The 461,373-nt window shown below is 63.2% G+C and carries 396 protein-coding genes, 3 tRNA genes, 3 rRNA genes and 1 pseudogene (2 of these 403 cut by a window edge); 272 read left to right on the forward strand and 131 right to left on the reverse strand.

Annotated elements, in window-relative coordinates; genetic code table 11:
• The 5 genes from murA to ACU4IU_RS15150 form a co-directional block, all read left to right on the forward strand.
• Positions 1-722, forward strand: the 3' portion of a protein-coding gene (gene murA, locus ACU4IU_RS15130; protein WP_139468835.1) for a UDP-N-acetylglucosamine 1-carboxyvinyltransferase. Its footprint begins 595 nt before the window's first position; only the last 722 of its 1,317 coding nucleotides appear in the window; its start codon lies beyond the left edge, outside the window; the stop codon is at positions 720-722.
• Positions 719-1,486, forward strand: coding sequence for a lysophospholipid acyltransferase family protein (locus ACU4IU_RS15135; RefSeq protein WP_139468834.1), 768 nt, complete (start codon positions 719-721; stop codon positions 1,484-1,486). Before murA ends, ACU4IU_RS15135 begins: the two co-directional genes overlap by 4 nt.
• On the forward strand, positions 1,483-2,496 hold the full coding sequence (locus ACU4IU_RS15140) for an NAD(P)H-dependent glycerol-3-phosphate dehydrogenase (protein WP_139468833.1): 1,014 nt from the start codon (positions 1,483-1,485) through the stop codon (positions 2,494-2,496). The genes ACU4IU_RS15135 and ACU4IU_RS15140 overlap by 4 nt, the downstream gene beginning before the upstream one ends.
• Before the next feature lie 44 nt (positions 2,497-2,540).
• Complete coding sequence (locus ACU4IU_RS15145; protein ID WP_139468832.1) at positions 2,541-3,074, forward strand: YbhB/YbcL family Raf kinase inhibitor-like protein; 534 nt, start codon at positions 2,541-2,543, stop codon at positions 3,072-3,074.
• Positions 3,075-3,166: 92 nt separating this feature from the next.
• On the forward strand, positions 3,167-4,282 hold the full coding sequence (locus tag ACU4IU_RS15150; protein ID WP_446657197.1) for a D-alanine--D-alanine ligase family protein: 1,116 nt from the start codon (positions 3,167-3,169) through the stop codon (positions 4,280-4,282).
• Between the two features lie 57 nt (positions 4,283-4,339).
• Here the strand turns inward: ACU4IU_RS15150 and ACU4IU_RS15155 are convergent, their stop codons facing one another.
• Positions 4,340-4,864: a DUF3515 domain-containing protein gene (locus tag ACU4IU_RS15155; protein ID WP_139468830.1), complete on the reverse strand. Its 525-nt coding sequence runs from the start codon at positions 4,862-4,864 to the stop codon at positions 4,340-4,342.
• Positions 4,865-4,896: 32 nt separating this feature from the next.
• On the opposite strand from ACU4IU_RS15155, the gene thiL reads away from it, so the two are divergent.
• Genes thiL through rsmD form a run of 4 tightly spaced genes read left to right on the forward strand, consistent with a single transcriptional unit; the run spans position 4,897 to position 10,324 of the window.
• Positions 4,897-5,934: a thiamine-phosphate kinase gene (thiL, locus tag ACU4IU_RS15160; RefSeq protein ID WP_139468829.1), complete on the forward strand. Its 1,038-nt coding sequence runs from the start codon at positions 4,897-4,899 to the stop codon at positions 5,932-5,934.
• Between the two features lies 1 nt (position 5,935).
• Positions 5,936-7,567, forward strand: a complete 1,632-nt coding sequence (locus ACU4IU_RS15165; RefSeq protein ID WP_139468828.1) for a DAK2 domain-containing protein — start codon at positions 5,936-5,938, stop codon at positions 7,565-7,567.
• Positions 7,564-9,711 carry an ATP-dependent DNA helicase RecG gene (locus ACU4IU_RS15170; RefSeq protein ID WP_139468827.1) on the forward strand — a complete coding sequence of 716 codons (2,148 nt, stop codon included), beginning with the start codon at positions 7,564-7,566 and terminating at the stop codon, positions 9,709-9,711. The genes ACU4IU_RS15165 and ACU4IU_RS15170 overlap by 4 nt, the downstream gene beginning before the upstream one ends.
• A gap of 10 nt (positions 9,712-9,721) precedes the next feature.
• Positions 9,722-10,324 (forward strand): 16S rRNA (guanine(966)-N(2))-methyltransferase RsmD, encoded by a 603-nt coding sequence (gene rsmD, locus ACU4IU_RS15175; RefSeq protein WP_139468826.1) that lies wholly within the window; start codon positions 9,722-9,724, stop codon positions 10,322-10,324.
• Here rsmD and ehuA read toward each other — a convergent pair.
• The 4 genes from ehuA to ehuB are packed head-to-tail and all read right to left on the reverse strand — an operon-like array spanning position 10,321 to position 13,423.
• On the reverse strand, positions 10,321-11,133 hold the full coding sequence (ehuA, locus tag ACU4IU_RS15180; RefSeq protein ID WP_139468825.1) for an ectoine/hydroxyectoine ABC transporter ATP-binding protein EhuA: 813 nt from the start codon (positions 11,131-11,133) through the stop codon (positions 10,321-10,323). The two genes, rsmD and ehuA, sit on opposite strands and share 4 nt — an antisense overlap.
• Positions 11,120-11,776: an ectoine/hydroxyectoine ABC transporter permease subunit EhuD gene (ehuD, locus tag ACU4IU_RS15185; protein WP_139468824.1), complete on the reverse strand. Its 657-nt coding sequence runs from the start codon at positions 11,774-11,776 to the stop codon at positions 11,120-11,122. The genes ehuA and ehuD overlap by 14 nt, the downstream gene beginning before the upstream one ends.
• Positions 11,776-12,522, reverse strand: coding sequence for an ectoine/hydroxyectoine ABC transporter permease subunit EhuC (gene ehuC / locus ACU4IU_RS15190; RefSeq protein ID WP_139468823.1), 747 nt, complete (start codon positions 12,520-12,522; stop codon positions 11,776-11,778). Before ehuC ends, ehuD begins: the two co-directional genes overlap by 1 nt.
• 22 nt (positions 12,523-12,544) lie before the next feature.
• Positions 12,545-13,423, reverse strand: a complete 879-nt coding sequence (gene ehuB, locus ACU4IU_RS15195; RefSeq protein ID WP_139468822.1) for an ectoine/hydroxyectoine ABC transporter substrate-binding protein EhuB — start codon at positions 13,421-13,423, stop codon at positions 12,545-12,547.
• A gap of 116 nt (positions 13,424-13,539) precedes the next feature.
• Here ehuB and ACU4IU_RS15200 point away from each other — a divergent pair, with 116 nt between their 5' ends.
• The 8 genes from ACU4IU_RS15200 (at position 13,540) to ACU4IU_RS15235 (ending at position 19,324) form a co-directional block, all read left to right on the forward strand.
• Positions 13,540-14,298 (forward strand): GntR family transcriptional regulator, encoded by a 759-nt coding sequence (locus ACU4IU_RS15200; protein ID WP_139468821.1) that lies wholly within the window; start codon positions 13,540-13,542, stop codon positions 14,296-14,298.
• A gap of 71 nt (positions 14,299-14,369) precedes the next feature.
• On the forward strand, positions 14,370-14,888 hold the full coding sequence (gene coaD, locus ACU4IU_RS15205; RefSeq protein WP_139468820.1) for a pantetheine-phosphate adenylyltransferase: 519 nt from the start codon (positions 14,370-14,372) through the stop codon (positions 14,886-14,888).
• Positions 14,889-14,891: 3 nt separating this feature from the next.
• Positions 14,892-16,082 carry an MFS transporter gene (locus ACU4IU_RS15210; RefSeq protein WP_139468819.1) on the forward strand — a complete coding sequence of 397 codons (1,191 nt, stop codon included), beginning with the start codon at positions 14,892-14,894 and terminating at the stop codon, positions 16,080-16,082.
• A 74-nt stretch (positions 16,083-16,156) separates the two neighbouring features.
• A complete protein-coding gene (locus tag ACU4IU_RS15215) occupies positions 16,157-16,720 on the forward strand; it encodes a YceD family protein (RefSeq protein ID WP_227492764.1) in 564 nt (187 codons plus the stop codon).
• A 2-nt stretch (positions 16,721-16,722) separates the two neighbouring features.
• On the forward strand, positions 16,723-16,926 hold the full coding sequence (rpmF, locus tag ACU4IU_RS15220) for a 50S ribosomal protein L32 (protein WP_025777330.1): 204 nt from the start codon (positions 16,723-16,725) through the stop codon (positions 16,924-16,926).
• Positions 16,927-16,930: 4 nt separating this feature from the next.
• Positions 16,931-17,635: a ribonuclease III gene (gene rnc, locus ACU4IU_RS15225; protein WP_025777329.1), complete on the forward strand. Its 705-nt coding sequence runs from the start codon at positions 16,931-16,933 to the stop codon at positions 17,633-17,635.
• Between the two features lie 61 nt (positions 17,636-17,696).
• Positions 17,697-18,635 carry a bifunctional DNA-formamidopyrimidine glycosylase/DNA-(apurinic or apyrimidinic site) lyase gene (mutM, locus tag ACU4IU_RS15230; RefSeq protein ID WP_446657198.1) on the forward strand — a complete coding sequence of 313 codons (939 nt, stop codon included), beginning with the start codon at positions 17,697-17,699 and terminating at the stop codon, positions 18,633-18,635.
• A gap of 293 nt (positions 18,636-18,928) precedes the next feature.
• Positions 18,929-19,324 (forward strand): DoxX family protein, encoded by a 396-nt coding sequence (locus ACU4IU_RS15235; RefSeq protein WP_139468817.1) that lies wholly within the window; start codon positions 18,929-18,931, stop codon positions 19,322-19,324.
• A 21-nt stretch (positions 19,325-19,345) separates the two neighbouring features.
• On the opposite strand, the gene ACU4IU_RS15240 is transcribed toward ACU4IU_RS15235, so the two are convergent.
• Complete coding sequence (locus ACU4IU_RS15240; RefSeq protein WP_180345616.1) at positions 19,346-20,206, reverse strand: CorA family divalent cation transporter; 861 nt, start codon at positions 20,204-20,206, stop codon at positions 19,346-19,348.
• Between the two features lie 72 nt (positions 20,207-20,278).
• Positions 20,279-20,752, reverse strand: coding sequence for a hypothetical protein (locus ACU4IU_RS15245; protein WP_139468815.1), 474 nt, complete (start codon positions 20,750-20,752; stop codon positions 20,279-20,281).
• Positions 20,753-20,866: 114 nt separating this feature from the next.
• Here ACU4IU_RS15245 and ACU4IU_RS15250 point away from each other — a divergent pair, with 114 nt between their 5' ends.
• Together ACU4IU_RS15250 and ACU4IU_RS15255 are read left to right on the forward strand one after the other, a co-directional pair.
• Positions 20,867-21,436, forward strand: a complete 570-nt coding sequence (locus tag ACU4IU_RS15250; protein ID WP_446656052.1) for a helix-turn-helix domain-containing protein — start codon at positions 20,867-20,869, stop codon at positions 21,434-21,436.
• An 8-nt stretch (positions 21,437-21,444) separates the two neighbouring features.
• A complete protein-coding gene (locus ACU4IU_RS15255; protein WP_446657578.1) occupies positions 21,445-22,311 on the forward strand; it encodes an IS3 family transposase in 867 nt (288 codons plus the stop codon).
• A gap of 73 nt (positions 22,312-22,384) precedes the next feature.
• On the opposite strand, the gene ACU4IU_RS15260 is transcribed toward ACU4IU_RS15255, so the two are convergent.
• Entirely contained in the window at positions 22,385-24,169 is a 1,785-nt protein-coding gene (locus ACU4IU_RS15260) for a BCCT family transporter (RefSeq protein ID WP_229664185.1), read from the reverse strand.
• A 283-nt stretch (positions 24,170-24,452) separates the two neighbouring features.
• A tRNA-Asn gene (locus tag ACU4IU_RS15265) sits at positions 24,453-24,525 on the reverse strand.
• An 87-nt stretch (positions 24,526-24,612) separates the two neighbouring features.
• On the opposite strand from ACU4IU_RS15265, the gene smc reads away from it, so the two are divergent.
• The 19 genes from smc to ACU4IU_RS15360 all read left to right on the forward strand — a co-directional run bounded on the left by smc (position 24,613) and on the right by ACU4IU_RS15360 (position 44,756).
• The gene (smc, locus tag ACU4IU_RS15270) at positions 24,613-28,152 is read left to right on the forward strand and encodes a chromosome segregation protein SMC (protein ID WP_446657199.1); all 3,540 of its coding nucleotides are present in this window, start codon (positions 24,613-24,615) and stop codon (positions 28,150-28,152) included.
• Between the two features lie 238 nt (positions 28,153-28,390).
• Complete coding sequence (locus ACU4IU_RS15275; protein ID WP_025777325.1) at positions 28,391-28,792, forward strand: hypothetical protein; 402 nt, start codon at positions 28,391-28,393, stop codon at positions 28,790-28,792.
• A gap of 160 nt (positions 28,793-28,952) precedes the next feature.
• Positions 28,953-30,095, forward strand: a complete 1,143-nt coding sequence (gene ftsY / locus ACU4IU_RS15280) for a signal recognition particle-docking protein FtsY (protein ID WP_172171297.1) — start codon at positions 28,953-28,955, stop codon at positions 30,093-30,095.
• A gap of 174 nt (positions 30,096-30,269) precedes the next feature.
• Complete coding sequence (locus ACU4IU_RS15285) at positions 30,270-31,490, forward strand: ammonium transporter (protein WP_139908450.1); 1,221 nt, start codon at positions 30,270-30,272, stop codon at positions 31,488-31,490.
• Positions 31,491-32,217: 727 nt separating this feature from the next.
• Entirely contained in the window at positions 32,218-33,828 is a 1,611-nt protein-coding gene (ffh, locus tag ACU4IU_RS15290; RefSeq protein ID WP_172171299.1) for a signal recognition particle protein, read from the forward strand.
• Positions 33,829-33,985: 157 nt separating this feature from the next.
• Positions 33,986-34,429, forward strand: a complete 444-nt coding sequence (gene rpsP, locus ACU4IU_RS15295; RefSeq protein ID WP_139468811.1) for a 30S ribosomal protein S16 — start codon at positions 33,986-33,988, stop codon at positions 34,427-34,429.
• Position 34,430: 1 nt separating this feature from the next.
• Complete coding sequence (locus tag ACU4IU_RS15300) at positions 34,431-34,661, forward strand: RNA-binding protein (RefSeq protein WP_025777320.1); 231 nt, start codon at positions 34,431-34,433, stop codon at positions 34,659-34,661.
• Positions 34,662-34,841: 180 nt separating this feature from the next.
• Complete coding sequence (rimM, locus tag ACU4IU_RS15305) at positions 34,842-35,342, forward strand: ribosome maturation factor RimM (protein WP_446657200.1); 501 nt, start codon at positions 34,842-34,844, stop codon at positions 35,340-35,342.
• A gap of 119 nt (positions 35,343-35,461) precedes the next feature.
• Entirely contained in the window at positions 35,462-36,280 is an 819-nt protein-coding gene (trmD, locus tag ACU4IU_RS15310; RefSeq protein WP_446657607.1) for a tRNA (guanosine(37)-N1)-methyltransferase TrmD, read from the forward strand.
• 173 nt (positions 36,281-36,453) lie between these two features.
• Positions 36,454-36,795 carry a 50S ribosomal protein L19 gene (rplS, locus tag ACU4IU_RS15315; RefSeq protein WP_025777317.1) on the forward strand — a complete coding sequence of 114 codons (342 nt, stop codon included), beginning with the start codon at positions 36,454-36,456 and terminating at the stop codon, positions 36,793-36,795.
• 31 nt (positions 36,796-36,826) lie between these two features.
• Entirely contained in the window at positions 36,827-37,450 is a 624-nt protein-coding gene (gene lepB / locus ACU4IU_RS15320; protein ID WP_139468809.1) for a signal peptidase I, read from the forward strand.
• A 106-nt stretch (positions 37,451-37,556) separates the two neighbouring features.
• A complete protein-coding gene (gene lepB / locus ACU4IU_RS15325) occupies positions 37,557-38,264 on the forward strand; it encodes a signal peptidase I (RefSeq protein ID WP_172171301.1) in 708 nt (235 codons plus the stop codon).
• The gene (locus tag ACU4IU_RS15330; protein ID WP_139468807.1) at positions 38,264-39,076 is read left to right on the forward strand and encodes a ribonuclease HII; all 813 of its coding nucleotides are present in this window, start codon (positions 38,264-38,266) and stop codon (positions 39,074-39,076) included. The genes lepB (ACU4IU_RS15325) and ACU4IU_RS15330 overlap by 1 nt, the downstream gene beginning before the upstream one ends.
• Positions 39,073-39,390 (forward strand): DUF2469 domain-containing protein, encoded by a 318-nt coding sequence (locus ACU4IU_RS15335; protein ID WP_025777313.1) that lies wholly within the window; start codon positions 39,073-39,075, stop codon positions 39,388-39,390. The genes ACU4IU_RS15330 and ACU4IU_RS15335 overlap by 4 nt, the downstream gene beginning before the upstream one ends.
• Before the next feature lie 169 nt (positions 39,391-39,559).
• Positions 39,560-39,979, forward strand: a complete 420-nt coding sequence (locus tag ACU4IU_RS15340; protein ID WP_139908445.1) for a YraN family protein — start codon at positions 39,560-39,562, stop codon at positions 39,977-39,979.
• A complete protein-coding gene (locus tag ACU4IU_RS15345; protein WP_446657201.1) occupies positions 39,976-41,613 on the forward strand; it encodes a YifB family Mg chelatase-like AAA ATPase in 1,638 nt (545 codons plus the stop codon). The genes ACU4IU_RS15340 and ACU4IU_RS15345 overlap by 4 nt, the downstream gene beginning before the upstream one ends.
• Positions 41,610-42,839 (forward strand): DNA-processing protein DprA, encoded by a 1,230-nt coding sequence (gene dprA, locus ACU4IU_RS15350; protein WP_446657202.1) that lies wholly within the window; start codon positions 41,610-41,612, stop codon positions 42,837-42,839. Before ACU4IU_RS15345 ends, dprA begins: the two co-directional genes overlap by 4 nt.
• Before the next feature lie 49 nt (positions 42,840-42,888).
• Positions 42,889-43,563: a maleylpyruvate isomerase N-terminal domain-containing protein gene (locus tag ACU4IU_RS15355; RefSeq protein WP_446657203.1), complete on the forward strand. Its 675-nt coding sequence runs from the start codon at positions 42,889-42,891 to the stop codon at positions 43,561-43,563.
• 77 nt (positions 43,564-43,640) lie between these two features.
• Positions 43,641-44,756 (forward strand): tyrosine recombinase XerC, encoded by a 1,116-nt coding sequence (locus ACU4IU_RS15360; RefSeq protein WP_259357904.1) that lies wholly within the window; start codon positions 43,641-43,643, stop codon positions 44,754-44,756.
• A 63-nt stretch (positions 44,757-44,819) separates the two neighbouring features.
• On the opposite strand, the gene ACU4IU_RS15365 is transcribed toward ACU4IU_RS15360, so the two are convergent.
• Positions 44,820-45,890 (reverse strand): D-alanyl-D-alanine carboxypeptidase family protein, encoded by a 1,071-nt coding sequence (locus ACU4IU_RS15365; protein ID WP_446657204.1) that lies wholly within the window; start codon positions 45,888-45,890, stop codon positions 44,820-44,822.
• A 551-nt stretch (positions 45,891-46,441) separates the two neighbouring features.
• Here ACU4IU_RS15365 and rpsB point away from each other — a divergent pair.
• The 9 genes from rpsB to ACU4IU_RS15410 all read left to right on the forward strand — a co-directional run bounded on the left by rpsB (position 46,442) and on the right by ACU4IU_RS15410 (position 54,683).
• On the forward strand, positions 46,442-47,359 hold the full coding sequence (gene rpsB, locus ACU4IU_RS15370; RefSeq protein ID WP_101544634.1) for a 30S ribosomal protein S2: 918 nt from the start codon (positions 46,442-46,444) through the stop codon (positions 47,357-47,359).
• A 33-nt stretch (positions 47,360-47,392) separates the two neighbouring features.
• On the forward strand, positions 47,393-48,220 hold the full coding sequence (gene tsf / locus ACU4IU_RS15375) for a translation elongation factor Ts (protein WP_101544635.1): 828 nt from the start codon (positions 47,393-47,395) through the stop codon (positions 48,218-48,220).
• Positions 48,221-48,404: 184 nt separating this feature from the next.
• A complete protein-coding gene (gene pyrH, locus ACU4IU_RS15380; protein ID WP_259357906.1) occupies positions 48,405-49,157 on the forward strand; it encodes a UMP kinase in 753 nt (250 codons plus the stop codon).
• A gap of 193 nt (positions 49,158-49,350) precedes the next feature.
• Positions 49,351-49,908 carry a ribosome recycling factor gene (gene frr / locus ACU4IU_RS15385; protein ID WP_101544639.1) on the forward strand — a complete coding sequence of 186 codons (558 nt, stop codon included), beginning with the start codon at positions 49,351-49,353 and terminating at the stop codon, positions 49,906-49,908.
• Positions 49,908-50,930 carry a phosphatidate cytidylyltransferase gene (locus ACU4IU_RS15390; RefSeq protein WP_446657205.1) on the forward strand — a complete coding sequence of 341 codons (1,023 nt, stop codon included), beginning with the start codon at positions 49,908-49,910 and terminating at the stop codon, positions 50,928-50,930. The genes frr and ACU4IU_RS15390 overlap by 1 nt, the downstream gene beginning before the upstream one ends.
• Positions 50,931-51,116: 186 nt before the next feature.
• Positions 51,117-52,346, forward strand: coding sequence for a 23S rRNA (adenine(2503)-C(2))-methyltransferase RlmN (gene rlmN, locus ACU4IU_RS15395; protein ID WP_446657608.1), 1,230 nt, complete (start codon positions 51,117-51,119; stop codon positions 52,344-52,346).
• 100 nt (positions 52,347-52,446) lie between these two features.
• Entirely contained in the window at positions 52,447-53,007 is a 561-nt protein-coding gene (locus tag ACU4IU_RS15400; RefSeq protein WP_446657206.1) for a DivIVA domain-containing protein, read from the forward strand.
• Complete coding sequence (locus tag ACU4IU_RS15405; protein ID WP_446657207.1) at positions 53,000-53,674, forward strand: hypothetical protein; 675 nt, start codon at positions 53,000-53,002, stop codon at positions 53,672-53,674. Before ACU4IU_RS15400 ends, ACU4IU_RS15405 begins: the two co-directional genes overlap by 8 nt.
• A gap of 250 nt (positions 53,675-53,924) precedes the next feature.
• Complete coding sequence (locus ACU4IU_RS15410) at positions 53,925-54,683, forward strand: putative protein N(5)-glutamine methyltransferase (protein WP_446657208.1); 759 nt, start codon at positions 53,925-53,927, stop codon at positions 54,681-54,683.
• 199 nt (positions 54,684-54,882) lie between these two features.
• Here ACU4IU_RS15410 and ACU4IU_RS15415 read toward each other — a convergent pair whose 3' ends face one another.
• Positions 54,883-56,082 (reverse strand): acyl-CoA dehydrogenase family protein, encoded by a 1,200-nt coding sequence (locus ACU4IU_RS15415; protein WP_092017334.1) that lies wholly within the window; start codon positions 56,080-56,082, stop codon positions 54,883-54,885.
• Between the two features lie 158 nt (positions 56,083-56,240).
• Here ACU4IU_RS15415 and dxr point away from each other — a divergent pair, with 158 nt between their 5' ends.
• The 3 genes from dxr (at position 56,241) to ACU4IU_RS15430 (ending at position 59,358) form a co-directional block, all read left to right on the forward strand.
• Complete coding sequence (dxr, locus tag ACU4IU_RS15420) at positions 56,241-57,461, forward strand: 1-deoxy-D-xylulose-5-phosphate reductoisomerase (RefSeq protein WP_446657209.1); 1,221 nt, start codon at positions 56,241-56,243, stop codon at positions 57,459-57,461.
• A complete protein-coding gene (locus tag ACU4IU_RS15425) occupies positions 57,458-59,008 on the forward strand; it encodes a M50 family metallopeptidase (RefSeq protein ID WP_446657210.1) in 1,551 nt (516 codons plus the stop codon). Before dxr ends, ACU4IU_RS15425 begins: the two co-directional genes overlap by 4 nt.
• A gap of 83 nt (positions 59,009-59,091) precedes the next feature.
• On the forward strand, positions 59,092-59,358 hold the full coding sequence (locus ACU4IU_RS15430) for a hypothetical protein (protein ID WP_446657211.1): 267 nt from the start codon (positions 59,092-59,094) through the stop codon (positions 59,356-59,358).
• A gap of 54 nt (positions 59,359-59,412) precedes the next feature.
• Here ACU4IU_RS15430 and ACU4IU_RS15435 read toward each other — a convergent pair whose 3' ends face one another.
• Positions 59,413-60,813 carry a serine hydrolase domain-containing protein gene (locus ACU4IU_RS15435; protein WP_446657212.1) on the reverse strand — a complete coding sequence of 467 codons (1,401 nt, stop codon included), beginning with the start codon at positions 60,811-60,813 and terminating at the stop codon, positions 59,413-59,415.
• 280 nt (positions 60,814-61,093) lie between these two features.
• Between ACU4IU_RS15435 and ispG the strand changes: the two genes are divergently transcribed.
• Positions 61,094-62,257, forward strand: coding sequence for a flavodoxin-dependent (E)-4-hydroxy-3-methylbut-2-enyl-diphosphate synthase (gene ispG, locus ACU4IU_RS15440; protein WP_139468794.1), 1,164 nt, complete (start codon positions 61,094-61,096; stop codon positions 62,255-62,257).
• An 81-nt stretch (positions 62,258-62,338) separates the two neighbouring features.
• Positions 62,339-63,220: a GNAT family N-acetyltransferase gene (locus tag ACU4IU_RS15445; RefSeq protein WP_139468793.1), complete on the forward strand. Its 882-nt coding sequence runs from the start codon at positions 62,339-62,341 to the stop codon at positions 63,218-63,220.
• A gap of 12 nt (positions 63,221-63,232) precedes the next feature.
• Here the strand turns inward: ACU4IU_RS15445 and ACU4IU_RS15450 are convergent, their stop codons facing one another.
• Both ACU4IU_RS15450 and ACU4IU_RS15455 read right to left on the reverse strand, forming a co-directional pair.
• The gene (locus tag ACU4IU_RS15450) at positions 63,233-63,649 is read right to left on the reverse strand and encodes an RNA-binding S4 domain-containing protein (protein ID WP_139468792.1); all 417 of its coding nucleotides are present in this window, start codon (positions 63,647-63,649) and stop codon (positions 63,233-63,235) included.
• Positions 63,649-64,509: an NUDIX hydrolase gene (locus tag ACU4IU_RS15455; RefSeq protein WP_229664182.1), complete on the reverse strand. Its 861-nt coding sequence runs from the start codon at positions 64,507-64,509 to the stop codon at positions 63,649-63,651. Before ACU4IU_RS15455 ends, ACU4IU_RS15450 begins: the two co-directional genes overlap by 1 nt.
• A 205-nt stretch (positions 64,510-64,714) precedes the next feature.
• On the opposite strand from ACU4IU_RS15455, the gene ACU4IU_RS15460 reads away from it, so the two are divergent.
• Positions 64,715-66,562 carry a proline--tRNA ligase gene (locus ACU4IU_RS15460; RefSeq protein ID WP_446657213.1) on the forward strand — a complete coding sequence of 616 codons (1,848 nt, stop codon included), beginning with the start codon at positions 64,715-64,717 and terminating at the stop codon, positions 66,560-66,562.
• Positions 66,563-66,613: 51 nt separating this feature from the next.
• A complete protein-coding gene (locus tag ACU4IU_RS15465; protein WP_446657609.1) occupies positions 66,614-67,381 on the forward strand; it encodes a TSUP family transporter in 768 nt (255 codons plus the stop codon).
• 69 nt (positions 67,382-67,450) lie between these two features.
• Here the strand turns inward: ACU4IU_RS15465 and ACU4IU_RS15470 are convergent, their stop codons facing one another.
• Positions 67,451-68,470 carry an aminoglycoside phosphotransferase family protein gene (locus ACU4IU_RS15470; protein WP_446657214.1) on the reverse strand — a complete coding sequence of 340 codons (1,020 nt, stop codon included), beginning with the start codon at positions 68,468-68,470 and terminating at the stop codon, positions 67,451-67,453.
• Positions 68,467-69,465, reverse strand: a complete 999-nt coding sequence (locus ACU4IU_RS15475) for a hypothetical protein (protein WP_446657215.1) — start codon at positions 69,463-69,465, stop codon at positions 68,467-68,469. The genes ACU4IU_RS15470 and ACU4IU_RS15475 overlap by 4 nt, the downstream gene beginning before the upstream one ends.
• Before the next feature lie 282 nt (positions 69,466-69,747).
• On the opposite strand from ACU4IU_RS15475, the gene ACU4IU_RS15480 reads away from it, so the two are divergent.
• The 14 genes from ACU4IU_RS15480 (at position 69,748) to ACU4IU_RS15545 (ending at position 84,400) form a co-directional block, all read left to right on the forward strand.
• Positions 69,748-70,212 (forward strand): ribosome maturation factor RimP, encoded by a 465-nt coding sequence (locus ACU4IU_RS15480; RefSeq protein WP_446657216.1) that lies wholly within the window; start codon positions 69,748-69,750, stop codon positions 70,210-70,212.
• Positions 70,213-70,349: 137 nt separating this feature from the next.
• Positions 70,350-71,312 carry a transcription termination factor NusA gene (nusA, locus tag ACU4IU_RS15485; protein ID WP_101547295.1) on the forward strand — a complete coding sequence of 321 codons (963 nt, stop codon included), beginning with the start codon at positions 70,350-70,352 and terminating at the stop codon, positions 71,310-71,312.
• Between the two features lie 72 nt (positions 71,313-71,384).
• Positions 71,385-71,660 (forward strand): YlxR family protein, encoded by a 276-nt coding sequence (locus tag ACU4IU_RS15490; RefSeq protein ID WP_101547294.1) that lies wholly within the window; start codon positions 71,385-71,387, stop codon positions 71,658-71,660.
• Positions 71,661-71,790: 130 nt separating this feature from the next.
• A complete protein-coding gene (gene infB / locus ACU4IU_RS15495; protein ID WP_139468787.1) occupies positions 71,791-74,709 on the forward strand; it encodes a translation initiation factor IF-2 in 2,919 nt (972 codons plus the stop codon).
• A gap of 189 nt (positions 74,710-74,898) precedes the next feature.
• Positions 74,899-75,333, forward strand: a complete 435-nt coding sequence (rbfA, locus tag ACU4IU_RS15500) for a 30S ribosome-binding factor RbfA (RefSeq protein ID WP_446657217.1) — start codon at positions 74,899-74,901, stop codon at positions 75,331-75,333.
• A 194-nt stretch (positions 75,334-75,527) separates the two neighbouring features.
• Entirely contained in the window at positions 75,528-76,403 is an 876-nt protein-coding gene (locus ACU4IU_RS15505; RefSeq protein WP_446657218.1) for a ligand-binding protein SH3, read from the forward strand.
• Between the two features lie 11 nt (positions 76,404-76,414).
• The gene (truB, locus tag ACU4IU_RS15510) at positions 76,415-77,353 is read left to right on the forward strand and encodes a tRNA pseudouridine(55) synthase TruB (protein WP_446657219.1); all 939 of its coding nucleotides are present in this window, start codon (positions 76,415-76,417) and stop codon (positions 77,351-77,353) included.
• 99 nt (positions 77,354-77,452) lie between these two features.
• Positions 77,453-78,094: a hypothetical protein gene (locus tag ACU4IU_RS15515; RefSeq protein ID WP_139468783.1), complete on the forward strand. Its 642-nt coding sequence runs from the start codon at positions 77,453-77,455 to the stop codon at positions 78,092-78,094.
• The gene (locus ACU4IU_RS15520) at positions 78,084-78,455 is read left to right on the forward strand and encodes a hypothetical protein (RefSeq protein WP_139468782.1); all 372 of its coding nucleotides are present in this window, start codon (positions 78,084-78,086) and stop codon (positions 78,453-78,455) included. Before ACU4IU_RS15515 ends, ACU4IU_RS15520 begins: the two co-directional genes overlap by 11 nt.
• Before the next feature lie 90 nt (positions 78,456-78,545).
• Positions 78,546-79,484 (forward strand): bifunctional riboflavin kinase/FAD synthetase, encoded by a 939-nt coding sequence (locus tag ACU4IU_RS15525; protein ID WP_139908423.1) that lies wholly within the window; start codon positions 78,546-78,548, stop codon positions 79,482-79,484.
• Positions 79,485-79,575: 91 nt separating this feature from the next.
• Positions 79,576-79,845: a 30S ribosomal protein S15 gene (gene rpsO, locus ACU4IU_RS15530; RefSeq protein ID WP_039210907.1), complete on the forward strand. Its 270-nt coding sequence runs from the start codon at positions 79,576-79,578 to the stop codon at positions 79,843-79,845.
• Between the two features lie 333 nt (positions 79,846-80,178).
• Positions 80,179-82,401, forward strand: a complete 2,223-nt coding sequence (locus ACU4IU_RS15535; protein ID WP_139908422.1) for a polyribonucleotide nucleotidyltransferase — start codon at positions 80,179-80,181, stop codon at positions 82,399-82,401.
• Between the two features lie 62 nt (positions 82,402-82,463).
• The gene (locus ACU4IU_RS15540; protein ID WP_446657220.1) at positions 82,464-83,735 is read left to right on the forward strand and encodes a M16 family metallopeptidase; all 1,272 of its coding nucleotides are present in this window, start codon (positions 82,464-82,466) and stop codon (positions 83,733-83,735) included.
• Positions 83,736-83,812: 77 nt separating this feature from the next.
• Positions 83,813-84,400, forward strand: coding sequence for a TetR/AcrR family transcriptional regulator (locus ACU4IU_RS15545; RefSeq protein WP_181272036.1), 588 nt, complete (start codon positions 83,813-83,815; stop codon positions 84,398-84,400).
• A 105-nt stretch (positions 84,401-84,505) separates the two neighbouring features.
• On the opposite strand, the gene ACU4IU_RS15550 is transcribed toward ACU4IU_RS15545, so the two are convergent.
• Positions 84,506-85,171, reverse strand: coding sequence for an SDR family oxidoreductase (locus ACU4IU_RS15550; RefSeq protein WP_446657221.1), 666 nt, complete (start codon positions 85,169-85,171; stop codon positions 84,506-84,508).
• Positions 85,172-85,286: 115 nt separating this feature from the next.
• Between ACU4IU_RS15550 and ACU4IU_RS15555 the strand changes: the two genes are divergently transcribed.
• The 6 genes from ACU4IU_RS15555 to ACU4IU_RS15580 all read left to right on the forward strand — a co-directional run bounded on the left by ACU4IU_RS15555 (position 85,287) and on the right by ACU4IU_RS15580 (position 92,945).
• A complete protein-coding gene (locus ACU4IU_RS15555) occupies positions 85,287-86,471 on the forward strand; it encodes a Glu/Leu/Phe/Val dehydrogenase dimerization domain-containing protein (RefSeq protein WP_446657222.1) in 1,185 nt (394 codons plus the stop codon).
• 4 nt (positions 86,472-86,475) lie between these two features.
• Positions 86,476-88,563 (forward strand): acetate--CoA ligase family protein, encoded by a 2,088-nt coding sequence (locus tag ACU4IU_RS15560; protein ID WP_446657223.1) that lies wholly within the window; start codon positions 86,476-86,478, stop codon positions 88,561-88,563.
• 2 nt (positions 88,564-88,565) lie between these two features.
• A complete protein-coding gene (locus tag ACU4IU_RS15565) occupies positions 88,566-90,200 on the forward strand; it encodes a thiamine pyrophosphate-binding protein (protein ID WP_446657224.1) in 1,635 nt (544 codons plus the stop codon).
• 70 nt (positions 90,201-90,270) lie between these two features.
• Complete coding sequence (locus ACU4IU_RS15570; protein ID WP_446657225.1) at positions 90,271-91,437, forward strand: acyl-CoA dehydrogenase family protein; 1,167 nt, start codon at positions 90,271-90,273, stop codon at positions 91,435-91,437.
• A gap of 184 nt (positions 91,438-91,621) precedes the next feature.
• Positions 91,622-92,248 carry a superoxide dismutase gene (locus tag ACU4IU_RS15575; RefSeq protein ID WP_135539373.1) on the forward strand — a complete coding sequence of 209 codons (627 nt, stop codon included), beginning with the start codon at positions 91,622-91,624 and terminating at the stop codon, positions 92,246-92,248.
• A gap of 124 nt (positions 92,249-92,372) precedes the next feature.
• A complete protein-coding gene (locus ACU4IU_RS15580) occupies positions 92,373-92,945 on the forward strand; it encodes a GNAT family N-acetyltransferase (protein WP_446657226.1) in 573 nt (190 codons plus the stop codon).
• Between the two features lie 86 nt (positions 92,946-93,031).
• On the opposite strand, the gene ACU4IU_RS15585 is transcribed toward ACU4IU_RS15580, so the two are convergent.
• Positions 93,032-93,898, reverse strand: a complete 867-nt coding sequence (locus tag ACU4IU_RS15585) for an IS3 family transposase (protein ID WP_446657578.1) — start codon at positions 93,896-93,898, stop codon at positions 93,032-93,034.
• 8 nt (positions 93,899-93,906) lie between these two features.
• Positions 93,907-94,476: a helix-turn-helix domain-containing protein gene (locus tag ACU4IU_RS15590; protein WP_446656052.1), complete on the reverse strand. Its 570-nt coding sequence runs from the start codon at positions 94,474-94,476 to the stop codon at positions 93,907-93,909.
• A 232-nt stretch (positions 94,477-94,708) separates the two neighbouring features.
• On the opposite strand from ACU4IU_RS15590, the gene dapB reads away from it, so the two are divergent.
• Both dapB and ACU4IU_RS15600 read left to right on the forward strand, forming a co-directional pair.
• A complete protein-coding gene (dapB, locus tag ACU4IU_RS15595; protein WP_446657227.1) occupies positions 94,709-95,455 on the forward strand; it encodes a 4-hydroxy-tetrahydrodipicolinate reductase in 747 nt (248 codons plus the stop codon).
• Entirely contained in the window at positions 95,455-95,913 is a 459-nt protein-coding gene (locus ACU4IU_RS15600) for a tetratricopeptide repeat protein (RefSeq protein WP_139908413.1), read from the forward strand. The genes dapB and ACU4IU_RS15600 overlap by 1 nt, the downstream gene beginning before the upstream one ends.
• Here ACU4IU_RS15600 and ACU4IU_RS15605 read toward each other — a convergent pair.
• Positions 95,876-97,156 (reverse strand): heparan-alpha-glucosaminide N-acetyltransferase domain-containing protein, encoded by a 1,281-nt coding sequence (locus ACU4IU_RS15605; protein WP_446657228.1) that lies wholly within the window; start codon positions 97,154-97,156, stop codon positions 95,876-95,878. The two genes, ACU4IU_RS15600 and ACU4IU_RS15605, sit on opposite strands and share 38 nt — an antisense overlap.
• Positions 97,157-97,224: 68 nt before the next feature.
• Here ACU4IU_RS15605 and ypfJ point away from each other — a divergent pair, with 68 nt between their 5' ends.
• From ypfJ to ACU4IU_RS15620, 3 genes are all read left to right on the forward strand, one after another.
• Positions 97,225-98,103: a KPN_02809 family neutral zinc metallopeptidase gene (gene ypfJ, locus ACU4IU_RS15610; RefSeq protein WP_420095642.1), complete on the forward strand. Its 879-nt coding sequence runs from the start codon at positions 97,225-97,227 to the stop codon at positions 98,101-98,103.
• A 162-nt stretch (positions 98,104-98,265) separates the two neighbouring features.
• A complete protein-coding gene (locus ACU4IU_RS15615) occupies positions 98,266-100,266 on the forward strand; it encodes an oxidoreductase (protein ID WP_446657229.1) in 2,001 nt (666 codons plus the stop codon).
• A complete protein-coding gene (locus ACU4IU_RS15620; protein WP_446657230.1) occupies positions 100,263-100,955 on the forward strand; it encodes a TetR/AcrR family transcriptional regulator in 693 nt (230 codons plus the stop codon). The genes ACU4IU_RS15615 and ACU4IU_RS15620 overlap by 4 nt, the downstream gene beginning before the upstream one ends.
• Positions 100,956-100,966: 11 nt before the next feature.
• Here the strand turns inward: ACU4IU_RS15620 and ACU4IU_RS15625 are convergent, their stop codons facing one another.
• Positions 100,967-102,280, reverse strand: coding sequence for an ATP-binding protein (locus ACU4IU_RS15625; RefSeq protein ID WP_172174381.1), 1,314 nt, complete (start codon positions 102,278-102,280; stop codon positions 100,967-100,969).
• A gap of 174 nt (positions 102,281-102,454) precedes the next feature.
• Here ACU4IU_RS15625 and dapA point away from each other — a divergent pair, with 174 nt between their 5' ends.
• Together dapA and ACU4IU_RS15635 are read left to right on the forward strand one after the other, a co-directional pair.
• Positions 102,455-103,378 (forward strand): 4-hydroxy-tetrahydrodipicolinate synthase, encoded by a 924-nt coding sequence (gene dapA / locus ACU4IU_RS15630; RefSeq protein WP_139468766.1) that lies wholly within the window; start codon positions 102,455-102,457, stop codon positions 103,376-103,378.
• A 34-nt stretch (positions 103,379-103,412) separates the two neighbouring features.
• Complete coding sequence (locus ACU4IU_RS15635; RefSeq protein WP_259358734.1) at positions 103,413-105,059, forward strand: ribonuclease J; 1,647 nt, start codon at positions 103,413-103,415, stop codon at positions 105,057-105,059.
• Positions 105,060-105,318: 259 nt separating this feature from the next.
• On the opposite strand, the gene ACU4IU_RS15640 is transcribed toward ACU4IU_RS15635, so the two are convergent.
• Positions 105,319-107,211, reverse strand: coding sequence for an L-lactate permease (locus ACU4IU_RS15640; protein WP_139908406.1), 1,893 nt, complete (start codon positions 107,209-107,211; stop codon positions 105,319-105,321).
• 336 nt (positions 107,212-107,547) lie between these two features.
• Between ACU4IU_RS15640 and aceB the strand changes: the two genes are divergently transcribed.
• Positions 107,548-109,152 (forward strand): malate synthase A, encoded by a 1,605-nt coding sequence (aceB, locus tag ACU4IU_RS15645; protein WP_172174384.1) that lies wholly within the window; start codon positions 107,548-107,550, stop codon positions 109,150-109,152.
• 160 nt (positions 109,153-109,312) lie between these two features.
• On the forward strand, positions 109,313-110,467 hold the full coding sequence (locus tag ACU4IU_RS15650; protein ID WP_446657231.1) for an FAD-binding oxidoreductase: 1,155 nt from the start codon (positions 109,313-109,315) through the stop codon (positions 110,465-110,467).
• A 52-nt stretch (positions 110,468-110,519) separates the two neighbouring features.
• Here ACU4IU_RS15650 and ACU4IU_RS15655 read toward each other — a convergent pair whose 3' ends face one another.
• Both ACU4IU_RS15655 and ACU4IU_RS15660 read right to left on the reverse strand, forming a co-directional pair.
• Complete coding sequence (locus tag ACU4IU_RS15655) at positions 110,520-110,981, reverse strand: universal stress protein (protein ID WP_446657232.1); 462 nt, start codon at positions 110,979-110,981, stop codon at positions 110,520-110,522.
• Positions 110,982-110,994: 13 nt separating this feature from the next.
• The gene (locus tag ACU4IU_RS15660; protein WP_446657233.1) at positions 110,995-112,488 is read right to left on the reverse strand and encodes a CitMHS family transporter; all 1,494 of its coding nucleotides are present in this window, start codon (positions 112,486-112,488) and stop codon (positions 110,995-110,997) included.
• 143 nt (positions 112,489-112,631) lie between these two features.
• Here ACU4IU_RS15660 and ACU4IU_RS15665 point away from each other — a divergent pair, with 143 nt between their 5' ends.
• Positions 112,632-114,434, forward strand: coding sequence for an ATP-binding protein (locus ACU4IU_RS15665; protein WP_446657234.1), 1,803 nt, complete (start codon positions 112,632-112,634; stop codon positions 114,432-114,434).
• Positions 114,434-115,090 (forward strand): response regulator, encoded by a 657-nt coding sequence (locus ACU4IU_RS15670; RefSeq protein WP_172174698.1) that lies wholly within the window; start codon positions 114,434-114,436, stop codon positions 115,088-115,090. The genes ACU4IU_RS15665 and ACU4IU_RS15670 overlap by 1 nt, the downstream gene beginning before the upstream one ends.
• 170 nt (positions 115,091-115,260) lie before the next feature.
• Here the strand turns inward: ACU4IU_RS15670 and ACU4IU_RS15675 are convergent, their stop codons facing one another.
• Positions 115,261-116,622 (reverse strand): MFS transporter, encoded by a 1,362-nt coding sequence (locus ACU4IU_RS15675; protein WP_446657235.1) that lies wholly within the window; start codon positions 116,620-116,622, stop codon positions 115,261-115,263.
• Positions 116,623-116,772: 150 nt separating this feature from the next.
• Between ACU4IU_RS15675 and ACU4IU_RS15680 the strand changes: the two genes are divergently transcribed.
• Together ACU4IU_RS15680 and ACU4IU_RS15685 are read left to right on the forward strand one after the other, a co-directional pair.
• Positions 116,773-117,312: an ArsR/SmtB family transcription factor gene (locus ACU4IU_RS15680; RefSeq protein ID WP_376907088.1), complete on the forward strand. Its 540-nt coding sequence runs from the start codon at positions 116,773-116,775 to the stop codon at positions 117,310-117,312.
• Complete coding sequence (locus ACU4IU_RS15685; protein ID WP_446657236.1) at positions 117,302-118,105, forward strand: class I SAM-dependent methyltransferase; 804 nt, start codon at positions 117,302-117,304, stop codon at positions 118,103-118,105. The genes ACU4IU_RS15680 and ACU4IU_RS15685 overlap by 11 nt, the downstream gene beginning before the upstream one ends.
• A 93-nt stretch (positions 118,106-118,198) precedes the next feature.
• Here the strand turns inward: ACU4IU_RS15685 and ACU4IU_RS15690 are convergent, their stop codons facing one another.
• Entirely contained in the window at positions 118,199-118,999 is an 801-nt protein-coding gene (locus tag ACU4IU_RS15690) for a hypothetical protein (RefSeq protein WP_376906242.1), read from the reverse strand.
• A gap of 627 nt (positions 119,000-119,626) precedes the next feature.
• On the opposite strand from ACU4IU_RS15690, the gene ACU4IU_RS15695 reads away from it, so the two are divergent.
• From ACU4IU_RS15695 to dapF, 12 genes are all read left to right on the forward strand, one after another.
• Entirely contained in the window at positions 119,627-122,410 is a 2,784-nt protein-coding gene (locus tag ACU4IU_RS15695; protein WP_446657237.1) for a DNA translocase FtsK 4TM domain-containing protein, read from the forward strand.
• A 125-nt stretch (positions 122,411-122,535) separates the two neighbouring features.
• Positions 122,536-123,204, forward strand: coding sequence for a CDP-diacylglycerol--glycerol-3-phosphate 3-phosphatidyltransferase (pgsA, locus tag ACU4IU_RS15700; RefSeq protein WP_446657238.1), 669 nt, complete (start codon positions 122,536-122,538; stop codon positions 123,202-123,204).
• Entirely contained in the window at positions 123,197-123,739 is a 543-nt protein-coding gene (locus tag ACU4IU_RS15705) for a CinA family protein (RefSeq protein WP_446657239.1), read from the forward strand. The genes pgsA and ACU4IU_RS15705 overlap by 8 nt, the downstream gene beginning before the upstream one ends.
• A gap of 177 nt (positions 123,740-123,916) precedes the next feature.
• Positions 123,917-124,246 carry a helix-turn-helix domain-containing protein gene (locus ACU4IU_RS15710; protein ID WP_446657240.1) on the forward strand — a complete coding sequence of 110 codons (330 nt, stop codon included), beginning with the start codon at positions 123,917-123,919 and terminating at the stop codon, positions 124,244-124,246.
• Complete coding sequence (locus ACU4IU_RS15715) at positions 124,246-124,473, forward strand: DUF3046 domain-containing protein (RefSeq protein ID WP_139470110.1); 228 nt, start codon at positions 124,246-124,248, stop codon at positions 124,471-124,473. Before ACU4IU_RS15710 ends, ACU4IU_RS15715 begins: the two co-directional genes overlap by 1 nt.
• Positions 124,474-124,594: 121 nt before the next feature.
• On the forward strand, positions 124,595-125,002 hold the full coding sequence (locus ACU4IU_RS15720; protein ID WP_446657241.1) for a VOC family protein: 408 nt from the start codon (positions 124,595-124,597) through the stop codon (positions 125,000-125,002).
• Between the two features lie 191 nt (positions 125,003-125,193).
• On the forward strand, positions 125,194-126,285 hold the full coding sequence (gene recA / locus ACU4IU_RS15725) for a recombinase RecA (RefSeq protein ID WP_139908395.1): 1,092 nt from the start codon (positions 125,194-125,196) through the stop codon (positions 126,283-126,285).
• The gene (locus ACU4IU_RS15730) at positions 126,266-127,255 is read left to right on the forward strand and encodes a regulatory protein RecX (RefSeq protein ID WP_446657242.1); all 990 of its coding nucleotides are present in this window, start codon (positions 126,266-126,268) and stop codon (positions 127,253-127,255) included. Before recA ends, ACU4IU_RS15730 begins: the two co-directional genes overlap by 20 nt.
• A 35-nt stretch (positions 127,256-127,290) precedes the next feature.
• On the forward strand, positions 127,291-128,787 hold the full coding sequence (gene miaB, locus ACU4IU_RS15735; protein ID WP_446657243.1) for a tRNA (N6-isopentenyl adenosine(37)-C2)-methylthiotransferase MiaB: 1,497 nt from the start codon (positions 127,291-127,293) through the stop codon (positions 128,785-128,787).
• On the forward strand, positions 128,744-129,454 hold the full coding sequence (locus tag ACU4IU_RS15740) for a hypothetical protein (RefSeq protein ID WP_446657244.1): 711 nt from the start codon (positions 128,744-128,746) through the stop codon (positions 129,452-129,454). Before miaB ends, ACU4IU_RS15740 begins: the two co-directional genes overlap by 44 nt.
• 6 nt (positions 129,455-129,460) lie before the next feature.
• On the forward strand, positions 129,461-130,381 hold the full coding sequence (gene miaA / locus ACU4IU_RS15745) for a tRNA (adenosine(37)-N6)-dimethylallyltransferase MiaA (protein WP_446657245.1): 921 nt from the start codon (positions 129,461-129,463) through the stop codon (positions 130,379-130,381).
• A 75-nt stretch (positions 130,382-130,456) separates the two neighbouring features.
• The gene (dapF, locus tag ACU4IU_RS15750; protein ID WP_446657246.1) at positions 130,457-131,446 is read left to right on the forward strand and encodes a diaminopimelate epimerase; all 990 of its coding nucleotides are present in this window, start codon (positions 130,457-130,459) and stop codon (positions 131,444-131,446) included.
• Positions 131,447-131,467: 21 nt separating this feature from the next.
• Here dapF and ACU4IU_RS15755 read toward each other — a convergent pair whose 3' ends face one another.
• Positions 131,468-132,082 (reverse strand): methyltransferase, encoded by a 615-nt coding sequence (locus ACU4IU_RS15755; protein ID WP_139908390.1) that lies wholly within the window; start codon positions 132,080-132,082, stop codon positions 131,468-131,470.
• Between the two features lie 129 nt (positions 132,083-132,211).
• On the opposite strand from ACU4IU_RS15755, the gene hflX reads away from it, so the two are divergent.
• The gene (hflX, locus tag ACU4IU_RS15760) at positions 132,212-133,684 is read left to right on the forward strand and encodes a GTPase HflX (RefSeq protein WP_446657247.1); all 1,473 of its coding nucleotides are present in this window, start codon (positions 132,212-132,214) and stop codon (positions 133,682-133,684) included.
• Positions 133,681-135,651 carry an ATP-dependent DNA helicase gene (locus ACU4IU_RS15765; protein ID WP_446657248.1) on the forward strand — a complete coding sequence of 657 codons (1,971 nt, stop codon included), beginning with the start codon at positions 133,681-133,683 and terminating at the stop codon, positions 135,649-135,651. The genes hflX and ACU4IU_RS15765 overlap by 4 nt, the downstream gene beginning before the upstream one ends.
• 66 nt (positions 135,652-135,717) lie before the next feature.
• Here ACU4IU_RS15765 and lexA read toward each other — a convergent pair whose 3' ends face one another.
• Positions 135,718-136,473, reverse strand: a complete 756-nt coding sequence (gene lexA, locus ACU4IU_RS15770) for a transcriptional repressor LexA (protein WP_092012603.1) — start codon at positions 136,471-136,473, stop codon at positions 135,718-135,720.
• Positions 136,474-136,707: 234 nt separating this feature from the next.
• Here lexA and ACU4IU_RS15775 point away from each other — a divergent pair, with 234 nt between their 5' ends.
• The 10 genes from ACU4IU_RS15775 to ACU4IU_RS15820 all read left to right on the forward strand — a co-directional run bounded on the left by ACU4IU_RS15775 (position 136,708) and on the right by ACU4IU_RS15820 (position 145,397).
• The gene (locus ACU4IU_RS15775; RefSeq protein ID WP_101546893.1) at positions 136,708-137,046 is read left to right on the forward strand and encodes a LysM peptidoglycan-binding domain-containing protein; all 339 of its coding nucleotides are present in this window, start codon (positions 136,708-136,710) and stop codon (positions 137,044-137,046) included.
• A gap of 138 nt (positions 137,047-137,184) precedes the next feature.
• Positions 137,185-138,363 (forward strand): histidinol-phosphate transaminase, encoded by a 1,179-nt coding sequence (locus ACU4IU_RS15780; RefSeq protein ID WP_446657249.1) that lies wholly within the window; start codon positions 137,185-137,187, stop codon positions 138,361-138,363.
• Positions 138,360-138,956, forward strand: coding sequence for an imidazoleglycerol-phosphate dehydratase HisB (hisB, locus tag ACU4IU_RS15785; protein WP_172174436.1), 597 nt, complete (start codon positions 138,360-138,362; stop codon positions 138,954-138,956). The genes ACU4IU_RS15780 and hisB overlap by 4 nt, the downstream gene beginning before the upstream one ends.
• Positions 138,953-139,555, forward strand: a complete 603-nt coding sequence (locus ACU4IU_RS15790; RefSeq protein WP_446657250.1) for a hypothetical protein — start codon at positions 138,953-138,955, stop codon at positions 139,553-139,555. The genes hisB and ACU4IU_RS15790 overlap by 4 nt, the downstream gene beginning before the upstream one ends.
• Positions 139,552-140,226 (forward strand): imidazole glycerol phosphate synthase subunit HisH, encoded by a 675-nt coding sequence (gene hisH / locus ACU4IU_RS15795; protein WP_446657251.1) that lies wholly within the window; start codon positions 139,552-139,554, stop codon positions 140,224-140,226. The genes ACU4IU_RS15790 and hisH overlap by 4 nt, the downstream gene beginning before the upstream one ends.
• Before the next feature lie 58 nt (positions 140,227-140,284).
• Positions 140,285-141,022 carry a bifunctional 1-(5-phosphoribosyl)-5-((5-phosphoribosylamino)methylideneamino)imidazole-4-carboxamide isomerase/phosphoribosylanthranilate isomerase PriA gene (gene priA, locus ACU4IU_RS15800; RefSeq protein WP_139470134.1) on the forward strand — a complete coding sequence of 246 codons (738 nt, stop codon included), beginning with the start codon at positions 140,285-140,287 and terminating at the stop codon, positions 141,020-141,022.
• Positions 141,023-141,026: 4 nt separating this feature from the next.
• Positions 141,027-141,917, forward strand: coding sequence for an SseB family protein (locus tag ACU4IU_RS15805; protein ID WP_446657252.1), 891 nt, complete (start codon positions 141,027-141,029; stop codon positions 141,915-141,917).
• 46 nt (positions 141,918-141,963) lie between these two features.
• Positions 141,964-143,310, forward strand: a complete 1,347-nt coding sequence (locus ACU4IU_RS15810; protein WP_446657253.1) for a M20 family metallopeptidase — start codon at positions 141,964-141,966, stop codon at positions 143,308-143,310.
• A gap of 49 nt (positions 143,311-143,359) precedes the next feature.
• A complete protein-coding gene (locus ACU4IU_RS15815) occupies positions 143,360-145,009 on the forward strand; it encodes an AbgT family transporter (RefSeq protein WP_446657254.1) in 1,650 nt (549 codons plus the stop codon).
• Between the two features lie 13 nt (positions 145,010-145,022).
• Positions 145,023-145,397 (forward strand): VOC family protein, encoded by a 375-nt coding sequence (locus tag ACU4IU_RS15820; RefSeq protein ID WP_446657255.1) that lies wholly within the window; start codon positions 145,023-145,025, stop codon positions 145,395-145,397.
• A 99-nt stretch (positions 145,398-145,496) separates the two neighbouring features.
• Here the strand turns inward: ACU4IU_RS15820 and ACU4IU_RS15825 are convergent, their stop codons facing one another.
• Positions 145,497-146,477 (reverse strand): NmrA family NAD(P)-binding protein, encoded by a 981-nt coding sequence (locus ACU4IU_RS15825; protein ID WP_446657256.1) that lies wholly within the window; start codon positions 146,475-146,477, stop codon positions 145,497-145,499.
• 135 nt (positions 146,478-146,612) lie between these two features.
• On the opposite strand from ACU4IU_RS15825, the gene ACU4IU_RS15830 reads away from it, so the two are divergent.
• Complete coding sequence (locus tag ACU4IU_RS15830; RefSeq protein ID WP_139908371.1) at positions 146,613-147,293, forward strand: TetR/AcrR family transcriptional regulator; 681 nt, start codon at positions 146,613-146,615, stop codon at positions 147,291-147,293.
• A 469-nt stretch (positions 147,294-147,762) separates the two neighbouring features.
• On the opposite strand, the gene ACU4IU_RS15835 is transcribed toward ACU4IU_RS15830, so the two are convergent.
• Entirely contained in the window at positions 147,763-148,134 is a 372-nt protein-coding gene (locus ACU4IU_RS15835; RefSeq protein WP_039206663.1) for a DUF1844 domain-containing protein, read from the reverse strand.
• 348 nt (positions 148,135-148,482) lie between these two features.
• Here ACU4IU_RS15835 and infC point away from each other — a divergent pair, with 348 nt between their 5' ends.
• The 5 genes from infC (at position 148,483) to ACU4IU_RS15860 (ending at position 151,338) form a co-directional block, all read left to right on the forward strand.
• Entirely contained in the window at positions 148,483-149,064 is a 582-nt protein-coding gene (gene infC / locus ACU4IU_RS15840; protein ID WP_039206665.1) for a translation initiation factor IF-3, read from the forward strand.
• A 100-nt stretch (positions 149,065-149,164) separates the two neighbouring features.
• A complete protein-coding gene (gene rpmI, locus ACU4IU_RS15845) occupies positions 149,165-149,371 on the forward strand; it encodes a 50S ribosomal protein L35 (RefSeq protein ID WP_039206667.1) in 207 nt (68 codons plus the stop codon).
• 128 nt (positions 149,372-149,499) lie between these two features.
• Positions 149,500-149,889, forward strand: coding sequence for a 50S ribosomal protein L20 (rplT, locus tag ACU4IU_RS15850; RefSeq protein ID WP_025779787.1), 390 nt, complete (start codon positions 149,500-149,502; stop codon positions 149,887-149,889).
• Between the two features lie 191 nt (positions 149,890-150,080).
• On the forward strand, positions 150,081-150,902 hold the full coding sequence (locus tag ACU4IU_RS15855; RefSeq protein ID WP_446657257.1) for a TrmH family RNA methyltransferase: 822 nt from the start codon (positions 150,081-150,083) through the stop codon (positions 150,900-150,902).
• Between the two features lie 148 nt (positions 150,903-151,050).
• Positions 151,051-151,338 carry a hypothetical protein gene (locus ACU4IU_RS15860; protein ID WP_446657258.1) on the forward strand — a complete coding sequence of 96 codons (288 nt, stop codon included), beginning with the start codon at positions 151,051-151,053 and terminating at the stop codon, positions 151,336-151,338.
• Between the two features lie 70 nt (positions 151,339-151,408).
• On the opposite strand, the gene ACU4IU_RS15865 is transcribed toward ACU4IU_RS15860, so the two are convergent.
• Positions 151,409-151,825, reverse strand: a complete 417-nt coding sequence (locus ACU4IU_RS15865) for a VOC family protein (RefSeq protein ID WP_446657259.1) — start codon at positions 151,823-151,825, stop codon at positions 151,409-151,411.
• Positions 151,826-151,863: 38 nt separating this feature from the next.
• The gene (locus ACU4IU_RS15870) at positions 151,864-152,235 is read right to left on the reverse strand and encodes a hypothetical protein (RefSeq protein ID WP_446657260.1); all 372 of its coding nucleotides are present in this window, start codon (positions 152,233-152,235) and stop codon (positions 151,864-151,866) included.
• A gap of 84 nt (positions 152,236-152,319) precedes the next feature.
• Between ACU4IU_RS15870 and ACU4IU_RS15875 the strand changes: the two genes are divergently transcribed.
• From ACU4IU_RS15875 to ACU4IU_RS15885, 3 genes are all read left to right on the forward strand, one after another.
• Entirely contained in the window at positions 152,320-152,979 is a 660-nt protein-coding gene (locus ACU4IU_RS15875) for a pentapeptide repeat-containing protein (RefSeq protein WP_446657261.1), read from the forward strand.
• Between the two features lie 151 nt (positions 152,980-153,130).
• Positions 153,131-154,033 (forward strand): polysaccharide deacetylase family protein, encoded by a 903-nt coding sequence (locus tag ACU4IU_RS15880; RefSeq protein WP_135809592.1) that lies wholly within the window; start codon positions 153,131-153,133, stop codon positions 154,031-154,033.
• 88 nt (positions 154,034-154,121) lie between these two features.
• Positions 154,122-154,871: a DUF429 domain-containing protein gene (locus tag ACU4IU_RS15885; protein ID WP_446657262.1), complete on the forward strand. Its 750-nt coding sequence runs from the start codon at positions 154,122-154,124 to the stop codon at positions 154,869-154,871.
• Here ACU4IU_RS15885 and ACU4IU_RS15890 read toward each other — a convergent pair.
• Both ACU4IU_RS15890 and ACU4IU_RS15895 read right to left on the reverse strand, forming a co-directional pair.
• Positions 154,868-155,284, reverse strand: a complete 417-nt coding sequence (locus ACU4IU_RS15890; RefSeq protein WP_376906282.1) for a hypothetical protein — start codon at positions 155,282-155,284, stop codon at positions 154,868-154,870. The two genes, ACU4IU_RS15885 and ACU4IU_RS15890, sit on opposite strands and share 4 nt — an antisense overlap.
• Before the next feature lie 46 nt (positions 155,285-155,330).
• Positions 155,331-156,962: an acetolactate synthase large subunit gene (locus ACU4IU_RS15895; RefSeq protein WP_446657263.1), complete on the reverse strand. Its 1,632-nt coding sequence runs from the start codon at positions 156,960-156,962 to the stop codon at positions 155,331-155,333.
• A gap of 248 nt (positions 156,963-157,210) precedes the next feature.
• Here ACU4IU_RS15895 and pheS point away from each other — a divergent pair, with 248 nt between their 5' ends.
• From pheS to ACU4IU_RS15910, 3 genes are all read left to right on the forward strand, one after another.
• Entirely contained in the window at positions 157,211-158,254 is a 1,044-nt protein-coding gene (gene pheS / locus ACU4IU_RS15900; protein ID WP_446657264.1) for a phenylalanine--tRNA ligase subunit alpha, read from the forward strand.
• Position 158,255: 1 nt separating this feature from the next.
• Positions 158,256-160,841 carry a phenylalanine--tRNA ligase subunit beta gene (gene pheT / locus ACU4IU_RS15905; protein WP_446657265.1) on the forward strand — a complete coding sequence of 862 codons (2,586 nt, stop codon included), beginning with the start codon at positions 158,256-158,258 and terminating at the stop codon, positions 160,839-160,841.
• Between the two features lie 179 nt (positions 160,842-161,020).
• Entirely contained in the window at positions 161,021-161,902 is an 882-nt protein-coding gene (locus ACU4IU_RS15910; RefSeq protein WP_172174519.1) for an SDR family NAD(P)-dependent oxidoreductase, read from the forward strand.
• 75 nt (positions 161,903-161,977) lie between these two features.
• On the opposite strand, the gene ACU4IU_RS15915 is transcribed toward ACU4IU_RS15910, so the two are convergent.
• Complete coding sequence (locus ACU4IU_RS15915) at positions 161,978-162,160, reverse strand: hypothetical protein (protein ID WP_172174522.1); 183 nt, start codon at positions 162,158-162,160, stop codon at positions 161,978-161,980.
• A gap of 149 nt (positions 162,161-162,309) precedes the next feature.
• Between ACU4IU_RS15915 and pabB the strand changes: the two genes are divergently transcribed.
• The 3 genes from pabB (at position 162,310) to ACU4IU_RS15930 (ending at position 166,440) form a co-directional block, all read left to right on the forward strand.
• A complete protein-coding gene (gene pabB / locus ACU4IU_RS15920) occupies positions 162,310-164,736 on the forward strand; it encodes an aminodeoxychorismate synthase component I (RefSeq protein ID WP_446657266.1) in 2,427 nt (808 codons plus the stop codon).
• Positions 164,733-165,503, forward strand: coding sequence for an aminotransferase class IV (locus ACU4IU_RS15925; RefSeq protein WP_446657267.1), 771 nt, complete (start codon positions 164,733-164,735; stop codon positions 165,501-165,503). Before pabB ends, ACU4IU_RS15925 begins: the two co-directional genes overlap by 4 nt.
• 151 nt (positions 165,504-165,654) lie before the next feature.
• Positions 165,655-166,440, forward strand: a complete 786-nt coding sequence (locus ACU4IU_RS15930; RefSeq protein ID WP_446657268.1) for a hypothetical protein — start codon at positions 165,655-165,657, stop codon at positions 166,438-166,440.
• On the opposite strand, the gene ACU4IU_RS15935 is transcribed toward ACU4IU_RS15930, so the two are convergent.
• Positions 166,424-166,792 carry a hypothetical protein gene (locus ACU4IU_RS15935; protein WP_446657269.1) on the reverse strand — a complete coding sequence of 123 codons (369 nt, stop codon included), beginning with the start codon at positions 166,790-166,792 and terminating at the stop codon, positions 166,424-166,426. The genes ACU4IU_RS15930 and ACU4IU_RS15935 overlap by 17 nt on opposite strands.
• Before the next feature lie 314 nt (positions 166,793-167,106).
• Here ACU4IU_RS15935 and ACU4IU_RS15940 point away from each other — a divergent pair, with 314 nt between their 5' ends.
• The gene (locus ACU4IU_RS15940; protein ID WP_446657270.1) at positions 167,107-167,649 is read left to right on the forward strand and encodes a hypothetical protein; all 543 of its coding nucleotides are present in this window, start codon (positions 167,107-167,109) and stop codon (positions 167,647-167,649) included.
• 111 nt (positions 167,650-167,760) lie between these two features.
• On the opposite strand, the gene ACU4IU_RS15945 is transcribed toward ACU4IU_RS15940, so the two are convergent.
• On the reverse strand, positions 167,761-168,453 hold the full coding sequence (locus tag ACU4IU_RS15945; protein WP_446657271.1) for an aspartate/glutamate racemase family protein: 693 nt from the start codon (positions 168,451-168,453) through the stop codon (positions 167,761-167,763).
• Positions 168,454-168,563: 110 nt separating this feature from the next.
• On the opposite strand from ACU4IU_RS15945, the gene ACU4IU_RS15950 reads away from it, so the two are divergent.
• The 4 genes from ACU4IU_RS15950 to dctP (ACU4IU_RS15965) all read left to right on the forward strand — a co-directional run bounded on the left by ACU4IU_RS15950 (position 168,564) and on the right by dctP (ACU4IU_RS15965) (position 173,102).
• Entirely contained in the window at positions 168,564-169,601 is a 1,038-nt protein-coding gene (locus ACU4IU_RS15950) for a LysR family transcriptional regulator (protein ID WP_446657272.1), read from the forward strand.
• On the forward strand, positions 169,601-170,095 hold the full coding sequence (locus ACU4IU_RS15955; protein ID WP_446657273.1) for a TRAP transporter small permease: 495 nt from the start codon (positions 169,601-169,603) through the stop codon (positions 170,093-170,095). Before ACU4IU_RS15950 ends, ACU4IU_RS15955 begins: the two co-directional genes overlap by 1 nt.
• Positions 170,092-171,684: a TRAP transporter large permease gene (locus tag ACU4IU_RS15960; protein WP_446657274.1), complete on the forward strand. Its 1,593-nt coding sequence runs from the start codon at positions 170,092-170,094 to the stop codon at positions 171,682-171,684. The genes ACU4IU_RS15955 and ACU4IU_RS15960 overlap by 4 nt, the downstream gene beginning before the upstream one ends.
• 140 nt (positions 171,685-171,824) lie before the next feature.
• Entirely contained in the window at positions 171,825-173,102 is a 1,278-nt protein-coding gene (gene dctP, locus ACU4IU_RS15965; protein WP_446657275.1) for a TRAP transporter substrate-binding protein DctP, read from the forward strand.
• 112 nt (positions 173,103-173,214) lie between these two features.
• On the opposite strand, the gene ACU4IU_RS15970 is transcribed toward dctP (ACU4IU_RS15965), so the two are convergent.
• Genes ACU4IU_RS15970 through ACU4IU_RS15985 form a run of 4 tightly spaced genes read right to left on the reverse strand, consistent with a single transcriptional unit; the run spans position 173,215 to position 177,815 of the window.
• The gene (locus ACU4IU_RS15970) at positions 173,215-173,850 is read right to left on the reverse strand and encodes a class II aldolase/adducin family protein (RefSeq protein ID WP_259358677.1); all 636 of its coding nucleotides are present in this window, start codon (positions 173,848-173,850) and stop codon (positions 173,215-173,217) included.
• A gap of 37 nt (positions 173,851-173,887) precedes the next feature.
• Positions 173,888-174,886: an NAD(P)-dependent oxidoreductase gene (locus ACU4IU_RS15975; RefSeq protein ID WP_139908349.1), complete on the reverse strand. Its 999-nt coding sequence runs from the start codon at positions 174,884-174,886 to the stop codon at positions 173,888-173,890.
• A 41-nt stretch (positions 174,887-174,927) separates the two neighbouring features.
• Positions 174,928-176,475: an FGGY family carbohydrate kinase gene (locus ACU4IU_RS15980; protein ID WP_446657276.1), complete on the reverse strand. Its 1,548-nt coding sequence runs from the start codon at positions 176,473-176,475 to the stop codon at positions 174,928-174,930.
• 5 nt (positions 176,476-176,480) lie between these two features.
• On the reverse strand, positions 176,481-177,815 hold the full coding sequence (locus ACU4IU_RS15985) for an MFS transporter (protein ID WP_446657277.1): 1,335 nt from the start codon (positions 177,813-177,815) through the stop codon (positions 176,481-176,483).
• A gap of 234 nt (positions 177,816-178,049) precedes the next feature.
• Between ACU4IU_RS15985 and ACU4IU_RS15990 the strand changes: the two genes are divergently transcribed.
• Both ACU4IU_RS15990 and ACU4IU_RS15995 read left to right on the forward strand, forming a co-directional pair.
• Entirely contained in the window at positions 178,050-178,889 is an 840-nt protein-coding gene (locus ACU4IU_RS15990; RefSeq protein ID WP_446657278.1) for a sugar-binding transcriptional regulator, read from the forward strand.
• A gap of 157 nt (positions 178,890-179,046) precedes the next feature.
• The gene (locus ACU4IU_RS15995; protein ID WP_446657279.1) at positions 179,047-181,062 is read left to right on the forward strand and encodes an ABC1 kinase family protein; all 2,016 of its coding nucleotides are present in this window, start codon (positions 179,047-179,049) and stop codon (positions 181,060-181,062) included.
• Between the two features lie 51 nt (positions 181,063-181,113).
• Here the strand turns inward: ACU4IU_RS15995 and ACU4IU_RS16000 are convergent, their stop codons facing one another.
• The 9 genes from ACU4IU_RS16000 to xsc all read right to left on the reverse strand — a co-directional run bounded on the left by ACU4IU_RS16000 (position 181,114) and on the right by xsc (position 192,922).
• Positions 181,114-182,640 (reverse strand): amino acid permease, encoded by a 1,527-nt coding sequence (locus ACU4IU_RS16000; protein ID WP_446657280.1) that lies wholly within the window; start codon positions 182,638-182,640, stop codon positions 181,114-181,116.
• A 231-nt stretch (positions 182,641-182,871) separates the two neighbouring features.
• Complete coding sequence (locus tag ACU4IU_RS16005) at positions 182,872-183,768, reverse strand: ABC transporter ATP-binding protein (protein WP_446657281.1); 897 nt, start codon at positions 183,766-183,768, stop codon at positions 182,872-182,874.
• Entirely contained in the window at positions 183,765-184,682 is a 918-nt protein-coding gene (locus tag ACU4IU_RS16010; protein ID WP_446657282.1) for an ABC transporter ATP-binding protein, read from the reverse strand. Before ACU4IU_RS16010 ends, ACU4IU_RS16005 begins: the two co-directional genes overlap by 4 nt.
• Positions 184,679-185,593 (reverse strand): ABC transporter permease, encoded by a 915-nt coding sequence (locus ACU4IU_RS16015; protein ID WP_216657233.1) that lies wholly within the window; start codon positions 185,591-185,593, stop codon positions 184,679-184,681. Before ACU4IU_RS16015 ends, ACU4IU_RS16010 begins: the two co-directional genes overlap by 4 nt.
• Complete coding sequence (locus ACU4IU_RS16020) at positions 185,590-186,630, reverse strand: ABC transporter permease (protein ID WP_216657234.1); 1,041 nt, start codon at positions 186,628-186,630, stop codon at positions 185,590-185,592. The genes ACU4IU_RS16015 and ACU4IU_RS16020 overlap by 4 nt, the downstream gene beginning before the upstream one ends.
• A 2-nt stretch (positions 186,631-186,632) precedes the next feature.
• A complete protein-coding gene (locus tag ACU4IU_RS16025; protein WP_446657283.1) occupies positions 186,633-188,201 on the reverse strand; it encodes an ABC transporter substrate-binding protein in 1,569 nt (522 codons plus the stop codon).
• 102 nt (positions 188,202-188,303) lie between these two features.
• Positions 188,304-189,248, reverse strand: coding sequence for a CobW family GTP-binding protein (locus ACU4IU_RS16030; protein WP_446657284.1), 945 nt, complete (start codon positions 189,246-189,248; stop codon positions 188,304-188,306).
• Positions 189,249-189,252: 4 nt separating this feature from the next.
• The gene (locus ACU4IU_RS16035; protein WP_446657285.1) at positions 189,253-190,902 is read right to left on the reverse strand and encodes an amidohydrolase; all 1,650 of its coding nucleotides are present in this window, start codon (positions 190,900-190,902) and stop codon (positions 189,253-189,255) included.
• 199 nt (positions 190,903-191,101) lie between these two features.
• On the reverse strand, positions 191,102-192,922 hold the full coding sequence (xsc, locus tag ACU4IU_RS16040) for a sulfoacetaldehyde acetyltransferase (RefSeq protein WP_446657286.1): 1,821 nt from the start codon (positions 192,920-192,922) through the stop codon (positions 191,102-191,104).
• A gap of 237 nt (positions 192,923-193,159) precedes the next feature.
• Between xsc and ACU4IU_RS16045 the strand changes: the two genes are divergently transcribed.
• The 3 genes from ACU4IU_RS16045 (at position 193,160) to ACU4IU_RS16055 (ending at position 196,711) form a co-directional block, all read left to right on the forward strand.
• Positions 193,160-193,978, forward strand: coding sequence for an IclR family transcriptional regulator (locus ACU4IU_RS16045; RefSeq protein WP_139908341.1), 819 nt, complete (start codon positions 193,160-193,162; stop codon positions 193,976-193,978).
• 64 nt (positions 193,979-194,042) lie between these two features.
• Entirely contained in the window at positions 194,043-194,993 is a 951-nt protein-coding gene (locus tag ACU4IU_RS16050; RefSeq protein WP_446657287.1) for an AAA family ATPase, read from the forward strand.
• Positions 194,993-196,711: a cobaltochelatase CobT-related protein gene (locus tag ACU4IU_RS16055; protein WP_446657288.1), complete on the forward strand. Its 1,719-nt coding sequence runs from the start codon at positions 194,993-194,995 to the stop codon at positions 196,709-196,711. The genes ACU4IU_RS16050 and ACU4IU_RS16055 overlap by 1 nt, the downstream gene beginning before the upstream one ends.
• 145 nt (positions 196,712-196,856) lie before the next feature.
• Here the strand turns inward: ACU4IU_RS16055 and ACU4IU_RS16060 are convergent, their stop codons facing one another.
• The 8 genes from ACU4IU_RS16060 to ACU4IU_RS16095 form a co-directional block, all read right to left on the reverse strand.
• The gene (locus tag ACU4IU_RS16060; RefSeq protein ID WP_446657289.1) at positions 196,857-198,425 is read right to left on the reverse strand and encodes an APC family permease; all 1,569 of its coding nucleotides are present in this window, start codon (positions 198,423-198,425) and stop codon (positions 196,857-196,859) included.
• A 15-nt stretch (positions 198,426-198,440) separates the two neighbouring features.
• Complete coding sequence (locus tag ACU4IU_RS16065) at positions 198,441-199,553, reverse strand: phosphotransacetylase (RefSeq protein ID WP_446657290.1); 1,113 nt, start codon at positions 199,551-199,553, stop codon at positions 198,441-198,443.
• A gap of 10 nt (positions 199,554-199,563) precedes the next feature.
• Positions 199,564-200,955, reverse strand: a complete 1,392-nt coding sequence (locus ACU4IU_RS16070) for an aspartate aminotransferase family protein (protein WP_172174591.1) — start codon at positions 200,953-200,955, stop codon at positions 199,564-199,566.
• Between the two features lie 158 nt (positions 200,956-201,113).
• Positions 201,114-202,622: a MocR-like pyridoxine biosynthesis transcription factor PdxR gene (gene pdxR, locus ACU4IU_RS16075; RefSeq protein WP_216657236.1), complete on the reverse strand. Its 1,509-nt coding sequence runs from the start codon at positions 202,620-202,622 to the stop codon at positions 201,114-201,116.
• Between the two features lie 12 nt (positions 202,623-202,634).
• Complete coding sequence (locus ACU4IU_RS16080; protein ID WP_172174594.1) at positions 202,635-203,528, reverse strand: universal stress protein; 894 nt, start codon at positions 203,526-203,528, stop codon at positions 202,635-202,637.
• A gap of 121 nt (positions 203,529-203,649) precedes the next feature.
• Positions 203,650-204,432, reverse strand: coding sequence for an IclR family transcriptional regulator (locus ACU4IU_RS16085; protein WP_446657291.1), 783 nt, complete (start codon positions 204,430-204,432; stop codon positions 203,650-203,652).
• Positions 204,433-204,445: 13 nt separating this feature from the next.
• Positions 204,446-205,816, reverse strand: a complete 1,371-nt coding sequence (locus tag ACU4IU_RS16090) for an MFS transporter (RefSeq protein ID WP_446657292.1) — start codon at positions 205,814-205,816, stop codon at positions 204,446-204,448.
• The gene (locus ACU4IU_RS16095; protein ID WP_446657293.1) at positions 205,813-207,084 is read right to left on the reverse strand and encodes a hydroxyacid-oxoacid transhydrogenase; all 1,272 of its coding nucleotides are present in this window, start codon (positions 207,082-207,084) and stop codon (positions 205,813-205,815) included. The genes ACU4IU_RS16090 and ACU4IU_RS16095 overlap by 4 nt, the downstream gene beginning before the upstream one ends.
• Before the next feature lie 270 nt (positions 207,085-207,354).
• Between ACU4IU_RS16095 and ACU4IU_RS16100 the strand changes: the two genes are divergently transcribed.
• A complete protein-coding gene (locus ACU4IU_RS16100) occupies positions 207,355-208,248 on the forward strand; it encodes a patatin-like phospholipase family protein (RefSeq protein ID WP_446657294.1) in 894 nt (297 codons plus the stop codon).
• Between the two features lie 53 nt (positions 208,249-208,301).
• Here ACU4IU_RS16100 and ACU4IU_RS16105 read toward each other — a convergent pair whose 3' ends face one another.
• The 8 genes from ACU4IU_RS16105 to ACU4IU_RS16140 all read right to left on the reverse strand — a co-directional run bounded on the left by ACU4IU_RS16105 (position 208,302) and on the right by ACU4IU_RS16140 (position 217,916).
• Entirely contained in the window at positions 208,302-209,477 is a 1,176-nt protein-coding gene (locus ACU4IU_RS16105; RefSeq protein ID WP_446657295.1) for an alcohol dehydrogenase catalytic domain-containing protein, read from the reverse strand.
• A gap of 37 nt (positions 209,478-209,514) precedes the next feature.
• Positions 209,515-209,835, reverse strand: a complete 321-nt coding sequence (locus ACU4IU_RS16110) for a putative quinol monooxygenase (protein WP_139908330.1) — start codon at positions 209,833-209,835, stop codon at positions 209,515-209,517.
• A 14-nt stretch (positions 209,836-209,849) separates the two neighbouring features.
• Entirely contained in the window at positions 209,850-210,464 is a 615-nt protein-coding gene (locus ACU4IU_RS16115) for a glycerol-3-phosphate responsive antiterminator (protein WP_139908329.1), read from the reverse strand.
• 50 nt (positions 210,465-210,514) lie between these two features.
• Positions 210,515-212,035, reverse strand: a complete 1,521-nt coding sequence (locus tag ACU4IU_RS16120) for an FAD-binding oxidoreductase (protein ID WP_446657296.1) — start codon at positions 212,033-212,035, stop codon at positions 210,515-210,517.
• Positions 212,035-213,681, reverse strand: a complete 1,647-nt coding sequence (locus tag ACU4IU_RS16125) for an FAD-dependent oxidoreductase (protein WP_446657297.1) — start codon at positions 213,679-213,681, stop codon at positions 212,035-212,037. Before ACU4IU_RS16125 ends, ACU4IU_RS16120 begins: the two co-directional genes overlap by 1 nt.
• Before the next feature lie 96 nt (positions 213,682-213,777).
• Positions 213,778-215,349, reverse strand: coding sequence for an FGGY family carbohydrate kinase (locus ACU4IU_RS16130; RefSeq protein ID WP_446657298.1), 1,572 nt, complete (start codon positions 215,347-215,349; stop codon positions 213,778-213,780).
• Positions 215,350-215,422: 73 nt separating this feature from the next.
• Positions 215,423-216,850, reverse strand: coding sequence for an MFS transporter (locus tag ACU4IU_RS16135; protein ID WP_446657299.1), 1,428 nt, complete (start codon positions 216,848-216,850; stop codon positions 215,423-215,425).
• 289 nt (positions 216,851-217,139) lie between these two features.
• Complete coding sequence (locus ACU4IU_RS16140; RefSeq protein WP_446657300.1) at positions 217,140-217,916, reverse strand: IclR family transcriptional regulator; 777 nt, start codon at positions 217,914-217,916, stop codon at positions 217,140-217,142.
• 76 nt (positions 217,917-217,992) lie between these two features.
• Between ACU4IU_RS16140 and ACU4IU_RS16145 the strand changes: the two genes are divergently transcribed.
• From ACU4IU_RS16145 to ACU4IU_RS16170, 6 genes are all read left to right on the forward strand, one after another.
• A complete protein-coding gene (locus ACU4IU_RS16145) occupies positions 217,993-218,973 on the forward strand; it encodes a 2-dehydro-3-deoxygalactonokinase (RefSeq protein WP_446657301.1) in 981 nt (326 codons plus the stop codon).
• Entirely contained in the window at positions 218,966-219,580 is a 615-nt protein-coding gene (locus ACU4IU_RS16150; protein ID WP_446657302.1) for a 2-dehydro-3-deoxy-6-phosphogalactonate aldolase, read from the forward strand. The genes ACU4IU_RS16145 and ACU4IU_RS16150 overlap by 8 nt, the downstream gene beginning before the upstream one ends.
• Entirely contained in the window at positions 219,562-220,764 is a 1,203-nt protein-coding gene (gene dgoD / locus ACU4IU_RS16155; protein ID WP_446657303.1) for a galactonate dehydratase, read from the forward strand. The genes ACU4IU_RS16150 and dgoD overlap by 19 nt, the downstream gene beginning before the upstream one ends.
• Before the next feature lie 10 nt (positions 220,765-220,774).
• On the forward strand, positions 220,775-222,079 hold the full coding sequence (locus ACU4IU_RS16160) for an MFS transporter (protein ID WP_446657304.1): 1,305 nt from the start codon (positions 220,775-220,777) through the stop codon (positions 222,077-222,079).
• Between the two features lie 171 nt (positions 222,080-222,250).
• Positions 222,251-222,643 carry a hypothetical protein gene (locus tag ACU4IU_RS16165; RefSeq protein WP_181272604.1) on the forward strand — a complete coding sequence of 131 codons (393 nt, stop codon included), beginning with the start codon at positions 222,251-222,253 and terminating at the stop codon, positions 222,641-222,643.
• Positions 222,644-222,711: 68 nt separating this feature from the next.
• On the forward strand, positions 222,712-223,683 hold the full coding sequence (locus ACU4IU_RS16170) for a transposase (protein WP_446657587.1): 972 nt from the start codon (positions 222,712-222,714) through the stop codon (positions 223,681-223,683).
• On the opposite strand, the gene ACU4IU_RS16175 is transcribed toward ACU4IU_RS16170, so the two are convergent.
• The 5 genes from ACU4IU_RS16175 to ACU4IU_RS16195 form a co-directional block, all read right to left on the reverse strand.
• Entirely contained in the window at positions 223,645-224,295 is a 651-nt protein-coding gene (locus ACU4IU_RS16175; RefSeq protein WP_446657305.1) for a DUF6994 family protein, read from the reverse strand. The two genes, ACU4IU_RS16170 and ACU4IU_RS16175, sit on opposite strands and share 39 nt — an antisense overlap.
• A 3-nt stretch (positions 224,296-224,298) precedes the next feature.
• A complete protein-coding gene (locus ACU4IU_RS16180; protein WP_446657306.1) occupies positions 224,299-224,895 on the reverse strand; it encodes a tetratricopeptide repeat protein in 597 nt (198 codons plus the stop codon).
• A 251-nt stretch (positions 224,896-225,146) separates the two neighbouring features.
• Positions 225,147-225,830 carry a hypothetical protein gene (locus tag ACU4IU_RS16185; RefSeq protein WP_446657307.1) on the reverse strand — a complete coding sequence of 228 codons (684 nt, stop codon included), beginning with the start codon at positions 225,828-225,830 and terminating at the stop codon, positions 225,147-225,149.
• Positions 225,831-225,958: 128 nt separating this feature from the next.
• Positions 225,959-226,990: a 5-methylcytosine-specific restriction endonuclease system specificity protein McrC gene (gene mcrC, locus ACU4IU_RS16190; RefSeq protein WP_446657308.1), complete on the reverse strand. Its 1,032-nt coding sequence runs from the start codon at positions 226,988-226,990 to the stop codon at positions 225,959-225,961.
• A 14-nt stretch (positions 226,991-227,004) separates the two neighbouring features.
• Positions 227,005-229,230 carry an McrB family protein gene (locus ACU4IU_RS16195; protein WP_446657309.1) on the reverse strand — a complete coding sequence of 742 codons (2,226 nt, stop codon included), beginning with the start codon at positions 229,228-229,230 and terminating at the stop codon, positions 227,005-227,007.
• A 125-nt stretch (positions 229,231-229,355) separates the two neighbouring features.
• Here ACU4IU_RS16195 and ACU4IU_RS16200 point away from each other — a divergent pair, with 125 nt between their 5' ends.
• Both ACU4IU_RS16200 and ACU4IU_RS16205 read left to right on the forward strand, forming a co-directional pair.
• A complete protein-coding gene (locus ACU4IU_RS16200) occupies positions 229,356-232,232 on the forward strand; it encodes a PD-(D/E)XK nuclease family protein (protein WP_446657310.1) in 2,877 nt (958 codons plus the stop codon).
• Positions 232,229-235,636, forward strand: coding sequence for a UvrD-helicase domain-containing protein (locus ACU4IU_RS16205; RefSeq protein ID WP_446657311.1), 3,408 nt, complete (start codon positions 232,229-232,231; stop codon positions 235,634-235,636). The genes ACU4IU_RS16200 and ACU4IU_RS16205 overlap by 4 nt, the downstream gene beginning before the upstream one ends.
• A gap of 213 nt (positions 235,637-235,849) precedes the next feature.
• Here the strand turns inward: ACU4IU_RS16205 and ACU4IU_RS16210 are convergent, their stop codons facing one another.
• Positions 235,850-238,072, reverse strand: a complete 2,223-nt coding sequence (locus tag ACU4IU_RS16210) for a S8 family peptidase (protein WP_446657312.1) — start codon at positions 238,070-238,072, stop codon at positions 235,850-235,852.
• Entirely contained in the window at positions 238,062-239,195 is a 1,134-nt protein-coding gene (locus ACU4IU_RS16215; RefSeq protein ID WP_446657313.1) for an AAA family ATPase, read from the reverse strand. Before ACU4IU_RS16215 ends, ACU4IU_RS16210 begins: the two co-directional genes overlap by 11 nt.
• 469 nt (positions 239,196-239,664) lie before the next feature.
• Here ACU4IU_RS16215 and ACU4IU_RS16220 point away from each other — a divergent pair, with 469 nt between their 5' ends.
• From ACU4IU_RS16220 to ACU4IU_RS16230, 3 genes are all read left to right on the forward strand, one after another.
• Positions 239,665-240,057 (forward strand): transposase, encoded by a 393-nt coding sequence (locus ACU4IU_RS16220; RefSeq protein WP_446657610.1) that lies wholly within the window; start codon positions 239,665-239,667, stop codon positions 240,055-240,057.
• Positions 240,045-240,914 (forward strand): IS3 family transposase, encoded by an 870-nt coding sequence (locus ACU4IU_RS16225; RefSeq protein ID WP_446657314.1) that lies wholly within the window; start codon positions 240,045-240,047, stop codon positions 240,912-240,914. Before ACU4IU_RS16220 ends, ACU4IU_RS16225 begins: the two co-directional genes overlap by 13 nt.
• 853 nt (positions 240,915-241,767) lie before the next feature.
• Complete coding sequence (locus ACU4IU_RS16230) at positions 241,768-244,248, forward strand: GmrSD restriction endonuclease domain-containing protein (RefSeq protein ID WP_446657315.1); 2,481 nt, start codon at positions 241,768-241,770, stop codon at positions 244,246-244,248.
• A 51-nt stretch (positions 244,249-244,299) separates the two neighbouring features.
• Here ACU4IU_RS16230 and ACU4IU_RS16235 read toward each other — a convergent pair whose 3' ends face one another.
• From ACU4IU_RS16235 to ACU4IU_RS16245, 3 genes are all read right to left on the reverse strand, one after another.
• Positions 244,300-246,018 carry a DNA/RNA helicase domain-containing protein gene (locus ACU4IU_RS16235; protein WP_446657316.1) on the reverse strand — a complete coding sequence of 573 codons (1,719 nt, stop codon included), beginning with the start codon at positions 246,016-246,018 and terminating at the stop codon, positions 244,300-244,302.
• Positions 246,005-246,322 carry a nucleotide pyrophosphohydrolase gene (locus ACU4IU_RS16240; RefSeq protein ID WP_446657317.1) on the reverse strand — a complete coding sequence of 106 codons (318 nt, stop codon included), beginning with the start codon at positions 246,320-246,322 and terminating at the stop codon, positions 246,005-246,007. Before ACU4IU_RS16240 ends, ACU4IU_RS16235 begins: the two co-directional genes overlap by 14 nt.
• Before the next feature lie 179 nt (positions 246,323-246,501).
• The gene (locus tag ACU4IU_RS16245; RefSeq protein ID WP_446657318.1) at positions 246,502-247,476 is read right to left on the reverse strand and encodes a quinone oxidoreductase family protein; all 975 of its coding nucleotides are present in this window, start codon (positions 247,474-247,476) and stop codon (positions 246,502-246,504) included.
• A 44-nt stretch (positions 247,477-247,520) separates the two neighbouring features.
• Here ACU4IU_RS16245 and argC point away from each other — a divergent pair, with 44 nt between their 5' ends.
• The 7 genes from argC to argH all read left to right on the forward strand — a co-directional run bounded on the left by argC (position 247,521) and on the right by argH (position 255,130).
• Complete coding sequence (gene argC, locus ACU4IU_RS16250) at positions 247,521-248,630, forward strand: N-acetyl-gamma-glutamyl-phosphate reductase (RefSeq protein WP_446657319.1); 1,110 nt, start codon at positions 247,521-247,523, stop codon at positions 248,628-248,630.
• On the forward strand, positions 248,627-249,805 hold the full coding sequence (argJ, locus tag ACU4IU_RS16255; protein WP_446657320.1) for a bifunctional glutamate N-acetyltransferase/amino-acid acetyltransferase ArgJ: 1,179 nt from the start codon (positions 248,627-248,629) through the stop codon (positions 249,803-249,805). Before argC ends, argJ begins: the two co-directional genes overlap by 4 nt.
• On the forward strand, positions 249,802-250,830 hold the full coding sequence (gene argB, locus ACU4IU_RS16260; protein WP_446657321.1) for an acetylglutamate kinase: 1,029 nt from the start codon (positions 249,802-249,804) through the stop codon (positions 250,828-250,830). The genes argJ and argB overlap by 4 nt, the downstream gene beginning before the upstream one ends.
• The gene (locus ACU4IU_RS16265) at positions 250,827-252,077 is read left to right on the forward strand and encodes an acetylornithine transaminase (RefSeq protein ID WP_446657322.1); all 1,251 of its coding nucleotides are present in this window, start codon (positions 250,827-250,829) and stop codon (positions 252,075-252,077) included. Before argB ends, ACU4IU_RS16265 begins: the two co-directional genes overlap by 4 nt.
• Before the next feature lie 30 nt (positions 252,078-252,107).
• Positions 252,108-253,028 carry an ornithine carbamoyltransferase gene (argF, locus tag ACU4IU_RS16270; protein WP_446657323.1) on the forward strand — a complete coding sequence of 307 codons (921 nt, stop codon included), beginning with the start codon at positions 252,108-252,110 and terminating at the stop codon, positions 253,026-253,028.
• Positions 253,028-253,549 carry an arginine repressor gene (locus ACU4IU_RS16275; RefSeq protein ID WP_446657324.1) on the forward strand — a complete coding sequence of 174 codons (522 nt, stop codon included), beginning with the start codon at positions 253,028-253,030 and terminating at the stop codon, positions 253,547-253,549. The genes argF and ACU4IU_RS16275 overlap by 1 nt, the downstream gene beginning before the upstream one ends.
• A 159-nt stretch (positions 253,550-253,708) precedes the next feature.
• Entirely contained in the window at positions 253,709-255,130 is a 1,422-nt protein-coding gene (argH, locus tag ACU4IU_RS16280; RefSeq protein ID WP_446657325.1) for an argininosuccinate lyase, read from the forward strand.
• Between the two features lie 163 nt (positions 255,131-255,293).
• Here argH and ACU4IU_RS16285 read toward each other — a convergent pair whose 3' ends face one another.
• Entirely contained in the window at positions 255,294-256,247 is a 954-nt protein-coding gene (locus ACU4IU_RS16285) for a LysR family transcriptional regulator (RefSeq protein ID WP_446657326.1), read from the reverse strand.
• Positions 256,248-256,365: 118 nt separating this feature from the next.
• Here ACU4IU_RS16285 and ACU4IU_RS16290 point away from each other — a divergent pair.
• From ACU4IU_RS16290 to ACU4IU_RS16300, 3 genes and pseudogenes are all read left to right on the forward strand, one after another.
• Positions 256,366-256,536, forward strand: a pseudogene (locus ACU4IU_RS16290) (MBL fold metallo-hydrolase); the annotation flags it as partial.
• A gap of 72 nt (positions 256,537-256,608) precedes the next feature.
• On the forward strand, positions 256,609-257,385 hold the full coding sequence (locus ACU4IU_RS16295) for an MBL fold metallo-hydrolase (protein WP_446657616.1): 777 nt from the start codon (positions 256,609-256,611) through the stop codon (positions 257,383-257,385).
• A gap of 7 nt (positions 257,386-257,392) precedes the next feature.
• Positions 257,393-258,769 carry an MFS transporter gene (locus ACU4IU_RS16300; protein ID WP_446657327.1) on the forward strand — a complete coding sequence of 459 codons (1,377 nt, stop codon included), beginning with the start codon at positions 257,393-257,395 and terminating at the stop codon, positions 258,767-258,769.
• Between the two features lie 5 nt (positions 258,770-258,774).
• On the opposite strand, the gene ACU4IU_RS16305 is transcribed toward ACU4IU_RS16300, so the two are convergent.
• Both ACU4IU_RS16305 and ACU4IU_RS16310 read right to left on the reverse strand, forming a co-directional pair.
• Positions 258,775-260,004, reverse strand: a complete 1,230-nt coding sequence (locus ACU4IU_RS16305; RefSeq protein ID WP_446657328.1) for an RNA polymerase sigma factor — start codon at positions 260,002-260,004, stop codon at positions 258,775-258,777.
• Between the two features lie 2 nt (positions 260,005-260,006).
• Positions 260,007-260,399, reverse strand: coding sequence for a YciI family protein (locus ACU4IU_RS16310; protein ID WP_446657329.1), 393 nt, complete (start codon positions 260,397-260,399; stop codon positions 260,007-260,009).
• Between the two features lie 190 nt (positions 260,400-260,589).
• Here ACU4IU_RS16310 and ACU4IU_RS16315 point away from each other — a divergent pair, with 190 nt between their 5' ends.
• From ACU4IU_RS16315 to ACU4IU_RS16330, 4 genes are all read left to right on the forward strand, one after another.
• A complete protein-coding gene (locus tag ACU4IU_RS16315) occupies positions 260,590-260,835 on the forward strand; it encodes a type II toxin-antitoxin system prevent-host-death family antitoxin (RefSeq protein ID WP_446657330.1) in 246 nt (81 codons plus the stop codon).
• 9 nt (positions 260,836-260,844) lie between these two features.
• Entirely contained in the window at positions 260,845-261,102 is a 258-nt protein-coding gene (locus ACU4IU_RS16320; RefSeq protein ID WP_446657331.1) for a type II toxin-antitoxin system RelE family toxin, read from the forward strand.
• Between the two features lie 107 nt (positions 261,103-261,209).
• Positions 261,210-262,496, forward strand: coding sequence for a tyrosine--tRNA ligase (gene tyrS, locus ACU4IU_RS16325; protein WP_446657332.1), 1,287 nt, complete (start codon positions 261,210-261,212; stop codon positions 262,494-262,496).
• A gap of 314 nt (positions 262,497-262,810) precedes the next feature.
• On the forward strand, positions 262,811-263,212 hold the full coding sequence (locus tag ACU4IU_RS16330; RefSeq protein WP_446657333.1) for a YccF domain-containing protein: 402 nt from the start codon (positions 262,811-262,813) through the stop codon (positions 263,210-263,212).
• A gap of 9 nt (positions 263,213-263,221) precedes the next feature.
• Here ACU4IU_RS16330 and ACU4IU_RS16335 read toward each other — a convergent pair whose 3' ends face one another.
• A complete protein-coding gene (locus tag ACU4IU_RS16335) occupies positions 263,222-264,064 on the reverse strand; it encodes a formate/nitrite transporter family protein (protein WP_446657334.1) in 843 nt (280 codons plus the stop codon).
• A 630-nt stretch (positions 264,065-264,694) separates the two neighbouring features.
• On the opposite strand from ACU4IU_RS16335, the gene ACU4IU_RS16340 reads away from it, so the two are divergent.
• From ACU4IU_RS16340 to ACU4IU_RS16365, 6 genes are all read left to right on the forward strand, one after another.
• Positions 264,695-266,222, forward strand: a 16S ribosomal RNA gene (locus ACU4IU_RS16340).
• A gap of 418 nt (positions 266,223-266,640) precedes the next feature.
• Positions 266,641-269,756: ribosomal RNA gene (locus ACU4IU_RS16345) — 23S ribosomal RNA — on the forward strand.
• A gap of 183 nt (positions 269,757-269,939) precedes the next feature.
• Positions 269,940-270,058: ribosomal RNA gene (rrf, locus tag ACU4IU_RS16350) — 5S ribosomal RNA — on the forward strand.
• Together the 16S, 23S and 5S rRNA genes form the textbook arrangement of a ribosomal RNA operon.
• 164 nt (positions 270,059-270,222) lie before the next feature.
• The gene (locus ACU4IU_RS16355) at positions 270,223-270,618 is read left to right on the forward strand and encodes a hypothetical protein (protein ID WP_446657335.1); all 396 of its coding nucleotides are present in this window, start codon (positions 270,223-270,225) and stop codon (positions 270,616-270,618) included.
• Between the two features lie 140 nt (positions 270,619-270,758).
• Positions 270,759-271,775: a hypothetical protein gene (locus ACU4IU_RS16360; RefSeq protein WP_446657336.1), complete on the forward strand. Its 1,017-nt coding sequence runs from the start codon at positions 270,759-270,761 to the stop codon at positions 271,773-271,775.
• 256 nt (positions 271,776-272,031) lie between these two features.
• Positions 272,032-273,831, forward strand: a complete 1,800-nt coding sequence (locus ACU4IU_RS16365) for a BCCT family transporter (protein ID WP_172170143.1) — start codon at positions 272,032-272,034, stop codon at positions 273,829-273,831.
• Positions 273,832-274,008: 177 nt separating this feature from the next.
• On the opposite strand, the gene ACU4IU_RS16370 is transcribed toward ACU4IU_RS16365, so the two are convergent.
• The 3 genes from ACU4IU_RS16370 to ACU4IU_RS16380 form a co-directional block, all read right to left on the reverse strand.
• Positions 274,009-275,571: a GMC family oxidoreductase gene (locus ACU4IU_RS16370; protein ID WP_446657337.1), complete on the reverse strand. Its 1,563-nt coding sequence runs from the start codon at positions 275,569-275,571 to the stop codon at positions 274,009-274,011.
• A gap of 48 nt (positions 275,572-275,619) precedes the next feature.
• Entirely contained in the window at positions 275,620-277,098 is a 1,479-nt protein-coding gene (locus ACU4IU_RS16375) for an aldehyde dehydrogenase family protein (protein WP_446657338.1), read from the reverse strand.
• A 699-nt stretch (positions 277,099-277,797) separates the two neighbouring features.
• The gene (locus ACU4IU_RS16380; protein WP_446657339.1) at positions 277,798-278,487 is read right to left on the reverse strand and encodes a hypothetical protein; all 690 of its coding nucleotides are present in this window, start codon (positions 278,485-278,487) and stop codon (positions 277,798-277,800) included.
• 237 nt (positions 278,488-278,724) lie between these two features.
• Between ACU4IU_RS16380 and ACU4IU_RS16385 the strand changes: the two genes are divergently transcribed.
• The 24 genes from ACU4IU_RS16385 to ACU4IU_RS16500 all read left to right on the forward strand — a co-directional run bounded on the left by ACU4IU_RS16385 (position 278,725) and on the right by ACU4IU_RS16500 (position 303,761).
• The gene (locus ACU4IU_RS16385) at positions 278,725-279,729 is read left to right on the forward strand and encodes a hypothetical protein (protein ID WP_446657340.1); all 1,005 of its coding nucleotides are present in this window, start codon (positions 278,725-278,727) and stop codon (positions 279,727-279,729) included.
• Positions 279,726-280,703, forward strand: coding sequence for an HAD-IIA family hydrolase (locus tag ACU4IU_RS16390; protein WP_446657341.1), 978 nt, complete (start codon positions 279,726-279,728; stop codon positions 280,701-280,703). Before ACU4IU_RS16385 ends, ACU4IU_RS16390 begins: the two co-directional genes overlap by 4 nt.
• Complete coding sequence (locus ACU4IU_RS16395) at positions 280,700-280,930, forward strand: hypothetical protein (RefSeq protein ID WP_446657342.1); 231 nt, start codon at positions 280,700-280,702, stop codon at positions 280,928-280,930. The genes ACU4IU_RS16390 and ACU4IU_RS16395 overlap by 4 nt, the downstream gene beginning before the upstream one ends.
• The gene (locus ACU4IU_RS16400) at positions 280,927-281,733 is read left to right on the forward strand and encodes a TlyA family RNA methyltransferase (protein ID WP_446657343.1); all 807 of its coding nucleotides are present in this window, start codon (positions 280,927-280,929) and stop codon (positions 281,731-281,733) included. The genes ACU4IU_RS16395 and ACU4IU_RS16400 overlap by 4 nt, the downstream gene beginning before the upstream one ends.
• The gene (locus ACU4IU_RS16405) at positions 281,730-282,671 is read left to right on the forward strand and encodes an NAD kinase (RefSeq protein WP_172170124.1); all 942 of its coding nucleotides are present in this window, start codon (positions 281,730-281,732) and stop codon (positions 282,669-282,671) included. The genes ACU4IU_RS16400 and ACU4IU_RS16405 overlap by 4 nt, the downstream gene beginning before the upstream one ends.
• A complete protein-coding gene (recN, locus tag ACU4IU_RS16410; RefSeq protein ID WP_376906549.1) occupies positions 282,672-284,375 on the forward strand; it encodes a DNA repair protein RecN in 1,704 nt (567 codons plus the stop codon).
• Between the two features lie 15 nt (positions 284,376-284,390).
• On the forward strand, positions 284,391-285,629 hold the full coding sequence (gene steA, locus ACU4IU_RS16415; protein WP_172170118.1) for a putative cytokinetic ring protein SteA: 1,239 nt from the start codon (positions 284,391-284,393) through the stop codon (positions 285,627-285,629).
• Entirely contained in the window at positions 285,622-286,614 is a 993-nt protein-coding gene (locus ACU4IU_RS16420; protein WP_139469722.1) for a copper transporter, read from the forward strand. The genes steA and ACU4IU_RS16420 overlap by 8 nt, the downstream gene beginning before the upstream one ends.
• The gene (locus ACU4IU_RS16425; RefSeq protein WP_446657344.1) at positions 286,611-287,480 is read left to right on the forward strand and encodes a hypothetical protein; all 870 of its coding nucleotides are present in this window, start codon (positions 286,611-286,613) and stop codon (positions 287,478-287,480) included. Before ACU4IU_RS16420 ends, ACU4IU_RS16425 begins: the two co-directional genes overlap by 4 nt.
• Positions 287,477-289,234 carry a murein biosynthesis integral membrane protein MurJ gene (gene murJ / locus ACU4IU_RS16430; protein WP_446657345.1) on the forward strand — a complete coding sequence of 586 codons (1,758 nt, stop codon included), beginning with the start codon at positions 287,477-287,479 and terminating at the stop codon, positions 289,232-289,234. The genes ACU4IU_RS16425 and murJ overlap by 4 nt, the downstream gene beginning before the upstream one ends.
• On the forward strand, positions 289,231-290,379 hold the full coding sequence (locus ACU4IU_RS16435; RefSeq protein WP_446657346.1) for a glycosyltransferase family 4 protein: 1,149 nt from the start codon (positions 289,231-289,233) through the stop codon (positions 290,377-290,379). Before murJ ends, ACU4IU_RS16435 begins: the two co-directional genes overlap by 4 nt.
• A gap of 33 nt (positions 290,380-290,412) precedes the next feature.
• Complete coding sequence (locus ACU4IU_RS16440; RefSeq protein ID WP_172170106.1) at positions 290,413-291,549, forward strand: glycosyltransferase; 1,137 nt, start codon at positions 290,413-290,415, stop codon at positions 291,547-291,549.
• Positions 291,550-291,557: 8 nt separating this feature from the next.
• Entirely contained in the window at positions 291,558-293,237 is a 1,680-nt protein-coding gene (locus ACU4IU_RS16445; RefSeq protein ID WP_374990298.1) for a CTP synthase, read from the forward strand.
• An 88-nt stretch (positions 293,238-293,325) separates the two neighbouring features.
• Positions 293,326-294,030, forward strand: coding sequence for an NUDIX domain-containing protein (locus ACU4IU_RS16450; RefSeq protein ID WP_446657347.1), 705 nt, complete (start codon positions 293,326-293,328; stop codon positions 294,028-294,030).
• Positions 294,031-294,036: 6 nt separating this feature from the next.
• A complete protein-coding gene (gene xerD, locus ACU4IU_RS16455) occupies positions 294,037-294,987 on the forward strand; it encodes a site-specific tyrosine recombinase XerD (protein ID WP_446657348.1) in 951 nt (316 codons plus the stop codon).
• Positions 294,988-295,025: 38 nt separating this feature from the next.
• Entirely contained in the window at positions 295,026-295,892 is an 867-nt protein-coding gene (locus ACU4IU_RS16460; protein WP_101546302.1) for a ParA family protein, read from the forward strand.
• A gap of 89 nt (positions 295,893-295,981) precedes the next feature.
• Positions 295,982-296,839 carry a segregation and condensation protein A gene (locus ACU4IU_RS16465; protein WP_229664124.1) on the forward strand — a complete coding sequence of 286 codons (858 nt, stop codon included), beginning with the start codon at positions 295,982-295,984 and terminating at the stop codon, positions 296,837-296,839.
• Positions 296,836-297,489 carry an SMC-Scp complex subunit ScpB gene (gene scpB / locus ACU4IU_RS16470; RefSeq protein ID WP_181271742.1) on the forward strand — a complete coding sequence of 218 codons (654 nt, stop codon included), beginning with the start codon at positions 296,836-296,838 and terminating at the stop codon, positions 297,487-297,489. The genes ACU4IU_RS16465 and scpB overlap by 4 nt, the downstream gene beginning before the upstream one ends.
• Positions 297,490-297,506: 17 nt before the next feature.
• Positions 297,507-298,367 (forward strand): pseudouridine synthase, encoded by an 861-nt coding sequence (locus ACU4IU_RS16475; RefSeq protein ID WP_139908276.1) that lies wholly within the window; start codon positions 297,507-297,509, stop codon positions 298,365-298,367.
• Positions 298,364-299,512: a prephenate dehydrogenase gene (locus tag ACU4IU_RS16480; protein WP_181271741.1), complete on the forward strand. Its 1,149-nt coding sequence runs from the start codon at positions 298,364-298,366 to the stop codon at positions 299,510-299,512. Before ACU4IU_RS16475 ends, ACU4IU_RS16480 begins: the two co-directional genes overlap by 4 nt.
• Positions 299,509-300,168 carry a (d)CMP kinase gene (gene cmk / locus ACU4IU_RS16485; protein ID WP_172170085.1) on the forward strand — a complete coding sequence of 220 codons (660 nt, stop codon included), beginning with the start codon at positions 299,509-299,511 and terminating at the stop codon, positions 300,166-300,168. Before ACU4IU_RS16480 ends, cmk begins: the two co-directional genes overlap by 4 nt.
• The gene (der, locus tag ACU4IU_RS16490) at positions 300,165-301,676 is read left to right on the forward strand and encodes a ribosome biogenesis GTPase Der (protein ID WP_139469735.1); all 1,512 of its coding nucleotides are present in this window, start codon (positions 300,165-300,167) and stop codon (positions 301,674-301,676) included. The genes cmk and der overlap by 4 nt, the downstream gene beginning before the upstream one ends.
• Positions 301,677-302,987: an AI-2E family transporter gene (locus ACU4IU_RS16495; protein WP_446657349.1), complete on the forward strand. Its 1,311-nt coding sequence runs from the start codon at positions 301,677-301,679 to the stop codon at positions 302,985-302,987.
• A gap of 147 nt (positions 302,988-303,134) precedes the next feature.
• Entirely contained in the window at positions 303,135-303,761 is a 627-nt protein-coding gene (locus ACU4IU_RS16500) for an L-threonylcarbamoyladenylate synthase (RefSeq protein WP_139469736.1), read from the forward strand.
• Between the two features lie 159 nt (positions 303,762-303,920).
• Here ACU4IU_RS16500 and ACU4IU_RS16505 read toward each other — a convergent pair whose 3' ends face one another.
• The 5 genes from ACU4IU_RS16505 to ACU4IU_RS16525 all read right to left on the reverse strand — a co-directional run bounded on the left by ACU4IU_RS16505 (position 303,921) and on the right by ACU4IU_RS16525 (position 308,607).
• On the reverse strand, positions 303,921-304,625 hold the full coding sequence (locus ACU4IU_RS16505) for an ABC transporter ATP-binding protein (RefSeq protein WP_434590008.1): 705 nt from the start codon (positions 304,623-304,625) through the stop codon (positions 303,921-303,923).
• Positions 304,625-305,398, reverse strand: coding sequence for an ABC transporter ATP-binding protein (locus tag ACU4IU_RS16510; protein ID WP_446657350.1), 774 nt, complete (start codon positions 305,396-305,398; stop codon positions 304,625-304,627). Before ACU4IU_RS16510 ends, ACU4IU_RS16505 begins: the two co-directional genes overlap by 1 nt.
• Positions 305,395-306,501, reverse strand: coding sequence for a branched-chain amino acid ABC transporter permease (locus tag ACU4IU_RS16515; RefSeq protein WP_446657351.1), 1,107 nt, complete (start codon positions 306,499-306,501; stop codon positions 305,395-305,397). Before ACU4IU_RS16515 ends, ACU4IU_RS16510 begins: the two co-directional genes overlap by 4 nt.
• A gap of 5 nt (positions 306,502-306,506) precedes the next feature.
• The gene (locus tag ACU4IU_RS16520; protein ID WP_139469740.1) at positions 306,507-307,373 is read right to left on the reverse strand and encodes a branched-chain amino acid ABC transporter permease; all 867 of its coding nucleotides are present in this window, start codon (positions 307,371-307,373) and stop codon (positions 306,507-306,509) included.
• Between the two features lie 85 nt (positions 307,374-307,458).
• Entirely contained in the window at positions 307,459-308,607 is a 1,149-nt protein-coding gene (locus tag ACU4IU_RS16525) for an ABC transporter substrate-binding protein (RefSeq protein ID WP_446657352.1), read from the reverse strand.
• 512 nt (positions 308,608-309,119) lie between these two features.
• Between ACU4IU_RS16525 and ACU4IU_RS16530 the strand changes: the two genes are divergently transcribed.
• Together ACU4IU_RS16530 and ACU4IU_RS16535 are read left to right on the forward strand one after the other, a co-directional pair.
• The gene (locus tag ACU4IU_RS16530) at positions 309,120-309,863 is read left to right on the forward strand and encodes an SDR family oxidoreductase (RefSeq protein ID WP_259358864.1); all 744 of its coding nucleotides are present in this window, start codon (positions 309,120-309,122) and stop codon (positions 309,861-309,863) included.
• A 51-nt stretch (positions 309,864-309,914) separates the two neighbouring features.
• The gene (locus ACU4IU_RS16535) at positions 309,915-311,114 is read left to right on the forward strand and encodes an acetyl-CoA C-acyltransferase (protein WP_139469743.1); all 1,200 of its coding nucleotides are present in this window, start codon (positions 309,915-309,917) and stop codon (positions 311,112-311,114) included.
• A gap of 191 nt (positions 311,115-311,305) precedes the next feature.
• Here the strand turns inward: ACU4IU_RS16535 and ACU4IU_RS16540 are convergent, their stop codons facing one another.
• On the reverse strand, positions 311,306-314,284 hold the full coding sequence (locus tag ACU4IU_RS16540; protein ID WP_446657353.1) for an HNH endonuclease signature motif containing protein: 2,979 nt from the start codon (positions 314,282-314,284) through the stop codon (positions 311,306-311,308).
• 324 nt (positions 314,285-314,608) lie between these two features.
• On the opposite strand from ACU4IU_RS16540, the gene ACU4IU_RS16545 reads away from it, so the two are divergent.
• Both ACU4IU_RS16545 and ACU4IU_RS16550 read left to right on the forward strand, forming a co-directional pair.
• The gene (locus tag ACU4IU_RS16545; protein ID WP_446657354.1) at positions 314,609-315,925 is read left to right on the forward strand and encodes an MATE family efflux transporter; all 1,317 of its coding nucleotides are present in this window, start codon (positions 314,609-314,611) and stop codon (positions 315,923-315,925) included.
• The gene (locus tag ACU4IU_RS16550; protein ID WP_446657355.1) at positions 315,922-316,797 is read left to right on the forward strand and encodes a GNAT family N-acetyltransferase; all 876 of its coding nucleotides are present in this window, start codon (positions 315,922-315,924) and stop codon (positions 316,795-316,797) included. The genes ACU4IU_RS16545 and ACU4IU_RS16550 overlap by 4 nt, the downstream gene beginning before the upstream one ends.
• A 32-nt stretch (positions 316,798-316,829) precedes the next feature.
• On the opposite strand, the gene ACU4IU_RS16555 is transcribed toward ACU4IU_RS16550, so the two are convergent.
• Positions 316,830-318,347 carry a M1 family metallopeptidase gene (locus tag ACU4IU_RS16555; RefSeq protein WP_446657356.1) on the reverse strand — a complete coding sequence of 506 codons (1,518 nt, stop codon included), beginning with the start codon at positions 318,345-318,347 and terminating at the stop codon, positions 316,830-316,832.
• On the reverse strand, positions 318,277-322,236 hold the full coding sequence (locus ACU4IU_RS16560) for a Pls/PosA family non-ribosomal peptide synthetase (RefSeq protein ID WP_446657357.1): 3,960 nt from the start codon (positions 322,234-322,236) through the stop codon (positions 318,277-318,279). The genes ACU4IU_RS16555 and ACU4IU_RS16560 overlap by 71 nt, the downstream gene beginning before the upstream one ends.
• Before the next feature lie 256 nt (positions 322,237-322,492).
• Between ACU4IU_RS16560 and ACU4IU_RS16565 the strand changes: the two genes are divergently transcribed.
• The 4 genes from ACU4IU_RS16565 to ACU4IU_RS16580 all read left to right on the forward strand — a co-directional run bounded on the left by ACU4IU_RS16565 (position 322,493) and on the right by ACU4IU_RS16580 (position 327,117).
• Positions 322,493-323,707, forward strand: coding sequence for a metal-dependent hydrolase family protein (locus ACU4IU_RS16565; RefSeq protein WP_181271732.1), 1,215 nt, complete (start codon positions 322,493-322,495; stop codon positions 323,705-323,707).
• 151 nt (positions 323,708-323,858) lie between these two features.
• Positions 323,859-324,362: a DedA family protein gene (locus ACU4IU_RS16570; RefSeq protein WP_446657358.1), complete on the forward strand. Its 504-nt coding sequence runs from the start codon at positions 323,859-323,861 to the stop codon at positions 324,360-324,362.
• 194 nt (positions 324,363-324,556) lie between these two features.
• Complete coding sequence (locus ACU4IU_RS16575; RefSeq protein WP_446657359.1) at positions 324,557-325,948, forward strand: sodium:proton antiporter; 1,392 nt, start codon at positions 324,557-324,559, stop codon at positions 325,946-325,948.
• The gene (locus tag ACU4IU_RS16580; RefSeq protein WP_446657360.1) at positions 325,945-327,117 is read left to right on the forward strand and encodes an MFS transporter; all 1,173 of its coding nucleotides are present in this window, start codon (positions 325,945-325,947) and stop codon (positions 327,115-327,117) included. Before ACU4IU_RS16575 ends, ACU4IU_RS16580 begins: the two co-directional genes overlap by 4 nt.
• A gap of 165 nt (positions 327,118-327,282) precedes the next feature.
• Here the strand turns inward: ACU4IU_RS16580 and ACU4IU_RS16585 are convergent.
• A tRNA-Pro gene (locus tag ACU4IU_RS16585) sits at positions 327,283-327,359 on the reverse strand.
• A 230-nt stretch (positions 327,360-327,589) separates the two neighbouring features.
• Between ACU4IU_RS16585 and gcvH the strand changes: the two genes are divergently transcribed.
• The 4 genes from gcvH to ACU4IU_RS16605 are packed head-to-tail and all read left to right on the forward strand — an operon-like array spanning position 327,590 to position 331,037.
• Positions 327,590-327,994, forward strand: coding sequence for a glycine cleavage system protein GcvH (gene gcvH, locus ACU4IU_RS16590; RefSeq protein WP_139469750.1), 405 nt, complete (start codon positions 327,590-327,592; stop codon positions 327,992-327,994).
• A complete protein-coding gene (locus ACU4IU_RS16595; protein WP_446657361.1) occupies positions 327,994-329,136 on the forward strand; it encodes an FHA domain-containing protein in 1,143 nt (380 codons plus the stop codon). The genes gcvH and ACU4IU_RS16595 overlap by 1 nt, the downstream gene beginning before the upstream one ends.
• Positions 329,137-329,146: 10 nt before the next feature.
• A complete protein-coding gene (locus ACU4IU_RS16600) occupies positions 329,147-329,632 on the forward strand; it encodes a bifunctional nuclease family protein (RefSeq protein WP_101546269.1) in 486 nt (161 codons plus the stop codon).
• Between the two features lie 10 nt (positions 329,633-329,642).
• A complete protein-coding gene (locus ACU4IU_RS16605) occupies positions 329,643-331,037 on the forward strand; it encodes a class II 3-deoxy-7-phosphoheptulonate synthase (protein ID WP_173153058.1) in 1,395 nt (464 codons plus the stop codon).
• 135 nt (positions 331,038-331,172) lie between these two features.
• On the opposite strand, the gene ACU4IU_RS16610 is transcribed toward ACU4IU_RS16605, so the two are convergent.
• Both ACU4IU_RS16610 and ACU4IU_RS16615 read right to left on the reverse strand, forming a co-directional pair.
• Positions 331,173-333,425 (reverse strand): protein kinase domain-containing protein, encoded by a 2,253-nt coding sequence (locus ACU4IU_RS16610; protein WP_446657362.1) that lies wholly within the window; start codon positions 333,423-333,425, stop codon positions 331,173-331,175.
• The gene (locus ACU4IU_RS16615) at positions 333,422-334,561 is read right to left on the reverse strand and encodes a lytic transglycosylase (RefSeq protein WP_446657363.1); all 1,140 of its coding nucleotides are present in this window, start codon (positions 334,559-334,561) and stop codon (positions 333,422-333,424) included. The genes ACU4IU_RS16610 and ACU4IU_RS16615 overlap by 4 nt, the downstream gene beginning before the upstream one ends.
• A gap of 129 nt (positions 334,562-334,690) precedes the next feature.
• Here ACU4IU_RS16615 and ACU4IU_RS16620 point away from each other — a divergent pair, with 129 nt between their 5' ends.
• Positions 334,691-335,041: an Rv2175c family DNA-binding protein gene (locus ACU4IU_RS16620; RefSeq protein ID WP_101546273.1), complete on the forward strand. Its 351-nt coding sequence runs from the start codon at positions 334,691-334,693 to the stop codon at positions 335,039-335,041.
• A gap of 101 nt (positions 335,042-335,142) precedes the next feature.
• Here ACU4IU_RS16620 and ACU4IU_RS16625 read toward each other — a convergent pair whose 3' ends face one another.
• Positions 335,143-336,423 (reverse strand): polyprenyl synthetase family protein, encoded by a 1,281-nt coding sequence (locus ACU4IU_RS16625; RefSeq protein ID WP_446657364.1) that lies wholly within the window; start codon positions 336,421-336,423, stop codon positions 335,143-335,145.
• Positions 336,420-336,965 carry a hypothetical protein gene (locus ACU4IU_RS16630; RefSeq protein ID WP_229664119.1) on the reverse strand — a complete coding sequence of 182 codons (546 nt, stop codon included), beginning with the start codon at positions 336,963-336,965 and terminating at the stop codon, positions 336,420-336,422. The genes ACU4IU_RS16625 and ACU4IU_RS16630 overlap by 4 nt, the downstream gene beginning before the upstream one ends.
• Before the next feature lie 60 nt (positions 336,966-337,025).
• Here ACU4IU_RS16630 and dinB point away from each other — a divergent pair, with 60 nt between their 5' ends.
• From dinB to ACU4IU_RS16645, 3 genes are all read left to right on the forward strand, one after another.
• Positions 337,026-338,261, forward strand: a complete 1,236-nt coding sequence (gene dinB / locus ACU4IU_RS16635) for a DNA polymerase IV (protein ID WP_446657365.1) — start codon at positions 337,026-337,028, stop codon at positions 338,259-338,261.
• A gap of 131 nt (positions 338,262-338,392) precedes the next feature.
• Entirely contained in the window at positions 338,393-338,800 is a 408-nt protein-coding gene (locus ACU4IU_RS16640) for a DUF3040 domain-containing protein (protein ID WP_139469756.1), read from the forward strand.
• A gap of 49 nt (positions 338,801-338,849) precedes the next feature.
• Entirely contained in the window at positions 338,850-339,569 is a 720-nt protein-coding gene (locus ACU4IU_RS16645) for an ElyC/SanA/YdcF family protein (RefSeq protein WP_446657366.1), read from the forward strand.
• 123 nt (positions 339,570-339,692) lie between these two features.
• On the opposite strand, the gene ACU4IU_RS16650 is transcribed toward ACU4IU_RS16645, so the two are convergent.
• Genes ACU4IU_RS16650 through ACU4IU_RS16660 form a run of 3 tightly spaced genes read right to left on the reverse strand, consistent with a single transcriptional unit; the run spans position 339,693 to position 344,465 of the window.
• Positions 339,693-342,215, reverse strand: a complete 2,523-nt coding sequence (locus ACU4IU_RS16650) for a transglutaminase family protein (protein WP_446657367.1) — start codon at positions 342,213-342,215, stop codon at positions 339,693-339,695.
• Positions 342,212-343,471, reverse strand: coding sequence for a DUF58 domain-containing protein (locus tag ACU4IU_RS16655; RefSeq protein WP_181271725.1), 1,260 nt, complete (start codon positions 343,469-343,471; stop codon positions 342,212-342,214). The genes ACU4IU_RS16650 and ACU4IU_RS16655 overlap by 4 nt, the downstream gene beginning before the upstream one ends.
• Before the next feature lie 4 nt (positions 343,472-343,475).
• Positions 343,476-344,465 carry an AAA family ATPase gene (locus ACU4IU_RS16660; RefSeq protein WP_101546280.1) on the reverse strand — a complete coding sequence of 330 codons (990 nt, stop codon included), beginning with the start codon at positions 344,463-344,465 and terminating at the stop codon, positions 343,476-343,478.
• 458 nt (positions 344,466-344,923) lie between these two features.
• Here ACU4IU_RS16660 and mraZ point away from each other — a divergent pair, with 458 nt between their 5' ends.
• The 22 genes from mraZ to nrdR all read left to right on the forward strand — a co-directional run bounded on the left by mraZ (position 344,924) and on the right by nrdR (position 370,958).
• Positions 344,924-345,355, forward strand: a complete 432-nt coding sequence (mraZ, locus tag ACU4IU_RS16665; RefSeq protein WP_025777975.1) for a division/cell wall cluster transcriptional repressor MraZ — start codon at positions 344,924-344,926, stop codon at positions 345,353-345,355.
• Between the two features lie 165 nt (positions 345,356-345,520).
• On the forward strand, positions 345,521-346,483 hold the full coding sequence (gene rsmH, locus ACU4IU_RS16670) for a 16S rRNA (cytosine(1402)-N(4))-methyltransferase RsmH (protein ID WP_259358850.1): 963 nt from the start codon (positions 345,521-345,523) through the stop codon (positions 346,481-346,483).
• Entirely contained in the window at positions 346,480-347,046 is a 567-nt protein-coding gene (locus ACU4IU_RS16675; protein WP_139908254.1) for a hypothetical protein, read from the forward strand. Before rsmH ends, ACU4IU_RS16675 begins: the two co-directional genes overlap by 4 nt.
• 75 nt (positions 347,047-347,121) lie before the next feature.
• On the forward strand, positions 347,122-348,903 hold the full coding sequence (locus ACU4IU_RS16680) for a peptidoglycan D,D-transpeptidase FtsI family protein (protein ID WP_139908253.1): 1,782 nt from the start codon (positions 347,122-347,124) through the stop codon (positions 348,901-348,903).
• Entirely contained in the window at positions 348,903-350,474 is a 1,572-nt protein-coding gene (locus tag ACU4IU_RS16685; RefSeq protein WP_259358848.1) for a UDP-N-acetylmuramoyl-L-alanyl-D-glutamate--2,6-diaminopimelate ligase, read from the forward strand. The genes ACU4IU_RS16680 and ACU4IU_RS16685 overlap by 1 nt, the downstream gene beginning before the upstream one ends.
• Before the next feature lies 1 nt (position 350,475).
• Positions 350,476-351,942, forward strand: coding sequence for a UDP-N-acetylmuramoyl-tripeptide--D-alanyl-D-alanine ligase (locus ACU4IU_RS16690; RefSeq protein WP_446657368.1), 1,467 nt, complete (start codon positions 350,476-350,478; stop codon positions 351,940-351,942).
• The gene (gene mraY, locus ACU4IU_RS16695; RefSeq protein ID WP_139469765.1) at positions 351,939-353,027 is read left to right on the forward strand and encodes a phospho-N-acetylmuramoyl-pentapeptide-transferase; all 1,089 of its coding nucleotides are present in this window, start codon (positions 351,939-351,941) and stop codon (positions 353,025-353,027) included. The genes ACU4IU_RS16690 and mraY overlap by 4 nt, the downstream gene beginning before the upstream one ends.
• Entirely contained in the window at positions 353,020-354,540 is a 1,521-nt protein-coding gene (gene murD, locus ACU4IU_RS16700; RefSeq protein WP_446657369.1) for a UDP-N-acetylmuramoyl-L-alanine--D-glutamate ligase, read from the forward strand. Before mraY ends, murD begins: the two co-directional genes overlap by 8 nt.
• Before the next feature lies 1 nt (position 354,541).
• Positions 354,542-356,152, forward strand: a complete 1,611-nt coding sequence (ftsW, locus tag ACU4IU_RS16705; protein WP_446657370.1) for a putative lipid II flippase FtsW — start codon at positions 354,542-354,544, stop codon at positions 356,150-356,152.
• Between the two features lies 1 nt (position 356,153).
• Positions 356,154-357,254: an undecaprenyldiphospho-muramoylpentapeptide beta-N-acetylglucosaminyltransferase gene (gene murG / locus ACU4IU_RS16710; protein ID WP_446657371.1), complete on the forward strand. Its 1,101-nt coding sequence runs from the start codon at positions 356,154-356,156 to the stop codon at positions 357,252-357,254.
• Positions 357,255-357,256: 2 nt separating this feature from the next.
• Complete coding sequence (gene murC / locus ACU4IU_RS16715) at positions 357,257-358,672, forward strand: UDP-N-acetylmuramate--L-alanine ligase (protein WP_446657372.1); 1,416 nt, start codon at positions 357,257-357,259, stop codon at positions 358,670-358,672.
• Positions 358,673-358,677: 5 nt separating this feature from the next.
• The gene (locus tag ACU4IU_RS16720; protein ID WP_446657373.1) at positions 358,678-359,433 is read left to right on the forward strand and encodes a cell division protein FtsQ/DivIB; all 756 of its coding nucleotides are present in this window, start codon (positions 358,678-358,680) and stop codon (positions 359,431-359,433) included.
• A gap of 270 nt (positions 359,434-359,703) precedes the next feature.
• Entirely contained in the window at positions 359,704-360,891 is a 1,188-nt protein-coding gene (gene ftsZ / locus ACU4IU_RS16725) for a cell division protein FtsZ (RefSeq protein WP_139469770.1), read from the forward strand.
• A gap of 1 nt (position 360,892) precedes the next feature.
• The gene (gene pgeF, locus ACU4IU_RS16730; protein ID WP_420096075.1) at positions 360,893-361,651 is read left to right on the forward strand and encodes a peptidoglycan editing factor PgeF; all 759 of its coding nucleotides are present in this window, start codon (positions 360,893-360,895) and stop codon (positions 361,649-361,651) included.
• A gap of 78 nt (positions 361,652-361,729) precedes the next feature.
• Complete coding sequence (locus tag ACU4IU_RS16735; protein ID WP_139469772.1) at positions 361,730-362,248, forward strand: cell division protein SepF; 519 nt, start codon at positions 361,730-361,732, stop codon at positions 362,246-362,248.
• A gap of 93 nt (positions 362,249-362,341) precedes the next feature.
• A complete protein-coding gene (locus tag ACU4IU_RS16740) occupies positions 362,342-362,641 on the forward strand; it encodes a YggT family protein (protein WP_101546294.1) in 300 nt (99 codons plus the stop codon).
• Between the two features lie 304 nt (positions 362,642-362,945).
• Positions 362,946-363,749 carry a DivIVA domain-containing protein gene (locus tag ACU4IU_RS16745; RefSeq protein ID WP_172169991.1) on the forward strand — a complete coding sequence of 268 codons (804 nt, stop codon included), beginning with the start codon at positions 362,946-362,948 and terminating at the stop codon, positions 363,747-363,749.
• Between the two features lie 124 nt (positions 363,750-363,873).
• Complete coding sequence (locus tag ACU4IU_RS16750) at positions 363,874-364,410, forward strand: signal peptidase II (protein ID WP_139469774.1); 537 nt, start codon at positions 363,874-363,876, stop codon at positions 364,408-364,410.
• Positions 364,403-365,326, forward strand: a complete 924-nt coding sequence (locus tag ACU4IU_RS16755; RefSeq protein WP_139908244.1) for an RluA family pseudouridine synthase — start codon at positions 364,403-364,405, stop codon at positions 365,324-365,326. The genes ACU4IU_RS16750 and ACU4IU_RS16755 overlap by 8 nt, the downstream gene beginning before the upstream one ends.
• Before the next feature lie 240 nt (positions 365,327-365,566).
• Positions 365,567-369,076, forward strand: a complete 3,510-nt coding sequence (gene dnaE, locus ACU4IU_RS16760) for a DNA polymerase III subunit alpha (RefSeq protein ID WP_420096077.1) — start codon at positions 365,567-365,569, stop codon at positions 369,074-369,076.
• Between the two features lie 71 nt (positions 369,077-369,147).
• Positions 369,148-370,458: a histidinol dehydrogenase gene (gene hisD / locus ACU4IU_RS16765; RefSeq protein WP_259358838.1), complete on the forward strand. Its 1,311-nt coding sequence runs from the start codon at positions 369,148-369,150 to the stop codon at positions 370,456-370,458.
• A 2-nt stretch (positions 370,459-370,460) separates the two neighbouring features.
• Entirely contained in the window at positions 370,461-370,958 is a 498-nt protein-coding gene (gene nrdR, locus ACU4IU_RS16770) for a transcriptional regulator NrdR (protein WP_025777954.1), read from the forward strand.
• 257 nt (positions 370,959-371,215) lie between these two features.
• On the opposite strand, the gene ACU4IU_RS16775 is transcribed toward nrdR, so the two are convergent.
• Both ACU4IU_RS16775 and ACU4IU_RS16780 read right to left on the reverse strand, forming a co-directional pair.
• Positions 371,216-373,447 carry a HelD family protein gene (locus ACU4IU_RS16775; protein WP_446657374.1) on the reverse strand — a complete coding sequence of 744 codons (2,232 nt, stop codon included), beginning with the start codon at positions 373,445-373,447 and terminating at the stop codon, positions 371,216-371,218.
• A gap of 233 nt (positions 373,448-373,680) precedes the next feature.
• A complete protein-coding gene (locus tag ACU4IU_RS16780) occupies positions 373,681-374,433 on the reverse strand; it encodes a spermidine synthase (RefSeq protein ID WP_446657375.1) in 753 nt (250 codons plus the stop codon).
• A 295-nt stretch (positions 374,434-374,728) separates the two neighbouring features.
• Between ACU4IU_RS16780 and ACU4IU_RS16785 the strand changes: the two genes are divergently transcribed.
• Both ACU4IU_RS16785 and ACU4IU_RS16790 read left to right on the forward strand, forming a co-directional pair.
• Positions 374,729-375,901, forward strand: a complete 1,173-nt coding sequence (locus tag ACU4IU_RS16785; protein ID WP_446657376.1) for a DUF4192 family protein — start codon at positions 374,729-374,731, stop codon at positions 375,899-375,901.
• A gap of 323 nt (positions 375,902-376,224) precedes the next feature.
• Complete coding sequence (locus ACU4IU_RS16790; protein WP_248284068.1) at positions 376,225-377,655, forward strand: RNA polymerase sigma factor; 1,431 nt, start codon at positions 376,225-376,227, stop codon at positions 377,653-377,655.
• An 84-nt stretch (positions 377,656-377,739) separates the two neighbouring features.
• Here ACU4IU_RS16790 and ACU4IU_RS16795 read toward each other — a convergent pair whose 3' ends face one another.
• Positions 377,740-378,588: an N-acetylmuramoyl-L-alanine amidase gene (locus tag ACU4IU_RS16795; RefSeq protein WP_446657377.1), complete on the reverse strand. Its 849-nt coding sequence runs from the start codon at positions 378,586-378,588 to the stop codon at positions 377,740-377,742.
• A 126-nt stretch (positions 378,589-378,714) separates the two neighbouring features.
• Between ACU4IU_RS16795 and ACU4IU_RS16800 the strand changes: the two genes are divergently transcribed.
• Positions 378,715-380,826: a DNA gyrase/topoisomerase IV subunit B gene (locus tag ACU4IU_RS16800; protein ID WP_446657378.1), complete on the forward strand. Its 2,112-nt coding sequence runs from the start codon at positions 378,715-378,717 to the stop codon at positions 380,824-380,826.
• Between the two features lie 75 nt (positions 380,827-380,901).
• On the opposite strand, the gene ACU4IU_RS16805 is transcribed toward ACU4IU_RS16800, so the two are convergent.
• A complete protein-coding gene (locus ACU4IU_RS16805) occupies positions 380,902-381,795 on the reverse strand; it encodes a M56 family metallopeptidase (RefSeq protein ID WP_139908233.1) in 894 nt (297 codons plus the stop codon).
• An 18-nt stretch (positions 381,796-381,813) separates the two neighbouring features.
• Positions 381,814-382,176, reverse strand: coding sequence for a BlaI/MecI/CopY family transcriptional regulator (locus ACU4IU_RS16810; RefSeq protein WP_092013109.1), 363 nt, complete (start codon positions 382,174-382,176; stop codon positions 381,814-381,816).
• Positions 382,177-382,418: 242 nt separating this feature from the next.
• Between ACU4IU_RS16810 and ACU4IU_RS16815 the strand changes: the two genes are divergently transcribed.
• From ACU4IU_RS16815 to cydC, 3 genes are read left to right on the forward strand one after another with little or no spacing between them, the layout of a single operon-like run.
• Positions 382,419-383,990: a cytochrome ubiquinol oxidase subunit I gene (locus ACU4IU_RS16815; RefSeq protein ID WP_172169970.1), complete on the forward strand. Its 1,572-nt coding sequence runs from the start codon at positions 382,419-382,421 to the stop codon at positions 383,988-383,990.
• A gap of 12 nt (positions 383,991-384,002) precedes the next feature.
• Entirely contained in the window at positions 384,003-385,025 is a 1,023-nt protein-coding gene (gene cydB / locus ACU4IU_RS16820; RefSeq protein WP_376907203.1) for a cytochrome d ubiquinol oxidase subunit II, read from the forward strand.
• A complete protein-coding gene (gene cydC / locus ACU4IU_RS16825) occupies positions 385,022-388,543 on the forward strand; it encodes a thiol reductant ABC exporter subunit CydC (protein ID WP_376907202.1) in 3,522 nt (1,173 codons plus the stop codon). Before cydB ends, cydC begins: the two co-directional genes overlap by 4 nt.
• 2 nt (positions 388,544-388,545) lie before the next feature.
• Here the strand turns inward: cydC and sepH are convergent, their stop codons facing one another.
• The gene (sepH, locus tag ACU4IU_RS16830; RefSeq protein ID WP_139908230.1) at positions 388,546-389,667 is read right to left on the reverse strand and encodes a septation protein SepH; all 1,122 of its coding nucleotides are present in this window, start codon (positions 389,665-389,667) and stop codon (positions 388,546-388,548) included.
• Positions 389,668-389,995: 328 nt separating this feature from the next.
• Here sepH and ACU4IU_RS16835 point away from each other — a divergent pair, with 328 nt between their 5' ends.
• Entirely contained in the window at positions 389,996-391,108 is a 1,113-nt protein-coding gene (locus ACU4IU_RS16835) for a ferrochelatase (RefSeq protein WP_376907200.1), read from the forward strand.
• 66 nt (positions 391,109-391,174) lie between these two features.
• On the opposite strand, the gene ACU4IU_RS16840 is transcribed toward ACU4IU_RS16835, so the two are convergent.
• Positions 391,175-391,402 carry a hypothetical protein gene (locus tag ACU4IU_RS16840; protein ID WP_139469789.1) on the reverse strand — a complete coding sequence of 76 codons (228 nt, stop codon included), beginning with the start codon at positions 391,400-391,402 and terminating at the stop codon, positions 391,175-391,177.
• Between the two features lie 287 nt (positions 391,403-391,689).
• Between ACU4IU_RS16840 and ACU4IU_RS16845 the strand changes: the two genes are divergently transcribed.
• A complete protein-coding gene (locus ACU4IU_RS16845; protein WP_135541258.1) occupies positions 391,690-391,989 on the forward strand; it encodes a DUF4193 domain-containing protein in 300 nt (99 codons plus the stop codon).
• Positions 391,990-392,121: 132 nt separating this feature from the next.
• Here ACU4IU_RS16845 and ACU4IU_RS16850 read toward each other — a convergent pair whose 3' ends face one another.
• Positions 392,122-392,577, reverse strand: coding sequence for a DUF3093 domain-containing protein (locus tag ACU4IU_RS16850; RefSeq protein WP_139469790.1), 456 nt, complete (start codon positions 392,575-392,577; stop codon positions 392,122-392,124).
• A gap of 64 nt (positions 392,578-392,641) precedes the next feature.
• Between ACU4IU_RS16850 and dut the strand changes: the two genes are divergently transcribed.
• The 3 genes from dut to ACU4IU_RS16865 are packed head-to-tail and all read left to right on the forward strand — an operon-like array spanning position 392,642 to position 394,351.
• A complete protein-coding gene (dut, locus tag ACU4IU_RS16855; protein ID WP_229664113.1) occupies positions 392,642-393,115 on the forward strand; it encodes a dUTP diphosphatase in 474 nt (157 codons plus the stop codon).
• A gap of 6 nt (positions 393,116-393,121) precedes the next feature.
• Positions 393,122-393,967, forward strand: coding sequence for a DUF3710 domain-containing protein (locus tag ACU4IU_RS16860; protein ID WP_376905932.1), 846 nt, complete (start codon positions 393,122-393,124; stop codon positions 393,965-393,967).
• A gap of 6 nt (positions 393,968-393,973) precedes the next feature.
• Entirely contained in the window at positions 393,974-394,351 is a 378-nt protein-coding gene (locus tag ACU4IU_RS16865) for an OB-fold nucleic acid binding domain-containing protein (protein ID WP_139469793.1), read from the forward strand.
• Between the two features lie 65 nt (positions 394,352-394,416).
• Here ACU4IU_RS16865 and ACU4IU_RS16870 read toward each other — a convergent pair whose 3' ends face one another.
• Both ACU4IU_RS16870 and ACU4IU_RS16875 read right to left on the reverse strand, forming a co-directional pair.
• Positions 394,417-395,103, reverse strand: a complete 687-nt coding sequence (locus tag ACU4IU_RS16870) for a potassium channel family protein (RefSeq protein ID WP_139908226.1) — start codon at positions 395,101-395,103, stop codon at positions 394,417-394,419.
• Positions 395,100-395,774 (reverse strand): potassium channel family protein, encoded by a 675-nt coding sequence (locus ACU4IU_RS16875; protein WP_101546977.1) that lies wholly within the window; start codon positions 395,772-395,774, stop codon positions 395,100-395,102. Before ACU4IU_RS16875 ends, ACU4IU_RS16870 begins: the two co-directional genes overlap by 4 nt.
• Before the next feature lie 136 nt (positions 395,775-395,910).
• Here ACU4IU_RS16875 and ACU4IU_RS16880 point away from each other — a divergent pair, with 136 nt between their 5' ends.
• Both ACU4IU_RS16880 and ACU4IU_RS16885 read left to right on the forward strand, forming a co-directional pair.
• Positions 395,911-397,821, forward strand: coding sequence for an APC family permease (locus ACU4IU_RS16880; RefSeq protein ID WP_446657379.1), 1,911 nt, complete (start codon positions 395,911-395,913; stop codon positions 397,819-397,821).
• Between the two features lie 7 nt (positions 397,822-397,828).
• A complete protein-coding gene (locus ACU4IU_RS16885; RefSeq protein ID WP_376905930.1) occupies positions 397,829-399,214 on the forward strand; it encodes a class I SAM-dependent RNA methyltransferase in 1,386 nt (461 codons plus the stop codon).
• Between the two features lie 13 nt (positions 399,215-399,227).
• Here the strand turns inward: ACU4IU_RS16885 and ACU4IU_RS16890 are convergent, their stop codons facing one another.
• Entirely contained in the window at positions 399,228-399,422 is a 195-nt protein-coding gene (locus ACU4IU_RS16890) for a hypothetical protein (protein ID WP_101546980.1), read from the reverse strand.
• Positions 399,423-399,732: 310 nt separating this feature from the next.
• Between ACU4IU_RS16890 and acnA the strand changes: the two genes are divergently transcribed.
• Entirely contained in the window at positions 399,733-402,417 is a 2,685-nt protein-coding gene (acnA, locus tag ACU4IU_RS16895; protein WP_446657380.1) for an aconitate hydratase AcnA, read from the forward strand.
• 1,351 nt (positions 402,418-403,768) lie between these two features.
• Here the strand turns inward: acnA and ACU4IU_RS16900 are convergent.
• Entirely contained in the window at positions 403,769-404,146 is a 378-nt protein-coding gene (locus ACU4IU_RS16900) for an excisionase family DNA-binding protein (RefSeq protein WP_446657381.1), read from the reverse strand.
• A gap of 1,077 nt (positions 404,147-405,223) precedes the next feature.
• Positions 405,224-405,739: a helicase associated domain-containing protein gene (locus tag ACU4IU_RS16905; protein WP_446657382.1), complete on the reverse strand. Its 516-nt coding sequence runs from the start codon at positions 405,737-405,739 to the stop codon at positions 405,224-405,226.
• 136 nt (positions 405,740-405,875) lie between these two features.
• Between ACU4IU_RS16905 and ACU4IU_RS16910 the strand changes: the two genes are divergently transcribed.
• The 3 genes from ACU4IU_RS16910 (at position 405,876) to ACU4IU_RS16920 (ending at position 410,193) form a co-directional block, all read left to right on the forward strand.
• A complete protein-coding gene (locus ACU4IU_RS16910) occupies positions 405,876-406,517 on the forward strand; it encodes a hypothetical protein (RefSeq protein ID WP_446657383.1) in 642 nt (213 codons plus the stop codon).
• A 215-nt stretch (positions 406,518-406,732) separates the two neighbouring features.
• Positions 406,733-409,390, forward strand: coding sequence for a UvrD-helicase domain-containing protein (locus ACU4IU_RS16915; RefSeq protein WP_446657384.1), 2,658 nt, complete (start codon positions 406,733-406,735; stop codon positions 409,388-409,390).
• A gap of 605 nt (positions 409,391-409,995) precedes the next feature.
• Positions 409,996-410,193 (forward strand): helix-turn-helix domain-containing protein, encoded by a 198-nt coding sequence (locus tag ACU4IU_RS16920; protein ID WP_446657611.1) that lies wholly within the window; start codon positions 409,996-409,998, stop codon positions 410,191-410,193.
• 497 nt (positions 410,194-410,690) lie between these two features.
• Here ACU4IU_RS16920 and ACU4IU_RS16925 read toward each other — a convergent pair whose 3' ends face one another.
• Both ACU4IU_RS16925 and ACU4IU_RS16930 read right to left on the reverse strand, forming a co-directional pair.
• On the reverse strand, positions 410,691-410,921 hold the full coding sequence (locus ACU4IU_RS16925; protein ID WP_446657385.1) for a hypothetical protein: 231 nt from the start codon (positions 410,919-410,921) through the stop codon (positions 410,691-410,693).
• A gap of 551 nt (positions 410,922-411,472) precedes the next feature.
• On the reverse strand, positions 411,473-411,808 hold the full coding sequence (locus ACU4IU_RS16930; RefSeq protein ID WP_446657386.1) for a hypothetical protein: 336 nt from the start codon (positions 411,806-411,808) through the stop codon (positions 411,473-411,475).
• A 41-nt stretch (positions 411,809-411,849) separates the two neighbouring features.
• Between ACU4IU_RS16930 and ACU4IU_RS16935 the strand changes: the two genes are divergently transcribed.
• From ACU4IU_RS16935 to ACU4IU_RS16965, 7 genes are all read left to right on the forward strand, one after another.
• A complete protein-coding gene (locus ACU4IU_RS16935; protein WP_446657387.1) occupies positions 411,850-412,539 on the forward strand; it encodes a hypothetical protein in 690 nt (229 codons plus the stop codon).
• 344 nt (positions 412,540-412,883) lie between these two features.
• Positions 412,884-412,966 (forward strand) — tRNA-Leu (locus tag ACU4IU_RS16940).
• Between the two features lie 392 nt (positions 412,967-413,358).
• Entirely contained in the window at positions 413,359-414,210 is an 852-nt protein-coding gene (locus tag ACU4IU_RS16945; protein WP_446657388.1) for a DUF3800 domain-containing protein, read from the forward strand.
• A 277-nt stretch (positions 414,211-414,487) separates the two neighbouring features.
• Entirely contained in the window at positions 414,488-414,829 is a 342-nt protein-coding gene (locus ACU4IU_RS16950) for a helix-turn-helix domain-containing protein (RefSeq protein WP_446657389.1), read from the forward strand.
• Entirely contained in the window at positions 414,826-415,170 is a 345-nt protein-coding gene (locus tag ACU4IU_RS16955) for a hypothetical protein (RefSeq protein ID WP_446657390.1), read from the forward strand. Before ACU4IU_RS16950 ends, ACU4IU_RS16955 begins: the two co-directional genes overlap by 4 nt.
• Before the next feature lie 119 nt (positions 415,171-415,289).
• Entirely contained in the window at positions 415,290-415,871 is a 582-nt protein-coding gene (locus ACU4IU_RS16960) for a hypothetical protein (RefSeq protein WP_446657391.1), read from the forward strand.
• A gap of 1,045 nt (positions 415,872-416,916) precedes the next feature.
• Complete coding sequence (locus ACU4IU_RS16965; protein ID WP_446657392.1) at positions 416,917-417,564, forward strand: hypothetical protein; 648 nt, start codon at positions 416,917-416,919, stop codon at positions 417,562-417,564.
• Here the strand turns inward: ACU4IU_RS16965 and ACU4IU_RS16970 are convergent.
• A complete protein-coding gene (locus tag ACU4IU_RS16970) occupies positions 417,524-418,357 on the reverse strand; it encodes an endonuclease/exonuclease/phosphatase family protein (protein WP_446657393.1) in 834 nt (277 codons plus the stop codon). The genes ACU4IU_RS16965 and ACU4IU_RS16970 overlap by 41 nt on opposite strands.
• A gap of 57 nt (positions 418,358-418,414) precedes the next feature.
• Between ACU4IU_RS16970 and ACU4IU_RS16975 the strand changes: the two genes are divergently transcribed.
• The 4 genes from ACU4IU_RS16975 (at position 418,415) to ACU4IU_RS16990 (ending at position 423,532) form a co-directional block, all read left to right on the forward strand.
• Positions 418,415-418,603, forward strand: a complete 189-nt coding sequence (locus ACU4IU_RS16975; RefSeq protein WP_446657394.1) for a hypothetical protein — start codon at positions 418,415-418,417, stop codon at positions 418,601-418,603.
• Between the two features lie 417 nt (positions 418,604-419,020).
• A complete protein-coding gene (locus ACU4IU_RS16980; RefSeq protein ID WP_446657395.1) occupies positions 419,021-420,394 on the forward strand; it encodes a diaminopimelate decarboxylase in 1,374 nt (457 codons plus the stop codon).
• Positions 420,395-420,439: 45 nt separating this feature from the next.
• Positions 420,440-421,885 (forward strand): Na+/H+ antiporter NhaC family protein, encoded by a 1,446-nt coding sequence (locus ACU4IU_RS16985; protein ID WP_446657396.1) that lies wholly within the window; start codon positions 420,440-420,442, stop codon positions 421,883-421,885.
• A 3-nt stretch (positions 421,886-421,888) separates the two neighbouring features.
• A complete protein-coding gene (locus tag ACU4IU_RS16990; protein ID WP_446657397.1) occupies positions 421,889-423,532 on the forward strand; it encodes an N-acyl-D-amino-acid deacylase family protein in 1,644 nt (547 codons plus the stop codon).
• A 150-nt stretch (positions 423,533-423,682) separates the two neighbouring features.
• Here ACU4IU_RS16990 and ACU4IU_RS16995 read toward each other — a convergent pair whose 3' ends face one another.
• The 6 genes from ACU4IU_RS16995 to dctP (ACU4IU_RS17020) are packed head-to-tail and all read right to left on the reverse strand — an operon-like array spanning position 423,683 to position 428,893.
• Positions 423,683-424,405: an IclR family transcriptional regulator gene (locus tag ACU4IU_RS16995; RefSeq protein WP_446657398.1), complete on the reverse strand. Its 723-nt coding sequence runs from the start codon at positions 424,403-424,405 to the stop codon at positions 423,683-423,685.
• A gap of 47 nt (positions 424,406-424,452) precedes the next feature.
• Entirely contained in the window at positions 424,453-424,827 is a 375-nt protein-coding gene (locus ACU4IU_RS17000; RefSeq protein WP_139908211.1) for a cupin domain-containing protein, read from the reverse strand.
• Positions 424,824-426,011, reverse strand: a complete 1,188-nt coding sequence (locus ACU4IU_RS17005; RefSeq protein WP_446657399.1) for a CaiB/BaiF CoA transferase family protein — start codon at positions 426,009-426,011, stop codon at positions 424,824-424,826. Before ACU4IU_RS17005 ends, ACU4IU_RS17000 begins: the two co-directional genes overlap by 4 nt.
• The gene (locus tag ACU4IU_RS17010; RefSeq protein WP_139908209.1) at positions 426,008-427,300 is read right to left on the reverse strand and encodes a TRAP transporter large permease; all 1,293 of its coding nucleotides are present in this window, start codon (positions 427,298-427,300) and stop codon (positions 426,008-426,010) included. Before ACU4IU_RS17010 ends, ACU4IU_RS17005 begins: the two co-directional genes overlap by 4 nt.
• Positions 427,300-427,833 carry a TRAP transporter small permease gene (locus ACU4IU_RS17015; RefSeq protein ID WP_139908208.1) on the reverse strand — a complete coding sequence of 178 codons (534 nt, stop codon included), beginning with the start codon at positions 427,831-427,833 and terminating at the stop codon, positions 427,300-427,302. The genes ACU4IU_RS17010 and ACU4IU_RS17015 overlap by 1 nt, the downstream gene beginning before the upstream one ends.
• Positions 427,808-428,893 (reverse strand): TRAP transporter substrate-binding protein DctP, encoded by a 1,086-nt coding sequence (gene dctP / locus ACU4IU_RS17020; RefSeq protein WP_446657400.1) that lies wholly within the window; start codon positions 428,891-428,893, stop codon positions 427,808-427,810. Before dctP (ACU4IU_RS17020) ends, ACU4IU_RS17015 begins: the two co-directional genes overlap by 26 nt.
• 243 nt (positions 428,894-429,136) lie before the next feature.
• Here dctP (ACU4IU_RS17020) and ACU4IU_RS17025 point away from each other — a divergent pair, with 243 nt between their 5' ends.
• The 4 genes from ACU4IU_RS17025 to ACU4IU_RS17040 all read left to right on the forward strand — a co-directional run bounded on the left by ACU4IU_RS17025 (position 429,137) and on the right by ACU4IU_RS17040 (position 432,819).
• Positions 429,137-429,850, forward strand: coding sequence for an FCD domain-containing protein (locus tag ACU4IU_RS17025; RefSeq protein ID WP_139908206.1), 714 nt, complete (start codon positions 429,137-429,139; stop codon positions 429,848-429,850).
• Positions 429,851-429,878: 28 nt separating this feature from the next.
• Complete coding sequence (locus ACU4IU_RS17030; RefSeq protein WP_139908205.1) at positions 429,879-430,256, forward strand: cupin domain-containing protein; 378 nt, start codon at positions 429,879-429,881, stop codon at positions 430,254-430,256.
• Between the two features lie 228 nt (positions 430,257-430,484).
• The gene (locus tag ACU4IU_RS17035; protein ID WP_139908204.1) at positions 430,485-431,897 is read left to right on the forward strand and encodes an MFS transporter; all 1,413 of its coding nucleotides are present in this window, start codon (positions 430,485-430,487) and stop codon (positions 431,895-431,897) included.
• Positions 431,898-431,922: 25 nt separating this feature from the next.
• Positions 431,923-432,819: a polysaccharide deacetylase family protein gene (locus ACU4IU_RS17040; RefSeq protein WP_446657401.1), complete on the forward strand. Its 897-nt coding sequence runs from the start codon at positions 431,923-431,925 to the stop codon at positions 432,817-432,819.
• Between the two features lie 323 nt (positions 432,820-433,142).
• Here ACU4IU_RS17040 and ACU4IU_RS17045 read toward each other — a convergent pair whose 3' ends face one another.
• Positions 433,143-434,075, reverse strand: coding sequence for a ketopantoate reductase family protein (locus tag ACU4IU_RS17045; protein ID WP_446657402.1), 933 nt, complete (start codon positions 434,073-434,075; stop codon positions 433,143-433,145).
• A 53-nt stretch (positions 434,076-434,128) separates the two neighbouring features.
• On the reverse strand, positions 434,129-435,052 hold the full coding sequence (locus ACU4IU_RS17050) for a LysR family transcriptional regulator (RefSeq protein WP_446657403.1): 924 nt from the start codon (positions 435,050-435,052) through the stop codon (positions 434,129-434,131).
• Positions 435,053-435,240: 188 nt separating this feature from the next.
• Between ACU4IU_RS17050 and ACU4IU_RS17055 the strand changes: the two genes are divergently transcribed.
• From ACU4IU_RS17055 to ACU4IU_RS17070, 4 genes are all read left to right on the forward strand, one after another.
• Positions 435,241-436,311, forward strand: coding sequence for a tartrate dehydrogenase (locus ACU4IU_RS17055; protein WP_446657404.1), 1,071 nt, complete (start codon positions 435,241-435,243; stop codon positions 436,309-436,311).
• 283 nt (positions 436,312-436,594) lie between these two features.
• The gene (locus ACU4IU_RS17060; protein ID WP_446657405.1) at positions 436,595-437,854 is read left to right on the forward strand and encodes a 2-hydroxycarboxylate transporter family protein; all 1,260 of its coding nucleotides are present in this window, start codon (positions 436,595-436,597) and stop codon (positions 437,852-437,854) included.
• A gap of 92 nt (positions 437,855-437,946) precedes the next feature.
• A complete protein-coding gene (locus tag ACU4IU_RS17065; protein WP_446657406.1) occupies positions 437,947-439,137 on the forward strand; it encodes a mandelate racemase/muconate lactonizing enzyme family protein in 1,191 nt (396 codons plus the stop codon).
• 1,170 nt (positions 439,138-440,307) lie between these two features.
• Positions 440,308-442,470, forward strand: coding sequence for an ATP-dependent nuclease (locus ACU4IU_RS17070; RefSeq protein WP_446657407.1), 2,163 nt, complete (start codon positions 440,308-440,310; stop codon positions 442,468-442,470).
• 120 nt (positions 442,471-442,590) lie between these two features.
• Here the strand turns inward: ACU4IU_RS17070 and ACU4IU_RS17075 are convergent, their stop codons facing one another.
• The 3 genes from ACU4IU_RS17075 to ACU4IU_RS17085 form a co-directional block, all read right to left on the reverse strand.
• On the reverse strand, positions 442,591-442,977 hold the full coding sequence (locus ACU4IU_RS17075; protein WP_446657408.1) for an Abi family protein: 387 nt from the start codon (positions 442,975-442,977) through the stop codon (positions 442,591-442,593).
• Between the two features lie 88 nt (positions 442,978-443,065).
• A complete protein-coding gene (locus ACU4IU_RS17080) occupies positions 443,066-443,593 on the reverse strand; it encodes a helix-turn-helix domain-containing protein (RefSeq protein ID WP_446657409.1) in 528 nt (175 codons plus the stop codon).
• Positions 443,594-444,025: 432 nt separating this feature from the next.
• The gene (locus ACU4IU_RS17085; RefSeq protein ID WP_446657612.1) at positions 444,026-444,946 is read right to left on the reverse strand and encodes an integrase core domain-containing protein; all 921 of its coding nucleotides are present in this window, start codon (positions 444,944-444,946) and stop codon (positions 444,026-444,028) included.
• Between the two features lie 239 nt (positions 444,947-445,185).
• Here ACU4IU_RS17085 and ACU4IU_RS17090 point away from each other — a divergent pair, with 239 nt between their 5' ends.
• On the forward strand, positions 445,186-448,191 hold the full coding sequence (locus ACU4IU_RS17090; protein WP_446657410.1) for a DEAD/DEAH box helicase: 3,006 nt from the start codon (positions 445,186-445,188) through the stop codon (positions 448,189-448,191).
• Between the two features lie 1,167 nt (positions 448,192-449,358).
• On the opposite strand, the gene ACU4IU_RS17095 is transcribed toward ACU4IU_RS17090, so the two are convergent.
• Together ACU4IU_RS17095 and ACU4IU_RS17100 are read right to left on the reverse strand one after the other, a co-directional pair.
• Positions 449,359-450,204 (reverse strand): abortive infection family protein, encoded by an 846-nt coding sequence (locus tag ACU4IU_RS17095; protein ID WP_446657411.1) that lies wholly within the window; start codon positions 450,202-450,204, stop codon positions 449,359-449,361.
• A 19-nt stretch (positions 450,205-450,223) separates the two neighbouring features.
• Positions 450,224-450,697 carry a prevent-host-death protein gene (locus ACU4IU_RS17100; protein WP_446657412.1) on the reverse strand — a complete coding sequence of 158 codons (474 nt, stop codon included), beginning with the start codon at positions 450,695-450,697 and terminating at the stop codon, positions 450,224-450,226.
• 267 nt (positions 450,698-450,964) lie between these two features.
• Between ACU4IU_RS17100 and ACU4IU_RS17105 the strand changes: the two genes are divergently transcribed.
• Positions 450,965-451,774: a hypothetical protein gene (locus ACU4IU_RS17105; RefSeq protein WP_446657413.1), complete on the forward strand. Its 810-nt coding sequence runs from the start codon at positions 450,965-450,967 to the stop codon at positions 451,772-451,774.
• A gap of 122 nt (positions 451,775-451,896) precedes the next feature.
• Here the strand turns inward: ACU4IU_RS17105 and ACU4IU_RS17110 are convergent, their stop codons facing one another.
• On the reverse strand, positions 451,897-453,381 hold the full coding sequence (locus ACU4IU_RS17110; protein WP_446657414.1) for an SEC-C domain-containing protein: 1,485 nt from the start codon (positions 453,379-453,381) through the stop codon (positions 451,897-451,899).
• Between the two features lie 912 nt (positions 453,382-454,293).
• Between ACU4IU_RS17110 and dxs the strand changes: the two genes are divergently transcribed.
• On the forward strand, positions 454,294-456,234 hold the full coding sequence (gene dxs / locus ACU4IU_RS17115) for a 1-deoxy-D-xylulose-5-phosphate synthase (protein WP_376905928.1): 1,941 nt from the start codon (positions 454,294-454,296) through the stop codon (positions 456,232-456,234).
• 60 nt (positions 456,235-456,294) lie between these two features.
• On the opposite strand, the gene ACU4IU_RS17120 is transcribed toward dxs, so the two are convergent.
• Positions 456,295-457,446 carry an HRDC domain-containing protein gene (locus ACU4IU_RS17120; RefSeq protein WP_376905926.1) on the reverse strand — a complete coding sequence of 384 codons (1,152 nt, stop codon included), beginning with the start codon at positions 457,444-457,446 and terminating at the stop codon, positions 456,295-456,297.
• Positions 457,447-457,463: 17 nt separating this feature from the next.
• Positions 457,464-458,078 carry a DUF3000 domain-containing protein gene (locus ACU4IU_RS17125; protein WP_172169860.1) on the reverse strand — a complete coding sequence of 205 codons (615 nt, stop codon included), beginning with the start codon at positions 458,076-458,078 and terminating at the stop codon, positions 457,464-457,466.
• A gap of 168 nt (positions 458,079-458,246) precedes the next feature.
• Between ACU4IU_RS17125 and hemE the strand changes: the two genes are divergently transcribed.
• The 3 genes in view from hemE to hemQ are tightly spaced (at most 22 nt apart) and all read left to right on the forward strand, a layout consistent with a single transcriptional unit that may run on beyond the window.
• Positions 458,247-459,293: a uroporphyrinogen decarboxylase gene (gene hemE / locus ACU4IU_RS17130; protein WP_376905924.1), complete on the forward strand. Its 1,047-nt coding sequence runs from the start codon at positions 458,247-458,249 to the stop codon at positions 459,291-459,293.
• 4 nt (positions 459,294-459,297) lie between these two features.
• Positions 459,298-460,713, forward strand: a complete 1,416-nt coding sequence (hemG, locus tag ACU4IU_RS17135; protein WP_376905922.1) for a protoporphyrinogen oxidase — start codon at positions 459,298-459,300, stop codon at positions 460,711-460,713.
• A 22-nt stretch (positions 460,714-460,735) separates the two neighbouring features.
• A protein-coding gene (gene hemQ, locus ACU4IU_RS17140; protein WP_139908180.1) for a hydrogen peroxide-dependent heme synthase crosses the window boundary here: on the forward strand, positions 460,736-461,373 show its 5' portion. It continues 73 nt past the right edge of the window; only the first 638 of its 711 coding nucleotides appear in the window; the start codon lies at positions 460,736-460,738; the stop codon falls past the right edge of the window.

Genomic DNA, 461,373 nt, shown 5'->3' on the forward strand with positions numbered 1-461,373 from the left:
TGGATCTCATCGCGCTGCTGCAGAAGATGGGCGCGATCATCACCGTCGACACCGACCGCGTTGTGCGCATCGAAGGCGTCGACACCCTCCGCGGGTTCATCCACCGCGCCCTGCCCGACCGCAACGAGACCGCGTCCTGGGCCTCGGCGGCACTGGCCACCGGCGGAGACATCTTCGTCGAAGGCGCCAGCCAGCCGGAGCTCATCACGTTCCTCAACGTCTTCCGCAAGATCGGCGGAGAATTCGATGTGCAGGAGAACGGCATCCGCTTCCGCCACCCCGGCGGCAAACTCCGATCCTTTGCGCTGGAAACCGACGTCCACCCCGGCTTCATGACCGACTGGCAGCAGCCGTTGGTCGTCGCGATGACTCAGGCCGAAGGTCTGTCGATCATCCACGAGACCGTGTATGAGAACCGCTTCGGCTTCACCGACGCCCTGCGCGATATGGGTGCGCAGATCCAGCTCTACCGCGAATGTCTCGGCGGCACTCCCTGCCGCTTCGGACGACGGAACTACCAACACTCGGCCGTGATCTCCGGACCCACCGACCTCAAGGGCACCCGCATCGACGTTCCCGATCTGCGCGGCGGCTTCAGCCACCTCATCGCCGCATTGGCTGCCCAGGGTGCGAGCGAAGTCCACGGCATCGAACTCATCAACCGCGGCTACGAGAACTTCCTCGACAAACTCACCGGACTCGGTGCCGAGGTCTCCGCATGAGCGCCGACATCGAACCGGACGCGAACGACCACGATCTCGTCTCCTTCGATCCCGCCTCGGTGCGGTCCCAGAACCGGGCCGGCACCGTCGCCGCCACAGCGGCCTTCGGGCTCATGCGCACGGCCACGAAGATGAGCGTGCGGGGAGTCGAGCACCTGCCGCCGGCCGGCACGGGCATCATCGCCGCCGCCTACCATGCCAACCATCTCGACCCGATCCTCGTGGGGCTGGCGCTGAAGCGCAACGGTCGGATGCCGCACTTCCTCGCGAAGTCGACGCTGTTCACCGGGGTGCTCGGCAAGATCCTCAAGACCATCGGGCAGATCCCGGTGCTGCGCGCCTCGGCCTCGGCCGGGGACTCCCTCGAATATGCGAAGGACGCCCTGGCGAACGGCCAGACCGTCGTCATCTACCCCGAGGGCACGCTGACGAAGGACCCGGAGCTGTGGCCCCAGCACTTCAAGACCGGCACTGCCCGGCTGGCGCTGGAGACCGGAGCCCCGATCATCCCCGTCGCCCACTGGGGACTGGACACGGTCTACCCGCGCGGGCAGAAGAAGGTCCGCTTCCGCCCCTTCAGCCATGACTCCGTCGTGGCCTTCGGTCCCGCCATCGACTATTCGGATCTGTGGGATCACCGGGCTGAGAAGAAGACGATGGGAGACCTCTCCCAGCGTGTGAAGAACACCGTGGCGGCGATGGTGGCCGAACTGTCCGAACGCGAACTGCCGCAGCGTTTCACAGCTAAGGAGACTGGCGAATGAGCGTCGACAAGATCACCGTCCTCGGAGCCGGATCGTGGGGAACCACCTACGCCGCGGTCATCGCCGACGCCGGATTCCCCGTCACCCTGTGGGCCCGCCGTCCCGAGGTCGCCGAAGAGATCAACTCCACGCACACCAACGAGCGCTACCTGGGCGAGCGACTCCTGCCCGAGGGGCTGAGTGCGACCGCTGACGATATCGCCGCGGTCACCGACGCCGAGGTCATCGTCCTCGCCGTGCCCGCCCAGACCCTGCGGGAGAACCTCACCCGGTGGAAGCCGCATCTGCGTGAGGGTGTGAAGCTCGTGAGCCTGATGAAGGGCATCGAGGTCGACACCGGCAAACGCATGTCCGAGGTCATCGCCGAGGTCGCCGAGGTCGACGAATCCCAGATCGCCGTCGTCTCCGGACCCAATCTGGCGCGGGAGATCGCCGACCGGCAGCCCACCGCCACCGTCGTCGCGTCCTCCGACATCACCACCGCCGAGGTGGTCGCGGAGATCAGCGCGAACGCGTACTTCCGCCCGTATACGAACACCGACGTCGTCGGCGTCGAGATCGGCGGTGCGATCAAGAACATCATCGCCCTGTCCGTGGGCATCGCCGACGGACAGAAGCTCGGCGACAACTCGAAGGCGTCGATCATCACCCGCGGGCTCGCCGAAACCTCTCGCCTAGCCGCGGCCATGGGCGCCGAGGCGCACACCCTGTCCGGACTCGCCGGGCTCGGCGACCTCGTGGCCACCTGCGCCTCGCCCCTGTCGCGCAATCGCACCTTCGGACGCCACCTCGGTGAGGGGATGAGCCTCGAGGACGTCATCGCCCACACCTCGCAGACGGCCGAAGGCGTGAAATCCGCTCCCGCCGTCCTCGCCCTGGGGCGACGCAACGGCGTCGACCTGCCCATCACCGAGGCGGTCTGTGCGGTTCTCGCCGGAAAACTGCAGGTTGACGAACTCGCCGGATTGCTGTTGTCTCGGAAGCGTAAGCACGAAGGACCACCCGCCTGATTCACACCGAATCTCAGGCACCCGCTGGAAAACTAGGAGCACAAATGAGCGCCAACTCACCGTTCTTCAACCTTCCCGAACTTCCCACCTTCACGCTGACGAGCACCGACATCGAAGACGGTGGGGTGCTCACCGGCCCCCAGCTCTCCGGCGCCATGGGCGTGCCCGGCGGTGAGGACGTCTCTCCGCAGCTGTCCTGGTCCGGGTTCCCCGAAGAGACCAAGGCCTTCGCCGTGACCTGCTACGACCCCGACGCTCCCACCGGCTCGGGCTTCTGGCACTGGGTCGTCACCGACCTCGACGCCTCGGTGACGAGCTTGGAGGCCAACGCCGGTGACCCGGCCGCCGACCGCCTGCCCAGCGGTGCCGTGACCCTGCGCAACGACGCCGGCGAACCCCGCTTCGTCGGTGCCGCCCCGCCGGAGGGCCACGGACCGCACCGCTATTTCTTCATCGTCACCGCTCTGGCCGAACCGCTGGGCATCGACGAATCCGCAACACCTGCCTTCGCCGGCTTCAACATGTTCTTCAAGGGCATCGGCCGGGCGTGGCTGGAATGCACGTACGAGGCCAAGTGAGCTAAAGTCTTTCAGTCCGCGCACACCTGACCCGCTGTGCGCACCCGTGTCCGGTCCGAGTGCACGGGAGTACCACTTCAGCAAGGAAACTCATGGCAGACAACGATCACCGGCCCCTTGTCGCAGTCCTCTTCGGAGGCCGTTCGAGCGAGCACTCCGTCAGCTGCGTCACCGCGGCCGGGGTGATCGGTGCCATCGACGCCGATGCCTTCGATGTTCTGCCGATCGGCATCACGAAGACCGGTGTGTGGCGGGTCGTCGACGACTGGGCGAGCATGCGCTTCGACCCGCAAGCCATGCCCGAGGTCACGGACAATGGGACCGAGGTGATTCCTCCGGTCTCTGCCGACGGGTCACCGCTGCTGCACCGCGATGCCGAGGGCAATTACACCGAACTCGGTACCGTCGACGTATTCTTCCCACTCCTGCACGGCCGCTTCGGTGAGGACGGAACCCTGCAGGGACTGTTCGAACTCAGCGACACCGCGTTCGTCGGCTCCGGAGTGTTCTCCTCCGCCGCGAGCATGGACAAGCACTACACGAAGTCACTCATGGCCCACGCCGGAGTCCCCACCTGCCCGTGGGAGCTCGTGACCGAGACGATGTGGGCCGCAGACCGCGCGGAGGCGGAGAGGCGAGTGGCCGCGCTCGGCCTGCCCGTGTTCGTCAAACCCGCCCGTGCCGGATCGTCCATGGGAGTCAGCCGGGTCGCCGAGGCGGCCGACCTCGAAGCCGCCCTGCTCGGTGCCTTCGAACACGACTCCAAGGTCATCGTCGAACCCGAGGTCAGCGGTCGTGAGGTCGAATGCGCCGTGCTCGGTTCTGTCTATGACACGGAGCTGCGAGTGTCCTCTCCCGGAGAGATCCGGGTGAGCGGCGACCACTCCTTCTACGATTTCGACGCCAAGTACCTCGACCTCGCCGCCGCGGAGGTCACCTGTCCGGCCGATCTCGACGAGACGGTGACCGCCCGGGTTCAGGAGTTGGCCGCCTCGGTGTTCCGTCTCTTCGACTGCACCGGTCTGGCCCGCGTCGACACCTTCGTCACGGACACCGGCGAGGTCGTCATCAACGAACTCAACACCCTTCCCGGGTTCACTCCCACCTCGGCGTACCCGTTCATGTGGGCGCAGTCGGGACTCGAATACTCCGAACTCATCGGCGAACTCATCTCGATCGCCCTGATCGACCACGCCCGCGCGAAGTAGGCACGCGGGCCGCGGAGCAACCGCCTCCGTGGAGCAATCGCGTCTTCGGTGGGCGCTCTAGCCGGCGATGTCCTCGGCTCCGACGCACTCGTTCTCCGGAGGGAACTTCGACAGGGTCGGTGAGATCGCGGCGAGCACGTCATTGCCTGACTCGGCCTTGCGGTTGACGAGCACCTCGACGGCGGGGGTGCGCCCGTAGCTGGTGAACCTCCACGTCGAATCGTCGTCCTCGACCGGCTTCGAGATCCAATCGACTCCGGACACGCTCACGCACTGATCCGTCGTCGGCCCGGGGGGAGTGACTCCGCAGCGCAGCACCGCGACGTTGGGATCTCCCCACGCCTTCGTGCCCTGCGAGGAGGTCGTGCGTGCCTTCTCACCCGAGATCTCATCGGGCAGGGTGAGCAGGATGTCGGCACACTTCGGATTCGCCGCATCCTTGGCCGGTTCGACGATGACGGTGCGCGAACACCCGGTCACCGCCAGACCGGTGAGCACCGTGGCCAATGCGACGAAGGTGAGAGAACGACGACGGTGCGCGGGCCGGGCGTTGCGGCGCGTCGAAGCAGGGCGAGATCTCATAGGACTACCGTATCGCCCGATAACCTGGAGCCATGACCCGACTGTCCGAACTTGGCGAATCACACATCATCTCCCGCGTGCTGGGCCGCAACCCCAGCAGCACGCACGTGATTGTCGGACCCGGAGATGATGCGGCCGTGACCGCACCTGAGGGTCGACTCGTCTCGACCGCGGACATGCTCGTGGAGAACGAGGACTTCACTCGCGAGTGGTTGGACTGGAAAAAGCTCGGAGTCAAGGCAGCGGCCCAGAACCTCGCCGACGTCTGTGCCATGGGAGCGATGCCGCACGGACTGCTCGTTTCCGTCGCCGTTCCGGATGACACGGACATCGCCTGCCTCGAAGCCCTGTACTCCGGGCTCTTCGACGAAGCGGAACGAGCAGGGACGGCTTTGGACTGCACGGTGCCGATCATCGGCGGGGATCTGTCGTCCTCGGGTCTCATCGTCATCGCCATCACCGCTCTCGGGACGGTGGAGGAGGAGTCCGCAATTCTGCGCTCCGGCGCCCGGCCCGGAGATTCGCTCTACCTGGCCGGAACGGTCGGTCGATCCGCCGCCGGGCTCGACCTGCTCTTCGCCGGAGCGCGACCTGACACCGCCGGACCGGAACTCCGCTCGCTCATCGACACCCAGCTGGCGCCACAGCCTGGCTACGGTGCGCTACGCACGGTCGGGGCGGCCTCGGCGATGATCGACGTCTCCGACGGGCTCAGCCTCGACCTCGCCCGGGTGGCAACCGCCTCGGGGGTGGGCATCGACCTTGACCGATCACTCCTGCGCGACCTCGTCGACCCGCTGCTGCCCGCAGCCGAATTCGTGCTCGAAACACGGGCGACTGGAGGGTCAGGCGACGGGGTCGGAAAAACGGAGGTGGCCGCGACGGCAGAGGATCTGGCGCTGTCCTGGGTGCTCGACGGGGGAGAGGACCACGGCTTCGCCGCGTCTGCGCCGCCGTCCGCCGTGCCTGGAGTAGGCTGGCGGAGAATCGGTGAGGTCCGCACCGGACACGATGTCAGCCTCGACGGCACACCCGTGCCGGCGAGCGGTTTCAGCCATTTCGGGAAGTGACATGAGCAACGCCATCAGCCTCAACGGTCGTCTGGCCGCCCGCTGGGCCCGCCGTGCGGTCGACCGGCTGCGCAAGGAACGCACCGAGATCGACGAGCTCAACGTCTTCCCCGTCCCCGACGGCGACACGGGCACGAACATGTACCACACTCTGCGCGCCGCCTACCTCGCCGTCGAAGAGCTCACCGGCCCCGTCACCCTCCCACAGGTCGTCGCGGCACTGGCCGCCGGAGCCGGACGTGGTGCGCGCGGCAATTCCGGGCTCATCCTCGCTGTCGCTCTGCAGGGCGTCGCCGATGCTCTGGCCGGAGTCACCGTGGCCACCGCCGACGCCATGGCCACCGCCCTGGAGACCGCGTCCGACCGGGCTCGGTCCGCCGTCGCCCGACCCGTCGACGGCACCATGCTCACCGTCCTCGACGCCATGGCCACCGAGGCCCGCGAACGTGCCGACGACGGAGCCTCCCTGATCGATGTCATCGCGGCAGTGCGGGAACGCTCCCGGTCCGCCCTGCGGGAGACCACCGGACAGCTCACCGTGCTGCGCGAAGCCGAGGTCGTCGACGCCGGATCGACGGGAATCGTCGAACTCTTCGACCTCCTCTACGCCACCGTCACCGGCCGTACCCCGCAGGATTCGATGCTCGCCGAGGTAGCCCGCGCCCCGAAGATCATCCACGAAGCCACCGCCGACGAACTCGAGATCGTCGCCATCCTCGCCGACACCCCCGCGGACTCGCTCGCCGAGGATCTCGACCGCCTCGGCGGGACCTCGATCGTCATCAACGCGGCCAAGGTCCACGTCCACGTCGCCGACGAAACGACCGCCGCGACCGTCATCGACCGCCTCGGCGAATACGGGATCGCCCGGCTCGATATGGAAGACCTGCGGATGCACGAGGAGGAGGGCGAGACGAAGCTCATCGCCCTGGTCAAGGGCACGGGACTGCTCATGCACACCGCGCTCAACGGGGCTACGGCGCTGACTCCGGAGGTGGGGGACCTGTTCGAGACGATGTCCGAACTCATCGCCGCCGAAGACCGGGAGGTCATCGTCATCCCCAGCTCCACCTCGGCGCTGAAGTCCCTGGCAGGGCTGGGTGCGCACGTCGTGCGCTCCCGCAACGTCGGCACCCTGCTCTCGGCCCTGGCCGTCTACGATCCGTTCGCCCCGGCGGGGGAGATCTTCGCCGATATGACCGAAGCGGCCGCGGGCACGAGGGTGGGCACGATCTACTCGGCCGATCAGCTCGCCACCGACCCTCCGACGGGGATGCTGCCGGTGATCGATGAGCACGTCGGGGATAGGGCAGGTGCCGGTCTGGGGTCGGGCACGGCTCTCGGTCCGGGTGGGGGCACGGCAGTGGCGGCTCATCCGGCACAGTTCTACCGGGTCTTCATCGAAGGCCGCGCGAAGACCCAGAGCACGGAGCTGCGGACCTTGGTGGAGAAGCTCGCCGATCGGCTGCTCGGTGCCGGGGGAGAGCTGCTCACCGTCGTCCACGGACCCGACTGCGCACCGGAGGTGCTCGACCACCTGCGTGACTGGATCCAGAAGTCACATGAGACCGTCCACTTCCAGGACATCGATGCCAGAGACTCCGGAGTGCTCGTGATCATGGGGGTCGAATGACGACCCGGCTCGAAGACAACTTCCGGCCGGGCGATCGGAAGAACCTGGCCAAACGTGGGGTGCATTCGGTCACCGACCTGCTCCGCTTCTTCCCGCGGCGCTACCTCGTCCCCGGGGAGCGCACGGAACTCGGGGATCTGCCCCTGGGGGAAACCGCGATCATCCAGGCCGAAGTCATCCGGGTGGAGACGCGACGGATGAAACAGCGGAAAGGAACCATCACCGAAGTCATCGTCCATGACGGGAAGCAGTCGATGAAGATCGCGTTCTTCAACCAGTACTGGTTGGAGAAGTCGCTGAAGCCGGGACTGACCGTCGTCTTCGGCGGCAAGGTGGAATCGTTCCGCGGGCAGCTGACGCTAGCGTCTCCGGTGTGGCTCAACCGCACCGAGGATGACCATGAGTGGACTCCCGAGGACCTCAACTCGCCGTTCCCCATCTACCCGGCTGTGAAGAAGATCGCACAGTCCCGGCTGTGGAGTTCGATCAAGACCCTGCTCACCGTCGCTGGGCCCGAGGAGTTCGAGGATCCGCTGCCGAAGGGGCTGCGGGACGCTCATGAGCTGCCGGACCTGCGCACAGCTCTCGAAGACATGCATCGACCGCGGAAGATCGAGGACGTCGAACGGGCCCGGCTGAGGTGGAAATGGGAAGAGGCGCTCGCCCTGCAGACCGAATTCGCCGCCCGCAAAGCGAAACTGGCCGACGAGAAGGCGACGCCGCTGCTCACGCAGGGGACGAAGAGCCGCCGGTTCGACGAAGACCTGCCCTTCACCCTCACCGCATCCCAGGTCAGGGTCGGTGAGGAGATCGCTGAGGACATGGCCGCAGACCGGCCGATGCACCGGCTCCTGCACGGTGACGTCGGTTCCGGTAAGACCCTCGTGGCACTGCGGGCCATGCTCACTGCGGTCGACTCCGGTGCCCAGGCCGCCATGCTCGCCCCCACCGAGGTGCTCGCCACTCAGCATTTCCATTCGATCCAGACATTCCTCGACGAGCAGATGGCGCTGTCGCCGCTGCTGGCTGACGACGACCAGGTGACGGTGGCGCTGATGACCGGGTCGATGCCGGCGAAGGACCGTCGCGAACTCGCCCTCGACCTCGTCGCCGGGAACATCGACATCGTCGTCGGCACGCATGCGCTGCTGTCGGAGTCGACGATGTTCTCAGATCTCGGTCTCATCGTCGTCGACGAACAGCACCGCTTCGGTGTCGAACAGCGGGAAGCGCTGCGTGCGAAGGGCGGGGACACCACCCCGCATACTCTCGTGATGTCGGCGACGCCGATCCCGCGCACAGTGGCGATGACGGTCTTCGCCGACCTCGATATCTCGACGCTCGACGAGATGCCGGCGGGGCCGAAGGACATCGCCACCCATGTGGTGCCGATCGTCGACCAACCTGCCTGGTACGTCCGGGTTCGGGAGCTCATGCGGCAGACCGTCGAGGCTGAGAAGGGGGTCTTCGTCGTCTTCCCGCGAATCGAACCGACGGATATCGAAGATCCGGAGTCCGGGGACGTAGTCGGACAGAAGCAGGGCATCGAAGACATCACACGGAAGCTGTCTGAGACCCCGGAACTGGCTGGTCTGAAGTTCGGTCTGCTGCATGGGCGGATGTCGACGGCGGAGAAGGACCGGGTGCTCGCGGACTTCGTCAAAGGCGACATCGAGATCCTCGTCTCGACGACGGTCATCGAGGTCGGCGTCGACGTAGCGAGGGCGACGATGATGGTCATCATCGAAGCCGAGAACTTCGGTGTCGCACAGCTGCACCAGCTGCGCGGACGCGTCGGACGTGACGGCAGCTCGGCCCTGTGCTTCCTGCTCACCGAGATGAGTGCTGAGGATGAGAGCTATGGACGGCTGCAGGCCGTGGCCGAGACGCTCGACGGCTTCGCTCTGGCCGAATACGATCTCGACGCCCGAGGCGAAGGCGATGTGCTCAGCGGCTCCCAATGGGGTGGGTCGTCGCTGCGGCATCTGTCGATCCTCCGCGACTCCGAGATGGTCGCCGAAGCGAAGACGATCGCTGAGCAGATCGTCGCGGTCGACCCGACACTGGAAGCGGTGCCCGCGCTCAAGGCCTTCATCAGGCGCGTCCTGCCCGAGGACGACGCCCACTTCATCGAGGCAGGCTGAGGGAGCAGATATGAGAATCATCGCCGGCGCACATAAGGGCGCCAGACTGTCGTCACCGTCGGGGGCGAACACCCGACCGACGTCCGACCGCGTCAAGGAGTCCCTGTTCTCCATGCTCGACGGCTACGGGGTGCTGCCTGCAGCGAACGTCCTCGACCTCTTCGCCGGTTCCGGTGGACTCGGATTCGAGGCGATGTCGCGGGGCGCAGCACAAGTCGACTTCGTCGATTCATCCCTGGCTGCGACTCGCGCTCTGGAATCCAATGCGGACAAGCTCGGTCTCGACCATTCGGCCGAGGTCCACACCGGGGACGTGCTCCACTTTCTCGCCGGACTGCCCGGACCGGAGAATCCGGAGTCACGTGTCTTCGACCTCGTGTTCATGGATCCGCCATACCCGCTGGGAGAGGACGCTGTCACGCAGATCCTCAGACGGCTGAGCACACACCTGGACATGGAGTCCATCGTCGTCGTCGAACGTGCCGCGCGTTCGCCGGAGCCGACGATGCCCGACGGGCTGGAGGTATTTCGGGCGAAGACCTTCGGCGAGACCGCGATCCACTTCGTCCAGCTCGTCGCAGAGCCGGACGAAGTGAGCGCCGCAGAGGATTAGAGCACGCTGGAGAGGAATTTGCGCGTGCGCTCGTGCTGCGGATTGTTGAAGATCTGATCCGGCGGACCCTCTTCGAGCACCTGACCGCCGTCGAACATCATCACGCGGTGAGAGACGTCGCGGGCGAACTGCATCTCGTGTGTGACCAGCAGCATCGTGATGTCCGTGGTCTCGGCGATATCGCGCAGCACTCCGAGCACGTCCCCGACGAGCTCGGGGTCAAGCGCCGAGGTGACCTCGTCGAGGAGGAGGATCTCCGGGTTCATTGCCAGTGCTCGGGCGATCGCCACGCGCTGCTGCTGACCGCCGGAGAGACGAGTCGGGTGAGCGTCGGCCTTGTCGGCCAGTCCCACCCGTTCGAGCAGCTCCTTGGCTTCCTTGGTGGCTTCGACCTTGGACTTGCCGAGCACATGGACGGGGGCTTCGATGATGTTCTCGAGCACGGTCATGTTCGGGAACAGGTTGAACTGCTGGAAGACCATGCCGATGCGCGTGGTCATCTCACGCGTGCGCTTCTTCGGCAGTTCCACGCGTTTGCCGCCGCGGTCCTCGTGCGTCAGCGGCTGACCGTCGACGAAGATATATCCGCCGGTGAGCTCCTCGAGCGTCATCACCAGGCGCAGGATCGTTGTCTTGCCCGAACCGCTGGGCCCGATGAGGGTGACGCGTTCGCCGGGAGCCACCGTGAAGTTGAGGTCCTTGAGCACGGTGGTCGGCCCGAAGCTCTTTTCCACATCCCTGAACTCGATCGCCGGTGTGCCTGCGCCGGGAGTGGAGGAATTGGCTGGGGTGTTCTCAGTACTTGGCAAGGCGTCGATCCAATCTCTGAATGAGCAGTGAGGTCGGGTAGCTGGCGGCGAGGAAGATGATTCCGGCCAGGGTGAAGGCTTCCGTGTAGGCGAAGGTCGAACCGCCGAATTCCTTCGCAGCAGTGACGAGTTCGACGACGGAGATCGCGAACAGGAACGGAGTGTCCTTGAACATCGCGACAGCGTAGTTGCCCAGCGACGGGATGGTTGCCCGCAGCGCCTGCGGCAGCACGATCGCGGTGAACGTGCGCACCGGCGGCAGCGACAGCGCGGTGGCAGCCTCGAACTGTCCCGGCGGCACGGCATCGATTCCGGCGCGGTAGCTTTCGGACATGTACGTCGAATAGTGGATGCCGATGACGATGAAGCCGATCACCAGAGCGGGCACATCGACGAGTCCCGGAATATCCGCGAACGCGTAGTAGACGAACAGCAGCTGGACGACCAGCGGGGTGTTGCGGATGAACGCGACGATGAGCCGGACGAGCCAGTTGATCCACCGTGGGAGGCCGCGGATGGCGACGGCGAGGATGAGTCCGAGAACGACGGCGATGGCGGTGCCCACGACCGTGGCGATGAGAGTGTTGACGAAACCGCGCAGCAGGATCGGCAGTGCCTCGGCGGCGAATTCCCAATTCCACATCAGAGGTCACCTCCCTTCGCACGCACGGCGTCGGCACGGGCTGCACGCCTGGCCGCACGGCGATCGGTGCGAGAGTTCGGGCGACGGCGGCCGAGAGCTTTCGTCGCTCTGCGTTCGAGGAAGTTCATGAACTCCTGGAGCAGCCATGCAAGTGCGAAGTAGATGAGGAGGCTGATCGAATAGGCGAACATCGTGTCACCGGTCGACTGACGCAGCTGTTCGGTTTTGTCTGTGAGGTCGGAGAGCGTGATGAAGGAGACGACCGCCGTGCCTTTGAGCAGCTGGATGAGCAGCGTCGCCAGGGACGGGATCATCAGTGCCCAGGCCTGTGGGAAGATCACGCGGATCATCCGACGGGTGGGGGAGAGGCTGAGCGCGATGGCGGCTTCCCACTGACCGGGTGCCACGGTCTTGATCGAGGACCGGACCACCTCGGCGGAATAGGCTCCGTAGTTGAGCGCCAGAGCGGCGACACCGCAGGACATGGGGTCGAAATCGACGCCGAGGAGCGGGAGCACGTAGAACAGCCAGAACAGCTGCACGAGCAGAGAGGTGCCGCGGAAGAATTCGACGACGATGCGAGCCGGAATGCGCAGCCAGGCGCTCGGCGAGGTCATCGTCAGTCCGAGGATGAGTGCGATGATGACGGCGCCGATGCTGCCGGCGACCGTGAGGATGATGGTTGTCTGAACTCCCTCCCACAGCTGTGGGAGGAAGTTCAGCAACGTTGTGACATTGTCATTCATGGTGCGTGACTACAGCGCCGACTCAGGAGTCAGCGGTGGGAAGTTCGCCCTTGCACAGCTGATCGGTGGTGATCGAACCGTCGGGGCGCTCTTCCTTCGTGAAGCCGTAGTCGCCGACGACGTCGAGGTACGACTTCTCATCGGAGACGATCTTCTCGAGGCCCTTGTTCCATTCGTCGCGCAGTTCCTTGTCATCTGTGCGGAAGACCGTGGCGCCGGCTCCCACCTGTGGGACTCCGTCGATCTCCTGGACGAAGGAATCGCTGACCTCGACCCCGGAATCCTCGGTGTTCTTCTCCATCCAGTTGAGCGAGATTGCGGTGAGCGCGAAGACGTCGGCGCGACCGGTGGTCACAGCGTCCATGCCGTCCTGCGGGGTGCCGACCTGCTGGGTCTTGATGCCGAGGTCCTTGGCGTAGTCGGACTCGATGGCGCCGGTCATGGTGGCGAGCTTGACGCCCTTCTCCTTGACGTCCTCGAGGTTCTTCATCCCGTCGAGCTTGCCCTCCTTGGTCATCAGGGCAGTGGTGTACATGAACTCGGGATCACCGAAGGCGGCCTGTTCGCAGCGGTCGGGCAGGATCGACATGCCGGCCGAGATCGCATCGAAGCGATCGGCGTTGAGGCCGGGGATGAGCGAGCCGAATTCGGTGTTGACGCCTTCGACGTCGTCGACGCCGAGCTCCTTGAACACGGCCTTGGCCAGTGCCACCGATGCTCCCTGGAGTTCACCGCCCTCTTCGAAGCTGTACGGGGCTTCACCGGCGAAGCCGACAGTGATCTTTCCGTCGTCGACGGCCTTCTGCAGGGTGGATTTGTCGGAGTCGCTTCCGCCGCAGGCACCGAGGGTCAGCGTCAGCGCGAGGATCGATGTCGCGGCGGCCAGTCCTTTGAGTTTCATGTGCTGTTCCTTCCTTGAACGTCGACACATCATCGTGACGTGCGTCTCTGAAACAGTATTCAATACTCATGTTGTCCGAATGTCACACTGTCTGACAACGTTATATGATCGTGACCGTGACGAATCCTCCTGCTTCCGAGCTGCCGGTGCTGCGCAAAGTGGTCCGGTCCTCGACGATCGACCTCATTGCGGACCAGCTGCGCAATGCCATCTACTCCGGTTCGCTCGAGCCAGGGCAGTCGATCAACGAGGTGCGCACGGCTGAGCTGCTCGAGGTTTCGCGGCCGTCTCTGCGGGAGGCCCTGCAGCGCCTCATCAGCGAAGGCGTGATGACGCATGCTCCCGGACGAGGTGTGCATGTGAGACGCATGCGCACGGCCGATATCGACGACGTCTATGCCGTGCGCGAGGCGGTCGAATCGCAGGCGGTCAGGCTCGTCATCAGGCAGGGTCGGTCCACGTCACGGATCGGCACGGCGCTGCGAGAGCTCGAGCACGCCATCGAGGACAACGTCGCGCGCACGATCGGCGACGCCGACCTCAACTTCCACCATTCGATCGTCGCGTGCTCCGGATCGGCGCGGCTGACCGACCTCATGAAGGTCTCGATGGTCCACACCCGGCTGCTGTCGCTGTCGGACAAGCGCGGCTATGAGGTCCGATGCGATGTCCTGGACAGTCACAGGAACCTCGCCGAGGCGGTCGCCGCCGGTGACGAACCCCGCTCCCTTGCCATCGTCGCCCGGATCATGGCCGAGGCGGCCTCCCGCCTGCACGGACCGGTTGATGATTTCGACGGGCAGGTGGTCAAAGGCACCGACGCTGAGACTTCCGCCGACGACCAGTGGCTGCGACTGCGGGAACAGACGCACTGACGGTCGCGACCTTACGTGTCCGTCACACGGATCTGCCCGCCTCTGATCGGGGCAGACGATACGATGAGGGCATGAAGGTCGTCTGCCCCGGTTCCTATGACCCGATCACCATGGGTCATCTCGATATCATCGCCCGCAGCTCTCGGATGTTCGAAGAGGTCGTCGTGGCAGTGGTCCACAATCCTTCGAAATCCGGTCGCTTCGACCCGGAGATCCGTGCCGACCTCATCCGCCGGTCCCTGGCCGAAGATGTACGCGCCCGGGAAGCGCAGAACATCACGATCGACCTCGTCTCCGGGGGCCTCCTCGTCGACTACTGCACGAGAATCGGCGCCCCCGCCGTCGTCAAGGGCCTGCGGTCGGGCACCGACTTCGCCTACGAACTGCCGATGGCGCTGATGAACAAGCACCTGTCCGAACTCGAAACGATCTTCGTCCCCGGTGACCCGAAGTTCGAACACGTCTCCTCCTCACTTATCAAGGAAGTCCACGGAGGCGGCGGGAACATCGAAGGCCTCGTCCCCACCTCGGTGCTGGAGGCATTGGGCGGCCGCGGACCCGCGGCCGCGAACGACGACAGCGTCGTCTGAGGGATGAGCGCAGCCGCCGATCCTGCCAATAGGGCCTGGTTCCCGGGCCTCGTCATCCACACCGTCATCGCGCACGCGACGTACAACGGCGTCCGCGTCCTCATCTCCTACCGCACTCTGGAGCTCGGCGGATCAGGAGTCGTCCTCGGTCTCATGACCGCGGTGTACTCACTCGTCCCACTGCTCACCGCGCTCTTCGTCGGCCGCCTCGTCGACCGCGGGTACGCCACGGCGGTGCTGTGGGTCGGCACCGCTCTGTCGATCCTGCCCGTCGCGCTCGCGGCCACCGCTCCCAACCTCGGCGTGCTCCTCATCGCCACGATGAGCCTGGGCTTCGGCCAGCTGCTCACCACGGTCGCCTCCCAGGCGCTCATCCCGCAGAGCTTCCCCGCTTCGAAGCTCACCGCGAAGTTCGGCCACCTCACCCTCGGGGTCTCGATCGGACAGACCATCGGCCTGCCCCTGGCCGGCATTGTCGCCGACGCCACCACAGGTGATACCGCGATCACGAACGCGCTGTGGTTCATGACCGCACTGTCAGCGCTGACCCTCATCGCCGCCGTCATCGTCATGCTCCGCGGCCGGACCCCTCACGTCTCCCGCGCCGAGGCGGCCGAAGGCGCCATCGCCCCGTTGGCTCTGCTGTCGGTGAGGGGGATGAAGCCCGCGATCTTCGCCTCCATGGCCACGCTCGCCGCCGTGGATCTGATGACCGCCTATCTGCCGCTCATCGGTCAGCAGAACGGACTGTCGGTGACGACGGTGACGTGGCTGCTCGCGGCACGGACCTTCGCCTCGGTGATCTCCCGGCTCTTCATCGGTTTCCTCACGCGGAAATGGCGGAATCTCTCCCTGCTGTGGACCGCCTCGGCGGCGGCTGGGCTCTGTGTGGTCCTCATTCCCGTGCTCAGCCAACCGTGGACGCTGGCGATCCTGCTCACGATCGCGGGCTTCTGCTTCGGTCTCACCCAGCCGCTGACGATGACCTGGGTGTCGACGCTCTCGGATCCGGCGAACCGGGCCGCGGTGCTGTCGATCCGCTTGGCGGGCAACCGGCTCAGCCAGGTCGCGATCCCATCGGCCGCCTCGGCGCTCACGGTCATCGCCGGTTCCGGGATCGTGTTCACGATCTCCGGCGCACTGCTCCTCCTGGCCGGCGGCGTCACCTGGCGCAACCAGCACGAGAAATGGTGAGCAGGAACACCTGCGCGGCGGGACGGACCCGATTGGTAATGGCCGCTGACAATGATTAGAATGGTGAGTCGCGTGTGAACGCAGGAGCGACATCCTCAAACGCACCAGGAGGACAGGGCATGAAGAACAGATCTGAATTCGTCTATGATCTCAGATCCATGGGATTGCTCGGTCATCCGGGTGAGTGGGAACGGGTGAACACCACCTTGTCGGCTCCAGCGGATCTCAAGATCGAAGTGATCGGGGTTGCGGAAGGTTCACCACTGACGCTCGAGCTGATGTTCGAGAGTGTGTCGGAGGGGATCTACGTGTCGGGCACAGTCTCGGCGACGGCCCGCGGCGAAGACGCAAGGACGCTCGAACCCATCGAGCTGCCTATAGATGTGGACATCCAGGAGATGTACGTCTATGAGCAGGCCGAAGGGGACGAGGACTCCTACGTCATCGACCGGGATCAGCTCGACCTCGAGCCCGCGATCAGAGACGCCGTCGTGATGGCTCTGCCGTTCAATCCCTCACGGGATGAGAGCGAGGAGTTCAGCTACACCCTGGGGGAGGACCTCGAGGTGGACGAGGACGAATCCGAATCGCCGTTCGCATCATTGAAGAATCTGTTGGAAGAGAAGAAAGAGAGCTAGACGTGGCTGTTCCGAAGCGTAAATTGTCGCGCAGCAACACCCGCCACCGTCGTTCGCAGTGGAAGGCCAAGGCTCCGAACCTGGTCAAGACTGTGGAGAACGGTCGCGTTGTGTACTCGCGCCCCCACCAGGCCAAGGTCGTCGAAGACGCAGCCGGCACCCCGCTGTACCTCGAGTACAAGGGCCGCAAGGTCGCTGACGTCTGAGACTGTGGACACTGACACCACAGCAGCACTGAAGAAGAGTCTCGGGATCGATATTGATCCCGAGACTTTTCGTCTCGCGCTCACGCACCGCTCCTTCGCCTTCGAGGCCGGTGGCATCCCCACCAACGAGCGCCTCGAGTTCCTCGGCGACTCCGTTCTGGGCCTCGTCGCCACCGAGTCGCTGTTCTACGACAACCCGGATCTGCCCGAAGGCCAGCTGGCCAAGATGCGTTCGGCCGTCGTCAACACGCGTGCCCTCGCGTCGATCGCCCGCCGACACGGCATCGGCGAGCACATTCTGCTGGGCAAGGGTGAGGAGCTGACCGGAGGCCGGAACAAAGACTCGATCCTCGCCGACACGGTCGAGGCCCTCATCGGCGCGACCTTCGTCTCCCGCGGACGCGAAGAGGCCTTTGCCTTCGTCCACCGCCTCATCGACGGAATGCTCGACGACGCGGTCAACCTCGGGGCCGGGATGGACTTCAAGACCACCCTGCAGGAGGCCGCTGCCGACCTCGACCTCGGCGCAGTGAGCTACGAGATCACCTCGGCGGGTCCCGACCATGCGATGGTCTTCACCGCCACCGCAATGCTCGGGGCGAACAACTGGGGCGCCGGCGACGGATCCTCGAAGAAGGCCGCCGAAGCCGCGGCCGCCGAGGTGGCCGTCAAAGCCATCCGCACCATCTACCCGGACTACCGGCGCTGAGCCTCACCGTGGTCTCTTTGTGCGCTCACGGGCGCATGCCTGATCGAATCGAGGGTCACTGATGCCTGAGCTTCCCGAGGTCGAAAGCGTCCGTCGCGGCGTCGACGAATGGACGGCCGGGACCACGATCACCGGCGCCGAGGTGGCCGACCCCCGAATCTTGGGCACGACGTCCCAGCGGCGCATCGATCCGTCCGCGGTCTCCGGGTTCGTTTCGGCCGTAACCGGGGCGCACATCCTGAGGGCCGAACGGCGCGGGAAGTTCATGTGGCTGAGCCTGGGAGAGGGGACTGATCTCTCCACTGCGGACTCGGTCACTTCATCTGTGCCGAGGCCCGAACTCGGCATCCTCGTGCATCTGGGCATGAGCGGACAGCTGCGCATCCACTCGCACGGCGAGGAGATCCACCGCCACACACGGGCGATTCTGCACCTCTCGGACGATGGAGGACAGCCACGAGAACTGCGCTTCGTCGACCAACGGATCTTCGGCCATATCGGCGTCCAACCTCTCGTCCACGGGTACGGACGGCTCGTCCCCGCCTCGGCGATTCACATCGCCCCGGATCCGCTCGAGCCCGCATTCGATCCGGAACGGGTCGTTTCGGACCTTGCGAGGAAGCGCACGGCGGTCAAGGCAGCGTTGCTCGACCAGACGTTGGTCAGCGGAATCGGGAACATCTATGCAGATGAGGCCCTGTTTCGGGCGGGAGTCCACCCTTTGGCGACACCCGCGCGGACACGGAAGAGCCGCCTCGTCGCGGTCCTCGAATCCGCGACGAAGGTGATGAGCGATGCCCTGGCCGTGGGCGGGACGAGCTTCGACGCTCTCTACGTCAACGTCAACGGCGAATCCGGATACTTCGATCGTGCCCTGCTCGTCTACGGGCGCGGGGGACAGGAATGTGTGCGCTGCGGGACCGAGATCGTCAAGATCACCGTCGGCGGACGCGGAACCCACTACTGTCCCGTGTGCCAGAAGCCCCCGCGGTATAGGTAGGCGGTGACGACGCTGGGGTGATCCGGCCTCCGTGTCTCCGGCACGGTGCACTCCAGCTGCCGAGAGCATCCCGCACCGTTGCTCGCAGTCCCTCGCCTTCGCCGCAAGTCCTACAGGCAACGGTCCATCGGTCACCGGCTGCGGCATTATGCACCGCTGCAGCGCGGTGAAATGCAACTCAGGGTGAGGGATGCCGGGCAGGAGAGGCTGTCGAGACCTCCGGCTGCAACGCAGTGAAGCGTAGACTCGGGCGAGAAGTCGCCACCTCGGCGCTCAGGCGGAGAGGAATGCTCATGTTCACGGTTCCAACGATCGCTGCAGGGATCGTACTCCTGCTCGTCAGGGCGGTTCTGACGGTGGCTTTCGTCCGCGAGTTCATGGTCAAGGCCAAGGATATTCCGCGGTTCGCCAAAGCGGATGGGCTCAACGTCCCGACTGCATGGTTCGTCACCATCGCCGAGCTCGCCGCCGCAGTCTCATTCGGCACCGGCGTCCTCGCTCAATGGGCCGGTCTCGGCGTCGTCGTGCTCATGCTCATCACGACGAGCCTGCACGTCTTCAAATGGCACTCGAAGTACTGGGCCTCGGCGGGCGGTCCCGAATACGACCTGCTCCTGCTGGTGCTGGCCGCGGTCATCACCGCGTTCGGTGCCGGCCCGATCGCCATTCCGGCGCTGTTCGGGATGTAGCCGAGACCGGGTTCGGCTGGCTCAGGAGGTGCGCGTCAGGCGGCGGATGAAGACGAGGGTCGCCACCGTGAGCAGGCCGGGGATGACGAGGCCGAAGACGATGAACGCGGGCAGGCTGCCCAGACGATCGAGCATCCACTGGAAGTTCATGCCGAAGAACCCTGTCGCCAGGGTCAGCGGCAGGAAGATCGTCGCCACGAGTGTCAGCCGTTCGGACACGACGGAGTCCTGTTCGTTGAGGATGTCGCCGAGCATCGCATACAGTCGCGTGGTCATCGACTGATTCGCCCCGAACGCCGCTGAAGCACGGGCGAGCAGCCGCTGATGGTCCTCGCCGAGGCTCTGCGCGAGTTCTTCCTCGTTCGACAGCAGCCTCTGTTGGGCCGCCTGGGTCTCACCGATTCGGAAGAGCTCGGCTCGCAGTCTCCCCATCGTCCGCCGCCGCGGTGAAGACGCGTAGCCCACGGACTGTGCTTCGAGCTCTTGGCACCGATCATCGATCTCGTCGAGTGCCTCTTCGCAGCGGCGCGCCACGATGAGGATGAGCTCGACGAGCACGGTCCACGTATCGCCGGCATCGGCAGGAATCTTTCCCGCGATGGAGTCCAGGGCCTTCTTCTCACCGATGACGAGCAGGCCGCGCTCACGGGCGTGGAGCTGCAGCGCATGGTGGGCACGATCCTCGTCGAGGACCTGCAGCACGAGGCTGATCTGGTCGTCGACGACCGCAGCCATCGGCCGCCTCGGCCCAGGATGTGCGGTGTGCACCGTCAGGTCGAGGCTATTGGCCGCCTCATCCGTCAGCTCTCGGTCTTCGGGGGTGGCGAGAACGCAACGTGTGTCGGCTGTGTGCTCACGCAGCGCCTCGATGCTGTCGATCACGATCATCAGTCTCGCCCTCCGTCTCTCGCCGTCAGCAGTGCCGCATGCGAACACAGTATCAAGACGTCAGTGTCAGAATGCCCTCGCAAGATACGCTTTGTGGCCGTCGATGAGCGCGCGTTGCGCCTCGGTGTGGTCAGGTGGGGAGAGAATATTCGCGGGGTTCGTCGGAGATAACCACAGTGAGTCGATTTCGACGATCCGACCGTCTCGCAGGCGCGCTGCCGCAGCCAGCCGATAGCGTGAACCGGGAACCGGTAGGAGGATGCGGTCGAGATCCCGCCAGGCGATCCGATGAGGTCTGCCGGTGAAGCCGCACCAGATGAACTCCTCAGGAGTGATCTCCAACCGGGCGCGTGAACCCATGTGGAAATTCACCCACGCGCCGATGAGCGCGATGACCGGTGTGAAGAGGAAAATGAGAAAGAATGGTTCGGCGAAGATCGCCAGGAGGATCACCGTGATGAACGCGAGAATCGCCATGACGACGAGCATCCAGCCGATGAATGTCGAGATGTTCCCCTCGCGTCTGATGACTCTGTTCATCTATCGACGTCCTTTCCCTCAGAACTACCTGACGGCGGCCCAGCAACCTCGCGCTGGAGTGGTCCCCGAAAGTTGGACTGTGATCAACACAAACCAACTTGAAGGGACCACTCCATGCGTCAGGACTGTCTGATCACCAACGACCAAGCTCAAGCCGCGATCGAACTCTTTAGCCAGGGCCTGGGTTACGCCGCGACCGCTACGAAACTCGACGTCCATAAACCCACACTCAAACTCCTCCACGACCGGTGGTTAGTGCGTGGAACAATATGGGCCATGGAACCGTATCAACGCCGCCGCATCCCTAAAGAGACGAAGATCGCGACCGCGAAACGGTACTTAAACGGCGAACACAAAGTCGAACTCGCCAAGGAACTCGGCCTGGCATCATCGCGTCCCATCCTGGACTGGGCCAAGGAGTACCGGAACAAAGGCGAGGACGCCTTCACCCCCCGCAAAGCATCGGGTAAGGGGAAGACAGCTCGGATGCGGGCGATCGACAACGGGCAGGACCCGGATGCTGAACAGGTCCCGGCGAAGCCGGACGTGTTGGCGAAGAAGGCTCGTGTCGAGGACATCAGCCTGGCCGAGTACCGGCAGTTACAAGACCGACTGCTGCGGGCCGAAGCGGAGAACGCGTACTTAAAAAAACTGAAGGCCTTGAGGCAGAACGGGCAGCTGTAAAAGCACGCATTGTTGCCAGTCTCAAGGCGAACTACCCTCTGCCCGTGTTGCTGCAAATTGCGGGTTTGGCCCGGTCGACGTTCTTCTATCACCAGAAACGCTTCGGTCAGAAGCCTGACCCGTATGTGCAGGTGAGAGGCCGGATCCGGGAGATCTTCACCGGCAGCCGCGAATGCTACGGGCACCGCAAGATTTGGGCAGTCCTGGTCAAAGAAGGCATCACGATCGCGAAGAAGACTGTGCTGCGGTTGATGCAGGACATGGGCATCAAGACCAAGGTGCGCAGGAAGCGGTACAACTCCCACCGCGGCACGATCGGCCGCGTTGCCGGCAACGTCCTCAACCGGGAATTCACCGCAGATGAACCGAATGAGAAATGGGTTTCTGACGTCACGGAATTTCCTGTGGCGGATCAGAAACTGTACCTGTCGCCGATCATTGATCTCTTCGATACCAGTGTGGTGTCGTACTCGATGTCGATGTCACCGAACCTGGCGTTGACGAACGAGTCACTGACGAATGCGTGTCAGGGGCTGCGGCCGGGTCAGAAACCGTTGGTGCACACGGACCAGGGGTTTCAGTACCAGCACGTGTCGTGGGCGGCGATCCTGGCCAAACACGGTGCTACCCCGTCGATGTCGCGGAAGGGAAACTGTTGGGATAACGCGATGGCGGAGAATTTCTTCGGGCAGTTGAAGTCCGAGATGTTCTATCTGCAGAAATTCGACTCGATCGAGGACCTGAAGAAAGCGATCGATGAGTACATTCATTGGTATAACTTTGAGAGGATCTCGATGCGACTAGGCGGCCTTGCCCCGATGGAATATCGGACCAAGACCGCCACAGCCGAACAGCCGGCAACTGCTTCATGCTGACCCCACAGCAGTCCAACTATTGGGGACCACTCCACGCGAGGTTGCTGGGCCGCCGTCAGGTAGTAATTGGGGGTTAGTTCTTTTCGGAGGTGTCCTTGTCCTCGTCCGGCTCGTCCTCGATCTGGAGTTCCGAGGTTTCGAGGCCGAAGATCTCGCCGTCGTACTCGTCGACCGCGGTGGCCACCGAGGTCTCGAGCACGTGTGCGGCCAGCTGCTCCTGGATGATGAGCGGATCCTTCGACAGGTCCTTCCACACAGCCACGCACAGCAGCAGCATGACGATGACGAACGGCAGGGCGGAGACGATCGTGATGTTCTTCAGTCCGTCGAGCGCCTCGGCGGGATCGGAACCTCCCGCCAACAGCATCACCGCAGCCACGGCACCGGTCGCGGTGCCCCAGAAGATCACGAGGCCCTTGCCGGGCTCCTGCATGCCGTTGGCCGACAGCGTGCCCATGACGATCGATGCGGAGTCCGCACCGGTGACGAAGAAGATCGCGATGAGGATGACCGTGACGATCATGAGGATGATCGCGATGAGGTTCGGCAACGGCAGAGCGCCGAGGAGGTCGAACAGAACCGTGTCCATGTTGATGTCCGGTTCTCCGTCGACGATGCTCGCCAATGCCTTGACCGTGCCCTCGCCGCGTTCAGCGCGTTCCTGGATGCCGATGGCACCGCCGCCGAAGATCGCGAACCAGATGGTCGAGACGACGGAGGGGACGATGAGCACGCCGGTGACGAACTGACGGACGGTGCGACCGCGCGAGATGCGCGCGATGAACAGGCCGACGAAGGGCGACCATGACACCCACCATGCCCAGTAGAAGACCGTCCACGACGACAGCCACTCATTGACACCCTGCCCATCGGCAGCGGTCCGTGAAGCCAGCTGCGGCAGATCCTGGATGAACGCACCCACCGAGGAGGGGATGACGTTGAGGATGAACAGCGTCGGACCGCCGATGAAGACGATGAGGGCGACGATGACGGCGAGCACCATGTTGATGTTCGACAGCCACTGGATGCCCTTCTCCACGCCCGACACCGCCGAGGCGACGAATGCGGCCGTGAGGATCGCGATGATGATGACGAGCACCGGTGAAGTGACCTCGGACATGATGCCTGCGGACTCGATGCCGCCGCCGATCTGGATGGCACCCAGACCCAGCGAGCAGGCCGAACCGAACAGAGTCGCGAGGATCGCGAGGATGTTGATGACCTTGCCGCCGATTCCATTGACGGCGCGTTCGCCGAACAGCGGGGTGAACATCGACGAGAACAGCTGCGAGCGTCCCAGACGGAACGAACCGTAAGCCACGCCGAGACCGACGATGGCGTACATCGCCCACGGGTAGAGCGTCCAGTGGAACAGTGTCGTTCCCATGGACGTGCCCATCGCCTCGGCAGTGGAGCCGTCGACGGTGTTCGGGGGAGGCGACATGTAGAAGAAGAGAGGCTCGCCGACCGCGGAGAACACGAGTCCGATGCCCATGCCCGTGGCGAACATCATCGCGATCCACGAGGAGGTCTTGAACTCCGGCTTCTCATCGTCCTTGCCCAGCGGGATCCGTCCGAATCGGCTGACGGCGACGACGATGACGAAGATCGTGAAGATCGTCGCGGCGATGACGAAGAGCCAGCCGAAGTTGTCCATCACTCCGGTCAGCAGCGTGCCAGCAACATTGCCGAGGCTGTCGGGAGAGACGAAGCCCCAGACGACGAATGCGACGGCGAGGATGCCGGCCGCGAAGAAGACCACCTTGTCCAGACCCTCACGTTTGAAGGGCCGGAGCGCGGTCGTCGGATGCTTCAGGTGCTCGATGAGCTCCTGAGTCTTTGTATGTTCACTGCTCATAGTGATCGGGCCGATCGGGGGCGGGTCCTCGGTGACACGAATGAGAACGGGCTGCCGCCTCGGCGTTCCTTCCTTGAATGGACTGCATCGGACAGGTGGCCGAAGGGATCCGAGCCGAGTGCACCCGAACACCTCTCACACATGATCATGACAGACCATGGGCGATGATGGTCGGAATTCCCTCATCTCGGACCACCATCGGTCGCCTTTCGCTGTGCTTCACCGTCACACAGGTGCGGTGAATAGTGAGGGGCCCTGCCGCGCACGACAGGGCCCCTTCCAGCTCCCCCGGCTGGGCTCGAACCAGCGACCCTTCGATTAACAGTCGAATGCTCTGCCAACTGAGCTACGGAGGAAAACGGCGCAGTCGTCTACGCACGAGGAGAAACTCTACCAAAAGATTCGGGATCTCGCCGCCGCCTGCGGATATGCTGGTGCCCAATATGCATCTCAAAAGCCTGACACTGCGGGGATTCAAGTCCTTCGCCTCGGCGACGACCCTTCGATTCGAGCCGGGAATCACCTGCGTCGTCGGACCGAACGGCTCGGGCAAGTCCAATGTCGTCGATGCCCTGTCCTGGGTGATGGGCGAACAGGGTGCGAAGAATCTGCGCGGCGGAAAGATGGACGACGTCATCTTCGCCGGAACCTCGAAACGTCAGGCCCTGGGACGCGCCGAGGTGACTCTGACCATCGACAACACCGACGGAGCCATCCCCGTCGACTACACCGAGGTGACCATCTCGCGGACCCTGTTCCGTACCGGCGGATCCGAATACGCCGTCAACGGGGCACCGGCGAGGCTGCTCGACATCCAAGAGCTGCTCAACGATTCCGGCCTGGGCAAGGAGATGCACGTCATCGTCGGTCAGGGCCGTCTCGACGCGATCCTCCACGCCGACCCGCTGGAGAGGCGCAGCTTCATCGAAGAGGCCGCCGGGGTGCTCAAGCATCGCCGCCGCAAGGACAAAGCGGTCCGCAAACTCACCGGACTGCAGACGAACCTCGACCGGCTCACCGATCTGCGCACCGAACTCAACCGGCAGCTGGGGCCCTTGGGACGGCAGGCCGAAGCCGCCGCGAAGGCAGCGACCGTGCAGGCGACGCTGCGTGACGCCACCGCCAGGCTGCTCGCCGACGACGCCGTGCGGATGCAGTCCTCCCTGGCCTCGACGAGCGAGGGCGAAGACCACAGCGACCGCATCGCCGAACTCGACCACCGCCGCACCCGCGCGGAGGCGCGCCTGTCGGAGATCGAGGCTCGGCTGTCCGAACTCGACAGCGAACTCGACGTCCAACGCACCGCCGAATCGCGGACACAGACGCAAGTCGTGCGCGCCCAAGGACTGAGCCAACGTGCCGCTGACAAACGCTCCCACCTGCTCTCGGAGGTCACGAGCCTCGGGCAGAGGGAAGCGAAGTCACCCGAAGAGCTGCGCGCCCAGGCCGAACGCAACCGCTCCGAACTCACCGACGCCGAGGCGGCCGTGACCGAGAAGACGAACGCACTCGAGGCCAGCCGGCAGCGGAAGGAAGAGCTCACCCAAGCCCTGCGCACCGCCGAAGACGAGGTCAAGGCCGCACAGATCGCCATCACCGAAGCGGTGAAGAACCGCTCGGCGCTGCAGTCGAAGCAGACCCAGGCGGCCGAGCGGATCACCGACCTCAAATCCCGGATCGAAGCCAACCGCGCAGAGATCGACACCGTCACCGCTCGCATCGCCGAACGCAGCAGGGAACTCGAAACCGCCGAGACCGGTGTCGAGGACGTCGAAGCCGGTGAGACCGAACTCGACTCCGCGTACGAGGCGGCGCAGGAGAGCCTCGAGAAGCTGGAGACCGAACGCACTGAGCTGCAGGAGCAGCGGGCGCAGGTCGCGTCCGAACTGTCTTCGGCGAAGGCCCGCGCGGAGGCCCTGGCGTTGGGCACCGCCCTGGAAGCCGACCTCGAAGACATCGTCAATGCGGACCTGCCGGGAGTGCGCACGGCCGTGACCGAAAGACTGAGTGTCGACCACGGGTTCGAAATGGCCGCGGCCGCGGCCCTGTCGACGACGGTCTCCGGCGTCATCGTCGATGACAGCGCAGCGGCGCTGGCAGTGCTCGACCACCTCGGCGAGGACACGAACGTGTCACTGACGATCCCCGCCGGAGTCGAACCAGCGGCAGGGAAGGGCGGTGGGAGCACCCTTGACGCTCTGCCGGAGCTGCCTGCGCTGGACGACCTGCGATGGCTCTCCGACGTCGTCGACAGCGACGTCCCCGAACTGCGTTCTCTGCTGGCCCGTGCCCTGCATGGTGTCGTCTGCGTCCCCGATGCGCGCACCGGAATCGAACTGACCGCGGCCCGGCCTGAGCTCACCGCCGTCACCGTCCACGGTGAAGTACTCACCACGACCCGCATCAGCCGGGCCCGCACCGCATCGGGCACACGGCTGGCCTCACAGACCGCGCTCGAGGACACCCATTCCCTCATTGCCGACCTCGACGACCGCGAAGGGAAGCTCGACGCCTCCTTGACCGAACTCGAACCGCGCCTGACCGCGGCACGTGAGGAATCAGCCGCAGCCCTCGACGCTCTCCACTCCTCGGACGCGAAGATCATGGCCGCGGCCGAAGAGGTCTCGCGCATCACCGGTGAGATCGGTGTGGCTCGCACGCGCCTGCAGCGCGCGCAGGAGAACGCGACCGACCTCGAATCCCGCCTCGCCGCCGCCGAACGCGACTCTCAGTCGGCCGCGGCAGCACTGGCCGGAGCCGCCGAGGTCGACGAAGTCGTCGATACCGCCGCTCGGGACGAACTCAGCGCACAGGTCGCCCAAGCTTCGGAAGACCTCGTCGAAGCCCGCATCAGCCACCGGTCGGCAGCCGACCGGGCCCGGTTCCTCAGCGACCGGGTGGACTCCCTCCTGCGGGCAGCGAAGGCCGAAGAAGCGGCGCGGGAGCAGACGCAGCGCACGATCGCGAAGAAGAAGCGCGCGGCAGCCTCGGTACAGCTCATCGCCGAAACCGCGGCCGAAGCCGCGGAGCTGGCCACCTCCACGGTGGCCGAACTCGGTGAGGCGATCCAGGTCCTCGTCGACGAACGCGGCGGTCTGCGCGAAGAGAAGGGCCGCCTCGGCGAGGAATTGGGATCGACGCGAACCCAGCTGCAGAAGCTCAAGGACGCCGCGGCCGAAGCCGAACTCGCGAAGGAGCGTTTCCGACTTCGGCTCGAGGAGATCGCGCACCGATCGGAGGAGGAGACGGGGCTGGGAATCGACCGCCTCATCGACGAATTCGGGCCGCATCTGCCCGTTCCGTCGTTCGAGGAGGACGTCGAGGACCGGCCGTATGTGCGCGCCGAGGTGGAGAAGCGGCAGAAGCAGGCGGCGTCGCAGCTCAAGCGCATCGGCACGGTCAATCCGCTCGCGCTAGAGGAGTATGAGGCGCTGAAGGAACGGCATCAGTTCCTCGAGAAGCAGATCGCGGACATCGAGTCCTCCCGCAAGGACCTCATGCAGCTCGTCGAGGAGGTCGACCGGCACGTCGAACGCGTCTTCGCCGAAGCCTATGCGGATACGGCGCGGGAGTTCGAGGACATCTTCTCCCGTCTCTTCCCCGGCGGTGAGGGCGCCTTGAGCCTGACCGATCCGAACGATATGCTCACCACCGGCGTCGACGTGCACGCCCGCCCGGCCGGCAAGAAGGTCAAACGTCTGTCTCTGCTCTCCGGAGGCGAGCGGTCGCTGGTGGCCGTGGCCATGCTGGTCGCGATCTTCAAGGCCCGGCCGAGCCCGTTCTACGTCATGGACGAGGTCGAAGCGGCCCTCGACGATCTCAACCTCTCGCGCCTGCTCACGGTGTTCAAGGAGCTGCAGGACTCCTCGCAGCTCATCGTCATCACCCACCAGAAGCGGACGATGGAGATCGCCGATGCCCTCTACGGAGTGACGATGCACGGCGACGGGGTGTCGAAAGTCATATCGCAGCGGATTCCGTGATCGGCAGTCCGCTCTTCGGCCGGCCCGCCCGAGGTGGCAGGCCCGCCGCTGGGGCACAAGGCCGTTTGACGGTGATGCCCAGGACAGTCCCAGGGAATTTTGCAACTGCCGTACGGCGGGCGAGCACAATAGTCGTGGCCGGGGACTATAGACTTGGGCCGAGACACAGGTATTCGAAGAACGTGAGGAGCGGGACGTCCATGGCCGAGGCTGCTGTACTGCGAGGTGGCTCGAGGGCATGAATTCGGTACTTGTCGTCATCGTCGGACTCGCGATCTCCTTCGCCCTGGCACTCGTCGTCGTCCTTCTCGTGGCTCTGCCCGGCCTGCGCGCCGAAGGACGCCTGCGATACTCCTCCGACGTGCAGCGATTCCGTCTGCCGCCCGAGTGGACCGGCTACGACGACGAAGTCCACGAATTCTTCGGCCACGATGACGGCACCTCGCACCTGGCGACTAGGGAACAGGCGGCGGTGACCGCGATCCGCGATCACTCCTATGTGCTCCGGCCACAGCCCCGACGCCATGCCGCGCCCTCGCTCATCACGGTCCGCCCGCGCACCCGCCACTGGAAGATCCCCGAGTCGGGAACAGGGTGGAAGACCACCGCCGGGCTGCTCTTCGGCAGCCGCGGTTCCTGACCTGAGACCCATGCGGCCTCGAGCGGTCGAGGCCCGCGACAATGGAGACCGCGCTGACTGATTCCGGCGCGCTCACCGACACACTGACACCACCGGAAGAGTCCGGGAACTCGAGTGCCGGCGGCCCGAACGGCGGCACTCAAAGGAGGACGGAAGAACCATGGATCAGCCGATCATCTTGCTCATCGTCGCGGCGATCGTGTTCGCTCTCGTCGTCGGCGTGGGCATCTCGCTGCGCGTCAATGCGCGTAAGAAGGGCCTCGATGACAGGCGCGGCATCGATGCGGAGGTCACCGGTGAGCTGAGCATCGATGACGTCGCCGAGGCGGTCGAGAAGGACAAAGCCGAAGCGCGCGGTTCCGAGGTCCCCACCGAACCGGCCAGCCGCCTCGTCCGCCTGCGCGAGCGCCTGGCGAAGTCGAACAGCGGGCTCGGACGCGGACTGCTCAACCTCCTCTCCCGTGACAACCTCGACGAGTCCGCATGGGAGGAGATCGAGGATACGCTCATCCTCGCCGACGTCGGCGTCGAACCGACGACCGAGCTCGTCGACCGCCTGCGCGAACGCGTCAAGGTGCTCGGCACCCGGGATCCCGAAGAGGTCCGCGGGCTGCTGCGCGAAGAGCTCATCAAACTCGTCGATCCGACGATGGACCGCTCGCTCGCCGATACCGGCAAGGACGGTGACCCCTCCGTCATCCTCGTCGTCGGGGTCAACGGTGCCGGGAAGACGACGACGGTGGGCAAGATCGCCCGCGTGCTCGTCGCTGAGGACAAGTCCGTGCTGCTCGGTGCCGCGGACACCTTCCGCGCCGCCGCGGCCGAACAGCTGGCCACATGGGGTGAACGTGTCGGCGTCGAAACCGTGCGCAAGGAAGAAGGTGCCGATCCCGCCTCGGTGGCCTACTCGGCCGTCGAGAAGGGACAGGCCGACGGTTCCGACGTCGTCCTCATCGACACCGCCGGACGTCTGCAGAACAAACGCGGACTCATGGACGAACTCGGCAAGGTCAAACGAGTGGCCACCCGACCGCTGGGGGAGGGCCACGAGATCGACGAGGTGCTCCTCGTCCTCGACGCGACCACCGGTCAGAACGGCATGCAGCAGGCGAAGGTCTTCGCCGAGGCGGTCGACATCACCGGGATCGTGCTCACCAAGCTCGACGGCACCGCGAAAGGCGGAATCGTCGTCGCCGTCCAGCGTGAACTCGGGGTGCCGGTCAAGCTCATCGGCCTCGGCGAAGGCGCGGACGACCTGGCGCCGTTCACCGCCGAAGGGTTCGTCGACGCGCTGCTCGACTGATTTCGCACACCGAATCTGCGGATGGATTCTGCCGGGTCTCACCCTTGTGAATGCTGGGTGAGACCCGGCTTGTCATAATCACGAAACATAGCCGAATCATCACTGTGACATGCGTCATGGAAACTGTCTCTGCGCGGTTCGATCCGGAACCGGCTTCGACAGATGAGAGACGACATGGAACTCGATGCAGTGAACGTATGGATGATGGTCGCGGCAGGGCTGGTCCTGCTCATGACCCCCGGGGTGGCGTTCTTCTACGGCGGGATGACGCGAATCACCTCGGCGATCAACATGATGATGATGGTCTTCTCCGCAATGGCCGTCGGCGGACTCGTCTGGGTGCTCTACGGATACGGACTGAGTTCGGGTGATTCGATCGCCGGGCTCGTCGGAAATCCGCTGTCCCAGCTCGGACTCACCGGTGCCGTCGCCGACGATCCCGCCTCGCTGATCTCGATCGGCTACGGTTCGACGTTCGCGATGATCGCGATCGCACTCATCGCCGGTGCCGTCGCCGACCGAGCGAAATTCTCCACCTGGCTGGTCTTCTCGGCCGCCTGGGTCACCCTCGTATACTGCCCGCTGGCGTTCATGGTCTGGGGCGACGGACTGCTCAGCGAATCCGGAGCGATCGGCAGCCTGTTCGGGCCCGCCATCGACTTCGCCGGCGGCACCGTCGTTCATATCAATGCCGGCATCTCCGCACTCGTCCTCGTCGTCGTCATGGGGCGCCGGGCCCGCTTCTCGACCCCGCACAAGCCGCACAACATCCCGATCACCGTGCTCGGTGCGGCCCTGCTGTGGTTCGGTTGGTTCGGCTTCAACGGCGGTGCCGCCTCGACGATCGAACAGGGCGGACTCATCTGGATCAACACCCTGGCCGCACCGGCAGCCGGCATGATCACCTGGATCATGATCGAACGTCTGCGGGCCTCGCGACCATCCAGCATCGGCAGCGTCTCGGGTGCGATCGCCGGCCTCGTCGCCATCACCCCGGCGTGCGCCAACGTCGATCCCTACGCCGCCGTGCTCATCGGCATCGCCGCAGGAGCGGGAGCGATCTTCGCCGTCGAAGCGAAGAACCGCTTGCGCTACGACGATGCGCTCGATGTGGTGGCCGTCCACCTCGTCGCAGGAATCATCGGCACCGTGATGATCGGCTTCTTCGCCTTCCCCCACGAGGACGGACCGGCCGGTCTCTTCTACGGCGGCGGACTCGAACTGCTCATCGCACAGGTGCTCGCCTGCCTCGTGGCCATCGTCTTCGCCGGACTCGTCACCCTGGCCATCTCGCTGGTGCTGCGGCAGACGATGGGGCTGCGGATCGACCCGCGCGAGGAGCTCGAGGGCATCGACACCTACGAGCACGCGGAGCAGGCCTACTCCTTCCGGTGATCCACGGCCGCCGGCGCCGGCTTCCCCGAGCGCCGGCTTCCCCGGCCGCCGGCTGCGGTCGGCTGCTGAATTTCGGCCATCACCTCGCAGGTGGCTGCTTCCCCGACCACTGTTGGCTGCCTGTCACCGCCGGCGGCAACTTTTCCCCACGCGGTCGCTTCCCACAGGTACTGACGCATCCCTCACTGGTCTTCACACTCCGCCCCGCTGCATCAGGGTGGTGTGTGACCACCGGTGAGGGACGCCCGTTTCTGGCCGCAGAAAAGTCCCTGATGCAGGTGAGTCCTCGCGGCGACAGCACCCCGTCGAGGCCACCTTTTGCCTTGTTGCGGTCACCTCTGCGGCGTGCAGCATCCCTCACCGCTGGTTCTATCTTGCACAGCTAGCGCGGCGTCCCTCACCGTTCCTTGCAGTACGCCCTGGCGGAACGAGTGGTTTTGCGACCACCGGCGCCATCTGCGCAGAAGGGTAGGGGGTGACAAGACGAGCGGGGGATGCCCGGCGGAGAATGCGAACGGCGGGCCGCCTCGGCGAAGGAATTGAGAAGTTTCCGCAGGATTCCTGCGGCCGAACCAGTGATCTGGTCGGAGCGGCTCCTGTCCCCGGGGCAGGCTCACTGGGACTCACCGGGGCTCACGGGGGTTTGCCAGCATGCGCGGTTTCAGCCGGACCCGGGTGAGTTGCTAGTCTAGAGAGTCGACCAAACCATCGTGAAGAAGGCTTGTACGTGTTTAACTCTCTGTCCGACAGGCTCACCGCGACTTTCAAGAATCTGCGCGGGAAGGGCCGGCTGTCCGAAGCCGACGTCGATGCCACCATCCGTGAGATCAGACGTGCCCTGCTCGACGCCGACGTCGCCCTGCCTGTCGTGCGTGCCTTCACCGGCCGGATCCGTGAACGCGCCCTGTCCGAGGAGGTCTCGGGCGCACTCAATCCCGGCCAGCAGGTCGTCAAGATCGTCAACGACGAACTCGTCGGCATCCTCGGCGGTCAGACCCGTCGACTCAACTTCGCCAAGCGGCCGCCGACGGTCATCATGCTCGCCGGCCTCCAGGGTGCAGGTAAGACCACCCTGGCCGGAAAGCTCGCGCACTGGCTGAAGTCCGAGGGCCACCGGCCGATGCTCGTCGCGGCCGACCTGCAGCGCCCCAACGCCGTCAACCAGCTCCAGATCGTCGGCGAACGTGCCGGTGCCGTGGTCTACGCCCCGGAACCGGGCAACGGTGTCGGCGATCCGATCCAGGTCGCCACCGACTCGATCGAGGTCGCGAAGTCCAAACTCCACGACGTCGTCATCGTCGATACGGCCGGGCGCCTCGGCATCGACGAGGAGCTCATGCAGCAGGCCGCGGACATCCGCAGCGCGGTCAACCCCGACGAGGTCCTCTTCGTCATCGACGCGATGATCGGTCAGGACGCGGTGAAGACCGCCGAGGCGTTCCTCGACGGCGTCGACTTCACCGGCGTCGTGCTCTCGAAGCTCGACGGTGACTCCCGCGGCGGTGCCGCGCTGTCCGTCGCCGAGGTGACCGGAAAGCCGATCATGTTCGCCTCCACGGGCGAATCGATGAAGGACTTCGAGCAGTTCCACCCGGACCGGATGGCCGACCGGATCCTCGACATGGGCGACATCATGACGCTCATCGAGCAGGCCGAGAAGAACTTCGACGAAAAAGAGACCGAGAAGCTCAAGAAGAAGGTCGAATCCGGCGAGGACTTCGACCTCAACGACTTCCTCACGCAGATGGCGGGCCTGAAGAAGATGGGCTCGATGAAGAAGATGCTGGGCATGATGCCCGGCATGAGCCAGTACAAGGAGCAGCTGGCGAACTTCGACGAGCGTGAGGTCGACCGGGTCGAAGCGATTGTGAGATCGATGACACCCCAGGAGCGCTCCAACCCGAAGATCCTCAACGGCTCCCGCCGTGCCCGCATCGCCAAGGGTGCCGGCACCACGGTCACCGCGGTCAACCAGCTCATGGAGCGCTTCACCCAGGCGCAGAAGATGATGCGGTCGATGACCCGCGGCGGCGGAATGCCCGGCATGCCCGGTGGCGGAGGTATGCCGCAGATGCCCGGAATGGGCGGAATGCCTGGTGCCGCGGGTGGCAAGAAGAAGAAACCCGCAGGGAAGAAGAAGGGCCGCAAGGGCGGTCAGTCGGGCAACCCGGCCAAGCGTGCGCAGGAGGCACAGGCGCTGGCGGACAAGAAGGCGGGCAAGACCCAGGACCCGGTCGGCTCGGCCTTCGGCGGAGTCGATCTGGGCAAGGACGAGGAGTTCGATCCGGCGAACCTGCCCAAGGGCTTCGGCGGAATCTTCCCAGGTGGCAAGAAGTAGAGCCTTCTGGCACAATTGACTCTTGTACTTTTGCTCTCGGTCCGGGCCCTCTCATCCGCGCCGAAGTGATAGTCCGAGCCGCGGCTTCCAGCAGATCAACCCCACGATTCTTCTGGTACAGCTGTGCACACAGAACACAAAAGGAGACACCACTAAAGTGGCAGTCAAAATTCGTCTGACCCGCATGGGCAAGATCCGTGCACCCTTCTACCGCGTCGTGGTCGCTGACTCGAAGACCCGTCGTGACGGTAAGGCCATCGAGCAGATCGGCATCTACCACCCGACCCGTGAGCCTTCGGTCATCGAGATCGACTCCGAGCGAGCACAGTACTGGCTCGGCGTCGGCGCACAGCCGAGCGACCAGGTCAAGGCTCTGCTCAAGCTCACCGGTGACTGGCAGAAGTTCACCGGCGAAGGCGAAGCGGTCAACACCGTGAAGCCGCAGCCGGAGAAGGAAGCCTACGTGGCACCCAACGCCGAATCGGTGATCAAGGAAGCCATCACGCAGAAGGGCGGCAAGTCCGCTGAAGCTGCCGAGGCTCCGGCCGAGGAAGCAGCCGAAGCCGCACCTGAGGCCGCTGAAGAAAGCGCTGAAGCCTGAGATGTTGCCTGATTCGCTCGAACATCTGGTCCGCGGAATCGTCGATCATCCCGACGACGTCTCCGTTCGTTCGCGTTCTTCGCAGCGCGGCACGACCCTCGAGGTCCGGGTTCACCCCGACGACCTCGGCCGGGTCATCGGCCGTGCAGGCAGGACCGCCAAGGCCCTGCGCACCGTGATGAACTCGCTGGCCGGCCGTGAGTCGGTGCGAGTGGACCTCATCGAGGCGTAATTCCAACATCCGAGAGGGGATGCAGCGCACATGCGCTGCATCCCCTCTCGTGCATTCACTTAACCGTCGCCGACTACACTGGTGCCTGAACACGGCGGCCCGTCGTACGACCGCAGAAGCGCAGTCACCTCAGTGCAAGGCCGGCCGAACAGACAGCGACAGCAGACTTCGAGGAGCAGTATGGACACGGTGATCGCCCGGCTGGGCAAGCCGCACGGAATCAAGGGCGAATTCACCGTCGAGGTGCGCACCGACCGACCCGAGGACCGGCTCAATCCAGGGGCGACCTTCGCCACCGATCCCGATATCGGAGAGCTGACGCTGAAGTCGGCGAGGTGGCATCGCGACCGCCTGCTCCTGGCCTTCGACGAAGTCCCCGACCGCAACCGCGCCGAGGAGATCCGCAACACCCTCATCCTCGCCGAAGCGGATGAGGACGAAGACGAAACCGACGCCTGGTACCTCGACGACCTCATCGGCCTCAAGGTCTATGAGAACGACGCGCTCGTCGGCGAGATCGTCGACGTCACGAACGGCACCGCCCAGGATCTGCTCCACATGAAGCACACCGCCGGACACGTTGTGCTCATCCCCTTCGTCACCGAGATCGTGCCCGATGTCGACATCGACTCAGGACGCGTCACCGTCACCCCGCCCGCCGGCCTCTTCAACGCCGAATGAGCAAACCATCCCCGAAGCCCGAATCGTCCCCGATGAATGGCACCGACACCCCCGCCGAGGCGACCGGAACGGACCCGGTGACCCAGGGTGCGACCTGCGCCGAGGCGGTCGGACCGCAGATGTCGATCGACGTCGTGTCGATCTTCCCCGAATACCTCGCCGGACTGCAGCTCTCGCTCATCGGCAAGGCCGTCGACCGCGGACAGCTGAGCCTCGGCGTCCACGACCTGCGGGACTTCACCTTCGACCGGCACAACACCGTCGATGACTCGCCCTACGGTGGGGGAGCGGGAATGGTCATGAAAGCCGAACCCTGGGCGCTGGCTCTCGAGCACATCCTGGCAGGTCGCGGCAGCGCTGCGAAGGGTGAAGGTGCGGACGGCGCTCGGACCGCCGGTCCGGCTGTAGGAGGCAAGCCGACGCTCATCGTGCCCAGCCCTGCCGGGCAGGTATTCGATCAGCGTATCGCCGAGGATCTCGCCACCCGTGAGCATCTGGTCTTCGCCTGCGGACGCTACGAAGGAATCGACCAGCGCGTCATCGATTGGGCCGGGGAGCACTTCGACCTGCTGCCCATGAGCATCGGCGACTACGTCCTCAACGGCGGTGAAGTCGCCTCGATGGTGATGATCGAAGCGGTCAGCCGCCTCATCCCCGGCGTCATCGGAAACCCCGAGTCGCTGACCGAGGAAAGCCACGAAGACGGACTGCTCGAATACCCGATCTATACGAAGCCGGCGAACTGGCGCGGTCGCGAAGTGCCCGAGATCCTCCTCAGCGGCAACCACGCTGCGATCGCCAGGTGGCGACGTGACCGACGTCTCGAACGCACCGCGGATGTCAGACCGGATCTGCTCGAGAAGCTCGATGACCTGAGCAAGGACGACCTGGCCGCGCTCGAGCGGTTTGAGTCTGAGCGCTCAACCGTGACAGAATAGAGCGTCGCGTTTGTTGGCACTCACCTGCTTCAGGGGGATGAGTGCCCACGGTGGCCCGTCGCATCGATTCGGCGGGTCGACGGGGAGAGATCCCGACAGACGATCCAGTTACCGGAACACCGGTCCGATATGCGTGTCCTCGACCTGAAGCAGAGGCCACAGGAGAAACCACAATGCAGAAGCTCGATGTTGTAGATGCAGCCTCGCTGAAGTCTGACGTTCCCGAATTCCGTCCGGGCGACACCCTCAACGTTCACGTCAAGGTGATCGAAGGTTCGCGCTCGCGTATCCAGGTCTTCAAGGGAATCGTCATCCGTCGCCAGGGCGACGGCGTTCGCGAGACCTTCACCGTCCGTAAGATCAGCTTCGGCGTCGGTGTGGAGCGTACCTTCCCGGTGCACTCGCCCAACGTCGACAAGATCGAGGTGCTCACCCGCGGCGCTGTGCGCCGTGCGAAGCTGTACTACCTGCGCGAACTGCGCGGCAAGGCTGCTCGCATCCGCGAAAAGGCCTGATTTGCCCGGCACTGTGGGCGATGATCACACGGTGCCGAACAGACATGAAGACGCGACCTTCGGGTCGCGTCTTCTGTCTTCGGCACGGTTCTGGAAGGCGATCGTGGCGATCGTCGTCGTCATCATCGTGCTCGGCGGATCGATCCGCGGATTCGTCATCCAGCGCTTCACCATTCCGAGCGCCTCGATGGAGCCGACGCTCAATGTCGATGATTCGATCACGGTGTGGCGCCCGGACGCCCTGCGTGGAGACCTCCAACGCGGAGACATCGTCGTCTTCGACGGCCGCGGATCGTTCGTCGACGATGCGCTGCCCACTCCTCTGCAGAAGATCGGTTCCTGGGTCGGACTCGGCCCTCGGGACGTCTACTACGTCAAACGCGTCATCGCCGTCGGCGGTGACAGCCTCGAATGCTGCGACGCGAAGGGTCGTCTGCTGCTCAACGGCAAGCCTCTGACCGAGGACTATGCGCCGGCCCCCGCCTCGTCGGTGGAATTCTCCATCGAAGTCCCCGAGGGCACCATGTGGGTGATGGGCGACAATCGCAACGACTCCGCCGACTCCAGGTCGCTGCTGGGACGGCCCGGTGGGGGATTCATCCCCACCGACCGGATCATCGGCCCCGTGATCGGGCACGGCTCCTCGATCGACTGAGCGCACACACCGCAACTGCACTGCGGCTGAGTGTGCGGCGAGAGTCGTGCTGATACGCTCGGTTCAGTCCACAGCCGCAGTCCTGGTCCGATGTGAAAGCGAACGAATGACAAGCGAATCCGAAGCTTCCCCGCCGCCCGCCTCGAAACGGTTCGCGCGCGGTCTGCTGGAGACCCTGGCGATCATCGTCGTCGCCCTGCTCATCTCGACGGCCCTGAAGACGTGGGTCGTCCGTTCGTTCTACATCCCGTCCGAATCCATGATGACCACTCTCCAGGTCGATGACCGGGTGCTCGTCAACCAGCTGGCTCACCGCTTCGGACCCGCCGACCGCGGCGACATCATCGTCTTCGACGACCCGGACCATTGGCTCTCGGCCGCCGAGACCGCCGAATACACGCCCAACCCGGTCCTCGAATTCATCGGCTTGGCTCCCGCGGACTCGGGCAATCAGCTGATCAAACGGGTCATCGGCGTCGGCGGCGACACGATCAGATGCTGTGACGCCGAGGGACGCCTGCTGGTCAACGGCGAACCGATCGACGAAACCTATCTCGATGAGGGCACCGCTCCCTCGGAGGTCGAATTCGAAGTCACAGTGCCCGAAGGCCATTACTGGGTGATGGGCGACAACCGCAGCAACTCCGCCGACTCGCGCTACCACATGGACACCGACCCCTTCGTGGCCGAAGACGACGTCGTCGGCACCGTGTTCCTCATCAACTGGCCGTTCAAGCACTTCAGCTGGGTCTCCACACCCGACAAGGTCTTCGCGGACGTACCGGACACCGCCGAGGGACTCAGCGGGAACTGATGGCCGCACGTGGACTGACCGACCTCAGCGTCGAACGGGAACTGCTGAGCGAGGGATTCGACTACGTCATCGGCGTCGACGAGGTGGGCCGTGGTGCCCTGGCCGGGCCCGTCAGCGTCGGTGTCGCCCTGTTCGATCTGCGCATTCTCACCGCCGCCGAGGTGCCCGCCGGCATCCATGATTCGAAGCAGCTGAGCGCGCAGTCGAGGCAGGAGGCCACCGACCGCGTGCGGTCGTGGGCGACCGCCGCGGCGGTGGGATCGTCGACGCCGGCCGAGCTCGACGAGGTGGGGATGACGATGGCGCTCAACCTCGCCGGACGTCGCGCCATGATCTCGATGCTGCGCGAATGGGCGGACGCTCGTTCCGACAGGCACGGTTCGGGCGGTTCCGAAAGGAACGGTTCGGGAGGTGCCGATGTCAACGGAACGGCCGCCTCGGCGAGGGAATTCCCGGGCCGGACGATGGTGCTCCTCGACGGTCGACACGATTGGCTTTCGGCCCCACTCACCCTCGATTGCCTGGGGACATTCGGTGACTGTGTCGACCTCGAACTGCCGCCTGTGCGCACCGTGATCAAGGGGGACGGCTCCGTTCCGGCTATCGCGGCGGCGAGCATCGTGGCGAAAGTGGCACGCGACGAGACGATGATCGCACTCGCGGAGGCCCATCCGCACTATGGTTGGGAATCGAACGTGGGATACGGGACGGTGAAGCACCGACAGGGCATCACCGAACTCGGACCCAGCATCCACCACCGGAGAAGCTTCCGCCTGACCGCGGACTCAGGAGCGAAGGAGGGCCTGTTATGAGCGCCGATGATCTTGACGACTACGAAGCACAACTCGAGCTTGCGCTGTACAAGGAATACCGGGACGTCGTCGGTCTCTTCGCCTATGTCGTCGAGACCGAGCGCCGGTTCTACCTCGCCAACCACGTCGACCTCAAGGCTCACAACGATGCCGGCGACGTGTACTTCGAACTCACCCTGCGCGACGCGTGGGTGTGGGACAGCTACAGGTCGGCACGGTTCATCAAGACTGTGCACGTGCTGACGTTCAAGGACGTCAATATCGAAGAGATCGCGAAGTCCGATCTCGAACCGCCGACGGCGATCCGCGGCTGAGGCGGGGCGCCGGGGCCACCAGCGAACCCTGGGCTCACTGACCCTTGCACCGATTGCTGTGGACGAGGCACTGACTCGACCGTCCTCGGCCTGTGGATGAGGCGGCCTCGTCCACAGGCCCTTTTTCTGCTCTTCCCTGAAGTATTGCCGGCATGGTCATCTGACCGGTATGGGACGGATACGAACACCCGGTCGGACACGAGCGTCGAAGAGCACGCGGACCGTGAAGGGCCTGCGCAAGCAGGCGCTCGGCAGCAGAGGAGAGGACCTCGCCGCTGCGTTCCTCGAAGACGCTGGACTCGTCGTTCTCGAACGCAACTTCCGGTGCCCACGCGGTGAGCTCGACATCATCGCCCGCGACGGTGACACCGCGGTCTTCGTGGAGGTCAAGACGCGTCGCACGGCCATGCTCGGATCACCGCTGGAGGCCGTGACCCGAAACAAGCTCGCCCGCATCCGCACATTGGCAGGGTTCTGGCTGAGCGGGCAGGACGAATACTTTCCGGCCACGCGCATCGACGCACTCGGAATCATCATGGAACCGCGCGTCCAGTACTTCCACTGCCCGAACATCCAGGTCGACTCGTGAGTGAGGAGACCCTGGGACGGGAGGAACCGTCGGGCGATCCGGTCGATCCGCCGGAGCTGGTCGAGCCGGTCGAGGCCGACGAAGTCGAACCCGCATCCTCGGCGCACATCATCGGGCGGGCCTCCGCCGTGGCCCTGTGGGGACTGACCGGGAAGATCGTGTCGATCGAAGCCAGCGTCAGCGCGGGCCTGCCGGGAATCGACATCGTCGGACTGCCGGATGCCTCGGTGAGCGAATCACGCAAGCGCCTTCGTGCGGCCCTGTCCTACCTCGGCAGACCAGTCGCCACAGAACACCTGACGATCAACCTCACCCCGGGAACGGTTCCGAAGATCGGCACCGGATTCGACCTCGGCATCGCCGTCGCCGTGCTCAGAGCACTCTCGTTGATCTCCAACGACGACACAGGCAGCGTCATCCACTGCGGTGAGATCGGGCTCGACGGCAGAATCCGTCCCGTCACCGGGGTGCTCCCGTCCCTGCACACAGCGCTGCAAGCTGGGTTCGACCGCTTCGTCGTCCCCATCGGCAATGCCGATGAGGCGGGACTCATCGGACGGGCAAGAGTCCTCCCGGTCGCCTCGCTGGCCGAGGTGGTCAATGCCTACGGAGGATCGATGACCGTACCCGCACTGCCTGCCGTCCTCGAAATGGATCGGCCCGTCCCCGTGAACCCGGAACTCCACGACCTCAGCGAAGTCCAAGGACAGGCCGAAGGACGTTTCGGCCTCGAAGTCGCCGCGGCAGGTGGCCACAACCTGCTCATGCGCGGAACACCCGGAGCGGGCAAGACGCTGCTGGCCCAATGCCTGCCCGGAATCCTGCCGCCGCTGAACGACGACGAAGCCGTCGAAGTCGCCACCGTCCGTTCCCTGCGCGGAGAACTCGACGGCAGCGACGGACTCGATCACCGCCCGCCGTTCGAGGCACCCCATCACCGCAGCACCGCCTCGGCGCTCATCGGCGGACGCCGCCCCGGAACGGTCGGAGTCCTCAGCCGAGCCCACCGCGGGGTTCTGTTCATGGATGAGGCACCCGAATTCTCACGCGATGTGCTCGAAGCCCTGCGACAGCCGATGGAATCCCGTCGCGTCCACATCCACCGCGCCTGGGGATCGATGGTGCTTCCGGCATCCTTCCAGCTCATCATGGCCGCAAACCCCTGCCCCTGCGGAGTCGGGATGGCCGGCGCCGGCGGGGACTGTCGGTGCACCCCTCTGGACAAACGCCGCTATCGCAATCGGCTCTCCGGGCCGCTGCTCGACCGCGTCGACCTGCAGCTCGAGCTCTTCCCCGTCTCTCCCGCCGACATCCGGCTCGGCGGGGACCAGGAGACCAGCACCACGGTGGCCGCCCGCGTGTCGGGCGCACGGAAGCGACAGTCGGAACGCTTCGCCGGCTGCGACTGGAGGCTCAACGCCGAAGCGCCCGGAACCTGGCTGCGCGAACACTTCGCACTCACACCGACAGACCTGACGGACCTGGACCGGGCACTCGACACCGGCCGGATCACCATGCGCGGCTATGACAGGGTGCTGCGTGTCGCAACCACTCTGGCCGACCTGGCGGGAAAGCAGGGTCCCGACCCCGACACGATGAGAATGGCGCTCGCCTTGCGGACACAGGAGGCATGACCGTGAACACACATGAGGACGTACGCATGGCCATCGCCTCACTGCTGCGCATCGGTGAGCCCGGCGACGGACTGCTCAGACAGCTCGTCGACGGAATCGGCCCGGTCGCTGCTCTGGCGATCATCACGGCCGTCGGTCGCGGTGAGACCACCGCGCACGATGCTGTCCAAGGTCTGGCCGACACCGGCACCGAGGCGGCCGAACACAGTCAGCTGCCAGCGGCCATCGACCGGTGGGCTGTGCGAGCCGGCGAAGCCGACGCGGTCGGGAGCGACCTGGACAAGATCGCGAGAATCGGCGGCCGACTGATCATTCCCGATGACGATGAGTGGCCCCGAATGCTCGACGACCTCGGCCCTGCAGCACCGCTGGGCCTATGGGTGAGAGGAGCAGCCTCCCTCAGCGCCGCACTGACTCGTGCCGTTGCCGTAGTCGGGGCCAGAGCAGCCAGCAACTACGGAACCAAATGCGCCTCTGACCTCGCGTGGGATCTTGCCGCTCGCGGAATCACCGTCGTATCCGGCGGCGCGTTCGGCATCGATGCGGCCGCCCACCGTGCCGCCATCGCCCGCGAATCGCCGACGGTGGCATTCATGGCCGGGGGAGTCGACCGCTTCTACCCGGCGGCGAACGCCGAACTGTTCGAACAGATCCTCGCCACCGGTGCCATCGTGTCCGAGACTGCACCCGGAATGACGCCGATGCGCCACCGGTTCCTGCTGCGCAACCGACTCATCGCCGCCTCGTCGCAGGTGAGCGTCATCGTCGAAGCCGGCTGGCGCAGCGGGGCACTCAACACCGCCCGGCATGCCCTCGAACTCTCCCGCCAGGTCGCGGCCTTCCCCGGGTCCGTGTACTCGGCGTCCTCGACCGGAGCACACAAGCTCCTGCGCGAACACGAAGCGGAACTCGTCACCTGCAGCGACGACGTCATCGCGCTCATGGACGATGACACCCCGGCACTCTTCGACACGGCCGTGCTCAGTGCTGCGGTGGGGAGTGGAGAACGCCCGCCGTCTTTCGATCCCCGCGAAGGGCTCGACGAGCGGGAGAAGATCTGTCTGAATGCGCTGACCGTGTCGAAGCCGCTCGACGTCGGCACCATCGCTTCCCGGGCAGGGCTGACGATCGCGGATGCGCTCAACTCTCTCACCGCGCTCGACCTGACCGGATTGGCCGCACGCCGTGACACCGGATGGGTGAAGCTGCGCAGACCGCGCTCCTGATGCCGGCGATGACCGTCAGTCCGCCGCGGAGACCGCGTATCCTGAGGACGTGAGCACAGACTCTCCCGCCGACCATTTCTCTCAGGCCTGGACAGCACTGTTGAGAACCGTCGCCGGACTGCGTGACGGCGACTTCGGGCGAGCCTCCGGCTGTGCCGGGTGGCGCGTCCAAGACCTCGTGTGCCACCTCATCATCGATGCCCAGGACGTCCTCATCACCCTCGTGACACCGAGCGAGGGCGCACCGACCCACGACTCAGCAACCTACTGGACTGTCACAGACTTCCCGCCGACCGGGGATGATCCCCTCGACGCGCTCATCCCGCGACTGGCTGCCGCCTATGAGGACCCGCAGCTGCTGAAGTTCCACCTCGACGATGTGGGCACAGCCGCCGACCGGGCCGCTCGGCTCGCCGACCCCGAACGACGGGTGGAGACCCAGCACATGGTGCTCACGATCGGAGACTTCCTCAACGCGTATGTCCTCGAATGGACCCTTCACCACTTCGATCTCATCGCACACCTGCCGGATGCGCCGACTCCGCCGACAGGCTGCGTCGCTCGAAGCCGGACGATGTTCGAGGACGCTATCGGGGCGACGATCCCCGCGGAACTGACCGATGCCGAAGCACTGCTCATCGGCGCGGGACGACGACCACCGGACGCGGCGCAGAGATCGGTCCTCGGCGACATAGGCGAACGGCTGCCGTTCATCCTCAGCTGAGGCCTGATGGCCGACACCTGACGCCTGATGGCCGACGGAAAACGGCGGCGTCCTTCGGCGCCGCGTATCCTGGGGACGTGAGCACATCATCGACCGTCGCCGAGGTTGTGTCAGGCTATGCCGACCACCTGAGGTCTCGTGACGTCTCCGAACACACCGCCCGAGCCTACGTCGCCGACGTCTCCGACTTCCTCGATCACGCCGTGCACTCGACGAAGCTCCGACAGGGGAGCGGAGAGGGGCACCTCACGACGGCATCCGGCGCACGGATCGACATCGCTGCGATCGAACTCGACGATCTGCGGTCCTGGCTCATCGCCCTCGACGATGCCGGTGCCGCGAAATCGACGGTGGCTCGCAAGATCGCGGCAGTGCGCTCCTTCTTCGCCTACGGTGTGAGCAACCTGGGACTGCCGAACAACCCGGCCGCGCGTCTGCGGACTCCGAAGAAGGACTCCCGCCTACCCACGGTGCTCAAACCTCAGCAGGCCGCCGACCTCATCTCCGCCGCCGAGAACCACCGAACCGGAGTCACCGGCGTGGGGCGGAGACGGAAAGGGGGAAGCGCCGACAACGGCATGGATACGAGTGGCTTGATGGCAGACGACTCCTCGACGAGCGACCCGGCTGCAGACGACACCACGACGGGTGATTCCGCACAGCACGGCAAGAACGATCCACTCGATGCGGCCAAACGCATCCGCGATGCCGCAATCCTGGAAATGCTCTACGCCACTGCGGTGCGCGTCTCGGAGCTGACCGGACTCGACCGCAGCGACATCGATCACCGCGCATCGATGATCACCGTGCTCGGCAAGGGCAACAAAGAACGTCGCGTCCCGTTCGGGACCCCGGCACGCAGAGCCCTCGACGACTGGCTCGCCGCCCGCGAACTGTTCACCGGTCCTCACAGCGGCGACGCACTGTTCCTCGGCGTTCGCGGGGGACGCATCGGCGCCAGGCAGGTGCGCGAACTCGTTCACCGCTACGGCTCCGACGACCCCAGCGCCCCGGACATCGGACCACACGGACTGCGACACTCTGCGGCCACACACATGCTCGACCGCGGTGCCGACCTGCGTCAGATCCAAGAGCTGCTCGGCCACTCCACGATGAGCAGCACCCAGATCTACACTCAGGTATCCATGCAGCGTCTGCAGGACACCTACCGGCGAGCACACCCGCGAGCCTGAGACTCACAGAGACGGATTTGGCCGGCAGAGTCATGGCGGAAGCGTCGGCCTGGCCGAGGCCTCCTACTTCCGGAATTCCCAGTGCCAGGGCTCGGGCAGGGACCCCGTCTGCCGTGCCCAACCGGGATGAATCCACCCGAACTTCGGCGCTTTCGCCCGCATCCACTGATGCTGCTCGGTGCCGAAGGAATTGATCCCGCTGCCGAGGTCGACGGCCAGCGCCCACCCGTGATTCGACGTTCCCGGTGTCGCCGCCATCCGCCCCTTTCGCCGTTTGAGGATCACCTGCGTGGCGTAGTCCCGGTAAGCATCGGTGACCGAGATCGGGGCGCCGAACCGAGCCTCGAACGCTGACGAGAGCCGATCGAAAGCCGCTTGAGCATCGCAGCGCAGCATCTGCCCGGGGGCCGACTCCAACTGGCACATCGCCGAGGCGGGAATCTGCCCATTGCTGTGACCGCCCCACGCTCCGGCACCGGAGGTGGCCGAATCTCCGCCGCCTTTCGGTTCCTTCGCGGGCTTCCGTGACAGAGGCAGAAGTGCCGACTGCTCCTGGCCGAAGAACTTGCCCGGATCGACGTACCTCTGATCGCTCGCGGCCGGCCATGCTCCGATATGCAGGCACGAACGCTGACAGTGGCCACCGCTGCCCACCGTGCCGATCTTCTCGCCGGCGGCAAATCCCTCACCCTTCTTCAACGACGTCGCGGCCGGTTGGAACGTGAGCACATGATCGGACTCGGTGAGGATGCTGACGGTCGCAGTCCCCGCCACCGTGCCGGCAAAGCGGATCGTCCCTTCCGTCGGTGCCCGCAGCGGTTCGCCAACGACAGCGAGCACGTCGATTCCGCGATGCCCCTTGAGCCACGGCTTGTCCGGAGGATCAAAGGCTTCGATGATCTCCATCGCCGGCACCGGGGTGACCCAGTTCGTCGGTGCGCTCCTCTGAAGGCTGACCTGTGTCCGTGTCGACGCAGCCCCGGAGGCGGCGCTCGCCGTTGGGGGAGTGCTCGTGAGCACAAGCGCCGCTGCGATGATCACGGCAAGGAGCAGTGACTGCGGTGAGCCGAGGCTTGAGCGTCTCGTTCGAAGATGGAGCAGCAGGCGGAGACGGTCGAACGCGAAGTGAGTCATGGGAGCATGCAAACCCCTAGGGCACGGTCGTGTCACCCGTGAGTATCACCCCTGTGGACGAGCTGCCTCCACCCACAAGCCAAAGACGTTCGAGTGCGGCGACCGTCCACAGGAAGCGATGGTCGAGTGCACCGAATCGACGGCAATCCGGCTCCACACGCCCGACGGGACCCTGCGCTCCGGCACTCGCCCGCACCCATCGATCCCCACCCGTCGACGTACGAGTCGGTGCGACGATACGGCCCGGCGGGCCGCCTCGGCGAGGGATCGATCTCGATTGGAAATGACTTGCCCAACCGGGATAGACTTAAGCCCAGCAGAAGCGTGTCTTCTGACTACGCGTATCCGAATTCTTCTCCTTCCCATGGTGCAGGCAGCCGTCAGGTGTGCCTGTGGGGCGGACGAACCGGGTACCAGGAATCAACCGAAAATGTCATCGACGCATCCCGTCGATCGAATCGATGCGGACCCTCAGAGGTTCGCTTTGAGAGCGATCGACGCGCGCGTGACGTAAAAGCACCCTGAGGGTGCAGAGAAAGGAGGGCGTCGGCATGGCCGTCGTCACCATCCGCCAGCTGCTCGACAGCGGCGTTCACTTTGGACACCAGACCCGTCGTTGGAACCCGAAGATGAAGCGCTTCATCTTCACCGAGCGCAACGGCATCTACATCATCGACCTGCAGAAGTCGCTGGGCTACATCGACAACGCCTTCGAATTCGTCAAGGAGACCGTGGCCCACGGCGGCTCGATCCTCTTCGTCGGCACCAAGAAGCAGGCCCAGGAATCCATCGCTGAGCAGGCTCAGCGCGTGGGTCAGCCCTACGTCAACCAGCGTTGGCTCGGCGGTATGCTCACGAACTTCCAGACCATCTCGATGCGTCTGCGCCGCCTCAAGGAACTCGAAGAGATCGACTTCGACGACGTTGCAGGTTCCTCGCACACCAAGAAGGAACTGCTCATCCTGCGTCGCGAGAAGGACAAGCTCGAGAAGACCCTCGGCGGCATCCGCGACATGCAGCGCACCCCGTCGGCCGTCTGGATCGTCGACACCAAGAAGGAACACCTCGCGGTCGACGAAGCCAAGAAGCTGGGTATCCCGGTCATCGGCATCCTCGACACCAACTGCGACCCGGACGACGTCAACTACCCGATCCCGGGCAACGACGACGCCATCCGCTCCGTCTCGCTGCTGACCCGCGTCGTCGCCGACGCCGTGGCCGAAGGCCTCATCGCCCGCCACTCCTCGGACGACGCCAGCGGTGAGAAGAACGTCTCCGCCGTCGAGCCCATGCCCGAGTGGGAGCGCGAGCTCCTCGAAGGCAAGACCGAAGAGAACGGCACCGAGGCTGCTGCCCCGGCCGAAGAAGCCGCTCCGGCCGCTGAGGCTGCTCCTGCGGCCGATGCCGAGAACGCCGAAGCCGCTCCGGCCGCTGAAGCTGCCGACTCCACCGAGTCGACCGAGTCCTGATTTCGTTTAACTCCACCATCCTGAGGAGAAGGAATGGCAAACTACACTGCCGCTGATATCAAGGCACTGCGCGAGAAGACCGGCGCCGGAATGATGGACGTCAAGAAGGCTCTCGACGAGTCCGACGGCGACCAGACGAAGGCCATGGAAGCCCTGCGCATCAAGGGCCTCAAGGGCGCCACGAAGCGCGAGGGCCGCTCGACCTCCGACGGTCTGGTCGCGACCTCCGTCGAAGGCGGAGTCGGCACCATGATCGAGCTCAACTCGGAAACCGACTTCGTTGCGAAGTCCGAACCGTTCGTCAAGCTCTCCGAAGAGGTCCTCGAGCTGGCCGTGGCCAACAAGGCCGATTCGGCCGAGGCACTCCTCGCCGCTGAGACCGACGGCAAGCCCGTCTCCCAGTTCATCACCGAATCCGGTGCCTCGCTGGGCGAGAAGGTCGAACTGCGTCGCGTGGGCCGTGTCGAAGGCTCCAAGATCGCCTCCTACCTGCACCGCACCAACAAGGACCTGCCCCCGCAGGTCGGCGTGCTGCTGGCATTCGAAGGTGACGACGAGACCGTGGCACACGATGTCGCCGTGCACATCGCCGCTATGGCCCCGAAGTACTTCTCCCGCGAAGACGTTCCCGCCGACCTCGTCGAGAACGAGCGTCGCATCGCCGAAGACACCGCGAAGAACGAAGGCAAGCCCGAACAGGCTCTGCCGAAGATCATCGAGGGTCGCGTCAACGGCTTCTTCAAGGAGAACTGCCTGCTCGACCAGGGATTCGCCAAGGATCCCAAGCAGTCCGTGGCCAAGGTCCTCGAGGCTGCCGGCGTCAAGGCCACCGGCTTCCTGCGCTACCGCGTCGGAGCCTGATTCACCACTGACCGTGAAGCAGACAGATCTCTGCTTCCCAGGTTCACCGAGTGAGTGAGAACTCACCCGAGGAGCGGGGTCGGACCAATCGGTCCGGCCCCGTTTTTCGCTAAACTGACCCAGACGCCCGATCACAGTGACGATCCCACCGGGTACAGACCTGCCCGCACGGAAGAAGGACTCCATGACAAGCACCCCTGTTCACGAATCCAGCTACGCCAGCCGCGCGGTGCGCTCCCATCGGCGCCGCGTTCTGCTCAAGCTCTCCGGCGAGGTCTTCGGCGGCGGCAAGATCGGCGTCGATCCCGACGTCGTGGCCGCAGTCGCCCGCGAGGTCGCTCCCACGACCGAGGACGTCGAGGTCAGCATCGTCGTCGGCGGCGGCAACTTCTTCCGCGGAGCCGAACTCTCCCAGCGCGGCATGGACCGCACCCGTGCCGATTACATGGGCATGCTCGGCACCGTGATGAACTGCCTGGCACTGCAGGACTTCCTCGAACAGACGGGTGTCGACACCCGCGTGCAGACCGCGATCCCCATGTCGCAGGTCGCCGAATCGTATATTCCCCGCCGTGCCATGCGGCACATGGAGAAGAACCGCGTCGTCATCTTCGGCGCCGGCGCCGGACTCCCGTACTTCTCCACCGACACCGTGGCCGCTCAGCGCGCACTCGAAGTGCATGCCGATGAGGTCCTCATCGCCAAGAATGGCGTCGACGGCGTCTACACCGCCGATCCCAAGGTCGATCCGAATGCCGAGAAGATCTCCGAGATCAGCTACCAGGACGCCCTGCAGCGCGGCCTCAAAGTCGTCGACGCGACCGCCTTCAGCCTGTGCATGGACAACAAGCTGCCGATGCACGTCTTCGGAATGGAAGGCGAGGGCAACCTGCGCAAGGCCATCATCGGTGAGAAGATCGGCACGGTCGTCCACTGAGACCCACCCCCACCGAGGCGGTCCGACGCTGAACGCAGGAGGATCCTCACAGCGTGGGACCGTCTCCGCCGAGGCGGTCATCCGCTTGGCATCCACGCAGGTGAGAACACTCCTGCGATGATTCGGTGCGGCATTTTTCAGTGATGACCCATAGAATGAACCCAAAGCTTTAAGAAGAGGGAAAGAGGCAACCGTGATTGAAGAGACACTGGCCGAAGCCAGAGAGAAGATGGACAAGGCCGTCGAATTCACGCAGGAGGACTTCGCGTCGATCCGCACCGGCCGTGCCAACCCCGCACTGTTCGCCGATATCGAGATCGACTACTACGGCGCTCCGACACCGCTGCAGCAGCTCGCCTCGTTCCAGACGCCCGAGGCACGCACGATTCTCGTGACCCCCTACGACAAGGGCACGCTGACCGATATCGAGAACGCTCTGCGCAACTCCGACATCGGCGCGAACCCCGCCAACGACGGCAACGTCATCCGCGTCGTCCTCCCGGACCTCACCGAGGAACGCCGCAAGGAATACGTCAAGATCGTCAAGGGCAAGGCCGAAGACGGCAAGGTCTCCATCCGCAACATCCGCCGTCACGCCAAGGAGACGCTCGAACGCATCAAGAAGGACGGCGAAGCCGGCGAGGACGAGGTCACTCGCAGCATCTCCGAGCTCGACGATCTGACGAAGAGCAAGGTGGAAAACGTCGACAAGCTGCTTGCGCAGAAGGAAGCTGAGCTGCTCGAGGTCTGATGATCGCCGTGACTGGGTCCGACAGCCCCGCGACGGATCCGGCTCCCCTCGGGGAGCCGGATCCGTCAGGCGAGGCCGCGCGGGTTGAGACCCCTTTCCCGAAACGTCGAGACCTGCGCAACTCGGACAAGCCGTATTCGCCTGACGACCCGGAATCGAATCCGACCGCCGAGGCGGTTGCGACCGATTCCGAACCTGAACCGAAGGACTATGGTCGGGCCGGACGCAACCTGCCGGCCGCGATCGGCATGGGACTGCTCATCGGCGGCGTGGTGCTTGCGTCCCTGATCTTCCTGCCGATCTCGTTCCTCTTCATCGTCCTTGTCGGCATCGTCGCCGCAATGTGGGAGCTGGCGAACGCTCTGTCACGTTCCGGCTCCCTCGTCTCCCGCGTACCCACCATGGTGTCGGCGGCCTGTATGGTCGTCGCCACCTTCGTCGGGGGCCGCGAAGCGCTCTGGGTGACCTTCGCCGCCAGCGCCGGAGCAGTCATGCTCTTCACGATGGTCGAGCGCCGGAAGAACGCAGTCAAAGACGTCTCGCTCTCCCTCTTCGCTCTCACCTATGTCGGCCTCATGGCCTGCTTCATCGTCTACATCCTCACCCAGCCGGACGGCAACTTCTACGTCATCATCTTCCTTGCCGCGGTCGTCGCCTCCGACACCGGCGGCTACGTCTTCGGCGTGCTGTGGGGCAAGCATCCCATCGCCCCGCGGATCTCTCCGAAGAAGTCCTGGGAAGGCTACCTCGGCTCGACCGTCTTCGCCGCAGTGGTCGCAACGATCCTCGCCGTCACCGTCGTCGATGCTCCGTTCTGGACCGGTCTGGTCATCGGTGCCGTCATCCCCGCTTTCGCCACTCTCGGCGACTTCAGCGAATCGATGATCAAACGCGACCTCGAACTCAAGGACATGGGCACCCTGCTGCCCGGCCACGGCGGTGTCATGGATCGACTTGACTCGATCCTACCGACAGCCCCGGTCGCGCTCGTTCTCTTCTCGGTCCTGCCCGGCTACCTCTGACCGGCCCGCCGACTCGGCTGCCCGGCTGCCTCTGACCCTGTCCGGTTCGCACCTGCCCGACGTGGCGGCTCACACACGACAGCCGTGCAGCGAACATGAGACAATGGCCGTGTGAGTTCTCAAGCAGGCAGAAGGCAGACCAGGCCCGTCGTCGAACATGCCGACGGCACGACATCGAAGACCCCGATGCGCGATGGCCGTCCCCTTCTCAACTTCAAGTCCGCACGGGTCAAGCAGCCTCCTCAGCATCTGGCCGATATGACGATGGACGAACGCGTCGATGCGGTCAAGGAGATGGGACTGCCCGCTTTCCGGGCCAAGCAGATCTCCACCCACTACTTCAGCCACTATGTCACCGACACCGAGGCGATGACGGACCTGCCCAAGGATAAACGGGCAGAGATCCAGGAACGGTTCTTCCCTCACCTGCTCACCGAAGTGCGCCGCCTGCGCACCGAGAACGGCGACACCATCAAGTTCCTGTGGCGCCTCTTCGACGGAGCTCTCGTCGAATCAGTGCTCATGCGCTACCGCAACCGGGTCACCCTGTGCGTGTCCAGCCAGTGCGGCTGCGGAATGAACTGCCCGTTCTGCGCCACCGGCCAGCAAGGTCTGACCCGCAACATGTCCACGGCCGAGATCGTCGAACAGGTCGTGCGCGCCAACCAGGTCATCGCCGCCGGCGAACTCGCCGAAGCCCCGAAGTCGGATATGCCCGGTGCCGGAGAGACCGCGCTCGGCGCGGAAGCCGACGAAGACGAAGCGGCGGGAGAAGCCGGATTCGACGGGGAGGCCACGGCCGCCTCGGCGAATGGCCCCGAACGGGTCTCGAACATCGTCTTCATGGGCATGGGCGAACCCCTGGCCAACTACAAGCGAGTGATGAACGCGGTGCGCCGGTTCGTCGGACCGAGCCCCGAAGGACTGGGCATGTCGGCCAGGCGGATCACGATCTCCACGGTCGGACTCGTGCCCGGCATCAACAAACTCGCCGCCGAAGACATCCCCGTCACGTTCGCCCTCAGCCTCCACGCACCCGATGACGAGCTGCGCGATGAGATGATCCCGGTCAACACGCGGTGGAAGGCCGATGAGGCCATCGACGCCGCTTACAACTACTACCAAGTGACCGGACGGCGGGTGAGCATCGAATACGCGCTCATCAAGGACATGAACGACCACGCGTGGCGTGCGGAACTGCTGGCCAAGAAGCTCAACGCCCGCGGACGCGGCTGGGTCCATGTCAACCCGATCCCGCTCAACCCGACTCCGGGCTCGGTGTGGACGGCCTCGGAACCGGAGGTCGCCGACGAATTCGTCCGCCGCCTCATCGATCAGGGCGTTCCGACGACGATCCGCGATACCCGCGGATCCGATATCGACGGCGCCTGCGGACAGCTCGCCGCAGCCGACTGATCGACGCCCGGTTCGGCAACTGCGGACCGCGGCAACGCAATTGCTGCGGCTTCCATCTATTATGGTGGAAACACCACAGCCACTCGCTTCTGGAGGAGACATGGCGGACACGACTTTCCCTCGAATGTCCGGTTGGAAGAACGGATACGACCCCAAGCAGGTCGACAGCTTCTTCAAGCGTGCACGTGAGTCCTTCGAACGGCCGACGCCGCAGCCCGGCGACCTCGACTCCCGGGCGGTGCGCACGGTCGGTTTCGATCTCGTCCGCAAGGGCTACCACGTCGCCGTCGTCGACGCCGCGCTCGACCGTCTCGAAGATGCATTCGCCAAGCAGGCCCGAGACCGTCTGATCGCGCAGTCCGGGCAGGACGCCTGGGTCTCCGAGCTCACCCGTGTGGCCGCGTCGCTGCGGGGTCGACTGGTCCGTGAACCCGGTAAGCGCTTCGACAATCCTCCTCCCGGAGTCATCGGCTACGACATCACCCAGGTCGACGACATGTGCGACAAGGTCAACTCGTACTTCACGCAGGGCGTGGCGATGAGCGTCGACCAGGTCCGCCGCGTGCTGTTCAAGACCGCAAAAGGCAAGAAGGCGTACAACGAGGACCAGGTCGATGCGTTCATCGACCGCGTCGTCGAAGTGATGGCCTCCGTTGACTGATTTCCACTACTTCGCGGTCCCGACCGCGACCGATCCCGGCACGCTCAACCCGGTTTACGAACTCCTCGACTTTCCGATCGCGATGGGCAAGGCCGAAGACATCGTGCTGACCGGACCCGCTCCGGAGAAACCGCTCGTCGACGGCCGGGAAGTCACGGATCCCCGCCTGGTCAAGGCCCTGTCCGTTCCCGTCGAGCTCGACCGCGCCGAGGTGCTCGACCGCAGTTCGAAGCTCGCCGGAGTGCTCCGTGCCATGGGCGTGGTTCCGGAATCCGGTGCCCGGCTCACCTTCGCCGAGGATGTCCCGCCGTTGGCGCGGGCGCTCGGTGTTCTTGCTGCTGCCCGGATCGGGCTCGTCGTGGATCTGCGAGCAGGAGCTCCGTCTGACTCTGCCTCAGACTTAGTGGTTCTCCACTCCATCGAAGACGAACCGGTCGAGCCGGGGCGTGCCTCCGTGCGGGTCACCCGGTCGCGCTTCGAAGGCGTCGGAGTGACGATCGGCTCCGAGACCGCGAACCTCGACCAGGCGATGCGCGACTCCCGCGTCGAATTCGCCGCAGTAGTGCCGCTCGACCCGCAGCGCACTCTGCTGCTCACCGACGACGGTGATCTTGAGGCGGGTACGAGCCTCGAATGGTACCGCACCGAGGTTCTCTCTGCTTCCTGAGCCCTGGACGCATGGGGGCTTCGACGCCGACGATGGTGTCGACGTTCCGGCTTCCGCGGACCCGCGGCCTGCTGATCCGCGTTCGGCTGAGACGGCGGCTGCTCTGCGCGCGGCCGGCTGCGTCTTCGCCGAGGACGAGGCGGCGATCCTGCTTGAAGCTGTGAGCGAAGGTATGGCGGCCAGCTCCGATTCGGGCGCGTACAGTGGTGCAAGATCGGATCGGCTTCTTGCCGGGCTCGTCGCGCGACGAGTGGCTGGCGAACCCCTCGAACAGATCGTCGGCTGGGTCGACTTCTCCGGGATGCGTTTGAGTGTCCGGCCCGGAGTGTTCGTGCCACGGCAGCGAACGGCTCTGCTCGCCGCGCATGCGGTGTCCGCGGCCCAGCGGATGACGGACTTACGAGGGAATGGTACTGAGGCAGACGCTGGCGTCGCTGTTGTGCGACCTGTTGTACTCGAAGCGTTCTGTGGCGTCGGACCGGTCGCCTCGGCGGTGGCCGGCAAAGTGCCGGGAGTCGATCTTCACCTCGGTGATGCGCAGGCGGAAGCGCTGCAATGTGCGGTGGAGAATGTCGATGGCTGCATCCAGGCGGGGGAGTTCACCCAGGCAGGCGGGTCCGAACAGGCAAATGAGTCCGGCACTACCGTGTCGGGGCATGTCCTCGACTGCCTCCACGGACTGCCCGACACGCTGCGGCGGTGGATCTCAGTTATCGCCGCCGTGCCGCCGTACGTTCCTGAAACGGCAGCCGATTTTCTGCCGCATGAGGCCCTCGACTTCGAACCGAGCAGCGCACTCTTCGGCGGCTCCGACGGACTCGACCTTGTCCGTCGACTCATCACGGAGTCGTTGGACTGGCTGGCCCCGGATGGTTTGCTGCTCATCGAGCTCGGGCTAGGTCAGGTTGCAGGGGCCACCGGGTTCGCAGCCGAGCAGGGGCTGGAAGCCCGGAGCCACCTCGGCGAGGATGACCAGACGGTCGTGCTCGAACTGCGTCGTGGAAACTGACAACGGCCGGCTGAAATCGGGTGATTTCAGCCGGCCGGCTGCGTACCGACTGGTTCGAAGTGCGGGCGCGGGGCGCGAAGTCTGTGCGTCAGCACTTTGAACCAGCCGGTGACTGCAGATACACCACGCCCGCCGAACCTCAGCAGGATCGGCGGGCGCTGACTGTGTTCAGCGGAGGGCGGGTGCCCTGCGCACTGGCTCAGTTCGCGAAGGCGTTGATTCCGGTCATCGTCCGACCCAGGGTCAGCTGGTGCACCTCGTGCGTGCCTTCGTAGGTGAGCACGGTCTCGAGGTTGACCGCGTGACGCAGCGGCGGGTACTCGCTCGTGATGCCCGACCCGCCGAACAGGGCGCGCAGGTCACGGCAGACGTTCATCGCGGTGTCGACGTTGACCATCTTGCCCAGGCTGATCTGCTCGGGACGCACACCCTTCTCGGAGTCCTTGAGCTTGCCCAGGTGAGCGGCGAGCAGAGTGATCTGCGAGTACTGGCCGAAGGCCTTCGCCAGCTTCTGCTGAGTGATCTGGAACGACGCCAGAGGACGATCGAACTGCACGCGGGTGCCGGTGTACTCCAGTGCGGAGAGCAGCGCGTCGCGGGCGGCGCCGGTGACGCCGAAGACGATGCCGTAGCGGGCCTCGGACAGGCAGGACAGGGGCCCCTTGAGTCCCTTGGCCTTCGGCAGCATCGCATCCTCGGGCAGACGGACGTTGTCGAGGACGATCTCACCGGTGATCGAGGCGCGCAGCGAGATCTTGCGGTGGATCTCCGGGGTCTGCACACCCTCGGTGTTCGAGGGGACGACGAAGCCGCGGACGACGTTCTTGCCCTTGTCGTCGACCTCTTCGGTCTTGGCCCACACGACCATGACATCGGAGACCGGGGAGTTCGTGATCCACATCTTCGCGCCGTTGAGGATCCAGTCGGATCCGTCCTTCTTCGCGGTCGTCTTCATCCCCGACGGGTCGGATCCGACATCGGGTTCGGTCAGCCCGAAGCAGCCGATGGCCTTGCCGGCGGCCATCTTCGGCAGCCATTCTTCCTTCTGTGCTTCCGATCCCCAGTGGTGGATGGCGAACATCGCCAGCGAGCCCTGCACGGAGACGAGGGAGCGCAGACCGGAGTCGACGGCTTCGAGTTCGCGGCAGGCCAGTCCGTACTGAGTCGCCGTCGAACCGCCGCAGCCGTAGCCGTCGAGGTGCATGCCGAGCAGCCCGAGCTCGCCGAGTCCTTCGGCCAGTTCCCGGGCGGGGATGGTGGCGTCGAGGAAGTAGTCGCCGATCTTCTCCCGGACGTTCTCGTCCAGCCATTTCTTCACGATCGATGCGAATTCGAGGTCATCGGATTCGAAGACCGAATCCAGTCCAAGAATGTCGTCGGGGCTCAGCGTCTTGCTCATATCCATCTCTTTCGCCATTGATTGTCTTCATTCACAGTTTTACCGGAACCCGGTGGAAGGTCGGTGTCCCGAAGCACTACAGATGACCAGGTTCCACTAGGCGACACACGAGTCCGTGTCGAGTCATTTCCCAGAGAACTTTGGCATCATCGGTTGGCGTGAGTAAACGTGGTTTCATTGTAGTCGGCTCAACCGGTTCGGTCGGCACCCAGGCCCTTGATGTCCTCGCCGAACACCGGGACGAGCACGCGATCATCGGCTTGGCCGCGGGGTCCCAGCTCGACCTTCTGCTCGAGCAGGCCCTCGATTTCCACGTCCCCGTCATCGGGCTCACGACCCCACCCGCCGGAGGCGAGGCCGAGGTGCGTGCGCGACTGACCGAGCTGGCTGCCCAGCGGGGGACCGCCGATCCTGTCGAAGCCATCCACCTCGGGGACGATGCCGCCGAGGCGGTCGCGGGCTTGGCCGCCGATATGGTCCTCAACGCGATCACCGGTGCCGCCGGTCTCGGCGCGACCCTGGCCGCCCTCGAACGCGGCACGGACGTGGCCCTGGCGAACAAGGAATCCCTCATCATCGGCGGGTCCATCGTCCTCGACGCCGCTCGTGCCTCCGGGGCCCGCCTGGTGCCGGTCGACAGTGAGCACTCCGCCATCGCCCAGGCGCTGCGCGCCGGCACGCACGGTGAAGTCAGCAAGCTCATCATCACCGCGTCGGGCGGTCCCTTCCGCGGCATGACCCGTGATGCCCTGCGTCGAGTCACCCCCGCCCAGGCGCTCAACCATCCCACCTGGTCGATGGGGTCGATGATCACCATCAACTCTGCGACCCTGGTCAACAAGGGCCTCGAAGTCATCGAAGCCCACCTGCTCTTCGACATCGACTTCGACCACATTGAAGTCGTCGTGCATCCTCAGTCGCAGATCCATTCGATGGTCGAGTTCGCCGATGCCTCGACGATCGCGCAGATCTCCCCACCGGATATGCGCCTGCCGATCTCCTATGCGCTGGGCACCCAGGACGATGGAACGACGAAGCGACTGACTTCGAGGGCCGTTCCGCACAATTGGGGCCAGCCCATGCACTGGTCGTTCGAGCCGGTCAACCATCTCGCCTTTCCTGCGCTCGGTCTGGCTATCGACGCTGGCAAGAAGGGCCGCAGCTACCCGGCCGTGCTCAACGCTGCCAATGAGGAACTCGTCGCCGCATTCATCGCCGGAGACATCGCCTTCACCGGAATCGACAAAGGCCTGTCCCGAGCTCTGGCCGCCCACGAATCTGCGGCCGAACACACGGTGGAGACCGTGCTGGCCGCCGACGCCTGGGCCAGGGACTTCGCTCGCGCCGACGTCGCCGAACAGAACGGGGGCCGCCGATGACAGTTGTGCTCTACATCGTCGGGATCATCCTGTTCCTCATCGGCATCTCGATCTCGATTGCGCTGCACGAACTCGGCCACCTCACCCCGGCGAAGAAGTTCGGGGTGAAAGTCACGCACTATATGGTCGGCTTCGGACCGACCCTGTTCTCCTTCCGCCGCGGTGAGACCGAGTACGGCATCAAAGCGTTCCCCCTCGGTGGGTTCATCGCGATGCCGGGAATGTATCCGCCCGAGGAAGCGACGAAGTCCCGCTATGAGACCGCCGCCGCTGCGCAGAAGGGCGGCACGGCCGCCGGCGTCGACAGCGGGGTCGACGGCACGTCGGGCCGCCTCGGCGAACCGGGCGCTGCACTCGACTCGACGGGTAGCGAAACCTCGGGCCGCCTCGGCGAGGGGACGGATGACGGTGATGCCGCTCCGCTGCGCCGGGACCGCAAGAAGCGGAAGGGGCGGCTGTTCGAAGACACGATGGCCGATGCCCGGGAGTTCTCGAACCAGGAGATCGCGCCGGGGGAGGAACACCGGACGTTCTATGCGCTCAGCGTGCCCAAACGCCTCGTCGTCATGTTCTCCGGTCCCTTCGTCAACCTCATCCTGGGCATCCTCATCATGGGGATCTCGCTGCTGGGCATCGGTGTGGTCACCCCGACGACGACCGTCCAGACCGTCGTCGAATGTGCGGTGCCCGCGTCCGAAGCGCAGCAACGGCCGGCCTCGGAGCAGAACACCTGCCGTCCCGACGATCAGCTCACCCCCGCGTGGGAGGCTGGGATCAAACCGGGTGACGAGATCACCTCGATCGCCGGCGTCGAGACGAAGGACTGGGACCAGCTGTCCTCGGTCATCAAGGAACATGCAGGCGAACGAGTCGATGTCGACTTCATCCGAGATGGTCAGGCCCAAACGGTGACCGTGCCGATCATCGCCACCGAACGGCCGAAGGTCGACGACGCAGGCAAGGCCGTGCTCAACCCGGACGGAACTCCGCAGACCGAGACCCAAGGATTCTTCGGCGTCGGACCCGTCCAGGAACGTCAGTCCCTGCCGCTCGCGGAGTTCCCCGGCGCAGTGTGGGACCAAGTCTCCGGAGTCTTCCACGCGATCATCACCCTGCCGGTCAAACTCGTCGACATCGGCGAAGTGGCCGTCGGCACGAAGGACCGCGACGCCGAAGGACTCGTCGGCATGGTCGGCGTCGGCCGCATCGCCGGTGAGATCGTGTCCACCGACCAGATCGACGTCGTCGACAAGGCACAGATGGGGCTGGGCATGCTCGGCTCGCTCAACATCTTCCTCTTCGCGTTCAACATGATCCCGCTGCTGCCCCTCGACGGCGGACACATCGCCGTGGGTCTCTACGAAGGTGCGCGCCGCCGCATCAACCGGTGGCGCGGCCGCGGACTGGTCGGTCCCTTCGACACCGCGAAGCTGCTGCCGCTGACGTACGTGTGCATCGGGCTGATGCTGTGCATGACGGCGCTGCTCGTCTACGTCGACCTCGTCAAACCCATCACCCTCGACGCGATCTTCAACTCCGGCGGTTAGGCCGGGTCGTTCCGGTGTATGGGCCGGGCTCTGGCAGCTAGACCGGACATGCAGTTTGGGCGATCTCAGCTAGGGTGGTGCGAGTGGAGAATACTGAGACCAAGCCACATGAGCGTTTCTTCTCGCGAACGGAATGGACGTTCATCGGATTCCTTGCGCTCGCCTTCGCGCTGACTCCGCTCTTCTACGGGCTGCCGCTGCTCAGCCCACTGTTCGCAATGGGGACGAGAGTCCGCGGACACAGGGCGAAGATGACCTGGCTGTGGACGGTCGCCTCACTGCTCGTCTTGATGTCGATCGCACCGTTCGTTCTCAAGTTCGCAGGGCTGAGTAACTTCGTCGTGGAATGAAGGCGTGAGCCATCTGCGGTTGAGCGTGAACTGTCCGTTCAGTGGCGCACGAGTTCAGGCACTGAGGGTGATCGTCTGCACCTCGCCGAGGTGATTGAGGCCGACCGTGATCGTGGCGTTCTCATCTGCTGTGCCCGGCACTGTGACCACTCCGCGCAACGGGGAGACCATCTCGAGGTCCGCCTCGGTGAGAGGACGGTCGATCTGCTTCTCCGCCCGCCACCGGGCGAAGCGCTCCCGCCTCTCTTCGCGGGGTTCGTCGAGGTCCATGTTCATGGAGAAGATCGCCTCGGCGACGGTGTCGTCGAAGTCGTTGACGAGGTTCGCCGCAGCCATCACGGCATCGATCTGGGGTTGGGCGGCGGGATAACGGGGCACCGGCGCCGAGGTGGCCCGACGTTCCAGCCGGGTGCCCTGTCGTCCCGTGGCCGCCGCCCAACCGAGGTCGAGCGCGTCCTGGACGACGCGCTGCGCCGGGTAATAGGTCGTATTGCCGAGCACGACGAGGCTGAGCCCCAGATCGGGGAACCAACGCATATGTGAGCCGTATCCTGGGTAACCGCCGGAATGGCAGACGATGCGGCCGAACCGTGTGTCCAGACGAGTCTCGAGACCGTATCCGTAGCTGAGCGTCTCCGCATGGTGGTCGCTCTTCTGGATCTCCATGGTCCGTCGTGGCTGCTGGTTGTCGGTCAGTATCCGCGACCAGGATCCGGAAGCATAGGAGTCCATGCGTTCGAGGGCGTCGAGATGCGCGTCCATCCATGTGCCGATGTCGTTCACCGTGGAGATGACCCCGCCGATGGGGGAGAAGACTCCTGGGCCGGTGAGTTCGGCCGGGTGGAGGCCGCCGCCCAGGTCGACGCGGAACCCGGTCGCCAGGTCCGGGAAGTCCGTGTGGTCGAAACCGGTGCGCGTGAGCTTCAGGGGATCGAAGATCTCAGTGGACACGAGTTCGGTGAAAGCCCTGCCTGTGACCGCCTCGGCGACCATGCCGAGAAGCGCATAGCCGAGGTTCGAATACTCATAGCCGGTGTCGGCAGGCGCACAGGCGATGGCGCCGCGGTGCAGCCAGTCGGTGAGCTCGGCCGGAGTCATCGCCTCCATCCGGTCCGCCCACGGGTCGTCCTTGGTGAAACCGGTGCTCATCGTCAATGCCTGGCGGCAGGTGCGGTCGGCGATGGCCGTATCGGCCAGTTCCGGGAGCAGGTCGCCGAAGGGAGCGTCGAGATCGAGTCCGTCGGCGGCGAGGAGCCCGATGGCTGCGGCGGTGAAGGACTTCGTCATCGAAGCGATCCGGTACGGAACCTCGCCGTTCACGGTTCGGGCGGGGCCGCCTCGGCGAAAGATTCCCCATGCCAAAGATCCACCCTGGTCGTCGAGCTTCAGTGCTGCGGCCTCGAGAGCCGCAGTCATCGCCTCGACATCGGGTTCGACGAATCCGGGTGTGCTCACAGGGCTGCTCCTTCGTGCAGACGTCAGGTCACCTTCACACTACCGTCAGCCGGTGACACCGGATCGGGACCAGTGGGCCGTGGCGTGGTGCGGGTGGAGTCGAGGTCGCGCGGGGGTCGCCCGGGGTGCGCCGGTGGACTGTTCGGGGTATGCCCCGTGGACGGACAGTTCTGTGTCAGTGGGAGGTCCTACAATGGTGATGGTTCGCACAATCCGGGTCCCGCATCGGCGCCGGCTCGGACATTGTGGCTGGTCAACAGCCTGACTGAAGGGATCCTTCGTGACATCGGTCAATCTCGGAATGCCCGCACCGCCGCCTCCCGTGCTCGCTCCGCGGAGGAAGACGAGGCAGATCAATGTCGGAAAGGTGGGGGTCGGATCCGAGTCCCCGGTGAGCGTGCAGTCGATGACGACGACGCAGACGACGGACATCAACGGGACCCTGCAGCAGATCGCCGAACTCACCGCCGCCGGCTGCGATATCGTGCGCGTGGCCTGTCCCACCGCCGACGATGCCGCGGCTCTGCCGATCATCGCCGGCAAATCCCAGATCCCTGTCATCGCCGATATCCACTTCCAACCCAAATACGTCTTCGCCGCCATCGACGCCGGCTGTGCGGGAGTGCGCGTCAACCCCGGCAACATCCGCAAGTTCGACGACCAGGTCAAGGAGATCTCGAAGGCCGCCGCCGAGGCGGGCGTGTCCATCCGCATCGGCGTCAACGCCGGATCCCTGGACAAACGGCTGATGGAGAAATACGGCAAGGCCACGCCCGAGGCGCTCGTCGAATCCGCGCTGTGGGAGGCCTCCCTGTTCGAAGAGCACGGATTCTATGACTTCAAGATCTCCGTCAAACACCATGACCCGGTGATCATGGTCCGCGCCTATGAGCTGCTCGCCGAGCGCGGCGATTGGCCGCTCCATCTCGGCGTCACCGAGGCGGGGCCCGCCTTCCAGGGCACGATCAAATCCGCCACCGCCTTCGGACACCTGTTGGCCGAGGGCATCGGAGACACCATCCGAGTCTCCCTGTCCGCGCCTCCCGCCGAGGAGGTCAAGGTCGGCAACCAGATTCTCGAATCCCTCAACCTGCGGCCCCGAAAGCTCGAGATCGTCTCCTGCCCGTCCTGTGGGCGCGCGCAGGTCGACGTTTACACGCTGGCCGAACGCGTCACCGCCGGACTCGAAGGCATGGAGGTGCCGCTGCGAGTGGCCGTCATGGGCTGCGTCGTCAACGGCCCTGGTGAGGCCCGCGACGCCGACCTCGGCGTGGCCAGCGGCAACGGCAAGGGCCAGATCTTCGTCAAGGGCGAGGTCATCCGAACCGTGCCCGAATCCGAGATCGTCGAGACGCTCATCCATGAGGCCAACCGCATCGCCGAGGAGGCCGCGGGGCAGCCATCGGGCGCTGCGTCGGGGCCGCCTGAAGTGACCGTCGGCTAGGTGCGATACCTTGTGAGGACGAAGAGTTTCATGGTCCAGTCGTTGGCCCATGCTGACGGCTGAGAAAGAGTTCAGGGGCACATGGCGCTGAGGATCGCACGACTGGAACATCAGCACACCCGGTGGCTGACGGACCTGCTTGCGCGCAACCCCTGCGAGAACGTCTACCTCATCTCCCTGCTCGAAGTCACGGGCACCGCCCGTCTGGGCTCCCCGGCAGGCACGCTGTACGGAATCTTCGATGGTGACCGGCCCGTCGCCGCCTACTGGGTGGGCGGCAACATCATCCCGGTCGCAGCGACTCCGGCGACGAATGAGGTGCTCGCTCGCAAACTCAATGCCGACGGTCGCGTGTCCTGCTCACTCATCGGCAGCCGGTCCGTCATCCTCGACCTGCAGCAGCGACTCAGTTGGGGCCGAGCGCGTGGAGTGCGTGAACGGCAGCCGCTGTTGGCCATCAGCTCGGATCCGCTGGTCACTCCCGATGAGCATGTGCACCGGGTGACCCTCGATGACCTCGGTGCGGTGTTTCCCGCCAGTGTGGACATGTTCACCAAAGAGGTCGGATTCTCACCGATCGAGGACGGCACCGCGGGGTACCTGGCGCGGGTGCGCGGGATCATCCGCGGCAAGAACTGCTACGCCCGGATCTCCTCCACCCTGCCCCAAGGCGGTGCGGTGCCCAGGTGGCCGGCCGAAGAGCAGGACGAACAGGTGCTGTTCAAGGCCGATATCGGCATCCGTGCCCGCCGCATCGTCCAAGTTCAAGGAGTATGGGTCCATCCCGCAGTGCGCAATCAGGGTCTGGGGGCAGCGGGCATGGCCGCGGTCGTCCAGCGCACCCGTGACAAAGGCCATTCCACGGTGAGCCTGTATGCCAATGACTACAACGAGACGGCGCTGCGCATGTATGCCCGCGTCGGCTTCGAACAGGTCGGCACCTTCGCCACCGTCATGTACTGAGCTCTCGGCGGATCAGTCGCGGCGGTTGCGCGACTGAGGTTTGGCCATATCGCCGAGGAACTTCTCCATCTCCCGGCGGTCCTTCTTCGTCGGACGCCCCAGCCCTTTGTCTCGCCGGGGCACGAATCCGCGCAGCGCCGGATCGGGCGGGGGAGTGAGGTCCTCATAGCACTGAACGGCGATGGAGGCCTGCATCCTCGTGGGGATGAAACCGGTGATCTTCCAGATGAATTCGGACCCGGCCTTGCGCACACGCACCTCCTGGCCGATGCTCACCTTCTGCGCGGCCTTGACGCGCTGACCGTCGACCTGCACATGCCCGCCGCGGCAGGCCTGAGTGGCGAGATTGCGGGTCTTGAACATCCGCGTCGTCCACAGCCACACGTCGACGCGCATGTGCTTTCCGGCATCGCGGTTGATCTCGGTCATCAGCGATGACCGTCCGAGAAATTCGTGCCGGACGAGGGCATTCCTGCATCGGCACCATCGGGGTCCTGTATCCGGGAGTCGGCGCGCAGCGCCAGTGCCGAGCGCCGGGTGAAAGTCTGCGCGGGACGCCCTCGCCCCTGGCTGACGGCCTCCCCGGTGGGATCGAGCAGCGGCAGCATGGTGCGGCGGAACGTATCTGCCTGGAGGCTCTCCCCGGCGACGATCTCGTGGAGCTCGCGCAGCTGCCGCAGCGAGAACTCCTTCTCCAGGAGCCCGAAGGGATCCGGGGTGCGTTCGTGGAACGCCCGCAGTCGGTGCACGGCCACGCGCACGATCTCCTGATGCTCGGCGCTGAGCTCGCCGACATCGTGGACGGGCACGAGCTTCCGCCGGTGGACGGGGGAGTCCGGGTGATCGGAATCCGATTCGGCAGGATCAGGGTCGGCCGCCTCGGGGAGGACCGCCTCGGCGGGGGAAGATTCCGTCACCTGCGCCGGAGCATCCGCCACGGCCGCCTCGGTGGGATCGTCCTCCTCGGCGAGTCCGACATCGGAGGCGGAGAGAACATCGAGGTGGGCCACGGAGATCACCCAGCCGCGATCATCGCGGTCGGGTTGGTCGAACACGTGCAGCTGGACGGGGGCGCGGTCGACCAAACGTGCCTTTTCGCGCAGACAGCGGGCGACCGCCTCGGCGAGGCGTTCCTGCGGACGCAGGATCGACCCGGGCAGCTGCCACACCCCATCTCCGGGATGGGTCATGAGAACATGCAGGCCACGGCCGGGCACGGGGCAGAGGACCGCGGTGTCGACCGCGACCGAGGGCCGCGGGAACTGCGTGAGTTGGCTGGGATCAGGCATGCTCTTCGTATCGTTCGGACTCGTCATTTCAGCGGGGACCGGGCGGGGACCGGACGGCCCCGACCGATGCCGGGCTTCGGTGCTGCAGCCACCAGTCTAATTCTCTTCCCGCAGGTGACGAATCCGCGCCCGCTCCGATTCCCTCCGGCTCGCCCGCGTGCGATAGTGTTCGATCTGAGTCTTGACAAGTTGAGGAGATTTACCCATGGCCCTGCGCATGTCGTCCCTGTTCGTGCGAACCCAGAAGGAAGACCCGGTCGGCGCCGAGGTGGCCAGCCACAAACTGCTCCACCGTGCCGGATACATCCGCAGGTCAGCACCGGGAATCTACACGTGGCTGCCGCTGGGACTGGCCGTGCTCGGCAAGATCGAAGCCATCGTGCGCGAAGAGATGGCGCTCGCCGGCTCCCAGGAGGTCCACTTCCCGGGTCTGCTGCCCGCCGATCCGTACAAGAAATCCGGCCGTTGGGAGGCCTTCGGGCCCGACCTCTTCCATCTCGAGGACCGCCGCGAGAACGACTACATCCTCGCTCCCACCCACGAAGAGGTCTTCACCCTTCTGGTCAAGGACCTCTACTCCTCGTACAAAGACCTGCCGCTGTCGATCTACCAGATCCAGACGAAGTACCGCGACGAGGCTCGCCCCCGCGCCGGACTGCTGCGCGGACGCGAATTCATCATGAAGGACGCCTACTCCTTCGACATCGACGACGCCGGACTCGACGCCTCCTACGAAGCCATGCGCGTGGCCTATCTGCGGGCCTTCGCCCGTCTCGGCCTGCCGTGCCTGCCGGTCAAGGCGACCCCGGGTGCCATGGGCGGCTCCGGGACAGAGGAGTTCATCTACCCTTCTGAGGTTGGGGAGGACACGTTCGTCAAGTCACCCGGCGGATATGCCGCGAACGTCGAGGCCGTGACCTCGATCGTCCCCGAGGCGATTCCCTACTCGCAGTCGCCTGCCGCACATGTCGAGGACACCCCCGACACTCCGACCATCGAGACCCTTGTGGCCGCGGCGAACGCCTCGCATCCGCGCGACGATCGTGAGTGGACGGCCGCAGACACGCTGAAGAACGTCGTCTGCGCCGTCACCCATCCCGACGGCACCCGCGAGATCATCGTCATCGGCCTGCCCGGCGACCGCGAAGTCGACCTCGACCGGGCCGCCGGCACCGGCATGCTCGGTGACGGTGAGGTCGACCTCGAAGCCGCCACGGCTGAGGATCTCGCCGCCCATCCGGAGCTCGTCAAGGGTTACATTGGACCCGGAAACTCCCTCGACGCGCCGGTTCTCGGCCTCGAATCGCCCTCGAAGATCCGCTACCTCCTCGACCCTCGCGTCGTCGACGGCACCCGCTGGATCACTGGAGCCAATGAGCCCGGACGCCACGTCTTCGACCTCGTCGCCGGACGGGACTTCACTGCCGACGGCACCATCGAAGCCGCCCAGGTCGTCCTCGGCGATCCGGCACCGGACGGCTCCGGTCCGCTGGAGCTGGCCCGCGGTGTCGAGATCGGTCAGATCTTCAAGCTCGGCCGCAAGTATGCCGAGTCCCTCGACCTCAAGGTGCTCGACCAGAACGGCAAGGCGACGACCGTGACCATGGGCTCCTACGGTCTCGGCGTCACCCGCGTCATGGCCTGCATCGCCGAGGAATACCATTCCGAAGACGGCCTCCTGTGGCCCCAGCACCTGGCCCCGGCCGATGTGCACATCATCGTCGCCGGCAAGGGTGAGGAGATCGCTCAAGCCGCCGAGAAGATGACGACCGAACTCGAGGCCGAAGGCATCAGCGTCCTGCTCGACGACCGCAATAAGGTCTCGCCCGGATTCAAGTTCGCCGATGCCGAACTCATCGGCATTCCTACCGTCATCGTCGTCGGCCGCGGTCTGGCCGACGGCGTCGTCGAGGTCCGCGACCGTCTGGCCGGGGAGAAGTCCGACCAGCCCGTCGCCGAGGTGGTTCCTGCCACCGTGGCACGTGTGCGTGAGGCGTACGCGAAGGCTGCAGCTGCAGCCGATGCGGCGATCAGCGCCGACCAGAACGCCTGAGCCGCCTCGGTGTTCGAAGCCCTCGCCGGAGGCATCGATGTCACCTGGACGATGGTCCTGTGGCTGCTCGCCGCGGGAGTCCTGGCCGGGTGGATCGATGCCGTCGTCGGCGGGGGCGGATTGATCCAGCTGCCCGCGCTGCTGCTCGTGCCGGGGATGAGCCCCGTGCAGGCGGTCGCGACGAATAAGATCGGGTCGATTGCGGGCACGACCGCCTCGGCGGTCACCTATCTGCGCAAGATCACCCCGGACCGGTCGGCGACGATTCCGGCCGCGGCCTCGGCGTTCTTGGGTGCCGTGCTCGGGGCGAAGCTCGCGACCTTGGTGCCCAGCGACGCTTTCACCCCGATCATTCTGCTCGCGCTTATCGGGGTCGGGATCTTCACGGTGCTCAACCCGAGCCTCGGCGCCGATGCCACGCTGCGGTTCGGGGAAACGTCGAAACGCCACCATGCCCTGTCGTGGCTGATCGGGCTCGTCATCGGCGTCTACGACGGAGTGCTCGGGCCGGGGACGGGATCGTTCCTCGTCATCGCCTTCGTCTCGATCATCGGATTCTCGTTCCTGCAGGCCTCGGCCACGGCGAAGGTGATCAACTGGGCGACGAACTTCGGGGCGCTCGTCTACTTCATCCCCGACGGTCAGGTCGTCTGGCTGCTGGGTGTGATCATGGCCGTCGGCAATGTCACCGGCGGGATCTTCGGTGCGCGCACCGCGCTGGCGAAGGGCTCAGGGTTCGTCCGCGTCGTCTTCGTCATCGTCGTCTCCGCTCTGATCCTCAAACTCGGTTTCGACTTCATCTCCACCCTCATCCACTAATTGCTACCTGACGGCGGCCCAGCAACCTCGCGCGAGGTTGCTGGGCCGCCGTCAGGTAGCAATAAGGGGTTAGCCGATGGGTTTGAGGGCGTGGGCGTTGACTCCGGCGACATCGGCGCCGGACAGCGCGCGGGCCACCCACAGGGAGCGGGCAGCATCGGCCAGGCTCGAATTCGACCCGCCGGAGGCAGCGCGCAGATACCAGAACATGTTCGTGATCTCCCTGGCCACGGTCGCCCCCATCCCGTACTGCGGATCGACCCCGGCGCACAGCGCCAGGTCCGTGGCGAAACCACGCAACCACGCCGCCTGCGCCTGCGGATGATCCGAGGGGATCTCGGCCAGGCGGTTCCACAGCACCGGGGCCAAGGTGTACGCGGTCGGACCGGCCAAAGGCTGCGGATCGATGGCCTTCCACGTCGAGATGCCCGTCGGGTCGGGATTGCCGGCGAGGATGTTGTAGTAGTGCAGGTCGGCGTGGATGAGCCAGTTCTCATCCGAGGACGCCAGAGTCTGCATCCAATTGCGGGCGAACGACAGCAGCAGGGAATCGTGCGGACCCGCCTCCGACCACCCGGTCAACAACACGGCATCGGCATCGAACGAATTCAGCCACCCGGCCACGACATCCTGGACCCGCAGGAACTCCGAGGTCGCCGGAATCTCCAAGGACCGCTGCAGCGCACCCCACACCGGCGGCACATCGGCCAGTGGCAGCACGGACAGATTGTCCTTCGTGCGCAGTCGCTCCTGCAGCGTGACCCGGAAGCTGCGATCATCCCGGATGACCCGCACCGCCCCGTGCCCGTTCCACATCTTCAGCGCCCGCAGCACCTGCGCATGCGCAGCCGTATGTGCCGAGGTGGGAGCCGCGAACCGCAGCACCCCCTGATAGTTCTCCTGAGTGAGCACCGGAATCACCAAGGACTCGCACCCGGCCCACGGCGCCCCCGGCACATCGTCGAAGCGCAGCTTCCACCGATCGAGGAGTTCGTTTGCCATATAGTCGAGCGCGGCAACCCACGAATCGGTGCGATATTCGCCGATGATCTCGCGCGTCGCGCGGTAGAGAACCGGTGGGACCCTCACTCCTGCACCTCCGCCTGCCCGGGTTCGTCATAGGTGAAACGCAGCGGCTGCGGAGCGGCGAAGACCATCCGGTTCCGGGCCGATTCCCAGAGCCGGAGAATCGCCGAGGCGTCCGCCTCCAACCAGGGCAGAAGCGCGGAAGCGACGCCGTCTTCCAATGACAGCGCTAGCTCCTTCGCGGAGTCCGCATCCGTCGGGGTGGGATCGAGCTTCCACGCCGAGGCGGCCGGATCGGCTGCGTCCTCGCCGAGTCGTTCGAGCATCTCCCCGGACAGGGCACCCAAGGATTCGAGCCTGGCCAGCGCAGCCTTGCGTTCACGCGACTTCGAATCGAAGTTCACAGCCAGCCGTTCATAGCCGTACGCGGCCGCCCGCGACTGATTGAGGATCGCGTTGAACATCTCCGCCCGACCCTTCGGATCCTGGCTTCCGGAGTCGTCCGTCCCGGCATCCGCGTCGGCCCCGCCGGTGGCACTGGGAGACGCTGTCGCATCATCGCCGCCGTCCCTGCTCTGGTCGAGTTCCTCACGGCCGGCGCGGATGAGTTCGTCGGCGGTGGTGATGATCTCCGGCTTCTTCGTCCCAGCGACCAGAGCCAGACCCGTGGCCACATCGGCCAGGACGGGAATAAGGTCCGAACCCAAGGACGCTGAGGCCTCGAAGACGGCGCGGGAAGCCACCTCGGCGGCCTGGACGAAGGTGCGGTTCTTCTCTGTCGGAGGTGCCTCGGTGGCGAATTCGGTCGGCGGGTTCCATTCGGGACCGATCGCCGCAGCGAAGTCAGTAAGGTCCTCACCCGCGGTTTCGGGATCACCGGCGCCGGGAGAAGCGGAGTCCAAGATGCGGGCCAGACGATTGCGCAGCTGCTGAGTCGCATCAAGAGTGGGGATCTCGGGATCCTGATCGAGTCGCAGGCCGCAGGCGGTGAGCAGGCTCAGACTCAACCCGCCGACGCCGGCAGTCAACAGGCCGCGGCGACTGACGGGAAAATGCATACGGCAATCCTATCGGATGCCCCGCCATCGCCGAGGGACGCCCGACAGCGCCCAGGGATGCCCGCCATCGCCGAGGGACGCCCGACAGCGCCGAGGGGCACCGACCGTCGCCCGCCCGACCGCAGAATGAGACTCGCACCCGGCAGAACCGCGACGAAGGCTTAACCTCGACGTCGGCTGTCGCTTAGGGTGGGGGAGAACACGGCGGTCGCACACGTGCACGGTGCGCCGGCCCCCTTGCCCCGCCTCGGCGAAGGGGACGCACAAGGATATGGAGGAGAAATGGACGAAGACGTCGAGCGGATCAAGGGCCTGCTCGCCCCGCCCCTGCAGGATGCGGGATTCCACCTCGAGACCGTCAAAGCGGTGGCGGCCGGTCCGCGGCGCACGCTCACCGTCGTCGTCGACCTCGACGAATCGAGCACCGATCCGATGTCGATGGAGAAGATCGCCGAATCGACGAAGATCGTCGGCGACGCCCTCGACGAGGTCGAGGTCTTCCGGGACAAGCCGTACCAGCTCGAGGTCACCAGCCCCGGTGCCACCCGAAAGCTCGAGACCCCCCGCCACTTCCGACGCGTCATCGGCCGTCGCCTGGAGATCACGACGAAGAAGGACACCTTCAAGCTCGACCTCGCCGAGGTGGGGGAGAGTTCGATCACGGGCACGGACCCCCAGCGCAAGGAGTCGAAGACGGTCGACCTCGGCGAGATCCGCAAGGCCCAGGTGGAGTTGAAGTTCCGCTGAGGCGAACCTCACGTACCTCCGGCAGTGCGGCGGCCCCTTCGCAGACAGAGTGCGGGCGCGGACTGGGATAGACTGTTACGCCTGCATAAGTGAACACAGACAATTCAATGCTCGGTTGAGCGAGAGAGGACTTAGACATGGACATCGACCTCAATGTTCTGCGCGTCATCGAACGAGAGCGTGAGATTCCGCTGGAAACCCTCATCGAACTCATCGAACAGGCGCTCTTCCTCGCCTACCAGAAGACCGAAGGGGCCTGGCCCGACGCCCGTGCCGAACTCGACAAGTCCACCGGCGAGGTGCGCATCCTCGCCGTGGAATTCGACAACGACGACAACCCGATCGGCGAGTTCGACGACACTCCCACCGGCTTCGGCCGCATCGCCGCCCAGACCGCTCGGCAGGTCATCCACCAGCGGCTGCGCGATGTCGAGGACGAGACGCTGCTGGGCACATTCAAGGGCCGTGAGGGCGAGATCGTCTCGGGCATCATCCAGCAGGGCCGCGACCCGCAGATGGTCCAGGTCGACATCGGAGACGTCGAAGCCGTGCTGCCCCCGCACGAACAGGTCCCCGGCGAAACCTACGCCCACGGCACCCGACTGCGCGTCTACATCGCCGACGTGCACAAGGGCACGAAGGGCACCTCGGTCACCGTCTCCCGCACCCACCCGAACCTCGTGCGCCGACTCTTCGCCCATGAGGCTCCGGAGATCGCCGACGGCACTGTCGAGATCGTGTCCCTGGCCCGCGAAGCCGGCCACCGCACGAAGCTCGCCGTGCGCGCCACGAAGCCGGGAGTCAACGCGAAGGGATCGTGCATCGGCGAACTCGGCTCCCGTGTGCGTGCGGTGATGAACGAACTCGGCCAGGAGAAGATCGACATCGTCGACTACTCCGACGACCCGGCGAAGTTCATCGCACACGCCCTGTCCCCGGCCAAGGCCAAGAGCGTTGAGATCCTCGACGCCGCAGCTCAGGAATCCCGCGCAGTCGTCCCCACCGACCAGCTGTCCCTGGCCATCGGCAAAGAAGGGCAGAACGCCCGCCTGGCAGCCAAGCTCACCGGCTGGAAGATCGACATCGTCGCAGGCGAATAGCCTCGTGCAGTGATTCGCACCACTGGCCCCCTTGGCGCGAGCCCGGGTGCCGGTGCTGTAGAATCATTCATTGTGAATGTTGGTGATGGACCCGTAAGGACGTGCATCGCCTGTAGGCAGAAGGCCGGTCGGGACGAGCTGACACGCTTCGTGTTCCGCCCCGATCAGCACCCCGCCGTCGTCCGCGATGTGTCAGCGACACTGCCGGGACGTGGTGCGTGGGTGCATCCTGATGCGAAGTGCCTGGACAAGGCCCTGACCACTGCCGCCTTCGCTCGATCCTTTCGAACGAAGATCACCGCCTCGGACCTCCCGAGGCCGGACACCGAACCCAAAGAGAACGGGTAGCCGAATGGATGACAAGTTGTGAGTGTCGCACGATGACACCCAAACGGAATTCGAGAGAGCAGTGAAATGAGTACTGCTCTTCATTGATGAGGTTCTTTCCTGACCGGGAAAGAACCCGGACAGGAGAACTGTGGCAAAGCCCCGTGTCCATGAGCTCGCGAAAGAGCTCGGCACAACAAGTAAGAACGTCCTCGAAAAGCTCCAGGACATGGGCGAATTCGTTCGCTCCGCCTCTTCGACGCTCGAAGCGCCCGTCGTGCGCCGCGTGAAGGAGGCATTCGCCGATTCCTCTTCCGCTGATGGTGAGAAGTCCACCGGCGCGAAGAAGGCCGCCAAGCCGGCCGCGAAGCCCGGAGCCCCGAAACCCGGTGCGAAGCCCGCACCCAAGCCCGCCGCGAAGTCGGCCGCCAAGCCGGGTGCTGCGAAGTCCGCCGGTGCGGCGAAATCGGCCCCCGCCGAGGATGCCGCCCCCGCTGCGAAGTCCGCACCGAAGCCTGCCGCCAAGCCGGCGACCCCGGCTGCCCCGGAGGCAGCCGAATCGACCGAGGCTCCCGCTGCCAAGCCGGCTGCCTCCTCGGCGCCGAAGCCCGGTGCCCCGAAGCCGGCTGCCGCACCCAAGCCCGGTGCCCCGAAGCCCGGCGCTCCCAAGCCGGGTGCTGCCGGGAAGCCCGGCGGTCGTGGTGCCGCGCGTCCCGGAAACAACCCCTTCGCTTCCTCGCAGGGAATGCCGAAGCCCGGTCGCGGACCCAAGCCCGGCGGTCGTGCCGGCCAGGGCGGTCAAGGCGGTCAGGGTGGCCAGGGTGGACGCCCCGGAAACAATCCGTTTGCGCCTTCGCAGGGAATGCCGAAGCCCGGCCAGAAGCAGCGCGGATCCGGTGAGGAATCCTCGGGCGGTCCCCGTCCGGCACCTCGCCCGGGCGCACCACGCCCGAACCCGTCGATGCTGAAGAACTCGGCACTGAACAAGCCCGCTCCCGGCCGCGGTCGCGGCGGCGGACGCGGAAACGCCCCAGGCGGCGGCGCACCCGGTGCCCCGGGCGGCGCTCCCGGCGGTCCTCGTCGTGGACCCGGCGGCGGTCCCGGTGGTCGCGGTTCAGGTCGCGGTCGCGGAAGCACGCAGGGTGCATTCGGCCGCGGCGGCGGTCCCCGTCAGAAGGGACGCAAGTCGAAGCGGGCGAAGCGCGCAGAGCTCGAACAGATGCAGGCTCCCTCGGTCGGTGGCGTCACCGTTCCGCGCGGAGACGGCAACACGCCGCTGCGTCTGCGTCGCGGCTCCTCGCTGGCCGACTTCGCCGAGAAGATCAATACCGATCCGACGAACCTCGTGACCGTGCTCTTCCACCTCGGTGAGATGGCCACGATCACCCAGTCCCTCGACGAGGCGACCTTCGAGGTCCTCGGCGAAGAGCTCGGCTACAAGATCGAGATCGTCTCGCCCGAAGACGAAGATCGTGAGCTGCTGGAGACCTTCGACATCGACCTCGATGCCGAAGCCGCAGAAGAGGACGACGAGGACCTGCAGGCACGTCCGCCGGTCGTCACCGTCATGGGTCACGTCGACCACGGTAAGACCAAGCTGCTCGACGCGATCCGCTCGGCCAATGTCGCTTCCCGCGAAGCCGGCGGAATCACCCAGCACATCGGTGCCTACCAGGCCGAGGTCGAGCACGAGGGAGAAGACCGCAAGATCACCTTCCTCGACACCCCCGGTCACGAGGCGTTCACCGCCATGCGTGCCCGTGGTGCGAAGTCGACGGACCTCGCGATCCTCGTGGTCGCCGCCGACGACGGCGTCATGCCGCAGACGATCGAAGCTCTCAACCACGCTCAGGCGGCCGATGTGCCGATCGTCGTGGCCGTGAACAAGATCGACAAGGAAGGCGCCAACCCCGCCAAGGTCATGCAGCAGCTGACCGAATACAACCTCGTGGCCGAAGAATACGGCGGCGAGACCATGTTCGTGCCGATCTCCGCGCTCAAGCGCGAGGGCATCGACCAGCTGCTCGAATCCGTTCTGCTGACCACCGATGCGGCCCTGGACCTGCGGGCGAACCCCGACAAGTCCGCTCGCGGCATCGCGATCGAAGCCAAGCTCGACAAGGGCCGCGGTGCGGTTGCCACCGTCCTCGTCGAGTCCGGCACCCTGCGTCAGGGCGACGCCATCGTCTGCGGCACCGCCTACGGACGTGTGCGTGCGATGTTCGACGAGAACGGAAACGTCGTCGAGGAGGCCGGACCCTCCCGCCCCGTGCAGGTGCTCGGCCTGTCGTCCGTCCCGCGTGCCGGTGACTCGTTCATCTCCACCGATGACGACCGCACGGCCCGTCAGATCGCTGAGAAGCGTGACGCCATCGAGCGCAACGCCGCTCAGGCCCGCGGTCGCAAGCGCATCAGCCTCGAGGACTTCACGAAGGCTCTGGCTGAGGGCAAGGTCGACATGCTCAACCTCATCCTCAAGGGTGACGTCTCCGGTGCTGTCGAAGCGCTCGAGGATTCGCTGCTCAAGATCGATGTGGGCGACGACGTCGACCTGCGGATCATCCACCGCGGCGTCGGTGCGATCACGGAGAACGACATCAACCTGGCCACGGTCGACAACGCGATCGTCCTCGGCTTCAACGTCCGTCCGGAAGCGAAGGCTCGCGACCTGGCAGACCGCGAAGGCGTCGACGTCCGCTACTACTCGGTCATCTACCAGGCGATCGACGACATCGAGTCCTCGCTCAAGGGCATGCTCAAGCCCGAGTACGAAGAGGTCCAGACCGGTACCGCGGAGATCCGCGAGGTCTTCCGCTCCTCGAAGTTCGGCAACATCGCCGGTTCGATCGTCCGCGACGGCCTCATCAAGCGGAACTCGACCGCTCGCGTCACCCGCGACGGAATCGTCATCGGCGACAACGTCCACATCGAATCGCTGCGCCGGTTCAAGGACGATGCGACCGAGGTCCGCGAGGGCTACGAGTGCGGTATCGGACTCGGCAAGTTCAACGACCTGCGCGTCGGCGACATCATCGAGACCTTCGAGATGCAGGAGAAGCCGCGCGACTGATCGGTCGCACAGCGAGTTCCACCCGCTGATTCGACAGCGCAGCAGCGCAGCCGAGGAGGATGGGACTCACATCGTGAGTCGACGGCTCCGGTCGGCCCCCGAACGGGGGACCGGCCGGAGCCGGTTCGATTGCACAGCTAATATTGGGTCGGAAGAGTTGTTCCGGCCCCGAACAGAAGGACACACACCATGGCAGACTCGACACGGGCCCGCAAGATCGCCGACCAGATCAAGGTCATCGTCGCCAGCACCATCGAGCGCAAGCTCAAGGATCCCCGCCTCGGCTTCGTCACCGTCACCGATGTTCGCGTGACCGGCGATCTGCAGCACGCCACCATCTTCTACACCGTCTACGGCGACGACCAGGATCTCGTCGGCACCGGTCATGCCCTCGAATCGGCCAAGGGCTTCATCCGCTCCGAGGTCGGCAAGGGGCTGACGATCCGTCTGACCCCGAGCCTCGAATTCATCGCCGATGCCGTCCCCGAGGCGGCCGCCCGTCTCGACGGGCTGCTCGCTCAGGCCGCCGCCGACGACGCTCGAGTCGCCGGATTGGCCAAGAACGCGCAGCATGCAGGTGATTCCGACCCGTACAAGAAGGCCGACGACGCCGACGAGGAGTGATCATCGCATTCCAGCGAACAGACTGCATCGCGCCTGGTCATCGGGTGGAGAGCGGCGGAACGGCCGTTCCGGGGCCGATTTGAGCTTCGTCACGTCACGAAAAAAGTTCTCGTAACAGTTTTGTTATCTTTCCGAGATGTCGTAGACTTTTTGCGGTAACGAAATGATTACGACTCTGTTAAGGGAATTCTGCATTGGGTAAGCACTCCTCACCGAAGCCGTCGTTCGCGAAGCAGCTGATCCGGGACCTGACTCCCGGCAAGCGCCCCGCAGGCCGACGCGCAGCGAATGCGCCGTCCTCGGCGACTTCCGTGCTGGCGACCGTCAAGCAGCGTCCCGTCGTCGCCGCGATCGCCGTTCCTGCAGCCGCGACCGCCGCCGTCGTCGGTTCGACCGTCGTCATGGGTCCGCCCGAGTCCGGCAACGTCACCACCGAGGCCGCATCGACGACCCCCGAGGAGTCGACCGCTGCCTCGACCCCGAGTCAGAAAGAACTCGACGCCGAACGCAAGAAGGCCGGCGAAGAGTACCTGGAGAAGGTCAAGGACGACCCGAAGTACAAGAACAAGACCTCGAAGACCGATCTCGAGGTCAAGGCTCCGCCGAAGCCCAAGCCGACCGCGGAATCCTCGGCTGCTGAGGAGAGGAGCGACGATTCGTCCTCCGATGAGAAGTCTTCCGATGAGAAGTCCTCCGGCGAAGGCACCTCCTCGGACACCTCGGCACCGCCGTGCAGCGTGTCCTCCTCGATCGAATCCGGCCTGCTGCCGAACGCCGTCAACGGCTACCGTGCTGTCTGCGCGAAGTTCCCCGAGGTCAAGACCTTCGGCGGACGTCGCCCCGGCACCGGTTCGGATCACAACACCGGTGAAGCCGTCGACATCATGATCACCGGATCCACCGGCGACCGCATCGCCGAATACCTCATCCAGAACCAGAGCGCCCTCAACGTCAAGTACGTCATCTGGAAGCAGCGCATCTGGATGCCCGGACAGGGCTGGAAGGGCATGGAGGATCGCGGAGACGCGACCGCCAACCACTTCGACCACGTGCACGCGTCCTTCAACTGATCGCACACCCAGTGAGCGATACTTCCCCACAGGGCGTCCTCGTCTGTGACAAACCGCAGGGGCTGAGTTCCCACGGCGTAGTCTCCCGCATCCGCCGCTGGTTCGGGACGAAGAAGGTCGGCCATGCCGGCACTCTCGACCCGATGGCCACGGGCGTCCTAGTGCTCGGCCTCGGCCGCGGCACCAAGCTGCTCACCTACATCACCGGGGTCTCGAAGACCTATTTCGCCACCGTCCGCCTGGGGTCGTCGACCCCGACCGATGACGCCGATTCCGAGCCCGATCGCTTTGCCGACCCGTCCGATCTCGCTCGTGTCGACGCTGCGGCCATCGAAGCCGCCGTGGCCAAGCTGCGCGGCCCCATCGATCAGGTGCCCAGTGCCGTCTCGGCGATCAAGGTCGACGGCAAGCGTTCCTATGCCCGTGTCCGTGCCGGTGAGAACGTCGAACTCAAGGCCCGTCGTGTCGAGGTCTCGGAGTTCCAGATCATCGACATCCGCTTCGCCGCCGAGGACGGGCATATCGACGTCGATGTCGAAGTCGACTGCTCGTCGGGCACCTATGTGCGCGCCCTGGCCCGCGATATCGGCACCGACCTCGGCGTCTTCGGCCATCTCACCGCGCTCAGGCGGACGCGCGTCGGCGATTTCCATATCGACCAGGCCGTGACCCTGCCCGAGGACCTCGACCTCCCCGCGCCCAGCCTCATCTCCCTCGCCGAGGCGGCCCGCACCCTCCTGCCCGTCGTCACCGTCGATGCCGAGCGGGCCCGCGCCCTCATGCAGGGCAAGATCGTTGAGGCTGGTGACTGGCATATAGGCTCCGACGCCGGCGACGCGGGGAACCGAGAGGTCGCCGTCATCTGCGATGACGCCCTCGTCTCCGTGGCCGAAGTGCGTCGGAATGGCGGTCTGAAGTCGCTGACCGCCTTCGCCATCGACCTCGCCTGAGGGGCTCAGTCTTCACGCTCGAAACAACTAAATAGTTTGTATTCATCAGATACAACCGAAACCATTGTGTCTGAGGCTATCATCTGGTCTACTTGTCCTATGTTTGTCTTGACCATCGACCAGCAGGATTCGCGGTCGAACGCCGACGCGGTGCCCCGCATCCTCGATGCTCTCTCTCCGATCGACACGGTCGTTCCCTTCGCCCGCACCATCGGTGACGAGGTCCAAGGGGTCCTCGACGGTCCCGACGCCGTCGCCGAGGCGGTGCGCCGTATCGGCATCGACTCCGGTTGGCATATCGGCCTCGGAATCGGCGAGGTCGAACGGCCGCTGCCCGAGACGACCACCGAGGGTAGGGGAGAAGCCTTCTACTCCGCTCGCCAGGCGGTCGAAGCAGCCAAATCCGCACCCGTCCACCTCGTCGTGAGCGCCGACCCGGACGTCGTCAGCGCCGATGCGGACAGTGACCATCGTGGGCTGGCGGAGGCAGCTCTGCGGCTCCTCATCAGCACGCTGACAGAGCTGCGCGGTCACTCCCGCGGCTACGTCGGATACCGACTGGACCACCCTGATGCCACTCAGGCCGAGATCGCCGCGGAATTCGACGTCTCCCAACAGGCGGTCTCTCGGGTGCTGGCGGCCGGTCCCGCCGAGATCATCGCCGGGGCCGAGCATCTGGCCCGGCACCATCTCGACCGGCTCCAACGAGCCCTATCGGAAGGAGACGCACATGTGGACTGACGTGCTCGTCGCCATCGCCGCCGCCATCATCGCGGCCCTCATCGGCTGGCCACTCGTCCCGCTTCTCCTCCGTCTGACCCATGCGGGCCCGGGCTCCAAGCCCGAACGCACAGGAGCCGAGGACGTCGAAGTCCTGCGCGGCGGACTGTGGATCGGCATCGTTGAACGCGCACTCATCGCCGGTGCGATCGTGCTCGGTCGCCCCGAACTCATGGCCGTGGTCATCGCGGTCAAAGGGCTCGGGCGCTTCGCGGAGATCAAGTCCTCGGCGGCCGCGGGGGAGCGGTTCATCATCGGCACCTTCGTCTCCATCGCCTTGGCCTCCCTCCTCGGCGTCATCGGGTGGGCGATCGTCGCCTGAACCCGTCCTTCCGCCTCGGCGAGGTCCGGGTTAGGAGGCGGAAGATCTCTGCGATAATCTGAATCGGTGCACGGAAGGAGCGAATGTCTGGTGGAGCTGTATCACGGACTCGGTGAGGTCGAGGTCGACGCTGTCGGCACCGTCGTCACCCTCGGCAACTTCGACGGCGTGCACCGCGGACACGAAACGGTCCTGACCACCGTCGCCGCCCTGGCCAGGCAAGAAGGCCTGCGCTCGATCGCAATGACCTTCGACCCGCACCCGCGCACGGTCCACCGCCCCGACGAGCCGACCGTGATGATCAACTCGACCCGGCAGCGCGCCGACCTCATCGCCGCCACCGGAATCGACGGCCTCCTCATCCAGCCCTACGACCTCGACTTCGCCGCCCAGTCGGCCGAGGAATTCGTGCGCCGGTACTTCGTCGAAGCCCTGCGCGCGAAGATCGTCGTCGTCGGCGACGATGTCCGGTTCGGCAAGGACAACGAAGGCACGATCGAGACTCTGCGCCGCCTCGGCGAGAAATTCGGGTTCCGGGTCGAAACGATCGACGAAGTCGGGCGCGGGGGACGGTATTCGTCCTCCCGGATCCGGGAGCAGCTCACCGGCGGTGATGTCGCCGAGGCGGCCGACCAGCTCGGGCGCTACCACGCCCTCCACGGCACCGTCGTCCACGGCGATGCCCGCGGCCGCGACTTGGGATTCCCGACGGCGAACCTCTCGGAGAATCCCGATGGACTCGTCCCCGCCGACGGCGTCTACGCCGGCTGGGCGACGTTCTCCGGTGAGGATCAGGCGTACCCGGCCGCGATCTCCGTGGGCACGAACCCGACCTTCCAGGGGCAGGTCCGACGGGTCGAGGCGTACGTGCTCGACAAGGAATTCGGCGAATTCGACGTCTACGACCGTGAGATGACTCTCGAATTCGTCTCCCGCATCCGTGGGCAGGTCGCGTTCACCGGGATGGACGACCTCATCGTGCAGATGCATGAGGACATCGCCGATGTGCGTGAGGTCCTGCACACCTGATAAGCTGATCTCTGCCGTTTTCACCGGCCGCGGTCCCATAGGGCAGAGACTTCAGGTCCCTGCGCCGCGCAACGACACGAAGGAGAACTCCATGGCTCTCGATACCGCTGTGAAGCAAGAGATCATCAAGGAATATGCAACTCATGAGGGCGACACCGGTTCTCCCGAGGTCCAGGTTGCACTGCTGACCCGCCGGATCACCGACCTGACCGAGCACTTCAAGGATCACAAGCACGACCACCACTCGCGTCGTGGCCTGCTGCTCCTCGTCGGCCAGCGTCGCCGCATGCTCAAGTACCTCGCGAAGGTCGACATCGAGCGTTACCGCTCGCTCATCAAGCGCCTCGGCCTGCGCCGCTGATTCGACTCAGCGCAGCTGAAATGGAAGCGTCCCACCTTCGGGTGGGGCGCTTCTGTGCTTCTGCGGTAGACTTCGTACCGGACAACCACGCCATGGACGTTTCGGTCTTCGGTAGTGGCCTCCGGAGGAATGAGCGCTTGAGCGCCGGTTCCGTGGGCCCCGATCGATGACCGGCTTGGATCCATGGGATGTCCGAGCCAATATCCCGCCGGAACGACGCGGGGTCGCGCACTGCCGAGGCACACCGCCGAAGGCAGCGCGTCCACTCGTGCGTTGAGAACTATCACCTGCGCACCGCAGACCACCGCGTGCCGGCACAACATAGGAGACTACGTGGGACTCAACCCTGAATCCGCCGTTGCCCATATCGACAATGGCAGCTTCGGTTCGCACACCATCCGCTTCGAGACCGGGCGTCTGGCTCAGCAGGCCGCCGGCTCCGCCGTCGCCTACCTCGACGACGACACCATGCTTCTCTCGGCCACTGCGGCCGGCAAGAACCCCCGTGAGGGCTTCGACTTCTTCCCTCTGACCGTCGACGTCGAAGAGCGCATGTACGCCGCCGGACGCATCCCCGGTTCGTTCTTCCGCCGTGAGGGACGCCCCTCGACCGATGCGATCCTCACCTGCCGCCTCATCGACCGCCCGCTGCGCCCGTCCTTCGTCAAGGGCCTGCGCAACGAGGTCCAGGTCGTCGTCACCGTGATGTCGGTCAACCCCGACCACCTCTACGACGCCCTGGCCATCAACGCAGCCTCGATGTCGACCCAGCTGTCGGGTCTGCCGTTCTCCGGCCCCATCGGCGGTGTGCGCATCGCGCTCATCGACGGCCAGTGGGTCGCCTTCCCGAACCACTCGCAGCTCGAGGACGCCGTGTTCAACATGGTCGTCGCCGGTCGCGTGGTCGGTGACGACGTCGCCATCATGATGGTCGAGGCCGAAGCCACCGACAACGCCATCGACAAGATCAAGACCGGTGCCCAGGCCCCCACCGAGGAGGTCGTGGCCGAGGGTCTCGAAGCCGCGAAGCCGTTCATCGCCGAGCTCTGCCGTGCGCAGTCCGAACTCGCCGATCGCGCCGCGAAGCCGACCGTCGAATTCCCCGTCTTCCGCGACTACGAGGACGACGTCTTCGAAGCCGTCAGGGAACTCGCCGAGGCGAAGCAGACCGAGAACTTCAAGATCGCCGACAAGCAGGAGCGCGAAGCCGCCGGCGCCGCCCTCCTCGACGAGCTCTTCGAGAAGCTCGGTGAGCGCTTCGAAGGCCGTGAGAAGGAGATCGCGAACGCTCTCAACGCCCTGACCAAGCAGGTCGTGCGCAAGCGCATCCTCACCGACCAGGTCCGCATCGACGGGCGTGGGCTCAAGGACATCCGTCCGCTCACCGCCGAGACGAACGTCGTTCCGCGCGTGCACGGTTCGGCCATCTTCGAGCGCGGCGAGACCCAGATCCTGGGCATCACCACGCTCAACATGCTCAAGCTCGAGCAGACCATCGACTCCCTGTCGCCGGTGACCTCGAAGCGCTACATCCACCACTACAACTTCCCGCCCTACTCGACCGGTGAGACCGGCCGCGTGGGCAGCCCGAAGCGCCGCGAGATCGGCCACGGTGCACTGGCCGAACGCGCCCTCGTGCCCGTTCTGCCCAAGCGTGAGGACTTCCCGTACGCGATCCGTGAGGTCTCCGAAGCCCTCGGTTCGAACGGTTCGACCTCGATGGGCTCGGTCTGCGCCTCGACGCTGGCCATGCTCTCGGCCGGTGTGCCGCTGCAGGCGCCCGTCGCCGGCATCGCCATGGGTCTCGTCTCCGACGTCATCTCCACCGACCAGGGTGAGCAGACCGCGTACGCGGCTCTGACCGACATCCTCGGTGCCGAAGACGCCTTCGGCGATATGGACTTCAAGGTCGCCGGTACGCGTGACTTCATCACCGCGATCCAGCTCGACACCAAGCTCGACGGCCTTCCCGCCTCGGTGCTCGGTGCCGCCCTCAAGCAGGCCCGCGAAGCACGCATGGTCATCCTCGACGTCATCGCAGAGGCCATCGACGCTCCGGCCGAGATGGCACCGACGGCACCGCGGATCATCTCCGTGAACATCCCCGTCGACAAGATCGGTGAGGTCATCGGGCCCAAGGGCAAGATGATCAACCAGATCCAGGAGGACACGGGCGCGGACATCAGCATCGAAGACGACGGAACCGTCCTCATCGGTGCCACCGACGGACCGGCCGCCGAGGCCGCCCGGTCGATGATCAACGCGATCGCGAACCCGCAGGTTCCCGAGGTCGGCGAACGCTACCTGGGCACCGTGGTCAAGACGATGAGCTTCGGCGCATTCGTGTCCCTGACCCCGGGCAAGGACGGCCTGCTGCACATCTCCGAGCTGCGTAAGCTCAACGACGGCAAGCGCGTCGAGGACGTCGAAGACGTCGTCGGCGTGGGCCAGAAGGTCCAGGTCGAGATCACGAAGATCGATGACCGCGGCAAGCTGTCGCTGGCTCCGGTCACCGACGAAGACGAGAAATCGGACGAAGAGGGATCAGACAACTGATACTGAGCAGTTCGCACACCGGGGAGGGCAGCCGAATCGATCGGTCTGTCCTCCCCGGTGGTTTGACGCTGACCACCGAACACATGCCGGGTCTGGCCTCGGAGACGATCGGGATCTGGGTTGCAGCCGGGTCCCGTGACGAATCCGCAGAGACCGCCGGCTCGACGCATTTCCTCGAGCACATGCTGTTCAAAGGCACCGGCAGCCGCGATGCGAAGACCATCGCCGCCGCCTTCGACCGCACCGGCGGGGATTCGAATGCGATCACCGCCAAGGAGCTCACCTGCTACTACTCCAGGTGCCTGGTGACGGATCTGCCGAACATCACGGGCCTGCTCGTCGATATGGTCTCGAACTCCCAGCTCGACGTCGAGGAGTTCGAACGCGAGCGCGGTGTCATCATCGAAGAGCTCGCAATGTCCGCCGACGATCCCGGAGACGTCCTCTTCGACGACTTCGATTCCCTTGTCTTCGGGCCGCATTCGCTGGCCCGGCCCGTAGGTGCGACGAAAGATCAGATCCGCGTGCTCGGTCACCACACGGTCATCGACCACTATCAGTCGACGTATATCCCGCCTCGTCTGGTCATCGCCGCCGCGGGCGGGGCGACCCACGAAGAGGTCCTCGCGATGGTTGAGGATGCCCTCGCCGAGGCGGGGCTCGGATCCCGTGCCGACGTCTGGTCGGGCGCGGGGAACGGGGACGCCGCCTCGGTGGCGAAAGGCTCCCACCTCGGTGGGGCCGCACGGGTGCGTCCGGAGTTCCACTCCGGGAAGTCGCACACCGTCAAAGACATCGAACAGCTGGGCGTCATGCTCGGCTGCGAAGGCCTGCCCGAAGGCGACGACGACCGGTTCATCTACTCGGTCATGCTCACCATGCTCGGCGGGGGAATGTCGTCGCGGCTGTTCCAGAGCGTGCGAGAGGAGCGCGGACTGGCCTATGCCGTGAACTGCGTGGCCAGTCAGTTCACGGATACCGGCACCTTCGGCATCTATGCCGGATGCACGGCCGAGAACGCTCAGGCCGTCGTCGATCTGGCGGTGAGCGAATGGGATCGGTTGGCACAGGTGACACCGAGCCAGTTCGAGCTCGACGAGATCGTGTCCCAGCTGTCGGGGTCGATGGTGCTCGGACTCGAGTCTTCTGCGGCGCGGATGAATCGTCTCGCCCGGTCGGAGATCTTCGGGCTGCCGCTCGAATCGCCGATGGACCTCATCGAACGCGTCCGCTCGGTCACGGCCGAGGACGTCAGCGAGATGGCCGGGCGGCTGCTGTCGCGGCCCAAGGCTCTGGCGCTGGTCGGACCGGCCGCCGAGGTCGAACTGCCCTGATCGCGTCGCCGCGTTCGGGGCGTCGAGCCTCGGGCGCGGGATGCCGTCCGGCTGGAACGTGAAAGGAGACAGGCGAGATGGCGAGGAAGAGCGCAGCGGTTCGCCGGGAGGAGATCCTGGCGGCCACGGTCGAGGAGATCGAGGCGACGGGTCTGCGCGCGCTGCGCGTCTCCGACGTCGCCGCGCGTCTGGGCTTGAGCGCCAGTCTCGTCATCTACCACTTCGAGACGAAGGAAGCCCTCGTCGCCGAGGCCTTCGATTTCGCCGGGCGGCAGGACATCGACCGTGCCCGGGAGCTGGCTGCCGGGCAGGTCTCGGCTCTCCAGCGACTGCGGGACGTCGTCGGCTGGTACCTGCCAAGCGGCTCCTCGCGCAGTTGGAAGATCTGGATCGACGCTTGGTCGGCCGGACTCTTCGATGCTGGTCTGAGAGCAACATTCGCCGCTCTCGACCGGGAGTGGAAGTCGATTCTCGTGCACCTCATGGACGAGGCCATCGCGGCGGGGGAGTGCACGGCACCTGAAGGCGGCACCGCGTCGGGCGCGACCCGGGTCCTCGCCTTCCTCGACGGCCTGGCTATCCAGGTGATGGTCAATTCGGAGACCGTTGACACAGAGGCGCTGAGCACCTGGGTCGACGACTTCCTCACCCGCGAACTCGGCTGAGGGTGATTGTTGGGTCGATCCACGGTGTTCTGCACGTCTAGAACGCCGCGGATCGACCCAACAATGCTTCCGTGCGGTCATGTGGTCGACTGCCGTGCACTCCCATCAGTAGCGAGCGGAGAACCCTCCGTCGGCAGACAGCATCTGGCCGCTGATCCACCGACCCTCAGCAGAGAGCAGAAATGCAGTGACCCCGGCGATGTCGCGAGGAGTGCCCATGCGGCCGAGTGGCTGATAAGGGATCAGCCCGGTCCTCGTCTCTTCGTCCATCCAGCCCGTATCGATCGGCCCAGGATTGACGACGTTCGCAGAGATCCCCTTCGGTCCGAGTTCCCGCGCAGCGGAGATGACGATTCGATCGAGCGCGCCTTTCGATGCTCCATAGGGCAGATTGCCCGTGGCGTGATCGCTGGTGAAGGCGACGATCGCGCCTCCCGACTCGCCGATCTGCTTCGCGAACGCCGCGATGAGGAGCAGCGACGCGCGTGCGTTGACAACCATGTGGCGGTCGAAGCTGTCGGCGGTGGTGTCCAAGATCCCGGACTCTTCGCCGTGCGCATGGCTGAGCACCAATCCGTCGATGGTGCCATGATCCCTGCTCACCCGACCGACCAGCTCCTGCGCTTCCTGAGCCGATGACAGGTCGCACGGGTAGTCTCCGCGATCGAGATCGCTCGTGCACACGGTCCAGCCGTCGGACGACAGTCGTGCGGCCACTCCCGCGGCGATGCTGTTCTCTCGTTCGGCTCCGGTGATGAGTGCTGTCGGCATGCTTCGATCCTAGCGGCCTTGACGTGGTGGCCCTCACCCGGACAGACTGGAGTCACACGTCTTACTGAATAGCGGTTCAGTAAGAGTCTTGAGACGCCGATCTTTTGGGAGCCCCATGTTCATGGACATCACTTGGCAGGATCCGGACACCGGTGCACACGGGTACGTCGTCATCGACACCCTCGTGCGCGGCACCGCTTCGGGCGGTCTGCGCATGCGCAAAGGCTGCACCCTCGAGGAGGTGCGCGGACTCGCCCAGGGGATGACCCGCAAGGAAGCGATCCATCTGCGCGAGGGCCGACACTATGTGCCCGTCGGCGGAGCCAAGGGCGGAATCGACTTCGACCCCCGCGCACCCGGAGCCAAGGACGTCCTCGAACGCTTCCTCGTCGACATCAACCCGATCATGCACGCCTACTGGGCCCTCGGCGAAGACCTCGGCGTTCGCCAGGACGACATCGACGAGATCCTCGCCCGCCGCGAACTCGGCTCGGGACTCTCCGCCGTCAACAAGCTCGTCGACGATCCCGTCGCCGTCGAGGCCCGTGCGGAGAAGGCCTTCTCCGCCATCGTCGACGGCGTCGCCCAGGACGAACTCGTCGGCGGCCTCGGTGTGGCCACCTCGGCGATTGCGGCCCTGCACGACGCCGGCCGCGACCCCAGCGAATCCACCGCCGTCATCCAAGGATTCGGCTCCATGGGCGGTGCCACCGCCCGCTATCTCGCCGAGGCGGGACTGCGCATCGTCGGCATCGCCGACGCCGACGGGTTCGTGTCCAACCCCGCTGGGCTCGACGTCGAAGCGCTGCTGGTCACCCGGGACCTGTTCGGCGGTATCGACCGCGAAGCGCTGCGCCCGGAGGACCTCGTCGGCGATCGCGACGATTGGCTCGCCGCCGACGCCGATGTCCTCGTCCCTGCGGCTGTGAGCTACTCGATCACGCCGGACAACTGCGACCGCGTCACCGCCTCACTCATCGTCGAGGCCGCGAACATGCCTGTCCTGCCCGCGGCCGAAGAGACGCTGCTGGCTCGCGGCGTCACCGTCGTCCCGGACTTCCTCGCGAACTCGGCGACGAACGCCTGGTGGTGGTGGGTGACCTTCGGCGACGTCGACGGCAGCTGGGAGGACAGCCGCACCATCGTCACGACGACCCTGCGCGACCTCACCGCCGAAGTCCTCACCGCAGCCCGCGACCAGGGCATCAGTCCCCGGGCGGCCGCTCAGGCGAAGGTCGATGCGAATCTCGCAGCCTTGGGCAATCGCACTGCCGCTGCCGCTTCGGCGCCGGAAAGCTAGCGACATGGACGCGTTCTTCGATCCCGGCAGCGTCGCCGTCCTTGGAGCATCGAACGATTCCAGCAAATGGGGTTTCTGGCTCGCCGCCGGAGCTCTGCGCGGGGCCGAGCGCCGCCGCGTCTACCTCATCAACGCCACAGCCGGCTCGATCCAGGGCCAGCCGACGTACGCTCGCCTGAAAGACCTGCCGGAGACGCCCGAGCTGCTCGTCATCTCCGTGCCCGGCCCCACCGTCGCGGGAGTCGTCGCCGAAGCACTCGAGAACGGAGTGCGCGCCTTCCTCATCATCTCCGCCCGCGTCCCCGACGCCGACCAACTGGCTGCCACTATCCGTGAGACCGGCGGCCGCCTCATCGGCCCGAACTCGCTCGGGATCGTCGACTCACACGCCGATCTGCTCCTGGCCTGGGGCAACTTCATACCCGGAAGTCTCGCCGTGGTCACCCAGAGCGGCCAGCTCGGCACGGAGATCGCGACACTCGCGGCCCGCAGCGGACTCGGCGTCTCCCGATTCGCTTCGATCGGCGGACAACCCGACGTCCGCGCCGCCGAGGTGCTCGCCACCCTCGTCGACGACCCCGCCACCGCTCAGGTCGCGCTCTACCTCGAATCCTTCACCGGCGGAGCCGCCCTCGTCTCAGCCCTCAAAGCCCTGCGCGCCGCCGGGAAGCCGACGATGATCCTGACCACCGGAGCCTCCAGCGCAGGAGCGCGACTCGCACGATCCCACACCGGATCGATGACCTCGGCCATGGACACCATCGACGCCGCCTGCCGGGCCGCCGGCGCCATCCGCCTGGCCACCCCCGGACAACTCGTCGAACTCGCCGGATTCTTCGCCTCCGCCTGGCTGCCGAAAGACCGGCGCATCGGTGTGCTCTCCGACTCCGGCGGGCAGGGAGCGATCGCCGCCGACACCGCCGAGAGCTGGGGACTCGACGTGCGCGAACTCAGCGCCGGCGGTGCCGGACGTGTGAGCGAACTGCTGCCCGAGGCCGACCACATCGTTAATCCCATCGACCTCGACGGCGCAGGAGAGAAGAACCTTGATGTCTATGCTGACCTCGCCGAGGTGCTGCTGACCGATACGGACATCGACGCTGTCGTCCTGTCCGGATACTTCGGCTGCTACGGCGAGGACGTCCCCGACCTGCGCGACCGAGAACTGGCTGTCGTCGATCGTCTGGGCGAGCTCGTCGCCGAGGCGAAGAAGCCCGTCATCGTCCACTCGATGAGCGCATCGTCGCCCGCCGTCACCCGCCTCTGGGAGCTCGGCATACCCGCCTACACCTCCATCGAAGCGGCCATGCGCGTGCTCGCCCGCGCCGGCTTCTACGCCGCCCATTCGGGTCGGCTCACCGAATCCCTCGAACTCACCGGCCCCGTCACCCCGTGGGGCACCGGATATGCGGCCGCCCGAGCGGTGATCGCGGGCGCTGGGATTCCCGTCCCTGCCGCTGTGACTGTGGGCAGCGTGGGCCCCGGGGAGTCCCGTGCACCCGCCGAGGCGGCCGCGTCATCCGATCTCAGACCGCCGTTCGCGCTCAAGGCCGGATGGCCCGCCCACAAGACCGAGGTCGGCGGCATCGTCCTGGGACTGAGCGATCTCCCCGCAGTCGAAACGGCATACGCGGACATGGTGGGTCGCCTCGGCGAGGGTGAGTACATCCTCGAGGAGATGGACACACGCGATCACGTCGTCGAGATTCTCGTCGGCGGTCGGCAGGACGAGAACTTCGGGCCGCTCGTCATCGTGGCCGCCGGCGGGACGGAGACCGAACTCTTCGCCGACACGTGGCTCGAACTCGCCCCCGTCACCCACACCGAAGCGCTGGACATGATCTCGCGGCTGAGCTGCTCGCGGCTGCTCACCGGATGGCGGGGCAGACCCGCCGCGGATATCGACGCCCTCGCCGAAATCATCGTCGCGGTATCCAGAATGGTGGCCGGGAACAACGCCATCGCCGAGATCGAGATCAACCCGGTGCGAGTTGCCCCGGACGGCGCCTTGGCCGTCGACGCACTCGTCGTGACGACGGAGAACCCGACCGCAGAGAACGTGCCAGCAGAGAAACCGAACAGCGAGGAATGAGAATGGACCAGACGACCATCACCGGCGGAGCACACCTGGCTCGTGCGCTCCAGGCCGAAGGGATCACCCGCGTCTTCGGAATCCCCGGCACCCACAACCTCGAGATCTTCGCGCAGCTGAGCGCCGCAGGCATCGACATCGTCTCACCTCGCCACGAGCAGGGCGCGGGCTACATGGCCGATGGAGCCGCCCGCGTCACCGGCGAGGTGCAGGTCATCGTCACGACGACCGGGCCGGCCGCGCTCAACGCACTCACCGCCCTGCTGCAGTCCTTCACCGATTCCGTGCCCGTCCTCCTCATCACCCCCGGCATGCCGTTGGCCCACCCCGGCCGCGGGAACGGACTCCTCCACGAAGTGCGCAACCAGTCCGCGGCGCTCTCGGCGGTACTGACCGAGGTCATGCGGGTCACGAGTCCCGGCGAGGTGTCGCTGGCAGTCGGGCAGTCACTGTCGGCGATGCGTTCAGGCCGGACCCGCCCGGCCGCCATCGAGATCCCTCTCGATCTCATCGAAATCGCCGGCCCGGGCACGCTCCATCCGTCCTTGGCCCGGGCGCTGCCGGCTCCCGTGGCCTCCGAGATCGAGGCCGCAGCCGAGGCGATCGCCTCCTCCCAGCGCCCGCTCATCATCGCCGGGGCCGGAGCACACGGAGCAGGAGCGGAGGTCGCCGCTCTGGCCGAGTCACTTGGAGCGGGAATCGTCCTGTCCTCAAACGCGAAGGGACTCGTTGATGACCGCGCCGAGACCACCATCGGCGCCGTCGGGGTCCTCGAGCTGCTTCCCGAACTCACAAGCGATGCCGATGCGGTCATCGCGATCGGTACGGAACTGGCACCCAGTGACTTCTGGCCGGAACCCCTACCGCTGCCCGACACCGTGGTGCGCATCGACATCGACGAAGTGCAGATGCTCACGAACGCGACCGTCACCCATCCGATCCTCGCCGCCGCGAAGGCGGCGACCGCGGCACTGAACGAGCGCGTGACCACGATGCGCGCGGAATTCGCGACTGCCGCCGCACGAGACTGGAGGGCCGGCTGGAAGTCAAGGGCCGCCTCGGCGATGGAATCCGACGGCCGACCTTGGGCCGATCTGTCGGCCGCACTCACAGCGTTCACGGAATCGGACACCTCACCGCTCTTCGTCGCAGCGGATTCGACGATGGCCTGCTATTACGGGGTGCAGACCGGGTGGAAAGCTCGCTCCGGTGACCGGTTCCTCTACCCGGCCGGGGCGGGCACGCTCGGTTACGGGCTGCCCGCCGGCATCGGTGCGAAACTCGCGTACCCCGATGCCAGGATCGTCGCGATCGAAGGCGATGGGGGATCGATGTTCACGATCGCCGAACTCGCCGCAGCCGTGCAGGCGGGCGTGCGGATGTGCCTCATCGTCGTCGATAACGGCGGGTACGGGGAGATCCGCAATGAGATGGAGGACCGCGGGGACACTCCGTCAGGGGTGAAGCTCACCGGGCCGGATTTCCCGGCACTCGCGCAGGCGATGGGGGCACGCGGAATCCACGTCGACGGCGCGGACGCGCTGCTGGCCGCGCTCAGCGAGGCGGAGGCAGCGGTCGGCCCGACGCTCATCCACATCACCGAGGATTCCCGGGCCGGAGCGGACATGCTCGACTGACCGGGGACGAGGGACGTCGGCCGGGCGCAATGAGGCGCCCGACCTCCACTGACACTTCGAAGGAGAACTGATGAGCTACACACCTTGGCCGCTGAGCGATGAACAGCATGACATCCTCGACCTCGTGCGCGGATTCGCCCACGACACGATCCGCCCGGCCGGTCGCCGCGTCGACGAGGCCGACACCGAATCGCCCGTCGACATCTTTGCGGCGGCAGCACGGCTCGGGATCACCGACTTCATGATTCCCGAGGAATACGGCGGCGGCGGATTCACCGATGTCTTCACTCAGTGCCTTGTCCAGGAACAGCTGTGCTTCGGGGATCCGGGCATCGGGAACTTCGTGTGTTCGAACGGCTTCTTCGCCGACCCGATTCTCGCATTGGGCACGCCGGAGCAGAAGGAGGAGTGGCTGCGCCCGCTGACTGGAGCAGACCCGAAGATCACGGCGCTGGCAACGACCGAACCCGGATCCGGATCGGACTCGGCTTCGATCATCACCCGGGCGGATGCCGTCGACGGTGGATACGTGCTCAACGGGCAGAAAGCCTGGATCTCGAACGCGGGGCTCGCCGACTTCTACGTCGTCTTCGCCAAGACCGACTCGAGCCGTCGCTCTCGCGGAATCAGCGCATTCCTGCTGCCCAGGGAGACCGAGGGGATGGAGTTCGGTGCACCGATGAAGAAGATGGGACAGCGAGCCATCGTGTGTCGGGAGATCTTCTTCTCCGACGCATTCGTGCCCACGTCGGGCCGCCTCGGCGAGGAGGGGCAGGGCTTCTACGGACTCATGCGCACCTTCGACATCTCACGGGTGGTGCTCGGTGCCGCGGCGCTCGGCACGGCTCGGGCGGCCTTCGAATATGCGCGTGACTATGCGCGGGAGCGCACGCAGTTCGGGACGAAGATCATCGATCATCAGGCCGTGGCGTTCCGGCTGGCGGATATGTCCTCGCGGATCGATGCGGCGTGGCTGCAGGTGCTCAATGCGGCGCGGATGCTCGACGCCGGCGATGTCGTGGATCGGCAGCGGATGACGGCCGCGGCGGCGATGGCGAAGTTGAACGCCTCGGAGACGGCGATGTTCTGCACCTGGGCGGCCGTGCAGACCCTCGGCGGATGGGGGTATTCGCGCGAGCATCCCGTCGAGCAGTGGATGCGCGATGCCAAGCTCGAGGAGATCGAGGAGGGCACCTCGGACATCATGCGGCTGCTCATCTCCCGCAACCTCGGGTGAAGGTGCCTTGAGCGATCTCGGGCGGAGGTGTCTTAAGCAATCGCGGGCGGGGAAGTGATCCCGTCACCGCGCGTCATATGGAATAGGATGACGGATCCCCTTGTTGTCCGAGATGAGACCCTGGGATAGGGTCGAAATGAAGCCACCGATGTGGTGGTCATCAAATCTGATCAGGAGGAATCTCATGGCTGAGCAGTACACACTTCCGGAACTGCCCTACGACTACTCCGCTCTTGAGCCGCACATCTCGGCTCGCATCATGGAGCTGCACCACGACAAGCACCACGCCACCTACGTCAAGGGCGCCAACACCGCCGTTGAGCAGCTGGCCGAAGCCCGCGAATCCGGCAACCTCGCCAATGTGCCGAAGCTGACCCGCGACCTCGCGTTCAACCTGGGCGGCCACGTCAACCACTCGATCTTCTGGAACAACATGTCCCCGGACGGTGGAGACAAGCCGGTCGGTGAACTCGCCGCAGCCATCGACGACCAGTTCGGTTCGTTCGACAAGTTCCGCGAGCACTTCACCACCGCGGCCACCACGATCCAGGGCTCCGGCTGGGCCGTCCTCGTCTACGACCAGCTCGGCGGAAACCTCTTCATCGAGCAGCTCAAGGACCAGCAGTCCGACATCCAGCTCGGCGGCACCCCGGTTCTGCAGCTCGACATGTGGGAGCACGCCTTCTACCTCGACTACCAGAACGTCAAGCCCGACTACGTCAAGGCTTGGTGGAACATCGTCAACTGGGCAGACGCCGGCGCACGCTTCGACCGCGCAGTCGCTCAGACGAAGGGCCTCCTCCTCGGCTGAGACCCCATAATTGCTACCTGACGGCGGCCCAGCAACCTCGCGCGAGGTTGCTGGGCCGCCGTCAGGTTGTTTGAGACCTCGGAGCGGGCGCTGGCGGACCGGCGACTGCGGATAAGGTGGCCGGATGAGCGCAATTCTCCGACCCTGGCAGTCAGGCGCTTCGGGTGATGCCGAGGCGTTGGCTGAGGTGTATGAGCGGGCCGATGACGCACTGCTCAGCAACATCCCCGACGACCGCACGATCGGTGGTGCCCAGACATGGCTGGAGACCATCACCGACGCCGAGGCAGCCGGTGACCTCTGCGCTCGGGCGATGATCATTGATGACGGTGACCGTTCAGGGCGACGAATCCTTGGAAACGTCATGGCCTCCGGGATCGAACGCCGGCACTCGAGCGCGTGGATCTCCTATTGGTCCGTGGCCGAAGCACGCGGCCAGGGCCTGGTGTCGGCAGCGCTGCGCAGCCTCGTCGACCTCCTCCACGACGAACTCGGGATCTACCGGCTCGAACTCGGCTACCGGGTGAACAACCCGGCTTCGGCGGCAGTCGCGAGGAACGCGGGTTTCATCGTCGAAGGCCGCGAACGAGAGAAACTCCTTTACGACGGCTTCAGATACGACACCGAGGTCTGCGCTCGGCTGAGTGGAGACCCGCGGCACCGTGGACCGCGCATACCGTTCGACCCACCTCGTTGACCCCGCGTCGTCCCCTCCAGAACTACCTGACGGCGGCGCAGCAACCTCGCGCTGGAGTGGTCCCCAATAGTTGGACTGCTGTGGGGTCAGCATGAAGCAGTTGCCGGCTGTTCGGCTGTGGCGGTCTTGGTCCGATATTCCATCGGGGCAAGGCCGCCTAGTCGCATCGAGATCCTCTCAAAGTTATACCAATGAATGTACTCATCGATCGCTTTCTTCAGGTCCTCGATCGAGTCGAATTTCTGCAGATAGAACATCTCGGACTTCAACTGCCCGAAGAAATTCTCCGCCATCGCGTTATCCCAACAGTTTCCCTTCCGCGACATCGACGGGGTAGCACCGTGTTTGGCCAGGATCGCCGCCCACGACACGTGCTGGTACTGAAACCCCTGGTCCGTGTGCACCAACGGTTTCTGACCCGGCCGCAGCCCCTGACACGCATTCGTCAGTGACTCGTTCGTCAACGCCAGGTTCGGTGACATCGACATCGAGTACGACACCACACTGGTATCGAAGAGATCAATGATCGGCGACAGGTACAGTTTCTGATCCGCCACAGGAAATTCCGTGACGTCAGAAACCCATTTCTCATTCGGTTCATCTGCGGTGAATTCCCGGTTGAGGACGTTGCCGGCAACGCGGCCGATCGTGCCGCGGTGGGAGTTGTACCGCTTCCTGCGCACCTTGGTCTTGATGCCCATGTCCTGCATCAACCGCAGCACAGTCTTCTTCGCGATCGTGATGCCTTCTTTGACCAGGACTGCCCAAATCTTGCGGTGCCCGTAGCATTCGCGGCTGCCGGTGAAGATCTCCCGGATCCGGCCTCTCACCTGCACATACGGGTCAGGCTTCTGACCGAAGCGTTTCTGGTGATAGAAGAACGTCGACCGGGCCAAACCCGCAATTTGCAGCAACACGGGCAGAGGGTAGTTCGCCTTGAGACTGGCAACAATGCGTGCTTTTACAGCTGCCCGTTCTGCCTCAAGGCCTTCAGTTTTTTTAAGTACGCGTTCTCCGCTTCGGCCCGCAGCAGTCGGTCTTGTAACTGCCGGTACTCGGCCAGGCTGATGTCCTCGACACGAGCCTTCTTCGCCAACACGTCCGGCTTCGCCGGGACCTGTTCAGCATCCGGGTCCTGCCCGTTGTCGATCGCCCGCATCCGAGCTGTCTTCCCCTTACCCGATGCTTTGCGGGGGGTGAAGGCGTCCTCGCCTTTGTTCCGGTACTCCTTGGCCCAGTCCAGGATGGGACGCGATGATGCCAGGCCGAGTTCCTTGGCGAGTTCGACTTTGTGTTCGCCGTTTAAGTACCGTTTCGCGGTCGCGATCTTCGTCTCTTTAGGGATGCGGCGGCGTTGATACGGTTCCATGGCCCATATTGTTCCACGCACTAACCACCGGTCGTGGAGGAGTTTGAGTGTGGGTTTATGGACGTCGAGTTTCGTAGCGGTCGCGGCGTAACCCAGGCCCTGGCTAAAGAGTTCGATCGCGGCTTGAGCTTGGTCGTTGGTGATCAGACAGTCCTGACGCATGGAGTGGTCCCTTCAAGTTGGTTTGTGTTGATCACAGTCCAACTTTCGGGGACCACTCCACGCCAGGTTGCTGCGCCGCCGTCAGGTAGTAATTGGGAGTGTTCGGATGGTCACTGGATGTGAAGAGACCCGTTCAGGGTCGCTAGACTGACTGGCGGAGATCGTTCCGGTCGTTTCGCCTCGGCCCGACCGGCACACCTCGCAGGGATCATCGCACAAGGAGTCACAGCATATGAGCATTCGCGTAGCCGTCATCGGAGCCAAGGGTCGGATGGGATCCCACGCCGTCGATGCGATCAACGACGCCGAAGGACTCGAACTCGTCGCCGCACTCGGCAGCGGCGATTCGCTGGAGACCCTGATCGATCAGAACATCGACGTCGCCGTCGAACTCACCGTGCCCAAATCCACCGAGGACAATGTCACCTTCCTCGTCGAGAACGGCATCGACACCGTCGTCGGTACCACCGGCTGGGACAACGACCGTCTGGCCCGCCTCGAAGCCACACTCAAGGACCACCCGAAGACCGCGGTGCTCATCGCCCCGAACTTCTCGATCGGTGCCGTCCTGGCCATGCGCTTCGCCGAACTCGCGGCCCCCTACTTCGACTCGGCCGAAGTCGTCGAGATCCACCACACCCGCAAACTCGACGCCCCGTCCGGCACGGCGAACCACACGGCCCAGCGCATCGCCGCCGCCCGCAATGCCGCCGGACTGCCAGCCGTTCCCGACTCCACCGAGTCCGATCCGCAGGGTGCACGCGGTGCCGTCATCGACGGAATCCACGTCCACGCCATCCGTCAGCAGGGCATGAACGCCCACGAAGAGATCCTCTTCGGCTCCGACGGCGAAGCCCTGACCATCCGCACGGATTCGCACTCCACCTCGGCGTTCATGCCCGGCATCGTCACCGCCGTGCGGTCCATCGCCGATTACACGGGGCTCATCCACGGCCTCGAGAACATGCTCGACCTCTGATGTCGAAGGCCAAGATCGGAGCGATCATCGTCTCCGTCGTCCTCGTCTTCTACTTCGTCCTCATGGGACAGCGGGCGTGGATCCTCGTCCGCGAACCCGCGATGATCCCCAAGATCATGGGTATCGCCCTGTTCGTCCTGCCCGTCATCGGCGCGTGGACGCTCATCGTCGAACTCGTCTTCGGTGCCCGTACGGAGAAGCTCGCGCGCATCCTCGGTGAGGAAGGCGGACTGCCCGTCGACGACCTGCCCAGGACGCCGGGCGGGAAGATCATCCGCGAGGCCGCCGACAGGGAATTCGTGAAGTACCAGGCCGAAGCCGAGGCCGCACCCGAGGATTGGCGGTCCTGGTTCCGGCTCTCGTGCGCCTACGATGCCAGCGGCGACCGCAAACGAGCGCGCGCCACGATGCGCAAATCGATCAGCCTTTTCCGGGAAGGTCAGAAGCAGGGCGCTTAGGTCCCGTCGACGCCACCCTGATGATGCCCGCGATTCCGCCTTCCAACGGGCCGCGGGCGCTGACAAATGCTTTCCACAGCAGAGGCAGCAGCACGAATGTGAGTGCGTGGATGACGAACTCGAGAGTCTGCTCGCCAGCAGTTGCGGATTCCTCCAACGGATCGCCGACGATCTGAGACCTCGTGATCTCCAACAGCACGACGTGCGCCGAATACACGCTCAACGGCATCGATCCCGGCGCCGACAGCGGTGCGAGCACCCATGACTGGCGACCCAAGAGCACTGCAGCGGCCTGGCAGGCAGCGATCGTCATCACCGCGGTTCCACCCGTGGAGAGCAGATCGAACGGCGTCCCCGAATGCGGTCCCGCGATCGCCAGCCACCACCACGACGTCGCCGGAGTCACGCCGTAGCTGCCGGTGAACAGGGCCGCCGTGAGATCCGTGCCCCACATCTGCGCAACCTCCACGAGCGCGGCATCACCGCCGAAGACATTGAGCAGAATCCATGAGGCGCCGCGACCGATGATGAAGAGTCCGAGTCCGGTGGTGAACAGTGCGAGCAGGTGGCGCCCGATGTCGAGCTTCGCCACGGCCATGCCGAGCAGAATGTACGACAGCCACTGCAGCACCGGGTAATAGCCGGTGAGGAAGAGATCGGTGAGCATCGTCCCCGGCGTCGCGAAGTCGAAGAAGCCCATCGGCAGGTAGCTCGGTTCGAGGAGGAACGTCGAACGCACCCACATCGACACAACGGGGGAGACGACCATCCAGACCCCGGCGATCGTGAACAGCGCCCCCGCGCGCAGCCGCAGGAAGAACAGGGCGAGGGCGAACATGATCCCGTAGTTGACGAGGATGACCGCGAGCAGTCCGGAGATCGACCCGAGGCAGAGCCCGATGAGGACGATGGCCGCCGCCCGGATGAGCACGCTCGGTGCCGCATCGCGCAACCGCCCCGACACCGCCATCCGCGATCGGGTCGAGAGCACCAGAGAACAGCCGGCGAGGACTGCGAACAGCGCCGAGGCGCGCCCGGCGAAGACCGCCGCCCAGGTCGGCATCCCCGTCTCGTCGCCGAGCGCGAAGATGTGCGTGACCATCATCGCCAAGAGCGCGATCCCGCGGGCGACATCGAGTCCGACGAGCCGACCATCGGGGCTGAGCCGACGGGCAACCCTCGCCGAGGTGGCGGTGGAGTCCGCGTCGTGCGCTCGGTGAGGTTCCGCCGGGTGAGAGCTCATGGAACGATTCTCACACGACTTCACTTCTGCGCGCCCTCCCGCGTACGCTCCCGGGGTATCTTTATGCCATGACCTTCAACCCGAACGCCGATATCAGCGGCAACAGGACGAGCAAACGCGGTCGCAACACCGCGATCGTCGGGGGCGGCGGCGTGGGCATCGTCGGCCTGCTCGTCTTCCTCATCGGACCGCTGCTCGGCGTTGATGTCACCGGACTGATGGGCGGCATCACCCCGGACGACGGCGGCCAGAACCAGTCGAGCGGGACGAGCATGTCCCAGTGCGATACGGGCGAGGACGCGAACACGAACATCGACTGCCGAATGGCTGGCGCGCAGGTCGTCCTCGACGACTACTGGGCACAGCAGGTCGACGGCTACGAACCGCCGGCGATGACACTGGTCGACGGTCAGACCTCGACCGGCTGCGGGACCGCATCGAACCAGGTCGGACCCTTCTACTGCCCAGCCGATCAGGGCGTCTACATCGACCCGAGCTTCTTCGACATTCTGCGCCAGCAGTACGGTGCCTCGGCCGATGAACTCGCCCAGCTCTATATCGTCGGCCACGAATGGGGCCACCACATCCAGAACATCACGGGCGTGATGAGCGAGCACCCGAACAACGGCACGGGTCCGGAGAGCAACGGCGTGCGCACCGAACTCCAAGCCGACTGCTACGCCGGTGCCTGGCTGGGCAAGGTCACCACTCTCACCGACGACAACGGCACTCCGTATCTCGAAGAGCCCTCCAAAGAACAGCTCGACGACGCTCTCAACGCGGCCTTCGTCGTCGGCGATGATCACATCCAGGAGCAGTCCGGCTTTGTCAACCCGGAATCCTTCACCCACGGCTCGAGCAAGCAGCGCCAGAAATGGTTCACCACCGGATACAACGAGGGCCTGAACAGCTGCGACACCTTCGCAGTGTCGGGCAACGAGCTCTGACTGACGGTTCCGCCCAACAGCAATCGCACCCCCCCCACCGGCGATCGACACCTCGGGAGCCAACCCTTGCCGCCGTTCGTCATACGGTGATATGAATAACTGAGGCAGCCCCATCGAGAGGCAGCCACCCAGTCCCACCCGACGATCTGATCAAGGACGATCATGTCTCAGTTGTTCCCGCACCTCTTCGAACCCATCACCATCGGCTCCACAACGATCCGCAACCGCATCGTCTCCTCCGGCCATGACACCGTCCTCGACGATCACGGCCACATCGGCGACGACCTCGTTGCCTACCATGAGGCCCGCGCGAAGGGCGGAGCCGGACTTATCGTCCTCCAGGTCTCAGGCGTCCACGAAACCGCCCGCTACACCAGCCACGTCCTCATGGCCACCGATGAATCCTCCGTCCCGGGTTACCAAAACGTCGCCGAGGCGGTCCACCGCCACGGAGCCACGATCTTCGCCCAGCTCTTCCACCCCGGCCGCGAAGTCATGGACGGCGAGCGCGGCATGGCACCCCGGGCTAAGGCCCCGAGCGACGAACCGCAGGAACGCTTCAAAGTCGTCCCCGAGACTCTGACCACCGCTGAGGTCAGAGACATCATCGCCGGCTACGGACATGCCGCGAAACGCATCGCCGACTCCGGAATCGACGGCGTCGAGATCGTCGCTAGCCACGGCTACCTGCCCATCCAATTCTTCAACCCCGCCGTCAACACCCGCACCGACGACTACGGCGGCAGCCAGGAGAACCGTCGCCGTTTCCTCACCGAGGTGGCCCAGACCGTCCGTCAGTCAGTCGGTCCTGATGTCGTGGTGGGCGTGCGGATCTCCGGTGAGGAGAAGACCGAGGACGGCCTCGTCGCCACCGAGATCCTCGACCTCATCGAACACCTCGACTCCCTGACCGCCGACGGTGTCGACTGCCTCGACTACTTCTCGATCACCGCCGGCGATTCCTCCACTCTGCAGGGCGCCGTCCACATCGTGCCCTCGATGCAGATCGACCCCGGTTACGCCGCGAACCTGTCCGAGCAGGTCAAGAAGATCACCGCCAAGACCGTCATGGTCGCCGGCCGCATCAACCAACCCCACGAAGCCGAAGCCGCGATCGCCGAGGGCCGCACCGATATGGCGATCATGACCCGTGCGATGATCTGCGACCCCGAAATCGCGAACAAGTCCAAATCCGACAAAGTCGACGAGATCCGCGCCTGCATCGGCTGCAACCAAGCCTGCATCGGCCACTTCCAACAGGGCGTACCGATCTCGTGCATCCAATACCCCGAATCCGGCAGGGAACTCACCTTCCTTCCCCGACCGACGGTGCGCTCCCGCGGCCGAGTCCTCGTCATCGGTGGGGGACCGGCCGGACTCAAGGCCGCCGCGGTCGCCGCCGAACAGGGCGATGACGTCGTCCTGTGCGAGAAGGATCCCCACCTCGGCGGGGCGGTGCTGCTGGCTCAGGAACTGCCGTATCGATCCGAATTCGGGGGAGCGGCGACGAACCTTACCGCCGAGGCAGCCCGCGCCGGCGTCGACATCCGCACCTCCGTACCGGCCACCCGGAACCTCATCACCGAGGTGGCCCCCGACCACGTCATCATCGCCACGGGAGCCGAACAGCGCATGCCCGCCCTCGAGATCGCCGACGACGCATTCGTCATCGGTGCCCGCGACTATCTGCGGGAGTCCCCGGACCTGCCGCCAGGCCGCGTGCTCGTCACGGACTGGAAGGGCGATTGGATCGGACTCGGCATCGCCCTGCGGCTGGCCGAGGCCGGGCGACACGTGAGCTTGGCGACGGCGGCGAACTTCGCCGGTGCCGCGATCCAGCAGTACACGCGCACCCTGCTCGTGTCCCAAGCGCTGCGGACCGGTCGGGTGCAATTCGTCAACGACGTGCGCCTCGTCGGAGTCGATGTTGACACCGGGTACCTGCAATCCACACTCTGCGAGGTCGTCCACGAGGTCGACGATGTCGCCGCGACGATCGTCTCCGGAGCACCACGTTCTGTTCCGGTCGACCTCGACTTCGGGGCCGCCCCGGTGACGGTGATCGGTGACGCCATGGCCCCGCGTACGGTCGAAGAGGCCGTGTACGAAGGGCTGACCGCGGCCACCGCTCTGGCCGAACGACGAACACCGGTCACGGCGTGAGCCCACGACCGGCCCAACCTGCCGCCGAAACCGAGGCGAAGAAGGCGGCGATCATCGCGGCCACCCTCGACCAGATCGTCGACCGAGGCCCCACGGCTGTGCGCATGGCCGACGTGGCGAAAGCGGTCGGCATGTCGGTCGGGACGGTGCAGTACTACTTCGGGTCACGTGATGCCCTGCTCGCCGCAGCGTTCTCGGCCCACAGCGATGCTGTGCTCAAGGACATCGCGGACATGGCGAATCCTGATGGCAAGAACACGGTCGAAGGGACAGAAGCCGGGTCGCCTCGGTACCGTCTGCACGCGGCCTTCACCGCCGTCCACGAGGTCGGCAATCACGGCCAGAGGTCGCGGATCTGGATCGAGCTCGTCACCGCGGCACGCACCCATACGAGCCTGCAAGACTGTGTCGATTCCGTCTTCGCCGGTTGGCGCAGCCTGTTCTCACGCATCATCGGTGACGGCATCAGGACCGGAGATTTCACTCTTTACGGGCTCACCGCCACCGAGGTGGTCGATACGTTCATCGCCATCATCGACGGCTTCGACCTCGCCGCCGTTGCCGGACAGGGACCCGAGCCGACGACGATGGCGCGCATCCTCGGCGCGACTGCGGACGGCCTGTTGAGCGGTGGGAGTCCGGGCGCCGCTGCGACGCATTCGGGTCCGCACAATCCGGTCCGGTCATAGCCCGGCCCGCCTCACAGCCTGGCGATCGTCTCCACGTCCTCACCGAACTCCCGGGCCGTCTCCTCGGACACCGTCGCCCGCGTTGCCCGCAGCGCTTCGAGATAGTCATCGGTCGAAAGCACATCAGACCGGGAGGCGATATCGACGTGCTGCTGTCGCAGCGACGACGCCAGAGCTTCCTGCGATGCACGCCGGGCAGCGTATTCGATATCGGCCGGGGTCAGACCGTCACTGGCATCGACGAGCACATCGAGATCGACACCGGCGATCGTATGCTCGGGAATGTAGCGCGACCAGATCGCCTCCCTGGCGGTGGCATCCGGCAGCCCGATGGGGATGACATAGTCGAAGCGCCCATGCCGCAGGAACGCCGCATCGAGGGCACGGACGAAGTTCGTCGCACAGATGAGCAGCCGACCCTCCCGATCCCGGAACTCCGCAACCTGCTTGAGCAGCTCATTCGTCACCCCCTGCGTCGGCGACGGCGGCTCACCTCCGCGCTTCGACGCGATCTCCTCGACCTCATCGATGAACACCACAGCATGTTCGAGCTCATTGATCTGCTCGAACGTCGTGCGCAGACCCGCGGCCACACCGCCGGGCTCACCGGACAGACGCGACGGGAACACCTCGACGAACGGCCAGTCCAACCGCGATGCCACCGCCTTCGCGAACGTCGTCTTCCCCGTCCCCGGCGGACCGAAGAGCATCACCGCCCGAGGCGGCACGACCCCGAAATGATCGGCGAGATCCGGTTCGGCCAAGGGCACGACGAGGCGATCCTCGAGCATGTCCTTCTCCTCTTGCATCCCGCTCACCCCATCCCAGAGGTGGCGGGGCAGAATCCGTCCCCCGACCGTTTTGAGTCGGTCGAGCTCACGACGTTGGACGGGCAGGTGCCGTTCGACGTACTTCAGCCCGGACCGGGTCTCGAAACCGTTGGCCACGAGACCGTCGCAGGCCGACGTCCCCGCGGGAATGAGCATCGACAGCTTCCCCAAGCCCAGCGGCATGAGACGGCGTTCGAGCGCATCGAGCAGCCCCGCCTCGGCGCGGGTGCCCTGCTCAGGATCGGCACGCACCGCCTCCAGGACATGGAAGAACACGAGAACTCCCTGACCGTGTGCGGCGCGGCCGACGGCGGCACCGACGATCTCCTCATCGCGGACGGCCACGACGGCCTGATTGCGCTGGCAGGCGGCCAACACCTCGGAGAGCGGATAGAGCGGGGGAGCGGCCTCGGATTCCGGGACGGCGGCTTCGAAGAGACGGATGATTCCGTCGAGGTCATCGTCATGGAAATCGCGGATGCGGGTGCGGGTCATCGAAAACTCCTTTGTTTCGGTGGCGGGCAGGGCTCAAGAGTAGACGATCGAGCGGCTGCAGGTGTGATCCGTCTCTCAACGTGACCGCACGGGCACCGCAGGCGAGGCGAACGACACCCGCAACGCGGGTGGACCACTGCACTCATGAGAGGACGTGGGCGCTATCCTGGTTCTATGGCGATTCTCGGTGACCAGGCAGCAGCGACTGCCATTGACGCGTTCGGTTCCGTCGGCACTGCAATGGTGACTCCATTCAAGCGCGACGGCAGCATCGACTATGCGTCCGTGGAGAAGGTGGCGAACCACCTCGTCGAGCTCGGCAACGACATGCTCGTCGTCTCCGGCACCACCGGCGAATCTCCGACGACGACCGACGACGAGAAGGTCGAACTCATCCGCGTCGTCCGCGGTGTCATCGGCAAGCGGGCGAAGATCGTCGCCGGCACCGGCAACAACGTCACCGCACACACCATCGACCTCTCCCGCCGTTCGGCCGATGCCGGAGCCGACGGGATCTTGCTCGTCACCCCGTACTATTCGAAGCCGACCCAACCGGCGATCGAAGCCCATATGCGCGCGGCCGCCGACTCCACCGACCTGCCGGTTATGCTCTATGACATTCCCGGCCGGGCCGGTGCCCCGATCATCACGGACACCCTGCTGCGACTCTCGGACCACCCGAACATCCTCGCGGTCAAGGACGCCAAGGGCGACCTCTTCGCCTCCTCGTTCGTCATGAACAACTCCTCGCTCGTGTACTACTCCGGCGAGGACGCCCTCAACCTGCCGCTGCTGTCCCTCGGCGCGCTCGGACTCGTGTCCGTGGCCGGACATGTCTGCTCGGACCGGTTCGCCGCCATGGTCTCCGCAGTGGCGAACAACGACCTCAACACCGCACGCACCCTTTCCCGCGACACCGCGGACGTGGTGGATGCGCTCATGAACCACATGCCGGGAGTGATCTCGGCGAAGGCCGCTCTGCAGGCCCAAGGAATACTCGACAACCGCGACGTGCGTATGCCGCTGCTCCCAGCTGATGAGGAGCAGATGGCGTTCGTCGCCGCCCAATTGACCAGGAGTGGTTACCTCAGTGAATAATGCATTGACCCAAGAACTGTCCCTCCCGCCGAAGATGGACAAAGAAGCCGTCCGCATCGTCGCGCTCGGCGGACTCGGCGAAGTCGGCCGCAATATGACCGTCTTCGAATACCACGGCAAACTCCTCATCGTCGACTGCGGTGTGCTCTTCCCAGAAGAGGACCAGCCCGGCGTCGACCTCATCCTCCCCGACTTCTCCTACCTCGACGACCGCCTCGATGACATCATCGGCCTCGTCCTCACCCACGGCCACGAAGACCACATCGGCGCCGTTCCCTACCTGCTGCGCCGCAAGGGCGACATCCCTATCCTCGGTTCGCAGCTGACGATCGCGCTCATCGAAGCCAAGCTCAAAGAGCACCGCATCAAGCCCATCACCCGTGTGGTGAAGGAAGACGACGTCGACCAGCTCGGTCCCTTCGACCTCGAATTCGTCGCCGTCAACCACTCGATCCCCGACGCCCTGGCCGTGTTCATCCGCACCGGCGCCGGAAACATCCTGCACACCGGTGACTTCAAGATGGACCAGCTGCCGCTCGACGGCCGCATCACCGACCTCCGCGCCTTCGCCCGCCTCGGCGAAGAGGGCGTCGACCTGTTCATGACGGACTCGACGAACGCCGAGGTTCCCGGCTTCACCGCCCTGGAGAAGGACATCGGGCCCGTGCTCGAGAACCTCTTCGGCACCGCCGAACGTCGCATCATCGTCGCCTCGTTCTCCTCGCACGTCCACCGTGTGCAGCAGGTGCTCAACGCCGCCACCGCGCATGGTCGCAAGGTGGCCCTCGTCGGCCGCTCCATGGTGCGCAATATGAAGATCGCCGAAGACCTCGGCTACCTCAACGTGCCGGCGGGAACGCTCATCGACATCAAGAAGGTCGACGACTACCCCGAGGACCAGATCGTCCTCATGTGCACCGGCTCCCAGGGTGAGCCGATGGCCGCCCTGTCCCGGATGGCCAACCGCAACCACCGCGTCGACGTCGGCGACGGCGACACCGTCATCCTCGCCTCCTCGCTCATCCCCGGCAACGAGAACTCCGTGTTCAAGGTCATCAACGGCCTGATGAAGCTCGGCGCGCGTGTCATCTCGAAGGCCGACGCGAAGATCCACGTGTCCGGCCACGCCTCCGGCGGCGAGCTGCTCTACTGCTACAACATCGTCAAGCCCCGCGGCGTCATGCCCGTCCACGGCGAATGGCGCCACCTGCTGGCCAACGCTCGCCACGCCGAGGCGACCGGAGTCGACCCGAACAACATCGTCCTGGCCGATGACGGCTGGGTCGTCGACCTCAAGGACGGTCACGCCGAGGTCGTCGGCGCCGTCGACTGCAACTACGTCTTCGTCGACGGTTCGTCGGTCGGTGAGATCACCGAGGCGGACCTCAAGGATCGTCTCGTCCTGTCCGGTGAGGGCTTCGTGACGATCTTCATGGCCGTGAACTCGCAGACGAAGTCGCTCATCGCCGGACCCGAGATCCACGCCCGCGGTGTGGCCGAGTCCGACGACGTCTTCGACTCGATCGTCCCGAAGGTGCAGAAGGCCGTCGAGGATGCCCTGCGTGACGGCACCACCGATCAGTACCAGCTCCAGCAGGTGGTGCGCCGCACCATCGGCCGCTGGGTGTCCTCGAAGCTGCGCCGCAAGCCGATGATCGTTCCCATGGTCGTCATCGTCTGAGACTCCGCTTTCGAGCGGCTCCGTCGTCGGTCTCTTGCCCGACGAAACTGCGAACGCCCGCAGATGCCTCCTCGTGAGGCTCTGCGGGCGTTGTCGCGTTCTGGGCGAATCGCCTTTTGATCGGCGCATCGCGTTTGAACCCGATGCGTGGATCAAAAGGCGATGACTCCCGACTCAAAAGGCGATGACACCTGGTGCGGGGGACGATTCGCGCGTGCGGAAGCGTCAAGTGCGGGGACGATCCGCGCGGGCGTGAGCGTCAAGCGCGAGCGGTGGGCTCCGGTTCGTCGTCGGGGTCGGAGGTGCGAAGGTCGCTGACGCCTGCTTCAAGGCCCGGCAGAGGCTTGCCCGGCGAGCGGCGGATCATCACCACGACGGCGGCGAGGCCGATGACAATCGCAGTGAGGACGACGGTGCCCGCGTTGAAGCCCAGCCCGTTGAGTCCGATGAACGCCAGGGCACCCGCGGCCAGCGAATACACGAGCATCGGGATCGAGGTGCGACGGATGAGCTCACCCTCCCGACCGATGAGTCCCACCGTCGCCGAGGCGGCCACGACGTTGTGCACGGCCACCATATTTCCAGCGGCGCCGCCGACCGCCTGAGCCGCGACCACGGTCTCAGGGCTGGCGGCACCGATCGCGGTGCCGGTGGAGAACTGGAACTGCGAGAACATGACGTTCGAGACGGTGTTCGATCCGGCCACGAAGGCACCCAGGGCACCGACGAACGGGGCGAACAGCGGCCAGGCGTCGCCCACGGAACTGGCGGCCGCCTCGGCGAGGGTGACCGGCATCGACTCCAAGCCGGCGCCGTTGTAGTCGGCGCCGGAGTTGATGAACACGCGAACCAGCGGCAGGGAACACAGCAGGGCAACGGCCGCGCCGGCGATCTGCGAACCGGCGATCTGCCACGACCCTGCGATCTGCTTCTTCGTCATCCGGTGGATGAAGTACGTCAGCCCGCAGGCGAGGACGAAGATCGCGCCGGGCGACCACAGCAGATCCATGTTCTGGCTGATCGGGGTGCCGAAGATGTTGTCGATCTTGATCACGGCCGGACCGTTGAGGAACTCCTTGATCGCGGGCACATTGCGGGTGATGAGCAGCAGGGCGACGACGATGAGATAGGGCGACCACGCCCGGGGCAGCGACATCTTCTTGGTCAGCTGCGCCTTCTCCTTGTTCGGGTCGACGGTGCCCATCCAGAAGGCTGGCCACTTCTCGCGCGGTGCGAAGTCCCAGGTCTTCTTCGGCATGAGGAAGCCCATCCGCGAGGTCGTCACGACGATGGCGAGACCGATGAGCCCGCCGAGCAGCGACGGGAACTCCGGCCCGAGCACATTGGCCACGATGAGGTAGGGCACGATCATCGCCAGGGCCGCGTAGATCGCGAACGGGGCGATGGCCAGGCCGTCGGCGAAGCGCCGGTTGGCACCGAAGAATCCCGTCATCAGGCACGAGAGCAGCAGCGGGATGAGGATGCCGCAGCAGGCGTGGATGAGCGCGACCTGCGTGGCGGTGTGAGCGACGAATTCGGCCTGGCCGAGTCCGAGCTGACCGGCACGTTCGGCGACGTCGGCCGACATCGACCCGTCCTCCTGCGCCAGCCCGGAGCCGATGCCCAGCACCATCGGAGTGCCGACGGCGCCGAAGCTCACCGGCGTCGACTGGATGATGAGACCGGCGAGCACCGCGGCGATCGCGGGGAAGCCGAGGGCCAGCATGAGCGGGGCGACCACGGCGGCCGGAGTGCCGAAGCCGGCGGCGCCCTCGATGAACGAGCCAAAGAGCCAGGCGACGATGATGACCTGCACCCGCCGGTCCGGGGAGATCGCGATGAAGCCGGCGCGGATCGTTTCGATCGCCCCGGACCGGGTGATCGTGGCCAACAGCAGAAGCGCACCGAAGACGATCCACAGCAGGCCGATCGCGACGAGGAGGCCCTGGACGACCGAGGCGCCGATCGTCACCCACTCGATCTTCCACGCGAAGTTCGCCACGAGCGCCGCGGCTATCAGTCCGACAGGCATGGCGTATTTCGCGGGCCAGCGGAATCCGATGAGAAGGATTCCGGCCAAGAGGATGGGGGAGAGGGCCAGGAGAGCTGCAACAGCGAGGTTGTCCACCATGAGTCCGATCCGCGGCGTCATTGCCGCATCGTTCCACGGACCTGACCTGGAGCGACGATCTTCCTCAGCCGACCGAGAACCAGCGGTGGTCGGTGACGATGGGCCGCCTCGGCGAGTCCATGAGAGATGTTCCCCTAATCCTCCCCAGCCGCCTGATCAGAGTCAATGAACACACCGTCTCGAATGCAGGATATGGTTTGACGAGACGTGCATCACCTCATATTCTTTCGTTGTGTGAACAAATATTTTCACAATGTGAAAGTTTCGCAGTCAAAACCCCGTTGACCAGCGAACATATCGCATCACCAGATGTGGATAAGGACGCAGCACCGATGTGCTGACTAAGGAGAACCATCGATGACCGCTCATATCGAAAACCTGGACATCCCCGCCGGGATGGAGATCACCGGTGAGCTGCCGGACGGGGCTGAGAAGGTCCTCACGCCCAAGGCGCTTGAGCTCATCGTCGATCTGCACCGGAAGTTCAACGGCGACCGTCTCGAGCGCCTCGAGGCTCGCAAGGAACGCCAGGCCGAAATCGCCGCAGGCAAGGACCTCGACTTCCTCCCCGAGACCGCTGAGATCCGCAACGATCCCTCCTGGCAGGTCGCACCCCCGGCACCCGGTCTCGAAGACCGCCGCGTCGAGGTCACCGGCCCCACCTACAAGAAGATGACGATCAACGCGCTCAACTCCGGCGCGAAGGTGTGGCTGGCCGACCAGGAAGACGCGAACACCCCGCAGTGGGACTCGGTCATCCAGGGCCAGATCAACCTGCTCGACTCGCTCAACCGCGAAATCGACTTCACCTCGCCCGAGGGCAAGGAATACAAGCTCGCCCCCGACGAGGAGCTGCCGACCATCGTCGTGCGTCCTCGCGGCTGGCACATGCCGGAGAAGCACATCCTCATCGACGGTGAGGAGACCTCCGGTTCGCTCGTCGACTTCGCGCTGTACTTCTCGACCGCCGGTCAGATCCAGATCGAGAAGGGCCGCGGCCCCTACTTCTACCTCGCGAAGATGGAATCCCACCTCGAGGCCCGCCTGTGGAACCAGGTCTTCGAACACGCCGAGGATGCCTTCGGCCTGGCCCGCGGCACCATCCGCGCCACCGTGCTCATCGAGACCTACACCGCGGCTTTCGAGATGGAGGAGATCCTCTACGAGCTGCGCGAGCACTCCGCCGGACTCAATGCCGGTCGCTGGGACTACATCTTCTCCGTGATCAAGAACTTCCGCTCCCGCGGCTCCGACTTCCTGCTGCCGGACCGTTCGGACGTGACGATGACGGTGCCGTTCATGCGCGCCTACACCGAACTGCTCGTGCGCACCTGCCACAAGCGCGGTGCGCATGCCATCGGCGGAATGTCCGCGTTCGTCCCCTCGAAGGACGAAGCCGCGAACAAGGCCGCCTTCGACAAGGTGCGCGAGGACAAGTCGCGTGAGGCCTCCAACGGTTTCGACGGCTCCTGGGTCGCACACCCCGGAATGGTCGCCCTCTGCAAGGAGGTCTTCACCGAGACCCTCGGCGAGAAGCCGAACCAGATCGACAACAAGCGCGAAGACGTCAACGTCACCGCTGCCGATCTGCTCGACGTGAAGTCGACCCCGGGTGCGATGACCGAGGCGGGCCTGCGCACCAACGTGTCCGTCGGCATCCAGTACCTGCGCGCCTGGCTCGAAGGCAACGGCGCGGTCGCCATCAACGGACTCATGGAGGACGCCGCGACCGCCGAGATCTCACGGTCCCAGGTGTGGCAGTGGCTGGACGCCGGAATCACCCTGGACTCCGGTGAGAAGGTGACGAAGGAGCTCGTCGAGCGCATCGTCGCCGAGGAGGTCGCCAAGCTGCCCGGTGACGACGCAGGCTGGAAGGACGCCACCGACACCTTCGTCTCGGTCGCCCTCGATCCCGAGTACGTCGACTTCCTCACCCTGCCGGCCTACGCCCGCATGCCGTGATCGGCACTCGCTGACGAAGCCGAACGCCCCCGAAATCTGTGCCTTGAGCACCGATTTCGGGGGCGTTCTTCGCTAAGCTCGACATACACACCCACGTGAGGGTTCCAGCTCGACCCGCAGGTGGGAGGTGCCGACGACGGATGGACCTACGGAGGTGGGGATGAGCCTGACCACAGACGAACTGCCCCGACTGGCCAGCCCCTCAAGCATCGCCGAACTCTCCGAGCTCATGGCCCGCGCCCATGCCGAGCACCGCACCGTGACCGTGTTCGGCGGCGGTACCGCCTTCGACGATCATCCGCCGGTCTCCACTCCGGGGCTCCTCATCGACCTGACATCCATCGCCGAGGCGGCCGATCCTCGCGGCGGCACCATCCGTGCCGGAGCCGGCTCCCGGATCAGCGCCCTGACCAGGTTCGCCGCACAGTCAGATCTGGAGCTCCTCGGCGACCTTCCCGCCGACCGCATCGAAGCCGGCGCCACCCTCGGTGGCATGATCGCCACTGCGGCCACCGGGCCCCGCAGTCTGCGCCGTCCCCGCCTGGCCGAGACCGTGGAATCCGTGACCGTCGTCGGTGCCGATGGGACCATCGCCCGCACCTCTCACGGGCTCCACCGGGACCTGGGCGGCCGCGATCTGCCCGGACTCGTCACCGGATCCTGGGGAACCCGAGCGATCATCGCCGAGGCCGAGATCCGTCTGACAGAGCGCCCCGCAGCGCAGAGATTCGTCTGGATTCCCGGCACCGAGGCGGCTGCCGATCTCCTCATCGCCCGCAGAGTCCCGGACGCGGTCGTCATCGAACGCCCACCCGGTTCACTGGCGGCGACAGTGGTCCTCATCGAAGGGGAGACCGACGAAGTCGAGGCCGAAGTGGGACACCTCGTCGATCGGAACCCCGGTGCGACCCCGTGCGGGGAACCGGAATGGTGGGGGCGCAGAGCGCGGCTGGCCGCGACCATCGGAGTGTCCGTGGCGCCGAGTTTCATTCCGACGCTCATCGATGCCGTCGCCCGATTGGAGACGACGATCGGCTATCCGCTGCAGCTGCGCGGCAGTGCAACGGGCACGTTCGAACTGGGCATCGGCGCACCGGAATCCGAACCGGGAGTGGCCACCCGAGTGGTACTGGAACATCTGCGCAGCTTCGGCCTGCATGTCATCGCCGCCCGGCTCATCCACGCACCCGCACCGGTCTGGGACGAGGTGGACGCTTGGGGTCCGCAGCCGGGGCGGTCGGGTCTGCGCGAGATCAAGAAACTGGTCGACCCTCGAGGAATCCTGGCTCCGGGCCGCGGGATCGCCGGAATCTAGCGTCGCGCCACCGAGGCCGGGCGACCAAACTCGTGCGGCCGGCTCCGAACTTCTACTTGACCAACAGCACCGGGCACTCGGCCTCGAGGATGACCTGCTGCGCACTCGAGCCGAGCAGCAGCTTGACCACGGGCGAGCGTCGCTTCGTGCTCATGACGATCAGTGCGGCATCGTGATCCTCGGCGAGACCGAGGATCTGCTCGGCCGGGTCGGGCCCGGAGCGGTGGACGGCATACTCGAGCCCCGCCTCGGCGAGGGAGGCACCCAACTTGGTGCATTCGGACAGGGACGACGTCGACGGAGCCGTCGTCGTATCCGTGCCGAACACGACCGCCTGCACCGCAGCGTTCTCACGGCGGGCCGCGGCGATCGCCTGCTCGAGCACCTCATCCGAGGCATCCGGACGCAGCGCCAGGACCACGGTATTTGAAGCCGAATTGATGCTCGGTGAGGCGGTGACCTGCAGCGACGGGGCAGGGAAGCGGCGCTGCGGAGTCGAATAGAGGTCAGTCATCGCAGTCCTCCGCTCAGCCGATTCCGATGACGCCGACGGCGACACCCACGGCGAGCATGACGAGGGCGACGATGAGCGCGCGCCACAGCACCTTCTTGTGGTGATCGCCGAGCTCGACGCCGGACAGGGACACGAGCAGCAGGATCGCGGGCACGAGCGGCGACTGCATGTGCACGGGCTGGCCTGTGATCGAGGCGCGGGCCATATCCGCCGCGGAGATGCCGAAGTGGGAGGCGGTCTCGGCGAGCACGGGCAGGATGCCGAAGTAGAAGGCGTCGTTGCTCATGAAGAACGTCATCGGGATCGACAGCAGACCGGTGATGACGGCCATGTAGGGTCCCATCGAGTTCGGGATGACCTCGACGAGCCACTCGGCCATCGCGTCGACCATTCCGGTGCCGGACATGATGCCGGTGAGCACGCCCGCGGCCATGACCATGGCCACGACGGAGATGATCGCGGTCGCATGGGAGGCGAGCTCCTCCTGCTGGTCCTTCATCTTCGGGAAGTTGACCATGAGCGCGATGACGGTGCCGATCATGAACAGGTACGGCAGCGGCAGGATGTCGATGATGAGCAGGACCATCACGGCCACGGTCAGCGCCAGGTTGAACCAGAACAGCTTCGGACGCAGGGTCGCGCGGTTGGGATCGAGCGCGGTGTTCGACAGGCCCGTGCCGGAACCGGCGGAATCGCCTGTGTCGTTCGCGGAGGCGGGTCCCGCCTCGGGGGTGGTGTCATCATTCGCCGAGGCGGCCGAGCCGGATCCGTGTCCGTGACCACCCGCGGTGGTGCCCGCGGACGAACCCGCGTTCGTGCTGGCTCCGGCCACGGCGCCGACGAGATCCATGCGACGATTCGAACCGCGGTCCTCGACCCAGGCGACGCCGTTCTTGGCCAGGCGGCGGCGTTCGGAGATGCCGAGCACGTAGGCGAAGACGAGGCACACGAGCAGGCCGGCCACCAGGGAGGGGACCATGGGGACGAAGATCTCGTTGGCGTCGATCTGCAGCGCCGAGGAGGCTCGGGCAGTCGGGCCGCCCCACGGGACGATGTTGAGGGTGCCGTTGATGAGACCGGCGACGCAGGTGAGCACCACAGGTGACATCTCGAGGCGCTGATAGATCGGCAGCATGGCCGCGGTTACGACGATGAACGTCGTCGATCCGTCACCGTCGAGGGACACGGCGCCGGTGAGCAGCGCGGTGCCGAGGACGACCTTGACGGGGTCGTTGCCGGCAACCTTGAGGATGAACTCGACGAGCTTGTCGAAGAGACCGACGTCGATCATGATGCCGAAGTAGATGATGGCGAAGAGCAGCAGCGCTGCTGTCGACGACATCGAGGCGATCGCGTCCATGACCATGTCCCCGATGCCCAGACCGGCCCCGGCGAAGAGGCCGAAGATCGTGGGCACGAGGATGAGCGCGAGGATCGGCGAGAGTCGTTTGGTCATGATCAGCGTCATGAAGACGAGGATCATGGCAAAACCGAGAATGACAAGCACGAGCTTCTCCTTCGAAGGCGAATGTGAGGCTCGAAACACCGTAGGGCCCAGATCACGGGCCGCGCGCGCTTGTGTGCACTGATGGCGTTTAGATCGTTGCGCGCCTTTTGCGCATTGCGCTCAAACGCGGCTACGCTGAGCGCGTGCCCCGGCCCCATCGTTCGTTCTCCCGTCGTGTGCTGATCTCTCAGCTCGCGCTCGTCATCGTGATCCTCGCCCTGGTCACCGGAGTGTTCGCGTGGATGGGTGCGCGCACCGTCACCGAGGTGACCGAGACGAAGGCGCTGGCCACTGCCCGCACGCTGGCGATCGATCCGGACGTCCGCGCCGCCGCCACCCAGGCTTCGGCCGAGCATGCCGAGAAACCCGATGCGCAGCTCGTGACCTCGATGTTGGCGATCACCGATGATCTGCGCGACCGCTCGGGCATCAGCTTCGCCGTCATCACCGACGATCGCGGCATCCGACTCACCCACCCTGATCGGTCGAAGATCGGGCACAGGGTCTCGACGTCGCCGGAGGAGGCACTGGCCGGACGCGAGAACGTCTCCCACGAATCCGGGACCCTGGGCGAGACGGTGCGCGCGAAGGTGCCGATCTATTCGAATGAGGACGGCAAGACCGTCGTCGGTGAGGTCTCGGTCGGCATCTTCGCCTCCGTGCTCGATGCCGACGTCCGCCGCGAACTCATCCTGCTCGGCACCGTCGCGGTGTTCGCCCTCGCGCTCGGCGGGGTCGTATCGGTCATGCTCGGGCGCCGGCTGCGGCGGGAGACGCTCGGCGTCGGACCCGAAGAGCTTGCCGAGATGGCCCGCGACCAAGGGGCCGTGCTCCACGGCCTCGACGACGGAGTGCTCGGATTCGATACGAACGGGAAGCTGACCCTGAGCAATTCGAACGCGAAGGAGCTGCTTGGGGCCTCCTCGGCGAAGCACGTTGACCGCGCGGGCGAAACGGCCGGCGCGAACGGGGGAGCCGCCTCGGCGGGGGATTCCGACCGCGAACTGGTCGACGCCTCCGACAACGAACTCGTCAATGTGCCCGATGAGATCACCGCGCTCATGGCCGACGCCCCGGCGGACGGAGCCCTGCGGCGGCGTGTCACGATCGGCGACCGGATCCTGCTGGCAACAGCCGTGCGGGTCCAACGCGACGGGGTGTCCGTCGGCGGGGTCGTGACCCTCCGCGACGAGACCCAGATTCTCACGATGGCTCGCCAGCTCGAGTCCGTCACCGCCATGGCCCGGGCCCTGCGCACCCAGCGGCACGAGTTCGCCAACCGGCTGCATACCGTGCTCGGACTCGTCGACACGGGCGCCACCGATGAGGCCCACACCTACCTGTCCTCCCTCCTGGGCACCGGGCCGATCACGACTCCCGTCGAGGACATCGACCTCGTGTCCGACCCGTATCTGCGCGCCGTTCTGGAAGCGAAAGGAACGACCGCCGCCGAGGCGGGAGTGGCCCTGGCCGTCACCCCGGACTCCCTGGCCGTCGGTGCGGTCCGCGACCCGGAGGCAGTCACGCTCATCCTCGGCAACCTCATCGACAATGCCGTCCGTGCGGCCGTCGCAGGCCGGCGGTACGCCGAGGACGGAGGCCGGGTCGAAGTGCAGGTGCTCAGCTCCGGGACGGAGCTCCACGCGGTCGTCACGGACACCGGTGACGGGATCGACGACGAGGTGGCGGGGAAGATCTTCGACGAGGGATTCTCGACCTCGACGGCCGCCTCGGCGCCGGATTTCGGGATCGGGCTGACCACCGGAACCGGCACCGGGGACGGTCACGGACTCGGCATCGGACTGGCGCTCAGCCGCCGGGTCGCGGAGAAGGGCGGGGGAGCGGTGTGGCTCATCGACGGCCACGACCCGGACCTCGGCGGGGCGAGCTTCGGCATGCGCCTGCCCGATGCCCTCGATGAATTTCAGCAAGATGAGGAGAGATGATGGTCAACGTTCTCGTGCTCGATGACGATTTCTTCGTCGGGCAGATCCATGCCCGGTACGTCGACGAGGTGCCCGGCTTCACGGCGCTCGAACCCGTCCGCGACCTGAAGACGGCACGCGAGGTCATCGCCGAGAACGAGGTCGATCTGCTTCTCGTCGACTATGTGCTGCCCGAGGGCACCGGGGTCGAACTCATCCGCGAGACCGATATCGAGGCGATTGTGCTCTCGGCGGTCACGGATCCGCAGGTGGTCCGTTCGTCGCTGCGCGCGGGGGCGATGACGTACATCGTCAAGCCCTTCGCCGCCGAGGTGCTGCAGAACTTTCTGCGCCGCTACGCTCGTTTCCTCCGCTATTGGGAGCGGGAGAAGGTCGGGCAGACCGATCTCGAGCGGCAGCTGCGCAACCTCCACGATGCCGCGGCCGTCGGCGGGACCGGAGCGAGCCCGGCGGGATCGTCGACGACGACCCGGATTCTCGCCGCGCTCGAGGAGGCGAGCGGTCCGATGACGGCCCTCGAGGTCGCCGAGGCGGTTGGTGCCTCCCGTGCGACCGCGCAGCGGCATCTGGCCAAGCTCGCCGAGGCCCGCACGATCACGGTGTCCCTGCAGTACGGCAACACCGGCCGCCCCGAGCACCTCTACGCGACCCGCTGAGGTGTTTCGGGCTCGTCTCGGTCACTCTCGATCTCTTTCGATCGACGACTTCGGCGCTGCCTGGCCGCAGTGATTCTGCCGCCAACGGCAAGTTAAGTGTGCGCAGATTGCCAAAAATGCGAAGAGAATGTGCAATCTGAGCACACTTATCTCGCTGTTGGCAGGAGAGCTCAACCGCGACCTTCGGCCTCCGCCGACGGTGAGATCGGGTCGGTCGCCTCGGCGAGCAGATCGAGTTCGCGGGGGAGTTCGCGCATCCTCAGCAGGCGGGAGGCGAGTACCGGCAGTGAGCCGAGCAGCGCGCAGGCTGCCAGGATCCACATCGTCGTCGTCACTCCGAGCCGGTCGCCGAGGATGCCTGCCAGGAAGGCGCCCACCGGCATCGGCCCCCATACGAGGAAGCGGATGGAGGCGTTCATCCGGCCCAGCAGCGGCTTCGGGCACAAACGCTGCCGGAAGCTCACCTGCGCAATGTTGTAGACGACGATCGCCCAGGTCACAAGGAACCAGCTGATCAGCAGGGTCGGCAGCGCCGGCAGGACGGAGGCGAGCGGAACACCGAGGAAACAGAGGCCGCCGATCAGCGCGGACACAGCGATGCTCGTACCTTCGCCGAGGATCTTCTGCACCCATGCCGCAGTAAGTGCGCCGAGGATGCCGCCGGCCGAGGCGACGGACATGATGATTCCGAGTTCGACCTGGTGAAGACCGAGCGTGGTGAGTGCGTACAGCACGAGGAGCGCGAAGATGCCCGACGACGCGAAGTTCGTCAGACCTGTGCAGGCAGTGATCCGGCGCAGCAGCGGGTGACCGAGGACGAAGCCGAGTCCCTCCCGAATCTCGGCGACGAATCCGGCCCGGCCCTCGGCCGGTCGTGGGGTTTCGCGGTGTCTGATGAGTCCAACGAGGATGCTGGAGAGTCCCATGCAGATGCTGGTCAGTCCGATGGTCAGTGGGGCACCGATCGCGGTGACCAGGCCCGAGGCCAGAGTGGGGCCAGCAACTCCGGCGGTCTGCTGGCTGGCTTGGAGCTTGCCGTTGCCGTCGGAGATCGCTTCCCCGTCGACGAGTTCGGGCAGGTAGGACTGATTGGCGATGTCGAAGAAGACGCTGACGATTCCGACCCCGGCCGCGACGAGATAGAGCTGGACCATGCTCAGGGCATCGAACGCCCAGGTCAGCGGGATGGTCAGGAGGATGGCGGCACGGATGATGTCGCCGGAGACGATGACGAGTCTCTTCGGCAGACGGTCGACCCAGGCCCCGGCGGGCAGGCTGATGAGCAGGAAAGCCGCGGATTCCAGCGTTGCGAGCACTCCCATTTCGAAAGCGTCGGCGTGGAGGAGCTGCACGGCGATGAGGGGGAGGGCGAAGAGGACGAGCTCGGATCCGAACACAGAGACCGTGTCGCCTGCCCACAACTTCATGAAGTCGCGGTGTCTCCACAGCGAGACGTGCTTCGGCCGCTGCGATGAAGCGGACCCGTGCTGCGGTAGTGGTTCGCTCGCCGGCGGTTGGTCGGCTGCTGCCATGGCTCTTCCTCGAGACGACGGGCGGAGCATCAGTGATTGAAGGTCAGTGATTGAGGGTTGTCAATCAGTAATGCTCCACGAGTGATTGGGGAAAGTCAATCACTTTGGACGATTGATTGACTTCTCCCGATCACTCGCTAGCGTTGAGGCATGAGCGATGACACACCTGCCGCGGCCGCCCTTGCCCGAGCCGTGGAGCGCAGGGATGCCACCGATGCCGAGGCCAAGGCGCTGGCGTCGAGCATTCGGATTCGGATCCTGCGGCTGTGTCTGGACGAGGCCTTAAGCAATCGGGAGATCGCCGAGGCGACCGGCCTCAATCCCGCGACCTCGCTCCATCATGTGCGGATGCTTGCCGACACCGGATTCCTCGAACCTCAGGAGGCGCGGCGCGGCAAGCGCGGGTCCAGAGAGATTCCGTACCTCGCCACGGGCAAGAGCTGGTTCCTCAATACCGGCGATATGACGACCGAGATGATCGAGGCCTTCACAGCGGAGTTCACCGCCGCACCCTATGAGGAGCGGACGATGGGTCGAATGGCGGCGATGCTCACCGCGGATGAGGTCGAGGAGTTCCGGGCTCGCATCGATGAGCTGTTCGAAGAGTTCCGCAGCCGGCGCAACAAGGACGGTGCCACCCAGTGGGGTCTGTTCATCGCCATGCATCCGAGCGATCCACATGACCGCTGACGGCGGCCGGGATCCAGCTGACAACGCCGGGGACAGTTATGTCGACGCGCGATGCGCTGCCGTCTATGACATCTTCGAAGGACCCGAACGGGACGACCTCGACGTCTACGCTGCGATGGTCGAGGAGTTCGGGGCCGCCTCGGTGGTGGATGTGGGATGCGGAACGGGCACATTCGCCACGCTGCTCGCCGGTCGGGGAGTGGAGGTCGTGGCCGTCGATCCCTCGGCGTTGGCGTTGGACGTGGCGCAGTCGAAACCCCATGCCGGCAAGGTGACGTGGGTCCACGGGATCGCAGCGGACCTGTCGCCGCTGCAGGCGGACATGGCTTTCATGACAGCTAATGTGGCCCAGGCGATTCTCGGAGATGAAGCCTGGGCGGAGACGTTGATGGCGATCCGCCGGAGACTTTCGCCGGGCGGAATCCTCGTCTTCGAATCACGCGACCCCGAGAGGCAGGCGTGGCGGGAATGGACGAAGGAGAACACCTATTCTGCGGCCGAGGTTGACGGTGAGGGATCAGTCGAGTCGTGGGTGGAGTTCGACGCCGCACACGGCGCGTTCGTCGACTTCTTCGGAATGTTGGTCTTCGAACGGGACGGCCGCCGCGTCGAACAGCAGAGCCGTCTGCGGTTTCGTGACCGCGCTGAACTGACGAAATCACTGGAAGACTCCGGTTTCATGGTCGAAGAGATCCGTGATGCACCGGACAGACCGGGCCGCGAGTTCGTCTTCGTCGCCCGAAAGAGCCAGGCGACCCATCGGCAGGATGTCGACCGCGACCGACCGTGCTGATTCTGCCGCGAATGGCGAGTTAAGTGTGCTCAGAATGCCAAAAAGTCTAGGAAAACGGGCAATCTGAGCACACTTATCTCCCCAACGCAGGACTCATTCTTGGTGTGCCGTCATTTCTGCCTTCTTGAGCGCCGTCGGGAGAAGATCTTCGGTCAGGTAGTCGCTGACACCGTTCATCGCTTCTTCGTCAACGGCGAGGCTGGTTTCTGAGTCGAATGCCATTTGATGAACTGTCAGCAGTTCTCCTGCCCAGGAAACGTAGCACTCTGACATTGCCATCTTGCCCTGGCCTAAAAACGTTCCGTTGTAGGCCGCAGTACAGAAGCCTTCGCCCTTGTTGCCTTTGGGTTCGAAGACCTCGACCGACTCCGTCGATTCCGCGCTGATCGATTCTTGGCAGTCGCCCACGGTGTTTCGGAGATCTTCGAGCAGCTCCGCCGATCCCCTTTCGGGCCTGGTCAGCGATGTCAGGATGTATGTACCGGTGCTGTCGTCGGACTGATCAAATGATCGCGCAGCAGAGACTCCGTCCAGATCGGATGAGTAGGCGGACATGGCACCGATGACGCACTCGGATTGTGTGGACCGATTGTCGGGAGAGCTTTCCTTAGAGCCGAACGGATTGGCAGCCTGCTCGTCCTTTTCCCCGAATTCGACGTCGTCCTCAAGGGTGAAACCGCTGGGCAAGTCCTCCAGTGAGAGGATTCTGTCGCTGTATTCGGCGCCACTCAGAGCCGCGCGTTCGTCGGCTTCCTGAGATTCAACAGCTGCTGGATCAGGGGAGGCCTCCTCCTGTTTCTGTCCTTGCCCAGCCTGATCACCGGATCCGTCAGAGCAGGCGGACAGCGCGAGTGCGCAGGCCACAGCCATGATTCCGATCGTGAAGCGTTTCAACAACTTGCCCTTTCGTGTGCGGCTTTAAGCAGGAGCCTACAATATCTGTTGTCTCTTTGACGGTCTCAGTCCAGTTTGTGGCGGATTCGCCTTTCCTCCCTTCTCGAGTGCCAGACGCAGACGGTCGACTCCACCCCGCGGAGAGACTCAGTCGTGACGCAAAGCGGAACGCGGCAGAACATCGTCGCCGAGAAACGGGTGAAGCGTCGAGAAACGCATGTGCACACCCGTTTCTCGACACGTAGCCCGTTTTTCGGCGAGATATGCGGCCTGACGTGGACATTCACTCCGCATGTTGTCGAATGCAGCACTTCCAGCCTGCAGGCCGGCACTCCGATGCTCTGCCCGACATCCTCACCGACATCCCGGCTGACGTCGAAATTCGTCCGACTTGCCTCGGTTGCCGAAGCCCCCGCGGGCCGCAGCGCCACACGCCGAAACCTGCGGATTTGCTGGGCAGGAGCGCAATATCGTCCTAAGATGAGGGACATGGCGACCAGAACGACTTCCCCCGCTTCTGGTTCCGGGAAACGCACAGCGCGCAAAAACGCTGGTCGGTCCGGTCAAGCGGGGACCGAAGAACCCGGGACAAACGTTGTCACCGGTGCATGGAGGGGAGTGGCCCACATGGCCGGAAACCGTGCGCGAAAGACTCTCAGCGACGAACCGACCGATCAATCACCGACGAAGCGGGACGGCACAGCCTTCTTCCTCATCGGACTCTCGATCATCATCGCCGCCTTCGAATGGTGGAACATCCCCGGCGCGATCAGCGACGGCGTCCGCGGAATCGTCGAAGGCACCTTCGGCCGGGTGGCACTCGCCCTGCCGGTGGTCTTCACCTGCTACGCGATCCGCCTGTTCCTGCGCGGCGACGATAACCGCGGCAACAACCGCATCCTCATCGGGATGATCTTCGGCCTGCTCGCAGCCTCGGGCCTGGCCCATATCGCCGCCGGCAACCCGACCTTCACGAACTCCCGCGAAGCCATGGCCAACGGGGGAGGCGCGCTCGGATTCGTCGTGTCCTCACCGCTGGTCGTTGCGACCACCGTGTACGTGGCGGTGCCGCTGCTCGTCCTCCTCGGGCTGTTCTCCCTGCTCGTCGTCACCGCGACACCGGTGCGCGCGATTCCCCGTCGCCTCACCGACCTGTACTACCGACTCACCGGCGGTGCCCGACCCGAAACCGACGCCGAGGCGACCGAGACCAAACAGTCCGACCTCGTTGCCGAGAACGGCCGGACCTCCGACCTCAAACCCGTGATGGGCGCCAAGCGCCGCAGCCGGAAGAAGAAGACCGAGATCCCCGATCTCGACGCCGAATCCGCCGACGACGACACCGCCACGAAGGCCTACGACAAGGCCTACATCCACGAAGACGACGTCAGCGACGAAGAAGCCGACACCACGCGTATCGAGACCAGCCCGGAGCCGAAGCTCAAGCCCGGCCAGCGCCGGCCCACCAAGGCCGAACGCGAAATGGCCGAGCTGAAGAAGACCATCGGGATGGACGACGACGCCGCGAACCAGGCGAAGAAGTCCGAGCCCGCTGCCGCCTCGGCGCCGGTGCCGACGACGAACGCACCCGCACCTCCGCCCACGGAGCAGCTGCCCGAACGCGTCGAACAGCTCACCCTCGCCGGCGACGTCACCTACACCCTGCCCGCCTCCGACAACCTCCAGCCCGGACCTCCCGCGAAGGAACGCTCCGAGGCCAACGACCGCGTGGTCGAAGCCCTGCGCGATGTGCTCGAGCAGTTCAAGATCGACGCCGAGGTCACCGGCTTCTCCCGCGGACCGACGGTCACCCGCTACGAGGTGGAGCTCGGCGCCGGTACGAAGGTCGAAAAAGTCACGGCGCTGTCGAAGAACATCGCCTACGCCGTGGCCAGCGCCGACGTGCGCATCCTCTCGCCGATCCCCGGCAAGAAGGCCATCGGCATCGAGATCCCGAACACCGACCGTGAGAACGTCGCCCTCGGTGATGTGCTGCGCTCGAAGGCCGCCCGCAAGACCGACCACCCCATGGTCATGGGCGTGGGCAAGGACGTCGAAGGCGGATTCGTCGTCGCCGACCTCTCGAAGATGCCCCACCTCCTCGTCGCCGGTGCCACCGGTGCCGGTAAGTCGAGCTTCGTGAACTCCATGATCACCTCGATCATGATGCGCGCGACCCCCGACGAGGTCCGCATGATCCTGGTCGACCCCAAGCGCGTCGAGCTGACGATCTACGAAGGCATCCCGCACCTGATCACCCCGATCATCACGAACCCGAAGAAGGCCGCCGAGGCGCTCGAATGGGTCGTGCGCGAAATGGACGCCCGCTACGACGATCTCGCGAACTACGGGTTCAAGCACGTCAAGGAGTTCAACAAGGCCGTCCGCGAGGGCCGCATCCAGCCGCCCGCCGGATCCGAACGCGTCCTCCAGCCCTACCCGTACCTGCTGGTCGTCGTCGACGAGCTCGCCGACCTCATGATGGTCGCCCCGCGCGACGTCGAAGCCTCGATCCAGCGGATCACGCAGCTGGCCCGTGCCGCCGGCATCCACCTGGTGCTCGCCACCCAGCGACCCAGCGTCGACGTCGTCACCGGCCTCATCAAGGCCAACGTGCCCTCCCGCCTGGCATTCGCGACCTCGTCGCTGGCCGACTCGCGAGTCGTGCTCGACCAGCCCGGCGCAGAGAAGCTCATCGGCCAGGGTGACGCCCTGTTCCTGCCGATGGGTGCGGCCAAGCCGATGCGTGTCCAGGGAGCGTGGGTCAACGAGTCCGAGATCGAGAAGGTCGTCGAACACGTCAAGAGCCAGCTCACCCCGAACTACCGCGAAGACGTGGCCGTCGAAGCGCCGAAGAAGCAGATCGACGAGGACATCGGAGACGACCTCGACCTGCTGCTCCAGGCGATCGAGCAGGTCGTCACCACGCAGTTCGGCTCGACCTCGATGCTGCAGCGCAAGCTGCGCGTCGGCTTCGCCAAAGCAGGTCGCCTCATGGATCTCATGGAGTCCCGCGGAATCGTTGGACCCTCCGAGGGGTCGAAGGCCCGCGACGTGCTCGTGCGCCCCGACGATCTGCCGGGAACCCTGGCCATCATCAAGGGCGAGACCCCGCCCGAGGATTCCGGCGGCGCCCCTGCCAACGTCCCGACCGAGGGTGGCCAGGGTCAGTCCGGACAGACCGGTTCCGGGCACGCCTCGGCAGCCGGGGACTATGACGAGGAGTTCGACGACGACTACGGCGAGACCTCTCACAGCTCGGCGTCGGCGTACAGCTCGGCATCGTCCGACCGCTATGCGAACGGCGTCGGCCATGCCGGCGACCTCACCGTCGGCGACGTCGATCCGGAGACCGGACTCGAGGTCGTCGAAGCCAGCGGAGAGGACGCCTGGCAGCTCACCGGCCGCTGATCTCATCCGAACCCCACCCCTCGCCGAGGCGGCGCACCGTACCGACGGTGCGCCGCCTCGGCGATTGTCGTTGAGATGGTCCAGGTTGGAATGATCTGCTCAGCTCACTCCGATAGGCTGGATGCGTGAACGATCGAGTCGAGGCCGGAGCCTCTCAGCAGCCCTCTGCGGAACCGAGTCCGTGGAATGTCCCGAACGCACTCACGGTGCTGCGCATCCTCATGGTGCCCCTGTTCCTTGTGCTTCTGCTGGCAGACGGCGGCAACGATGTGACCCTGCGCTGGTGGGCGCTCATCGTGTTCCTGCTGGCCATGTTCACCGACTTCGTCGACGGCTATCTGGCCAGGCGGAACAACCTCATCACGAACTTCGGCAAGATCGCCGACCCCATCGCCGACAAGTCGCTCATGGCCGCCGCACTCATCGGTCTGGCGATCATCGTCGAACTGCCGTGGTGGGTGCCCGTGATCATCCTCGTCCGCGAATTCGGCATCACCGTGCTGCGGTTCTTCATGATCCGCATCGCCGTCATGCCTGCTTCACGCGGAGGCAAGATCAAGACCGTGCTTCAGACCGCTGCGATCGGACTTTTCCTGCTGGTCTTCCCCCTCTCGGACGTGGTGCCCTCTGTCGTCTACGTCGTCCTCCTCGTCTTCGCGTGGATCATCATGACCGCGGCCATCGTCGTCACCATCGTCACCGGCGTCGACTACTGCGTGCAGGCGGCGAAGCTGTACAAGAATGCGAAGAGCGGTGGGAGCACGCAGACCGGTGGGGACGCGCAGCGTGGCTGAGTCCGAGCTGTTGGCGACCGCGCGTCGCATCATCTCCACCTGTGCTCAGCTGGGGATCTCGCTGGCGTCGGCGGAATCGCTGACCGGGGGACGCTTCGTCGCCTCGCTCGTCGATGTGCCGGGGGCCTCCGCCGTGGTGCGCGGCGGACTGGTCACCTACGCCACCGACCTCAAGGCGAGCCTGGCCGGAGTCGATGCCGACCACTTAGAGGAGACCGGGCCGATCGACCCGGTCGTCGCCGCGCAGATGGCCGTCGGTGCGGCCGTGCAGTGCGTCGCCGATATCGGGATCTCCTGCACCGGCGTCGCCGGTCCCGATCCGCAGGACGACAAGCCGGTCGGACTCGTCTACACGGCGATCGCCTTCGGCGGAAAGGCGAAGGTCTTCGAACACGAGTTCACCGGCGACCGCGATTCCATCCGCAGCCAGACGGTGCAGGCGATGGCCGTCAACCTCGACGAATTCGTCGGCGAACTCGCCTTCGGGCCCGAGGCCGGGCAGGCGTCGAATACTGGCGAGGACGCCACGGAATAAGTTCGTCTGCTGTGGGGTTGACCGGGTGATGACCATCGGACGAAAATTCTCCAAAGTCTTCGAATGGACTGGCAATACCATCCGCTCGGGGCACCAGGTTGGTGCTGTGTCACGGCCAGGTTGTAAAGTTATTGGAACTACATTGACGGGACGCGCTGACAAAGGGAGGGCCGCGTTATGTTACTGAGAGTCGAAATCGGCGACGCACTTCGTTCCGCCCGCCGTCGTCAAGGACGCACCCTTCGCGATGTCTCGACCGGGGCCAGCGTTTCGCTCGGCTACCTCAGCGAAATCGAGCGCGGACAGAAGGAAGCCTCCTCGGAGCTGCTGTCGGCGATCTGCGAAGCACTCGACCTGCCGCTGTCGGCACTGCTGTCGTCTGTGTCCGATCGCTTCGCTCTCGAAGAAGGCGTGCAGATCCCCGATACCATTCCGCAGGAGCTCTCGGACAAGATCCTCGGTCATCCCGAGGGGTACTCTGCTACGCGGCTGGCCGCCAAGCCCTGATGCGGCACACGCTCTACTGGATCCTCATGAACGAGGAGTTCGGTGAGGCTCGCGCCGCCTCCCTGCACACCGACCTCACTCTGAGCTCCTTGGGTTCGCGGACCGCGGCCCAGGCATTCGAAGCCGGAGTCGAACCCCGCGACATCTGGACCGCCGTCTGCGATTCCATGGGTGTTCCCGAATCTCGGCGCCTCGGCAAGGAGAAGCCGCGCTCAACTCCGTTCTGACCGAGGCTCGACGCCGTTCTGCTGGATCGGAGCTGCCTCGCACCGTCTGTGACTCTGTCTGCTCGGAACAGCGCCGGTCGTTCTCTGTCGGCGCCGTGCCGGTCGAGTGTAGACTGACCGCATGAATCAGGCCGTCCCGTTCATCACTTTTCAGCCCAGCCGTGGCCAGAGCGCTGCCGAGGCCATGGACACCTACGTCGAGCTCTTCGCCGACGGGCGAGTGATCCTCGACAATCGGTACGGTCCCGAAGGTCCGGGCGCCGAGGGCACGGTCATCATGTCCGAGATCGAGATCGCCGGACAGAGACTGCGCTTCAGCGACAGCTTCGTCGCACACGAGTGGGACATCACCCCTGGCGTGTCACTCATGGTCGACTGCGAATCGGCCGAGGAGCTCGAACGCCTCTTCACCGCACTGAGCGCAGACGGAACTGTGTTCATGCCGCTCGACGACTACGGATTCGGCCCGTTCGGGTGGGTGGGGGACCGCTTCGGCCTCACCTGGCAGCTGGGTCTGGCCCAGGCCTGACTCTCGCGGAGACACGCGACACACCCGAATATATAGAACACCTGTTCCCATGTGGGTTATCCTGGTGAGGAATCACGGGACCTGTGACCACGAGTGGCTGGTTATCCACGGGGGAATCGCTTCCTCTGTCGTTATGTCAGTGCCATCTTCTAGCCTTGGTCTCAACGGAAAAGCAACGAAGAGGAGACGTCATGGCACGTACACCCAAGAACCTTCAGGTTCCCACCGGCGGAGACAAGTCGAAGGCACTCGAAGCCGCAATGGGCCAGATCGATCGCAATTACGGCAAGGGCGCGATCATGCGCCTCGGCGACGGTGTGCGTGAGCCCATCGCCTCCATCCCGACCGGTTCGGTCGCACTCGACATCGCTCTGGGCATCGGCGGTCTGCCGCGCGGTCGCGTCGTCGAGATCTACGGTCCGGAATCCTCCGGTAAGACGACCGTGGCTCTCCACGCCGTCGCAAACGCACAGAAGGCCGGCGGAATCGCCGGGTTCATCGATGCCGAGCACGCACTCGACCCCGAGTATGCGAAGAAGCTCGGCGTCGACACCGATCAGCTCCTCGTCTCCCAGCCGGACACCGGTGAGCAGGCACTCGAGATCGCCGATATGCTCATCCGCTCCGGTGCCCTCGACATCATCGTCATCGACTCCGTCGCCGCCCTCGTGCCCAAGGCCGAAATCGAAGGCGAGATGGGCGACAGCCACGTCGGCCTGCAGGCTCGCCTGATGTCGCAGGCACTGCGTAAGATCACCGGTGCCCTGGCCCAGTCGAAGACCACCGCGATCTTCATCAACCAGCTGCGTGAGAAGGTCGGCGTCTTCTTCGGCTCGCCGGAGACCACCTCGGGCGGTAAGGCGCTGAAGTTCTACGCCTCCGTGCGCATCGACGTCCGCCGCATCGAGACCCTCAAGGAAGGTCAGGACGCGGTCGGTAACCGGACTCGTGCGAAGATCGTGAAGAACAAGGTCGCTCCGCCGTTCAAGCAGGCCGAGTTCGACATCCTCTACGGCCACGGCATCTCCCGCGAAGGCAGCCTCATCGATATGGGCGTCGACAACGGCATCGTGCGCAAGTCCGGATCCTGGTTCACCTACGACGGCGATCAGCTGGGTCAGGGCAAGGAGAACGTCCGCAACTTCCTCCGCGACAACCCGGGCCTGGCCGAAGAGATCGAGCTGAAGATCAAGCACAAGCTGGGCCTGATCCAGGTCGACGAACCCGAGGAAGGCGCCGAGGCGGCCGGAGAAGCACAGACGGATGACGTCGAAGTCTCCTGACGCCTCGTCGACTGACGACGAGTTCGCCGACCGCGAGTCCGCCGCATCGACCGAGACGGTCGGTGCGGGGGACTCGGGTCGGAGCGATTCGTCTCAGACCGAGACGCTCTCGCAGCTGCGCAGTGCGATCTCGGCGATCGACCAACGTCATGCCGAAGGAGAGGCCGGGTTCTTCGCCGGCCTCTCCGGACTCGACGACGACGATGTCACCGGTGGCAATGGTCGAACCGACAAACGAAAGAACTCGGGTTCGAAGCGCAAGAAGAACTCCAGCGGCTGGAAGCGACAGCAGCAGGAACCGGACAACGGGTGGGTCGAAGGCGGTACCGACTCGACTCCGGATTTCATCGACGTCCCTGATTTCCTTGCAGCCGAGAATGATGGTCCAGATTTCCTCGCGAGCGATGGCGATGCCGCGCCTGACTTCCTGGATGACAGCGACGGTCCACCCGACTTCACTGCCGGTCCCGGGCTGGGCTTCGACGACGACGAAGACGACGCCCCCGACTTCGACGCGGACTACGCGCAGGCGAAGAAGACGGCGATGAACATGCTCGCCATGCGCGATCACTCCAGCGACGAACTGCGCAAGAAGCTCCTCAAACGCGACCTCATGCCCGAAGCGATCGATGTCCTCATCGAGAAGCTGCAGAACTCGCGTCTGCTCAACGACGAAGAGTTCGCCCACCGCTTCGCACGGGCACAGCGCGAGAACCGGAAACTCTCCCGGTCCGTGCTCAAACGCGAACTGAGCAAGAAGGGCATCAGCCCCGAACTGGCCGCCGACGCAGTGGCCGACATCGACGGCGAGGAAGAACTCGCCCGCGAAGTCGCCGAGAAGAAAGCCGCCTCCACCAGGCGCCTCGACTATGCGGTGCGAGAGCGCAGAATCCTCGGCATGCTCGCCCGCCGCGGCTTCCCCTCGGCGATCTGCATCAAGGTCACACGGGAAGTGCTCGCAGAAGACTGAAACGGCACGTGGGGAACGGCTAGAATGGGTGCGCCATGACTGAACTGATTGACTCCCCGACGACATCCGGAACCACCCCTCGCAGCTACGAGGTCAAGACCTACGGATGTCAGATGAACGTGCACGACTCCGAGCGTCTGTCCGGACTGCTCGACGATGCCGGCTACGTTCAGGCGAACACCGACGACCAGGCCGACGTCGTCGTCTTCAACACCTGCGCCGTCCGCGAAAACGCCGACAACCGGCTCTACGGCAACCTCGGCCAGCTCGCGAAGGTCAAAGAGAACCACCCCGGCCTTCAGATCGCCGTCGGTGGATGCATGGCACAGAAAGACCGGGACACCATCGTGAAGAAGGCCCCCTGGGTCGACGTGGTCTTCGGCACCCACAACATGGGATCCCTGCCGGCGCTGCTCGAACGCGCCCGCCACAACGAGGAAGCCCAGGTCGAGATCCTCGAAAGCCTCGACGTCTTCCCCTCCACCCTGCCCAGCCGCCGCGAATCCCAGCACTCCGGATGGGTGTCGATCTCGGTCGGCTGCAACAACACGTGCACCTTCTGCATCGTGCCCAGCCTGCGCGGCAAAGAGAAGGACCGCCGCCCCGGCGACATCCTCGCCGAGGTCGAAGCCCTCGTCGCCGACGGAGTCGTCGAAGTCACCCTGCTCGGCCAGAACGTCAACTCCTACGGAGCCGAATTCCGCGACAAAGGCGCATTCGCGAAACTGCTCCGCGCCGTCGGCAACGTCGACGGAATCGAACGGGTCCGCTTCACCAGCCCGCACCCGGCCGCCTTCTCCGACGACGTCATCGACGCCATGGCCGAGACCCCGACCGTTATGCCGCAGCTGCACATGCCGCTGCAGTCCGGTTCGGACACGATCCTCAAATCAATGCGGCGGTCCTACCGGACCAAACGGTTCATGAACATCCTCGACACCGTGCGCGAACGCATCCCGCACGCGGCCATCACCACCGACATCATCGTCGGCTTCCCCGGAGAGTCTGAAGAGGACTTCCAAGGGACGATGGACATCGTCCGCCGCGCCCGTTTCTCCCAGGCCTTCACCTTCCAGTACTCCATCCGCCCCGGCACACCGGCGGCTACGATGGACAATCAGGTCCCGAAGGACGTCGTGCAGGAGCGGTTCGAACGCCTCACCGCGCTCCAGGATGAGATCGCCTGGGACGAGAACAAAGCCCAGATCGGCCGTGAGGTCGAGGTGCTCGTGACCAAGCTGCCCCATGACGATTCCCCACGACTGAGCGGTCGCGCCGAAGACAACCGCCTCGTCCACGTCGGAATCCCCGAAGGTGCCCAGATGCCGCGGCCTGGTGATTTCGTCACTGCCACCGTCACCGAGGCGAAACCCTACTTCCTCCTCGCCGACTCCGGATTCTCCGTACGCCCGTCCCGAGCCGGTGACGCCTACGACCGGGCTCAGGCCGACAGCTGTGGCGCACCGAGCCCCGGACAGGGTGCCGCCGGTGCAACGAACCTCGGCATGCCGACGATCCGCCCCCGCGGCTGAGATGGGCGCCTTCGCCATCATCCCGGCAGCCCCCGTGCTGCTCGAGAACATCGACCGCAGCGAGACGGCGCGAATGGCCGAGCTGCGGACTGCCATCCGCGATACCGTGAGGACGCGGACCGATTGGGCCCTGCCCGTCGAGACCCTGCCACCCGTGGCCGGACTCGGCGGCTGGGGAATCGATCGCGGCGTCGATACTCGCACCGGTCGGCTGCTGTCCGGGTCCGACTGGGTCGAAACCGTTGACACCCTGACGACGGATGAACGCAGACTCGCCGAGGCGACCGACCCCGCCGTCATCGTCGCGATCCTTCACGCTCACGCCGCCGGCGTCGACATCGGCCCGCTCGGATCGAGCGAGAACCTTCTGCTGCCGATCGACCTGTCCGGAGCCGCAACAGAGGACGCACCCCTGGCCCCGATCGACGGCGCCGCGGAATTCGATCGTGCCGTCAGCGAGACACTCACCTCCGGGACGTCGATCGACACCGAAAGACTGCTCGACCTCTGCGGCCAGTCAGAGGCCATGGCCGCCAACCTCGGTGTGCTGGCTGCAGGCTTCTGCCACGCCGTCGACCAGGGCGCGCGAGTCTCGACTCTGGAGCCGGTCATCGACGAACGTGTCCACGAAGTGCGGACACTCTGCGGCACCGGACTCTGGGAGTGATCGCCGATGGTTGAGGGCACTTCGCCGATCATCACCGTCGTCGGAGCCACCGCCACCGGGAAATCGGATCTGGCGCTGGATCTGGCCGACCGCCTCGGCGGGGAGATCATCAACACGGATTCGATGCAGTTCTACCGAGGGATGGACATCGGCACGGCGAAGCTGCCGATCGATGAGCGTCGGGGGATTCCGCATCACCTCATCGATATCCTCGACGTCACCGAAGAGGCGAACGTGCAGGACTTTCAGGCACGTGCGCGGGCAGCGATTGCGGACATCCGGGGGCGCGGTCTGCGGCCGATCCTCGTCGGCGGGTCCGGGCTCTACGTTCGTGCCGCGGTCGATCATATGGAGTTTCCCGGCACCGACTCCGAGGTGCGGGCTCGCCTCGAGGCCGAGGTCGCAACAGACCGGTGGAGGCTGCATCAGAAGCTGCGCGAACTCGACCCGAAGGCGGCCGAGAAGATCACCGTCAACGACCAACGACGTATCGCACGAGCGCTCGAAGTCATCGAACTCACGGGACGTCCCTTCAGCGCCCAACTGCCGGACTACCAGGAGATCGAACCGACCATCCACCTGGGCTTGAGCATGGACCGGGCCATTCTGCACGAGCGCATCGCCACCCGCGTCGACCTCATGTGGGAGCACGGATGGGTCGACGAAGTGACGCGTCTGCTCGACGTTGGGCTGGCCGAAGGCAAGACAGCATCACGTGCCATCGGATACGCACAGATCCAACGCCATCTGGCAGGAGAGCTCACCGCCGCCGAGGCGAAGGAAGAGACGACGATCCGCACCCGGCAGTTCGCACGCCGACAGGACACCTGGTTCCGCCGCGACCCGCGCATCCGCTGGATCGACGGCAGTGCCGCCGACGCCGAACAGAATCTGGCGACTGCACTCGATGTGCTGAATGATCGCTGATGAAGTGGCGACTGCACTCGACGTCCTGAACGGGCACTGAAGACCCGACTGGACGCTCACAGATAGGATGGAGCCATGAGCACTCCGGATACCCCGTTCGCCGCTTGGACCGATGTCAGCTTCGTCAAGGGGCACGGCACCCAGAACGACTTCGTTCTGCTCTCCGACGACGACAGCACACTGGAGATGCATCCCGAAACCGTCGCCACCCTGGCCGATCGACGGGCCGGACTCGGCGCCGACGGCATCATCCGCATCGTCCGCTCCGCAGCCAGCGGCATCCCCGGAGCCGCCGAACAGGCCGAAGCCGGTGCCGAATGGTTCATGGACTACTACAACAACGACGGCAGCCTCTCCGAGATGTGCGGCAACGGAGTTCGCGTCTTCGCCCACGCACTCCTGACCAGCGGTCGCGTCCCCGCCGATGCCCGCGAGATCCTCGTCGGCACCCGTGACGGCATCAAAGCCGTGCGCACCACCCTCAATCCCGCCCTCGGCGTCCAAACCGGAGACGACGTCGTCGACACCGGTACAGCCGGACCCGGATCCGCCAGCGACGCCTGGTACACCATCGACATGGGCGAATGGTCACTCGACCCCGCGAGCAGCGTACTCGTGACCACCGGCGGCATCGACGTCGCCCGTCCCGGACTGCGCGTGGCCACCGGCAACCCGCACACCGTCGTCGCCCTGGCCGAGAACGCCGAACTCGCCGCCGCCGAACTGCGTGATGCACCCGTCCTCGACCCCGTCCCGGGACAGGGATCCAATGTGGAATACATCGTCATGGAACCCGCCCGGTCCGATGTGGCCGGGGGAGAAGGCGCCCTGCGCATGCGCGTGTTCGAACGCGGCGTCGGTGAGACCCACTCCTGCGGAACCGGAGCCTGCGCGGCAGCGATCGCAGCCCACCACTGGGCCGGCGAGAAGTCGCCTCTGCAGTGGAGAGTCGACGTGCCCGGCGGTCAGCTGCGCATCGAGATCGAACCCGACGCCGAAGGCACGAGCGGACGCGTCAGCCTCGCCGGCCCAGCCGTCCTCGTCGCCAGCGGCACGATCAGCTGAGCCGAAGCCGGGAAGAGTCTCTCAGCCGCGCTCGACCGTGAGCACGCGGAAACCCTTCGACGATCCCGTGCGCACGACTTCGAAGCCGTCACCGAGCATCCCGGCGATCCACTTCTGCAGAGAATCGGCGCCGAGGTTCTTCGACACGACGAGATCGGCGCGACCACCCGGGGCCAGACGCGGCAGCCACGTCTCCAAGAGCTCGTGCAGCGCTTCCTTGCCGATGCGGATCGGCGGATTCGACCGGATCGCTGCGAACTGCAGGTCGGCGGGAACATCCGCGGCGGTGACGGTGTTGATCGTATCGAGACCCAGCCTGCGCGCATTCGCCGCGGTGGTCTCCAGGGACCGGGAGTTGACGTCGAGCGCCCACACTCGCACATCCACCTCGGCGTCCTGGGCATCCAAGGCCGTGTGCAGGGCGATCGGACCCCAACCGCACCCGAGATCGAGGATATCGCCGGCCGGAGGCTGAGGCAGATGCCGCAGCAGCACAGCCGTGCCGAGGTCGAGGCGAGTGGGCGAGAACGTGCCGGATACGGTTTCGACGGTGACGGCGCGGCCGGCCAGGTCGAGGTCGAGTACCCGCGACTTGGCCTCGCTGCTCGGCGATTCGGTGAAATAGTGCTCTGACACCGTTTCAGTCTAGACGGCTGTGGGAGAATTGATGGACACCACCGTCGGTGCGAATCGCCGCGACCGGTGGCAAGCATGACGACGTCCGCACGAGAAGTCCCGTGCGGGCGGCAGAGAACAAAGGAATGAATGACGTCTGAAGACAAGGAGCGTCGCAACGCGATGCTCGATCGTGTGCTCTCCCGAGGTGCCCAAGCCCTCGATGATCACGACACTACCCCGGGCGATGACCAGTTCGACCTCGCCGAGCGCGCCGCACTCACCCGCGTCGCCGGACTCTCCACCGAGCTCGAAGACATCACCGAGGTCGAATACCGTCAGGTCCGCCTCGAACGCGTCGTCCTCGCCGGCATCTGGAACACCACCCAGGCCGAAGCCGAGAACTCGATCCGCGAACTCGCCGCACTCGCCGAAACCGCCGGTTCCGAAGTCCTCGACGCGCTCATCCAGCGTCGCGACAAGCCGGACCCAGGAACCTATCTCGGCAAGGGCAAAGCCACCGAACTCGCCGAGGTCGTCGCCTCCGTCGGCGCCGACACCGTGATCATCGACTCCGAACTCGCCCCCAGCCAGAGGCGCGGACTCGAGGACGTCATCAAGGTCAAGGTCGTCGACCGCGTCGCGCTCATCCTCGACATCTTCGCCCAGCACGCGAAATCCCGCGAAGGCAAGGCCCAAGTCGAACTCGCCCAACTCGAATACCTGCTGCCGCGACTGCGCGGTTGGGGTGAATCGCTGTCCCGGCAGGCCGGCGGCCGTGTCGCAGGCGGTGCCGGAATCGGCTCCCGCGGACCCGGTGAGACGAAGATCGAACTCGACCGTCGCCGCATCCGTACGCGCATGTCGAAGCTGCGCCGCGAGATCAACGCCATGGCGCCCTCGCGGGAGACGAAGCGGAAGAACCGCGCCCGCCACCACGTGCCCTCCGTCGCGATCGTCGGCTATACGAACGCGGGCAAGTCCTCCCTGCTCAACCTGCTCACCGACGCCGAGGTGATGGTGCAGAACGCCCTGTTCGCCACCCTCGACCCGACCGTCCGGCAGGCCAAGACCGCCGACGGCCTCGTCTTCACCTACACGGACACCGTCGGGTTCGTCCGCAACCTGCCCCATCAGCTCGTCGAGGCCTTCCGCTCGACCCTGGAGGAAGCCGCCGGTTCGGATCTGCTCCTCCACGTCGTCGATGCGTCCCACCCGGATCCGCACGGACAGATCCAGGCCGTGCGCGACGTCCTCAAAGACGTCGAGACCGGAGACATCCCCGAACTCCTCGTGTTCAACAAGGCAGATATCGCCGAGGAGGCCGTGATCACCGGCCTGAGAGCGGAGTATCCCGACGCCCAGTTCGTCTCCGCCGTCTCGAAGGAAGGCATCGATGACCTCATTGAGGCCATCGAGGACCGCCTTCCCGTCCCGGACATCGACATGACCGTGCTCATTCCCTATGAACGCGGTGACCTCGTGTCGAAGATCTACGCCCTCGGTACGGTCGAACACGAATCGCACGGCACGGAGGGCACCAGCCTGCAGGCCAAGGTGCCGACCGAACTCGTCGACGAACTGCGCGAATTCCAACGTCCGGACCTGGTCATCGACGAGTGAAGACTGTCGACACCCTCCTCGAATCCGCCGTCGGCGCCATCGGCGGATCGCCACGCGAGGGTCAGCAGGAGATGGCGCAGGCGGTCGCCTCGTCGCTGGACAAGGGAATCCATCTGCTCGTGCAGGCGGGAACCGGCACCGGCAAATCGCTGGCCTACCTGGTGCCGGCGGCCGAGTACGCTACCCGCACCGGCGGGAAGGTCGTCGTGTCCACGGCAACCTTGGCCCTGCAGACGCAGATCATCCACCGCGACCTGCCCCGGCTGTTCAAGGCCGTGAAGAAGGACCTCGATCCGCTGCCCCGGGCGGCACTGCTCAAAGGCCGCCGAAACTATGTGTGCAAGCACAAGCTCGCCGGCGGGTACCCCGACGAGGGCGAGGGCATGCTCTTCGACCTCGGTGCCGACGCCGAGGCGGGACGCAAACCCACAGAACGCTCCGGCCTGGGGGAGGAGATCCAGCGGATCCGCACCTGGGAGAAGACCACCGACACCGGCGACCGGGACGATCTCCTGCCCGGCGTCAGCGATCGTGCCTGGTCACAGGTGTCCGTCAACGCCTTCGACTGCCTCGGTTCGAACTGTCCGCTGTTCACCGAATGCTTCGCCGAAATCGCCCGGAACAAGGCCGCCGAAGCCGATATCGTCGTGACGAACCATGCCCTGTTGGCCATCGACGCCTTCGGGGAATCGAACGTGCTGCCCGAACACGATGTCATCATCATCGACGAGGCCCATGAGCTCAAGGACCGGGTGACGAGCGCCCTGTCCGGGCAGATCAACACGAGCATGCTTTCGGCCGCGACGAGCTCCGTACGCAAACACACCACCGTCCAGGACGGGGTCGTGTCCCTGCTCGATTCCGCCGCGGCAGCACTCGAACGTGCGCAGACCTCTGTGCCCGAGGGACTCATCCTGCATATGAGCGAGGCGCTCGGACTGGCCCTGGCACAGATCCGCGACTCCGCTCGCCAGATCATCAATGACATCGGCGGCAAGACCGAGGACGCCGATGCCGGACGGCAGATGGCCAAGGCGCGCTGCCAGGAGATCTTCGAACTCGCCGAACGCTTCTGTGACCCGGGCAAGAACGACGTCATCTGGCTCTCGCGCTCGACCTTCCGGGAGAAGGAGACGACGAACCTCGTCGTCGCGCCCTTGAGCGTGGCCGGAACCATGCGCAACGGCATCTTCGAAGAATCCACGGTCGTGGCCACCTCTGCGACCCTGTCCCTGGGTGGGAACTTCGACGCGGTGGCCGCCTCGTTGGGACTCTTCGGACCCGACGCCCCGAAATGGGACAGCCTCGATGTCGGATCACCCTTCGACTACGGCAAACAGGGAATCCTCTATGTCGCCTCCCACCTGCCCAAGCCCGGACGCAGCGGACTGAGCGAGGAAGCGCTGACCGAACTCGAGGAACTCGTCGAATCCTCGAACGGCGGGGCACTGGGCCTGTTCTCTTCCCGGGCGGCCGCAAACGCGGCGGCCGAACACCTGCGGAAGAAGTTCGATTTCCCGATCCTGCTCCAAGGCGATGACGGCCTGCCGGCGCTGGTCTCTCAGTTCACGGCCGACGACCAGACCTGCCTGTTCGGAACCATGTCACTGTGGCAGGGGGTCGATGTGCCGGGACGGACGAACCGTCTGGTCATCATCGATCGTCTGCCGTTCCCACGTCCGGACGACCCGCTCATGCAGGCGCGGGCACGCGATGCCGACCAGCGGGGCGTCAACGGATTCATGGCGGTGTCGGCCACGCATGCCGCCCTGCGTCTGGCTCAGGGCGCCGGACGCCTCATCCGGTCGACCAAGGACAGGGGAGTGGTGGCCGTGCTCGACTCGCGGCTGCGCTCGGCCCGGTATGCCGGGTTCCTCGTCAATTCGATGCCGAGGATGTGGCCGACGACGAACTCCGGTCTCGTTCGCAAGAGCCTGGCGAGGCTGGCCGAAACCGACGAAGGATGACGCAAAGGCCCGCGACCGAATCGGTCGCGGGCCTTTGCGGTCAGATTGCGGAGAGCCGACGGAACATCAGAGGCGGCGGATGACGGCGACGACGAGACCCATGATCTGCGCGTAGGTACCGTCGATGGGTTCGTAGTTCTCGTTCTGCGGCATCAGCCACTGCTGACCGGCCTTGCGCTTGAGCGTCTTCACCGTGGCCTCGCCGTCGAGGAGGGCGGCGACGATCTGACCGTTGTCAGCGGTGTGCTGCTTGCGCACGACCACCCAGTCGTCGTGGCAGATGGCGGCTTCGATCATCGAATCGCCGACGACCTTGAGCAGGAACATCTCACCGGAGCCGACGACCTGGGTCGGCAGGGAGAAGACATCGTCGACTTCCTGTTCGGCCAGGATCGGCCCACCGGCGGCGATGCGTCCGACGACCGGCACCTGCACGGTGTTGTTGGCCAGCTCCTCGTACTTCGCGCGTTCGGCCTCTTCCTCTTCGAACGGATTGACCACTTCGATGGCACGCGGGCGCTTCGGGTCGCGGCGGACATAGCCGAGGCGTTCGAGCTGGGAGAGCTGGTGGGCGACGCTGGAGAGGGAGGCCAGCCCGGCGGCCTTGCCGATCTCGCGCATGCTCGGCGGGTAGCCGTTGGTCACGACCGCGCGTTCGATGGTTTCGAGCACGAGACGCTGACGGGGAGTGAGGCGGAAATCGCCCTCACCGGATGACCCCTCAGGGATCTGGACGACGTCGTCATCGGTGCGAGCGGCAGCGATCTCGCTGGCAACATCTTCGTTGCGAGGCCTGCCTCTGCCTCGTTTGTTCTGAACCATTGCTCGTTCCCCTTCGTTCTATTCCCTGCCGCTGAACGCCGTGATCTCCGCTTCGGAAATTCTCGTGTCAGTGCCGACTGAGATGGTTCTGACAGATCAATCAACAACGCTGGTTCCCTCTCATTGTCGCATAGATGTTCGAGTTGGACTGGACATTTGTTCGATTGGCATGTTGAATAGAACAGACGTTCTACCGATTACTGGTGGAATCGTACGAATGAAAGAGGTAATGCGATGTCTGCACAGAACACCGAGCTGCACCTGACCCCTCGTGGACGCCAGGCTGTGCGCCTTCTCCGGACCCTGCTCGTCGCTCTCGTCGTCATCGGCGGGGCGGTCCTCCTCGCCACCCAGTCGTTCTCGGCAGCTGCCGTCGCCGAATCGGAGACGGAGAGCATCGGCATCGACGCCGAGGCAGTCGTCGTCGGTGAGGGCGAATCGCTGTGGACCGTGGCTTCGAATCTCGGCATCGACCGCGACACCCGCGATGTCGTTGCCGATATCGTCGAGATCAACCACCTGGACACCCCGACGGTTCACCCCGGACAGACCCTCGACGTCCCCGTCCGCTGAGGCCGGACCCTGCTCGACCGGCAGGGCGCCGGCCCGACTGACAGCGCGCTGACCCGTTCGATCGGGTGAGCCGACCGGCGTATCTCGATGCCCGACCCGCCGCCCGGGCGGCGGGGGCCTCTCGGTAGAATGATCGCCGTGGGAAACATCGACTCTCTGCCAGTGCGTTCAGACCTCGTCGGCCTCAAGCCGTACGGGGCGCCGCACCTCAATGTGCCGGTCCAGCTCAACGTCAACGAGAACGCCTATCCGCTTCCGGATGTCGTAGTCGACAGCATGCGCGCAGCCGTCGACGATCATTTCGCCGGACTCAATCGATATCCCGATCGCGAATTCACCGCACTGCGCGAACACCTCGTCACCTATCTGGACGGTGTGAACGAACGCGCCGGTGACTCCGTCGGCCTCGACCCCTCCATGATCTGGGCCGCCAATGGTTCGAACGAAGTGCTCAGCCATATCGTCCAGGCCTTCGGTGGCCCGGGCCGCACAGTCCTCGGCTTCACCCCCTCGTATTCGATGCACCCGCTCATCACCACGGGCACGGGTGCCGAATGGCAGCACGTCGAACGCAAGGACGACTTCACTCTCGATGCCGAGACGGTCGCCGCCGAGGTGGCTCGTGCGAATCCGGACATCGTCTTCCTGTGTACTCCGAACAATCCGACCGGCACCTCGATCGGCCTCGACGTCATCGAAGCCGCCTACGACAACTGCGCAGGGATAGTCATCGTCGACGAGGCATATGCGGAATTCTCCCGCCCCGCCAAGTCCTCGGCGATGACTCTGCTTGAGGGTCGGCCCCGCCTCGTCGTCTCCCGCACCATGAGCAAGGCCTTCGCCTGTGCCGGACTGCGCTTGGGCTACGCCATCGCCGCCCCCGGGCTCATCGACGTCCTTCGTCTCGTCCGTCTGCCCTACCACTTGTCCGAGGTCACCCAGGTGCTGGCCTGCACGGCTCTCGAACATGCCGAACTGCTGCTGGGCAACGTCGACCGGCTCATCGACTCGCGCAACCGGATGTCCAGCCACCTCGCCGAGGCGGGCTTCACCGTCCACGACAGCGATTCGAACTTCGTCCTCTTCGGCAACATCGCCTCACCGGCCGACCTGTGGCAGAAGCTTCTCGACCGCGGAGTCCTCATCCGCGATATCGGCATCACCGGCCACGCCCGCGTCAACGCCGGCACCGAGGCAGAGACCGAAGCGTTCCTGACCGCCATCGACGATATCCTCGCCGAATCACCGGACATCCTCGCGGACCGTCCGCAGTCTCCGACCCCGTCATCAGCCGTCCCGACGAAAGGCACTCCATGAGGCAGGCCCAGAACTCACGCACCACGTCCGAGTCCACGGTGTCCGTGTCCGTCAACCTCGACGGCACCGGCACCTCGAACATCTCGACTTCCGTGCCGTTCTTCGACCATATGCTCACCGCCCTGTCGAAGCACTCGATGATCGACCTCGACATCACCGCGACCGGTGACACGCACATCGACGTCCACCACACCGTCGAAGACACCTCGATCGTGCTCGGTCAGACCCTGCGCGAAGCGCTCGGCGACAAGGTCGGCATCCGCCGCTACGGTTTCGCCGCCGTGCCGCTGGACGAGGCCCTGGCCCAGTGCGTCGTCGACGTCTCCGGCCGCCCCTATTTCGTCCACGAAGGCGAGCCCGAAGGCCAGCAGTACCACCTCATCGGCGGTCACTTCACCGGTTCGATGACCTCCCACTCGCTGGAATCGATCGCCTTCAACGGCGGCCTGACCGTCCACCTCGACCTGGTGCGCGGTCGCGACCCGCACCACATCGTCGAAGCCGAGTTCAAGGCCTTCGCCCGCGCGCTGCGCGAGGCCGTCGAAACCGATCCGCGCAGCGATTCCGTTCCCAGCACCAAGGGAGTCCTGTGAGCACGACCGTCATCGTGACCCCGTTCGGGGTCGCCCAGCAGTTGGCCGCCGCCTGCGTGCTGTCGAACATCTCCGGCACCATCGTGCCGATCGGCGAGTTCAGCGGAATCGTGCTCGCCGACACGGATGTCAAAGCCGGCAACGAGGCGGCCGCGGCGATCTCGAAGCTCGCGGGCAAACACGAGGTCCTCCTCCTCGTGCGCAGCGAAGAGCAGATCGACGCCGGCCATTTCCGCCACGGTGCCCGCGAATCCGATGTGCCGGCCGGGCTGGCGCTGAAGAACCTGCCCGATGTGCTCGAAGGTCTGCTGCTCGAAACCGTTGCCGCAGAGGACGTCGAAGGCAATATCCCGACCTCGTCGATGACGAAGCTGCAGGCCAGTGCGGCCACGATGAGCCCGGGTCGGGCCGCCATGGCACGCACCGCGCTGCTGTGGATCATCGCCGCCGTCCTCGCCGGACTCGTCATGGCCTTCGGCATTGCTCTGGCCCTGGGCGGGAACACCATCGCCTGTGTCGTCGCCACACTCGGTGCCATCGTCCTCGGGTTCTCCCTGTGGAGGATCTGGTCGGTGTTGAGCAAGGGGGCGAAGCGATGACGACTGTCGCCGTCCTCGACTACGGTGCCGGAAACGTCCGCTCCGCCGTGCGTGCGGTCGCCGCAGCCGGCGCCGAGGTCACTCTCACGGCCGATCACGATGTCATCAACGACTCCGACGGACTGCTGGTCCCAGGCGTCGGCGCGTTTTCGGCCGTGATGGCCGGACTGGAGAACGTCGGGGGAGTCGACCTCATCCGGGCACGCCACGAACAGGGTCGACCGCTGCTCGGCATCTGCGTCGGCCTCCAGGTGTTCTTCGCCCGCGGCGTCGAACACGGAGTCAAGACAGAGGGCATCGGTCTGTGGCCTGGAGCCGTCACCGGCCTCGAAGCACCGGTCATCCCGCATATGGGATGGTCGAAGGTCAACGCTCCCGCAGACTCGGCCATGTTCGCCGGCATCGGAGACGAACGCTTCTACTTCGTCCACTCCTACGCCGCGACCGAGCCGCCGGCGAACGCAACGGTGACGACCGCCCGCCACGGCAATGACTTCATCGCCGCTGTCGAAGACGGAACCACCTGGGCAGCACAGTTCCATCCCGAGAAATCCGCCGAGGCGGGCGCCAAGCTCCTGCGCAACTGGCTCGCCTCGTTCGCCGCCGACGGCAGCCCGGGCAGCGGTTCCGGCAGCTCCGGCACCAACCCCACAGACTCACTCAGCTCCTGACCGAGCACACCGACTATGGTTGCCTCAAACCCCGTGGCACCCTGGCAGAAAGGTCACAATGACAGACAGTTCGAACAAGCTGGTCCTCCTTCCCGCCGTCGACGTCGCCGACGGCAAGGCCGTCCGCCTCGTCCAGGGCGAAGCCGGAACCGAAACCGACTACGGTTCACCCATCGACGCCGCACAGGACTTCGAGAGCCGCGGCGCCGAATGGATCCACCTCGTCGACCTCGACGCCGCCTTCGGGCGCGGATCGAACTCGGATCTGCTCAACCAGGTCGTCAAGGCCGTGGGGATCAAGGTCGAACTCTCCGGTGGCATCCGTGACACCGAAAGCCTCGAACGCGCACTCGACACCGGAGCCGAGCGCGTCAACATCGGCACCGCCGCCCTGGAGAACCCCGAGTGGACGGCCGAGATGATCTCGCGCTTCGGCGATCAGGTCGCCATCGGCCTCGACGTGCGCGGAACCACCCTGGCCGCCCGCGGCTGGACGAAGGACGGCGGCGACCTCTACGAGGTCCTCGCCACCCTCGAAGCCGCCGGCTGCTCCCGCTACGTCGTCACCGATGTGCGCAAGGACGGCACCCTGCAGGGACCCAATGTTGACCTGCTCAAGGATCTCGCGCAGAAGACCGACTCTCCGATCGTGGCCTCCGGCGGAGTCTCGAGCCTCGACGACCTGCGAGCCCTCCGTGAGCTCGTGCCCTTCGGCGTCGACTCGGCGATCGTGGGCAAGGCACTCTACGCCGGCAAGTTCACTCTGGAAGAAGCCCTCGACGTCGCAGGACGGTGAGTCTGTGAGCACGCACTCGCACGAGCCGGACCAGCCGCACGAGCCGGACCAGCCGCACGAGCCGGACCAGCCGCACGAGCCGGACCGGCCGCATGAGTCGGACGAGCCCCGGTCCGCCGCGTCTGATGCTCGGTCAGGCGAGGCCCACGCCCCGACGGATTCCGCCGGACAGGCGTGGGAGGGCCGGGACCTCAAACCCAACCCGTTCTCCGGCGACACCGGACTCGCGGATGCGGCCCTGCTGGAGGCCCTGACCCAGGTCGCTCAGACACCCCTGGACCCGGCCGCACACCAGCAGGTCGTCACGGCCCTGTCCGGGGCGAGGCTCTATGCGCCGATCGTGCCGATGGTTCTCGACCAGGAGGTCGGAGAGAACGGGCTCATGGCCGATAACTCCTCGGAGATGGCGATGGTCCGTCTCCAAGCCGAGGACGGCCGCGAGTGCACACCCGGATTCTCCGGAATCCCACCGCTGACGGCGTGGCATTCCGATGCCCGTCCCGTGCCGATCGAGTCCGAACGGCTCGTCCTCGGGGCGATCGAGGCCGAGTCCCAGCTCGTCGTCCTCGATCCCGGAGCCGAGTCCTCATTCCTGCTGCGCCGCCCCGCCATGTTCGCGTTCGTGCAGTCCCAGCCCTGGACTCCGTCCTGGGCCGACGCCGAGGTGGCTCAGCGCCTGCGTGCCATCGCCGAGTCCTTCCCGTGGCTGGCTCGGATCGGTGTGAGCCCCGGCAGCAACAGCGTCCACCTCGGTGGGCCGGAGCTCGGCATCACGCTCGGTGTCGAGTCCGAGGTGCCGCCGGAAGAGGTGCGCCGGTTCCAGGAAACCGTCGCCGGTGACGAGGACCTCGTCGCGAAGATCGACTCCCTGGCCATTCGCCTCGTCGAAGTCTGACCGTTCCGGGCGTGTCAGATCGGCAGGGCACCTATGCTTATGACCCATGAGCGAAATCCGTGACCTCGGCCACTCGACCACACCGGACGACAGCTACCTCGACGAGATGGCTCGACAGACCCGGGATCGGGCCGAGCAGGCAGCCGAGTGGGTCTCCGACTTCACCGGCGCCCCCGAGACGAGCCGGTCCGGCATCGCCGCGGGCCTCGATGCCGCGGAAGGCGACCTCACGAGTCTGCTCCACACCGTCCATGACCTCGCAGAGACCGCGTTCGAAGAGTTCGATTCGGTCGCTGCGATCGCCTCGGTGCTGGAGAAACACGGAGTCGACGTCGAGACCGGCCTCTACGGTGTGAAGACCACATTGCGTGCGACGACGGGATCCGGTCACGGTCGCACGATCGCGATCCTCGCCGAATACGATGCCCTGCCCGAAATCGGCCATGCGTGCGGACACAACATCATCGCCACCGCCGGAGTCGGTGCCTTTCTCGCCCTCCACGCCTTGCACGAGAAAGACCCCGCAGCAGTGCCGGGCACCGTCGTGCTGCTGGGCACCCCGGCCGAAGAAGGCCATTCGGGCAAAGAGGTCATGGCCCGCGCCGGCGCCTTCGACGGCATCGACGCGGCCATCATGGTCCACGGATACGGCTACGACTGCGCCGACCAAGTGTGGCTGGGACGCCGCCTGCTCAAGGTCACCTATTCAGGGGTCGCCGCCCACGCCTCCGCGCAGCCCTTCATGGGGCGCAACGCCCTCGACGCGGCGAACCTCTTCTACCAGGGGCTCGGCCTGATGCGGCAGCAGATGCCGCCGATCTCCCGTCTGCACGCGGTCATCACCGACGGCGGAACGAGACCGTCGATCATCACCGAAACCGCCACCGTGCAGTGCTACGTCCGTTCGAAGTTCCCCGAAACACTCAAAGAGCTCTCCGACAGGGTCGAAGACGCGGCGAAGGGTGCCGCGCTCATGACCGGCACCGGCGTCACCGTCGACTGGGACGAACATCCACCGTCGCTGCCCGTACGCACGAATTCGGCGCTGACCGCCCGTTGGGCCGAACACGAACAGACGCGCGGTCGCCAACCGCTCCCCGCAGGCGTGCTCGACGAATCGATTGCCGCGTCGACGGACTTCGGCAACGTCTCCTACCGGATTCCCGGTATCCATCCGCTCATCAAGACCGCCGACGCCGAGGTGGCCCTGCACACCCGTGAATTCGCTGCAGCCGCCAAGACCCCTGCGGCCGAAACCGCGGCGCTCGACGGGGCCTACGGCCTTGCGTGCACCGCCCTGGATTTCCTCGCCGACGATGCCCTCGCCGCCGAGGTGACCGAAGAGTTCGCCCGCGACGGGGGAGCCATCGACGTCGAGCACTTCTTCGACTGAGATCGTTCCGCCGCACCCAGACCCGCGCCATCGAAGAGAAGGACCGCTCATGTCGACGACGACAGATGGGAAAGTCGGTTTCGGCCAGCGCACGCTGGACTGGATCGAACGCATCGGAAACAAGCTGCCCGAACCGTTCACGCTGTTCTTCGGGCTCTTCATCATCACCGGCCTCGTCTCCACAGCAATGGCCATGGCCGATGTCACCGTGGCCATTCCCGGTGGTGACGAGGCCATCGCGATCAAGGGCCTGTTCACCGGGGAGGGCCTGGCGTGGCTGACCACGACGATGGGCGACAACTACATCGGGTTCCCGCCCTTGGCCACGGTGCTGCCGATTCTGCTGGCCGTCGGTGTGGCAGAGAAGTCGGGAATGCTCGCCGCGGCCGTGCGCATCGCCTTCGGCAAGAGCCCCAAGTGGCTGCTGCCGTATGCCGTCGGCTTCGTCGGGGTGGTCGGGTCGATCATGGCCGACTCGGCGTTCGTCATCATCCCGCCTCTGGCTGCGCTCGTATTCAAAGCCGCAGGACGGCATCCGATGGCCGGTCTCATCGGCGGGTTCGCCGCCACCGGTGCCGGCTATTCGACGTCGATCGTCCCCACGAGCCTCGACGCTCTGTTCGCCGGAATCACCACCTCGGTGATGGAGACCCTGCCGAACACCGACTACACCGCGGTCAACGCGGTATCGAACTACTACTTCAACATCGCCTCGTCGATCGTGCTCGCGATCATCGCCGGCTTCATCATCGACCGGCTCATCGAACCGAACATGGTGCGCAAGGGAGTGCCCCGCGAATACGCGAATGCCTCGACGAGCGGGCTGGCCCGCGAATACCAGGCACCCGACAGCCCCTACGGAGATGCCTCGGCGACATCGGATGGATCCTCTGAGTCTTCCGATGGTGATTCGTCCACCGAGATCAAGGCCGAACTCGAACCGGAAGAGACGAAGGGGCTGATCTGGTCGGTGATCTCGGGTCTCGTCCTCACCGCGGTCTTCCTCTTCGCTTTCCTCCTCCCCAGTTCACCCTGGCGGAACGAGGACGGCGGATTCCTCCCGGAGTCCCCGCTGCTGTCGTCGATCGTGTTCATCGTCTTCGCCTACTTCATGCTCATGGGCGTCGTCTACGGCATTGTCGTGCACACAGTGAGGTCGATGAACGACCTCGTGAAGATGATGAGCCAATCGATCATCGACATGATGTCCTTCCTCATTCTCGCGTTCATCCTCGGGCAGTTCATCGCCCTGTTCAACTGGACGGGAATCGGTTCGTGGATCGCCGTCGCAGGGGCGTCGGGGCTCGAAGCGATCGGACTGACCGGGTTCGCCGCGGTCATCGGCTTCATGCTCCTGGCCAGCGTGCTCAACCTATTCATCGTGTCCGGATCGTCGATGTGGACGCTCATGGCCGCCGTGTTCGTCCCACTCTTCGCCCTGCTCGGTTACGAACCGGCGTTCATCCAGGCCGGTTTCCGCGTCGGAGACTCGGCCACTCAGGTCATAACCCCGCTCAACCCGTACATGATCGTCCTCCTCGGCCTCGTCCGCCGGTATGAGCCGAACGCCGGGTTGGGCACAGTCATCTCTCGGATGTTCCCGTTCGTCATCCCGTTCTGGCTGGCCTGGGCCGTGCTGCTGGGCATCTGGTTCCTCTTCGACCTGCCGCTGGGCCCGGGCAACGGGATCCGACTGTGAGGTTCGATTGCCCATGGTGAGTCGAATCAGCGACCTTATCGTCAAAACCCCGGACCCGGCTCGGCTGAGCCGATTCTGGTGCGAAGCACTGGGATACGAAGTGACGGCCACAGACGAAACCGGAGTCGCGATCTCCGGGGCGTCGAATGCACCGACCATTCTCTTCGAGCGTTCGAACGATTCGTTTGGGGACAACAGTCTGCATCTCGACCTCTGTCCGACTGACCGCAGCCAGGCGGACGAACTCGAAAGACTTATGGCGTTGGGTGCCACGAAGACTGATGTCGAGCCGTCAGGAAGCTGGCATGTTCTCGCGGATCCGGACGGCAACAAGTTCTGTCTCATGGCGAAGCGCATCCCAGCAGAGCCGAACGACTTCCATGACTGAGTCCTAACCCAATCGGTGACAGAAACATGAAACGACCATGCAGTTCTGCGGATCACTGTCGAACTTCCGCGGTCAGAGGACGTTCGCGACCGTTATTCCTCAGAGCATCTGCCGTACGCCTTCGCGCCAGTCGGTTGTGCCGACTGTTTCGGCCAAATCGGCGGAGTCGATGACGCAGGGTTCGTACCAGATCGGTGCCAACTGGTTGAGCTCATAGAAGGAGCGTTCGAAAGCACCGATGGCACGGGTCGCCCAGCGTGGGACTGAGAGCGGACGCTTGTGCTTCTTCTCCAGGACGTCGGCGGTGAAGTCGGCGATCTCGGCCAGTGTCGGATTTGATGCCGGTGCGATCCGCAGCTGGTGCGTCCCTGCGGGGACGTCCTTCAGATCCTCTGCCGCCTGGATCATTGCGGCTGCGTGGTCGGCGATGACGGTGATTCCGTGCGGGACATCAGTCCGTGCCGGCACCATGGCCCTACGCCCGGCGGAAACGGGTTCGGTGATGCACATCCGCACGACCGACGACCACTTTTCCGCGGTTCTGCCGAGCAGGTCCCCGGCGATGACGCTTGCGCTCGTTGCGGGATGAGAGTCACGGGCTTCGATGAGTCGCTGCCGGATTCGTCCCTTGTCCTCCACCGGAGCGAACGGTGACGTCTCGGTGATCGGGGCGTCGAGTCCGGCGAAAGCGTAGACCGACTCCGGGAAGACGACGGGGATGCCGAGGTCTGCGGCGGTGTCGAGGATCGCTGCGTCGAGGCGGGGGAGAACCTGCTCCCATTTCCGACTGTCATAGGGAGCGTGTGCGCAGGCGAAGATCGCATCGACTCCCTGCGCGGCCTCGGCCAGCTGGGCGCGATCACTCGCATCGGCCTTGAGGTGAGTTGGAGCGCTGACTGTCGTCGTGCCAGACGTTGACGACGTTTCCGATGGGGCGGTGGTGTTGGTCGCTCCGCCCGAAGCGCTGGACGAACCTCTGCCGGAGCGGGTGGCGATGCGGACATCTGTGCCTGATGCGATGAGCTGAGTCGCGATCTCCGAACCGATCTGACCATTGCCGATGACGAGTGCTGTTTTCATGACGGATCCCTTCCGATGCCTCCGATGATTAAACGAGAGCGGTGCTCTCTCGAATCAGCGTAAGGCTCGGCAGCCGACAATTCAAGAGCAGTGCTCACTGTTGTCATCATTGCTCTCGGATCGTAAGGTGAAGCCATGACTGAGACCCCGCGGCAGCGCGCCCGCATCGAAACGGAAGCGCAGATCACGGCCATCGGCAATCGCATGATCGATGACGAGGGCGTCGACGGGCTGTCGCTGCGAGCGATCGCCCGTGAGCTCGGAGTCGTCTCCAGTGCGGTGTACCGGTACGTGAAGAGTCGTGATGAACTGCTGACGATCCTCATCCGCGACGCCTTCACGCAGATCGCCGATGCTGTCGATGAGGCTTTGGCCGGGGAGCGGAGCGTCCGGGTGCTCGCGCTGGCGATGCTTGACTGGTCGCGCACGTATCCGAATCGGTGGGCGCTCATCTACGGCACTCCGATCGATGGGTATGAGGCTCCCCGTGAGGAGACCGTGGTTCCGGGAACACGCATCATGGTGGCCTTGGCGTCCTTGGTGGCGGAGTCAGCGACCGGCACCGAGGCGGCCAACGGAGCTGGCACGGCCCAGAGTGCCGACGCTCAGGAGCTGAGCGCGACGCTCGAGCCGCTGCGACAGGGACTCGACGAACTCGGACTCGACTACGACGATGCCGTGATCCTGGAGACCATCACGGTCTGGGTGGCCATCGTCGGGCTGATCAACGGTCTGCGGTTCGGCCAGTTCGGGCCGGGATTCGACCACGTCGAAGGCGATCTCATGTCCGAGGTGATCGGCCGCCTCGGCGCGTGAATCGGTGAACGTCTGCGGGCAAGGACACGACCGCCTCGGCGGATGATGCTGTCGGTTGACGGCCGTCCTGCAGCCCAAAGAGCAAGGCACTCTCTCAACCTGGTCTCAACGCGAATGGAGGACCTGACCATGCGACGATTTGCCACGCATGCCCTACTTCCCGGCATCATCTGTGCGATTGGCGCAGGACTCTTATACGGATTTCTGGTCCTGACTGGAATCAGTGTGAGCAGTCGAGAAGTCGACCTTGATTCTCAGGTCGATTTCGCTTGGGGAACTCTTACCTTGTATCTGGGAATCGGCCTGGTGGTGGGCGTCCTCCCTGAAATCGCCTTCGGGCGACGCGGACCTAAGAAAGGCGCAGAGGGTCGAGTCCGTGAATGAGTGCGCCGCCTCGGCGAATGAGAATGCGACAACGGCCCCCGATCGAAGATCGAGGGCCGTAGCGTGAGTGGTCAGCGGGGGAGTGTCAGCGGACGGGGCCGGTGAACTTCTCTCCGGGACCTTCGCCGGGGGCGTCGGGGTATTCCGAAGCCTCGCGGAAGGCCAGCTGCAGGCTGCGCAGTCCATCGCGCAGCGGGCGGGCGTGGTGGTCGCCGATCACGGTGGCAGCACCGGTGACGAAGCCGGCCAGTGCGGTGATGAGCTTGCGGGCCTCATCGAGGTCCTGGAGGTCGGCGCCGCGACCTTCGGCGGTGTCCTCGGCCAGGCCGCACTTCACGGCGGCGGCGGACATGAGGTGGACGGCGCTGGAGGTGATGACCTCGACAGCGGGGACCTCGGCGATGTCGCGCGTAACGTCGGCGATCGCCTCGGCGGGAACAGATTCTTCAGAACTCATGCCATAAGCTTGACATATAAATCAATGCGGCGATCACACCAGGGCCTCGATGTGCGAAGAGTCATGAAGCGTAGTACACTGGTAGCTGGTGCGAAGCGGAGTCTGTCTCCCACCTTGATCGCGAAGAGCGATCGGGTCCAAAGATCTGTCCGTCAGGCATAGTCTGATCGGGTCCAGATCGAGGTGTATTCACTGAACGTACGTCTACCGTACTGCTCGTGTGTGCAGGCTCCCTTGGCATGTGTCAACGGGAGCCTTTTTCGTTGTCACGACCACATTTGAGCAAAAAGGAGTGAACACATCAGCGAGACGCGCATCAATGACCGGATTCGGGTTCCCGAGGTCCGGTTGGTCGGACCCAATGGTGAACAGGTCGGTATCGTTGCCATTCGCAAGGCACTCGATCTCGCCGGTGAAGCTGGCCTCGACCTCGTCGAGGTAGCCCCACAGGCGAAGCCACCCGTAGCCAAGCTCATGGACTACGGAAAATTCAAATATGAATCTGCCCAGAAAGCCAGAGAAGCCCGGAAGAACCAGGCGAACACTGCGCTGAAGGAGATCCGCTTCCGTCTCAAGATCGACGAACACGATTACGAGACGAAGAAGGGCCACGTCACCCGCTTCCTCGAAGGCGGCGACAAGGTCAAGGTCATGATCATGTTCCGCGGACGTGAGCAGTCCCGTCCCGAGATGGGCATCAAGCTGCTCAACCGCTTGGCCGAAGATGTGTCCGACCTCGGCTCCGTCGAATCCTCACCGCGAGTCGACGGACGCAACATGGTGATGGTCATCGCCCCGCACAAGTCAAAGTCTGACGCCAAGGCGGAGGCCCGGAAGGCATCGGCAGATGCCAAGGGCAAGTCCGCTGAGGTGAAGTCCCGTCGCGATCGGGTCGCTGCAGAGAAGAACGCAGCTCGCCCGGACGCGTGAGAAATTAAGTACGTCGCGTTCCAGGTCCGTCCTGGTCTGTGCGTGTGAAGTAGTTGCCAGCGGTTGACGCGGGCAACGAATTGCAAAGGAGAACGGCACTATGCCGAAGCAGAAGACGAACAGCAGCGCCAAGAAGCGCATGCGCGTGACTGGCAGTGGCAAGATCATGCGTGAAGGCGTGAACAACCAGCACAAGTTCGAGGGCAAGTCCTCGGCTCGTAAGCGCCGCGTGTCCACCGACCAGGAACTCACCGGCGGCGACCGCGCCATGGCCCGCAAGCTTCTGGGCAAGCTCAAGGGCAGGTGAGACCCCTTTCGGGTCTTTCTTTCCCGGACAGTCTCCGGGATCTCCCACGGGCAGTCGAAAGCGGCTCCCACAGCTTGAACCAGAGTCCGGCACCGCCGGCAGATACGAACTTTCTAAAGGAGTAACACGTGGCACGTGTGAAGAGAGCGGTCAACGCTCACAAGAAGCGCCGGGTCATCCTCGACCGGGCAAGCGGCTACCGCGGACAGCGCTCGCGCCTGTACCGCAAGGCCAAAGAACAGGTCATCCACTCGCTGGTCTACAGCTACCGTGACCGTCGCAAGCGCAAGGGCGACTTCCGTCGTCTCTGGATCCAGCGCATCAACGCCGGCGCCCGCGCCAACGGTATGACCTACAACCGTTTCATCCAGGGCCTCAAGGCCGCTGGAGTCGAGGTCGACCGTCGCATGCTCGCCGAGCTCGCCGTGAACGACTCGGCCACCTTCGCGCACCTGGTCAAGGTCGCCAAGGATGCTCTTCCTGCTGACGTCAACGCAGCGAAGACCGACGCCGCCTGAGCAGCGTCTTATCTAAACTCCGGTCACTTAAGTGACTGACCGATCGCCTCGGTGATCGACGACGGCCCCGAACTGCAGGTTCGGGGCCGTCGGTCTTTTCGCTCGGACTCGCATGGTCCCCATATCAGCTCCTGTCCCTTCGGGCCCCACTTCTTCCACTTCAGCATTCAACGGATCGAGAACACGGTTTCATGAAACTCCCTGACGTCATCTCCTCACCTCAGTCGAAGCGGATCAAGAATGCCGCGAAACTGCTCAAACGTCGTGATCGCAAGGCCACGGGGCAGTTCCTCGTCGAAGGTCCGCAGGCCGTCCGTGAGGCCCTGGCGCGAAAGGGCTCCGTCCTCGAGCTGTTCATCACCGAGGAGGCCGCCGAGGAGCATCCCTCGTTCGTCTCCACGGCCAAGCACGGGCGTATGCAGTGCAGCACCGTCACCCCCGAGGTGCTCACTGAGCTCGCCTCGACCGTGAACTCCCAGGGTGTCGTGGCCGTGTGCAGGGCGCTCGACGTGGAGCTGACCTCGGTGCTCGACAAGGAATCGCAGCTCGTGGTCGTCCTGTCGCAAGTGCGCGATCCGGGCAATGCCGGCACGATCATTCGCCTGGCCGATGCCGCGGGCGCCGATGCCGTGGTGCTGACGTCGTCGTCGGTGGATGTCTACAACGACAAGACCGTGCGGTCGACCGCCGGCTCGCTCTTCCACATTCCTGTCGTCACCGGAGTCGGACTCTCCGAGGTGACCGAACTGGCCCGTGCGCGCGGCCTGCAGGTGCTCGCCGCCGACGCGAACGACGAAGCCCACGATCTTCACCATCCATGGGAGACGGGTCTGGATCTCACCGCACGGACCGCCTGGGTCTTCGGCAACGAAGCCTGGGGGATGAGCCCCGAGGATCTGGAGCTGTGCGACTCATCCGTCGCCGTCCCGATCTACGGCTCGGCCGAGAGCCTCAACCTCGGCACTGCCGCCGGAGTCTGCATCTACGAGAGTGCTCGCAACCAGCGGATGTGAGGGGCTGGGCGGCCTCGGTGGTCTGGGGAAGGTGCTCTCGACTGGCTCGCTGAGCTGCGGCAGCGGTTCAATTCTGCGGTGATCTGCGCTACTGTGGCGACAAGTAACCTGGTCGATTAACAGCAGCAGTCAGGGCGGTGAGACGAGCGTGGTTGATGTTGCCGATGCGCCGAAGTCTTTGGCGACGCTGCGGAGCCATCATCTCAAGGAAGCGATCGAGTCAGTGGTCGTCTTCTCGGCTGTTGCGTGTATTTTCTGGGTACTCGATTTCGGCACTGGTGCCTCTCCGTCGGTACCGGAAATGCTGCTCACGATCACATTGCCAATTGCTCTGTTCAAGGAGTATTTCGTCTACACCTCGGCGGTGAAGAGACTCGGTTTCGTCGATGTCCCGAAAACGGCGTTGGCAGGAGTCTCAGCTTCCCGTGGCCGCTGAGACGCGCATGACTGTGCGCTCATCGTGCGCGAAACCCCTCTGCGACCGTCCGTCAGGTACGTAAATCTATTCAGCCGTTCGCAGCGGCCTTCGCCGTCTGCTCATTGGCGACGACCTCCCAGATGTAGCCGTCGAGGTCAGCGAAGTAGCCCATGTACGAGCCATCGACATCTTGACCAGGATCGGCTGATCCACCGGCGGCGACAGCACGGTCAAGTACCTCGTCGATCTCAGCACGCGTGGCGAATGCACACGAGATGATGCTGGCGCCGGGAACCGGATTCTTCGAACCTGGCTGGCCAGAGAGCTCGAGGTACTGTCCGTATTCGTCGGCGGTGATGAAGAAGATGGAGAGGTTCGGCAGCTCGAAGGCGACGATGCCGTCCTCCACACCGTCGGTTTCGAGGCCGAGTCCATCGGCGTAGAAGTTTGCGGTGGCCTGCGGGTCGGCGACGGGCAATGACAGGATCGTTGTCAGTGGCTTCATGCCTGCAGTCTAGTGGGGGAGACGTTGATCGCTCAGCCTTATTTCGAATACGTCACTATTCCGCCGTAGACCGCCATGATCACGACGGTCATGGCTAAACAGAATCCAGTGGCGGTGAGCCCACGCCACCACCATGACGTGTGTGGTCGGAGCTGATTCAGCATCGATGGTGCGATCACCGCAGTGGCCACCCAGCCGAGGACAACTAGAAACCCGAGAAACAAGCTTCCGATTCCGAAGAACAGATCACTGACGATCCCGCCACACTGGAAGCCGGCTCCACCGCAGCCGATGTACTGAGCGTGCAGGTAACGGACCACGAGGTAGGCAACAGCGAGCACCCCGCCTGCTGCAAACGCAACCGCGTAGGGTGCATCGCGGTCATTAAGTGAGCGTGGCCGCGAGTCCATGCACCCGACGGTAACAAGGCGGGTTTTCGTTCGGGTGAACTCGCAACGACGGGGTACGTCACCGGCAGCGATTAGGGTGGGCGCATGACCACGGAGACTCCGCGACCACCGAAGATCAACCTCGGCGAGCTTGCCCAGGGCTACCTCGGCGATATCGATCCTGAGGAGTTCCTCGAAGGGATGGAGTTCACTGACCTCAATCTCGCCGAGGCGGATGCCACCCAAGCGACGTTCCTCGACTGTCGATGGTCGAACGTCAATTTCGGCGATGTCGACGTACCGGTCGATCTCACCGGGGCCAGGATCTCCGGCACGGAGATTACGGACTGCCGCGCCGACACGTGGACTATGTCCCGTGGGAACCTACTGCACACAGCGATCTCTGGGACGCGGATCGGTGCCGGCGTTGTCTATGACAGCGTGTGGGAGAAGGTGCGATTCACCAATTGCCGTATCTCCTACCTCAACCTGCGTGGGTCGAAGCTTACCGATGTCGAGTTCCTCGACTGCAAGATCGACGAGATCGACCTCGACCGGGCGAAGGTCAGCCGGGTCGCATTTCCGGGAAGCAGCGTCGGAGTCTTCCAGTGCGAAGGCGCCGCCCTCGGCAACGTCGACATTCGGGGGCTGGAACCGCATAAGATCTCCGGCGTGCACTCGCTGCGCGGAGCGACCATCGACGACACCCAGCTTATGCTCTTTGCGGAGCTCTTCGCCTCGGAACTCGGCATCACCGTGGAGTGAGCACGGGAAGCTCCTAACGGAAAAGTACGGTCTCTGACCTGGTGAGAAACCTATTGCGCAGATCACTCTTCGGTGAAAGACTCACAGCATCGCGGCATTCGCCCGCAGCGAGTCCGCGTTCTCACTTTCGAATGGACGGAGGATGCGCAAGATGGCCAAAGAGATTTTCGTTTCACTCGGTATCGACATCGACGCAGTGTCAGGCTGGCTCGGTTCCTACGGTGGGGAGGACTCTCCCTCAGACATTCAGCGGGGCATCTTCGCCGGCGAGATTGGAGTTCCCCGGCTCCTGAAGATGCTCAAACGCCGCGACCTCAAGGCAAGCTGGTTCATCCCCGGACATTCGCTCGAGACCTTCCCTGACCAATGCAAGATGGTGCACGACGACGGACATGAGATCGGCGCCCACGGCTATAGCCACGAGAATCCCGTCGCAATGACGAACCGTCAGGAAGACATCGTCATGGAGAAGTCCGTCGAGCTCATCACGAACCTCACAGGCAGCCAGCCACGCGGCTACGTCGCCCCATGGTGGGAGCTGAGCGCATACACGCCTGAGCTGCTGAAGAAGTTCGGTTTCGAATACGACCACAGCCAGAGCCACAAGGATTTCGTACCGTACTACTCCATCGCCGGCGACGAATGGACGCCGATCGACTACTCGCAGACGCCGGAAACGTGGATGAAGCCGCTCAAACACGGCAAGGAGATCGACCTCGTCGAGATCGCTGCGAACTGGTACGTCGATGACTTGCCGCCGATGCTGTTCGTGAAGAGCAGCCCGAACAGCCACGGCTTCGTCAATCCCCGCGATATCGAGACCTTGTGGCGCGACCAGTTCGATTGGGTCTACCGCGAACTCGACTATGCGATCTTCCCGATCACGATCCACCCGGACGTGTCCGGCCGACCGCAGGTGCTGCTCATGCTCGAACGTCTGCTGGACTACATCGGCGGGCACGACGGTGTGAAGATCGTGACCATGGGCGAGATCGCTGATGACTTCCGGGCACGCTATCCGTTCGAGTCACCTGAGCGTCCACCGGCATACTGAGGACGCTGGACAGTACACGGCGTCCGTCGTCGGTACCTCCGTGGAGCGGGCCGATAGCCCCGTGGATACACATGGAAAGAAGGTCGGGATGAAATTTGCCGGAGTCGACCTCGCAGCCGAGGCGGACCGCACTGGCCTCGCTATACTCAATTTTGGCGAGGGGGAATCGCTCAACGCGCAAATGACAATTGATGAACTTCTTCTTGGCGCCGACGATGACGCGATCCGGGACTCAGTTGTTCAGGCAGGTCGGACAGGTATTGACGTGCCTCTTGGCTGGCCACAGAAGTTCGTCGAATTCGTGTCCGACCACGCCAGTGGAAGTCTGTCCGCGCCGGTGACCACCGACCGCGAATGGAGACGGGGGCTGGCGCTGAGGGAGACTGATCGATCCGTCCAACGCTGCACCGGTGTCTGGCCATTGAGCGTGGCCACTGAGCGGATTGCTTATGCGGCAATGCGCTGGGCAGGTATCGAGGCACACCTGAGGGCAGAGGGCGTCTCAGTCGCCCGAGACGGGTCAGGTGTCGTCTATGAGGTCTATCCTGCGGCAGCGCTGAAAGCGTGGGGCCTGCAACATCGTGGTTACAAAGGACAGAAGAACTCTGAATTCCGGCACCAATTGGTTGACGACTTGTCCGCGAAATTTCCCAACTTGGAGTGGAATGGGCACAGAGACCTCTGCGTCGCCGATGACAATGCGCTGGACGCAGTGCTCGCCGCCATCATCGCACTGGAAGCCTATTTGGGCAGATGCGAACCGGCTCCTGCTGACTTGAAGTCGAGTTCGCTGCGAGAGGGGTGGATCTGGGTTCCAAGAATCGACCGAACCGACTAGGTGTCGGCGTCCAGCCCCTCCGTGCTGTCCGGGGGAGTGAAGTAGGTTCTGCGCAGGTAGAGCATCGCTCCACCGCAGACCGCAGCGATGACGATCGCGGTGACTGCCACGTCGATGACATTTGCCCCGCCGACGAGCAGCGACGGCAGAACGAACCCGCCCACCAGCGAGCAAATGAGCCCAACTCCCAACGGAACGCTGCCGATGAAGCTCCTGACCTCGAGCCTGACACGACTCGCCCGAAACACAGACCAGACCACGATCGCCGAGGCTGCCGCCACCCCAAGCATGACCCAGAGCAGTGAATCGATCGGCCGGTCCCGCAGGAATGCCTTGACGATCTCGCCGAGGGATCCCCACGCGCATAGCGTGGAGATCCCCAGCAGAATCGTGAAGAGCCGTGACCGTATCAATCGACCAACTGGCGGGTCAGGGGCGCAAGCACCAAAAAACAGCGCTTCACCGCTTGCCCAACTCGTCGATGAGCACGCGTTTGTTCTCCGAGTAGTCGACGGGCACGACGACAACATGCACGCCACCAACAGAGAACGCATTCTCAAGGGCATCGCTGATGCTGTCGACATCCTCGACGCGGGTGCCGGTGGCCCCATACGACTCCGCGTACTTCACGAAGTCCGGGTTGCCGTAGGTCAGACCGTAGTCGGGGAATCCGTCCGCAGCCTGCTTCCACCGGATCATGCCGTAGGCGTTGTCCTCGAGGATGACGACAACAAGATCGAGACCCAAACGCACGGCGGTCTCCATCTCCTGGCTGTTCATCATGAACCCACCGTCGCCGACCACGGCCATGACCCGACGCTCCGGGTAGGTCAGCTTCGCCCCGATAGCCGACGGCAGGCCAGCGCCCATCGTCGCCAGAGCATTGTCGAGCAGCAGCGTATTCGCCCGGGTCGTGCGGTAGTTACGGGCGAACCAGATCTTGTACATTCCGTTGTCCAGGGCCACGATCCCATCGGTCGGCACGACGTCTCGGACCTCCTGGACGATCCGCTGTGGGATGAACCGATCCTCATCGGCTCCCTCGTGGATCTTGATGAGGATCTCATCGCGCATCGGCAGGAGCGCCTCGGCGGTGGGCACGGGACCACCGAGCACCTCGGCGAGCTTGTCCAGGGACGGAGCCAGGTCGCCGATGACCTCGAACTGCGGGAAATACACCTGCTCGACGATGGCGGGACGGTAACCGATGTGCACGACGGTCGGCCCGGTCTCGTCCATCGTGAACGGCGGCTTCTCCGTCGTATCGTGACCGATGGTGACGATGACATCGGCCGCATCGATCGCGTCGTGGACGTAGTCGCCGGACGTCAGCGCCGCCGTGCCCATGTACAGGTCCGACGCTCCCGTCACCGACCCCTTGCCCATCTGCGTGGTGACGTAGGGGATGCGCATCTCGGCGACGAAACGCGACAGCGCCTCACTGCACGAGGCCCGGGAGGCATCCGCACCGAGCATGAGCAGCGGGTTCTTCGCCTCTTTGATGACGTTCGCGGCGTTCGCAATCGCCGTATCCCCGGCGACGGGCCGAGTGTTCGTATGTGGTTCGATGAGCTCGAAACCGTCGACCTGCATTCCCGCGATGTCCTCGGGCAGCTCGAGGTGCACCGGTCCGGGACGCTCGGCCTGAGCGGCGCGGAACGCCTCCCGGACCATCGTCGGGATCATCGACGCCGAGGTGATCTGCTTGCTCACCTTCGTCAGCGGATCCATCGTCGCCACCGTATTGACCATCTGGAACGCCGCCTGCTCGGCCGTGCGGATGCCCTTCTGGCCGGTGATCATGATGACCGGCATCCCGCCGAGGTGGGCGTACGCAGCCCCGGTCGCCAGGTTGAGTGCGCCCGGCCCCAAGGTCGTGAGCACCACACCGGGCTTGCCCGTCAGCCGGCCGTAGGTGGCGGCCATGAACGCGGCCGCCTGCTCGTGGCGGGTGAGGATGAGTTCGATCGATGAGTTCCGCAGGGAGTCGACGAAGTCGAGGTTCTCCTCACCGGGAATGCCGAAGATCCGCTCGACGCCTTCGTTCTCCAGGGCTCTGACCATGACATCTGATGCACGTTGTGTCGTCATGTTCCCGACCCTACGCTCTTCTCCGCTCAGTCCCTATGACCGGCCCCACACCTCCATCACCGAGGTGGACCACCCACCCAGCGGACGTACGGAACCGTGGGGCCGCCTCGGCGAAGGGAACGCCCACCGAGGTGGCCCACCCACCCAGCGGACGCCGCCCCAGGTCCCGACAGGAGAGACGATAGACTGGCACGCGAAGAAGAATGACGTCCCCACAGCTACGGGCAAGTACGGACAAAAGGACATTGATGACAGACCAACTCGACCCCTTGGACGAGTCGGCCGTGAAGCAGGCCGTCGACGCGGCACTCAAGGCTTTCACGGATGCGACGACTCTCGACGAGCTCAAGCAGGCGAAGATCGACCACACCGGTGACAAAGCCCCGCTGGCGCTCGCCAACCGAGCCATCGGCTCACTCGACAAGGCCGATAAGGCCGCTGCCGGCAAGATCGTCGGCAAGTCCAGGGGACAGGTCAAGCAGGCCCACGACGCACGCCTGGCCGAGCTCGAAGCCGAACGCGATGCCGCCGTGCTCATCGAAGAGGCCATCGACGTCACCCTGCCCACCGATCGTCGCCGCCGCGGCGCTCGCCACCCTCTGTCCCTGATCCAGGAACAGGCCGCGGACTACTTCGTCGGCCTCGGCTGGGAAGTCGCCGAAGGCCCCGAAATCGAGTCCGAGTGGCTGAACTTCGATGCGCTCAACTTCGGCCCTGACCATCCGGCCCGCCAGATGCAGGACACGTTCTTCGTCGACCCTGCCGATGCCGGCCTGGTCCTGCGCACCCACACCTCACCGGTACAGTCCCGCTCCCTTCTTGAGCGCGGCGTGCCGCTTTACGTCGTGTGCCCAGGCAAGACCTTCCGCACCGATGAGCTCGACGCCACCCACACCCCGGTCTTCCACCAGATCGAAGGCATCGCCATCGACAAGGGCCTGACCATGGCTAACCTGCAGGGCACCCTCGACGGCTTCGCCCGCGAGATGTTCGGCCCGGAGTCGAAGACCCGCCTGCGCCCGAGCTTCTTCCCGTTCACCGAACCGAGCGCGGAGATGGACTTCTGGTTCCCCAACAAGGTCGGCGGCCCCGGCTGGATCGAATGGGGCGGCTGCGGAATGGTCCACCCCAACGTGCTGCGCGCCGCCGGCATCGACCCCGACGTCTACCAGGGCTTCGCCTTCGGCATGGGCATCGAACGCACCCTGATGCTGCGCGAGGGAATCAACGATATGCACGACATGGTCGAAGGCGATGTGCGCTTCTCGGCCCGTTTCGGAATGAAGGCTTGATATGCGCGTCCCACTGAACTGGCTGGCGGACTATGTCGATCTCCCAGCCGAGACCGATCCCCATGCCCTCGCCGCCGAATTCGCGGCCGTCGGACTCGAGGAAGAGGACTTCTTCGGACCCGAGATCACCGGTCCCCTCGTCGTCGGTCGTGTGCTCGAACTCGTCAAAGAAGAGCACTCGAACGGCAAGACGGTCAACTGGTGCCGCGTCGACGTCGGACCCGAACACAACGAGGATCTCGACGACCCGAAGGACCCTCAGCCCGGACCCGAGGTGCCCAGCCGCGGCATCATCTGCGGTGCCCACAACTTCGTGCCCGGCGACTTCATCGTCGCCTGCCTGCCCGGAGCCGTCCTGCCCGGCGACTTCGCGATTGCGGCTCGGAAGACCTACGGTCACAAGTCCGACGGCATGATCTGCTCGGCCAAGGAGCTCGGCCTCGGCGAGGATCACTCCGGCATCATCGTGCTGTCGGATCTGGGATTGTCCGGTGAGCCTGGCGATGACGCAATCGCGCTGCTCGGCCTCGATCAGGTCACCCTCGACGTCAACGTCACCCCCGACCGCGGCTACCAGCTGTCGATGCGGGGCATCGGACGCGAATACGCGCAGATGAAGGGTCAGACCTTCACCGATATCGGATCCGCCGAGGTGGCTCCCACCAACGCTGCCACCGACGATGGATTCCCGGTTGCGATCGAGGACAACAACCCCATCAACGAGGTGGCCGGCTGTGACCAGTTCACTGCCTTGCAGGTCACCGGGCTTGATCCTCAGGCGAAGACTCCGTTCTGGATGCAGCGTCGTCTGCAGCAGGCGGGCATGCGCCCGATCAGTTTGACCGTGGATGTCACGAACTACGTCATGCTCGAACTCGGCCAGCCTCTGCATGCCTACGACACTTCGCTGCTTGGCGACGAGATCGTCGTGCGCCGTGCGAGTGCGGGGGAGAAGTTCACAACGCTGGATGATGTCGAGCGCAAGCTCGATCCCGAGGATCTGCTCATCACCGACCGCGGGGACGGGCCCCGCGGAAAGGGCGGGAAGATCATCGGTCTGGCCGGCGTCATGGGCGGCGCCGACGTCGAGGTCAACGACCAGACGACCGACGTCGTCATCGAGGCTGCTCACTTCGACCCGATCTCGATTGCTCGCACCTCGCGTCGCCACAAGCTGTCTTCGGAGGCCTCGCGTCGTTTCGAACGCGGAGTCGACCCGAAGCTTGCGCCAGTGGCGGCTCGTCGCTGCGCGGACCTGCTCGTCGAACTCGCTGGCGGCACGCTCAGCCCTGCGACCACCCAGGTCGGGCAGGCTCCGGAGCCGACGGTGCTCGATCTCAAGGTCGCTCGTGTCGCCTCGCTGGTCGGTGTCGATTACACCGTCGCCGAGGTGACCTTACTTCTTGAGGGCATCGGCGCAACAGTGTCGACTAAGGATGAGGAGACCGTGTCGGTGACCGTGCCCAGCTGGCGCACGGACATCACCGACGACGTCGACCTCATCGAGGAAGTCGCCCGCACTGGCGGCTACGACCGTATTCCGTCCGTTCAGCCCGCCGCTCGGGCCGGCAACGGCCTGACAGTCGCGCAGAAGACGCGTCGCCGGATCTCGAATCTGCTGGCCGCCGACGGGTTCACCGAGGTGCTGTCGTACCCGTTCACGAACGACAAGCGCGATGACCAGCTGCGGCTCGAGGCCGATGATGTGCGTCGCAAGCACGTTCGCCTGGCCAACCCGATGTCCGAAGACCTGCCGCTCATGCGCACCAACCTGCTCTCGACACTCGTCGACCTCGTGGTTCGCAACCAGGGCCGCGGGGCGAAGGACGTCGCACTGTTCGAGGCCGGACTCGTGTCCACCTCGGCGGGCCTGCCTGAGGGGCCCGGACCGCGTCACCTGCCCGGATACCACCCGAGCGATGACGAGCTGGAAAAGATCTACGCATCGGTGCCGCACCAGCCCTACCACTACGCGGGCATCATCTCCGGGAATGCGGAGATGCCCGGGGTCTGGGGCAAGGGCCGCAAGGCCGAGGCCGCCGACGTCATCGACACCGTCCGCCGGATCGCTGAAACGAACGGACTCGAAGTCACCGTCGAGGCCGATCAGATCGCTCCGTGGCATCCGGGACGGGCTGCGAAGTTCCTCCTTGCCGACGGGCAGACTCTCGGCCATGCCGGCGAGCTGCACCCGAAGGTGTGCGAGAACCTCGGCCTGCCGGCACGGACCGTCGGATTCGAGATCGATCTCGATGCGCTGCTGGCTCAGGATGACCTGCGTGCCTGGGACGGTGCGCTGTCGACCTATCCGGTGTCGCGTCAGGATGTGGCGCTCATCGTCGATGCCGAGCTGCCGACTCAGACTTTGGCCGCGACGCTGCGTGAAGGTGCAGGGGAGGAGCTCGAACTGCTCGAGACCTTCGACCTCTACACCGGCGACCAGTTGCCCGAGGGCAAGAAGTCGCTGGCGTTCCGCCTGACCTTCCGCGCCCCGGATCGTACGCTCAAGGCCGATGAGGCCTCGGCGATGCGTGAAGCGGCGACGAAATTGGCCGCCGAGCGTCACGGCGCTGAAGTCCGCAGCTGAGAACAGTGCGTAACAGAGCCCGGTCGACCGTTACAGTGGTTCGACCGGGTTCTGTTGTATTCGCTCCGAGCATCGCAGCAGCGAGCACGCGAGCAACCGAACGCGCGGGCGTGAGCACCTGTTCCGCGCACCTGGACAACTGACCACCCGCACCCGACCAACACCGAGGAGTCCCGATCATGTCCGAGAAGCTGCCCTACGGAACCAACATGCCCACGAACGGCGGAGCCTCTGAAGCGACAGCGGTTCCGTCCGAGACGATCGCGCTCATCACCGGCGGTGCCCGCGGAATCGGGCGTCACCTGTCGGAGGCGTTCGCGAAGGCCGGGTATGACGTGATCGTCACGGCCACCTCGGCGGAGAAGGCGGAAGCTGCGGCTGAAGAGATCGCTGAATCGACCGGGGGAACGGTGACCGGTGTCGGTCTGCGCACTGATGACATCACTGTGGTGAACCAGCTGCGTGACTCTGTCGCTGAACTCGAGAAATCGACGGGGAAGCGTCTGCAGGTGCTCATCAATAATGCCGGGCGCATCGAGTCGACCGAAGGGCCACTGTGGGATGCCGATCCGGAGAGCCTCAAGGGCGTCGTCGACGCTAACGTCACCGGGGTTGCGCTCATGATTAATGTCTTTGCACCCGTTCTGATGGCGGGCGCCGAGGCGACCGGACGTCCCAGCAGGATCATCGACCTCAACTCGGGATCGGGAGCGCAGGGGACTCCCGCGTACGCCGTGTATTCGGCGTCGAAAGCGGCACTGTTCCGCATCGCCGATTCGGTTGTTCACTTTGGTCACGACAAGGGGCTGCGCATCTTCGAAATGGCACCCGGTGTCGTCGAGACCGCGATGACGAAGTCAATGCCTGTCCACGACTTCCGTCAGGGCGATGACTGGACCTCGCCCGAACAGGTCACGGGTCTCGCCTTGGCTCTGGCCTCGGGGACACTAGATGCGTTCACCGGGCGGTACGTCCGTGCGGGCGCGGACTCGGAGGAGTCCCTGATCGCCGAGGCGGCCGGTGGATTAGAAGATTCGACCCGCCGGCTCGTACTTGGCTGACCACGTCGCAAGGTGCTGACGAGCACGCGACTCAAGCGAGGATCTCGATTGAGCCGCGTGCTCATCAAAGCCCGTTCATCGTCGGTCCCGCCTCTGGCGGTTGCGGAGAATCGGAATCATCAGAACGAGTGCGCCGATGATGAGCAGCAGTGCCCACAGCGGGTACGGACCGCTGTTCGAATCCGCAAGGAATGCCAAGTTCACGATCAGCCCGATGCCGACAAGAATCCACGCAGTCAATTTCAACGCTGTGAACACCGACGTCCTCCTGTCTCATTGAGTGTGATCGTGAGCGACGCTACCAGCTGCGCTTGTCTGTCGAATACGATTGTTCCTGCCTCACTTCCACGACGCACGGACGATTGGATTCGTTGAGGTGCCACACCGCTGCGTATGAGGAGGCAGGCGTGATCCGCACTCTGCTCATCGACAATGCTGATTCGTTCACGCTCAACCTCTTTCACCTCCTTGCCGAGGTAAACGAGTGTGCGCCGACGCTCGTGCCCAACGACTGGGAAGAATTCGAGCTGAGCGTGCTCGACGAGTTCGACAATGTCGTCATCTCCCCGGGACCGGGAACTTCGGAACGGCCGGCCGACTTCGGCATCTGCGCCGAGGTGATCGAACATTCCCCGATCCCGGTGCTCGGCGTGTGCCTCGGCCATCAGGGGATCGCTCATGTGCACGGAGGAGGCGTGGTGCACGCTCCGGAGCCTCGACACGGTCGGGTCTCTCAGATCAGTCACACCGGCAACGAGCTGTTCGCCGGTATCCCCTCGCCGTTTTCGGCGGTGCGTTACCACTCCCTCGCAGTGACCGACTTGCCCGATAGTTTGGAGGCAACAGCGTGGTCCGAAGACGGAGTCATCCAGGCGCTGCGGCATCGGTCCAGGCCACAATGGGGAGTCCAGTTCCACCCAGAATCGATCGCGTCCGATCAGGCACGGACGCTGCTGAAGAACTTCGCTGAGTTGACTGAGGCGTGGAACCGCCGCGGTCAGCACGAGAATGACCTGCCGGCTACGGAGGATTGGGTTGGCAAGGATTTGGCCTCCGGTTCCGACGTCCCCGCGGGGACGAGCGGAGTACTCGATCCGTCCCAAAGGACCACCAGTCTTTCTAACCCTCGACACCATTACATTCTCGACTCCGATGTGCTCCCACAAAAGGTCTCCAACGAACGTCTCTTCGCCGAGCTCTTCGGTGATGAACCCGAGGCCGTCTGGCTCGACGGCAACCTACCTGACAATGACTCGTCACGGTTTTCAATCATGGGTGCGCCGTCCGGTCCGCTGAGCAAAGTAGCGACTGCCTCTGTGTCGGAAGGGACTGTCGAAGTCCGCTCAGCCGGTGGCGAATCAAAGAGCTTCATTCAGTCGTCCGGGTTCTTCGACTGGCTCGATGGTGAGTTCGCTGGCACGACTGTCTCAGTGTCAGGCACAGGAGTTGAACCGCCCAGCGCCGGATCCGAAATCCCCTACATACGGGCGGACAGCCAAGACCTGCCGTTCGAGTTCCGGCTTGGGTGGGTCGGTTACCTCGGCTACGAGCTCAAGGCCGAGGTCGGCTCACCGAATCGGCACGAATCCGACTTGCCTGACGCCGTCATGATGTTCTTGGACCGCGCGTTGGTCATCGATCACGACACCGAGCGCATCCACCTTCTGGCGCTGCGTCGCGCCGATGACTCAGACGGCCAAGCAGCTAACCAGGTCTGGCTCGACCACACACGCACGCGGATCGCATCGGTCCCCGCCGATGAGGTCACTGGCGCTCACAAACCGAACACCACCTCGGCGAAGGTGGACACCACAGACCCAGCGAAACGCCGCAATCCAAATCTCGTGGCACGACACAGTCGGGACGAGTACCTCGACCTCATCTACCAAGTGCAAGGGAAGATCACCGATGGCGAGACCTACGAAGTCTGCCTGACGAACATGCTCGAAGGCACCGCCGACCCGCACGAAACTCCGCTAGAAATGTACCTGCGGCTGCGCGCGGACAACCCGACGCCGTTCGGGGCGTTCATCCGCACGCGTGAGGCGGCGATTCTCAGCACCTCACCTGAGCGATTTCTGAGGATTGGCGCAGACGGCCGAGTGGAGTCTAAGCCGATCAAGGGTACTCGGCCCAGGGGAGCGAACCCGGCCGAGGACGAGGCGATCAAGGCTGAGTTGGCCGCCTCGGTGAAGGATCGGTCGGAAAATCTCATGATCGTCGATCTCGTCCGGCACGACCTCGGGAGCACGGCCGAGCTGGGATCGGTGCAGGTGGACACGCTGTTCGGGATCGAATCCTATGCGACGGTGCATCAGATGGTCTCGACGGTGAGTTCACGCTTGGCAAAGGACGCCAGTCCGGTGGCGTGTGTGCGGGCGGCGTTCCCACCGGGGTCGATGACCGGGGCGCCGAAGCTGCGGACGATGGCGATCATCGATGAGCTCGAGGCCGCCGCGCGTGGGGTGTACAGCGGCGCGGTCGGGTACTTCTCGTTCGGCGGTGCCGTCGATCTCAGCGTCGTCATTCGCACGCTCGTCGTCCACGGTGAGAAGGTGAGGTACGGGGTCGGCGGAGCGATCGTCGCACTCTCGGACTCCGACGAGGAGTACGCGGAAACCGTGGTGAAAGCAGCCCCGGTGCTGAGGTTGCTCGGCTCTGCGGACTTCCCGGGCAAGGACACCGTTCATACGGATGTTCTGTCCGCGCGGGGGACGTGCATCCGTTCGACTGAGCAGTTCGGCGAAGTTGACTTCCAGACCATGATTCCCGCCGAGGAGGTCGGACCGGCTGATACCGTTGTGGCCGAATATTCGGGCGGAGTCGAGCGATGAACGTGTGGCTGTGGAATCAACGGGAAAGCCGTTTCCAAGAGCCAATGGCGGACATCAGCTCATCGACGCTGATGGCTGCCGATTCGTGGTTTGTTGAAGACGGTCGGGCACGAGCGTTCGACCGCCATCGGGCACGGTTCGGTGATGCTGCTGCTCAGGTAGGGATGGGTAGCGCGATCACCAAGGGTTTCTGGGCGGCAGTGGTCGAGAAGATCCCGGCGACGGGGGAGTGGTTCCCACGCGTGGACGTCCTCGAGGATCCCTCAGGAGCTGAGCGGTTGCTGGCATTTCGCCTGCGGCCGGCACCTTCGCGGACTCGTGAGTTGCGGGTTCTCGTCCCGTCACATTCCGACCCGCGCACTACTCCGTGCCGCAAAGGTCCGGACATTGCCTTGCTTGAGCGTGTGAGGGCGGATGCCCGCGAGCAGTTCGGCTGTGACGAGGTATTGCTCATCAATGAGGATGGGTACGTAATCGAGGGAGCGACGACGAGCCTGCTGTGGTGGGACGAAGAGACACTTTGTACACCGGATCCGGAGATGGGTGCGTTGCCGGGTGTCACCTCGGCGGTGATCCTCGAGGAGGCGCGCACTCGGTCGATTCCGATCGAGTTGCGGCGAGTGCGGCCCGAGGGGCTTGTCGGGCACGAGGTGTGGCTCGTCAACGCGCTCCACGGGATTCGACGAGTGAGCGAATTCGTTGACGGGCGCGGCTTTCACGACAGCGTGCAGCGCGGCGACGAGTCGGACCAGGCTTGGGCTAGGTAGGCATAGAGGCGTGCCCCATTCGGATGCGGTCCGGCTCAGCCGTTGGCGTGAATGGTTGGAAACGATTAGGGTCGCTCCGGGCATGTGAAAACTGACAAGTATGTCTGTCTTAACGGATGGCAAGCTCGTTTGCATTGTTGGAGGGACTTCTGTGACCGAAGATTCGAGGGTTGTCGCGACCACCAGTTACACCGGCAGCGCATTCGACCACGAGTACTCGGTGATAGCCAAACATACTCCGTGGAAGACGACGGTCACAGCGGTCTCTATCGACGATGTCGAGTATCCGATCGGTCGACTATCTACGGCAGGCTCCGAGGGTGAGCCTGAGGTAGCCGTCCGTGCGAGTGGATGGCTGAAGACTCGGCTCAAAGTTCATCGGCGGACCGAGATCGGATCGATGCCTTCGCGGGAAGAAATTCACGTGACGAGTGCGGCGATGGGTGGTGCCGGTGAGGTCGAGGTCCGGAAAGATCTCGATGTTGTGCCATTGCTGCCCGAGGCCGGCAGTCGTTCAGAGGCGCGTGAGCGTCGACGGGCGGCGCATCCGGAGCGATATGCGCTTGTCTCTGGGGTGACGACCCTGGTGCGGTTGCTTCTCCCGCTGCTCGGGCTGGGCGCCTTGCTTGCTTGGTTGTTCGACACGATTGCACGATGGATGAAGGACCATTTGTGGCCGTGGTTTGAGCCGATCGCTCACTGGTTGCAGTCGGTGCTGGCTCCGGTGGGTGAGTTTTTCGAGTGGCTGTTCAATCTGCTGTTCGGGTGGATCCCGGACATATCCCTGGGAGTTCCGGACTGGGTGATGACCACCTTGCGTATTGGGCTGCTTGTCCTGCTCGCCTACTTCGCGAGTCGCAGCAACCTCAAGCGCCGTCAGAGGAAGCTCGAAGAGGCTCGGATACCGCAATCAGTGGAACCTAACGAACCTGAATGATGATGGCGGCGATGGCAGCGGCGAGGGCGAGGCAGATGCCAAGTGAGAGTAAGCCCTTCCACCACCAGCGCATGTTCTTGATCAGGCCGACCAGCGACGTCACGATCAGACCGAGGATGAGCCACCCTAAAGTCACTGGCAGGCCGATGAGGAATCCGAGGAACTCAACTCCTTGTCGGTCGGTTTCAAAGCAGCCGAAGCCCGCACCTTGGCAGGGATTGCCGACCGCCGTGTCGGACGCCAGTAGCCACGTGATGAAGAAGGCGATGAAAGCGACGAACCACACGCCGAAGACGATCAATGGTGGGCCCCACCGATCGATTCCCGATCTCGGCGAGATCTGAGTTGTCATGAGCTGACTGTAGTCTGGGAAATGCCACATCAAAAGCCCCAGTCAGCCTGGTGATAAAAACACGAGACGGCGTGAAGCGGTGCCCATGATTCCGATAGCAGTTACGCCAGTTCGGTAGCCGAAATCCCAATATACGGACTGAAGTACTGGAGATACGAACTCTACAAGTAGTCTGCACTGTATCTGGCACATCGAAAGCTCATTATAGACATGCCTCACTCTTTGGAGTGTGGACGATTGTGAATGCGACTACGGTGCATGTCATTCTTGATGCATTTAAATTGTTACTTCGAGATTCGCGGAGAGTGGTTTAATTGGGGAATCTGGCAGAGTGGGTGTCTGCGCTCGGCGCGATTGGTGCGTTGATTGCTGCGATTTGGGCAGCGGCTACTTCCGGGAAACTGTTTCGAATCGAGTCATCTCGGGATAAACATGCGTCTGAACGAATGGAGAAGGAACAGGCCAGTGGCATAGCGTCGTGGTGTGTAAAAATAATCCAAAAGGCAGACGGCGATTCGACTGCGGCGAACGGTATTCAAGTTCACAACAGTACCGACTCGCCGGTGTATTACGTTGAAGTCTGGAGCACCTACTCAGTGTCGAAAGACTCAGCACCTGTGCAGAAGAAGCCGCTAAGGATGGATGTCTTGCCGCCCGGAGACTTTGTGTCAGAAGAACACAAAACCTACCATTGGGGATTCCCGAATCAAAAGGAAGATGTAAAAGGACTGGTTCGTCCTATTACTAAGAATTCCAATTGGCGTGTAATTGAAGTCAGGTTCACTGATTCTTATGGCGTGAGATGGGCGCGTAATGACGTTGGTCTGTGGAAGGTATCCCATCAGCCGGGTGTTTGAATCAATTTCTGTTCCGACTGGTCTCGAAGGCAGGAGCGTGTTAAGTCTGAATGCCTTCACGCATTCGAATTCACCGATATCGCTTGCAGCTAATTAGCTGATTATTGTGTATTAGCGGGCCAGCATCCACTCCACGATTGCTGCGACATGCGCATCGACGGAATCGATGGCCGGCAGGGGAGCGGTCTCTGGTGGGACCAACAGGCCGATTTCAGTGCAAGACAGGGTCACCGCGTCGGCGCCGCGGGCCTTGAGATCGTTCATGATTTCGACGTACCGGGCACGCGACTTGTCCGTGAAGACTCCTTGGGTGAGTTCGTCCCAGATGATCTGATCTACCTCAAGGCACGTCGCCTCGTCCGGAACCAAAGTCCTGATGCCCTGCGCCTCGAGGCGACCAGTGTAAAAATCCTCGAGCATTGTCCATCGGGTACCAAGCACAGCCAGCGTTGAATAGCCTCGGCGCTTCGCCATTGTCGCGATCGAATCGACCATGTGTATAAGGGGCGCGTCGACCTGCGCCTCGATCGCTGGGGCGCACTTGTGCATGAGATTCGTGGCAATCGCGACAGCCTCGGCGCCTCCATCGACCAAACGCTGTGCCGTCGAGACGAGCGATGCATCACTGCCAGCCCAGTCGTTGGCCTCCTGCAGCTCCCGGATATCTGCGAAGTCGCATGAGTCGAGTAGGATCTGCGCAGAATGATGACCGCCGAGCTGCTTAGCCACGGCATCATTGATCTTCGTGTAGTACTCGATGCTCGAATGCCAACTCATTCCACCCAACAGACCGATCCTACGCATACTCCAACTCCTCGATTCGGCAATGACTTCAACGCGACTACTTCCAGTGTGGTGCGCATCATCTGCCTCCGGTAGACCCAGTTCGCTCTGCTCTGGCATAAGCTGGACTTATGGCAACTGTCTTCGAGCAGGCTCTCGACCTCGGTGAGCCCAAACGCCTCCTCATCTTCGGCGCCATCGCCGAATCCGGCAGCATCGGTGCCGCCGCCCGTGAACTCGGCTGGTCCCAACCAGCGCTGTCCCAGCACATGAACGCCCTGGAAAAGGACCTCGGCGTCACCCTCTTCGACCGCACGCCACGCGGCATCCGACTCACCACTGCCGGCCAACTCGCCCGCATCCGTGCCAATGAGGTGGCCGCCTCGATGACGGGATTGCGCAGTGACCTTGCGAAAGCCTTCGGACTCGGCGGACGCAATGTCCGGCTCGCCGGATTCCCCAGCTTCGTCATCGGCCCACTGGCTGCGGCGCTCGGCCGGTTAGAGGCAAACGCGGGCACGCAGACGGACTCACCACTTCACCACTCCTACGAAGTCTCCGAGGCCGAGCCGCCCGAAGCGCTGCGTCTGCTCGACGACGGGGCCATCGATATCGCCTTCCTCTTCCACCATGAAGACGAAGCCCCACCCGAGCTGGCCGGACACATGACCGTCGATCTCGGTGCCGACCACCTCGACCTGCTCGTACCCGAACGGTGGAACCGAGCCGGACAGATCCAACACCTCAACGATGTCGCCGACCTTCCATGGATCATGGGATGCGTACGCTGCCGGTCGACCGCCGAACGTCTCTGCCGTACCGCCGGCTTCGAGCCCCGTACCCGGCACATCACCGACAATCCCGGCGCGATCCAATCACTCATCTCCAACGGACTCGGCGTCGCGCTGCTGCCTCGCAGCGCCCGCCGCTACTCCCAAATCGCGGGCATCGACCCCATCGCCCTGGAAGAAGCCGGTGCCCGTCGAGTCTCCGCGCTGATCCCCGACGGTCTGGCAGACGCCTCCGAGGTGGTTGACCTCCTCGATGCGCTGCGAGCCGCCGATACCGCCGTCGGTGGGACAGGAGCGCCTACCGGCGCCGATGCAGCAGAAGCCGCTAACGGTGCATCCGCCGCCGGCACCGCGACCGACCGTTACAGTGACTCCTGATGAGCACGTTCACCAAAGTCCTCGATAGGTGGCTGACGGTCACTACGGCCGCGGCCATCATCGTGATGATGCTCCACATCGTCACCCACGCCCTGGCCCGATCGATCTTCCACGCCCCTCTCTACGGCACCAACGAGATCGTCGAATACTGGTACCTGCCGATCGTTGCGCTCCTCGGCATCCCCGCCGCCCAGCTGCAGAAGGAACACATCACCGTCACCATGGCCATCGAGCGGGCCAAGCCAGCCACCGCTGCGGTGTTCACGGTCTTCGCGTGCCTCCTCGGCGCACTCGTGTCGATCGCCTTCGCCTGGTTCGGGCTGGGCAAAGCGCTGGAGAACACGGCGATCGGTTCGACCGCCGACGTCTCCGCCGTCATCACCTGGCCCGTGTACTACCTCGTGCCGATCGTGTTCGTTCTCCTCGCCGTGCTCTACATCCTTGACGCCGTTGCCACTCTCCTTCGCCGCGACCGGACAGGGGAGGAGCAGTGAACGCGAACACCGACCTCACCGGGACACCCCTGCCACCAGAAGACTCAAGCATTTCGAACGTCGCGGGCCCTCAACCCCCGAACACCACTGCGCTCTTCCCCACAGGCTCGCGCCGCGGACGCCCCGGCGCACTGGCCCTGACCATCGGGTTCGGACTTGTCGCAGTCTGCCTCATTGGCCTCTTCACCAGCCCAAGTGCCGCGATTGGCGGGGCCTGGTGCATCGGGATGATGCTCGTCCTCTTGTTCCTCTCTGTCCCGGTGGCCATTGCACTCTCGGTGCCGTCGATCATCGGCGTCTACGCCGTTTCCGGCATTCCGGCGACGATGAACATCCTCTCCACCGCCCCATTCAGCGCCGTCTCCGACTGGTCGATGAGCGTGCTTCCCATGTTCATCTTCATGGGCATGCTGCTCACCCAATCCGGACTCTCCGGCAAGATCTACCGCGTCGCCGACCACTGGTTTAGCTGGCTTCCCGGAGGCATCGGCATCGGCACCACCTTCGCCGGGGCGGGACTCTCCGCCGTCACCGGCTCGACCATCGGCATGACCTACGCCCTGGGCCGAGCCGGCATCCCCGAAATGCTCAAAGCCGGCTACGACCGCCGCATGGCCGTCGGCACGATCATGGTCTCCGGAATGACCGGCAACCTCATTCCACCCTCGATCCTCATGGTCGTCTACGCAGGCATCGCCTCCGTGCCGGTCGGCCCCGCCCTCATGGCCGGTGCCGTCCCCGGAATTCTGCTCGCAGTCTGCTTCGCCGCCTTCATCTTCGCCATCGGCGTCATCGCCCCGAAACTCGTCGGCCGCGGCCAGAACGCCCAGAACACAGCAGACGCAGCCGACACCACCCGCCCCGCGACCACCTGGCGCGACCGCTTCACCTCCCTGACCGGGGTCTGGGGTTTCGCGGTCATCCTCGTCGTCCTCTTCGGCGGAATGTTCTCCGGCATCTTCACCCCCACCGAGGCCGGAGCCGCCTCCGCACTCTGCTCACTCCTGCTGTGCCTGTGGGAGAAACGAGGCGAACAACCGTGGCGCAAGGTCGCGGACTCGGCCATGGATACGGTGGCGGCCACCTCGGCGATCTTCTTCATCATGATCGGCGCGACCATGCTCACGAGCCTGCTCGCCATCACCGGACTCGCCCCCATCCTCACCGGCCTCATCACGGACCTCGGGCTCTCGCGCATCGGATTTCTGCTCGTCCTCATCGTCCTCTACATCGTCATGGGCATGTTCTTCGACACCCTGTCGATGATGCTGCTGACCATCCCGATCCTCCTGCCCACCCTCGAGACGATGGGCGTGAGCCCGCTGTGGTTCGGGGTCTTCGTCGTCCTCCTCGGCGAGTTCGCCATGGTCACCCCGCCGGTCGGCATCATTCCCTACATCGTCCACTCGATCGCGAAGAACCCCGAGGTCAACCTCGGTGCCACGGTCACGCTGCGCGACATCTTCATCTCGCTACTGTGGTTCCTGCCCGTCGTCGTCATCTTCCTCATTCTCATGGTCGCCGTGCCCGGAATGACCGAATGGCTGCCCGACCTCATCAGCCGCACCAGCGGGGGAATGTCCGGATAACCCTCGCCGAGGCGGCCCGTCCACCCGTGCCCTGTGTCGTTTGGGTGGCTGCCGCAGGGTGTGAGCGGACTCATGGTTAGGGTCACCTCATTCAGGCATATGATTGGAGGGAATTCTCAGCCTTCGTTCAAAGGAGTCCCATGAAGCGCATCCGCACGGCAGCACGTCCTGCTCAGGTCATTGCGGCGGTCGCATCGCTGGCACTGTTGGCCGGATGTGCCGGATCAGTCGGTGGCGACGGCTCGGGTTCCGGGGACTCTGCGGGGGAGGGCTTCGCCTACGACGCTTCCCAGGACGAGATTGATGAGGCACTGGCCGACCTTGACCCGGTGACGATCAAGTTCCAGCCGTCGGCGATGTCGGAGAAGTCGATCCTCGCGCCGAACGGCCTCGATGTGAAGAAGGCTATCGAGGAGCGCTCCGGCGGAAAGATCACCGTCGACATCGTGTGGGGACAGGCGATCGCCAGCTACGAAGACGTCGATGACGCTCTGGCCGATGGCCGCGTCGACCTTGCTTTCACTCTGCCGTCGTACACCCCGGCCGAGTACCCAGCCTTCGACGCGATCGGCACAGCCATGTCGACGCTGCCGTCTTCGCCGGTAGCCAGTGACCTGGCGGCGAATGCGGCCGGTGTGCAGGCCGCGTGGGAGACGCCCGAGGTGCTTGAGGAATTCGAGAAGAAGAACCTTGTTCCGCTCATTCCGATGCTCGCCGCCGGTGGGTATTCGACGATGTGCTCGAAGCCGATGACTTCGCTGGAGGACTGGAAGGGTAAGCAGGTGCGCGTCGGTTCGGCCGCCGCCGGCAAGCAGGTGGCCGATCTGGGTGCGACTCCGGTGTCGTTGTCGTTCCCGGAGACCTATGAGGCGTTGCAGCGCGGAACCGTCGATTGCGATCTTGGTCAGCTGGCGCCGAATGTGGAGGCCGGCACCTTCGAGGTGGCCCCGAACATCGGTGTCGCCTCGGATGCGGGTATTGCTCGGTCGGCCGGTGCGATCACGGCGGGCAAGAAGTATTCGGAGCTGCCAGTTGCTTACCAGCAGGTCATCTTCGACTCGATGTCGACGACGTTCTCCACAATGATGGAGGTCGTCATCGGCGCGAAGGCGCAGGCCGTTGAGCAGGCGAAAGACAAAGACGGCAAGGTTGAGCCGTTCGATGATGACGTGCAGAAGCAGATGGCGAAGTACGCGAAGTCCCTGTCGGGCAAGACCGCAGAGAAGGCAGGTGTCACCGATGCACCGAAGACGTTGGACACCGCTGGAACCGAATGGGCGAAGTCCGTGTCCGAGCTGGGCTACGACGACAAGGGCGACTTCGCCTCACTCGACGCGTGGTACCCGGAGGACGCTTCGTACGACAAGCTCGGTGACGAGCTGTTCGCGAAGGTCATGGCTGAGCATCGGCCTGAGTGATTTGTAGAGCATAGAGTTCGACGGCCCGGTTCATGAGTTTGAGCCGGGCCGGTTCGTATTCGATGGCTTAGTTTTCAGTCTGCTTCGAATCATGGTTGAGTGCGGCCACAGGTCATGCGTGGTGCAACATTTCCCACTGGTCTCGTGGAAATTCAGTTTCGGTATCTCCGAGGAGTAGTGCGCGATAGGTCGCCTCCGCAGCCTGCTCCATATTGACGGCCCTGCGGTACGCCATCTCGATGTCGGGTCCAATCGCCGACGAACCGTGATTTCCCATAATGATGCAATTGTGGGTGCCTGCCTGTTCTGCGGCGGTGTCTGCTAGCTCATCTGACCCGTTCGGATAGAAGTCAGTTCTACCTATCGACTTCACATAGAAGGCGTGGTCGAGTGTGAATAGTCGGACCTTGTGTCCAAGAGCATCTAGCAGCACCGCATACTGTGGGTGAAGATGGATTATGCAATTGACATCTGGCCGTGCTTCGTAAGTTCTTTGGTGAAGTTTCCACTCAGAAGACGGTCGCACTGCGGACGCTCTGCTAGTGGGATTCCCTGCTAAGTCAACGGTTGCATACGAGTCGACAGTCAGTTTGTCGAGGAAGGTTCCTGCGCCGGTGACTGCGAATTCGTCGGCGCCGGGCACTCGAACCGAGAGATTGCCACCGCTCGCAAGTGCGAGTCCTTTCTGGACCGCGTTCAGACCGACTTGGCTGAGTTCGGTGACGAGTTCGAACAGCTGTTCGTTCATGGGTGTACTTTCTTGTTGGAAATGAATCGCGTCAGGGTCAGTCTGAAAAGACTTCGGGATTCTTCACAGTCTTAGGTTTTTGGTTGCGGGTCCACTCCAGAAGTCCGTCGACTGCGATCCTGGAATGCTCGCGGATGACATCGTCTGAAGCGCCTGCAATGTGCGGGGTCATGGTGACGATATCTGATGAGAAAAGTGGGTGATCTGTAGCCGTCGGTTCCTGCCAAAAGACATCAAGCCCAACACCTGCCAACCGTCGTTCAGTAACTGCTTGGACGAGGGCTTCTTCATCGATCAATGCCGCTCGAGCGGCATTGATCAGGTATGCATTCGGTTGAATGAGTGACAGTTCTCGAGCACCGAGAAGTCCGACTGTGGACTCCATGAGTGGGACGTGGAGGGTAATAATGTCCGAGGTAGCGAGGACTTCGTCTAGTGGCGCCACGCGGGCATCCCCACCAAAGGCATCTTCCGGAAGGAACGGGTCGTAGACGATGACATCCATACCGAATCCGAGTGCACGCCGAAGCACACCCCTTCCTACGGCACCTCCGCCAAGGATGCCTAGCGTCCGGCCCGAAAGCTGGATTCCCCGAAAGAGTGAATATGGTTCGAAGACATCGTCTTGTGTCCAATTGCCGCCGCGCAACCAGCGCTCCGCCTGACTCGTGTGCCTAACAGTCATGAGCAGAAGAGCGAAGGCAAGATCTGCTGTGACTTCTGCATTTCTTGCTGGAGTGGCAAGCACTGGGATTCCACGGTCAGTGCATGACGGAATGTCGACGTTCACGGGATTAGCTCGGCATGAGACAACGGCGCGTAGCCGTGGTGATTTGGCCAGCGAAGCTTCATCGACACGATCAAGTTCTGTGATGACCACCTCTGCGGTGGACAGTAGTTCGTCGATTCCTCGTGAACTCAGCGATTCCCCGGCGATAGAAGGTTCAACTGAGTGAACGGTGAAATGCTCGCTGAGCTTCTCAGCTTTGGCCGGATCGAAGGCTGCGGTGATGACCAGATTGGGTTTTGAGGTCATGAGGGTCCTTTCTGAAACAGTGAGTAGTTTTGTCAGTGCCGTTACGGTGCCTGAATCAAGGTTGCGTCCTTGATCTGGTGAGCGTCTGCCCGTAACTGACGCAGGGTTTTCCAAGTGGGTTGAATGGCGTCGCGAACTTGCCGGAATGCTTGCGACTGAACTTTATAGATTTGCTGAACATCCGGGGTTGGTTCGAAGCGTCGCACTGGAGTCATCAACACATCCATTGCGTTGTGGACGCTGTCTGCATGTCTTGTGGCGACCAGAGCAAGCGCGGCGCAGCCGCGAGCTCCGAGTTCAGAGTCGTCTGATCTCTCAATCGTTCGACCAGATACGTCAGCAATGATCTGGCAGATCATATCCGACTGTGCGCCACCGCCACTTAGGCGAATCGTGGTGGTCGAATCGATGCCGAGGGTGTCCATGCACTCACGAAGGGATTGTGCCAATCCCTCGTAGACTGCGCGGACCATGTCAGACGTTTTCGTACTTACAGAGAGATTCGCCCAACCGGCTGATGCCGCAGTATCTACAAAAGGGGCTCGTTCGCCGCTGGTGCTGGTATAGGGAAGATAGATGACTCCACCGGCGCCTGGTCCAGAAGTGTCTGCAAGTGACTCAATCTCTTTCCAGCTGAGTTCGGACAGCCCGAGAGAATCTCGCGCCCAGTCGAGGTTAGGAGTTCCGTTCATCGGTGCAAAACACTCGAGGACCTGTCCCTCACCATCAAATGACAAAGTGATGACCGGTAGGTCGGTCGCGGCAGTCTTTTGGCTATGTACTGCACCGACGAAGCTAGTCGTTCCCATGATTGCATATGCCTGCCCAGGCTTTGCGGCACCAAGCCCAATGCCGCCGACCGGAGTATCAACCATGCCTGTGGCCACAGGAAGCCCAGAAGGTAGTCCTGTTGCTTTCGCGGCCGCAGAAGTGATTGATCCAGCGAGGCTAGTTGACGACTTTATGGGAGCGAGAAGCCGTCGAAATCGTTCCTGACCTAATCTTGTGAAGAGTTCATCAGAGTACTTTCCGGTATCTACATCAATGTAGGTTCGACTCGCTTCGGTGGGGTCAGTAGCGATCTCTCCAGTTAGTCGAAAACGAATCCAATCCTTGCAATTGAGATGATGCGCCGATGCCTCAAGTCTCTCGGGATCCGAGGCTTCAAGCTCTTCGAGAAGGACTGGTAGCGCTCCTGAGAATAGGGCGGATCCGGTGATACGACGGACAGCGTCTGCACGACCATCTGACTGCCAGGCATCGACACGATCGCCTGCCCGACCATCCAACCACAGCACAGCTGGTCCGGTTGGATTGCCGTTGCTGTCAATCAGCCATGCTCCGTCTCCTTGCCCAGTGACTGAGACGGCAAGAATCTTTGCCGACGGGGCTTGCGCAAGTGCCTTGTTGGTTGTGAAGCAAACAGCGTCCCAGACTCCCAACATGTCCTGCTCGGCCTGAGTATGCGTCGGCCGACTGATCTCCGTTTCAGTCCGCGAAGACCCTAATACTTCACCTGCGGTCGAGATGACTACGGATTTTACGGCTGTGGTACCTGCGTCGATGCCCAGAATTGCCTCTGTGGTCACTTCGGTCAGCCTTCCGCAGCCTTTGTCGCACCGCTGAGTTCAGTTCGTCGTTTGGCACGTGAAGCCCTTCGAGCCTCGATCTTCTCAGGTTCAATTCCTGGTGCGCGGAGTAGGTATGTAAGGAACAGGCCAATAATGTAGATCGCTGCGAGCACCCAAATCACCGGTGCTACGCCCATGAGAGGAACGAGCCCTGCAATCACGGGCCCAACGAAGTTCGACGCGCCCGCACCAAGGTTGAGCACGGCGACGGCAGCGGCCTTGTGCTCCTTAGCAAGCAGGGGGACCACCGCAGATAGCGGAACATACATGCCGAGAGCGAGACCGTAAATGATTCCGAGGAACATGACGACAAAGTAGTTGGCGCCGACGGCTTGGGGCACATAGTAGAAACCGAGCACGGTGATCGCGGTGGCAAGGCCTCCACCCCAGGCAATTACGTTCAGGCGTCCGAAGATGTCAGATGCGTAGCCCGAGACAAGGTTGGCGAGGACATTCGCGAAAAGCATTGTGCCCCAAATTGAGGACCACTCGGACTGGCTGAAACCAATTGTCTGCACCATGTAGACGTTGAGAAAGACTGCAAACGAGTAGTAGGACATGGTGTTGATAAGTCGCAGGATTCCGCCGACTGCAACTTTAGGTTTCTCCGCCATGATCGTGACAGATTTGACCAGGCCGTCAATGGTTTCCTTCTTAGTCGGCCGGCGGTCGTTCTTCGGGGCTTTGACGAGTACAGCCACCATCGCGGTCGCGATAATAACGAAGACGATTGCAGACCACAAAGTACCGAGCGCTCCGAATGGCTCGACTACTGCCGATACGAAGTAGCCACTGATAACTCCGAGCCCCATCGCGTTGAAGAACCAGTACCATCCAACTGCTTTGCCCATGACCTCATTGGGCGTTTCCATCGTGACCCAGACAAGGAACCCATAAGCAAAAAAGGGATACCCGATAGCTCTGATCGCGTATGCGATGAGCATGATCGTGTAATTGCCCGGAATTACTCCTCCGACGAGGAACACCACTTCGAGGACAATCCAGATCGCGCCTCCGATGATCATCACTCGCCGAGGACCCCACGATTCAGCTAGAGCTCCAGCGAGCCATGCGGCGATAGCAACGATCAGGCCGTAGACAGAGAACAGTGTGGCAATACTGCCCGCGCCAAACCCTTGGTCGGTCAAGTAGTTGGACAAGAAACTTAGCTCGATTCCGTCGCCCACCATGAAAAGCATCAGAGCCAGGAAGCCCCATGCGAGTTTCGACGAGATTCCTTGGCTAATGAGGAATCGAGAGAAGCCGCTCGGCTGTGGTGCGGCAGTGAGATCGGACATCGTCTCTCCTTTGAGCGTGAACATTTGTTCACCCAAGTGAACAATCGTAAAGGTAGGATAAGCATTGCGAGGGCGAAGTCAAGAGGAACCCGTAATGGTTTGTCACGAAGGGGTGGGGTGTTGATGAGTGATAGGCGAATGCTCGGGAGAGTAGCTCGGCTCCATTACGAGAGCGGCTTGACACATCAAGACATTGCAAAGCTCTTCAATCTCTCGAGAGTGAAAGTTACGCGAATGCTGGCGGAAGCAAAGCATTTGGGCATCGTGAAGATCACTGTCAACTCTGATGAGCGACCGTTTTTTGAAGTCGAGAGGGCAATTGTTAGCAAATTTGGGCTGAAAGGAGTTTGGGTTTCACCGCCGGTGGATAGTGTCGACGCGCCTGGACAGGCATTTGACGGAAAAGTGCTAGGGGTCACTGGGGCAGAAGCAATGCATTTGCTACTCAGTCGAGCTAGACGAGTGGTAATTGGACTGAGCGCAGCGGTGAGCGCGAGCGCAGAGCAACTGCCAAAGTTTTCGGCTCCAGAACTTGAGATTTTCCCTTTGGCTGGCGGTCGAGCTGGCCGCGCCAGTGGATCCAACCCGCAGGAGTTGGTGGCAACTGTTGCGACCGCGACAGGAGGTCAAGGTTATCAATTGCCAGCACCGCTGATCGCCGCAGACTCTAGAGTCTACGGGGCGCTTATGGACAGAGCAGGGTGTGCAGACGTTCTTGACGAGGCGGCGCGCGCTGATCTGTTGATTGTAGGCGTGGGTTCTGCTGATCAGGTCGCACCAGTGTTCCGTCAGCAGACCAGTGAACCCGATCTCGAGGAGATCGCACGGTCTAGTGCAGTAGGTGATATTTCTGCCCGCTTCTTTGATTCCTCGGGGGAGCCGGCCGTCGAAGACTTAGACAGTCGGGTGATTGGGCTGTCTCTTGCGCAAATGAGGAGAATTTCAAATCGACTGGCAATTGCAGGAGGCCAGGCAAAAGTGGCAGCCGTTCGCGCTGTCTTGGTCTCAGGAATGGTCAATTATCTTGTGACCGACCTGTCGTGTGCACAGGCACTTCTCGAAGAGTCGGACTGAGCGGCAGTCGTGAAAGGGACAGATTGGCTGACGCACTCGAGAGCCGGGCGGCAGGTATAGATGACAGAACGCCTTGAGTCTGAGCATCTCGTGGGTCTGAAGCAGCGGTTCAACTAGGCTGGTCGCGGAACGTATCGCAAGTGGGAAAGGCTGACGGGTGACGATCCTCTACACCATCGGACTGGGCGTCCTCAGCGCGCTCATCGTCGGATTCCTCGTCCGGCGGATGATGCTCACCGGCACTGGAGCCGCCCGCAACACTATCGTCTCCCTCATCATGGGCCTCTCGATCTGGCCCATCACCCTCCAGGCGTACAAACTCCTCGGCATCTCCGAATCCGAACAGTATCCGAGCCTGTCGATGAGCTTCCCCGCCATCATGGTCTTCCTACTGCTCTTCGCCTGGTTCATCGTCATCCAGATGTTCGTCCTCCTCGCGATCGAACTCATCATGCCTTCGGGCACCCTGAGCTCACTCATCCGCAACGCACCGAAGATCCCCACCTGGTACCGCCGCGTCAACCGCCTGGCCCAGATCCAGAAGATCCTCATCAAATTCGGCCTCTCCCGCTACCTCCGACCCCGAATCCCGACCCTGCGCGTCTCCCTTCGAGAGATCGCCGCCACCACCCGTGACGCGTTGGCCGCCTCGGGGGTCACGTTCATCAAGCTCGGCCAGTTCATCGCCACCCGCGGTGACATGATCCCGCACGAATTCGTCGAGGAGTTCTCCACCCTCCAAGCCGGGGTGAAGCCCGTTCCCTTCGCCGAGGTGAAGGATCAACTCGAGGCCGAATGGGGCCGTCCCGTCGCCGAGGTGTTCGCCGAGTTCGATGAGAAACCCTTCGCGGGTGCCTCCGTCGCCCAGGTCCACCGAGCCGTGACCTGGGAAGGTCGCGTGGTCGCGGTGAAAGTGCAGCGGCCGAAGATCCGCAAACAGGTCCGAGCCGACTGCGACATCGTCCTCACCCTGGCCGACCGTCTCGATCGCACCACCGACTGGGCGAAGAAGATCGGCATCGCGAAGCTCGCCCGCAGCTTCGTCGATTCACTACAGGGCGAACTCGACTATCGCGGCGAGCTCGCCCACATCGAAGCCCTCCGCCTCGCCGACGAGACCGGGCGGTCGACGACGAAGACTGATTCCGTCGTCCACATCCCTCACGTGTACAAGGAGCTCTCCGGCGAGTTCGTCATCGTCATGGACCTCGTTGAAGGTTCCCCTCTGTCCCACGGCGCCGAGGTGGTCGACCACCTCTCCGAAATCGCGCGCAGAGAGATCGCCCAGGATCTCTTCCTCATGGTCGTCCGGCAGGTGCTCGGCAAGGGAATCTTCCACGCCGACCTCCACCCCGGAAACATCGTCGTCTCGAGCGCGGGCCGTGCCGGTCTCGTCGACTTCGGCGCCGTCGGCCGCATCGACAAACGCGACCGCCGAGCCATCGCGTTGCTGCTCATGGCCTTCGACTCGCAGAACTCCCAGGCCGCGACCGCTGCAATTCTCGAATTGCTCGGCACTCCGAGCGAGGTGAATCTGCGGGAGTTGCAGCGAGAGATCGGGCAGATCATGCTGAAGTACGGAGATGGTGCTCCGGGTTCGACCTCGGCGGCATTGTTCGGGGAACTCATTGACTTCGTCGTCGACTTCGGATTCCCAATGCCTGCCTCGGTGGCGACTGCATTCCGTGCGATCAGTACTCTCGAAGGATCGATCACCCGGCTGGTGCCCGAACTCAACCTGCTGGCGCTCGTGACTCAGAACGGCAAGACACTGCTCCGTGAGGTCGGGGGACTGGGAGTCGACCGACACGAGATGACGCTCTACGCAGCGGCAACCGCACCGCAGATCGCCGAGCTTCCCGGGCAGATTTCGCGCATTGCTGGCCATCTGCAGGACGGTACGCTCGACGTCGGTACGAGCGGACTGAACATTGCGACTATCAAGAATCTGCTTGTTTCCACGGTCGAGCAGTTCATTCAGGTGATCGTCTCGACTGCACTAATCCTTGGCGGAGTGATCCTCATGGCCGCGGACTTCGGTCCGCCTCTGGCTCCCGAACTCAAGCTCTTCACGTACTTCGGGGCGTGGATGTTGCTGGCCGGCAGCGTTATCGCCGCCCTGGTCCTCGCCCCAGCGCTTCGGCAGAGGATGACGTGGGAAGGATTGGGGTAGTCGGCCACCGACTCACAGAGTGAGCCGGGTGGGCCGGCCCATTCGACCTCATCAGATGTCGACCTGGTGCTCGCGCACTCCGTGCTTCTTGCGATACCGCTTATTGAACTCGTAGGCGATCGCGATGACGGCGAGCGAGCCCATCGAGTATGTGAAGTCGAGCCGGGTGCTGGGCAGGATCGCCATCGCGAGAATGACGGCGATCATCGCAAACAGTGCGAAGTACGAAGCATATGGGAAGAGCCACATCTTCATCTTGATGACTTCGCCCTTCTTCTCCATCCGCCGACGCATGCGAATCTGCGATGCGGCGATGAACGCATAGACGACGAGAGCAAGCGCCCCATAGGAATGCAGCAGGATATCGAGGACGACTCCGCCCCCGACGAGATGATCGATGAGGACGGCGAGATACCCGAGCACCGTTGCCAGCAGGACGGCGCGGCGCGGCACACCGGTCTTCGACAGTGTCGTCAGCGCCTTCGGCGCATGGCCTTGGCGAGTCAGGGCGAACATCGTCCGACCGGTGACATAGAGTGCCGAGTTGATCGATGAGAGCACAGCGACGATGGCGAGGATATTGATCGCGATCCCGGCCCATGTGATCCCCATCGTGATCAGAGTCCCGGCGTAGGGGCCGTGCGCATCGGCCGAGAGCCAGCCGACGATATTGCCCGCGATCTCGGTCTTCTTCGACCATGGAGTGATCGTGAGGATGACGAGCATGGAACCGACATAGAACAGCAGCACGCGGTAGATCACCGACCGCGTGGACTTCCTGACCGAGTTCTCAGGATCCTCGGCCTCTGCTGCAGCCATCGTCGCAATCTCGGCTCCGGAGAAGAAGCCGGTGGCGGGCACCACCGCGATGAGCATGCCGATGATGCCCAGCGGTGCGAAGCCGGCCCAGCCGCCTCCATGTTCGCCATCGGCACCGGCCGTCCAGTTCGCGAGTCCATCGGCGAAGGGTCGGCCGTCGGCACCGTTGATCAGTCCCGAGATGTAGATGACAGCAACGAGGATGAACGCGGTGATCGCAACGACCTTGATCATCGCGAACCAGTATTCGAACTCGGCGAACGACTTCGTCGAGAACAGGTTCGTCACGGTCAGTGCGATGAGGATGGCCAGACCGATGATCCACGAGGGAACACCTGGGATCATCCCCTTGAGCAGAGCCGTGGAGGCGGAGACCTCGAAAGCGATGACGACGACCCAGAAGTACCAATACGTCCATCCCGTGATGAAACCCGCCCGATCGCCGAGGACGACGCGAGCGTATTCGTAGAACGAGCCGGTGATCGGTTTGTTGATCGCCATCTCGGCCAGCATCCGCAGGACCAGGGCCGCCAGCAGCCCCGCCAGCAGGAAGGAGAAGATCACGATGGGGCCAGTGGCGACGATGAGGTTGCCGGAGCCGATGAAGAGGCCTGCGCCGATGACCCCGCCGAGGGCAATCATCGAGGTGTGCCGATTCTTCAGCGTCCGTTTGAGTTCAGTTGGCTGTGCATCGGTGCCGGGATCGTGCTCTGAATGCCATACCTGCGGATCCATAGGCTCGTCGTTGAGCTGCGTCATGTGTCCTCCTGGGCGGCGGTGCCCGTGTCGGTGGGAGATGGCCAATGTGTGACCCTCTTCACTGTCCTCGCGTGATGGTGCCACCTGAAGACCCAATCCAGATCACTTATTCGGTACCAGATCTGATCGCGATTCGGGTGTCCGAATGTGCAGGGTGCAGCGCACGCCGACGCACGCCTTGCTCCTGAGCCCAGGGACGCCTCGGAGCAGGGCGTGCGCGTGTGAGAGTGCTCAGTCGATAGCCACGAGGTGGCCCCCTCCGAGATCCTTAAGCGTCACCTTTTCCGGCCCTTGACCCTCTGGCCACACTGGGCTCGGAATTTCGCCGGCGATGAGCGCGCGTTCGCGCCTCTGCCCCGGATCGGCGATCGGAGCCGCATCCATGAGCCGCTGAGTATACGAATGCTGAGGGTTCTCGAATACCTGTCGCCGTGGGCCCATCTCGACGATCTGCCCGAGGTACATGACGGCAACGCGGTGGGCGATGCGTTCGACGACAGCCAGGTCGTGGCTGACGAAGAGATACGACAGGTCGAACTCCTTCTGGAGTTTGATCATGAGGTTGAGCACGGTGGCTCGCACAGAGACATCGAGCGCAGACACTGCCTCGTCGGCGACAATGAGACTCGGATTGAGGGTGAGTGCTCGAGCGATGCAGATTCGTTGGCGCTGACCTCCGGAGAACTGATGCGGGTACTTTCGCATATCGTCCGCAGTCAGTCCCACGAGTTCGAACAGCTCGGCAACACGAGACTCCGCGTCAGCATTCGACGCCGTTCGGTTGAGACGCATCGGATCGCCGACGATCCCGCCCACCGGCTTGCGCGGATTGAGACTGGCGAAGGGATCCTGGAAGATCATCTGCAGATGCCGGCGGTGCGATCGCAGTTCCTTCGTCCCCAGGTCTGTGATATCCGTGTCGAGCAGTCTGATCGACCCGCTGTCGGGTTTCTGCAGGCGCATAGCCAAGTTCGCCAATGTGGTCTTTCCGCAACCGCTCTCACCCACGAGCGCCAAAGTCTCTGCCTTGTCGACATGAAAACTCACGTCCTCGACCGCATGGACGCGCATTCCGCCCGAGATCGAGAAGCTCTTGACCAGATTATCGACTTCGAGAATTCTCGTCATTGGGAGACCTCTTCCTGATCGAGCCGGAACAGCGCGGGGGAGTCAGTGCCGTTCATCGACCCCAGAGTCGGAACAGCGCTCAAGAGCTTCTTCGTATAGGGATGCTGGGGACGGTGGAAGATCGTCTCCACACTGCCGGTTTCGATGGCATAGGACTTCCGCATGACAAGCACTCGGTCGGCGATCTCGGCCACCACCCCCATATCATGGGTGATGAAGATGATCCCCGCGTCGAGGTCGTTCTTGAGTTCTCGCAGTAGGGCGAGGATCTGCGCCTGGATCGTCACGTCCAGAGCCGTCGTCGGCTCATCAGCAATCAGGACCCGTGGTTGGCATGCCAGTGCCATGGCGATGACGACACGTTGCCTCATTCCGCCCGACATCTGATGCGGATACTGGCGGGCACGCCTATGCGGTTCGGGAATCCGCACCCTTTCCATGATCTCGATGACGCCCTTCTTCGCTTCTCGGCGAGACATCCCCTTGTGCACCCGCAGCACCTCGGCGAGCTGGTTGCCCACCGAATAGACCGGGTTGAGTGACGTCAGCGGTTCTTGGAAGATCATCGAAATGTCATTGCCGCGAATCGTGCGCATTGTCGCTTCCGAGGCGGTGCGCAGGTCCACGACGTCACCGCTTGCCCGAGAGAAAGTCATCTGACCGTCGGTGACTTTCCCTGAGGAGGAGAGTTCAACGAGCCGCATGATGGCAAGGGAAGTCACAGACTTTCCCGAACCTGATTCCCCGACGATCGCCAAGACCTCTCCGGGACTGACATCGAAGGACACGTCATTGACAGCAACGTTATCTTGGAACTTCACGGACAGATTCTTCACCGACAGAATCGGTGACTCATCTCCACCGGCTGCCGTGGGACCACTGGTGGGATCGGCGGTGAGCGCTGTGGCGTTCATCGTTCACGTCCTTTGGGATTGAGGGCGTCGTTGAGACCGTCTCCGGAGAGGCTGACACTGAGGACAGCGAGGAAGATTGCCAAACCTGGGAACGCCACCGGCCACCACGCAGTGAGCATCTGTTCGCGGTTGTTACCGAGGATCAGTCCCCAACTCATCGTGTTCGGATCACCGAGGCCGAGGAAGCTCAACCCTGCTTCAAAGAGCATTGCCTGACCGATGACGAGGGTGGACATGACGACGATCGGCGGCAGAGCGTTGGGCAGGATCGTCTTCATGATGATCCAGAAGTCGCCGGCGCCTGCCGCCCGATCATTCCTGACATAGTCGAGTTCGCGAATGCGCAGGAATTCCGCTCGAGTGATGCGCATCGTGGCAGGCCAACTGACGACGCCGATAGCGATCGTGATGGTCAGAAGGCTCGGACTGAACAGAGTGACAAGGACCATGGCGAGCAGCAGCGGCGGCAGGACCTGGAAGAACTCGGTGATGCGCACAGCGACGGAGTCTGCCCAACCGCGATGGTAGCCGGCGAAGCCGCCGAGGATGATTCCGATGGTCGTCGAAAGGATCGCGGCGACCACACCGACGAGCATCGTGGCGCGTCCGCCGTAGAGGAGCTCGGCGAAGAGATCACGTCCCAAGGCGTCTGTTCCCAGCAGCACATCGGATTCTCCCGGGGCTTCCATCGGGATGCCGACGATTTCGAACGGATTGTTCGGATAGACCATCGGCCCGAAGGTGATGGCGAGCAGGATGAATGCGAGCAGCGAAAGGCCCACGAGGGCCACCCGGTTGCGTCGGAACAATGTCCACGCCGTCGTGGGACGTTTCCTCGTCTGCACCGCTGCGGCGGGCGATTGTTCGGGTTGGTCCTGTCCGGTGCCCGGCACCGCCATGATGTCGGTCATTGTGGCCCTCCTGAGATGGCGATCCTGGGATCGATGATGCGGTAGGCCACGTCTGTGACCAGATTGGCGATGATGACGAGTACGGAACTGGACAGCAGGATCCCGAGAATCACTGGTGTGTCTCTGCGGAGGATCGATTCGAGCAGAAGCGAACCGAGTCCCGGCCAGTTGAAGACGACCTCGATGAGCACCACACTCGACAGGAGCGCACCGACGTGGAGTCCGAGCAGTGTGACGACGGGCAGGACCGCGTTGCGCAGCGCATGCTTGAAGATGACGACTTTGCCGCCCAACCCTTTTGCCCAGGCTGTGCGGATGTAGTCGGAGTCGAGGACCTCGAGCATGCTCGTGCGCGCCGTGCGGCTGTAGAGCGCCACATAGATGAGTGCCAGAGCGGTGGCGGGGAGGATGAGATGCATCGTCGTGTCCCACATCTGAGGTAGGGCATGCGGGGAGACGATGATCGAGTTCATTCCCTGGATCGGGAAGATCGGAATAGCGATCGACAATGCCAGGAGCAGCAGCACGGACGTCCAGAACACCGGAGCGGCGAAGCCGACGAGGGCGATGACCGTGACAAAATAGCTGAGGATCCCTTGCGGTTTGATCGCGGCAACGACTCCGAGCAGCGTGCCGATGATGAGTCCGGCGAGCATTCCGGTTCCGGCGAGGAGAACCGTGGGGTACAGCCGCTCACCGATGAGTGCCGTGACATCCTGGCCGAAGTAGAACGAATAGCCGAGGTCGAAATGGGCGATCTGGACCAGGTAGTGCCAGAGCTGAACGATGATCGGATCGTTGAGCCCGTAGGCTTCTCTGATCGATTCGAGCTGCTCGGGGGTCGTGCCGCCGGATTCACCGGCGATGACGGTGGCAGGATCGCCGGGAGCGAGGTGAATGAGGATGAAGTTGAAGATGATGACTGCGAGCAGGAGGAGCACAGCCTGGGCGATGCGGGAGGCAATCGAGCGGCCTCTTGCCAGCGCCATGCTCCTGCGTCCCTTGAGCTTGATCTTCGGTGGGGCGGTCAATGACATGGTCAACCTTCTATCGAGGTGTCGAGCAGCGGCGACATGATGCCGAACGGGCCATTGGGCGGATTCATCACAGCGTTCGAATAGATGTTGCGGTACGTCTGATTCTCAAGTGGAAGCACGGGGAGCTCATCGGTGAGAATCTTCTGAACCTTCGAATAGTCGTCCTTGCGTGTATTTTCGTCAGGTGCGGCGGCGGCCTTCTTGAATAGTCGGTCGACGTCCTTATTGCAGTACTGGGACATGTTCGCCCACAGAACACCCTTCTTGATGTTGCTGCACAGGTAAGTGCGTTCGACTCCGACCGCTGGGTCGCCCCAGTTCCAGACATTGTCGAGCGTCATGTCGTAGTCGTAGTTGGACACACGACTGCCCCAGGTCGGTTCGTCTGCGGAACTGCGGATCCGGACGATGATTCCGACCTCTTTGAGGTTGGCTTTGATGGTCTCGGCCACACTCGACGCCATCTCGGCGCTTCCGGGGAGGTAGTCGAGTTGGATGGTGAACCGTGTGCCGTCTTCGCCGATCGGGTATCCGGCGTCGTCCAGCAGGTCCGCGGCCTTGTCGAGGTCACGGTCATAGTGCGGCATCGACTCATCGAAGTAGGGGCTGCCGCTGGCGATCGGACTCGTTGCAGGCTCGAACTGTCCGCGGTGGAGTTTGTTGGTGAGATAGTCACGATCGATGGCATAGGCGATCGCCTGCCTCACCCGCTTGTCGGTGACATTCTTGCTCTTCACATTGAACCCGAGCCAGGAGATCGAGCCGATTCCCTCATACCCCTTGTCCGCGACCGTGATGTCATCGACTTTTCCCAGGCGGGAGAGAACAGATGGGGTGTTCGTGACCATCATGTCGACCTCGCCCTTCTCCGTTGCCAGGGCAAGGGTGTTCTCGTCGCCGATGATCTCGAAGAGCACCTGCTTCGGCGCATCGTCATTGGGCAGGAAGAAGTTGTCGACCTTGTCGAGCACGATGCGTTTGCCTTCGATATTGCTGGCCAACCGGTAGGGGCCGGAGCCGACGACATCGTGCGAGTTCTGCGGATGGTCGGCCACCGTGTCATCGCTGCCGTAGACGTGCTTGGGGATGACGGGAAGGAACGGCGGACTCATCGCCGTCATCAGCGCGGGATGCCGTCGGGACATCTTGATCACCACGGTGTGGTCATCCGGGGTCTCGACCTTTGTGACAGGTCCGAAGAGGTTGGCACCGAACGGGTGTTCCCTCTTCACCACACCGAGAGAGAACGCCACATCCTCGGAGGTGATGGGCTGTCCATCGTGGAATTTCGCATTCTCGACCAGATGGAGGGTCATCGTCTTCCCGTCAGCTGTTTCTTTCCAGGACTTCGCGAGATACGGCTCGGGTTCGAGCTTGTCGTTGAGCCGAATCGGGCTGGCGAACAGCTGGGTACCAGGGGTGGCTGTCGCCAGCCCAGATTGGACAGCAGGATTGAGGACACGTGGTGCCGACCTGGTGCCGAAGATGAAGGTGTCGTCGGTCGTGCCGACCAGCGCTGACGGTGCGGCACAGCCGCTCGCCGTGACTGTCAGCGCTGCAGCGAATGCCACGGCCGGCATGATCCAGCGGACCGACGAACGCCGTCGTGGTCTGTCCGCATCGTTCTTTCTCCGGATGAACTTCATTGTTCCCTTTCTCACGGCTGTCGGCGGCTAGCCGCCGACGTGTCCGTGAAGTGCTCGTGCCAATTCGCTCACTGGCGCGGGAGTTTCGGTATGGCTGCCGACGGCGATGAGGACGAGGTGCCCGGGTTCCGTCGAGTTAGTGCCGACCGAGGCGACCTGGTCGGTCGCGCATCTCGTTCCGTCGTATTGGATGAGGAACCGCCGTCCGGGGTGCCGTCTGTCGGGGAAGGTTCCCTTGGCGCGGACGAACGTTTCCGGAAGTCTCTGCACCAGTGCACGGAGCCCGTCCGGGTCGATCGCCGAGGATGTCGTGATCGTCCACGAGCTGTGGACCTGTGAGACTTGGTCAGAGACTGAAGCCTGCTGGGGATGGGTCGGATCCTCCGCCGGGACATCCCACTGCCGAGGCGGCTCCCCGGACAGGATTTCGCTGCGGTCGACCACCTCCGCATTGATGCCCGGACGAGAGATCAGCCAGTCCGTGACCGCGTGCACCGTCTGGTCATCGACCAGGTCGGTCTTCGTCAGCAGCAGCCTGTCGGCTCCGCGCAATTGCGAAAGCACAGTTTCGCCCACCCACTTGCGTTTGACGTCCCGGCGAATCGTCGTGACATCCGCGCAGACGACGGCACCGCCCCGGGAGAAGCCGGGATGATCGCCCCAGCGGGCGACGATATCGGGTTGGCCCACGCCGCTGACCTCGACGTAGACCCGTGAGACTGGGGGTTCGGCACGACGCGCAGCTGCAACGGCCGCGGCCATCCCGTCTGAGAGATCGCAGCAGATGCATCCGTTAGCGATCTCCATCGTCCGGCCGTCTCTGGAGCCGATGATCTCAGCATCGATGTTGACAGTTCCGAAATCATTGACGATGACGGCGATGCGCTCGCCGTCCTGACGATCGAGGATCTCGTTGAGCAGCGTGGTCTTCCCCGAACCGAGATAGCCGCCGATCACTGTCATCTCGATCATGGGTTCACCCGACCGCCGAGAAATGTCGACCGGCCACAACGGTGCCGCGAACAGTGATCTCACGCAATTCCGCAGGCTCGCATTCGTATGGGTCTCGGTCGAGAATCGCGAAGTCCGCGAATTTGCCGGACTCCAGCGAGCCGACGAGATGGTCGAGCTTGAGCATGTAGGCCGCTCCGATCGTGACCGCGTCAAGAGCGTCAGGGACGCTGATACGTTCGTGTTCGCCGAGGATCCTGCCGCTGGGTGTGGCACGTTCGGCGGCATAGGACGCCGTCGCCAAGGGATCGAGCGGTGTGATCGGCGTATCGCAGTGGAACGAGATCGGCACTCCGATGCGCAGCGCGGTGGCTGCGGCATCCATCCGTTCCGCACGATCCGGTCCGAGAATGAGATCACGATGCTGATCGCCCCAGTACCAGATGTGATTGGAGAAGATGTTCGCGCACATTCCCAGTGCCTTCATCCGGCGATACTGCGCCGGTGTGGACAGCTGACTGTGTGTGACCGTGTGGCGGTGGTCCCAGCGGGGAACCTCCCGCAACACCTGTTCGACGGTGTCGAGGTAGAGCTCGGTAGCCTCGTCGCCGTTGCAGTGGACGTGAATGAGGGCACCGGTCGCGTGATACGCGCGGAACGCGGTGGAGAACTGTTCGGGCGAGGAGAGCCAGATGCCGTTGTCGTCACCGGCGATGTAGCCGGGATCCTGGAGTCGGGCGGTGAAGCCCTGGATGGATCCGTCGAGGAAGAGTTTGACCCCGCCGAGGTGGACCTTGTCGCTGCTGGTGCTCGTCAGATCGGCAAGACGAGCGGCTTCGTCGGCCGCATCACCGTTGCCGCCCATCCCACCCCCACGGTGGAACAAGGAGAGTCGAACCGGGTACGACTCATCGTCGATGATCTCGCGGTGTGCTTCGAGGTCGTCGGTGAAGAGGTACGGATTGCCCAGGTCGGCGGCTGTCGTGACGCCGTGGTTGCAGGCGTCGGCACCGAAATTCTGTAGGGCCGATGCGCTGAATTCTCCACCCAGAACGGACGTTGCGCTCTTGACGAGAGCGATCGCGGGCGGTTCCTGCAGTTCACCTGTGGGCTCACCGGCTGAGTCTTTGACAACTCCCTCGACAGGGCAGTCCCGGTCGATGCCTTCCTGACTGAGCATCTCGGAATTGATTGTGGCGAGGTGACCGCTTTGGTGCATGACGAAGATCGGGCGGGTGTTCGAGACCTCGTCGAGGTGAGTACGGTCGAGTCGATCACCGGGGAAAAAGATCGGGTCGAGCCCCCAGGCTCTCAGGATCTCACCGTCGGCGAGTTTCGAGTCGGCTTCCCTCAGCCTGTCCTGGACCTCTTCGATGCTCTTGCAGCCGGTCCAGACCTTGCCGTCCGGTCCCTTCCGCGTGTAGTAGCCGATGTAGGTCTGTTCCCACATTCCGCCGCTTTTCGCATGCGCGTGGGCTTCGACCATTCCGGGGAAGATCACCGAGTCCGCATAGCGATCGTCGATGCGTGAGGGACCGTAGGCCCTGAGCTCGTCCAGCGAGCCGATGGCGCGGATGCGGGAGCCGCGGACCATGATCGCTTCGGCACTGGGCCGCGCCGGGTCCAGAGTTCTCACGAGTTTTGCGGGGTAGATGACTTGCTCGGAGGATTCCATCTCTGGGAGCCAGCTTTCTGCGGTCTCGGCAACGTCGTCGAACCGCGGATCGGAAGTATTGAGGTGGTGCAGTGGTGTCGGCAATGACGCCAGCGCTACAGTATTGCGTCGACGTCACCAGGGACGATGGTGTTCGGGCACCGAGACGGGGTCGGCGCCCGAACACCATCAGTCGAGAAGAGCCCGGAGGGTCATCGACTCACACGAAGTCCTTGTACTTGTCCAGGGTCCGCACCGGCTTGCGCAGAGCGTCGCGACGGAACGGATCGCCGAGCTCCTTTGTGCACATGACTTCGATGACCGTGGTCTTGCCTTCGTTCATCTGCGCCTCGACGGCTTTCTGCAGAGCAGGGCCGACCTCGTCGAGCTGGTCGACGACGATGCCGTCTGCGCCCATCGACTCGGCCATCGCCGCGAAGCTCTCACCGTTGTCGAGCTCGCCGGCGATGAAGCGGTGTCCGTAGAACTCGACCTGGTTCTTCTTCTCCGCACCCCACTGACGGTTGCGGAAGACGACGGCAGTGACCGGAATGTCGTGGCGGACGGCAGTGAGGACCTCGACCATGCTCATCGCCCAGGCACCGTCGCCGGCATAGGCGATGGCCGGGCGATCAGGGGCTGCGCGCTTGGCGCCGATGATCGTCGGCAGCGCATAGCCGCAGTTGCCGAAGCTCATCGGAGCGAAGAAGCTGCGGGGACGTTCGAAGCGCAGGTAGCTGTGCGCGACGGAGTTGATGTTGCCGATGTCGGTGGAGACCATGACGTCGGCCGGCATCGCCTTCTCGAGCTCCCGCAGCACCTGACGTGGGTGCAGCCAGTTGCCGTCCTCCTTCTCGGCCTCTTCGATGGCGTCGAGGGAGAACTCGTCCTTCTCATGGGTCCACGAATCCAGCTCGGCCTCCCACGCCTCCTTCTCAGCGCGGATGAGCTCTGCTCGCTGGTCCTTCGTGGCATCACAGGCGACCTTGCGATCGTTGAGGCGGGCGAGGAGATCCTCGGCGACGGCCTTGGCATCGCCGCAGATGCCGACGTCGATCTTCTTGACCAGCCCGAGCATCTTCTGGTCGGCATCGACCTGGATGATCTTTGCGTTGGTGGGCCAGTAGTCGAATTCGTACTGCGGCAGCGTGCCGAAGGGGCCGAGGCGAGTTCCGAGTGCCAACACCACATCGGCCTGGTTGATCAGGGTCATTCCAGCTTTCGAACCCTGGTAGCCGAGGGGGCCTGCCCACAGCGGGTGGCTGGCAGGGAACGAGTCGTTGTGCTGGTAGCTGTTGACCACCGGCGAACCGAGGCGCTCGGCCAGCGTGATGCACTCATCGACGCCATCGGCCATGACGACTCCGCCGCCGGAGACGATGACTGGGTTCTTCGCCGCGGCGAGCAGCGCGGCGGCCTCTTCGAGGCTTTCGGCTCCACCGGGTCCGCGATCGATCTGCTGTGGCTGGGGGATCTCCGGGGCACATTCGCCGTAGAAGTAGTCACGGGGAATATTCAGCTGTGTCGGTCCCATCTCCGACTTCGCGCGATCGAAGCAGCGGGCGGTGAACTCGGCCATGCGGGTCGGGTTGCTGACATGCCCCTGGTACTTCGTGAACTCCTGGAACATCGGCAGCTGATTGGCTTCCTGGAATCCGCCGAGGCCGATCGAATTCGTGCCGGCCTCCGGGGTGACGATGACGACGGGGGAATGGGCCCAGTAGGCGGCCGCGATCGCGGTGACGCAGTTCGAGATGCCCGGACCGTTCTGCCCTGTGACAACACCGTGACGGCCCGAGGCGCGGGCGTAGCCGTCGGCCATGTGGGCAGCGCCCTGTTCGTGGACCACGGGGATGAAGTCGATGCCCGCGGGGGCGAAGATGTCCATGGCGTCCATGAACGCCGAACCCATGATGCCGAAGATGTCGGTGACGCCGTTGGCGACCATCGTTTCGACGAAGGCTTCGGACGATGTGATCTTCTGGGTCTTCACGGCTTCACTCAGTGTCGCCTTTTCGGTTCGATCGGCCAGTTCCGTCATCGTAACGTCTCCTGTTCGTCGGGGACCACAGCTCTGTGGTCTCGGTTTTCTGTTCATTTCACTTCGAAAAGCGGAACACCTCGAATGTAGGGTCCGAGCTTCATCGGTGTCAATAGAGTTCCGAAAAAGAATTCGTTTGGTACGATATTTCGAGACGAATTAATCACGGAGGCGCTGCGGCTGAGGAGCGGGAGCGACTGTAGAACAAGGCCGAAGGGGGCCGGGGAGGTAGTGGGAATGGATGACCTGACGGAGCCGCAATTCGACGAACGGGCCTCCCTGGCAGGTGAGACACCCGCGCTGAGGATGGTGTCGCTGTTGGAGTTCATCTCCACCCGCGACCAGATCTTCACTCTCCAATCCCTCGTCGTCCAGACGGGACTGCCCAAACCCACCCTCCACCGGATGCTCCAGCAGCTTGAGGGCGCAGGACTGCTCACCCGGCACAGCGACGGCCGCCACTACGGCACCGGAGCCAGGCTGCGGCGGATGGCCGAGGACGTTCTGCTCAATGACTCGAGACAGGGGGCTAGGCGGATGGTCCTGTCCCAGCTGTCCGAGAAGATCGGTGAGAGCTGCAATCTCACTGCCGTCTCCGGCGATGAGGTCATCTACCTCGATCGCGTGGAAACCGCGCACCCGCTGCGGGTGCATCTCGAAGCCGGCAGCCGCGTGCCGATCCACGCTTCGGCCAGTGGGAAGATGATCGCTTCTCAGTACGGCGAGACGCCGCGGCGCAGGCTGCTGAGCAGTTCGACCTTGAGAGAATTCACACCGCACACGCTCACCGATCCCGCAGAGCTCGAGGCCGAACTTGATTCGGCCCGAAGCTGCGGCTATGCCCTGGACCGGCAGGAGTACCTCGATGGCCTCGTCTGCCTCGCGGTGCTCATCCCCACCGATATCGGTCGATCGAATCAGGCCCTGGCGATCCAGGCCCCAGTGATCCGGAAGTCGATCGACGATCTCGTCGAACTGCTGCCGGTGGTCCAGGAAGCCGCCCAGCGCATGGCCGTTCTCGACGAGATCGACCGCGCCGACGAGAACTCGGCCTGAACCGCGGCCGGGCAGACCAGCTGCCACGGCGAGGCTGAACCACGACCAGGAAAGGACGGCGCTCATGGCCGACGTTGCAACACTGCGAGAACTGTTCGGCATCGATGCCGACATGCCCGTGCCGATGCTCGAGGGCGACAGTGATCTGGTCCCGCGCATCGATGAGAACTACCGTTTCGACCCTGAGGTGACTCGAGCGATTCTCGCCGGGTTCTCCCACGGATCCCGTGTGCTCGTGCAGGGACTCCACGGGACGGGGAAGTCCACGCACATCGAACAGATCGCGGCACGCCTGAACTGGCCGCTGATGCGCGTCAATCTGGACGGACAGATCTCTCGCAGCGATCTCGTCGGCAAGGACCAGGTCGTCATCGAGGACGGCCAGCCTCGCACGGCATTCGAAGAGGGAGTGATCCCGTATGCCTTGACCAGACCGATGGCGTTGGTCTTCGACGAATACGATGCCGGCCGTCCGGAGGTCATGTTCATCATCCAACGCCTGCTCGAACGCGACGGTCTGTTCACCCTGACCGAACAGAATCGGGTGATCCGTCCGCACCCGCACTTCCGACTCTTCGCCACGGCGAACACCGTGGGACTGGGCAATGTCAACGGTCTCTACCATGGAGTCCATCGTCTCAATCAGGCGCAGCTCGATCGTTGGAATATCATCGCCTCACTCAACTACCTCGACCCATCCGAAGAACGACTCGTCGTCACCGGTCAGGTCCCAGAGGTCGCCGCAGCCATGGGGGAGGAGACCGTTGCAAAGATGATCGACGTCGCTCAGCTGACGCGCACGGGTTTCGCCGCCGGCGACGTATCAGCGCTCATGTCACCGCGCACGGTGATCTCCTGGGCTCAGAACTCGGTGATCTTCGGGGATGTCGAGCTGGCCTTCAAGTTCTCATTTCTCAACCGCTGCGACGTGACCGAACATCCTGTCGTCGCAGAGTACTATCAACGCTGCTTCGGCGGTGAACTCAGCGTCGATGACGCGGCGACGGCCAGCTGATGGCTGTACACAGAGCACGGCCCGGCATCATTCGATCGGATCGTGAGATCCACGCCCGGGAACGACGCCTGGCTTCGGTGTTCAGGGCGCTCAGCGGCGATCCGACGGTCGACCTGTGGGCTCACCGACCCGCCGATGGAGACGGGCTGCTGCCCATGAATGCACCCCATCTCTACCCCGATCCCGGAACGTCGAGCCTCAATTCTCTGCGCGGTGCCACAGATGCCATGGCCATGCGCCGGAAGTGGAGCGATCCTCATCTGCACAGGCAGATGCTGCCGGAATCACAGGAAGAGCGCCTCATCGTGGAAATCCTCGAACAGCAGCGGTGTGAATCCTTGGCTGGACAGGCCGGCGTCCGGGCCAATCTATCCGCTCGACAGGCACACTGGCGCAGTGAATACCTTCGCAGCCGTCTGCACGAGACTCGCCTGGGCATGCTGTTGTTCACGGTCGTCCTCGTCACCCACTCCGTGATCACCAGGGAGGCCATCAGCCCCGCGGACTCCGACCTCATCGAGGAATCCCGGTTTGAGCTCGCACCCGAATTGGGTCCCTTCCTCATCCAGCTGCGCAACGCGCGACACAACCAACGCGTATTCACCGAGGTGGCGCTCGAGCTCGCGCGCACGCTCGCTGACCGCATTGCGGACATCGAAGGCGAAGAAGGTCGAGGTTCGGGAGCGCGGCGCCGTCGATTCAGCCCGAGCCTGCCTCTGGTATTCGACATATCCGAGGACCTGTTCGCCCCCGCGGAGCAGGCAGACAGCAGCGGACTCCGGCGCTCCCGTGGCTATCAGGTATGGACGAAGCGGTTCGACCGGGTTTCGACGATCGCCGAGGACGTCAGGGATGCGAGCCTGCGCAGCGGTCGTGCCGCGATCGCTGCGGAGACGGCACGACTGCAGGTGCCTTTGGCCCCCTTGGTCACCCGGCTCCAGGCCGTGGTGGAAGCAGCGAAGGAGGCGCACGAGCTCGTCGATTCCGAGAATGGTGTCCTCGATACCGCCCGCCTGACGCGGTTGGTCACCTCTCCTGGCGATCCGCGCGTCTTCCGCGGACGGTCGCACCGTGCCGAGACCGACTGCGCCGTGACCTTTCTGCTCGACCTCTCGGGGTCGATGAAGACTCATGCGCTCGGGCTCGGTGCCCTCCTCGACGTGCTCGGCACCGCCCTCGACCGTGTAGATGTGACCGTCGAGATCCTCGGTTTCACCACGAACTCCTGGAACGGCGGACGCGTCCGCGCCGATTGGGCGAAGTTCGGGGCGCCGGACCGGCCGGGTCGTCTCAACGAAATCCATCACCTCGTGATCAAGTCTGGAGAATCCTCGTGGCGGCGGACGCGCAACAACCTCGGCGGTCTGCTCAAGACCTCTCTGTACAGAGAGGGCATCGATGCTGAGGCCCTGCGCTGGGCGGTCGGCCGGCTGTGCCGCCAGCAGGCGGCGAATTCAGCCATGGTCGTCATCAGCGATGGTCTCCCGGCTGATTCTGCGACAGCCGCAGCCAACGATGAGGACTACCTGGCCCGAGATCTCGAGACCACGGTGGCCGACCTGCGTCGCTCCGGCGATATCGGTGTCCTCGGAGTGGGCATCGGCACAGACCCGGGGCTCCTCTATCCCGCCAGCGTCGAACTCGACGCCGAGTCCCTGGGCGGCCGGGAGTCTGTGCGGGCGGTCGTCGATGGACTTCTCACCGTTCTCCAACGCTGAACGACGATGCCGGCACGGCCGTCGCGAACGATCCTGCTCGTCTGCCCGCGCACCTCGGCGAACGGTCAGATGACGGCGGTCGGCCCGCTGCCGTGAATCCTGGCAGCGGGCCGACCACTATGCTGTTGCGGGGCACGGACGATACTCAGCCCACCTTGGTCAGGCGTCCCTCGCGGCGCAGCTGAGCGCGTTCGCTGAACCGAGTGACGGCGGGACGCTCGTCGCCGAGGACGAGACGATCGACCTGCAGGTCGGTGAGCTTCCTGTTGTGCCGGATACGGGAGAGGAAGAACACGACACCGATGACGATCCAGACGGCCAGGGCGATGAGCGACTGCGGTCCCAGCGCACCGGGCGAGCCCGGGATGAGCAGGAGCAGCATGAAGATGATCGCAATGACCGCTCCGACACCGGACAGGACCTTCTTCGTCGTCGAGTACATTCCCGGGAGAGCCTCTGGGTCCTGAGCCTCACGAGTGGGGCGGAAGATCCGGAAGGCGCACAGGCAGGTGTAGAGGTAGGCGATGGTCACACCGATCGAGGACATGTCGACGACCCAGGTTAGAGCCGCCCTGCCGAACCAAGGGCTGATGAGGCAGACGATGAGGACGGCGATGATCCCGATGTGCGGGGTCTTGTGCTTCGCATGTAGGCGGGCGAAGATCGGCGGGATCATCTGTGCGCGGCCCATGGCCATGAGCACGCGACTGGCCGAGACGTAGAAGCCGTTGAGGCCGGTGCTCACACCCATCGTGATGGCGATGGCCAGCAGCAGGAGGCCCGAACCGCCGATGACGCCGGTGATCGCTTCTGCCGTTCCCCACGCGGAACCGGAAGTTGCCAGTGCCTGCCACGGTTCGGCCATGGAGACCGAGACGATCATCGCCATGTAGAGGGCGGCAGCTGTGAGGATGGCGAGCACGATGAGGCGCAGCGCCTTGGCCGGAGAGAAGTCGAACTCCTCAGCAGCCTGGGGAACATTGTCGAAGCCGATGAATGCCCACGGGGCGATGGCGACGATGGCGATGATCGCGGCCACCGGACTGACACCATCTGGCAGTGTCGGCGACATATTCGAGAGATGGGTCGTCGGGCTCGCGATGACGGAGATGATGATCGCAGACACTGCGATGATCATGATTACACAGGCCCAGTATTGGACCCGACCCGACAGTGCGGTGCCGCGGATATTGAGGATGGCGAAGACGACGAGCGCGGTGATCGAGACGCCGATCTCCGGCAGATAGACATCCCAGCCGGCGACGGTGTACAGGTACCCCTGCTCCATGACCGAAGGCATGATCTTGCGGAACAGCAGAGCCAATGCCGAAGCGTTGAGCGCGACGATGCAGACGTAGCCGAGCGTGAGGAACCAGCCGGCGAAGAAGGCATGGACGCGTCCGTAGCCGATGAGCGCGTAGGCCAACTCACCTCCGGATACGGGGAAGGTGCGGATGAGGAAGCCGTAGCTGACGGCGATGATGAGCATGAGGCCGGCGCCGAGGGCAAAGCCGACGAGGGTGCCTAAGGGGCCACCCATCGCCAGCCAGTCAGTGGGAAGGATGAACGCACCCCATCCGACCGCCGAGCCCAGAGCGATGGCGAAGACCCAGCGAGGCTTGAGCGTCTTGGCCATCCTCTCCGGCTGTACACCGTGTGCTCCAGGTGGCGCGGCGGCGACGTTCTCGGTCGGATTCTCTATTGACTTCGACATGGCACCTTACTTTCCTCACTTCTCTGTGAAGGTATGGGCAGTGGATTTCGTCCCGCGATGGTCACCGATCGCAGGAGTGAGCGCCTGCAGGCACGTGATGAGGCCGACGTTGATGATGTCGGATACGCTCGCCCCCCGGGAGAGGTCGTTGATCGGGGCCGCGAGTCCTTGGAGCAGCGGGCCGTAGGCGTGTGCTCCGCCGAGGCGTTCGGCGATCTTGTATCCGATGTTGCCGGCGGCGAGGTTCGGGAAGACGAGCACGTTCGCATGACCGGCGACAGCGGATTCTGGGCATTTCGACTTCGCCACGGATTCGACGATGGCAGCGTCGAATTGGAGCTCGCCGTCGACATCGAGGCCGGGGTGGCTGCGGCGGATGTGCTCGGTCGCTGCTCTGACCCGATCGATGTCGGAGTGCTGAGCCGATCCCGCTGTTGAGAACGACAGCATCGCCACGGAGGGCGCCCGGCCGGTGATCGCTGTGAACGTGTGTGCAGTGGCGACAGCGATCGCTGAGAGCTGCTGGTCATCGGGGACCGGGATGACCGCGCAATCGCCGAATCCCAGGTAACGTCCGTCGCGCAGGCACATGAGGAACGAGGAGCTGAGCAGGGGCGCATCCGGAGTGAGACCGACGACGGCCAATCCCGCCCGGATGACATCGGCGGTGGGCCGATCCGCGCCGGCGACGGCGGCTTCAGCCAATCCTTCTTTGACGGCTGCAGCGGCGAGGAAGACAGGGTCGGTCAGCCATTGCGCGGCCAGTTCAGGATGCTTCCTCTGCGCACTGGATCGGATTCGTTCGCCGGCTGGACCGGCCGCGAGGTTCGCCGGGTCTTCGACGGACCATCCGTCGGCAGCGGCGATGCCCAGTTGCTTCGCACGGTGGCGAACCTCATGGGCGTCGCCGATCAGGACGGGTTGGACGCCCGCCTCGGCGAGGGCGCCGGCAGCGCGAAGGACACGTTCGTCGTGAGACTCGGCGAGGACGATCCTCGGCCGTGGTCCCTCTCCGCACAGGTCGAGCACCCGATCGAGGAGCATCGAGTCGATCGAGACGGACTCGAGCTCGGCTTCGACGGTGGTCTCGGCCGCAGTGCGGTCGTGAGCTGCCGGCGTCTTCAACATCGGTCGATCCTCAGACCGCAGCCGACAGCGTGGAGACGCCGAGGTGCTTGTCGACAGACCCCATGACGTGGTCGACCTTGTCGAGCAGATCATCGAGGACGGCCTGGTCAGCGACGAGAGGCGGAGAGAGGACGAGCATCGTCGCACCGCGGTTGTCGGGGCGGGTGATGAGCCCGACTTCCTTCATCGCCTTCGGGATGACCTCGGTGAGCACCTTCTTCGACGCATCGGGGGTGAGTTCGGCACCCGTGTCTCGGTCGGCCATCATCTCGATGGCGTAGAAGAACCCGGTGCCACGGTATTCCCTGATGCAGCGATAGGAGTCGGTGATCCGATCGAGGCCGTTCTGGAAGTAGGGCGCGAGGCTGCGGACGTTGCCGGGGACATTCTCCTCTTCCAGCGCGATGAGGTTGGCGGTGGCGACCGCGGTGGCCACCGGATGACCACCCCAGGTGGCCCCGTGGGTGAAAGTTCCGGCATCGGGCGAGTCGAGAAGGGCCTCTGCGAGCGGCTTGCGGATGATGACTCCGCCGAGGGGCATGTAGCCCGAGGTCGACCCCTTGGCGAAGGTGATGAGGTCGGGCACGACGTCGAATTTGATCGAACCGAACCATTCGCCCAGCCGCCCGAACCCGGTGATCACTTCGTCGGCGACGAGGAGGATTCCGTGCTCGTCGCAGATCTTCCGCAGCTCCTGCCAGTAGCCCTCCGGCGGTACGAGTGCTCCGCGCGAGTTCTGGACGGGCTCCGCGAAGAGCGCGGCGAAGGTGTCTCCGCCTTCCCGTTCGATGAGTTCTCTGATGGCCTGGATCGAGGGCAGGTCGGCGGCGGTGCCTCCGGCCGGGACCTCTTCTCCCAAAGTGTTCGGCACGTGGAAGACTCCGGGCATGAGTTCGCCGAAAGGCTCCTTGTAGGCGGGGATGCCCGTGACGGCGAGGGCGCCGAGGGTGGTGCCGTGGTAGGCCATGTCCCTGGCGATGATCTTGGTGCGCTGGGACTGTCCCTGGGAACGATGGTACTGGCGGGCGAACTTCACAGCGGACTCAACGGCCTCGGACCCCGAATTGACGAAGAACACTGTGTCGAGGTCGCCCGGGGCGTGACCGGCGATGCGGGTCGCCGCATCCACGGCTGCGGGATGGGCCGAACCCCAGTTCGTCCAGTACGCGAGCTTGCTCATCTGCTCATAGGCGGCCCGGGGAATATCCTGTCGCCCGTGGCCGATGTTCGCACAGAACAGGCCGGCCAGACCATCGAGGTACCGGTCGCCTCGTTCGTCGATGAGATAACTTCCGTGCCCTTCGACGATGATCGGAAGATCTTCGTCATTCCACACTCTGCCGGTGGTGAAGTGGGGGAAAAGATGCTGCTGGGCACGATTTGCATAATCCGAGATCGTCACGCGAACCCTCCATTCGAACTGTCTGGGTCGGCACGTCGAGACGTCCCGACTCCGGCAACTCCGTCGTTGGAGCGCCTGACATCACTATCGCTACTATCTGGTTCCCAATGAAGACCCAGTCCGATACGACTTCTTTGGTGCCAGATGTCAGTGGCGGTTCAGCGGTCTCCGAGAACCGAGTCGAGCACCTCGGCGAGGATTCGCACGCCGGGTTCGATGGATTCGAGGTCGATGGCTGCGAAGCCGAGTCTGAAGTTGTTCCGGTGGGAGTCGGGGGAGAGGAAGAACGGATCGCCGCGTTCGATCACGACGCCTCGACGCAGGCACTCGTCAGCGAGGATGCTCGCGTCGAGATGTGCGGGCGCTTGGATCCAGACGCTGACCCCGCCGGCAGGGAAGGGAACGGACCAGGGAAGGTGGGCGTCGAGGGCGGCCGTGAGGGTTTCCCATTTCTTGCGCAGCTGGGTGCGCCGACGCGAGATCGTTCGATGGTATTGGCCGGATTCGATGAGCAGCGCCATGGCGCGTTGGGTATGTCCGGGGACGTGGCGGATGGAATAGCGACGGTGGCGGCGCATACGCTCGATCAGCTCGGGCTCGGCGACGATGTAGCCGAGCCGCAACCCGGGAGCGAGGAATTTGGAGAAGGAGCCCAGGTAGATCACGTGCTCGGAACCGGGCAGGGCTTTGAGGGCTGGGGTGGGTTTGCCTCGGTAGCGGAACTCCGAATCGTAGTCGTCTTCGATGATGAGGGAGTCCGTGTCACGCATGTGTGTCAGGAGCTGAGTTCGACGCGACGAATCGAGAGTGACGTTGGTGGGGCTGTGGTGGCTGGGGGTGACGTAGACGAGGTCAAGCTGGTCGGACGGTGGGATCATGCCCCGATTGTCGACTTTCAGGGGGAACAGCTGGCCGCCGACGCGGGCGAAGGCATGTTTGGCGTCGACGTATCCGGGATCTTCGACGCCGACCGTGGTGTCCGGGCCGACGAGCAGCTGTGCCAGGAGGTCGAGCCCCTGTTGGGAACCCGCTGTGATGAGGACGTTCTCGGTATCGACATGGATTCCGCGGCTCGGCAGAACGCGCTGGCACAGCAGCTTGACCAGCAGCGGATCGTCTTCGTCGATGGCGTCGCGGACAGAGTACTGAAGATGCTCGGGTTCCATGGCGGTGCGAAGGGCTTTTGCCCAGGCGAGCCGGGGGAATTCTTCCGGATCGACCTGACCTGCGACGAATGGATATGGGTAGGTCTGCCAGTTCTTCGTCTTCGTGATCTCCGGGAGGTGGATGTCGCGGACAGGTCTGATCTTCTGTTCCCAATCGATGGGGCCGGTCATGCGGCGGGTGCCGGCGCTGACGGCAGCAGCATCGGCGAGCAGTCTGCTGTTGACGAAGTGCCCGCTGCGCGGTCGGGCCTCGATGAGTCCGGTGGCGACAAGCTCCTGGATAGCGGCGTTGACGGTATTGCGTGAGAGTCCGAGTTCGTGCGACAGATCCCGCGATGACGGAAGCGGCACATCGGGGCTGTACGTGCCGGAGAGGATTTGGTGTTCGAGCGCCTTGCGGAGCTGCCGATAGAGCGGCTCTTTCGACTTCGGTGAGATTTCGATAGGGGCTCTGAGCTGCGCATGGTCGCGGTGGTGGTCCATGTCGGGATCTGGAGTCATTGCGGTGTGGGCCTACAGTGCCAATGTGTTCGAGTTTTTGTCGTATCCGACCGGGTAGCGGGGGACGACGACCATCGGGACGGGAATGCTGCGGAGCATTTTCTTGGCCGTGGCACCGAGGAACAGCGACTTCGGTTGTGCCAGCCGGCTGGAACCGATGATGACGATCTCGCTGTTGTCCCAGCTCAGCCTTTCGACCGCGGAGTCGACGGACCGCCCGTGGGCGACATCGACCATGACTTCGACCGCGTCGTCGACCTGCTGGGACGCGCTCAACAGCAGCGCTCGCGCGTGGTCGGCGGGAGACCGTCCGTCCGGTGTGTTCGGGGACGCGTCCAAGCCGATGAGTGAGATGAGTCGCAGCGGGACGTCGTGTCGGACCGATGAGCTGACGGATACGTCGAGGACTGCGTCGGCACCGACTCGTGTTCCCATCGCACAGGTGAGTCGTGTCAGTCTGCTCGGAGGGAGGTAACCCGACGGTGCGAGGGCCACCGGCACGGAGGCCGAGTGGAGCAGGGCATTGGCGACGGACCCCACCGTGAACCGGCGGAACGGGCCGCGGCTGGCTGCGCCGACGATGATGAGGTCGCAAGGCGCGGTGGACGCGATTTCGAGCAGGCCTTCAGCCATCGATTCAGCGAAGTGGACGGTGACAGTGGACCTGATCGACTTGGGAATGAGGTCGCTGACCTTGGCGAGACCCTCCAGCGCTGAGTCCTTGCGCAGCTGTTGGAACTCGCGTTCCTGAGCTGACTGAGCATGGTCGGGCTGCGGCCCGCGAATAACATGGACGAGTTCGATGGCGACACTGTGCGGGGCAACGACGGAGCGTGCCAGAGTGAGGGCCAAAGAGACGGCATCTCTGTCGCGTCTGTCCAGAGTGATTCCGACGACGTAACGCATTGAGTCTCCTTTGACCTGGTGCTCTGTAACTGAGTGGGGCGCTCTGCGGTGCCCCAAGTCGACTATAGGTGAGGCCTCTGACTGTCGACAAAGCGCAGGTCAGTCGACTGAGGAGTCTTCCTCACATGGAGAGCGGATGGTCGATGGGCAAGAACCGAGAGACCTCCTGCGCCGCTCGGACTGCATCGGCACCCAATGCGATGAGGCGGGCGTCGTCCATCCTCACTGTCGGTCCCTGGATGACGATGGCGGCCTGCGCTTGGCCAGTCGCATCGAGGACCGGCGCTCCGACACAGCGAACTCCGTCCACGTTCTCCTGATCGTCGATGCTGAAGCCTCGTTCGCGTGTGGCACGCACGGCGGACCGGGCATCGTCGCGAGTGCCCAGAGTGTTCGCTGTGACCGGTTCGAGCCGATCGGGAAGCGAGTCGAAGTACTCGTCTGCATTGTCCGAGAAAGCGAGGATCACTTTGCCCGAGGCCGTGGCGTACAGAGGGAATCGTGCACCGACGCGTTGCACGAAGCGCAGGGGGAGGGTGGACTGGACGCGAGTCATGACGACCGATTCGCCGCCATCGCGGATGGCGAGATTGACTGATTCTTCGGTCATCTCGTTGAGCCGTTCCAAGAACGGGATCATCTTATCGATACCGAAGCTCCGCTGCGCCGCCTGGCCGAGGAGCACAGCCCCGCTGCCCAGGTAGTACGCGTCGTTCCACGGGTTCTGGGCGATGAGGCCTTCAGCAAGAAGCGCCTTCGCAATGCGGTAGACGGTTCCGGAGGACAGCCCCAACTCCTCAGCGATGGAGGAGAGGGGCAGATCCGCCTCGCTGCCGGCCAGAAGCTTGAGGATGTTCAGCGCACGACCGACGGCCTGAGTGCCTGCTGGATGCCCATTCGCCATGGTGGTGAGCTTATCAGGGGCCGACAGGCGCCTTGTGAGACCGCTCACGGTGCTTGTCGTCTTCCGTATCTTCGGTGAACATGTCTGTGCGTCGGATCAGCAGAGCTGACACTCCGCTGACCACCGTAACGGCGAGGACATAGGCCACGATCGACCCGATACGTCCGTCACTCTCTCGGAGAAGATAGGAGAGGATGAGCGGCGTCATCCCGGAGGCGACGATTCCAGAGATCTGGTAGACGACCGAGATTCCGCTGTATCGGGTCCACGTGGGGAACAGCTCGGCGAAGAGCGAGGCTTCCGGGGCATAGACGACCGGGTAGACGACACCGAGTACGATGCCGATGCTGATGAAGATCAGCAACGGATTTCCGGTGCCGATGAGCAGCAGCGTCGGGTAGGTGAGGATGCCCAGCGCGACGACGCCGAGAGCGTACATGCGCCGTCGGTCGAAGTGATCGGACAGCCGACCCATGAGCGGGATGACTCCGACCATGATGATCGCGCCGACCATGACCGCGGTCAGGATCGTTCCCTGGCTGACGTCCAGGCTCGACGTGGCATAGGTGATGATGAACACGGCCCAGAGGTTGAATGCGACGCCTTCGGCCCAGCGCGCGCCCATTCCCAGAATGATGTTGCAACGACTCTGCCTGTCCTTGGCCAGTTCCACGGCGGGAATGACTGCGCGAGCTTCTGCCTTCTCGAGCTTGGCGAATGCCGGTGTCTCCATCACTTTCAGCCTGATGAAGAGGCCGACGCCGACGAGCACAGCACTGAACATGAAGGCGACTCGCCATCCCCAGCTGAGGAATGAAGCATCGGACATCACCCCGCCGAGGAACGCGAAGACTCCTGTGCCGAGGACCAAACCGACCGCGAGGCCGATCTGAGGGAAGCTGCCATAGAGGCCGCGCTTGCCTTTTGACGCGTACTCGACCGCCATCAGCACGGCTCCGCCCCATTCGCCTCCGACGGCGACGCCTTGAGCGATTCGGCAGATGACGAGGAGGAGAGGAGCCGCGAATCCGATCATCGCGTGGGTGGGGATGACGCCGATGAGGAAGGTGGCGATACCCATGATCATCATGGTGGTGACCAGAGTCTTCTTCCGTCCGACCCGATCACCGATATGGCCGAAGACCAGTCCGCCGACGGGTCGCGCGACGAATCCCACGGCGAAACTGGCGAAGGCGAGAATGGTGCCGATGAGGGGGTCGTCACTGGGGAAGTAGAGCTTGTTGAACACAAGCCCGGCGGCCATTCCGTAGAGGAAGAAGTCGTACCATTCGACTGTGGTCCCGACGATGCAGGACATCATGACGACGCGGATGTCCTTCTTCGTAAAGGAGCTGACGTCGGTTGGCTGAGGGTTCGAGTTCATAATGACTCCCGAAAGATTCCTGTCAGTGCCTCGCGTGTGACCGGGCGGGGCACGACGGCCATCTGTCGCGTCTGTTTGAGGGTCCCATCGACGAGTTCGTCGATGTTGTCTTCGGTGTAGCCGAAGCTGCGCAGTCCTTTCGGCATATCGATGTCGTGCATCAGCTCCGTGAGCACATGGGCCAGCGCCTCGGCGCCGTCGGTGCGGGTGAATGTCTGACCGCTCAGCAGCTCTGCGGCGCGGAGGTGGCGGTCGGGGTCGGCCGGGTAGGTCCAGCGGAAGACGGCGGGAGCGGTTGAGGAGACGGCTTGGCCGTGTGGGACCATGACCATCTCCGGATAGCCTTCGGCCTGGTAGTTCTCAACTGCGCCGGCGATCGGGTAGGCGTTTGCGTGGGGGAGGTGGGTGCCGGCGTTGCCGAACCCGGTTCCGGCAGATGCCGAAGCCAGGGCCATCTGGCTTCTCGCATCAATATCCCGGCCATTCATCACGGCCTTGCGCAGGTTGCGGCCTACCAGCTTAAGTGCCTGTTCGCACCAGATGTCGCTGATGGGGTTGGACCCGCAGAAGGCCGGACGTTTCGTCGGATCGTCGGGGGCCGGCTTCGCATCGAAGGCAACGCTGGTGTAGCTTTCGAGCGCATGTGAGAGGACGTCCATTCCGCTCGCCGCAGTGACCTGGGAGGGGAGGGACACGGTGGTCAGCGGATCGACGATCGCCATGGACGGACGAAGCCGGGCGTGACTGATCGCGGCTTTGAGGTGCATGTCCAGAAAGTCGATGACGCAGATCGTCGTTGATTCGGAGCCGGTGCCCGCAGTGGTCGGTACGGCGATGAGGGGCTTCAGCGGCAGCCAGGGAGCGGTGCCTTCGCCGATGGGCGGCGTCACGTAGTCGAGGAGTTCGCCAGGGTGGGTTGTGAGCAGATTGACGGCTTTCGCTGTGTCGATCACGGATCCGCCGCCGATGGCGACGTAGCAGTCCCAGTCCTTCTGTCGCGCCCACTGCACGGCATAGTCGATGCTTTCATTGGTCGGTTCGATTCCCACTTCGTCGAAGATGTCGGTCGAGATGTCTTCGTTCTGGAGTTCGTGGAGAACGCCATCGGGTATGCCTGTGGCGCGGACGTGGGTATCCGTGATGATGAGGCACGACTGCGCGCCGAAAGCCTTGATGTCTGAGTAGAGCTCGCTGAGGGATCCGTTTCCGAATTTCAAAGGCGGTGCGGCCCAGGTGAATACGGATTCGTTCTGCAGAGATGTGCCCATGCTGATGCTCCTTTGCATTCATATGTGGGAAGGTTCCCCACATTGTGGTTCGACCCTAAAAGCTGAGAGCGCAAATGTGAAGCACTTCACAGAAGAAATTGTGCACATGTCATGAGGGTGGGATTAGGGAGTGGCCCCTGTGGCTATCTGACCAGCGGAGATGTTCGCAGGTGGAGAACGGGAAGACGGAGGGGTATCTCGATGGCGGCACAGTGCCTCGCCGCGAGGCCCGATGAATGCGATTGAACGAACGTCGTTAAGATAGCGGGCATGACAGAACCTTCGACTACGACGCGAATCAGGGATACGGCTCTCATCTTCGAAGGTGGGGGCATGCGAGCGTCGGTTACCAGTGCAATGGTCGTCAGTCTGCTCGACGCTGGTCTGTCATTCGACTGGGTTGCCGGTATAAGTGCCGGTGCTTCGAACACCGTGAACTATCTTTCCGGGGATGCCTGGCGCGCTCGCCGGTCTTTCGTAGAGTTCGCTGCCGACGAGCAGTTCGGTGGACTCCGCTATTTCGCCCGCGGCCAAGGGATGTTCAATGCTGAGTACATCTATCAGCGGGCAGGCGGACCCAACGAGGCGTTGCCCTTTGACTGGGAAGCGTTCCAGGGGAGCAAGGGGGATATGCGGATCATCGGCTTCGACGCGGAATCAGGTGAAGACGTGGTGTGGTCGAAGGAGGATACGCCCCGCATCGATGACTTGATGATCCGTGTGCGTGCGTCGTCGACGATGCCGGGCCTCATGCCGCCGGTGCACCTCGATGGGCATGTGTACGTCGACGGCGCAATGGGGGAGGACGGTGGAATCGCATTGAGCCAGGCTCAGTGCGAGGGCTTCGAGAAGTTCGTCATCGTCCTTACCCAGGAGCGGTCGTACCGGAAGGTACCACAGCGGTTCCCTGCGGTCTATCGCGGCATCTTCCGAAAGTATCCGGCGCTGGCCGATGCCTTGTTGACTCGGTGGAAGCGGTACAACGAGACGCGTGAACAGATCTTTGCTCTCGAGGAAGAAGGGAAAGCGCATGTGTTTGCTCCCGAACGCATGCCGGTCGACAACAGCACCCGCGACCTCTCGCGATTGGCTGCCGCCCATCGGATGGGGTTGTCGCAGGCGGGGCGCGAGCTGCCGGTGATACGGGAGTTCGTGGGTCAGTGAGAGCGCCGGCGGGATGCAGATCCAAACGTCGCTTCACTACGTCGGTGCGAAGGTCAGTCGAAGAGGATGATCTGGCGAATTGCCTTGCCTTCCGCCAGCGTGTCGAGTGCTTCGTTGATCCGCTCGAGCGGCATGGTGGTTGAGACGAGTTCGTCGACGGGAAGTCGACCTTCTCGCCACAGTCGCTCGTAGGTCGGGATGTCGCGTGTCGGAACCGCAGACCCCAGGTACGAACCGATGATGGTGCGTGCTTCACTGGTGAGCGCAACGGGATGGATCGTGGACTCCGCCGAGGGTGCCGGCAGTCCCACCGTCACCGTCGTCCCCCCGGGCGCGGTTGCCGAGAACGCCGTCTCGAAGGCACGCGGATGACCGGCGGCCTCGATGACAACGGGAGCGCTGATTCCGCGTTCTTCCAGCTCGGCCGGAGTATAGGCTTCCGCCGCGCCGAGCTCGCGCGCCCGGTCGAGCTTCTCGGGGTTCGCATCCACACCGATGACTCGGCCGGTCTTCAACCCGAGCGCGGTGATGAGTGCGGCCATTCCGACACCGCCGAGGCCCACGATCATCACGTCCTGACCCGGCTGCGGCTTTGCCGCGTTGATGACCGCGCCTCCTCCAGTGAGCACGGCGCAGCCGAGGGGTGCTGCCACTTGGGGCGGCACGTCGGCGCCGATCTTGACGACCGAGGCCTGATTCACGACGGCGTGATCGGCGAACACGGAGACGCCGAGGTGATGGAACAGTCGGCCAGCGACTGCTCCATCGACATCGAGCTCGTGGAGTCGAGAGAGTTCGGCGACTACATCATCCGAGGGCGGAGCCGTCGTGGGGCTCGGGACGTCGAACCCGGGAAGATAGCCGGCGTTGTTGCTCGCACTGCCGGGTATGCAGGGCAGCTTGCCGTCGGTCTTGCAGTGCTCGCATGCTCCGCAACGTGGCAGGAATACGGTCACGACGTGGTCGCCGACTTCCAGCCCGTCGACGTCGGGGCCCACCAGCTCGACGATGCCGGCTCCCTCATGTCCCAGCAGCATGGGTAGAGGGCGCGGGCGATTGCCGTCGACGACCGACAGGTCTGAGTGGCACAGACCTGCGGCGGTCATCTTGATGAGCACTTCGCCGGGACCCGGTGCATCCAGTTCGATGTCGATGATGTCCAAGGGCTTGGACTCGGCGTAGGGGCGTGGCGCCTCCATCGTGCGCAGCACGGCTCCGCGAATCCTCATAAGTTCTCTCCTTCTTTCGTGCTCAGCGTCTCTGCCGTCAGATCGCGAACTCTTCGATCCTGCGATCCTCGAGCAGAGGGATGATCTGATCCTTGCCGATGCGTCGGAAATGCTCGGACTCTCGGTGTACGGCGAAGGCCTCGGCCGAGACATAGCGTTCCACAATGAGGATCTCTCCCGACTCTGAGCCAGGTGCGTAGAACTGGTAGTCGACATTTCCCTCTTCGGTCCGACTGGCAGCGGTCAGCGAGTGAAGCAGTTCCAGCACTCGGGCTTCGTTTCCCTGTGCTGGACAATAGTGAGCGAGTACCAGATGGTGAGCAGCCTGGTCGGATCCGGAATCATTCTGTTGAGTCATCTGCGTCTTACTCCTTATTGGGAATCTGTAGTTGCCGGGGGTTCCTGCGAGCCGGCACGATCGCCAGGTGGTCGGTAGTCCCACAGCTCCTTCTGGCTGCTGGACACGGCCAGTGCTCCCAACCGGAGCGCGGCGCGGATGTCGTCCTCTTCGTTCACGAACCCGCTCACGATGAACGGGCCTAGCGCGCGAAGGAACTCAGGGGAGAGGTGTGGAACCACCGGCCACGGCATCAGCTGTACGAAGTGAGCGTGGCTGGACTTGACCGTCGCCGCTGCCCGCCGCAGATTCGATCTGTCTGTGACGAAGACCTTCTGGACTGACAGCAGTCCTAAGTCCGCCGCCCGGCTCACAGCTTGGGTATGGGTCGAGACGATGCCCGGTACGCCGACGCTCTTGAGGTATTCGAGGCCGTCGGCGTTCGCGGTCAGTCCGGGCACTGAATCCACATTGAGCAGCGGCAGTGTGGCGGCTGCCGACAGCCGTTCGAAGACGGCGGCGACGCGGACCAACGGAAGGTTGGCGACAAAACTGAATCGAGTCGGCCGGGAGCAGAACTGCTCCAAGTCGTTCTCGCCGAACAGCGTGCCGATCACGGGATTGTCCCGCAGAGTGCGTTCGAGTGTCATCGCTTCTCCCTCGTCGGCCCGCGCGCCGACTGTCTTATCGTCTGGAGTTCTCAGAGTCCGAGTTTGCCCGGATTGAGAATCGACTTCGGATCCAGACTCTGCTTGAGGCTCTTGAGCGCTGTGAAGCCTGATCCAAGTGAGTCTGCCACGTAGGGGCTGCGAAGCAAACCGCAGCCGTGGTGGTGGCTGATGGTTGCGTTCTCGTCGATCAGGACAGTGTTGACCGTCTGCCAGACTTCGTCGTACCAGGCCTGTCGTGCCTCGACGTCGACCGTGCCGCGAAGCGAGAAGTACAGGCATGCGCCGTCCACGTAAGCATGCGACTGATGTGCTGAGCCCGCGTTCGTGCCGGGTACCGAATTGATCGCGGAGACCACCCGGTCGTAGATGCGAGGAAGCACGGACCAGGGTGCCACCATCTCGAGAGTGTCGGCGACGAAGCCAGGGCTGGCTTTGAACCCTTCGGATGATTTGCCGGTGAGGTAGCGGGTGTCGAGCCAGCGTTCCAGGACCGCGTCGTGGTCGAGGGCGGTGGCTTCCCGGCATATTTCGGCGACGACGGCCATCCCGGCATCGACCATCACCGGATTGCCCTCGTCGGCGATGAGGAGCACGTTCGTCTCCCCGTGGTTGAACTGCACACCGGATTCGAGTTCATCGTAGAGGCGGAGCACAGCAGGGTTCGCTCCGCTTTGCAGGATCTCTCGGCATGCTTCGAGTCCTGCTGCGAAGCTCGGGAATCCGAAGGCCAGCGCGTTCGTATAGTCGGGCAGTCGGTGCACGCGCAGGCTGACCGAGGTGATTACGCCGAGGATACCCTCAGAACCGACGAACACCTGGTTGAGATCGGGCCCCACGGCCGCGCGGGGGCTGCCTCCTGTCGTCACGATAGTGCCGTCGGCGAGGACTACGTCGAGACCGACGACCATATCCTCGATCTTCCCGTAGCGAGTGGAGAGCTGTCCGGCTCCGCGGCATGCCACCCAGCCGCCCACAGTCGAGATGCCGAATGAGGAGGGCCAGTTGCCTGCGGTGAAGCCGCGATCCTGGAGCCATTGCTCGAACACATCTCCGAAGATGCCAGGCTCGACGGTGATGATCTGACTCTCTTCGTCGAACTCGAGCACTTGATCCAGCCCCAGAACGTCGAGGACGACACCCCCGGACAGGGGAAGGGCGGCCCCCGTGACGTTCGACCGTGCGGCTGAGGTCGTCACCGCGACGTCAGCGTCGTGGCAGGCCTTCACGACATCCTGGATCGCTTGGACGGTCGAAACCTCGGCAATGACGGTTTCGGGATACTGGCCGCGATGGTCGGTTTCGGCGATCATCGTGCCAGCCCACCAGTCGCGTACGCCGCTGGTGACGTCCGTGGAATCGGTCACGATCTTGTCGACTCCCGGGATGTCCGCCAGCGAGTCAGCGAAGCCGGCTGGCAGTATGGCTGCTCCGGGGAATCGTGCCTCGCGGGCTTCCGGTGCCCCGTTCTGCGCGAATTTCGGCACAGTGTGAGCACCGACAGTGTAGTCTCCGCGGTTGTACTTGCGTTTGAGGGCTTCCTTGCTGAGCATCAGGCGCTCTCCTTTTCCTTGGTGTAGGTGTTCAGTGCGTTGGCTTCTTTGGCGATGTCGTTGAGGTAGTCGACCAGTTGGGCGTCGGCTGCTGCACGGTCGATCGTTCCTTCTCTGACAAGCAGGTCGGCCACCTTGGGGGCTGCGGCGGCCGAGGCATCGCGGGCGTGCAGACGGGAACGTGTTCGACGGTCGAGGACGTCGGAGATCGTCGTAGCCATCTCGCGGCGGATCGAATACACAGCCTCACCGGCGAGATATGGCAGTCCTTCGACGAGGGGATCGCCTGCTCCCTGTTCGCTCTCGATGATGTCGGCGACGAAGTGGCTTTCGTTGCCATAGCGTTCCCCCAGGTGTGCGACGAGTCCGCCGGTGGCGGTGGTCGACTGGGCGTCGTAACCGGCACCTCCCAGCAGCGGTTGCCTGATGGTGCGGCAGCGGACTTTCGATCCGAGCACCTTCGCGGCTGCGTCGATGGTCTGCTCGGCCATATGACGTGAAGTCGTGAGCTTTCCGCCGACGACCGTGATCAGCCCGTCGTCGTCCACTCGGATCTCGTGATTGCGCTTGACGTCGACGGACTTGCCGCCGGGAGCTGCCGTCAGCGGACGTGTGCCGGCGATCGAACCCAGGACATCGCCCTGATCCAGGTCGGTGTTGAGCGCGGTTCGTGCACCGTCGATGAGGAAATCGCGCTCATCGGCGGTGCAGTGGATATCGTCGAGATCGCCTTGGTAGTCCTCGTCGGTCGTGCCCAGAAGCGCGATATCACCCCACCGCGTGATCGTGGCTCGGCGTGCCCGGCCCGGGACTGGGATCGTCACGGTGCAGTCGTTGCGGATCTTCGACCAGGGAACGGCGATGTGCACGCCCTTCGCCGGGCGGATCGGGGGGACATCGGCATCGGGGTGGGCGCCATGCCAATCACGCAGCCAGGACCCCGTGGCCATGATGACGGACTTGGTACGGATGCTCAATGAGCGTCCCTCGGCGGTTTCCGCCTCGACGCCGGAGATCCGTCCGCCGTCTCGACGAATGTCGCCGACTCTGGTGTGGTTGACTACGGTTGCTCCGAGGTGGGCGGCCGTGCGCGCGATGGTCAGGGTCAGTCGTGCGTCGTCGACGCGGGCGTCGTAGTACATGAAGCCGTACTTGAGTCGTTCTGACTTGAAGGTGGGACAGTGAGAGAGTACCTCGTTGGGGGCGAGCTTCTGGTGCAGCACTCCTTCGCGCCAGCCGCCGGCCATATCGTAGGTCCACAGCAGGGCTTCGAAGCCGGCGGCCAGGCGCCGATCGAACACGCCGTTCTCGCTGAGCACTGGGAAGAGGAAGGGCAGTCGCTGAATCAGGTGCGGTGCGTTTCTGCGCAGTCGCTGACGCTCCAGAAGGGAATGTCTGACGAGCGGAAGGTTTCCCTGTTCGATGTAGCGCAACCCTCCGTGGACCATTTTCGAGGATTTCGAAGAAGTGCCGGACGCGAAATCGTCCTTCTCGATGAGTGCGACCTTGAAACCGCGTTGCGCTGCGTCGAGCGCCGCATAGCTTCCGGTGATTCCGCCGCCGACGATGACGAGGTCATAGACGGTCGAACTCAGCTCGGCCAGCATTTCGGGTCGGGAGAACCCCTGGGGGTTCTCCAGGACCATTTGGGCCCGTGCATTGTTGATTTTTCTGCCCGGAAGGGACACCATCCGAGTCTCCTAACTCTTGCTGAATCGGTACTGACGTGTTCGAGTAGTTCTCTATGATCGGCGAGGTTTCGCAGCAGGCGGAGCAGACAGGGGCTCCGGACGATCCGAATCGAGGTCTCTGAGCTCGGCTGCCACAGCTGCGCGCCACGCTCCGGTATGCCGTTGGGCCTGGCTTCGTGAAAGTCGTGGTTCGAAGACCTTCGGCTCTCCCAGGGTCGCTGAGGCTTCCTGCAGAGAGCCCCACAGCAGACCGATGCCCGCCATGAACGAGGCGCCGCGCAGTGTGGCTTTGTCCGTCTCGGAGTAGCGGAGCATCGGCACGCCTGTGAGGTCTGCCTGCATCTGCACCAGCGGATCCGACTTGGACAGACCCCCGCCCACACACAGCTGAGTGGGCTTGACTCCGGCTACGGCGACGTTGGCGTCGACGCTTTGGGCCACCGACTGGGCGATGCCTTCAAGCATTCCCACGGCTACTTGCCCGCGGGTGGTTGCCAGGCCCAGGCCGGTTAGCGATGCTCTTATGCGTGTATCGATGACCGGCAGTCGGAGGCCAGTCAGGGCAGGGATGAATCGAGGTACGGGGCCCGCCCACAGTTCCTCGCGCGAAGCGAGTTCCGTGATCTCGATCGGATCGGCGAACATCTGCATCTGATGGCAGAGCCACCCGAGCGCCGACCCCGTTGCCGCAGTGAAGTTCTCGACCGCTGGGACCGCGGTGCCGCTGCGCCAGCCCACCGTGCCGGTGACGGCCTCGGGAACGGTGGTGTCCATGGGGATTCGCTCATAGAGGATCTGATCGACGAAGCTGCCGGTGCCGTGGATGCACGTCGACTGTCCGGCGTCGAAGCAGCCCAGCCCCAGGATCGCGCCGTGCTGGTCGCCCATCAGTGCGCGGATCGGGAGCTCGACCCCGAGGATGCGTCGATCCAGCAGAGCCAGCTCTGTCCCACCGTCGTCTTGAATCCTCGGCAGGAGTTCCGCGGGGAAGCCGAGGGCGCGAATCCATGCGGAGTAATAGTCGCCCGTGTCCAAGTCATAGCCGCCGCACGCCGCCACGTTCGTCGGTGTGGTGAGGTGGGCACGTCCTCCTGTGAGTTTCCAGGTCAGCCAGGTATCGACGGTGCCGAACATCAGCGATCCTCCTGCGTACGCACGGGAGACCTCCGACTCGGCCGCGATGCGCTCCGCCGCCCATAAGTACGGCGATCTCACACCGGCGGGCCGTCCGGTGTGAGCCCGAAGCTCCGAATCCCAGTCGACTGATATTCGGCCCAGCTTCTCCGCATAGCGGGTGTCCTGCCAGACCATGGCATGACCGTATGGCCGGCCGGTCACGGAGTCCCACAGTCCGGCAGTTGCACGTTGGGTTGCCACCGCTACCGCGACCGGTTCTATGTTGAGCTCACGTGCTCGAGTGTGGGCTTCCCGAAGGACTTCGAGGGTCACGTCCCATAGCATCTGGAACGACTGTTCGACCACGCCCGGAGTCGGGCTGCAGGTCTTCAGCTCCCGATAGGAGATGAAAGGCACGTCGCCGGACTCAGTGACGATTGCGGCTCGGGTGCCCGTAGTGCCTTCGTCGATCGCGAGGATTCCTCGCTGGCTCGGTGTGGTTGACACGGTGTGACCTGACTTCCTCCCTGATCCGGAGTGTTTCCTCCGGGCGACGGGAACTCTGGGTGGACATTGCGGTTTAGTGCTGTGGTGCCTGTTGCGGCTGTGAAGTGAACTGCGGTGCGTCGGTCTCCTCGTCCACATTCACCTCGGCGCGAGTCGGCTCCCAGCGGATGACGGTGCAGACGATGAAAGCGGCAAGCGGGAAGAGCGCAACGATGAGGAACGTCGGGCCGAGCCCGACGGACTCCTTGAGCAGCGGGAAGATCAGCAGCCCGAGAGCCGCGCCGAAGGCGCCGATCGCACCGATGAAGCCATTGGCCGTGGCACGCAGTTCGGATCGGAAGGACAGGGAGGACAGACTCTTCCCGTTCGCAGCCGGGCCGACGGAGTGACACAGGATGAACAGCGACGGCAACATGAAGCCCAACCACAGTGGAAGCCGGTCGTAGGCGAGACCGAAGACCACCAGCACGACGAAGACGATCAGGAAGCCCCACTTCGAGGCGATGCGCTGACCAATTTTGGTCGACAGCCAGGCAGAGGCGAAACCGCCGATGATGCCGAAGACATTGAATACCAGCGACCCGACCGTGTTGAAGACGAAGTCGGATCCGAACAGCGCCACAGCGATGATCGGGAGGTACCAGCCCACGCCGAAGTATTGGATCGATTGGACCAGCTGAACAGTGGACGCCAGCACCGTGCGAGGAAGGTACGTGCCGCGGAAGATCAGTCCGAGGTTCTTCACACCCTTATTGGCTGGGGCCGGGCCCTGCGCCTGCCCTTCAGGCGGCTCCTCGGTGATGAACTTCTCGCGATAGATTCGCGACATCGACTTGGCCGCGCCGACGAGACGGCCCTTGCGGGCTTGCCAGGTGGGAGATTCGACGAGGAAGTACGACTGCAGGATGAGCAGTGCCAATGCCACGATTCCGCACACGCCCAACAGATAACGCCAGATGGAGTCACCGGTGCCGAGCTGGTAGAAGACGATGGCAAGCACCAGATTGAGCGACACTGCTGTGTACCAGATGCCCTGCCAAGTGTTGAGCCGTGCCGCATAGCGTCTGGGGGTGAATTCCGCCAACATGGCCATGGCGATTGCGAAGTCGATTCCGTATGCCATACCCACGAACACGCGGCCGAAAGCCACCTGGAATACACCGGTGGCGGTGCAGGCGAGAAGGGCTCCGAGGACGGCGAGAACCTTGGCCGCGATAAGTGGCGGAACGCGGCCGATGCGATCCGCGATGGCACCGCCGATCGGGTTGAAGAGCAACGCGACCCATGACGACAGCGAGGTCAGCAATGCCACCTCACCCGCGCTGAGACTCAGGTCTTCCGTCATCGGTCCCAATCCAGCGCTCATCGCCGAATTGGCGAGTGCCTCGAGGAACAGCCCGCCCAGAAGCAACCACCAGATGATTCCCGCACGGCCGCGAATTCCGGGCCTTGCATCGATATAGTCGGCAACATCGCCGACTCCACGTACTGCAACCTCCATGATGACCTCCTTGTCGGACCTCCACAGGGTCGGACAAGGACAGAGGAATGAAAAAAGGACAGAATCCGACCACTAGTAGGAGGTCTAAGATTCTTGCCCTACAGATTTTCACTCTACTTGACGATGGTCGTGTTGTAAAACACTATTGCTGAGTCGGCTGCTGTTTGTCTTGGCGATTCCCGCTATCCGGGGGCGCGTAGCGGTCAATGTCTGCGTTGTGCTGTCCAATATCCGCGGCGGGCAGCAACTGATCTGCCTCGTAGAATTTCCAAGTGGAGCACTTGTGCTGTCACCCCTGCCGATACCCCAACTTCACCGAAATCTCCCGTGCAGCAGCCTTCATCACCGGCACCAGAGCCTGCATCCGGTCCTTCGGCATGAACGGACGAGTGGCTGACAGCGAAATGCCGGCGACGACCTCCCCGCTTCCGTCCCGAATTGGTGCAGCTACGCACCGTATGCCTGGTTCATTCTCTTCCAGGTCGAACGAGGCTCCATCGTGCGTATAGCCGTTCATCCGTTTGACGAATGACTTCACAGCCGATGAATCTGCCTCAGGATTCTCCGCGACAAAGAGCCGTTCCCACCGATTCTCCTGGCCCAGCAGCAGCGCTTTCCCGACGCCGGTCCGAGTCAAGGGCATCCGGTGGCCGATGCGCGATCGCATCTCCGCCCCACGCGTGCCCGGAATCTTGTGGAGATAAAGCACCGACTCGCCATCTTCGACCGAGAGATGGATGGTGTCCTGCGTCCGTTGGGCCAGAGCCTCGAGACTTTCTCTGGCGACCACCGGCAGCGGGTCTTGGTTGAGAGCGGTAAACCCATACTCGATGAGAGTGGGTCCCAGCCGAAATTCCCCAGGCGACCCATGACGCAGATAGCCCATCTGCACCAACAGCTGAATCATGCGGTGCGCACTCGACCTGCCGAGACCCGTCGTATCGACCACGGCCTTTAACGTCGTCGAGCCGCGCGCCACCGCGCTGATAATCTGCAGTCCCCTGGCCAGGGTCTGCGTGCCCTGGGGGATGGGTTCACTCGAACGTCTGTCAAGGTTCTCGGTCATTCCACCAGTATGTCATCGATCCCACATATAGGGACACGGATAGCACATGATGAACACAGTGACCATAGTGACTTCTATGGCACAACTGGCACCACCCGAGGCCCCACAGATGATCGGCCTCGACTGGGGGACAAGCTCACTGCGAGCGTTCCTCATCGGCAACGGCGGAGAGATCTTCGCCGAACGAAACGGACCGGACGGCATCATGGCCGTCGGTCCCGACTCCACCGACCTGCGAGGCGACTTCTCCCGCATCGCGCAATCCACCATCGGTGACTGGCTCGCGGACTTTGGTGCACTCCCGGTCCTGGCCAGCGGCATGATCGGCTCAACCCAAGGAATCGCCGAGGCCGGCTACCTTGAGCTGCCAACCGACCTGACAACTCTGGGTAAGCACCTCACAACGGTCGAACTCGAAAATGTCGACCTTCGCATCGTCCCCGGCCTGCAAAAGACCGCGAGCGAGAAGAACGCTCCCGATGTGATCCGAGGTGAAGAGACCCAGCTGCTCGGACTGCTCACTCCCGAACCTTTAGAACAGCGCACGGTGGTCCTTCCCGGTACCCATTCAAAATGGGTGACCAGCGAAGGAACTCGCATCACCGACTTCTCCACGTCGATGAGTGGCGAGATCTTCGGCCTACTGAGCACCTCGTCGATCCTCGCCCGCCTGGCCGAACCTGCCGAAGACTTTCACCTCGAAGCCTTTGACTGGGGAGTAAGCATCGGAGCCGATGACCCCGCCGTCCTCACCTCGTCGCTCTTCTCCGCCCGGACCTGGGCCCTCGACGGGCGCCTGCTCGCCGATGAGGTCAACGACTACCTGTCAGGAATGCTCATCGGCGCCGAGGTGGCCAGCCAGCTGACACCGAACACGGAATCCGCGGAGCCCATCATCATCTGCGGATCGACAAGCCTCACCCAACGCTACTCACGCGCACTCAACCGACTGGGCCGGGAGACAGTCATCGCGGATCCACGCGCGGCCGCCACCGGACTCTTCCGCATCGCTGAACACTCCGGCCTCGTGCCGACTAAGGAGAACGCCCATGACTGACACTGTTCCCGCCGGGCTCATCGCCATCCTCCGCGGGGTCCGCTCCGACGAGGCCCTCGACATCGCCGAAGGCATCGTCGACGCCGGTTTCTCCGCCATCGAGGTGCCACTCAACTCGCCCGACCCGCTCGCCTCGATCTCCGCGCTGGTTGAGAAATTCGGAGACACAGTGGAGATCGGAGCCGGCACGGTGCTCACCGCCGACCAGGTCCACGAATGCCGACAGGCCGGTGCCCGCATCGTCGTCGCCCCCGACACCGACCGCGACGTCATCACGACCGCACTCGAGCTTGGGCTCACCCCATACCCAGGTGCAGCGACCCCGACCGAAGCGTTCGCCGCAGTCAAAGCCGGCGCCACCAACGTCAAGCTCTTCCCATCCTCGGCGATGGGGATCAGCGGAATGAAAGCTTGGCGCGAAGTTCTTCCCAGCGGCACCGAACTATTCCCCGTCGGGGGAGTCGGCGCCGACAATGCAGCCGAGTGGCGAAAGGCTGGCGCAGCCGGCCTGGGCCTCGGCTCCTCCCTTTATCGCCGAGGCGACCGCCCCGACGACGTCCGCACCCGGGCCCAGGCGATCGCCTCGGCGTGGGCTCAATCCTTCTGACATCAACGACGATCACCGAACGAAAGGTAAAAACAATGAAGATCACGTCGATGACGACGTTTACCGTGCCGCCGAGGTGGCTGTTCCTCAAGATCGAAACCGACGAGGGGATCGTCGGTTGGGGTGAGCCGATCATCGAGGGCAAGGCCGCCACCGTGGCCGCCGCCGTCGATGAGCTTTCCGACCTGCTCATCGGCAAGGACCCCGCGAACATCGAAGACCTGTGGACGATCATGTACCGCGGTGGCTTCTACCGGGGCGGGCCGATTCTCATGAGCGCGATCTCCGGCATCGATCAGGCGCTGTGGGACATCAAGGGCAAGGCGCTCGGCCAGCCGGTTCATCAGCTGCTCGGCGGAAAGGTCCGTGACCGGATCCGCACCTACTCATGGATCGGCGGTGACCGTCCCGGCGATACGGCGGCAGCCGCGCTGGAGACGAAGAACCGCGGCTTCACGGCCGTGAAGATGAACGCAACCGAGGAGCTGCAGTTCATCGACTCCTACACCAAGGTCGATCAGGTCATCGAAAACGTCCAGGCGGTCCGCGAGGCCACGGGCGCTGACTTCGGCATCGGCATCGACTTTCACGGCCGCGTGCACAAACCGATGGCCAAGGTCCCCATCAAGGAGCTCGAGCCATATCGGCTCCTGTTCATCGAAGAACCCGTACTGTCCGAGCACTTCGGTTCGCTTCGCGACGTCATGGCGAATACACCCACACCGATCGCACTGGGGGAGCGGCTGTTCTCCCGCTGGGACTTCCGCGAAGTGATCGCCTCCGGTGCCGTAGACATCATCCAGCCGGATGTCTCTCACGCTGGTGGCATTACTGAGACGCGGAAGATCGCGATGATGGCCGAAGCCTACGACGTGGCGCTCGCGTTGCATTGCCCTCTGGGCCCGATTGCGCTTGCCGCTTGCCTCCAAGTTGATGCCGGAAGTTACAACGCGTTCATCCAAGAGCAGAGCCTGGGTATCCACTACAACATGAGCAACGACCTGCTCGACTACGTCACCGATGCGTCCGTCTTCGACTACGACGACGGAATGATCACGATCCCGGACGGCCCGGGCTTGGGCATCGAAGTCAACGAAGAGTATGTCATCGAGCGCTCGGCTGAGGGCCACAGGTGGCGCAACCCGATCTGGCGTCACGCTGACGGCTCGTTCGCGGAATGGTGAGGAGAGACGAATGACGAAGCTCGACAACCTCACGGTCACCAAACCGACCCGAATCCGCTACATCATCGCGGTTCTGCTCTTCGTTACCGTCGTCATCAACTACATGGACCGGGCAAACCTGTCCATTGCGATGCCGGCACTGTCTCAGGAATTCGATCTCACCACGGGCCAGCAGGGTCTTCTGCTCTCGGCATTCGGATGGACCTACGCTGCGATGCAGCTGCCCGGTGGGTGGCTCGTCGACCGAGTCCGACCGCGAGTCCTCTACGCCTCCTGCCTCGTGCTGTGGTCGCTGGCCACTTTGTTCATGGGAATGTCCGGAGGCTTCATCGCGCTCATCATCCTGCGACTCATGGTCGGCGGGTTCGAAGCACCCGCCTACCCCATCAACAACAAGGTCGCGACCGCATGGTTCCCAGAGCGTGAACGCGGCCGCGTCATCGCTTTCTACACGTCCGGTCAGTTCATCGGGCTCGCGCTGCTGACCCCGGTGTTGTCGTGGCCGCAGACAGTGCTGACTTGGCATTGGGTGTTCATCCTCACCGGTGTAGTCGGCATCATTTGGGCCGGGATCTGGTGGTTCGTCTACCGGGAGCCCCGCGACAAGGCTGGCGTCAACCAGGCCGAAATCGACCTCATCGCTTCGGGCGGTGGACTCGTTGACGTCGAAACCGGCGTGAAGAAGGAAGCGAAACCGAAGCTCAAATGGTCCGACGTCAAGGTCGTGTTGACAAGGCGGAAGCTGTGGGGCATCTACCTCGGCCAGTTCTGTCTGACGTCGACGCTGTGGTTCTTCCTTACTTGGTTCCCGACTTACCTCGTCGACTATCGCGGTATGGACTACATCGAGTCGGGCTTCATGGCGTCACTGCCGTTCATTGCAGCTCTCGTCGGTGTGCTGCTGTCAGGCACGGTCTCAGACCTTATGGTCAAGCGAGGCTTGTCACTGGGAATGGCCCGGAAGCTGCCGATCATCATCGGTCTGGCGATGACCGTGTTCATGCTCGGTGCGAACTACACCGACTCATCGGCATGGGTCATCGTGTTTATGTCGATCGCCTTCTTCGGCAACGGTTTTGCCTCGATCACTTGGTCGCTGGTCTCTGCCCTAGCACCGGAAAGGCTGTTGGGTCTGACCGGAGGCATGTTCAACTTCATCGGCAACCTCTCGTCGATCGCCACCCCGATCGTCATCGGTTTCCTCGTCACCGACATCGACTTTGCGCCAGCTTTCGTCTACATGGCTGCAGTCACGATCGTCGGCGTGCTGTCGTACGTGTTCCTAGTTGGGAAAGTTGAGCGTGTGGAGGCATAGGCACTACTTCAGGCTCCGGGCGATCCGACGGTTGCGGGCTTCGATGAACTCATTGTTTGCCTGCAGATAGTCGATTAGGTTGTTCGGAGTCTTCGGGACAGCCGGGGTCGAGAAGCCCTCTGTGTCAGGCTGGTTGTGAGCCACTCCGGATAAGAGAGGAACCGGAGCACCATGGCCATCACCCCCGGATACACTGTCGAAGAGATCCGAAACTTCGTCTACCAACACGAGAAGATCCCACACGGGTATAAATCCCTGTGGTTAGCGGAGCAAGAGTTCAGCCGCCACCAGTTCAGGAAGTGGCGACTAGCGACATTCAACGGTGACCTCGACCGTGGCCTGATCCCACGGTCACGGGCAGGCAAAGTTCCCTACAACCCGAGGCAACTGATGCAATCATCAATCGAAGAAAACCAAGCCAAACGTATCGCCGAACTCGAAGAACGCAATGCTCAACTCGAGGCAGCGAACGAAGCCTTGGGAAAAGCTATCGGGCTCTTGCACGATCGGAACGCACAAGAGCCCGACGTAACCCCGACGACGCCGAAGCCGGGCAATTCCTGACCATCGAGAACTCCCTGGTCATCGAACTGACTGACGTTCTGTCCTCACAGCGGAAGGCATTGGCGCTGGTGGGCCTGGCCCGATCGGTGTGGCACTACCGGGTCAATCCTCGTCCCCGACTATCTGACCCGATAGAGCAGAAGCAGCGGGACTACTCGACGCGGATCGGTGCTGCCGACCGGCAGAGCATTGCGGAGCGGATCCAGGCCGGTTGGCTGCAGGGCCGGTCAGTGGATGCGTCGTTTGCTTCAGCGTGGGACGAGGGTGTGATGTTGGCATCCAGGCGCACATGGTGGCGTATTGCTGAGGCGATTGTGGATCAGTCGCAGCGGCCCCGGGTCCCGTCCCGGGGTGAGACGAGGACGCCCCGAGTAGCACCTGTGCTGGTGGCTACCCGTCCGGGGCAGGTGTGGAGTTGGGACATCACGGATGTGGAGTCGATCTGGAGTCGGGTGACGTACAAGGCATACTCGATCATCGATATCTTCTCCCGCAAGATCGTCGGTTACCGGGTCGAGTCCCGCGAGGTCGATGATTTGGCTGTTGAGATGTTTGAGGCCGCGATCGCCGAGCACGGTGTGCCTGAGTTTGTGCATGCCGATTCGGGAGCGGCAATGAAGTCGAATGCGTTGAAGAACGCACTCGAGGCATACGGGGTGGAGTTATCGCATAACCGACCGTATGTGTCTAATGACAACCCGTATTCGGAATCGGAGTTTCGGACGATGAAGTATCGCCCGGACTATCCGAAGACGTTTGAATCACTCGAGGCGGCTAGAGCCCACATCGATGCCTATGTCGTCTGGTACAACACGGAGCACCGGCATTCAGGGATCGCGTTGTTCACCCCGAATCAGGTCCATGACGGGTCGTGGGAAGAAGCGTGGAACGCCCGGGTGAAGGCGAATGATGAGTATTACGCCAGGCATCCCGAGCGTTTCCATGCGCCACCGCAGGTGCCGAAGCCGGCCGGTGTGGTCGGTATCAATCACGAACCAGTCCTAGTTGAAGTCCAAGAAATCACTGCTGAAGCAGCGTGAGTGACTCCAAACAGCTTGACACCCCGCGAAGTCATCGAAATGATGAAGAAACTTGACCTGCGAAGTTCGGCTGTCCCAGAGGTCATCGAGAAGGAAGAACTCGACGTACTCCGGGAAACTTGAGAACAGTGCGAAGAAGTCGGCGTATCTCTGCAGCGCTGCTGACAAGGGGCTCGCTTCACCACGATAGTGCCGGCGGATGCATTCGAGAGTGAGGTCGAAGCGGTCGGCGATGCGCGGGTGAAATCCCCTAGCACCGTTGATTGTGGCAGCCCCATCGACGCGATTGCCAGGAAAGATGATCGAACTGCCGATCGTGTAACCGAGATCAGGCGGCAACGATTCGGACGGAATCTCCCTCAGGATTCTGGCAGCGCGGCCCTTCAGCTGTGTAGTGATTGCGTCACTGGATAGCGGGAATCTTCCGAGACTTGATTCGTGAAGTAGATAGACACGTTCACTCTTCGTGAGTATGAATGTATGGCCCGATGGCAGTTGCTTGCTCCAGAGAGCCCGGTGATACTCGCGCAGCGTCGGGCTGAGGAGGTCAGGGTCCTTTCCGGCTGGCGTGTCATCGCGAAAGTCAAAGGCGACGTCAATCTGAGTAGTCATGTTTCAGATCGTAGTGTCGGACTTCGCGAGAGCCTCGGAGATCTGCTGAACGTAGGCGGCGTCACCTTGAGCGTAAGCGATACGCATGAGGTGGCGAGCTGCTAGGTTGTAACCCGCTTTCCACGATCGCGCCAACCACTTGCGCGCGGCATTGAGATTACCAGAGTTCTCGTTGTTGATACCTAAGGCGAACATCGCAAATGGGTGTAGAGCGTGGGCTGACTTATCGATCCAATAGTTGTACTCATCCAAACGACCGGACCGCTTATACATGAAGGCTAATGAGCACATTGAGTCGTTGTTCCCTTGGTCGGCAGCCTTCAGCCACCACTTTTCAGCGTCAGTCGTGTTGCCGCCATTCGACAGCATTCGGCCAACGCTGTGCATTGAACCCACGCTGCCCAGTTCTGCGGCGCGAGTTGTCCAATACAGTTCTTGCTCATCGTCACCACTTTGAATCGCGATCCACGCCATACCCAGCGCGCCGCCAATATGAGATTCGGCGATAGGGCGCCAACAATCTTCTGCCTCTTCTCGTCGACCGTTCGCCTCAAGCGCTCTGCCTCGTTCGAAGAGAGCATCGGATTCGTCCGATTGCAAAATAGACCTCCTTTGGTCGTTTGTGGGCTAACGATGAGCCGTCTGCTTGAGACACCGGAACACCGCTGACTTCGGTCCTCGAATTCGACGATGATTGCGGAGGGATTCGTGGCCTTGGTCGTCGGTGTGCAACTGATTCCAAAGACGCCGTAGGCTCAGCTGCTTAGACTCTGTGCTCACCTTTTTGAGTTTCGGGTGGTTGCACTGCGCCGATGCGAAGAACAGCAACAATACTGCCCCATCTGTCATATTCAGTCGGTGAGTTCCCTCCCGGATGCTGCCCTCCACGCAATATGGTCAAGTGTCCGAGGGTCGACGTTCATTGTCTTGGCCGTTTCAGTGATCAGTTCGACTGCACGTTGGCCATCCAGCTCGGTCTCTTCGCCGAGGGCGTGCGCAAGGAATCGGAGGATCATGCGGTCAGGTTTGACCGAAGGCATCCCCGCGAGAATGAGCAAGTAGTTATAGGTGACTCCCGAGCTTTGGCTGGGCAGGCGCTTCCACTCGCGAATGACGTCATTGTCCAGTTGGTTGTCCTCCACTTTCGACCTCAATTCGGGGACCGTATCGATCTTGAGCCCGGTCATGAGTCCGGCCGCCTGCTCAATGATCTCAGCCTTCAGCTGAGCACCAGGCCGAGTATTCGCAGGCTTGAGGTTATGCGCGATCGTTGTTGCCCACTCACGGGCGCCTCCTGCATTCTGAATAGACCTGGTGAGTGCTTGGGCCCCGTCGTTCGCGCCGCCCGAAGCCTTGTATCGTTCGATCACATTGACTACAGACGAGTAGTGGGAACCCGTTGAATAGATCGAGTCGATGATGCATAACGCCAGGCTGTTCGGATATCCGTCGGGAGTCGTCCAAACAGTCGGATCACCAAGGTTGGTCTCGCAGTACGTGACCAGCGTTTTGATCTCAGCTTCGGTGACTGTCATGTTTCAATCCATTCTCTTGGAAACTTGATGTCGATGACACTACAGCTGGCCTCTGACACAAGGACGCGAAGAGCGAATCGAGTGTCTGAACTGGCTTGTCTTATCGAGAGAACAATTCCTCACACGAATCAATCTAGCCAAGTCGCGATCTCTTCAAGCTGTGCATGAAGCAGGTCCCAGGGCAGATTAAGGTCCAAGGTCCGCGCGGCTATTCGGTTGCCTTGAATGGTGACATCGAGGTCAGGTTGTAGTTCAGCATCGGTTTTTGCATAGAGCAACATTCCGCTGACTGATCCGTTTTGACCGACATCTGCGTTCCTCGTGTACGCCAGGATCTGATAGATATGCGCCGAGCGGATTGAACTCTTGCCGTACTGGCTGACTTGCATAGATTCGGAATAGTACTTCGCATCAATGATGACCGTTCGACCTCCTCGCCGCAGAGTGATGTCCGTAAACATCGCCGGCAGCTGGTTCACCCCTGACGCGTGCTCGCCGTCTATATTCCATCGAACCTTTGCCGCAGTAGGCGAGAGCTCGGGATGGTGAAGTCGATAATATTCTCGGAGGAAGCGCTCATACAGGCTGCTCATAGCCTCGTCGGTCACCCAGGTCGAGAGGCTATTCGCACCCGAATCCTCAGTTGGAAGGAGTCCACGTATGACAAGCTCGCAGGTACCCATGAGCATGCGATAGGTGGCACTGGAACGATTGAAACTCAACTGACTCCACCGAATGCTCGCAGTCGCAACCAGTTCGACTGAGTCGAAGTACGGCAATAGTCGCCGAAGAGCGTCCTGCCGTTTCCTCGAAACCGAACCCTTGCGGATCAGGAGAATCATGACGCATTTGAGGATCCGGTTGTGGAGTGTGTCGAGCTCATACTCGTCGAATTCGCAAACGACGCGTCCACGAACCATCGACAGTGCTGCTGAGGTACGAGTGAGGTCGATCCGGCCTCGGACGGTGGCGAGTTCCTCCGACCGACGACGGTAGTCACGATGAAGACCTTGTTTGACCTGGGAGCCGATACCACGAATGAGAATCTCGGCGAATAGATCATGGATGGTCTCGAAGTCCTCGCCGGCGAATCGGTCTTGGCCCTTGGCGCGGATGTCTCTGAACGCGTACGCCATCATCACGTATACGTTGCGGATCACGATGGACCGGTCTCTCACTCGATCGAGGCTCTCAAGGTGATAGCCCACTGGTCAGCCTTGGCCGGCTCGTCGAACCAGTATTCTTCGAGCAGAGGAACAAGTTCATCTTCGACAACCGACTGCAGCCAGCCTGCAAGCTCTTCCTCACCTGGTTCGACCACAGAAGGAATCGACAAGTAGCTGTGACCGATTGCGAAGCCGTGGCCAAGCGCCGGATCAGAGGCGATTTCGGCATTGAGCTCAATGACTCGCTCAACCAGCCGGTCGAACGACAGGCTTTCAAGTGCCTTCTGGCGACTAGCGAACCCCTCAGTTCGGAATCCAGGGGCAATTTCGAAGAACCCGAAGCGGCGACGCAACGCATAGTCGAGAACAGCGAGACTACGATCGGCAGTGTTCATCATGCCAATGATGTGAACGTTGGGTGGGACCGAGAAACTCTCGTCTTTATAGAGAAGCCTGAGCTCAGTCCCACGTTTATCGCTCTCGATGAGCATCAGCAGTTCCCCGAAGATCTTGGAAATGTTGCCTCTATTGATCTCGTCGATGATGAAGAAGTAGGGGCGGGTTGGATCGTCGGCTCTGGCATCTTCGCAGAATCGGTAGAACGGTCCTTCGGTGAGGGTGAACCCGCCGGATTCTCTCGGGCGATACCCCATCAAGAAGTCCTCGTAAGAATAGCTCTGATGGAATTGGACGATCTGGACCCTACTGGGATCTTGCTCGCCGATCATAGAATAGGCAAGTCGTTTCGCAGCGTAAGTCTTTCCGACCCCAGGAGGACCAGCGAGAATGACGTTCTTTTTGCGAATCAGCAATGACCTGAGTCTTAAATACCGCTCTTCAGGCAGGAAGACGTCTCTGAGGAAGTCGTCACGGGTGTAGGTGCGGATGTCCTTTGGCTGTTCGCTTGCGTCCGGCTCGTCCTCACCGACGATGAGTGCTTCCAGCTGTTCAATGAGGTCATGCTGTGAAGTGATGTCGGTGAGGGTCTTCAAAGGCGCGTCTCGCGTGAGCGCCCATTGTCCTTTATGAGTCCAGTCCACTGAACGAATGTGTCGATATTCGCTGCGGTCATGATCGTATCGAGCCTCCGAAGTGACCTGGCCGCGCCCGAGAACCTCACGTCGTCCACTCTTGACGTAGACCACGTCTCCAATCTCGATCTCGTTCTGGAACTGCCACAGCGCAAGGACACTGTTCTTCAGAGAACTCCCGGTGCCGTCGGCATCAAGTGCACGTCGGATCTCATCTCGGTTGCTGTATGCGGCGAGGTCTCCGAGGTCATCCCAACCGATGGCCATGATCTTGGTTGAGTGGAATTCATTCCACTCTGAAGCCTGACGGCCGGGCGCATAAAGCCAATAGCGCCGAGGTCGTGGTTCCATCAGATCGTCCGCAGACTGGTCTGAAGCGGCCACATTTCGCGCGGGCTTCCAGTTCTCCTTGACGCCATCGCTCCAGAAGTCGAACTCCCCGTCGATTTCCTTAGCCAGGAAAGCGCGGATCGCCAGAAGGTCTCGGTCAATGTGGGCGGGTGAATCTCCGCTGGCACCGTCGATTCGGTCCGCAAATGCGTTTCGAATCTGCTTCTTCTGGTTAGCAGACGGGATTGGCTCGAAAACCTCCGGATGAGCGAGGAACTGGAACGTGTTCCGCATGTCAGTCCGGTTGTCACCGGAGTCGATCATCACCTGCTGCAACTGCCACGGGTCTGACCGAGCGGCGGCGCGGTCGTCCTCGGAGAGTTGGCTCCAATGGATGATGAAATCGGCTACCCAAGACAGGTGGTCACTGATGGCGCTGAGATAGTAGGTGCTGGGTTCGAACCCACCGGTTTCAGACGGGCGCGCCAACCATTCGGACATCGGTTCGGGGATGTCCGCCGGGGGATCCAACAATGCGAGGAGATCCTCAACATGTTCCCGCCTGGTCGAAGGACGGATCCCATTCAATGGGTGTTCGCGGAGAAATACGAGTTCGGCAGCTAGTAGCACCACTGGGCGCGAAGCACCGGCGAGCTGTATGCCCAACTTATCCCACTGAGACATATCGCTGCCAGGGCTTGGATCTGTCTGGACCCTTGACCGGAGTTCGTCCGCTCCGGCCGCGGTCCAGACTTCCGTCGTAGGGTCGATGACCGACCGCTTGTCACCGAGCATGTGAGAGATCAGTTCACCGGCCTGGTGCGCGATATTCATGTCGAGCTGACGGCGGGAAGCGGCGATGTCGTTGTCCATAGCTCAACTGTAGTGCTCGACGAACCGTCTGCCTCACACCTACAAATCGCGATTCGCGTGTAGCCGTTTGGTGAAACCCCACGCCCCTACTACTGTCGTGATCAAATGAGCCGGAAGGAGCAGGGATGCGCATTGAGTTTGGGTGGACCCTCGACCGAGCCCCATGGAAGTCTCACAGTAGCGCCGAAGACTCGAACGAGGCCGGCACCACCGTCGTCACCGGCCCGCTCGGTCTCCTCGGCATCCTTCAGACCCGACTCGGAACGACTCGCCCCACGGTCGAGCGACCGGTTCGGATCGCACAGTACCGGTCCCTCCTGGCCCAGGCCGACCACCCCTGGTATCGCCGGTCATTCGCCAGCGATCCGTGGAACACCGCCCACCACCTCCTGCAGCTGCGCGACGACGCGATCGAAGCCGGATGGCACCCGACCACCGACGACCAGGATTACACGAGCCACCCGCGCTTGGACGCATTGGCCGCTGTCGAAGAGCACGTCACCCTCGGTCCGCCGCACGACCCGTCCGCGACTCTCGCCTCCGGCCGCGTCGACGACCTAAGAGAAGTGCTCGAACTGCTCCGACTCCACGGCACGAGCTGGCCGCTTGGCATCGACACGATCGAACTCCGCGACCGCCGCAACGACCTCCCACCCGTCTGGCAGGACATCGTCTCCGCCCTGCGCAACGCCGGCGTCACCATCGCCGAGGCGTGCCCGAGCACCAAAACGCCGGAACTCACCATCGTCCGAGGCCAGGACGAATGGTCCACCGCCGAGGCGGCCGCCCGGTACCTCGCGAATGTGTCCGACTGCGACCGGATCTGCATCATCGCCGGCGATTCCACCACTGTCCTCGACCAGCAGCTGGCACGACGACATGCTCCCGCCCTGGGAGTCCCGAATTCGTCGCCGACGACTCCGTCCGCCCAGGTGCTTCCCGTCTTTCTCAGCGCCGTCCTGCCGCCGACCGACATTCGACGCGTTGCCGAATTCCTCCATCTCTCCTTCGGCTCCGACGGTCCCGAGACGCCGGCGTTGACTCTCGTGCCGCGATCAGCCTCGTCCACTCTGCTTAGTGCCCTGACCCAAGAGCCTGGGATTTCCGGCGATCCCGCGTCGGCGTGGATGAAGGCGCTCGAGATACTCAAGGCTCGTGCGAACGAGGATCCAGACACCGCAACGAAAGCGTGGGAGACGGCGCAGACTCTCGACGGCCTCCTCCGAGTCTCCCCACCGGCGGTTGATGACGACCATCTGGCGGTCAGCTCCTTGCAACCGGCTCTCGATTGGCTGAGTACCCGTCTGCGCAAGCTCACGCTCCGCCAGCAGAAGACCACCCAAGACGCGCGCGGCACGACCGCTTCATTCCTGGCCGAGGCATCGAACCATATCGCTTCTTTCCGTGCCGCCCTCACGGCACTGGACGTCGACACCCTGCGTGTCCGAGAACTGTTCGACATCGCTGAATCGTGCGCGCCGCAGTCGGCTCATACGTCGGTCAGCGCTCAGGCTGCAGCGTGGACAGTCGTCAACGACCCCTCAGAAGTTCCCACAAATGCAGAGACGATTGTATGGTGGTCATCATGCCGCACTACACAGTCCGAGGCCGGGACCTGGGACTCTGCAGAGATTGAGGCGCTCGCCGCGGCAGATTGCCAGATCTCGCCGGCCACCGAGCGCGAACGGCTCCGCCAGGCAGCCGAACTCAGGGGCCTACGCTCGGCCAAGACGCTTCTGTGCTTCTGCCCCGATACAGTCCGTGGAGAAGGAGTCTCCCTCCACCCTGTACTGTCCCGACTTGTCGAAAGTCTGACGACCGCTGATCCCGAGCAATTTGCCACATCGTCGGTTGACGCCGTTCTCTCCCACCCCGCGATTACCAAAACGGTGGCCACGCTGGTCGAAGACGGGTCATGGAGGCTCAACAACACGACCGTCGCGACCGACGCCGCCGCAATCGAAGTCGTCCAGCCACCACAGACCGTCTCCCGTACCCTCGACGGCGACTTCACTCACCTTGTGCCAGAGACGCTGTCCTATACGCAGATCGATCAGCTGCTCAGCGACCCCCTCGAGTGGACTCTTAACCGCGCACTCGGTCTCTCGCATGGGTACACGTTCGACATTCCCGCCGACAATCGCATGATCGGCACGCTCGTCCACGCGGTCGTCCAACACCTCGTCGACGCGGGAGAAACGAGCGGCGACAACATCCCCACACCTTCGGTGATTGCAAAGACGTTCGACCGGCTGGTGCCGAGATTCGCCTCGGAGCTCCTCCTGCCCGGCCAACTCACCCGCAGGAACACGATCCGTTCCACCGCGCTCACCTCACTCACACACCTGTTCACAGCACTGAAAGAACGGGGAGTACACCTCACAGCCGCCGAGGCGGACTTCACCTATGAGTGGAGCATGACCATTGCCGGCACGTCGACCATGGTGTCCCTGCGCGGCCAACGCGACCTCGAAGGAACATTCGACGATGGGCGTCCCTCGATCGTCGACCTCAAATGGGCGAACTATGACAAGCGATACCGGACGATGATCGACGAGGGGGAAGCCGTCCAGCTCAGCGTCTACTCACGCACGGCCGATACTCCGACCGGGGCGAAACCGTTAACCTCGTATTTCATGCTCAAACAGGGCCGATTCGTTTCGACGGACTCCGCTCTCGACCCGAACTTCACCGGGGGAGCAGCCGATAGCTTCGACGACGTGGGGAACGGCCTCGGCGGAGACCCAGCCGGACTTTGGCCCATCATCCAACGGTCGGTCGAAACAGCACTGACACACATCGCCACCGGACGCTTCGACTCGCCAAGCGGCGACGTGCATGCAGAGCTGCAAACCGCGCCAGGAGTGCGGAGCACAGACGTGACCAAGGCCCTCAAAGCCTTCAAGGAAGAGGAACTGGCAGATCAGAGACTCTTCGTCATCAAGCCGCAGTCCTATAGCGACTTCAACCTCATCTATGGCATCGCGGGAGACCACTCATGAGCGTCCATGTCATCACCGCCTCGGCCGGATCAGGCAAGACCTACCGTCTGACCGAGGTGCTCTCGCAGCGACTCTCACAACCGGCCAAGCTCGGGGAGCCGCCACTTCGAGCCAGCGAAGTCATCGCCACCACCTTCACGGTCCGAGCCGCCGCCGACCTCGTCGAAAAGACCCAGAAACGCCTGCTCGACGACGGCAACATCGCCGCGGCCGAAGAGATCAGCACTGCACTCATCGGCACCATCAACTCAATGTCCGGCCGACTCGTCACTGACTACGCCATCGACGCCGGCTTCTCCCCAGAACTGCGCGTCCTCGACGAAACTGAACAGGCGATTGTCTTCGCCGCTGCAGTCGATGAAGTCGTCGCCGAAGCCGAAACAACCCACCGAGACCTCCTCTTGCGGACAGGCCACAACGGCAGTCCTGATGACCAAGGCTCCTGGGGCCACGGTCCGATCGTGTGGTCACGACTCGTCAAGGCAGTGGCAGAGGCAGCACGGGCGAACCACCTCGGCGAGGAGGAGCTGCGGTCCTCCGCACGAGCCTCGGCGGACCTGTACCTTTCGGCACTGCCGGAGAAACGATCCGACGAACGACAGACCTGGCGTGATTGCCTGGCCAGCGACATCGAGGAACTTCGAACCGTGCTCAACAGCGCACTCGACGATGCACCGCAGTCCGCCGAGTCCCGTGTGACCGTGAAGAAGGGCAGCATCGCCAACGTCGAAGGCAGCCTCATCACCCTCGATCATTTCCTGCGCGTCCTCGATTCCCACGTCGAGGAAGCCGACCCTTTCGTACGTACTCCGTGGTCGACATGGGCGAAGGTAGCAGAGGCGAACTATCCGACCGCGCCGGGCGGAAAGAAGCCGGGCAAGGTTCCGCTCGAGATCCTCGAGAACTCCAGCGGTCCGCTCGTGTCCGATCAGCTGTTGGCCAACAGTGCTTTCCATGATGACATAGAGGCGCTCATCAACCTGGTCATCGACACCGCGATCGCCTCACTGAGCGCGTACGAGGAACAGAAGAACCGCCTCGGCGTGATGGACTTCGTCGATCAGGAAGTCCGCGCGCTTCACCTGCTCCAGTCGAACGAACGGGTAAGATCATCGATCGCCTCCCGGTACCGGCTGCTGGCCGTCGACGAATTCCAGGACTCGTCTCCCATCCAACTGGCGATCTTCATGGAACTGGCCGATCTCGTCGACGAGGTCATCTGGGTCGGGGACCGCAAACAGGCCATCTACGGCTTCCGCGGTGCCGATCCGGACCTGATGAATGAGGTCTTCTCCGCACTCATCAACGGAACAACGGAGCTGGGCACGGCCACCTCGGAGAACCTCGGAGCCTCGTGGCGATCGACGGACGCGCCCCTCGAACTGTCGAACACACTGTTCGGCCAGGTGTTCTCCGACCAACCGATCGACGAGGTGACACTGAGCATCCCACCGCAGCGTGAGCACCTGCGCAGCATCGGCACCAGAGAACTCTGGGTTCCGAACTCGGACAAAGGAAAGGACGCGCAATCGGACAGTCGGATGGTGCGCACCATCGCCGAAGGGGTCACTGACATTCTTCGGCGCTCGCCTCAACTGCCGGACGGTCCCGTCAGACAAGGCGATATCGCGGTCCTCATGCGCACGAACCCGCAGGTGGCTTCAGTCGTGGCCGAGCTTCGAGCGCGTGGCATCCGTGCGGTCGGGTCGACGACCGACTTGCTCTCGACGAGGGAGGGACAGTTCGTTGCCGCCGGGTTAGCCGCTGTCGTCGATCCTGACGACAGTGTTGCGCTGGCCGAGCTCGTCACCCTGATGCCCGACCACGGCAGGCACGACACTTGGTTCGAGGACACAGCGAGAATTACCGACAAGGAACAGCGATACAAGCATCCGCAGGAATGGTGGCATGATCCGACGCTGACCGCCCTGTCCGACCTGGCCGTGAATGCGGCCCACCACTCGTCAGTCGAACTGCTGCTAGCGATCATCGACGCGCTCGACCTGCCGCATAGAACCAAGTCCTGGACGACTCCGGAATCGCGTTTGGCGACACTGGATGCGCTGTGCCAGATCGCGGGGGAGTACGAGGACGCGGCTCACCAGACACGCTTGCCGGTGACGCCCGCAGGACTGCTCGATCATCTCAAGGAAGCGGCCACAGCGTACGAGCAGACCTCGGCTCACGACGCCGTGCTGGTGACAACCATGCACCAGTCCAAAGGGCTGCAGTGGCCGGTCGTGGTCGTCGGGATCCCGATCGATAAGGACTATGGGCACCGGGAGATCAACGTGGAGAGGGCCCCGGTCTTCGACGCCCGGCGTCCCCTGGCGAATCGCTCACTGCGCTACCTTCCGGGTGTCCTGAAGAACTATGGGCCGTTGAAGCAGCGACTCGGTGAGCTCGACGTCGTCAGCCGAGCCCAGGACGCTGAAGATCGAGAGACAGCACGACTGCTCTACGTCGCGCTCACCCGGGCAGAATGCCACAGCATCATGGCGTTCGGCGATCCCGTGGGCAGGCGGAACGTGCTCAGTGCTTCGGTCGATGACGAACTCCTGCAGTGGGACGTTCCGGCAGCCACGGACGGCGATTCCATTGCTGTGAACGAAGCCGGCACTATGCAGATCGCTGCCCGGCGTCGACCAGGCGACTATGGCGGCGCAAACCCGCATATTCTGCCGATTCGCATCAATGCATATTCGCTCGAGGGCGAGGACGTCGGCGGGCAGTCGCTCGAACCGTCGGCTCCGTCCTTCTACGCCGCCACGGACATCCCTGCTCGACGACCGGCTGAGACGCCACTCCATCTCCCAGCACGGTTCACCGCCAGCGGGGTACTTTCCGACGATGTCAATGCTGACGTGGCGCTCATTGTTGACCTGGGGGAGCCGCTTGTTGCGAAGGGAGGCAAGGATTGGGACCGGATCGGCGATGCTGTGCACGCCTACCTCGGTCTGCCGCTGAGCAGACTGTCATACGAATCGGCCGTCCAAGCGGCTGAACGGATTCTGTCCAGGTGGGACGCAGGCCGTGTGCTGACTCCCGAGACTCTCATTGAGTTGGGGCACCGGTGGACTGGGTGGATCGCATCAACGTATCCCGACGCCGAGGTGGTCACCGAGTCCCCAATCGCGTGGCGCAATGATGATGGCCAAGTGATGGAAGGGTGGCTTGATGCCCGGGTGGTGTTGCCGAATGGCGGGAACATCCTCGTCGACCACAAGTCTTATCCTGGTACTGACCCGATCGGGCACGTCCGGGAGAACTATCTTGGTCAGCTGGAAGTGTATTCGCAAGCATTGCAAGCGACGGTCGGTAGAGCTCCCGAGCAGGTTCTTATTCATCTGCCGCTGCTTGGTACAATTGCAGAAATTCGACTGCCCGTTTTTGAATGTACGTGACTTCCGGCGTGGACAGACTAAGCTCTGCGATCGGCTACCCCAGAAGTGGTGCGGTCCAGTGCCCAGGATGATGCGAGGGTCCACGCCACTTTTTACACATGTGCTATTGGAAACCGCTTCCCTAAGTGTGCCTGACCGACCGGAGTCGGAATAGCAGGTTTAGGATCTACAGTCGGTGCGACAACTCGCCTGAGAATCAGACTATATCTTCCCTTAAACACGAACGGGCAAGTCAACAACCGGCTGAATGGCCTCGATAATTCCAGGGTAAGTACGTAAGACCTTGTCGTAGAGGTCTGCAGTTTGCGGTGATTTCACATCAACAACTAGAGCATAAGGAATTGGCCGGGGAGTCCTTGGAGACCCACCGTTTTCGCGAGCATTGTAATGAATATCGAACACAGGATTGTGCAATCCCTTACCCTGCATTCGAGTCCAGTTGCTTAATGTGGTTTCCCATTTCTGCCCATCGTTGCGCAGCTCTTTCTCACTATCGTAATCTGTGCGCTTGAAGAATGATCGCGATTTAGGATCAACGGAGTCAGCTCTCGCAAACTTTTCATCATCAGGACGGAACGTTACATCCAAACCGGCCCTACTGTAATTGCCGGGATCCTCCGGGTCTACTTCAGTGGCGAATGTGAAGGTAGCTCCAATTGTCACCAGTCCAGGTAGTCGACCATTGGGCAACGGAATACGCGCACGCAAATACTTCGCTGGCTCGAGTTCTCCCTGATATATAACTCGCACCTCGCCATCATTGCAGAGCATAATGTCGTCGAGCACCATTGGAAGTCGCCCCCATCCAACCTCGGTGCGAGACAATGTGGGCTGGGTCTGCGCTGAATGTACCAACAGAGCTCGAATGCCAAGGGGAGTCAACCGACTCCCGAAATGCGCTCTAAGCGAGACAGCCCTGCGCAGTGTTGCTGGCGCCGCAAACGAAGTTCCCATAGTCTGACCAATTCGCCCAGGAGTTCTCGGGTCATGAACGATGAACGGCTCTGTGTAGGTACCGCCAAAATCGAGAATATCTGGCTTGACTCTTCCTGGTGCTCTCCCCGGCCCTACTGCACTGTAGTCTGCCCGACCCCAGTCAGATCGAACTGAATCTGCGGATCCGAGTGACAACGCGTTCAGCGCGTCCGAGGGAACTTGTATCCGTCTATCAGCGGGATCGGATTCAATACCATTATTTCCGACAGCAATTGTCGCAAGAGTTGTGCCCTTGGAGAGATGCGAGTCTAATAGCGCAGTCCAAGGGTGAACGTCGTCGTCTTCGATGCAGAGTGCAGGCCCTAAACTCAAATTGATAAACTCGTAGTCGTAATCGCTCAGTATACTGTCGATTCTCGCCAGTACGTCATAGAGCTCAAAGGGATCATTGCTCGATTTTTCATCGAGAACTCGAAAATGATCAACCTTAGCTGGCGGCTGATTGAGCTTCTCGCCCGGTATCAGAGACCCGAACAAAATTGCAGAAGAAACAGCATGCCCGTGATCTTCAGATCCCGCTGACGCTGGACCTATCCCAGGTAAGGGCATTGTATTAACCCAGGCAGATATTGGACTCCTAGAATCGAATCCGCCGTCTAAGACTGCAACCTGGATGCCAGAATCAATAACTCCTTGGGGTGGTAGAGAGACTGGCCTTGCGTTCGGTAAAGATACAGTACGTTCAACCGTTGGCCCACCTCGCAATCGTGAAATAGGGCGGATTGAGCGAAGAAATGTGAATTGGCTAAGCTCCGCTAGAGACCGATCGGAAATTTCGGTCGGCAGGAAACAGAGTCCACCCACGTGAAGTCTGCGGTCAAAATCGGGCACCGCACCGATTGATCTGCTGTAGGCTTCGAACGCTTCGAGCACATACTCATCGGTCGCGGTCGCATGAACTATGAGTTCGACGACCAGACCGTTCGGAGTTCGATCAGCTTGCTCAATATTCCTTAAACGCTCCGCAGGCCCTTGAGCGTGAATCTCCTCTAGCCGCTGCACTGCGTCATTAATCCTGGAATCTCTTACCTCGAGGCTCCGCGCTAACTCACGGAAGTTTTCGCGGTCCCCCGCCACATAGAGTTCTGTTGAAGGGCTAAGTTCCGGCTCAGTCTTTTTAGTCCATTTTTCAGGCTTCACTTGTACCGGCCGGGAACCTACCTGCCTTAAGCTAAATTGGTCTAGGAGTCGCCTGGGATGAAACGATTTTGCAAGAGCTTGCGGATGTAGAGTGAAAGTAGCGACAGCCTCATTTGCAGGGCAAGTTAATTCCGGAAGTGCGTCTAGTTGCTGGCTCATGGACTGAACTTCGGGAGCGAGCCGATCAAGAGCTTCATCGAAGCTGTATGGAGGTTCGGTGGGTTGCCCTCCGCCCGGTCCCGCAATCTGAGCGGTTAGTCGCTCTCCGTGGCCCAGAAGGAATCGTGAATTACTTGCCATCCCTGCTCCTGTTCGTTCTCAGGCCGACATTTTTACGAATCGTGTCGCGACTCACCTTTGTGAACTCGCTAACTGCCCTTTGACTCAAGCTAGTGTGTTCGACAAGCGTTGCCGCAGCTCTTCCACGATCCGTTGCAGGAATGTTAGAGAACCTCCCCCTTGCCGTTTCAAGAACTGTTGCGGCGATAGGTTCATGACGTACAACGGCAACCCGGCGCGCCCGCAATAGATCGCGCTCGAGAGTGCTGAGAGTTTCTCCAGCATAGAGCTGAGCAATGAGTTCAACGATCTCTGGATTGAGCTCTGGTTCAGCGATGAAATCAATGACACCCTGCTTCAAAGCTTCCACATCCGGCTCCGAGAATCGAACCACTACCTCGAATCGACGCCAAATAGCCGGATCCAAAAGTTCGACGTGGTTTGTAGCAGCTAGCAGGAGCGACCCTGCTGGCCAAGAGTCGACTTCCTGCAAGATGACGGTCACCAGCCTTTTCAATTCGCCGATCTCCGAAGCATCATCGCGTCGTTTAGCTACCGCATCGAGTTCGTCAAGAAGCAAAACGCAACGTTTTGACTTCGCGTAGTCGAGTACGCTTCGCACGTTCGCACCAGTGCGGCCCAAGAAGCTACTCATAACGGCGGAGAGATCGAGTGTGAGGAGTGGCGCATCTAGCTCTCGAGCAACCCATCTAGCCCCCAATGTTTTCCCCACTCCGGGTGCGCCTATAAGGAGTCCGGTGCGAGTTGCAGTGAGGCCCTGCGCATTTAGTGCGTCTTGCATACGATGCTCTTGAACAATTTGCTCTAACGGGCCGCTCACCTCCTCCGACAGTATTGGCTCATTCAGAAGCGTTACAGGATCTTCCTCACGCACTAGCGACACTCGGCTGTCACTGTCCGTGGGCAGATCCAAAGACTGACCCGTTGATATAGAACGCAATGGGCTGGCTCGCAAAGCATCTACGATCATTTCAGTCAGCCGTGGCTCGGGATCGTGATACTTTCGCGCCATGCGGCGAAGAAGCGCATTGGATCCAGGGGCATTTCCCGATGCGACCTTCTTCACTAACTGGTCTATATCGTTTCGATCAATCTCATATTTGTCCACTGCGTCAGTTCTCACGCTAGAAGTCTATCATCTTGAGTGGACTAATTCTCTGCCGTATCACGATGTGTTAGTCCACTTTAAGGCTCTGTCTTGTCAGTTCGTGGCACCCCTCTATGAGCTGGCCTGAGCCAACATTATGACTGCCGAGGTCGTCTCGCTCTCACTGGCGCTAACCAAAACTATGCTCATCTATGTTGAGTCCGGTAGTGGTAGTTGCGTTGCAGTATGGCGTGACCGGTGCCGATGTGTTGCCAGCCCAATCACACTGGGCATGAAACATGTGGTGGCCGAAGACGAGGTGCGCTTGCCCGACGCCATCATCTTGCGCCGAGGTGCCGATGACTCTCATTGCGGTCAGCGCCTACGCCACTTCCGTAGCCCACCGCTGTCAAAGCCTCGAACCGGCTCATCCGTCGCTGCGATGTGAATCGCCCCGGGGATAATAGGGGCAGGGAGATTGGAAGAAGGAGATTCTCTCTTGCCAGTGAAATACACCGACGAACTCAAGGCTCGTGCCGTCGAACTCGTCATCCATGCCCAGGCCGATCCGGTCACCGCGAATGGTGCGATCACCCGCGTCGCGAACGAACTCGGGCTGAGCAAAGAAACCTTGCGAGTCTGGGTGCGTAAGCACAAAGATTCCGGCAAAGCTACACCGACTGAGTCCGTGGATTTGGAAGCGGAGAATCGTCGGCTGCGGGCGGAGTTGGCTGAAGCGAAGCGGGCCAACGAGATTCTGAAGAGAGCCTCGGCTTTCTTCGCGGCGGAGCTCGACCGCCCATCGAAGAGGGGGTACCTCCCGCTTGCGAGGGAATCGTCGCTTTCATCGACGAGAACAAGCACGAGTTCGGAGTCGAGCCAATCGTGCGCGCCCTGAAAGGGACTGCGGCACGGATTGCTGTGAGCTCGTATTACGCGTTCAAGAAGCGTCAACCATCAGCCCGGGCCCGTCGGGACCAGGCACTGAAGGTGGTCATCCAGGATTTCTATGAGGCGAACTATTCCTGTTACGGGCAGCGGAAGATGTGGAAGGCGATCAACCGTGAGTACGTCGATCAGTTCGGGCCGGTGGCTCGCTGCACGGTGGAGCGGTTGATGCGCCAGTTGGGCATCGATGGGGTCCGTCGGAAGCGGAAGCGTCCGAAGACGGTCTCGGCACGTGCTGAGGAGTGTCCGGATGATCTCGTTGAACGTGAGTTCGCAGCACCGGCTCCGAATTGTTTGTGGGTCGCGGACATCACGTATGTGCCCACGCAAGCTGGGTGGGTGTACACGACGTTCATCCTCGTGTGTTCCACCGGGAGATCGTCGGTTGGGCAGGTGACGAACCATATGCGCGAGTCGCTGGCTAGGGACGCTCTGACGATGGCTCTCGCGGCGAAATACCGGGCCGGCGAAGACGTTTCCGGGCTCGTGCACCACTCGGATCGCGGGGTGCAATTCCGGTCGATTCGCTATGGCGAGACCCTGGCGGAATCTGAGGTCGTGGCGTCGGTGGGGTCGCGTGGGGATTCGTACGACAACGCCATGGCTGAGGCGCTGAACTCGGTCTACAAGGCCGAGCTCATCGACCGGAAGGTGTGGTCGGGGTTGATTGAGGTGATGGCGGAGACGTCGAAGTGGGTGGCTTGGTACAACCAGTCCAGGTTGCATTCAGCGATCGGGTACCGACCGCCTATCGAGGTCCATTCTGAATGGATCAACCAGTCCGCGGCAGGGTCCGCGGCTGCTTAGGAAACCAAGAAAAGGAGCCTCTACGAAACCCGGGGCTTGACAATGCCCTCATCGGCCTAGGCCTGCCGATGTTGGCCAGATGCCTGTAGCAGGGGAGCGAGTCACCAGTATTCAACGTCGATTTAACGCACTATGACCGTTTCGGCACTGGCAGGCAGGTCCTACCAGCGTTAGCAGCACGACCACACAAATATTTGACACAGTAAGATACACAGGCGTCACCGTCGTCGCCACCAATGCAACTCCGAAACAATCAAAGCTCGTTCGTGACCTCGTCACCGCTGAGCAACGCCTCCCGAGCTTTCCAGCGTACGGAAGCGCCATTCGGTAGCGCCTGTGTAACGAAGTGGTGTATAACCTCGCGACATCGTGGACACTGAACCTCACCACTTCAGGGACACTCGATCTCAGGGCTTTATATGTTCAGTCCACAGGTGCTACCGAATGCACCTTCCGTACATCAATCGTGCATTGGATGGCTTTCTTCGAATGAAAAGAAGCTGAATAATGGCACAAATCGTCTCGGGCCTTCGAGTGGGGGACGTATTGAGTTCAAGGCGGAGAAATTTGCAGTGTCTTATCGGTCGAAATATAAGCAGGTAAACCGCCGTAATGTCGAAAGCCGGAACGATGACAGGTTGCTGCAAAATCTTCATGTCGTGCAACTGTACAGTCTTGCACGCCATACTGCATGAGTAAGGCTGCGTGGTTGCTTGAAAACTTCCTCTCATGTGATGCCTACACACGACCTGGATCGTCATTGCCATAGAGTCGTAACTGAGACCAGCAACAACAATTCTTTCGATGTATGCTGGTTGTAGTCGCGCACCGTCGCCCCACGGAAGGTACAACCATGGATGTCTCCGAGCATAAGCTGCACCAAATCCTCGAAGGATCGAAACAGTATCAGGTACCGCTTTACCAAAGAACATATTCTTGGGAAAAGAAGCAGTTGAAGCGGCTTTGGGATGATGTTAAAGATCTGGCGAAGGCGCGCCGGGATAAGCCATTTTCCACTCATTTCACGGGATCGCTCGTTCTGGCGGTAAACGGTGTTACCGCCGGAAGCAGCAAAATGCTCGTTGTGGATGGGCAGCAGAGATTGACTACTTTGACTCTGTTGCTTGCAGCGTTGCGAGACCTTCTTAAGAGTGCCTATCCGGATGATCCCAAGAAATACGAGTCGATATCAAAGAGATACCTGGTTGATGAGTACAATTCGGGCGATGATCGATTGAAGATTCTTCCTACTCAGGGCGACAGGTCTTCATACAGGGGTGTTATTGACGAGCAAATGCAAGGTCTGAATGAAGACAACGTTATCTCTGCGTACAACTTCTTCTTCGAGCATTTGAAACCAATTGTTGAAGGCAACGACTCAACAACCTACTTGGAAGTGCAGGATGCAGTCCTTCATGGCTTGGACTTTGTGTCAATTACAGCGGGAGAAGGCGATAACGTATATCGTATCTTTGAATCACTGAACAATACAGGTCTGCGATTAACTCAAGGCGATCTGTTGCGAAACTATATATTCATGCGCTTGGGAACTGTAGGCGAGCAATTATACTCCTCAGTGTGGATGCCGATGCAAAATAGGTTGACCCCAAAAGACTTGGAGAAGCTCTTCTGGATTGAGTTGACGTGGTACGACAGCGAAGTGAAGCAAGGAGATATGTACGAGGGGCAAGTGCTCCGGCTAAAGGATTTGTCTGTTGACGAGATTAGACGTCTAGTAAAGATCTTTAATGATCTGTCCGTGTTGATGGCAACAATGCGGGATCCGTCATTAGAGAAAGACGCTACTGTGCAACGTCAACTGAGCCGCCTTCGTGAATATGGGATGCCCTCGACGGATCCATTGGTGCTACGACTGTTGTATCTGCGAAGCGTCTCAAAAGTTGATTCCGACGATGTGGCTGGCGCTCTAAAAGTGCTGGAGTCGTTCTTGGTGAGGCGTCTTCTGGTGAGTGCTCCGCATAACGCTTTGTCTCGAATGATGCTTAGAGCGTCTGATGAGCTTGATGAAACTTCTCTTGAGGAATCGTTAAGGCGCTACTTGTCGTTTGGTCGCAAGCGATTCGCTACTAATGAACAAATAGAAAGAGCCGTAGTCGAAGAAGCGTTTTACTATGTAGGCAAGCACGGGCAGCGAAAGACAGTCCTTGCTTGGATAGAAGAGGCAATCGCGGGTAAGGAGCCAGCCGATCTATCAAGAACTTCAATTGAGCACATTATGCCTCAGAATATTGTGCATTGGCGTGAAGATCTCAACAGGGAGTTAGGGCAGTTTGAGTCGGTTGACGAAATGCACGACGCTTTGGTGCACACGCTAGCAAATCTCTCTCTTACAGGCTACAACTCTGAATTGAGTAATAGTCCGTTTGCGGTAAAGAGAAAGATGTTGGAAAAGAGCAATGTTGCACTGAACGATTTTGTTTCGTCCAGAGAATTTTGGGGTAAGCCTGAGATTGAGGAGCGGGGCAAGTATTTGGCCAGCATTATCAATTCTGAGTGGGTTTCGCCAATAAATTCCTCTGAGAATCAGCGGGAAGTCATTGATGAGATATCGATGAAGGATGCTCTGTCTGCTATTCCTAATGGCCAGTGGGCTACGTTTGGCGACATAGCTGCTGTGCTTGGCACTAGTCCATCGGCGGTTGAGGACTTCTTGTCTTCTAACCGACTGGCGCATGCATGGCGAGTTCGTAAGGCGAGTGGGGCAGAGGGGGCCCATAAGTTCGTGTCTCCGGGACTCACAGAATCAGACGGCGCTACATTGCTGGCTGCGTCTGGAGTCCATGTCGACAGCTCGGGGCACGCGCAGCTGAGCCATCGTGTCGAAGTTCGACGTCTTATCGAGGCGACATCTATTGATTCGATTTCGGAGCAGGTCAATTCAGATTCCACTCTGGATTCCCTTGAAATGGTTCGTTCAAATTTGTCTGCAAAACTGTCGCCTCCTGTGTGGCAGGCCGTAGAGCGGATCCTATTGGTTTGGCTCGGCATGGGCGGACAGATTTTTCTTAATGCTTCTGGCGATGAAACCGCTGGCCTCCAGCTTGTGCATGGGGTAAACGAGGAGCGTTCGTTTGTGACTCTGAGTCCCGCGGCGTCTGGCCAAGTGAACCTAAGCATTGGGGAGCACGAGATCTCTGCCCCATTAACTCGGGAAGGCGTTGTCGAAATTTTAGGTTATCTCGAGGGTGGAATTGTTGATCCGCTCGGCGGAGCAAATGACGAACTGAGTGCGGCATGGCTTGACGGCGGTCGCAACGGCATGTCGACTGTACTTGTTGATCTTGCACAGATTTCAGGAGCTAGTCCTCGTTGACAAGTTCTTCGGCAGTGGCGCAGAAGCTGACAATTGTTTGATCAGGGACCTTTAGATGAAGTCTTTGAGTCGGCTATGCAGTGCGGGGTCACATATGTACACATATGTTCCTCGAATACCTCGTGTGAGCAGAACGCTGTAGATGTTCTTCACGTACTCGAGAAGATCCGCATCTGAGTATGTGATCCCGAGCTTGGGGTTGTTCTCGCGGCCCTTCTTGTCGTGATAACTTGCGCGGTCAAAGACGAGCTTGCCAGCGTCCGGGTCGTAGCGGAGGTCGTTGCCGATGATGACCCCGACATAGTTGAGGTCATAGCCCTGAACGGTGTGGATCGATCCGACTTCGTCGACAGACTTTGCTGAGTTGATCCAATCCGTTGTCGTCGTGTTCCAGCGCATCTGCTGACCGTCAAGTTCGAGGTCATATGCGGTCTTTTCATTTTTGCTCTTCCATGGCCAGGCGTAACCAGCGACCAAGCGAGACAGCCCGTGTTCTACTTCGCGTTTCTGAAGCTCTCGTGTCATCTCGCCTAAATCAGTGAACAGCCGGAGGTCATAGTCCCCGAAGTCTTCGCGTGATTCTGGTGGATCGTCACTGAGCAGCTTGCGGATGTAACTGACGTAATCTTTGTCAGTCGAGATGCGCATCTGGGTTTGAAGAGGATAGAGCCGTTCTGCTGCTCGGGCTCGTGCGGCGAGCTCCCGAGTTGTGGTAGCTGGAAGATCCGCTGGTCGAACGGTTTGGCCGACATCGAGCATGAGGATCGAGTGGTGACTCTGCTTCTGAATCCAATCCAGTTGGGTCTTCTGAGGGTCGTCCCAACCGAATAGCTTTTCGTTTATCTCGATGAACTTCTTGTTAAGAGGGCCAGACGCCTGGTTTGCTCTCTGATTGAGACGATGAGCTTCATCGACGACGAGAAGGTCGAACCGTTCAGTGCTTTCGCCTACCTCGAATGGAGTCAGCACCATTCCCTTACTCAATCCGGGAGTCAGTTTGAACACTTTGGCGATTGAGTCGCGCAGTGATTGTTGAGGGACGACTATCGCGAATTTAAGGGACTTCAGCAGCTCTGCATGTTCAGGTGTGAAGTAGTCACTAAAGACGGAGTCGATGTCGAGTGGCTCTTCTGAGTCGTGCCGTCTGATGTCTTCCAACAACTTGAGAAGGTAGATAGCAACGACCGTTTTTCCCGTTCCTGGATTGCCCTCGACAACGACGGTGTTGTCAACGCCGCTCTCTAAGTCGTCAAAGAAGCCCTCGAGAATGTCATCGACAGCGATGGCCTGGTCATGGTTGAGGGCTTTGAAAGGCGAGAGCTTGAAGAGATCGCTGTTGATGATCTGGGGGATGGTTCGTTTGAAGAGGCTTTCTTGAGTCCGCAACTCTTCGAAGATCTGGTGGAACGTCTTGTTGTAGTTGTCCCGGTCGTAGTAGTCGGCATCGGTGATTCCGGCGTTGAGGTTGAGGACTTGTCGACTCGCGTCGCCGTGGAACATTCGAATGAGAAACGACTCTAGATCTAAACACGCAGACTTATTAAACGTGTCGTCGAGAACGACTCTGACCGATTCAAGGTTCCGCTTGGAGTCAGACTCGAGGTGCTGCTTCATCCGGCCCTCTACGTTGAGGGACTCGCCGACATAGACCTCTTCTGTATTGTTCATGACATACACGACGGGCCAGTTACTGTGACGAGGGTCGACGGATCCCCACGCTTTGACCTTGTCGGCGTCGAAGGGGAAGCGTTCGACTTTAAAGCTGGTCATATTTCACGCTCGTGCCTCGAGCCTTTTCCACTGGATACTTCTCGCGAGTCTTGGCCAGCTTGTCCAAAATGATGGTGTCGGGATCCAGGCCCAGCTCGTCCGCGAGCAACATGCAATAGGTCAGCACATCAGCCAACTCGTCCTTCGCGGACTCGAGGTCGGCATCTCCCCATTGGAAACATTCGAGTAGTTCTCCCGCTTCGATGGAAACGCTCTTCGCGAGATTCTCGGGGGAGTGGAACTGCTGCCAATCGCGTTCTGCCATGAACTGACGCACTGTGTCGCGAACAGAATCTTCGTACATGACTTCAAGGTATCAGCGACGTACGGCGATCGGGCGGTGTCAAGCGTAATTTGGATACTCGCCTATCATCCAAGCAGGACAGGGGCACGTTCTGTGTTACGCCGATACCGTGAAATATTGAGCCCGGAGCTCCGGTTCATCGCCGGCAATTCCCGGCCCAATATTTCACGGCCGTTACGTCAGGCGGTCAGCACAACCTTGCCGGTCGTCTCACGGCCCTCAAGTGCCCGGTGCGCATCCGCGGCATCGGCCAGGGCAAACGTGGCGCCGACGCGGAAGTTGAGCCAGCCGTGTTCGATGCCGTTGAAGAGCATTGCCGAACGCTTCGCTAGCTCCTCCGAGCTGCGCACGAACCACGCCAGAGACGGGCGGGACAGGAAGATTCCGCCGGAGGAGTTCAAACGCTGAATGTCGAACGGCGGCACCTGACCCGAGGCTCCACCGAATAGCACCATCGAACCCAGCGGCTTGATCGACGCCAACGACGCATCGAACGTGTCCTTGCCGACCCCGTCATACGCGACATCGACGCCCTCACCGTTGGTGAGCTCCTTGACCTTCGCTGTGATGTCCACGCCCTCGCCGTAGAGGAACACGTCATCGGCACCGGCCTTGCGAGACAGCTCCGCCTTCTCCTCGGTGCTCACCGTCGAGATGACATTGCCGCCCAGATGCTTGACGATCTGCGTGAGCAGCAGCCCGACTCCACCCGCACCTGCATGCACGAGTGCCGTCTGTCCCGGCTTGATTTCGTGCGAACTCGTCGCCAGATACTGCGCTGTCAGGCCCTGCAGCGGCATCGCCGCAGCCACCTCGGCGGACACACCCTCCGGCACGCGCAGGAGGAAATCAGCCTTCACGACGACCTGCGTCGCATACGAACCCGGGCCCTCGTGCCAGGCGACACGGTCACCGACGGACCAGCTCTCAATGCCCTCGCCCACCTCCGCGATATATCCCGTGCCCTCGACGCCGACGACATGCGGGTAGTCCATCGGGTACACACCCGAACGACGGTACGTGTCGATGAAGTTCACGCCGGCCGCCTCGACGTTGACGAGCACCTCACCCGGGCCGGGCTTCGGAGTCTCGACCTCACCGAACTCCAGGACCTCCGGTCCACCGGCCTGCATCGCACGAACTGCCTGGGTCATGACGCCTCCTGCATATAAATTAATTGCCTGGTATGGTTATACATATGAACGATCTTACGGTTGCCGTCTCCGGTGCCAGCGGATACGCCGGGGGAGAGGTCCTCCGGCTGCTGAGCACTCACCCCCACTTGAACGTCGCAACGGTGTGCGGACATTCCACCGCGGGTGAGAAGCTCGGCCGACATCAACCCCATCTTCCCCGATTCTCTGACCTTGTAGTCCAGGAGTCCACCGCCGAGGTGCTCGCCGGCCACGATGTCGTCATCCTCGCGCTCCCGCACGGTCAGTCCGGACAGATCGCCGCCGAACTCGAACAGACGAGCCCCGACACCCTCATCGTCGACCTCGCCGCCGACCACCGCCTCATCAGCGCCGCCGCCTGGGAGAAGTTCTACGGCTCCGCACACCAGGGCACCTGGACCTACGGGTTGCCCGAACTCCTCACCGCCGACGGCGCGAAGCAGCGCGAAGCGCTGAAGTCGACGAAGCGTATTGCCGTGCCCGGCTGCAATGTCACTGCCGTGAGCCTCGGACTCGCACCGCTCATCCAGGCAGGACTGGCCGCGCCCGCCGGGCTCAACGCAGTGCTCGCCAACGGAGTCTCCGGGGCAGGGAAGGCACTCAAGCCGCACCTCACCGCCGCCGAGATCCTCGGCAACGCCTCGCCGTATGGCACAGGTGGCACCCACCGGCATGTGCCTGAGATCGAACAGAACCTCAACGGCGTCCTCGGCGTCGATGCCGCCGACGGCCCCACACGGATCTCCTTCACCCCGACGCTCGTGCCCATGGCTCGCGGCATCCTCGCGACCATCACCGCTGACGCCGGCGAAGCCGCACCGCGCAACGCCGAAGGCCTCCTCGACGCCGCCGCGCTCAAGGAGCAGCTGGCCGCCGCCTTCGACCAGGCCTATGCTGACGAACCCTTCGTCCGCGTCCTTCCTGACGGTCAGTGGCCGCAGACCGCGGCAACCACCGGGTCGAACGTCGCGCAGATCCAGTTCATCGTCGACGAACGAGCGGAAAAGATCCTTATCGTCGTGGCACTCGACAACCTGGTCCGCGGCACGGCCGGACAAGCCATCCAATCCATCCACTTGGCCCTCGGTCTCGACGAGACCACCGCCCTTCCCCTCGAAGGAGTCGCCCCATGAGCGTCACCGCCCCACTCGGCTTCACCGCCGCCGGACTCACCGCCGGACTCAAACCCTCCGGCACCAAAGATCTCTCCCTGGTCATCAACAACGGCCCTGACACCGCCGTCGCCGCCGTCTACACGTCCAACCGCTGCAAGGCCAACCCCGTCCTGTGGTCCCAGAAAGCATCGGCCAGCGGTCAAGCCCGCGCCGTCGTCCTCAACTCCGGGGGAGCGAACTGCTACACCGGCGACTTCGGCTACGAGACAACGACGCTGACCGCGCAGACCACCGCCGAACTCCTCACCGAATCCGGCACCACCACCCAGGCCGAGGACGTGCTCGTGTGCTCGACCGGGCTCATTGGTGTCGGTGGCCAGGACTTCCGTGACTCGATCGTGAACAACCTCGCGCCGCTCGTTGCGGCCGCCGACACCAGTGTCGAATCCGGACAGTCCGCCGCCGAAGCGATCATGACCACCGATACCGTCGCGAAGGTTGCCGCCCGCACGGGCTCGAGCGGCTTCACGATCGGCGGCATGGCCAAAGGTGCGGGCATGCTCGCACCGGGTCTGGCGACGATGCTCGTCGTCATCACCACCGACGCGAAACTCGACCAAACGACTCTCGACCAGGCATTGCGTGCCTCGACGAGCCAGTCCTTCGACCGACTCGACACCGACGGCTGCATGTCGACGAACGACACCGTCATCCTCATGTCCTCCGGCGCCCACGATGCTGCCGTCGACACCGACGAGTTCACCACCCTGCTACGTGAACTCTGCCTCGACCTCATGCACCAACTCCACGTCGACGCCGAAGGCGCTCACCACGACATCGCCATCACCACCCGCGGTGCCGCCAGCGAACAAGACGCCGTCGAAGTCTCCCGCTCCGTGGCCAGGTCGGCCCTGTTCAAGGCGGCGATCTTCGGGGAGGACCCGAACTGGGGTCGCGTCGTCGCTCAGGTGGGAACCACCTCGGCGGATTTCGATCCCACCCAGATCGACGTCATCATCAACGGCGTCCAGGTGTGCACGGCCTCCGGTCCCGACGAAGACCCCGCGAACGTCACGTTCGACCGCACCGTCGACGTCACCATCGACCTCCACGCCGGTGACGACACCGCCACCGTGTGGACCTCGGACCTCACCCACGACTACGTCGAAGAGAACAGCGCCTACTCCTCATGAACACCCCCGTAGACATGTCCACGAAATCCACGGCCGCCCGGCTCGCCGCCGCCCAAGTCAAGGCCGAAGCGCTGACCGAGGCGCTGCCCTGGATCAAGACCTTCGCCGGCGCCACGATCGTCATCAAATACGGCGGCAACGCCATGGTCTCCCCGGAGCTGCAGCAGTCCTTCGCCGATGACATCGCTTTCCTCCGCTTCGCCGGCATCCGCCCCGTCGTCGTCCACGGCGGCGGCCCCCAGATCTCGGCCATGCTGAAACGCTTGGGCATCGAGTCCGAGTTCAAAGCCGGGCAGCGCGTGACCACCGAGGAAGCCGCCGAAGTCATCCGCATGGTCCTCTCCGGCCAGGTCAACCGCGATATCGTGTCCAGGATCAACCAGAACGGCGATGCCGCGATCGGACTGTCCGGTGAAGACGCGGACCTCCTGCTGGCGCACAAAACCACCGCCGAGGTGGACGGCGACGTCATCGACCTCGGCCGAGTGGGCGAGATCGCCCAGGTCAACACCACCGTGCTCACCGAACTCCTCGACGCCGGCCGAGTCCCCGTCATCTGCTCCATCGCTTCCGAGATCGGGGGAGAGGCGGGGAAGCCGCTCAACATCAACGCGGACCTGGCCGCCTCGGCGGTGGCGAAAGCCCTCAAAGCACACAAACTCATCATGCTCACCGATGTGCCCGGCCTCTACGCGAACTGGCCGGACACGTCCTCGCTCATCTCCCGCATCGACCCGGACAAGCTGCGCGAACTCCTGCCGTCGCTCGACTCGGGGATGATACCGAAGATGACCGCGGCGCTCGAGGCGATCGAGCACGGGGTCAAGCAGGCCCACATCATCGACGGCCGGATGGCGCATTCCCTCCTCCTCGAGGTATTCACCTCGGAGGGCATCGGCACCATGGTCGAAGACACCATCGTCGAACCCGCACCACTGGGCGACGGGCACCAGACGAACCCCGCCGAGGCGGCCCCGACGGGCGAGACGACCGCAAGCGAGAACAGTAACGGAGGACGTTCATGACCGAGACGACCGATCAGACTTCGGCCGGGCAGGGTTCCGATCAGGCCCAGACGTGGCGGGACGATTTCTCCCGTGTGCTGTCCCCGGTGTTCGGATCCCCGCAGCTCGACATCGTCCGCGGTGAAGGATCCTATGTGTGGGATGCCTCGGGCAAGCAGTACCTCGACCTGCTCGCCGGCATCGCCGTCAACGCCTTGGGCCACTGCCATCCCGCGTGGGTCAACGCCATCACCGAGCAGGCGTCGACACTCGGCCACATCTCGAACTTCTTCACCTCGCCGCCCCAGATCGCCCTGGCGAACAAGATCCACGAGATCCTCAACTTGCCGACCGGCTCCGCCGTGTTCTTCTCGAACTCCGGCACCGAAGCCAACGAGGCGGCCTTCAAGATGGCCCGCCGCGCCGGGGGAGGGGGACGCCCCTTCATCATCGCCGTCGAGGGCGCCTTCCACGGCCGCACCATGGGATCACTGGCGCTGACGGCGAAGGAAGCCTACCGCGAACCCTTCGCTCCGGGCGTCCCCGGAGTCGTCCACGTCCCCTACGGCGACGTCGAGGCACTGGCCGCAGCGATCAACGACAACACCGCCGCCGTATTCATCGAACCCATCCAGGGCGAAGTCGGCGTGCGCAAGCACCCGGAGGGCTATCTCAAGGCCGCCCGCGAGCTGACGACGAAGGTCGGGGCGCTGCTCGTCCTCGACGAAGTGCAGTCGGGCATCGCTCGCACCGGATACTGGTTCGCCCACCAGGACTGGTCGATCGGCGAAGGCGTCGTCCCGGACATCATCACCTCGGCGAAGGGACTCGGCGGCGGCATGCCGATCGGCGCGACCATCACCGTCGGCGATGCGAACACGAAACTGCTCGAAGCTGGCCAGCACGGCACAACCTTCGGCGGCAACCCGATCGCCTGCGCCGCCGGACTCGCCGTGCTCGAGACGATCGAGAAGGACGGGCTGCTCGACCATGCTCTCGACATCAACGATTGGCTGACACCACAACTCACCGCCATTGACGGCATCGGCGAGATCACCGGTCAGGGACTGCTCATCGGCATCGAACTCCTGCCCGATGCCGCAGGCGAGATCCCGGATTCGAAGGCCGTCGCGGCTCGCGCACTCGAGGCCGGGTTCATCATCAACCCTGTCGCACCTGGACGACTCCGCCTTGCCCCGCCGCTGACGATCACCGCCGACGAGCTCACCCCGTTCATCGACGCCCTGCCCGGCCTCATCACCGGCTGAGCCCCACCACAGACTTTCGAAGGACACGTTATGACACGCCATTTCCTCAAGGACACGGACCTCAGTCCTGCTGAGCAGGCCGAGGTCCTCGATCTCGCCGTCGAACTCAAGGTAGCCCCCTACTCGCGGACCCCGCTGGCCGGGCCGCAGACCGCTGCCGTCATCTTCGACAAGACCTCGACGCGCACCCGGGTCTCGTTCGCCGCCGGCATCGCCGCGCTCGGCGGACAGCCGCTCATCATCAACCCCGGTGAGGCGCAGCTCGGGCACAAGGAATCCATCGCCGACACCGCTCAGGTGATGTCCCGGATGGTCTCGACGATCGTCTGGCGCACCTACGCCCAGTCAGGCCTCGAAGAGATGGCCGAGCACTCCTCGGTGCCCGTCATCAACTCCCTCTCCGACGATTTCCACCCCTGCCAGATCCTCGCCGACCTGCTCACCATCCGCGAACACCGCGGCGACGTCAAGGGCCAGACCATGACGTACTTCGGCGACGGGGCGAACAATATGGCGAACTCTTACGCCCTCGGCGGAGTGAACGCCGGAATGCACGTGCGCATCGCCGCCCCCGCCGGTTTTCAGCCCGATGCCGCGGTCGTCGCCGAAGCAGAAGCCCTCGCCGCGCAGACCGGGGGATCGCTCACCGTCACCGACGACCCCGTTGCCGCCGCCACCGGCGCCGACGTCCTCGTCACCGACACCTGGGTGTCCATGGGCCAGGAGGCAGCCGGCCGCGACGACGAGGCCTCGCCGTTCACGAAGTTCCAGGTCAACCAGGAACTCATGAATCTTGGCAACGACGCGATCTTCCTCCACTGCCTGCCCGCCTACCGCGGCAAAGAGGTCACGGCCGAGGTCATCGACGGCCCCGCCTCGGTGGTCTTCGACGAAGCCGAGAACCGCCTCCACGCGCAGAAGGCACTCATGACCTTCCTTCTGGAGCGATGATGGCCGAGACGAATAACAGTGCACCGCTGACGAAGACCGCCCGACAGCAGAAGATCATCGATCTCATCACCCGTCGGTCCGTGCGGTCCCAGATCGAACTCGCCGAGGCGCTCGCGACGCAGGGCATCACCGTCACTCAGGCGACCCTGTCGCGCGACCTCGCCGAGGTGGGGGCCGTGAAGATCCGGTCCACCGCGGGATCCGTGTACGCCGTTCCCGGTGAGGGTGGGGACCGGTCCCTGCAGCAGTCGACGGGGGAGACCCTCGATGCGAAGCTGCCGCGGATCCTCGAGGAGCTGCTCGTCTCCGCGGTCTCGCAGGACAACACTGTCGTGCTGCGCACCCCGCCGGGAGCCGCGCAGTACTTGGCGTCGGCGATCGACCGGTCGTCGATGGTCGGCATCTTCGGCACACTGGCCGGCGACGACACGGTGCTCGTCATCGCCGATGCCGCAGTCGGGGGAGCGGCCCTGGCCGAGACCTTCCTCGAGTACGCAGCGGGCGGATTGGCCGAGGGGTGAGCCTCTGTCGGCGGGCCCTGGAATTGGGCGCGCCGCCTCGGTGGGGAATCCACGGGACGGACGGCCGCCTCGGCGAAGGAAAACTGGAACAATGACAACTGAGTTTCATCATTTCAATGAACGGGCCGGCGCATCCGTGCTGGTGGGAAAGGACGATCTGTGAGCGAACGACTGAGCCTGTGGGGCGGACGATTCTCCGACGGTCCGGCCGATGCGCTGGCCGCGCTGAGCAAGTCCACGGACTTCGACTGGCGCCTGGCGGAGTACGACATCGCGGGATCCAAGGCCCACGCGAAGGTCCTCCACCACGCGGGACTGCTCACCGATGACGAGCTGTCGGGGATGCACTCGGCGCTCGACGAGCTGCTGCGCCGCGTCGAGGCCGGCGAATACGTCGCCGCCGAGTCCGACGAGGACGTGCACTCGTCGCTCGAGCGCGGACTCATCGAGATCGCCGGACCCGAGCTCGGCGGGAAGCTGCGTGCCGGACGGTCCCGCAACGACCAGATCGCGACGATGGGTCGGATGTACCTTCGCGACCATGCCCGTGAGGTCGCCGGCCTCGTGCTCGACACCGTCGAGGTGCTCATCGCTCAGGCGGAAGAGCATCCCGAGGCGCCGATGCCCGGGCGCACGCACCTCCAGCACGCTCAGCCGGTGCTGTTGGCTCACCACCTGCTTGCTCATGCGTGGCCGCTACTGCGCGATGTCGCCCGCTTCGTCGATTTCGATGCGCGAGCAGGGGTCTCTGCGTATGGTTCGGGTGCTCTGGCTGGTTCGTCGTTGGGGCTCGATCCGCAGGCCGTGGCCGCGGACCTCGGGTTCAACGATTCGGTGGAGAACTCCATCGACGGCACCGCGTCGCGCGATGTCTTCGCCGAGTACCTGTTCATCACGACGATGATCGGAATCGACCTCTCGCGTCTGTCCGAGGAGGTCATCGCGTGGGCGACGAAGGAGTTCTCGTTCGTCACCCTGCATGATGCGTACTCGACGGGATCGTCGATCATGCCGCAGAAGAAGAATCCTGACGTCGCCGAGCTGACTCGTGGCAAGTCCGGTCGGCTCATCGGTGATCTCACCGGTCTGCTCTCGACGCTCAAGGCGCTGCCGTTGGCGTACAACCGGGACCTCCAGGAGGACAAGGAGCCGGTCTTCGATGCGACCGATACTCTCGAGCTGCTGCTGCCGGCATTCACTGGGATGGTCGCGACGCTGAAATTCGATACCGAGCGCATGGCGTACCTGGCTCCGCGCGGATTCGCCCTGGCCACGGACATCGCCGAGTGGCTTGTGCGTGATGGTGTGCCGTTCCGTGTGGCTCATGAGCTCTCGGGCGCGTGCGTGCAGCTGGCCGAGTCGCGGGACGTCGAGCTGTGGGATCTCTCCGACGAGGAATTCGCGGGGATCTCTCCGCACTTGACGCCTGCGGTGCGCGAGGTGCTCACGACGCTCGGCTCTATCGATTCGCGCAACGGCAAGGGCGGCACGGCTCGCTCGGCCGTCGATCAGCAGATTGCGAATGCGAAGGCCGAGGTCACACGCCTGCGTGAGTTCGCGGGGTCGGCTCGCAGCGTGTGAGTTACTCGTCCCTGCGACCGATGCTTCCGGTCGGCTGACTGGAACTGTGTCAGCGGTGCTCTGATCGTTCGGCGATCGGAGCACCGTCCGTCTTTCGTGACTGTGTTGTGCACTGCTCGCAGCCGACCGCGAGGTTTCGGAAGCTGATGTTCCGGGCCTAGCGCTACGTCTGCGTCGGTTTTCGGCTCTGGCGGTTCCACCGGTGGGGATCGGTCTCAGCTGCAGTCCTCCGAAGGATGTCGAGGGCTGCAGTGAGCTTCTTCGACAACCGCGCTCCGGCCATCGTCACTCCCACGATCGTGTTGGTGAATTCCAGATTCGTCACCGGCAGATATCGCACTGGCATGCCCTGAAAGGTCAGGGTGTCAGGGTGAGGAACAGCGTTGGCCAGGGAGAAGCCGAGCCCTAGACCCACCATCGACCTGATTGTCTCCGCATTGGGGATCAACCATCGTACAGATGGCTCAAAACCGATTCCGCGGATCTGACTGATCAAGAGGTCCGCGGTCGGCGGAGAATCGAGCAGGATGAGCGGGTCGTCGATGAGCTCGGCGATATCGACGCCGTCCTGGTCTGCTGCAGGATGATCCGCAGAGACGATGGCATGCAGCTGCACCTCGGCGAGGTCGTGCCTGGTCACTCCCTCGATCTGGATCTGCTTGCGGTACATGACAGCCACATCGACTTCGCCATTGAGAACCATCTGCTGAACGGTCAACGGATGGGCTTCGACAAAGCTGACGTCAACCTGCGGGTGGTGTTTGACGAACTGGGCAGCCGTAGCTGGAAGCATCCGTGGCCCCGCCGTCGGTATGCAACCGATGCGCAAGGGTCCCTGTAAGGCAGCCGACTCGTCGTTAAGAGATTCCACAGCGTCCGAGACATTAGACAGGATCTCTCTGGCGCGAACTCCGAATTCCCTGCCAGCGCTCGTCGGGCGGGCACGCCGAGCCGGACCACGCGCAATGAGCGTGACTTTGAGCTGCTTTTCGAGTTGGGCGAGAGCCGCAGAAACCGTCGCCTGTGACACTCGGCAATCTTTTGCCGCGTCGCTCACCGAACCACGATCGAGAACGGCGAGAAAATACTCGAGCTGGCGGAGTGTGAGGTCAGTCATAGCCAGAGTCTATATTGAAGTCAGTAAAAATTTGCTTTTCTTTTTGATGTCAACGGGAAAGACTAAGGAGGTCAAAGACGCAACAACGTGAAAGTGCCGGGTAATGAACGATTCGAAGATGAAAGCAGTCACCCTGGGAACCGCAGGTGGCCCGCGATGGTGGAAGGGCGATTCCAAGGATCGAGCGGGTATCTCAACCGCGATCGTCGTTGAGGATCGTTTCTATCTCGTGGACGCCGGGCACGGCGTCGGGCGTCGCATTCGTCAGGCTGGCCTCGAGCTTGTTGATCTGGGCGGTATCTTCATCACTCACCTGCATTCTGATCACACCATCGACCTGCCGTCACTTGTGGTGTTCGGCATGCATGAGCTCCAGCAGAGAGCCGACAATCCGGTTCCCCTCCTCGGCCCCGGCGATCGCGGCGCGTTGCCTCCGATCTCTCCGCGGGCAATCGTCCCGCCTCGACCTGTGGCACCTGCGAACCCCACCCCTGGCATCGCCGACATGTTCACAAGTATCGTCGGGGCGTTTGCCACAGACCTCAACGACCGCGTGCTCGATTCGCTGCGTCCGTCACCTGAAGCTCTCTTCGACCCCCGCGACATCGAGATCCCAGAGGGCATCGGATATCACCCGAACACGGCTGCGACTCCGGATATGCAGCCTTTCGTCATCTTCCAGGATGATCTTGTCACCGTGACTGCGATCCTCGTCGAACATCCGCCCGTGGCACCAGCCTTCGCCTTCAGGTTCGACAGCGAGCACGGCTCGGTGACCATTTCGGGCGATACCTGCGAAACCGACAACCTCGTCAGACTTGCGCAGGGAACGGACCTGCTTCTCCACGAAGCGATCGACTTCGATTGGGTCGACCAGATGTATGCGCACCGTGACGACGATGAGGGCAGCGCCTCGCGCGACCACCATTACAAGTCACATACCTCGGTAAACGGGGCTATTCGCATTGCCTCGGCGGCACAGGCTCGTGCACTGGCCCTGCACCACCTTGTTCCCGGGTCCGCCGATGACACCGTCTGGCACAAGGGACACACCGGTTTCGATGGAACATTCCTGGTTCCAGAAGACCTCGACACCATCAACATCACCACAGCTGCACAAGCCGCGATGAGGAGCTGAAACAACGATGAATGACAACAAAGACGTTGTTGACAAGGACGGTCTCCAAACCTCCCTGAAGACGCCGGAGATGCGACGAATCCTCACTTCGAGCTTCGTCGGTTCAGCTATCGAGTTCTACGATTTCATCCTGTACGCGACGGCGTCCTCGATTGTGTTCGCAAATCTGTTCTTTGCAGGACTCGGGCCCGGACTTTCACTGTTCGCCTCATTCAGCACCTTGGCTGCCGGATATCTGGCTAGGCCTCTCGGCGGAGTGATTTTCGGCCACTTCGGCGACAAGGTGGGGCGCAAGAAAGCATTGATCGTCTCTATGGTGATGATGGGAGCCGTCACCGTGATCATCGGCCTCATGCCGCCGACTGCGTCAATTGGGATGATCGCACCCGCATCCCTGTTCACCCTACGTATCATCCAAGGCATCGCTGTTGGCGGCGAATGGGGCGGTGCTGCGCTCATGGCACTCGAGCACGCGCCGAAAGCCCGGCGCGGGCTGGCTGCGGCGTTCGCCAATGCCGGTGGTCCGGCCGGAGCGATCCTAGCGACGCTCATATTGTCACTGACTGCGACGCTCACCGGGGACAACTTTGTGACTTGGGGCTGGCGTCTGCCTTTCCTGCTCTCTGCAGTCCTCATCGTCGTTGGACTTATCATTCGTCTCAAAGTCAGTGAAACTCCTGCCTTCCAACAGCTCGAAGAAGAGAGCGAAGAGAGGAAGGTCCCGCTGCTCACCGTGTTCAAGAACTACAAGCGCCAGGTGCTGATCGCTCTCTTCGCTACGATGACCATCTATGTCACTCAGGGCCTGACGACGGTCTGGGGAGTGTCAGTCGCAGTCGCAGCAGGTGAGGACAAATCCGATGTCCTCAACTGGAAGGCCGTCGGAGCGTTGACGACCCTGATCGTCACCTTCATCGTCGCCCGACTCAGCGACAAGATCGGGCGCAAACGTTCTCTCGTCGGTGCCCATGTCGTGGCCGCGGTCCTCGCGGTTCCGATCGTGCTGCTCATCGTCAGTGGAGAGCTCAATCAGTACGCAGCCGCAATCATTCTCGGCAATGGAATCGTCCAGGGCTTGTGCTATGGACCTATCGCGGCCTATGTCTCGGAGCTCTTCCCTCCAGCAGTGAGATACACCGGTGCGTCCGTCGGCTATCAGCTCGCTGCAGCGCTTGGAGCGGGACTCTCGCCGATGATCGCGTCCGCTCTTATCTTGGTGCCGGGCGTCGGCTCCTACCTCATCGGAGGGGTCTGGGCACTCTTCGCCGTAGTCGGGGCGATTGCTGTAATGGCGAGCCGTCCCTTTTCAGAGAGTGCCCCGAATCCAGCGGCATCAGTCGTAGAACACGACATCGAGCCATTTGCTCAGACTCACGGCAAATAGATTCGTCAGTCTGCGCCGGCCGACAGCCGAGTGATCTGAGCGTTGATGTATCTCTGCTCAGGGACGTTCGTGCACAGTCTGCTGGCGGTCCGGTAGGCAGTCAGTGCCTCGGCGGAATCTCCGAAGGCCTCCAGTATCGGTGCTCGGACGGCATGCAGCCGGTGACTTCGGCTCATGCGCTTGTCAGCGAGGAGTGGCTCGAGCATCTCCAGGGCAGCACGGGGTCCGTGGACCTCGCTGACGGCGACCGCGTAATTCAAAGTGACCGTCGGAGACGGCGCAATGCGCGCGAGCATCGAGTAGAGCTCGACGATCTGAGGCCAGTCAGTCTCCTCCCAGGTCGTTGCTTCTGAATGGACCGCCGAGATGGCAGCCTGCAGCTGGTAGGCCCCGACAGGTCCGGTTGGGAGTGCGGCCTCCAGAAGGCTGACTCCTTCGGAGACCAGCGTCGAATTCCACCGCTTGCGATCCTGATTGCGCAGAGTCACCAACTCACCGGCATGGGTCCTGCGGCCCGGTCGGCGTGCCTCGCTGAGCAGCATGAGCGCAAGCAATCCCGCAGTCTCGGTCTCATCGGGCAGTGCTGCATGAAGCAGACGAGCCAGCCTGATGGCCTCGTCCGTGACCGCTTGGTCGAATAGGTCGTCACTGTTCGGGCGACTGTGACCGGCGGTGTACATGAGGTAGAGGGCATGGAGCATCGCGGGAAGCCGCTCGGTCGTAGTCTCTGGACGCGGGAAGTGCCGACCGTTCTCATCGATCGTGGACTTGGCTCTGCTGATTCTCTGTCCCGCGGTGGCGGACGGAATGAGATACAGGGCGGCGATCTGGTCCGTGCTCAAGCCGAGGACGGCCCGCAATGTCAAGGTCACCTGAGCATCGGGACTGAGCGACGGATGACAACACAGAGCGAGGATCTGAAGTGAGGAATCACGGTTCTCAAGGGCCGCCTCGGCGATGACAATCTGATCGGGGCGATCACGCGAGAACACCCTCCGCTCGCGTTCGAGTCGCGAGCTGTCCTGACGCTTGGCATCGATGAGCCGACGGGACGCGACCCGCAGCAGCCAGCCTCGGGGTTTGTCCGGCACACCTTTCGTCGGCCACTGCTGGGATGCTTCGAACAGTGCTTCCTGCACGGCGTCCTCGCACGCGGCGAAGTCACCGAATCGCCTCATCAGAGCAGCGAGGATGTGCGGCGACTCGCGGCGCCACACATCCTCACTGGTCGTCATCGTCATTCTCCGTCGTCACCGAAGACCATGACCGGTCGCAGCTCGACGGTCTCCCCGGGGCCGGCGAATCGGGCGGCGATTTCCTCGGCGCGTTCCTGCGATTCGACGTCGATCTTGAAGAACCCAGCTAGGTGCTCTTTCGACTCCGCGTAGGGGCCGTCGTTCGATGTCGGCCCACCGGCCTTCCACCGGTAAAGCGTGGAGGTTGCGGGGTCGCCCAGAGCCTCGCCGCCGACCAGTTCGCCTCGCTCCTGAAGTTCGCCCAGGAGTTTCTCGAAGTCAGCATCCAACTTTTCCCGCTCTTCTTTGGGCAGGGCCTGCACCTCGGCAACATAGTCGCCGGTGGGGTGACCCCAAGGCTGCGGATTCGAGTGGATGAGAATGACGTACTTCATTGTTCTGCCTTTCGTCGAGGACCGCCTCTCGGCCCTTCTAGTGTGACATCGAGGCTGAGTCGGAGATTTCGACAACTGGGCGAAACCTTTTCTGGAAGCGGGTCTCAGGGAAGAGTTCCGGGGAGTTTTCGGCAACCGAAGAACGTCAAGCGATCTTCCTTACAACTTGTACAAGTTGTACAATAGTGGCATGAGCTCAGTAACGATGTCCGAATTCCGCAGCCAGCAGAGCACCCTCATCGCTGCCGCGCAGCGCGAGCCCGTCGAGATCACTTCCCGCGGCGCCGTCCGGCGTGCAGTGGTAGTTTCTCCTGACTTCTACGATCGTGCACTCCAAGCACTTGAAGATCAGGCAGATGTGCGCGCAGCCGCGTTGGCTCGAGAAGAGCGTGGGCGAGTGTCTCAGGAAGAGCTGGAACAAGAACTCGGTCTCTGACCCGCCGCCGTGTCGTACTCGATCAACTACGTGCCTTCAGCGGCGAAGGCACTGCGCAAGCTTGATCGCCCAATCGCACGTCGATTGATTGAGTCGATCAAGGGACTGTCCGACGATCCTCGACCGCCGGGATGCATTCAGCTGAAAGGCGGTTCTGGTGAGTTCCGTATTCGAGTAGGGGACTATCGGGTGATCTATGAGGTCATCGAAGACGAACTGGTCGTGCTGGTACTCCACCTTGGGCACCGTCGCGAGGTCTATCGATGAACTGAACGAGGCGGTCTCGGACCAGGGCCACAGCCGCCTCGGCGAACCCGTAGAATTGAACCTGTCGGCTCCGCGCCGGCACAGACCACAGATTCGAAAGGACCGAAGTGACCGACATCTTCAGCGAACTCAAGGCCCGCGGGCTCGTCGCAGTATCTACTGACGAGACCGCCCTGCAGAAAGCCCTGGCCGAGGAGTCGCTGACCTATTATGTCGGTTTCGATCCGACGGCCCCGAGCCTGCACATGGGCAACCTCGTGCAGCTGCTCACCGCCGCCCGCCTCCAGCAGGCCGGACACAACCCGCTCGCCCTCGTCGGCGGCGCCACCGGTCTCATCGGCGACCCGCGCATGTCGGGGGAGCGGACGCTTAACCCGCGTGAGGTCGTCGAGGAGTGGGTGGCGAAGATCCGCGCTCAGGTCGAGAAGTTCCTCGACTTCGACGGCCCCAACGCCGCGCAGATTGTCAACAACCTCGACTGGACCTCGCAGCTGTCGGCCATCGACTTCCTCCGCAACATCGGCAAGCACTTCCCGGTCAACCGGATGCTCGCGAAGGAGTCCGTCTCCGCTCGCCTCAACAGCGAAGCCGGCATCTCCTTCACCGAGTTCTCGTACCAGATTCTCCAGGGCAACGACTACCTCGAGCTCAACCGCCGCTACGGCTGCTCCCTGCAGACCGGCGGCTCCGACCAGTGGGGCAACCTCACCTCGGGCGTCGACCTCATCCGCCGCGTCGAGCAGAAGTCCGTCCATGCCCTGGCCACCCCGCTGATCACGAAGGCCGATGGCACGAAGTTCGGCAAGACCGAATCCGGCACCGTGTGGCTCGATTCGTCGCTGACCAGCCCGTACGCGTTCAGCCAGTTCTGGCTCAACGCCGACGACCGCGACGTGGTGAAGTACCTCAAGGTGTTCTCGTTGCGCCCGCTCGATGAGATCGAAGCCATCGAAGCCGAGTTCACAGCTGCCCCGCACACCCGTGTGGCGCAGAAGGCCCTCGCCGAGGATGTCACCACCTTGGTCCACGGACGCCAGGCTTACGAACAGGCCATCGCCGCGGCCTCTGCCCTCTTCGGCGGGGGAGAGCTCGCCGGTCTCGATGCCTCGACGCTGGGTGCCGCAACTTCCGAGCTGCCGCGCGGTGAGGTGTCGACGACCCAGCTGGCCGAAGGCCTGCCTGTTGCGGATGCGTTCGTCGCTTCCGGCATCGTCAAGTCCAAGGGTGAGGCTCGCCGTGCGATCAAGGACGGGGGAGCGTACGTCAACAACGTCAAGGTCGCCGACCAGGAGCAGACTCTGACTTCCGATGATGTGCTCTCGACAGAAGCTGGAGGAGTCGTCCTCCTGCGCCGAGGCAAGAAGACCCTCGGTGCTGTCGACATCGTCGGCTGAGCAGCCTCCGTCACTGATAATGCCGTGTCCTCCTCATTGGGAGGACGCGGCATTGTCGCATACACGACGGTTGGACCCGTTCGACAACGGGAAACTTTGTCATCGACGAATACAAGAGGTCGCATTGTAGAGGCGGCTTCGGCGGCAGCTGTGCGGCCTACGGAACGCGATCAATCAGCGTGCGCTCCGGCAGCCTGCGGTCAACCGTATCGCCGATGTGGGGCCATCACCATGGAAAAGCAAGCGGTCATCGAGCAGACTGGCAGTTGACGGACAACCGAACGAATACCGACTGACGAACGCACGAGGAGATCATGCGCACTCTGCTCAACATCATCTGGTTCATCTTCTCCGGCCTCTGGCTGGCGCTCGGATACTGGGCCACCGGCATCATCGCCTGCATCTTCATCGTCACCATCCCGTGGGGCATCGCGTCATTCCGCATCGGCAACTACGCACTCTGGCCCTTCGGCCGCGAGGTCATCGAAACCCGCCCGGCCGGTGTGGCGACGACCCTGGGCAACATCATCTGGCTCATCGTCGCCGGTATCTGGCTTGCCATCGGACACGTCGTCACGTCGATCCCGCTGTTCATCTCGATCATCGGCATCCCGCTCGGCTGGGCGAACATCAAACTCATCCCCGTCTCGCTCATGCCGCTGGGCAAGCAGATCGTCGACAGCGACCGGCTGATGCCCGGCTATCGCGGAGCCTGAGTCACCGCTCTAGGAGCTCTGCTCCTCGAGTTCCTCGAGAGAGATGCGGCCTTGGCGTACTGCCCAGAGCACGCGGCGAGTGCGCACGATTCGGGGCAGGGTAATGATCAGCAGTCCGCCGAGCATGTTGAACGGGATCACGATTCCGAACCACTGCAGGAAATCGAGGATCGAAATGTCCGCGCCCGTCATCATGGCGGCGAAGATGACGATCGCATTGATAGCTCCGTGCAGCATGCTGACGCCGATCACCAACAGACCGGTGATCATACAGACGATCGCCTTGACGACGTCGTTCTGTGTTCCCTGCTGCATACGGGTTGACAAAGTGATTGTCGCGCCGGCGAGTAGTGAGAGGGCGAGCATGACGATGAGTGAAGACTGGTTGATATAGCCGAGCGCCATATCCGCAATCGTTTTGTGGTAATCCGGGAGGGCGATAACGATCAGCCAGGCGAAGACCGCGCCCCCGACCAGGTTCGTCACGAGAGTGGTCAGCCAGAGGCGGAGCACCTGGATCCAATTCGCCTGGCCGGCGATGACGGCGTTGATCGGAAGGAGGAATTCTTCGGTGAACAGTTCCGAGTGCGCCAGCTTCAATGCCAGGAGGCCGATGCCAAATGCCATCCCGGCGAGGATCGTCGACCCGGTCGCTTGCTTGACGAGCACCATGGCCAAGATGCCGAGCCCGACATCGATGCCGCCGAAGAGCCCGGTGACGATAAGCTCCGGCCACTTCCGGTTGAGCCGCTTGGCACCCTCAGTGACTGTATTGGCCGCCTCGTCGATGAGGGCGTCTTCGAGATCGAGGTCGTTGCGGCCAAGTCGTTCTCGCTGCTCTTTCTGAGTCATCCCGTCAGTGTAGGGGTCGGGACGCGCTGAAACGCTGGGAATCATCTGCACAATGAGGGCAATCTGCTGCCGCCGGCGAGAGCATGGAGGGGTTCTGCAGCCGTACGTTTGTGCTTGTGGAAGTAGGTGCGAAACCGGGCATCTGGAGCTGGTGACGGGTGTCACAGGTGAATTTCCGGTTTCGAGTTGCACGGTGGCTCTGGGGTGGTCTAGAGTTATATCTCGTTGCCCCGCCGGAAACACCGTCTTCGAGACAGAGTTTCCACCGGGTCTGACCAGGACAAACACGGTTTGATCCAAGGGTTCAGGACACCGGGTGGGTGACACAAAATGAAACTGATACCCCCAGTGAACACGCTCGGTTTTCGGGTGGTGGTGATGGGTGTGTGTTTGTGGTTTGAGAATCCAATAGCGTGTTTGTTTGAACAAGTTGTGATGCCAGAACATTTTTATTTTCTGGTAAGACAATCATCTGGCCAAACATTGGTTCACCTGTGGTGGGTGGTTCTTCGCCGAACCTCCCGCTATCACATGGGTGGATGGTGTGTTTGGTCAGTTATTTTGTGGTCAACCTTCTCACCCCGTGAGGGGTTGGCTGTCTTGCTGGGATTCATTCGTAACATAAAGTTTTTTATGGAGAGTTTGATCCTGGCTCAGGACGAACGCTGGCTGCGTGCTTAACACATGCAAGTCGAACGCTGAAGCCGACAGCTTGCTGTTGGTGGATGAGTGGCGAACGGGTGAGTAACACGTGAGTAACCTGCCCCTGATTTCGGGATAAGCCTGGGAAACTGGGTCTAATACCGGATATGACCAATCTTCGCATGAGGGTTGGTGGAAAGTTTTTCGATCGGGGATGGGCTCGCGGCCTATCAGCTTGTTGGTGGGGTAATGGCCTACCAAGGCGACGACGGGTAGCCGGCCTGAGAGGGCGACCGGCCACACTGGGACTGAGACACGGCCCAGACTCCTACGGGAGGCAGCAGTGGGGAATATTGCACAATGGGGGAAACCCTGATGCAGCGACGCAGCGTGCGGGATGACGGCCTTCGGGTTGTAAACCGCTTTCAGCAGGGAAGAAGCGAAAGTGACGGTACCTGCAGAAGAAGTACCGGCTAACTACGTGCCAGCAGCCGCGGTAATACGTAGGGTACGAGCGTTGTCCGGAATTATTGGGCGTAAAGAGCTCGTAGGTGGTTGGTCACGTCTGCTGTGGAAACGCAACGCTTAACGTTGCGCGTGCAGTGGGTACGGGCTGACTAGAGTGCAGTAGGGGAGTCTGGAATTCCTGGTGTAGCGGTGAAATGCGCAGATATCAGGAGGAACACCGGTGGCGAAGGCGGGACTCTGGGCTGTAACTGACACTGAGGAGCGAAAGCATGGGGAGCGAACAGGATTAGATACCCTGGTAGTCCATGCCGTAAACGTTGGGCACTAGGTGTGGGGGACATTCCACGTTCTCCGCGCCGTAGCTAACGCATTAAGTGCCCCGCCTGGGGAGTACGGTCGCAAGGCTAAAACTCAAAGGAATTGACGGGGGCCCGCACAAGCGGCGGAGCATGCGGATTAATTCGATGCAACGCGAAGAACCTTACCAAGGCTTGACATACACTGGACCGTTCTGGAAACAGTTCTTCTCTTTGGAGCTGGTGTACAGGTGGTGCATGGTTGTCGTCAGCTCGTGTCGTGAGATGTTGGGTTAAGTCCCGCAACGAGCGCAACCCTCGTTCTATGTTGCCAGCACGTGATGGTGGGAACTCATAGGAGACTGCCGGGGTCAACTCGGAGGAAGGTGGGGATGACGTCAAATCATCATGCCCTTTATGTCTTGGGCTTCACGCATGCTACAATGGCTGGTACAGAGAGAGGCGAACCCGTGAGGGTAAGCGAATCCCTTAAAGCCAGTCTCAGTTCGGATCGTAGTCTGCAATTCGACTACGTGAAGTCGGAGTCGCTAGTAATCGCAGATCAGCAACGCTGCGGTGAATACGTTCCCGGGCCTTGTACACACCGCCCGTCAAGTCACGAAAGTCGGTAACACCCGAAGCCGGTGTCCCAACCCACTTGTGGGAGGGGGCCGTCTAAGGTGGGACTGGTGATTGGGACTAAGTCGTAACAAGGTAGCCGTACCGGAAGGTGCGGCTGGATCACCTCCTTTCTAAGGAGCACACATTAAGATCCTCATGGTATGACCCGTATGTGGTCATCATGAGAGCTCAAGGGTGGAACATCACTTCTTCCGCTCGCCCACACAGCCCGGCTGGGGTCAATGCCCCGGGTGCGGTGAGTGATCGGGTGGGCTAGAACGAACACGTTATTGGGTCCTGGAATCACAAACCCCACACGATTGTGTGGGTGTGGTTTCAACCAACAGGACCAACCCGACCAACAGGCAGCCACAGTGTGGGTGTGTGGTGGTGGGTGTTTGGTAGTGGTTTGAGAATCGTATAGTGGACGCGAGCATCAAACACCATATTTGTGTGGTGTTTATGTAATGTGATTTTTCTTGTCATCATCTAGTTAAGGTGAATGAAGCAATATTTTTCGCGCACATGAAGCCGGCCCTTTTGGGGGTTGGGTGAGTGTGTAAGAGCGCATGGTGGATGCCTTGGCATCAGGAGCCGATGAAGGACGTGGAAATCTGCGATAAGCCTCGGGGAGCCGATAAACAGGCGTTGATCCGAGGGTCTCCGAATGGGGAAACCCCGCCACTCGTGAGGGTGGTGACCCGTGTCTGAATATATAGGGCATGTGGAGGGAACGCGGGGAAGTGAAACATCTCAGTACCCGCAGGAAGAGAAAATAACAATGATTCCGGGAGTAGTGGCGAGCGAAACTGGATGAGCCTAAACCTGTGCAGTGTCAAGCGTGCTGGTGTTGCTGCAGGGGTGTTGTGGGGTGTACGTGGTCCGGTCCAGCATGGCCGGTCTGTGAGTGTTGTTGGTGTAGTCGAACCTGGTGGGAAACAGGACCGGAGTGGGTGAGAGTCCCGTAGACGAAACGCTGACTGTTCGCAGTGTGTGCATGCCCGAGTAGCACGGAACTCGTGGAATTTCGTGTGAATCTGCCAGGACCACCTGGTAAGGCTAAATACTTCCTGATGACCGATAGCGGATAAGTACCGTGAGGGAATGGTGAAAAGTACCCCGGGAGGGGAGTGAAAGAGTACCTGAAACCATGTGCTTACAATCCGTCAGAGCAGTATCTAGATGACTGTGATGGCGTGCCTTTTGAAGAATGAGCCTGCGAGTTAGCGGTGCGTGGCGAGGTTAACCCGTGTGGGGTAGCCGTAGCGAAAGCGAGTCCGAATAGGGCGATCCTAGTCGCGTGTCCTAGACCCGAAGCGGAGTGATCTAGCCATGGGCAGGGTGAAGCGTGTGTAAGAGCGCGTGGAGGCCCGCACCCACTTCAGTTGAAAATGGAGGGGATGACCTGTGGTTAGGGGTGAAAGGCCAATCAAACTCTGTGATAGCTGGTTCTCCCCGAAATGCATTTAGGTGCAGCGTTGCGTGGTTCTTGCTGGAGGTAGAGCTACTGGATGGCTGATGGGCCCTACCGGGTTACTGACGTCAACTAAACTCCGAATGCCAGTCAAGGTTCAGCGTGGCAGTGAGACAGTGGGGGATAAGCTTCATTGTCGAGAGGGAAACAGCCCAGACCATCAACTAAGGCCCCTAAGCGTGTGCTCAGTGGGAAAGGATGTTCAGTTGCGAAGACAACCAGGAGGTTGGCTTAGAAGCAGCCACCCTTGAAAGAGTGCGTAATAGCTCACTGGTCAAGTGATTGAGCGCCGATAATGTAGCGGGGCTAAGTACACCGCCGAAGTTGTGGCAGCACCACAATCGCCGTAATGGTGTGGTGTTGGGTAGGGGAGCGTCGAGTTGCCGGAGAAGCTGCCGTGTGAACGAGTGGTGGAGGCGATTCGAGTGAGAATGCAGGCATGAGTAGCGAAAGACGGGTGAGAAACCCGTCCACCGGATGACCAAGGGTTCCAGGGCTAGGCTAATCCGCCCTGGGTAAGTCGGGACCTAAGGCGAGGCCGACAGGCGTAGTCGATGGACAACCAGTTGATATTCTGGTACCGACACACAACCGACAGTACCAAAACACACGATACTAACCATCCAATTCCTCCTTTGAGTCTTCGGACTTGATGTTGGGGTTGCGGGTGGGACCTGAGTGTGGAGTCGGTAAGCGTGAGGTGTGACGCAGAAAGGTAGCCAGGCCGTGCGATGGTAGTCACGGTCTAAGGTTGTAGCACGTGGGGGTAGGTAAATCCGTCCCCGCATAGAGTGTGAGAGCTGATGGGCGCCCCACATTGGTGGGGTGATCTGGTGATCCTCTGCTGCCGAGAAAAGCATCGACGTGAGGGTGTGTGTTGCCCGTACCCTATAACCGACACAGGTGGTCGAGTAGAGAATACTAAGGTGATCGAGAGAATCGTGGTTAAGGAACTCGGCAAAATGCCCCCGTAACTTCGGGAGAAGGGGGACCATCCCGGTGAACCCACCATGCGTGGGGATGTGCTGGTGGTGGTCGCAGAGGCCAGAGAGAAGCGACTGTTTATTAAAAACACAGGTCCGTGCGAAGATGTAAGTCGATGTATACGGACTGACGCCTGCCCGGTGCTGGAAGGTTAAGAGGACCTGTTAACCCGTAAGGGTGAAGCGGAGAATTTAAGCCCCAGTAAACGGCGGTGGTAACTATAACCATCCTAAGGTAGCGAAATTCCTTGTCGGGTAAGTTCCGACCTGCACGAATGGCGTAACGACTTCTCTGCTGTCTCAACCACGAACTCGGCGAAATTGCATTACGAGTAAAGATGCTCGTTACGCGCAGCAGGACGGAAAGACCCCGAGACCTTCACTATAGTTTGGTATTGGGATTCGGTGTGGTTTGTGTAGGATAGGTGGAAGACTGTGAGGCCCTGACGCTAGTTGGGGTGGAGTCGATCGGTGAAATACCACTCTGACCATAGTGGATTCCTTAACTTCGGACCCTGATCGGGTTCAGGGACAGTGCCTGATGGGTAGTTTAACTGGGGCGGTTGCCTCCTAAAGAGTAACGGAGGCGCCCAAAGGTTCCCTCAGCCTGGTTGGCAATCAGGTGTCGAGTGTAAGTGCACAAGGGAGCTTGACTGTGAGACGGACGTGTCGAGCAGGAGCGAAAGCTGGGACTAGTGACCCGGCCATGGCTTGTGGAAGCGTGGTCGCTCAACGGATAAAAGGTACCTCGGGGATAACAGGCTGATCTTGCCCAAGAGTCCATATCGACGGCATGGTTTGGCACCTCGATGTCGGCTCGTCGCATCCTGGGGCTGGAGTCGGTCCCAAGGGTTGGGCTGTTCGCCCATTAAAGCGGTACGCGAGCTGGGTTTAGAACGTCGTGAGACAGTTCGGTCCCTATCCGCTGCGTGCGTAGGAAATTTGTGGAGGTCTGTCCTTAGTACGAGAGGACCGGGACGGACGAACCTCTGGTGTGCCAGTTGTTCCGCCAGGAGCATGGCTGGTTGGCTACGTTCGGGATGGATAACCGCTGAAAGCATCTAAGCGGGAAGCCGGCTCCGAGATGAGATTTCCAACTGACTTTTGTTGGGGGAGGTGTCCTATAGATGATGGGGTTGATAGGCCGGGTATGGAAGCACTGTAAGGTGTGGAGTTGACTGGTACTAATACACCGATCACTCATCAACTTTTTCCCTTTAGTGGGGTTGGTGTGTGCGAAAAGATGTTTTGTTTTTTCTAGGATGGCTTGAAGAGTTCACACCATCGGGTGTGCATGTTGCATAAGTTTTTGGTGTTCGCGTTCGCTGTGCGGTTCTTGGACCACTACCACTCAAACGTTTTGGGTTTGGGTGTGTGTGGTTTGTTGGTTTTGCGGTGGTGATAGTGGTGGGGAAACGCCCGGTTAACCGTTCCGATCCCGGTAGCTAAGCCCATTCGCGCTGATGGTACTGCAACTTGGTGGTTGTGGGAGAGTAAGTGACTGCCGCAATATTTTTTAAGGTGATGGCCTCGTCCGACTGTGTTGGGCGGGGCCATTACTGTATTCACGAACGGGTGTGCTGCCGGTGCTTATTACTACCTGATGGGGGTACTGCTACCTGGCGCGGGGTAGCTGCGCCCCCGTCAGGTAGTAATTAGGGGAGGAGGGAAGGGATGGAGATGAAGACAATTGACGTGCTTAAGGCCGAACTTGCTCGCGACGGTGAGGTCGCAATCGGGTTCAACCGTGCAAAGCAGTTCCTGCGCAATCCTGCTGGATTTCTGGGACTGCGGCGGACCGGTCAGCCCGCACCACAAGTGATCGTCAATGACTTCGGTCTCTGGGCTGCTGTTGACGGTTTCCCTGAAGGTGGCGTGCCGTGGGCGCGCATCCTCGAAGTCCACATCACCAAGGTCAATGTCAGCTCCTATATCGACGTGAGCATCAGAACTCCGGATACTCCCGACCGCCGGCGGACGCTGCGGATGCCTCATATGCTCGAAGTCGATCCGGAGACTCTCGCCAAATGGATCGTCATGGAACTGATGGTTCGCGGCAATCCGATCTGATAGGCGAAGCTCGTCGACCATCAGCAGACTCTCAGCCGCTGTACATGTTCCGGGCTCAGCACCGTGCGACGATGAAACTGTCCGCTGTGTCGGATGCATCACAACAATGCCGTCCGAACAGACAGTAAAGGAGAGACCGCATGAACGCGTCAACCATCATCTGGATTGTCGTCGCCATCGTCGTGGTCCTGATCATCGTCGGGATCATCATCGCAGGCAGCCGCAAGGCGGCAGCGAAGAAGCGCGAGCACCAGCGGCAAGAGGCCGCACAGATCCGGCAGGAGGCAGCCGAGTCCGAACATGATGTTCGTGCGCGAGAGGCCGAAGTCGAGAAACAGAGAGCAGAGGCAAAGCGGGCAAAAGCCGAAGCCGACGCTCGAGCTGCCGAGGCTGATCGTCAGGCGGCAGAGGCCGAGCAGCTGGATTCTGAGGCCGCGAAACGCGAAGAAGCGGTCAAAGCCGAGCGACTCGAACATGATCGCAAACTGCAACGTGCCGACGAACTGGACCCGGATACGCCGGAGAACACAGGGGACACCCGTCATTCAGACGCCACCGGCGCTGTTGGGACGGCAGGCGCTGGCGCTCACGGAGCGTCGGCAGTCAACCAGAACGAACAGCTTGCCGATGAAGCTGTGCCGCGGAACGCTCCTCGGCAGGACGAGCAAGTTCCGCCGAACGGCACTCGGAATGATGCACAGGCGCAGCAGAATCACGCGCGTCAGGATCCCTCAGTCCACCAGGCTGATCCGTATGGCGATCAGTACACGCAACAGAGCGGGCATCGCCCCGACGAGCCGGTCCAGCGCAACGACGTTCGCCACGAACGGCCTGTTCAGCAGGGTGCATCCCGTCCCGATCAGCCAGTTCAACGGAACGATGCCAATCCTGAACAGCCCGTTCGGCAGGATGCGCCCCGGCCGGACCAGTTTGGCACGCAGGAACCAGTGCGCCGCGATCCCTATGCACAGCAACAGGACGCCCGCACTGACCAGCAGCCGCCAGAAAGCGGGACGCGACCTCGTGCCGAGGAACCGTTAGCCGAGGAATTCGACCCTCGTGCGGACCGCCGCGGCGCGGGAGACCCATACGTTCAGAACGACGGACGGATGGATCCTCTCGGCGACGGTGGGGACCCAGACGCGCCGAAACACTGACACGCCTCGCCCCCGCCGGCGAAAGAGCTGCCTGAGGCAGACGAGACGGTGCCCGAACCCATCAAGGTTCGGGCACCGTCTCGTTGTCCTCGGACTTCCGGGCACCGCAGATGGACTGAGATGAACACGGGGGGAGGGCCGCCTCGGCGAGGGGTTGGCCATGAGTGCAGTGAGGCGAATCCGTGACAAGCGATTGTGTTGAAATCAGTTGATGCTTCTGTAGTGTGGACGGCAACATCCCTACGGAAGGTACGCCATGCTCGTTAAGCTGCACGACGCACTTCGACTCCGAACCAACCCGGCCATATTCTTCTCCTCTGCGGCCGTGATCATCATCTTCGTCCTCGGGACGATCTTCTTCACCGATCAGCTCGACGCCGGCGTCTCTGTCGCCTCGGATTGGCTGCTGACGAACCTCGGATGGTTCTACATCCTCGGTGTCACAGTCTTCGTCGCATTCCTTATCTACATCGCCGCCTCCCGGTATGGGCGAGCGAAACTCGGTCCCGATGACGAACCGCCGGAGCACTCCAATGGTGCCTGGTTCGCCATGCTCTTCGCCGCCGGCATCGGTTCGATCCTCATGTTCTGGGGTGTCGCTGAACCCGTCAGCCACTTCGGCGACCCGCCGCGCGGATCCCTCGGTATCGAAGCGGGAACGCCCGCCGCCGCGGTCGACGCCATGAACTTCACGTACTACCACTTCACCCTGCACACCTGGGCGATCTTCACCCTGCCCGCGCTGTGCTTCGCCTACTTCATCCACAAGCGGAACCTGCCGCCGCGGGTGAGCTCGATCTTCCAGCCCATCCTCGGTGAGAAGATCCACGGTCCCATCGGCAAGACCATCGACGTCGTCGCCATCATCGGCACCGTCTTCGGCATCGCCGTCTCGATCGGTCTGGGCACGCTGCAGATCAACGGCGGACTCGCTCAGGTCATCGGTGTTCCGGAGAACGCCCTGTGGCAGTTGATCATCATCGGCGTCGTCTGCGGGCTGGCCACGATCTCGGTCTCTCTCGGCCTCGACAAAGGCATCAAGGTCCTGTCGAACCTCAATATCGTCATGGCCGTGCTGCTGCTCATCTTCATCGTCGTCTTCGGCCCAACTCTGTTCATGGCCAAGGGCGTCTTCGAATCCTTCGGCACCTACATCCACCAGCTGCCCGAACTCGCACTGTGGAACGACACGTTCGCCAACACCGGCTGGCAGAACACGTGGACCGTCTTCTACTGGGCCTGGACGATCACCTGGTCACCCTTCGTCGGCATCTTCATCGCTCGCATCTCCCGCGGACGCACCATCCGCCAGTTCGTCATCGGCGTGCTCGCCATCCCTTCGGCCTTCTCGATCCTGTGGTTCGGCATCTTCGGCTACGCCTCCTTCGACATCGAGTTCAACCAGGGCGGGGGACTGGTCGACCGAGTCGTCGATCAGGGAGACATTCCGGGAGCGCTGTTCGCATTCCTCGACCACTACCCGCTGGCCGGACCCGTGTCGGTGATCGCAATCGTTCTCGTGGTGATCTTCTTCGTCACCTCGGTGGATTCCGCAGCGCTCGTCGTCGACACGATGAACAACGGCCACGAGGACTTCAACCCGTTGCCGCAGCGCATCTTCTGGGCCCTTGCCGTCGCCGTCGTCACTGCGGCTCTGCTGGTGTTCTCCGGCTCCGGTGGACTCGAGGCACTGCAGTCGACGATCATCCTCGTCGGTCTGCCGTTCTTCATCATCGCCTACTTCCAGATCTACGCCCTCATGCGAGCGCTGCGCGAGGACGCAGGCATTCTGCCGCGGGTGCGCATGCGCCGCTGGAAGAAGGTGCTGCCGCCCGAAGAGGTCGAACGCCGACAGGGCGGGGACGAGCAGTTCGGTCACGAATACGACGATGAGGAGGAGGTCGTCACCGAACCGCAGGCCGTCGAACCGGCACCGAAGTTCCGTGACCCCTATATCGAAATCCCTCATGAGAAGAAGGGGCGACGTGAGGGGACACTGGCCAGCCGCACCGGCAGCCGTCCGGGCAGTCACGGTAAGGGCGGCGACGCCGACTGAATCTGTCCGGTCCGGAAGCGACAGCCGATCGTCGCTGTCGGACACGACGAAGGGGGCGCTGCGATTGCAGCGCCCCCTTCGTCGTTTCGGTTCTGGGCCGAAGTTCCCACTCAGGTCATCGAATCAGCGCTGGGCCGCCTCGGTGATCTGAGCATATGACGACCAGATCAGTCCAGATCACTGACCGTTCTTGATCATCTCCGCGCACTTCTCACCCATCATCATCACGGTGATGTTGGGGTTGACCGTGGTGATCTCCGGCATCGCCGAGGCATCGACGACGCGCAGACGGTTGACTCCCTTGACCCGCAGCTGCGGATCCAGCGGTGACATCTCATCATCGGCAGCACCCATGCGCACCGTGCCGACCGGGTGGTAGACGGTGTTGTGCGTGCGGGTGATGTAGTCGGCGATCTGCTCGTCGGTCTGGACGTCCTTGCCGGGGAACAGCTCCTCGCCGGCCCATTCGGACATGGCGTCCTGGGAGACGATCTCGCGGGCCTTCTTGATGCCGGCGACCATGACGCGCATGTCATGGCCTTCCGGATCGGTGAAGTAGCGGGGATCGACCTTCGGCTTGTCACGGAAGTCCTTCGAGCGCAGGCGCACAGTGCCGCGCGACTTCGCATGAGTGACATTCGGGGTGAGGCAGAAGGAGTTCTCCGAGGTCTTGTAGCCCTGACGCAGGGTGTGCATATCGAAGGGCACCGAGCCGTAGTGCATCATCAGGTCCGGACGGTCGAGCCCGTCCTCGGTGGGGGAGAAGATGCCGATCTCCCACCACTGGGTGGAATCCTCGACCATCGGCTTCTTGGCCTCCCAGGAGATGACGCCCTCCGGGTGATCGCCCAGGTGCTCGCCGACTCCCGGCGAATCCACGCGAGCCTCGATGCCGACCTCGGCGAGGTGGGCCTTCGGGCCGATGCCCGAGAGCATGAGCAGCTGCGGGGTGTTGATCGCGCCGGAGGAGACGATGACTTCCTTCTTCGCCTCGATCCGGTTGGTCTTGCCGAAGGCGTTGTTGACCACGAGCACGGCCGTGCAGTTGTCGTCCTCGTCGAACTCGAGCTCCTTAGCCTGAGTGTCGGTGAGGATCGTGAGGTTCTCACGGTCGAGGATCGGGTGGAGGTAGGACACCGAGGAGGACGACCGGGTGCCGTCGTCCTTGCGGTTGACCTGGAAGAAGTTCGCACCGTTGATGACGGTCTGACCCTCGTTGAACTGCACGCGAGGGATGCCGGCCTGCTCGCAGGCGTCGAGGAGTGCGACGCCACAGGGATCGACCGGGGGCACGTTCATCAGACGGACCGGGCCGTCGTGGCCGTGGTGGTCGCCGGGCAGCTCATTGTTCTCGAGCTTCTTGTACAGGCCAAAGGTGTCCTTCGAGCCCCATCCGGCTGCGCCGTGCTTCTCTTCCCACTCGTCGAGATCCTCGCGCGGAGCCCAGAAGGCGATGCACGAGTTGTGGGACGAGCAGCCGCCGAGCACCTTGGCGCGAGCGTGGCGCATGTGCGAGTTGCCGTTCTCCTGCTCTTCGATCGGGTAGTCCCAGTCGTAGCCGGATTCGAGGAGCTCCATCCAGCGGTTGAGCTCAAGGACGACGTCCTTGTCCGTGTCGGTGGGGCCGGCTTCGAGGAGTCCGACGGTGACTTCGGGGTCCTCGCTCAGTCGGGCCGCGACCGCTGCGCCGGCGGAACCGCCGCCCACGACGACGTAATCAAAGCAATGAGTAGTCTTCACTGTTCATCTCTCCTTGTACTGCGGTATTCGTCTACAGGCTGCGGCGGATCACTTGGTGTGATCGGGGAACCAGCCGGTGACTGCCGGCTCGAGGTTCTGGTAGATGTGCTTGGCTTCCTGGTATTCGGCTAGACCAGTGGGGCCGAGCTCGCGACCGAAGCCGGACTGCTTGTAACCGCCCCATTCGGCCTGCGGCAGGTAGGGGTGGAAGTCGTTGATCCAGATGGTGCCGTGGCGCAGACGCTGAGCGACCAGCTGGGTCTTGCCCGCATCCTGGCTCCACACTGCTCCGGCCAGACCGTAGTAGGTGTCATTGGCGATCTCGACAGCCTCATCGACGGTGGAGAAGGTCTCGACAGTGACGACGGGGCCGAAGGCCTCGTCGGAGACGACGGACATTCCGCGCTTGACCTGGTCGAGCACGGTCGGCAGGTAGTAGAACCCGTTCTCCAAGTCACCTTCACCGAACTTGCCGCCGCAGCGCAGACGAGCGCCTTCGGAGATGCCCTTCTCGACGTAGGCATGCACCTTGTCGCGGTGTGCTGCGGAGATGAGGGGACCGGTTTCGGCGTTCTCGTCGAAGGGACCGCCGAGGCGGATCTGCTCGGCACGCTCGACGAGGCGGTTGACGAACTCCTCGGCGATGGATTCCTCGACGATGAGTCGGGCACCGGCCGAGCACACCTGACCGGAGTGGACGAAGGCGCCGTTGAGAGCATTGTCCAGAGCCGCATCGAAGTCGGCATCGGCGAAGATGACGTTCGGGTTCTTGCCGCCGAGCTCAAGGGCGATCTTCTTGATCGAGTCGGCGGCGTTGCGGAACAGCAGTCGACCGGTGACGAGGCCACCGGTGAACGAGACCATGTCGATGTCCTCGTGCGTCGACAGGGGGGCACCGGCATCGGCACCCGCGCCGAGGATGAGGTTGCCCACCCCTGCCGGCAGACCGAGTTCCTCGAGGACCTGCATTGTGAGGATCGCCGTGTGCGGGGTGAGCTCGGCAGGCTTGAGGATGAAGGTGTTGCCGGCGGCGATGGCCGGGGCGATCTTCCACGCGGCCTGCAGCAGCGGGTAGTTCCACGGGGTGATGAGCGCGCAGACGCCGACGGGCTCGTGCACGATCTTCGACGCCACAGTGTCGGTGCCGGCGTCGACGACGCGGCCGGCATCGTTTGCGGCGAGCTTGCCGAAGTAGTCGAAGCAGTTCGCGATGTCGTCCATGTCGATCTGCGATTCGACGAAGCGTTTGCCGGTGTCCAGTGACTCGGCACGCGCGAATTCGTCCTTGCGCTCACGCAGAACGGCAGCGAACTTCAGCAGCAGATCGCCGCGTTCGCTGGCGGGAACGGACGACCAGACGCCGGAGTCGAAGGCGCGGCGAGCGGCCCTGATCGCCAGCTCGGTATCCGCGGGGCTGGCTTCGTCCACCTCGGCGACGAAGCTGCCGTCGGCCGGGTTATGGATCTTCCGGGTTCCACCGTTGACGGCTGAAACCCACTGTCCGTCGATGAAGAGTGTGTTTGGCACGATTTCTCCTATTCCTAGCGGGTGAACGGTTGTGCGATCTGAAGGGCCGAACGCGCAGTCGCGGCAGTGGAGCCTGTGGTGTCGGGGAGTTTCCGGATGGCCACTGATCTGCCGTTTGGCCTGCGACTCGAACTGCTTCGGCGGCATTCATTCACATGCTTCCGGCAATCACAATAGGCGAAATCAGGGGCCGAACGCGCAATCCGATGATGCTGGTCACACCGGCAAGTGATCTTGGTCATCACATGGCGGGGGACAGCGGCGGCAATGGGGGACAGGCAAGCACTAGCCGTACTGGGGGACGGGCCGGCAACGGGGCCTGAAATTCTGATCGTGGAATCGCGGAGACATCCGTCATCCGCACAATGAGCTTCCACGTCAGGTGTCATTCGTCCCCTGGTGTCGAGGCGGCGCGGACATCCGCTGCCGCCGAGCCTCTTCGATTGCCGTCGGCCGTTCCACTGGATTCGCCTTGATTCTAACAGAGCGCTGAGGCGGTGACCTGGGCGTTGACCCACAGAACAACGGGCGCGGCGCTGAGTGGAATCGAGGTGCTGACGTGTCCCCGCCCACACGGCGTCGAAGCGGTGAGTGGACTAGAATAGAGCGGAACACCGAAAAGACTTCATAGGGAGAATCGTGGCCCAAGGGGATTCGCGAGACAGCCAGGACAACCGCCGCGCAGATGGCGGTCACCGCTCAGATCGCGACAACAATCGCAACCGTCGTCCGGACAACCGGGACGGCCGCGGGCCACGCCAGTCCGACCGCAGAGGCGGCTACCAGGGCAATCGTCGCACCGACGATGACCGCCGGGGCTACGGTCAGAACCGCAGGAACGACGATGATCGTCGTGGTGGGTTCAACCGTGACCGTCGTGACGACGATCGCCGGGGCGGATTCAATCGAGACCGCCGCGATGACGACCGTCGTGGTGGGTACCAGGGCAACCGTCGTAACGACGACGATCGCCGAGGCGGCTATGGTCAGAACCGCAGGAACGATGATGATCGTCGTGGTGGGTTCAACCGGGATCGTCGTGATGGTGATGACCGACGCGGCGGTTATCAGGGCAACCGTCGGAACGATGATGATCGTCGTGGTGGATTCAATCGAGACCGTCGCGATGACGACCGTCGCGGTGGGTACCAGGGCAACCGTCGCAATGACGATGATCGCCGAGGCGGCTACGGACAGAACCGCCGAAACGATGATGATCGTCGTGGTGGATTCAACCGGGATCGCCGTGATGGTGACGACCGACGTGGCGGTTATCAGGGCAATCGTCGGAACGACGACGACCGACGTGGCGGTTATCAGGGCAACCGCCGGAACGACGATGATCGCCGGGGCGGCTTCAACCGCGATCGTCGCGACGGTGACGACCACCGGGGCGGATACCGGGGAAACCGACGGGACGACAACCGCGGAGGACGCGGCGGCTACGGTCGCAACGACAACGATCGCCGTGCATCCCGCAAGACCGACACCGGCGACTACGCACGCGAACAGCGTGCCCGCCGTCCGCGCATTCAGGAACCCGAGATTCCCGAAGGCGTCACCGGCCGTGAACTCGACAAAGAGATCTCGTCACAGCTGCGCTCCCTGGACAAAGAGAACGCCGACATGGTCGCCAAGCACCTTGTCGCCGCAGGCGGGCTGCTCGACCTCGACCCAGAACGCGCCCACGAACACGCCAAGGCCGCCATGGCCCGCGCCGGTCGTGTCGCCGTCGTCCGCGAAGCACTCGGCATCGCCGCGTACTACGTGGAGAACTACGACGAAGCCGTCCGCGAACTGCGGACCCACCGCCGCATCTCCGGCTCGAATGACAACATCGCGCTGATCGCCGACGCCGAACGCGGCCGCGGCAAGCCCGAGAAGGCCATCGAGCTGCTGAAGAACTCGGAAGAGCTCGACCTCGACAACGACACCCGCACCGAACTCGTCATCGTCGCTGCCGGAGCCAAGTCCGACCTCGACGACATCGCCGGTGCGCGCCGACTCATCGAAGCCGAGGACTTCACCCAGAAGCCCGGCGGCGGGCTGGTCCGTCTCATGGCCGCCTACGCCGAGGTACTGCGCATCGACGGCGAACCCGAACTCGCCGACAAATACGAAGAGCTCTCGCGCCGGACCGCCAAGGCGACCGGCACCCTCTTCGGCGACGAAGAGCCTGACCTCAACGCCGGCGTCGAAATCGAAACCGTCGAAGAAGTCGAAGACGAGCCCGAAGCTGCCGACACCGAGACTTCCGAAGGCACCGACGTAGATTCAGCCGACGGTGAGGCCGCCGATGACGGGACAACCGACTCTGAGGCTGCCGACGCTGAAACCGCTGAGACGGCCGAAGCCGCAGAAGGCTCGGCCAGCGAGCCCGAAGCTAAGACACCGCAGGCGGAATCCGACGCTGTCGACGCTTCCGCGGAGGGAGCAGAAGCTGGGGACGACACCGCTGGCCCGGCCGCAGCACCGAAGTCGAAGACACATCTCTCGGCGAAGGAACTGAAGTCGGTCAAGGTCTCCGACGACGAGATCGAAGCCGAACTCGACGAGATCCTCGCCGATGCAGAAGCCGACGCAGGCTCCGAGCCCGACACAACAGCACCCGAGGCCGACGGAGAGCAGTGACACTGACCGCCGAACAGCACAACTCAGCAGATGGGCGCCTGCCCGAATCATCGGGCACGCCCATCGACTGCGTTCTGTTCGACCTCGACGGAGTCGTCTACCACGGCACCCACGCCGTCGATGGTGCCGTCGACGGCATCAATTGGCTACACTCCCGGTCGATCCCGGTCAACTACGTCACGAACAACGCCACTCGCACGGCCGCAGCCACCGCCGAGAAGATCACCGGAATGGGCGTCGACGCCTCTGCGGACGAAGTGACCACTTCGGCGCAGGTGCTCGCCGAACGCTTAGCCGAACGATTCGGGCCGGGCGCCCGCATCCACCTCCTCGGCACGACCGGACTGCGGGTCGCACTCGAAGAGGCGGGCCTCGAGATCACCGACTCACTCGACGCCGAACCCGTCGCCGTCGCTCAGGGACTCGACCCGGAGATCGACTACACGAAGATCGTGCGCACCTGCGAAATCATCCGCTCGGGCGCCGAATGGTGGGCGAGCAACCCCGACTTCTCCCTCCTCACGGAAACCGGGAAAGTCCCCGGCAACGGTGCCTTCGTCGACCTCATCGCCCGACTCACCGACGCCACCCCAGTCATCGTCGGCAAACCTGCACCGCACATGATGGACTTCGCCGCCGGCCGCCTCGGCGCGCACCGGCCCCTCATGGTCGGCGACCGCCTCAACACCGATATCGAAGGCGGCTGTGCCGCCGGGATCGACACCGCCCTCGTCCTCACCGGAATCCACGACATCCACGATGCCCTGCGTGCCGGCCCGGAGCGCCGACCGACGTTCATCCTGCCGAATCTGCGCGGACTCGAAGCCCTCATCACCGGTGCCGACCGCGGCGAGTCCGCCCGGATCGAGGCCGAACTCCGTCGAGCCTGGGCTGCCATCGACGCGGGGGAGACCGACGCCGAGGCGGTCCTGTCCGAAGGACGCCTGCCCCGCCGGATCGGGGAGGACTCATGAGCCAGACCCCGACACCCGGCCCAGGACCCGGAACGACTCCCGGCACGAACTCGACCCCGACACCCGGCCCTGCTTCTGCCCCAACACCCGCCTCGGTGAGCGGGGATGTGCCGATCGAGACCTGGCGGTCCAGCCTCGCCGAGGCCAAAGAAGCACCGGCTGCCGCGCGGCACGAACTTCTCAACTCCCTGCTGGGCGACCTCGACGCGCAGGTGGGCTCCTTGTGAGCAGACTCGACCGGGCACTCGTCGACCGCGGACTGCTGAACTCGCGCTCCCGCGCCGCCCGCGAAATCGCCGCCGGTCGCGTCAGCGTCAACGGCCGCACCGCGACCAAGGCCTCCCAAGATGTGCGAGACACCGACGATGTCGCCGTCACCGAACCCGACCCCTGGGTCGCCCGCAGCGCCCACAAACTCCTCGGCGCGCTCGAGGCTTTCGACCTCACCGACCGACTTCAGGGGCTGACGGCCCTCGATGCGGGCGCCTCCACCGGAGGCTTCACCCAAGTCCTCCTCCATCACGGTGTCGCACACGTCTGGGCCGTCGACGTCGGCCACGATCAACTCGCGACCATCCTCCGCGACGACCCGCGCGTCCACGTCCGCGAAGGACTCAACCTCCGCGAACTGACCGACTCCGACGTGCCGACCGTCGACCTCGTCGTCGCCGACGTCTCCTTCATCTCCCTGCGCCTGCTCATCGGACCGCTGCTGGCCGCCACCGCGGCCGCGGGAGAACTCCTCCTCATGGTCAAACCCCAATTCGAACTGGCACGAGCATCGCTGGACAAACACGGAGTCGTCACCAGCCGGGAGAAACGCCGCCGCGCCATCGACTCCGTCTGCGACGCCGTGAGAGAACACGCCGGACGCGTCACCGACATCGCACCCTCACCGCTGCCGGGCCCCAGCGGGAACCGAGAGTACTTCCTGCGTGTTCGCCCAGGCCGAACACATGACCAGTCCGATAGGCTCGACCAAGCAGACATCCCCGCCCACCTGGACGAAATGATGAGAGGAGAGTCGTGACCAGACACATCATGGTGCTGCTGCACCCCCAACGTGATGAGTCGGCCGTGGCCGCCGTCAGCGTGTTCAAGGCCCTCCTCGACGACGGAGTCACCCCCGTCGTCCTCTCCGACGAGATCGTCGGCATCCGCGCCCGCCAGGCCGAGGCCGTCGACGACGAACCCATCCTCAACCACTGCGTCATCATCGACCCTTCCGAACTCGGTGAGTGGAAGAACGCCTGCGAACTCGTCATCGTCCTCGGCGGCGACGGCACGATCCTGCGCGCCGCCGAACGCTTCCATGGGTCCGGTGCCCCGCTCATGGGCATCAACTTGGGCCATGTCGGGTTCCTCGCCGAAAGCGAGAAGGAAGACCTCGCCGAGGCGGTCCACCGCGCCTCCCAACGTGACTATTCCGTCGAGGAGCGACTCGCGCTCGACGTGTCCGTGTGGCACGAAGGCGAGAACATCTTCAACGCCTGGGCCCTCAACGAGGCGACCATCGAGAAGACCTCGAAGTCCCGGATGATCGACGTCGTCCTCGGCGTCGACGCCCGCCCCGTGTCCTCCTTCGGCTGCGACGGCGTCATCCTCGCCACCCCCACCGGTTCGACCGCGTACTCGTTCTCCGCCGGCGGCCCCATCGTCTGGCCCGAGGTCGAAGCGCTCATCCTCGTCCCGATCTCCGCCCACGCGCTGTTCTCCAAACCGCTCGTCGTCAACCCGACCTCCCGCCTCGGCGTGGAGATCTCCCAGATGAACCCCGAATTCTCTGCAGTGCTGTGGTGCGACGGCCGCCGCGCCCTCGAACTGCCGTCCGGGGCCCGCGTGGAAGCAACACGCTCGAAATCACCGATCCGGCTCGCCCGCCTCCACACCGGCCCCTTCACCGACCGACTCGTCGCGAAGTTCCGCCTGCCCGTCTCCGGCTGGCGAGGACCGATCAAGGAGGCCTGAATGATCTCCGAACTGCGCATCTCCCACCTCGGCGTCATCGCCGAGGCCGCCGTCGAACTCGACACCGGCTTCACCGTCGTCACCGGTGAGACCGGTGCGGGAAAGACCATGTTCGTCTCCGCCCTGTCCCTGCTCATGGGCCGCAAGGTCGGCTCCGGAGTCGTGCGCAAAGGCGCAGAGAAAGCCGAAGTCGAAGGCATCTTCACCGATGTGGCCGAACCCGTGCGCGAACGCATCGAAGAAGCCGGCGGCAGCGCCGACGACGAAGCGATCATCTCCCGCACAGTGGCGCTCAAAGGCCGCGCCCGAGCCACCGCCGGCGGACGCACCGTGCCGATCTCCGTGCTCACCGACATCTCCTCCGACCTCATCACCCTCCACGGCCAGTCCGAACAGCTGCGCCTCAAAGGCGCAGCCCAACAGCGTCAACTCCTCGACGCCGCCGGGGGCACTGCTCTCGCCGAGGTGGCCGACCGTTACCGTGCCGCCTTCGAGAACTGGCGCGAGACCGAAGCCCGCGTCAGCCGCATCAAAGACTCCACCGCCGCCCGCCGCGAACGCATCCTGTGGCTGCGCGGCTGCCTGGAGACCATCGACAAGGTCCGCCCCGAACCCGGCGAAGACGAGACCCTGGCCGCACAGTCCGCGAAACTCGGTGCCGCCGCCGAGATCACCCGCGCTGTCGGCGCCGCCCACGACCTGCTGCTCGGTTCCGAGATCGACGATGCCGGCGCCGCCGTCGACCTCGTCCACCAGGCCATCAGCACGATCACCGATGTCGAAGGCTCCGACAAGGAACTCGTCACCATCCGCGAAGCCCTCGGCGACGCCGTGCTTCGCCTCTCCGACTCCGCCGCGGAACTGTCGTCCTACCTCTCCGGTTTCGACGAACTCGGCGAAACCTCGCTGGAAGAGACCGAAGCACGCCGCGCGGAACTCGGCACCCTGGCCCCCTACGGCCAAGACGTCGCCGAAGTCCTCGACTTCGAATCCCGCTCGGCCGCGGAACTCGCCGAACTCGAAGCCGAGGACCGCGACCTCGACGGACTCGACGCCGAACTCGACTCAGCCCGCGAGACCATGGAGGCGGCCGCCTTAGCGCTCACCGAGATCCGCAAGGCCACCGCGGACGAATTCTCCGCAGCGGTCAGCGAAGAGCTCACCGCCCTGTCGATGCCGAAGGCAGCGGTCGCCTTCGAGATCTCCGAACGCGAACCCACCACCCACGGGGCCGACGAGGTCCGACTGACCTTCGCCGCCCACGAATCCTCCATCCCCGACGACATCGCGAAGATCGCCAGCGGCGGTGAGCTCTCCCGTGTCATGCTCGCCATTGAAGTCGTCCGAGCCGCCAGCGAATCCATCCCCACCTACGTCTTCGACGAAGTCGACGCCGGAGTCGGCGGCAAAGCTGCCGTGGAGATCGGCCGTCGGCTGGCCAAACTCGCCCAGGGCGCCCAGGTCATCGTCGTCACCCACCTGCCGCAGGTTGCCGCCTGGGCCGACACCCATGTGACCATCGTCAAGGACGATGACGCCGAGACGGTGCGCTCGGGAGTGCAGGAACTGACCGACGAAGAACGCGTCGTCGAACTCTCCCGCATGTTGGCGGGCATGGACGACTCCGCCTCCGCGAAGGCCCATGCAGCCGAACTGCTCGACAACGCTCGGCAGGTCAAGGAGGCCGGCGTTGGCAGCAGATGAGAGAATGGGCTGACCATGAAAGTGCGCAGACACCGTGAGAACCTCACCGCACCGACCCGGTTCGGCCCCGCCCCTGCCCGCTTGGACCGACGCACGAAGAATCTGACGAAACGCCTCCAAGCAGGCGACATCGCCATCATCAAGCACTCCGATATCGACCGCATCTCCGCCGAAGCCCTCGTCGCCTGCCGGCCGGCCGCGGTGATCAACGCCGACAAGTCGATCTCCGGCCGCTACCCGAACCTCGGTCCGAGCATCATCGTCGACGCCGGCATCCCCCTCATCGACGCCGCCGGTGCCGACATCTTCGATGCGGTCGACGAAAATGCCGAGATCTCCATCGAGGGCGCCACCGTATACGCAGGCGAAACCGAAGTGGCCACAGGAGTCCTGCAGACGGCCGAGACGATCTCCGAGGACATGCACGCCGCCGAGGCCGGAATGAACTCCGTGCTCGTGGACTTCATCGACAATACGATCGAATACATCCGCAAGGACTCCGATCTGCTCTCGGCCGAACTCGTCGTGCCCGAGGTGAAGACGACGTTCACCGACCGGCATGTGCTCATCGTCGTCCGCGGATACCACTACAAGGAGGACCTGGCGATGCTGGCCTCCTATATCCGCGAATACCGACCGCTGCTCATCGGCGTCGACGGCGGAGCCGATGCGATCATCGAAGCCGGCTACCGACCGGACATGATCGTCGGGGACATGGACTCCGTGTCCGACACCGCTCTGACCTCGGGTGCCGAGATCGTCGTCCACGCCTACCGTGACGGCACCGCCCCGGGCACCGAACGGGTCGAAGCCCTCGGAGTCGAATGCGTGGCCTTCGCGGCCTCGGGTACGAGCGAGGATATCGCCATGCTGCTCGCCGATGACAAGGGTGCCGAACTCATCGTCGCCGTGGGCACCCACGACACCGTCATGGAGTTCCTCGACAAGGGCCGCAAGGGCATGGCCTCGACCTTCATCACCCGACTGCGTGTGGGATCGAAGCTCATCGACGCCAAGGGCGTGTCCCTGCTCTACCGGCAGCGCATCTCCAGCCTGCAGCTGGCCGTGCTCATCATCGCCGGTCTCGTCGCCCTCGGTGTGGCGATGACCGCGACCTCGGCCGGACAGACCTTCCTCGGCCTCATCGGCGCCCAACTCGACGGCCTCTTCGGCTGGATCGGCTCCCTCTTCGGCGGCGACCCCGCAGCTTCGACCGATTCCGCCGGCCTCATCCAAGGACTGACCAGTGATTGATTTCCGCTACCACCTCGTCTCCCTCGTCTCGGTGTTCCTCGCCCTCGCCGTCGGCATCGTCCTCGGCGCGGGACCGCTGAAGGAACCGATCGGGGAGTCCCTGCAGAGCCAGGTCGATGCGCTGCGCTCGGACCGCGACAACCTGCGCTCCGACCTCGACGCCGCCAAGGGCAATATCGACAAGCAGAACGAATTCGTCACCGCCGCGGCCCCGGAACTCATCGACGGCACCCTCGACGGGCAGGAAGTGAGCATCATCGCCGCCCCCGAGGCGGACTCCGAGCAGGTCGAAGAGGTCAGCAACCGGGTCAAGGAAGCCGACGGCACCATCGCCGGTGACGTCTCGTTCGTGCCGAACACGCTCAGCCTGGAGGATTCCACCCAGTTCCTCAAGCGGCTGCGCACAGTCGTGCCGCACCTGCCGAAGGACGATTCGACCGCGATCCGCGCCGCCCTCGTCATCGCCCTGACCGGTGACGCTTCGATGCTCGAAGACGAGGACGATCAGGCCGATGCGGAGAAGCAGGCGGCGAAGCTCTACGACGTCTTCGTCGAAGCCGACCGTCTGCGCACCGACACAGACCACAAGACCACCTCGCTGTTCATCGTCATCGATGATGAGAACTCGACACTGGCCGAGGACACCGAACCCAGCCCGAAGGCCACCGACGACAAGGGCACCCGCACCCTCGTCACCGACTTCATCACCGCGCTCACCGCCGAAGCCACCTCGGTGGTCGTCGCCGGCGACGCCGGCTCGGCACAGAACGGACTCGTCAACGTGCTGCGGACGGAGAAGTCCCGCGCCAGCACCGTCGACGGCCTCGGCCTCGGCGCCGGTCCCGTCATCACCGTGCGGGCCCTGGCCTCCGGGGAAGCCGGAAAGCACGGACACTTCGGATTCGCTGAGGACGCCGAAGGCATTCTGCCGGGCAAGATCGAAGAGAAGCCGTCCGACGACACCCCGAAGGGAGACGAGAAATGATCCGCTCCATCGTCAGCACCGCCGTCGCCGGACTCGCCGGCTTCGCCGCGACGAAAGCCGTGCTCAGATCGCGGCTGCGCACCCACGATTCCGTGGTGCGCACCAACCACGCCGGACACGACGTCTCGCTCGCCGAAGGCCCTGCCGTCGCGGCGGGACTGCTGGCCGGCAGCCTGCTCATCGAAGACCCTCGGCAGCGGTCGGCGACCCTGCTGGCCACGGCCGCGGCGGGCAGCCTCGGCGCCGTCGATGACTTCTGCGAATCCGGATCCTCCAAAGGACTGCGCGGTCATCTGTCGGCTCTGGCCCGCGGGGAGATCACGACCGGGGCCATCAAGGTCACCGGCATTCCGCTCGCCTCGATCGCGGCCGCCGCGATCCTGCGCAGCCGCACCCGCCCGTCCGGGCTCTTCGGCTCCACGCACTCGACAAGCGACCGACCCTGGTACGCGGCCACCGCGGATGTCATCGTCACCGGGGGAGTGATCGCGGGCTCTGCGAACCTATTCAACCTCCTCGACCTGCGGCCCGGCCGGGCACTCAAGGCCGGAGCACTGACCCTGGCCTTCACCGACCACGAACGCCGCGTGTCCTGGGCACCAGCCGGAGCGATCGCCGGCGCCACGGCCGCAGCCTGGCCCGACGACCTCGCCGGCGACGCGATGCTCGGCGACACCGGAGCCAATGCCCTGGGAGCGGCAATCGGCGTGATCCTCGCCGAAACCGCCACACCGGCACAGCGACGCCTCATCCTCGCTGTCCTCGCCGGACTCACCCTGGCCAGCGAGAAGGTCTCCTTCACCTCCGTCATCGAATCGACTCCGGGACTGCGGGAGATCGACTCGTTCGGCCGCGAGGATAAGTGAACAAGCTCGTTCGAGTCCTCGCCTCCACGGCGCTGCTCGTATCGATCATCACCCTGCTGACCCGTTTGGTCGGCTTCTTGCGCTGGCTGGTGTTCTCGGCAAACGTCGGCGCCGGCACCGTCGGCACCGCCTACCAGAGTGCCAACCAGGTCCCGAACATCCTCTTCGAGGTCGTCGCCGGAGGCGCCCTGGCCGGAGCGGTCATCCCGCTTCTCGCCGTGCCACTGGCCAGATCGGACCGGGAGACCGCCGGACGCATCGCCTCCGGCCTGCTGACCTGGGCGGTCAGCGTCACCCTGCCCCTGTCGATCCTGCTGGCCGTGTTCGCCCCGCAGATCGCGAGGATCCTCGTCGACACGAAGACGAGCGCCGCGGGAGTGCAGGCGACCGTGGAGCTGCTGCTCATGTTCTCCCCGCAGCTCGTCCTCTACGGAATCGGCGCCGTGCTCACCGGAGTGCTGCAGGCCCACCGGAAGTTCCTGTGGCCGGCGTTCGCCCCGCTGCTCTCCAGCCTCATCGTCATCGGCAGCTATATCGCCTACAGTTCCGTCGGCGGCAGCGACGACACCTGGCAGACCCACCTCGGCTGGCTCGGCTGGGGCACCACCGTCGGCGTCGCAGCCCTCGCGCTGCCGCTCGCCCTGCCGATGGCCACGACCGGGCTGAAGCTGCGTCCCACCTTCTCCTTCCCACCCGGAGTCGCCCATCGTGCTCTGCGCCTGGCCGGCGCCGGAATGTCTGCCCTGCTCGCCCAGCAGGCCGCTGTGCTCGCAACCCTGAGCCTGGCCAACCATGTCGGTGGGGACGGCACGCTCGTCCTCTTCAGCTACATCAACGCCGTCTACCTGCTGCCCTACGCGGTGCTCGCCGTGACCGTGGCGACGGTGGTCTTCCCGACCTTGTCGACCTGGGTGGGACGATCCACCGACCCCGAGGCGACTGCCGACAAACGCGCGGAAGCCGGGGCGCGGATGCGGTCGGTGACCTCGACGACGACGGCCCTCATCATTGCCATCGGCGGACTCGGCGCCGTCATCCTGCTCTCGGCGGCCGGCCCCCTGCAGACCTTCTTCATCGCCATCGACGCCGAAAGCGAATCCGCCGCACCCTTCGACTCCATGGCCACGGCGATCATGGTCATGGCCTTGGCCGTGCCCGGGTGGTCCTTCGTGGCGTGGGGCACCCGCGTCTTCTATGCGGTGGAACGCTCCCGCTATTCGGCGGCAGCCACGACGACGGGGTGGATCCTCGTCATCGTCGGCATGGTCGGAGCCATCCTCGTCACCGGCTCGAACGGCAATCCCGGACTGACCCTCGTCTGCATCTGCAGCGGCTATGTGCTGGGCATGACCGTCGCCGGAGTATTCCTGCTCGTGAACATGCGCCGCGTCCTCGGCCCCACCGGACTCGCCCTCGTCGGACGCCGGTCGCTGCTCGCGCTCGGGGCCGCCGTCGTCGCGGGCACCGCCGGAGTCGTCACCTCGCAGTGGTTCGGGGGACTCCTCGACAACTCGGCAAGCTCCGCGGTCATCGCCGGAATCGTCGCAGCCCTCCTCGGCAGCATCGTATTCGGACTCATCGTGCTCATCATCGACCGCGGGTTCCTCGGAGAGATCCGCGGCCTGCTCGCCGACCGGAACCGGGCCGGCGTCAACGACGAAACGACCGTGCACGCCGCCGAAGCACAGACCAGAGACCACGGCCCCAGCGACATCGACAGACCCAGCGACACCGACAGGGAGGAAGACTCATGAGAATCGTCTTCACCATCGGCACCTCGACCGGGGGAGTCGGCACCCACGTGCACGCACTCGCCCGCGACCTCGCCGCCGCCGGACATGAGATCGGCGTCATCGGACCGGCCGCCACCGACGAACACTTCGGCTTCTCGCTGCTGCCCGGAGTCCGATTCGGCGTCCTCGAACTCGGCACCGGAATCGGCGCCTCCGACGCAGCCCTCGTCCGCCGGCAGCGCACACTGCTGCGCAGCTTCTCCCCGCAGATCGTCCACGCCCACGGTTTCCGCGCCGGGCTCATCACCCTGCTGACCCTGCGCATGCTGAAGACCCGCCCGAAGTTCGTCCTCAGCCTCCACAACCAGGCCAGCGGACAGGGACTGCGCGGACGGGTCGAAACCCGAGTCGAGACGATGCTCGCCCGCGGGGCCGACCTCGTCCTCGGCGCGAGCACCGACCTCGTCGACCGCGCCCGCGAACTCGGAGCGCAGACCGCCCGATTCCTCCCCGCCGCCGCCCCCGAGGTGACCCCCGTATCCGCCGAGGCGGCCGCCACCACCCGCGCGAGCTTGGCCGAGGAGTTCGACTTCGCCCCAGGGGCACTCATCGTCCTTGCCGTCGGTCGCGTCGCCAAACAGAAGAACTACCCGATGCTCGTGCGCGCACTCGTCCGCCTCGGCGAGGAGAACCACCAGGGCGAGATCGTCGCCCTCATCGCCGGTGCCGCCGACGAGGAGGTGCTCGCCGACGTCCGCGCTCAGTACGATGACGCCGCAGCCGCCTCGGCGATTCCGGCCCTGCATTTCCTCGGACCCCGCGATGACATCGCCGAACTCGCAGCGGCTGCGGACATCTACGCGCTCACCAGCGTGTGGGAGGCCCGGGCGCTCGTGCTCCAGGAGGCGCTGATGACCGGCAAGGCGATCGTGGCCACCGCCACCGGCGGCAGCGCCGAACTCGTCGGCGATGCGGGGATACTGATCGACCATGACGACGATGCCGCCTTCGCCGCTGCCGTGGCCGAACTCGCCGTCGATCCTGCCCGCCGCGCAGAACTCGGAGCCAGGGCACGGGCACGCGGAGCGGAGCTTCCCGATGAGAGGGAAGTTGCCGAAGAACTCGCAGGTCTTTACACGGAACTCGTGCCTGCCCAGGTAGGCTAGAAGCAGCGTCGAACGAAAGAAAAGGATGAGGAAATGAGCGAATCCGGCGAGGTCAACCCACTGAGCGCAGACACGAGGATTCTGCACGTGCTCGCCGATACCACCGGTCCCGTCGTCGAAGTGGCGAAGCTCGCCGTGCTCGGTCACCTCCGGGCCGGTTTCAAGGTCGCCGTCGCCGCGCACCGGTCACTGCTGGGCACCTTCGGAGTCCCTGAGGAACTGGCCGGCGAATTCCGCGAGATCGAACTCACCGCCCGTCGCCGACTCACGACCGCTGACCCCGGCTCCGCCTTCACTCTTCACAAGTACTACCAGCACGTGGACATCGTCCACGCGCACGGACTGCATGCGGCGACGCTCGCCGGACTGGCCTTCACCGGTCTGCCCGCCCGCCTGCACCCGAAGGTCGTCGCCACCATCGAATCCTTCGACTCCGCCAACGTCATCGAGAAGACCGGAGCCGAGATCGTCGGCCGTACGGCCACCGCAGTGCTCGGCACGACCGAACCCGTCGTCGACTACTACGGCGGCCGCGTCCCGGTCGTCGAACGCGCCGAACTCGTCCACCCGGACATCGACGCCGACCTCACGGTCCGCACACCGCGCGCCGAGGTCCGTCGTGAACTCGGCCTCGCGGAAGGCACCTGGATGGTCGCCAGCCCCATCGCGCTGCGTGACCACACCGCTCTGGCGACGGTCCTCGACGCCGCCGACCAGATCAACCAGCGCCGCCGCGACCGCAAGGTCGTCTTCGTCCTCACCGGCACCGGTAAGGACCGGTCGACGATCTCCCGCGAATTCTCCGACCGCGGCGTCCTTGTGGCACCGGCCGGAGACCTCGTCGATGTCGCGGCCGCCGCCGATGTCGTCATCGCCAGCGAGACGATGACGGGACTGTCCCACGAAGACCTCATGCAGCTGTCGAAGCCCGCGGTCTTCATCGGCAGCGAACGCCGCGCCGGCATCTGGGGAGAGGCCGCGAAGGCCGTTCCCGCCGACGACACGGAGGCGCTGCTGCGTGAGATCAATCATCTTCTCGACGACCCGGCCGGACGCGGAACCTCCGCCGTGGCAGCAAAGAAGCGGGTCATCGACGTGAGCAACGGTGCGGCGATCTCCGAGACGCTGCTCGATCTGTACGCCGAGGTCGACGCTGTCTCGGATTCGTGAGCCGGACTTTGATAGAATCAAATCCCGTGGTGAATCGAACTGGCCCAGGCGGCACACATACGGCAAAGCACATCTTCGTCACGGGAGGCGTCGCCTCCTCGTTGGGCAAGGGTCTGACGGCATCGAGCCTCGGCCATCTGCTCACTCAGCGCGGCCTCACCGTGGCCATGCAGAAGCTGGATCCCTACCTCAACGTGGATCCCGGCACGATGAACCCCTTCCAGCACGGCGAAGTCTTCGTCACCGAGGATGGTGCCGAGACCGACCTCGACATCGGCCACTACGAGCGCTTCCTCGACAACGACCTCGACGGCGCAGCGAATGTGACCACCGGACAGATCTACTCCTCGGTGATCGCGAAAGAACGCCGCGGTGCGTACCTCGGCGACACCGTCCAGGTCATCCCGCACATCACCGATGAGATCAAGGCGCGGATGCGTGCCCAGGCCGAACGCCCCGAGGCGGACCGCCCCGACGTCATCATCACCGAGATCGGCGGCACCGTCGGCGATATCGAATCCCAGCCCTTCCTCGAGGCGGCCCGCCAGGTCCGTCACGACATCGGCCGGGACAACGTGTTCTTCATCCACGTCTCCCTCGTGCCCTACCTCGGGCCCTCCGGAGAGCTGAAGACGAAGCCGACCCAGCACTCGGTGGCCACCCTGCGCTCCATCGGCATCCAGCCCGATGCGATCGTGCTCCGCTCCGACCGCGAGCTGCCGGATTCGATCCGCGCGAAGATCGCCGGCGCCTGCGACGTCGAGACCGAAGCTGTCGTGTCCTGCGTCGACGCCCCGAGCATCTACGACATTCCGAAGGTCCTCCACGACGGCGGCCTCGACGTGTTCGTCATCCGCAACCTCAACCTGCCGTTCCGCGACGTCGACTGGACGAAGTGGGACTGGGTACTCGAACGCGTGCACAACCCGTCCCGGGAAGTCACCATCGGCATCGTCGGCAAGTACATCGACCTGCCCGATGCCTACCTCTCCGTCACCGAGGCGCTGCGCCACGGCGGCTTCGCCAACGATGCGAAGGTCAAGATCAAGTGGATCCAGTCCGATGACTGCTCCACCGAAGCCGGAGCCGCGTCGGCACTGTCCGGCCTCGACGCGATCTGCGTGCCCGGAGGCTTCGGCATCCGCGGCATCGAAGGCAAGCTCGGTGCACTCGAATACACCCGCACCAACGGCATTCCGACCCTCGGCCTGTGCTTGGGTCTGCAGTGCATGGTCATCGAATACGCGCGCAACGTCGCCGGCATCGAGGCGGCCTCGTCGTCCGAATTCGACCCCGAGACCACGGTTCCGGTCATCGCGACCATGGCCGAGCAGCTCTCGATCGTCGAAGGCGAAGGCGACCTGGGCGGCACCATGCGTCTGGGCACCTACGAAGCCAAGCTCACCGAAGGCAGCGTCGTGGCCGGCGTGTACGGGGACACGACGATCAGTGAGCGTCACCGTCACCGCTACGAGGTCAACAACACCTACCGGGATCAGCTCGCCGAGGCGGGGCTCGAGTTCTCCGGAACCTCACCGAACGGTGAGCTCGTCGAATTCGTCGAACTTCCGCATGATAAGCACCCGTTCTACGTCTCCACTCAGGCGCACCCCGAGCTGAAGTCGCGTCCGACCTCTCCGCATCCGCTGTTCGCGGGTCTGGTCGCCGCCGCCCTCGAGCGTCAGTGACCGTTGTCCATCTTCACAGCGAATGCCGTCGGCCAGAGCGCCGGCGGCATTCGCCGTTCCACCACCGTCGAGTTTCGGGAGGCAGCCGATGAGCACTCAGCACGATGAGATCCTGCAGGACGATCCGGTGATCCCGCCGATCACCTCCTCCGAGGTCGTCTACGAAGGCGCAGTGTGGGATATCCGCAGAGAGACCTTCGACCTGCCCGAGGCGTCCGGGCTCGTCCGCGATCTCATGGCGCACACCGGTGCCGTCGGCGTGGCCGTCGTCGATGACCAGCAGCGGATCCTCCTGGCCCAGCAGTACCGGCATCCCGTCCGAGCCAGGCTGTGGGAGGTCCCGGCCGGTCTGCTCGACGTTCCCGGAGAGGACCCGCTCGAAGCGGCGAAGAGGGAACTTATCGAGGAAGCCGACCTCACGGCCGACCACTGGGACGTCCTCAGCGACTCCTGCCTGACCCCGGGCGGCAGCTCGGAGACGATGCGTCTCTACCTGGCACGCGGGCTGTCCTCTATTCCCGAAGCCGACCGTCACGAACGCGGCGAAGAAGAGGCAGGCTTCCGCTACGCCTGGGTCGACATCGACGAAGCACTCGAAGCCGTGGCCGATGGACGGATCACCAACGCAATCGCCCAGCTCGCGATCTTCCAGGTCGACCGGGTGCTGCGCGCCGAAGCGGCGGGAGCACCGGTGGAGTTCCGTCCCGTCGATGCGCCGAGGCGACTCGTCGACGGCCGCCCCGAATTCGGTCGTGGTGCTCAGGTCGAGACCATCGGCTCGGGCGAGGACTGAGACCCTGTGGCTCGGCACGGCGCCGAACTCCTGCCGGAGAACCTGCCCGGAGACCTGCGGCGCGCCTTCGAGTCCTATCTCGCTTCCCTGCGGTTCGAACGCGGACTGTCGATGAACTCGATCGACGCCTATGCTCGTGACCTCGCCCGGTACGGAACCTGGCTGACCGATGACGGGGTGAGCCGCCTCGGCGATGTCGATCGACAGAAGGTGGAGAACTTTGCGCTTCACCTGCTCGATTCGGGACTGGCACCGCGGAGTCGGGCACGCGCACTCGTCGCGGTGCGACGATTCCACACGTTCGCGCTGGGGGAGAACCTCGCGCCCACGGACCCGGCCTCCGAGGTCAGCCCACCGCAGGAAGGACTGCGACTGCCCAAGGCACTGGCGCTCGACGAGATCGAAGCGATGATCGCCACCACCGACGGCGAGGAACCCGTGCAGATCCGGGCCGCGGCCCTGCTCGAACTCCTCTACGCCACGGGAGCCCGCATCTCCGAGGCCGTGGGCGTCGACCTCGACGATCTCGACCTCGACTCAGGGCTCGTCCGGCTCTACGGAAAGGGCGGGAAGGAGCGGATCGTGCCCTTCGGATCCTACGCCGCGCGCGCCCTGGGAGCGTGGGTGTCACGGGTGCGTCCGTCGATGGCGGCGAAGGCGAGATCCTCGGCCCCGGCCGGGGCACTGTTCCTCAACGCACGCGGAACCCGGCTCTCCCGGGTCTCGGCGTGGCAGATCGTCAAGGACGCCGGAGAGGCGGCGAAGATCGACGCCGAGGTGTCTCCGCATACGTTCCGACACTCGTTCGCCACGCACCTCCTCGAGGGCGGTGCGGACATCCGCGTCGTCCAGGAGCTGCTCGGCCATGCCTCGGTGACGACGACGCAGATCTATACGAAAGTCTCCGAGGAGACACTGCGGGAAGTGTACGCGACCTCGCACCCCCGAGCGCGGTAGGGTTGGACGTAGAGCAACGAAAGGTGGCCATCCGAGAGATGAATACGCAAGAGGCGTTGGAGATCCCCCAGCAGCGGACCGCAAACGAGCCCCAGGACTTCCCGGAGCCGGCACCCCTGGCTTCGCACGGACCCGCCCGCATCATCGCGATGGTCAACCAGAAGGGCGGGGTCGGCAAGACGACCTCGTCGATCAACCTCGGTGCGGCTCTGGCCGCCTACGGACGCAAGATGCTGCTCGTCGACTTCGACCCGCAGGGCGCACTGTCCGTCGGGCTGGGACTCAACCCCTATGAGCTCGACATCAGCATCTACAACCTGCTGATGAACCCGCGACTGGACCCGCACGAGGTCATCGTCGAAACGGAATTCGACAACATCGACATCCTGCCGGCCAATATCGACCTCTCCGCCGCCGAAGTCCAGCTCGTCGGCGAGGTCGCCCGCGAGCAGGTGCTCGCCCGTGCCCTGTCGAAGGTCGCCGACGAATACGATGTCATCCTCATCGACTGCCAGCCCTCGCTGGGACTGCTCACCGTCAATGCTCTGACCGCCGCCCATGGTGTCGTCATCCCGCTCGAGACCGAGTTCTTCGCCCTGCGCGGCGTCGCCCTGCTCGTCGAGACGATCGAGAAGGTCCAGGACCGGCTCAACCCCTCACTCGAGGTCGACGGAATCCTCGCCACGATGTTCGACTCGCGGACCCTGCACTCGAAGGAAGTCATGTCGCGAGTCACCGAAGCCTTCGGCGACAAGGTCTTCGAGACCGTCATCAACCGCACCGTGAAGTTCCCCGACGCCTCCGTGGCCGCCGAACCGATCACGAGCTTCGCCCCGAAGCACGCCGGCTCCGAAGCCTACCGCCGACTCGCCCGGGAGCTCATCGCCCGCGGAGGCGCACCCTGAGCGACTCCGTAACAGACGTGGAGGAAGCGGCATCTGCCTCAAGCGGTGGCGTCGCCTCGGGCGATGGCGCTGAATCCGGCACTGACATCGTGTCCGGCGATGGCGCAGCGCCCGGCGATGACACGGCTTCCGAGAATGACTCCGCACAGGGATTCCAGGTGCGGTTGGACAACTTCACCGGCCCCTTCGACCTGCTGCTCGGACTGATCTCGAAACGACGCCTCGACGTCACAGAGATCGCCCTCGCCGAGGTGACGGACGAGTTCATCGCCTACACTACAGAGCTGAAGGATCAGGCGAATCTCGCCGAGATCTCCCAGTTCCTCCTCGTCGCCGCGACCCTGCTCGACCTCAAGACCGCACGGCTGCTGCCCCACGAAGACGGTGAAGAGGTCCTCGACCTCGAACTGCTCGAGGCCCGTGACCTCCTCTTTGCCCGGCTGCTGCAGTACAAGGCGTACAAGTCCGTGTCCGGGTACCTGGCCGAAGCGATGGCCGCCGGCTCGATCCGGGCCCCACGCGATGTCGACCTCGAGCCGGAGTTCCAGGACGTGCTGCCGCCGCTGGAGCTGAACATCGGTCCCGGTGAGCTCGCCGGAATCTTCGCCACCGTGCTCCAACGCGACCACACCCCGCCGAGCGTCGCCGTCGACCATATCCACCTGCCGCTCGTGAGCGTGTCCGAGCAGCGCGGGCACATCCTGTCCCTGCTGCGCGCCGGAGACGTCGACTTCCAGGATCTGCTCGAAACAGCCGAGAACACCCTGGTCGTCGTGGCGAGGTTCCTCGCCCTGCTCGAACTGTTCAAGGTCGGCCTCTGCGACTTCGACCAGCCCGAACCTCTGGGACGGCTGCTCATCCACCGCACCGAGATGAACGAAGACGGAGTCGACCTGCGCACCGAAGGCGACTGGAGCGGAGACGAAGCAGAAGGGGAACAATCATGATCGATGACGAGATCCTCGCCGGCATCGAAGCCGTGCTCATGGTCGCCGATTCGGCGGTGACTGCCGAAGACCTCGCGGGCTCCCTCGGCCTCGACGAGGACACCGTCCTCGAAGCGATCCAGACGCTCAAAGCCGACTACGACGGGGACGAGCACCACCGGCAGCGCGGGTTCGAGATCCGCCATGTCGCCGGCGGCTTCCGCATCTTCTCCCGCGGCGACTATCACGAGGTGGTCAAGGACTTCCTCACGGCCGGGCAGAGCGCGAAGCTCTCCCAAGCTGCGCTCGAGACTCTGGCAGTCATCGCCTACCGGCAGCCGATCTCCCGGCCCCGCATCGCAGCCATCCGCGGCGTCAGCGTCGACGGCGTCATCCGCACCCTGCTGCTGCGCGGACTCATCGTCGAAGCAGGCAAGGAAGCGTCCACCTCGGCGCTGCTCTACGCCACCACGCGTACGTTCCTCGACACGATGGGCATGAACGCGATCGACGACCTGCCCGATATCGCCCCCTACCTGCCCGAAGACGCCGACGTCGCCGAACTCGGCGCCGAAGACACCGAAGTGCTCGCCGAGATCGACGGCGCCCTCGACGACGATCTCGACGATGACTCCGATTCGGCCGCCGAGATGTCACGAGTCGCTGATTGATTTGAGAGAATGGATGTATGAGTCCCTACCGTGATCACCGCGCCCCCGGCGGGCGCCAGAACCGACCCAGCCGAAAACAGCGCGCAGCGACGGCGAATCAGGCCTCCAACAAGGGCGGTTCGGGAGCCGGTCAGACATCAGACGCCCACGTCAGCGGGGGTGTGCGGCTGCAGAAGGTGCTCGCCGAGGCGGGACTGGGATCACGCCGTGCCTGTGAGCAGCTCATCGCCGATGGCCGCGTCGAGGTCGACGGGTCCATCGTCACCGAACTGGGCACCCGGATCGACCCCGAAACACAGTCCGTGTACGTGGACACAGTGAGAATTTCGACACAGACCAAGAAGGTCTACCTCGTGCTCAACAAGCCAGCGGGAGTCGTGTCGACCATGAGCGACCCCGAGGGCCGACCCTGCCTGGCCGACTATGTGCGCAACAACAATGAGCGCCTCTTCCACGTCGGCCGTCTCGACACCGAGACCGAGGGCATCATCCTGCTCACCAACGACGGGGAGCTGAGCAACCGCCTGGCCCACCCGCGCTACGAGATCCCGAAGACCTACCTCGCGAAGGTCAAGGGACAGCTGGCGAAGGATGCCGGTGCCATCCTCAAGGCCGGAATCGACCTCGAAGACGGGTTCGTCAAGGTCGACGACTTCAAGCTCGTCGATTCGACTCCGGGCAAGTCCGTCGTCGAACTCACCCTCCATTCCGGCCGCAACCGCATCGTGCGCCGCCTCCTCGCCGAGATCGGCCACCCGGTGGAGCGGCTCGTGCGGCTGAAGTTCGGACCGATCGTCCTCGACGAGCAGAAGCAGGGCAAGATCCGCCCGCTGCGCTCCGATGAGGTAGGTGCACTGTTCGAGGCCGTCGGTCTGTGAGAGTCCACATCATCGGCACCGGCCTGCTCGGTGCCAGCCTGGGGTTGGCGCTGAGCGCGAAGGGCCATCAGGTGACCCTCGAAGACACTTCACCGACCGCGCAGCAGCTCGCCGCGGATCTCGGCGCCGGTCAGGTCGTCAATCCTCCCGAAGACCTCGCCGAGGCGGCCGACCCGACCGTCGCCGCCGACGCGGCATCGCCTGCCGCGCTCCCGGACATCGTCGTCGTGGCCACCCCGCCCGACGTCGCCGCACGGGTCATCGCCTCGGCGCTCGAGGACTACCCGAACGCTACGGTCACCGACGTCGCCAGCGTGAAGACCCGCCTCCTCGAGGCGGTGCGCGAATTGGTCACGGAACCTCAGCTCGATCGCTATATCGGCTGCCATCCGATGGCCGGACGCGAGAAGTCCGGGGCGATCGCAGCCCAGTCGGATCTGTTCACGGCCCGGCCCTGGGTGATCTGCTCGGATGAGCAGACCCCGGCCGACCGCCTCGGCGAGGTCATCGCCATGGCCGAGGACACCGGTGCTTCGGTGCTCCACCTGGATCCGCGCATCCACGATGCCGCGGTCGCGAAGGTCTCGCATGTGCCGCAGATCGTGTCCTCCCTCGTCGCCTCTCAGCTGCGGCATGCGCCTCTGGAGGAGATCTCGCTGGCCGGGCAGGGACTTCGCGACGTCACGCGCATCGCCGCCTCGGACCCGGGTCTGTGGACGCAGATCCTGACCGGAAACGCCGAGGAGGTCCGTTCCGTGCTCATCGATCTGCGCACCGAGCTCGACGAGGTCATCGGCGCACTCGAACTCGGACCCGGGTCGACGGGGCTGCTCGCCAAGGCGATCGCTTTGGGCAACGAGGGACACGACCGGATTCCCGGCAAGCACGGACAGCCGCCGACCACCTATGCTGTTGTCACGATCCTGGTTCCGGATACGCCCGGAATGCTGGCCCGGCTGTTCAAGGACATCGGCGACCTCGGCGTCAATGTCGAGGACTTCCGGATGGATCACGCCTCCGGTCGGAAACTGGGCATGGTCGACGTGTCCGTGGTCCCGGCCATCCAGCAGGAGCTGGAGATCGGATTGCTGTCGAAGGGATGGCAGATCCCCGAGTCCGCCATCGAGAAAGAAGGAACTGCATGAGCGTCGTAGCCATTGACGGACCGTCCGGAGTGGGCAAGTCGAGCACCGCCAAGGAGGTGGCGCGGCGACTGGGGTACCAGTACCTGGACACCGGTGCGATGTACCGGGCGATGGCGTGGCTGTGCCTCAACCGCGGAGTCACCGACCCCGTCGACGTGCTCGAGCAGGTGCGCGGAGCGGATCTGGAGATCTCGCTCAGCCCCGACGAATTCTTCGTCTCCGTCGACGACATCGACGTCACCGAGGACATCCGCGGTGAGGACGTCTCGGCGAACGTGCAGACGGTCTCCGGTGTCATCGACGCCCGCGAGGAGCTCATCGAGATGCAGCGAGCCTATATCGCCGCCGCACCCGAGGGCATCGTCGTCGAGGGCCGGGACATCACCACAGTGGTGGCCCCCGATGCCGATGTGCGCATCCTCATGACCGCCCGCGATGAGGTCCGCGTGGCCCGCCGGGCCAAGGAAGTGCACGGCAATGCCGACGCCGAGGCGATCGCCGCCACCCAAGACCTCGTCACGGGCCGTGACGCCAAGGACTCCGCCACGACGAGCTTCTTAGAGGCCGCCGACGGAGTGTTCACACTCGATACCAGTGACATCGACTTCGACCAGGTGGTCGAGACGGTGCTGCAGCTGGTGAAGGACTCACAATGAGCGAATCCGAATTCCACGAGACACCCGACGAAGACCTCGTCGATCGTGTCGAGAGCATCAGCGACGAGGAGGCCGAGCAGCGGGCGACCGCGCTCGAGGCCGGACTCGAAAGCTATGAGCTCGAAGACGAGGACCGTGCGCTGCTGCGCGCCTACGGCTTCGATGACGACGACGATGAAACGCTCGGTGCCGCACCGGTGCTGGCCGTCGTCGGTCGCCCCAACGTCGGCAAGTCGACTCTGGTCAACCGCATCCTCGGCCGCCGCGAAGCCGTCGTCGAGGACGTTCCGGGCGTCACCCGTGACCGCGTGAGCTACCGGGCGGAATGGAACACGAAGGAATTCACCCTCGTCGACACCGGCGGTTGGGACCAGGACTCCAAGGGCATGGCCTCGCGCATCGCGATCCAGTCCGAGGTCGCCGTGGACATGGCCGATGCCGTGCTCCTCGTCGTCGATGCCACGACCGGCCCGACCTCGACCGATGAGATGGTCGTGAAGATGCTGCGCCGGAAGAAGAAGCCGGTCCTCCTCGCCGCGAACAAGGTCGACGACGAGCGCGGCGAGCTCATGGCCGCCGAACTCTGGGGCCTGGGCCTCGGCCAGCCGTGGACCGTCTCGGCTCTGCACGGTCGGGGAGTCGCCGACCTGCTCGACGAAGTGCTCACGATCCTGCCGGAGGTCTCGGCCGTCGACACCCGCGTCGAGGAGGGCGGACCGCGTCGTGTGGCCCTCGTCGGCCGTCCGAACGTCGGCAAGTCGTCCCTGCTCAACCAGCTCATCGGTTCCGACCGGGTGCTCGTCGACAATGTCGCGGGCACCACTCGTGACCCGGTTGACGAGCTCATCGAGCTCGGCGGTAAGCAGTGGCGCTTCGTCGACACTGCCGGTATCCGCCGTCGCGCTCATCAGGCCAGCGGTGCCGACTTCTATGCAGCGCTGCGCACGCAGACCGCGCTCGAACGCGCCGAGGTGGCTCTCGTCCTCATGGAGGTCCAGGATCCCCTGAGCGAGCAGGACGTCCGCATCGTCACGACCGCCGTCGAGGCGGGACGTGCCGTGGTGCTGGCGTTCAACAAGTGGGATCTGCTCGATGACGAACGTCGCTTCTATCTGGAGCGGGAGATCGAACGGGATCTCGGCCATGTGGCATGGGCACCGCGCGTGAACATCTCGGCGAAGACCGGCCGCCATGCGGAGAAGCTCGTACCGGCGATGGAGACCGCTCTCGAAGGCTGGGACACCCGTATTCCGACGGGACGACTCAATGCGTTCCTCGGTGAGCTGGTCGCGGCCAACCCGCACCCGGTGCGCGGCGGTAAGCAGCCGCGCATCCTCTTCGGCACTCAGGCGCAGTCGCGTCCGCCGAAGTTCGTGCTCTTCACCACCGGCTTCCTCGATCCCGGTTACCGCCGGTTCATCATCCGTCGCCTGCGTGAGACCTTCGGCTTCAAGGGCACTCCCATCGAGGTGTCGATGCGCATTCGCGAAAAGCGTCGGGGACGCTGAATGAACGAGGACGAGCGGGCGCAGGCGTCGGGCGCCGCTGACGGTGCGGTCGGATCAGCCGGCGATGCCGCGCGCCCGGCCGAGCCTGCACCGTCCTCAACACCGTTAGCCGGTTCGACGTCCGGGCACACGGGCCCTGTGGCGGACTCGGAGTCTTTACACGCTGACTCTGCGTCAGGGAAGGTCGGATACGCCGCCTCCGACGCAGCGGGCGAGGCACGGCCCTGGCATGCGCGGCCGCCGGCACGGGCGCTGATGATCGCGGTGACGCTGGCGGGCCTGGCGTACGCGCTGATGTTCTTCCGCGGACTCCAGGACATCGTGGCTCCGGTGTTCCTCGCGCTCAACTTCTATATCGTCGTCTACCCGGTGCAGAGGCTGCTCACTCGGATCAAGGTGCCGCGGGCGATCGGGGCGTGCATCTCGGTCGTGCTCGTGCTGTGCATGATCTTCGCTTTCTTCGGCCTCACGGCATGGTCCGTCGCCGAGCTCGTCATCCTCATCCCCAGCTACAGCAATGAACTCGTGGCCACCTACCAGAGCACTCTGGCGCTGCTGTCGGACATCGGGGTGACATCCTCGGTGATCCAGCAGCAGCTCTCGGCTTTCGACGTCCGCTCCGTCCTCGACGCCGTCTATCCGCTGCTGACGAACCTGTCGTCGGTTGCGGGCCTGCTGACCACGGTGATCATGGCGGTGTTCTTCGTGGCGATGGACTCGATGGGCATCGACAAGCGGATGGCGATGCTGCTCGATGTGAAGCCCTCGCTGTCGGCGTCGATCGGCGACTTCGCCAGTGGCGTCCGCCGCTACTGGGTGGTCGCCACGGTCTTCGGCCTCATCGTCGCATTCCTCGATGTCATCGCCTTGGCGATCATCGACGTCCCGCTCATCTGGGTGTGGGGAGTGCTCGCATTCCTGACGAACTACATCCCGAACATCGGCTTCGTCATCGGCCTCGTCCCACCGGCCCTGCTGGCACTGGTCGACAGCGGCTGGCAGTCGGCTCTGTGGGTGGTCATCGCCTACAGTGTGCTCAACTTCGTCATCCAGGCGATCATCCAGCCGAAGTTCACAGGTGAGTCGGTGGGGGTGACCCCGCTGATCTCCTTCCTGTCACTGCTGTTCTGGGTGTGGATCCTCGGCTGGCTCGGCGCTCTGCTCGCACTGCCGGCGACACTGCTCATCAAGGCTCTGCTGGTCGACGCGGATCCCAGAGCCAGGTGGGTGAATATCCTTCTCGCCTCCGATCCGCGCACCGGCCGAGCCGAATTGGTCAAGGGCCTGAAGAAGCCAGTGACGGCGGACTGATCAATACCTCTTGCTCGGTCTGGGAATCTGACGGACCGGCCCGACGCCGCCGAAAGGTTTCGGCTCGAAGAGCCCACCGTTTTCGCATTGCCGGGCACTTGTCCGTCAACCCCTCGCACTGTGGCGGCAGAGTGGTTAGCATGAAGTATGGCGACACTACTGAATATCCATCCGGAGAACCCGCAGGACCGACTGATCGAGAAGGCCGCTGAGTCACTCAGGAACGGTGGCCTGATCGCCTATCCGACTGATTCCTGTTATGCCCTCGGCTGCGCATTGGACAACAAAGAAGGCATCGAACGGATCACCCGCATCCGGCATCTCGGTTCGAAGCACCATTTCACGCTGATGTGCCATGACTTCGCTCAGCTGGGTCAGTTCGTCATCGTCGACAATTCCGATTTCCGAGCCATCAAATCGATGACGCCGGGGCCGTACACGTTCATCATGAAGGCGACGAAGGAAGTCCCGCGCCGGATGATGCACCCGAAGAAGCATTCGGTCGGCGCTCGGATTCCGCAGAACGTCACGGCCCTCGCCCTCGTCGAGGCGATGGGGGAGCCGATCCTGTCCTCGACGCTGCTGCTGCCCGGCGATGAGGATCCGCTGACTCACGCCGAGGATGTCATGGACCAGCTCGGCAATGACCTCGATATCGTCGTCGAGTCCGGTGTCCCCGGAGTCGTGCCGACCTCGGTCATCGATTTCACCGGACGGTACCCCGAGGTGGCTCGCGTCGGAGCCGGGGACGTCTCCCGGTTCCAGGATGAGTGAGACGGCCGGGCACGCCCAACCGAATTGAATGAGTGTGACTGACCGTTCTGGACGTTCGGAACGATCAACTCAGCGAATTCTCGCCGAGGTGGCCGGGCCGCCTCGGCGAGATGATCGTTCTGAACTGTCGCCCTCTTGAACGGATGATTCTCTTATTCGTCAGAGGCCGAGGTAAGCCGCCTGCACCTCAGGGTTGTCGAGCAGCCGGGAGGCATCATCAGCGAGGACGATCCTCCCCTCAGCAAGGACGTATCCTCTGTGGGCGATCGCCAGCGATGCCTTCGCGTTCTGCTCGCTGAGCAGGACGCCGATGCCGTTTCGATTGATCTGGGCGACTGACTCGAGCACCTGCTCGACGACGATGGGAGCCAGGCCCATCGACGGCTCATCCAGGATCAGCAGGCTCGGGTCGGACATCAATGCTCGTCCGATTGCGACCATCTGCTGCTGTCCGCCGGACAGGGAGCCTGCCGGCTGCTTCGCCTTCTCTTTGAGGACCGGAAACATATCGAGGACCTCAGCGTAGACCTCTTCTGTTCGCGATCTGTTCCGGTGAGGATAGGACCCCAGACGCAGGTTCTTCTCCACCGACATCTTGCCGAACAGGTGGCGACCTTCCGGGCAGTGCGCGATACCGGCTTTGACGACGGCATTCGGGCGAGCTCGTTGCAGCTGACGACCCTCATAGGTGATCGACCCGGCACGGACACGCATCAGTCCGCTGATGGTTCTGAAGAGTGTCGTCTTGCCTGACCCGTTCGCTCCGAGGACAACGGTGAGCTCTCCTGGGTTCGCCGTGATACTCACCCCGTGGAGAACGTTCGTGGCGTCGTACCCGGTGCTGACATTGTCGAGCGTGAGCATCAGTTCTCCTCCTGTGCTGTCGAACCGAGATAGGCACGGATGACATCCGGATTCGATTGGATCTCCGCCGGTGCGCCGAGCGCCAGCTTCTGCCCGTGGTCGAGGACGAGGATCGTGTCCGCGAGGCCCATGATCATCGTCATCTTGTGTTCGACGAGGAGGACGGAAACGCCTCGCTGTGGCAACGACCGAATGAGGTTGCCGAAATCGACAGTCTCCTCTTCGGGGATGCCGCCGGCGGGTTCGTCGAGCAGCAGCAGCTCGGGCTCAGTGGCCAGTGCCATGGCCACTGCGGTGCGCTTCTGCACCTCCTGCGGAACATTGGACGCCAGATCGTGCCGATATTCTGCGACCCCGCAGAACTCAAGAGCTTCCATCGCCTTGTCCTCGTTGATGCTTGATTCACGACGATGGCGAGGCGTGTGGAAGACCGCGTCGAAGACGTTGGACTTCGAACGGACGATTCGACCGGCCAAGACGTTTTCCAACAGAGTGCTGTCATCGAACAGGTTCGTTGTCTGGAATGTGCGGGCAATGCCGCCGGCCACAGTCCGGTGTGGGGAGGAATGAGTGATGTCCTCACCCTTGAAGCTGATGGTCCCGGCTGTGGGGCGATAGAAACCATGGACCAGGTTGAACAGCGTTGACTTGCCTGCTCCATTGGGACCGATGACTGCGGTGATCTGACCTGCCTCGACGTCCAGACTGACGTCCTTGACCGCGTCGAGCCCGCCGAAGCGCTTACCGAGGTCTCGTATTTCAAGCATTGTCATTTCGTCTCCTCGGGAGAGGGGGTGCCTCCGGTCCGGCCGGCACCCGATTCGGTCCCGTCGGCGACGTTGCGTGCGCGGTGGTCGCCTGTTCCGCCGGAGGTCGAAGCACCTGTCGAATCGAGATCGTCGTCGGCACCACGGGCTTCTTCCACCCTGCGTCGTCGATTGCGTCTGTCGACGAAGCCGCCGAGGTATCCGACGATTCCCCGCGGCGCGAAGATCACGAGGGCGACGATGATGGGACCAAGCACGATGAATCGATAGGCCTGGAAGTCCTGGAAGAGTTCGAACAGGAATGTCACGATCATGCTTCCGAGCAGAGGACCCGCGACAGTGCCCATACCTCCGACGAGAATGAACATGAGGAATTCGAAGGTCTTGTCGATCGATGCCGCGTCGGGTCCGATGAAACCGACCACTGTTGCGTAGAGGCCGCCGCCGACTCCGCCGAAGACAGCCGAGGCGGCGAAGGCGAGCTGTTTGCTGAAGCCGACGCGCACTCCGATCGCATCCGCCAGGTCTTCGCTCGTCCTGATGGTCAGCAGTGTGCGGCCTACGCTTGAACGCCTGATCGCATAGGTCGTGTAGACACAGATGAGCAGGATTGCGAACACCAGGTAGAACATCGCGACCGGAGATTCGAAGTCGATGAGCCCTCCGCCTTCGGGGAATTTCACATTGTTGACCCCGGAATGGGCATGAGTCACGGGCTCCCAGCGGCTGATGACGAGGAAGATGATGAAGCCGATGGCCATTGTGAAGATGGCGAAGTACTCATCCTTGGTCCGCAGGGCGATCAGCCCGCAGAGGTAGCCGATGACCGCAGTCCCGATGACTGACACGACGAAGGCTGCCCAGAAGCTCCAGTCGTAATCGGTGGTGAGCAGCCCGACTCCATAGGCGCCGATTCCGAAGAACCCGCCTTGAGCCAGGTTCAGCTGTCCCGTGAAGCCGAGGATGATGTTGAGGCCGTAGACAGCGATCGCTGCACACATGCCCACGGTGATCACTCGCATCGCGTAGTTCTCCTGTGCAAACGCCAGGGGCGTCAGACCGAGCAGAATGATGACGGCGATGGTGCCGACGATTCGAGGATTCTTCATCGAGCTCATCGCTGCACCGCCTTTGTGAACAGTCCGTTCGGCTTGATGGCCAGCACAGCGACGAGAACGATGAACGCCACGGCCTCTCCGACGGCTGAGGAGATGTAGGTCGCCGTCATCGTCTCTGCGATAGCGAGTGCGAAACCGCCGACGATGGCGCCGGGAAGCGACCCCAGACCACCGAGGATGATAATGGCGAACACCTTGAGATTGAGTGCGTCGCCCATCGTCGGGGACAGGAGATTGATCGGTGCGACGAGGCCCGCCGCGATGGTGGCCAGGAGGGCGGACAGCCCCAGTGTCAGCATTGAAACCATTGACGGGTTGATGCCGACCAGCGATGCACCGACGCGGTCCTGTTCGATCGCTTCGATCGTCTGGCCATGGATAGACCGCTTGATGAACAGCGCCAACAGCGCCAAGACGATCACAGCGGTGACGATGATGACGATTCGCTGCGCAGAGATCTCGGCGCCGAGAATGCGGAGTTCGCCAGTGATCGGTGTGTCCATGCGGCGGAAGTCAGCGCCCCAGATCGCTTGGGCCAGTGCTTGGAAGAAGAACATCGCACCGACGGCCGCGATCATGTGGTGAGTGTGTGGGGAGTTGCGCAGGGGGTGGAAGACGAGGCGCTCGAGACCGACTCCGACAATGAAGAGCATGATCGCAGCGATGCCGATTGCGGCGATATAGGGAACGCCGACGGTTGTCAGGAAGAAGTAGGTGATGTAGGCGCCGAGCATATACAGCGCACCGTGAGCCAGGTTGGGAATGCGCAGCACTCCGAATACCAATGTCAGCCCGATCGCAGCGAGACAGTAGACACCGCCCAGCGCGAGGCCGTTGAAGAGTTGTTGGATAAAGAGGGTCATGATTGTTGGGTCCTCTGCAGGCATGAGTGCGGCCCGGGTGAGGCGCACCGATGCGCCTCACCTTCAGAACGGCCGTTGACGGAGATTACTTGTCGTCGGATACCTGTTCGATCGGCACCTTGGTGTATTTGCCGTCTTCATTGAGGAAGGTTGCTTCCAGATTCGGGTTGAGGAGGTGGCCCTGTTCTGTGATCTCGTCGGGGAAGCCATTGACCTTGTACTTGTCATCGACCTCAGGCAGTGCCTCGCTGATGGCTTCGCGAATCTTCTCGGGGTCGTCGGTTGTCCCCGCAGTCTCCATCGCCTTCGCGATGATCGCAATTCCCTGGTAGTTCAGTGCCGTTTCACTGGTCGGGACCTTCTTCTCTCCGGCCTTCTCAGCAAATTTCTTCAGGAAGTCCTCGGTACCGGGATCCTCGTATTCGGAGACTGGCAGGACGCCGACCGAATTCTTGAGATTGTCGAGCTTCGTCACCGTGGCCATTTCATCCAGTTTCGCCTGGTCCATGACGAGGAAGCTGCCCTTGAAGCCCTGCTTTCGAGCTTCTTCCATGATCAGCGCTGTCGGTTGGGAAGGTCCGCCGACGAAGATGGCGTCAGGCTTCTCTGACAGGGCTTTCGAGACGGGGCCCGCAAAGTCGGACACGGTGGCGTAGTCGACGCTGTTGTCGCCGCCGATCTTCCCGCCGGCTTCACTCCAGGCATCCTTGATCGACTTGGTCCACTGTTGTCCGTACTCACTCTGAGTACCTAGCAGAGCGAGCTTCTTGCCTCCGTGCTCCATGGCAGTTTCGGAGAATTCCTCGGCATAGGACTCGAAGTTCGGAGGAATCATCATCGTCAGAGGGTTGTCGGCCTGCACGATCGCCGGGTCAGAGGTGTAGGCGGAGATGAGGAAGTTCGACCTGCCGCTGTTGATCTGCTGAATCGCCTTGATCGCTCCGGCGTTCGGGGAGACGACCACCGGGGCCTTGTCCTGATCGGCCAATCGTTGAGCATTGCTTGCCGCGGTGGATGGTGCGTATTTGTCGTCGAGGGACTTCAGCTCCAGTGTCACGGGATTGCCGTCGACCTCTACACCGTCTGCGTTGAGGTCGTCGATGGCCATTTCGAGACCGATCTTCACGTTCTCGCCGTACGCGGCGCCTCCTCCGCTGAGCGGTCCGGTGTAGCCGATGACAACCGTGTCACCCTCACCCGAGCCACCACCTCCTCCGCAGGCTGTGGCAGTCAATGCGATTGCTCCCAAAACTGCGGCTGCCGAGAGTCTGCGGCGGCGACTTCGCGAGACAGAGTTCATCTTTTCTCCTTTGAAAAGCTCCTGGAGCGGGCTCGCTCCACACGTTGCCCGAGCCGTCGTCAGTGACGGTGCTCGGAGTCGTCGGCAATCCGTAATGGACTTCGACTGATGTGAACACTTCCAAATCACTCTGGTGAAGTCAATGGTTTTGAGCTAGATTTTTGAACGTTCGATAATCTGCCGGGCGAGCCGGGCAGGGAGAACAAAAGGCGAGGTCGGGGTGCTTGCGAGCGGAGCTTCGCAGAACGGCGTCGAGGTTTTGAGTCGCTGGACCCGGCTATATGTCTGAAAGGTGAGCAAACAATCGTTCAGTGACGGAATTGGTCTACAGTGGCCTTAGCTGCATGGGAGAGCTGTGTCACATCGGTTCCGGTGCAGACGCGAACCGCAGTCGAACACTCGGTTCCCCACGGCAATGACGCAACATCATCTTTAGGAGCTTGTTCATGACTCGTACAGCAATCGTCACAGGTGGAGGCCGCGGCATCGGAGCCGCCATCGCCAAGCGACTCGGAGCCGACGGACTCAAGGTCGCCGTTCTTGATATGGGCCCCACCGATGAGACCGTTGCCGCCATCAAGGAAGCCGGCGGCGAAGCGCTCGGCCTCGAAGCCGATGTCTCTGACGAAGACTCGGTCAACGCTGCGGTCAAGCAGGTCGCCGAGACCCTCGGCGCGCCGACCGTTCTGGTCAACAACGCAGGGATCCTGCGTGACAACCTCCTGTTCAAAATGACTCACGAGGAGTTCAACAAGGTTCTCTCCGTCCACCTCGGGGGAGCGTTCCTCATGGCTCGGGCCGTGCAGTCGTACATGGTCGAAGAGAAGTTCGGCCGCATCATCTCGATGTCCTCCACCTCGGCTCAGGGCAACCGCGGACAGACGAACTACTCCGCTGCCAAGGCCGGCATCCAGGGAATCACGAAGACCTGGGCGATCGAGCTCGGCAAGTTCGGCATCACCGCGAACGCCATCGCTCCCGGCTTCATCGAAACCGATATGACCAAGGCCACCGCCGAGCGCGTAGGTATGGGCTTCGAGGAGTTCGTCGAAGCTTCGGTCAAGCAGATCCCCGTGGCACGATCGGGCAAGCCCGAGGACATCGCCCACACGGCATCGTTCCTCGCCTCCGAGGGTGCCGGATTCGTCTCCGGTCAGGTCATCTACGTCGCCGGCGGTCCGAAGGACTGATCGCCACCGTCCTCACGACGAGTTCACGAACATCTTCGAAAGGTGAGACCCATGAGAGAAGCAGTGATTGTGTCGACGGCTCGCACGCCGATCGGCAAGGCCTACCGTGGTGCCTTCAACGACACCCAGGCTCAGGAGTTGGCCGGCCATGCGATCAAGCATGCTGTGGAGCGCGCCGGTCTGGAAGGCGGTGAGGTCGAGGACGTCGTCTTCGGTGCCGCTCTGCAGCAGGGCAGCCAAGGGACGAATGTCGCTCGGCAGGCGGCACTGCGAGCCGGTCTTCCTGTGACGGTTCCGGGCATGTCGATCGACCGGCAGTGCGCTTCCGGGCTGATGGGCATTACGACCGCGGCGAAGCAGGTCCTCTTCGACGGCCAGGAGATCGCCGTCGGCGGTGGCGTGGAGTCGGTGTCGCTGGTCCAGAATGACAAGATGAACACGTTCCGGGCCAAGGATCCGTGGCTCGTGGAGCGCATCCCGGGCATCTACTACCCGATGCTGGCCACGGCCGAGGTGGTTGCCGAACGCTACGGTGTCAGCCGTGAGGCTCAGGACGAGTACTCCCTGTCTTCGCAGCAGCGTACCGCCGCTGCTCAGGAGGCCGGACGGTTCGATGACGAGATCGTGCCTCTGCCGACGACGAAGGTCGTCGTCGACAAGGAGACGAAGGAGACCTCGCGTCAGGATGTGCTCCTCGAAGCCGACGAGGGCAACCGCCCATCGACGACGATCGAAAGCCTCGCCGGACTCAATCCGGTTCTCGAGCCCGGTGTGGCGTCGAAAGTTCCGAGCATCACTGCCGGCAATGCCTCTCAGCTCTCTGATGGGGCCTCTGCTTCGGTGGTCATGTCGAGCGATGAAGCCAGCCGACGCGGACTTGAACCGTTGGGCATCTATCGCGGCATGGCCGTGGCCGGCTGTGAGCCGGACGAAATGGGCATCGGACCGGTGTTCGCTATTCCGAAGCTGCTGAAGACCCATGGCTTGTCGATCGATGACATCGGACTCTGGGAACTCAACGAGGCCTTCGCCGTACAGGCGCTGTACTGCCGTGACCGCCTCGGCATCGACCCGGAGAAGTACAACGTCGACGGCGGCGGCATCTCCGTCGGACATCCCTATGGAATGACCGGTGCCCGTCTCGTCGGTCACGCTCTCATCGAGGGACGTCGCCGCGGAGTGAAGTACGTCGTCGTCACGATGTGCATCGGCGGCGGGCAGGGCGCTGCCGCACTGTTCGAAGTCTGCTGAGGGTTTCAGTCAGCCGTTCAGCCGGAACAGTGGAACTATGCCGCTGAGCTGAGAAGGCCGACGGTACTCGGATCGATTCTGATCCGAGTACCGTCGGCCTTCGTTGTGTCTGACAAACACGTGAGGTGAATCTTCGTCACTGTGAGACCCGGGTGAAGCGGTGCTCCTCGCCTCGCCGGATGAATGCCGCCTCAGAACGGCGGAGGTTCGCCCGAGTCCCAGAACCAGTCGCGCAGCTCGGAGTTGTCCTCGTGTGCTTGCCCGGCGCTAGATGCTGGATCGGGGGTGCACGTCGCAGGCTTCGGTGTGAATGTGTAGAGATCCCCGGCAACGAGTTCTCTCCAGCCGGGGGTTCCAGGGGTGGCAGCGGGTTCAGGGCATTCCCTCGCTTGCTTCCGGTCGCCGGGAACAGGGTGGTCCGCATCTGCTCTACCGCCGTGAGCACCAGATGGCTCAGCGTGAGCACTAGGCGGCTCCGCGTCAGATCCACGGCCAACGTCAGGTTCACGCTCGATGTCAGAATCGCGTTCGGGCGCCGGGCCGTACTCGTGGGCAAGCAGATCCTCTGTGCTCGACCGCTCCGGTGTGACTGCTCGGACCTGTCGAGACAGGCCGCTGCCGAATCGTTCGAGGAACAGCCGCGCATGCTCGACGCTGATGGGGTTGTCCGGGGAGATGACCTCTGCGGTGACACCCTGCCGGAACACGTACTCGAGGTGGCCGGGCTCGGTCATCCGCACGTCGAAATTGCCGTTGGTCTTCTGCAGGTGGTGGGCCTTGCACAGGCAATGGAGATTTCCGAAGCGAGTGAGACCACCTTGGGCCGGGTCGGAGTGATTGAACGGATCAATATGGTCGACCTCTGTCACTTCAGCGGGCTGTGTGCACCCGGGGAATGTGCACGTCACGAACTGGGCGACGAGAGTTTTTCGCACACTGTTGGGAATCGCGTAGGAGGTTGCCTTCGCATCGAGCGGTGTTCCGGTCGCGGGGTCGGTCAGCAGCCTAGTCCAGGTGGTGGAGTAACCCGCGACCCGTCGTGCCATATCCGCAGGTATCGGTGAACCGTCTGGAAGCATGCCCGCCAGATCACACACCTCTTCTGAGGTCAGCGGTGCGTCGGGAGATGTCGACGCAGAATCAGACGGGGGATCTGTGAGCGGTGAAATTGGGTCGGTTGGCTCTGGTATCGGTGGTGTAGTGGGCGATGACTGCTGATCTGGGGGATCGACGGTTGGCAGCGGCGAACCCGATGGATCGACGGTCGGTGGTGGCGATCCATTGCCGTCCGGCTGGAACTGACTGAGCAGAGTCAGCATAGGAACCGTGATGAAGGTGCTGGCCTGATTCGCCAACCAATACTCGCTGGTCGGCATGTCGAGCAGGAATTCGAAGCTGATGCGGCGCTCGCCGGCATCGAGGATGGGATTGTCGAAAGCGTCGACACTATTCGCGGTTGCGGCAGCGGTGCCCTCGGCCGTGGGGCGAGCTCCGCTGGCACGCGAACCGACGAGAGCCGAGAGCCCGTCTGCCTTGACGCGATCCGTGGTGTTGTTGCTGCTGAGGATGGCCTCGAGCAGCTGTGATTCGAAGACGCGGTCGGCCGGTGTGGTGCGTGCGGGTGCCTGGTAGAAGGAATCATCGTGCAGCGGGCGTGCTGCGCGGTCGGAATCACCGTGCGACGCGGGCGTCTGGCGGCTGGATCCATCTGTCTCGGCGATACGTGAACCGGTCGGTCCTTCGTCACCGTTCGTGTCCATATCGTCGAAGACCCGCTCGATGTAATCGAGCAGCGACTCGCCCTCGTGCATCGGCACTCCATCCGGTCCAGCGAAGAGTCCGTCGAGGGAGAAGTCGGAGCTCGTTGACGAGCCGTCTGCCTCGTTCGTGCTGATGATGCGCAGTTTCAGCTGAGGACGGGTGCGCGTGAGGATGTCGAACATCAGAGCGGAGACCGAACGCTCCTCATCAAAGCAGTCGCCTGCCTTGAGCTGGTTCGAGAACGCACTTGTATTGTTCTTGTGCACTGCACGAGCGAATGCATCGAGCCTCCTGAAACAAGCCTGAAGCTCCGGGGCGGGACCGGTCAGCGTGAGGTAGGCGGTTCCGTCGTCACCGGTGCAGAAGTCAACTCGGCGACGCAGCGAAACACTCTTCAACGTATCCTCACTCGGTTGAAGCACTGCAATGTGCAGGGCGAGCGAGCGCTTGAAAGTTTCGATCGTGATGTCGGCGCGCCTGTGCGCCAGGTAGTCGTCCATCGCAGGCAAGTGCTTGAAGTGCAGGTCGCGGCATGCACGAGTCACACAGTCGACATGTTCGATCGTGAAGTCTCCAGCCAGGCAGCGCTTGAGGAACCGCGGAAGACCATGCGCCAGCGTCATCGACGAGGTCATGTGTTGAAGCGACTTGCTCGTGGTCGTGCCGAGGAGACTTGAGTACACGCCTGCCTCGGTCGGCTCGATGCTGCCGCGCAGCCATGTGAAGAAAGTCAGTTCCGGGTCAAAACCGGGAAAGTCAGGCAGCAGTGCGGGGTCGGACAAGAGCTCTTCGGCCAACTTCCGGACTCGGCGGAGGCGGCGACCGGCGGCGCGGTCCTTCTTCGGACCGGCGCTGACGCCGATTTTCGTTCCAGATTCCGCTTCGACCTGAGCCGCAGCCTGGGTCCATGCCAGATTCTCTCTGTTGGTCCAGGTCCTGCGAGTGGAAAAGAGATCCTCGGAGGGAATGTCGACGGCGCAGATCTTCTGGTCGATGGCTTCGTCGCTGATGCCTTGGCTCGTGACGGGACTGCTGTCGGCTGCTTCGGTCTGAGCCTTTCTCTCGTGGCGAGCGGCAATTGTGCTGCGTGATTCTGGAGAGGAGTAACGGGTCGACGTCTCCGTGAACGACGCGAACTCGTAGACCGCGTCGAGCTGACCGTCCTTGAGTCCGAGAGCGTAGGCGACGTCCTGCGCCACGACATGACTGGTGGCGATCAGGGAATTGACCTGCGCGAGGCTGCTCCGCGTATAGGCATCCAGCAGGTCGACGAGTTCGTAATCCTCGGCGACCTCCACGCGAAGTCCATGAGCGCGGCGGAACTGGGACAGAGTTCGGCCGTCCGCCTCCCCAGGGGGAGCGGCGGGCAGGCCGAATACCCGTCCGTCGCTGTCTCCGATGTTCTTCATCGGCTTCTCACCTCTCCACGCCTCTGTGGAAGTCAGTCGTCAGGGAAGTCGCCTGTCTCAATTATATGATCTGTCGCCATCGATGAATGTCACAATCCGATTACAAATAGAACAACCAATCTATTAGGATTGTGAAAAACTAATTCGCTCTCAAAGTAATCAAGACTGATCTGTTTGTCCCCTGACTCTACAGTTCGGCACTGACACGACATTGCGATCGGGCTTGAACCCACAACTGCTCTGCAGTGATCGATCGCGACGGACTCACCGCACCGCCGGTTCGCGACAGGCTCACCGCACCACCGGTTCGCTAGAATCGGGGACGTGGCAGCGATCGACAAAGATATTCTCCGTTTGGCCCTTCCCACACTCGGAGCCCTGATCGCCGAACCCATTTTCCTGCTTACGGACACGGCCATGGTCGGCCACCTCGGTGCCGGTGCCCTGGGATCGCTGGCGATCGCCTCGACGATCCTGCAGACGGTGCTCGGCCTGATGATCTTCCTTGCCTATGCCACGACGCCGCGGGTGGCGAAGCGAATGGGATCGGGGGACCGGCCTGGCGCAATCACGGCCGGATTCGACGGAATCTGGCTGGCACTGGGAACCTCCGTCCTGCTCATCATCATCGGGCTGCCCCTGCTGAATACAGCGATCGAGGCCTTCGACCCGGATCCGATCATCACCGCGGGCGCGCACTCCTACCTTGCGATCTCATGGTGGGGGCTGCCATTCATGCTCATGGTCATCGCGGCCACCGGACTGCTGCGCGGACTTCAGGACACGAAGACCCCGCTGCTCGTCGCGGCCGCCGGCTGCATCGCCAATATCGGCCTCAACGCCATCTTCATCTACGGCCTCGACATGGGAGTCGCGGGATCGGCGATGGGCACGGTCATCGCGCAGGCCGGAATGTGCACGGTCTACCTCACCATCTCCATCCGCGCGGCCCGTCGCCTCCACGCCAGCATCCGCCCTGACTGGACAGGCGTGTTCACCTCGGCGAAGACCTCCGGATGGCTGTTGGTGCGCAACGCCTCGCTGCGTGCTGCCCTCATCCTCCTAGTCTTCCTGGCCACGGCGATGGGCACGACGGACCTCGCCGCTATCCAGGTCGCTCAGAGCATCTTCTTCGCTCTCGCTCTCGCCCTCGATTCCTTGGCCATCGCGGGCCAGGCGATGATCGGCCTCGAGCTGGGGGCGAAGAACACCGAGGCGGTCGCCGCGATCAACCGCCGACTGTGCCTGTGGGGGATCGTCTTCGGCATCGTCGTCGGCGTCGTCCTGTTCGCGGGCTCCGGAATCATCCCCCGCGCCTTCGCCTCCGACCCGGCGGTGGTCTCGGCCCTGGCCGCACTCCTGCCGGTCCTCGCCCTGAGCATGCCGATCGCCGGGTACGTGTTCGTTCTCGACGGAGTGCTCATGGGAGCTGAGGACGCGAAGTATCTGGCTCTGGCACAATTGGTCGCTGTGATCGGATACGCGATTCTGCTCATCCCGATCATCAACATCTGGCCGGGAGCACCCGGGCTCTGGGCCGGCTTCTGCATCGGATTCGTCGGTTTCCGCGCCCTGACACTGGGCTGGCGAGTACGCAACCGGGCGTGGATCGAACGCGCCGTCGAGAAAGGAATCTCATGAACGCTGCACACACTGACGCTCATGATTCTCAGAACACCTCCGCTGATTCGCCGGAGACCTCCGCCGAGGCGGCCGCCGCCTCCCTGCGCGGACGGATCCGTCCGCTCCCGGCCGAGACCGATGACGAGACCTTCCTGCCCTTCCTCGATCTGTGCTTCAACTGGTCGATGGACAGGCCCCGGATCGAGATCGAGGACCTCCGATACCGCAGCGATGCTGTCTTCTACTACCGAGGCTGGGGACGCGAGGGAGATATCGCCGTCGCCGCGCACGCCGAAGCCGATGCGCAGTCACCGATCGTCGGACTCGCCTGGGTTCGCCTGGCCGATATCGACGATGTCGTCGGGAGGGCCGACGAAAAGGTGGGTGGAGACTTCGCCGCAGCATTGGACAAGACCGGCACCGAGGTGGTGCGCAGCGAAGTCGTGACCGAGGGTGACGCTGGGGCTGGGGCTGGGGCTGGGGCTGGGGCTGGGGCTGGGGCTGGGGCTGGCTTAGGTTCAGATGCACCGGCCGGTGCCGACACCGACGGGTCCGCTGACGCAGACAACGCAGCCGCCGAGTCCGAGGCCGCCGAGTCCGCGGCCGTCGATCTGACGCCGTCGGATGAGCAGATGCCCTTCACCGGGTACGGCTGGGTCGCAGCCGACATTCCTGAACTTTCGATGGCAGTGCTGCCCGACCACCAGGGGCAGGGAATCGGCGGCGCCCTTCTCGATACGGTCTGCGCGCTGGCGCGGATGAGCGGCTTTCCCGCCGTCAGCCTGTCCGTCGAGGACGGCAACGGTGCGGCGAAACTCTACGCCGACCACGGATTCGTGTCCGTCGGACGCAACGGCGACTCGGACGTGCTCGTCCGCAAGCTCGGCTGAGGCGCAGTCAGCTCCTCAGGTCCCTGACCTCTTTACGGAAGCTCCGGAAGTTCGAGCTCCTCGAGCCAGGGGCGGACCACCTCGGCGATATCACGCTCTGCCACTTCGGAGACACAGCGGATGAACTCCTCGGTGCTCACCGACGAATGACGGTACCGCTTCGTCCACTCGCCGACGGCGGTGAAGAACTCCGCATCGCCGAGCTCGATGCGCAGAGCATGCAGGCACAGGGCACCGCGCTTATACACGCGGTCATCGAACATGTCCGGCCCGCCCGGATCACCGAGCATGATGTCCTGAGGCTGAGCGGACAGCTCCTCCCACCACTGCCGCGCACGTTCATCGGCGCTCGCACGCCCGGATTCCTCCGACCACAGCCACTCCGCATAGCAGGCGAAGCCCTCATTGAGCCAGATGTCCCTCCACCGTGACGGTGTGAGCGAGTTTCCGAACCACTGGTGCGCCATCTCGTGGGCGACGAGACGCTCGGCCTCCCACTCCGGTCCCAGATGATTGGGACCGAGCACGGACAGCGGCTGCGACTCGAGCGGGATCTCGAGCACATCATCGGTCACGACCACGTCATAGACGTCGAACGGATAGGGTCCGAAGCGGTCGATGAACAGGTTCATCATTCCGTGTTGGACACCGAGGCGTTCGACTGCCACATCCCAATGATCATCGGCATAGACGCCAAGGGGAACAGGGGACTCTGTCCGGCTGTGCCTCGTTCGCTTGCCCGACGAATCGTGAACAGACACGTCCTTGCCGGCAGCGCCGGCGACTCCTCGGACAGCGCTCGATAGGGCGTCTCTGGCCGAACCGGCAACGGCATCCTTCGCCGCCCCGCGCATCGCGGCGCCGAACCTCGTCGCACCGGAGCTCAATGGAATCTGCCCGTACTTGTAGCGACCGATCTGCACCGTCGCCAAATAGGTCGCCAGGGGAGTCGTCGACTCATAGGTCCAGCGGGTCCGCCCTGCCTTGCGCGTCTTCTTCGTCAACGACCCATTGGACACCACCGTGTACTCGGACTCGACGAGCACCGAGACCCTGTACTGGGATTTGTTCGAGGGATGGTCATTGCACGGGAACCAGGTCGAGGCACCGACGGGCTGACCGGCCACGAGCACCCCGTCTTCGAGCTCCTCCCAGCCGACGTCTCCCCAGGTGCCGATCGCCGGTTCCGGATTGCCCGTGTAGCTGATGTCGATGACCACAGGCTGGTCGCTCTTCAGCGCAGGGGTCGTCAGCCGCAGCTTCTTCCCTCGTGCGGAGAAGCGGACCTTCTTGCCGTTGACGCTGGCTTTCGTCACCCGCAGACCCGTGAGATCGAGGACGATCGACGAAGTATCCGTGAGGACGCGTCCCTTGAGCACCGCCCTGGCGGAGAGCCGATTCGGGCCGATCCGGTAGTCGAGGTCGAGATCGTAGTGGTCGATGTGAAGGTCCGCATTGCCGACGCCCTGGGTGTAGGAATCAAGCATGCGATCGGCTCGATCGGTCGCCGTCTCGGTCTTCTTCTTCGAGTGAGGGAAGTTCTGGGGCATCCACCCAGGGTATGACAGGATTGCCGCTGAAGTAGGCATGGGCGGGCACGAACTCGCCGCGCATGACCAGCGACGTCGCCCCGACAGTGGCGTTCTCCCCCAGGGTGGAGGCCGGGAGGATGACGCTGTTGGGTCCCAAAGTGGCACCGGGATCGAGTTGAACGGTATCAAGGCTCATCACCCGATCGTGGAACAGGTGAGTCTGGACCACACAGCCGCGGTTGACCGTCGAGTTGTCCCCGAGATCGACGAGGTCGGCCTCCGGCAGCCAGTAGGACTCGCACCATACGCCGTGCCCGATCTTCGCCCCCATCGCTCGCAGGTACCACACGATCGCCGGCGTGCCCACGGCGTTCCGGGTGAACCAGGGAGCGGCCACGAGTTCGACGAAGCAGTCGGCGACCTCGTTGCGCCAGATGAATGACGACCACAGCGGATGCTCCCCGGGTCGGATCGGACCGGCGAGGATCCATTTCGCGGCCACGGCCAGTCCCGCCGCCACGGCACCGGCGGCCATCATCACGACCCCCGAGGTGAGCAGGGCCAGCAGCACGGAGGCGAGGAACGTCGTCGACTGAGCGGCCACCCCGCCCGGCAGACCGAGGAAGAACCAGATGGTGAGCACGACAGCGGTGATGAGCACACCGCCGGCGATGATCGATGAGATCCGCAGAGTCTCCCAGAAGGCACGGGCGGCCTTGACACCGAAGGTCGGGGCATAGGTGAGCGACTCGTCGGATTCCACGGCGGCGCGGCGCAGCTGCACCGGAGGAGAGCCGAGCCACGACGACCCCTTCTTCGCCTTCGCCGGCGCCGCCGAGAGCACCGCGACCAGCGAGTTCTTCGGCACTCTGCGGCCGGGAGAGGCGATTCCCGAGTTGCCGAGGAAGGCGCGTTTGCCGACCTTCGCGCGCCCGGCCCGCATCCAGCCGTGGCCGAGTTCGTAGCTGGCGACCATGGTGTCATCGGCGAGGAAGGCACCGGCCGCGATCGTCGTCATCTTCGGAACGAAGACAACGGTGGAGATCTCAGTGCCCGGACCTACCTTCGCACCGAGGAGGCGCAGCCACCACGGGGTGAGCATCGACGCGTAGAGGGGGAACAGCAGGTCCCGGGCCATGTCGAGCAGCCGCTCCGTCGCCCACACCCGGTAACCGCGGGCCGAGCGGACAGGGAACTCTCCCTCTTCCATGCCGATCGCCAGGATCCGCACAGCGATGAGGATGAACAGTGCAGTGGTGAAGAACCACAGACAGGCCACGACCGGTGACCACGCCACCAACAGCCAGGGCGACTCGACGACCTCGATCCCGGACAGCGCGAGCATCAAGGCAATGCCCGGCACCACAGCGAGATACGGCAGCAGCGCATTGATCTGCGAACCGATGGCATAGAACAGGAACGGCAGACGCCGCCTAGGCGGGGGAGCAGGCCAGGACTTCTTCGCCTTCCCGACGCGCACGGCCGGTGAACCCGAGTAGATCTGATTCTTCCGCACCCGCCCGGTCACTGCGGATCCGGCTTCGATGAGGGCCCCGACGCCCACCTCGGCGCCGGGCATGAGCGTCGACCGGGCGCCGATCGTGGCATTGCGACTGATGTCGATAGGTCCGATGCGCAGCAGATCGCCATCGACCCACCAGCCCTTGAGATCGACCTCGGGTTCGACCGCCGCACCCTCGCCGAGGGTGAGGAAACCGGTCACCGGCGGCACCGAGTGCAGATCGGCATCGGGCCCGATGCGGTTGCCCAACAGCTTCGCATACCAGGTCACCCAGGGTGCGCTCGCCACCGAGACCGCCGCAGCAAGATCGGCGATATGCTCGGCCAGCCACAGTCGCTTGTGCACCCAGCCCGATCGCGGATAGTCCCCGGGCCGGATCCCGATCATGAGCAGACGCGCCGCTCCCGCAGAGATGAGCATTCGTCCCCAGGCGGTGACGAAGACGAGGAAGAGGACGATGATGACCGGCCACGGAGTCAGCGGCAGATCCGCGCCTAGTCCGACACCGATATTTGCCGCCAGCATCGCCAGCACCACCCACCGAACCCCGCCGAGGATGTGCACCGGGATCCCGAGCAGAACCTGGAAGGCCTGCATCCCCCGGGAAGTGCGTGTGATCGTGCGCTTGGGACCCGTCGGTCCGATGCCGGATCCTTCTTCGCCGCGGCAGAGCCTGGACAGGGCGCCGAAGCGCGGATGGGCGTAGATATCGCCGACGGTGACGCTGGGATGGCGGGTGCGCAGCCGGGACACGAGCTGCGCTGCTCCCAGTGAACCGCCGCCGGCGGTGAAGAAGTCCGTAGCGCTGCCGGGTCGGGCACCGAGGACCGCGGCCCACTGCTCGGCGACCCACTCCGTGTCCTCGTCGAAGACCTCATCGGATCCGGCCGCCTCGGCGCCGTCATCGAGCGGCCACGGCAGGGCATTGCGGTCGACCTTGCCCGAGGTCTTCGTGGGCAGATCCTCGACGAGAGCCAGACGGGGAACGAGCGCGGCCGGCAGCTCGTCACGCAGTCGGGCCTCCCAGGCGGAAAGATCGGCCTCGCCGGAACCGGCACCGGGGGCGAGATAGCCGATGAGGACGTCCGTGCCGGCCGCGGTCTTCTTCACCGCCGCCGCGGCACCCTCGACTCCGGGCAGAGCCTGCAGGGCGGCATCGATCTCACCGAGCTCGATGCGCCTGCCCCCGAGCTTGATCTGCTCGTCGGCGCGACCGACGAAGATCAGCCCGGCCGGATCGTTGACGACGAGGTCGCCCGACCGATACGCCCGCTCCCAGCCGAGACTCGGCATGGGGGCGAACTTCTCGGCGTCCTTGGCCGGGTCGAGATAGCGGGCCAGACCGACCCCGCCGATGATGAGCTCACCGGTCTCTCCATCGGCGACGGGCACGCCCTCGGCATCGACGACGGCCAGGTCCCAGCCCTTGAGCGGCAGGCCGATGCGCACCGGCTCGGATCCGTCGAGCACGGCGGCACAGGCGACGACGGTCGCCTCGGTGGGCCCATAGGTGTTCCACACCTCGCGGTCATCATCACTGAGCCGCCGTCCGAGTTCGGGTGGACACGCCTCGCCGCCGAAGATGAGGAGGCGGACATTGTCGAGACTCTCCGCCGGCCACAGCGCGGCCAGGGTCGGCACGGTCGAGACGACGGTGATCTGCCGCGACGACAGCCACGGACCCAGATCCATCCCGGACTTCACCAGCGCACGCGGGGCCGGGACCAGGCATGCTCCGTGCCGCCATGCCAACCACATCTCCTCGCAGCTGGCGTCGAAGGCCACGGACAGTCCCGCCAGAACGCGGTCGCCGGGACCCAGCGGCTCCTCGACGCAGAACAGGGCCGCCTCGGCGTCGACGAAGGCCGCGGCCGAACGGTGGGTGACGGCAACGCCCTTCGGGGTGCCCGTCGACCCGGAGGTGAAGATCACCCAGCAGTCGTCATCGGGAGTGGGGGACCGCAGCTCGGAACGGTCGAGGGGTCCGCGGTCGGTGCGGGATTCGATGTGTGGTCCGGCGGTGATCACTCCGGTCACGGCCGCCTCGGCGAACACGGTGCGCGCCCGCTCATCCGGATCGTCGACGTCGACGGGAACGTAGGCCGCGCCGAGCATGAGCGTGGCGAGGATCGCCAGGTACAGATCCACCGACCCCGAGGGGACACGGACGCCGACCTTGTCACCGGGGCCGATCCCGGTCTCGGCCATCTCCAGTGCGAGATCGCGGATCGCAGTGATGAGCTCCGAATAGCTGAGCACCCGGGTGCCGTCGTCGAGGGCCGGCTGATCGGGATGCGCGGCGGCCGACTCGAGGAGGACGTCGATGAGGGTGCGGTCCTCACGGGGCCTTACGGGGGACGGGAACTGCGGTGCGTATTCTCTCACGTGTCTTCCGGGTCGTTCGGGAGCTGATCGGCGCCGGGCCGACCGGTACCGCCGGTGACCATAACCCAGGAAGGTGTCGCGGACGTGAACACGGGTCGGGGCGCGAACAGTGCGCGTTCCGGTTCCGATGTCTGATCTTAAGTCACTGTTCTCCGTGTCACCGCCCTGATCGTCACGGAGAGGTCGTTCGTGATAGATGTGAGGGGACGGCCGTTCACGGTCGACCAGCTGATTTTCAACGATGAGGAGCACGCCCATGGTCACAGTTCTCACCCACGCCACGGTCTTCGACGGAACTCGCTTTCTGCCCGGCACCCGGGACGTCGTCATCGACGGCGGACGGATCGCCTCGGTGGCGGAAGGAGGGCAGGGTTCGCACAACGCCGGAGACGACCACATCGACTGCGCGGGGAAGACGATCATCCCCGGAGTCATCGACTGCCACGTCCACCTCACGAGCAGCGGCGCGGCAGCCACCTCGAACTTCCACGACCCGTTCTCGCTCCAGTTCTATAACTCTGTGAAGAATATGGAAGCCACTCTCAAGGGCGGAGTGACGACCGTGCGCGATGCCGGAGGCACAGACCTCGGTGCGAAGGTCGCCGTGGAGACCGGAGTGGTGCGCGGTCCGCGGCTGACGATCGCCGTCAACATCATGTCCCAGACCGGTGGCCACGGAGACTTCCACCTCGTCTCCGGGGCGGAGTCTCCTTTCCTGGCCCCGCACCCCGGCCGGCCCTCGGGCGTCGCCGACGGACTCGAAGAGGTGCAGAAGAAGACCCGCGAACTGCTGCGGGCCGGGGCCGACCACATCAAGATCTGCTCGACCGGGGGAGTGCTCTCCCCTCGCGACGATCCGCGGCACTCCCAATTCACCGAAGCCGAGATCGCTGTCATCGTCGCCGAGGCGGCCGCCCAAGGCGCGTATGTGATGTCCCACGCGCAGGGCGCACCGGGAATCAAGAACGCCGTCCGTGCCGGGGTGCGCTCGATCGAACACGGAATCTACCTCGACGACGAAGCCATCGACCTCATGCTCGAGCACGGCACCTTCCTTGTCCCGACCCTGCAGGCCCCGCAGGCCGTCATCAAGGCCGCCGATGCCGGTGCCGGGCTGCCTGCCTCCGTCGTGGACAAGGCCCGACGCGTCGTCGACGCCCACCAGGAGTCGATCAGCCGGGCCCACGAAGCAGGAGTCCCGATCGCGCTGGGCACCGATGCCGGAGTCGGCCCGCACGGGGAGAACCTCGAAGAGATCAGCCTGCTGGCCGAGGTGGGACTGTCCACGACGGAGGCGCTCGCCGCCGGAACCTCCGTGGCAGCCCGCCTGCTCGATGAAGATCGGGTCGGCCGAATCGGTGAGGGCGGACTGGCCGACCTCGTCGTCGTGGACGGCGACCTGCGCACCGCCGACGTCCGTGGAATCGAGAACCGGGTCAACTCGGTCTACCTCGATGGTGGGCGCGTCTGAGCGGTCACCGCCTCGGTGGGTGAGATCGGTCTCGACCGGCCGCTCTGTGAGGGAAACCTAACCTAACGGGGCTATGATGGGGGAGACCGATCCGTGAAGCCGCAGTGCGTCCGCGCAGCGGAATGCCCAGAGAGAGGAGTGCGCCGCACCGATGAATCCGCTCGACTGGTCGTTTCCGATCGCAGTGACATGGCTGATCATGTTCGGCATCATTGTCGTCCGCGCCGGCGGCACCTTCGTCCTCGGCCGCTTCGCCCGCAAGGGAATCCGCAAGTTCCACCGGGTCGAGAAGATCATGGCCGGACCCAAATACCGCCGCGCCGAGGACACCATCGACCGCTTCGGGGCGCCCGTCGTGGCCCTGAGCTTCCTCACCGTCGGGCTGCAGACCGTGGTCAACCTCGCTGCCGGAACCACGGGGATGCGCTACCGCCGCTACGTCCCGGCGCTCGCCGTCGGCGGATCGCTGTGGGCGCTCATCTATTCGACCGTCGGGTTCCTCGGCTTCAAAGCCGTGGCCAAGGCCTACCAGGCCGAACCGGGACTGACCGTCGGGCTCGGCCTCGTCTTTATCGTCGCGATCGGCGGTCTGCTCATCGGACTGCGCAAGGATCGCATTCCCGCCGAGGAATCGGCCTCCGCCTCGGCGAACTGACCGGCACCTCTGCTGACTCACCGGCCGCCTCGGCGAACTGAACGATCTTCGCCGGCGGCTCTTTGCATCCATGGGCAAGCTCCGTCCGTGTGGCAGATCGTGGTCCGATGCGCTGCGCGAGTTCAGTAGAGTAAGACAGCGTCAACGTCGACTGGACGAGTCTGCTCGTCGACACTGAATAAAGGAGTCCCCGGATGGTCGTGGCCTGGTGGAGCATCATTCCGTTCGTTCTGCTGCTTGGGTGCATCGCGGTGCTCCCGCTCATTCCGGCCACGGAGAAGATCTGGGATCGCAACCTCGTCAAGCTCATCGTCGCGCTCATCCTCGGTGTGCCGATCGCCGTGTGGTTCCTGCTCAGTGGAGAGTCGACGACTGTCATCCACGCGCTGCTCGAGTACTTCCAATTCATCATGCTCATCGGCAGCCTCTTCGTCGCCTCGGGCGGAATCTTCCTCGTCGGCGACATCAAGGCGACACCTCGGAACAACACGATCTTCCTCGCTGTCGGCGGTGTGCTCGCCTCGTTCATCGGCACCACGGGTGCGGCTATGCTGCTCATCCGCCCGATCCTCAACACGAACCAGGACCGCAAGCACCGCACCCACACCGTCATCTATACGATCTTCATCGTCGCGAACTGCGGCGGTCTGCTCACACCGCTGGGCGACCCGCCGCTTTTCCTCGGAATGCTGCGCGGAGTGCCATTCGAATGGACATTCGGGCTCTGGCCGTACTGGCTGTTCGTCAACGCCCTGTTGCTCATCAGCTACTTCGCCCTCGATAAGAAGATGTATGCGAAGGAACCGTCCGAGGCGCTGGCCAAAGATGCCGAGTATGTGACTAAACTCGGCCTGCGCGGCGCCAGCGGTCTGCTGTTCCTCGCGATCATCATCGTGGCCGTCGCGTTCATCCCTTCGGTCGACATGCATGCGATCGAAACAGGACACGCGAGCGCCTCGGACTTCGTACCGTGGCGTGAGCTCGTCATGCTCGTCTCTGCGGTGACGTCATTCCTCGTCGGTGACCGCGGTGCCCGGTTCAACCTCAACAAATTCACCTGGACGCCGATCCTCGAGGTCGGGTCGCTCTTCATCGGCATCTTCCTCACGATGATGCCGGCCCTGCAGTACCTGGGGCAGATCGCCCACAAGATCCCGCTGGGCGAGATCTCCCTGTTCATCTTCACCGGCGGTCTGTCCTCCGTGCTCGACAATGCCCCGACCTATGTCACCTTCTTCGAGATGGCCGCCCAGGTGCCGGGTGAACCGAAGGTGGCGGGAGTGCCCGAGACCCTGCTCATCGCGGTCTCGCTCGGCGCTGTCATGGGTGGGGCCATCACCTACATCGGCAATGGACCGAACTTCATGGTCAAGTCCGTCGCAGATTCGGCGAATGTGGCGATGCCGAGCTTCGGCGGCTACGTGTGGTGGTCGCTGCGCCGTCTGGTGCCGATCCTCGCCTCGATGGTGCTCATCTTCATGACCGGTTCACTGTGGTGGATTCTGCTCGGAGTCCTGGTCGCGCTCGTGATCCTCGGGCAGGCCGGACGTGACCTGCGCGCGGCGAAAGTCGTCAAGGCAGAGTGAGGGCCGCAGCCGGCGTCGGCCTCTACTTCACCGGCAATGGTGCCGTCTTCGCCGCTCTCCTGCCGTGGTATCCGCTGCTCGTCGACCGACTCGGACTGAGCTCCTGGCAGTTCGGCCTCGTCGTCGCCTGCTTTGCCGGCGGGTCGCTGCTGTCCTCGGTCCTGCCCGCCGCCCTCATCGCCCGATTCGGAGCGCACCGTGTCGTCATCGTTGGGACGGTGATGCTCGGTGTGGCCGCCTCGGCGACGGCGTGGTCGGTCAACGGCGTGATGATGGCGATCTGTCTGCTCCTGTTGGGGTGCTGCGATGCCATCGTCGATGTCGCGCAGAACGTCGTCGGCATCTCGGTCCAGGAGCGGGCCGGTCGCACGATCCTGTCGTCGATGCATGCGCTGTGGAGCCTCGGCGGTCTGCTCAGCGGAGCCGCCGCAACCGCGGCCGCCAGCTCCGGTGCCGACATGCGGGCGTGGCTGGGGCTCATCGGTGTCGCCGCCGTGGTCATCACGATCGTTGGACGCCGCCTCATCGGAGACTACGCCTCGCCGAGGCGGGTCGCCGATTCCGATGCCGCACCTGAGGGCCGTAGCGGAGACCGGGCCGTGGGCCGTTCGAAACGGATGGTCCTCTGGGCGGCGCTGCCCTTGGCGATCGTCGCGATCTGCGGTGCCGCGGTCGAGGACATTGCGAACAACTGGGCGGGGCTGGCTGCGGTCGAATTCGCAGGAGTTCCGGCCGCCTCGGCGGGGATCGCCTTCAGCGTCGTCATCGGCAGCCAATGCCTCGGACGAATCAGCGGGGACGTGCTCGTGACGAGGTTCGGGGCCGGCCGGATCGCGGGCTTCGGTGGCGGGCTCATCGCATGCGGCGGAATCGGCGTCATCGCGGCCCAGGAGCCCGTTCTGCTGCTCGTCTCGATGGGAGCGCTCGGATTCGGGTCAGCGACGCTCGTGCCCGGAGCACTGGGAGCGGCCGCTCGTCTGCCCGGGGTCGGACGTGCCGGGGGAGTGACGCTGGTGAACTGGCTGATGCGGGTGGGGTACCTCGGGACGAGTCCGCTGGTCGGGGTTGTCGCCACCGGAGGGGGACTGCGGTGGGGACTCGGCATCCTCGTGCTCGTCGGCCTCCTGACCGTGGTCTTCGCGAACCGCTTGGACGTCCGTCGGACCTGACGAGTGTGGGCGGGATGTTCCCCGGCTCGGGTCAAGTCCCCTGGCTTGGATTGAATAGACGTCGCCACAACGCGGGGCTGACAAGTTCGGGGAACGAAAAATGTGCCGCTCCTTCGTCTCAGCGAAGTGGCGACACATTCTATTGAAAGCGGGTGATGACCCGGGTGGTCGGGCTAGCGGGATTTGAACCCACGACCTCTTCACCCCCAGTGAAGCGCGCTACCAAGCTGCGCCATAGCCCGTTACCGTACTCCCTCGTGGGCAACGAGAACTAGCTTATACCGATCGGAGGCCAACTGCCAAAACCGCGTTCCGTGACCTTCGAAAAACAGGTATCATCCCAGGTAGATACCGAAGAAGCGGGTCCTGCAGATGCCTGACAGGGTGACTCAGTAACATTTCCGTTTCGTGATTGTTATGAAAGTGGCCCAGGCGGCTATGCTTGGTACACCGACAAACTAGAGGAGTCGACATGGCAGATCTGGATTATCCAGTGTCTTTGCGGTACTCGCGCGACCACGAGTGGGTCGCGACCACGGAAGACAACGCAGTAGTCCGTGTGGGTATCACTGATTTCGCCCAGGAACAGCTGGGTGACGTCGTCTATGTCGACCTGCCTGAAACCGGGGATTCGGTCACCGCAGGGGAGTCCTGCGGTGAAGTCGAGAGCACGAAGAGTGTCTCCGATCTGATCGCACCTGTGTCGGGGACCGTCACAGAGGTCAACGACTCACTCGACGATTCACCGGAGACGGTGAACTCGTCTCCCTTCGAAGACGGGTGGATGTATCTCGTCGAACTCAGTGACCCCACACAGCTCGAATCGCTGATGGACAGCGAGACGTACAAAGAGCTCATTCAGAGCGAGGAGGCGTAATGTCGCAGAACCACGATCAGAATCGTCCGACCCCCTCGCAGCCCTGGTATGACAACGGACAGGTCCCGCAGTCGAAGAAGTTCCCGTTCGGGGCCGGAAACGGCAATGGCGCTGACGAGTCCGCGACTCGGATGAACCCTCAGGTCGACCAGAACGGTCAGGGGAACACCCCTCCCTACGGTCAGCAGCCTGCCGACGGTGCCCCGCAGGCACCGCAGTACGGCAATGGCCAGCAGTTCGGCGGAACGCCCCAAGGTGGCCAGAACTACGGCGGAACGCCCCAGGGCGGCCAGAGCTATGGCAATGGTCAGCAGTTCGGCGGCACCCCGCAGGGCGGACAGAACTATGGTGCGTCGCAGCCGGCGAATCAGCCGTATGCCGGACAGGGGCAGGGCAGTCAGGGGCAGCCGCAGTATCAGCCTCAGCAGAATCAGTATCCGCCGCAGAACTACGGCCAGCCGCAGAGCGGTCAGCCTCAGGGCGGCCAGGGTCAGCAGCAGTACGGCTCCAATGGTGCCGGTCAGTTTGCGCAGCCTCAGGGCAGCCAAGGTCAGCCGCAGTACGGGAACCATCCGCAGCAGGGCGGCCAGCAGCAGTACGGTTCGAACGGTGCCGGCCAGTACGGCCAGTTCGATCCCAACCAGCAGCAGGGCAGCCAGCCCGGCCCCGGCCAGTATGGTCAGCCCCAGTCGGGTCAGCCCCAAGGCGACCAGCCGCAGGGCGCTCCGACGAACGGCGGACAGGACCCGATGAACGATTCGGGCAGCCAGCAGTTCCAGGGAATCCTGGATCCGCACACCGGCGAGATCCACCCTGTGCCCGACCTCGAAGGTCTGCAGGACGCCGATGCTCTGCTCGTCGTCGTCTCCGGACCGGACTCCGGTTCACAGATCCTGCTCGACACCGACGTGGTCACGGTGGGTCGCAGCCCGAATGCCGACATCTTCCTCGATGACGTCACGGTCTCGCGTAAGCATGCCGAGTTCATCCGCACTCCCAGCGGGTTCACTCTGCGCGACACGGGTTCGCTCAACGGCACCTATGTGGGCCGTCAGCTCATCGACTCCATCGAACTGCAGAACGGAGCCGATGTGCAGATCGGCAAGTTCCGAATGATCTTCCAGCAGCGTCCGCGCTCCTGACCGGGGGATAATGTCAAAAGTCGAAGTCGAGGTTGTCGGCGTCCGCATCGAAATGCCCGCCAACCAACCGATTCTGCTGCTCAAGGCCAGCGAACCTGCTTACTATCTGCCGATCTGGGTCGGTGCGATCGAAGCCAATGCGCTCTCGATCGCGCAGCGGGGACTGACCCCGCCGCGCCCCATGTCGCACGCTCTGCTGCTCGACGTCCTCGAGAAGTACGGGGCCGAGCTGCAGGACGTGACGATCACCGGCAAGGACGGTCAGATCTTCCTGGCAGAGCTGCACACGAATGACGGGAAGTCGATCTCCGCGCGCCCTTCGGACGCGGTGACACTGGCGCTGACAGCCGACTGCCCCGTGTTCGTCGAAACACAATTGCTTGAAGAGTCCGGAATCGAAGCCCCCGAGGCCGATGAAGAGGAAGTCGCACAGTTCAGAGACTTCCTCGACAATGTCTCGGCCGAGGACTTCGAGACCGGTACCGAAAACCCATGAAAGTGAAACATTGAGTCTCCACACCGATCCGGTCCTGTCCAACAGAGAAATCGCCGCTGCCGGCCACGACAATCTCCGCGGTCTCGACGACTGGCGAGAGATGGATCCGAAGCAGCAGCCGACGTATCTTGACAGTGCTGCGCTCGACGAGGTGCTCACCGATCTGCGCAACTCACCCCCGTTGGTCTTCGCCGGTGAAGCCGATGTGCTCAAGCAGCGGATCGCCGCCGCCTCGCGCGGAGAAGCCTTCGTCCTGGCGGGCGGCGACTGCGCCGAATCCTTCGACGGAGCCCAGGCGGACAAGATCCGGGCTCGTGTGCAGACGGTTCTGCAGATGGCAGCCGTGCTGACCTACGGCGGATCGATGCCCGTGGTGAAGATCGGCCGCATGGCCGGTCAGTTCGCGAAGCCGCGTTCGGCCGATATGGAGACCCGTGACGGAGTCACCCTGCCGTCGTTCCGCGGCGACATCGTCAACGGCTACGAGTTCACCGAGGAATCCCGCCGCCACGATCCGGAACGTCTGCTCAAGGCGTACCACATCTCCGCTTCCACGCTGAACCTCATCCGTGCGTTCACCCAGGGCGGCTTCGCCGATCTGCGATTCGTCCACGACTGGAACCGCGGTTTCCTCGCATCGAACCCCGGCTACCAGCGCTACGAGCAGACCGCTGCCGAGATCGACCGTGCCATCCGCTTCATGGATGCCTGCGGAGCCGACTTCGATGCGCTCAAGACCACCGAGTTCTACGCCGCCCACGAGGCGCTGCTGCTCGAATACGAACGTGCACTGACTCGCATCGACTCACGCACCGGTGAAGCCTACGACGTGTCCGGACACTTCCTGTGGATCGGCGAACGCACCCGCGAGATCGACGGCGCCCATGTCGACTTCCTGTCCAAGGTGCGCAACCCCATCGGCGTCAAGCTCGGACCCACTGCCACGGCTGATGACGCCCTGGCCCTGGCCGAGAAACTCGACCCGGACGCCGAGCCCGGCCGCCTGACCTTCGTCACCCGCATGGGTGCCGGTCAGATCGGTGAGTCGCTGCCGGCTCTGCTGTCGGGAATCGGCGACCGTCTGCCGCATGTGACCTGGGTCTGCGACCCGATGCACGGCAACACGATCACCTCGAACACCGGGTACAAGACCCGCCGCTTCGAAGACGTCATGGCCGAGGTCGAAGGATTCTTCAACGCGCACCGCGATGCGGGCACGATCCCCGGTGGACTGCACATCGAACTCACCGGCGATGACGTCACCGAGATCATGGGCGGGGCCACCGAGATCGACGACGAGGGCCTGCGTCGCCGCTACGAGACCCTCGTCGACCCGCGCCTCAACCACGATCAGTCGCTGGAGATGGCGTTCCAGGTCGCCGAGTACCTCACCCGACGGCAGTAACCGCCACAACTGACAAAGCCGGGGGCTCCGCAGAATCTCTGCGGAGCCCCCGGCTTTGTCGTCTGACCGACCGGAATCATCTGCGCCCGAGCGACCCGTCGTGCCTGACTAACAGTCGTGCCTGACCGACGATTTCTATTTGTCTTTGTCGTCGTCCTTCTTGTCGTCAGACTTCTTGTCCTTCTCGTCCTTCTTGTCATCCTTCGAGTCGGAGTCTTCCTTCTTCTCCTTGCCCTTGGACACGCGGACGATGATGAGCGAGTTCGCGGGCTTCGCCTCGGTGCTCTTCGGGAACTGCGAGACGACCTTGCCCTTGGGTACGTCGTCGGAGAACACCTCGTCCTTGCCGACGCGGAATCCGCGCTTGGCCAGGGTCGCATAGGCGGCGTCGAAGGTCAGCCCCTCGACGTTGGGAACCGGGATCGGCGCGACGCCCTTGGACACGACGAGATCGATCTTCTCGCCTTTCGACAGCTTGGTTCCGGCCTTCTGCGATGCCGAGATGACGGAGTCCTTGGCGACAGTGTCGCTGTACTTCTCCTCGACCTTGCCGACCTCGAGGTTGACCTTCTTCAGCGCGGCCTCTGCTTCGTCGCGGGTCGTGCCCTCGAGCTTCGGAACCGCGAACTTCTCCTCACCCTTGGACACGACGACCGTGACGGAAGAGTCGGGGGCCAGCTCCGCACCACTGACGGGTTCGGTGCCGATGACAGTCCCGGCGGGAACCTTGTCGTCGAAGACCTCTTTGGGCTCGGCCTTGAGATCGTTGTCCTCCAGCTGCGAGGTGACTTCCCCGACGGGCTTACCCGCCAACTCACCGGGAACGATGGATTTCGGTGTAGGCAGGTTCGCCACTACGAACCAGGCGACCAGAGCGAGGACGGCAACCACGGCGACGAGTCCCGTAAGGACACGACGTCGGCGACGTCGGACGGGAGATGCCCCCGCCGAGGCGGCCGCGGAGCCGGCGACCACCGCAGCCTTATCGTGGCGGTCGGAATCCGAATCCTTCGACACCGGTTCGTCGTCGGAGTCCTCTCGGTCAGCGGAACCGTCCGAAGCGTCAGAATCAGCTGAATCGGCGGCAGCGCCTGCGGCTTCCGCGCCCGACGTGTCTGCGTCGGGGGATTCCGAGGCGGCACCGGCACCGGCAACCGCGGCGCCGGCCACTCCGACTCCGGCCGCAGCGACGGCGGCCGCGCCGGCGGCACCGTCCGTGTGGTCGTCATCGCCACGATCGGCGTCATCGGAGTCGGCGTCATCGTCAGGATCAGAGTCGCCCGATTCGATACCGTCGACCCCGTCGGCATCGTCGTGGGAAGCTTCCGCGGCAGCCGCCTCGGCGGAGGACTCGTCGTCATCGGCATCGTCGGGATCCGCCGCACCTGTGTCCGCCTCGGTGTCGTCCTCTTCGCCTTCGAGATACGGGATCTCGTCGGTGCGGGAGCGCTTCTCCTTGGGCACTTCCTCGCCGAGGTCGATGCTCGCGGTGAGTACGGGGGAGTGCTCACCGGTGGCGATCTGCGGATCTCCGAGGTCGAGCTCGGCCTCGGACATCTCCGCACGCGCTTCTGCCAACGCTAAGCGGAACTCAGCGGCATCGGCAGGACGGTCCTCGGGGTCCTTCGACGTTGCCCACAGCACGAGCGCATCCAGGCGCGGACTCAGGCGGGTGACGACGTCCGACGGCGGCGGAACCGTGTCGTGGACGTGACGGTAGGCGACCTGGATCGGGACGTCGTCGGTATACGGCTGAGCACCGGTGAGCATCTCGTAGAACATGATGCCGACCGTGTACAGATCGGTGCGGGCATCTGCTCCGGCTCGGGTGACGAGTTCGGGAGCAACATAGCCGACCGTGCCGATGAGGGTCTTGGTCGTCGTCGCTGTGGTCACGGCACGGGCCAGACCGAAGTCGGCGAGCTTGACCTGGCCGTCGGTGCCCAGCAGCACATTGTCGGGTTTGAGATCGCGATGGATGATCCCGGTCGAGTGCACGGCCTCGAGCGCGGCGAGGATCGCATCGAGGACGACGATCGCCTGTCGGGGTGTGAAGGTTCCGCGGTGCTTGAGCTCGCGGCGCAGCGTCACCGACGGCAGGTATTCCATGACGAGGTAGACGATGTCGCCGTCGCGCGCCTGATCGTGGATGGCCACGAGGTTCGGGTGGGTGAGCCGACCGGCGTTGATGGCCTCCCGGCGGAAGCGTTCGACGAAGGTGTCATCGGAGATGAGGTGCTCATGCATGACCTTGATCGCGATCTCACGGTCGAGTCGCAGGTCGGTGCCGCGGTAGACCATGGCCATGCCGCCGCGGGCGATCTTGGCATCGATGCGGTAGCGCTCATTGAGCACCGTGCCGATGAGGGGATCTCGGCGGGCGGTCACAGGGCCTCCTCCAAACGCGCACGCTGCAGTTGGACGGCGCGGACGAAGGCCTTCGTCTCCGGCAGCTGTCCGTCGGCGCGAACCGAGCGCAGGTCCTGGTAGTAGCCGGCGATGGCTTCGTTCTCCGATTCGGCGGTTTCGATGAGCCAGCCGAGGATGACGGTGCCGGCGACGATATTGTCTTCGATGTCGAGCAGGTCGAGTCCGCGACCGACGATATCGGACGCCCAGCGACCGGATCGGGGAGTGATCTGCATGATCCCGATCGCGTTGCCGGCCGAGACCGTCGTGTGCTGGAAACCGGATTCGGCAGCGGCGAGGGCCTGCATGAGGGCGGGATCGGCGCCGAGCTCGACAGCCAGCGAGGCGACGAGCAGCTTCGCCTGCGCCGGGGCCGGATGGCGGCGGTGCAGCAGAGTGTATTTGTTCAGTCGCGCCGCGTGGAGCACCGAGGGGCGGATGCCCTCGACTTGTGCGCTGGCGGCAACGCGGGGGACGTCGCTCGGCGGTTCAGCCGGGGTGCGACGTGGGCGGGCCTTCGACGGACGCAGCAGGAGGAGTTCGCCGACCGTGATGAACGAGTCATCGCCCATGGCGTTGGCCTGCCGCAGGGTCGCCGGCGAGATTCCGTGCCGCGCCGCGATTCCCTGCAGGGTGTCACCGGGGGCGACGACGTGTGAGGGATCATCATCGGGCAGATCGTTCTTCTCCGGCAGGGACAGGACCTGACCCTGGTGGAGGTTCTGACGCGGCGAGATGCGGTTGAGTTCGGCCAGCGCGGGCACTGAGACGCCGTGTTTGCTGGCCACACCGTAGAGGGTGTCGCCCTGCTTGACCTTGTACGTGCGACCGCCGTGGGTGACGGGAACGGTGGCACTAGCAGTGCCCGAGATCCACTGCGGACCGGTGCTCGAGGTGGCTGCGTCCTCGTCAGCGGAGCGACGGTCGGATGTGTCCTCGACGCCGTCATCGGACTGATCGTCGGGGGATTCGGTGGTGGGGGCCACCTCGGTGGGGGAGTCGTTTTCGGGGTCGACCCGTTCGGCTCCTGGGATCGGACCGGTCGAATTCACCTTCGATGCGGCGCGGATGTCAGGAGCGGCGGTGACGGGCCTGTGCCGTCGCGGTCGTGTCATCTGTCACCTGTTGACTTCATGTCGAGTGGGGAAGCTACGGTCTCCAGCCTAACGAGTAGGCGGGCTCGACCCGAGCATTCGGCACCGCATGGCGGGGTGTTTCTGCCGAATATTGCTACGCTTGAGGGCGTGAATACCGAAGAACTCGTCCAGGACTGGGCCCCGCTGCCCGACATCGCAGAGCTCACCGGGCTCGGCATCTCCCAAGTGCGGAGGCTGCTCGAAGACGGCGCCATCTGCGGAATCAAGATCGGCAATCCGAAGGTTCTGCGGGTTCCGTTGGCCTTCTTCGTCGACGGCGAGGTCGTCAAACCGCTCAAAGGCACCCTGCACACCCTCTACGACGCCGGATTCGACTACGAAGAAGCCATCGTGTGGCTCTTCACCCATGACGAGTCCCTGCCCGGCCGGCCCATCGACCTGCTTCGCTCGGGTAACAAGAAGGAAGTGCGCCGCCGCGCTCAAGCCCTCGCGTTCTGATCTGCGCGGGCTCGAGGAGAGCAGCGCAGCACCCTTGAGGTGAGCAGCGTTTGACGTGGTCAACGCGGCACCCTCGAAGCGAGCAGACCTGTTCGCCGGCCTCAGCTGGAGCGGTAGCTCAGCGCTTTCGCAAAACCCTTGAGTCGCTCCTGTGCGGCCGATCCGATGCGCACCTGCGCCGAGGCGGTCGGCCCTGCCGCTGAACCTGCACCGGCATCGGCTTCTGCCCACGTATCGACGATCGTCGCTGCGTGGGCATGCTTGTCCGCGATGAAGGATTCGACGGCGGCGAGACCGCCCGAGTCCGTGATCATGTCAACGCATTCGGCCACCTCGGCGTCGCTGAGATCCGGATCGCCCAACCGCGCGGCGAGGACTTCGAGCTGGTCCGCCGAGATCCGGGCCGCGGTCTCGGCGATGAGCACGGTGCGTTTGCCCTCCCGGATATCGTCGCCGGCGGGTTTGCCGGTGGACTCGGGGTCACCGGCGATGCCGAGCACATCGTCGCGCAGCTGGAACGCCTGTCCGAGGGGGAGGCCGAAAGCGGAGATCTCCTGCAGCTGCCCACCATCCGCTCCGGCCAGGGCCGCGCCGAGGAGGAGCGGCTGCTCGACCGAATACTTCGCGGACTTATAGCTCAGGACCTCCCATGCGCGTTCGGCGATCCGGTCGTCGCTGAGCGGAATGACCTCGGCAAGTACGTCGAGGTACTGGCCGACCATGACATCTCGGCGCACTGTTCCGCGCAGCTCGAGGGCCGTGCGGCTGTTGCCCAGGGCCTCCTGCGATCGTTCGAAGAGCTCCTCGCTCAGCGCCAGGCAGATATCGCCGATGACGATGGAAGCGGAGACGCCGAAGGACGCGCCGTCGCCATGGAAGCCGGAGCGCTGATGGCGGGCCTCGAACTGTCGGTGCAGGGCCGGCCGGCCACGACGGGTGTCCGAATTGTCGATGACATCATCATGGATGAGCGCGGCGGCGTGGAGCAGCTCGAGCGAACCGGCCGCCTGCGCCAGACCCGCGGTGACGTCGGCTGCGGAGCCGGCTGTCCGGTCGGCTGTGGTCCCGCCTGCCTCGCCGGCGCGGACGTCACCGCCGGCGAGCTGGAAGCCCCACCACAGCAGGACGGGGCGGATCCTCTTGCCGCCGCGGGTGAACTCGATGAGCGCGTCGCCGATCGCTGTCGCATCGGGTGAGATCGCCTCGAACTCGGCAGCCTTCTCAGCGAGGAAGGCCTCCAGTTGGGCGGACACCTCGGCGGCGATGGACTCGGGAGAGTCGAGGAACTCGACGAGGGCGGGAGGGACGTCGGCCGAGCCGGGTGCTGTGGACGGGCCGGGCTCAGGGGCGTCGCTGGTCATCCCCGATCTGTGCGAGGTCATGAACCGATGTTTCCGCCGACGGTCACGATCGAATTCGCTTTGTCCTCCGAATCCTCGGCGACCGTGACGACGAGGACGCTGTCATTGTCCTTGTGCTTGAAGTTGACCACGCGTGCGCTCTTCGTCTTCACCTCTTCGCCGAGGCGTTCGAAGTCCGCCTTGCCGAGCTCCTTCTCGTAGAACTCGAAGATGTCCTTGGCATCGGCCTTCGCCTTGACGACGAGGCTGACCTGTTCGGGCAGCTTCTTGTCCTTGTCGTTGTGAGCCTTGACGCTCGACGCGGAGAGCACCTCGGAATCCGGGTACGGCTTGATGTACTCGGGCAGATCCTTCACATCGTTCGATGTATCGGGGTCCGAGCCTGTGGCCTCGGTCGATGCTTCGGCCGAGGCGGTCTCGGATTCGGCCGGGGATGCGGAGGCAGGGGCCTCCTGAGAAGCCGAAGGGGTCGATTCGGCCTTGTCTCCACCGTTTCCCGAGCAGCCCGCGAGAGCGAGCGCGGCAACGATGGGCAGTGTCATGACAGCGGTGCGCGATACCATGCTTCAAGAGTACCTGGACTGTTCGGCGGAGCCGAAAGGAACAAGCGCGAGGGGCAGGCGATGAGTCGGAAGCAGCTGGCACGATCCGGAGGTGATCTGAGCCGTCTGGGCACGGACGACTCCGGTGCCACCATGCTCCACCTCGACATGGACTCGTTCTTCGTCTCCGTCGAGCTGCTCAGTCGCCCGCATCTCGTCGGCCGCCCCGTCATCGTCGGCGGACGCAGCGGACGCGGAGTCGTCGTCTCGGCCAGCTATGAAGCCCGCGAGTTCGGAGTCCATGCGGCGATGCCGATGTCGCGGGCCATGAACCTGTGCCCCGTCGCCGAGGTGATCCCGCCTTCCCACGGCCTGTACTCCTCGTACTCCAGCCAAGTCTTCGATCTCGTCGCCGAGGTGACCCCCGACGTACGGCAGGTCAGCGTCGACGAAGCCTATATCGATGTCTCCGGAGCCGTGCGCCGGCTCGGCTCTCCGGTGGAGATCACCACCCAGCTGCGAGCCCAGATCCAGGAGCGCACCGGTCTGAGCGCCTCGGTGGGCATCGCCGTCAGCCGCGTCGTGGCCAAACTCGCCTCGACGAGGGCGAAGCCGAACGGCCAGCTGCTCGTGCCCGCGGCCGCGACCCAGCAGTTCCTCGACCCGATGCCGATCGAAGCCCTGCCCGGGGTGGGGGAGAAGACGCAGGAGGGCTTCTTCCGCTATGGAATCCGCCTCATCGGCGACCTCGCCGCAGTCGACGAGGATTGGGCCGCACGAGTCTTCGGTGCGCACGGCCATCAGCTGTGGCGGGCTGCCCACGGTCAGGACTCGTCCGGTTTCGACCACCAGGCCAAGGAACACTCGATCAGTGCTGAGAACACCTTCGGCGAGGACATCTGGGACGTCGCCGTGCTCGAACACGAACTGCTGCGCCTCGCTGACAAGGTCGCCTACCGAGTCCGCGCAGAAGGAAAGGTCGCCACAAGCCTCGGACTGAAGTACCGTCTCGGCGATTTTACGACTCTGTCGAGGTCTGTGACTCTGTCGGCTCCGACGGATCTGGCCCGGGAGATGTACGAGGCGCTGCGCCCGGCTCTGCGCAAACTGCGTGATCAGCGCTCCCAGGGAGTCAGGCTGCTCGGCGTCCGAGCCGCCGGCCTCAGCGATTTCGCCGTCACCGGACGGCAGGCCACCTTGGACGAACCAGAACATTCCGGACGTGAAGCCGAGGTCGCCCTCGACGAGGTGAGGCGGCGATTCGGCAGCGAAGCGATCTCGCAGGCCTCGCTTCTGCGCAAACGCCCCGAGGCCTGAGAGCGGGTGAGCGGGAGCACAGTCTGAAGACCCCGTGGGAATCCGGCTCCTGACGGCCCCCGGAGATGTTTTTTCGGCCCTCAGAGACTATGATTGGGGGAAAGACTTGGGAAGCGAAACGGGGGTTCGAGATGCCACTCTCCGATCACGAACAGCAGCTGTTGGATCAACTTGAGAAGCAGCTGCGCAGTGAAGACCCTCGTTTTGCCCGGAATATCTCGGAAACCCAGGCCGCTGCCACGGGGCCCGGGTTCTCGGCGAAGCGCTTCGTCCTCGGTATTCTCATCGCACTCGCCGGGCTGGCCGCGACGATCCTCGCGATCTCGCTCGTCTCCAGCTCCGCCTGGTGGATCGCCCTCGGCGTCGTCGGCTTCGGCCTCATGGTCGCCGGAATGTACTGGGCGTTCAGCCGTCCCGGCCATGTGCACACCACTCAGACGGACTCTCGGAACTCCGGAGCGAAGACCGGTGCCAAGGGCAACTCCGGGTTCATGAGCCGAATGGAAGACCGGTGGGAGAAGCGCCAGCGAGGCGAATGATCCTGCTCAGGGCGATCAAGGCACTCTCGACATGAGAGTGCCTTTTTCAATGCCGGTCCGCGTACTCGCCGGTACTGTCCTTGGCGTCTTTGCCGGCGTCTTCGCCTTCGCCGAGGCGGCCCACTGGCGATCGAGCCACCGTCGGCTGGGAGACTGTGATAGCTCTGGCTCTGCTGACCGGCGATCACGGAGCGACCGGTGGTCGAGTCCAGGCGTTCGGGCCCTGACCGCGGCAGGCAGAGACGAGACCACAGCCGACAGTGACCAGATCATCATCGTCCTCGGATATGCAAACCGCGGTCAGCGACCGAACGGAATCAACCGGTTTAGGGTCCGCGCGGGTCTGCGGTCGATCGATCCGACAGCCCGGTCGACTCTCCTCATCCTCTGCGGAGGGGCCGTCACAGGACGAACACCGGAGGCCCTCATCCTCGAACGCTTCGCCCGGGACGAACTCGGCTTCACCGGCCGAGCCGTGCTGGAGGAGCAGAGCGCAACGACGTGGGAGAACATCGCCAACGCGATCCCCATCATCGACTGCGAACTCACCCCGGCCACGACGATCAGCATCGCCTCGAACTCCCACCATGCCGAGAAAGCCCGTGACCACCTGTGGCAGATGCGCCCGGACCTGGCACGACGACTGGTCCGCGGGGGAGACTACCGATTCGGTGAACAGCCGCTGGTGAAGCCCATCGCCGCCGTGCGCGGCCTGCTCGCCCTGCGTGCACTCGATCGAGAGGACGCGAAACACGCGGCTGGGCACTGAGGTCCCAGACTCTCGCATGGAGGGCCCAGGCGCTGCGAGACAGCGAAGAGGCGGCCCCGCAGGACCGCCTCTTCGCACATCGACCAGGACCGCCAGGTATCGGCCTGGATCGTCAGCTCCTCGTCATTTCGGACGATTGAACAGGCTGGCCGGCCAGATCTTCGCAGAGATCCGACTGCCCGGCGTGGCCCGCTCCGACAAGTCCGTCCTCACCTCGTCGACGAGCGCTTGCACCTCCGAGTCATCGAGCGCCTCGGTAGCCGCACCGTAGCGCTGAGCTTCGAGGGCATCGACGAACGCTCCGAGCGCAGAGTCATCATGACCCGACTCTGACGGACGCGACGGGGCCGGGCTGCTCAAACGCCGCAGCCGTTCATCCGAACGATCGAACGTCGAGGAACCGGCGGCATTCTCAGCGGCGGCACCGGAGCCGGCAGCCGCCTCGGCGGCGGTCTTTCGCATCGGTTCGCCGGTGTCCGGATCGATCTCTGGCGCCGTGGAGCCGGCATCCGTACCAGCCGAGCTGGAAGCATCCGCAGCCCCGCCGCCAGAGGCACCGGCAGCACCGGTTGCAGGGACGGCACCGGCGAGCACGAGCTCGTTGAAGCGCAGCGTCCGACTCGAATCCAAGCTCTGCCCGTAGTCGGTGGCCAGAGCACGGACCTCTGTCCACACCGCTTCGAGATTCTGCGGATCCTTCGTCCTGCGCGAGCGCAGGATCGAACGCCAGATCGCAGGCAGTGCGGCGAGCAGCAGCAGGACGAGCACGATGGCTGCGATGCCGAAGACAGTGCCGAAGTTCGAACCGGCCGGCTCTGCGGCCTGAGTGCTCGTCTCCTCCTCGGTGGGTTCCTCGGAGCCACCGGTCGGCGAAGCAGATTCGGTCGGTTCTTCGCTCGGGCTCGCAGATTCCGACTCGTCGCCCTCCTCCTGCTGGTCGGCGCCATCGGCGAGGGTCCACTTCGGCGGATCTCCGGCGGGACCGCCTGGGGTGGGTTCGAAGCGCACCCAGCCGGCACCTTCGAAGTAGAGCTCCGGCCAGGCATGCGAATCCTGCATGCTCACATCGACGCCGTTCTCGGATTCGTCCCCGCCGGCGTATCCGACGCCGATGCGGGCCGGAATTCCCATCGTCCGGGCCATGATCGTCATGGCCGAGGAGAACTGGACGCAGTAGCCCTGCTTATCGGCCAGGAAGTCCGAGATCGCGTCGCCGCTGGCCCGTTCGGGGGCATCGAGCGAATACTCGAAATCGCCGCCGCGGAAGTACGCCTGCAGCATGACTGCGGCCTCCCACTGGTTATCCGCATCGGCGGTGACCCGCTCTGCGGTCTCCTTCACGCTGGTCGGCAGGGAGTCGGGGACGGCGAGTTCGGTCTCGAAGTCGCTCTCGGACACCGGAGTTGCCGACTGCAGATCCTCGACGTCGGGATTCGGGGACAGATAGTCCATCGAATACTGCAGTCCACCGGTCTTCTCACCGTTGCCGACGACCGTCAAGGTCTTCTCGTCGAAGATCCACCGACGACTCAGGTCCTTCGGCTGCTGCGGAGCATACGGAGACGGCAGGTACTGCTGGTCGTAGTCGTCGCCGACGGCGACGCTGATCGTCTGCTCCTTGAAGTTCTTGTCCCGCGGCATCCCCGCGGGCCATGGCATTCCGTCGGCGGCGATCGCGAACGGATCGAGGCTGAACGGGCTCGGTGCCCAGTTCTCACCGTCGAAGTCATCGATCGAGGTCAACCGGATCGGATCCGCGTCCTCGTCCGTCGTCTGGTAGCTGAACAGCGTCTTGTCATCCCGGTCGCCGAGGTTCTGGCGCAGGTTGAGGAATGGGTTCGTCACCGTCAGGTCGCCCTGGCCCTTCGAGGCCCGGTCGGGCAGGGTGGGCACCGGGGGCAGCAGAAGGGGCAGGCCGATGCCGATCGCCAGAGCCAGAGCTCCGGCGAGGATCGCCGTCATTCCTCCGCGCCACCGGGTCGCGGGCAGATAGGGGCTGAGCATGAGCAGCAGGAACGCCGCGAGGATCGCGACGATGTGCCACCACTTCACCTCCTGCGCGGCGAAGTAGACGGGGATCATCCACAGCACGAGCAGCAGCACACCGCCGACCTTCGGTGCCCGCAGATCCGAGACGAGGCCGTCGATGAGGATCGTGATGAGGGTGAAAGCGATCGTGAGCATCGCGATGAAGCCCGGTGTGCTCGCCGCCGGGGGAGCGGTCGCGTAGAGGTCGCTGACCCCCTCGGAGAGCAGATCGATCACCGTTCCGAAGGACTCACCGGTCGGGATGAACCCGAGCAGAAGCGAATCCCCGGCGCAGACGATGAAGACCGCGATGAGACCGGCCACGCACTGGGCGATGACCGCGGTGCCGGTCGAGCGCAGTGCCGGAACGGTGCGGAACACGGCGCCGACGATGACGACGACGGCGACGGCGACCAGGACGGGCGAGACCCAGGCGAAGTCCTTGAACACCGCCGATACGGCGACAGCGCTAAGGGCCATGGCGACGAAGACGACGATCGCCTCGAGCCAGCCCGTGCTCGGGCGCTCATCGCCCGTCGACGAGGGAGCCGAATAGCCGTTCGCCGGAGACTCGGAATCGGCTCCGCGCAGACGTGTGTCGGGAGTATTCAGACTCATCGGCGCACCCCCTGCGGAGTCGAGCTCGCACCACCCGGAGCCGCGGACGCGCTGCCGGCACCGGCAGTTCCCGGTCCGGGTTCGGCCGAGGTCCGACCGGTGCCGCTGCGAGAGCGCTTGGACTCGAACGTCGTCCAGGACTCCGGCAGGTCCTCGCTGAGACCGAGCATCGTCAGATCGTCGATCTCGCTGAGCGTGCGCAGAGTCACCGGCACGCGGCGGGAGAAGTGCGAGGCGAGTTCCTGCCCGCGCTGGTCGCCGACGGAGCAGATGACGATGTGGTTGGGGTTGTCGTGCGAGGGCAGTTCGACCCTGCCCGGGCGCACAAGGGCGGAGAGCAGACGCAGCTTGTCGATCTCGCGGGCTCCTTTGAATCTGATCTGGTGTCCGGGAGCGACGACATTGACTTCGTAATCGGCCTTGAGGAACGCGGTTCCGGCCGCGGTCGCCGCGGCCAGCAGGAACTCGATCTCGAGGTCGCTCGGCTCCTCGGCGCCCTCATCGGCGACGAGGTCGATGAGGATGAGCGAATGGAGCGTCTCCTCATCGGCTTCGTGCCGGACCATGAGCTCGCCGGACTTCGCCGTCGAGGGCCAATGCACATGCCGCAGATCATCGCCGGGCACGTACTCACGTGTGTGGAAGTCCCGGGTGGTGTGTCCGGTGCGGACCTTGCCGTCGTCGAGGCGGGAGGGCCGGATCGACGAATCCTGCGGGATGCGCGCAGGCAGGATCGGCACGGACACGGCCACGGGAAAGGCCCCGTGGGCCTTCTTCTTCATCTTCACCAGGCCGAAGGGTCCGAACACGGTGATGAGGACCGCATCGATCCCGGAGACACCGCGGCGATTGGGGGTGAACGACGTCAGCACCGTCTGCGATGCACCATGGGCCAGAGCCGGGACATCACCGGAGGTGGAGTCGCCGAATCCCTCGGCCGGAGTGAAATCGATCGTCGCGGCGGGAATCGCGAGCTGGCCGACATTCGTCACGCGCGCTTGGACTTCGACCTCTTTGCCTTCGGCGGCCAGCGGGTAGCGGTCTCCCGAAGGAGACAGCGCCACTTCGTGGAGGTTCGTGCTCATCGCGATCGACACCCGACGGGTGCCCCACAGGATGAGCAGCGCCGAGAGCAGGACCAGGCCGAGCAGCAGCAGACCGGCCGGCAGCAGGCCAGGCAGCGCGAAGCGGTAGGCCGTGATGATCAGGGCCGCCCCGGCCAGGACGAAGATGATGCCCGAAGTGCTCAGTCGCATGCGGTCACTGGTTCGCCGAGACGGGCACGCGGGACAGCACCCGACCGATGAGGTCGGCAGCCAGATCTGCGTCGTCTCCGTCGCGGGGGATGATGCGGTGGGCGAGGATGTACGGGGCCAGAGCCTGCACATCGTCGGGGGTGACGAAGGTGCGCCCCGACAGTGCCGCGCGTGCCTTCGCCGCCCGCAGCAGATGGACGCCGCCGCGCGGAGAGCTGCCGAGCAGGATCGCCTGATCGTTGCGGGTGGCATGGAGGATCGCCACGATGTACTCGCGCAGCTGCCGGCTGGCGGAGACATGGCGGACGATGGTGCGGGCCTGAGTGATCTGCTCGAGGTTCGTCACCGCGGCAGCGGTCTCGAGGGGATCGTTCTGGATCTGGTTGTCCAGCAGATCGACCTCATCGGACGTCGCCGGATATCCCAGGGAGATACGGGTGAGGAAGCGGTCGCGCTGCGCCTCGGGCAGAGCGTAGGTGCCCTCCATGTCGATCGGATTCTGAGTGGCGACGACGATGAACGGCGTGGGCATCGGATAGGTCTGCCCGTCGATCGTCGCCTGACCCTCGGCCATGCACTCGAGCATCGCCGACTGCGTCTTCGGGGACGCGCGGTTGATCTCGTCGGCGATGACGATGTTCGCGAACACCGGTCCCTGTCGGAACTCGAAGTGACGAGTCTCCTGGTTGAACAGGTTCACACCCACGACGTCGGTGGGCAGCAGGTCCGGGGTGAACTGGATGCGGCGCACGGAACCGTCGACGACCTTGCCCATGGCACGGGCCAACAGGGTCTTGCCGACGCCGGGGACGTCTTCGAGGAGGACATGTCCGCCGGCGAGCAGTGCGATGAGTGAGAGGCCGACGGCCTCATCCTTGCCCTCGAGCACCGAGTTCATCGCGGTGCGTGCCCGCGAGGTCAGATTCTGCACCCACTCGATGTGTTCGGCGCCGATCACGGAATTGGTCTGTGTACCTTCTTGGCTGGTCGACATACCCTCCATTGTCCCTTAAAGCCCGCACCCCAGCCACACGAGTTTCTTTCAGCTTCGTCACTCCCTTCTCCTCCCCACTCCCACGCCCTCCCCGAGGCGCCCCACCCCACTCCCCACCACTCTCCCCACTTTCCTCCACGCGGACCCTCCACTTTCCTCCCCACTCGCCTCCACCTCGGCGCGGGTCTCGCCCGTGATCCCCGGATTCTCGCGGATCTGTGCCGTTCTCATCGTCCTCGCCGAGGCAGCCCACCGCCTTCGCGGGCCCGCCGTTCTTCCCGCGTCCGACACTCCCGCGACGCGCCTTCGAGAAATTTTCCCCACTTTCCTCCACCTATCTGACCTGGGAAAACAATAAGTCAGGAGCATCGTTGAAGCGAAAAGCTGGAATATGTGGAGGGAAGTGGAGTACTGTGGTTGCTATCGGAGCCGATGGGTTTCGAAAGGGGTGAGACGACATGTTCTTGGGCACTCATATGCAGAAGCTCGACGACAAAGGTCGCCTCATCCTGCCCGCAAAGTTCCGCGAGGAGCTGTCGCCCGGACTCGTTCTGACCCGTGGCCAGGAGAACTGCCTCACCCTGTTCCCCACCACGGAGTTCGAAGCCGAGCACGCGCGAATCCAGAACGCGCCGAAGACGAATAAGGAAGCCCGCGATTACCAGCGTGTGTTCCTGTCGGCGGCATCTGCGGAACAACCGGACAAACAGGGACGCATCACGGTCCCGAACATATTGCGGCAGTACGCATCACTCGATCGGGAAGTCGCAGTGATCGGCATGGGCAACCGAGTCGAGATCTGGGATGCACCGACCTGGGAGGACTACCTCGTCGGCGCTCAGCAGGCCTTCGCCGAACGCGAGGAGGAGGTGATCCCCGGAGTGATCTGATTCTGCTCGGGTTTGATCCTTGCCCGCCGTGCTCGAGTTTCGGGGAACTTCCCCGTTTCCGAAGCTCGGACGTCCTGACACACTTCCCCGGTGGCAGGGCCACGGCGGTCAAGGTTCTGGCTCCAGCAGCGCACCCCCGACCACCCCCGTATGAAGGACCCACGAATGACAGCTCAGCACGTACCGGTGCTCCTGACGCGCGTGGTCGAACTCATCGGCGTCGGCGTCGAAGCCGCCAGGGGCGCGGGCCACACCCCGGTCGTCGTCGACGGCACGCTCGGAATGGGCGGTCACGCCGAAGCCGTCCTCACGGCCTTCGACGATGTCCACCTCGTCGGCATCGACCGTGATCTGCAGGCCATCGACATCGCCGCGAAACGCCTGGCCCCCTTCGCTGACCGCATCGATATCGTCCACGCAGTCGACGACGAACTGCCCGAGGTCCTCGCCGACCTCGGCATCTCAGAGATCAGCGCGATCCTGCTCGACCTGGGAGTGTCCTCACTGCAGCTCGACGAGGACGAACGCGGATTCTCCTACTCCCGGCCGGCGCCCCTGGACATGCGCATGGACCGCACCCAGGAGCTCACGGCGGAGAAAGTGCTGGCCACCTACTCGGAATCCGAGCTGCGCCGCATCCTCCGCGAATACGGAGAGGAGAAGCTGGCCGGCAAGATCGCGAAGATCATCGTCACCGACCGAGTCGACACCCCGTGGGAGACCTCGGACCAGCTCGCGGCCATGCTCTCCCGAGTGATCCCGCAGACGAAAAAGAAGTCGCATCCCGCCAAACGCACCTTTCAGGCCCTGCGCATCGAGGTCAACGACGAGCTCGGGGTGCTGCGCACCGCGCTGCCGGCGGCACTGGAAGCGCTGCACATCGGGGGAGTGGCCGTCATCGAGTCCTACCAGTCATTGGAGGACACGATCGTGAAGAAGACCTTCCGAGCGGCCACGACCTCCTCGGCGCCGCCGGATCTGCCGGTCGTGCCCGAAGAGCACCAGCCCTGGCTGACCGAGATCATCCGGGGCGCCGAAATGGCTGATGAGCAAGAAGCAGAGACCAACCCGCGGGCGGCAAGCGTCCGACTGCGGGCAGTGCAGAAGATCAGGGAGGCACGATCGTGAGCAATTCCTCGGCAAGAGCCGGTCAGCATAACTTCCCCGAACGTCCGCGCCGGTTCGAAGAGGCCGGTGGTCAGCAGGGTGGGGCGAGGCTGCGGCTGCTCAAGTTCGAACTGCCGAAGTCCCGTCTGCCCTTCTCCATGCTGTGCGTGGGGATCCTTCTCGCCACCCTCGTGGCCGTGCTGCTGCTCAACATCTTCGTCGCCAACACCTCCTACAAGGTCGACCAGCTGACGAGTGAGAAGGAAGCTCTGGCCGAGCAGAAGGACCGCCTCGTCGAAGACAACTCGTACCGTGAGTCCCCGCAGAACATCGCCTTGGCCGCCGAAGAGCTCGGTCTCGTCCGTGATTCCTCACCGGAATTCCTCGACGCGAAGACCGGGAAGATGATCGATGCCCCCGGAATCGACGTCAGCGGTGAGAAAGAGCCCACAGTCGTGCCCGGCCCGCGCGCCGATACACGTGATGACATCCGACCCAATCTACGATCGGATGAGAAGCTCCCGGTCGTCGGGGGCAGCCCGAGCCAGGACGTGGCGGCTCCGAGCCAGGAGGCGCCGAAGTAGTCCGAGCTCACCGGGACCAGGGAACGGCCTGACCGACACATTCGCCGACCACACCAAGGACCGAGGACTCAAGCTATGGGCCCAGCCAAGACCCGACTGAAGAAGAAACGCAAGGGCGGTGGCCCCGATCTGCGTTGGCGGATGGGCTTCATCGCCGCGGTGTCGGTCCTCGTCCTCCTCATCACCTCCGTCCGCCTCGTATCCATCCAGGGTATGGATTCGATGAAGCTGGCGGAGAAGGCGCTGTCGAATCGCCTGGTCACTCGGACCCTGCCGGCCGATCGCGGACAGATCCTGGCCGCCGACGGCACAGTGCTCGCCGACAGCGTCTCCCGTTACCAGCTCGTCGTCGATCAGCAGAACGTCGCCCAGTACGAAGTCGACGGCAAGCTCGTCGGAGCCTGGGGCGCAGCCGAAGCCCTGTCGAAGCCGCTGAAGACCGACCCCGGTGTCCTCTATCCGAAACTCGTCGGCGACAAGCGATGGAACCCCGTTGCGAAGGGGCTGACCTCGGAGACCTGGCGTGCGGTGAAGAAGCTCGAGGTCCTCGGCATCTCCGCCGAGGAGTACTCCGTGCGCTCATACCCTGCCGGCGGAGTCGCCGGCAACCTCGTCGGGTTCCTCAGCTCCGACGGCACGGCCCAGGCCGGTCTCGAATCGGCCTATGACGAACAGCTGTCGGGCAAGGACGGCCAGCAGCAGTACGAACGCGGAGCACGCGGAGAGATCATCCCTCTCGGCGACAACAACATGAAGGACGCCGTCGACGGCCAGGGCCTGCAGACGACGATCGACCCGGCGATGCAGTACTACGCACAGCAGGCCATCGAAGAGCAGCGGAAGAAGCACGAAGCCGAATCCGCGTCGATCGTCATCAAAGAGATCAAGACGGGACGCATCATCACCGCCGCGGATGCTCCCACCGTCGACCCGAACTCCCCGGGCAAGGTCGACGGCCCCGACCGCGGTTCGCGCATCTTCACCGACATGTTCGAGCCCGGTTCGACCGCGAAGATGGTCACCGCCGCAGCGCTGCTCGACCAAGGACTCGTCACTCCCGAACAGGAGTTCACCGTCCCGGACAAGTGGAAGGCACCGAACGACGAGGAGTTCCGCGACTCCCACGAGCACCCCGACGAGAAGCTCACCTTCGCCGGAATCCTCGCCCAATCCTCGAACACCGGCACCGTGCTGGCGGGCAAGGAACTCACCGAAGCCCAGCGCTACGAATACATGAAGAAGTTCGGCTTCGGCACCAGTTCGGGAATCGACTTCCCGGCCGAGACCTCGGGCATCCTGCATCCGTACGAGGAGTGGGACGGACGTACGAAGTACACCGTGATGTTCGGTCAGGGTGTGGCCGCGAACGCGATCCAGACGACCGACGTCATCTCCACCATCGCCAACGGGGGAGTCCACGTGCCCTCCCGCCTCGTCGACGGAATGATCTCCCCGAACGGACGCACCATCTCCACCCCCGCAGGAGAGAAGGAACGCGTCGTCAGCAAGAAGGCCGCCGACGAGACCCTGCGGATGCTCGAAGGCGTCGTGGCCGAAGGCACGGGCAAGTCCGCCCAGGTCTCCGGCTACAGGGTCGCAGGGAAGACCGGCACCGCGCAGGCACCGGCAGCCGAGGGCGGAGGCTATGACGGATACACCGCCTCCTTCGTCGGCGTCCTGCCCGCCGAAGATCCCGAACTGGCGATCTCGGTGACTTTGCAACGTCCTCGGAACGGCTACTACGGTGGACAGGCCGCAGCCCCCGTGTTCTCCGATGTCGCGGGCTTCGCCATGCGGCATCTCAAGATCCCACCGTCGACACAGAAGCCCGACCTGCCCGCCCGAGAATGGAAATGATGCGCTTTTCACAGCTGCTGCCGATCGCACCCGGCACCCTCCACGGTGACCCCGAGACAGAGGTCACCGGAGTCTCCCACGACTCGCGTGCGGTCTCACCCGGTCAGCTCTATGCCGCCCTGCCGGGCGCGAACGTCCACGGTGCGAAGTTCGCCCCCGAGCTGATCCGCGCCGGAGTCGACGCCATCCTCACCGACGATGCCGGCTGGCATCTCATCACCGAAGCGCTGGGCACGGACGAGGCGGACCGGGACCTGCTCGCCGGAGTCACCGCTCTCATCGTCGAAGCACCTCGCGCCGTGCTCGGGTTCGTCTCCGCTGCCGTCTACGGGACCACCTCGGTGCCGGAGCTCATCGGAGTCACCGGAACGAACGGGAAGACGACGACGACCTACCTGGCCGACGGGATGCTCGCGGCACTGGGCCACCGCACCGCCGTCATCGGCACTGTCGCCATCCTCATCGCCGGCGATACGGTGCCCAGCGTGCGCACGACTCCGGAGGCCCCCGAACTGCACGCCCTGTTTGCGAAGATGCGCGCGGCCGAGGTCGACACCTGTGCGATGGAGGTCTCCTCCCACGCGCTCAGCCAGCACCGCGTCGACGGGGCTCACTTCAGCGTCGCCGGGTTCACGAACCTGTCCCAGGATCACCTCGACTTCCACAACACGATGGAGGAGTACTTCGAGGCGAAGGCCCAGCTGTTCACCCGCACATTCTCCGACAAGGCCGTCATTGTCGTCGAAGACGAATGGGGCGAGCGGATGACGGCGGCCGCACAGGTGCCCGTGCGCACGTTGGGACGAGACGAACGCAGCCAGTGGCGCATCGAGCACACCCCAGGCGTTTCGGACTTCGTGCTCCACCTCGACGACGGGGAGAGCATCCGGCTCCGCTCACCGCTGCCAGGCGATTTCAACGTCACGAATACGGCCCTGGCGGCCTCGATGCTCATCGAGGCCGGCGTCAGTGCCGAAGAGATCGATGCCATCGGCCGCAGCTTCGTGGCCACGGTGCCCGGACGGATGGAGATCATCGATGTCTCCGGTCCGCGGGCGCTGAGCGAATCCCACCCGGACATCCTGCCGCGGGCCATCGTCGACTACTCGCACACCCCCGACGCGATCGCGAAGGCGCTGGCGACGCTCCACGCCGACTCCGATGAGCTCATCATCGTCTTCGGCGCCGGAGGCGACCGCGACCGCGGCAAGCGCTTCGGCATGGGTCAGGCGGCGGCACGTGAAGCCGATGTGATCGTTCTCACCGACGACAATCCGCGCACCGAGGATCCCGACACGATCCGTGCAGCCATCAGGCAGGGAATCGACGCCGAGGTGGATGCGGGACGGGCCCGTGTGAAAAAGATCATCGAGGTCCCCGACCGCGGTGCCGCCATCGATGAGGCGATTGCCGAAGCAGACGCCTCGGCGACCGTGCTCATCGCGGGCAAGGGGCATGAGACAGGCCAGACCGTGGGCACCACGGTCACCGATTTCGACGACCGGGCCAGGACACGCTCAGCGCTGTCCATGCGACTGGGCGGCGCACAACCAGGTAAAGTTCACAGATGATATGAAGCGACTGACTGCAGCCGAAATCGCAACCGCCCTGGGCGGCGAGTTGTACGGCATCGACCCCGAGACCCCATTGACCGCCGGTGTGGTGACCGACTCGAGAGAAGTCGGACCCGGCGATATCTACGTCGCCCGCCGAGGCGAGAGCTTCGACGGCATCGAATTCGCCGCCGCCGCCGTCGAGGCGGGAGCGGCCCTGATCATCGGCGAATCCGTCCCCACCATCGACGACGAACCTCTGCCGGTCGTCGTCGTCGCCGATGCCACCGAAGCGCTCGGCCAGTTGGCCAAGCACAGCATCGAAGGCCTGCGCACAGACGGCGAACTCACCGTCATCGCGATCACCGGTTCCGTCGGCAAGACCACGGTGAAGGACCTCGCCGCGGATCTGCTCTCGGGTGAGGCGGAGACCGTGTGGCCGCCGAACTCCTACAACAACGAGGTCGGAGTCCCGCTGACAGCTCTGCGCGCGGTCGAAACCACTCGTTTCCTCGTCCTCGAGATGGGCGCACGGTCGATCGGCAACCTCGCCTATCTGACGAGCCTCATCCGACCAGATATCGCCGTCGAGCTGGCCGTGGGCACCGCCCACTCCGGAGTCTTCGGTTCGATCGAGAACACCGCGCGGGCGAAGGCCGAACTCGTGGAGTCCCTGACGGCCGGATCCACCGCCGTGCTCAACGCCGACGACACCCGCGTATCGGCGATGCGCGGGGTGCTCGCTCCAGAGGTGACCACCCTGTGGTTCTCACAGCGTGAGTCCCTGCCCGAATGGGTCGGTGCCGACGACCTGGTCGTGCGCGGTACCTCGGTGTCCACGGATTCCTCCGGTCATCCGACGTTCACCCTCACCCTGCCCGGTGAGGAGCCCCGCGATGTGCGTCTGGCGCTCATCGGCGAGCACCACGTCGGCAACGCTCTGGCGGCAGCCGCCATCGCCCACGCCTGCGGCGTAGCGGCCAGGTCGATCGTCACGACGCTGTCGACCTCCTCGGCGGCCAGTCGCTGGCGGATGGAGCTCATCGATTCGCCGTCGGGCGTGACCGTGCTCAACGACGCCTACAATGCGAACCCCGAATCCATGCGGGCCTCCTTGAAGACCCTGGCCTCGATGGGCCGCGGTGATGAGGAGAACAGCCCACGTCGCACCTTCGCCGTGCTCGGCGAGATGCTCGAACTCGGGTCCGAATCGGTGTCCGCGCACTCGGACATCGGCGAACTCGTCGTGCGCCTCAACATCACTCGCACCATCGTCGTAGGAGAGGGCGCGAAGCCGATCTTCAACGCTGCGAACCTCGAAGGCTCCTGGGGCAACGAGGCGGCCTGGGTCGCCACCGCGGCCGAGGCGAAGGACCTTCTGAGCGCCGAACTCGCTCCCGGCGACATCGTTCTGTTCAAATCCTCCCGCGATGCCGGTCTGCGCTATCTGGGAGACGAAATCGCCGGAGTATCGGGGGCCCAATGATTGCCGTACTGCTCGCAGCCTGCCTGGCTCTCATCTTCGCTCTCGTCGGGACACCGCTGTTCATCCGGGTGCTCGTCAAGAAAGGGTACGGCCAGTTCGTCCGTGACGACGGTCCGACCTCGCACGCGACGAAGCGCGGAACCCCGACCATGGGCGGAGTCGTCATCATCGGCGCCGCAGTGCTCGCCTACCTGCTCGGACACCTGTTCACCGGTTCCGTGCCCACAGCGTCGGGTCTGCTCGTGCTGTGGCTGGCCGCAGGACTGGCAGTCGTCGGCTTCCTCGACGACTTCATCAAGATCAAGAAGCAGCGATCACTGGGACTGCGCCCCATGCCGAAGCTCATCGGCCAGGCCTTCGTCGGAATCTCGTTCGCCGTGCTCGCGCTGCAGTTCCCGAACTCCTTCGGTGAGACCCCGGCGTCGACGAAGGTGTCGTTCATCCGCGACACGAACCTCGACCTCGCCTTCGGTTCGGCGATCCTCGGCCTCATCCTGTTCGTCATCTGGGCGAACCTCATCGTCACCGCTGTCTCGAACGCGGTGAACCTCACCGACGGCCTCGACGGACTGGCCGCCGGCGCCTCGGTGGTCGTCTTCGCCGCCTATGTCGTCATCGGCACCTGGCAGTCGACCCAGAACTGCAATCTCATGTCCGAGGCCACGAACGCCTGCTACTACATGCGCGACCCCCGCGACCTCGCGATGGTCGCCGGCGCCATGGCCGCGGCCTGCTTCGGCTTCCTGTGGTTCAACACCTCGCCGGCGAAGATCTTCATGGGCGACACCGGTTCGCTGGCCATCGGCGGTGCCTTCGCCGGACTGGCGATCATGTCGCGCACCGAGCTGCTGCTCATTGTCCTCGGCGGACTCTTCGTCATCATCACCCTGTCGGTGATCATCCAGGTCGCTTCCTTCAAGACCACCGGCAAACGCGTGTTCCGCATGGCGCCCCTGCAGCACCACTTCGAACTCAAGGGCTGGGCCGAAGTGACGATCGTGGTGAGGTTCTGGATCATCGCCGCCCTCTTCGTCATCGCCGGAATCTGCCTGTTCTACGCCGATTGGGTGGCGCGCATTGGCTGATGAACCCACCACCAAGGAGATCCCGGCCGCACTGCACGGACCGAGTTCATCCCTGGCCGGACTGCGCATCCTCGTCACCGGTCTCGGGGTGACGGGATTCCCCGCTGCCGTCCACCTCGGCGAACGCGGCGCCGATGTCATCGTCATCGATGGCGACGCCACCGCCGATGTGAGCGAGAAGGCGCAGATCCTCGAGGTCTTCGACGTCGACATCCGACGGGGTCCCGAACACGTCGAAGCTCTGCCCGAGGGCGAACTCGACCTCGTCGTCACCTCACCCGGATGGCGTCCGGACCAGCCCGTGCTCGCGGCCGCGGCGAAGGCCGGCATCCCGGTCATCGGCGAAGTCGAACTCGCGTGGCGGATCCGCGGCACCAACGACGCCAAATGGCTCGCCATCACCGGCACCAACGGCAAGACGACGACCACGACGATGCTCGAATCGATGCTGCTGGCAGCAGGGCTCAAGGCCAAGGCCTGCGGCAATATCGGCACCCCGCTGCTCGAAGCCGTGCTCGAACCCGGGCTCGAGGTCCTCGCGATCGAACTCTCGAGCTTCCAGCTGCACTGGCAGGAGTCGATGAGCGCCGACGCCGCAGCCGTGCTCAACATCGCTCCCGATCACCTCGATTGGCACGGCAGCGCCGAAGCCTATGCGGCGGACAAAGCGAAGATCTTCCACAATGCGCAGCTCGCCTGCGTGTACAACTGCGCCGACGAGGTGACTCTGCACATGGTCGAGGACGCCGACGTCATCGAAGGGGCCAAGGCCATCGGCTTCACCACCGGTGTGCCTCGCCCCGGCGAGCTCGGTGTCGTCGAGGACCTGCTGGTCGACCGGGCCTTCATTCCGCAGCGCTACTCATCGGCCGCCGAACTCGCCTCCCTCGACGATGTGGCGACGGCCACCGGGGTCGCGGGTTCGCGGCCCGCCCCGCACCAGGTCGCCAATGCTCTGGCCGCAGCCTGTCTGGCCCGCGCCATTGACGTGCCCGGTCAGGCGATCGCCGCGGGACTGCAGAACCATTCGCTCGGCGCCCACCGCATGGTCACCGTCGCCGAAGCGGACGGCATCCGCTGGGTCGACGATTCGAAGGCGACGAACACCCACGCCGCGAATGCCTCGCTGGCCGCTTTCGACTCGATCATCTGGATCGCCGGGGGACTGCCCAAAGGCGCCGACTTCACCTCGCTGTTCGCCGACCACCGCGAACGGCTCAAGGCACTCGTGCTCATCGGCTCGGACGACTCGGCCTACCGTGGGGCCATCGCCGCGACCATCCCCGACCTCGAAGTCGTCCGGATCGAACCGGCCCTGGCCGTGGACTCCGGAGTCCCGAAACGCCGCGGAGAGGCCGTCGCCGCGGCCGCCGTCGACGCAGCCGCACGGTTGGCCGAAGCCGGAGACACCGTTCTCCTGGCACCGGCAGCCGCGAGCATGGACCAGTTCCTCAACTACAACACTCGCGGCGACCTCTTCGCCGAGGCCGTCAACTCGCACCTGGAGCGCTGAGATGGGACGGCAGACCACCGCGAAGGCGGATGAACGCCGCCGCCGCAAGCTGGCGAGGACGTCTGTCTCCGCATCCGCTCCGACGACGTCGACCACGTCACGGTCGACGACCGGGCGGCAGCAGACGGGGGTCAAGACCGCACCGAAGGCGCGAAACGCGAAGTCTGCCGGCACAGCGTCTGCCGCGAAGACAGCGCCGACGACGACCGCAGGCAGGCGCTCGTCAGGAACCGGCAGGTCGGCATCTGCCGCACGCGACTCCAGACCGAAGGCGGGGGCGGCGAAGAAGCCTGCGAAGACGTCTGGCAAGAGTGCCGCGAAGGCCACCTCGAACAAGCCTGCGAAGGCCGCGGGGAAGAACAAGACCGCCTCGGTGCTCAAGAAGGCATGGATCCATCTGCGCGATGACATCTCCAGTCTCTCCGCGCACCCGCTGACGACCTACTTCCTCATCCTCGCCTCCGTCGTCCTGCTCACAGGACTCGGCCTGGTCATGGTGCTCTCCGCCTCATCGATCACTTCCTACGACGGGGGAGCCGGCTCCTCATTCGCCTACTTCAACAAACAGGCGATGTTCGCCGGGGTCGGCCTCGTCCTCATGTACATCGCGAGCCGGATGCCGCTGCAGTTCTGGAAGCGGATCGCATGGTTCGCCATCATCGGCGGACTCCTCATGCAGGCGGCGGTCTTCGTCCCCGGACTCGGCAAAGAGACGAAGGGCAATGCGAACTGGATCGGGTTCGGCGGATTCCAGATCCAGCCCTCGGAGTTCCTCAAGGTCGCCCTCGCCCTGTGGCTCGGCTTCATCCTCGCCCAGAAGGCCGGGAAGATGACCACCTTCGGCCACGCCATGATCCCCGTCGTGCCCGGAGTCCTCGGCGCCGCCGGACTCGTCGTGGCCGGCAACGACCTCGGCACCGGCCTGGTCATCATGGCCATGGCCGTCGTCTGCCTGTTCGTCGGCGGATTCCCGATGAAGTACTTCATCCTCCTGGGCGGCGTGCTCGCCGCGGCGGTCACCTTCTTCGTCCTCAGCTCCCAGAACCGTCTTGACCGCATCCAGGCGATGCTCACCGGTCACGCGGACCAGAGCGCTGCAGACACCATGGGCCAAGCCTGGCAGTCCAACCACGGACTGTTCTCGCTGGCCTCCGGCGGATGGTTGGGGGTCGGGCTCGGCGCCAGCCGTGAGAAATGGTCCTGGCTGCCCGAAGCCCACAACGACTTCATCTTCGCCATCATCGGAGAGGAGCTGGGCCTCGTCGGCACCCTCGTCGTCATTCTCATCTTCGCCGTCCTCGGCTTCGCCATGGTCCGCGTGGTGATGCGTTCGAACAGTCTCATGGTCCAGGTCGCCACTGCCGGCTTCTTCGCCCTCATCATCGGGCAGGCCGGAATCAACATCGGCGTCGTCACCGGACTGCTGCCGGTCATCGGTCTGCCGCTGCCGTTCGTGTCCTACGGCGGCTCCTCGATCATCGCCTCTCTCCTCGCAGTGGGAGTGGTGCTGTCGTTCGCTCGCACCGAACCGGGCGCCGAGGCGGCCATCGCCGCCAACAAGGAACGTCTGCGATCCTCACTCGCCGTGCTTGCCCGCAAGAAAAGGAAATGAGATGACGAGTATCCTCCTCGCCGGTGGAGGCACCACCGGCCATATCTCGCCGATGCTGGCGATCGGCCGTGAGCTGCGCCGGCAGCACCCCGACTGGGATGTCGTGGCGTTGGGCACCCCCGACGGACTCGAAGCCGAAATCGTACCGCGCGCCGGGTTCGAACTGCTCACCATCGACAAGGTGCCCATGCCGCGGTCGATCAGTCCCGCCCTGCTGAAGTTCCCGGGACGCTTCCGCGGCAACATCTCCGCCGTCAAGCAGATCATCGCCTCCCGCAGCATCGATGCCGTCGTCGGGGTCGGCGGCTACGTCTGCCCGCCGGCCTTCCTCGCGGCCAAACAGGCGAAGATCCCACTGATCGTCCACGAAGCCAATGCGAAGCCGGGAATGGCCAACCGCCTCGGCGCCCGACTGACCACCACCGGGCGCGTCGGGATCACCTTCCCGGACACCGAGCTGCGGAACTCCACCCTCGTCGGCATGCCCATGCCCACCGAGATCACGGATCTCGACCGCAGCGACGCGGGACAGCGCGCGGGGTTCCGTGCCGATCTCGGGCTGCGCGACGACCGTCCGGTCCTCGTCGTGACCGGCGGTTCCTCCGGTGCGCAGAAGATCAACGAAGCGTTCCTGGCCACCGCGACCGCGTGTCAGGAGGCCGGCGTCCAAGTCCTCCACATCACGGGAGCCGGAAAGGGCGAGGCCCTGCGGGAGGCGGCGGCCGAACTGCCCGACTACCACGTCGTGGACTACGTCGACGAAATGCATCGGGCCTATGCGGTCGCCGATCTGCTCGTCGCCCGCTCCGGTGCCGCCACCGTCTCCGAAGCCACGGTCGCCGGAGTCCCGGCTGTCTATGTGCCCCTGGCCATCGGCAACGGCGAACAGCGCCTCAACGCCTCCGGAAGCGTCTCGGCCGGTGCCTCACTCATGGTCGACAATGCAGAATTCTCACCGTCGACGGTCGTCGACACCATTCTGCCGCTGCTGGCCGACCAGCCCCGTCTGACGCAGATGAGCCAGGCGGCACTGCATCTCAACTACCCCACCGATGCCGCGGCCCGCATGGCCGCCATCGTCAACCGCGCGCTGGAAGGCTGACCATGACCTCTGCGAACACGAGCCCCGCGAACATCGTTCCCGTCGGCGAACTCGGAGCCGTCCACTTCATCGGCATCGGCGGATCGGGAATGTCCGGAATCGCCCGGATCATGGTCATGAACGGAGTCACCGTCTCCGGTTCGGACGCGAAGGAATCCAACGTCGTCGACGTTCTCCGGACCCTGGGCGCCACGGTCACGATCGGGCATTCGGCCGACAACCTCGGCGAGGCCGATACTCTCGTCATCTCATCGGCCATCCGCAAGGACAACCCCGAACTCGTCGAAGCACAGCGCCGGGGACTGCGCATCCTCCACCGCTCCGGAGCACTCGCTTCGCTCATGGTCGACCGGCGGGCCGTGGCCGTGGCGGGCACCCACGGGAAGACCACGACCACGTCGATGACCACCGTGGCGCTGCAGGCCTGTGGAGTCGACCCGTCCTTCGTCATCGGGGGAGTGCTGTCGACGACGGGCACGAACGCCCATCTGGGCACTGGAGACGTCTTCGTCGCCGAAGCAGACGAATCCGACGGGTCGTTCCTCCTCTACGAACCGGCCATCGGCATCCTCACGAACGTCGAAGCCGACCACCTCGATCACTACGGCACCCCGGAGAAGGTGCGCGAAGCCTTCATCGAGTTCTGCGACGGCATCCAGACCCGAGGTGGAACGATCATCGCCTGCGCCGACGACCCCGGCTCCCACGACGTCGCCCTGCACTCCCGCAGTCAGGGAGCCGACGTCGTCCTCTATGGCACGTCCGAGGATGCCGATATCGTGCTGCGTGACCTCGACTCCGGAGTCGGCTCGAGCTTCGTCCTCGACCTGCCCGGCCGGGACGGCGAGCTGCGAGTCGAACTGCGGCAGCCGGGGATGCACAATGCACTCAACGCCACCGCCGCCATCGCCGTGGCGCACAGCCTCGGCGCAGATGTCGAACGTGCGGCCACGGGTCTCGCCGGCTACGGAGGCACCCGCCGCCGCTTCGAAGAACGCGGAATCGCCGCCGGCGTGCGCGTCATCGACGACTACGCCCATCACCCGACCGAGGTGCGCGCGGTGCTCAGCGCCGCCCGCGGGGTCGTCACCGACGAGGGACGGGTCTGGGCCGTCTTCCAACCCCACCTGTACTCGCGGACGATGGAATTCCGGGAGGAATTCGGACAGGCCCTCGGTCTGGCCGATGAGGTCGTCGTCCTCGACGTCTTCCCAGCGCGCGAAGATCCCGTGCCCGGAGTCACCGGCGCGCTCATCGCCGACCGTGTCCCGCACGAGAACGTGACCTTCCTGGAGTCCTTCGCCGAGGCGGTCCCCTTCGTCGCGGCTCGCGTGAAGCCAGGCGATCTCGTGCTCACTGTCGGTGCCGGTGACGTGACCATCCTCGGGCCCGAGCTGCTGAGCGCGTTGGCGGGCTGACGCCCATGGTGCCGCTTCCCCCGGCTCAGGCCGGTGACAACTCCACCGCGGACCTCACCGGAGTCATTCGGGCCCGCCGCCTCAAGACCTGGCGTCGACGCCTCATCGGCATCGGCATCGTGGCCGCCCTCATCGCGCTCGTCGCCGTCGCCTGGTTCTCGCCCCTGTTGTCCCTGCAGAAGGTGCAGGTGAGCGGCAGTCGACTGCTCAACACCGATGAGGTCAGCAGTTTCGTGCTCGACGACCAGGGCGGCCGACCGCTTCCGCAGGTGCGTCCCGGTCGCGTCGAGGACGCCGTGCTGGAGGAATTCCCGAAAGCCGAGGCGGCTTCCGTCCACTACGCGGGTCCCAGGTCGCTGAAGATCGAGATCACCGACCGCACCCCCGTCATCGCCATCAGAGGCGAATCCGGCTATCGCCTCTACGACTCCGAAGCCGTCGACCTCGGCACGGTCGACACGGCACCGAAGAAGCTCACGGTGCTCAGCGGCGGAGGACACCAGCCGGACAGAGAGACCGTCTCCGCGGTCATTCGCTTCATGGGCGAACTGCGACCGGAGCTGAGGCGTCAGCTGGTGACGATCGAGGCCAAGGACGCAATGAGCCTCAAGGGACGCCTCGACACCGGAAAGCAGAAGGCCACGGTCGTCTTCGGCGATTCCTCGGACTCCAGCCTCAAGGTGCGCACCGCCGCCCAGCTGGCCGCCGAGGGCCGCACCGAGATCGATGTCTCCGTGCCCTCGGTGCCCGTGACCGACTGAGTCCCGCCCGGCCGGTCGTCGGTCCGAGCCGGTGTCGAACACTTCGCCGCGGCCGCCCCGGGCCTCCGTGAGCTGCCCCGTATGGGCCAGTCGCTGCGATTGCCTCCGTTTGGCCCCGACACACCGGGTGTGAAGTTTGGCCGAACCCCGACACTCCGGCGAGAATGGTTGCAGTGAGATTGCCCCGCCCAATAGCCTCAGGGCAGAGAACACAGACCGAATGCGCACGCAGACCCTGCGGAGCGCAAGCGCTTGAGACGAGGAACCGACTTGGCTGAATTCCCACAATCCGGAGCGGACATCAAAGTTGCCGGAACCGGCGGCGGCGGTGTCAACGCTGTACAGAGGATGATCGACGTCGGCCTGCGCGGCGTGGAGTTCATCGCGATCAACACCGACGCCCAGGCTCTCGTCCTCTCCGACGCCGATGTCAAGCTCGAGATCGGCCGCGACCAGACCCGAGGCCTCGGCGCCGGCGCAGACCCGGAGATCGGCAAGAAGGCCGCCGAATCCTCCGAAGACGCCATCCGCGACGCTCTCGAGGGCGCGGACATGGTCTTCGTCACCGCCGGCGAAGGCGGCGGCACGGGAACCGGTGCCGCCCCGGTCGTGGCCCGCGTGGCCCGGTCGCTCGGCGCTCTGACCATCGGCGTCGTGACCCGCCCCTTCACCTTCGAGGGACGCCGTCGTTCCGCGCAGGCGGAAGCCGGCATCGCGGCGCTGCGCGAAGAGGTCGACACCCTTATCGTCATCCCCAACGACCGTCTGCTCTCGATCTCCGATCGCAGCGTCTCCGTCGTCGAAGCATTCCGCTCCGCCGATGAGGTGCTGCGCTCCGGTGTCCAGGGCATCACCGACCTTATCTCGGTCCCGGGTCTGATCAACCTCGACTTCGCCGACGTCAAGTCGGTCATGCAGGATGCCGGGACCGCGCTCATGGGCATCGGTGCGGCAACCGGCGACGACCGTGCCGTGCAGGCGGCCGAATCCGCGATCGCGTCCCCGCTGCTGGAAGCCAGCATCGACGGCGCCCACGGAGTGCTCTTCTGCATCACCGGCGGCGGCGACCTCGGACTCTTCGAGGTCAACGAGGCCGCACGCCTGGTCCAGGAGGCCGCGCACCCCGAGGCGAACATCATTTTCGGCGCCGTCATCGATGACAACATCGGCGACGAATGCCGAGTGACCGTCATCGCCGCCGGATTCGACAACACCTCCCCGAACGCGGAGGTCGCCGGATCCGACCAGATCCCCGCGCCGATTCCGGCCGCCGCTCCGGCCGAGACCGAGTCCGAGTCGCCCGTCATCGCCGAATCCGAGCCCGAGGCCCCCGAAGCCGACGAGCCTGCACCTGCGCCCCGCCGCAGCGAGGAACACCAGATTCCCGCTTCGCTGCCGGGCGAACGCAGCAGCTCGAACTTCGACTCCGACCTCGATATCCCGGACTTCCTCAAGTAATATGCTGCGCTCGAGGTTCGTCATCCCGGGCGGGCGCACCGCCCACATCGCCTTCACCGACCGGCACGGCGGATACTCGAGCGGGGACTTCTCCTCGTTCAACCTCGCCCGCCACGTCGGAGACGATGACGAACTCGTCGCAGCCAACCGAGCCGCTCTCGCTCAGGTCATCGGCCTGAGCGGCGAGCGGCTCTCGTTCGTCTCCCAGGTCCACGGCACCGATGTGCACATCATCGGCGACGAAACACAGCTGCGGCAGACTCCGGTGGAGGCCGACGCCCAACTGACGACCGTCCCGGGACTCGGATTGGCGATCATGGTCGCCGACTGCACCCCTGTCATGCTCGCCGATGCCGACGCCGGTGTCATCGCCGCCGTCCACGCGGGCCGCCCGGGAATGGCCGCAGGAATCGTCGGCAGAACAGTGGCCGCGATGCACGACGCCGGTGCACGGGACATCCACGCGGTCATCGGTCCCTCGGTGTGTCCGCGCTGCTACGAAGTCCCAGCCGCGCTGAGGAGCGAGGTCGCGGCGATCGAGCCGACAGCCGCCTCGGTGTCGGTGACCGGAACACCGGCACTCGACGTCGCCGGGGCCGTGGCCGAACAGCTGCGCCGGAACGATGTGACCATCGATCATTTCTCGCGCACCTGCACGAAGGAATCCGAGGACCTCTTCTCCTACCGCAGGCAGAAGCGCACGGGCCGTTTCGCAGGGATCATCTGGCTGCAGGAAGAAAACACCGCGACACACCCATAGGACTCACCGGCCCAGATGCTCGCGTGCGATAGTTTGGGCGACAGGTGAGCAAGTGCCGAAGTCCGAGGAGCTTTAGACATGTCAGCAATCAAGAAGACGCTGGAATACCTGGGTTTCGTCGAAGAAGAGGACGAGACCACCCAGCACACCGACCGTCGTGAACCCGCCCGCCGGGATCGCGAGGTCGTCGAGACCTTCGACGAGGACGACCAGTACGACGAACCGGCCGCAGCCGAGGAGCGGACTCCGGCTCCGGTGACACCGATCCACCCGTCACCGATCCGTCCCGTAGACACCCCGGCGCCAGGAACCCCAATGAACCGCATCAGGACCATCCACCCCCGCAGCTACAACGACGCCATGGTCATCGGTGCCGCCTTCCGTGAGGGCACCCCTGTGATCATGAACCTCTCGGAGATGGACGAGAACAACTCCAAGCGCCTCGTCGACTTCTCCGCCGGTCTCATCTTCGGCCTCCACGGGTCGATCGAGCGCGTGACGAACAAGGTCTTCCTGCTCACCCCCGAGAACATCGAAGTCGCCGGCGAGAGCGAAGCCGATTCGGATACTCAGGCCAGCTTCTTCAACCAGAGCTGAGTGGGCCGGAGAAGCTCTCAACTCGTCCTCAGCTGGAGCCGATAGGCTGAAGACTCAGAACTCAAGCAACAACGAAAGGCGCGGGGGACCCACGTGGCCATCATCTTCTACATCCTCGGGACTGCACTGAGCCTCTACGTCTACGTGCTCCTGGCGCGAGTCGTGCTCGATCTGGTCCAGGTGTTCTCCCGCGATTGGAGGCCCACGGGCTTCCTCCTCGTCCTCGCCGAGATCGTGTACACACTCACCGATCCGCCCCTGAAGCTGCTGCGCAAGATCATTCCGCCGCTGCGGCTGGGACAGGTCTCGCTCGACCTGGGATTCATCGTCCTGCTCATCGGCATCCAGATCATCGCGTCGGTGTTCTTCAACCTTTCGCACACCTCCGCCTGATGCCCGCCATCACAGTGTTCTCCGCTGAAGAACCACTGTGAATGGATATGGGGAACGGCGTGAAGAATGTGCCGGTCGATGAAGGGTATTCGATTGATCGAATACCGGATGAATGGTGAATATGCTCACCGGAATTGGCTGTCAGTGTGCTCGAGTTGTTAGCCTCGAACGCGGAAAACTTCGTCATTGAACGCGAGACACGCCATTACTGCGGGACAAAACTGCAGGTGTTACGCTAATGTGACGTTGAAGCCGTCCTTCTGGGCGGCAGCGTAATGAATGTAGATCGACCGAAGGTGACCTCATGGCGCTCACGCCTGAAGACGTAGTAAACAAGCGGTTCCAGCATGTGAAGTTCCGCGACGGGTACGACCAGGACGAAGTCGACGATTTCCTTGATGAGGTCGTCGTTGAGATTCGCCGTCTCTACCAGGAGAACGACGAACTGCGTCAGAAGCTCTCCACCGCCGAACAGCGCGTGAAGGAACTCGAAGCCGGCGGCGCCTCCGCTGCACCGGCACAGGACATCGACGCCACTCAGGCGATGCCCGCCGCCGTTCCTGCTCCCGAAGAGAAGGAAGAGGCTCCGGCTCCGGCCGAGGCACCTGCCGCTCCGGCACCGGTCGAAGAGACCCCGGCCCCGGTCGTCAAGGAAGCCGCTCCCGCTCCGCAGGACAACTCCGCCGCACCAGCGATGACCGCCGGTGCCGCCGGTGGAGCTGCGGGTGCCGGTCTCGGTGCTGCCGCGGTCGGCGGCGACGGAGACGCTCATGGTCTCATCGCTCTGGCTCAGCGCGTCCACGACGAGCATGTTGCCGAAGGTGAGCGCAAGCGCGACGAGCTCATCAAGGGCGCCGAGAAGGAAGCCGCCGACATCGTCGGCAAGGCCGAGTCCAAGCGCGACGAAACTCTGTCGACCCTCGAATCGCAGAAGTCGACCCTCGAGCGCTCCATCGACCAGCTCTCGAACTTCGAGCGCCAGTACCGCACTCGACTCAAGAGCTACCTCAACGATCAGCTGCGTGACCTCGAGAACTCCACGAGCCTGGCTCCGGAGACCCTCGACGGAAACGGCCCACTGGGCGGTTCCTCGAACCACAAGCTCTGATCTCAGCGCATCACCGACCGAGGTCCGGGAACTCCGCGGAGTACCCGGGCCTCCGTCGTGTCCGCGTACTGCACCGTCGTGCGGGTGAATCCCGCGGCCTCGGCGGTGGTCTAGAATGAACCAAATGAACGATCCTGCCTCACGGGTGAAACGACCTCGCGCCGCCATGATGGCCCTGCTGTTCACAATCGCGGCAGTCGTGCTCGTGATCGATCAGTTCACCAAATTCCTCGCCGTCAGTCTCCTCGAAGACCAGCCTCCGGTGCCTGTGATCGGATCGCTGGCCGGATTCACCTTCTACCGCAATCCCGGAGCCGCCCTCGGCCTCGGCTCGAGCGTGACGTGGATCTTCCCGATCATCGCCATCGGCGTCTTCGTCGCGATCCTCGTGATCTCGCGCAAACTCGGCTCGAGAGCATGGGCGATCGGTCTCGGTCTGCTCTTGGGCGGACTCTTCGGCAACCTCGTCGACAGGCTCTTCCGCGAACCCGCATTCCTGCACGGAGCCGTCGTCGACTTCATCGATCTGTCGCTGTTCATCTGCAACGTCGCGGACATCGCGATCTCCGCTGCCGCGGTGACCTTGGTCATCGTCAGTCTCAGAGGCATCGACATCGACGGATCGGACTCCACCCGCGTGAAAGAGGACTCTCATGACTGAACGCTCCATCCTGGTCCCCGAGGGACTCGACGGTCAGCGCGTGGACGCTGCGATGTCGAAGCTGCTCGGCCTTTCCCGGACCGCCGCCGCCGATATCTGCGCCGACGGGGGAGTGGAGATGTCCGGGCGCCCCGTCATCAAGTCCGATCGCGTCATCGCCGGCGAACGGCTCGACATCATGATGCCCGAACCGAAGAAGCCCCTCGAGGTCGTGCCCGATCCAGTGCCGGGAATGCGCATCGTCCACGACGAGGACGCATTCGTCGTCGTCGATAAGCCCGTCGGGGTGGCAGCACACCCGGCTCTCGGTTGGACCGGACGCACCGTCGTCGGCGGGCTCGCCGCCGCTGGATTCCGCATCGCGACTTCCGGCGCCCCCGAACGTCAGGGCATCGTGCAGCGACTGGACGTCGGAACCTCGGGTCTCATGGTCGTGGCGAAGAGCGAATACGCCTACAGCGTGCTCAAACGCGCCTTCAAGGAACGCACGGTGGAAAAGACCTACCATGCGGTCGTGCAGGGACTGCCCGATCCAGTGCTCGGCACCATCGATGCCCCGATCGCCCGACACCCCAAGCACGACGGACTCTACGCAGTGCGCACCGAAGGCAAGAACGCGATCACCCACTACGAGGTGATCGAAGCCCACCGCCGCGCCGCACTCGTCGAGGTCCATCTGGAGACCGGACGCACCCACCAGATCCGCGTCCACTTCTCCGCCACCAAACACCCCTGCGTCGGCGACCTGCCCTACGGTGCCGATCCGGTGCTGGCGAAGGAACTCGGTCTGGAACGCCAATGGCTGCATGCCGTCAAACTCGGCTTCCACCACCCCGACACGCAGAAGTGGGTCGAATTCGAAAGCGGCTACCCCGAGGACCTGCAGACCGCGCTCGACCGCATCCGGCCGCACTGACGCCGCGGCCACGCGCTGCCGCTTGCCGGACTGTGTCGGAGACTGACTGCTGAGCGACGCGCCGACGGGACCCGCACAAACCGGAACCTCGTCGTGAAGTGCCCGGAACAACAGTCGCGGGAACCCGCTCCACGGGTGCCGATGGACTAAGCTGGAACGGCAACACCGGCAACTTCAGGAAGGCGGCGCCCAGTGCCGAACGAGGACTTCGTCCACCTCCACGTCCATACCGAATACTCCATGTTGGACGGTGCGGCCCGCCTCGCCGATCTGATGGCGGCGACGAAGGCATCGGGAATGTCCGCTATCGCCACGACCGATCACGGATACCTGTTCGGCGCCTTCGACTTCTGGTCGCAGGCGACAGCCGCCGGAATCAAACCCATCATCGGCGTCGAGGCCTATGTCACCCCCGGCACGGACCGTCGGGACAAGACCCGCGTGAAGTGGCGCACCGACGAATCGCAGAAGAGCGACGACCTCTCCGGCGGCGGTCTCTACACCCACATGACCCTGTTGTCTCGGAACAACACAGGCATGCGCAACCTGTTCAAGGCATCGTCATATGCCTCACTGGACTCGGTGACGGCGAAATGGCCTCGACTGGACCAGGATCTGCTCGAGAGATACTCCGACGGACTCCTCGCCACCACCGGCTGCCCGTCGGGAGAGGTGCAGGTGCGGCTGCGCCTGGGACAGTACGAAGAGGCCAAGGCGGCCGCCGGGAAATACCGTGAGATCTTCGGCAAGGACAACTACTACGTCGAACTCATGGACCACGGTCTGTCCATCGAGAAGCGAGTGACGAAGGACCTCATCCGGCTGTCGAAGGAACTCGACATTCCGCTGGTCGCCACCAACGACCTCCACTACACGCACGAATCGGATGCGAAGGCGCACGAGGCGCTGTTGGCCATCCAGTCCGGCTCCAAGCTCATCGAACCCACCTACGATCAGGGCGGTTCCCGATTCGCCTTCTCCGGTTCCGGCTACTACCTCAAGACCCCCGCAGAGATGCGGACCCTGTTCAAGGAATTTCCCGAAGCCTGCGACAACACCCTCGAGATCGCCGAGAAGTGCGAAGTCTCCTTCGACACCTCGGCGAACTACATGCCGAAGTTCCCGTGCCCTCCCGGTGAGGACGAGACCTCGTGGCTGATCAAGGAAGTCGCGAAGGGTCTCGACTACCGGTACCCGAACGGCGTACCCGACGATGTCCGCCGGCAGGCCGACTACGAACTCGACATCATCATCTCGATGGGCTTCCCCGGCTACTTCCTCGTCGTCGCCGACTTCATCAACTGGTCGAAGGACAACGGCATCCGCGTCGGACCCGGCCGTGGTTCGGGAGCCGGCTCCATGGTCGCCTACGCCATGCGCATCACCGACCTCGATCCGCTGCAGCACGGACTGTTCTTCGAGCGCTTCCTCAACCCGGACCGTGTGTCCATGCCCGACTTCGACGTCGACTTCGATGATCGTCGCCGCAGCGAGGTCATCGACTATGTGACCGAGAAGTACGGCGATGAGCGTGTGGCGATGATCGTCACCTACGGCACGATCAAGACGAAGATGGCGCTGAAGGACTCCGCGCGGGTGCTCGGCAAACCCTTCTCGATGGGTGAGCGGCTGACGAAGGCGCTGCCGCCGGCGGAGATGGCCAAGGACATCCCGCTCAAGGACATCGAGGACCCGGAGTCCAAGCGGTACAAGGAAGCCGGGGAGTTCCGCGAACTCGTCGACACCGATCCGGAGGCCCGAGAGACTTTCGAGACCGCGAAGGGCCTGGAAGGGCTGAAGCGTCAGTGGGGCGTCCACGCCGCCGGTGTCATCATGTCCTCGGACCCGATCATCGACGTCATCCCGATCATGCGTCGGTTCCAGGACGGTCAGGTCATCACCCAGTTCGACTACCCGACATCTGAGGGCCTCGGGCTCATCAAGATGGACTTCCTGGGGCTGCGGAACCTCACGATCATCTCCGATGCGGTGGAGAACATCAAAGCCAACCGGGATTTCGATCTCGACCTCGAGCACCTCGCCCTCGACGACCCGGCGGCGTACGAGCTGCTGACCCGCGGCGACACCCTCGGCGTGTTCCAGCTCGACGGCGGCGGTCTGCGTGCCCTGCTGCGGATGATGAAGCCGGATAACTTCGAGGATATCTCCGCGACCCTGGCGCTCTACCGCCCCGGTCCGATGGGCGCGGATTCGCATACGAACTATGCCCTGCGCAAGAACGGTCTGCAGGAGGTCACCCCGATCCACCCGGAGCTCGAGGAGCCGCTCAAGGAGATCCTCGACACCACCTACGGTCTCATCATCTACCAGGAGCAGGTGATGGCGATCGCGCAGAAGGTCGCCGGCTATTCGCTGGGCCAGGCCGATATCCTCCGCCGCGCGATGGGCAAGAAGAAGAAGTCCGAGCTCGACAAGCAGCAGGTCGGATTCTTCGGCGGAATGAAGGAACGCGGCTTCTCCGAAGCCGCCGCTCAAGCCCTGTGGGACATCCTGCTGCCGTTCTCGGACTACGCGTTCAACAAGGCGCACTCGGCCGCCTACGGCGTCGTGTCCTACTGGACCGCCTATCTCAAGGCGCATTACACGGCCGAATACATGGCGGCCCTGCTGACCTCGGTCGGTGACAACAAGGACAAGCTCGCGATCTATCTCAACGAGTGTCGTCGCCTCGGCATCACCGTGCTGCCTCCGGACGTCAACGAATCCGCTCTCCACTTCACCCCTGTCGGTACGGACATCCGCTTCGGAATGGGAGCGGTGCGCAACGTCGGCGCCCACGTCGTCGAGGGCATCGTCGAGGCCCGTGGAGAGAAGGGTTCCTACTCCTCGTTCACGGACTTCCTCGACAAGGTGCCCAGCCATGTGTGCAACAAGCGCACGATCGAATCGCTCATCAAGGCCGGCGGCTTCGACTCGCTCGGCCACAGCCGCCGCTCACTCGTCGAAGTCCACGAGGAGGCCGTCGACTCGGTCATCGGCGTCAAGAGGCAGGAAGCCAACGGTCAGTTCGACCTCTTCGCCGGTCTCGGCGGGGGAGACGACTCACCGGGCTTCTCCGTGACCATTCCCGACCGTCCGGAGTGGGAGAAGAAGGAGAAGCTGTCCTTCGAGCGCGACATGATCGGCCTCTACGTCTCCGACCACCCGCTCAACGGGCTCGAAGGCGTGCTGGCCGCTGAATCAGATGCCTCCATCGCCGAGGTGGTCGACCCTGAATCACACCGTCATGACGGATCCCAGATCAAGGTCTGCGGAATGATCACGCAGGTCACCCGCAAGGTGTCGAAGAACTCCGGGCGTCCCTATGCGATCGTGTCCTTGGAGGACCTCGAAGCCGAGATCGAAGTGATGTTCTTCGGCGACACCTACGAGCCCGTGGCGAGCCTTCTCGCGACCGACCTCGTGATCTCCCTGACCGGACGCATCCGCACCTCCGATGACCGTCCGACCTCGCTGATGGCGATGTCGATGACGATTCCCGATGTCACCGACCCCAACGATCGGCCGCTCAACCTCGTCATGCCGATGGAGAAGGCGACAGAGGAGATGGCGACGAAACTCAAGCAGATCCTCGAATCAAACAAGGGCCAGACCGATGTCCACATCACTCTGTCCCAGCCGGGACGGCAGACGGTGATGCGCCTCGACAGGTCGATCCGAGTCGACCCGAACCCGAGCCTCTACGGAGACCTCAAAGCGCTGCTGGGATCCCGCTGCCTGAGCGTCTGAGGCGCGAGCGCCGAGCCCGCCCTCGTCCGCACTTCGGGCGGGAGGAGAGCGGTGCTGCTGTGGAGACTAGAATGGTGCGGGTGAACATTCTGGACTTCCGTGGTGAGACCCTCAACAAGCGATTCCTGGCGCAGAAACTGCCTCGGGCCGCCGAGACCCATGCCGATATCGAACGACGGGTGGCTGAACTCCTTGACACCGTCGCCGGTGGGGGAGCGGCCGCGGTGAAGGACTTCACCGAACGCTTCGACGGAGTGCGCCCCGAAATGCTGCGGGTACCGGAATCCGCGCTGGCCGAAGCAGCGGCAGAACTCGATCCCGCAGTCAGGGCCGCGCTCGACGAATCGATCGCCCGCGCCCGGAAGGTCGCCGCCGATCAGCGCCCCGTCGATGTCCGCACCGAACTGGCCTCCGGTGCCTTCGTCACCACCCGTCACCTGCCGGTCGAACGGGTCGGACTCTATGTGCCCGGCGGACTGGCCGTCTACCCGTCGACTGTGATCATGAACGTCGTGCCAGCACAGACGGCCGGTGCACGCTCGTTGGCGATCGCCAGCCCACCGCAGAGCAATGGTCTGCCGCACCCGATCGTGCTCGCCACCGCACACATCCTCGGCGTGGACGAGGTCTGGGCGATGGGTGGGGCACAGGCGATCGGTGCTCTGGCTTATGGCTTCGACGACGATGAGGACCTCGAGCCGGTCGACCTCATCACCGGTCCTGGAAACGCCTATGTGGCTGCGGCGAAGTCGCTCGTCCGCTCCCGGGTCGGCATCGACGCGGTCGCCGGCCCTACAGAGATCATCATCCTCGCCGACGAACAGGCGGATCCGCGCTTCGTCGCCGCCGACCTCATCAGTCAGGCCGAACACGACGAACTGGCCGCCTCGGTGCTGGTCACCGACTCCGTCGATCTCGCCGAAGCGGTGCAGAAGGAGTTGGACGTGCAGGTGCCGGAGGCGATGCACACCGAGCGGATCGGGACGGCTCTGGCCGGACGGCAGTCGGCGATCGTGCTCGTCGACGACCTCGACGCCGGGATCACCGTCGTCAACGGCTATGCCGGTGAGCACGTCGAGGTCCACACGGTCGATGCGGAAGCGGTCGGGGCACGAATCACGAACGGGGGCGCGGTCTTCCTCGGCGATTGGGCCCCGGTGTCACTCGGTGACTACTGTGCCGGGTCGAACCACGTGCTGCCCACGATGGGCACCGCCGCGCACGGCTCCGGGCTGGGTGTGCACTCATTCATCAAGGTCAGCCAGGTCATCGACTATGACCGACAGGCACTGTCCGCGGTGGCAGAGCACATCGGTGTTCTCGCCGACGGCGAACAGCTGCCGGCCCACGGCCGGGCTGTCGACATCAGGTTCGAGGAGTAGAGATGCGCTGTCCGTTCTGCCGTGAGTCCGATTCTCGGGTCGTCGATTCGAGGACCAGCGAAGACGGCGCTGCGATCCGCCGGCGCCGGCAGTGCCGTCATTGCGGTCGCCGCTTCACCACGATGGAGGCCACGAGCCTGTCGGTGATCAAACGCTCCGGAGTCACCGAGGAATTCTCCCGTCAGAAGATCATGTCGGGTGTGCGCAAGGCCTGCCAGGGACGTCCGGTCAGCGACGATGATCTCGCGAAGCTCGCTCAGCGGGTGGAGGAGAATATCCGGTCGCGCGGAATCGCCGAGATCGACGCCGACGAGGTCGGACTGTCGATCCTCGAACCGCTGCGCGAACTCGACCAGGTCGCCTACCTGCGATTCGCCAGCGTCTACCAGGGATTCGACTCGCTCGAGGACTTCGAGGCAGCGATCGATTCGCTGCGCGCCGATGCGCTGCTGCAGTCCGGTCAGACTCGGGAACCCACCCCCGACGACTTCGCCGACTGAGCTGCTCGGGGACCCGGCCGACCGGATCCTGAGACTGCTGAGATTTCTGTCAGAAATCTTCGTTTCGAGTACCGCGGTACAGAAATAGTTGTGTAGTATTGAACGTGCGCGCTACGGCGCGCGGCCGCTTGCGGTTCGGAGGGGAAGCCGAACCCAAGCGGCCTTTCACATTCACCCCTCAATTACTACCTGACGGCGGCCCAGCAACCTCGCGCGAGGTTGCTGGGCCGCCGTCAGGTAGTAATAAGGGGTTTGGGTCAGCCGGCTTGGCGGATCGTTTCGGCGGAGAAGAGCTCGGTGAGTTCCGTCGATGCCGATGCCAGGACACGCAGACGTTCAGTCGTGCGGGTCAGCGCCACATAGAGGCCGCCGACGCCCTCTTCGCCGCCGAGCGGAGCGATGCGGCCGGGTTCGACGATGATCACCGCATCGAACTCGAGGCCTTTGGCCTGCTGCGGGGTGATGAGGGCGATCTGATGATCCAAGCCCGTGACCGACCGCCCGAAATCGAAGTCCGCGATCGCCTCGGCGATGGGCTCGATGAGTTCCTCATCAGCGATGACGGCGATCTTCCCACCTTCGGCGGCGGACACCTCGGCCGCGACCGCCTCGGGGAGGGCGCCCAGCATCTCCGATTCGTCGGCGAAGGTATCCAGGCGCGGATCCGATCCTCCCTGGCGCACCGATTCGACGAGCTCGAGCTGCGGGAAATGCCGGTGCAGGTAGCGATTGGCCAGATCCATCACCGACTGCGGGGTGCGGTAGGAGACCGTGAGCACCTGGAGGGCGAAACGATCTCCGACGAATTCGCTCAGGATCGATGACCAGGTGCGGGCGTTGTCGACCTGCGAGGACTGGGCGAGGTCACCGACGACCGTGGCCGACTTCGACGGCACGCGACGGAAGAGCACCCGCCACTGCATGGGAGAGAGCTCCTGCGCCTCATCGACGACGAGGTGGCCGTACGTCCACTCGCGGTCCTCGAGAGCGCGTTCGGCCAGCGTCATCGTCGGTCCCTGTTCCTCCCAGCGGGCAGCGAGGGTCTCGGCGGAGACCATCCCTCCGGTCTCGGTCATGTCGACGACGGCTTCGGCGTATTCGCGTGCCGAGTCATCCCGCGCCTGCGTCTGCTGCGGGGCGGAACCGAGCAGCTCGGCCAACTCGTCGAGCAGCGGCACATCGTCGACCGTGAACTCATCCCGACGCTGCTCGAGCAGCATCGACTGCTCGGCAGGAGTGAGGATCTTGCGGGCAGCGGCCTGCAGCTTGTGCGGCCTGCCCAGCAGAGACCGCAGCGCGGCGGCCGGGCCGATGGGGAACCATGCGAGGTTGAGGGCGCGTCGGACGTCGACGGAGGAGCGCAGGTCTTCCAGCAGCTCGGGCAGCCGTTCGCCGGCCGCATCCATCCCCATCTCACGGGCGAGATCCTCGGCGAGGATCTTCAGCAGACCGGTGACGAAACCGGTGCGGGCGGCATTGTGCGGGTCCCCGCTGCGACGAGCCCGATCGCGCGCGGACTGAACGTCCTTACGACGCAGCACGATCGTGTGCGAACGCACCCGCATCTCGACATCGTGATCGGGAATGCGCTGGTAGTTCGCAACATGGTTCTTCAGCACCCGAGCCATGACGGAGCGGCCCTTGATCTCGGCGACAGCCGGTGCATCTGCGGCATCCGTATCGAGTCCCGGATACAGCTGACCGGGAGTGAGCAGAACGGCCCCGGTTTCGCCGAGGCTGGGCAGAACCTTCTCGATGTACTTGAGGAACACAGTCGACGGGCCGACGAGGAGGACACCGGACTTCGCGATGCGCTCCCGGTGACGGTAGAGGAGGAAAGCGGCACGGTGGAGCGCGACGGCGGTCTTGCCGGTTCCCGGCCCTCCCTGGACGACGAGCACGCCGGAGAGCGGGCGGCGGATGATCGCATCCTGCTCGGCCTGGATGGTTGCGACGATATCGCCCATCCGTCCGGTGCGATGAGTGCTGAGGGCGGCGAGGAGTGCGCCTTCGCCCTGGAGATTCGACCGCTGAGCGTCATCGAGTGCGTCGATGTCGAGCACATCGTCTTCGATGCCGGTGACCTTCCGGTTCGCGGTGACGAGGTGACGTCGGCGGGCGATCCCGTCGGGGTTGGCGGCCGTCGACTGATAGAAGCGCTCGGCAGCCGGTGCCCTCCAGTCGATGAGGATCTGCTGACGCTGTTCGTCGGTGAGTCCGATGCGACCGATGTAGGTGGGGTCGTCTTCGTCGATGGTGTCGAGGCGACCGAAGCACAGCCCCTCCTCGGCGCCGTCGAGACGGATGAGCTGATCTTCGTACATCGTCGCGAAGGCATCGCGTTCGGTGCGGTGCTGGTGGTTGCCTCCGACCTCGGAGACCCTCACCGTGCCCAGGCGGGCCGTCGTCTCCTCCCGGAGCTCATCGAGGCGGGCATAGAGCTCGTCGAGCTTGGTCTGCTCGACACGAATTTCTGAAGTTTCGGTCATCTCACCTTCTTGGGTCGGCATTCAATTATGCCGAACTTTCCCCGGTGTCTGTAGTCGCATCGTCATTTCGGACCGGGGCGTACCTCACATTCCCTGTCTGCCGGGGGTAGGCAGAGCCAGCCGGGTCAGCAGGGCGAGGGGAGAAGAGCCAGCTGGGTCGGAAAGTGCAGGAGCGTGGAACCCGAGAGGCGGCCGGTGCCGACGTGAAGGTCAGAGTCCCGATCTCGTGAAGATCAGAGGCCCAACCTGGAGCGCAGTTCTGCTCCCGCCAGGAAGGTCGCTGAGGAGGCGGCGGTGCGCAGACTGCGGTCGAGCCCGCCCGTGTCGAGGGGAGTATTGGAGGCGAGGACGACGACGTTTCCGCGTCGACGTCCCTTGAGGATCGCCGGTTCCGTGGCTGCGGCAAGATGGGCGAAGTGGTCGCCGAGGCTGCGGAGTTCGGACCGGAGGACGCGGTGATCGCCTGAGTCAGGCACATTGGCGACATAGATGCCGGAGCCCTTGACCGCCTCGGCGCAGGAGGCGAAGAACTCCGAAGTCTGCAGAGAGGCAGGAACCGAGTCGTGGTCGAAGGCGTCGCGGACGAGGACGTCGAGGGTCTCGGGCCGGAACTTGGCGATCTCCACCGCTCCGTCGCCGGCGCGCAGCGCCAGGGCGGGGGAGCGGGGCAGGTCGAACCAGTCGCGAGCGAAGTCGAGCAGCTTGGCATCGATGTCGATCGCCGTCTGCTTCGATCCCGGTCGTGCCGAGTTCAGCGCCCGGGCCAGAGCACAGCCGGCGGCACCGATGTGTGCGGCCCGCAGCGTCCGGTCAGGGAAGTGAACGTCGATGATGCGTCGCATCCAGTCCAGGTACTCGAAGTCCAGTCGCTGCGGATCGCTGAGCGTGATCGACGAAGAAGGGACCCCATTGACGTGGAGCACATAGGAATCGGCCTCACCGTCGAGCTTCTCCAGCCGGGCTTCACCCGTCGAGATGTCGACCACTTGAGAACCAGGAGCTGTGTATATCCGTCGCTTCGCCACCCCTCACTTGTATGCCAGTAAGGCGTGTGAGGCAATTCGGCCCGGATTCTCGTGGGGATGACGGATGCGACTCGCCCACCAGAGCGCTGTGGACCCGTGCGGTCCATCCACAGGCGCAGACCAGGATCTGGAGGAACGGATGAGGGATCGGTTGAAGTGGGTACCCAGACAGGCAGCCCATCCCAGGCATGGGCCTCGCCTCAGGCACAGGAACCGCTCCGCATCAGCCGGTTCCACACTGATCAAGGAGGACGCAGTGAAGACACCGGCCCGCACACCCGAGGACATCATCGGGATCATCCCCCATACTCTCGGGTACACCCCGCGTCGCAGCCTCGTCGCTGTCATTGTCGGCACCGAGCTCAACGGGTCCCAGACCAGTTCGACCACGATGCGCATCGACTTCGACCGGGAGAGCGCGGCGAAGACGCTGTCCCAAGGCGGCGGCTGGTACGCCGACCTCGTCATGCGCGCCGGTACGGTCACCGGGGTCTTCCTCGTTCTCTATGATGATGACTATCAGCCAGTCAGCGCTTTCGGCGCCGGTGCAGACGCCGAATACGCGGAGGTCCACCGTGGTCTCATCCGAGCAGCGATCGACGAACTGGCCATCACCTTCGCCTCCAGAAGCGTCGACACCCTCAGCGCATGGTGGGTCAACCAAGAGCACTTCGGACGCATCGACGAGGACGGCTATGACTGCACACCGCTGATCGAGGCAACCACCTCGGCGTGTGCCACGGAACTCGTCGCCGGCGGATCCAACCCAGTCAACGATCCGGAGGACCTCGTCATCGCCCCGATGCCCGCCGAAGCCTTCGCCGACAGTCGTCGCGGACATGCCGAGGAGTGGATGGGCACGGACGAGGCCTTCGCGATCCTCGCCGAGGTATACCCGCGCCTGGACGCCATGCGGTGCGAGGAGGACGCGATCGACGAGGCGCGCATCCACGACCTCATGGACCTGCCGACCGTGATGGCGCTCGATACCCTGCTCGTCGAGAAATGGTCGCGCGACGCACTCGAGATGATCCTCAGCTTCGACCACCCAGACTTCCCACCCTCCCTGGTCAAGGGACTAGACGGTGACGAACTCATCGTGATGAGCCGCCGTGTGGTCTCTCAAGCACGGGCGGCTCAACAGCTCGTCGGGCTCTCAGCGCGTGCACCCAGGCCACGCGACATCATGCTCACCATCGCCTTCCTCAAGGACTACCTGCAATCCGGCCACCCGCGGGCCAGAGCCAACACCTATGCCGTCATCGCCTGGTTCGAATGGTCTCTGGGCGGATCGACGATGGCGCTGAACTATGCCCGTGCCGCCCTCGGGCTCGAAGCCGAGCACGGGCTGGCCGAGCTCATCGTCAGCGCAGTCGATATGGGGTGCCTGCCCCGCTGGCTGACGGAGACTCAGCGTACGACCATCTGATCGGGCCGCCGTGTACGGCGCGGACGGTCGGCCTCCCCGATGCGGACGGTCGGTCGCCTCGGCGAGATCAACGCGAGGGGGAGGCGAGGGGAACAGATTCGCAGGTCACATTGTTGTCGGGGACAGGCCGGACGGATCGTCCCGGAGTCTTCGACGGCCGATTCGCAAAGCGGGGAATAACGTGAGAAAATTAAGCGTTGACCCAGTCATTGCATGATGGGCGAACTCTGCGTTCGCCCCGGACCGCACGCGGACCACTTGACTTGGGTCTTAGTACTGTCCGAATGCATGGGGAAGTTTCAACGCTCGCGAAAGGTGAACACGTGCCCAGAGTCGACAAGGAATCCACAACGGTGACGGAGAAGTCGGAGGGAACGGCCGGCACGACCTCGACCGGTGGATCCAAGACCACTGCGGCGTCGAAGTCCACTGCGAAGAAGACGACCGCTGCCGGAGCCAAGAAGACAGCGACCGCGAAGTCGGCGACTGCGAAGTCGACTGCCGCAAAGACCGAGACGGCTGCGTCGAAGAAGACGACTGCTGCGAAGAAGACAGCCGCCGCGAAGTCGACGGCTGCTCCGGCGAAGACCACGACGAAGGCCACCGCCGCCAAGGAAGCCAAGAAGGCGACCAAGGCGAAGAAGGCCGACGACGATATCGACACCACCGAGGAAGTCGAACCGGCCGCGGACGCTCTGGCCACGGAGGAGAGCCCCGCCGAGGCGACCGAGACGAAGAACTCGGAAGAGAAGGAGAAGAACGCCGCCGTGGCCGAGGCCGGTGGCTTCATCGTCTCCGACGCCGACGAAGAGGACGCGCCCGCTCAGCAGGTCGTCTCCGCCGGTGCGACCGCAGACCCGGTCAAGGACTACCTCAAGCAGATCGGCAAGGTGGCCCTGCTCAACGCCGCCGAAGAGGTCGATCTCGCCAAGCGCATCGAAGCCGGAATGTACGCCGAGCATCTGCTCGACGGCGGAGAGGTGACCGACCCGCGCGAAACGATGGACTACAAGTGGATCATCCACGACGGTCGCATCGCGAAGAACCACCTGTTGGAAGCCAACCTCCGACTCGTCGTGTCCCTGGCCAAGCGCTACACCGGCCGCGGAATGCTGTTCCTCGACCTCATCCAGGAAGGCAACCTCGGCCTCATCCGCGCCGTCGAGAAGTTCGACTACACGAAGGGCTTCAAGTTCTCAACCTACGCCACGTGGTGGATCCGCCAGGCCATCACCCGCGCGATGGCCGACCAGGCTCGAACGATCCGCATCCCGGTGCACATGGTCGAGGTCATCAACAAGCTCGCCCGCGTGCAGCGCCAGATGCTGCAGGACCTCGGTCGCGAACCGACCCCGGAAGAGCTCGCGAAGGAACTCGACATGACACCCGAGCGTGTCGTCGAGGTCCAGAAGTACGGTCGCGAGCCCATCTCGCTGCACACCCCGCTCGGTGAAGACGGCGACTCGGAGTTCGGCGACCTCATCGAGGACTCCGAGGCAGTTGTGCCCTCGGACTCGGTGAGCTTCACCCTCCTCCAGGAGCAGCTGCACTCCGTGCTCGACACGCTCTCGGAACGTGAAGCGGGAGTGGTGTCCATGCGTTTCGGACTCAACGACGGTCAGCCGAAGACCCTCGACGAGATCGGCAAGGTCTACGGCGTCACCCGTGAGCGCATCCGCCAGATCGAGTCGAAGACGATGGCCAAGCTGCGTCACCCGTCCCGCTCGCAGGTGCTGCGCGACTACCTCGACTGAGTCTGAACTCGGCCGGTGCACGAGCCGGATCAGTCAGATGCGAACGCCCCTGGGATCGTCCCAGGGGCGTTCGGCATTCACGGGTCAGAACCAGTCGACGATGCCGTCGAACAGGGCGTCGGCGTATTTCCTCTGCCCGGATTTCGACTCCATGAGCTCTGCCTCCGACGGGTTGCGCATCTCTCCGCATTCGACGATGACGGCGGGAACCGATGCGTTGTTCAACCCGGCCAGATCCGGGCGACGGCTGATCGCATCCTTTCCATAGGCCCTGTTCGGGGTGAACTCCTCGCCCATCGAACTCCCCACGGACTTCGCCAGTTCCCCGGAGGCCTTCTCGGTCTTCTCGTCCTCACCGGGATCGGCGACGATGATGTGGAAGCCCTTCACCGAACTCGACTCACTGCCGTTGGCATGGATGCTCACCAGCACGTCCGCGTCGTCGGCGAACTGTCCGCGCTCGTCCACGCACGGTCCGACTCCTGCGTTGTCCTTCCGGCTGAGCACGACCTCGGCTCCGGCGTCGGTCAGCGACTTCTGCAGCTTCTTCGCCACGGCCCAGGTGAAATCGGCTTCCGGATAGTCGGAATTCGTCGAGGTGCCCGTGGTGTTGCAGGCCTTCGTTCCGCCGCGTCCGTCCGGAACCTGCCGGTTGATCCTCTCCGGATGGTCCGCATTTCCGCCGTTGTGTCCCGGATCGATCGCGATGACCTTCCCTTTGAGATCCGCCTCTTCCTCCTTCGCCGAGGCGGTGCCCGACTTCGCGTCGTCGCCTCCGTCCGCACCGTTGCCGGCAGTCGGAGACACGTCGGTTGTCTCGGCCGCCTGACTCGTTCGTTCGGGGGCACCTGCGTCCTGGGAGCAGGCCGCCAGTCCGGGCAGGCTGAGAGCGGCGGTGAGAAGGAGACTTGGGACGAGGAGGCGATGCGGCATGACTCCATTGTTTCAGCAAAGGCGTGCCCATGGTCGGGGTCGACCGGATGCATTCCCGACACGAGCCCGAGGGAATAGGGTCCTGAGCGCGCAGCGATTAGAATTTAATCGAACGAGAGGAATTGTGTGGAAGACGAAAGCTACGGCGCCAGGCACCTGTCCGTCCTGTCCGGTCTTGAGGCGGTTCGCAAGCGACCCGGCATGTACATCGGCACGACCGATTCCCGTGGACTCATGCACTGTCTGTGGGAGGTCATCGACAACTCCGTCGACGAGGCGCTCGGAGGACACGGTTCAGAGATCCTCATCGAACTCGCCGCTGACGGATCGGTGGCCGTCACCGACAAGGGCCGCGGCATCCCCGTCGACATCGAACCGAAGACCGGGCTGACCGGCGTCGAAGTCGTCATGACCAAGCTCCATGCCGGCGGAAAGTTCGGCGGCTCCTCCTACGCTGCTTCGGGCGGACTGCACGGAGTCGGCGCCTCGGTCGTCAACGCCCTGTCCGCTCGCCTCGACGTCGAGGTCACCCGCGGATCGAAGGTGCACAAGATGTCCTTCCGCCGAGGCGTTCCCGGACGCTTCGACGACTCCTCCGGCACAGCGAGCCCCGACAACCCCTTCGAGGCCTTCCAGGAGCCGACCGGTCTCGACATCGTCGGCAAGGCCAAACGCGGCGCCACCGGCACTCGGGTCCAGTACTGGGCCGATCCGCAGATCTTCCTGTCCAAGGCTCAGTTCGACTACCCGCATCTGGTCGAACGCGCCCGTCAGACCGCATTCCTCGTGCCCGGTCTCGAGCTGCGCATCGTCGATCGTCGCGGTGCCGCCCGTGACGAGACCGGCGCCGTCATCGAGGAGCGCGAAGAGGTCTTCAAGTTCGACGGCGGAATCACCGAATTCGTCGATCACCTCTCCATCGACCCGCCGATCACCGACACCTGGCGATTGCAGAACACCGGCACCTTCAAGGAGACCGTCCCGGTCCTCAATTCCTCGGGTCACCTCGAGTCCAAGGAAGTCGAACGCGAGGTCGGCGTCGATATCGCTCTGCGCTGGGGGACCGGCTACGACACGAAGCTGAAGTCCTTCGTCAACGTCGTCGCCACTCCACAGGGCGGCACACACCTCGCCGGGTTCGAACAGGCCTGCCTGAAGGCGATGCGCAAGGCCGTCGACGCCAACGCACGCAAGCTCAAGGTCGGCAAGGACAAGCTCGAGAAGGACGATGTGCTCGCCGGCATCACCGCCGTCGTCACCGTGCAGCTGGCCGAACCCCAGTTCGAAGGGCAGACCAAGGAGGTCCTCGGCACCGCGGCAGTGCGACAGATCGTGGCGAAGACCGTGGAGTCTCAGCTCGGCGAGGTGCTTGCCTCGACCAAGCGTGCTGAGAAGCAGCAGGCCGCCGTGCTCATGGAGAAAGTCGTGGCCGAGATGAAGTCACGCATCTCCGCCCGCACCCACAAGGAGAACCAGCGACGGAAGACCGCGCTGGAAGCCTCTTCGCTGCCGGCGAAGCTCTACGACTGCCGTGACAACGGGGTGGAGAACACGGAGCTGTTCATCGTCGAGGGAGACTCGGCGATGGGTACGGCGAAGGCCGCTCGCAATTCCGACCATCAGGCGCTGTTCCCCATCCGCGGGAAGATCCTCAACGTGCAGAAGGCGACTCTGGCCGACATGCTCGCCAATGTCGAATGCTCAGCGCTCATCCAGGTCATCGGCGCCGGCTCCGGGCGCAGCTTCGATATCGACGCTGCACGGTACGGCCGAGTCATCATCATGACAGACGCCGACGTCGACGGAGCGCATATCCGCACTCTCCTGCTGACTCTGTTCTTCCGGTACATGAAGCCGCTGGTCGAGGCCGGTCGCGTCTTCGCGGCCGTGCCTCCGCTGCACCGAGTCGAGGTCGTGACGAAGCGCGGAACGCCCAACGACATCGTCTACACCTACACCGAAGCCGAGCTCCACGCACTGCTGAAGAAGCTCGAGAAGCAGAAGAAGACCTACAAGGAGCCGATCCAGCGGTACAAGGGCCTCGGCGAGATGGATGCCGATCAGCTGGCCGAGACGACCATGGACCCGAGCATGCGCACCCTGCGTCGAGTGACGATGGCGGATGCCGAGATGGCGGAGAACACCTTCGAGCTCCTCATGGGATCATCGGTCGGGCCGCGCAAGGAATTCATCGTCTCCGGCGCTGCCGTCCTCGATGCCGAACGCATCGACAGCTGACCTCGACTGCTGAGTCAGCACCAATGCTGAGTCGGCACCGACAGATCTGAGCCCGGACCGAGAATCGGTCCGGGCTCAGATGCCGAATGAGGACGGTGTGACGATGAGCAGGGTCGGCAGGAGCAGCAGCAGAACGGCCAATCCGATCGACATCAGCCGCACGGGGATCCGCGCCGGATCCAGGGGATGCGACAGGCGCTGGATACGCTGCGCGGACAGATCACTGCGGTGATCGGGGCTGATCGCGGCGGCCGATCTCACCGCCTGAGCCAGGATCTGCGGATCGACATGGTCGCGGGCCTGATCATCGGCCATGAGCTCGATGAGCCGATTCACCGAGTTCAACCCGATCGCCGTGGCCGAGAAGTACGGCAGGGCCCTATGCCAGGCGGCGAAGGGGATGACGAGCACATCGTGCCGGAAATCCAGATGCGCCCGCTCATGGGCGATGACGGCGGTGCGCTCATCCTCGTCGAGGGCCTTGAGCAGACCGGTCGACAGGACGGCAGTGCCCTTCCGGGGCCCCTTGGGCAGGCAGTAGGCGACGGCCTCATCGGTGGTGATGATGCGCGTGTCGGGATAGGCGATCGACGGTTCGCTGAGCAGATGCAGGATCTCGTCGTGGCGCAGGCGAGTCTGCCGAGCCGAATAGAGGGTCAGGATCAGGCAGCCGAGCAGCCGACCGATGAGGAGCACGGCGATGACGAGGAAGATCCAGGCTAAGAGTGAGAGCTGAGTGTGGTCCTTGCCCCGGATGAGGTCGAAGAGTCCCTGCGGGAGACTCGTGGTCCCCGGGGCGACCGCGAAGGCGAGCGCAGCGCCGATGAGGGAGAGTCCTCCGGAGAGTCCGACAGCCTGCCAGAGGACGACCTCTGAGATCGGGTCACCGCGGAAACGCGCGAGGGCCGCAGGAATAGGCCATGCCAGCAGAAAAGCCAGCACGGCCAGAACGATTCCCACGATGGTCATTGAGGTGACCGGCCTGAGTCAGGACTGCGTCGAGTGATTGCGCCCGAGCAGATTGCGCAGCGCCTTGGTGTCGGCCTCCGAGACGGTACCGAGGAAGCGAGCGAGGACAGCCTGACGATCCGGTGCCTGAGACAGCATCTCGGTCATCAGCTCCGCAACGTGATCCTCACGTGTCGATACCGCGACGTAGCGATGCGGACGGATGCTGCGATCGCGAGTGACAAAGCCCTTCTTCTCGAGTCGAGACAGGACAGTATGGACCGTTGTCAGCGCGAGCTCGCGATCCGAGAGGACTTCGCGGAGTTCAGCGGCACTCAACCCGTCGTCGTGGACCCAGATGGCGTCCATGACGCTGCGTTCGAGTTCACCCAGTGTTCCCACAGTTCTTTCGCCCTCAATTTCTTTGTCGGTCTGATCGCTCCAGTATATCTCTACAGCCTGTCGAATTCCACATAGGCGCGTGTGTATCGGCAGAGGGGCGGCCCTGGTCAGGGAGCTTGCCCGAGAGCATACTTGGAATCGGGAGTCTTGAATGATGAAACCACCCGGGCAGCATTTTTACGGACTGTAGAATTCTACGTGACGTAGAAACATTGCTCGCGTGAAACCTGAATGGAGCACCCATGGAGCTGGACCCGGTCCTCATCGGACGGTGGCAATTCGGAATCACAACGGTCTACCACTTCTGGATGGTGCCGTTGACCCTGGGCCTCGGCATGCTCGTGGCGGTCCTGCAGACCATCTACCATCGCACCGGCAACGAGGTGTACCTGCGGAGCACGAAGTTCTTCGGCAAGCTCTTCCTCATCAACTTCATCATGGGCGTGGCCACCGGCCTGGTCCAGGAATTCCAGTTCGGCATGGCGTGGAGCGAATACTCCCGCTTCGTCGGCGACGTCTTCGGCGCGCCCCTTGCGTTGGAGGCCCTGCTGGCGTTCTTCCTCGAATCGACCTTCCTCGGCCTGTGGATCTTCGGTTGGGGCCGACTGCCGCGGGCGGTTCACCTCGGCTCGCTGTGGCTGGCCGTCATCGGCACATGGATCTCGGCCTACTTCATCATCGTCGCGAACTCCTGGATGCAGCATCCCGTCGGCGTCGAAATGGTCGACGGCCGGCCCGTGATGACCGACGTCTGGGCGGTCCTCGGCAACAACACCGCCATCGCCGCCTTCACGCATACGATCTTCGGCGCCCTGGCAGTAGGCGGATCCTTCCTCCTCGGCATCTCCTGGTACCACCTCTACCACCGGCGCAAGGCCGGAATCGACACCGTCGGTGCCGACGGCAAGGTCATCGTGGGCTCTTCGAAGGAGCTTCCAGGACGGGACAAGACGGATCATGCGGTGTGGATCAAATCCCTGCGCATCGGCGCGATCGTCGGCGTCCTCGCCTTCGCCGGCGTCTCGATCACCGGTGACGTCCAAGCCAAACTGATGTTCGACCAGCAGCCCATGAAGATGGCCTCCGCCGAGGCGGCCTGCCACGACGGCACCCAATTCTCCGTCCTCACGATCGCCGATCCGTCGTCGAACGACTGCGACGGAGTGCAGAACATCTTCGAGATCCCCGGTCTGCTGTCCTTCCTGGCCAACGGCGACTTCGACACCCCGGTCCACGGTGTGACGACGCTGCTGCCTGAATACCAGGAGCGCTACGGCACGCATATCCCCGACGACCCGCGGTACGGCGACCATGCCGGCGAACCCATCGACTACCAGCCGATCATGATCGTCACCTACTGGGGCTTCCGCATGATGATCGGCTTCGGCGCCCTGGCCGCCGGTGTCTGCGTCATCGGACTGTGGCTGGCCCGCAAGGGCACGGTGCCCGAGTCGAAATGGCTCAGCCGCGGATTCGTCCTGGCCATCACGGCACCGTTCCTCGCGAATTCGGCAGGATGGATCTTCACCGAAATGGGACGCCAGCCCTTCGTCGTCGCACCGAACCCGGCTCAGCTCGACGGAGTGTACATGTACACCCAGGCGGCGCTGTCACCCGAGGTGACACCGGCGATGCTGCTGTTCTCACTGATCAGTCTCACCTCCGTCTACGGAATTCTGATGGTCGTCGAACTGCGGCTGATCACGAAATACGTCAAGGGGGGAGTCGCCTCGGCGATGCCCGAACTCGACCAGACGAATACGAAACCCACGATCACCGACAACGGCGACGACGTCCTGTCGTTCGCGTACTGAGGGAAGGTCACGATGGAAATCCTCGCCACAATCTGGTTCGTCCTCATCGTCGTGCTCTGGATGGGATACCTGTTCCTCGACGGCTTCGACCTCGGCGTGGGCATGATGATGCCCTTCCTCAGCCGCAGCGAACGCAGCAAGCGCGTTCTGCTCAACTCGATCGGTCCGGTCTGGGAAGGCAACGAGGTCTGGCTGATCACCGCGGCCGGAGCGATGTTCGCCGCCTTCCCACACTGGTACGCTTCACTGTTCTCCGCGCTCTACATTCCACTGACCATCTGCCTGCTCGCGCTGATCTTCCGCGCCGTGGCCATCGAATACCGCGGCAAAGGGCACTCGGAGAGGTGGAAGACCTTCTGGACCTGGGCTCTGGCCGTGGGATCGGCCGGAACAGCCTTCTGCATCGGTGCGATGCTCGCACTGACGACCATCGGGCTGCCGCTCAATGATCATGGCGACATGATCGGCGGTGCCTTCGCCTGGATGTCGTGGCCGGCTCTCGCCGGCGGACTCGGCGGGCTCGGCTTCTCTCTGGCCCACGGGCTCATCTTCCTCGGTCTCAAGACTCAGGGCGAGGTCCGGGCGCGGTCGCGGCGCTGGGCCGGTCGGATCATGCTGCCGGCCGCGATTCCGTTCCTCATCTGGTTCGCCTCCTCGATCACCCAGCGGACCTGGCTCATCGTGCCGGTGCTCGTTGCGATCGTCGCTCTCATCTTCGCGTTCGTCGCGGTCCGCGCCGGTGCCGAGAAGCGCGCCTTCATCCTGCACGGGATCTATCTCATCGCCGGTCTGACCGCCGTCTTCGCCGGTGTCTTCCCGAACGTCCTGCCCTCGACGCTCGACCCGGCGAACTCGCTGACGATCGCTGCGGCATCCTCGTCGGACTACACCTTGAACGTCATGCTCATCGTGACGATCGTGATCCTGCCGATCATCATCGCCTACCAGATCTTCAGCTACCGGATGTTCCTCGGCCGCATCGCCGAGACCCACATCCCCGAAGCTCACAAGCTGCCGGTGGCGATCCGATCGTGAGCTCACCCCTGTCGATCCTGCTCGAGCTGCCCACCGGTCGGCGGGGGTTGGCACTGTCGGTGCTCTCCGCCCTGTGCCGGTCGGTGGGAATCGTCCTCATCGCCGAAGCCCTGGTGAGAGCCATCATCGGCCACAGCGCGCCCGGGCTGTGGGTGGTCCTCGGCGCCCTCGGCGCGCTGCTGCGCGGCGGCGGACTCTGGCTCGACCGCAGTCTGGGCACCAGCCTGGCAGCCGTTTCGAAACAGGGTCTGCGGCGCTCGATCCTCTCCGGTCTGCTGCGCGGACGGGGACGCCCGCGGACGAATGCGGCGGTCACGGTCACCCGCGGAATCGACGATCTCGATGACTACTTCACCACGGTGGTGCCGGCCCTGACCGCGGCCGCGGTGGTGCCCATCGTGCTGCTGGTGCGCATCGTCTTCAGCGATGTCCTCTCGGCGGTCATCATCGCGGTGTGCCTGCCGTTGGTGCCGATGTTCATGGTGCTCATCGGCCGCTACACGGCAGAGTCGACCTCGGAGACCATGGCGGCTCTGGAGCGGCTGTCGGATCACCTGGCCGAACTCGCCGAGGGGCTGCCCGTCCTCATCGGCCTCGGCCGTTCTCGCGATCACGCGCGCCGGCTGCGGGAACTGGGGGAGCGCTACCATCAGGCGAACCTCACGACGCTGCGCATCGCGTTCCTCTCCAGTCTGGCACTCGAGCTCATCGCCACGATCTCGGTGGCGCTCGTGGCCGTGGTCATCGGTCTGCGCCTGGTCAATGGGACGATGGAGCTGGGCGATGGCCTGTTGGTCCTGCTCATCGCGCCCGAATGCTTCATCCCTCTGCGGGAGCTCGGGGCCGGCTATCATGCGAGCGAGAACGGACGCGAAGCTCGTGAGAGGGCCCGGTCGCTGCTGTCGGAGACACGGTCGGCAGATGCGGAGACGCCGTCGGCGGCGGGGGCACGCGCGCTCGATGCCATCGGCTGGCCGGGGGACCAGTGGGTTCGCTATGCCGACGGCACACACATCACGTGGTCGGGCGACATCGACACCCGGCCGGGAGTGACGACGATCAGCGGCCGGTCCGGAACCGGCAAGTCGACCGTGCTCGGTGCGCTGGTCGGCAGTCTGCCTGCCGACGCGCACACCACCGCCGATCCGATGAGCGCGGCCTACGTGCCGCAGGCTCCACGCATGTTCGCCGAGACCATCGGCGCCGAACTGGCACTCTTCGGACTCGACGACGACCAAGCTCGGACGGCCCTCTCCGCCGCCGAACTGCCCACCGATCTGCGTGTGCAGACGGCGGCGCTGAGCCCCGGCCAACAGCGTCGGCTGGCCCTCGTGCGAGTGCGGCACCGCCTCGGTGACGGGGCCGAGCTGCTCGTCCTCGACGAACCGACCGCCCACCTCGACGCCGACAATGCCGCCATCGTCATCGACATGATCGCCGAGGCGGCCGCAACGCACCGCGTGATCCTCGCCAGCCATGACGAACAGGTTCGCGCGCTGGCCGACACAGAGATCCGCCCGGAGAAGACGCACTTTGAAGCGGCAGAGAACGGTGCACCAGCGGAATCAAAGTCGACCGTGATCGCGGATCAGGCCCGAACCGACGCCGCCGAGGTTCCTGCAACACAGGCGCGGACTGACGTTCCCTCTCCGGCGGAACGGACGGGTTCGGGCAACGAGCCCGGGCCTCGGTCCGACGTCGAGCGGCACCCGGACATCTCGTCGCAGCACTCCGGAGGCGAGTCCTGGACAGCTGCACTGCGACGTCGCTGGTCGATTCTGGGCTCGAGCCTGCCGCTGTTCACCCCGACCATGCTGGTGGCCGCGCTCACCGCCTGCGCGTCCAGCCTCGCGGCCATCGCCCTGACCGCCGTCTCCGCGTGGCTCATCGTCGAAGCTTCGTACCAGCCGCCGATCATGCTGCTCATGGTCGCCATCGTCGGTGTGCGATTCTTCGGGCTCAGCCGCTCCGTGCTGCTCTACGCCAGTCGGCTGAGACTCCACTCGGCGATCTTCGCCGCGCTCACGAAACTGCGCACACGGCTGTGGGAGCACTTCGAGCGTGTCGGCATGAGTGATCGGCGGCTGCTGACCTCGGATTCGGCGCTGCGCGCCATGGTCGCCGACGCCGACGACGTCCGCGACCTGGTGCCCCGGACTCTGTTCCCGCCTTTCGTCTCCACCATGGTCGTCATCGGCGTGAGCATCACCGCAGCACTTCTCGACGTAAGGTCACTGGTCTGGTTCATCCTGGTGGGCGCCGTCAACCTCGTCATCGTCCCGATTCTCGTCATCCGGGCAGAGAGCCGGTTGGCGTACGGAATCAGGGAGGACCGCAACCGGATCCTGTCCGTGCTCACTCGCGCTCTGTACGCAAAGGACGACCTGCGCACGAACCGGGTCGACTCTGCGGTCCTCGGCCTGTTGGCCGACTTGGAGGCCGACCTCGAGAAGAAGCAGAAGGCCTCTGCCCGCAACTTCGGGCTCGCCCAACTGTGGCTGCAGCTGAGCACGTTCACCACCGCAGTCATCCTGGCGGTGTCCACGGATGCTCCGACCGAGATCGTCGCGGTGCTCTCCCTCATGGCCTTGGGCCTGGGCGAAGTGTTCGCTTCGGCACTCGAAGCGTTCCGCCAGCTGCCCGCCCTGGGGTCGGCACTGGACTGTCTGCCCAATGCGGACAGTGCGGCGGACCGCGACGCCGAGGACTCGGGACTCGACGTCGACGTGCAGGCTCCTGCTGCCGGAACGACGGCCGGCGAGAGCGACGACTCGTCGTGCCGCTCTGGCCCGGTCGAGCTCGTCGGCGTCGACGCCCTCGAATTCGATGAGATCACCGTCGGATGGGACGATCAGGCTATCGTCGCAGGACTGGACCTGAGAGCTCAACGCGGCAGTTGGACCGTGCTGTGCGGTGACAGCGGAACCGGTAAGACGACGAGCCTGAGCGTGCTCCTGCGGTTCCTCGACCCCTGGTCCGGCAGCTACCGTGCCCGTGACCGGAGCGGGACCGACCACGATATGCTCACCTGCTCACCCGAAGACCTCGTCGGCCGAATCGCCTGGTGCCCTCAGGAGGCACACGTCTTCCGCTCCACAGTGCGCGGCAATCTCGCACTCGCCGGGCGGTCGGTCCCCGGGGACGACGAGATGATCTCCGTGCTGAGAGCGGCAGGACTGAGCGACTGGGCCGACTCTGCGGGGCTCGACCGGTGGGTCGGCGACCACGGAGCGGAGATCTCCGGCGGTCAGCGACAGCGTTTGTCAGTGGCCAGAACCCTGCTGACCGGAGCCGATGTGATCGTCCTCGACGAACCGACGGCGCACTTGGACGATGAGACGGCTCGGCTGCTCATCGACGATCTCCGCGGGAGCCTGGGCGACCGCACGGTCGTCATGGTCACCCATGACAGGAGACTGATCGCGGACGGCGATGAGGTCGTCGACCTCGGCACAGTCGAACCGGGTGCAGCGGGCCTCGGCACACGCGACCCCGAGGGCGAACACTCGAGAGTCTGAGGTCAGTCCCGTTTCGACCCGAACATGATCTCGTCCCAGCTCGGGATCGAGGCACGCGAGTTCTTCTTCGACTTCGGCTTCGTATCCTTCGCCGAGGCCGAGTCCTTGAACTGATCGTCGTGATCGCTCACTCCGGGCTCATTGAGCAGGGAGAGCTGATTCTCGTCGTCGAAGACGCCGACCTTCTCGGTCGGCTCCTGCGGTTCCTCAGCCGAGGCAGCCGCATCTTCGAAGGCGAAGACTTCGTCATCGGTGGCGGCTTCGGGCTGGCCCGGAGCGGTGTGCGCTCCCTGCGGGTGAGTCTCGGGGTCCTCGGTGACCGCGCGCAGACGGGTCCGCGGCTCTTCCTCGGCGTGGCGGCGCTTGCGCAGATTCTCCAGAATCCGGCCGGTTTCGGCCTGATGATCGCGGGCCTGCTGCGACGGCGCCGAACCGGCGGTGGGCCGGACCGGTCCGTCGGCGGCGATCGACGCGGACGACTGATCGGTCGCCGGGAGGACATCGACCTCCTCGGTGTTCCTCTGTCGTTCGGCCCCGCTGCCGTAGTTCGGGATCGGTCCGGTGTCGGTGGGACCGGAATCGGCGAGCCACTTCGCCTCATCGTCGATCGGGGTCAGCGAACGGCGGTAGTAATGCCAGCTGGCGGTGCGGACACGATCAGCGGCGGTGAAGCTGAGTTGGATGTACCAGTTGCCGTCCTGCTGCTTCCAGGAATCCCACTCCATCGTCTCGATATCGACGTCGCGCATCGCCAGGCGTTCCTGACACAGCTCGATGAGCGGAGTCGGTTCACCGTTGGGATCATGATCGGAATAGATGGGATGGCGGCTGGCGAGGTAGGCGGTGCGTTCGCGTTCGGCCATCGCCGGACCTTCGTAAGTGCGCACGTATTCGATGTCGGCACCGGTGGCGGCCACGACCTCCTCGGCGTCCATGCCGCCGCGGATCATGGCCTGGATCTCTTTCGGGCGCACGGGAGTCTCGGACTTGGGGTGGGAGCGGTCCCTGCGGACCGCGGCGAAGAGAGCCTCATCGAGGACGACTCGGTACTGAAGCCCGTTCTCGTCGTTCAACAGCAGATGTGTGCCGTCTGCGTTGACTCCGTTCAAGATCAGTTCACGCATTGCCTTAAGCTCCTTTGTCGCGTCTCAGAAGCATCGTGTCACGTTCGGCGCGTCGTACCGGGCAGATTTCCGCGCGAGTCGCGAAATCACGGGGCAGATCGGGAGCCGGCGGGGTGATTCTGTGAGACCGGCCACGCACGTGCGAGAAATGTGCGAAAGGGGAACCTGCGCGTCGGCTCCGACAGCGTCGCCACCACGCCGCCGGCGTCGCCACGACACCGGCGAGGGCGGGCGTCGGACCCTCCGGTCGGCGTCTGCACCGTGAGTGGGCGCGGCTCACTGTGCGGACAGCGGGCCGAGCGGCTCTACAGTCTGTAAAATCGGGAAGGTGAATACGACTGCACCCATCGACGCCCTGATCCTCATGTCATTCGGAGGACCGGAGGCCCCAGAAGAAGTGGTTCCATTCCTGCGCAACGTCACCGCCGGCCGCGGGATTCCCGAGGAACGGCTCGAGGAGGTGGGGGAGCACTATTTCGGTTTCGGAGGCAAGTCTCCGATCAACGATCAGAACAAGGCGCTGCTGGCCGCGCTGCGCGACGAACTCGATCGCCGCGGAATCGAGACCCCGCTGATCTGGGGCAACCGCAACTGGGATCCTTATCTCACCGACGAGGTGCGCAAGCTGGCACAGGACGGTGCCACGCAGTTCCTCTCGATCGACACCTCCGCGTATTCCTCCTACTCGTCGTGCCGGCAGTACCGTGAGGACTTCGCGAAGACGATCGACACGCTCAAGGACGAGGGTCTCACCGTCTCGATCGACAAGATCCGTCAGTTCTACAACCATCCCGGCTACGCCGACGCCTGCGCCGACTGCCTGGCCGACGGCCTCGCCGATTTCCGGTCGAAGGTCGGGCAGATCGATTCGACCAAGCACCGGATCCTCTTCGTCACCCACTCGATCCCGAACGTCATGCAGGACGCCTCAGAGGTGACCACCAACGGATACCGGGCCCAGCACGAAGAACTCATCGACCACCTCATGGGGCGCATCGATGAGGCCGATCGTGTTCCGTCCGAACTCGTCTACTGCTCACGTTCCGGCTCACCTGAGGTGCCCTGGCTCGAACCCGATGTCAACGACCGGATGACCGAACTTGCCGAGGAGGGGGTGACCGGTGTCGTGCTCGTGCCCATCGGTTTCATCTCCGACCATATGGAGGTCGCTTTCGACCTCGACACCGAAGCGAAGGAGACTGCTGAGGAGCTCGGTCTCGACTTCACCCGGGTCGACACCGTCGGCACTCATGACGCCTTCGTCAGGGGACTCGTCGACCTCGTCGAGGAGCGCGTGGCTCAGCTGCGCGGGGAAGACGTCGACGTTCCGGCTCTGCCCGGGACGAAGGCTCTGGTGCCTGGCAGCGGAGCCTGCAGCATCGACTGCTGCCGCGGCCGCATCGAACGTGCAACCTATCCGAACTGGGCCATGGCGAACTGAGTCCTGAAGACGAATGAACCCTCCCTCACCGAATCGGTGAGGGAGGGTTCATTGCTGTGTGTTCTCTCAGTAGTCGTCGGGACTCGGGATGACCGGCAGGGCTCCCGTCTCGGCCTGGATCACCTCGGCGATGGGACCGGTGTCGACATCGTTGCGTCCGGCCAATTCCATCAGGTTCTGCAGGTCGTCGATGAGATTTTCGACGAGGAAGTCGTCACCGGCGGAACGGGCCTCGTGAATGCGATGACGGACATCATCGATTCGTGTGTCGAGCTGATCAGCGAATTCACTCATTGTGGATCCGTCCTTCCTCGGGCCGCCTCCACAGGGGACGAGCCCGGTATTCGACCGACAGAGCGTGCTGTCGGTGCTGTCCATCACAAGCATTCTTGCAGAGCATTTCGTGAACTCTATGTGTGCTCCGTCCATGCGGACAAGCTGGTGACGAGAATCACCGCATCAGGTGCTCATTCCATCTTGCCAACGGCAAGCATACAGTGCACAATGCTGGGGACACATCTCGGAAGAGGAGAAGATGCTCCTCTTCGGCACCCCCTCCGGACAGAGAGCGATGAGGCCATATGGCAACAGACTACGACGCACCTCGCAAGCAAGACGATGAGATCAAAAGCGATTCGATCGAGCAGCTCAAGGCCCAGCGTTCCCAGGCTCAGGCGAGCAAGATCGACGAAGACGAGACTGCAGTAGCCGAAGGCTTCGAACTTCCCGGTGCGGACCTGTCGAACGAAGAGCTCTCCGTTCGGGTCCTGCCGAAGCAGAACGATGAGTTCACCTGCATGGAGTGCTTCCTGGTCCGCCATCGTTCTCAGCTTGCGACCGAAGAAGGCGGTGTCCCCATCTGCACAGACTGTGCAGGCTGAATCGCTTCTCTTCGCGAAAACCCGAAAACGGACCGCACCCTCAAAAGGGTCGCGGTCCGTTCTTCTCCCCTTACTACCTGACGGCGGCCCAGCAACCTCGCGCGAGGTTGCTGGGCCGCCGTCAGGTAGTAATCAGGGGGTGAGGGCGGCGGCTAGTTTGTGGGGGTGACGGCTCGAGACGAGCCAGTACGGGGTCGGATCCGTCTCATCGTCGAGATCGATGCGGACGACGGATTTCACCCACGGGCGGATCTTGAGGAAGGCGCGGGCGTCGAGATCGACACCGCGGGCCTGCCGGGCCTCCTCGCCGTCGAAGGCGACCGCACCCGGAACGAACGTGCGGTCGATATGAGCTTCGCCGACGAACAGCTGCCGTTCGGTGACGATGATCGTCAGCGTCAGCGAATTCAGCCACCAGGCGAAGAGGACGAAGCTGACGACGGGAAGGATGATGGTGCCGAGCTGCCAGACGGGCATGACCATGAGTGCCGTGGACAGAGCGGCCACCACGACGAGGATCCACATGCCGACCGAGGGGCGGACCTTCTCCTGATAGACCACGTGGGTTCCGGATTGAGTTGTTGCCATGCGGCCATTGTCCCATAGCGAGAAGTTTGGCCACGCTCAGGCTGGAGCGTTAGAGTGCATCTTTGTGACGGAAACCGTGAAGATCAACCTCCAGCTCCTCGACGCGGGCATGAGCGCGCCCGGCTACGCGCATGCGAGCGACGCCGGTGCAGACCTGCATTCGGCGATCGACTTCGTGCTCGAACCGTTCGAGCGCCGTGTCGTTCCGACCGGAATCGCGATCGCCCTGCCAGAGGGCTATGCGGCCTTCGTGCATCCGCGTTCGGGCCTGTCGAGCAAGCACGGAGTCACGGTCGTCAATGCGCCGGGCACCATCGACGCCGGCTATCGCGGCGAGATCAAGGTGCCGCTGATCAACCTCGACGCGAAGACCCCGCTGCGCGTCGTGCGCGGCGACCGCATCGCCCAACTCGTGATCCAGAGGATCGCTCACGCCGACTTCGACATCGTCGAATCCCTCGAAGACAGCGCCCGCGGCGCCGGGGGATTCGGATCCACCGGCGGAATCGTCGCCGGCCTCAGCGAAAAGGAGAAGTGAGGACTTATGGGACTGTTCTCCCGGTTCAAGAAATCCACACCGACCGATGACGACGTCCGCGCCGACGACGAACTCACCGACGACGATGAGCTTGACGCTCAGGACACCGACACCGAGGCGGCCGATCGTGCAGACGACGCCGATGACGACGAGGCAGAGTCCGCCGTAGAGGCGGCCGAGTCCGATGACGATGTCGACGAGGAAGAAGCGCGGCTGGAGAAGTCCGCGCCCTTCGACCGGTCCGAGAAGGGCCCCTTCGACATCTCCGAGGAGTACCCGGAGCATGACCGCCTCGACCTCGGCGCGCTCAAGGTGCCCGTCGTCGACGGCATGCAGGTGCGCCTGGACACGGACGACGATTCTCAGCGCGTGCTGGCCGTCACCCTCATCCACGACGGTGGAGGCATCCAGCTGCAGGCGTTCGCGACACCACGCTCCGAGGGCCTGTGGAACACGGTGCGCGGTCAGCTCGCCGAATCCGTGACCAAACAGGGTGGGGAATCGACCGAGCTGCACACCTCTCTCGGCAAGGAGCTGGCCATCGAGGTTCCGGCGAAGACGGAATCCGGTCGCCCCGGCAAACGCGCCATGCGCTTCGCCGGCATCGACGGACCACGCTGGTTCGTCCGCGCCGTGTTCTCCGGCAAGGCCGTGACCGATGACGAGGTGCGTGCCGAACTCTCCGCACTCTTCCGCGGAGTCGTCGTCGATCGTGGTGAGGAGGCGATGGCTCCGCGCGAGCTCATCGCACTGACCGCACCGCAGGTCGACCAGGACGAGGCGGAGGAGAAGAAGGACGAGGACGAACTCAACCCCTTCGAACGCGGCCCCGAGATCACAGAGGTCCGCTGAGCGCTGATGCGGAACCTCATCCCTCGCCTCGTGCGCGACTTCGGATCCCGTGAGGCCGAGGCCCGGGCTGATCTGCGACTGGTCAGCCAGATCCCCGGGGTCATTCCGGTCGAAGAGCTGGAGGCGCGAAAGACCTCACGCATCGCCGGAGTCGTTTCAGCGACCACTCAGTCGTGCAGCGCCGACAGCCCCAGGCTCGACATCACCGTCGCCGATGGCACCGGCGAAGCCCGCGCCCAGTTCCTCGGACGCCGGGAGATCAGCGGCATCCGTCCCGGGTCCCTCATCGTCTTAGAAGGACGGTTCTGCGGCAAGGACGGAGTGCTCACCGCACACAATCCCGTCTACGAACTCCTGCAGACCCGCGACGACTCCGACGACTGACCGTCCCGAGGGGCCGGGCGGCCGTCGGCCGCAGAACTGACGATCTCGGCCGCAGACGACCGGGCTCAGCCCTCTGCGTTCTCGTCGGCCTTCGCAGTCTCCTGCAGCAGCGCTAGCAGCGCCGGCTCCTGATCGGGGGAGGAGAGGAAGAACAGTTCGTCTCCGGCCTCGATGACATCATCGGCGCTCGGAGCGAACGCCCGCGAATTGCGGATGATCGCCACCAGCACCGTATCGAGCGGGAAGGTGATCCCACCGACGCGCTCGGCCACGAGTTCGGCGTTCTCGTGCACGGTGAACTCGAGCAGGCCCGCCTGCCCGCGTTCGAAGCTCATGAGGTGGACCAGGCCGCCGACTTCCACGGCCTCCTCGACGAGCGCGGTCATCAGGCGCGGAGTGGAGACGGCGACATCGACGCCCCAGTTGTCGTCGAAGAGCCATTCGTTCTTCGGATTGTTCACCCGCGAGACCGTCCTGGGCACCCCGAACTCGGTCTTCGCCAACAGGGAGAGCACCAGATTGGTCTTGTCATCTCCCGTCGCGGCCACGACGACATCGGCCTCCTCCAGTCCTGCCTCGGCGAGACCGGCGAGCTCGCAGGCATCGGAGAGCAGCCATTCGGCACCCGGAATGCGCTCATGGCCCAGCGCCTCCTTGCTCTGGTCGATGAGCAGGACCGAATGGTCCTTGTCCAGCAGCTCCCTGGCCACCGAACGTCCGACGGAGCCGGCTCCGGCGATGATGACCCTCATTCTTCTTCCTCCACGGTTCGCACGGGCTGATCGAGGATCCGTTCGATCTCGCCGAGGCGGTCGACCGGAGCCATGAGATGGACGAGGTCGCCGTCCTGGAGGAGCAGATCATCGTGGGCGACGATGCCCTCGGACAGGCGGGTGACATAGGCGACCCGAGCCTTGGTCCGTGTTTCGATCTCCTTGATCGGACGGGCCACCCAGCCAGGATCCAGATGCACCTCCGCCAGGACGAGGTTGCCGGAGGGCTCACGGTATTCGGTGATCGACCCCTGCGGGACGAGCTTGCGCATCACCTGCTCGGCCGTCCACCGCACGGTGGGCACCGTGGGGATGCCGAGACGTTCGAAGACCTGCGCACGGTCAGGATCGTAGATGCGGGCGGCGACATTGCTCACCCCGAAGGTCTCACGAGCGACACGCGCGGCGAGGATATTCGAATTGTCACCACTGGAGACGGCGGCGAAGGCGAAGGCCTCGGCGGTCTTCGCCTGGGACAGGGTCTCGCGGTCGAAACCGACGCCGGTGATCGTCGAACCGCTGAAATCCCGACCGAGCTTGAGGAATGCGTCGGGGTCTCGGTCGACGACTGCGACGGAGTGCCCATTCGCATCAAGGGCTTTGGCCAGGGAGGCCCCGACTCGACCGCAGCCCATAATCACGAAGTGCATGGGTAATCCTTCCCGCAGTGATCTACCATTGGTTGCCGTGGCCAGCAGTTTTTCTGATGCCGTCAAAAGACTACTCGTTGGACGGCCCTTCCGCAGTGAGGACAGGCGTGCGCCTGCGCTGAAGAAGCGCATCGCGATGCCCGTCTTCGCCTCCGACATGCTCTCCTCGGTGGCCTACGCCCCCGATGAGATCCTGCTGGCACTGTCGCTGACCTCACTTGTGGCCCTGACCGTCGCCCCCTGGATCGGTGTGGCCGTCGGCATCGTCATCCTCGTGATCGTCGCCTGCTACCGCATCAACGTCAAGGCGTACCCCTCCGGCGGCGGTGACTACGAGGTGGCCTCGAAGAACCTCGGCTCCGGTGCCGGGCTCGTCGTCGCCGCGGCCCTCCTCGTCGACTATGTGCTCACCCTGGCCGTGTCGATGACGGTCTTCGCCGCCTACATCACCACGGCGTTCCCGATGCTCGCGCCCTACCGTGTGCCCGTGGCCATCGTCGGCATCCTGCTCATCTGCTTCGCCGGTCTGCGCGGTTCCCGGGCCACTCCGATGCTGCTGGCCGTGCCGACCTACCTGTTCCTCGGTGCCGTGTTCCTCACGATGTCGGTCGGTCTCATCCGCGTCGGGCTCGGTGACACCCCGCACGCCCAGACCGCCGACTACACGGTCGTGCACAGCAACATCGGCGATCAGGCGACGCTCGGCCTGGCCACCGTCCTCATCGTCCTGCGCGCGTTCTCGTCCGGTGCCGTCGCACTGGCCGGCGTGCAGACCGTGGCCACGGCGGTTCCGGCGTTCAAGAAGCCGCGCGGCAAGAACGCCGGCAACACCCTGCTGCTGTCGGGTCTGCTCGCCGCCCTCATGCTCACAGGGCTGACCTATCTGGCGTCGGTCACCGGCATCAAATACGTCGACGACCCGCATCTCTATCTCGTCCGCGGCGACGGCAGCCCGGTCAGCGCCGAATACGAACAGGAGCCCGTCCTCGCGCAGCTGGCGCACGCGATCTTCGACAATGCGCCTGCGATGTTCTTCATCGTCGTCCTCATCACCGCGCTCGTGCTCATCGCCGCTGCGAACACTGCGGTCGAGGGGTTCCCCGGACTGGCCTCTCGGCTGGCCCGCGACGAATTCCTGCCAAGGCAGCTGGCGACGAAGGGCGATCGACTCACCTTCTCCAACGGCATCCTGCTGCTGGCCGCAGCGGCGATCGTCCTCGTCGTCGCCACGTCCGCCTCGGCGACGGTGCTCATCCAGCTCTACCTCGTCGGGGTCTTCGCCAGCTTCGTCCTCGGCCAAGCGGGTATGGTCCTGCACTGGCGCAAACGGCTGCGCCTGGTCATCGATTCGAAGACCCGGATGCGGATGCACTTCAACCAGGTCGTCAACGCCGTCGGCTGCGTGCTCGCCGCCGGCGTCCTCATCGTCGTCATCGTCTCGAAGTTCCTCGCCGGCGCCTGGCTGGCGGTCGCCGCCATGGCCGGACTCTACCTCGTCATGGGCGCCATCCACCGACACTATTCGCGGGTGGCCCGCGAGCTCGCCCCCGACGCGGACGTGAACTCACGGACGATCCCGTCGAACACCCACGCCATCGTCGTCGTCACCGAAATCGACAAACCGACGATGCGGGCCCTCTCCTACGCCCGAGTGACCCGGTCGAGTCAGCTCGAAGCCGTCACCGTGGCCGTGGACGAAGAGGCCGCGGCCGGTCTGCAGAAACGATGGAACGAGATGGAGCTGCCGGTGCCGCTGACCGTGCTCGGCTCGCCGTACCGCGAACTCGTCCGTCCGATGCTCGCCCATATCCTCGCCATCCGCCGTAGGTCGCCCAGGGACCTCGTCATCGTCTACATCCCGCAGTTCGTCGTCGGTCGCTGGTGGGAGCACATCCTGCACAACCAGGTGGCTCTCAAACTGCGCACCCGACTGCTGCTGGTGCCCAACGTCGTCGTGGTCTCCGTGCCCTGGCGACTGAAATCCTTCTCTCGACAGTACGGCGGAGACGGACCCGATTCCGACACCTCGCTGTACAGACAGGCCTAGAACACGCATGAGCGACACTTCGGTTCCCGCCCAGGAACTCACCCTCGACATCGAGGCACCGGCGGCCGGCGGCACCTCCATCGCCCGACACGACGGTCAGGTCGTCTTCGTCTCCGGGGCCCTGCCCGGTGAGAAGGTCCGAGTCCGCACCGAGGCGGGACCGCCCGCCCGGTTTCTTCGCGCCGCCGTCACCGAGGTGATCGAGGCCTCGGCTCACCGCGTCCCCGATCGTCGCCTCGACTATGTCCCCGGTGGTTCGACCGACGGTTCCGGTGCGGGGTTCGCTGCGGGCCCCGATGCTGGGGCCGTGCCTGCTGCGGCAGGGTTCGGCGGAATGGAATTCGCCCACGTCGACCTCGCCCATTCCCGCGCGCTCAAGGCCGAGGTGCTGAACGACCAGCTTCAGCGCATCGGACATATCGACTGCGCCGCCGAGGTGTTTCCCGCGCCGGGCGAGACCGACGGCACGGACTGGCGCACCCGCGTGCAGCTGGCCGTCGACGAAGAGGGCCGTGCCGGAATGCTCGCCCCCAGATCACACGACGTCATCCCCGTCACCACGCCCCCTCTGGCCGCCGGGCCCGTGCACGACCTCGACATGACGACACTGCATGTGCCGGGAGTCCGCCGACTCGAATTCGCGTGGGCCGGCGACCATGGCGCGCTCATCGTCCGTGGTCGGCCCACTGCGCAGGTCCTCGATGAGATCGAGTCCTGGCTGCCGACGTCGTTCTCCCTCTTCGCCGAGGCGACCGGACCGGAGCAGAGTCGTGGTCGTGGTCGCGGGGGTCGTCCCCGTGGTCGCGGTCGTTCCCATGCGCCCGCTCCCGCCCTGCGCGTGATCCGTGGAGACCGCACCCTGACCGAAACGGTCGACGGTCGTGACTTCACCGTCGGCGCCGACGGCTTCTGGCAGGTGCACCGGGATGCGGCCGCACTGCTCAGCTCGGAGGTCGTCAGAGTCCTTCCTGCCGATGTCGGGGCGATCACCGACCTCTACTGCGGGGTCGGACTCCTCGGCATCACTGCCGCCCGGGCCACCGGAGCGCCTCTGTTCGGGGTCGAAGGGGTGGAGACAGCCATTGCTCATGCTCGAGACAATGCCGCCGATCTCGAGTCCCGATTCCTCGCTCTCAGCGTGGATCGGGCCCGACTGCCCGAATCGGACGTCATCATCCTCGACCCGCCACGGGCGGGCGCCGGGAGGAAAGCCACCTCGGCGATCATAGAATCAGCGGCACGCACCCTGGTCTACGTTTCCTGTGACCCGGCCACGCTGGCTCGGGACCTCACGGCTCTCACAGGCGGGGGATTCGCGATCGAGAGCCTCACCGGCTTCGACCTCTTCCCGCTGACCTCGCACCTGGAGACGGTCACCGTGCTCCGGCGGTGACCGACCGGTGACCTCAGGCGGTGACCGAGCGGCGGGGGAGGAGGACGAGCGCGATGAGGGCGATGAACGTCGTGAGGAAGCCCCACAGTCCCCACCAGCCGCCCGACCGGCCCTTCTCCTTCGCGAATGAGCTGCAGACGACGGCGAAGATGATGCCGACGAGCAGTGCGCCGAAGCCGAATCCGGCGCCTAGTGTGAACGGGTCCATGGGATCTCCTCGGGGGTGGCAGGCGAGTGCGCTGCTGCTTTGAGTGTGCTGTCCAGGCTAGGCCGCGCGACCCGGCCGCGGCCCTGGTGATGACCGCACGAGGGCCTGCGGAAAACCCGATCGCAGGGTTTCGCACCTCCGTGTGCCATGGTGGTCAAAGCCCCTCAAATGCGATAGAATTTATCTTGACGTCAAGATACTTTTGGAAACATATGTGTCGCGTAAATCGGTGCGTGATGCAAGGGTCCGACCGCCGAGTCGGACGGACCCGGTTTCTTGGATGAGTGTCGGATGAAACAGGAGAATCACGATGAGCAACGTCGATACGTTCAAATCGAAGAGCACCCTGACCGTAGGCGATAAGGATTATGAGATCTATCGCCTGGACCAGGTCAAAGGGTCGGAGAAGCTTCCCTTCAGCCTCAAGGTGCTGTTGGAGAACCTGCTGCGCACGGAAGACGGCGCAAACATCACTTCGGAACATATTGAAGCCCTCGGCAGCTGGGACCCCAATGCCGAACCCGATACGGAGATCCAGTTCACCCCCGCCCGCGTGGTGATGCAGGACTTCACCGGTGTGCCCTGCATCGTCGACCTCGCCACCATGCGCGAGAAGGTCGTCGAGCTCGGCGGCAGCCCGGATCAGGTCAACCCGCTGGCTCCGGCCGAGCTGGTCATCGACCACTCGGTGCAGATCGACCGCTTCGGCACCGCTGACGCCGTCGAGCTCAACATGGACATCGAATACCAGCGCAACGGTGAGCGCTACCAGTTCCTGCGCTGGGGCCAGACCGCATTCGAAGACTTCAAGGTCGTGCCTCCGGGCATGGGCATCGTTCACCAGGTCAACATCGAGCACCTGGCTCGCGTGGTCATGCCGCGCGAGGTCGACGGAGTCCTCCGGGCCTACCCGGACACCCTGGTCGGCACCGACTCGCACACCACGATGGTCAACGGCCTCGGTGTGCTCGGTTGGGGCGTCGGCGGCATCGAGGCAGAGGCCGCCATGCTCGGCCAGCCCGTGTCGATGCTCATCCCGCGCGTCGTCGGCTTCAAGCTCACCGGTGAGATCCCCTCGGGTGTCACCGCAACCGACGTTGTGCTCACGATCACCGATATGCTCCGCCAGCACGGAGCCGTCGGCAAGTTCGTCGAGTTCTACGGCAAGGGCGTCGCCGAGGTGCCGCTGGCCAACCGCGCCACCATCGGCAACATGAGCCCCGAGTTCGGTTCGACCGCCGCGATCTTCCCGATCGACGAAGTCACCATCGACTACCTCAAGCTCACCGGCCGTTCGGAAGAGCAGATCCAGCTCGTCGAGGACTACGCCAAGACGCAGGGACTCTGGCACGATCCGGAGAACGAAGTCGAGTACTCCGAGTACCTCGAACTCGACCTGTCCACCGTGGTGCCCTCGATCTCCGGACCGAAGCGCCCGCAGGACCGCATCGAGCTCTCCGATGCCAAGAGCCAGTTCGCTAAGGACATCCACAACTACGCCGCTCCCGGCGAGGAGTCGAAGTCCGTGGACGTCAGCACCGCTGACGGGCGCAACTTCGAGCTGGCCAACGGTGCCGTGGCGATCGCTTCGATCACGTCCTGCACCAACACCTCGAACCCCTCGGTGATGATGGCCGCCGGCCTGCTGGCACGCAATGCCCGCAAGCGCGGACTCAACTCGAAGCCGTGGGTCAAGACCTCGATCGCACCGGGTTCGAAGGTCGTCACCGAGTACTACAACAAGGCCGGCCTCATCGAGGACCTCGAAGCGCTGAACTTCTACATCGTCGGCTACGGCTGCACCACCTGCATCGGCAACTCCGGTCCGCTGGACTCGGAGATCTCGAACAGCATCCAGGACAACGACCTCTCGGTCACCGCAGTCCTGTCGGGCAACCGCAACTTCGAGGGCCGCATCAGCCCGGACGTGAAGATGAACTACCTCGCTTCGCCTCCGCTGGTCATCGCCTACGCACTGGCCGGCACCATGGACTTCGACTTCGAGAACCAGCCCCTGGGCAAGGACTCGGACGGCGTCGACGTCTATCTGGCCGACCTGTGGCCCTCGCCTGAAGAGGTTGAGTCGGTCATCGCCGATTCGATCTCGACCGATATGTTCGACAACGAATACGGTCGCATCTTCGACGGTGACGAGCGCTGGCAGCAGCTCGACACCCCCGAGGGCAAGGTCTTCGAGTGGGACGACGAGTCGACCTACGTGCGCAAGCCCACTTTCTTCGACGGCATGGGTCTCAAGCCCGAAGCCGTCAAGGACATCAAGGGCGCCCGCGTGCTCGCGAAGCTCGGCGACTCGGTGACCACCGACCACATCTCGCCCGCAGGTTCCTTCAAGGCCGATACCCCGGCCGGCAAGTACCTCGTCGAGCACGGCGTCGAGCGCAAGGACTTCAACTCCTACGGCTCGCGTCGCGGCAACCACGAAGTCATGATCCGCGGAACCTTCGCGAACATCCGTCTGCAGAACCAGCTCCTCGACGGAGTCCAGGGTGGCTTCACCCGCGACTTCTCGCAGGAGGGCGGACCGCAGACCACGATCTACGACGCCTCCGTGAACTACCAGGCTGCCGGCACCCCGCTGGTCGTCCTCGGTGGCAAGGAGTACGGCTCGGGATCCTCGCGTGACTGGGCTGCCAAGGGCACGAAGCTGCTCGGCGTCGAAGCCGTCATCACCGAAAGCTTCGAGCGCATCCACCGCTCGAACCTCATCGGCATGGGCGTTCTGCCGCTGCAGTTCCCCGCCGGCGAATCCGCTGATTCGCTCGGACTCGACGGCACCGAGACCTTCTCCATCGAAGGCGTCACGGAGCTCAACGAGGGCAAGACCCCGGCGACCGTCAAGGTCACCGCCGAAAAGGAAGATGGCACAAAGGTCGAATTCGACGCCGTCGTCCGCATCGACACCCCGGGTGAAGCCGACTACTACCGCAACGGCGGCATCCTGCAGTACGTGCTTCGCCAACTTGCCGATAGTTGATCTGATCGGCTCGGATACGAGGCGATCTAGCACCTGACACGCCCGGCGTGTCTCGGTTCAGCATCTCACACATGTGCCCCGTCAGGCTTCGGCCTGACGGGGCACATGTGTGCCCATGCCGCACGAGACCTTGGCACCCGTGACGCGAACCAGTTCCACTAAGCCAGCCGGTCTGAGATGCTGTTGCGGGACGACTAAGGTGCACACAGTCAACTCGGGAGTCAAGCGCGCTGACCGAACGATCCATTGAAACGCGCTTTCGGCGAGAATGCCCTGCAGATCGAGGCACGGACGATTTCCTCCGTCGCTTGAGCCGAAGCGTTGCCGGCCCTGGTTGAGCAGCCGACGATCTGCACCTTCGCAGTTATGCGCGGCACACAAGGTCCACGGTGTGGGCCTGCGATTGAAGTTGATGTCTGAATCGCCTAGCCTGGGTCATGTAATGTCCCGGTGACTATTCGAACTTCAAGGCTCGGACTCTCGGGGCAACAGTCTTTTTCGGGGGTGTCCAGGACTATAGCTGCTCGACGTCGTGGCGGCTGTCCGGCATCGTCGAGAGGTCTACAGACGATGAGACCGGTTGCCCGTTACCTTCAAAGTAGCCCTACCATCGGTCAGTCCAGCGACCCCTTTCCATCCTGATGGATGATGGGGTTTCTTAAAAGGTAACGGGGGAGCCGAAGGTGGTGAGGTAGCGCTCAAGCGCCGCAGTGAGGTAGCGCTCAAGCGCCGCAGGGTGAACCAGGGAGGCCTTGCCAGCGTCGGGTGTCCCGCGGAGGCCGTTGTCGCAGTTGACTCTCACCATCCTCAGCAGCCCGGCGTGCTAGTTGCGATCGCGGAGCTGCGAGGCATCTATGCACCATTACGGGGCGTCGTAGGTCGTCGAAGTGTGATTCGTCAGTGCTGGGCGAGCAGCGACTTCGACGCGCTCGAGGGCCTCCATGATCAGCGGGCGAAAGGGCGGGCGCAGATGTATTGGCCGGGCAGATCGTGGAAGGACGTGTTCTCATGCTGGAGTTGATCCGTGCTGCCTTGCTGGAAGGGGATGATGTACAGCGGCAGGCGGTAGTAGCTGTGATGTGGCGCAGGTACCGCAGCGCGCGTTCACGATTGAGTACGATCAGCCCTCGGTCGACGAGGCGATTGACGAGCTCATTCAACTCCGGGGCCGGCTTGTCGTAGTGCAGAGTTCCGCGGGGACGAGCTGGGCGGGGAGCACGGCTCTACTGCGACTTCCGCGCTCCTCTTGGACCTAAGCAGTGAAAATCCCCCAAGTGCGCATCGTGGAGAGGCGTGGGGGATGTGGTGGCTTCAAACTAGCACATTCAGCAAGCCGACGACGTCCGGCGCTTCACGCCACCGTATTGTGGGCGCGGCGCAGATCGGCCAGGGTCTCGTCGATGTCGCTGGTCTCGTCGACGTCGACGGAGAGAGCATCGATGGCCGCGTACTGGGGATGCCACCGCCGCTCGCGACAGTCGAGCACGTCGGTCAAACCGATCCGGCGGTGCGTGCCTGAGTGGGTGTAGGGCAGCTGACCCTGTTCGAGAGCCTTGATGAGCGTGAGTCGGCTTATCCCCAGGAGATCAGCGGCCTGCTGTGTGGTCAGCGCCCGCGAGGTCGGCGATACCGTGACGGACGGTCCCCGAAGCATCACGTCTACGACGTGCAGCAGGACCTCGTAGATCTCCTCCGGCAACTCGACCCGATCGTCATCGGTGTCGCTCATCAGGTAGCGCCCGTGGGTGCGGGTTCCGTACCTCCGGGACAGGGAGCACGTGGCAGATACGACCGGGCTTGCCCACATAAGCGACGAGACGAGTGAACGGAGCGAGAGTATTGTTCGCGGACATAGCTGGCTCATTATCCGTAGTGGGTGCAAGTCAATAGTGTTTGCTTCGAATGGTCTAGCGGTGCCGCTCCGTGTTCACAAGCAAAAGACCCTAATTGAAGGAGTCATTTCAACGCGGAGTCCAGTCCGACGCCCAGGGGCTGACCCGCCCGGGCTCGCAATTGGAATACTGAAGCGCTACGCCGAGCGTTAGTAAGGCACATCGTGCAAGCGCGCTTACTGTTGAGAACGACTAATCAGAGTTTCTCAGTGTTGAGACGATTTGATCGATTTGTGCAGGTGACAGAGGTGGTGCGTCTTCTGCCATTGCGGCTCCTGCGCGGCGAAGATTTTCGAGCAGGTACTGGGGCTTGCGTCTTGACGTCTGACTACACGCGCAGGCATCACTGTAGAGAGACAGAGCTGACGGCTCAGCGATACTCGTGGACGACGGGGAGATCCGGTGTTGCGCTCGGATCGAGCTGTTGAACGAGGGCGCTGATGTTTGCTCGGGAGCGCAGTTTGGGTGTGGAGTGTCGTTTGCAATCGACGCTTCGATGAGGCTCTCTACTTCTTCGGACATCAACGGCAGGGTATGCATCAGGCTGTACCTCGAGGCTGTGCGTAGATCGGTCCAAGGAATGCCAAAAGAAACCAGCCAGAAGGGGATGGCATTGCGCTAGCCACTTGTCTAACTGTTTCAGACGGTCCCATCACGCTGATTTTAGTGGAACTTATCACTTCCATCTAGTGGTAGTTTTCTGAAGCGAGCTTGGAGACTGTAACGACGGCTTTCTGATGGGTGCCAGTATTTCGCGTGTCGCTAGTTATGCTGGGCGGGTCGTGGCCGGGCCGTGGGACAGCTTGAATTGATCAGTCAACGTAGACAGAATCCCGTTCGAGGTTGTCTGCTGCCAGGGCATTTTGGTTGGATACTGTCTGCAGACCGGTTGCCCTCACCGCTGTGCGATAGTGTTAGTCGTCCTGATGGTTGCTTCGTTGGCTCCCTCCGTGCATGTTCCACCGAATGTTCAAATCTTCGGCCTTTCGGACCACCGATTCAGGTAAAGTGTCGTGCCAGTATTTCGCACGAAGAGCTGCGATCCAGCGTCCTGCGCCCGGCCAGCCGTCGACTCCGTAAAGCTGCTTGACATTGATGTGGCCGTGTTTGCGATAGAACGGCTCTAGCTTGCTCAGCCGAGAGAGCAGGTCTGATTCTCGTCGTTCTGCCCGGGTCGGAGGTTTCGGTTTGCGATCTCGATATGGCGGTTGAAACCTGACTCCGATGGATTCGGCCTCAGCGATCTGCTCTTCAGTCAATTTTCCTCTTCGGTATTTAGACCGGAGATTGGATACCCATAGACCGATCGTCCAGCCGAGCCAAACTTCGTGTGCTTTTGGGTTGGCATGTCCGAAAATTCGGGCATACGACGATAGACGATTGATGCCTCGTGAAAAGTCGACTCTGCCCCGCCCCATGCCGAAGAGCATACCTGCCGAGCAATACAGCTCGAACGAGCTGACGACCTTCCTCGCTCTTGACCCTCCCCTTCGTTTGTCAGACGGACTCGATCGCTCTTCTGCACTCTTAGGACGTTGTGTCAGTGGGGCGGAGCATCATGATCGTATGACAGCTTTTGAGATCGTCAATTCGGTAGGCAGTAGTCTGGGCGCGGTTGCTGCCGTTGGGACTGCCGCATTTGCTGGGTGGGGAATTCATCGCACCTCCAGTGACAGTCGCGAGAAAGCTCAGCCATTTATGACAGCTGAGTTCGCATTGGCAGAGAACAGCGACGAGACCGTGCAGCTCATCGTGAAGAACTCGGGATCGACCCCGGCTAGAAATGTCGCAGTCATCTTTGACCCGCCGATTCCATCTGGAGACCCGGATAGTGCTGCTTGGAGACTCCGCGAACGATACGACTCTCCCATTTCGGTAATTGCGCCCGGCCAAAATTTCGCAAGTAACTGGTGGATGAATGACTACACCCTGAAGAATCCGTCGACCCGGAATATCCACGAGCTTCCAAATGAAGTGAATGTAACCATCTCCTACTCAGGAATCGACGGCACGCAATTGAGCGACGAATTCGCTCTCAACGCGTGGTTGATCCTGCTTGAAGGGCAACCTGTCTCATCCGACTCTGCGCTGGGGAATCTACGAACGATCGCCAAAGCAAGCCAGAAGAACGCAGCAGAAACGGCAAACCTTGCAGAATCAGTAGAAGCTCTGCGCTTTGACGAAAGGTACAGACGTTCGACTGACTGATAACGCTCTCGCAACTTGGAGGTTTTGCATGCACGGGCTCCGACTTAGACAGCGTCGTTGGTCAGTTGATAGATGAGTCGAATGCTCAGCTGATTACCGACAGCCCAAGAAACTTAGTTGCCATGTGAGAAGGTGGATTCGTAGTCGATTGCGACAGTGAGGCAGTCTTGAGCGGACTGGGGAACAGAGTAGTTCGATCGGTAAGGAGAGTTGCGGTGGCAGAGTGGAAACCCGGCTGGTTCGCCAGGCTGTTCAAAGGAGCAGGTTCGTGGCAACTCTCACTCGACGGCGGTCGACTCAGAGTCGACGGTATTGCTCAGCCCTTCAGCGCAGACGTTATCAATGTGCGACGACTCGACACAGATAAGTCGACTAAGACAGTCGGCATTGCCCTTGCCTCTGGCGAGAACACCGTTCTGACTGGACTCACTCGCAACGCCGTTCGAGAAGTTCGAATTGCCTTCGACTTTCAACTGCAGGAGCGACAGAACGCTCTCAAGCTCCTTTCAATCGCTTCCGCTCATGGGGCCGATGCAGCGAAATGGTGGACCCAGGTCAGAGTACTCCTCGAAGGTCAGCGGTGGGCTGATCAGGATTCTGTCTCTGCACTAGAGAAGATACGACCAGATGTGTCGGCGTGGACCGAAGCTGAAAAGAATCCAGTGCTCGTTGACGAGCTTTTCAAGAAGCCAAAGGCGGAATGGTCTGCAGTGACCGCATGCCGAACAATGAGGCTAGCCGAGCATGTCAGGCAGCGGAACGAAGATTTTTTGAAGTGGGAATCTCGCGAGTTGGCGGAGTATTTCAACACTGTCGAGAAATCTCCTCTTACTCCCGAACAGATTCGTGCATCCGTCTGTTTCGACAACAGAGTGCGCGTCATCGCATCCGCCGGATCCGGTAAGACTTCGACCATGGTGGGACGAGCAGGCTACGCGATCCACCGTGGAATCGCACAACCAGCAGAAGTGCTTGCCTTGGCATTCAACAACAAAGCAGCAGCTGAACTATCCGACCGGTTCAAAGATCGACTGGGCGACGACGGAGCAGCCGTGGCGTCGAGTACCTTTCACGCTTTCGGATTACGAGTGATCGGGGAGGCGACCGGCCGCAAGCCCTCCACGCCTGATGACCTCGTCCACGACAACGGTATCGGGAGAATGTCCAAAACAGTCGATGGACTCCGTGATAGTGACCCTCGCTTTCGGCGCGACTGGGATCTATTCAGACTCGTTCTGGGACGTCCTCTCGCCGATTTCGGTGAGGACGTCGATATCGAGAGATCGGACCGTACCACCGGCAAGAGCGGATTCGGGACCCTCGATGGCAAAGTCGTGAAGAGCCAGGAAGAAGTGATGATTGCCAATTGGCTGTTCATCAACGGGGTGAACTACGAGTACGAGCGTCCCTATTCTCAAGACGTCGCTGACGCTGGCCATCGGCAATACGAACCGGACTTCTATTATCCCGATATCGACACGTGGCATGAGCATTGGGCACTTGGTGCGGACGGTAACCCAGCTCCGCAGTTCGAGGGCTACGCGGAGAGCATGGACTGGCGTCGACAAACTCATACCCGATTCGGAACACGTCTCATAGAGACGACTTCGGCATCTATCAGAGACGGCTCAGGATTCGATCATCTGGAGGCCGAGCTGCGCAGGCTCGGTGTCGAACTGGAGGAGAACCCATATAGAGAAGCGCCGGGGGAAGAGCCGATCAGTGACCGGAAGATGGTCGAACTGGTGCGGTCGTTCCTCGTGCATGTCAAAGGCAACAAACTCAGTCTTGAACAGTTGAAGCGTCGAGCTGGCAATGGGATCCGGGAACGGTTGTTCCTCAAGCTGTTCGACACTATCGCAGTGGAATGGGATCGTCGGCTGAAGTCTGAAGGGAAGATCGACTTCGAAGACATGCTCAATCTTGCGACCGATCACATCGAGGCAGGTCGTTGGCAGAGCCCCTACCGACTCGTTATGGTCGATGAAATGCAGGACACCAGCGCCTCACGCGCCGCATTGGTCCGATCATTGCTGAAGAGCTCGGGGACGTATCTCTACGCCGTCGGTGATGATTGGCAGTCGATCAACAGATTCGCTGGCTCCGATCTCGGGGTAATGACTCGGTTCGACGACTGGTTTGGGCAATCAACGACAATTTGGCTGAGCCGGACCTTCCGTTCTCCGCAGTCTCTGTGCGATGTGGCCGGAGACTTCGTGACGAAGAATCCTGCTCAAATTGTCAAGCAAGTCAGTTCATCCGCTGACGACGCAGACGAGAGCATCCTTGCTGTCAGTGTTCGGGACCGAGACCAATATGACCCAACACTTAGGCAGTATCTCTACAGTCTCGACGCAGACTGCGACCGTCGCACTTCTGTATTGGTGCTCGGTAGATATAATTATTTGCGCGACAATGCCGAGGGCTCACTGAATGGAAACTATTCAAATCTCGAGATCGAATTTAGTACTGTACACGCTGCCAAAGGTAAGGAGGCAGACTACATCGTCGTGCTCGGCCTCGAGCGCTTCGGGTTCCCCAGCGCGATCGAAGACGATCCACTCTTGCAGCTTGCGGTGGTCGCGCGAGACCCATATCCTTTCGCAGAAGATCGCCGACTCTTCTACGTTGCGCTCACCCGAGCACGAAGATCTGCATTGTTGATGACGGTCAGCGGACGTGAGTCACCATTCTTGCTCGAGCTCGTGAGCTCGAACCAAGTTGCAGTGAGGAACGTCGATGGAGAATCGATCAGCCCGGTTATCTGCCCTAAGTGCAATAAGCGAACAATGACCCTAAGAACAGGGAAATTCGGCGATTTCTATGGGTGCACAGGTTTCCCACTGTGCAAAGGAACTAAGAAAGCGGTCTGAGCTTCGGCTGGATACTCGATTACTGTTCCGGAGCACAAAACCTCCGAAAGTGCCTCTGCCAACAATGGCTCCAGCGATCAAATCGCCTCACGATCATTGGTATTCGGCTCTCGCTGGACCTCGGCGATCCGCGCGAGCAGGTTAGGACCGCTTTCGGCACTGAACCCCATATTTGCTTCTGGGGCTTCGTCTGCGGTTGCTCTCCTCAGTGCTGCAAGGCTAGCCAATCCCGCGAGAAAGCCAACTGCGTGGTTATAGCTATCCCCGCCTAGATACATTCCGGGGCGTTTAGAAATCACCTTGGCTAAGTTTTTTTGTTTGGGGGGGGGGAGTTGCTATTATCATTGCCGACCTCCTCTCGAAGTGAAATTGCAATGCGATCCGCGCTCTGAGGCAGCCAAAGCGATACACAAGCTGTGCGGTGAAATGCCTATTGGAGTTCTCGTCGAGACGAATTGAGCGTCCCCGAGTTGTCGCCCAAGTGGGTCTGAACTGAAGCTGCAACTCGTTTACGAGGACGTAGATCACACTGTAGTGGAAGCGATGACTACCTGGAAGTTATCGCTACCCGACGATACGCTTAACGGGTGTCAGAAACTCTCAAAGTGGTCCTGGGTGCGCGGGTTCGCGACATCCGCCATTCACGAGATATGACTCAAGAGCAGTTGGCAGAGTTTCTCGAAGTGAGTCCAAGATATCTAGCTGGTATTGAACGCGGAGAGCGAAACCTCACCCTGGACTCCGTGGACGTGCTCGCTGACCAACTAGGCGTGGATTCGTTGACGCTTCTCAGCCGCAGGTAATTTCTACGTCCAGCAATAGAGTTGCGAATGAATAGGTCGCGGGTTCGATTCCCGCAGGCGGCTCGGCAACAGTCCCTCCCACCAGTACAGACGCTGGTTTGGGAGGGATTGCTCTTTTGCCCGAAATCCGGAAACCATGCGGTTACGATGCGCTTTGCGCGCGGACGCCCGACGGGCCACGACCAGGACCGGGGAGGCCCATTCCTTAACAGGTAGAGCTACTCCTGGAACACGGGTGCAGACCTCGGTTCGAACCCGAGAGGGCCACGACGCACACACGGTGCGCAACGGACTCGCCACCGCGGAACGCCTGAGAAGGAAGCGCGAGCGAGTAGCCGCAGGTCCGGGTGTCCTACCTTTCACCTCGGGACGGCAGCTGACCAAACGAAAGCAGGCGAACTAATGTTACTCGGACCCTGGTTATTGGATGCTTTGTTGCCTCGGCACACACGAGTATGTAACCGGCCGGCGCACACACTGCAGAAGACATGAACCAGCTACTGCTGACGACACTTCTCAGCAGCCTTCTCATACTTGGCTTCGGTCGCCTTGATTTCATCAGTCAACTTATCGGCCAACCGTTCAGACTCGTCCAGTTCCGAACCATCGTTGTAGCCGGACGCATAACTCACCGCGTACCCAGCAATCCGATACATCTGCTTACTCTTCTCGGAAAGCTTATCTGCCAAATCGAGAGCCTTCTTGCAGTCCTTCGGCGTCTTATCCACAGTCTTCGTCTTAGTCTCAGTGACCGTGGCAGTCTTCGTGACAGTCGGGCCAGGCTCCGGGCCAGACTCAGACCCGTCGGCCGAAGCCGTGGCACCAATTCCACCGGCTACGAAAGCCATCACAAGAAACACGTAAAACATCCATGGGTATGAATACAGAAGGTTCTTCACAGGTAGTTCCCGTCATTAAATGATGCCGCCCGCGATAAGGGCGTAGACAGAATCGTAAACGGAACCGTCCAGTATCACCGGCCGACCCCGGTCACAATACGGAAACAACCCATACAAGTGGCATGCACCCACCGTGGGTACACGGTCACGGTAGACCCAGAGCCGACACCCACAGAAGATACCACCGTCTTCACTGACGGTCTACACGATTGCTGAAGCTACTTGTTCATCTCATCCTGAGTACGCACAATCCCACACTTCCTGCATTCCCAGTGGTATCCAAGCGTACAGAATGAGCGCTGCGGCCCGCTCCGCTACCGTGAGTTCAGTGAGCCCCACCGCGAACTCGAGGTCCTCCCTGCTCCATGGTTGCCATAGGTTCACAAGACGCGCCTCGGCACGGTCCCCGACCTCACACCCCACTTGCGAAGCCACTTGCGTGCAGTGGACGTGCCCACCCAGACCGCGGCCGCAATGTCGGCGATGCTCTGGCCGACCTCACGCCGTTCCGTGACCTCGCCGCGCATCCACTCCTTGTTCTTGGCCACCGCGTGGCCACGGTTCGGCGCATTGGGGATGATGCCACGCCGATATCTGCCGTAGCAGCGTCCGCACTGGCCACGAGCGATCGCATCCCGGTCGCACCACACGACGGCGCAGGTGGTCATGCTGGGCTCATCGTCGAGGGCTTCGGAATTGATAAGCGGACCCAGCATGGCTCGTGCCTCACTTTACGGCGGGGTCGAGGCCATTCGTCATGCCCTCCGACTACGATTGCGGGATGCGCAAATGGATAGGGATAGGGACCGCGATCGCGGTCGTAGCGTTCATCGTGATAGTCGTCATTGCGGACGATAGCGCCAGCGTGCGCGTCGGAGCGTGGGCGCAGTTCGTCGCCACACTGGGGACCGTTTCCGCTGCGTTCCTGGCCTTCCGCACGGCCGAGGCGAACCGCGCACAGGCGAAGGAAGCCCGTCAAGGTCTCGCCGAGGCGACCCGCCCTCAGCTCTCCCTGAGGGTCACCCCCTTCACGTTCGGACCCAACAAAGGTGACTCGAAAACTCCACTGAGACTGACAGTGACAAATAAGTCGAAGTACGACGTCAAAGATTGCCGAGTCGAGTGGGGCAGGGATGGCGGTCCGTCGAGCAGGCAGGACCTCGGCCCCATATTCGCGGATCCGAAGCCGCCCAGCGCATGGTTCAGCGATCCGGTGACCTATGCAGGCAACATGCGGTCCCATACTGGGTGCGACCTTGGCCTGCATGAGAAGTTCACCTCAAGCACATTTCGCCTCGTTCTCTACTATTCGAGTACCTTCAGCGGTGGAGAGTGGATGGAAGTCCACTATTGGACGACGGAGGACACCCACTACAAGCCTGATGATCAGAACTGGGGGATAACCCACACCTACGATCCGCCTAAATGGATACCGATGACCCCGTGACCGAGGACTATGGCACGGCCAGCTGGCGATACTGGCAGAAGACCCGCAACGACGCCGGCGCACGCGGATCATTCCAGAACCGCTCACCCATGCGAGTGCGTGCCCGTGTCGTTTTCGAACGCGACGGTGCTGTTGGCATCGACGGCACGCCTACGCGGTTAGGGTTCGACGGGGGCGATCTTCGTCGAGCTCAACGATCGGGGTGTGGCTGTCACCCGAAGATGTGTGGTGGCCGGGGAAATGATGCGTTTACAATGCGTTCTGAGCCGAAGTCGGCCACACCAGTAACCGTGCGGCTTCCGGGCATAATTCGACCATGTCCCCGGGCCACACGTTCACTCCATCCGCTTTAAGGGCCGTCCGCATACTCTCAGGTAACTACGTTTCCAGAATGAACAGGTCGCGGGTTCGATTCCCGCAGGCGGCTCGGCAATAGCCCCTCTGATCAGCAGAAATGATGATCAGAGGGGCATTTCGTTGGATTCAACGGAGAGGAGCCTCGGCACAAAACTCGGCACAGTGGCCGAAGGAGTCGATTCAATTCGAGCTGATCGGTGCTCCCGCAAAGCAAGCGTCGAAGTCTTTGGGAGCACCACAGTCGCCCCGTAACTTTCGAGTAACAAAGTCGCCCCGTTGGCGGTGTCAAATTGGACCTAGTTCCACGCAATTCCACACAGATCTAATTTGCGCTGCAAATGACCAGCACTCGTGTAGCTCAGACAGTGTAATCTCGCTGAGTTCCAGGGCCTAAAGTTCTATGTATTGACGGTCAGAATTTTCAGTTGAGGTAGCGAAGTGCCATTTCCCAGTGACGGACACTTGAAGTTCACGGACGCCGAAGTACTCGAGCTTACGAACGTGCTCAGTAGCTCCGAAGCTCTGCTTGCATCGTTCGCTGAGGACGCGGCCGCTACTTCGACGGTACAGCGCTCGCGCGGTTTACAAGAGGCGCGGGCGCGTACACCTAGGCTCTCAGCATTTATCGATGAGTCGGAGCGAGACGGCGAATATTACTTTCTCGGGGCACTACTGGCCACGGATCGACAGATGGAGTTGATTGAGACAAGCTTGGACGGCCTTCTAGCGGAGTTCGCCGGTCCTCATGTGAACGTCACTACGGCAGCTGAATTTCACGGTTACGAAATGATGCAGCGCCGCGGAAAGTGGAAAAGGGTCCCACTTCGTGTGGTGGGCAACATCTATGTTCGGGCGCTTGAAGCAATTTCAGCATCGGGAGCATCGTTTTACTTCGAGGGCATTGACGTCCGAGCGCTTCGTGAACGCTATATCCATCCGTGGCAGCCGCGAGACGTGGCAATGTCGCACCTTCTCGAGAAGATCGACGAGCACGCGGGTCGACTTCGGTCTACTGTCTATCTCCATGCTGATGAGCACCACACGGCTGATGACCACCGTGAACAGCTGAACTTTGCTCAACAGAATGGCATTTACGGTTACAAACCAAGCAGGTTGCGGAACTGCCATTCCGACTTCAAATTCCTCGAATCCAAAACCAGCCGGTGCGTTCAAGCTGCCGACCTCGTCACCTACATACTCAATCGAGAGAAGACGGCAACCGAAAAGTCGGACCAAGCCCTCGCTCTGAAACGACGTATGATTGCGGGCCTTATGCCTGCGTTGAATCGCGGCCGTCATAGAATCTGGCCCTAGATGCACGACAACCCCGCTGGGCGGGGTTGAAGGCGATACGGGAGACGTGGTTTACACGCGTCCTGTACTGCTTAAGATAGCATGAGCGCACTCTTGATCGAAACCCAAGTGTTGTACTCCGCTACTCTATTGCCATGCCCTCAACGATGAACCCAGCATGAGTACCTGTGCCGCAGTGCGGTGTGACCGGGACGCGGTTGCGCGTGGTCTGTGCAATCGTTGCTATGACCGGTACCGGCGCGGCATCAGCTCCATCTCTCTAACCAAGCGTCATGCGATGGTCGAGGACAAGGCACGCCTGCGCGACGAGACTACCCTGGGCTGTGGGGCCGGGCAGAGCATTGCCGACATTGCAGCTGCCGTCGGCGTGAACACTTCAACGGCGAGTAGGTGGCTTCGCGAATGGGAAGTCGAGGTTGGGCAGCGCGAAGATGCGAGAGCCGCGAACCTGTGGCGGCCATGGAAACGCGACGACATCGACTTCGCGGTGACACGCACCGACCTCACGGTTGCGGAACGGGCCGCGGCGTTAGGGCGATCTGTGGCCAGCATCGAAGAGCGCTTGCGGAAATACAGGTCGACGGAGACAAATGGCCCCGACTCCAGGAGGACCAGGTGACAGGCAGCAGCTACGTGCCGATCGGGCAGGCCGTGCTAACGGGGCGAATGAGACTCAACCTTAACCAGAGTGAACTAGCCGACCGCCTGAATGACAGGCAAGCAGGCCACTGGAATCAAGGGAAGGTCTCTCGCATCGAGTCGTCGAACCGTGAACTAAGCCTCCAAGAACTCCTACAACTCATCAACGAGCTCGGCGTCGATGCATTCCGCAATACGTATGAGCTCGATCAGATTTTCGAAATAGCTGGCGAGCATACCCAATCCTTGAAGTCCGCCATGTTGGACGCTATTGACGGGCTCGAGGCCGTTCATACGGCGCTCACGCGAGGTCTGTCGTAGAACAGGGAATGGCCCTAACCTCACCGTAGCGTAAAGCCACGGTTGCGGATCCAGGAAACGTTATCGAGCCGTTAGCCGTGGCGGGATTTCCCCTGGTGAACTACAAATAGGATTGGACCATGAAGAGAATTCTTACGGTGGCTGTTGCTGCCGCTTCCTTTATGCTTGCAGGATGTTCGGGGAGCGAGTCGGAGCCCGTCGAGACGGTCACCGTCACGCAGACGCCAGAGGCTGCTGAGTTCGCAGGAGAGTTCGAGCAGGCGGAGCCCGCCACTGACGACCAGATTCAGTCAGGCGGACTGCAGGCTGAGTTCGGGGACGAGCTCGACATCGAGGACCTGGTCGTGGCAGCCCGGTTCAATGGGTCAAAGACTATGGACGAGACCGGCGAGGAGCCGGGTGCGAAGGTTCGGATTCTCGAAATCCAGATCCAAAACAACGGGGACAACGTCTTCGACGCATCCAGCAGCACGCTCGGGTCAATCACCACCGACAAGGGGTCGGCTCGGCAGTTGTTCGACGGCAGCAACGATGAGCCGTTCTTTGACAAGGTGGGTCCGGGTGAGTCGGCCAGCGTCCGACTCCTGGTCAAGCTCCCCGAGGGAGCTAAGACCGCAACGGCGTCGTACACCTTCGCCTCCCTGAATGGCGAAGGTCCTGTGTATGACGTGAACTTCACAGGCCCTATCGACGACAAGTAGACAAACACGAAGGGCCCCTCCGGGACTCCTCGGCATCACGTCGAGGGCCTCCCGGATGGGGCTGTTTGTAAATTCAGCTCGCTACCACGGAGCCGGAAAGTGAGGCTCTGCGTAGGCAGTGTCAGTATTCGAGCGAAACTATACCGCCGGATACGCCAGCGCCACAATAATCAGTTGCCCATCCATCGCAGGAGCGAGCCTTGGAACTGATTCAGAACAACAGCGAAAGATGCACTCTCCGTAACGACAACTCCACCGCGTATCACGTCGCGATCACTGGTGACATGCGCAATGACATCAACGTACCCGAGTTGATACCGGGCCAACATGTCCAGTTCGAACTAGCTCCACCCTTTGAGAGGAAGACGGTGGATTGCATGTGACCTGGGAGAACCACCTCGGCGAGAAGCAGGTGCTCGACGTCACCCTTCGTTGAACTCTTTCGAAGCGGACACGCCAGATGGCCCCTACCCCACGCTGAGGTGGGGTTGGGGCAACATTGCTATTTGCGCCCTTCTTCGCAGCCTTTTTCTCAGCGCGTGCGGCCTTAGCCTTGAGCTTGTACTTAGCCCACTTCGCTAGCGGATCCTCAGGCTTAACTCTCTCTGGTCGACGAAATGAGTACGTCATACCGTGCAGCAGTGTGCGCCGGCGGGCAGGTGGCCGAATACGAAATAGCGCATGATCTGTTTGGACATCCGGGCTCCTCTTAGAGCTTCGGCTCGTAGCCGTCGGGCACGGGTGTCGTGACAATTCCGCAATCCGGGTCTCGGTAGATGTGAACCCGTATCAGTTTCCTGTGCCCATCGACAGTGGCCTCATTGACTACAGGATGGCAGTCCAAGAGCTTGGCTGGGTGTCTGGTAACTGCGCTTATCGGGCATGGAAATACGACGGTGTCGCGTGAGCCGGAATCGAGAATATGACTGAGATTGCCTCGAGTATGTATGACCCCCGGGAGGGTCATGTAGTGTAATGGGTGTAACGGCGCGGCGACGATCCGAATGGCACATCGTCGGGCCATCACCGAATAGAAGGAATCCACATGTCCGACATCTCCACCGAGGAAGCGGCTCGCAGCGCCACCGCGCTGCTGAGCCAGCAGACGCCGAACATCGGCGACCAGACTACGATCCCACCTCGAGCCACCAAGGTCTGCATCGAGGACCTGATCGAGTCCGGGAAGCTCAGCTCCCGTGGCCCGGGCCTCGTCGATTCCCGGCAGGTTGAGGACCTGTTCTCCCGTACGCGGGTCATCGGGGATCAGGGCCTCGACTTTGTTCGCGTGAGCATTACGCCGTTGGGCGACAGCGCGGACGTCGATCCACTAAGTGACGGGACGACTCGACGGTTCGCCGGCTACGACTTCCTCAATCGAGACGGACTTACCCCGATTCAGCGACTGGCTGGGGTCGAAGGGGTGTGGCCGCTGTCGGAGACGAAGCTGCGCCGTGCGACGTTGAACAGCGCATTCTTCTTCCCGTCGATGAAGGGCTTCGTTGACGGGGGACTGATTCGAGTCGTCACCGGCTACCATCTCGACCTTGTGACCACCCGTCGATGGGTGGAGACCCGACCTGCGCTGCCCGCCGAGAAAGCGCGGATCCTGAACCCCGAAGCCGTGCCGACGTCAACGTGGGACCACGTGTGGATCACCGTGCCGAAAGGACCGATCGCGAACTACTTCGTATGACCTCGGCCCGGGTTTCGCCGATCTCGCCCCCTGAGTGCCTCGGCGCTCTGTGGGCGAGATGGGTCCGAAGGAGCGCGTGATCGGAGAGGCGGACGTCCTCTTCTGGTGGAATGATCACTGAGCATTCCACAGAGAATTCATCCAGCCCCTTGACGAAGACGTGGTCGAGCTGGCGTGGCCGATTTCCGGCCGAGGGGCCGACCGGCCACGTGGGAACTTCGTCTTCGGCTGAACCAGGGGAGACCTCGACCCAGCCCAGGTCGTGATTGATGCGATCGAATGCAACGCTGCCCAAGTGCTGCAGCTCCTTATCGTCGTCGAGCATTCTGGCCATGTTGAAGTCGCCTCCGATGACCAACCGACCTTCGGAATGCCGGTCGGTGAAGTCCTGGGCATCGGTCAGAACATGAGGCCAAGAGGAATAGTTGTAGACGGCCGCGATGCTGAAGATCGAGCCGGTGCCGTCCTCGACCGTCGCGATAACCACCTCGCTGTCCAAAGTGCCGTCGGACTCGTCGATCGAAGTGAAGACGTTCCTTGCTACGACCTGATGCTCATCGGAGATCATCAGCGCCACGTGAATTCTGACATCGTCGCGACTGCGGTGGACCAGCCGATAGCCGTGGTCGTCGGCGAAACGGTCCAAGTGTTTCAGGGCTGTATTCGACACTTCGCTGAGCCTGATGACATCCGGATGTCCTGAAGCAGCGAAACCCATGGCGCGGACGAAGCGTCGACGGGCCTTCGCATCGCAGGCAGAGAGCCGATCCGTGTTCCAGAAATGAAGGTCCATACGTTAATTAGAACATATGTTCGAACGCGTTTCCAGGGTCCTTAGCAATCTGACGGGATGATAATCGCCGACGAGCCGCCCGACTTCTGGGCCGACTGGTGCCGTGGGGCCGGCATTCCGGAAGACAGAATCGATGACGCGTCGATCATGCTGTTCTTCCGACGGGCCTGGCCTGCGAAGGCGGTGCTGTCGGAGCTGTGCAGAGCGATCATTAATCCCGACGAGAAGTGCCGCCTGGCCAGCTGAACCTGTGAGAGCTCGAGCGTTCGGGGTGCTGGTCAACTGCGTCTCGTAGGCACCACCTAAGAGGGAGCCTGTGTGTCCCTGTGACTCTTCAGTGTATACAGACCAAGAAGTCTGTCGTTGCTCTTGCCCTCTTGAGAGCGACTGGCCAAGTCGGTCCAGAAAATTGCGATGGAAGGCCAATTGTGAAGAGATCCGATCGCCTTTATGGAGAGTAAATCTTCGCAGTTCCCGCCGCCGAAAAGTGTTGACAACTGCTTCCGGCTTGATTGAGAGTGCATCTGGTAGTCGACTAGTTTGCTCCATGGACCAAGACAGCGACTTTAGTGCATAGATTGTGCATTACGCACAATGGAATCTATCTAATGATGTGCAGTCATTGTGGCTTCTATCGTGAGTTCGGTGCATACGATTGGGATCATGCCAACGACTTTCAGTGCAACGCCGCCCGAATCTCTCCCACGCAACCACGTTTCAAAGCGGACGCAGGCAGTTTATTCACTCGTACAAAACGTTTCGGGCTCCGGCTTACCTCACTTGAGCGACGAGACGCCACTAGTGGGCTTGATCGATCTCGACCTTGTCGACGTCCTCTTCAAAGATCTTGAGGCAGCTTTTGTTATTCCCGGGACAGCTCTCCACGCGGTTGCGTGTAAGGCTGCACCGGTCAGGGGGCTGCTCCAAAGGTACGCAGATATGGGGGCTGGCTGTGAGGTTGCGAGCAGGGGCGAGCTTGAGCTGGCGCTGGCGTCTGGGTTCTCTCCGGACAAGATTGTCTTCGACTCACCAGCAAAGACCTGGTCTGAGCTGAGACAAGGGCTTGAGCTCGGAGTGTCGATGAACATCGACAACTTCGACGAACTCAGCCGCGTAGATGAAATTCTGTCTGATCGGGAGCCTCTATCGACCCGTAAAGATATGCCAGTGATCGGTCTGAGGATCAATCCTCAGACGGGCTCTGGAGAGATCGAAGCACTTAGCACGGCATCGAAGACCTCGAAGTTCGGTATTGGCCTGTCTGATCTTGGTACCCGGGCGGAAGTTGTTCAAGCCTATCTGGACCGCCCTTGGATGACGCAGATTCACATACATTCGGGTTCACAAGGGGTCAGCCTCCAACACGCTGCACAAGGAATTTCGCAGGTAGTTGCACTCGCTCAGGAAGTCAATGATCTATCTGCGCGCCGTGGAGGCAGTGATAAGCAGATCAAGCGCATTGACATTGGGGGAGGGCTTGCAGTCAACTTCGCCGACGACGAAGTCACGCCTACTTTCGCAGACTATCGGAAGGTCCTCGAAGACGCTGTTCCTGAACTGTTCGACTTCGACCTCGTGACAGAGTTCGGACGAGCTCTCCTCGCCAAAACCGGAACGATTGTGACACGCGTTGAGTATGTGAAGTCCGCAGGCGATCGCAAGATTGCAGTTACTCATGCGGGCGTTCAGGTGGCGACTCGAACCGCCTATGCGCCGAAAGATTGGCCATTGCGAATTCTGCCCTTTGATGCCGACGGTTTGCCGAAAGAACAGGGAGAACTGGTCGCTCACGATATTGCAGGACCCGCCTGTTTCGCTGGTGACCTTCTAGCACGAGACACAATGTTGCCGCTTCTTCAGCCTGGAGACATTGTGGCCGTGCCAGAAACTGGAGCGTACTACTTCAGCAACCACTTCTCTTACAACCTATTGCCTCGGATCCCAATTTACGCCTACTACGGCGATCGGGATCAGCAATACGTGCTTCTCAGGCGAGGACAGACAACTGATGAAATCCTTGCTGAGGCCTCCATCTAACGAAACCTTATTAAAACGGCACAACTCTTGAATTAGGAGAATGAAGTGAGCAACGAAGCTCTTCCCGATACACCAACTTCGAAAAAGTCATCCAATGCATATGAGACGGCGCTAACTCCAGGGAGATCAAGGTTGATCTGGGTTATCTCTACGATTGGCGTTGTCCTCGCCGTTGTCGCAGCGTTCATGTCTGATGGTCCGACGCTGTGGGGGCTTCTCCCAATCGTCCTCTACGCTGTATTGGCGATCCTGGGGATGGACATCGTGGTAGCGACTGTTGTCGCGGTGGTCTCAGGCATCATCATCTCGAAGATGGGAGCCATCGAGATCGGAGAGATGCTCGGAGAATCGTTGGCAGACCAGATCACGATCATCGGCCTCATCATCATGCTCGGTGCAGGTGTCGGCGAGGTTCTCAAAGTGACCGGTGTTGCCCAAAGCATCGTCTCGACCGTGATGCACGTGTTCGGACGAAGCGGCAAAAACATGATGGTCTTCGGCGTCATGGCCTCCTGCCTGATCCTGGTGGCGGCTCTCGGCACGCTGGCCGGTGCCATTGCGATCGCCGCACCGATTCTCCTCCCGATTACAGCTCGGCTTGGGTACACAAAGTCGGCTACGGCGTCGATGCTTTTCATCGGCGGTTGTGCAGGGCTTGCCCTCGCGCCGTTCGCAGGCTCGAATGTCGCGATCATGGAAGCGGCCGAGGTGAACTACGGACAGTACGTCCTTTACGGTGGCGGACCGATTGCCCTGCTCTCCCTGGTAGTCGGAGTGCCAGTGGTAGCGCTGATGCAGCGTTGGACGGCCAAAAAGAATGACTTCTATTCGGCCGAGGAAGTAGGAGAAGCGAAATCTGGTGAGACCCCCGGATCGCGGTTGCCGACGTTCGTCTTTCTCGCACTCTTAGCAGTATCTGTTGTCTTCGCCGCTGTCACGTCGGCCGGAACCACTTTCCCCCTTCTCGCTTTGCCTATCCTCGGTGTCGTCACTGCCATCGCAAGTCGGATGAGAGTAGCGGACATCGTCTCCACCATCTATCGAGGATGCTCGCAGGTCATCAGCATCTTCATCCTTTTCTGGTTGCTAGCGGCCCTCTTCATCATTATCGACAAGTTGGCTCCGTTCGACGTCGTCATGGACCTGTTCGGCGCACAGCTCGAATCTGCGTCCCCGTTCGTCTTCACGATCATCATCGCTTTGTTGGGCTGGGTCGGTGTACCCGGAGCTACTGCGGCGCAGGTGGTTCTGCTCGACAAGGTGTTCGGCGAACTCGGAACTACGCTCGGTGTGAGCGCCGGCTCGTGGGTCATTGTGCTTCTCTTCGCATCGAAAGCAGACACATACGGGCCGTTCCCCAACGGAAACATGGTGGGAGTCATGGGGCTCGCACGGTCAACGAACCTCCGCAATATGCTGTTCACAGGATGGATGCTCCTAGTTCCCGCTTGCATCATGTACTTCCTCATTCTCTTCGTCGAAACGAGGTAAACAATGTTTGATCTTCTCATCACCAACGCACACATCATCGATGGCAGCGGACGTCCGGGATTCCACGGGGAAGTCGGGATCCGCGACGGAAGAATCGTCCATGTCTCCGACACTCTCGAGACTGCTTCTGGCGAGGCGGAGCGCGAAAAGTCGCAAAGCGATGTCGATTCGCTGGACGAAGCACGGGCGCGTCAATCAATCAATGCTCACAACCAAGTGCTTGCCCCTGGCTTCATCGATCTGCATTCCCACTCTGACTTCTCAGTCATGGCAGATCCGGCAGCGGAGACACAACTGCTGCAAGGCGTCACCACTGCTCTTGTCGGAAACTGCGGGTCCTCGCCATTCCCAGCACGGTCAGTTGCTCAGGTCCAGCGTGACAATGCCCACCTTGACGCAGAGTTCACCGCCGATTGGACCGGAGCTCAGGGGTTCGCCGAGGCAGTGCAAGCAATCGGACCAGGTATTAACATCGCTCTGCAAGTCGGGTTGTCGAGTATTCGCTCGTACGTGATGGGACCGGTCGACGCCGTTCCGGATATGGACCAGCTGGCCTCGATGAAGGCACAGGTCGCGGAGGCGGCCTCAGCTGGGGTATACGGATTCTCCAGTGGACTCATTTACGCTCCGGGTATGTATTCTCTGCCGAACGAGGTAGCTGCGCTAGTAGCAGAAGCTGCAGCGCACGACTTGCTTTACTCGACTCATATGCGCAACGAGTCCCATAGTCTTCTCTCCGCAGTCGATGAAGCTTTAGATGCGGCCGCTGTCGCCGGAGCCAGGCTGGAAATCTCCCATCTCAAAGCTATGGGGCCCGAGAACTACGGCTCGCCGGCTTTCGCGCTGGAACGGATTGAACGAGCGCGAGAGGACGGACTCGATGTCAAAGCCGATGTCTATCCATACACAGCCTCAAGTACGAGACTGACCTCAAGACTGCCCGGATATGCGATGGACGGTGGGCAAGAGGCACTGATGGAACGACTCGCTGATCCGATGACGCGATCGAGGATTGCAAGCGATATGGCAGCTCGATTTGGAAGAGACATCGATCCTGAGGGAGTCGTTATCTCTGCTCTCGGTAACGGGCACAGTGATGACGACTATACATGGGCGATCGGGAGCTCCATCGCGCAGATCGGTAGAGCAGAGGGTTGTAACGCAGAAGAAGCTGCAATGCGTGTCCTCGCAGCTCACGGGGCCTCTGTCGGGATTGTCAACCACGCGATGGATCCTGCCGACGTCTCGAAGGTGCTTTCTCATCCGCTCGTCTCGGTCGCGAGCGACGGTTGGACACTGAAGCCCGAAGGGGAAGGTATGCCGCACCCCCGTTCGTTCGGAACATTCGCCAGGGTACTGGGCAAATATGTGCGCGACGAAGGCCTGATCACCCTGGAAGAGGCTGTCCGCAAGATGACCAGTCAACCAGCCGAACGGATGAGGTTGGTCGATCGCGGTCTAGTCGCACAGGGAAACATTGCTGACCTGGCAATATTCGATCCTGACACAGTCCGAGAAAATTCGACGTACGGCGATCCTTGGCAACTCGCAAGCGGAGTCTCGACCGTACTCATCGGGGGCGAGTTTGCGGTCTTCGACGGTAAGGTTACAGCGAATCGGCACGGCGAAGTACTGAGGAAATGCTGACTTCGGATAGGTATCCATCGAGGCCCAGCTAGAGGGAGATCGGGTGAGGTAAAGGTGATACGAGAAACACAGCTTTCTCACGCCGCGCGGATCGCATTGGTTAGGACTGACCACAGTTGGATCGGCGTCAATATAAGAAGCTGTTGCAATCTAAGCAAAGTTCCACACGTCGAGACCACTATTGCTGATCGCCGAACGAGCAGTATCGACCATTTCTTCAATATGGGGCCGCATTCGGACGTTTGGGCCGCCGACCGTAATTGCTGCGGCCAAAGACGAGCCGATCTTGAGCCCAAGAGCGAATGCGGACACATCTGCGACGGTTTCGCCGATGTTGAGACCGTAGCCTCTTTTCCGTACTGATTCGATTTCGACTTCAAGGGTCTCTTCGTCGAGATCTTCTGACGCTAAGACATGCGCCTTGAGCTCTGGAGTCTCAGACGCTGCCAGAAGAATCTTGCCGGCACTCGTGGGCCAGAGCGGTCGGCGGGTGTGCATCTCGGGGTTGTAGCCGATCCGCTGGTTGGACGGGACCGAGTGGACGTAGGTCAGCTCGTGATCGAGGAATAGGGCGAGGGTGATGGTTTCACCGAGCTCCTGTCCGAGTTTGTTCATCACTGGTGATGCAAGTTCGACGAGGGAAGTCGCCTGTGACGCCAGCAGGGTATGAGCGCCTAGGCCGAAGACGAAGTGCCCGGCCGCGTTCTCCTTCAAGTAGCCCTCTGCCTCGAGTCCGCGCACGAAACCGTAGACGGATGACTTCGGAGCGTCCAGATGCTCAGCGATCTCAGAAAGTGTCGCGCCGTTGGGGGAACGCACGACGAACTCGAGGATGCCGATGACACGGCTGACCGTCCGGTGCTTCTCAACCATGAAGCCAGCCTAGATGACGCGCTCGGCCGCATGCCGACGTTTCATGTTCATTCGATCGTGTCGTCGGCAGCAAGGGCGGGGTAGTAGACGTTGATGAGCTCAAGTGGCTCTGATGAGAGGACCTCGACGTGGTGGACGACGTCGGTCGGGATCAGGACTGAGTCGCCTCCGCCTAGCTCGAGGGTTTGTGCACCGAGTTCGACTGAGCAGCGGCCCGAGAGGATGTGGAGGAATTGGGTGCTCTTGAGATGTCGGTGGGGGAGTGCAGACCCGCCGTGCTCGATCGTTCCTCGTACGACGGAGACTTCGCCGTTGGCATCGTCACCGGGCAAGAGCCTGAGATTTGATGTCAATGTGTGGCGCGGCGGAGTGTAGGCTTCGAGTTCCTCACCGACATAGTGCTTGATCGATTCGTTGGTCATTTGTTTCTCCTTTGTTCGATGAGGGTCATGATGGCCTCGCGATTTCCGTCGGCCGGTGACGCCAGATTGACTGGCTGCAGTGGTGATTCTGAATAGCCGACGTTCGGTGTGGTTCGCCAATAGCTGCCTTCTGTGGGGTGAACAACCCGTTCCACAGTTCCGCGCCGTCTGAGGTATTCATCGTCGACGAGGTCTTCGATCCTGTTCACTGCTTGGGCCGGGATGTCGTGGTCGTGGCAGAGTTTGATGACTTCGCTTGTCGAGCGGAGAGCAGCGAATTCCGCGATGAGAGCCTGTGTTTCTTCGACATGGGCGTTGCGGTCCCGGTTCGTTGGATAAGGCGCAGCTCCGTCAGCGACGGTTGGGTCATCAATGGCGAGGAAGTCTCTCCATTGTCGATCGTTGTAGGGCAGTATGCAGACCCATCCGTCTGTGGTGGGGTGTGGCCGCCTCGCGGGATTGATTGTTCGGTGCCAACCAGCGTCTCCCAGAGGAGGCTCAAACGTGTAGTCATTGAGCTGTTCGACCATGTTGAAGTCGGACATGACATCGAACATGGGGACATCGACCCACTGCCCGAGTCCGGTGATATGGCGGCGGTGGATCGCAGCGAGCCCGGAATAGACCATCGACAGGGCGCAGACTTTGTCGGCGACCACGTACGGAGCGTACTGAGGCCGGCCCAATGATTTCCGATAGACATCGCTGAGACCACTGGCCGCTTGAATGATGTCGTCATACGCGGGCCGGTCACGTTCTGGGCTGATCGAAGAGAATCCTTGGGCCGTAATGAGAACACATTGTGGATTGATCTCAGCAACGGAATCCCAGTCGAACCCATATTTCTGACGTTGTCGTGGAAGGTAGTTGGTGACGATGATGTCGGCGATTCCGATGAGCTCGTTCAGCGTCTGCTGGTCGTCGGCGTCTGAGAAGTCGAGCGTGATGTTCTTCTTCCCGTCTCCGAGGCTGAGCGCGGCGGCCGACATCCCGGGGTTCCGGGACTGGCCGGACCGTCGGATGACATCTCCGCTCGGAGCTTCGATGTGGATGACCTCTGCACCGAGTTTGGCGTAGAGCCTTCCGGCCAGGGGGCCCATGATGACCGTGGCGATCTCGACAACTATCAGTCCGTCGAGCGGCCCTTTGACCTGAGTATTCTGCGCGGGTTGTGTGTGCGTCATAGACTTCCCATCATTTCTGGCAATATGAGGACGATTTGCGGAAAGGCGAAGAGCAGGACACCGACGGCCAAGATCGCGAAGACGAACGGAATACTGCCGCGGAAGACATCCTCGACCGGCATTCTGGCTGCTTGAGCGACGACGAAGACATTGAGGCCGAGTGGTGGAGTGATCAGCCCGATTTCGGCCAGCAGAATGACGACGATTCCGAACCAGATCGGATCGAAACCGAGCTCCGTCACAACGGGCAGTGTCACCGGCACGGTCAGCGCGATGATCGCCATCTGGTCCATGAAGAAGCCGAGAATGAGGTAGCCAAAGGCGATGATCGCAACGATGACGATCGGAGCAATGGGCAGCGCCGAGAGTGAATCGACCAAATGAGGTGTCACCTGCGATTCAGTGATGAAGTGGCCGAAGACGTGGGCGGCCATGATGATCGTCAGGATCATGATCGATGAGCTCAGTGCCTCAGCGAACGATTTTGTCAGGTTCGTCCAGTTGAGCTTCTTTTTGCCGAGCATCAGTCCTAGTGCACCGAGGCATCCGACTGCGGCGGCTTCGGTTGCGGTCGTGACGCCGAGGAAGACCAGGCCAACGACGATGATGAAGAGTGCAGCGATCGGCAAGAGGCCGGCAAGACTGCGGAACTTCTCCCGTCCGGTGCTGGCTTCGCCTCGTGGTGCTGATGACGAGTTGAACGTGATCAGAATGGTGATCGTGATGACGAGTGCCACAGCTACGAGGAGGCCGGGGATGATTCCGGCGATGAGGGTCGGTCCGACTCCTGCTTCTGCTGTGATGGCGTAGAAGATGAGGAGCACGCTGGGTGGGATCATGGCCGCCAGTGTTCCTGCTGCGGCCACGACTCCGGCGCTGAGGCGTTTGTCGTAGCCCTGGCGGATGAGTTCGCCGGTTGAGGTGTGAGCGAGTGTCGCTGCCGCAGCGGTGGATGATCCCGAGACTGCAGCGAAGATGGCACCGGCCCCTACAGCCGCATGCGCTGTTCCGCCGCGCATTCGGCCAACGAGGACCTTTGCTGAGTCGAACAGGCTAGAGAGTGCGCCGCTGTGGAGGACGAACTGTGCCATGAGGATGAAGAGCGGGATAGCTGCCAGTGAATTGTTGCTGACTGCGCTTTGCGGGATCGTCATCAGTACACCGATGACATCGGCAGGGCCGCCGAGCGCCAACAGGCCGACGATGCCGCTGATCAGGATGGCAAAGGCGATTGGTATGCGGAGCAGGATGAGGGCCAGCAAGAGTGCCGTGATGGTGAGTACTAGCATCAGGCTGCACCGCCTTTGATGAAGGTCTTGGATTCCAGGAGAATGACTACAGCGGTGAACAGGCTCCCGATTGGGAGGAATGCCTGCCAGATCCAGCTATAGATCGGAAGCTGGGATGACAGTGGCGGTGGGATGTCACCGTGTTTGAGGGCTTCGAGCATTGTGATCGTCCCAGCGATGGCCAACGCAGCGATTCCCACGAAGACGACGATGAGGCTGAGCCATCGTGCGGCTGACTGCACGTTGGCCGGAAGGTGCTCATACAGCATGTCCGCAGCGACGTGTGCGCTGACTGCGTAGCCCCACGGCATGCCGAGGAAGACGATGGCTGGCAGCAGAACTTTTTCGATGAACGAGACGTTCCAGCCCAGGGGGCTTCCAGCGAAGTATCGAAGCACGACCTCAGTAAGCATGAGGACAGTGATCAGCGCGAGTGCGATGATCGCACACCATTTTGATGTGGACACGATCGCCGTGTGGATGCTGCCGTAGCGATGAGTAGAGGGGTCAGGAGTTTGATCGATTTCGCTCATTCTTGGTCACCGCCTTCTCGAATTCGGTCAGTACTTCGGTACCGGGGAGGCCAGCTGAATCGAGGCTGGTTGCCCAGTCAGATTTCGCGCGGCTCAGCTCGAGAGTCCACTCTTCTTTGGCCTCGCCTCTGATCGGTGTGAATTGGACTCCGGCGTCGTTCATCAGCGATTCGGCCTCGGACTTTTCCTTATTGAGGCCATCGCACAACGATTGCTGAGCCTGAGCGGCAGCGTCGGTGACTTTGTCTTGTTCCTGCGAGTTAAGACCATCCCAGGTGCGTTCACTGATGACATACGGGATGCCGACAGAGCCGAGGTTGAGGCCCTTGGTCGAATAGTTGGCGACCTGCTCGAGATTGTAGGAGGGCACGCTGACGAATGGCATGGCGGTTCCGTCGACGGTGTTGCGTGTCATCGCCTCGTAGGTATCTGCCGCCGACATGCTCACCGCTGATGCCCCGATGGTTTCCATGGTGACGTCGAATGCTCCGCCTGAGGAACGGAGGAGCAGCCCGCGAACGTCGGCGGGATCTTCGACTTTGGTGTTGCTCGTCATCACTTCGTACCCGGGGATGATCGAGACCCAAAGCGGTCGGAGTCCGCGGTCCTCGTATTCCTCTTTATAGAGAATTCCGTCCTCGTCGAGGAGGTCCATCATCGAATCAGAAGCGACGCAGGCATCTGTCGTCATCATGGGCAGGTCCCCGACGCTGGACAGCGGGAGTTTGTCCTCGAGGTAAGCGGCCGATGCTGGTCCGATGTCGATGTTGTCGGTGGAAATGAGGGAAGCGAGATCCTCTGCGTTCCCCATCTGACCTGAAGGGTAGTACTCGGTGTCGAGACCGTTTTCCTTGAGCTCGGCGAGGAAGACGCTGACGCCGTACTTGCCGAATGGATGCTTGGGAGAATAAGAGTCGGCCAGGCTGAGTGCTGGGTTCCCCGGATTCTCCACGCGTGCGCAGCCAGCAGTCGAAGCGACCGCCACCAGCGCGGTAGCCACCAATGGGAGCAACGAGCGTTTGAGTCTTGGGTGCGTACCGGATTTTGAGTAGTGCGACATGACCTCACTGTCTTTCGCATATAGAAACGATAGTTCGTATATCCGCTGAATAGCTTATGCGGAGTTCGACTTCGGAGTCAAAGGACGTCCTTGGAGATCGCTTGCGCTTGGGCGTAAGGCATTTCGGGGGTGGGCGGTGGTCGATTGTGTCCCATGCGTTTGGGGCCACACGGCCGCGGGTCGCCGCCGTTGTTCGTGCGTACGCTATTGACGATCGTTCGAAAATAGGTCTAACCTCTTGATATGAAGTCATCCGACCACTCAAGCAAGGTTGCGCAGCCGAAGCGGCGATACATTCCGATCGCGCAGGATCTTCTACGAGAAATTCAGGCCGAAGACGGCCGGACGGAAAAGAAGCTGCCATCCGATCGAGACCTTGCCGAACGCTATAACGCCTCCCGGAGCACTGTTCGCGAGGCAATCTTCGCCCTCGACATGATCGGGGTCATCGATGTCCGCCACGGGGACGGCACCTACATCTCGACGAGAGTCGAGCGCCTGCAATCGTCCGAACAGTTCCAGTACGGCGCACGCCCGGAACATGTCATCGATACGCGATTAGTCATCGAACCGAGCATCGCCAGAGGACTCGCCGGCAGTCATGCCGCCCTCGACGCGGCGCGAAAGGTTCACGAAAACGCCGGAGCGCTCCTCGAAGTAGCCGAGAGCGTACCCGAGTTCACACAACTCGCGCTCCAGTTTCATCTCGAACTCGCCGCTGCTCTCGACAACCAGCTGCTGGGAGAGCTCGCCTACGAAGTTATCTCCATCGACAATCAGCCTCTCTGGGCGCTGATCAACCAGCTCTCTCTTCAAGATGCCGATCATCGACACCGGCTCTACGAGGAACATCAGCAGGTGCTCGACACGGTTGCTGCAGGAGATGTCGATCTTGCCCACGCGACCATGAAAACTCATCTGAGCAGGAACAAGTCACGTATCCTGCCTCACTCCTGATCGGATTCACAACACAAGAGGAGGTTCGATGACGAACCATAAGTACCAGCCCGTTCGGGCTTCTGCCGAACTTGATCCGAGTTCAGGGCAGGTCGGCGAATCTGCGATGCTGCTCAGCGACATCAACGTTCCCGACATCAACCAATGCTTGGGCGTTGCGGCAGTGCAGCCAGGTGAGCCAGCCACGGCCGAACTCGCTCACAGCACAGCAGAAGTCATGTTCGTAGCTGAAGGCCGAGGTGAACTGATCACGTCAGCGGTGACTGTGGAGTTCTCCAAAGGTGACGCGATCTACATCCCGGCAGACCTTAAACATGCGCTGCGTAACACGGGGGAGTCGGTTCTCGTATCGGTCTTCAGCTTTCCCGCCCCCAACAGACCAGCAGACAGCACCACACCACACTGAAGTCTTCTCCTCTGCGGAGAAGAGCCACACCTGGTCAGTGCGGGGGATCTGCACGAGATCGCAAGGAACGATGACCGCGCCAGTGGTCGTCAGAATTCACAGACTGCCGGGACCTCGAAAGAGAGTGCCGGTCCCGAATAGCGAACCTGCCAGTTCGCTATTCGGGGAACCCCGGTTACCGCCGGGGAGGATATATCGCATTCAACTGAATCGAACGATGGAGTTCTCATGAACACGACATACCACGATAAGAATCATAGTCGATTAGGCGACATAGTCGACGGAATCAAACTGACGAAAGTCCACTACCTCGCGCTGCTGCTGGTCGTGACCGGCGGACTCTTCGAGGTCATGGAACAGCTCATCCTTGCCTCACTTGGCCCGTCACTACAGGAAGCATTCGGCGCGTCGGCCCAAGACATCGCCCTGCTGTCGACCGCGACCCTCCTCGCGATCGCCGTCGGCGGAGTCACTGGAGGATACCTTGCGGACCGAGCGGGCCGCCGTGCGGTCCTCGCCGTCAGCGTCGGCATCTACTCATTCGGCTCAGTCGTCGCAGCTTTCTCGATGAACTACGAAATGCTCACCGTCGCCCGCATCATCACGGGAATCGGCGTCGGCGGTGAGATCGCCGTCGGACTGACCTACTTATCAGAGCTGACACCCACCCGCATCCGCGGACTGTTCGTCTCCTTGTTCAACACGATCTCGGCTGGGGTCGGTATGTTCATCGCGTTCGCTTACACAATTTTCGTTCTGGGACCGTTTGCCGCAATGATCTCAGCCGGAGACGAAGCGTGGCGCTGGGCGTTTGGCCTGCTTGGCATCCCCGCGGTGCTCGTTTTCTTCTTCCGCCGATATCTTCCCGAGACGCCACGGTTTCTGCTGGAGAAGCACCGGACGTCAGAACTCAACGCATCGTTGACGCGACTCGAGCAGGGCAAGATGCGTCTGAGAACTGTGGGCGAAGCGGTCGAGTACTTCAGCGCCGCGGAAGTGGATGCTGCTTCCGCTGAGGTCTCGGCAAGTGGTCGGGTCTCCGACTTGTTCATCTCCGGGCAGCGCAAGCGCACCGTCGGTCTGTCGATCGTCGCGTTCCTCGCCTGGGGCGCTCAATTCAGTATCTTGCTCGTCATGCCACTGCTCCTCGTCGAGCGCGGCTACTCGATTAGCGGCAGCCTGACCTTTACGATGGTCCAGAACATCGGCGGATTGCTCGGCGCGATCCTCGCTTCGATCGGTGCCTATTCGTTCCCGCGTAAACGTATGATCGCCATCGGTTCAGTCCTAGCGGCTGTAACGATTATCCTCTTCGCGTTCTTCGCCACGAGCCCCTTCCTCGTCATGCTCCTCGGATTCCTGTTCAACTTCAGCGTCATGGTCGTCAACACGACGATCTGGACCTGGTCGCCTGAACTCTTCCCTACAAAGATCCGCGGACTGGGCACCTCAGTCGTCGTCAACATCGGCTTCATTGGCGGAGCCCTGATCCCGCTAGCTGCGTCGGCGCTGTTTGAGAACGTCAACGAGTACATGACCTTTGGCATCGTCGTCATCATCTACATCGGCATTTTCATCATCTCCCGTGCTGTCACAGAGACGCACAACCGTTCATTCGAAGAGCTCGACCCCACCGACTGACCAAACCGAACTCCAAGGAGAAGACATGACTACCCAATCCAATGGCCCGATCCGCGATCTCGTCGGTTACGGTGAGAACCCACCACACCCCCAGTTCCCCGGCGGGGCCAATGTGGCCGTCAACCTTGTCGTCAACTACGAAGAGGGATCCGAGTACAGTCACTTCCTCGGCGACGGCGAGAACGACTCGATCGCGGAAGTCGCTTATCCATTCCCACGCGAAATCCGTGATCTGGCGACCGAATCAATGTACGAATACGGCTCTCGAGTGGGCGTATGGCGACTGCTGAGATTGTTCGAGGAATTCGGCATCAATGCCACTTTCTTCGCCTGCGCACGTGCGTTCGAGATGAACCCGGACGTCGCTACTGCCGCGCGTAAGCTTGGCCACGACCTCGTCTCCCACGGTTACCGCTGGGAAGAGCACTGGCGGATGACGCGCGAGGAAGAAGCGCAGCGCATTCATGATGCTGTCGAATCGTTCAAGACCACCTGGGGCTCGGCTCCCAATGGGTGGTACTGCCGTTACGGTCCCTCCGTGAACACGCGTGAACTCGTCGCCGAGCACGGCGGCTTCCTCTACGATTCAGACGCCTACAACGATGACCTTCCGTACTTCACCGAGGTGAACAAAAAGCGCCATCTCGTCGTTCCGTACTCGTTGACGTACAACGATATCCAGGGGACGAAAGCGCCAGGCGACTTCTTCGAGTTCGCACGCCGCGGTTTCGACGAGCTGTGGCTCGAAGGAGAGCGAGGCGCTCCGAAGATGATGTCGGTGGGGCTGCATCCGCGGCTTATTGGACAGGCAGGGCGGACGAACGCTCTAAGAGAGTTCATTGAGCACTGTCAGACCAAGGGCAAAGTCTGGTTCGCACGTCGCGACGACATTGCCAGCCTTTGGATGAGTCAATTCGGCTGATGTCTTCGGTTGTCTGCGCCGACGGTCTCTAAACCGAGACCGTAGACGCAGGCTTTTCATTCTTAGCCGACGAATCCGGTTAGAAGACGTGGGAGCAGCCGGATGCCGCTTGGCTTCGGTGGTCAGGCGACACTGGAAAGGGGCCAACGCCGTGGACTCAACTGTCAAACTTGTTCTGAAACGGTCGGGCTCTCTTGCCGACATTGGAGGGCAGCAGTGGTTCGATTTTCCCCCACTGCTCGTCAGTGAAGACTTGATGGCGGCCGTGCGTAGTCACCCATCCACAGCGACTGCCCCACAGCCTCGAATAAACGAGACATGCCCTAGGTCTTGAGAGTCGTCTCCCATGCTTTGACGAGGTTGACTACCGTCGAGTTCGCAGGGGTCGGCACTCCGACGTCTGCCCCGAAGCGGACGACGGAACCGTTGATCACGTCGATCTCACCTCGGGAACCTCGCAGTGCGTCGAGCAGCATAGACGGCTTTGCGTCCGGGATGTTTCCCGCAAGGGTACGCACGTGGTGGACGGGGTCGGTGATTTGGATGGGTACTTCCAGCGCTTTTGCGACGGCAAAGGCTTCTAAAAGGCATGCTCGAGAGACTTGCCAGGCGTTCTCGTCTGTCATCATTTCGCCGATGGTGAGCTTGTTGAGCACTCCGGGGCCGGAGAACGCCACATTCATGATCAGCTTTTCCCAGATGACACGAGATGGGTCACGCAACGAGGTCGCGTCGAAGCCCGCAGAGCGCCAGATCTCGACAACTTTGTCGACTTTAGGCATCGGCAGATCTGAATATGGAGAGAAGCGGACTAATGCCATTCCGTTGTGATGTGCGTGTCCTGGTTCGGGTACCGAGGCACCGAATCCGCCCACGACCCCAAGGCATAGTTGAGATTGCGGTAGATGCGGAGCGACGAGATCCATCGATCCGACTCCGTTCTGGATCGACTGGACGACTGTGTTCCGACTGACCAGCGGTGCTGTATCGAGCGCTGCTTGCTCAACGTCATAGGCTTTCGTGGCGATGACAATCAGGTCGAAATCTGCGGCGAGCCCGTCGGCCGTCGTGCTCACCGAGTCGAGTTGGACTGTGCGGTCGCCGCTGGCACCGGTGACTCTTAGACCATGAGCCGCGATCGCATCTATGTGGTCAGCTGCCAGCCCCACTCCGTGGACTTCGTGGCCGGCGCTCTTCATCAGCGCAGCATAGACCGAGCCGAGTGCCCCTAGCCCCATAATAAGTATCTTGGCCATCGTTCTTCTCTCCTTTGAGTGGGGACAGGTCTTTTGAAACGCCAGGATGGTGACTAGTCGGTGTAATCGACAAAGTCGGCTGCCGATTTCACCCGCTTGGGGATCTCCTGCTGCAGAAACTCGGTGAAGCGCCTGGCGCGGAGCGGGAAATACTCGTTGTTGGGAAAAGCGAGGTAGACGTCTGATCGAATGGTCGGCACATCTGGCAAGACCGGGACCAACTGACCGCTCTCCAAGAACGGACGGACGTTCCAAATCGAGCGCATCGCAATTCCGTGTCCGAGAACAGCCCATTTGGTGACAGTGTCGCCGTCATTGCATCTCAGCGGTCCACGGACCCGGACCGGTGTGACGACGCCGTCGAGCTCGAACTTCCACAGGGTGAAGTCGGGCTCATGCTCATTGAGAATGATGCAGTCGTGGTCAGGTAGCTCAGAAACTGATCTCGGGTGCCCTCGCCGATTGACGTAGTCAGGTGACGCGCAAAGCACGCGGCGATTCGTCAGAAGCCTGCGGTAAGTCAGTTGAGAATCCTTTGCTGCACCGACTCCGACGAGCATGTCGAAATGAGTGTTCTCCAGATCGAATGGGTCGCCTGAGAGCTCTAGATGAATCTCAATATTTGAGTACAGAGTGTGAAAATCCGCCACCAATTCAGACAGGTGCGTGCGCCCGAATCCCAACGTGCCGAATACGACGAGAGTCCCACGTTCGCTGTCGACGCTGTTGGAGATATCCGCGTGCAGTACGTCGGCCTCATGCACGATGCGTCGAGCGCCTTCGAAATAGCGCAGCCCCTCGCTGGTCAGCAGCATCTGACGTGAGGTGCGTTTGATCAACTGGACTCCGAGTCGGTTCTCCAGTTGCGTGAGTCGCCTGCTCACTGCTGACACCGACATTCCCATTGACCTGGCCGCTGCAGTCAGGTTCATCTCTTCGCCGATGGTGGCGAAGAACTGGAAATCGTCGACTCTCACGATCCCAGTCTAGGGAGGGCACGCCCAATATTGGCCGACCCGCCATTGCATTTTGTTCAAGCCTGAGTTGATTCAAACGGCGGGTGAAACGACTGATTTCGCTGTTAGATTCGTGGCCAAGCGAATCAGCGCGCCGTCGGAATCCTTCCTATCAAGGGACCGACTCATAGAAACGTGGAGGTAGCTATATGCCCAAGATTGCAGTCATTCCGGGAGACGGGATTGGAAAAGAAGTCATGCCAATTGGTGTGCGGGCCGTCGAAGCTGCCGCACAGCGTCATGGCGTTGACGTGGAGCTCGAATGGTTCGATTTCGCCAGCGTTGAGTACTACCAGCAGCACGGCCAAATGCTTCCTGACGGCTGGAAGAACCAGCTGAGTGAGTTCGACTCGATCTACTTCGGCGCTGTTGGCTGGCCCGATGTAGTGCCCGACCATGTGTCCCTGTGGGGGAGCCTCCTGCAGTTCAGAAGGCAGTTCGACCAATACGTGAATCTCCGGCCATGCAAGATCCTTCCCGGTATCATTCCACCCTTGCGCGACAAAGGGCCCGGCGACGTTGACTTCCTCGTTGTTCGAGAGAACACAGAAGGGGAATACTCTAACGCCGGCGGCGTGCTGTTCGAAGGAACTGACCGTGAGTTTGCCATGCAGGAGACGGTGATGACGCGGATCGGCGTCGACCGTGTCATGGAGTATGCCTTCGCCCAGGCTGAGAAGCGCCGCAAGAAGGTGACATCGGCGACGAAGAGCAACGGAATCTCGATCACCATGCCGTACTGGGACACGAGATTCGAAGCGATCCAAGAAAATCACCCAGGCATCGAAACGAACCAATTCCACATCGACATCCTCACTGCTCACTTCGTTCAACACCCGGAATGGTTCGACGTCGTCGTCGCATCCAATCTCTTCGGCGACATTCTCTCGGACCTCGGTCCTGCGTGCACGGGCACGATCGGTGTGGCACCAAGTGCCAACATCAACCCGACAGGTGAATTTCCCAGCCTTTTTGAGCCCGTCCACGGTTCGGCACCCGACATCGCCGGCAAAGGAATTGCCAACCCGATCGGCCAGATCTGGTCGGGAGCGATGATGCTCGACCACCTCGGTTCTGAAGCGGCAGGAACTGAAATTGAGAATGCCATCGACGAAGTCCTCCGAAGCGCAGACCCAACTGTGCTGACGCCCGACGTCGGAGGACAGGGAACCACAGAGACACTTGGTCAAGCCATCATCGACGTGCTTCGAGGGGAGTGAAGCAGCCTGGCAGAGAACACCCTTCAGGCGTGGCTCGTCGACAGCGAACCATAGTTGAGGCGAGGCTAGCGGCCTCTCGAGTAGATCAGCGGTCACTCGAATCTCGTTCAAGAACCAAACGTTGCGCAATATGCGATGCCGGAGGGCTTAGCGCATTGCGCGCATAGTCCAACCCGAAATCGGAGATGCAATGACGCATTACGAATCTCAGACTGCGCAGACTCGCAGCAAAGTTGAGGCACCAGAGCAAAACCTTCATCAGAACCGCAAACAGCTCACAATAATGGGCTTCCCCTGGCCCTTCTACTTGGCCTTCCTCGTGGTGATCATCGCGGCCATTTTCCTCAATGTCATGCCAGTCAACATCGTCAGCGGAATGGCGATCGCGATGATCATCGGGGGTGCACTGAAATACATCGGCGACTCGATCCCCGTTTTCAATACATTCGGAGGAGGATCGCTGCTGTGCATCGTAGTTCCAGCCTTGATCGTCTTCACCGGGGTCTTCCCTCAAGAATTCGCGGACTTGGCTGATTCTTTCTACAACGAACTCGGCTTCTCCGAACTCGTTGTCACGGGTCTCATCGTCGGATCGATTCTTGGAATGAATCGGAAGCTGCTGGTCAGCGTCGGCGCGCGCTTCTTCTTCCCAATCATCGCCGGCGTCGTCACAGCCTTTCTCGTCGGCGCACTGATGGGTCTGATCACCGGCTTCGGCGTCGGCCGAGCGGTCATGTTGGTCGTAGGACCCGTCATGGGCGGCGGCATGGCGGCGGGCGCGGTGCCAATGTCGGAAATCTTCGCCTCAGCCAGCGGAGGAGACGCCGGTTCGTTCCTCGAACAGATCGCCCCCGCCGTCATCGTCGCCAACGTCGTGTGCATCGTCGTCGCGGGAATCCTCAACGGAATCGGTAAGACTGTGAAGGCAAAGAGCTTCAGCGGCGAAGGCCGAATGATGCGTAAAGGCGATTTCGACTATTCGAAGGCCTCGGACGAAGCACCCCTTACGATCAAAGACATCACCGTTGGATTAGTACTGTCGATCACGATCTACATGGTCGGTGAGATCCTGTCGTCCCTGATTCCCGGGTTGCATGCCTATGTGTGGATCATTGTTGTGGCTGCCGTGCTCAAGATCTTCAACCTCCTGCCGGAACACCTCAACCTCGGTGCTGAGCAGTGGTACAACTTCATCTCGCACGCATGGATCCCAGCCGTTCTCGTCTCAATCAGCGCAGGCATGGTCGATTTCGATGCCATCGTCGAAATCGCGTCCGACCCTCGCTACCTCCTCATCGTCGTGGTGACCGTAATCGTTGCGGCCGCAGCCGCGGGCGGGGCAGGAATGCTGGTCGGCTTCTACTTCGTCGAATCTTCCATCAGCGGCGGCCTCGGAATGGCTGACATGGGCGGGTCGGGAGACGTCGCCGTCCTCTCAGCGGCTGGTCGACTCGAGTTGATGCCGTTCCTTCAGATCGCCTCCCGCCTTGGCGGGGCGATGATGCTCATCATCCTGTCGATCATGGCTCCCTTCCTTCTATAGATGTCCAAAGCGGTTCGTCCACGGCTCGCCTTGCGTGGACGAATCGACAGCGAGCTCGTATCTGTGCAGCAACTAATTCAACAGGAGGCTTGATGCCAAAAATCACTGCTGTTCGCCCTGTTCAGGTCAACCGGATTCTCTACGTCAGCATCGAAACCGATGACGGACTGTATGGGGTCGGTGAGTCCGGTGCCTGGGCCTACCAGGAGGCCGCAGCCGAAGTGGTGAAGACTTTCGCCGACTACCTCGTCGGCCAGGATCCGAGGAGGATCGAGCACCACTGGCAGTTCATTTATCGTGCATACCATTTCCGTGGTGCCGTCATTATGGGGGCGTTGAGCGCGATCGACATCGCGTTATGGGACTTGGCGGGAAAGCGTCTCGGCGTTCCTGTTCATGAACTCCTCGGCGGGGCAGCGAGAGAACGAGTGCGGGTGTACAAGCACGTTGCCGGAGCAACTGTCGATGAGCTCATCAATGACTGCAAGAAGGCACAGAATGAAGGTTATACGGCGGTGGGGCACCTGTCGCCTTTCCTCGACATTGACCGCGGCGAGAGGCTGGAAACGTCGAATGCGCAATACGTCAGCGGGGCAGTCAGTGTGCTCAAGACTCTCCGCGCCGAGGTCGGGGACGGACTCGATCTGTGCGTCGAGCTGCATCGGCGACTGAGCATCAGCGAATCCGTGACGTTCGGCCAGGCTGTCGCAGACGTGATGCCGATGTTCATCGAGGACCCAGTCCGTCCGGACAACCTCGACTCGATGGCGCTTGTCGCGTCCTCAGTGCCGGTACCGGTAGCGACGGGGGAGCGGTTGCATACGCCTGAGGAGTTCCAGATGTTGCTCAGCCGCTATCCACTGGCTTACACGAGGATCAGTGTCTGCTTGGCCGGAGGCATTACAGGTGCCATGAAGATCGCTGCCATTGCGGAATCCGTCGGGTCAAAAGTTGTACCTCATAATCCGCTCAGTCCAGTGAGCACCGCTGCATGTTTGCAAGTCTCCAGTGCAGTCGCGAATCTGGGAATAATGGAGCTGCCCGATCACTCGGTCGCTTCCGCCACAGAAAGGTACACCGCTTCAAACCAAAGCGAACGGCAGGAGTTCGACCAGACCGCGATGCTTAGTCCGATACCCGAGACCGTCGACGGTCACGTATCCGTTCCTACTGGTTCTGGAATAGGCATTGACCTGGACTTTGAGATAGCGAGCCGAAATCCAGCCACTAGGGTTGAGACACTGTCGCGACTTGGGGCTGACGGAGCAGTCGTGGACCAGTGACGTGGTACCGCGAGCGAAAGCCGTGGATCTGGTCATCCGAGACGCTGGTGTCACACACAAATTGCGTGTTCCACGTCGCCGCGCTCGACTGCCGCCACGGACGGCCCATCCAGTGCCAACAATTCGGCAGTCGGTGCCGGACACAGCCGTAAGGTCGGCTCATTGCTGGTGATCGTGACCGCTCGACTGCGGGGTCGATGTCCACAAGCCGAGAGATGCCGGTTCGCGTCAGTTGCCGCAATGGAAGCATGTTGACTGACGTGCTTCATCAATTGAGCGGTAGTCGACTTCGAGACCGCTCTGACTCTCTGACCAGGTGTTTTGTTCTTGCGTAGTCGCTTTGCAGGCGAGACTGGCCATCGAAGCATGTCTCAATACGTGCTTCGCCAACTTGCCGGTAGTTGAGGAAACTCCTGGTAAGAACGGGTTTCGAGGCCGGCATGACTAGGTGCTACAGGTTCAGAACAGTCTAGATGATCGCCCCACCCGGCGTTGCTGGGTGGGGCGATCTGATGCTCACAGGGACGGCCGACTGTCGGATGTAGTAAGTCCTTCGCCCAGTCGTCAACATTCGATCGTCGACCTCGAGGACTGATGCTCATCCTGTCACCTGCTCGTGCTGCCGTCCCCGCCCATGAGCCAGGACTGCGGTAGCACGGATGAGCCGTAGGTGGTGAGGTAGTGCTCAAGGGCCGAGCCGCGAATCAGCGTGTCTTCACCGGTATCCGGCGTTCCGCGGAGGGGCTCGTCGCCGGAGTTACAGTCACTACTCCCAACGGCAGCTCCTGCGGTATGACGATACTGACGAGCGGATGGATCGAGTACGCGAGGCCCAGCGGAGGGCCGCACCCGTGGCGACGTCCATCAAGGTCGCGAACCCTGCGCTCAAGTCGCAAACGATAGCTGCGTGCAGGCCGTTGCCGACGAGGGAGACCACTGCGAGGACCCCGAGCCCCACTCGAGCCGGACAGGTGTAGGTGAGTGAGTGACCGCGCAAGGCGAGGGGCACGGTGATCCCTCTTCGGCTGAATCGATCGGAACCTCAGGCCCGTCTGTCACACTGCGCGAGTCGCGCGACTAAGCACGGAATCTCGATATACTATCGGCGAGGCCGCCCCTACAAATCGTGTTTTCTCCGAGTCTCCAAACCTGCCTACGACAAGGATGTCAATGCAAATTTCAAAGGTAAGTATTGAGAATTTTCGCGCTCACACATCGACAGCTATTCCGCTTACCCAACTCGGCTCTCTGATCGGCGAGAACAACGCGGGGAAATCTTCCGTTCTTCATGCGATTCAGTACGCGTTGGAGGAAAGGAAGCTCGACGACGCCGATTTTCGAGATGCAACTAAGCCGATAGCCGTCACGCTTCATCTCACGGGGATTGGGGAGCAGGATCTTGAGCGAGTCGGAGATTCTCACCGTGAAAAAGTTGCCGGAATGATTCGAGATGGCAACCTCACGATCGTTCGCTCTCAGACTCATGGCGGGAAAGCAGAACCAAAGTATCTCAAGCTAGTCCCGAGCGACCCGCGGTGGAGCGTCGACAATTTGAACGATTGCACAAAAGGTAAGTCGGGTACCGCACTTCGCACTGCCGCGGTTGAACTTCGCCCCGAACTCGAAGACCTTCTGGGGCAAAAGGTTACGAAGGGAGACGTCGTCGCTGCTTGGAACGAACTTAATCAGCAACTTCCGAAAGAAGACCTTCAGGAACAGTTCGACCCGTATCCGACTGGCATTTCTACGGCAATAAAGCCTCTTTTTCCTTCAGTGATTTACATCGAGTCAGTTAAAGACGCCTCCCTCGAAGCAAGAGCGAGCGGAACCTCTGCCTTCGCCAAGCTCCTGGGTCTGCTGTTCGAAGAAGTGCAAGAACAGTTCGACGACATAGAGGAAAAGTTCAATGCTGTCCATCAGAAGCTGAACCGGCATCTTAGCTCGGACGGGGAACCAAAGGACACGCGTCTCCCCGCCGTCAAGCGCATTGAAACTGTTATCGAGCAGTACGTGACTGCGAGCTTCCCCGGGGTAAAGGTTCAGATGGACATCCCCGCGCCTACTCTGTCCGTACTGCTGTCTTCAGCCGACCTGCTAATCGACGACGGTCACGTGAGCAAGGTGTCCAGTAAAGGCGATGGTCTGAAGCGCAACGTTCTGTTTGCTCTCCTGCGTGCCTATGCCGACATTCGTGACAACGGACTTGGCGGCACCGAGTCGGACGAGGTTGCAGATTCTATTGAAGCGTCGCGCAACGATGAGTCCCCCGAGACAGGCTTGAGGCCCAGGGGCTCCTACCTGCTCTTGTTTGAAGAGCCCGAGCTATATCTCCATCCCAGAGCGCAGCGGCAGCTGATGGCAGCGCTGACGGAGTTCGCGAAGGACCACCAAGTGCTCGTAACAACCCACTCGCCGGGATTCTTCCAGCCAGGGACCAAAGGGTTCACGCGTATGTACAAGACTGACGCAGGTGTTGTGGCTAGGCCGGTAGACCTCACGCTGAAATTGAAGGACGAGTATCAGATCGTCCGGCACGAGAACAACGAGGCAGCGTTCTTCGCGCAAAAGGTCGTTTTAGTCGAAGGGGATAGCGACACTTTCGTTTTTCCGCACCTCGCGAAGCTATTCTCTAAAGGTTGGGATGACGTTGAACGCAATGTGATGTTCGTGAAGATCGGCGGTAAGGGCAACATCAGTCGTTACAGGACCTTCTTCGAGCAATTCGAGGTTCCGATCCACGTCATCGCCGACCTAGACGCACTGTCGAACGGGTTCGAACATCTGACTTCGACGTCGCGTGTCAGAGAGAGCCACGGCAAGCTGATTCAGTCGGTGAAAGAGCAGATCTCTGGTCCGAGTACTCCGGACCGCGACAAGGTGAAGGAAATCGTTCGGAGCCGGTCCCATCGAGAGCTGTGGTGGTCGGCGCAGGAAAGCTTCGGGGCTTGGCGAGACATCCAGACAAATGAAACCGCACAGGCTGTAGTGGATGATCTGACGGAGCTTTTCGACGCAGGTTATGGCGACGCTATCCTTGCACAATTGCAGAATCCACCTACTGAGCAAATTGCCGACTTGCTTGAGGAAGTCATCTCATCGCTCGCGCTGGAGGATACATATGTGTTGCGACGCGGCGATCTCGAGACTTACTGTGGCACGCATGCGAAGGGCGACAAGGTGGCAACTGCGATGAAGTTCTGCGCGGAGACTTTGACGCTCGATGCTCTTAAGAAAGTGCACGGCACGGAAGGGCCTGACATTGCCGAGGAGCTGGAAGATATTTTCTCGGGCATCTTCGATTCGCGCGCCCATGAACCTGAGATGAACGTGTGAAGTAGTTGAGCAAGCGATCGTTCCCCAAACTCGTGCGCAGGATCCCGGCAGGCCGCGGCGAAGTCGCAGAACCGTGGTGGTGCCTCGATGTAGTAGGGGTGCCAAGGCATCCGCACTTACTTAGGCAAGCATGGTGAAGCGAGAAATTGAGCGTTCATTGTGGTCGGTCAGTGCTGCACGGACAGCAACTTCGACGCGCTCGAGCGCGTCCATGACAAGCAGGCGCAAGGCGCGGTCGAAGACGTAGAGGTCCAGCACATCGTCGATAGAGGTGCCTTCGCGGAAGAACTGATCCGTGCCGCTCTGCTGGAAGGGGATGGTGTACGAGGAGGATAAGCGGTAGTAGCCGATGTGGCGCAGGTATCGCAGCGTGTGGTCCCGGTCTGGGACGACCAACCCGCGATCGGCGAGGCGGTCGACCAGCGTTTCCAACTCCAGGGCTGGCTTGTCGTAGCGCAAATTCCCGCGGGGACGAGGAAGGCGGAGAGCACGGCGCTGATTCGACATCGGTGCTCCTCTTGGACCTAGGCAAAGAAAATCCCCCAAGTGCGCATCGTAGAGAGGCGCGGGGGTATAGGGACTCCAGGTAGCACAATCAGTTGGGCTTCGACGCCCGGCGCTTGGCCGCGACCGACTTCCGAGCACTGCGCAGGTCAGCCAGGGTCTGGTCGATGTCGCTGGTCTCGTCGATGTTGACCGAGAGTGCGTCGATCGCTGCGTACTGGGCCTGTCGCCGCCGCTCGCGGTAGTCGAGCACGTCGGTCAGGGCGATCCGGCGATGCGTGCCTGAGCGGGTGAAAGGCAGCTGCCCTGCATCGAGAGCCTTGATGAGCGTGGGTCTGCTGATTCCCAGGAGATTGGCGGCCTGCTGCGTGGTCAGACTCTGCGAGGTTGGCGTCACCGTGACAGACAGGCCCCGGCTCATCGCCTCTACGATGTACAGCAGCACGTCGTAGAGCTCCTCGGGCAACTCGACAGGATCGTCTAAGGTGTCGCTCATCAGGTAGCGCCGTGGGTTCGGAGACAGGGCCTCCTCAGCGGTGAGCATGTCGTAGAAGCGGGCGAGCTGTTGCTCGTCGCCTGCGACATGGGTCGACTGGGCGGGACGCTCGTTCGCGGACATGGCTGACTCCTCATCTGCAGTAAGCGCCAATAGCTTGCGGTTAATGCGAGAAGTGTAGCTTGGCCGCGTTCCGTGCTTACATGCAGCGGACTTACGATGAGGGAGGAACCTTGTGACCAAGCTCGGTGGACGCCCATCGAATTCTGGTGTAAGTGGCACCTAGCTTGCCAGAATTGCAGCCATCACTTCGTTGCCGTCCGGGAACGTGCTATTAACTGGGGCAGGGTGGAGAGATGCCTGGATTTGGTCAGCCCGAGAGCACGAAGACGCTTTCGCGCTTCATCTCGAGCGTCCCAAACGTGAACCTTATTCTTCTTGGTCACGGCCACGAAACGTAAGTCGTGCAACAAACTGCCTGATGGGTTCAATTCGGCTTAAACATCCGCGTGTGATGTCTCACGTCATCTTTCACACCATGTCTCGCGTCATCGTTCACTTCTTCCTCTGGTAGTCCTTGCTCGCGTCGAGTGTGTGTTCAGCGATGACTTTGCCTCCGACGCGGTCGATGATCATCGTGTCGGCTCCATGCACGAGTAGAAGTACTCGTTTCCTTGCCCAGGCCCGTCCGATCTCTAAATGTCTGAGTTTCCCGGCGTAGCGGATGCTGATCGTGCCGGTGGCATCGACCTGGTCGTATCTGACTCTCCAGATGCGGTCGGTGGCCTCGACGACGGGGAAGGCTTTGTCCGTGGCCGTGTATGCCTCGTGCGGGGTGCGGCGTCCGATTGCCCAGTGGGGTCGTTGAGTGTTGTAGATGACCGCGAATCTGGCCAGTTGGGTGTCGAGTTCGGCGATTGTCGGCACGAGGCCGTCGGCGCTGAGCCATCGTTTGAGTGTCTGGTGGTAGCGCTCGATCTTGCCCTGGGTTGTGGGGTGGTTCGCGGCCCCGTTCTTCTGCACGATCCCCAGGTCGGCGAGGAGCTGTTCGAATCCGTTAGGTTGTTTCGGGGTCCCGTCGTGACCGCGGGCGAAGCGGGTCGAGGGGGTACCTCCCGCTTGCGGGGGCGAGACCATGCCGTTATCGGTCAGCGTTGATGCTGGTGGCCCGTAGACGTCCATGGTGTGGACGAATGTGTCGATCACTGTGCGTCCGGTGACGGGGGTGTGGGCGGTGGCGTGGAGGAGTTCGCGGGAGTGGTCATCGAGCCAGGAGATGATCTGGGTATCGGTGCCATCGGCCATAGGCCAGTGGGTGAAGTCTGATTGCCAACACTCGTTGGGGGCGGCTGCTTCGAATCGGTGCCAAAAGGTGCGGGGGCGTTTCTGGGGTTGATCGACGATGGTGTTGTGGCGGCGGAGGATTCTCCAGATCGTGGTGGTGCTGGGCCAGGGTTCGGAGAGGCGGTCCCAAATCGATTAGTGGGTCCTTCATGAGTGAACGATGTCGTGACACATCTAGTGATCGATGTCCTGAAACCAGGCAGGTTTAAATATCCGCGGGACCAAACCACAGGAGCGACACTTTCCCGAACGAAGACTCCACGGCTTCTTTGGATCTAAACGTGTAACCTGCAACAGGTAGTGAATTCCACGTTCAATTTCCTCTCGGCGTGCCTCGACCCACTTGCCGCGCGGAGAAAGGAAAATGAATTATGGCAAGATTCTATCAAGACTCAGCGAACGATTTCGTTTTGTTTCACAACTCATCTGTTCCTGATTGGAGACCTCCGCAACGTGGGGCGCTTGGATCGCTACTTGGTCATTGGGCAGTTCATCAAAGGAAGCCGGCCTTGATCGCGATACCGACAGGATCAGGGAAGACAGCAATTGCTCTGGCCGCCCCGTATCTTGCTAGATCTCGACGGGCACTGGTCGTAGTCCCCAGTGCTCAATTGCGTAGTCAAATTGCAGAAGCTTTCCGGACTCAGGCCGTTCTGCGCGAGATCGGAGCAATAGCGGACAGTGTGAATCCCGAAGTTCTGGAAGTGAAAGGTCGATTGGACTCCTGGAAGCCATGTACTGATGCAGATGTGGTGGTGGCACTCCCTCAATCGATCAGTCCCGACCACTATGGAGAACATGGAAAGCCCCCGTTCGACCTATTCGATCTCGTAGTTGTGGATGAGGCCCACCATGCTCCTGCACGAACGTGGCGCGCAATACTGGATCATTTTGAAGAAGCGAAGAAGGTGTTGCTAACTGCAACGCCCAAACGGCGAGACGGTAAGCCAGTTCCCGGCGAAGTAGTCTTTCATTACCCTCTCCGCGCCGCGATGGACGACGGCTATTACCAAAGCGTTGAGGCGAGACTCCTTGAAACCAGCGGAGGTGGTAGCCGGGAAGAGTCTGACATCGTGATTCGCGACAGCATTGTCCATGAGCTCAACCGACCGGAACATGCTTCGAGTGCACTATTGATTCGCGCTGGGAGTAAGCGGCGAGTGGACGAACTAGTCCAGTTGTACCAAAAGGCCGGCGTCTCTGTTGTTGCATTAACATCTGACCTCGGTGAACAGAAGCGGACTCAGATCATCGATGGGTTGATAGGCGGCCAGACTCGTGCGGTGGCAGTTGTTGGGATGCTCGGAGAGGGTTTCGACTTGCCGCGCCTCCGGCTCGCTGCTTACCACGACAAGCATAGATCCGTGAATTCGACCATTCAGCTCATTGGGAGGCTGGTTCGTAGTCATCGCGATTATCCTCAACGGTCAGTTTTGGCAACGGTTCGCGACGACGATGTGTACCCGGCGTTGAAGGGGGCAATCAGGGAACTATACGAAGAAGAAGTAGACTGGTCGATGCTATTACCTGGGATTATCGATGGCGCTGTCCAGAATACTTTAGAGGCAAAAACATTCGCGCAGGATCTTGTGGCACCACCGGTCAAGTTGTCGCTTGAAAGTATCCGCCCACTCGTTCGAGCTACAGTCTTTGAGATAGTAGACGATTGGATACCGCCGTTCGTTGATAAGGCTGTGCCCGACACCCTTTTAGCTGGCGAAGTCATTCGCGGGCAAGAAATATTCTACTCGACTCTTACTGCTAACAGGCAGAGCCTATTGATTGTCTTGCAAGGGATTCGATCGCCTCGATGGCATTTTGACTCCGGGTTAGACGTATCGAACTATTCGTTGCACATAGTGACGTACATTCCGGCTCCTAACCAAACGCGTCGTCCAATGCTGCTGTTGAATTCCGAAGATGCTTCCGTCATGTCTGCTGTTAGACACACCCTTGGCATGGCAACAGAGCATGTGCGACCTGCGGACCCTGAGCGACTGCATAGAGCGTTCGATTCCCTCACGCGGATGAGCGTGTCAAATGTCGGAGTGCGCAATACCTACGGTGGTGGCCGAGGAAGCGCCAGCTATAAGATGTTTGCCGGTAGCGGTGTCGATCGCGGGATGCGTGAAGCCGACACTGCGCAATCGGCTATTGGTCATGCAATGGCTCAGATAGGCGAGGGCCCTGGATCCAGCTCCTACAACATTGGATTTTCCGTCGAGAAGGCTAAATTCTGGGAGTCAAGATACGTACCGCTACATAAATATGATGGGGTTCTAGAGGACTTCGCGGATCGGTACTGGGCTTCGACGGAGGTTCTTGCTCCACTACTTCCTTCCGTTGCCCGAGGTGTCCGGCTGACCGCCTTTCCGAACTTCGCGGTGGCCGCCATCGAAATGCATCCTGTGCTTCTCGGCAGCGAGTGGACAACTGACGACGGCCTTCCAATTGGGCGTCTTGATCTCCGACACGAAACGGCGGAGTCGACTGGGTCGGAACTGAAGTTTTCCGCAATAAGGTGTGATTCAGGCGATAAAGTTTGGACCGGAGTTGTTGACATCTACGGAAACGTCGCTGAGTTGAATTCCGTGGTACAGATGAACCGGGGCCACGACACATCTAGATCGTTAGCAGAGCTCTTTGGAGCACAGCCTCCTATCATCTACTTCCTCAACGGGGAGACCGTCAGCGGAACAACGCTCTACCAGCCGCCACGTGTAAGTAGGGATCTATCACGTTGGGATCCGATAAAATTTGATTGGTCCTCAACGAACATCAGAAAAGAGACGGAGAAATCAAAGAGCGCCGGAGATTCGATAAACAAAACGCTGCGCGCCCACTTGTTCACTACACCTTCGACCGCACGCAGGCGGTGGATATTTGACAACGATGGTCGAGGAGAGCTTGCGGACCTGATTGTAGTAGAGTTGTTCGGTCGAACCCGCGTCTCGATCGAGCTTTGGCACTTAAAAGCCGCGGGAGGAAATAAAGCCGTACGAGTATCTGACATGCAAATTGTCGTCGCCCAAGCAATCAAAAGCCGTCGATGGCTAACTGATCGTGGACTTTGGCAAGAGATGGCCCATCGCTATTCAGGTCGCTCGACGCCGAAACTCGATCTGGTTAGTGGTGACAAGACCTTGCTGGAAGTACTTCTTGGCCTTACACCAGATCATCCGCAATGGTCATTTGCAAATTATCCGCCTCAAGTGCGCGGCAAGGTAGTTGTCGCTCAACCTGGTCTTTCTTGGGGCGACCTGAGTGCGAAGGTTCAGCAAGGGGATCAGAGTGCGATTCAAATCCGCGATCTTCTGGCAGTCTTCGATGATTCGCTTGGTGCATTGGGGGAATCAGAAATAGTATGTTCTGACTAGATTTCCCTATCGACCTCTTCCGTGATGGTGTCGGGAACTGTAGAGAACCGGCCGAGAGAGTCAGTCGGATACTCACCGTTTGCTTGCACCACCACCACCGAACAGTTCGAGCTCTGTACGTCGGGCCTAACGTCGGCTGAACGAATGGCCAGGCGTGCAACAGGTTTCAGTTTGCAACCTTGGGAAGGTAGCTGCAGGGGATGACGGTCAGGGAGGTCCCAGACCTACTCGCGGATAATGGTCAGATATGCAGCAAGCATTGGCGGTGTAAACATCAGCGGTTGTGTCGCGCTAACTGTTCGCGGTCCACCGCCGAGATCTGGTCGGATCCGAGACCAGCACGGTCACTCGGCAAGCCCTTTGTCGTCTCAGCGGAGGCCGATTGATGGCTCGTGCGAGCAGAGGCCAGCGATTCTCTCCGAGATTCTCAGGCGCGAAAAGGAGTTGCACTACGCGACAACGAAGTTGACATGCATCACCGAGCTGGAGACGTAATCCGCTAGCACATGAGGCAAAGCTAGTAATTTCCTGTGCGTGCTGCGCACAGAGCGAAATGCGTTGTAGAAGCGATTCAAGAGGCGGCTAGGCATGCGCGCGATTATGGGTGTCAGGCGCGAGCAGTAGCAGTAGAACACTTCCGCAACAGTCAGACGCGAGCGGAGCCTGTGATGGGACCCCGTTGTCGTACAACATAGACGGCATCCTCAGTGTGGATTAACGCCCAGCTTTCATGGCTTGGGCCACGGGGAGCACACCCTATTTTCCACGGGACTCTACGCCGGTGTGACTGCCGTCAGATCGCTCCTCTCGTTGGCCGTGTTGCGAACGTTTATTAATCCTCGAGCGTAAGAGGCTACACGGAGCTTCGTACTCATATCAGTTAGGTGACAGAAGTTTCTATCCCAGCAACAGCAAGCCGGTGTCCTCAACGGGCGGCCATTTTGCGGTCCAATGCCTCGGCGCGCTTACCAGTCGGCACACGAAAGTGTTCGACAGTGAATACCCGAGGCGGCCGCGAGGGAACGGTGCCAAGCGGGAACGAGTTGCGTCGGGGCTATAGCCAGAGGAAGGAACGGCGTGACCGTGATGGAGGCAGCGGCTTAGCACGCGAAGAGTTCGCATTGTGCGAAAGGCGAGAGAGACGACCTTAATTGGCCCACCCCGTGATCAACTCTCCGCACCACGCCAGGGAGCATCGGGGTCGGCGAGCGTCTCGAGCATGAGCTGGCACCAGACCTGGGCCGCGCCGACGACCAGGCGGGCGTGCCGCGGGCGCACCCACCTGGGCGCTTCCTCGGCTCCGTGGTCGATTCCGACGCTGTTCCTGAGCTCGGTCACGCTCTGGGTGAGGGTGACCAGGGACTGCAGTGCCTGGCGGAGTGCGCGGTCCTCGTCGCTGACCGACTTCGGGGCGAGGCCGAGCGACTCCTGGGCGGCATTGACCAGGGCGGGCACTTTCGCCGCGCGGGTGTAGCTCTGCCCGCGGGTGGTGAGGACGCACTTGGCGGTCGACTCGATCAGGGCCTTGGCGGTGCTGACGGCGAGTCGGGGGTCGGTGTCGACACTGTCGCCGAGTCGGCGCAGGTGGTCATGGATGGACTGCGGATCAGTAAGCGCGTTGAGCGCGTGCTTGGTCAGGTTCGCGCCGGCTTTGCCCATGCGCACAGCGCCGGTTGTCTCGTCGACGTCGAAGCCGTCCTCGCGCAGGATCCGGACCCACTTGTCGCGCAGGCTGTTGTCGTTGTCCCAGCCAACCGAGGCATCCCGGATGAACGTCTGCAGCCCGTCGCCGAAGATTGCGGTCAGCCGCTGAGCGTCGGCGGCGTCGCTCAGGTCCAGGGTGAGGAGGTACCGGCGCATCCGCTCGCGTCGGACGCTCTCGTCGTTGTCCTTGGGCTGCGGCGGGCCGAGGGCGACGCCTCGGTCGTCGAACAGCGCGTCGATCTCGCGCACGGACGTGCCGGTCAGCTGGTCGGCGAGCAGCCGCATCACCCTCGAGGTGAAGGTTCCCATGTGATCTCCTCGGGCACGTTCAGGGACGCTCCACGACAGCGCCGCCGACAGCTTCGTGGTCCTCGTCAAGCCATTCGACCGGCTGCGAGCCCAGTCCCGCAGCGATCGCCGTCGCCGTCTCGCGCCAGCTGGTGAACTGGGCGATCGCCAGGTGCGGCTGCTGCGTCGAAAACGATGCGCGTGTGGCCTCGATGAGGTCCCGCGCGCACTGTTCTCGGTCCTCATCGGTGAGCGCGTACATCCACGAGTGCCTGCTGGCCATGCGCTCGGTCAGGGGGCCGTCCTCGAGCGCAACCGCGATGAGGGTGTCTGCGATGTGCAGCAGCTCGGCCTGGGCGTCGGACTCGCGCTGAGACATGAGTACGAGGGACTCGCCGTCGCGGCGGGTAACCGTGACGGGATGGTCCTCGGCCTCGGCGAAGACCTCGGCCGAATGCTTGCTCAGATCCGAGGAGCGCCGCGTGGCCGTGGGAGGTCTGACTGCGTTCGTCATGCCACCCATCTTATTCGGAACGTGTTCGGAAGTACAGAGAAGTGGATGCCGCGCATCGGGATAGCTGCTCTTACGCCCGGATCCATGACATGGACAGTGGAGACGAAGAACGGGGCCTCAGATCCGGATATGCGACACCTCCAACAGGGGTTAGCTAAGCGTCTCGAGCGTGACCGCGTTGGCTTTGCCGTGACCAAGCTATTCGGAGCGACCTTCGTGAGCGCGGCCAGGGCCGCGACTTGGACTGGGTCGGCCTATCCTGTTCACATGTCAGAAGAGAGTGTTCGAGCGACGAGTCGCGTATGGGCGATGGACGAAGTCACCAAAGGTCTGCACGTAGCGCCGGAGCAAAACCCGCGCGTTACAGCGATAGCGGGAGGCACATTGGTGGCAGCGGCCGAGGAGTTAGCAATGCTTCCTGATGCGCCGAACCTGAAGGTCAAATCGGGGGAGCACTTGGCTGGGATTGTTTTGGGGGCGTATGGCAGTACGATAAACGTTCTGGATACCGACGGAGGCTTCGATTTCGAGCTGTCCGACGCTGCGAACCACCTTTTCGACGGGAAGAGATATGCGATTGTCGAGGTGAAGTCGGCAGGCGGTGATTGGCGCAAATTCCACAGCAAAGGTGCGCCCGAAGATGTGCATAGTGTTCAAATCGAGCGTTACCAGGATGCGCTGATAAAGCTGGAGGAAGCAGTACTGAAGGCGGAGACACAGCTCAATTCAAAACATGCGGTCGGGCATCGGTCCCGTGAGGTCTTCTTGACTATCCATCCGTACGATCTCGCAACCGATGTAGGGCTTTCAGTGAATCCTCGCGTTGCGCTGCATGCGGGGCTTCCGGCCGTCAATCAAAACCTCGAAATCGAGGGGCTGTGGCTGATGTTTTACCCCAGTTTGATCGCGCGTTGGTCACAACGGCACAGATGCTGGGTGCGATACCTCGTCGCGGCAAATTCGGAGCATTCGACGTCCGACCCTGGGCTTGCCAAGGCGGAATCAGCGTATCTTAAAGCACTGGCCGAAGAGCACGGTCGCGAACCAGGGTTTGCATGGTCTGACGGTCTCGTATAGAGCCGAAACTGACGGCACGAGTTCACGGCTAAGATACACCTCAAAAGCCAGCCGGGCGGGTGCATCTCATCGACCACTCGGCGATTCCTGACGCGGCCAAAGGGCCAGAAACTCGCTCGATCTTACCTGGAGATCCCGAAGGCTCGATCGACTTCTTGGCAACAGAATTTGTAGCGTCGGATGCTTCCGCACGGGCAGGGCCGATATGGTCCTTGGCGGTAGCCATCGACGCCGTCCTCAATAGTGGCAAGAGGAAAAGGTGGAAACCAGTTGGCGTGAATCGTGCCTCTGGTCACTAGGACGGAGTTCGTAGGTTTGCGCGGAATGCCCCACGGGTGGTCATGGTCTGCCCGCGCGGGTGCATTGAATGTGCCTACGCATCTCTCCGCGGCTGGCATTTCTTCTTCTAGAGAAGCGGAATGATTGACGAGTGCAGTCCAAGACGTGCGGTTGCGCCGATGTCGTTCCCCGTTCGTGAAATGATCCGCTGCTGCGGCTAGACCGGAAATTACTGGTGGGATCATGCTACCCGTGGCTGCGCCGATTCCAATTCCGGCGAGAATCTGAAACGAGTTCTCTCGAAGAGAGAGCCCCATTTTTGAGAGGAGGCCACGATCAGCTTCTTTTCTAGCGTCATCCAAAATCGGTCGGAGCAATACCTGTTCCTGCTCATGGAGGTATGCTTCGAACTCTTCTTTGGTTGCCTCTACGGGAGCGCCGGAATAGATTTCGTAGAGTTGTCGCCTGAACTCGCCGAAGCTGTCATCGTTGTGAATTCGACTCAATTTCTGCGAGGTTAGTCCCGAGAATACCGGGAGGTCGGACCGTATGAGGCATTCGCGAACGAGATCGGATTTTGTGGTTTTGGTTCCCAGTCCCTCACGGCACACGAATTGTTCGTACTCGAAGGGAGCGCAATAGGTGCTTCCATAGGCGTTCGCAGAGACATACTCGCGAGAGAAATAGGTTAATGCGTCTAGAAAGGTCTTACGAGTCTGCTTTTCCCATGCTCCGCCAGCGAAGACGAACATGCCTCGTTCGCCGTCGTGCTTAGCCAAGTCCTCAGGACTGAATCTCCGGGCAAGAGCAACTGGGTCGGTCAAAAGCGAGTCTGCAAGCTCGTCTCGAAGTCTCTCGATATCATCATGCTGCTGGTGGTATTGGATCTCCATAGGAGCGAGGACCATGATTCCCCCCTCAATAAGCGGTCGCGCCTCCCGGAGAGCAGGTACGACTCGCGCCAAGAATGCGCGCGTCTCGGCGATCTTGGGGCCCTCTCCGGGCAGATACCATCCTGGAGCGGACGAAAGATACTGATCGTTCAGGCGTGCTTCGTTGCTGAACCAGTCGGCGATCTGGTCCTTGACCAGGATCTGTTCTGTGAATAGGAGGCTCGATCGCACGACACCCGAACCGATTCTCAGGGAGTCTGCCGATGGCCACCCTCCGAGGTACTGAACGTCTTCGTGTAAACGCTCAGTCGGATTGTTGCTTGACGTGAATTTACGGACTTCGTCGCCCAGTTCCAGGATGCGGGATGCGGGCATCGCCCGTATGTCGTCGTCTCGATAGAAGAAGTTGTCAATGACATCAAGGATCGTCGTCACAATTGCCCCTTCTTTCGACCTGCGTATTTCGACCGTACCGCATCACGGGGTAGAACTAGCAGTAGCTTTTGTTCGGCGACTGTCGCTACCGCAGCATGTCGACGTAGGTACTTCATCAAATGCGCGGTAACCAATTTTGCGTTTGGGCTAACCCTCTGACCAGCGAGTTTGTAGCTTGCGTAGGAACTTTGCGGCTAAATTGGTCATCGGAGCATGTCTCAGTACGTTCTGCGTCAGCTCGCAGAAGCCTGATCGCAGGAGACGAGGCCTGAGCGGCGACTTCGCCGCACCAGGCTGCGCTGTGAGTCTGCGACTCGCGGCAGTCGGTTCGCGCTGGGGCGCTGAGCCGGAGCTGATCGAAGGCCGGTGGGATTTGTTCCCACCGGCCTTCGTCGTGCCCGGGCGCGTGTGACGGTGCCGTTGATCGAGCATCCCTCACCGTTCGCGTCACGTCCTCCACGCAGTTCGGCATCCGTCACCGTTCGTGACTAAACACACCGCTGCCAAGGAATCCGTCACCGTTCGTGGCAGATCGCCTCGTTGCAACAGTGCGCTGTGCGGCGAAGGGTGAGGGACGGTCGCTGTCGCGCGGGATTGTCGGGAAGCGTGAGCGCGTCCGCGGGAATCCGTGCGCTGGCGGTCGGCCACCTCGGCGTGGGTGGGGGTGGGCGCAAATGCGACCATCTCTCATCGGCAGTCGCTCAACACCGTGCTGCAACGGGTTGGTGTGCCATGAACGGTGAGGGGTGCGCTCGCAATGGTGCGAATTGCCGGCGCCGAGGCGGTGTGACCAGAAGGCTGAGGGGTGGTGTGCCGCGGAGATATGTCGCGAAGGGTGAGGGACGCATCTGTGAGCGATAGGATGGGCGGATGGAATCTGTCCGCCAACGATGTCGTCAGAACTGAGGCCGCATGACCTTTCTCGAATCCCTCGGCTCGCCTGCCGATCTGCGTCGACTCTCGGCTGGCGAATGCGAAGTGCTGGCCAAAGAGATCCGCGACTACCTCATCACGACCGTGTCCGGCACGGGCGGACATCTGGGCCCCAACCTCGGAGTCGTCGAACTGACCATTGGCCTCCACCGCACCTTCGACTCGCCGCGCGACACGATCATCTTCGACGTCGGCCACCAGACATATGTGCACAAACTGCTCACCGGCCGCCGCGAGGAGTTCCCCACCCTGCGGCAGCGCGACGGCCTCTCCGGCTACCCGAGCCGGCGAGAGAGCGAGCACGACGTCGTCGAGAACTCACACGCCTCGGCCTCCCTGTCCTGGGCCGACGGCATCGCCAAGGCCCGCCAGCTCACCGGTGAGCGAGACCGCCACGTCGTCGCCGTCATCGGCGACGGAGCCCTGACCGGGGGAATGGCCTGGGAAGCGCTCAACACCATCGCAGCCGACACCTCCACCCCGCCGAGGCGGCTGGTCATCGTCGTCAACGACAATGGCCGCTCCTACGCCCCGACCGTCGGCGGATTCGCCGCCCATCTCGACGAACTGCGCACCACCTCGAGCTACGAGAGGCTGCTCACCTGGGGCAAGGAGACGCTCCGCCAATCCGGCCGACCCGGCCGCGCCGCCTACAGCGCCATCCACGGCGTCAAACGCGGACTCAAAGACATGGTCAGCCCACCCGAGACCGGAATGTTCGACGAACTCGGCATCAAATACTTGGGCCCTGTCGACGGACACGACCTGCCCTCGGTCGACAAGGCCCTCCAACTGGCCAAACAGTTCGACGGCGGCCCCATCATCGTCCACATGATCACGCAGAAAGGGCACGGATTCGACCCGGCCGTCAACGACGACGCCGACCAGTTCCACTCCGTCGGCGTCATCGACCCCGTCACCGGGAGATCGACACCGTCGAAATCGACGTCATGGACCTCCGTGTTCGGCACCGAGATCTGCGCACTCGCCGAGGAACGCGAAGACATCGTCGCCATCACCGCCGCCATGCTCCTGCCCGTGGGGCTGGCGAAATTCGCCGAGGAGTTCCCCGACCGCGTCTTCGACGTCGGCATCGCCGAACAGCATGCGGTCGCCTCGGCGGCGGGCCTGTCCTACGGCGGACTCCACCCCGTCGTGTGCATCTACTCCACGTTCCTCTCCCGTGCTTTCGACCAAGTCCTCATGGACGTCGCCCTCCACCGGCAGGGTGTGACCTTCGTCCTCGACCGTGCCGGCATCACCGGCCCCGACGGAGCCAGCCACCACGGAATCTGGGACATCGCGATGCTGCGCGTCGTCCCCGGACTGCGCCTCGCCGCACCCCGCGACGCCGCACGGCTGACCGAAGAGCTGCGCGAAGCCGTCACCGTCTCGGACGCCCCGACCGTGGTGAGATTTCCCCGCGGCAGCGTCGGAGCCGATATCCCGGCGCTGAGGAGGCTCGACGACGGCGTCGACATCCTCCGGGAATCGTCCGCAGAGGCCACCGCCGATGTGCTCGTCGTCTCCGTCGGACCGTTCGCCAGGTTGGCCGGGCAAGTCGCTGACGTGCTGGAAGGTCGCGGGATCACCTCCACAATCGTCGATCCCCGCTGGGTGCTGCCTGTACCCGAATCCGTCGTCGCTCTCGCCGCCGAGCACAGTCTCGCCGCGGTCATCGAAGACGGAGTGAAGATCGGCGGTGTGGGTTCACAGGTCCGCTCCGACCTGCGCGAAGCCGATTCGCGGATCGGGGTGCTCGAACTCGGCGTGCCCGATGAGTTCCTGCCGCAGGGGACACGTGAAGAGATCCTCGCCGAAGTGGGCCTCGACGTCGACACGATCGTGTCCGAAATCCTCAAGGCCCTGCCCGCCGAGGTGGCCGACCGTGCCGCTCAGAGTTCTCGCCGCGCGGTGTGAGTCCATGCCCTCAGAGGCGACGGAGGCCCGACGCTCGAACCGCAGGACTTGAGCGTGAGTTCAGGCCTGGGGGAGTCCGGCCAGGGTCTTCTTCAGCGCGGGGGCACTGAGCTCGATCTGCCAGGGTCGGGCTCCCGCCTCGCCGAGGTAGCCCTCGACGTCGACGCTCGACTCCGCGGCCAGGGACTTCACGATTGCCGGCTGGAGGAGCACATCGTGGGGGATCGTCAGCTCTTCGGAGAGCTCCGACATCGCGGCCTTGAGCGCCGCCACCCGCTCTTTGAGCTCCGCCGGGTCGAATGCGCTGCGTTTCGACCGTCCGCGCTCGGACCGTCCCGGCAGCTCTTCGGCCCCCAAACGGGAGGCCTTGCGGTAGGCACGGAAGAGTCGGGCCGCCTCGGCGCGGGAGAGTCTGCGCCACTGAGCCAAGATATCGTCGCTGGACTTCACACCGGATTGGGCGAGGGCGACGAGCTCACGATCGCGCAGGATCTTCGTGGGAGCCAGATCGGCTTCACGGGCCATAGAATCACGGGCCTGCCAGAGCTCACGGACTCGTGCGATGTCGCGGCGGGACCTGATCTTCGACAGTCCATGCGTGCGTCGCCACGGCTCATCGAAGTGCTTCGGGGTGAAATCGAGCAGGTGCGTGAACTCCTGCTGCGCAAACTCCCACCGGTCCGAGTCGAGAAGCTGCTGGTGGAGGATGTCCCGGATCGGCAGTAGCACTTCGACGTCGAGGGCGGCATAGTTCAACCACTCCTTGGGCAGCGGACGCGTCGACCAATCGGCGGCCGAATGCTCTTTCGCCAGACGCACCCCGAGGGTGCGTTCGGCGACCGCGGCCAGACCGAACTTCTCCCATCCGAGCAGCCTGGCGGCCAGTTCGGTGTCGAACAGAGCCGCCGGGCGCATTCCGCGCTCCTGCAGGCACGGCAGATCCTGCGTCACCGAATGGATGACCCACTCATCAGTTCCGAGAGCCGAGTTGAGGTCGCTGAGATCACCGAGCGTCTCGGAATCGAGGAGGAAGGTGCCAGCACCTTCACGTCGCAGCTGAACGAGGAAGGCGCGCTGTCCGTATCTGATGCCGGACGCGCGTTCGGCGTCGACAGCGATCGGACCGTTGGCGGCGGCCAGACTGGCAATCGAGGAGGAGAGGTCCTCCGGGGTATCGACGACGTCGGGGATGCCGTTCGCGGGTGTTTCCAAAAGCGGTAGTTCAGATGTCATCGACGGCGCCCGGGCAGGGCTGTGACTCCTTCAGGAAGTGGTGGCAGTCCGGCGACTGTGCTGAGCAGATCGATCCAGGCCTCGAAGTGATTGCCGATCAGATCCGGCTCGTCAATCACGGGTGTCCACGAGGCGCGCAGCTCCAAGTCTATCGTGGCCGGGCGATCGGCCAAGGTGCCGAAGCTCTCGGACAGCACCCGAGTGGTCGTCCCGCCGGCGGCGAGCACCTGGCAGTCGTTGGCATCGAGGGCATCTTCGAGCCAGCTCCATGCCACATGCCCGAGCATCGTCTCATTGCCGAGTTCGTGTTCGAGTTCGGCGCGGATATAGGAGACGACCCGGAAGGAGCCTTCCCACTCCTCCGGGGCGGCGGGATCGAAGAGGACGACGATACGGCCGGTGGCGAGTTCGTCGATGGTCTCGCCGCTGGCCCGCAGGAACGTCTCATCGGCGCTGACCTCGGCGCCGAGAGCATAGGAGTACGGGGCCAGCTTGGCCGGGGCCGGAATCTCGGAAATCGACACGTTGTTCGTGCTGCGCGCCTGACGCAGCACCGACGTCACGGCGGAGAACTCCGCCGGAATGCGATTGAGAGGTGAGGTGTTGACCACAGTTGCCACGATAGAGCAGCCGCGGGGACAGAGGAATCATCCACGCCGAGGCGGCCCCGGACAATCCGTCGGATCGTGTCCTCGGCCGAATGCTGAGACGGCAAGACGGCCCGTCTTGAAACTGACATCGAGTGGGCATGAGCGATCGAAGGATGGGAAGATGGCCCCATGACATCACCCCTGTTAGCTGCCCTGCGTTCGGAGCCGGTTTCGTACACTCCCGTCTGGTTCATGCGGCAGGCCGGCCGCTCCCTGCCTGAGTACCGCAAGCTGCGCGAAGGCACTCAGATGCTCGATGCCTGCCGCGACCCCGAGATGGTCTCCGAGATCACCCTCCAGCCGATCCGCCGCCACGGCGTCGACGCGGCCATCTTCTTCTCCGATATCGTCGTCCCGCTGCAGGCCGCCGGAGTCGATGTGGAGATCGTTCCCGGCGTCGGCCCGGTCATCGCCTCCCCGGTGCGCTCCCGCGCCGATATCGACGCCCTGCCTGATCTCGACGCCGCCGACATCCCGGACATCACCGAATCGGTCCAGCGGGTGACCGCCGAACTCGGCGAAGCCACCCCGCTCATCGGCTTCGCCGGTGCTCCGTTCACCCTGGCCAGCTACCTCATCGAAGGTGGGCCGAGTAAGAACCACGAGAAGACGAAGTCGCTCATGGTCTCCGCCCCCGAGGCGTTCTCGGCCCTGCTGAGCAAGCTCGCGACGATGTCGGCGACCTTCATCGACGTGCAGCTGAACGCCGGTGCCAAGGCCTTCCAGCTCTTCGACTCCTGGGCCGGCTATCTCGCTCGGGAGGACTACGAGGACCATGTCCTCGAACACTCCACCGCAGTCTTCGACGCATTGTCCGGACACGACGTGCCCAGCGTCCACTTCGGCGTGCAGACCGGTGAGCTGCTCGGCTCCATGGCACAGGCCGGATCGACGACCGTCGGCGTCGACTTCCGCGTCGACCTGGCTGATGCCGCCACTCGCGTCAATCCCGGTCAGGCACTCCAGGGCAACCTGGACCCGGCCCTGCTCTTCGCTCCGTGGGAGGCGCTGTCCGCCCGCGTCGAGGCGATCGTGCGCAAGGGGCTCGAACTCGACCGCGGATTCGTCTTCAACCTCGGCCACGGCGTCCTGCCCGACACCGACCCCGAGGTGCCCGGACGCGTCGTCGACCTCGTCCACCGCGTCTCGGCCGAGATCCTCGGCAGCCGCGGCTGATCGAATGACTCGGATCACCGTCGTCGGAGGAGGGATCTCCGGCCTCGTTGCCGCCTATCGCCTCTCCGCCGAGCACCAAGTCACAGTACTGGAATCAGGCGACTGCCTCGGCGGCTGCCTGAGGCCGACCACGATTGATGGTGCCGTGCCGGTGGGCATCGACTCTGGAGCCGAAGCGAGCCTCAACCGGCGTCCGGAGACCAAGAACCTGGCCGCCGAACTCGGCCTCGACTCGGTGTTCCCCTCGACTCAGCACAGTTCGCAGGTGCTCAGCAGGGGAGACCTGCACGCGATTCCCAAACGGACGATCATGGGGGTGCCCGCCGAAGCGGCAGAGGTCGAATCCCTCATCGGCGCCGAGGCGGCCGCTCGCTTGGCGGCCGAACGGATCACCCCGCCGATCGAGGGTGATGACGTCTCGCTGGGGGACTTCCTGTCGGAGCGCCTCGGCGGCGCCATCGTCGACGAACTCGTCGATCCGCTGCTCGGCGGCGTCTACGCCGGTCGCTGCCGGGACCTGTCCCTGGCCGAAACGGTGCCCGCGCTGCTGCCCGCTGCGGTCGAGGGCACCTCGGTGCTCGACCTCGTCGCACAGCTCCTCGCCGCCCGCGACGCCCAGACCGCGTCGGCAGGGAGCCCGGAACCGGTGTTCATGAGCTTCGAAGGCGGAATCAACCGCCTCATCCCGGCCCTGCAGGAGGCGATCGTGCGGGGCGGCGGGACGGTCCGCCTCGGTGCCGGTGTCACCGGGATCGACCGCGAGGGCGAGAGGTGGATCGTCCGCGGCGAGGGGGAGGACATCGAATCCGATGGGCTCATCCTCGCCACGCCCGCGCATGTGACTGCCGGGCTGCTGGCGTCGGTGGCCCCGGAATCGGCGAGCAGCCTCGGCGAAATTCCCTATGCCTCCACCGCCTTGGTAGCCGCCCTCGTCGACCTTGAGGGAGTGGAGCTGCAGGGTTCGGGGTTCCTCGTCCCCGCGACCGAGGGCACGTTCATCAAGGCCTCGACTTTCGTGTCGAACAAGTGGCCGTGGACGGCCGACCATATCCCCGCGGGGACGGCCCTGGTGCGGATGAGCATCGGACGCTTCGGTGACGGACCCGAGGTCTGGAGCAGGTTCTCCGATGAGGAGATCGTCGAACGAGCCTTCGCCGATTGGCAGACGATCACCTCCCGTCCGGAATCGCAGCTGCTGGGCTCGGAGGTCCAGCGCTGGAACTCGGCACTGCCGCAGTACCTGCCCGGCCACGCCAGACGCATCGCCGCCATCGACGCCGAGATCGCGTCGCTGCCCGGCCTCGAACTCGCCGGATCCGCCTATGGGGGAGTCGGCATTCCCGCCTGCATCGCCCGCGCGGACGCCGCGGCCCGGAGACTGAACCGACCCGCAGACGACCACCGTGACACTTCAGAATGAAGAGAAGACAGAAGGAGCAGATATGAGCGAATACACTCAGCCCACCGACGCCCAGATCGAAGAAGCGAACGAGCAGACGCGGTATATCGCCTACTCCGTCTTCGCCTCTGCCGGAGAACTCGGCGATGCCGACCGTAAGGAACTCGCCGATGAGCTGCATGCGGCTCTCGAGCCCCTGAAGGAACGCGGTCTGATCGTGCGCGGAATCTACGACGTCTCCGCCCTGCGCGCCGATGCCGACGTCATGTTCTGGTACCACGCCCCCGAAATCGAGGTCGTCCAGGCCGCGTACTCAGCGATCCGCCGCAGCCTGATCGGTGGAGTGCTCGAACCCGTTTGGTCCGTCGTCGGAATCCACCGCCCGGCGGAGTTCAACAAGGCGCACCTGCCCGCTCTGCTGACCGATCCCGAGCCCGGCGATTACATCTGCGTGTACCCGTTCGTGCGGTCCTACGACTGGTACCTCCTCGACCCCGCCGAACGGGCGAAGATGCTGCGCGACCACGGTATGGCCGCCGCCGGGTACAAGGACATCAAGGCGAACACGATCGCCTCCTTCGCCCTCGGCGACTACGAATGGCTGCTGGCCTTCGAGGCCGCCGAGCTCCACCGCATCGTCGACCTGATGCGGGATCTGCGCAACACCGAGGCGCGCCTGCA

Source organism: Brevibacterium sp. CSND-B09 (assembly GCF_052906525.1).

Coding starts and splice junctions, on each gene's coding strand:
- ACU4IU_RS16865 (WP_139469793.1), top strand. CDS start 393,974: ATGCGGAACCTCATCCCTCGCCTCGTGCGCGACTTCGGATCCCGTGAG.
- ACU4IU_RS15250 (WP_446656052.1), top strand. CDS start 20,867: ATGCGTCAGGACTGTCTGATCACCAACGACCAAGCTCAAGCCGCGATC.
- ACU4IU_RS16595 (WP_446657361.1), top strand. CDS start 327,994: ATGTCGCAGAACCACGATCAGAATCGTCCGACCCCCTCGCAGCCCTGG.
- hisB (WP_172174436.1), top strand. CDS start 138,360: ATGAGGCAGGCCCAGAACTCACGCACCACGTCCGAGTCCACGGTGTCC.
- rbfA (WP_446657217.1), top strand. CDS start 74,899: ATGGCAGACTCGACACGGGCCCGCAAGATCGCCGACCAGATCAAGGTC.
- ACU4IU_RS16995 (WP_446657398.1), bottom strand. CDS start 424,405: ATGGTTGAGAAGCACCGGACGGTCAGCCGTGTCATCGGCATCCTCGAG.
- ACU4IU_RS15975 (WP_139908349.1), bottom strand. CDS start 174,886: ATGACCTCAAAACCCAATCTGGTCATCACCGCAGCCTTCGATCCGGCC.
- ACU4IU_RS16285 (WP_446657326.1), bottom strand. CDS start 256,247: ATGACTGACCTCACACTCCGCCAGCTCGAGTATTTTCTCGCCGTTCTC.
- ACU4IU_RS15330 (WP_139468807.1), top strand. CDS start 38,264: ATGGCCGCACGTGGACTGACCGACCTCAGCGTCGAACGGGAACTGCTG.
- ACU4IU_RS16510 (WP_446657350.1), bottom strand. CDS start 305,398: ATGACAATGCTTGAAATACGAGACCTCGGTAAGCGCTTCGGCGGGCTC.
- ACU4IU_RS16145 (WP_446657301.1), top strand. CDS start 217,993: ATGGCACAACTGGCACCACCCGAGGCCCCACAGATGATCGGCCTCGAC.
- ACU4IU_RS17090 (WP_446657410.1), top strand. CDS start 445,186: ATGGCAAGATTCTATCAAGACTCAGCGAACGATTTCGTTTTGTTTCAC.
- ACU4IU_RS16570 (WP_446657358.1), top strand. CDS start 323,859: ATGAATCCGCTCGACTGGTCGTTTCCGATCGCAGTGACATGGCTGATC.
- ACU4IU_RS17095 (WP_446657411.1), bottom strand. CDS start 450,204: ATGGGAACCTTCACCTCGAGGGTGATGCGGCTGCTCGCCGACCAGCTG.
- ACU4IU_RS16425 (WP_446657344.1), top strand. CDS start 286,611: ATGATCCGCTCCATCGTCAGCACCGCCGTCGCCGGACTCGCCGGCTTC.
- ACU4IU_RS16140 (WP_446657300.1), bottom strand. CDS start 217,916: ATGACCGAGAACCTTGACAGACGTTCGAGTGAACCCATCCCCCAGGGC.
- ACU4IU_RS15455 (WP_229664182.1), bottom strand. CDS start 64,509: ATGCCTGATCCCAGCCAACTCACGCAGTTCCCGCGGCCCTCGGTCGCG.
- ACU4IU_RS15555 (WP_446657222.1), top strand. CDS start 85,287: ATGTTCATGGACATCACTTGGCAGGATCCGGACACCGGTGCACACGGG.
- ACU4IU_RS16535 (WP_139469743.1), top strand. CDS start 309,915: ATGAGAGAAGCAGTGATTGTGTCGACGGCTCGCACGCCGATCGGCAAG.
- hflX (WP_446657247.1), top strand. CDS start 132,212: ATGACGTCTGAAGACAAGGAGCGTCGCAACGCGATGCTCGATCGTGTG.
- ACU4IU_RS15625 (WP_172174381.1), bottom strand. CDS start 102,280: ATGACCCGCACCCGCATCCGCGATTTCCATGACGATGACCTCGACGGA.
- rsmD (WP_139468826.1), top strand. CDS start 9,722: ATGAGAATCATCGCCGGCGCACATAAGGGCGCCAGACTGTCGTCACCG.
- ACU4IU_RS15245 (WP_139468815.1), bottom strand. CDS start 20,752: ATGAACAGAGTCATCAGACGCGAGGGGAACATCTCGACATTCATCGGC.
- ACU4IU_RS16690 (WP_446657368.1), top strand. CDS start 350,476: ATGAAGCGACTGACTGCAGCCGAAATCGCAACCGCCCTGGGCGGCGAG.
- gcvH (WP_139469750.1), top strand. CDS start 327,590: ATGGCAGATCTGGATTATCCAGTGTCTTTGCGGTACTCGCGCGACCAC.
- ACU4IU_RS15830 (WP_139908371.1), top strand. CDS start 146,613: ATGACTGAGACCCCGCGGCAGCGCGCCCGCATCGAAACGGAAGCGCAG.
- ACU4IU_RS16245 (WP_446657318.1), bottom strand. CDS start 247,476: ATGACCCAGGCAGTTCGTGCGATGCAGGCCGGTGGACCGGAGGTCCTG.
- ACU4IU_RS15155 (WP_139468830.1), bottom strand. CDS start 4,864: ATGAGATCTCGCCCTGCTTCGACGCGCCGCAACGCCCGGCCCGCGCAC.
- ACU4IU_RS16150 (WP_446657302.1), top strand. CDS start 218,966: ATGACTGACACTGTTCCCGCCGGGCTCATCGCCATCCTCCGCGGGGTC.
- rlmN (WP_446657608.1), top strand. CDS start 51,117: ATGCGCGATGGCCGTCCCCTTCTCAACTTCAAGTCCGCACGGGTCAAG.
- ACU4IU_RS16540 (WP_446657353.1), bottom strand. CDS start 314,284: ATGAAGAACATCGGAGACAGCGACGGACGGGTATTCGGCCTGCCCGCC.
- ACU4IU_RS16845 (WP_135541258.1), top strand. CDS start 391,690: ATGGCAACAGACTACGACGCACCTCGCAAGCAAGACGATGAGATCAAA.
- mraZ (WP_025777975.1), top strand. CDS start 344,924: ATGTTCTTGGGCACTCATATGCAGAAGCTCGACGACAAAGGTCGCCTC.
- ACU4IU_RS15565 (WP_446657224.1), top strand. CDS start 88,566: ATGGACCAGACGACCATCACCGGCGGAGCACACCTGGCTCGTGCGCTC.
- ACU4IU_RS15885 (WP_446657262.1), top strand. CDS start 154,122: ATGAAATTTGCCGGAGTCGACCTCGCAGCCGAGGCGGACCGCACTGGC.
- ACU4IU_RS17015 (WP_139908208.1), bottom strand. CDS start 427,833: ATGAGCGAAATCGATCAAACTCCTGACCCCTCTACTCATCGCTACGGC.
- dxs (WP_376905928.1), top strand. CDS start 454,294: ATGACCTTTCTCGAATCCCTCGGCTCGCCTGCCGATCTGCGTCGACTC.
- ACU4IU_RS15720 (WP_446657241.1), top strand. CDS start 124,595: ATGAATCAGGCCGTCCCGTTCATCACTTTTCAGCCCAGCCGTGGCCAG.
- ACU4IU_RS16655 (WP_181271725.1), bottom strand. CDS start 343,471: ATGCGACTGAGCACTTCGGGCATCATCTTCGTCCTGGCCGGGGCGGCC.
- ACU4IU_RS15810 (WP_446657253.1), top strand. CDS start 141,964: ATGAGCGAAATCCGTGACCTCGGCCACTCGACCACACCGGACGACAGC.
- cydB (WP_376907203.1), top strand. CDS start 384,003: ATGGAAATCCTCGCCACAATCTGGTTCGTCCTCATCGTCGTGCTCTGG.
- ACU4IU_RS15285 (WP_139908450.1), top strand. CDS start 30,270: ATGGAACTCGATGCAGTGAACGTATGGATGATGGTCGCGGCAGGGCTG.
- ACU4IU_RS16205 (WP_446657311.1), top strand. CDS start 232,229: ATGAGCGTCCATGTCATCACCGCCTCGGCCGGATCAGGCAAGACCTAC.
- ACU4IU_RS15475 (WP_446657215.1), bottom strand. CDS start 69,465: ATGCATTTTCCCGTCAGTCGCCGCGGCCTGTTGACTGCCGGCGTCGGC.
- ACU4IU_RS16385 (WP_446657340.1), top strand. CDS start 278,725: ATGGTCGCCAAGCACCTTGTCGCCGCAGGCGGGCTGCTCGACCTCGAC.
- ACU4IU_RS15935 (WP_446657269.1), bottom strand. CDS start 166,792: ATGACAACTCAGATCTCGCCGAGATCGGGAATCGATCGGTGGGGCCCA.
- ACU4IU_RS16950 (WP_446657389.1), top strand. CDS start 414,488: ATGGTCGAGGACAAGGCACGCCTGCGCGACGAGACTACCCTGGGCTGT.
- ACU4IU_RS16990 (WP_446657397.1), top strand. CDS start 421,889: ATGTTTGATCTTCTCATCACCAACGCACACATCATCGATGGCAGCGGA.
- ACU4IU_RS16125 (WP_446657297.1), bottom strand. CDS start 213,681: ATGGTCCTGGAGAACCCCCAGGGGTTCTCCCGACCCGAAATGCTGGCC.
- ACU4IU_RS16005 (WP_446657281.1), bottom strand. CDS start 183,768: ATGACGAGAATTCTCGAAGTCGATAATCTGGTCAAGAGCTTCTCGATC.
- ehuB (WP_139468822.1), bottom strand. CDS start 13,423: ATGAAACTCAAAGGACTGGCCGCCGCGACATCGATCCTCGCGCTGACG.
- smc (WP_446657199.1), top strand. CDS start 24,613: ATGCATCTCAAAAGCCTGACACTGCGGGGATTCAAGTCCTTCGCCTCG.
- ACU4IU_RS15425 (WP_446657210.1), top strand. CDS start 57,458: ATGACAGTTGTGCTCTACATCGTCGGGATCATCCTGTTCCTCATCGGC.
- ACU4IU_RS15990 (WP_446657278.1), top strand. CDS start 178,050: ATGCTGGCGGAAGCAAAGCATTTGGGCATCGTGAAGATCACTGTCAAC.
- ACU4IU_RS15570 (WP_446657225.1), top strand. CDS start 90,271: ATGAGCTACACACCTTGGCCGCTGAGCGATGAACAGCATGACATCCTC.
- ACU4IU_RS16160 (WP_446657304.1), top strand. CDS start 220,775: ATGACGAAGCTCGACAACCTCACGGTCACCAAACCGACCCGAATCCGC.
- ACU4IU_RS16885 (WP_376905930.1), top strand. CDS start 397,829: ATGAGCGACACTTCGGTTCCCGCCCAGGAACTCACCCTCGACATCGAG.
- ACU4IU_RS15335 (WP_025777313.1), top strand. CDS start 39,073: ATGAGCGCCGATGATCTTGACGACTACGAAGCACAACTCGAGCTTGCG.
- ACU4IU_RS16095 (WP_446657293.1), bottom strand. CDS start 207,084: ATGGGCACATCTCTGCAGAACGAATCCGTATTCACCTGGGCCGCACCG.
- ACU4IU_RS16630 (WP_229664119.1), bottom strand. CDS start 336,965: ATGGTATCGCGCACCGCTGTCATGACACTGCCCATCGTTGCCGCGCTC.
- ACU4IU_RS16165 (WP_181272604.1), top strand. CDS start 222,251: ATGGCCATCACCCCCGGATACACTGTCGAAGAGATCCGAAACTTCGTC.
- ACU4IU_RS16935 (WP_446657387.1), top strand. CDS start 411,850: ATGCCCTCCGACTACGATTGCGGGATGCGCAAATGGATAGGGATAGGG.
- ACU4IU_RS17105 (WP_446657413.1), top strand. CDS start 450,965: ATGTCAGAAGAGAGTGTTCGAGCGACGAGTCGCGTATGGGCGATGGAC.
- murG (WP_446657371.1), top strand. CDS start 356,154: ATGACGAGTATCCTCCTCGCCGGTGGAGGCACCACCGGCCATATCTCG.
- ACU4IU_RS16965 (WP_446657392.1), top strand. CDS start 416,917: ATGTCCGACATCTCCACCGAGGAAGCGGCTCGCAGCGCCACCGCGCTG.
- ACU4IU_RS16615 (WP_446657363.1), bottom strand. CDS start 334,561: ATGACACGACCGCGACGGCACAGGCCCGTCACCGCCGCTCCTGACATC.
- dprA (WP_446657202.1), top strand. CDS start 41,610: ATGACCGTGAACACACATGAGGACGTACGCATGGCCATCGCCTCACTG.
- ACU4IU_RS15150 (WP_446657197.1), top strand. CDS start 3,167: ATGGCAGACAACGATCACCGGCCCCTTGTCGCAGTCCTCTTCGGAGGC.
- recA (WP_139908395.1), top strand. CDS start 125,194: ATGGCACGTACACCCAAGAACCTTCAGGTTCCCACCGGCGGAGACAAG.
- ACU4IU_RS15895 (WP_446657263.1), bottom strand. CDS start 156,962: ATGACGACACAACGTGCATCAGATGTCATGGTCAGAGCCCTGGAGAAC.
- ACU4IU_RS17045 (WP_446657402.1), bottom strand. CDS start 434,075: ATGGCCAAGATACTTATTATGGGGCTAGGGGCACTCGGCTCGGTCTAT.
- ftsY (WP_172171297.1), top strand. CDS start 28,953: ATGGATCAGCCGATCATCTTGCTCATCGTCGCGGCGATCGTGTTCGCT.
- ACU4IU_RS15260 (WP_229664185.1), bottom strand. CDS start 24,169: ATGAGCAGTGAACATACAAAGACTCAGGAGCTCATCGAGCACCTGAAG.
- ACU4IU_RS15605 (WP_446657228.1), bottom strand. CDS start 97,156: ATGAGCTCTCACCCGGCGGAACCTCACCGAGCGCACGACGCGGACTCC.
- ACU4IU_RS16085 (WP_446657291.1), bottom strand. CDS start 204,432: ATGGCGAATGGGCATCCAGCAGGCACTCAGGCCGTCGGTCGTGCGCTG.
- ACU4IU_RS16365 (WP_172170143.1), top strand. CDS start 272,032: ATGCTCGTTAAGCTGCACGACGCACTTCGACTCCGAACCAACCCGGCC.
- aceB (WP_172174384.1), top strand. CDS start 107,548: ATGACCGCTCATATCGAAAACCTGGACATCCCCGCCGGGATGGAGATC.
- rpmI (WP_039206667.1), top strand. CDS start 149,165: ATGCCGAAGCAGAAGACGAACAGCAGCGCCAAGAAGCGCATGCGCGTG.
- ACU4IU_RS16265 (WP_446657322.1), top strand. CDS start 250,827: ATGACCGAGACGACCGATCAGACTTCGGCCGGGCAGGGTTCCGATCAG.
- ACU4IU_RS15580 (WP_446657226.1), top strand. CDS start 92,373: ATGAGCGCAATTCTCCGACCCTGGCAGTCAGGCGCTTCGGGTGATGCC.
- murC (WP_446657372.1), top strand. CDS start 357,257: ATGACCTCTGCGAACACGAGCCCCGCGAACATCGTTCCCGTCGGCGAA.
- ACU4IU_RS17070 (WP_446657407.1), top strand. CDS start 440,308: ATGCAAATTTCAAAGGTAAGTATTGAGAATTTTCGCGCTCACACATCG.
- der (WP_139469735.1), top strand. CDS start 300,165: ATGAGCGAATCCGAATTCCACGAGACACCCGACGAAGACCTCGTCGAT.
- ACU4IU_RS16660 (WP_101546280.1), bottom strand. CDS start 344,465: ATGTCGACCAGCCAAGAAGGTACACAGACCAATTCCGTGATCGGCGCC.
- ACU4IU_RS16210 (WP_446657312.1), bottom strand. CDS start 238,072: ATGGCAAGTAATTCACGATTCCTTCTGGGCCACGGAGAGCGACTAACC.
- xsc (WP_446657286.1), bottom strand. CDS start 192,922: ATGACGGAACTGGCCGATCGAACCGAAAAGGCGACACTGAGTGAAGCC.
- ACU4IU_RS15710 (WP_446657240.1), top strand. CDS start 123,917: ATGTTACTGAGAGTCGAAATCGGCGACGCACTTCGTTCCGCCCGCCGT.
- ACU4IU_RS16650 (WP_446657367.1), bottom strand. CDS start 342,215: ATGAGTCTGAATACTCCCGACACACGTCTGCGCGGAGCCGATTCCGAG.
- ACU4IU_RS15775 (WP_101546893.1), top strand. CDS start 136,708: ATGTCTGCACAGAACACCGAGCTGCACCTGACCCCTCGTGGACGCCAG.
- pheS (WP_446657264.1), top strand. CDS start 157,211: ATGACAGACCAACTCGACCCCTTGGACGAGTCGGCCGTGAAGCAGGCC.
- ACU4IU_RS15880 (WP_135809592.1), top strand. CDS start 153,131: ATGGCCAAAGAGATTTTCGTTTCACTCGGTATCGACATCGACGCAGTG.
- ACU4IU_RS17005 (WP_446657399.1), bottom strand. CDS start 426,011: ATGACGCACACACAACCCGCGCAGAATACTCAGGTCAAAGGGCCGCTC.
- ACU4IU_RS16905 (WP_446657382.1), bottom strand. CDS start 405,739: ATGCTCTTCGGCATGGGGCGGGGCAGAGTCGACTTTTCACGAGGCATC.
- ACU4IU_RS16080 (WP_172174594.1), bottom strand. CDS start 203,528: ATGCGTTACGTCGTCGGAATCACTCTGGACAGACGCGACAGAGATGCC.
- ACU4IU_RS17000 (WP_139908211.1), bottom strand. CDS start 424,827: ATGACCAACGAATCGATCAAGCACTATGTCGGTGAGGAACTCGAAGCC.
- ACU4IU_RS16315 (WP_446657330.1), top strand. CDS start 260,590: ATGAGCTCAGTAACGATGTCCGAATTCCGCAGCCAGCAGAGCACCCTC.
- ACU4IU_RS17080 (WP_446657409.1), bottom strand. CDS start 443,593: ATGTCCGCGAACGAGCGTCCCGCCCAGTCGACCCATGTCGCAGGCGAC.
- ACU4IU_RS17010 (WP_139908209.1), bottom strand. CDS start 427,300: ATGCTAGTACTCACCATCACGGCACTCTTGCTGGCCCTCATCCTGCTC.
- ACU4IU_RS17040 (WP_446657401.1), top strand. CDS start 431,923: ATGACTACCCAATCCAATGGCCCGATCCGCGATCTCGTCGGTTACGGT.
- ACU4IU_RS16815 (WP_172169970.1), top strand. CDS start 382,419: ATGGAGCTGGACCCGGTCCTCATCGGACGGTGGCAATTCGGAATCACA.
- ACU4IU_RS16055 (WP_446657288.1), top strand. CDS start 194,993: ATGGCTGTACACAGAGCACGGCCCGGCATCATTCGATCGGATCGTGAG.
- ypfJ (WP_420095642.1), top strand. CDS start 97,225: ATGACCTTCAACCCGAACGCCGATATCAGCGGCAACAGGACGAGCAAA.
- ACU4IU_RS15970 (WP_259358677.1), bottom strand. CDS start 173,850: ATGAACGAACAGCTGTTCGAACTCGTCACCGAACTCAGCCAAGTCGGT.
- ACU4IU_RS16640 (WP_139469756.1), top strand. CDS start 338,393: ATGCCACTCTCCGATCACGAACAGCAGCTGTTGGATCAACTTGAGAAG.
- ACU4IU_RS16185 (WP_446657307.1), bottom strand. CDS start 225,830: ATGACAGTCACCGAAGCTGAGATCAAAACGCTGGTCACGTACTGCGAG.
- ACU4IU_RS16200 (WP_446657310.1), top strand. CDS start 229,356: ATGCGCATTGAGTTTGGGTGGACCCTCGACCGAGCCCCATGGAAGTCT.
- ACU4IU_RS16565 (WP_181271732.1), top strand. CDS start 322,493: ATGGTCACAGTTCTCACCCACGCCACGGTCTTCGACGGAACTCGCTTT.
- ACU4IU_RS17055 (WP_446657404.1), top strand. CDS start 435,241: ATGCCCAAGATTGCAGTCATTCCGGGAGACGGGATTGGAAAAGAAGTC.
- ACU4IU_RS15235 (WP_139468817.1), top strand. CDS start 18,929: ATGTTCACGGTTCCAACGATCGCTGCAGGGATCGTACTCCTGCTCGTC.
- ACU4IU_RS16860 (WP_376905932.1), top strand. CDS start 393,122: ATGGGACTGTTCTCCCGGTTCAAGAAATCCACACCGACCGATGACGAC.
- ACU4IU_RS15365 (WP_446657204.1), bottom strand. CDS start 45,890: ATGACTCACTTCGCGTTCGACCGTCTCCGCCTGCTGCTCCATCTTCGA.
- ACU4IU_RS16305 (WP_446657328.1), bottom strand. CDS start 260,004: ATGACGACCAGTGAGGATGTGTGGCGCCGCGAGTCGCCGCACATCCTC.
- thiL (WP_139468829.1), top strand. CDS start 4,897: ATGACCCGACTGTCCGAACTTGGCGAATCACACATCATCTCCCGCGTG.
- ACU4IU_RS17100 (WP_446657412.1), bottom strand. CDS start 450,697: ATGACGAACGCAGTCAGACCTCCCACGGCCACGCGGCGCTCCTCGGAT.
- rpsB (WP_101544634.1), top strand. CDS start 46,442: ATGGCCGTCGTCACCATCCGCCAGCTGCTCGACAGCGGCGTTCACTTT.
- ACU4IU_RS15550 (WP_446657221.1), bottom strand. CDS start 85,171: ATGCCGACAGCACTCATCACCGGAGCCGAACGAGAGAACAGCATCGCC.
- ACU4IU_RS16850 (WP_139469790.1), bottom strand. CDS start 392,577: ATGGCAACAACTCAATCCGGAACCCACGTGGTCTATCAGGAGAAGGTC.
- ACU4IU_RS15545 (WP_181272036.1), top strand. CDS start 83,813: ATGGCGAGGAAGAGCGCAGCGGTTCGCCGGGAGGAGATCCTGGCGGCC.
- ACU4IU_RS16600 (WP_101546269.1), top strand. CDS start 329,147: ATGTCAAAAGTCGAAGTCGAGGTTGTCGGCGTCCGCATCGAAATGCCC.
- ACU4IU_RS16060 (WP_446657289.1), bottom strand. CDS start 198,425: ATGTCGAAGTCAATAGAGAATCCGACCGAGAACGTCGCCGCCGCGCCA.
- ACU4IU_RS16880 (WP_446657379.1), top strand. CDS start 395,911: ATGCCCGTCTTCGCCTCCGACATGCTCTCCTCGGTGGCCTACGCCCCC.
- ACU4IU_RS15615 (WP_446657229.1), top strand. CDS start 98,266: ATGTCTCAGTTGTTCCCGCACCTCTTCGAACCCATCACCATCGGCTCC.
- ACU4IU_RS15415 (WP_092017334.1), bottom strand. CDS start 56,082: ATGAGCAAGACGCTGAGCCCCGACGACATTCTTGGACTGGATTCGGTC.
- miaA (WP_446657245.1), top strand. CDS start 129,461: ATGGTTGAGGGCACTTCGCCGATCATCACCGTCGTCGGAGCCACCGCC.
- ACU4IU_RS15340 (WP_139908445.1), top strand. CDS start 39,560: ATGGGACGGATACGAACACCCGGTCGGACACGAGCGTCGAAGAGCACG.
- pgeF (WP_420096075.1), top strand. CDS start 360,893: ATGCTGCGCTCGAGGTTCGTCATCCCGGGCGGGCGCACCGCCCACATC.
- ACU4IU_RS16360 (WP_446657336.1), top strand. CDS start 270,759: ATGAACGCGTCAACCATCATCTGGATTGTCGTCGCCATCGTCGTGGTC.
- ACU4IU_RS16930 (WP_446657386.1), bottom strand. CDS start 411,808: ATGCTGGGTCCGCTTATCAATTCCGAAGCCCTCGACGATGAGCCCAGC.
- mutM (WP_446657198.1), top strand. CDS start 17,697: ATGCCTGAGCTTCCCGAGGTCGAAAGCGTCCGTCGCGGCGTCGACGAA.
- ACU4IU_RS16110 (WP_139908330.1), bottom strand. CDS start 209,835: ATGACTCAACAGAATGATTCCGGATCCGACCAGGCTGCTCACCATCTG.
- ACU4IU_RS15460 (WP_446657213.1), top strand. CDS start 64,715: ATGGCCCTGCGCATGTCGTCCCTGTTCGTGCGAACCCAGAAGGAAGAC.
- ACU4IU_RS15445 (WP_139468793.1), top strand. CDS start 62,339: ATGGCGCTGAGGATCGCACGACTGGAACATCAGCACACCCGGTGGCTG.
- priA (WP_139470134.1), top strand. CDS start 140,285: ATGACAGACAGTTCGAACAAGCTGGTCCTCCTTCCCGCCGTCGACGTC.
- rpsO (WP_039210907.1), top strand. CDS start 79,576: ATGGCTCTCGATACCGCTGTGAAGCAAGAGATCATCAAGGAATATGCA.
- ACU4IU_RS16440 (WP_172170106.1), top strand. CDS start 290,413: ATGAGCGAATCCGGCGAGGTCAACCCACTGAGCGCAGACACGAGGATT.
- ACU4IU_RS16980 (WP_446657395.1), top strand. CDS start 419,021: ATGCCAACGACTTTCAGTGCAACGCCGCCCGAATCTCTCCCACGCAAC.
- ACU4IU_RS16015 (WP_216657233.1), bottom strand. CDS start 185,593: ATGACCGACATCATGGCGGTGCCGGGCACCGGACAGGACCAACCCGAA.
- ACU4IU_RS16555 (WP_446657356.1), bottom strand. CDS start 318,347: ATGCCCCAGAACTTCCCTCACTCGAAGAAGAAGACCGAGACGGCGACC.
- ACU4IU_RS16335 (WP_446657334.1), bottom strand. CDS start 264,064: ATGACTCAGAAAGAGCAGCGAGAACGACTTGGCCGCAACGACCTCGAT.
- ACU4IU_RS15600 (WP_139908413.1), top strand. CDS start 95,455: ATGTCGAAGGCCAAGATCGGAGCGATCATCGTCTCCGTCGTCCTCGTC.
- ACU4IU_RS15300 (WP_025777320.1), top strand. CDS start 34,431: ATGTTGCCTGATTCGCTCGAACATCTGGTCCGCGGAATCGTCGATCAT.
- ACU4IU_RS15450 (WP_139468792.1), bottom strand. CDS start 63,649: ATGACCGAGATCAACCGCGATGCCGGAAAGCACATGCGCGTCGACGTG.
- pdxR (WP_216657236.1), bottom strand. CDS start 202,622: ATGACTCCAGATCCCGACATGGACCACCACCGCGACCATGCGCAGCTC.
- ACU4IU_RS16550 (WP_446657355.1), top strand. CDS start 315,922: ATGAACGCTGCACACACTGACGCTCATGATTCTCAGAACACCTCCGCT.
- sepH (WP_139908230.1), bottom strand. CDS start 389,667: ATGCGTGAACTGATCTTGAACGGAGTCAACGCAGACGGCACACATCTG.
- hisD (WP_259358838.1), top strand. CDS start 369,148: ATGGTGCGGGTGAACATTCTGGACTTCCGTGGTGAGACCCTCAACAAG.
- ACU4IU_RS17065 (WP_446657406.1), top strand. CDS start 437,947: ATGCCAAAAATCACTGCTGTTCGCCCTGTTCAGGTCAACCGGATTCTC.
- argF (WP_446657323.1), top strand. CDS start 252,108: ATGACACGCCATTTCCTCAAGGACACGGACCTCAGTCCTGCTGAGCAG.
- ACU4IU_RS15695 (WP_446657237.1), top strand. CDS start 119,627: ATGGCCGGAAACCGTGCGCGAAAGACTCTCAGCGACGAACCGACCGAT.
- rplS (WP_025777317.1), top strand. CDS start 36,454: ATGCAGAAGCTCGATGTTGTAGATGCAGCCTCGCTGAAGTCTGACGTT.
- lexA (WP_092012603.1), bottom strand. CDS start 136,473: ATGGTTCAGAACAAACGAGGCAGAGGCAGGCCTCGCAACGAAGATGTT.
- ACU4IU_RS15825 (WP_446657256.1), bottom strand. CDS start 146,477: ATGAAAACAGCACTCGTCATCGGCAATGGTCAGATCGGTTCGGAGATC.
- ACU4IU_RS15910 (WP_172174519.1), top strand. CDS start 161,021: ATGTCCGAGAAGCTGCCCTACGGAACCAACATGCCCACGAACGGCGGA.
- ACU4IU_RS16460 (WP_101546302.1), top strand. CDS start 295,026: ATGAATACGCAAGAGGCGTTGGAGATCCCCCAGCAGCGGACCGCAAAC.
- dctP (WP_446657275.1), top strand. CDS start 171,825: ATGAAGCGCATCCGCACGGCAGCACGTCCTGCTCAGGTCATTGCGGCG.
- ACU4IU_RS16575 (WP_446657359.1), top strand. CDS start 324,557: ATGGTCGTGGCCTGGTGGAGCATCATTCCGTTCGTTCTGCTGCTTGGG.
- ACU4IU_RS15865 (WP_446657259.1), bottom strand. CDS start 151,825: ATGAAGCCACTGACAACGATCCTGTCATTGCCCGTCGCCGACCCGCAG.
- ACU4IU_RS16645 (WP_446657366.1), top strand. CDS start 338,850: ATGCCGGTCCGCGTACTCGCCGGTACTGTCCTTGGCGTCTTTGCCGGC.
- ACU4IU_RS15835 (WP_039206663.1), bottom strand. CDS start 148,134: ATGAGTTCTGAAGAATCTGTTCCCGCCGAGGCGATCGCCGACGTTACG.
- ACU4IU_RS16755 (WP_139908244.1), top strand. CDS start 364,403: ATGACTGAACGCTCCATCCTGGTCCCCGAGGGACTCGACGGTCAGCGC.
- ACU4IU_RS15655 (WP_446657232.1), bottom strand. CDS start 110,981: ATGACTGACCTCTATTCGACTCCGCAGCGCCGCTTCCCTGCCCCGTCG.
- ACU4IU_RS16195 (WP_446657309.1), bottom strand. CDS start 229,230: ATGGACAACGACATCGCCGCTTCCCGCCGTCAGCTCGACATGAATATC.
- hemG (WP_376905922.1), top strand. CDS start 459,298: ATGACTCGGATCACCGTCGTCGGAGGAGGGATCTCCGGCCTCGTTGCC.
- steA (WP_172170118.1), top strand. CDS start 284,391: ATGAAAGTGCGCAGACACCGTGAGAACCTCACCGCACCGACCCGGTTC.
- hemE (WP_376905924.1), top strand. CDS start 458,247: ATGACATCACCCCTGTTAGCTGCCCTGCGTTCGGAGCCGGTTTCGTAC.
- ACU4IU_RS16045 (WP_139908341.1), top strand. CDS start 193,160: ATGGATGACCTGACGGAGCCGCAATTCGACGAACGGGCCTCCCTGGCA.
- ACU4IU_RS15400 (WP_446657206.1), top strand. CDS start 52,447: ATGGCGGACACGACTTTCCCTCGAATGTCCGGTTGGAAGAACGGATAC.
- ACU4IU_RS15210 (WP_139468819.1), top strand. CDS start 14,892: ATGAGCGCAGCCGCCGATCCTGCCAATAGGGCCTGGTTCCCGGGCCTC.
- ACU4IU_RS16295 (WP_446657616.1), top strand. CDS start 256,609: ATGCATGAGCTCCAGCAGAGAGCCGACAATCCGGTTCCCCTCCTCGGC.
- coaD (WP_139468820.1), top strand. CDS start 14,370: ATGAAGGTCGTCTGCCCCGGTTCCTATGACCCGATCACCATGGGTCAT.
- dinB (WP_446657365.1), top strand. CDS start 337,026: ATGAGTCGGAAGCAGCTGGCACGATCCGGAGGTGATCTGAGCCGTCTG.
- ACU4IU_RS16890 (WP_101546980.1), bottom strand. CDS start 399,422: ATGGACCCGTTCACACTAGGCGCCGGATTCGGCTTCGGCGCACTGCTC.
- ACU4IU_RS16795 (WP_446657377.1), bottom strand. CDS start 378,588: ATGCCGCATCGCCTCCTCGTCCCAAGTCTCCTTCTCACCGCCGCTCTC.
- argC (WP_446657319.1), top strand. CDS start 247,521: ATGAACGATCTTACGGTTGCCGTCTCCGGTGCCAGCGGATACGCCGGG.
- hisH (WP_446657251.1), top strand. CDS start 139,552: ATGACGACTGTCGCCGTCCTCGACTACGGTGCCGGAAACGTCCGCTCC.
- miaB (WP_446657243.1), top strand. CDS start 127,291: ATGACTGAACTGATTGACTCCCCGACGACATCCGGAACCACCCCTCGC.
- ACU4IU_RS17030 (WP_139908205.1), top strand. CDS start 429,879: ATGACGAACCATAAGTACCAGCCCGTTCGGGCTTCTGCCGAACTTGAT.
- ACU4IU_RS17075 (WP_446657408.1), bottom strand. CDS start 442,977: ATGTCGAATCAGCGCCGTGCTCTCCGCCTTCCTCGTCCCCGCGGGAAT.
- lepB (WP_172171301.1), top strand. CDS start 37,557: ATGACAAGCGAATCCGAAGCTTCCCCGCCGCCCGCCTCGAAACGGTTC.
- ACU4IU_RS16235 (WP_446657316.1), bottom strand. CDS start 246,018: ATGACCAGCTTTAAAGTCGAACGCTTCCCCTTCGACGCCGACAAGGTC.
- ACU4IU_RS17060 (WP_446657405.1), top strand. CDS start 436,595: ATGGGCTTCCCCTGGCCCTTCTACTTGGCCTTCCTCGTGGTGATCATC.
- ACU4IU_RS16435 (WP_446657346.1), top strand. CDS start 289,231: ATGAGAATCGTCTTCACCATCGGCACCTCGACCGGGGGAGTCGGCACC.
- acnA (WP_446657380.1), top strand. CDS start 399,733: ATGAGCAACGTCGATACGTTCAAATCGAAGAGCACCCTGACCGTAGGC.
- ACU4IU_RS15685 (WP_446657236.1), top strand. CDS start 117,302: ATGACCGCTGACGGCGGCCGGGATCCAGCTGACAACGCCGGGGACAGT.
- ACU4IU_RS15715 (WP_139470110.1), top strand. CDS start 124,246: ATGCGGCACACGCTCTACTGGATCCTCATGAACGAGGAGTTCGGTGAG.
- ACU4IU_RS16805 (WP_139908233.1), bottom strand. CDS start 381,795: ATGACCATCGTGGGAATCGTTCTGGCCGTGCTGGCTTTTCTGCTGGCA.
- ACU4IU_RS15140 (WP_139468833.1), top strand. CDS start 1,483: ATGAGCGTCGACAAGATCACCGTCCTCGGAGCCGGATCGTGGGGAACC.
- ACU4IU_RS15945 (WP_446657271.1), bottom strand. CDS start 168,453: ATGCGTAGGATCGGTCTGTTGGGTGGAATGAGTTGGCATTCGAGCATC.
- ACU4IU_RS15650 (WP_446657231.1), top strand. CDS start 109,313: ATGAGCCTGACCACAGACGAACTGCCCCGACTGGCCAGCCCCTCAAGC.
- ACU4IU_RS16520 (WP_139469740.1), bottom strand. CDS start 307,373: ATGACCCTCTTTATCCAACAACTCTTCAACGGCCTCGCGCTGGGCGGT.
- ACU4IU_RS17035 (WP_139908204.1), top strand. CDS start 430,485: ATGAACACGACATACCACGATAAGAATCATAGTCGATTAGGCGACATA.
- ACU4IU_RS16875 (WP_101546977.1), bottom strand. CDS start 395,774: ATGCACTTCGTGATTATGGGCTGCGGTCGAGTCGGGGCCTCCCTGGCC.
- tsf (WP_101544635.1), top strand. CDS start 47,393: ATGGCAAACTACACTGCCGCTGATATCAAGGCACTGCGCGAGAAGACC.
- recN (WP_376906549.1), top strand. CDS start 282,672: ATGATCTCCGAACTGCGCATCTCCCACCTCGGCGTCATCGCCGAGGCC.
- ACU4IU_RS16175 (WP_446657305.1), bottom strand. CDS start 224,295: ATGACTACTCAGATTGACGTCGCCTTTGACTTTCGCGATGACACGCCA.
- ACU4IU_RS16330 (WP_446657333.1), top strand. CDS start 262,811: ATGCGCACTCTGCTCAACATCATCTGGTTCATCTTCTCCGGCCTCTGG.
- nusA (WP_101547295.1), top strand. CDS start 70,350: ATGGACATCGACCTCAATGTTCTGCGCGTCATCGAACGAGAGCGTGAG.
- ACU4IU_RS15680 (WP_376907088.1), top strand. CDS start 116,773: ATGAGCGATGACACACCTGCCGCGGCCGCCCTTGCCCGAGCCGTGGAG.
- ACU4IU_RS15165 (WP_139468828.1), top strand. CDS start 5,936: ATGAGCAACGCCATCAGCCTCAACGGTCGTCTGGCCGCCCGCTGGGCC.
- ACU4IU_RS17025 (WP_139908206.1), top strand. CDS start 429,137: ATGAAGTCATCCGACCACTCAAGCAAGGTTGCGCAGCCGAAGCGGCGA.
- ACU4IU_RS16105 (WP_446657295.1), bottom strand. CDS start 209,477: ATGAGGATTCGCGGAGCCGTGCTGCGCACGATGGAGGCGCCACGCCCC.
- dctP (WP_446657400.1), bottom strand. CDS start 428,893: ATGTCGCACTACTCAAAATCCGGTACGCACCCAAGACTCAAACGCTCG.
- ehuD (WP_139468824.1), bottom strand. CDS start 11,776: ATGTGGAATTGGGAATTCGCCGCCGAGGCACTGCCGATCCTGCTGCGC.
- ACU4IU_RS15870 (WP_446657260.1), bottom strand. CDS start 152,235: ATGGACTCGCGGCCACGCTCACTTAATGACCGCGATGCACCCTACGCG.
- ACU4IU_RS16970 (WP_446657393.1), bottom strand. CDS start 418,357: ATGGACCTTCATTTCTGGAACACGGATCGGCTCTCTGCCTGCGATGCG.
- mraY (WP_139469765.1), top strand. CDS start 351,939: ATGATTGCCGTACTGCTCGCAGCCTGCCTGGCTCTCATCTTCGCTCTC.
- ACU4IU_RS16745 (WP_172169991.1), top strand. CDS start 362,946: ATGGCGCTCACGCCTGAAGACGTAGTAAACAAGCGGTTCCAGCATGTG.
- ACU4IU_RS15635 (WP_259358734.1), top strand. CDS start 103,413: ATGGACAAAGAAGCCGTCCGCATCGTCGCGCTCGGCGGACTCGGCGAA.
- ACU4IU_RS16910 (WP_446657383.1), top strand. CDS start 405,876: ATGACAGCTTTTGAGATCGTCAATTCGGTAGGCAGTAGTCTGGGCGCG.
- ACU4IU_RS16900 (WP_446657381.1), bottom strand. CDS start 404,146: ATGAGCGACACCGATGACGATCGGGTCGAGTTGCCGGAGGAGATCTAC.
- ACU4IU_RS16300 (WP_446657327.1), top strand. CDS start 257,393: ATGAATGACAACAAAGACGTTGTTGACAAGGACGGTCTCCAAACCTCC.
- ACU4IU_RS16975 (WP_446657394.1), top strand. CDS start 418,415: ATGATAATCGCCGACGAGCCGCCCGACTTCTGGGCCGACTGGTGCCGT.
- dnaE (WP_420096077.1), top strand. CDS start 365,567: ATGTTGGACGGTGCGGCCCGCCTCGCCGATCTGATGGCGGCGACGAAG.
- ACU4IU_RS16720 (WP_446657373.1), top strand. CDS start 358,678: ATGGTGCCGCTTCCCCCGGCTCAGGCCGGTGACAACTCCACCGCGGAC.
- dapA (WP_139468766.1), top strand. CDS start 102,455: ATGGCGATTCTCGGTGACCAGGCAGCAGCGACTGCCATTGACGCGTTC.
- ACU4IU_RS16625 (WP_446657364.1), bottom strand. CDS start 336,423: ATGACCTCGCACAGATCGGGGATGACCAGCGACGCCCCTGAGCCCGGC.
- ACU4IU_RS15145 (WP_139468832.1), top strand. CDS start 2,541: ATGAGCGCCAACTCACCGTTCTTCAACCTTCCCGAACTTCCCACCTTC.
- ACU4IU_RS16240 (WP_446657317.1), bottom strand. CDS start 246,322: ATGTACGAAGATTCTGTTCGCGACACAGTGCGTCAGTTCATGGCAGAA.
- dapB (WP_446657227.1), top strand. CDS start 94,709: ATGAGCATTCGCGTAGCCGTCATCGGAGCCAAGGGTCGGATGGGATCC.
- ACU4IU_RS16685 (WP_259358848.1), top strand. CDS start 348,903: ATGCGCTTTTCACAGCTGCTGCCGATCGCACCCGGCACCCTCCACGGT.
- ACU4IU_RS16530 (WP_259358864.1), top strand. CDS start 309,120: ATGACTCGTACAGCAATCGTCACAGGTGGAGGCCGCGGCATCGGAGCC.
- ACU4IU_RS16735 (WP_139469772.1), top strand. CDS start 361,730: ATGTCAGCAATCAAGAAGACGCTGGAATACCTGGGTTTCGTCGAAGAA.
- dapF (WP_446657246.1), top strand. CDS start 130,457: ATGAGCACTCCGGATACCCCGTTCGCCGCTTGGACCGATGTCAGCTTC.
- ACU4IU_RS16230 (WP_446657315.1), top strand. CDS start 241,768: ATGGATGTCTCCGAGCATAAGCTGCACCAAATCCTCGAAGGATCGAAA.
- ACU4IU_RS16515 (WP_446657351.1), bottom strand. CDS start 306,501: ATGAAGAATCCTCGAATCGTCGGCACCATCGCCGTCATCATTCTGCTC.
- ACU4IU_RS15675 (WP_446657235.1), bottom strand. CDS start 116,622: ATGGCAGCAGCCGACCAACCGCCGGCGAGCGAACCACTACCGCAGCAC.
- nrdR (WP_025777954.1), top strand. CDS start 370,461: ATGCGCTGTCCGTTCTGCCGTGAGTCCGATTCTCGGGTCGTCGATTCG.
- ACU4IU_RS16000 (WP_446657280.1), bottom strand. CDS start 182,640: ATGACGCAGCTCAACGACGAGCCTATGGATCCGCAGGTATGGCATTCA.
- ACU4IU_RS15135 (WP_139468834.1), top strand. CDS start 719: ATGAGCGCCGACATCGAACCGGACGCGAACGACCACGATCTCGTCTCC.
- ACU4IU_RS15275 (WP_025777325.1), top strand. CDS start 28,391: ATGAATTCGGTACTTGTCGTCATCGTCGGACTCGCGATCTCCTTCGCC.
- ftsW (WP_446657370.1), top strand. CDS start 354,542: ATGGGACGGCAGACCACCGCGAAGGCGGATGAACGCCGCCGCCGCAAG.
- ACU4IU_RS16505 (WP_434590008.1), bottom strand. CDS start 304,625: ATGCTCACGCTCGACAATGTCAGCACCGGGTACGACGCCACGAACGTT.
- ACU4IU_RS15170 (WP_139468827.1), top strand. CDS start 7,564: ATGACGACCCGGCTCGAAGACAACTTCCGGCCGGGCGATCGGAAGAAC.
- ACU4IU_RS16010 (WP_446657282.1), bottom strand. CDS start 184,682: ATGAACGCCACAGCGCTCACCGCCGATCCCACCAGTGGTCCCACGGCA.
- ehuC (WP_139468823.1), bottom strand. CDS start 12,522: ATGAATGACAATGTCACAACGTTGCTGAACTTCCTCCCACAGCTGTGG.
- ACU4IU_RS15815 (WP_446657254.1), top strand. CDS start 143,360: ATGTCGACGACGACAGATGGGAAAGTCGGTTTCGGCCAGCGCACGCTG.
- ACU4IU_RS16870 (WP_139908226.1), bottom strand. CDS start 395,103: ATGAGGGTCATCATCGCCGGAGCCGGCTCCGTCGGACGTTCGGTGGCC.
- argB (WP_446657321.1), top strand. CDS start 249,802: ATGAACACCCCCGTAGACATGTCCACGAAATCCACGGCCGCCCGGCTC.
- ACU4IU_RS15950 (WP_446657272.1), top strand. CDS start 168,564: ATGGCAACTGTCTTCGAGCAGGCTCTCGACCTCGGTGAGCCCAAACGC.
- ACU4IU_RS16960 (WP_446657391.1), top strand. CDS start 415,290: ATGAAGAGAATTCTTACGGTGGCTGTTGCTGCCGCTTCCTTTATGCTT.
- ACU4IU_RS15480 (WP_446657216.1), top strand. CDS start 69,748: ATGGACGAAGACGTCGAGCGGATCAAGGGCCTGCTCGCCCCGCCCCTG.
- ACU4IU_RS15590 (WP_446656052.1), bottom strand. CDS start 94,476: ATGCGTCAGGACTGTCTGATCACCAACGACCAAGCTCAAGCCGCGATC.
- ACU4IU_RS15560 (WP_446657223.1), top strand. CDS start 86,476: ATGGACGCGTTCTTCGATCCCGGCAGCGTCGCCGTCCTTGGAGCATCG.
- ACU4IU_RS16020 (WP_216657234.1), bottom strand. CDS start 186,630: ATGTCATTGACCGCCCCACCGAAGATCAAGCTCAAGGGACGCAGGAGC.
- ACU4IU_RS15985 (WP_446657277.1), bottom strand. CDS start 177,815: ATGTCCGATCTCACTGCCGCACCACAGCCGAGCGGCTTCTCTCGATTC.
- ACU4IU_RS16750 (WP_139469774.1), top strand. CDS start 363,874: ATGAACGATCCTGCCTCACGGGTGAAACGACCTCGCGCCGCCATGATG.
- ACU4IU_RS16495 (WP_446657349.1), top strand. CDS start 301,677: ATGAACGAGGACGAGCGGGCGCAGGCGTCGGGCGCCGCTGACGGTGCG.
- cmk (WP_172170085.1), top strand. CDS start 299,509: ATGAGCGTCGTAGCCATTGACGGACCGTCCGGAGTGGGCAAGTCGAGC.
- ACU4IU_RS16450 (WP_446657347.1), top strand. CDS start 293,326: ATGAGCACTCAGCACGATGAGATCCTGCAGGACGATCCGGTGATCCCG.
- ACU4IU_RS16065 (WP_446657290.1), bottom strand. CDS start 199,553: ATGTTGAAGACGCCGGCAGCTCACGACCGCACTGCGGCCGAGACCACC.
- ACU4IU_RS15465 (WP_446657609.1), top strand. CDS start 66,614: ATGGTCCTGTGGCTGCTCGCCGCGGGAGTCCTGGCCGGGTGGATCGAT.
- ACU4IU_RS16310 (WP_446657329.1), bottom strand. CDS start 260,399: ATGAAGTACGTCATTCTCATCCACTCGAATCCGCAGCCTTGGGGTCAC.
- pheT (WP_446657265.1), top strand. CDS start 158,256: ATGCGCGTCCCACTGAACTGGCTGGCGGACTATGTCGATCTCCCAGCC.
- ACU4IU_RS16050 (WP_446657287.1), top strand. CDS start 194,043: ATGGCCGACGTTGCAACACTGCGAGAACTGTTCGGCATCGATGCCGAC.
- ACU4IU_RS16775 (WP_446657374.1), bottom strand. CDS start 373,447: ATGACCGAAACTTCAGAAATTCGTGTCGAGCAGACCAAGCTCGACGAG.
- ACU4IU_RS15390 (WP_446657205.1), top strand. CDS start 49,908: ATGATCGCCGTGACTGGGTCCGACAGCCCCGCGACGGATCCGGCTCCC.
- ACU4IU_RS16030 (WP_446657284.1), bottom strand. CDS start 189,248: ATGATCGAGATGACAGTGATCGGCGGCTATCTCGGTTCGGGGAAGACC.
- ACU4IU_RS16275 (WP_446657324.1), top strand. CDS start 253,028: ATGGCCGAGACGAATAACAGTGCACCGCTGACGAAGACCGCCCGACAG.
- scpB (WP_181271742.1), top strand. CDS start 296,836: ATGATCGATGACGAGATCCTCGCCGGCATCGAAGCCGTGCTCATGGTC.
- ACU4IU_RS15670 (WP_172174698.1), top strand. CDS start 114,434: ATGGTCAACGTTCTCGTGCTCGATGACGATTTCTTCGTCGGGCAGATC.
- rimM (WP_446657200.1), top strand. CDS start 34,842: ATGGACACGGTGATCGCCCGGCTGGGCAAGCCGCACGGAATCAAGGGC.
- ACU4IU_RS16680 (WP_139908253.1), top strand. CDS start 347,122: ATGGGCCCAGCCAAGACCCGACTGAAGAAGAAACGCAAGGGCGGTGGC.
- ACU4IU_RS15515 (WP_139468783.1), top strand. CDS start 77,453: ATGTTTGTCTTGACCATCGACCAGCAGGATTCGCGGTCGAACGCCGAC.
- ACU4IU_RS16135 (WP_446657299.1), bottom strand. CDS start 216,850: ATGGAGGTTGCAGTACGTGGAGTCGGCGATGTTGCCGACTATATCGAT.
- ACU4IU_RS16395 (WP_446657342.1), top strand. CDS start 280,700: ATGAGCCAGACCCCGACACCCGGCCCAGGACCCGGAACGACTCCCGGC.
- pyrH (WP_259357906.1), top strand. CDS start 48,405: ATGACAAGCACCCCTGTTCACGAATCCAGCTACGCCAGCCGCGCGGTG.
- ACU4IU_RS16115 (WP_139908329.1), bottom strand. CDS start 210,464: ATGACACTCGAACGCACTCTGCGGGACAATCCCGTGATCGGCACGCTG.
- ACU4IU_RS15640 (WP_139908406.1), bottom strand. CDS start 107,211: ATGACGCCGCGGATCGGACTCATGGTGGACAACCTCGCTGTTGCAGCT.
- ACU4IU_RS16500 (WP_139469736.1), top strand. CDS start 303,135: ATGGCGACACTACTGAATATCCATCCGGAGAACCCGCAGGACCGACTG.
- rsmH (WP_259358850.1), top strand. CDS start 345,521: ATGACAGCTCAGCACGTACCGGTGCTCCTGACGCGCGTGGTCGAACTC.
- ACU4IU_RS16120 (WP_446657296.1), bottom strand. CDS start 212,035: ATGCTCAGCAAGGAAGCCCTCAAACGCAAGTACAACCGCGGAGACTAC.
- ACU4IU_RS16355 (WP_446657335.1), top strand. CDS start 270,223: ATGGAGATGAAGACAATTGACGTGCTTAAGGCCGAACTTGCTCGCGAC.
- ACU4IU_RS15955 (WP_446657273.1), top strand. CDS start 169,601: ATGAGCACGTTCACCAAAGTCCTCGATAGGTGGCTGACGGTCACTACG.
- ACU4IU_RS15575 (WP_135539373.1), top strand. CDS start 91,622: ATGGCTGAGCAGTACACACTTCCGGAACTGCCCTACGACTACTCCGCT.
- ACU4IU_RS16100 (WP_446657294.1), top strand. CDS start 207,355: ATGACAGAACCTTCGACTACGACGCGAATCAGGGATACGGCTCTCATC.
- ACU4IU_RS15875 (WP_446657261.1), top strand. CDS start 152,320: ATGACCACGGAGACTCCGCGACCACCGAAGATCAACCTCGGCGAGCTT.
- ACU4IU_RS15855 (WP_446657257.1), top strand. CDS start 150,081: ATGAAACTCCCTGACGTCATCTCCTCACCTCAGTCGAAGCGGATCAAG.
- ACU4IU_RS15520 (WP_139468782.1), top strand. CDS start 78,084: ATGTGGACTGACGTGCTCGTCGCCATCGCCGCCGCCATCATCGCGGCC.
- ACU4IU_RS16035 (WP_446657285.1), bottom strand. CDS start 190,902: ATGGAATCCTCCGAGCAAGTCATCTACCCCGCAAAACTCGTGAGAACT.
- ACU4IU_RS16475 (WP_139908276.1), top strand. CDS start 297,507: ATGAGTCCCTACCGTGATCACCGCGCCCCCGGCGGGCGCCAGAACCGA.
- ACU4IU_RS16840 (WP_139469789.1), bottom strand. CDS start 391,402: ATGAGTGAATTCGCTGATCAGCTCGACACACGAATCGATGATGTCCGT.
- ACU4IU_RS15730 (WP_446657242.1), top strand. CDS start 126,266: ATGACGTCGAAGTCTCCTGACGCCTCGTCGACTGACGACGAGTTCGCC.
- ACU4IU_RS15820 (WP_446657255.1), top strand. CDS start 145,023: ATGGTGAGTCGAATCAGCGACCTTATCGTCAAAACCCCGGACCCGGCT.
- argJ (WP_446657320.1), top strand. CDS start 248,627: ATGAGCGTCACCGCCCCACTCGGCTTCACCGCCGCCGGACTCACCGCC.
- ACU4IU_RS16090 (WP_446657292.1), bottom strand. CDS start 205,816: ATGAACTCGAACCCTCAGCCAACCGACGTCAGCTCCTTTACGAAGAAG.
- trmD (WP_446657607.1), top strand. CDS start 35,462: ATGTCGATCGACGTCGTGTCGATCTTCCCCGAATACCTCGCCGGACTG.
- ACU4IU_RS15925 (WP_446657267.1), top strand. CDS start 164,733: ATGAACGTGTGGCTGTGGAATCAACGGGAAAGCCGTTTCCAAGAGCCA.